General features: G+C 69.5%; 357 protein-coding genes, 1 tRNA gene and 1 riboswitch (1 of these 359 running past the window's edge). Of the genes, 141 read left to right on the top strand and 217 right to left on the bottom strand.

Annotation, left to right across the window (positions count from 1 at the left end):
• Positions 1-125: 125 nt before the first annotated feature.
• Together GTZ93_RS16075 and GTZ93_RS16070 are read right to left on the bottom strand one after the other, a co-directional pair.
• Positions 126-202 (bottom strand) — tRNA-Asp (locus GTZ93_RS16075).
• Between the two features lie 130 nt (positions 203-332).
• Positions 333-1,409, bottom strand: a complete 1,077-nt coding sequence (locus GTZ93_RS16070) for a hypothetical protein (RefSeq protein WP_257979299.1) — start codon at positions 1,407-1,409, stop codon at positions 333-335.
• Positions 1,410-1,632: 223 nt separating this feature from the next.
• On the opposite strand from GTZ93_RS16070, the gene GTZ93_RS16065 reads away from it, so the two are divergent.
• Positions 1,633-2,208, top strand: coding sequence for a hypothetical protein (locus tag GTZ93_RS16065; protein WP_139919771.1), 576 nt, complete (start codon positions 1,633-1,635; stop codon positions 2,206-2,208).
• Between the two features lie 15 nt (positions 2,209-2,223).
• Here GTZ93_RS16065 and GTZ93_RS16060 read toward each other — a convergent pair whose 3' ends face one another.
• Complete coding sequence (locus tag GTZ93_RS16060) at positions 2,224-2,658, bottom strand: hypothetical protein (RefSeq protein ID WP_139919772.1); 435 nt, start codon at positions 2,656-2,658, stop codon at positions 2,224-2,226.
• Between the two features lie 156 nt (positions 2,659-2,814).
• A complete protein-coding gene (locus tag GTZ93_RS16055; RefSeq protein WP_120575021.1) occupies positions 2,815-3,402 on the bottom strand; it encodes a Crp/Fnr family transcriptional regulator in 588 nt (195 codons plus the stop codon).
• Positions 3,403-3,469: 67 nt separating this feature from the next.
• Between GTZ93_RS16055 and GTZ93_RS16050 the strand changes: the two genes are divergently transcribed.
• Positions 3,470-4,717: a sterol desaturase family protein gene (locus GTZ93_RS16050; protein WP_120575020.1), complete on the top strand. Its 1,248-nt coding sequence runs from the start codon at positions 3,470-3,472 to the stop codon at positions 4,715-4,717.
• A gap of 99 nt (positions 4,718-4,816) precedes the next feature.
• Positions 4,817-5,659 (top strand): alpha/beta fold hydrolase, encoded by an 843-nt coding sequence (locus GTZ93_RS16045; protein WP_139919773.1) that lies wholly within the window; start codon positions 4,817-4,819, stop codon positions 5,657-5,659.
• 20 nt (positions 5,660-5,679) lie between these two features.
• On the opposite strand, the gene GTZ93_RS16040 is transcribed toward GTZ93_RS16045, so the two are convergent.
• From GTZ93_RS16040 to GTZ93_RS16015, 6 genes are all read right to left on the bottom strand, one after another.
• Positions 5,680-6,351 carry a VOC family protein gene (locus GTZ93_RS16040; RefSeq protein ID WP_139919774.1) on the bottom strand — a complete coding sequence of 224 codons (672 nt, stop codon included), beginning with the start codon at positions 6,349-6,351 and terminating at the stop codon, positions 5,680-5,682.
• A 219-nt stretch (positions 6,352-6,570) separates the two neighbouring features.
• Positions 6,571-9,075 (bottom strand): jacalin family lectin, encoded by a 2,505-nt coding sequence (locus tag GTZ93_RS16035; RefSeq protein WP_139919775.1) that lies wholly within the window; start codon positions 9,073-9,075, stop codon positions 6,571-6,573.
• Positions 9,076-9,093: 18 nt separating this feature from the next.
• Positions 9,094-10,458: a hypothetical protein gene (locus tag GTZ93_RS16030; RefSeq protein WP_139919776.1), complete on the bottom strand. Its 1,365-nt coding sequence runs from the start codon at positions 10,456-10,458 to the stop codon at positions 9,094-9,096.
• Between the two features lie 224 nt (positions 10,459-10,682).
• On the bottom strand, positions 10,683-11,369 hold the full coding sequence (locus GTZ93_RS16025; RefSeq protein ID WP_139919777.1) for a TVP38/TMEM64 family protein: 687 nt from the start codon (positions 11,367-11,369) through the stop codon (positions 10,683-10,685).
• An 8-nt stretch (positions 11,370-11,377) separates the two neighbouring features.
• Positions 11,378-11,971 carry a hypothetical protein gene (locus tag GTZ93_RS16020; protein ID WP_257979300.1) on the bottom strand — a complete coding sequence of 198 codons (594 nt, stop codon included), beginning with the start codon at positions 11,969-11,971 and terminating at the stop codon, positions 11,378-11,380.
• A gap of 208 nt (positions 11,972-12,179) precedes the next feature.
• The gene (locus GTZ93_RS16015) at positions 12,180-12,602 is read right to left on the bottom strand and encodes a hypothetical protein (protein ID WP_139919778.1); all 423 of its coding nucleotides are present in this window, start codon (positions 12,600-12,602) and stop codon (positions 12,180-12,182) included.
• 328 nt (positions 12,603-12,930) lie between these two features.
• On the opposite strand from GTZ93_RS16015, the gene GTZ93_RS16010 reads away from it, so the two are divergent.
• Complete coding sequence (locus GTZ93_RS16010) at positions 12,931-13,917, top strand: neprosin family prolyl endopeptidase (protein ID WP_139919779.1); 987 nt, start codon at positions 12,931-12,933, stop codon at positions 13,915-13,917.
• A 1-nt stretch (position 13,918) separates the two neighbouring features.
• On the opposite strand, the gene GTZ93_RS16005 is transcribed toward GTZ93_RS16010, so the two are convergent.
• The 4 genes from GTZ93_RS16005 to GTZ93_RS15990 form a co-directional block, all read right to left on the bottom strand.
• A complete protein-coding gene (locus GTZ93_RS16005) occupies positions 13,919-15,247 on the bottom strand; it encodes a DUF418 domain-containing protein (protein WP_139919782.1) in 1,329 nt (442 codons plus the stop codon).
• A gap of 501 nt (positions 15,248-15,748) precedes the next feature.
• Positions 15,749-16,654, bottom strand: coding sequence for a hypothetical protein (locus GTZ93_RS16000; RefSeq protein WP_180946104.1), 906 nt, complete (start codon positions 16,652-16,654; stop codon positions 15,749-15,751).
• A 44-nt stretch (positions 16,655-16,698) separates the two neighbouring features.
• The gene (locus GTZ93_RS15995; RefSeq protein ID WP_161662850.1) at positions 16,699-16,836 is read right to left on the bottom strand and encodes a hypothetical protein; all 138 of its coding nucleotides are present in this window, start codon (positions 16,834-16,836) and stop codon (positions 16,699-16,701) included.
• A 297-nt stretch (positions 16,837-17,133) separates the two neighbouring features.
• Positions 17,134-18,546: a hypothetical protein gene (locus tag GTZ93_RS15990; RefSeq protein WP_139919780.1), complete on the bottom strand. Its 1,413-nt coding sequence runs from the start codon at positions 18,544-18,546 to the stop codon at positions 17,134-17,136.
• Between the two features lie 301 nt (positions 18,547-18,847).
• Between GTZ93_RS15990 and GTZ93_RS15985 the strand changes: the two genes are divergently transcribed.
• The gene (locus GTZ93_RS15985; protein WP_139915397.1) at positions 18,848-19,339 is read left to right on the top strand and encodes a hypothetical protein; all 492 of its coding nucleotides are present in this window, start codon (positions 18,848-18,850) and stop codon (positions 19,337-19,339) included.
• Between the two features lie 484 nt (positions 19,340-19,823).
• Positions 19,824-20,339: a homoserine O-succinyltransferase gene (locus tag GTZ93_RS15975; protein ID WP_161662849.1), complete on the top strand. Its 516-nt coding sequence runs from the start codon at positions 19,824-19,826 to the stop codon at positions 20,337-20,339.
• 306 nt (positions 20,340-20,645) lie between these two features.
• Here the strand turns inward: GTZ93_RS15975 and GTZ93_RS15970 are convergent, their stop codons facing one another.
• From GTZ93_RS15970 to GTZ93_RS15955, 4 genes are all read right to left on the bottom strand, one after another.
• Positions 20,646-21,647 (bottom strand): TolB family protein, encoded by a 1,002-nt coding sequence (locus tag GTZ93_RS15970; RefSeq protein ID WP_139915396.1) that lies wholly within the window; start codon positions 21,645-21,647, stop codon positions 20,646-20,648.
• Between the two features lie 391 nt (positions 21,648-22,038).
• Positions 22,039-22,809 carry a phosphocholine cytidylyltransferase family protein gene (locus GTZ93_RS15965; RefSeq protein WP_161662848.1) on the bottom strand — a complete coding sequence of 257 codons (771 nt, stop codon included), beginning with the start codon at positions 22,807-22,809 and terminating at the stop codon, positions 22,039-22,041.
• The gene (locus tag GTZ93_RS15960) at positions 22,806-23,435 is read right to left on the bottom strand and encodes a gamma-glutamyl-gamma-aminobutyrate hydrolase family protein (RefSeq protein ID WP_139915394.1); all 630 of its coding nucleotides are present in this window, start codon (positions 23,433-23,435) and stop codon (positions 22,806-22,808) included. Before GTZ93_RS15960 ends, GTZ93_RS15965 begins: the two co-directional genes overlap by 4 nt.
• Positions 23,428-26,067, bottom strand: a complete 2,640-nt coding sequence (locus GTZ93_RS15955; RefSeq protein ID WP_139915393.1) for a PEP-utilizing enzyme — start codon at positions 26,065-26,067, stop codon at positions 23,428-23,430. Before GTZ93_RS15955 ends, GTZ93_RS15960 begins: the two co-directional genes overlap by 8 nt.
• 188 nt (positions 26,068-26,255) lie before the next feature.
• On the opposite strand from GTZ93_RS15955, the gene GTZ93_RS15950 reads away from it, so the two are divergent.
• Positions 26,256-27,044, top strand: a complete 789-nt coding sequence (locus tag GTZ93_RS15950) for a hypothetical protein (RefSeq protein WP_139915392.1) — start codon at positions 26,256-26,258, stop codon at positions 27,042-27,044.
• A 5-nt stretch (positions 27,045-27,049) separates the two neighbouring features.
• On the opposite strand, the gene GTZ93_RS15945 is transcribed toward GTZ93_RS15950, so the two are convergent.
• The 6 genes from GTZ93_RS15945 to GTZ93_RS15920 are packed head-to-tail and all read right to left on the bottom strand — an operon-like array spanning position 27,050 to position 33,565.
• On the bottom strand, positions 27,050-28,039 hold the full coding sequence (locus tag GTZ93_RS15945; protein ID WP_139915391.1) for a nucleoside-diphosphate kinase: 990 nt from the start codon (positions 28,037-28,039) through the stop codon (positions 27,050-27,052).
• Positions 28,036-29,724 carry an alpha-amylase family glycosyl hydrolase gene (locus tag GTZ93_RS15940; RefSeq protein WP_139915390.1) on the bottom strand — a complete coding sequence of 563 codons (1,689 nt, stop codon included), beginning with the start codon at positions 29,722-29,724 and terminating at the stop codon, positions 28,036-28,038. The genes GTZ93_RS15945 and GTZ93_RS15940 overlap by 4 nt, the downstream gene beginning before the upstream one ends.
• Positions 29,721-30,632 (bottom strand): nucleotidyltransferase domain-containing protein, encoded by a 912-nt coding sequence (locus GTZ93_RS15935; protein WP_139915389.1) that lies wholly within the window; start codon positions 30,630-30,632, stop codon positions 29,721-29,723. Before GTZ93_RS15935 ends, GTZ93_RS15940 begins: the two co-directional genes overlap by 4 nt.
• Positions 30,629-31,879, bottom strand: a complete 1,251-nt coding sequence (locus tag GTZ93_RS15930) for an aminotransferase class I/II-fold pyridoxal phosphate-dependent enzyme (RefSeq protein ID WP_139915388.1) — start codon at positions 31,877-31,879, stop codon at positions 30,629-30,631. Before GTZ93_RS15930 ends, GTZ93_RS15935 begins: the two co-directional genes overlap by 4 nt.
• Positions 31,866-32,675, bottom strand: coding sequence for an ABC transporter permease (locus tag GTZ93_RS15925; RefSeq protein WP_139915387.1), 810 nt, complete (start codon positions 32,673-32,675; stop codon positions 31,866-31,868). The genes GTZ93_RS15930 and GTZ93_RS15925 overlap by 14 nt, the downstream gene beginning before the upstream one ends.
• A complete protein-coding gene (locus GTZ93_RS15920) occupies positions 32,672-33,565 on the bottom strand; it encodes an ABC transporter ATP-binding protein (RefSeq protein ID WP_257978943.1) in 894 nt (297 codons plus the stop codon). The genes GTZ93_RS15925 and GTZ93_RS15920 overlap by 4 nt, the downstream gene beginning before the upstream one ends.
• Positions 33,566-33,900: 335 nt before the next feature.
• On the opposite strand from GTZ93_RS15920, the gene GTZ93_RS15915 reads away from it, so the two are divergent.
• Positions 33,901-34,839 (top strand): hypothetical protein, encoded by a 939-nt coding sequence (locus tag GTZ93_RS15915; protein WP_139915385.1) that lies wholly within the window; start codon positions 33,901-33,903, stop codon positions 34,837-34,839.
• 73 nt (positions 34,840-34,912) lie between these two features.
• Here the strand turns inward: GTZ93_RS15915 and GTZ93_RS15910 are convergent, their stop codons facing one another.
• From GTZ93_RS15910 to GTZ93_RS15900, 3 genes are all read right to left on the bottom strand, one after another.
• Entirely contained in the window at positions 34,913-35,065 is a 153-nt protein-coding gene (locus tag GTZ93_RS15910) for a hypothetical protein (protein ID WP_161662846.1), read from the bottom strand.
• A gap of 619 nt (positions 35,066-35,684) precedes the next feature.
• On the bottom strand, positions 35,685-36,191 hold the full coding sequence (locus GTZ93_RS15905; RefSeq protein ID WP_139915384.1) for an SgcJ/EcaC family oxidoreductase: 507 nt from the start codon (positions 36,189-36,191) through the stop codon (positions 35,685-35,687).
• A 51-nt stretch (positions 36,192-36,242) separates the two neighbouring features.
• The gene (locus GTZ93_RS15900) at positions 36,243-36,518 is read right to left on the bottom strand and encodes a hypothetical protein (RefSeq protein ID WP_139915383.1); all 276 of its coding nucleotides are present in this window, start codon (positions 36,516-36,518) and stop codon (positions 36,243-36,245) included.
• Between the two features lie 529 nt (positions 36,519-37,047).
• On the opposite strand from GTZ93_RS15900, the gene GTZ93_RS15895 reads away from it, so the two are divergent.
• Positions 37,048-38,499, top strand: coding sequence for a TolB-like translocation protein (locus GTZ93_RS15895; RefSeq protein ID WP_139915382.1), 1,452 nt, complete (start codon positions 37,048-37,050; stop codon positions 38,497-38,499).
• On the opposite strand, the gene GTZ93_RS15890 is transcribed toward GTZ93_RS15895, so the two are convergent.
• Positions 38,493-39,038 carry a DUF2378 family protein gene (locus GTZ93_RS15890; protein ID WP_233596678.1) on the bottom strand — a complete coding sequence of 182 codons (546 nt, stop codon included), beginning with the start codon at positions 39,036-39,038 and terminating at the stop codon, positions 38,493-38,495. The genes GTZ93_RS15895 and GTZ93_RS15890 overlap by 7 nt on opposite strands.
• 299 nt (positions 39,039-39,337) lie before the next feature.
• Between GTZ93_RS15890 and GTZ93_RS15885 the strand changes: the two genes are divergently transcribed.
• The 3 genes from GTZ93_RS15885 (at position 39,338) to GTZ93_RS15875 (ending at position 44,660) form a co-directional block, all read left to right on the top strand.
• Positions 39,338-40,156, top strand: coding sequence for an SDR family NAD(P)-dependent oxidoreductase (locus tag GTZ93_RS15885; protein ID WP_139915381.1), 819 nt, complete (start codon positions 39,338-39,340; stop codon positions 40,154-40,156).
• A 219-nt stretch (positions 40,157-40,375) separates the two neighbouring features.
• On the top strand, positions 40,376-41,533 hold the full coding sequence (locus GTZ93_RS15880; protein WP_257978942.1) for an efflux RND transporter periplasmic adaptor subunit: 1,158 nt from the start codon (positions 40,376-40,378) through the stop codon (positions 41,531-41,533).
• 19 nt (positions 41,534-41,552) lie between these two features.
• A complete protein-coding gene (locus GTZ93_RS15875; protein WP_139915379.1) occupies positions 41,553-44,660 on the top strand; it encodes an efflux RND transporter permease subunit in 3,108 nt (1,035 codons plus the stop codon).
• A 1,480-nt stretch (positions 44,661-46,140) separates the two neighbouring features.
• On the opposite strand, the gene GTZ93_RS15865 is transcribed toward GTZ93_RS15875, so the two are convergent.
• The 3 genes from GTZ93_RS15865 to GTZ93_RS15855 form a co-directional block, all read right to left on the bottom strand.
• Complete coding sequence (locus tag GTZ93_RS15865; RefSeq protein WP_139915377.1) at positions 46,141-47,616, bottom strand: McrB family protein; 1,476 nt, start codon at positions 47,614-47,616, stop codon at positions 46,141-46,143.
• A gap of 173 nt (positions 47,617-47,789) precedes the next feature.
• A complete protein-coding gene (locus GTZ93_RS15860; protein WP_139915376.1) occupies positions 47,790-48,389 on the bottom strand; it encodes an MPN domain-containing protein in 600 nt (199 codons plus the stop codon).
• The gene (locus tag GTZ93_RS15855) at positions 48,386-49,327 is read right to left on the bottom strand and encodes a 3-hydroxyacyl-CoA dehydrogenase family protein (protein WP_257978941.1); all 942 of its coding nucleotides are present in this window, start codon (positions 49,325-49,327) and stop codon (positions 48,386-48,388) included. The genes GTZ93_RS15860 and GTZ93_RS15855 overlap by 4 nt, the downstream gene beginning before the upstream one ends.
• Before the next feature lie 301 nt (positions 49,328-49,628).
• Here GTZ93_RS15855 and GTZ93_RS15850 point away from each other — a divergent pair, with 301 nt between their 5' ends.
• Positions 49,629-51,137 carry an aldehyde dehydrogenase family protein gene (locus GTZ93_RS15850; protein ID WP_139915374.1) on the top strand — a complete coding sequence of 503 codons (1,509 nt, stop codon included), beginning with the start codon at positions 49,629-49,631 and terminating at the stop codon, positions 51,135-51,137.
• An 80-nt stretch (positions 51,138-51,217) separates the two neighbouring features.
• Positions 51,218-52,903: a hypothetical protein gene (locus tag GTZ93_RS15845; RefSeq protein WP_139915373.1), complete on the top strand. Its 1,686-nt coding sequence runs from the start codon at positions 51,218-51,220 to the stop codon at positions 52,901-52,903.
• On the opposite strand, the gene GTZ93_RS15840 is transcribed toward GTZ93_RS15845, so the two are convergent.
• Positions 52,904-53,758: a class I SAM-dependent methyltransferase gene (locus tag GTZ93_RS15840; protein WP_139915372.1), complete on the bottom strand. Its 855-nt coding sequence runs from the start codon at positions 53,756-53,758 to the stop codon at positions 52,904-52,906. It lies immediately after the preceding gene.
• Between the two features lie 75 nt (positions 53,759-53,833).
• Between GTZ93_RS15840 and GTZ93_RS15835 the strand changes: the two genes are divergently transcribed.
• The gene (locus GTZ93_RS15835) at positions 53,834-54,265 is read left to right on the top strand and encodes a helix-turn-helix domain-containing protein (RefSeq protein ID WP_139915371.1); all 432 of its coding nucleotides are present in this window, start codon (positions 53,834-53,836) and stop codon (positions 54,263-54,265) included.
• A 20-nt stretch (positions 54,266-54,285) separates the two neighbouring features.
• Here GTZ93_RS15835 and GTZ93_RS15830 read toward each other — a convergent pair whose 3' ends face one another.
• Positions 54,286-54,603: a hypothetical protein gene (locus GTZ93_RS15830; RefSeq protein WP_139915370.1), complete on the bottom strand. Its 318-nt coding sequence runs from the start codon at positions 54,601-54,603 to the stop codon at positions 54,286-54,288.
• Positions 54,604-54,640: 37 nt separating this feature from the next.
• Complete coding sequence (locus tag GTZ93_RS15825) at positions 54,641-55,273, bottom strand: glutathione S-transferase N-terminal domain-containing protein (protein ID WP_139915369.1); 633 nt, start codon at positions 55,271-55,273, stop codon at positions 54,641-54,643.
• A 184-nt stretch (positions 55,274-55,457) separates the two neighbouring features.
• Between GTZ93_RS15825 and GTZ93_RS15820 the strand changes: the two genes are divergently transcribed.
• Entirely contained in the window at positions 55,458-57,725 is a 2,268-nt protein-coding gene (locus tag GTZ93_RS15820) for an Ig-like domain-containing protein (RefSeq protein WP_161662844.1), read from the top strand.
• 18 nt (positions 57,726-57,743) lie between these two features.
• On the opposite strand, the gene GTZ93_RS15815 is transcribed toward GTZ93_RS15820, so the two are convergent.
• Positions 57,744-58,976 carry a serine hydrolase domain-containing protein gene (locus GTZ93_RS15815; RefSeq protein ID WP_139915367.1) on the bottom strand — a complete coding sequence of 411 codons (1,233 nt, stop codon included), beginning with the start codon at positions 58,974-58,976 and terminating at the stop codon, positions 57,744-57,746.
• Between the two features lie 92 nt (positions 58,977-59,068).
• The gene (locus tag GTZ93_RS15810; protein WP_139915366.1) at positions 59,069-59,977 is read right to left on the bottom strand and encodes a hypothetical protein; all 909 of its coding nucleotides are present in this window, start codon (positions 59,975-59,977) and stop codon (positions 59,069-59,071) included.
• A 349-nt stretch (positions 59,978-60,326) separates the two neighbouring features.
• On the opposite strand from GTZ93_RS15810, the gene GTZ93_RS15805 reads away from it, so the two are divergent.
• Positions 60,327-60,692 carry a hypothetical protein gene (locus GTZ93_RS15805; RefSeq protein WP_139915365.1) on the top strand — a complete coding sequence of 122 codons (366 nt, stop codon included), beginning with the start codon at positions 60,327-60,329 and terminating at the stop codon, positions 60,690-60,692.
• A 3-nt stretch (positions 60,693-60,695) separates the two neighbouring features.
• Here the strand turns inward: GTZ93_RS15805 and GTZ93_RS15800 are convergent, their stop codons facing one another.
• Positions 60,696-61,484, bottom strand: coding sequence for a helix-turn-helix domain-containing protein (locus GTZ93_RS15800; protein ID WP_139915364.1), 789 nt, complete (start codon positions 61,482-61,484; stop codon positions 60,696-60,698).
• 77 nt (positions 61,485-61,561) lie between these two features.
• On the opposite strand from GTZ93_RS15800, the gene GTZ93_RS15795 reads away from it, so the two are divergent.
• The gene (locus GTZ93_RS15795; protein ID WP_139915363.1) at positions 61,562-62,053 is read left to right on the top strand and encodes an anthrone oxygenase family protein; all 492 of its coding nucleotides are present in this window, start codon (positions 61,562-61,564) and stop codon (positions 62,051-62,053) included.
• A gap of 83 nt (positions 62,054-62,136) precedes the next feature.
• A complete protein-coding gene (locus tag GTZ93_RS15790; protein ID WP_139915362.1) occupies positions 62,137-63,672 on the top strand; it encodes a putative metal-binding motif-containing protein in 1,536 nt (511 codons plus the stop codon).
• 1 nt (position 63,673) lies between these two features.
• On the opposite strand, the gene GTZ93_RS15785 is transcribed toward GTZ93_RS15790, so the two are convergent.
• Positions 63,674-64,081, bottom strand: a complete 408-nt coding sequence (locus GTZ93_RS15785; protein ID WP_139915361.1) for a DUF3224 domain-containing protein — start codon at positions 64,079-64,081, stop codon at positions 63,674-63,676.
• A gap of 144 nt (positions 64,082-64,225) precedes the next feature.
• Here GTZ93_RS15785 and GTZ93_RS15780 point away from each other — a divergent pair, with 144 nt between their 5' ends.
• Positions 64,226-65,023 carry an intradiol ring-cleavage dioxygenase gene (locus GTZ93_RS15780; protein WP_139915360.1) on the top strand — a complete coding sequence of 266 codons (798 nt, stop codon included), beginning with the start codon at positions 64,226-64,228 and terminating at the stop codon, positions 65,021-65,023.
• Between the two features lie 24 nt (positions 65,024-65,047).
• Here the strand turns inward: GTZ93_RS15780 and GTZ93_RS15775 are convergent, their stop codons facing one another.
• Positions 65,048-65,491: a DUF4437 domain-containing protein gene (locus GTZ93_RS15775; protein ID WP_139915359.1), complete on the bottom strand. Its 444-nt coding sequence runs from the start codon at positions 65,489-65,491 to the stop codon at positions 65,048-65,050.
• Positions 65,492-65,593: 102 nt separating this feature from the next.
• Here GTZ93_RS15775 and GTZ93_RS15770 point away from each other — a divergent pair, with 102 nt between their 5' ends.
• Entirely contained in the window at positions 65,594-66,517 is a 924-nt protein-coding gene (locus GTZ93_RS15770; RefSeq protein WP_139915358.1) for a LysR family transcriptional regulator, read from the top strand.
• A 27-nt stretch (positions 66,518-66,544) separates the two neighbouring features.
• Here GTZ93_RS15770 and GTZ93_RS15765 read toward each other — a convergent pair whose 3' ends face one another.
• From GTZ93_RS15765 to GTZ93_RS15740, 6 genes are all read right to left on the bottom strand, one after another.
• Positions 66,545-67,048, bottom strand: a complete 504-nt coding sequence (locus GTZ93_RS15765; protein WP_121752523.1) for a nuclear transport factor 2 family protein — start codon at positions 67,046-67,048, stop codon at positions 66,545-66,547.
• A 93-nt stretch (positions 67,049-67,141) separates the two neighbouring features.
• Positions 67,142-67,726, bottom strand: coding sequence for a hypothetical protein (locus tag GTZ93_RS15760; protein WP_139915357.1), 585 nt, complete (start codon positions 67,724-67,726; stop codon positions 67,142-67,144).
• A 109-nt stretch (positions 67,727-67,835) separates the two neighbouring features.
• Complete coding sequence (locus GTZ93_RS15755; protein ID WP_120579855.1) at positions 67,836-68,594, bottom strand: iron ABC transporter ATP-binding protein; 759 nt, start codon at positions 68,592-68,594, stop codon at positions 67,836-67,838.
• Positions 68,591-69,562, bottom strand: a complete 972-nt coding sequence (locus tag GTZ93_RS15750) for an iron chelate uptake ABC transporter family permease subunit (RefSeq protein WP_120579854.1) — start codon at positions 69,560-69,562, stop codon at positions 68,591-68,593. Before GTZ93_RS15750 ends, GTZ93_RS15755 begins: the two co-directional genes overlap by 4 nt.
• Entirely contained in the window at positions 69,552-70,643 is a 1,092-nt protein-coding gene (locus GTZ93_RS15745) for an ABC transporter permease (protein ID WP_257978940.1), read from the bottom strand. The genes GTZ93_RS15750 and GTZ93_RS15745 overlap by 11 nt, the downstream gene beginning before the upstream one ends.
• Positions 70,606-71,619: a siderophore ABC transporter substrate-binding protein gene (locus GTZ93_RS15740; RefSeq protein WP_139915356.1), complete on the bottom strand. Its 1,014-nt coding sequence runs from the start codon at positions 71,617-71,619 to the stop codon at positions 70,606-70,608. The genes GTZ93_RS15745 and GTZ93_RS15740 overlap by 38 nt, the downstream gene beginning before the upstream one ends.
• Before the next feature lie 162 nt (positions 71,620-71,781).
• Here GTZ93_RS15740 and GTZ93_RS15735 point away from each other — a divergent pair, with 162 nt between their 5' ends.
• Positions 71,782-73,371: a glycoside hydrolase family 43 protein gene (locus tag GTZ93_RS15735; RefSeq protein ID WP_139915355.1), complete on the top strand. Its 1,590-nt coding sequence runs from the start codon at positions 71,782-71,784 to the stop codon at positions 73,369-73,371.
• 12 nt (positions 73,372-73,383) lie between these two features.
• Entirely contained in the window at positions 73,384-73,902 is a 519-nt protein-coding gene (locus GTZ93_RS15730) for an SHOCT domain-containing protein (protein ID WP_139915354.1), read from the top strand.
• A gap of 19 nt (positions 73,903-73,921) precedes the next feature.
• On the opposite strand, the gene GTZ93_RS15725 is transcribed toward GTZ93_RS15730, so the two are convergent.
• Both GTZ93_RS15725 and GTZ93_RS15720 read right to left on the bottom strand, forming a co-directional pair.
• Entirely contained in the window at positions 73,922-75,337 is a 1,416-nt protein-coding gene (locus tag GTZ93_RS15725) for a PDZ domain-containing protein (RefSeq protein WP_139915353.1), read from the bottom strand.
• A gap of 10 nt (positions 75,338-75,347) precedes the next feature.
• Positions 75,348-75,620: a DUF2277 domain-containing protein gene (locus GTZ93_RS15720; RefSeq protein ID WP_139915352.1), complete on the bottom strand. Its 273-nt coding sequence runs from the start codon at positions 75,618-75,620 to the stop codon at positions 75,348-75,350.
• Between the two features lie 136 nt (positions 75,621-75,756).
• Between GTZ93_RS15720 and GTZ93_RS15715 the strand changes: the two genes are divergently transcribed.
• The 3 genes from GTZ93_RS15715 to GTZ93_RS15705 all read left to right on the top strand — a co-directional run bounded on the left by GTZ93_RS15715 (position 75,757) and on the right by GTZ93_RS15705 (position 78,816).
• A complete protein-coding gene (locus GTZ93_RS15715) occupies positions 75,757-76,161 on the top strand; it encodes a hypothetical protein (protein ID WP_139915351.1) in 405 nt (134 codons plus the stop codon).
• A gap of 263 nt (positions 76,162-76,424) precedes the next feature.
• Complete coding sequence (locus GTZ93_RS15710; RefSeq protein WP_120579650.1) at positions 76,425-77,618, top strand: LLM class flavin-dependent oxidoreductase; 1,194 nt, start codon at positions 76,425-76,427, stop codon at positions 77,616-77,618.
• 91 nt (positions 77,619-77,709) lie between these two features.
• Positions 77,710-78,816: an energy transducer TonB gene (locus GTZ93_RS15705; protein ID WP_180945992.1), complete on the top strand. Its 1,107-nt coding sequence runs from the start codon at positions 77,710-77,712 to the stop codon at positions 78,814-78,816.
• A gap of 1 nt (position 78,817) precedes the next feature.
• On the opposite strand, the gene GTZ93_RS15700 is transcribed toward GTZ93_RS15705, so the two are convergent.
• The 4 genes from GTZ93_RS15700 to GTZ93_RS15685 form a co-directional block, all read right to left on the bottom strand.
• Positions 78,818-80,134, bottom strand: a complete 1,317-nt coding sequence (locus GTZ93_RS15700; protein WP_161662843.1) for an Rcat domain-containing protein — start codon at positions 80,132-80,134, stop codon at positions 78,818-78,820.
• A 111-nt stretch (positions 80,135-80,245) separates the two neighbouring features.
• On the bottom strand, positions 80,246-81,418 hold the full coding sequence (locus GTZ93_RS15695; RefSeq protein WP_139921601.1) for a trypsin-like serine protease: 1,173 nt from the start codon (positions 81,416-81,418) through the stop codon (positions 80,246-80,248).
• Between the two features lie 169 nt (positions 81,419-81,587).
• Positions 81,588-84,236, bottom strand: coding sequence for a winged helix-turn-helix domain-containing protein (locus tag GTZ93_RS15690; RefSeq protein ID WP_139921603.1), 2,649 nt, complete (start codon positions 84,234-84,236; stop codon positions 81,588-81,590).
• Positions 84,237-84,284: 48 nt separating this feature from the next.
• Entirely contained in the window at positions 84,285-84,914 is a 630-nt protein-coding gene (locus tag GTZ93_RS15685; RefSeq protein WP_120598684.1) for a histidine phosphatase family protein, read from the bottom strand.
• A 491-nt stretch (positions 84,915-85,405) separates the two neighbouring features.
• Here GTZ93_RS15685 and GTZ93_RS15680 point away from each other — a divergent pair, with 491 nt between their 5' ends.
• Positions 85,406-87,286 carry a polysaccharide biosynthesis protein gene (locus GTZ93_RS15680; protein WP_257979416.1) on the top strand — a complete coding sequence of 627 codons (1,881 nt, stop codon included), beginning with the start codon at positions 85,406-85,408 and terminating at the stop codon, positions 87,284-87,286.
• A 77-nt stretch (positions 87,287-87,363) separates the two neighbouring features.
• On the opposite strand, the gene GTZ93_RS42760 is transcribed toward GTZ93_RS15680, so the two are convergent.
• Entirely contained in the window at positions 87,364-87,921 is a 558-nt protein-coding gene (locus GTZ93_RS42760) for a GNAT family N-acetyltransferase (RefSeq protein ID WP_257979417.1), read from the bottom strand.
• Positions 87,922-88,545: 624 nt separating this feature from the next.
• On the opposite strand from GTZ93_RS42760, the gene GTZ93_RS15670 reads away from it, so the two are divergent.
• Together GTZ93_RS15670 and GTZ93_RS15665 are read left to right on the top strand one after the other, a co-directional pair.
• Entirely contained in the window at positions 88,546-89,895 is a 1,350-nt protein-coding gene (locus tag GTZ93_RS15670; RefSeq protein ID WP_139921610.1) for a hypothetical protein, read from the top strand.
• A gap of 123 nt (positions 89,896-90,018) precedes the next feature.
• A complete protein-coding gene (locus GTZ93_RS15665) occupies positions 90,019-91,170 on the top strand; it encodes a DegT/DnrJ/EryC1/StrS family aminotransferase (RefSeq protein ID WP_139921612.1) in 1,152 nt (383 codons plus the stop codon).
• On the opposite strand, the gene GTZ93_RS15660 is transcribed toward GTZ93_RS15665, so the two are convergent.
• The 6 genes from GTZ93_RS15660 to GTZ93_RS15635 all read right to left on the bottom strand — a co-directional run bounded on the left by GTZ93_RS15660 (position 91,091) and on the right by GTZ93_RS15635 (position 99,078).
• On the bottom strand, positions 91,091-91,837 hold the full coding sequence (locus tag GTZ93_RS15660; RefSeq protein ID WP_139921614.1) for a sugar transferase: 747 nt from the start codon (positions 91,835-91,837) through the stop codon (positions 91,091-91,093). The two genes, GTZ93_RS15665 and GTZ93_RS15660, sit on opposite strands and share 80 nt — an antisense overlap.
• Before the next feature lie 68 nt (positions 91,838-91,905).
• Entirely contained in the window at positions 91,906-93,231 is a 1,326-nt protein-coding gene (locus GTZ93_RS15655; protein WP_161662842.1) for a lipopolysaccharide biosynthesis protein, read from the bottom strand.
• On the bottom strand, positions 93,228-94,448 hold the full coding sequence (locus GTZ93_RS15650) for a glycosyltransferase family 4 protein (RefSeq protein ID WP_139924080.1): 1,221 nt from the start codon (positions 94,446-94,448) through the stop codon (positions 93,228-93,230). The genes GTZ93_RS15655 and GTZ93_RS15650 overlap by 4 nt, the downstream gene beginning before the upstream one ends.
• 1 nt (position 94,449) lies before the next feature.
• Positions 94,450-95,733, bottom strand: a complete 1,284-nt coding sequence (locus GTZ93_RS15645; protein ID WP_161662841.1) for an O-antigen ligase family protein — start codon at positions 95,731-95,733, stop codon at positions 94,450-94,452.
• 22 nt (positions 95,734-95,755) lie between these two features.
• Positions 95,756-97,960 carry a polysaccharide biosynthesis tyrosine autokinase gene (locus GTZ93_RS15640; protein ID WP_161662840.1) on the bottom strand — a complete coding sequence of 735 codons (2,205 nt, stop codon included), beginning with the start codon at positions 97,958-97,960 and terminating at the stop codon, positions 95,756-95,758.
• Positions 97,957-99,078, bottom strand: coding sequence for a polysaccharide export protein (locus GTZ93_RS15635; protein ID WP_139921987.1), 1,122 nt, complete (start codon positions 99,076-99,078; stop codon positions 97,957-97,959). Before GTZ93_RS15635 ends, GTZ93_RS15640 begins: the two co-directional genes overlap by 4 nt.
• Before the next feature lie 248 nt (positions 99,079-99,326).
• Between GTZ93_RS15635 and GTZ93_RS15630 the strand changes: the two genes are divergently transcribed.
• Both GTZ93_RS15630 and GTZ93_RS15625 read left to right on the top strand, forming a co-directional pair.
• On the top strand, positions 99,327-100,280 hold the full coding sequence (locus GTZ93_RS15630; RefSeq protein ID WP_120580593.1) for a GNAT family N-acetyltransferase: 954 nt from the start codon (positions 99,327-99,329) through the stop codon (positions 100,278-100,280).
• Between the two features lie 26 nt (positions 100,281-100,306).
• The gene (locus tag GTZ93_RS15625; protein WP_126936150.1) at positions 100,307-101,173 is read left to right on the top strand and encodes a hypothetical protein; all 867 of its coding nucleotides are present in this window, start codon (positions 100,307-100,309) and stop codon (positions 101,171-101,173) included.
• A gap of 4 nt (positions 101,174-101,177) precedes the next feature.
• Here GTZ93_RS15625 and GTZ93_RS15620 read toward each other — a convergent pair whose 3' ends face one another.
• Complete coding sequence (locus GTZ93_RS15620) at positions 101,178-102,350, bottom strand: zinc-dependent alcohol dehydrogenase (protein WP_139921985.1); 1,173 nt, start codon at positions 102,348-102,350, stop codon at positions 101,178-101,180.
• Positions 102,351-102,518: 168 nt separating this feature from the next.
• Here GTZ93_RS15620 and GTZ93_RS15615 point away from each other — a divergent pair, with 168 nt between their 5' ends.
• On the top strand, positions 102,519-103,361 hold the full coding sequence (locus tag GTZ93_RS15615; protein WP_257979442.1) for a helix-turn-helix transcriptional regulator: 843 nt from the start codon (positions 102,519-102,521) through the stop codon (positions 103,359-103,361).
• Positions 103,362-103,517: 156 nt separating this feature from the next.
• Positions 103,518-104,633 (top strand): hypothetical protein, encoded by a 1,116-nt coding sequence (locus GTZ93_RS15610; RefSeq protein ID WP_257979441.1) that lies wholly within the window; start codon positions 103,518-103,520, stop codon positions 104,631-104,633.
• Between the two features lie 4 nt (positions 104,634-104,637).
• Here GTZ93_RS15610 and GTZ93_RS15605 read toward each other — a convergent pair whose 3' ends face one another.
• The 3 genes from GTZ93_RS15605 to GTZ93_RS15595 all read right to left on the bottom strand — a co-directional run bounded on the left by GTZ93_RS15605 (position 104,638) and on the right by GTZ93_RS15595 (position 107,368).
• Positions 104,638-105,042 (bottom strand): hypothetical protein, encoded by a 405-nt coding sequence (locus GTZ93_RS15605; protein ID WP_139921979.1) that lies wholly within the window; start codon positions 105,040-105,042, stop codon positions 104,638-104,640.
• 66 nt (positions 105,043-105,108) lie between these two features.
• Positions 105,109-106,431 carry a hypothetical protein gene (locus GTZ93_RS15600; protein WP_167548067.1) on the bottom strand — a complete coding sequence of 441 codons (1,323 nt, stop codon included), beginning with the start codon at positions 106,429-106,431 and terminating at the stop codon, positions 105,109-105,111.
• Positions 106,432-106,489: 58 nt separating this feature from the next.
• Positions 106,490-107,368 (bottom strand): ATP-grasp domain-containing protein, encoded by an 879-nt coding sequence (locus tag GTZ93_RS15595; RefSeq protein ID WP_139921977.1) that lies wholly within the window; start codon positions 107,366-107,368, stop codon positions 106,490-106,492.
• Positions 107,369-107,583: 215 nt separating this feature from the next.
• Between GTZ93_RS15595 and GTZ93_RS15590 the strand changes: the two genes are divergently transcribed.
• Positions 107,584-108,612, top strand: a complete 1,029-nt coding sequence (locus GTZ93_RS15590) for a serine hydrolase domain-containing protein (protein WP_139921975.1) — start codon at positions 107,584-107,586, stop codon at positions 108,610-108,612.
• A gap of 7 nt (positions 108,613-108,619) precedes the next feature.
• Here GTZ93_RS15590 and GTZ93_RS15585 read toward each other — a convergent pair whose 3' ends face one another.
• The 4 genes from GTZ93_RS15585 to GTZ93_RS15570 form a co-directional block, all read right to left on the bottom strand.
• Positions 108,620-110,164, bottom strand: a complete 1,545-nt coding sequence (locus GTZ93_RS15585) for a hypothetical protein (protein WP_161662839.1) — start codon at positions 110,162-110,164, stop codon at positions 108,620-108,622.
• Between the two features lie 182 nt (positions 110,165-110,346).
• A complete protein-coding gene (locus GTZ93_RS15580; protein WP_139917585.1) occupies positions 110,347-111,153 on the bottom strand; it encodes a HEAT repeat domain-containing protein in 807 nt (268 codons plus the stop codon).
• Positions 111,150-111,983, bottom strand: a complete 834-nt coding sequence (locus tag GTZ93_RS15575; RefSeq protein WP_139917587.1) for a HEAT repeat domain-containing protein — start codon at positions 111,981-111,983, stop codon at positions 111,150-111,152. Before GTZ93_RS15575 ends, GTZ93_RS15580 begins: the two co-directional genes overlap by 4 nt.
• 46 nt (positions 111,984-112,029) lie before the next feature.
• Positions 112,030-113,289, bottom strand: coding sequence for a GAF domain-containing sensor histidine kinase (locus tag GTZ93_RS15570; RefSeq protein ID WP_139917589.1), 1,260 nt, complete (start codon positions 113,287-113,289; stop codon positions 112,030-112,032).
• 180 nt (positions 113,290-113,469) lie between these two features.
• On the opposite strand from GTZ93_RS15570, the gene GTZ93_RS15565 reads away from it, so the two are divergent.
• On the top strand, positions 113,470-115,278 hold the full coding sequence (locus GTZ93_RS15565; protein ID WP_139917591.1) for a fibronectin type III domain-containing protein: 1,809 nt from the start codon (positions 113,470-113,472) through the stop codon (positions 115,276-115,278).
• 56 nt (positions 115,279-115,334) lie between these two features.
• Here the strand turns inward: GTZ93_RS15565 and GTZ93_RS15560 are convergent, their stop codons facing one another.
• The 4 genes from GTZ93_RS15560 to tal form a co-directional block, all read right to left on the bottom strand.
• Positions 115,335-119,087, bottom strand: coding sequence for an FG-GAP-like repeat-containing protein (locus GTZ93_RS15560; RefSeq protein WP_139917593.1), 3,753 nt, complete (start codon positions 119,085-119,087; stop codon positions 115,335-115,337).
• A gap of 143 nt (positions 119,088-119,230) precedes the next feature.
• The gene (locus GTZ93_RS15555) at positions 119,231-120,712 is read right to left on the bottom strand and encodes a hypothetical protein (RefSeq protein WP_139917595.1); all 1,482 of its coding nucleotides are present in this window, start codon (positions 120,710-120,712) and stop codon (positions 119,231-119,233) included.
• 127 nt (positions 120,713-120,839) lie between these two features.
• Complete coding sequence (locus GTZ93_RS15550; protein WP_139917597.1) at positions 120,840-121,682, bottom strand: SDR family oxidoreductase; 843 nt, start codon at positions 121,680-121,682, stop codon at positions 120,840-120,842.
• A 91-nt stretch (positions 121,683-121,773) separates the two neighbouring features.
• Positions 121,774-122,895, bottom strand: a complete 1,122-nt coding sequence (tal, locus tag GTZ93_RS15545; RefSeq protein WP_139917599.1) for a transaldolase — start codon at positions 122,893-122,895, stop codon at positions 121,774-121,776.
• A gap of 205 nt (positions 122,896-123,100) precedes the next feature.
• On the opposite strand from tal, the gene GTZ93_RS15540 reads away from it, so the two are divergent.
• Positions 123,101-124,993, top strand: coding sequence for a transketolase (locus tag GTZ93_RS15540; protein ID WP_139917601.1), 1,893 nt, complete (start codon positions 123,101-123,103; stop codon positions 124,991-124,993).
• Between the two features lie 18 nt (positions 124,994-125,011).
• On the opposite strand, the gene GTZ93_RS15535 is transcribed toward GTZ93_RS15540, so the two are convergent.
• Both GTZ93_RS15535 and GTZ93_RS15530 read right to left on the bottom strand, forming a co-directional pair.
• Positions 125,012-125,536, bottom strand: coding sequence for an ankyrin repeat domain-containing protein (locus GTZ93_RS15535; RefSeq protein ID WP_139917603.1), 525 nt, complete (start codon positions 125,534-125,536; stop codon positions 125,012-125,014).
• Positions 125,537-125,595: 59 nt separating this feature from the next.
• Positions 125,596-127,572: a Kelch repeat-containing protein gene (locus GTZ93_RS15530; protein WP_139917605.1), complete on the bottom strand. Its 1,977-nt coding sequence runs from the start codon at positions 127,570-127,572 to the stop codon at positions 125,596-125,598.
• 373 nt (positions 127,573-127,945) lie between these two features.
• Between GTZ93_RS15530 and GTZ93_RS15525 the strand changes: the two genes are divergently transcribed.
• Positions 127,946-129,208, top strand: coding sequence for a cytochrome-c peroxidase (locus tag GTZ93_RS15525; RefSeq protein ID WP_390624878.1), 1,263 nt, complete (start codon positions 127,946-127,948; stop codon positions 129,206-129,208).
• 268 nt (positions 129,209-129,476) lie between these two features.
• Here GTZ93_RS15525 and rraA read toward each other — a convergent pair whose 3' ends face one another.
• Complete coding sequence (rraA, locus tag GTZ93_RS15515) at positions 129,477-129,974, bottom strand: ribonuclease E activity regulator RraA (protein ID WP_139917610.1); 498 nt, start codon at positions 129,972-129,974, stop codon at positions 129,477-129,479.
• Between the two features lie 117 nt (positions 129,975-130,091).
• Here rraA and GTZ93_RS15510 point away from each other — a divergent pair, with 117 nt between their 5' ends.
• Positions 130,092-131,030: a hypothetical protein gene (locus tag GTZ93_RS15510; protein ID WP_139917612.1), complete on the top strand. Its 939-nt coding sequence runs from the start codon at positions 130,092-130,094 to the stop codon at positions 131,028-131,030.
• Positions 131,031-131,100: 70 nt separating this feature from the next.
• On the opposite strand, the gene GTZ93_RS15505 is transcribed toward GTZ93_RS15510, so the two are convergent.
• Positions 131,101-132,411, bottom strand: coding sequence for a hypothetical protein (locus GTZ93_RS15505; protein WP_139917614.1), 1,311 nt, complete (start codon positions 132,409-132,411; stop codon positions 131,101-131,103).
• Positions 132,412-132,538: 127 nt separating this feature from the next.
• On the opposite strand from GTZ93_RS15505, the gene can reads away from it, so the two are divergent.
• Positions 132,539-133,213 (top strand): carbonate dehydratase, encoded by a 675-nt coding sequence (gene can, locus GTZ93_RS15500; RefSeq protein ID WP_121754650.1) that lies wholly within the window; start codon positions 132,539-132,541, stop codon positions 133,211-133,213.
• Positions 133,214-133,237: 24 nt separating this feature from the next.
• Here the strand turns inward: can and GTZ93_RS15495 are convergent, their stop codons facing one another.
• Together GTZ93_RS15495 and GTZ93_RS15490 are read right to left on the bottom strand one after the other, a co-directional pair.
• Positions 133,238-134,293, bottom strand: a complete 1,056-nt coding sequence (locus tag GTZ93_RS15495) for a zinc-binding dehydrogenase (RefSeq protein WP_126934019.1) — start codon at positions 134,291-134,293, stop codon at positions 133,238-133,240.
• Between the two features lie 18 nt (positions 134,294-134,311).
• Positions 134,312-135,610, bottom strand: a complete 1,299-nt coding sequence (locus GTZ93_RS15490) for a universal stress protein (protein ID WP_139917616.1) — start codon at positions 135,608-135,610, stop codon at positions 134,312-134,314.
• A gap of 165 nt (positions 135,611-135,775) precedes the next feature.
• Between GTZ93_RS15490 and GTZ93_RS15485 the strand changes: the two genes are divergently transcribed.
• A complete protein-coding gene (locus GTZ93_RS15485; RefSeq protein WP_139917618.1) occupies positions 135,776-138,274 on the top strand; it encodes a sensor histidine kinase in 2,499 nt (832 codons plus the stop codon).
• A 7-nt stretch (positions 138,275-138,281) separates the two neighbouring features.
• On the opposite strand, the gene ppsA is transcribed toward GTZ93_RS15485, so the two are convergent.
• Positions 138,282-140,618: a phosphoenolpyruvate synthase gene (gene ppsA / locus GTZ93_RS15480; protein WP_161662838.1), complete on the bottom strand. Its 2,337-nt coding sequence runs from the start codon at positions 140,616-140,618 to the stop codon at positions 138,282-138,284.
• Positions 140,619-140,844: 226 nt separating this feature from the next.
• Here ppsA and GTZ93_RS15475 point away from each other — a divergent pair, with 226 nt between their 5' ends.
• Entirely contained in the window at positions 140,845-142,368 is a 1,524-nt protein-coding gene (locus GTZ93_RS15475) for a glycosyltransferase (protein WP_139920988.1), read from the top strand.
• Positions 142,369-142,387: 19 nt separating this feature from the next.
• Here the strand turns inward: GTZ93_RS15475 and GTZ93_RS15470 are convergent, their stop codons facing one another.
• From GTZ93_RS15470 to GTZ93_RS15460, 3 genes are all read right to left on the bottom strand, one after another.
• Complete coding sequence (locus GTZ93_RS15470; RefSeq protein WP_139920986.1) at positions 142,388-145,168, bottom strand: cation-translocating P-type ATPase; 2,781 nt, start codon at positions 145,166-145,168, stop codon at positions 142,388-142,390.
• Between the two features lie 80 nt (positions 145,169-145,248).
• Positions 145,249-145,833, bottom strand: a complete 585-nt coding sequence (locus GTZ93_RS15465) for an imm11 family protein (protein WP_167548066.1) — start codon at positions 145,831-145,833, stop codon at positions 145,249-145,251.
• A gap of 1 nt (position 145,834) precedes the next feature.
• Positions 145,835-147,136 (bottom strand): AHH domain-containing protein, encoded by a 1,302-nt coding sequence (locus GTZ93_RS15460; RefSeq protein ID WP_139920990.1) that lies wholly within the window; start codon positions 147,134-147,136, stop codon positions 145,835-145,837.
• Positions 147,137-147,444: 308 nt separating this feature from the next.
• On the opposite strand from GTZ93_RS15460, the gene GTZ93_RS15455 reads away from it, so the two are divergent.
• Positions 147,445-147,732 carry a hypothetical protein gene (locus GTZ93_RS15455; RefSeq protein ID WP_139920984.1) on the top strand — a complete coding sequence of 96 codons (288 nt, stop codon included), beginning with the start codon at positions 147,445-147,447 and terminating at the stop codon, positions 147,730-147,732.
• On the opposite strand, the gene GTZ93_RS15450 is transcribed toward GTZ93_RS15455, so the two are convergent.
• Positions 147,733-149,031 carry an alpha/beta fold hydrolase gene (locus GTZ93_RS15450; protein ID WP_139920983.1) on the bottom strand — a complete coding sequence of 433 codons (1,299 nt, stop codon included), beginning with the start codon at positions 149,029-149,031 and terminating at the stop codon, positions 147,733-147,735.
• A 143-nt stretch (positions 149,032-149,174) separates the two neighbouring features.
• Positions 149,175-149,247: riboswitch (S-adenosyl-L-homocysteine riboswitch) on the top strand.
• Between the two features lie 91 nt (positions 149,248-149,338).
• Between GTZ93_RS15450 and ahcY the strand changes: the two genes are divergently transcribed.
• Entirely contained in the window at positions 149,339-150,769 is a 1,431-nt protein-coding gene (gene ahcY, locus GTZ93_RS15445; RefSeq protein WP_139920981.1) for an adenosylhomocysteinase, read from the top strand.
• A gap of 66 nt (positions 150,770-150,835) precedes the next feature.
• Here ahcY and sthA read toward each other — a convergent pair whose 3' ends face one another.
• The 4 genes from sthA to GTZ93_RS15425 form a co-directional block, all read right to left on the bottom strand.
• The gene (gene sthA / locus GTZ93_RS15440) at positions 150,836-152,233 is read right to left on the bottom strand and encodes a Si-specific NAD(P)(+) transhydrogenase (protein WP_139920979.1); all 1,398 of its coding nucleotides are present in this window, start codon (positions 152,231-152,233) and stop codon (positions 150,836-150,838) included.
• Positions 152,234-152,325: 92 nt separating this feature from the next.
• Positions 152,326-153,861, bottom strand: a complete 1,536-nt coding sequence (locus GTZ93_RS15435) for a PPC domain-containing protein (protein WP_161662837.1) — start codon at positions 153,859-153,861, stop codon at positions 152,326-152,328.
• 151 nt (positions 153,862-154,012) lie between these two features.
• A complete protein-coding gene (locus GTZ93_RS15430; protein ID WP_161662836.1) occupies positions 154,013-154,684 on the bottom strand; it encodes a hypothetical protein in 672 nt (223 codons plus the stop codon).
• Between the two features lie 73 nt (positions 154,685-154,757).
• The gene (locus GTZ93_RS15425; RefSeq protein WP_139921849.1) at positions 154,758-155,213 is read right to left on the bottom strand and encodes a cupin domain-containing protein; all 456 of its coding nucleotides are present in this window, start codon (positions 155,211-155,213) and stop codon (positions 154,758-154,760) included.
• Positions 155,214-155,296: 83 nt separating this feature from the next.
• Here GTZ93_RS15425 and pdxR point away from each other — a divergent pair, with 83 nt between their 5' ends.
• Positions 155,297-156,736 carry a MocR-like pyridoxine biosynthesis transcription factor PdxR gene (gene pdxR / locus GTZ93_RS15420; RefSeq protein ID WP_139921851.1) on the top strand — a complete coding sequence of 480 codons (1,440 nt, stop codon included), beginning with the start codon at positions 155,297-155,299 and terminating at the stop codon, positions 156,734-156,736.
• A 168-nt stretch (positions 156,737-156,904) separates the two neighbouring features.
• Positions 156,905-157,561, top strand: coding sequence for a DUF4328 domain-containing protein (locus GTZ93_RS15415; RefSeq protein WP_161662835.1), 657 nt, complete (start codon positions 156,905-156,907; stop codon positions 157,559-157,561).
• A gap of 6 nt (positions 157,562-157,567) precedes the next feature.
• On the opposite strand, the gene GTZ93_RS15410 is transcribed toward GTZ93_RS15415, so the two are convergent.
• From GTZ93_RS15410 to GTZ93_RS15400, 3 genes are read right to left on the bottom strand one after another with little or no spacing between them, the layout of a single operon-like run.
• Positions 157,568-158,008: a nuclear transport factor 2 family protein gene (locus GTZ93_RS15410; protein WP_139921855.1), complete on the bottom strand. Its 441-nt coding sequence runs from the start codon at positions 158,006-158,008 to the stop codon at positions 157,568-157,570.
• 43 nt (positions 158,009-158,051) lie between these two features.
• Positions 158,052-159,065: an NADP-dependent oxidoreductase gene (locus GTZ93_RS15405; RefSeq protein ID WP_139921856.1), complete on the bottom strand. Its 1,014-nt coding sequence runs from the start codon at positions 159,063-159,065 to the stop codon at positions 158,052-158,054.
• Positions 159,062-159,655: a DUF2239 family protein gene (locus GTZ93_RS15400; RefSeq protein ID WP_139921858.1), complete on the bottom strand. Its 594-nt coding sequence runs from the start codon at positions 159,653-159,655 to the stop codon at positions 159,062-159,064. The genes GTZ93_RS15405 and GTZ93_RS15400 overlap by 4 nt, the downstream gene beginning before the upstream one ends.
• Positions 159,656-159,762: 107 nt before the next feature.
• On the opposite strand from GTZ93_RS15400, the gene GTZ93_RS15395 reads away from it, so the two are divergent.
• The 5 genes from GTZ93_RS15395 to GTZ93_RS15360 all read left to right on the top strand — a co-directional run bounded on the left by GTZ93_RS15395 (position 159,763) and on the right by GTZ93_RS15360 (position 166,954).
• On the top strand, positions 159,763-161,280 hold the full coding sequence (locus GTZ93_RS15395) for an acetyl-CoA acetyltransferase (protein WP_139921860.1): 1,518 nt from the start codon (positions 159,763-159,765) through the stop codon (positions 161,278-161,280).
• Between the two features lie 200 nt (positions 161,281-161,480).
• Positions 161,481-162,215 (top strand): lysophospholipid acyltransferase family protein, encoded by a 735-nt coding sequence (locus GTZ93_RS15390; protein WP_233597464.1) that lies wholly within the window; start codon positions 161,481-161,483, stop codon positions 162,213-162,215.
• Positions 162,216-162,602: 387 nt separating this feature from the next.
• Positions 162,603-163,139 (top strand): DUF4833 domain-containing protein, encoded by a 537-nt coding sequence (locus tag GTZ93_RS15380; RefSeq protein ID WP_139921866.1) that lies wholly within the window; start codon positions 162,603-162,605, stop codon positions 163,137-163,139.
• Between the two features lie 420 nt (positions 163,140-163,559).
• Positions 163,560-166,271: an endo-1,3-alpha-glucanase family glycosylhydrolase gene (locus GTZ93_RS42445; RefSeq protein ID WP_219629104.1), complete on the top strand. Its 2,712-nt coding sequence runs from the start codon at positions 163,560-163,562 to the stop codon at positions 166,269-166,271.
• Positions 166,272-166,465: 194 nt separating this feature from the next.
• Positions 166,466-166,954: a hypothetical protein gene (locus tag GTZ93_RS15360; protein ID WP_161662834.1), complete on the top strand. Its 489-nt coding sequence runs from the start codon at positions 166,466-166,468 to the stop codon at positions 166,952-166,954.
• Here the strand turns inward: GTZ93_RS15360 and GTZ93_RS15355 are convergent.
• Positions 166,951-167,172 (bottom strand): hypothetical protein, encoded by a 222-nt coding sequence (locus GTZ93_RS15355; protein WP_139923708.1) that lies wholly within the window; start codon positions 167,170-167,172, stop codon positions 166,951-166,953. The two genes, GTZ93_RS15360 and GTZ93_RS15355, sit on opposite strands and share 4 nt — an antisense overlap.
• A 208-nt stretch (positions 167,173-167,380) precedes the next feature.
• On the opposite strand from GTZ93_RS15355, the gene GTZ93_RS15350 reads away from it, so the two are divergent.
• From GTZ93_RS15350 to GTZ93_RS15325, 6 genes are all read left to right on the top strand, one after another.
• On the top strand, positions 167,381-167,953 hold the full coding sequence (locus GTZ93_RS15350; protein ID WP_139923707.1) for a hypothetical protein: 573 nt from the start codon (positions 167,381-167,383) through the stop codon (positions 167,951-167,953).
• Between the two features lie 50 nt (positions 167,954-168,003).
• A complete protein-coding gene (locus tag GTZ93_RS42755) occupies positions 168,004-168,354 on the top strand; it encodes a DUF4833 domain-containing protein (protein WP_257979547.1) in 351 nt (116 codons plus the stop codon).
• 116 nt (positions 168,355-168,470) lie between these two features.
• Positions 168,471-169,034: a hypothetical protein gene (locus tag GTZ93_RS15340; RefSeq protein ID WP_139923705.1), complete on the top strand. Its 564-nt coding sequence runs from the start codon at positions 168,471-168,473 to the stop codon at positions 169,032-169,034.
• Between the two features lie 209 nt (positions 169,035-169,243).
• Positions 169,244-174,376 (top strand): non-ribosomal peptide synthetase, encoded by a 5,133-nt coding sequence (locus tag GTZ93_RS15335; RefSeq protein WP_161662861.1) that lies wholly within the window; start codon positions 169,244-169,246, stop codon positions 174,374-174,376.
• On the top strand, positions 174,373-175,887 hold the full coding sequence (locus GTZ93_RS15330; protein ID WP_139920076.1) for a condensation domain-containing protein: 1,515 nt from the start codon (positions 174,373-174,375) through the stop codon (positions 175,885-175,887). The genes GTZ93_RS15335 and GTZ93_RS15330 overlap by 4 nt, the downstream gene beginning before the upstream one ends.
• Positions 175,884-177,083 (top strand): cytochrome P450, encoded by a 1,200-nt coding sequence (locus GTZ93_RS15325; RefSeq protein WP_139920078.1) that lies wholly within the window; start codon positions 175,884-175,886, stop codon positions 177,081-177,083. Before GTZ93_RS15330 ends, GTZ93_RS15325 begins: the two co-directional genes overlap by 4 nt.
• A 5-nt stretch (positions 177,084-177,088) precedes the next feature.
• Here GTZ93_RS15325 and GTZ93_RS15320 read toward each other — a convergent pair whose 3' ends face one another.
• From GTZ93_RS15320 to GTZ93_RS15310, 3 genes are all read right to left on the bottom strand, one after another.
• Positions 177,089-178,726, bottom strand: a complete 1,638-nt coding sequence (locus GTZ93_RS15320) for a hypothetical protein (protein ID WP_139920080.1) — start codon at positions 178,724-178,726, stop codon at positions 177,089-177,091.
• A gap of 25 nt (positions 178,727-178,751) precedes the next feature.
• Entirely contained in the window at positions 178,752-180,332 is a 1,581-nt protein-coding gene (locus GTZ93_RS15315) for a hypothetical protein (RefSeq protein WP_139920082.1), read from the bottom strand.
• Between the two features lie 182 nt (positions 180,333-180,514).
• On the bottom strand, positions 180,515-182,449 hold the full coding sequence (locus tag GTZ93_RS15310) for a M4 family metallopeptidase (RefSeq protein ID WP_161662832.1): 1,935 nt from the start codon (positions 182,447-182,449) through the stop codon (positions 180,515-180,517).
• 233 nt (positions 182,450-182,682) lie between these two features.
• On the opposite strand from GTZ93_RS15310, the gene GTZ93_RS15305 reads away from it, so the two are divergent.
• On the top strand, positions 182,683-183,963 hold the full coding sequence (locus GTZ93_RS15305; RefSeq protein ID WP_257979330.1) for a S8 family peptidase: 1,281 nt from the start codon (positions 182,683-182,685) through the stop codon (positions 183,961-183,963).
• 87 nt (positions 183,964-184,050) lie between these two features.
• Here the strand turns inward: GTZ93_RS15305 and GTZ93_RS15300 are convergent, their stop codons facing one another.
• The gene (locus tag GTZ93_RS15300) at positions 184,051-185,562 is read right to left on the bottom strand and encodes an Ig-like domain-containing protein (protein ID WP_139920086.1); all 1,512 of its coding nucleotides are present in this window, start codon (positions 185,560-185,562) and stop codon (positions 184,051-184,053) included.
• 224 nt (positions 185,563-185,786) lie between these two features.
• Here GTZ93_RS15300 and GTZ93_RS15295 point away from each other — a divergent pair, with 224 nt between their 5' ends.
• Positions 185,787-186,599, top strand: coding sequence for a hypothetical protein (locus GTZ93_RS15295; RefSeq protein WP_139920088.1), 813 nt, complete (start codon positions 185,787-185,789; stop codon positions 186,597-186,599).
• 242 nt (positions 186,600-186,841) lie between these two features.
• On the opposite strand, the gene GTZ93_RS15290 is transcribed toward GTZ93_RS15295, so the two are convergent.
• The gene (locus tag GTZ93_RS15290; RefSeq protein ID WP_161662831.1) at positions 186,842-187,201 is read right to left on the bottom strand and encodes a hypothetical protein; all 360 of its coding nucleotides are present in this window, start codon (positions 187,199-187,201) and stop codon (positions 186,842-186,844) included.
• A gap of 167 nt (positions 187,202-187,368) precedes the next feature.
• On the opposite strand from GTZ93_RS15290, the gene GTZ93_RS15285 reads away from it, so the two are divergent.
• The 3 genes from GTZ93_RS15285 (at position 187,369) to GTZ93_RS15275 (ending at position 190,481) form a co-directional block, all read left to right on the top strand.
• The gene (locus GTZ93_RS15285) at positions 187,369-187,749 is read left to right on the top strand and encodes a hypothetical protein (protein WP_139920092.1); all 381 of its coding nucleotides are present in this window, start codon (positions 187,369-187,371) and stop codon (positions 187,747-187,749) included.
• 370 nt (positions 187,750-188,119) lie between these two features.
• Positions 188,120-190,057 (top strand): glycoside hydrolase family 15 protein, encoded by a 1,938-nt coding sequence (locus GTZ93_RS15280; protein ID WP_139921321.1) that lies wholly within the window; start codon positions 188,120-188,122, stop codon positions 190,055-190,057.
• Between the two features lie 208 nt (positions 190,058-190,265).
• Positions 190,266-190,481: a hypothetical protein gene (locus GTZ93_RS15275; RefSeq protein WP_139921323.1), complete on the top strand. Its 216-nt coding sequence runs from the start codon at positions 190,266-190,268 to the stop codon at positions 190,479-190,481.
• 142 nt (positions 190,482-190,623) lie between these two features.
• Here GTZ93_RS15275 and GTZ93_RS15270 read toward each other — a convergent pair whose 3' ends face one another.
• From GTZ93_RS15270 to GTZ93_RS15260, 3 genes are all read right to left on the bottom strand, one after another.
• Positions 190,624-190,887 (bottom strand): hypothetical protein, encoded by a 264-nt coding sequence (locus GTZ93_RS15270; protein WP_139921325.1) that lies wholly within the window; start codon positions 190,885-190,887, stop codon positions 190,624-190,626.
• Between the two features lie 107 nt (positions 190,888-190,994).
• A complete protein-coding gene (locus tag GTZ93_RS15265) occupies positions 190,995-191,255 on the bottom strand; it encodes a hypothetical protein (protein ID WP_120580438.1) in 261 nt (86 codons plus the stop codon).
• A 125-nt stretch (positions 191,256-191,380) separates the two neighbouring features.
• Positions 191,381-192,253, bottom strand: a complete 873-nt coding sequence (locus GTZ93_RS15260; RefSeq protein WP_139921328.1) for a DMT family transporter — start codon at positions 192,251-192,253, stop codon at positions 191,381-191,383.
• Between the two features lie 432 nt (positions 192,254-192,685).
• Between GTZ93_RS15260 and GTZ93_RS15255 the strand changes: the two genes are divergently transcribed.
• Both GTZ93_RS15255 and GTZ93_RS15250 read left to right on the top strand, forming a co-directional pair.
• On the top strand, positions 192,686-194,665 hold the full coding sequence (locus GTZ93_RS15255; protein WP_139921331.1) for a putative metal-binding motif-containing protein: 1,980 nt from the start codon (positions 192,686-192,688) through the stop codon (positions 194,663-194,665).
• A 214-nt stretch (positions 194,666-194,879) separates the two neighbouring features.
• The gene (locus GTZ93_RS15250) at positions 194,880-196,127 is read left to right on the top strand and encodes a hypothetical protein (protein ID WP_186820053.1); all 1,248 of its coding nucleotides are present in this window, start codon (positions 194,880-194,882) and stop codon (positions 196,125-196,127) included.
• A 94-nt stretch (positions 196,128-196,221) separates the two neighbouring features.
• Here the strand turns inward: GTZ93_RS15250 and GTZ93_RS15245 are convergent, their stop codons facing one another.
• Positions 196,222-197,217 (bottom strand): hypothetical protein, encoded by a 996-nt coding sequence (locus GTZ93_RS15245; RefSeq protein WP_139921333.1) that lies wholly within the window; start codon positions 197,215-197,217, stop codon positions 196,222-196,224.
• 42 nt (positions 197,218-197,259) lie between these two features.
• Positions 197,260-198,288 (bottom strand): hypothetical protein, encoded by a 1,029-nt coding sequence (locus tag GTZ93_RS15240; protein WP_139921335.1) that lies wholly within the window; start codon positions 198,286-198,288, stop codon positions 197,260-197,262.
• Positions 198,289-198,439: 151 nt separating this feature from the next.
• Between GTZ93_RS15240 and GTZ93_RS15235 the strand changes: the two genes are divergently transcribed.
• On the top strand, positions 198,440-199,582 hold the full coding sequence (locus GTZ93_RS15235) for a linalool dehydratase/isomerase domain-containing protein (RefSeq protein ID WP_139921337.1): 1,143 nt from the start codon (positions 198,440-198,442) through the stop codon (positions 199,580-199,582).
• Positions 199,579-199,839 carry a hypothetical protein gene (locus tag GTZ93_RS15230; RefSeq protein ID WP_120580445.1) on the top strand — a complete coding sequence of 87 codons (261 nt, stop codon included), beginning with the start codon at positions 199,579-199,581 and terminating at the stop codon, positions 199,837-199,839. The genes GTZ93_RS15235 and GTZ93_RS15230 overlap by 4 nt, the downstream gene beginning before the upstream one ends.
• Here GTZ93_RS15230 and GTZ93_RS15225 read toward each other — a convergent pair.
• Positions 199,797-200,294 (bottom strand): hypothetical protein, encoded by a 498-nt coding sequence (locus GTZ93_RS15225; RefSeq protein WP_139921339.1) that lies wholly within the window; start codon positions 200,292-200,294, stop codon positions 199,797-199,799. The genes GTZ93_RS15230 and GTZ93_RS15225 overlap by 43 nt on opposite strands.
• 401 nt (positions 200,295-200,695) lie before the next feature.
• Here GTZ93_RS15225 and GTZ93_RS15220 point away from each other — a divergent pair, with 401 nt between their 5' ends.
• From GTZ93_RS15220 to GTZ93_RS15210, 3 genes are read left to right on the top strand one after another with little or no spacing between them, the layout of a single operon-like run.
• Positions 200,696-202,624 carry a toxin-antitoxin system YwqK family antitoxin gene (locus tag GTZ93_RS15220; RefSeq protein ID WP_161662830.1) on the top strand — a complete coding sequence of 643 codons (1,929 nt, stop codon included), beginning with the start codon at positions 200,696-200,698 and terminating at the stop codon, positions 202,622-202,624.
• Complete coding sequence (locus GTZ93_RS15215; protein WP_139920826.1) at positions 202,621-203,907, top strand: M16 family metallopeptidase; 1,287 nt, start codon at positions 202,621-202,623, stop codon at positions 203,905-203,907. The genes GTZ93_RS15220 and GTZ93_RS15215 overlap by 4 nt, the downstream gene beginning before the upstream one ends.
• A 3-nt stretch (positions 203,908-203,910) precedes the next feature.
• A complete protein-coding gene (locus GTZ93_RS15210; RefSeq protein WP_139920828.1) occupies positions 203,911-205,227 on the top strand; it encodes a M16 family metallopeptidase in 1,317 nt (438 codons plus the stop codon).
• Between the two features lie 9 nt (positions 205,228-205,236).
• Here GTZ93_RS15210 and GTZ93_RS15205 read toward each other — a convergent pair whose 3' ends face one another.
• The gene (locus GTZ93_RS15205) at positions 205,237-206,517 is read right to left on the bottom strand and encodes a metal-dependent hydrolase family protein (RefSeq protein ID WP_139920829.1); all 1,281 of its coding nucleotides are present in this window, start codon (positions 206,515-206,517) and stop codon (positions 205,237-205,239) included.
• A gap of 159 nt (positions 206,518-206,676) precedes the next feature.
• Here GTZ93_RS15205 and GTZ93_RS15200 point away from each other — a divergent pair, with 159 nt between their 5' ends.
• Positions 206,677-207,975 (top strand): hypothetical protein, encoded by a 1,299-nt coding sequence (locus tag GTZ93_RS15200; protein ID WP_139920831.1) that lies wholly within the window; start codon positions 206,677-206,679, stop codon positions 207,973-207,975.
• A 28-nt stretch (positions 207,976-208,003) separates the two neighbouring features.
• On the opposite strand, the gene GTZ93_RS15195 is transcribed toward GTZ93_RS15200, so the two are convergent.
• Both GTZ93_RS15195 and GTZ93_RS15190 read right to left on the bottom strand, forming a co-directional pair.
• The gene (locus GTZ93_RS15195; RefSeq protein ID WP_139920833.1) at positions 208,004-209,953 is read right to left on the bottom strand and encodes an FG-GAP-like repeat-containing protein; all 1,950 of its coding nucleotides are present in this window, start codon (positions 209,951-209,953) and stop codon (positions 208,004-208,006) included.
• Positions 209,954-210,094: 141 nt separating this feature from the next.
• Positions 210,095-211,732, bottom strand: coding sequence for a cell wall anchor protein (locus GTZ93_RS15190; RefSeq protein WP_315967327.1), 1,638 nt, complete (start codon positions 211,730-211,732; stop codon positions 210,095-210,097).
• A 158-nt stretch (positions 211,733-211,890) separates the two neighbouring features.
• Here GTZ93_RS15190 and GTZ93_RS15185 point away from each other — a divergent pair, with 158 nt between their 5' ends.
• Positions 211,891-212,481 carry a DUF938 domain-containing protein gene (locus GTZ93_RS15185; protein WP_139920837.1) on the top strand — a complete coding sequence of 197 codons (591 nt, stop codon included), beginning with the start codon at positions 211,891-211,893 and terminating at the stop codon, positions 212,479-212,481.
• Positions 212,482-212,532: 51 nt separating this feature from the next.
• Here GTZ93_RS15185 and GTZ93_RS15180 read toward each other — a convergent pair whose 3' ends face one another.
• From GTZ93_RS15180 to GTZ93_RS15160, 5 genes are all read right to left on the bottom strand, one after another.
• Positions 212,533-213,102 carry a hypothetical protein gene (locus GTZ93_RS15180; protein WP_139920839.1) on the bottom strand — a complete coding sequence of 190 codons (570 nt, stop codon included), beginning with the start codon at positions 213,100-213,102 and terminating at the stop codon, positions 212,533-212,535.
• A 147-nt stretch (positions 213,103-213,249) separates the two neighbouring features.
• Complete coding sequence (locus tag GTZ93_RS15175) at positions 213,250-215,037, bottom strand: tetratricopeptide repeat protein (protein WP_161662829.1); 1,788 nt, start codon at positions 215,035-215,037, stop codon at positions 213,250-213,252.
• 335 nt (positions 215,038-215,372) lie between these two features.
• On the bottom strand, positions 215,373-215,828 hold the full coding sequence (locus GTZ93_RS15170) for a hypothetical protein (RefSeq protein ID WP_161662828.1): 456 nt from the start codon (positions 215,826-215,828) through the stop codon (positions 215,373-215,375).
• Positions 215,825-216,424 carry a hypothetical protein gene (locus tag GTZ93_RS15165; protein ID WP_120596638.1) on the bottom strand — a complete coding sequence of 200 codons (600 nt, stop codon included), beginning with the start codon at positions 216,422-216,424 and terminating at the stop codon, positions 215,825-215,827. Before GTZ93_RS15165 ends, GTZ93_RS15170 begins: the two co-directional genes overlap by 4 nt.
• Complete coding sequence (locus GTZ93_RS15160) at positions 216,421-217,056, bottom strand: RNA polymerase sigma factor (protein WP_161662827.1); 636 nt, start codon at positions 217,054-217,056, stop codon at positions 216,421-216,423. The genes GTZ93_RS15165 and GTZ93_RS15160 overlap by 4 nt, the downstream gene beginning before the upstream one ends.
• Before the next feature lie 143 nt (positions 217,057-217,199).
• On the opposite strand from GTZ93_RS15160, the gene GTZ93_RS15155 reads away from it, so the two are divergent.
• Entirely contained in the window at positions 217,200-218,252 is a 1,053-nt protein-coding gene (locus tag GTZ93_RS15155; protein ID WP_161662826.1) for a hypothetical protein, read from the top strand.
• 71 nt (positions 218,253-218,323) lie between these two features.
• Here GTZ93_RS15155 and GTZ93_RS15150 read toward each other — a convergent pair whose 3' ends face one another.
• Positions 218,324-219,082, bottom strand: coding sequence for a DUF1338 domain-containing protein (locus GTZ93_RS15150; protein ID WP_139916841.1), 759 nt, complete (start codon positions 219,080-219,082; stop codon positions 218,324-218,326).
• Positions 219,083-219,191: 109 nt separating this feature from the next.
• Here GTZ93_RS15150 and GTZ93_RS15145 point away from each other — a divergent pair, with 109 nt between their 5' ends.
• Positions 219,192-219,851, top strand: a complete 660-nt coding sequence (locus GTZ93_RS15145; RefSeq protein WP_139916843.1) for a hypothetical protein — start codon at positions 219,192-219,194, stop codon at positions 219,849-219,851.
• 24 nt (positions 219,852-219,875) lie between these two features.
• Here GTZ93_RS15145 and GTZ93_RS15140 read toward each other — a convergent pair whose 3' ends face one another.
• Both GTZ93_RS15140 and GTZ93_RS15135 read right to left on the bottom strand, forming a co-directional pair.
• Positions 219,876-221,432 carry a hypothetical protein gene (locus tag GTZ93_RS15140; protein ID WP_139916845.1) on the bottom strand — a complete coding sequence of 519 codons (1,557 nt, stop codon included), beginning with the start codon at positions 221,430-221,432 and terminating at the stop codon, positions 219,876-219,878.
• A 62-nt stretch (positions 221,433-221,494) separates the two neighbouring features.
• Entirely contained in the window at positions 221,495-224,242 is a 2,748-nt protein-coding gene (locus tag GTZ93_RS15135) for a M16 family metallopeptidase (protein ID WP_139916847.1), read from the bottom strand.
• Between the two features lie 272 nt (positions 224,243-224,514).
• Between GTZ93_RS15135 and GTZ93_RS15130 the strand changes: the two genes are divergently transcribed.
• Both GTZ93_RS15130 and GTZ93_RS15125 read left to right on the top strand, forming a co-directional pair.
• Positions 224,515-225,054, top strand: coding sequence for a hypothetical protein (locus tag GTZ93_RS15130; RefSeq protein ID WP_139916849.1), 540 nt, complete (start codon positions 224,515-224,517; stop codon positions 225,052-225,054).
• 26 nt (positions 225,055-225,080) lie between these two features.
• Positions 225,081-225,659 (top strand): hypothetical protein, encoded by a 579-nt coding sequence (locus tag GTZ93_RS15125; protein ID WP_139916851.1) that lies wholly within the window; start codon positions 225,081-225,083, stop codon positions 225,657-225,659.
• A 4-nt stretch (positions 225,660-225,663) separates the two neighbouring features.
• On the opposite strand, the gene GTZ93_RS15120 is transcribed toward GTZ93_RS15125, so the two are convergent.
• Positions 225,664-226,410 (bottom strand): ferritin-like domain-containing protein, encoded by a 747-nt coding sequence (locus GTZ93_RS15120; protein ID WP_139916853.1) that lies wholly within the window; start codon positions 226,408-226,410, stop codon positions 225,664-225,666.
• Positions 226,411-226,506: 96 nt separating this feature from the next.
• Positions 226,507-227,430: an AraC family transcriptional regulator gene (locus GTZ93_RS15115; RefSeq protein ID WP_121753156.1), complete on the bottom strand. Its 924-nt coding sequence runs from the start codon at positions 227,428-227,430 to the stop codon at positions 226,507-226,509.
• 155 nt (positions 227,431-227,585) lie between these two features.
• On the opposite strand from GTZ93_RS15115, the gene GTZ93_RS15110 reads away from it, so the two are divergent.
• Positions 227,586-228,326 carry an SDR family oxidoreductase gene (locus GTZ93_RS15110; RefSeq protein WP_139916855.1) on the top strand — a complete coding sequence of 247 codons (741 nt, stop codon included), beginning with the start codon at positions 227,586-227,588 and terminating at the stop codon, positions 228,324-228,326.
• A gap of 69 nt (positions 228,327-228,395) precedes the next feature.
• Here GTZ93_RS15110 and GTZ93_RS15105 read toward each other — a convergent pair whose 3' ends face one another.
• The 8 genes from GTZ93_RS15105 to GTZ93_RS15070 all read right to left on the bottom strand — a co-directional run bounded on the left by GTZ93_RS15105 (position 228,396) and on the right by GTZ93_RS15070 (position 246,005).
• Entirely contained in the window at positions 228,396-231,863 is a 3,468-nt protein-coding gene (locus GTZ93_RS15105; RefSeq protein ID WP_139916857.1) for a methylmalonyl-CoA mutase family protein, read from the bottom strand.
• Between the two features lie 75 nt (positions 231,864-231,938).
• The gene (meaB, locus tag GTZ93_RS15100; RefSeq protein WP_139916859.1) at positions 231,939-232,922 is read right to left on the bottom strand and encodes a methylmalonyl Co-A mutase-associated GTPase MeaB; all 984 of its coding nucleotides are present in this window, start codon (positions 232,920-232,922) and stop codon (positions 231,939-231,941) included.
• A complete protein-coding gene (scpA, locus tag GTZ93_RS15095) occupies positions 232,919-235,105 on the bottom strand; it encodes a methylmalonyl-CoA mutase (RefSeq protein ID WP_120574450.1) in 2,187 nt (728 codons plus the stop codon). The genes meaB and scpA overlap by 4 nt, the downstream gene beginning before the upstream one ends.
• Positions 235,105-236,988, bottom strand: a complete 1,884-nt coding sequence (locus GTZ93_RS15090) for a methylmalonyl-CoA mutase family protein (protein WP_139916861.1) — start codon at positions 236,986-236,988, stop codon at positions 235,105-235,107. The genes scpA and GTZ93_RS15090 overlap by 1 nt, the downstream gene beginning before the upstream one ends.
• Positions 236,989-237,131: 143 nt before the next feature.
• A complete protein-coding gene (locus GTZ93_RS15085; RefSeq protein WP_139916862.1) occupies positions 237,132-238,583 on the bottom strand; it encodes an efflux transporter outer membrane subunit in 1,452 nt (483 codons plus the stop codon).
• A gap of 10 nt (positions 238,584-238,593) precedes the next feature.
• Entirely contained in the window at positions 238,594-241,698 is a 3,105-nt protein-coding gene (locus tag GTZ93_RS15080) for a multidrug efflux RND transporter permease subunit (protein WP_139916864.1), read from the bottom strand.
• The gene (locus tag GTZ93_RS15075; RefSeq protein ID WP_139916866.1) at positions 241,695-244,760 is read right to left on the bottom strand and encodes a multidrug efflux RND transporter permease subunit; all 3,066 of its coding nucleotides are present in this window, start codon (positions 244,758-244,760) and stop codon (positions 241,695-241,697) included. The genes GTZ93_RS15080 and GTZ93_RS15075 overlap by 4 nt, the downstream gene beginning before the upstream one ends.
• The gene (locus GTZ93_RS15070; RefSeq protein WP_139916868.1) at positions 244,761-246,005 is read right to left on the bottom strand and encodes an MdtA/MuxA family multidrug efflux RND transporter periplasmic adaptor subunit; all 1,245 of its coding nucleotides are present in this window, start codon (positions 246,003-246,005) and stop codon (positions 244,761-244,763) included.
• Between the two features lie 360 nt (positions 246,006-246,365).
• Here GTZ93_RS15070 and GTZ93_RS15065 point away from each other — a divergent pair, with 360 nt between their 5' ends.
• Both GTZ93_RS15065 and GTZ93_RS15060 read left to right on the top strand, forming a co-directional pair.
• Complete coding sequence (locus GTZ93_RS15065) at positions 246,366-246,719, top strand: hypothetical protein (protein ID WP_139916870.1); 354 nt, start codon at positions 246,366-246,368, stop codon at positions 246,717-246,719.
• A gap of 86 nt (positions 246,720-246,805) precedes the next feature.
• Positions 246,806-247,264 carry a hypothetical protein gene (locus GTZ93_RS15060; RefSeq protein ID WP_139916871.1) on the top strand — a complete coding sequence of 153 codons (459 nt, stop codon included), beginning with the start codon at positions 246,806-246,808 and terminating at the stop codon, positions 247,262-247,264.
• Here GTZ93_RS15060 and GTZ93_RS15055 read toward each other — a convergent pair.
• Together GTZ93_RS15055 and GTZ93_RS15050 are read right to left on the bottom strand one after the other, a co-directional pair.
• Positions 247,229-248,077 carry an NmrA family NAD(P)-binding protein gene (locus tag GTZ93_RS15055; RefSeq protein ID WP_139916873.1) on the bottom strand — a complete coding sequence of 283 codons (849 nt, stop codon included), beginning with the start codon at positions 248,075-248,077 and terminating at the stop codon, positions 247,229-247,231. The genes GTZ93_RS15060 and GTZ93_RS15055 overlap by 36 nt on opposite strands.
• A complete protein-coding gene (locus GTZ93_RS15050) occupies positions 248,074-248,505 on the bottom strand; it encodes a nuclear transport factor 2 family protein (protein WP_139916875.1) in 432 nt (143 codons plus the stop codon). The genes GTZ93_RS15055 and GTZ93_RS15050 overlap by 4 nt, the downstream gene beginning before the upstream one ends.
• Positions 248,506-248,599: 94 nt before the next feature.
• Here GTZ93_RS15050 and GTZ93_RS15045 point away from each other — a divergent pair, with 94 nt between their 5' ends.
• Positions 248,600-249,547: an AraC family transcriptional regulator gene (locus GTZ93_RS15045; RefSeq protein ID WP_139916877.1), complete on the top strand. Its 948-nt coding sequence runs from the start codon at positions 248,600-248,602 to the stop codon at positions 249,545-249,547.
• Between the two features lie 423 nt (positions 249,548-249,970).
• Here the strand turns inward: GTZ93_RS15045 and GTZ93_RS15040 are convergent, their stop codons facing one another.
• Together GTZ93_RS15040 and GTZ93_RS15035 are read right to left on the bottom strand one after the other, a co-directional pair.
• Positions 249,971-250,435 carry a hypothetical protein gene (locus GTZ93_RS15040; RefSeq protein ID WP_120574461.1) on the bottom strand — a complete coding sequence of 155 codons (465 nt, stop codon included), beginning with the start codon at positions 250,433-250,435 and terminating at the stop codon, positions 249,971-249,973.
• A 25-nt stretch (positions 250,436-250,460) separates the two neighbouring features.
• Positions 250,461-251,048, bottom strand: coding sequence for a TetR family transcriptional regulator (locus GTZ93_RS15035; RefSeq protein ID WP_126935888.1), 588 nt, complete (start codon positions 251,046-251,048; stop codon positions 250,461-250,463).
• 97 nt (positions 251,049-251,145) lie between these two features.
• Between GTZ93_RS15035 and GTZ93_RS15030 the strand changes: the two genes are divergently transcribed.
• Entirely contained in the window at positions 251,146-252,018 is an 873-nt protein-coding gene (locus tag GTZ93_RS15030) for an oxidoreductase (protein ID WP_139916878.1), read from the top strand.
• A gap of 3 nt (positions 252,019-252,021) precedes the next feature.
• Here the strand turns inward: GTZ93_RS15030 and GTZ93_RS15025 are convergent, their stop codons facing one another.
• Positions 252,022-252,396, bottom strand: coding sequence for a GFA family protein (locus GTZ93_RS15025; RefSeq protein ID WP_139916880.1), 375 nt, complete (start codon positions 252,394-252,396; stop codon positions 252,022-252,024).
• Between the two features lie 181 nt (positions 252,397-252,577).
• On the opposite strand from GTZ93_RS15025, the gene GTZ93_RS15020 reads away from it, so the two are divergent.
• From GTZ93_RS15020 to GTZ93_RS15010, 3 genes are read left to right on the top strand one after another with little or no spacing between them, the layout of a single operon-like run.
• Positions 252,578-252,865 (top strand): hypothetical protein, encoded by a 288-nt coding sequence (locus GTZ93_RS15020; protein WP_139916882.1) that lies wholly within the window; start codon positions 252,578-252,580, stop codon positions 252,863-252,865.
• Positions 252,862-253,149, top strand: coding sequence for a hypothetical protein (locus GTZ93_RS15015; protein WP_161662825.1), 288 nt, complete (start codon positions 252,862-252,864; stop codon positions 253,147-253,149). Before GTZ93_RS15020 ends, GTZ93_RS15015 begins: the two co-directional genes overlap by 4 nt.
• Complete coding sequence (locus GTZ93_RS15010; RefSeq protein ID WP_139918852.1) at positions 253,146-254,702, top strand: PepSY-associated TM helix domain-containing protein; 1,557 nt, start codon at positions 253,146-253,148, stop codon at positions 254,700-254,702. The genes GTZ93_RS15015 and GTZ93_RS15010 overlap by 4 nt, the downstream gene beginning before the upstream one ends.
• A gap of 736 nt (positions 254,703-255,438) precedes the next feature.
• On the opposite strand, the gene GTZ93_RS15005 is transcribed toward GTZ93_RS15010, so the two are convergent.
• Both GTZ93_RS15005 and ileS read right to left on the bottom strand, forming a co-directional pair.
• Positions 255,439-257,667, bottom strand: coding sequence for a TonB-dependent siderophore receptor (locus tag GTZ93_RS15005; RefSeq protein ID WP_139918850.1), 2,229 nt, complete (start codon positions 257,665-257,667; stop codon positions 255,439-255,441).
• 183 nt (positions 257,668-257,850) lie between these two features.
• Positions 257,851-261,594, bottom strand: a complete 3,744-nt coding sequence (ileS, locus tag GTZ93_RS15000) for an isoleucine--tRNA ligase (protein WP_139918848.1) — start codon at positions 261,592-261,594, stop codon at positions 257,851-257,853.
• A gap of 166 nt (positions 261,595-261,760) precedes the next feature.
• On the opposite strand from ileS, the gene GTZ93_RS14995 reads away from it, so the two are divergent.
• The gene (locus GTZ93_RS14995) at positions 261,761-262,933 is read left to right on the top strand and encodes a glycoside hydrolase family 26 protein (RefSeq protein WP_139918847.1); all 1,173 of its coding nucleotides are present in this window, start codon (positions 261,761-261,763) and stop codon (positions 262,931-262,933) included.
• Between the two features lie 10 nt (positions 262,934-262,943).
• Here GTZ93_RS14995 and GTZ93_RS14990 read toward each other — a convergent pair whose 3' ends face one another.
• The 5 genes from GTZ93_RS14990 to GTZ93_RS14970 form a co-directional block, all read right to left on the bottom strand.
• Positions 262,944-264,533 (bottom strand): SDR family NAD(P)-dependent oxidoreductase, encoded by a 1,590-nt coding sequence (locus GTZ93_RS14990; protein ID WP_219629076.1) that lies wholly within the window; start codon positions 264,531-264,533, stop codon positions 262,944-262,946.
• Between the two features lie 82 nt (positions 264,534-264,615).
• The gene (locus GTZ93_RS14985; RefSeq protein WP_139918844.1) at positions 264,616-265,782 is read right to left on the bottom strand and encodes a hypothetical protein; all 1,167 of its coding nucleotides are present in this window, start codon (positions 265,780-265,782) and stop codon (positions 264,616-264,618) included.
• An 82-nt stretch (positions 265,783-265,864) separates the two neighbouring features.
• Positions 265,865-267,199 (bottom strand): hypothetical protein, encoded by a 1,335-nt coding sequence (locus GTZ93_RS14980; protein WP_139918842.1) that lies wholly within the window; start codon positions 267,197-267,199, stop codon positions 265,865-265,867.
• Between the two features lie 42 nt (positions 267,200-267,241).
• Positions 267,242-267,667: a YciI family protein gene (locus GTZ93_RS14975; protein ID WP_139918841.1), complete on the bottom strand. Its 426-nt coding sequence runs from the start codon at positions 267,665-267,667 to the stop codon at positions 267,242-267,244.
• Between the two features lie 107 nt (positions 267,668-267,774).
• Positions 267,775-268,533, bottom strand: coding sequence for an SDR family oxidoreductase (locus GTZ93_RS14970; protein WP_139918839.1), 759 nt, complete (start codon positions 268,531-268,533; stop codon positions 267,775-267,777).
• Between the two features lie 100 nt (positions 268,534-268,633).
• On the opposite strand from GTZ93_RS14970, the gene GTZ93_RS14965 reads away from it, so the two are divergent.
• Together GTZ93_RS14965 and GTZ93_RS14960 are read left to right on the top strand one after the other, a co-directional pair.
• Entirely contained in the window at positions 268,634-269,539 is a 906-nt protein-coding gene (locus GTZ93_RS14965) for an AraC family transcriptional regulator (RefSeq protein ID WP_139918837.1), read from the top strand.
• Between the two features lie 107 nt (positions 269,540-269,646).
• Positions 269,647-270,234 carry a regulatory protein RecX gene (locus GTZ93_RS14960; protein WP_139918835.1) on the top strand — a complete coding sequence of 196 codons (588 nt, stop codon included), beginning with the start codon at positions 269,647-269,649 and terminating at the stop codon, positions 270,232-270,234.
• A 12-nt stretch (positions 270,235-270,246) separates the two neighbouring features.
• Here the strand turns inward: GTZ93_RS14960 and GTZ93_RS14955 are convergent, their stop codons facing one another.
• Complete coding sequence (locus GTZ93_RS14955) at positions 270,247-270,981, bottom strand: solute carrier organic anion transporter (protein ID WP_139918833.1); 735 nt, start codon at positions 270,979-270,981, stop codon at positions 270,247-270,249.
• 375 nt (positions 270,982-271,356) lie between these two features.
• The gene (locus tag GTZ93_RS14950; RefSeq protein WP_139918831.1) at positions 271,357-273,807 is read right to left on the bottom strand and encodes an acylase; all 2,451 of its coding nucleotides are present in this window, start codon (positions 273,805-273,807) and stop codon (positions 271,357-271,359) included.
• Between the two features lie 182 nt (positions 273,808-273,989).
• Between GTZ93_RS14950 and GTZ93_RS14945 the strand changes: the two genes are divergently transcribed.
• Both GTZ93_RS14945 and GTZ93_RS14940 read left to right on the top strand, forming a co-directional pair.
• Positions 273,990-274,955 (top strand): YybH family protein, encoded by a 966-nt coding sequence (locus GTZ93_RS14945; protein ID WP_120580577.1) that lies wholly within the window; start codon positions 273,990-273,992, stop codon positions 274,953-274,955.
• A gap of 136 nt (positions 274,956-275,091) precedes the next feature.
• Positions 275,092-276,543, top strand: a complete 1,452-nt coding sequence (locus GTZ93_RS14940) for a glycoside hydrolase family 6 protein (protein ID WP_139918829.1) — start codon at positions 275,092-275,094, stop codon at positions 276,541-276,543.
• A gap of 231 nt (positions 276,544-276,774) precedes the next feature.
• Here the strand turns inward: GTZ93_RS14940 and GTZ93_RS14935 are convergent, their stop codons facing one another.
• Positions 276,775-277,227 carry a GNAT family N-acetyltransferase gene (locus GTZ93_RS14935; protein ID WP_139918856.1) on the bottom strand — a complete coding sequence of 151 codons (453 nt, stop codon included), beginning with the start codon at positions 277,225-277,227 and terminating at the stop codon, positions 276,775-276,777.
• Positions 277,228-277,414: 187 nt separating this feature from the next.
• A complete protein-coding gene (locus GTZ93_RS14930) occupies positions 277,415-278,407 on the bottom strand; it encodes a hypothetical protein (protein ID WP_121755671.1) in 993 nt (330 codons plus the stop codon).
• Between the two features lie 171 nt (positions 278,408-278,578).
• On the opposite strand from GTZ93_RS14930, the gene GTZ93_RS14925 reads away from it, so the two are divergent.
• A complete protein-coding gene (locus tag GTZ93_RS14925; RefSeq protein WP_161662824.1) occupies positions 278,579-281,404 on the top strand; it encodes a protein kinase domain-containing protein in 2,826 nt (941 codons plus the stop codon).
• Positions 281,405-281,425: 21 nt separating this feature from the next.
• Here GTZ93_RS14925 and GTZ93_RS14920 read toward each other — a convergent pair whose 3' ends face one another.
• The 6 genes from GTZ93_RS14920 to GTZ93_RS14895 form a co-directional block, all read right to left on the bottom strand.
• Positions 281,426-282,838: an L-serine ammonia-lyase gene (locus GTZ93_RS14920; protein WP_139916733.1), complete on the bottom strand. Its 1,413-nt coding sequence runs from the start codon at positions 282,836-282,838 to the stop codon at positions 281,426-281,428.
• Between the two features lie 168 nt (positions 282,839-283,006).
• Positions 283,007-285,694 carry a heavy metal translocating P-type ATPase gene (locus GTZ93_RS14915; protein ID WP_139916730.1) on the bottom strand — a complete coding sequence of 896 codons (2,688 nt, stop codon included), beginning with the start codon at positions 285,692-285,694 and terminating at the stop codon, positions 283,007-283,009.
• A 21-nt stretch (positions 285,695-285,715) separates the two neighbouring features.
• Positions 285,716-286,696 carry a vWA domain-containing protein gene (locus GTZ93_RS14910; RefSeq protein WP_139916728.1) on the bottom strand — a complete coding sequence of 327 codons (981 nt, stop codon included), beginning with the start codon at positions 286,694-286,696 and terminating at the stop codon, positions 285,716-285,718.
• Positions 286,696-287,637, bottom strand: a complete 942-nt coding sequence (locus GTZ93_RS14905) for a vWA domain-containing protein (protein ID WP_120577284.1) — start codon at positions 287,635-287,637, stop codon at positions 286,696-286,698. The genes GTZ93_RS14910 and GTZ93_RS14905 overlap by 1 nt, the downstream gene beginning before the upstream one ends.
• A gap of 64 nt (positions 287,638-287,701) precedes the next feature.
• Positions 287,702-289,045: a hypothetical protein gene (locus GTZ93_RS14900; protein WP_257979068.1), complete on the bottom strand. Its 1,344-nt coding sequence runs from the start codon at positions 289,043-289,045 to the stop codon at positions 287,702-287,704.
• 120 nt (positions 289,046-289,165) lie between these two features.
• A complete protein-coding gene (locus GTZ93_RS14895; protein ID WP_233597062.1) occupies positions 289,166-289,519 on the bottom strand; it encodes a VOC family protein in 354 nt (117 codons plus the stop codon).
• A 162-nt stretch (positions 289,520-289,681) separates the two neighbouring features.
• On the opposite strand from GTZ93_RS14895, the gene GTZ93_RS14890 reads away from it, so the two are divergent.
• The 4 genes from GTZ93_RS14890 (at position 289,682) to rpiA (ending at position 293,455) form a co-directional block, all read left to right on the top strand.
• On the top strand, positions 289,682-290,299 hold the full coding sequence (locus GTZ93_RS14890) for a type II toxin-antitoxin system HipA family toxin (protein WP_139916725.1): 618 nt from the start codon (positions 289,682-289,684) through the stop codon (positions 290,297-290,299).
• A complete protein-coding gene (locus GTZ93_RS14885) occupies positions 290,293-291,420 on the top strand; it encodes a TPM domain-containing protein (protein ID WP_139916723.1) in 1,128 nt (375 codons plus the stop codon). The genes GTZ93_RS14890 and GTZ93_RS14885 overlap by 7 nt, the downstream gene beginning before the upstream one ends.
• A 112-nt stretch (positions 291,421-291,532) precedes the next feature.
• Complete coding sequence (locus GTZ93_RS14880; RefSeq protein ID WP_139916721.1) at positions 291,533-292,720, top strand: AI-2E family transporter; 1,188 nt, start codon at positions 291,533-291,535, stop codon at positions 292,718-292,720.
• A 27-nt stretch (positions 292,721-292,747) separates the two neighbouring features.
• Positions 292,748-293,455: a ribose-5-phosphate isomerase RpiA gene (rpiA, locus tag GTZ93_RS14875; RefSeq protein ID WP_120577289.1), complete on the top strand. Its 708-nt coding sequence runs from the start codon at positions 292,748-292,750 to the stop codon at positions 293,453-293,455.
• Here rpiA and GTZ93_RS14870 read toward each other — a convergent pair.
• Positions 293,430-294,017, bottom strand: coding sequence for a nucleotidyltransferase family protein (locus GTZ93_RS14870; RefSeq protein WP_139916719.1), 588 nt, complete (start codon positions 294,015-294,017; stop codon positions 293,430-293,432). The two genes, rpiA and GTZ93_RS14870, sit on opposite strands and share 26 nt — an antisense overlap.
• Before the next feature lie 172 nt (positions 294,018-294,189).
• On the bottom strand, positions 294,190-295,302 hold the full coding sequence (locus tag GTZ93_RS14865; RefSeq protein ID WP_139916718.1) for an XdhC family protein: 1,113 nt from the start codon (positions 295,300-295,302) through the stop codon (positions 294,190-294,192).
• Between the two features lie 288 nt (positions 295,303-295,590).
• Here GTZ93_RS14865 and GTZ93_RS14860 point away from each other — a divergent pair, with 288 nt between their 5' ends.
• The gene (locus GTZ93_RS14860; protein WP_121754169.1) at positions 295,591-296,862 is read left to right on the top strand and encodes an endonuclease/exonuclease/phosphatase family protein; all 1,272 of its coding nucleotides are present in this window, start codon (positions 295,591-295,593) and stop codon (positions 296,860-296,862) included.
• A 13-nt stretch (positions 296,863-296,875) separates the two neighbouring features.
• Here the strand turns inward: GTZ93_RS14860 and GTZ93_RS14855 are convergent, their stop codons facing one another.
• Entirely contained in the window at positions 296,876-299,893 is a 3,018-nt protein-coding gene (locus GTZ93_RS14855) for a non-ribosomal peptide synthetase (RefSeq protein WP_139916716.1), read from the bottom strand.
• A gap of 389 nt (positions 299,894-300,282) precedes the next feature.
• Between GTZ93_RS14855 and GTZ93_RS14850 the strand changes: the two genes are divergently transcribed.
• Positions 300,283-300,699 carry a hypothetical protein gene (locus tag GTZ93_RS14850; RefSeq protein ID WP_139916714.1) on the top strand — a complete coding sequence of 139 codons (417 nt, stop codon included), beginning with the start codon at positions 300,283-300,285 and terminating at the stop codon, positions 300,697-300,699.
• A gap of 2 nt (positions 300,700-300,701) precedes the next feature.
• Here GTZ93_RS14850 and GTZ93_RS14845 read toward each other — a convergent pair whose 3' ends face one another.
• The gene (locus tag GTZ93_RS14845) at positions 300,702-301,676 is read right to left on the bottom strand and encodes an NADPH:quinone oxidoreductase family protein (protein ID WP_139916712.1); all 975 of its coding nucleotides are present in this window, start codon (positions 301,674-301,676) and stop codon (positions 300,702-300,704) included.
• Positions 301,677-302,040: 364 nt separating this feature from the next.
• Here GTZ93_RS14845 and GTZ93_RS14840 point away from each other — a divergent pair, with 364 nt between their 5' ends.
• Positions 302,041-304,299 (top strand): M4 family metallopeptidase, encoded by a 2,259-nt coding sequence (locus GTZ93_RS14840; RefSeq protein ID WP_139916710.1) that lies wholly within the window; start codon positions 302,041-302,043, stop codon positions 304,297-304,299.
• A 100-nt stretch (positions 304,300-304,399) separates the two neighbouring features.
• Here GTZ93_RS14840 and GTZ93_RS14835 read toward each other — a convergent pair whose 3' ends face one another.
• The 4 genes from GTZ93_RS14835 to GTZ93_RS14820 all read right to left on the bottom strand — a co-directional run bounded on the left by GTZ93_RS14835 (position 304,400) and on the right by GTZ93_RS14820 (position 308,347).
• Complete coding sequence (locus tag GTZ93_RS14835) at positions 304,400-305,677, bottom strand: DUF418 domain-containing protein (RefSeq protein ID WP_139916709.1); 1,278 nt, start codon at positions 305,675-305,677, stop codon at positions 304,400-304,402.
• Positions 305,678-305,746: 69 nt separating this feature from the next.
• Positions 305,747-307,048: a DUF418 domain-containing protein gene (locus tag GTZ93_RS14830; protein ID WP_139916707.1), complete on the bottom strand. Its 1,302-nt coding sequence runs from the start codon at positions 307,046-307,048 to the stop codon at positions 305,747-305,749.
• Positions 307,049-307,082: 34 nt separating this feature from the next.
• The gene (locus GTZ93_RS14825; RefSeq protein ID WP_139916705.1) at positions 307,083-307,922 is read right to left on the bottom strand and encodes a metallophosphoesterase family protein; all 840 of its coding nucleotides are present in this window, start codon (positions 307,920-307,922) and stop codon (positions 307,083-307,085) included.
• Positions 307,923-307,987: 65 nt separating this feature from the next.
• Complete coding sequence (locus GTZ93_RS14820) at positions 307,988-308,347, bottom strand: response regulator (protein ID WP_120577300.1); 360 nt, start codon at positions 308,345-308,347, stop codon at positions 307,988-307,990.
• 129 nt (positions 308,348-308,476) lie between these two features.
• Between GTZ93_RS14820 and GTZ93_RS14815 the strand changes: the two genes are divergently transcribed.
• Positions 308,477-308,842: a helix-turn-helix transcriptional regulator gene (locus GTZ93_RS14815; RefSeq protein WP_014399416.1), complete on the top strand. Its 366-nt coding sequence runs from the start codon at positions 308,477-308,479 to the stop codon at positions 308,840-308,842.
• 14 nt (positions 308,843-308,856) lie between these two features.
• On the opposite strand, the gene GTZ93_RS14810 is transcribed toward GTZ93_RS14815, so the two are convergent.
• Positions 308,857-310,071 carry a DUF790 family protein gene (locus GTZ93_RS14810; protein ID WP_139916703.1) on the bottom strand — a complete coding sequence of 405 codons (1,215 nt, stop codon included), beginning with the start codon at positions 310,069-310,071 and terminating at the stop codon, positions 308,857-308,859.
• Entirely contained in the window at positions 310,058-311,461 is a 1,404-nt protein-coding gene (locus GTZ93_RS14805) for a DEAD/DEAH box helicase (RefSeq protein ID WP_120577306.1), read from the bottom strand. Before GTZ93_RS14805 ends, GTZ93_RS14810 begins: the two co-directional genes overlap by 14 nt.
• 297 nt (positions 311,462-311,758) lie before the next feature.
• On the opposite strand from GTZ93_RS14805, the gene GTZ93_RS14800 reads away from it, so the two are divergent.
• Positions 311,759-312,169, top strand: a complete 411-nt coding sequence (locus GTZ93_RS14800; RefSeq protein WP_120577307.1) for a response regulator — start codon at positions 311,759-311,761, stop codon at positions 312,167-312,169.
• A 12-nt stretch (positions 312,170-312,181) separates the two neighbouring features.
• Here the strand turns inward: GTZ93_RS14800 and GTZ93_RS14795 are convergent, their stop codons facing one another.
• Entirely contained in the window at positions 312,182-312,787 is a 606-nt protein-coding gene (locus tag GTZ93_RS14795; protein ID WP_139916701.1) for an outer membrane beta-barrel protein, read from the bottom strand.
• Positions 312,784-313,872: a hypothetical protein gene (locus GTZ93_RS14790; protein ID WP_139916699.1), complete on the bottom strand. Its 1,089-nt coding sequence runs from the start codon at positions 313,870-313,872 to the stop codon at positions 312,784-312,786. Before GTZ93_RS14790 ends, GTZ93_RS14795 begins: the two co-directional genes overlap by 4 nt.
• Before the next feature lie 1,189 nt (positions 313,873-315,061).
• Here GTZ93_RS14790 and GTZ93_RS14785 point away from each other — a divergent pair.
• Positions 315,062-315,712, top strand: coding sequence for a hypothetical protein (locus GTZ93_RS14785; RefSeq protein ID WP_120581369.1), 651 nt, complete (start codon positions 315,062-315,064; stop codon positions 315,710-315,712).
• Here GTZ93_RS14785 and GTZ93_RS14780 read toward each other — a convergent pair whose 3' ends face one another.
• The 3 genes from GTZ93_RS14780 to GTZ93_RS14770 are packed head-to-tail and all read right to left on the bottom strand — an operon-like array spanning position 315,713 to position 318,148.
• The gene (locus GTZ93_RS14780; protein ID WP_139923333.1) at positions 315,713-316,687 is read right to left on the bottom strand and encodes a hydrolase; all 975 of its coding nucleotides are present in this window, start codon (positions 316,685-316,687) and stop codon (positions 315,713-315,715) included.
• The gene (locus GTZ93_RS14775; protein WP_139923331.1) at positions 316,684-316,986 is read right to left on the bottom strand and encodes a YkgJ family cysteine cluster protein; all 303 of its coding nucleotides are present in this window, start codon (positions 316,984-316,986) and stop codon (positions 316,684-316,686) included. The genes GTZ93_RS14780 and GTZ93_RS14775 overlap by 4 nt, the downstream gene beginning before the upstream one ends.
• A 22-nt stretch (positions 316,987-317,008) precedes the next feature.
• Positions 317,009-318,148 carry a hypothetical protein gene (locus GTZ93_RS14770; protein ID WP_120581372.1) on the bottom strand — a complete coding sequence of 380 codons (1,140 nt, stop codon included), beginning with the start codon at positions 318,146-318,148 and terminating at the stop codon, positions 317,009-317,011.
• 125 nt (positions 318,149-318,273) lie between these two features.
• On the opposite strand from GTZ93_RS14770, the gene GTZ93_RS14765 reads away from it, so the two are divergent.
• On the top strand, positions 318,274-319,239 hold the full coding sequence (locus tag GTZ93_RS14765) for a ferritin-like domain-containing protein (RefSeq protein ID WP_139923329.1): 966 nt from the start codon (positions 318,274-318,276) through the stop codon (positions 319,237-319,239).
• A gap of 1 nt (position 319,240) precedes the next feature.
• Here the strand turns inward: GTZ93_RS14765 and GTZ93_RS14760 are convergent, their stop codons facing one another.
• Together GTZ93_RS14760 and GTZ93_RS14755 are read right to left on the bottom strand one after the other, a co-directional pair.
• On the bottom strand, positions 319,241-320,197 hold the full coding sequence (locus tag GTZ93_RS14760; protein WP_139923337.1) for a GNAT family N-acetyltransferase: 957 nt from the start codon (positions 320,195-320,197) through the stop codon (positions 319,241-319,243).
• Between the two features lie 43 nt (positions 320,198-320,240).
• Positions 320,241-320,912 carry a hypothetical protein gene (locus GTZ93_RS14755; protein ID WP_120599942.1) on the bottom strand — a complete coding sequence of 224 codons (672 nt, stop codon included), beginning with the start codon at positions 320,910-320,912 and terminating at the stop codon, positions 320,241-320,243.
• A gap of 168 nt (positions 320,913-321,080) precedes the next feature.
• Here GTZ93_RS14755 and GTZ93_RS14750 point away from each other — a divergent pair, with 168 nt between their 5' ends.
• A complete protein-coding gene (locus GTZ93_RS14750; protein WP_161662823.1) occupies positions 321,081-322,142 on the top strand; it encodes a DUF481 domain-containing protein in 1,062 nt (353 codons plus the stop codon).
• Positions 322,143-322,243: 101 nt separating this feature from the next.
• On the opposite strand, the gene GTZ93_RS14745 is transcribed toward GTZ93_RS14750, so the two are convergent.
• From GTZ93_RS14745 to GTZ93_RS14670, 16 genes are all read right to left on the bottom strand, one after another.
• Complete coding sequence (locus GTZ93_RS14745; protein ID WP_139923492.1) at positions 322,244-322,684, bottom strand: cytochrome C oxidase subunit IV family protein; 441 nt, start codon at positions 322,682-322,684, stop codon at positions 322,244-322,246.
• 10 nt (positions 322,685-322,694) lie between these two features.
• The gene (locus tag GTZ93_RS14740; RefSeq protein WP_120560477.1) at positions 322,695-323,357 is read right to left on the bottom strand and encodes a cytochrome c oxidase subunit 3 family protein; all 663 of its coding nucleotides are present in this window, start codon (positions 323,355-323,357) and stop codon (positions 322,695-322,697) included.
• Positions 323,350-325,026, bottom strand: a complete 1,677-nt coding sequence (locus GTZ93_RS14735) for a cytochrome c oxidase subunit I (protein ID WP_120580866.1) — start codon at positions 325,024-325,026, stop codon at positions 323,350-323,352. The genes GTZ93_RS14740 and GTZ93_RS14735 overlap by 8 nt, the downstream gene beginning before the upstream one ends.
• Positions 325,010-326,056 carry a cytochrome c oxidase subunit II gene (gene coxB, locus GTZ93_RS14730; RefSeq protein WP_120567457.1) on the bottom strand — a complete coding sequence of 349 codons (1,047 nt, stop codon included), beginning with the start codon at positions 326,054-326,056 and terminating at the stop codon, positions 325,010-325,012. Before coxB ends, GTZ93_RS14735 begins: the two co-directional genes overlap by 17 nt.
• Complete coding sequence (locus GTZ93_RS14725; RefSeq protein WP_120580873.1) at positions 326,053-326,928, bottom strand: SCO family protein; 876 nt, start codon at positions 326,926-326,928, stop codon at positions 326,053-326,055. The genes coxB and GTZ93_RS14725 overlap by 4 nt, the downstream gene beginning before the upstream one ends.
• Before the next feature lie 40 nt (positions 326,929-326,968).
• Positions 326,969-327,454 carry a hypothetical protein gene (locus GTZ93_RS14720; protein WP_161662822.1) on the bottom strand — a complete coding sequence of 162 codons (486 nt, stop codon included), beginning with the start codon at positions 327,452-327,454 and terminating at the stop codon, positions 326,969-326,971.
• Positions 327,451-328,650 carry a hypothetical protein gene (locus GTZ93_RS14715; RefSeq protein ID WP_139923760.1) on the bottom strand — a complete coding sequence of 400 codons (1,200 nt, stop codon included), beginning with the start codon at positions 328,648-328,650 and terminating at the stop codon, positions 327,451-327,453. Before GTZ93_RS14715 ends, GTZ93_RS14720 begins: the two co-directional genes overlap by 4 nt.
• Positions 328,647-329,207 carry a c-type cytochrome gene (locus GTZ93_RS14710; protein ID WP_121781518.1) on the bottom strand — a complete coding sequence of 187 codons (561 nt, stop codon included), beginning with the start codon at positions 329,205-329,207 and terminating at the stop codon, positions 328,647-328,649. The genes GTZ93_RS14715 and GTZ93_RS14710 overlap by 4 nt, the downstream gene beginning before the upstream one ends.
• Positions 329,204-329,749: a DUF3341 domain-containing protein gene (locus GTZ93_RS14705; protein ID WP_120567452.1), complete on the bottom strand. Its 546-nt coding sequence runs from the start codon at positions 329,747-329,749 to the stop codon at positions 329,204-329,206. The genes GTZ93_RS14710 and GTZ93_RS14705 overlap by 4 nt, the downstream gene beginning before the upstream one ends.
• A gap of 4 nt (positions 329,750-329,753) precedes the next feature.
• Positions 329,754-331,193: an NrfD/PsrC family molybdoenzyme membrane anchor subunit gene (nrfD, locus tag GTZ93_RS14700; protein ID WP_120581528.1), complete on the bottom strand. Its 1,440-nt coding sequence runs from the start codon at positions 331,191-331,193 to the stop codon at positions 329,754-329,756.
• Positions 331,194-331,198: 5 nt separating this feature from the next.
• Complete coding sequence (locus GTZ93_RS14695) at positions 331,199-334,420, bottom strand: TAT-variant-translocated molybdopterin oxidoreductase (protein ID WP_161662860.1); 3,222 nt, start codon at positions 334,418-334,420, stop codon at positions 331,199-331,201.
• Positions 334,417-335,079: a cytochrome c3 family protein gene (locus tag GTZ93_RS14690; protein ID WP_120578326.1), complete on the bottom strand. Its 663-nt coding sequence runs from the start codon at positions 335,077-335,079 to the stop codon at positions 334,417-334,419. The genes GTZ93_RS14695 and GTZ93_RS14690 overlap by 4 nt, the downstream gene beginning before the upstream one ends.
• 536 nt (positions 335,080-335,615) lie before the next feature.
• Complete coding sequence (gene pdeM / locus GTZ93_RS14685) at positions 335,616-336,269, bottom strand: ligase-associated DNA damage response endonuclease PdeM (protein WP_139920860.1); 654 nt, start codon at positions 336,267-336,269, stop codon at positions 335,616-335,618.
• Positions 336,239-338,770, bottom strand: coding sequence for a ligase-associated DNA damage response DEXH box helicase (locus tag GTZ93_RS14680; protein ID WP_390624876.1), 2,532 nt, complete (start codon positions 338,768-338,770; stop codon positions 336,239-336,241). Before GTZ93_RS14680 ends, pdeM begins: the two co-directional genes overlap by 31 nt.
• Before the next feature lie 16 nt (positions 338,771-338,786).
• Positions 338,787-340,385 carry an ATP-dependent DNA ligase gene (locus GTZ93_RS14675; RefSeq protein ID WP_139920864.1) on the bottom strand — a complete coding sequence of 533 codons (1,599 nt, stop codon included), beginning with the start codon at positions 340,383-340,385 and terminating at the stop codon, positions 338,787-338,789.
• A 3-nt stretch (positions 340,386-340,388) separates the two neighbouring features.
• Positions 340,389-341,411, bottom strand: coding sequence for a ligase-associated DNA damage response exonuclease (locus GTZ93_RS14670; protein ID WP_120578330.1), 1,023 nt, complete (start codon positions 341,409-341,411; stop codon positions 340,389-340,391).
• Between the two features lie 199 nt (positions 341,412-341,610).
• On the opposite strand from GTZ93_RS14670, the gene GTZ93_RS14665 reads away from it, so the two are divergent.
• The 3 genes from GTZ93_RS14665 (at position 341,611) to GTZ93_RS14655 (ending at position 344,648) form a co-directional block, all read left to right on the top strand.
• Complete coding sequence (locus GTZ93_RS14665; RefSeq protein ID WP_167548063.1) at positions 341,611-342,519, top strand: SH3 domain-containing protein; 909 nt, start codon at positions 341,611-341,613, stop codon at positions 342,517-342,519.
• A 72-nt stretch (positions 342,520-342,591) separates the two neighbouring features.
• Positions 342,592-344,088: an anthranilate synthase component I family protein gene (locus GTZ93_RS14660; protein ID WP_139920867.1), complete on the top strand. Its 1,497-nt coding sequence runs from the start codon at positions 342,592-342,594 to the stop codon at positions 344,086-344,088.
• Complete coding sequence (locus GTZ93_RS14655; RefSeq protein WP_120567444.1) at positions 344,085-344,648, top strand: anthranilate synthase component II; 564 nt, start codon at positions 344,085-344,087, stop codon at positions 344,646-344,648. The genes GTZ93_RS14660 and GTZ93_RS14655 overlap by 4 nt, the downstream gene beginning before the upstream one ends.
• Positions 344,649-344,654: 6 nt before the next feature.
• Here the strand turns inward: GTZ93_RS14655 and GTZ93_RS14650 are convergent, their stop codons facing one another.
• From GTZ93_RS14650 to aroF, 8 genes are all read right to left on the bottom strand, one after another.
• Entirely contained in the window at positions 344,655-345,251 is a 597-nt protein-coding gene (locus tag GTZ93_RS14650; protein ID WP_139920869.1) for a histidine phosphatase family protein, read from the bottom strand.
• Between the two features lie 51 nt (positions 345,252-345,302).
• The gene (locus GTZ93_RS14645) at positions 345,303-345,854 is read right to left on the bottom strand and encodes a GNAT family N-acetyltransferase (RefSeq protein WP_161662821.1); all 552 of its coding nucleotides are present in this window, start codon (positions 345,852-345,854) and stop codon (positions 345,303-345,305) included.
• A 46-nt stretch (positions 345,855-345,900) separates the two neighbouring features.
• Positions 345,901-346,692, bottom strand: coding sequence for a tryptophan synthase subunit alpha (gene trpA, locus GTZ93_RS14640; protein WP_120578335.1), 792 nt, complete (start codon positions 346,690-346,692; stop codon positions 345,901-345,903).
• Positions 346,689-347,894, bottom strand: coding sequence for a tryptophan synthase subunit beta (gene trpB, locus GTZ93_RS14635; protein ID WP_139921098.1), 1,206 nt, complete (start codon positions 347,892-347,894; stop codon positions 346,689-346,691). Before trpB ends, trpA begins: the two co-directional genes overlap by 4 nt.
• Positions 347,895-347,905: 11 nt before the next feature.
• Positions 347,906-348,538, bottom strand: coding sequence for a phosphoribosylanthranilate isomerase (locus tag GTZ93_RS14630; protein WP_139921096.1), 633 nt, complete (start codon positions 348,536-348,538; stop codon positions 347,906-347,908).
• Complete coding sequence (locus GTZ93_RS14625; protein WP_139921094.1) at positions 348,535-349,353, bottom strand: indole-3-glycerol phosphate synthase TrpC; 819 nt, start codon at positions 349,351-349,353, stop codon at positions 348,535-348,537. Before GTZ93_RS14625 ends, GTZ93_RS14630 begins: the two co-directional genes overlap by 4 nt.
• 109 nt (positions 349,354-349,462) lie before the next feature.
• A complete protein-coding gene (gene trpD, locus GTZ93_RS14620) occupies positions 349,463-350,479 on the bottom strand; it encodes an anthranilate phosphoribosyltransferase (RefSeq protein ID WP_139921092.1) in 1,017 nt (338 codons plus the stop codon).
• 3 nt (positions 350,480-350,482) lie between these two features.
• Positions 350,483-351,508 carry a 3-deoxy-7-phosphoheptulonate synthase gene (gene aroF, locus GTZ93_RS14615; protein ID WP_120578340.1) on the bottom strand — a complete coding sequence of 342 codons (1,026 nt, stop codon included), beginning with the start codon at positions 351,506-351,508 and terminating at the stop codon, positions 350,483-350,485.
• Positions 351,509-351,692: 184 nt separating this feature from the next.
• On the opposite strand from aroF, the gene GTZ93_RS14610 reads away from it, so the two are divergent.
• From GTZ93_RS14610 to GTZ93_RS14595, 4 genes are all read left to right on the top strand, one after another.
• Positions 351,693-352,943 (top strand): NAD(P)/FAD-dependent oxidoreductase, encoded by a 1,251-nt coding sequence (locus GTZ93_RS14610; RefSeq protein WP_139921090.1) that lies wholly within the window; start codon positions 351,693-351,695, stop codon positions 352,941-352,943.
• Positions 352,944-353,114: 171 nt separating this feature from the next.
• Positions 353,115-355,577: a S8 family peptidase gene (locus GTZ93_RS14605; RefSeq protein WP_139921087.1), complete on the top strand. Its 2,463-nt coding sequence runs from the start codon at positions 353,115-353,117 to the stop codon at positions 355,575-355,577.
• Positions 355,578-355,664: 87 nt separating this feature from the next.
• Positions 355,665-356,318: a CPBP family intramembrane glutamic endopeptidase gene (locus GTZ93_RS14600; RefSeq protein ID WP_257979392.1), complete on the top strand. Its 654-nt coding sequence runs from the start codon at positions 355,665-355,667 to the stop codon at positions 356,316-356,318.
• A 24-nt stretch (positions 356,319-356,342) separates the two neighbouring features.
• On the top strand, positions 356,343-357,377 hold the full coding sequence (locus GTZ93_RS14595) for a 2-dehydropantoate 2-reductase (protein WP_139921086.1): 1,035 nt from the start codon (positions 356,343-356,345) through the stop codon (positions 357,375-357,377).
• Between the two features lie 43 nt (positions 357,378-357,420).
• Here the strand turns inward: GTZ93_RS14595 and htpG are convergent, their stop codons facing one another.
• Entirely contained in the window at positions 357,421-359,328 is a 1,908-nt protein-coding gene (htpG, locus tag GTZ93_RS14590; protein WP_121754577.1) for a molecular chaperone HtpG, read from the bottom strand.
• Positions 359,329-359,460: 132 nt separating this feature from the next.
• On the opposite strand from htpG, the gene GTZ93_RS14585 reads away from it, so the two are divergent.
• The 4 genes from GTZ93_RS14585 to GTZ93_RS14570 all read left to right on the top strand — a co-directional run bounded on the left by GTZ93_RS14585 (position 359,461) and on the right by GTZ93_RS14570 (position 363,624).
• The gene (locus GTZ93_RS14585; RefSeq protein ID WP_161662820.1) at positions 359,461-361,182 is read left to right on the top strand and encodes a dipeptidyl-peptidase 3 family protein; all 1,722 of its coding nucleotides are present in this window, start codon (positions 359,461-359,463) and stop codon (positions 361,180-361,182) included.
• Positions 361,183-361,259: 77 nt separating this feature from the next.
• Positions 361,260-361,985: a fatty acid desaturase gene (locus tag GTZ93_RS14580; RefSeq protein WP_161662819.1), complete on the top strand. Its 726-nt coding sequence runs from the start codon at positions 361,260-361,262 to the stop codon at positions 361,983-361,985.
• 34 nt (positions 361,986-362,019) lie between these two features.
• The gene (gene msrP / locus GTZ93_RS14575; protein WP_120598049.1) at positions 362,020-363,009 is read left to right on the top strand and encodes a protein-methionine-sulfoxide reductase catalytic subunit MsrP; all 990 of its coding nucleotides are present in this window, start codon (positions 362,020-362,022) and stop codon (positions 363,007-363,009) included.
• Positions 363,010-363,012: 3 nt separating this feature from the next.
• Positions 363,013-363,624: a protein-methionine-sulfoxide reductase heme-binding subunit MsrQ gene (locus GTZ93_RS14570; RefSeq protein WP_139924025.1), complete on the top strand. Its 612-nt coding sequence runs from the start codon at positions 363,013-363,015 to the stop codon at positions 363,622-363,624.
• Between the two features lie 7 nt (positions 363,625-363,631).
• Here the strand turns inward: GTZ93_RS14570 and GTZ93_RS14565 are convergent, their stop codons facing one another.
• The 4 genes from GTZ93_RS14565 to GTZ93_RS14550 all read right to left on the bottom strand — a co-directional run bounded on the left by GTZ93_RS14565 (position 363,632) and on the right by GTZ93_RS14550 (position 369,620).
• On the bottom strand, positions 363,632-364,114 hold the full coding sequence (locus tag GTZ93_RS14565) for a response regulator (RefSeq protein WP_161662818.1): 483 nt from the start codon (positions 364,112-364,114) through the stop codon (positions 363,632-363,634).
• A gap of 120 nt (positions 364,115-364,234) precedes the next feature.
• The gene (locus GTZ93_RS14560) at positions 364,235-365,458 is read right to left on the bottom strand and encodes a hypothetical protein (protein ID WP_139918948.1); all 1,224 of its coding nucleotides are present in this window, start codon (positions 365,456-365,458) and stop codon (positions 364,235-364,237) included.
• Positions 365,455-368,010 (bottom strand): TonB-dependent receptor domain-containing protein, encoded by a 2,556-nt coding sequence (locus GTZ93_RS14555; protein WP_180946073.1) that lies wholly within the window; start codon positions 368,008-368,010, stop codon positions 365,455-365,457. The genes GTZ93_RS14560 and GTZ93_RS14555 overlap by 4 nt, the downstream gene beginning before the upstream one ends.
• Positions 368,007-369,620 carry a serine/threonine-protein kinase gene (locus GTZ93_RS14550; RefSeq protein WP_126936279.1) on the bottom strand — a complete coding sequence of 538 codons (1,614 nt, stop codon included), beginning with the start codon at positions 369,618-369,620 and terminating at the stop codon, positions 368,007-368,009. Before GTZ93_RS14550 ends, GTZ93_RS14555 begins: the two co-directional genes overlap by 4 nt.
• Positions 369,621-369,910: 290 nt before the next feature.
• Here GTZ93_RS14550 and GTZ93_RS14545 point away from each other — a divergent pair, with 290 nt between their 5' ends.
• A complete protein-coding gene (locus GTZ93_RS14545; RefSeq protein ID WP_139918949.1) occupies positions 369,911-370,780 on the top strand; it encodes a cobalamin-binding protein in 870 nt (289 codons plus the stop codon).
• A 42-nt stretch (positions 370,781-370,822) separates the two neighbouring features.
• Positions 370,823-372,757: a BamA/TamA family outer membrane protein gene (locus GTZ93_RS14540; protein ID WP_139918950.1), complete on the top strand. Its 1,935-nt coding sequence runs from the start codon at positions 370,823-370,825 to the stop codon at positions 372,755-372,757.
• Positions 372,758-372,761: 4 nt separating this feature from the next.
• Here GTZ93_RS14540 and GTZ93_RS14535 read toward each other — a convergent pair whose 3' ends face one another.
• Positions 372,762-373,541, bottom strand: a complete 780-nt coding sequence (locus GTZ93_RS14535; RefSeq protein WP_139918951.1) for a UPF0489 family protein — start codon at positions 373,539-373,541, stop codon at positions 372,762-372,764.
• An 88-nt stretch (positions 373,542-373,629) separates the two neighbouring features.
• Here GTZ93_RS14535 and GTZ93_RS14530 point away from each other — a divergent pair, with 88 nt between their 5' ends.
• The gene (locus GTZ93_RS14530; RefSeq protein ID WP_139918952.1) at positions 373,630-375,810 is read left to right on the top strand and encodes a S9 family peptidase; all 2,181 of its coding nucleotides are present in this window, start codon (positions 373,630-373,632) and stop codon (positions 375,808-375,810) included.
• Positions 375,811-375,987: 177 nt separating this feature from the next.
• Complete coding sequence (locus GTZ93_RS14525) at positions 375,988-378,213, top strand: S9 family peptidase (protein WP_139918953.1); 2,226 nt, start codon at positions 375,988-375,990, stop codon at positions 378,211-378,213.
• Between the two features lie 107 nt (positions 378,214-378,320).
• Here GTZ93_RS14525 and GTZ93_RS14520 read toward each other — a convergent pair whose 3' ends face one another.
• The 3 genes from GTZ93_RS14520 to GTZ93_RS14510 all read right to left on the bottom strand — a co-directional run bounded on the left by GTZ93_RS14520 (position 378,321) and on the right by GTZ93_RS14510 (position 382,772).
• The gene (locus GTZ93_RS14520) at positions 378,321-378,524 is read right to left on the bottom strand and encodes a cold-shock protein (protein ID WP_014397260.1); all 204 of its coding nucleotides are present in this window, start codon (positions 378,522-378,524) and stop codon (positions 378,321-378,323) included.
• Positions 378,525-378,688: 164 nt separating this feature from the next.
• Positions 378,689-379,897, bottom strand: a complete 1,209-nt coding sequence (gene odhB / locus GTZ93_RS14515) for a 2-oxoglutarate dehydrogenase complex dihydrolipoyllysine-residue succinyltransferase (protein WP_139918954.1) — start codon at positions 379,895-379,897, stop codon at positions 378,689-378,691.
• Positions 379,887-382,772, bottom strand: coding sequence for a 2-oxoglutarate dehydrogenase E1 component (locus tag GTZ93_RS14510; RefSeq protein WP_139918955.1), 2,886 nt, complete (start codon positions 382,770-382,772; stop codon positions 379,887-379,889). The genes odhB and GTZ93_RS14510 overlap by 11 nt, the downstream gene beginning before the upstream one ends.
• Positions 382,773-383,084: 312 nt before the next feature.
• Between GTZ93_RS14510 and fabI the strand changes: the two genes are divergently transcribed.
• From fabI to GTZ93_RS14470, 8 genes are all read left to right on the top strand, one after another.
• Complete coding sequence (fabI, locus tag GTZ93_RS14505; RefSeq protein WP_120577110.1) at positions 383,085-383,918, top strand: enoyl-ACP reductase FabI; 834 nt, start codon at positions 383,085-383,087, stop codon at positions 383,916-383,918.
• 161 nt (positions 383,919-384,079) lie between these two features.
• Positions 384,080-384,457 (top strand): response regulator, encoded by a 378-nt coding sequence (locus tag GTZ93_RS14500; RefSeq protein WP_120577109.1) that lies wholly within the window; start codon positions 384,080-384,082, stop codon positions 384,455-384,457.
• Positions 384,458-384,461: 4 nt separating this feature from the next.
• Positions 384,462-385,328 carry a response regulator gene (locus GTZ93_RS14495; protein WP_120577108.1) on the top strand — a complete coding sequence of 289 codons (867 nt, stop codon included), beginning with the start codon at positions 384,462-384,464 and terminating at the stop codon, positions 385,326-385,328.
• Complete coding sequence (locus GTZ93_RS14490) at positions 385,325-386,557, top strand: CheR family methyltransferase (RefSeq protein WP_139918956.1); 1,233 nt, start codon at positions 385,325-385,327, stop codon at positions 386,555-386,557. The genes GTZ93_RS14495 and GTZ93_RS14490 overlap by 4 nt, the downstream gene beginning before the upstream one ends.
• Complete coding sequence (locus GTZ93_RS14485; RefSeq protein ID WP_120595268.1) at positions 386,554-387,099, top strand: chemotaxis protein CheW; 546 nt, start codon at positions 386,554-386,556, stop codon at positions 387,097-387,099. Before GTZ93_RS14490 ends, GTZ93_RS14485 begins: the two co-directional genes overlap by 4 nt.
• The gene (locus tag GTZ93_RS14480; protein ID WP_121753861.1) at positions 387,089-389,266 is read left to right on the top strand and encodes a hybrid sensor histidine kinase/response regulator; all 2,178 of its coding nucleotides are present in this window, start codon (positions 387,089-387,091) and stop codon (positions 389,264-389,266) included. The genes GTZ93_RS14485 and GTZ93_RS14480 overlap by 11 nt, the downstream gene beginning before the upstream one ends.
• Positions 389,263-390,330 (top strand): chemotaxis protein CheB, encoded by a 1,068-nt coding sequence (locus GTZ93_RS14475; protein WP_161662817.1) that lies wholly within the window; start codon positions 389,263-389,265, stop codon positions 390,328-390,330. Before GTZ93_RS14480 ends, GTZ93_RS14475 begins: the two co-directional genes overlap by 4 nt.
• A gap of 97 nt (positions 390,331-390,427) precedes the next feature.
• Entirely contained in the window at positions 390,428-392,047 is a 1,620-nt protein-coding gene (locus tag GTZ93_RS14470) for a methyl-accepting chemotaxis protein (RefSeq protein ID WP_120577103.1), read from the top strand.
• Positions 392,048-392,118: 71 nt separating this feature from the next.
• Here GTZ93_RS14470 and clpA read toward each other — a convergent pair whose 3' ends face one another.
• The 4 genes from clpA to GTZ93_RS14450 all read right to left on the bottom strand — a co-directional run bounded on the left by clpA (position 392,119) and on the right by GTZ93_RS14450 (position 396,458).
• Complete coding sequence (gene clpA / locus GTZ93_RS14465; protein ID WP_139923202.1) at positions 392,119-394,401, bottom strand: ATP-dependent Clp protease ATP-binding subunit ClpA; 2,283 nt, start codon at positions 394,399-394,401, stop codon at positions 392,119-392,121.
• A 3-nt stretch (positions 394,402-394,404) separates the two neighbouring features.
• Positions 394,405-394,731, bottom strand: coding sequence for an ATP-dependent Clp protease adaptor ClpS (locus tag GTZ93_RS14460; RefSeq protein ID WP_120577101.1), 327 nt, complete (start codon positions 394,729-394,731; stop codon positions 394,405-394,407).
• A 62-nt stretch (positions 394,732-394,793) separates the two neighbouring features.
• On the bottom strand, positions 394,794-395,954 hold the full coding sequence (locus GTZ93_RS14455) for a GNAT family N-acetyltransferase (protein WP_139923204.1): 1,161 nt from the start codon (positions 395,952-395,954) through the stop codon (positions 394,794-394,796).
• 63 nt (positions 395,955-396,017) lie between these two features.
• Positions 396,018-396,458: a hypothetical protein gene (locus GTZ93_RS14450; protein WP_120577100.1), complete on the bottom strand. Its 441-nt coding sequence runs from the start codon at positions 396,456-396,458 to the stop codon at positions 396,018-396,020.
• 140 nt (positions 396,459-396,598) lie between these two features.
• Between GTZ93_RS14450 and GTZ93_RS14445 the strand changes: the two genes are divergently transcribed.
• The 3 genes from GTZ93_RS14445 (at position 396,599) to GTZ93_RS14435 (ending at position 399,382) form a co-directional block, all read left to right on the top strand.
• Positions 396,599-397,159 carry a NifU family protein gene (locus GTZ93_RS14445; protein WP_120577099.1) on the top strand — a complete coding sequence of 187 codons (561 nt, stop codon included), beginning with the start codon at positions 396,599-396,601 and terminating at the stop codon, positions 397,157-397,159.
• A gap of 164 nt (positions 397,160-397,323) precedes the next feature.
• On the top strand, positions 397,324-398,103 hold the full coding sequence (locus tag GTZ93_RS14440) for a class I SAM-dependent methyltransferase (RefSeq protein WP_390624875.1): 780 nt from the start codon (positions 397,324-397,326) through the stop codon (positions 398,101-398,103).
• Positions 398,104-398,530: 427 nt separating this feature from the next.
• Positions 398,531-399,382 carry an alpha/beta fold hydrolase gene (locus GTZ93_RS14435; RefSeq protein WP_257979558.1) on the top strand — a complete coding sequence of 284 codons (852 nt, stop codon included), beginning with the start codon at positions 398,531-398,533 and terminating at the stop codon, positions 399,380-399,382.
• A 4-nt stretch (positions 399,383-399,386) separates the two neighbouring features.
• On the opposite strand, the gene GTZ93_RS14430 is transcribed toward GTZ93_RS14435, so the two are convergent.
• Complete coding sequence (locus GTZ93_RS14430) at positions 399,387-400,280, bottom strand: ferredoxin reductase domain-containing protein (RefSeq protein WP_139923826.1); 894 nt, start codon at positions 400,278-400,280, stop codon at positions 399,387-399,389.
• Between the two features lie 244 nt (positions 400,281-400,524).
• Here GTZ93_RS14430 and GTZ93_RS14425 point away from each other — a divergent pair, with 244 nt between their 5' ends.
• Positions 400,525-401,274 (top strand): lysophospholipid acyltransferase family protein, encoded by a 750-nt coding sequence (locus GTZ93_RS14425; RefSeq protein WP_139917036.1) that lies wholly within the window; start codon positions 400,525-400,527, stop codon positions 401,272-401,274.
• 74 nt (positions 401,275-401,348) lie between these two features.
• Here GTZ93_RS14425 and GTZ93_RS14420 read toward each other — a convergent pair whose 3' ends face one another.
• Positions 401,349-403,514 carry a glycosyl hydrolase family 18 protein gene (locus GTZ93_RS14420; protein ID WP_139917034.1) on the bottom strand — a complete coding sequence of 722 codons (2,166 nt, stop codon included), beginning with the start codon at positions 403,512-403,514 and terminating at the stop codon, positions 401,349-401,351.
• 364 nt (positions 403,515-403,878) lie between these two features.
• Positions 403,879-404,916: a fatty acid desaturase family protein gene (locus GTZ93_RS14415; RefSeq protein ID WP_257979085.1), complete on the bottom strand. Its 1,038-nt coding sequence runs from the start codon at positions 404,914-404,916 to the stop codon at positions 403,879-403,881.
• A gap of 404 nt (positions 404,917-405,320) precedes the next feature.
• Here GTZ93_RS14415 and GTZ93_RS14410 point away from each other — a divergent pair, with 404 nt between their 5' ends.
• Both GTZ93_RS14410 and GTZ93_RS14405 read left to right on the top strand, forming a co-directional pair.
• The gene (locus GTZ93_RS14410; RefSeq protein ID WP_139917031.1) at positions 405,321-407,924 is read left to right on the top strand and encodes a response regulator; all 2,604 of its coding nucleotides are present in this window, start codon (positions 405,321-405,323) and stop codon (positions 407,922-407,924) included.
• Positions 407,921-409,057, top strand: a complete 1,137-nt coding sequence (locus tag GTZ93_RS14405; protein ID WP_139917029.1) for a THUMP domain-containing class I SAM-dependent RNA methyltransferase — start codon at positions 407,921-407,923, stop codon at positions 409,055-409,057. The genes GTZ93_RS14410 and GTZ93_RS14405 overlap by 4 nt, the downstream gene beginning before the upstream one ends.
• Position 409,058: 1 nt before the next feature.
• On the opposite strand, the gene GTZ93_RS14400 is transcribed toward GTZ93_RS14405, so the two are convergent.
• The 3 genes from GTZ93_RS14400 to GTZ93_RS14390 all read right to left on the bottom strand — a co-directional run bounded on the left by GTZ93_RS14400 (position 409,059) and on the right by GTZ93_RS14390 (position 412,603).
• Positions 409,059-410,663, bottom strand: coding sequence for a sensor histidine kinase (locus GTZ93_RS14400; RefSeq protein WP_139917027.1), 1,605 nt, complete (start codon positions 410,661-410,663; stop codon positions 409,059-409,061).
• A 241-nt stretch (positions 410,664-410,904) separates the two neighbouring features.
• Complete coding sequence (locus tag GTZ93_RS14395; protein ID WP_139917025.1) at positions 410,905-412,212, bottom strand: TIGR02266 family protein; 1,308 nt, start codon at positions 412,210-412,212, stop codon at positions 410,905-410,907.
• Positions 412,213-412,228: 16 nt separating this feature from the next.
• Positions 412,229-412,603: a response regulator gene (locus GTZ93_RS14390; RefSeq protein ID WP_120577507.1), complete on the bottom strand. Its 375-nt coding sequence runs from the start codon at positions 412,601-412,603 to the stop codon at positions 412,229-412,231.
• An 82-nt stretch (positions 412,604-412,685) separates the two neighbouring features.
• Here GTZ93_RS14390 and GTZ93_RS14385 point away from each other — a divergent pair, with 82 nt between their 5' ends.
• Together GTZ93_RS14385 and GTZ93_RS14380 are read left to right on the top strand one after the other, a co-directional pair.
• Positions 412,686-414,083 (top strand): M20/M25/M40 family metallo-hydrolase, encoded by a 1,398-nt coding sequence (locus tag GTZ93_RS14385; protein ID WP_167548062.1) that lies wholly within the window; start codon positions 412,686-412,688, stop codon positions 414,081-414,083.
• Positions 414,084-414,111: 28 nt separating this feature from the next.
• A complete protein-coding gene (locus tag GTZ93_RS14380) occupies positions 414,112-415,137 on the top strand; it encodes a hypothetical protein (protein ID WP_139917021.1) in 1,026 nt (341 codons plus the stop codon).
• Between the two features lie 25 nt (positions 415,138-415,162).
• On the opposite strand, the gene pip is transcribed toward GTZ93_RS14380, so the two are convergent.
• Both pip and GTZ93_RS14370 read right to left on the bottom strand, forming a co-directional pair.
• Complete coding sequence (gene pip, locus GTZ93_RS14375) at positions 415,163-416,128, bottom strand: prolyl aminopeptidase (protein ID WP_139917019.1); 966 nt, start codon at positions 416,126-416,128, stop codon at positions 415,163-415,165.
• A gap of 279 nt (positions 416,129-416,407) precedes the next feature.
• Positions 416,408-417,589: a small ribosomal subunit Rsm22 family protein gene (locus tag GTZ93_RS14370; RefSeq protein ID WP_120577494.1), complete on the bottom strand. Its 1,182-nt coding sequence runs from the start codon at positions 417,587-417,589 to the stop codon at positions 416,408-416,410.
• A 58-nt stretch (positions 417,590-417,647) separates the two neighbouring features.
• Between GTZ93_RS14370 and GTZ93_RS14365 the strand changes: the two genes are divergently transcribed.
• The 3 genes from GTZ93_RS14365 to GTZ93_RS14355 are packed head-to-tail and all read left to right on the top strand — an operon-like array spanning position 417,648 to position 420,263.
• Positions 417,648-418,658 carry an ABC transporter ATP-binding protein gene (locus tag GTZ93_RS14365; RefSeq protein WP_120596046.1) on the top strand — a complete coding sequence of 337 codons (1,011 nt, stop codon included), beginning with the start codon at positions 417,648-417,650 and terminating at the stop codon, positions 418,656-418,658.
• Entirely contained in the window at positions 418,655-419,461 is an 807-nt protein-coding gene (locus tag GTZ93_RS14360) for an ABC transporter permease (RefSeq protein ID WP_121755293.1), read from the top strand. Before GTZ93_RS14365 ends, GTZ93_RS14360 begins: the two co-directional genes overlap by 4 nt.
• A gap of 7 nt (positions 419,462-419,468) precedes the next feature.
• Positions 419,469-420,263 carry an ABC transporter permease gene (locus GTZ93_RS14355; RefSeq protein ID WP_120577506.1) on the top strand — a complete coding sequence of 265 codons (795 nt, stop codon included), beginning with the start codon at positions 419,469-419,471 and terminating at the stop codon, positions 420,261-420,263.
• 4 nt (positions 420,264-420,267) lie between these two features.
• On the opposite strand, the gene GTZ93_RS14350 is transcribed toward GTZ93_RS14355, so the two are convergent.
• A complete protein-coding gene (locus GTZ93_RS14350; protein ID WP_257979084.1) occupies positions 420,268-421,188 on the bottom strand; it encodes an MBL fold metallo-hydrolase in 921 nt (306 codons plus the stop codon).
• Between the two features lie 130 nt (positions 421,189-421,318).
• Here GTZ93_RS14350 and GTZ93_RS14345 point away from each other — a divergent pair, with 130 nt between their 5' ends.
• The gene (locus GTZ93_RS14345; protein WP_257979083.1) at positions 421,319-423,493 is read left to right on the top strand and encodes a Kelch repeat-containing protein; all 2,175 of its coding nucleotides are present in this window, start codon (positions 421,319-421,321) and stop codon (positions 423,491-423,493) included.
• Positions 423,494-423,536: 43 nt separating this feature from the next.
• On the opposite strand, the gene GTZ93_RS14340 is transcribed toward GTZ93_RS14345, so the two are convergent.
• Positions 423,537-424,442 carry a helix-hairpin-helix domain-containing protein gene (locus tag GTZ93_RS14340; protein WP_139917017.1) on the bottom strand — a complete coding sequence of 302 codons (906 nt, stop codon included), beginning with the start codon at positions 424,440-424,442 and terminating at the stop codon, positions 423,537-423,539.
• Between the two features lie 171 nt (positions 424,443-424,613).
• On the opposite strand from GTZ93_RS14340, the gene GTZ93_RS14335 reads away from it, so the two are divergent.
• Positions 424,614-425,729, top strand: a complete 1,116-nt coding sequence (locus GTZ93_RS14335) for a hypothetical protein (protein ID WP_139917015.1) — start codon at positions 424,614-424,616, stop codon at positions 425,727-425,729.
• A gap of 36 nt (positions 425,730-425,765) precedes the next feature.
• Here the strand turns inward: GTZ93_RS14335 and GTZ93_RS14330 are convergent, their stop codons facing one another.
• Both GTZ93_RS14330 and GTZ93_RS14325 read right to left on the bottom strand, forming a co-directional pair.
• On the bottom strand, positions 425,766-426,419 hold the full coding sequence (locus tag GTZ93_RS14330; RefSeq protein WP_139917013.1) for a glutathione S-transferase family protein: 654 nt from the start codon (positions 426,417-426,419) through the stop codon (positions 425,766-425,768).
• A 33-nt stretch (positions 426,420-426,452) separates the two neighbouring features.
• Positions 426,453-426,851 (bottom strand): RidA family protein, encoded by a 399-nt coding sequence (locus tag GTZ93_RS14325; protein WP_139917011.1) that lies wholly within the window; start codon positions 426,849-426,851, stop codon positions 426,453-426,455.
• 120 nt (positions 426,852-426,971) lie between these two features.
• Between GTZ93_RS14325 and GTZ93_RS14320 the strand changes: the two genes are divergently transcribed.
• Complete coding sequence (locus GTZ93_RS14320; RefSeq protein ID WP_139917009.1) at positions 426,972-428,600, top strand: peptide chain release factor 3; 1,629 nt, start codon at positions 426,972-426,974, stop codon at positions 428,598-428,600.
• Positions 428,601-428,641: 41 nt separating this feature from the next.
• Here GTZ93_RS14320 and GTZ93_RS14315 read toward each other — a convergent pair whose 3' ends face one another.
• Positions 428,642-429,184 (bottom strand): hypothetical protein, encoded by a 543-nt coding sequence (locus GTZ93_RS14315; RefSeq protein WP_120577487.1) that lies wholly within the window; start codon positions 429,182-429,184, stop codon positions 428,642-428,644.
• Positions 429,185-429,228: 44 nt separating this feature from the next.
• On the opposite strand from GTZ93_RS14315, the gene GTZ93_RS14310 reads away from it, so the two are divergent.
• Entirely contained in the window at positions 429,229-430,734 is a 1,506-nt protein-coding gene (locus GTZ93_RS14310) for a carboxypeptidase M32 (RefSeq protein WP_120577486.1), read from the top strand.
• Between the two features lie 14 nt (positions 430,735-430,748).
• Here GTZ93_RS14310 and GTZ93_RS14305 read toward each other — a convergent pair whose 3' ends face one another.
• Positions 430,749-431,105 carry a hypothetical protein gene (locus GTZ93_RS14305; protein WP_120577485.1) on the bottom strand — a complete coding sequence of 119 codons (357 nt, stop codon included), beginning with the start codon at positions 431,103-431,105 and terminating at the stop codon, positions 430,749-430,751.
• A 191-nt stretch (positions 431,106-431,296) separates the two neighbouring features.
• Positions 431,297-432,466, bottom strand: a complete 1,170-nt coding sequence (locus GTZ93_RS14300) for a ribonuclease D (RefSeq protein WP_139917007.1) — start codon at positions 432,464-432,466, stop codon at positions 431,297-431,299.
• A 65-nt stretch (positions 432,467-432,531) separates the two neighbouring features.
• Between GTZ93_RS14300 and ttcA the strand changes: the two genes are divergently transcribed.
• The 3 genes from ttcA to GTZ93_RS14285 are packed head-to-tail and all read left to right on the top strand — an operon-like array spanning position 432,532 to position 435,029.
• Positions 432,532-433,389 carry a tRNA 2-thiocytidine(32) synthetase TtcA gene (gene ttcA, locus GTZ93_RS14295; RefSeq protein WP_120577483.1) on the top strand — a complete coding sequence of 286 codons (858 nt, stop codon included), beginning with the start codon at positions 432,532-432,534 and terminating at the stop codon, positions 433,387-433,389.
• On the top strand, positions 433,368-434,192 hold the full coding sequence (locus GTZ93_RS14290; RefSeq protein WP_139917006.1) for a tellurite resistance TerB family protein: 825 nt from the start codon (positions 433,368-433,370) through the stop codon (positions 434,190-434,192). Before ttcA ends, GTZ93_RS14290 begins: the two co-directional genes overlap by 22 nt.
• 12 nt (positions 434,193-434,204) lie before the next feature.
• Positions 434,205-435,029: a phosphate/phosphite/phosphonate ABC transporter substrate-binding protein gene (locus GTZ93_RS14285; protein WP_121753146.1), complete on the top strand. Its 825-nt coding sequence runs from the start codon at positions 434,205-434,207 to the stop codon at positions 435,027-435,029.
• 101 nt (positions 435,030-435,130) lie between these two features.
• Here the strand turns inward: GTZ93_RS14285 and GTZ93_RS43255 are convergent, their stop codons facing one another.
• The 5 genes from GTZ93_RS43255 to GTZ93_RS14260 form a co-directional block, all read right to left on the bottom strand.
• On the bottom strand, positions 435,131-436,912 hold the full coding sequence (locus GTZ93_RS43255; protein WP_276528815.1) for a serine/threonine protein kinase: 1,782 nt from the start codon (positions 436,910-436,912) through the stop codon (positions 435,131-435,133).
• Positions 436,913-437,035: 123 nt separating this feature from the next.
• A complete protein-coding gene (locus GTZ93_RS14275; RefSeq protein ID WP_139923497.1) occupies positions 437,036-440,035 on the bottom strand; it encodes a choice-of-anchor D domain-containing protein in 3,000 nt (999 codons plus the stop codon).
• A 237-nt stretch (positions 440,036-440,272) separates the two neighbouring features.
• Positions 440,273-441,148, bottom strand: coding sequence for an alpha/beta fold hydrolase (locus tag GTZ93_RS14270; RefSeq protein WP_139921926.1), 876 nt, complete (start codon positions 441,146-441,148; stop codon positions 440,273-440,275).
• A gap of 54 nt (positions 441,149-441,202) precedes the next feature.
• Complete coding sequence (locus GTZ93_RS14265) at positions 441,203-441,394, bottom strand: hypothetical protein (protein ID WP_139921924.1); 192 nt, start codon at positions 441,392-441,394, stop codon at positions 441,203-441,205.
• Between the two features lie 201 nt (positions 441,395-441,595).
• Positions 441,596-442,680, bottom strand: the 3' portion of a protein-coding gene (locus GTZ93_RS14260) for an AAA domain-containing protein (protein ID WP_139921922.1). The gene runs 835 nt beyond the window's last position; 1,085 of the gene's 1,920 nt are visible here — the last part of the coding sequence; the start codon falls outside the window, past its right edge; the stop codon is at positions 441,596-441,598.

Raw genomic sequence — 442,680 nt, 5'->3', positions numbered from 1 at the left:
TATGGGGGGCGTGACTTCGGCATCGTGGGACCCTTTTCGCACAGCGGGTGGGACTCCACGAAACCGGGGCAACTTCAGAGAAAAAACAAAAGCCCAGCAACCCCGTAGGATTGCTGGGCTTTCAGTGGCGAGGAGTACGGGACTTGAACCCGTGGCCTCCGGCGTGACAGGCCGGCGTTCTAACCAACTGAACTAACTCCCCGTAAGCGGGGCACCGCTCTACCGCCGATCCGTGGATGAGTACAAGAGGAATGAGAGCCCTCATTCTGGGCGGCGAGCTCAGCGGGGGAATGGGACGGGGGCTCGCCTCCACGACGAGCCCCGCGCCGTGACTACGGAGGGGGCAGCGGCTGCCAGTTCGGATCGGGCCAGACGAAGGGGTTTCCACCCTGGCCCGGAGTCGCATTGCCGAAGAAGCGCTGGCAGCCCGCGACGTTCTCGGATCCCCCGCGGAGCTCCCAGAAGCCAGGGCAGACGTCCCGAGGGATTCGCGTGCGGCAGTCCTCCATCGTCCGCTCGCCCGCGCCAGGCTGCGCGTAATAGGCGCTCACGAACTCCCACGCGATGCGCTGGAAGGCCCGGACGGTCGTCGCGTTCTCTCCAGACGGCACCCGGGCCCCTTCGGGCGACTCCCGGAACACGGCGGCATGGTGGACCGCGGCCATGTAGTACGACCCCAGGGACGTCAGGTGGACGTTGTCGCTGAAGAGCACGTTGAGCTTCTGCGAGGTCGAACCGCTGATGCCAGGCACCTCGTTCGCGATGACTCGCTCCACCAGATGGACCAGGGCCGTGCTCCCAGGGAGCGCCACCACGCGGTCCGACCGTCCATCATTCTGCAACTTGAGGTTCACCTTGGAAGACACACACTCCCAGGCAGACCGGGCGTTCTTCTCATAGGTCATCCATTGAGACGGGTTGGATTTATCGATGTCCAGCCACGTGTGATAAAAGTATGTAACGGCCTGCGGGTTGCCGGCGATCAAGCGGTCATGGAAGTGCCGCAGGTAGCCGATGGTGTTCTCCCACTCGATGGTGCCCAGCAGGTCATGCCGCTCGGTGATGAGAAGGGTGTCGTACTTCTCTCCCGGGCCCAGCGTCTGGGGAGACAACAACTCCTGGACCACGTTCATGCTGTCGCCCGAGCGGTTCTTGCCCGAGCGGTAACCCTCCCATCCGTTATTGCCCCAGGTCCGCACCCGCAGGGGTGAACCAATCACGTTCTGCTGGTTCCAGTTGAAGTCCTTGCCTCGACTCGTGGCGATGTCATCGAAGTGGTCGGGCATGGGGTTGTCGAGCAGGCTGTGTCCGGAGAAGAAGACCCGGGCGCTCGTGATGGAGGACGTCCCCGCATCGGGGCTGCCAGCATCCGGGACTCCTGCGTCATCTGGCCCGGCATCTGACTGCATCCCAGCGTCGTCCTGGGGATGCACTCCCGAATCGGGAGGGCCTTCCGCGGGAACGTCCTGGCCGAGCTGACCCGTACATGCGAGCCAGAGGGAGACCGCCAGGAATGCGCATGGCTTCAGTCTTGATGTGTTCACGGCCCCAAGCATAGATGAAGGCGCTCCATCCTAGATGGAACGGCCGGCCGGGCCTCCTGCTATGAATGCGTGACGCTCAAGGAGCCTCATGGGAAACGCATCCGGCAGACAGAAGCAGAAGCCGCTCATCCTCGGTCCAGCTCCTGGCTCCGGCATGGGCTCCTACGCGGTGGCGTTCGATGAGTTGGAAGACCGCGAACTCGCCACGCTCAAGGAGAGCGAGTCCCCTGATGCCTTCTACCTGCCGTGGAAGACCGGTGACGTCACGGAGGGCGATATCGATCTCACGACCGACACCCTCACGTATTTCTTCACCGCGAACCTGAGTGGTTGCAGCCTCTGGTACAAGTTCCAGGATGGCCGCATCCTCATCCGGCACGAGGCGCGCACTGACAGCGCCTCGCAGAACCTGCACAAGCTTGCCGGCTTCAAGTGCGTCGTCGACAGCAGCCTGAACCCGGACGACATCCAGCTCTCGGTCGACCCTGAGACGATGATTCGCAGGGCGCGGTACTACGTCGTCTACGCGCTCATCGATCACAAGGCTCGGCAGGTGGAGTTCCGCGCGCAACTGGTCGCGCAGCAGACGAACCTGCTCAACCGGCAGGAGTCCTACGACCTCGTCAAGGTCACCACCGCCGTCGTCAAGTTCCCCAAGGCTTGAGAGCTGGAGGGCGGGCTACTTCTTCTTGCCCTTGCCCTTGCCGCCCTTGTGGTGGTCGTGATGATCGTCGTGGTGATCATCATGATGGTGATCGCGCTCATGGTACGACGCGGGCACGGCACCCCGCTTCTTCGGGTGCTTCCACCGCTTGTAACGCCCGGGAGGCACCTTGACGACGGTGACGGGGACTCGCCGCTCTTCCACGTACTCCCAGCCGCCGTGGTAGTCGCGCGCCCTGAACCACCGCCCATCGCGGCGCACCCAGTACACATTGTCCACGACGTAGAGGTCCTCGTCGTAGTCCTCCACCACCTGTACGCCGGGCTGCACGACGACGAGTGGCGGCGGGGTCGAGAAGACGATGTCAGGCAGCTTCACATCGATGTCCACGCGCACCTGCCCGAAGGCCATCGAAGGAAGAAGGATCAACGCGGCAAGCAGTCGGGTCATCGGGCGAGCGTAGAAGCGGGCGTGCTCGCCAGACAACCTTCATCTGTCGCGGAAGGATGGATGAAAACTTCGGCTCAGGTTGTATCAACTTTCCACGAGGCGTCCTGTCAGTCGACCTGACCCCGCACTGTGTGTCGTTGCGTCCGGGCTCGCTGCTCAATCGGTGCGCTTGCGCCGCCGCGACACGATGCGACTCAGGCCCACCTCGGTGATGCCGAGGTAGGCCGCCACGTCGCGCTGGGGAATCCGTCCCTTCAGGTGCGGATGCTCCTCCCAGAAGTTCACGAGCCGCTCCTCCGCGGACAGCTCCAGGAACTCCTGCTCCCGGCGCTCCTTGAGGAGGAAGTGCTGCTCCGCCACCCGGCGCGCCAGCCGCTCCCAGCACACGTGGCCCTGCTCCAGCGTCTGGAAGTCCCGCGTCTGGAACACCAGCACGCGGCTCGGCTCCAGCGCTTCAATCGCGGTCATCGAAGGCTTCCGCTGCAACATCTCCGCGTAGGCGCCAATCAGCTCGCCCTCGGCGCGGAAGGCCTTGATGGACTCGCCTCCGCGTGGCGACACGCGCACGCCCCGGAAGACGCCCTGGAGCACCACGGCGAACCGGTCCGCCGCATCCCCCGGACGCATGAAGAACTCCCGCTTCGCGAGCGACTGCTCCTTCGCCACGGCCTCGGCCTTCGCCCATTCCTCGGGAGGAAGCGGGGCCAGCGTGGCGAGGCGCTCGAAGAGCTTGGGGAATCTCACGTCTCTCAGGACCCTGGCTTGACCTGGGTTAAGGCGCAGGCCGCTCGGGGGACCATATACCGGAGGCATGTCCATCAACGTCTACGCGGTGGCGACGCCCTTCGTCATCGTCCTGGCCCTGACCGAGTTCGCCTGGTGCGTGGTGCGCCGCAACGGCTACTACAGCTTCCAGGACTCCATCGCGAGCATGGGCACGGCGGTGATGAACCAGTGCGTCAACGTCGCGGTGGCCCTGATGGTGCTGCCCCTCTTCACGCAGCTGGGCCAGTTCGCGCCGTGGCGGCTGGACGCATCGTCGCCGCTGTCACTCGTGGCGCTCTTCCTGGGCGTCGACTTCCTCTTCTACTGGTTCCACCGCTTCGGGCACCGCACCAACATCGGCTGGGCGGCCCATTCGCCGCACCATTCCACCGAGGAGCTCAACTACGCGGTGGCCCTGCGCGCGAGCGTGACGCAGCGCCTCTTCTCGTTCCTCTTCTACTGGCCGCTGGTGCTGGTGGGCTTTCCTCCGGAGGCGGTGCTGGCGATGGTGGCCTTCCACCTGGTGCTCCAGTTCATCCCCCACACGCGGGTCATCCCCAAGCTCCCGCGGTGGGTGGAGTCGTGGCTGAACACGCCGTCGCACCACCGCGTGCACCACGCGCGCAACGACGCGTACATCGACAAGAACTACGCGGGCTTCCTCATCATCTGGGACCGGATGTTCGGCACCTACGAGGAGGAGACCGAGCCGTGCTCCTATGGCCTGACGACCCCGGCGAACACCTGGGACCCGACGGTCATCAACTTCCAGGCGTGGGCCCGGCTCTTCGCGGACGCCGTCGCCACGAAGAGCCACTGGGACCGGCTGCGCCTCTGGGTGATGCCCACGGGCTGGCGGCCCGCGGACCTGCCTCCTCGCACGTTGGGCTACTGGCAGCAGGAGGGCGCGGAGGTGAAGTACCACTCGCGGGAGCTACCTGGCGTCCGGGGGTACCTCGTCTTCCAGTTGTTCGCGTCGATGCCGTTCATGCTCCTGGTAAGCCACCATGCCTCGCCGCTCTCCGGCTGGCAGAAGGTCGCGTTGAGCCTGCTGCTCTGGGCGATGGCGACCGCCTGGAGCGGGATGCTGGAGTCGAAAGCGTGGAGCGAGCCACTGGAGCTTGCCCGGGTGCTCGCGATGGGGGTGGCCGTGACGCTGTGGCTGGTCTGGGCCAGCGCGCCCCAGACATGGAGCGCGCTCACGGCGGCGTGGCTGATGGTCTCGCTGGTGTGGCTGCGCGTGGCGCGGGGGGCCGCCGCGCGGGGGCCCCAGTCGAATCCCCATCCAAGCTGAGTCATCAGGCCTGGACTCCGGTCTGGGTTGTCGCGGTCGTGTCGGCCCCCCACCTTCCGCGCCGTCCCGCGCCACGCGCGGGCCCATTCGGAGAGGCCGATGAACGCTCAGCGCTTCACCCAACAGAACGTATGCCGGCTGGGTCTGCTCTATGCCCTCTGGGCACTGATGGCTGTCAGCGTCACTCCTTCCCAGGCCGTTGCATCCGAAGACGCGTGGAACACCGGCTGTCGTCGCAAGCCCACCATCGTCCTTGTCCACGGGGCATTCGCCGACGCATCCGGCTGGGCCGACGTGATCAAGCGGCTGCAGAGACAAGGCTACACGGCCTACGCGTTCGCGAATCCCTTGCGAAGCATCTCGGGTGATGCGGAGTACCTGCGGTACTTCCTGGGAACCCTCACCGGCCCCATCGTCCTGGTCGGCCACTCCTACGGCGGCGCCATCATCACGAACGCCGCCACCGGGAATGCGAACGTGAAAGCGCTCGTGTACATCGCCGCGTATGCACTCGACGAGGGGGAGACCATCTCGGAGGCCAACACTCTTGGTGGCGGCCATTCAGAGCTCAGCGAGCACCTCATCTTGCGTCCGTTCCCGGGGGGCGGAACCACGGACGCTGACGCCTACGTCGACCCCGCCTTCTTCCAGGAACTCTTCGCGGCAGATATCCGTGACAAGGACGCGGCGGTGGCGGCCGCCAGTCAGCGCCCCGCTGCCGCCTCCGTCTTCGATGAGCCATCCGGCCCGCCGGCGTGGAAGGCCATCCCGTCGTGGTACATGGTCGCCCGCGACGACAACGCCATTCCGCCCGAAGCCGAACGCTTCATGGCCCGGCGCGCTCGCGCCCGTACCGTCGAGATTCGCAGCTCACACGTTGCGATGATCAGCCACCCCGAAGCCGTCACCGAGCTGATCTTCAAAGCGGTTGGCTGCCGTTGACGACGGAGATGGCTCGCTTTTCACGTCGGCAGCTCCGTCCCGGCCCTCTCCGCGGCCATGTACGCGGCGTACCAGTCGGGCCAGTTCGCGTCCCTCTGCCCGGTGCGCTTCTCGTGCTGGCCGTGGGCGGCCTCCGCGCGCCGCAGTGCGCTCGCCAGATCGCTCGCGGAACCGAACGCCGTCTCTGCGGCGTCGACCCGGCCGGGCAGCCGCGTCGTGACCTCCTGCAGCAGCCAGCCGTTACCGTCAGGGTCGCTGAACGAGGCGAAGGTGCGGTAACTGCCCTGTCCGGGCTCGGGCCCGCTCAACCGGCCGTCCATGCCGAACTGAGCCCCTGGCTTCCCTGCATGGAATACCTCGCTGACCTCGACACCGTGGCTGACGAGGTCGTCTCGTGCCGCCTGGATGTCGGAGACAATCAGGTAGAGCCCCTGGGCCGTGCCGGGCGCGGCTGACGTGACGTTCGTACCGAATTGGATGGAGCCCCCCGAGCCAGGCGGCGTGAACTGGATGACCCGGAAGCCGTTATCGAAACCGAAGTCGGCGTCGAGCCTCCACCCAAGCTTCCCGTAGAACGCCTTCGCGCGGTCGACATCCGAGACGGGGATGACGGCGGCTTCGAACTTCATGTCGACCTTCCCGGCGCGCGCGTCGGTGGTCGCATCCTGACTCCGGGTTGCGGTGGTGCTCATGGCTGCCTCCTGGCAATGGCATCGCGTGCGGACGAGCGCATGAGGGCCTCCTCAGCGCTGAGCGCGTAGGTCAACCCTGTGCATGACCGCAAGTGAAGACAATGCAGGCGCCCAAGCCAGGCGCTCGGGAGGCATTCTTGGGGGCTACCGGAATCACGACACCCACGGCGGGCCCACGCATCAGGCCCGCCGCGAGTCACGGCGGTAGCAGTCCCTTGTTCAGAGCAACTGCACGTTGCCGCCGAGCGAGGCAATGTACTTCGTTCCGCCCGAGTGCACGACCGTCGTTCCGAAGAAGGACCGGATCGCGCTTCCGGTGGGCACGACGAGCGAGTAGGGCTTCGCGCCGTACACGTTCGCCATCGTCCCGTAGGGGCCGTAGGTCTTGCCCCGCGCGGTCTTGAAGGTGACCTGGGCAATCTGCGTCATGCCGAAGTACGTGCCCGTGTAGCCCGTCATCGACACGATGCCGTCGTCCGTGAGGTCAATCGTGTGCGCGTTCCCTCCAGGGCCGCCCTGGTAGGGCGCGGCGTTGGAGCCATAGCTCGGCTGGATGGCGTCGATGATGTCGCCCGAGCGCACCAGGAGGCTCGTCATGGGCCCCCATCCGCTGACCGTCGGCAGGTTGTCCCAGGCGGTTCCCGAACCGCCCTCGGGGCCCATGGGTCCGTAGGGCATGCCCGCGTTGAACCAATCCAGGATGAGCTTGAGCTTGATGGCGGACAGGTCGCGGCTCACCGGCATGTGCAGCGGCTGGCTGATGTCCAGGCCGAGCACCCGCGCGATCTTCTCGCGGTTGTTGATGATGCCGTCATAGGTCCACAGCTGGAATCGGCCCATGACGGGATAGAGCATGCCGTACTGCCGCAGGATGTCTCCAATCCCATTGACCCACGTCGGCGTGCCCGTGATGGGGGTCTGCTGGTAGATCTGGACGCTGACCAGGTCGTTGGGGTCCTGCTTGTAGTCCGCGACCGTGGGACTGAAGGTGTACCGGGTGAAGTAGACCTGCCCGTCCACGTAGACGCGGGGATTCTTTGGATCCGCCGCGGTGAGGGTGACGGTGGCCTTGCCTCCGGTGACGCTCACGACATTCGGGGAGAGCGTCAGGATGTTCTCGGGGGTCGAGATGTTCTTCTCGCTGATGCCATTGGTGCCCTGAGTGCCCAGTGTGTTCAGGGTGTAGTCGGCCGCTTTGGTCGGGGTGAGGGTGTTCAGGGCGATCTTCCATTGCTCCGTCCCCTCGATGCGGCCGAACTTGCGCACGTAGAGGTTGAGGGTGTTGGTCTCCCCGAGCTGGAAGCCAGGCGTGGTCTGCATGCCCGGGTTCATGCGGTAGATGAACTGATCCGCGCGCAGGCTCAAACCCTCGGAGTTCTCCTCCAGCAGGGTCAGCGTCACGGCATCGTTGCCGGTGCCGGTCGTGCTCCGGAGCGCGAGCGGCAGGTTCGCGAGGCTCTGGGGATCGACGCCGCCAAAGTTCGTGACGACCAGCATCCCGGACTGCTTGTCGATGAAATCGGGATTGCTGTAGTCAATCGACGGGACGATGGTCGTGTACGTCTTCGAGTCACCGGAACCCGTGTAGTACGCGAGCGACAGTGTTCCCAGCTTCTCCGTCCAGAGCGAACGGCCCGGCCACTGGACGGGCAATGAATTGCCCAGGTCGAGCGTCAACGAGGGCGTGGAGTCCAGGTTGAGCTGCGCCAGGGCCCACCACGCGTTCACGGCCGGACGCGGGTGCGGGATTTGCGCCAGGGTGCGCGCGGGCACGGCGAAGGTGGGCTCGTCATCCAGACAGGGGCCCACGGAGCCAACGAGCTTGCCGTAATTGAAGTTGAAGAGCGGCTGCTGGGGCAGGGGCTCCTTGGTGGTGTAGTCGATCCACGGATGGTAGGGCTGCTGGGTCACCGCCAGGATGGTGGGCCCGTACTGTTGAGCCGTGGCCTGGCCCAGCAACTGCTCCAGCAGGGAGCTGACGTACATCTGCGTGGGGATGTAGCCCCGTCCCGGCTCCACCGGCTTGCCATCTCCGTCCACGTTCATCACGTAGTCCTGGAGGATCGCGAGCTTGTCCACGATGGCGGCGGGGACCCCCTGTGCCTGCATCGTCTGGAAGGTGGCGGGGGTGAAGGCGAAGAGGTACGGGGCGTTGTTGTGGGCGCTGACCACCAGGCGGATGGATAGGCGGTGGGGGGACGCCTTCTGCAGTGCCTGGAGGACCGCCGAATTGCCGACGTTCCACTTCAGGTTCGTGAGCGTTGATTGATAGGCGGCGGAGCCGCTCGCGGAGCTCCTGGGGGTGTTCTTGTCCTGCGAATTCATCCAGATGCCGTTGAATGCAACCGGCGTGAACACGCCCTGGACATTGGCGCCGCTGATGTCGCCGATGATGACGTTGAAGCCCCAGATTTCACTGCCGTTCTGCTGCATGGGATCCAGGTCCACCAGCTTGGGCGGAGACCCCATGTACAGGGCGCTCACCCCGGCTCCCATGAGGGAGTCGCTGCCGCCGCCGGGCAACTCGACGGTGGTCACCTTGCAGTCGAGCAGGTCGAAGATGCTGTCGCCCTTGGGCTCCCAGTAGAGCTCGATGTTGTTGGGCTTGAGCGAGTCCTCGTTGTAGTTCGCCGGGTTGTAGTTGTTGGGCGTGTTGTTGATGGTGGCTGGCGAAGCCTGGAACGAACCGGAGAAGTTGATGCGAGGCGTATCAAGGTAGCTCATGGAGGTCTCCTCGGGGTTCTAGTTGCCGCTGCCGGTGTAGGGGGCGCATGCTGCGGGAAGCGAGCCGTTCGTGCACCCGCCGGGCATCTGGACTTCGTCGAACAGGTGGCTCAAGCCCACGGGCGGCAGGTTCTGGCTTCCGGTGGGGCCCGACATGTCGTGGCAGCTCAAGCAGCTGTAGGGATTGGTCATCGCCGCGACGCCGTTCTGGACGAAGGTCTCCATGGAGGTGTTCGCGGCGGACAGCGAACCCTGCTGCGCTTGCAGATAGGGCGGGACCGTACCGTTGACGGTCCACACGTTGCCGACGAGCTCGTAGTTGGCCCAGACCTTGTTGATGCGGCCGGGGTTGGCCTGGATCAACGCCTGGACGCTGCTGTTGATGGCGTTGAGCGCCTGGGTGCTCTGGGCGAGCATCGTGCGGGTCTTGTCCTGACAGGCGAACTGGTTGGGATTGACGCTACAGTCGACGCCGCCGGGGAAGGTGCCGATGGCCGAGTCCCCCTGCGGGTGCATGCGGCAGACCTGGGCGGGCTTGCCCGGTTGATAGGTGTTGGTCACGCAATCGGTGCAGGCCGGGTTGTAGAAGTTCCACGTGCCCCCGAGCGGAGGCGCCGCGGAGAGGTTGCTACAGTCGGGCGCGTTGTTGCGGTGCTCGAACGTGGCCCAGATCATCGCCGGGAAGCTGGGCGTCTTGGACACGATGTGCATGCCGGTCAGTCCCAGGTTCACCTGCCGGCAGGGGCTGTCCTTGACCTGGATGAGGCCGGGAACCACATAGAAGAGGCCTGAGCTGGCCGTCGCCTCGTCGAGCACCATCCAGCTCGTCTTCAGCTCGACGGCCGTGTCCGGGTACGCGAGGTTCGGATACTTCTTGATGATGTCGATGCCGTTGTTCCCGGGCTTGAGCTGACCCGCGCAGTTCGCCTGGTAGAGCTGACAGGACGTCAGCATCGTGTAGATGCTCTGGTTGACGGACATGCCGTAGTAGACGAACTCGCCCTTCAGGTCGATCAGCGGCTGATCCGCGCCGGCCTGCTTGATGATGTCGGTGTAGAGGCGGGGCGGCTTGCCACCCGCCGTGGGCTTCACGGCGTTGGTGCAGGAGACAGGCGGTTCCTGGCCCCAGGCCGTCGGCACCCCGTCCTTGATGAAGATGCCGTAGGACGGCATCCACGTCTCGAACTGCACCATGTCGGGCTTGCCGCTGGCGGGCTGGACGAGCGCGAGCATGCTCTGCCACATGAACTGCTCGAAGTTGCAGATCGTCTTGTTCCCCGGCACTTCGCTGGGGAGGGTGGAGCTGTTGAGCCAGGCCACGTCCGCCGGGCAGTCATTGGCTTCGAGCGCCGTCGCCTTGGGGACGGGGGGGCCCGAATCCATGAGCGACGTCGTTGGGCAGGCCAGGAGGCCGGTGGCACCCAGTGCCACGGCGAGCAGGACGCGCGGTTTGTCGGACAAAGGCAATCTCCCCCATGCGGTTGAGCCCGACGAGACGCCGGGCTTGGGCGCAAGAGTTTAATCGCTGCGGGGGAGAAGCCGTCGAGGGCTAAACAGACTAAAAACGGTCTTGGCTGAAATTCGTGCTGGGGCGGCAAAGTCCGCTGTCAGTCCATTGACGATGTCTGGGTTGCGGGACGCCCGGGTAGAAAGCGCCGCACCAGCCAGAGCGCGAGTCCAGGCAGTAAAACCATCCCCAAGAACAATGTCAGGAATGACCCGAGTCGCGCCGAGTACGCACCCACCGCCGCGTAGGTGGCGCAGACGCCCAGATTGGAGAGCGCGCAGGCTCCGAGGAAACTCCCCAGAGGCATGCGGCTGGCGCCAGCGAAGAGGACGGAGGACTCCGCCAGCATGGGCACGCCGCGCAATGCAATCAGCAACCAGGCACCCCGGCGTTCGGCCAGGCGTGACAGACGTTGGAGTTCCACCGGACCCAGGGTGCGTCGCAACGCCGCCTCGCCGCCCCTGGCGCCCAGCAGGTAGCCCCAACCACAGCCCACCATCATTCCCACCCAGCAGGCCGTGAGGCCGCCCCAGAAGCCCAGCAGCGCCCCGGACGCCGTGCCGACGAGGCTGGAGGGCACTGGCAGGACGATGTCCCCCGCCAGCAACCCTCCCAGCATGAGCGCCACCTGCCAGTCGGGTGGACGCGCCTCCAGGAAGGATTGGGTGGCGGCCTCCAGTTGCTCGCCGAAGAGGAGGAAGGGAACGAGGATGGCCGCCAGCACCACGCAGACGCAGAGGCTCCAGCCCACCGCCGCGCGCTTCGTTCCAGGGCTCGCCAGGGTCATGGTGCGGCTCAGAATCCAACGCCGAGCGTGAACGAGGCGCTCGGCTGGAAGCGGGCCTGCGGTCTGATCAACTGCGGCGCGGCGTTGAAGTACGCGGCGCTGAACCCCAGCTCCCCCACGAACTCAAAGCCGGAGGAGATGGGCAGCAGGGCCCGGAGGGACGCGCCCACCTCGGGGCCGGCGGTCTCCACGCCGGTGGGGCCGGAGCCCCCGAAGTCGAAGCCCGAGCTGTCCTCGCCAATCTGCAGCTCGGCGAAGCCGGCGCTCAACCGGGGCTGGAGCCAGCCGATGCGCGTCTTGAAGGAGGTGAGCGTCAGGTTGGCGCGGAAGTGGGCGATCTCCGGTTCCGGGTCGCGGTGGAGGAACCCCGAACCCGTGCCGCAGGCCTCCACGCCGAGCCGCGCCAGTGGAGACAACTCCAGACAGATGCTGGGACGCCGGCCGGAGGTGGACGCTCCGGCGCGCAGGTTGCCGTAGTTGCGCGGAGGCTCGTTCCGCCGGTCCTCCGCGACGCCCACCGGGGCCTCCTCCGCGACCGAGAAGCCGCCTCCCATCAGGATCGCGAACACCAGGAGGCGCTGCGGAAGGCCAAGGCGTGTCATCAGGCACCAGGGATGCGACCGCGGGGAGAAGGCTGGCCATGTTGCCCGAACAGAGCAGGCGCATCCAGGCGTGTCTTGAATTCGCCCCTGGCGGTCATCATCGACCCCTGTACGCCAGTCTTGTCATTCCATCCGCCCCCGATTCTTCCTGGATGTTTTCACCCTGGCTGTCTTCGGACAAAGACATCCGTGTCGTGGGCGCTTCGCGTCAGGGGGGAGGAGGAAGCCCTGGCGGAAGCTGATGCTCCTTCGACTGCGCCGGTCCCAGGTGCTGCTGGAACCACGGGAGCAGCGAGGGCCCGTCCGCCAGAAGCAGCTCAACGCCTCGCCTCTCCTCCCCGCACCACCGCTCCTCGCGCAGGCGGAGGACGTCCTCGCGCACCAGTTGCCCGAACACCGTCTGGCCGTCCCGGAACTTCAGCTCCAGAAGGACGGACTCCCAGGGCGGCGTCGTCAGGGCCGGGTCTCGCGAAACCGCGACCTGGGTCAACGCGGTCCGAAGCTGCGCCAACAGTGGCTCGGGCATCGGCGCCAACACCTTGTCCCCGTTGCACGAGACAAGGCGGGCCGATTCGACAAGAGCTGCCTCCGCCTTGAGCCGCTCCGCCGCGCTGGCGCCCGGTGAAGCCACGGTTCCCTGGGTCGGCCCCTGACAGGCCGGAACCATGAGCAGCATCGCGGCGAGCCACGCCCGGATGACGCCAGACCAAGTGTCGGAATCAGAAGAGGAGATAGCCGGTGTCATCTTGGAGGTAATGGGTCGCGGGCATGTGTTCCCCCCTTCTTCAAATCCTGCCAGGAATGCCATTCGAGACCCAAGGCGGCTGGCAAGACAACGACCCGTGAGGCTCTGGGACGCGACTCAACCGGCTCAGTAGCGCGGGCCTTTCCAGTCAGTCGCTCGGCATAAGCTCCCGCGCGCTGATGCAACCGTCGCGGATGTACGAAAGGAACCGTCCATGTCGAGAGCTGGCTTGTTGCTGTCAATGTTTCTCATCGGATGTGGCGAGCCTGCGAGCGAGGTTCGCCCGGAGGCCGTCGCCGATACGTCGGAGGTGGAGCTCGCGCTCGCGCCTGGGGAGTACCGCTGCGAGGCGATGACGGAGGCCGCACGCGCCGCCGTGCCTCCGCCTCCCCCCAGCGTGGAGAGGGCCGCGTTCGCCCCTCGTGTTCGCGCCGTCTGTCCCCCGGGCCAGGTGCCGATCTACGCGCAGGCGGAGCTTCGGACGCGCAAGGCCGGTCCGCCGTTATCTGGCCCGGCCGCCATGCAGTCGCTGGCGGGGTCGTACTGGTACGCCGGAGTGATGAAGCCCACGGACGCGTTGAGCCAGAGCGGCGTTGGAGCGTCCATCCTGTTCTCCAACCCGGCGGTGTACGACCAGAGCGACATGGTGACGTCCCAGATGTCCATCGTCCGTGGCGCCAACTATCACCTGGTGGAGATGGGCCTGCGGAAGTTCTGGGACGCCTTCCCGCGACTGATGATCTCCCAGTGGAGCTACGGCCAGTTCAACGACGCCGCCGGGTTCGTCCAGGTCCACGGCGTCTACGGGCCCGGGATGCCGCTCTCCAGCTATTACGGGTACTCGGTCCAGCAGTACATCCGCTATGACAACGGCAACTGGTGGATCTGGTTCAACGATGCCTGGGTCGGCTACTTCCCCGGCACGCTCTGGAATGGCCAGTTCACTTCTGGCGACATGGCGCACTTCTACGGCGAGGTCTATTCGGCGCAGAGCCGCGTTCCTCCGCTCACCGACATGGGCACGGGACAGTTCTCCGGGACCTTCGGCACCGCGTACATGCAGGGGATGTGCATTCACACCACGGGCCCCAACTGCACCTACGTCACCGATGGCTGGCCTTTCCAGACCAACGCCGCGTACTACTCCCTCTCGTATTGGAATGGCTCGTATATGGAGTTCGGCGGGAACGGCGGCGGCTGAGCTATGCCGGCGCCGTGGTGCGTTGGTCCGAGCCGTCATCCCGGCGCATTGGTTGGGCCTTTCCATACGTCAGCGACCGCCACACCCACTCGGCGGGGCCGAAGCGGAACCTCGCCAGCCACAGGTGGCTCCACACCCCCTGGACGCAGAAGATGGCCAGGCAGTAAGCCACGCACGCCGCGGGGCCCAGCTTCGTGATGAAGCCCAGTCCGTAGCCGTAGAAGAACAGCACGCTGATGATCGACTGTGACAGGTAGTTCGTCAGCGCCATGCGGCCCACCGGCGCAAGCAGGCCCAGCGCTCGCTGCCAGGTGGCCCGCTGGAAGAGCAGGGTGATGCTGGACACGTAGACGGCCGCGAAGCCCAACTCGCCCAGGTTCCGCAGCGGCGCCATGGCGAAGGACACCCACGCCGGCAGTGTCTCCGGCGTGAAGACCTGCTTCAGCATGAGCTGTTGCAGCACCAGGCCGCTGCCGCTGCCAATCACCCCCGCGACGAGACCCCAGCCGAGGATCCGGCGGAACAGCCCCAGGTGCTGGGGCACGTCGCGGAAGATGCGGCGCTTCCCCGCCAGCAGGCCCAGCAGGAACCGGCCAAACGTCGAGATCGTGATGGCCAGCAGCAGCGGGAAGTAGTCGCGGAAGAAGAAGTGGAAGGTCGCCTTCGTCACGTCCAGCCAGCTCCCGCTGGCGTAGGCCGCGAGCGTCTGCGCCTTGATGGCCGCGGACTTCTCGGTGGCCGCCTTGGCGATGGCCGCGCCGGCCTCCGGCGTGTCCGCCATCAGCTGCGGGAGCTTGAGGATGGCCACGCCGACGACGGACCACCCCAGGGCGAACAGCAGGGCGCAGATGAGCAGCGTTCGCTCCGAGCGCCCCCGGAACAGGAGCAGGCCGAATCCCAGCACCGCGTAGGTGCTGAGGATGTCGCCGTACCAGATGAGGAACAGGTGGGAGAGCCCCATCACCAGCATCACCCCCAGCCGCCGGACATAGAGCGGCGTGATGGAGGTCCCTCGCGCCTCGGCGCGGCCCATCTGCACCGCGAAGCCGAGGCCGAAGAGGAACGAGAAGAGGGTGATGAACTTCCCGGCCACCAGGAACGAGAACGCCTGCCAGGCGACGGTGTCGGCGAGCGACGCGTTGTTCAGCGCCGCGAGGGTCTGCTCTCGCGGCAGGAATACCCTCCCGCTGAACCACACCATCACGTTGGAGATGAACACGCCGCACAGGGCGAAACCACGCAGTGTGTCGAGCAGCGCCAGCCGCTCGCTGGAATCCACGGGACGGGCCTCGGCACTGGGGGACGAGGCCTCGGATGGAACTGGGGGCATGCTCGGAGAAAGGGTGGGCAACGTGAAGCTGCCTTCCAGTATTCCGAACGAGCGCGTCACACGGACTTCGCGTCAGGGAGGCGTGTCCTTGGGGGCGCGCGAGGACGAACCTCTCTGGCGGGCGGTGCTGGCGCGCAAAGGAGTTCAGCCTTCTCGAGTCGGTTCGCGCAGCGGCCAATCCGACGCGAGCACGTCGTGCGTCATGAAGGTCACTCGGCGAAGGAGGCTTCGACGAGGAGTTCGTCGGCCCCACCTGGGCCAGAATCACCTGGTCGGCGCAGGGCCAGAAGCTGGAACTCACCCGCCTGAGGAGTCGGGGCCCGCGCACGCAAAAGCGACGTGGGCCCGGCAAGCGCGGACGCCGGTCTTGAGCTCAGGCCCCAGGGGACATGGGGGGACGAACGAACGCGCGGCGTCAGGGGACCGGAGACACGCCCGCCGGGCCCCCCGTGAAGGAGGACCCGGCGGCGGAATGCGAAGGTTCAGCCGGAGCGACAGGGACTACCGGGCGTCGCGCGCGTCCACGGTGAGGCAGGGCTCCATCTTCTCCGGGGCGACGAGGAACAGCTCCTCGCGGCCCAGGTCCTGGGTGAGGCCCGACGTGGCGAAGCCAATCTGCCCGCCGCCGTCATACGCGAGCGCCGTCCAGTCGTTCTGCGACGCAGGGAACACGTCGGCGAAGCCGTTGCGGTTGAAGTCCCGGACATAGGCCGCGGCCTGGATGCTCCCATTGTTGTTGAAGTCGGTGTTGGTGCTCGCGTTGCCCGTGACCTGGGCGTCGTTGAAGCGAAGCCCGCTGATCTTCGCGAGGTCCGCTTCGGTGGTGGGGGCGACGGGCGCGAACCCGGAGACCTCGTTGACGCTCTGCTCGTTGAAGGAGGCCACCTGCACGCGCGAGTAGTCGAGCACGTTGTTCAGGCCGCCAATGCCGAAGCCATAGAACTGGTACTCGTAGTTCATGATGCTCAGGTAGTTGGGCTTGTAGTTCGAATCGTCGTTGCCGCCGTGGCGCAGGCCGATGTTGTGCCCCAGCTCGTGCATCAGGGTGCCGGCCAGTTGCAGCTCCGTGATGCCGGCGGCGAAGCCCAGCGTCACCACGAAGTCATGCGCGGGGATGCCGCGCGAGATGCCGCTGGAGTTGCCACCGCCGTACCGGTTCGCGAACAGCATGTAGTGGAAGTAGGGCGCGCGGTTCGCGGCGAAGTACTTGCCCTTGATGACGTCGAAGTCCGTCCAGACGGGGCTCAGGTCCAGGTCCGCGTCCGCCGCGGTGATCTGCTGGTCCACCACCAGGTGCAACGTGATGCCCGTGGAGCCATCCGGGTTGGACACCGGCGCCTTGGAGAAGGCCGTGATGACACGGTTCAGCATCGCCTGGGTCGGCTGCTGTCCCGGGTAGTAGTCCACCTCGATGAAGATGTCCTTCTTGCGCGCGTTCGCGCCGAGGGCCGTCAGGTCCAGGCCGCCGCCACCTGCATGCCCTGCTGGGCGGTGGCCAGCTCCGGCTCCGGAAGCTCCGTGCCACCACACCCGTTCAACCCCAGGAGCGCGACGGAAGCGGTCAGCAGCGTTTGATGAAGCTTGGACATGGAATTCCCTTTGTTCGCAAAGGATTGGCAGCGCACCAATCACCCCGTACTTGTTATCCACTGGCTTTTTTGGCTATTCATTATTTACGTGAATAGACCGATTTGCAGGAATCGGGCTCTATTTGCTGCTGATGCGGAGCCGCCGGAGCCCCCCTGACGCTGGGCCCGGCGGTGGAGTGCGACTTCCAGGCATGTGGGATGGTGACTACCGGGCACGTTGTTCACACCGCCCATGCGAAAGCCATACACCTGATACTCGTAGCTCCTGAGGCTCAGGTGGCTGACTCGGAGCGGCGCTCAGTAGCAGAGATAGTTGTTGTTCCAGCCGTGAGCGGAATCCGCGGGCTCGTTCCACGCGATGCAGGTCTTCCCAGAGATGGGGCCTGCGCTGGACCACTGGAAGTTGAGCAGGCTGAGGTTGGGCACGCAGACGTAATTGTTGTTCCAGGTGTTGGGGTCGCTGGGCTCGTCAACGAGCGTGCACCGCATGCCTGCGATAGGCCCCGCGTTGCTGAAACGCACGCCTTCGTCCACCTCGGAGCACAGGAAGTTGTCATTCCAGCCATTCGGGTCGGCCGGCTCGTTGACCGAGACGCAGGTGGTACCCGCGATCTTCCCCGCGGGGGAGAACGCGAACCGCTGCGTGTAACACAGGTAGTTGTTGTTCCAGGAGTCGGGGTCGCCCGGCTCATTCCACTGCGTGCAGCGCATCAAGGGGATCGGGAGCAACGAGGACCAGACGAACTGCAGGGGGCTGTAGGTGGGCACGCAGAGGTAGTTGTCATTCCAGCCATCAGGGTCGAGGAGCTCGTTGATCAGGGTGCAGCGCTGGCCCGCGATGGGGCCCGCATAGGACCAGCTCACCCCCTCCTGACCCGCGGTGCAGAGGTAATTGTCATTCCAGCCGTGGGAATCGCCCGGCTCGTTGACCAGGGTGCACGTGGAGGGGAACGCGTAATGCTGGAACTGGAACTCGACGGGAGACACGCCATAAACCTGGCGCAAGCCCTGAATGTCCAGGGCGCTCAAGGTCGGCCGGCCCCACGCGGCGCAGTAGTTCATGGTCGAGAGAGGGTCGTACGCGGTGATGACCTCGCCATTGGCCTGCTGAACGATGGTGTTGTCGCAGTAGCCCGGCGTGTTGGGTTGATTGCCCGGAGAGTCCTGCTCATGCCAGAAGCCCAGGGCGTGGCCGAACTCGTGCAAGGCGACGCCGCGGATGCAATATTCGCGGTCATCTCCCGGCAACGATGCGTCATCAACACCGTCGTTGCAGACGTGGCTCCAACTGGCGAAGTTGAAGTTGAGCCACATGCTGGGGCTGCTGTTAGAGCGGCCGACGATGGAGCGCGGACCGCTCTCATCCACCTGGATGCGGATGGCCTGAGCAGGAGTAAGGATGTCGCAGGCGCCCCAACCCGTGAAACGCAAACTGCTGTTCGTGTCCCACTGCGCCTCGACGATCTGCCTCACCCACGTCTTCTCCGAGTTCCAGCCTGCCGTGGTCCAACAAACGGGGACGTCGGTGAAGCCCGCGGCGTTCGTGGGCCAATAACCGGCGGGATTGCCATAGAGTTCATCCTGCCGTGAGTCCACTGCCACGACTTCCATGTCCGGGAAGGGCTCGGCCGCGGGATTGCAAGCCACGAGGAGCGAGGAGAGCAACCCAAGGACCTGGGTCACTCCAATGACACGCAAACTGTTTTTCATGAATTCCCCCGGCGAAGCATTTTTCACTGCGGGTCATTGTCTAGCACGGAATAAAAACCGGCCCCAAGCGAAGACTTGTTGCCTTCCAGTGCGATAGAAATCGTCTGGCTGGAATAATCCACAAAGCCAGACGGAAGGCGCGTCTGGGTTCCAGGGCTCGAGTACCTGATGTGTTTTGACGTGCAAGTGTATGTCGACCCCCAGCGACCTGAGACCCGGCGTCTGTTTCCCGGGAGGTGAGGGAACGGGCGGGGTGGGAGCGTTGGGTGGGTGCCCTTCTCTTGCGAAGTCTCCCCTGACAATGCCCCTCCGGACGCTGTTGGCCATCCTGGTGCTCCAGCTCCCCACGCGCCCCACCTTCGACGCGGGGACCCCGGATGCCGGCCCCTTTGTCTGGGACGGCACGTACACCGAACTGGAGGAGCACGGAGACCGGGTGGACCGGGGCCCCTTCGCGCCGTGCGGCTTCGATTCGCGGGACGCGTCCAGCAGCGCCTGCGAGGAGCTGTCCCGCTTCGATGTCTCGAATTGCGCCCCGGCGGCGCTCGCCATGCTTCCCCAGGAGGGCATCTGTCTGGCCAACACCCGGGATGAGCGACGCCTGGAGGACGGGGGCACCCTCCTCAGCACCGGCCCTGTCGGCTTCCAGCTCCGGAGTGACGGAGGCACGAGCACGTTGTACGACGAGCCGCTCCGCTTCCGGGACACGCAGCGTGGCCAGCAGCAGCAGGGGCGTCCTTGTCTACGACCTCGCCAATCCCGCGCTGCCTGTCTTTGCGTACAGGCGGGATAGAGGCCATGTGGAGGGTGAGGGCAGGAGCGGAGGTGCCGCGGAGGGCCGCGGACGGGGTCGCTCAAGCAGTGTGAGCCAGACGGGTGGAGGAGCGGTTTGAGCCCCTTGGGGTGCACGCTGGCCCTGGCCGCCCGCTCATGAGGTGCGCGGCAGGGGCCTGGCTCTCTGGGCCCTGGCGGCTTGAGCTTCAACACCCTGCGGCTTGGATGGGTCCGCGCGCCGGGGCGAGCCTCGCACCTGCCGTGGGCAGGCCCAGGTGCTCTAGAATCGCTCGCACCCCTCCTGCCTCGTTCACGTACGCCAGCACCCGGCGCCTGCCGCCACACCTCGCGCAGGCCCACACGTCCAGCGCCCTGCGTGCGGCGTCCCGTTGTACGAGGTGCTCCAGGGACCTTGAGCATCCCTCCTGGGGTAGAACCACCGGAGCAGGCTGTCAGACCGCGAGGGCAAGCTTCCTTCGACTGGCACCGAGCGAAGGACGTTCATGGCAACCCTGAAACAGCTGGCGTTCCGGATGGCGCGGACCCCCGCCTCCGGCTCCCTGGTGCGCTTCGGCTTCGCGCACGCGGACCGGCTCCTGCCCCTCACCTCCGTGGACCGCTCGGAGCAGGCCGCCATCTACCGCCATCCGCGTCCCGTCTACGGCACCTTCCATCACATCGCCGTTCCCCTGCGGGGAGTGCCGGACGTCTTCGCCCTGGCGCATCCGCGCCATGCCGGGCTTCGCACGGGCCTCTTCGCGCTCATCGCCGGAGCACGGCAGCGGACCCCCGCGTCGGTGCTCGTCAACGCGGGGCCTCGGCAGGACGTGGGGCAGGTGCACTTCCACCTCACGGACGACACGCCCTTCAGCGACGCTGTCCGCTCGGAGCACCTCACCTGGCCGGACTGGGACGCGGCAGTCCGCGCGCTGACCTCCGTGCCCGGCATCCAGGAGCGCTACCGCGCTGGCTTCTCGCTGCTCCAGGATGCCGGGGACCCTCGGGTCCGCCTCATCTGACCGCGGCATGGATGCGGCCGTCTTCACCCTGGCTGGCGGTGAACCCACTGCAATCGCTCGCACCCCTCCTGCCTCGTTCACGTACGCCAGCACTCGCCGCCTGCCTCCACACCTCACGCAGGCCCACTCGTCCAGCGCGAACGTCCTGCGTAGCAGCCCCGCCCAGTCCAATCGTGGCGTGCACTCCTGATGAACGCGCCCTCCGGCACCACGGCCTTCAAGTGGGGCAACGGCTTCTCCTACGCCGAGGAGTTCCCCCTGGCGCGCCCACTTGGCGGGTGGGCGCGCCGTTTCACCGGGCTTCCATCACTGCCAGGACGGTTCGACGTCGTTCGCGCTCACGGTGTTCGTCAGGTTGGTCAGGGTGCCGTTGACGGACCGCATGAAGATTTCGCCACTGCTCGCGCTGTTCGTGAAGCGTTCGAACACCAGGGTATCCGCAGTAGGACTGTAGGCCGGGCATTGGTCGTCCTCCGGCCCGTTCTGCAGCGCGACCAGACCCGTCCCGTCCGCGTTCATGGAGTAGAGGTCCCGCTCGTACAGGCTCTGCACCGAGATGCTCGCGGTGAAGGCAATCTTCGTCCCCGCCGCGTTGTAGACCGGGAAGAACGAGGTCCAGTTGGATGGGCCTTCGTTCAGCCTCACCAGGCCCGTCCCATCCACGTTGATGCGGTAGATGCCCCGGAAGGGAATGTCCGACGTGCTCAGCGCCTCGTAGCCGAATACGACCTGCAGGCCATCGGGGCTGAAGCTCGGCGTGATGTAGCTGCCGGCGCCTTGCAGGTCCGTGGCCAGGAGGGCCAGGTGCTGGCCGTTGGCGTCTATCAGGTAGAGGCTGCACCGGGAGGTGCAGTGGACGAAGACGATGCGCGTCCCGTCGGGGCTGAAGGCGGGCTGTTCGTCATCACCTTCCCAGTTCGTGAGCCGCTGCATGTTGCTGCCGTCGATGTTGGCGGTGACGATCTCGAAGTCGCCAAAGTACGGATACGTCTGGCCGTAGGCGCGCTGCCAGACCACCTGGGTGCGCGCCTTGTTGAGTTTGGGGCGCCGGTCCATCACGAGGTCGTTCGTGAGGCGGTTCAAAACGGTGCCATCGGTGCCCATCACGAAGATGTCGTAGGTGTTGATGGGGTGGGCGGGGTCGCTTCCCCGGTTTGACGCGAAGGCGATCTTCGTCGGCGGTGGGCAGTTGGGGAGGCACGTCTTCGCCGTGACATCGTCCTCCGCGACCTCCTGTTCAGGGTTGGAGACACCACACGCGGCCGTCAGGAGGACTGCTCCAAGGATGCAGCTTCTTCCCATCATCATGGCACTGGCTCCCAGCTGTGTTTCAGGTTCGCCGTCCTGGCCCCGGCCTCGCGAGGCTCACCCTGGAAGGGGGTTCCCAGGCGGACCGGGACGGAAGGGCGGACATGACGTCGACAGAGCAAGGGCAGGGCCAATCCACGTCCCAGGCCGCTTCCCCTGGAGCAACCTGCAAGGACGGCAAGTCTTGCCGCGATCCGGCGCTTCGGGCTGGCAAGAGTTGCTGTTGCCGGCTGGGTTTGCCGGCCGTGGACCTGCGTCGCCCACCACCGGCACCTTCTTCCCGGAGCATGGGCTGTCGGCGTCCGCGCGCTGACCTCCGTCCCTGACATCCAGGAGCGCTACCGCGCTGGCTTCTCCCTGCTCCAGGACGCCGGGGACCCTCGGGTCCGCCTCATCTGACGGCCGTGGGCGACCAGAAGCCCGCCAGCGCTCCCGAGGCGTGGGCCTCCGTGTAGCGGCGTAGGTCCTCCGCGTTGTCCGCCTCCAGCCAGCCGGACGCGATGGGCACGGCGTGGACCGCCACGCCGTCGGAGATGACGTCCTGGAGGAAGGCCGTCATGGAGATGTTCCAGTAGCGCGGGTCCTTCGCCACGCGCTGGTCGAAGCGCTCCAGGAGCGCGTGCAGGACTCCGGGCCCGAACCGCAGCAGCCCGATGTATTGCCCCTGCACCTCCTCCACCGAACGCACCCGCGAGCCGATGTCCACGATGCGCTCGCCTTCCAGGCGCAACGACTCGCAGTCCGTCGTGGGGTCCTCCATCCGCAGCTCCCAGAGCCTGCGCCACTGCGTGTCGATGGCGACTTCAACATCCCGGGACGCGGCGAGCATCCGCCCCAACACCTCGTGCGAGAAGACGATGTCCCCATAGGAAACGAGGACTGGCTCCGTGCGGGACACCACCGGCAGGCTGAAGCGCAGCGTGGAGACCATGTTGCCGGTGGTGTAGGCCGGGTTCACCACGACGCGCACGTTGCGGCCCGCCTTGGTCAGCTCGGGATACGCGCCGGCCATCACCGTGACGTCCACGCCGAAGTGCGCGTAGACGGCCAGCTGATGGTCGAGCAGCGGGGCTCCCGCCAGCTCCACCAGACACTTCGGCTGGTTCGCCGCGAGCGGCCCCATGCGGGTGCCCAGGCCCGCGGCCAGGATGATGGCTTTCATCTTTCGTACGCCTCCATGACTTCGAGGACTGCGGGAAGGTGATGGGGCGCGCGCTCGGGGTGCCAGAGGACGCCCAGCGAGCGCCGCTCCCTGTTCGCGAAGGACTCCACCGCTCCGTCCTCCGAGCGCGCCAGGACGTCCCATCCGTCAGGCAGGGAGTCCTCCGCCACGCCCCAGTGGTGGAAGCTCGCCACCTCCGCCGGGCCCCGCCACGCCTGGGCGAGTGGACCCGTCAACGCGTGGCGCACGCGCACGTGGCCTTCGACAGGCACCAGCCGCATCCCCGCGAACAGCGCGAGCATCTGCGCGCCCCGGCACACGCCCAGCACCGGCGTCCGCGTCCGGGCGGCGAGCGACAGCAGGACGGACTCCGTCTCGTCGCGCGCGGGAACGGAATCCGGTCCCGTTCCCGGAGCGTCGTTGCCGCCACTCAGGATGATGAGCCTGGGACGGAGGGCTTCGAACTGGGCCTCGGCCGCGGCGGCCACGTTGACCACGGGGAACGGCACCCAGCCGGCCGCCCACAGGCCCGAGGCCCAGGAGTCTTCGAGCGCGTCCCGCACCTCCGGACGCCCCGGGACACGGTCGCTGCGCTGGGTGATGAGTGCCACGCGGCGCTCACTCATGGACGAGCCTGCGCCCCCCGCAGTCCAGCGTCATCACCCGTCCACCTGACAGCCGCCGGAACTGCTCCCGGCCCACGCCAATGGCGGCGGGCAGCTGCAGCTCGGTGCAACGCACAGCCATGTGCGAGTTCGCGCCTCCGTACGCCGTGACGATGCCTGCGACGCCCAGCGCGAGCAGCCCGTCGTAGCCGGGGTCGGCGCGCTCCAGCAGCACGATGTTGCCGCGCACGCGCTCCGGGTCTGGCAGCCCGTCCGCGACCAGCACCGGCGCGCGCACGCATGCCTTGGTGACGAACAGGGGCTGCTCTCCACTGCTCACGTGGAAGAGCAGGTGCGACGCGCGCGTCAGGATGTCCGGCAGCTCGATGAGGGTGACGGCGGCGGCATGCTCGCGAGCCTCCTCCACGGCGTCGCGGCACCACGACCGGGCTTCGAGCGGCGGCAGTGCCAGGGCGGTCTCCACCTGCTCCAACGACAGGTGCGCCAGGTCATCCCGGCTCAGCCCCAGCGGCTCGCCCCACTCCGCGAGGTGTTCGAGCACGCCACTCAGCGTCTTCGTGAACACGTGCTTGCCGTACTCGCGCCCCGCGATGCCCGCGCCCAGGTGCGCGAGAAACACCTCGCTGGTCATCGACAGGCCAGCGCTCCGGAGGCCCGCGCCCAGGCGCTCGTGGAGGCTCCGGGACAAGGGGGCTTCGTGCCTGAACGGTTCCTCCGCTCCGGAGATGAGCGGGCCGAAGTAGCGCTCTGGATCCGCGCCATAGCGTGGCACCCGGACGTCATAGGTCCCGGGGCGCAGGTGCCCGAACTCCGCGACGAGCGCCTCCAGGCCCAGCTCGCCCCGCCGCACGCGGTACGCGTCCGCTTGCAGCTGGCCCGCCACCGTCCGGATGCGCTGGAGCACTTCGCGCTGCTCGCTCGAATTCATCACGCCCTCGCGAACGAAGCTCTTGAGCAGCGCGGTCACCACGAACGCCGTCCGTGCCAGATGCGCGAAGGGCAGGGTGCCCAGCTTGCGCAGGCGCGCGAGGATGGGACCGAGTCCGCCTTCGAAGCCCGGCGCGAACGGTTCGGCCCGCAGCCGCTGCACCTGCTCCACCTGCGCGGGCAGGTCGCGAAGCCCGTGGAGCGTGATGTCCCGCAGCGCGGTGGCCAGGGCATCCAGCTCGCCTGCATCCAACGAGGACGCATAGAGCCTCCGGAGCCGCTCGCGCAGGCCGAGGCTCGCGCACGTGTCCGCGATCTCGAACTCCACCTTGTCATGCAGCTCGGGGGCGCCGGCCAGCCGGGCCAGTTGCTGGGAGACCAGGACCTCCGCCACTCGCGCCGGAGTGACGGCCGGGATGAAGGAGTTGAGCGACGCGCGCACGTCCACGTAGGCGTGCCCCGCGAAGTCGCGCAGCAGGGGAGTGCCGCGCAGGTCGCAGTACCCGTAGGCCGCGCGCTGCTCCGCCCAGGTCTGGTCCGTGATGAGCCTGCCGTAGAGCGTCCGTGCGAGCGGAAGCGGACGCCGGCCAATCATCTCCGCCGGATTCCAGTCCGTCATCGTGCTGTAGACAGGCGCCTCTCCGACGACGGGGGCCTTGGGCCGCAGCAGCGCCTGGTGTGCCGTGCATGCATCCGCCAGCAGCATCGCCCGGCGGACCTCGCCTCCCTCTGGCAGCGACGAACCCTTGGCGATGGGGCGCACCTGGAGGAGGTGGAAGTCACCGCCCGCCAGCGCGAACTCGATGTCCAGCGCCTCCACGCCAACGAGCTTCACCAGCTCACGCCCCACGGTGACGACGCGACGGAGCGAGTTCGGCAACAGGCCCCGGGGCACGCCGTGCTCCACGTACGCGGACGAGGGCTTCTCCAGGGCGCCGGAAGTAATCTGATCCGTGCGCCCGCTGGAGACGTCCGACGCCACCACCCAGTACGAGGCCAGCGTCTCCGGGTGCCGCGCCATCAGCACTCCGCTTTCGCTCACGGGGTGGACATAGGACTGGAGGAAGACCTTCTCTTCCCGTGCCCCCGGACCATACGAATCGAACACGTCCGAAATGGCGTCGCCCACGGCCACGGCATCGCCCGCGTCCACGTCGAGCACGGAGAGGAAGCGTCCCGCGTTCGACGCGGTCCACGCATCCTCCGCGGAGCAGGAGGAGCGCACCACGATGCGCTCGTTTCCAAAGCGCTCCCGCACACGCTGGAGCACGGCGTCCCGGTCCTGGGCCCAGTCCCCGCTCCACACGATGTGCGGCCGGGAGACGCGCCACGGCCCATGCAGCTCCGACAGGATGTCGAGCGTGCGCGCCTTGTCCCCCAGCACGAGCCGGCCCACGGGGGCCTGGGGCTCGCTGGAGACCTCGTCGTCTTCCAGCTCGAAGCGCGCCACGTCTTCGGCCTGGGCAAGCCGGTCCGCCACCTCGTCCAGGTCCCATCCCTCCAGCGCATCACGCACCGCCTGGGTCCTTCCGACGATGAAGCGGCACTCGCCCCGCCAGGTCGCGATGACAGCGGAGGCCTCATCGAGCAGCACGCGAAGCGCGCGCGGACGCGGGAGCACTGTTCCCTTGAACGCGAGCGTCAGCGGCACGCCGTCGTACGTCTGGGCGAGCGTGCTCAGGACGCGCTCGGCCCAGGTCCGCATGGAGGCGTGCACGGGGCCTACGCCGCGGATGCGGCAGTCAGGAGGACTTCCAATCGGAGGGGTAGGGCGAAACGTCTCGACTTCGCATTCCAGGGCTGTCACGGGCGACCTCGCACGAGCGGACGTGGTGCATGGCGCGTGCGCGGCATCGCATTGTGGCCTCTGCCCACGTGTGGTGGATTCGATGCATGAGAACCTTCGCCACGGATGAGCGGCTGGCGTACCGCCGCGCGGGCAATGAGCTTCAGCCCCGCCCGTCCGAGGACCATGTCCTCTCCTACGAGTACCGCTTGATGCAGCTGCCGCTGGTGCGGCCGGACCACCCGGAGGTCGTGCCGTTCGACCTCAAGGCCGGCTACGACTGGCTGGGCACCTACCGCACGCCCCGCGTCTCGCTGGTGGGGTTCGTGGACTTCGGCGCCTTCGCGCAGAGCCCCCAGTTCAATCGCTTCATGAACGCCGTGGCGATGACCGCCGCGGCGCGGAAGATCGCCTGGGACATCGTCGAGCGGCGCAAATACAGACACCACTTCACCATCTGCAACGGGCTGCATGAACGGATGCCCATCGCGGACATCGTGCCCTTCGTGAAGCAGCGGCTGGAGGGCTTCCCCCGCTTCCGCATCCAGGTGAAGGGCGGCTGGCTCTGGGGCAAGAAGAACGGCCGCATCTACTTCCCCGTCTACCCGGAGCTGACGGACGGCCCGAACCCCGTGGACCACCTCACCGAGGTCCAGACGCGCCTGGGCCATTCGCTCCACCCGGGCTTCTACATCGGCTGTCTCCAGTTGATGGACCACCTGCGCTTCAACTCCGAGCTGGACGTGCACGAGGCGGACGAACTCTTCGACGTGCTGAGGCGCTACCGGGAGACGACCATCGTGGAACTCGATGTGACCGAGCTCTCCATCCTGCGCACGCACGACGACCTCATCCTCAAGAGCCGGGTGCTCGAACGCGTGCCGCTGGTGGGGTGACGGGTTCATTCGAACTCCTGGAGCGCGCTGCGCAGGAGCACGCGCTCGTAGGCGTTGCGGACCAGCGCCCCCAGCGGACCGATGATTCGCGTGAGGTCCGTCTCGCGGTACAGCGCCGGGTGGTGGAGCAGCTCCAGCACCGTGGCGACGAGCGCCGGCTCCACGCGGTAGTCGAACATCCCGGGCCGGCGTGGGTGCGAAAGCCCCGCCTGGACCGCGTCGTTCACCAGCGCCGCCTCGCGGGCCACGACCCGCAGGTACACCTCGCGGGACGCAGAGGGTTCGGAGCGAAGTCCCTCCAGCTCATTCGCTGCCTCGCGCCACGGTGAGATCAGCTCCTCGGGGAAGGGAGCGACGAGCTCCACTTCTTCCGCGAGGCGCAGGCGGAGGTGGACCAGGAACTCCAGGGGCGAAGGCCGCCATGCCCGCCCCACGACGGCCCTTGGCAGTTGCTGGATGGCGGAGCCCGCGCGCCAGGTGGGGCGACCTTCCGACTCCAGGAGCATGCGCAGTTCACGGGGATCAAAGGCCGTGGCGGCCTCTTCAATCATGGCGCGCGTGTCGTCCGAGGAGTGCATGAGGCTCAGCGCACGCGTCGGGGCCTGGAGCCGGCTGCGCAGGTGGTGCGGTGAGCGCTTGTTCGGATCCGCCGACCCCTTGAGCGACTTGAACGCCGCGCAGGCCGACCGGCTCGGGGTGCGGAGGATGAGCGCGCAGGAGGACTCCAGCAGGTACACCTCGCCAGGCACGGCCCACGTCTTGTCGAGAGCGATGGGACGGTTGGGGCTGTACACCGCCTCGATGCTGCTCTGCGTGTATTGGACGAAGCGCCGGTCCACGACGCGGAAGCCCTCGTGCTCCAGGAACGCGAGCGCCTCTTCCGCGAGCCCGAGCCCGATGGCGTACGGATCGAAGAACGTGAAGACGAACTCCTCGCTCCCCGGACGCGAGCCGAAGGCCTCCACGAGGCCGGACACACTGGCAACGTTTCTCATGTGAGGTCTCCACTTCCGGCTTCCACGAGCCACAGCGCTTCTGAAGGCGCGAGCAGTACGTCCCCCTGGCCCTGACGCCCGCCGAGCAGGTCCGTCCACTTCCGCAACGGCACGGGGACGGACACGGGCTCCACGCCGAAGTTCACCAACACGTGCAGGGGCTGACGGCCATGGCCTCGCGCCAGATGCACGACCTGGGGCGCTGGCAGCCGCGCCTCGCAGCCGCTGTCCTCCCTCAGCGCGGGCGTCCGGTCGCGCAGGCGGATGAGGCCCAGCAGGGACTTCAGGAGGCGCGCGTGCACCGGCTGTCGGACCAACGCACGCAGGGCTCCATCCGAGTACCGGTGCCGGTTCGCGGCGCGAGGATTGGAGGGCTCGACACCCACCGCGTCCGGCAACCCGAACAGCGTGGGGAAGTAGAGGCAGGGAGCGGCGGGGAGCGCGAAGAGCAGCGCGTGCGCGGCCAGGTATCGCTCGACGTCGAGCCCTGCCTCCGTGGAGAAGATGCGGTGCAGGGAGCTGTTGAGTTCGTACGGCTGGGGTTCGCCCCCTACGTCCGCGTGGGACACCCGGACACCAGCACGTTCCATCCGCTCCATCACCCGCCGCAGGGTGGGAGCATCCAGCGGCGGATCCATGGGGCGCAGATGCACGCCGTCATGTGTCTGGAGGAAGGCGTAGCCGTCACGGCTGTGTGCATCCGAAGCGGATGCGTTCACCCAGTCCACCAGCGGACCACCTTCGCCCGCGAGCGCCGCCGCGAAGACGAGCAGCGGCACCGCGAGGTGGTTGTCGTGCTGCGCCAGCTCCTCGCCCAGGTAGCACCGCTCGTCCGTGCGGTGGTCCGTCTCCGCGAGCAGGCGCACCGACGGGTCCACCAGGTCGGCCACGGCGCGCAGCGCTCGCACCAGCAGCTTCGCTTCCGGCTGGTGAGGCCCTCCAGGAACGCGCTTCCACACGTGAGGAATGGCATCCAGACGCACGACCCGCGCACCCGCCTCCACCAGCCGCAGCAACGTGCCCGCCATGGATAGGAAGACGTCTGGCGAACCGTGGTTCAGGTCCACCTGCGCGCGCCCATACGTGCACCACGCCCAGACCGCGCCGAAACGCTGGAGGATGGAGGAGGTCCGCACCCGCGTTCCCCATTCGATGTCCCGCGGCTCGGAGAAGAGGTGGAAGTCCCCGGGCCGTCCCTCCCCGCGCAGCACGTCCCGGAACGCCGGATGCGACGTGGACACGTGGTTCATCACCAGGTCGAGCATCAGCCCGCCGCTCACCTCCGACAGCCGCTCCAGGTCCTCCCACGCCCCCAGGCGCGGATGAACGGCCCGGTGGTCCACCACCGCGAAGCCGTCATCCCCGTCCGACACATAGGGAGGGAGCACATGCAGCAGCGCCGGCCCCACGCCGCCCACCTCTTCTTCGAGGAAGCGCCGCAGCGCCGCGAGGGGAGCCATGCCCCCGTCGAGCACGTGGTCCGGATACACGGCGATGACCGCGGGCCGCGCGTCCACCGCCGCGCGCCCGGGCCGCGGGCACGCGCGGATGCCCTCCGCCGCCTGGGCCAGCTCCCGGACGAGCGCCTCCGCGCGCTCCGCCCCGTAGAGCTGTCCCAGTGCGTCCCCCAGCCGCGCCCTCGCGGGGGCGAGGACCGGGTGGGCCGTGTATCCGGAGGCGCTCATCCCTGGTGCTCGAGGACGTAGTCGATGCTGCCCTGGAGGAACTCCACCGCGCGCGCCAGCTCCGGCTCCGCCGACATGCGTTGGGCCATGCGCTGGTGGAGCGCTTCGATGCGCGTGAGGCATCCGCCCAGCGGGCCCGTCGCGCAGTCCGCGTGCAGCAAGAGCCCTTCCTCGAGCAGGCCCCGGTCCTCCTCGCCCGCGGTGGTCATCGCCTTGCGCGACTCGATGAGCAGCCACTTGCGCGCCGCGCTCGTCACCCCCAAGGCCGCAAGGATGGAGACGAGCGCCTCCTCCACCGCGATGCGCGCCACGTGCCGGCTGGACTCCTCGCTGATGGCGCGGTGGCTGATGGCGTCCTCCAGGTACTCGTGGACCTCCATGAAGTGCCGCACGGTGAGGTAGGTGGGCAGCAGCTCCACCAGGAACTCATCCCGCCAGCTCGCCACCAGGCTCGGGTTCATCAGCGGCAATCCCACGCGCAGCCGGTGCAGGAAGCGCAGCTCCGGGCCGTCGATGATGGGGATGAACTTCAGCTCGGACGGCTTGTAGAGCGCCGGCGCGATGGCCGTCATCCACGTCATGATCTCCGCGACGCGGCTGCGCTCCGCCAGCTCGATGTTGACCTCGATGCCGTCGCAGTACTGGAGCGCTTCACTGAAGCGGCTGTTCTTGAAGCGCACGCCCTCCTTCGTGGAGATGAGCGACGTGCGGTGCGGCACCAGCACCATCAGGTCCACGTCCGAGCTCGGCGTGCCATTGCCAGCCGCGAGCGAACCCGTCAGCAGCACGCCGCACGAGGCGGGGTCGCTGACCAGCTCCGACAGGATGCGTTCGACGTCCACGCCGTGCGCGCGAAGCGTCTGCATGGTGAGCGGTTGACCACTGGAAAGCTGATGCGTGCGCTTCATGATGCCACCTTCCCCCGTCCCTGATGGGACAGCTGCAAGTCCGAGAAAACGTCCGCGCACGCGTCCGCGACGGTGCGCACCATCTGCTCCTCATGCGTCCGCATCACGCTCAGGCGCAGCAGGCCGTGGCCCGCGGGGACAGCAGGGTGGATGACCGGATTGGCGTAGATGCCCCGGTTCCACAGCAGCCTCCACGCCTGGAGCGTGTCGAAGTCCGCGCCCACCTCCACGCTGACGATGGGACCGTCGGACGGAATGGGCCGCAGCCCGCGCTCCACCAGCGCCTCGCGCAGTGAGCGCACCCGCTCCTTCAATTGGGCCACCAGCCCCGGGTCCTCATGGAGGATGCGCAGGGAGGCCAGGGCCGCGGCCACGGAGGCCGGCGTGTTGGCGGCGGTGAAGAGGAAGGGCCGCGTGAGGACGCGCAGCGCTTCAATCTGGGCCTTGTCCCCGATGATGGCGCCGCCGCAGGAGCCCAGGCTCTTGGAGAAGGTGATGGTGATGAAGTCCGCGTCCTGGACGACGCCGTCCTCCTCCACGGTGCCCAGGCCCCGAGCGCCCACCGTGCCCAGGCCGTGCGCCTCGTCCACGACGAGCGCCAGCCGTGTCTCGCGGCACACCTCCAGGAACCGGCGCAGCGGGGCCCGGTCTCCGCGCATGGAGTAGACGCCCTCCACGACACAGAGGCCGGAGGCGGTGTCGCCCTTCGCCTGGGCCAGCAGGTGCTCCGGGTCGTTGTGGCCGAAGCGCTTCATGTTCGCGCGCGCCAGCCACACGCCGTCCAGGACGGAGGCGTGCATCTCCTCGTCCACCCAGGCGCGGTCATCGCGGCCCAGCAGCGAGCTCATCAGGCCCAGGTTGGCGCCGTAGCCGGTGGAGAACACCATGGCGCCGGTGCGGCCATAGAAGCGCCGCAGGGCTTCCTCCAACTCCTCGTGGAGCGTCAGGTTGCCGTTGAGCAGGCGTGAGCCCGTCACGCCCGCGCCCCAGCGGGCGGAAGCCTCCTGCGCGGCGGCGATGACGCGAGGGTCGTTCGCGAGCCCCAGGTAGTTGTTGGAGCCGAAGTTGAGGATGTCCCGGCCCTCCATGCGGGTGATGGGGGCGGTGGCCGACTCCACCCGCGTGAAATAGGGGAGGCGGCCAATGCGCTTGCCCAGACGGGCCTGCGCCACGCGCGGGTCCCCGAGCAGTCGCTGGATGACGGGAGCCCGAGGGCGGCCCGCGGAGTCTTGTTCAGGTCGTGTCATGTTTTTGGTCCCGGAAGTCGAACGCCAGGCTCGCGGCGGTCGCGCAGACAGCGGTGAAGGTGAGGATGACGGCGGTGCTCTGGAGCACGACGCCCCAGCGGCCCGCGCCGAAGGTGGCTTCGTTGAGCGCACGCAGGGCCCAGTAGTGCGGCGTGGCGTAGCCGAGCGTGCGAGACCAACCCGGCAGCGCTTCGGTGGCGACGATGGCGCCACCCACCGCGCTGAACGTCACCAGCACCAGGTAGGAGAGGTTGGAGAGCGTGGCGGTGCTGCGCGTGATGGCAAAGAGGAGGAAGCCCAGGGCCGAACCGCTGGTCACCAGCGCCGCGCCGGTGAGGGCGACCTGGAGGACGTTGCCGTTGAGTGGCAGTCCCAGGAACACCGCCGCGAAGCCGGTGAAGAGCAGCAGTTGCACGAAAGACATCGCGCAAGCGGGCAGCACCTTGCCCATGGCGAACGCGAGCCGGGAGGGGCGGACCAGCGCCTGCCTGCCGTGGGTGTGGTACCAGAAGTCCCGGTAGAACGCGTGACCGGAGTAGGTCACCACCATGTAGCTGAACATCACCGCGAAGCCGATGGTGGCCCGGCCCATGGCGCCCGGAGCTGTATCGAGCCCGGATACGCCCGGGCCCAGGATGGCGGAGAGCACCGCGGGCAGGATGAAGATGAACACCATGGCCGTGCGCTCGCGCGCGAGCACCCGCCACTCCGTCAACGCGTAGCAACGCACCACGTTGACAAAGCCAGCCACGCCGCTGGGAGCGGATGGGGCACTGGAAGCGATGTCGTGATTCATGGCCCTTCCGCCTCCCGGGCGAAGGCGCTCAGGGAAGGGTCCCTCAGCAGGATGTCGCGGAGCCGGTTGCCGGACAGGCGCAGCTCGGACAGGTGGACATCGGAGGGGACCTCGCCCAGCTTCGAGCGGACCTCCTCCAGGGTGCCGGTGGCGAGCGTGAGCTCCCACGAAGCATCGGGACGCGCGCCACGCAGCGACAGCGTGCGAGCCTGGTTCGACAGCACGGTGCCCAGTTCGCCCAGGTCGCGAGTCTTCCCATCCCGCAGCAGCACCAGCTCCGTGGACAGCTCCTCGATGTCCTCGGGGTAGTGCGCGGTGACCAGCACCGCGGCGCCTTCCTCACGCCACGCACGCACGCGGCGCACCACCAACTGGCGGGCCTCGAAGTCGAGCGCGACGGTGGGCTCATCCAGCAACCGGATGGGGGGCGCATGGACGAAGCTCGCAGCCAGGTGCACGAGCCGCCGCTGTCCACCCGACAGGTGATGCACGCGCATGCGGGCAATGGGACCCAGCGAGAACTCCTCCAGGGTCCGCTCGATGGCGGCCTTCGCCGCGACGCGTCCCAGCAGCAGCCGGGCCAGGTGCCCGACGTTCTCCTCCACCGTGAGTACGGGATAGAGCGCGATGGCCTGCGTCGCGAACCCGATGGCGCGGCGGGCATGCAGCCCACCCACGTCGAGCCGCACCGAACCGCCCGTCGTTCCGCGCACGGTGCCGGTGAGCGCCCCCAGCAAAGTCGTCTTGCCCGCGCCATTGGCACCGAGCAGTCCCACGGATGTTCCCCCCTTCAAGTGGAGTGAAACATCTCGGAGGACGGGCGTCCCCTGGGGGAAGGCGAAGGAAAGCCGCTCCGCGGAGAGCAGGGCGGTTCCGTGCGCGGACCCCATGGACTGACGAAGACGCCCAGGTGTTTTGATCGAATCCTGAAATACTGCTTCTTCAGGGAAGGTGATTTTGTCGGTCATCGTCGGGATGACCTTCTACAAAGGCAGTCTGACATCCAGCGTCAGCACTTCGCGTCGAAGATGACGCGGCCATACTCATCACGGAGTCATCATTGAAAGCTTTTCCAATCCCATACGTCCTGCTCCAGGCGGCAGGCCACCTTGCTGTGGGTGGGGTTCTTGGGGCGAGGTGACACGAGGACTCCTTCTGGACACGGGTCGACATGGGAGGCGTCGTTCCGGGCATTCCGGCTCCGGTCGGTAGTAGGAACGCCTTGATGCCCGAACTCGACGACTCCTCGCTCCTGGAACTGCTGGACCTGACCTTCGACGCGCTCTGTGCGTCCCGCGTCTCGGACTGGGTGGACCCCGACCGGGTTCTCGCCGCGGTCGACCTCGCACTGACGCCCGAACGGGTGAAGGGCTGGCACGCCCGGCTGGTGGCCCCGGTGCGCACGCGCCTGCTCACGCGCGCGGCGAAGAGCCGCATCAAGCTGGAGGCGTGGCTCCCCGCCGAGGCCAGCGCGTCTCTGTCGGCGCTCCTGGGCCAGCCGGTGCACCTGCCTCGCAAGGCCATCGATGAAATGGTGGCGTCCGAGCAGGTGCGGGAGACCGTGCGCACCACGCTCCAGGAGACCCTGTCGGCCCTGGTGAGCAAGGTCCTCGCGGGAGCTCCCGTGGCGGGCGTCTCCGGGCTGAGGGATGCGCTGAGCTGGGGCGCGCGAGCGGCGGCCTCGGCGGGCAAGGGAATCCTGGGGGGCCTGGGCGGCAGCTTGCAAGACCGCGTGCGCGAGGTCATCGACGGCTCCATGGCCCTGGTGCAGCGGAGGATCGCCGAGCGCCTCGCCAGCGAGGAGACCGCCCGCGCCCTGGGGGCACGGCGCCAGAAGGTCTTCCTGTCCACCCTGGAGAAGACGGAGGCCGAGGCCGCGCAGGTGCTGAGCCGGTTTCCCCACGAGCATCTCGACTCCCTGGTGCCCCAGGTGATCGCGCACAACCTCGCGCGCCCCGAAGTGCGCGAGGGGCTGAAGGCCGAACTCCATGCCGTCCTCGAGGACCTGTCACGGCACACCGTGGGAGAGCTGCTCGATCAGGCCGGGCTGCGTGATGCGACACGGCAGTGGCTGCATGCGCACGGCCTGCCCTTCGCGCGCACGCTGGCACACTCCGCACCCTTCATCGCCTGGCGGCACCCCGTGAAGCGCACCGGGCCGTAAGCCGTGCCGACGCAATTCAATTGGGACTGGCAGTCCGTCCGTCCAAGGCCATCACGCCGTCAACGGCCGGTCTTCATGCCTCCACGCGCGGCGGGGCTGGTGATTCAATGGCCGCCTCTGTCCCGCGCGTGGCGCCCAGCGTCTGGTAGAGGCTCAGCAGCATCATCGTCACCACGCTGGACGCATCGGGCCGGGGGCCTGTCATCTCTCGCGGCGGCCAGGCCATGCCCCGCGGCTCGGGGGCCGGAGTGCCCACGTGTGCGCGCGGATCCAGGTCCGCCTGGAGGCGGTGACCAGGGCAACAGGGGCGAAAGGAGAAACGCGAGCGACACGCAGCCAAGCAGCAGCCACCGGCCTCGAACGTGATGGGCAGGGGAGCGGACCCTGTAGAGCTGGCCCAGGTTCTTCAGTCCCTCCAGGTCCCGGAGCAGCTCTTCCAAGGGACCCTGGAAGACGTAGACGCGGCGCTGCAGGAGTCGATCCGGGCTGAATGCCACGTCGGCCAGCGTAGGGGGCGCAATCCGCCCCGGTCAAAACACCCGGGCGTTCGCGCTCCGGGGCGTGCTGCCTCCTCCAAGAGGAGCGCGTCACCACGAAGGCGCAGCGCTTCTACGCAGCCCTGTCTCGCGTGGAGCTGTCGGACGAAGGTCCCGAGGTATACCCGCCGGATTACTGGAGGAAGCTCACCGTGACCCAGGTGGCCGGCACCTCCGTCGCCGGCACGCTGCGCGTCGCCTCGCGGCAGTTGCTCCTGGAAGGACCCTTCACGGCGAAGCGCTGCGAGGGCAACGCTCCGCGGTGATGCCCAGCCAGTCGTGGAAGGCGGCGCGCGCGCTCCTCCGCGTCTACGGCGCGGGCTTGGGAGTCGGCTTCACGTCGGTGTTCTGGCCCGAGACGATGCGCCACTGCTTCTGGGTGCGCTTCAGCACGTACCGCATCTGCGTGCGCAGCAGCCCCTCCTCGGTGTTCTGCACGCCCGGAGGGAGGCCCGTGTGGCCGGTGACCTCGTGCACCGTGTCCACCACGGCGATGTCCTCGCTGGGGAAGCGGATCTTGCGCACGGTGACCTCGGCGTGGCTGGTCTTGAAGATGCTCGCGAAGATGGCGGCGTGGCGCGTCTCGATTTCCGCGCGACCCTGGAACACCGTGCCGACGATGTTGATGAAGTCAGCGTCGTCCGTGAAGTCCCGCGTCCATGCCGTGGCGTCGTGGGCGTTCCAGGCCTCGGTCTGCGCCTTCACCCACTGGCGGAGGTCCTGCTCATCCCGGGCGTGGTCAGGGGTGGTGCACGCCGTGGACACCAACACCAGACTCAGCGCCGCGACGACTGCGAAAGAGGAAGAGCGGGTCATGGCCGCAGTCTGCCATGTGAGACGGTGCTGGACGGACCTCGCTTGCGAAATTCATCCTCCTGCGGCGGCGTGGAGTTGGGCGGTGATGTCCACCGCTCGGGCATGGTCCATCAGTCGTGAGTTCATGTGGACAGAGTGGGCGTTCGTATGGGCCGCGAACCGGCTCTGCTCTCGGACGACCTCGGCCGGGACGAGCGCGCCGCGGACCACGCCGTAGTCGGTATCCCGCAGCAGGATCAGGGCGGCCAGCTCGAAGTCCCAGGACCTGAAGGCGGAGGTCTGCAGCTGTCCGCGCTTCGGTGGCTCGGACACGACCCGAGCCTTCACCTGGAGGCGCTCTCCTGTAGGGAGCGTGAGGTCGTACGACCTGGCCGAGTTGTCCTGAGCGAGCGTTCCCCCGAGGGCGCGAGCAACGAGCCACTCTGCGTAGTCCCCCGCGGGGCGTTGTTGGTGCGCACGACCCCGCGGCGTCGAAGCTCCGCGAGCGCTTGCGCGTACCCGGCGAGAAGCTCGCCGACACTCTGTTTCTGGATACTCATCGTCGTTCCCAGTGGGGTACACCATGCTCGGGCTAGCGTGTCTCAGGGGCGAGGTCTGGAAGACCACCGACTTTCGTGGTCCCTGCTGGAAGTGCACTTTCGGTCGCCCGCTCTGTGCGAAGGCGCCTGGTGTCAAAGTGCATGGGCACAAGAGATAGAGAATATGGGATGTCGTTGCCATGCCGAGCGTCGTGGATTTTGACTCCGACGGAGAGCAGATGCGTCTTCATCTCTTGCTGTTCACAGTGATGCTGTCCGCGTGCGCCTCCCAGGGGCCCGCGTCACGTCCAACCTTCTTCACGTCACATGCGGCGGCAGTGGCTGCCTCCACCCCTTCCGAGGACTACGGCACCGCGCATCCATTCCTGCTCGTGGACTCCGCACCAGACGGGCGGTGGCTCCTCGCCTGCCAGGCACGAGAGGACACCAACGGCGATGGGCGCATCGAGACCGTCTTGGGCTTCCACGGAAACATCGTGGGTGACGCGCTTCGCCCGTACCTCTTCCTGGAGCCCGGAGCGGGCATCCGCATCGACGAGGTTCTCGCCGTGGCCCCCACGGGACGCTTTCTCGTCCTGGTGCGTGACACCACGCTCTGGCTCCTCGACGTGGAGACCCGCGAGGAGAAGGTGCTGGTCTCGGATGTCACGCCCGACACGACGAGCCCCCATCCACCCATCCGCGCCAGCTTCTCCCGGGATGGCCTGCGGCTTCTCTACCTGCGTCCCGAGGGCGGGCGCCCCGTCGCCGTCGTGCGAGACCTGCTCCAGGGGACCGAGCGTGTGCTCGATGCGGGTCGTGGCCTGCTCGGACAGGCCCTGCTGGATCCCTCCGGTCAGTGGGCGGCGTTCGACGTGGTGGAGGACACGAACTCGGATGGAAAGGAGAGCTGGCCCAAAGAGGACACCACTCTCGCACCCGCCACATGCCGAGGGCCGGTCATCTCCAGCTCGCACTTCGGCTGGGAGGGCGACACCCCCGTGCGCCGCTTTCGCCGGGTGGAGGGTGGCCCTCTCCTCCAGGGCGACGACGTCCTGCAACCCATGGGGGAAGGAATGCTGCGACGCGCTCCGGACCGCTCCATCGTTCTGGAGCACGCGGATGGACGGCGGGAGACCTGGGTCCCCTCGGGCTGCAATGGAACCCTGTTGTTCGCGGACGCGGCGCACGAGCAGGTCTTGGTGGTCTGCGAGACACAGCCGGACCTCGGCCCCCTGGAATTGCACGGCGCCAGGGTTCATCAACCCCTGGGTTGGCAGATGTCTCCCCCATTTTCGGACCGGTACATCCACGTGTCCGGAAGCGACGGAAGGCTGCTGTCGTTGTTTGTTGCTGCCGAGCTCGAGCCTTCCAATGCGGTGCACGCCGTCATCGATCTGGAGCGGCGCACCGTCCGAGCGGTGCCCTTGGGGCAGGTGGTGGCTTCCCTGGGGGCTCATGCCCTCCTGGAGGAGAGCATCAAACCTGCTGAGCCCGGCGGCCAGTGGGGAGATCGGTTGTGGCTCTGGAACGTGGGGACAGGGTTTCCACCGAACGTCTTGAGCGAATCGACGGACTCCGGGCTGCTCTGGGCGGGCGACACGGTGCTCGTCATGGGGAAGCGGATCGACTTGCGAACGGGCAAGGTGCTGGGGGATGCCTCGGGTGGGGCTCTGGCGCTCGATATTCGAGGTCGGGTTCTGCGCCCGAGTCCCACCGCGGTGAAGGAACCGGGCGCGTCGGCCCAATCCGGCCCTGTCCGGTGGGAGCCCGCGCTGAAGGCTCACTGATCCCAGCGCACGCGGTACGAGCAGGCGTGGCCGTTGAAGTCGAACGGCTCCACGCGGATGTTCTTCGCGCCGGCCCGGGTCAGCCCCGCTTCGATGATGCCCATGTGGTAACCCGGGTTGCCGTTGCACTCGCTCACCTTGATGGTGTGGTCCGCGCGGCCGTGGGTGATGAGCTCGGTCTTCAGGTAGTTGTTCACCGTGGCGAAGCTCTCCTGCATGCGGGAGAGCACGCGGTCGGGCCCGAAGATGGGCCACAGGGACACGAGCGCCTTGCCCAGCAGCGTGTGCTCCAGGCCCTTGATGACGCCCATGCCGAGCCGCCGGTAGCCTTCCTTCGCGTCCACGTCCGGGTAGAGGTATCGCGCGGTGATGCCCAGGGCCTCCGCGAAGACGTGACGAGGCGTGTGGTGCGGGATCTTCTCGTCCAGGTTCAGGCCGATGGCCCGCAGCCGGTCCTTGAGTTCGGGCGTGAGGCGCGTGCCCACGGAGCGCAGGAAGAGCCCCTCGATGGCATGGCGGTAGACGATCTCTTCACTCAACGCGGCACCCATCCCATGCGTCCGACCCAGGCCGGGGCGGGACGTGCTGGAGCATCCCTGGATTGTCCCTGCAATGCACACGGGCGCGGGGTGAAGGGCGGATTCAAGCGGTCGTCGCAACACTCGAATCATCGTCTTCTGGCTTTGGGACTGGCTTCCTCTCATGCGCGCGCGGGGCCCACCTGCTGGGCATCGGCGAGGCAAGGGGGTGCTGCGGCCGACGCCCATGACCGCGCCGTTCGATTCGCACTCGCGGTGAAGTAGATTCACACCCTTCCGCGAAGCACACAGGAGCCACCATGAAGCTGATATCGAGCAGTGCCATCGTGACGGGGTCGGGCCAGGGCATCGGACTGGGAATCGCCGCGCGCCTCATGCGGGACGGAGCCAACGTCCTTCTCTTCGGGCGGACCCGGGAGAAGGTGGAGGCGGCCGCCGGGGAGCTCAACCGGATGATGGAGGGGCGCGCGCGGGCCGTGCCCTTCGCGGGCGACGTGGTTCGCGCGGAGGACGTGGCGCAGGCCATTGAGGTTGCCACGCGTGAGTTCGGCCTCCCGGGGATCCTGGTGAACAACGCAGGGTCGGCCACCCTCCGCCCGCTCCTTGAGTTGCCGGCGGAGGAGTTCGACCAGATCCTGGCCATCAACCTCAAGGGGCCCTTCCTGTTCACCCAGGCGCTCGCGAGGGCGCTCGTCGCCGCGAAGCAGCCGGGCTCCATCGTCAACATCTCCTCGTTGAATCAGACGGCGGTGACGGATGGGCTCGCCCACTACTGCGCCTCCAAGGCGGGGCTCGCGAACTTCTCGAAGGTCGCGGCTTCGGAACTGGGGCGGTACGGCATTCGTGTGAATGTCGTGGCCCCGGGCGCCATCCGCACCCCCCTGGCCGAGGGTGCCGGCCTCATGAATGGCGCCATGGGGCGGGAGTTCCTCGCCCATACGCCGCTTGGAAAACCGTGTGGCGAGCCGGAGGACGTGGCGAAGGTGGTGTCGTTCCTCTGCAGCGACCTCGCGTCATGGATCACCGGTGACACCCTCGCCGTCGACGGTGGCAATCACATTCGCGGGCTGCACAGCTACGCGGACACACTGGGCCTCACCCGTCCCGTGGAAGGCTGAGTCGTCCGCCGCTTGGCTTCTCCAGCACGCGCCCGTAACGGCCACGTCACGGGTGCGCTCGAAAAAGAGCGCGCGAAACCAACCCAGGGAGTGGTCACAACCTGAACAGATTTTCAAGGGCGCAAACGCACGGCGGTTCGGCTACAGGGCGGCGCATTCCCTGACACGGCTGTCTCCGTCAGCCCGTGGGTGCCCAAGATGCATGCCTCTGCTCCAGACGTGACTCCCTCCTCACCGCCCCGAGCCAGCCGACTCAAGCGGTGGATCATCGGCGTGGTGCTCCTGCTCGCGGTCTTCGCGGGGCTCGTGGCCGTCAAGGCGGGCCAGATCGTCTCGATGATCAACGCCGGTGAGACCTTCGTGCTGCCGCCTGAGTCCGTCACGTCCACCCAGGCGGAGTCCTTCGGCTGGCAGGGGACCCGGAGCGCAGTGGGCACCGTGATGGCGCTTCGGGGCGTGACCCTGAGCGCGGAGCTGCCGGGCGTCGTCAACGACATCCGCTTCGAGAACGGCGCTTCGGTGAAGAAGGGCCAGGTGCTCGTTCAGCTCGACACCTCCAGCGAGCAGGCCCAGCTGGCCGGCGCCGAGGCCGACGCGGAGCTCTCGCGGCTGAACCGTGAGCGCGCCGAGAAGCTCAACGCCCAGGGCGCCAATACCCAGTCGGACCTGGATGCCGTCCGCGCGCGGTCGCTCCAGTCCTCCGCCACCGTGGCCCACCTCAAGTCCCTCATCGCCAAGAAGACCATCCGCGCCCCTTTCGATGGCCGCATCGGCATCCGCCAGGTGGAGTTGGGCCAGCTCGTCTCCCCGGGCAACCCCATCGCGTCCCTGCAGTCCTCCACCCCCGCGCTCGTGGAGTTCCAGCTGCCCCAGCAGGCGCTGGCCCAGGTGAAGCAGGGTCAGAAGGTGCGCCTGCGCGTCGACGTCTTCCCGGGCGAGTCCTGGGAAGGGGACCTCACCACCATCAACCCCGAAGTGGAGCTGTCCTCCCGCAACGTGCGCATGCGCGCCACCGTGCCCAACGCGGACGGCCGGCTGCTTCCGGGCATGTTCGCCAGCGTGGAGGTGCTCTCCGACGCCAGCGAGCAGGTGGTGGCCATTCCCGCCACCGCCGTGCTCTTCGCCCCCTACGGTGACTCGGTGTTCACCCTCTCCGAGGGCAAGGACGCCGCGGGCAAGGCGGCCCTGCTGGCGCGGCAGCAGTTCGTGCGGCTGGGAGAGCGCCGGGGTGACTACGTCGCGGTGACGTCCGGCCTGAAGCCCGGGCAGACCGTGGTCAGCAGCGGCGTCTTCAAGCTGAAGAACGGCATGGCCGTCGTCGTGAACAACGCGATGGCGCCGCCCATCGAGGTCGCTCCCCAGCCGGTGAACCCGTAGGGACGCGGAAGGCGAACCCATGAACTTCACCGACCTCTTCATCCGGCGTCCGGTCGTGGCGCTGGTCGTCAACCTCCTCATCATCATCGCCGGCCTGCAGGCCCTGCGCTCGCTCAACGTGCGGCAATACCCGCGCAGCGAGAACGCCGACATCACCGTCACCACGGTCTACGTCGGCGCCAACGCGGAGCTCGTCCGTGGCTTCATCACCACGCCACTGGAGCGCGTCATCGCCGCGGCGGATGGCATCGACTACGTCGAGTCCACGAGCTCGCAGAACGTCTCCATCATCCGCGCCCGGCTCAAGCTCAACTACGACGCCAACCGCGCCCTGAGTGAAATCAGCGCCAAGGTCGACCAGGTTCGTGGCGACCTTCCGCCCGAATCCCAGGTCCCCGTGATGGGCATCGAGTCCGCGGACAGCCAGTTCGCTGTCGCGTACCTCAACTTCACCTCCGACTTCCTCGAGCAGAACGAGCTGTCCGACTACCTGGTGCGCGTGGTGCAGCCCCGGCTGTCGTCGGTGGAGGGCGTGCAGCGCGCGGACATCCTCGGAGCGCGCACGTTCGCCATGCGGGTGTGGATGAAGCCGGACCAGATGGCCGCGCTCAACGTCAGCCCCATCCAGGTCCGTCAGGCGCTCGCCACGAACAACTCGCTCGCGGCCGTGGGCCAGACGAAGGGCTCGCTCGTGCAGGTGAACCTCACGGCGAACACGGGTCTGCGTTCCGTGGAGGAGTTCAAGCAGCTCATCGTCCGCAAGGATGGCGGCGCGGTGGTGCGGTTGTCGGACGTCGCGGACGTGGTGCTCGGCGCCGAGGACTACGACACCGACGTGACGCTCAACGGGAAGACGGCCGTGTTCGTAGGCATCTGGGCGCTGCCCAACGCCAACTCGCTGGACGTCATGCAGCGCATCCGCCTGGAGATGGACTCGCTCAAGAAGGACCTGCCCGAGCAGATCCACGGCGGCGTCGCCTTCGACGGCACGGACTACATCCAGAACGCCATCGACGAGGTGGTGAGCACGCTCATCGAGACGCTCATCATCGTCGTCATCGTCATCTTCCTGTTCCTGGGCTCCGTGCGCTCCATCCTGGTTCCGGTGGTGGCCATTCCGGTGTCGCTCATCGGCACGGTGTTCCTGATGCAGGTGTTCGGCTTCACGGTGAACCTGCTCACCCTGCTCGCGGTGGTGTTGTCCGTAGGCCTGGTCGTGGACGACGCCATCGTCGTGGTGGAGAACGTGGAGCGCCACCTGCGTGACGGACTGCGCCCGGTGGACGCCGCCATCAAGAGCGCTCGCGAGTTGGTGGGTCCCATCATCGCGATGACGCTCACGCTCGCCGCGGTGTACGCGCCCATCGCCTTCCAGGGCGGCCTCACGGGTTCGCTGTTCCGCGAGTTCGCGCTCACGCTGGCCGGAGCCGTGACCCTGTCGGGCGTGGTGGCGCTGACGCTCTCCCCGATGATGTCCTCCGTCCTCCTGAAGGCGGGCCACGAGGACAAGGGGTTCGCGGGCGTCATCAACCGCACCTTCGAGCGCCTGCGGGCCGCGTACTCCCGCTCCCTGGACAGCTCGCTGCTCGTCCGCGGACCCGTCTACGCGGCGTGGATCTTCCTGAGCGTGCTCGCCCTGGTGATGTTCAACCAGTCGGCCCGGGAGCTGGCGCCCGTGGAGGACCAGGACTTCGTCATCGGCATCATGAGCACTCCGTCCAACTCCACCCTGGATCAGCTCAAGCCGTCCGTGACCAAGACGAGCGAGTTGCTGATGGACATGCCGGAGTCCAGCTTCAACTTCCAGATTGTCCAGCCGAGCAACGGCTTCTGGGGCCTGGTGCTGAAGCCGTACAAGGAGCGCCAGCGGACCACGGCGCAGGTGCTGGCGGAGGCGCAGGAGCGGGTGAACACCATCCCGGCGGTCCAGACGTTCACCCTCCAGCCCCCCGCGCTGCCGGGCGGTGGCAACTTCCCGGTGGAGTTCGTCATCGCGTCCACGGCGGAGGCGGAGGAGCTGCTGGGCTTCGCGCAGCAGCTCCAGGAGAAGGCGACGCAGAGCGGGATGTTCGCCTTCCCGCCCATCATCGACGTGAAGTTGGATCAGCCCCAGTCGGAGCTCGAGGTCGACCGTGAGAAGGTGGCGCAGCTGGGCCTGAACCTGGGGACCGTGGGCCAGGACCTGGGGACCGCCGTGGGCGGCAACTTCGTCAACCGGTTCAACATCGCCGGCCGCAGCTACAAGGTCATCCCGCAGGTCCTTCGCTCCTCCCGCCTCACCCCGGAGCAGCTCAAGGACATCCACGTCACCGGTCCGGACGGCAAGCTCGTGGCCCTGTCGGCCATCGCGTCCATTCAGGACAAGGTGGCGCCCCGGTCGCTCAACCGCTTCCAGCAGCTCAACGCGGTGAAGCTCAGCGGCGTGGCCATCCGTCCGCTGGATGAGGCGCTCACCTACCTGGAGACGGAGGCCTCGCGCATCCTGCCCGCGGGCTACCGCATGGACTACACGGGCGAGTCCCGGCAGCTCCGCACGGAAGGCGACTCGTTCGCTCCGGCGTTCGGGCTGGCGGTGGTGTTGATCTTCCTGGTGCTCGCGGCCCAGTTCAACAGCTTCCGGGATCCGCTCATCATCCTCGCCGGGTCGGTGCCGCTGGCGCTCTTCGGCGCGCTGATAACCACGTTCCTTCGGATGCCGAACCCGATGATGCCGTACTTCACGGACAGCTTCACCACCACGCTCAACATCTACTCACAGGTGGGTCTGGTGACGCTGGTGGGGCTCATCGCGAAGAACGGCATCCTCATCGTGGACTTCGCCAACCGCCTCCAGGAGGAGGGCAAGTCGAAGCTCGAGGCGGTGAAGGAAGCGGCCTCCGAACGGCTCCGTCCCATCCTGATGACGACGGTGGCCACGGTCGCGGGCCACTTCCCGCTCGTCCTGGTGTCGGGACCGGGCGCGGCGGCGCGCAACAGCATCGGGCTCGTGCTGGTGACGGGCATGGCGCTGGGCACGCTCTTCACCCTCTACTTCGTGCCGGCCATCTACCTGCTCATCGCCAAGACGCGCACCGCGGCCGCCAGCGAAGCACCGGAGCTCCAGCAGGCGCCCGACGCCGCCACGTAGGGTGGGGCAGAGAGGCTGGGAGCCTGATGGGGCTCCCGGCCGCTGTTCACCCCTCTGTTGGAGGGGAGGCAGTGGGCTGCAACTCAAATGGCCAGTGCGCTTCTCCAGGCGGAGAGCGTTTTCTCCCGGTGGTCCGGACTGCTGAACCCGAACGGTAATCCGGCAAGGATGAGTCGGACTCTTCTCCTCCCTGTGGCAATCGTGGCCACGGCGAAGAGAGGGCTCTCCTGGCTCGTGCCGAAGTCAGGATAGGCCAACACCGTATCTACGTGGTCCATGGCCGCAAGGTTGGCGTAGGCGAGCGCCTGGTGCAGGTCCGCGCGGTGGGCACTTCGGACGTGTTCGGTCAGCCTTCGCCATCCATGCTGAGCCAATTGAGACAGGTGCGCTTTGTATTTCGCGTCTACCCAGATGACACGGTGAGCACCCCGCAGTGCTACGTCAGGGACGAGTGCACCCATGGATTGGATACCTCCCGCCCAGTTGAGCGGATGTTGCGCTCCTCCGTGAGGGGTCGACTGCAGGCCGAGTCGAGTCGCGAGGTCGGCGGTGAAGGCTGAGACCCATGCCTCCCAGACCTCGTCTATGACCAAGTCCCAGGACAACCCATCAAGGGACTCTGTCCCTCCAAGGCCTCGCTTGTCCGCAACCCAGCCCATGGCTTCGAGCGCCTCTGCGACGAATGCCGACTCCGATGCACGGTGCTGAGCGCGAGGCCGTTGGTGGACGCCTGGCCCGAGTTGAATGGCCAGACTCCGCGCTCGCTCGAGCAGAACCCTCCCTGTTGATGTCTCAGCAGTGTGCCCAAGTTCTTCAATGAGACGGTGCACCGTCCATCGCATCTCCGAGAGGAGCAGCGGGTCGAAGATGGGCTCTGGGAAGGCGCACGGAAATCGCTCCCAACGACCCACAGGAACATTCAGAGTACCCCAGGTGCGCCAGTCGATACGACCGCGCGGGTTGAAACGCTCTTCCTCCACCTGGGCAAATCCACGGCGTGGGTGCCGCCAGAGTGCTTCAAGGCGACGCAGAACGGGAGCTGCTAAGAGCCAGGGAGGTACTTCCCGCGCTGAGCCCGGCACGAGCAAGGAATGACCGAGGCGGGGTTCGACGGAGAAGCCGATGCTCTCGAAAACTGCACCCAAAGAGGTCCATGAGAAGCGGGGGGAAACCAGCAGCCCAGCGACCACCTTGCGCGTGGAAGGCGAGAGCAGGGGGATGGCGCCAATGCGCCGTCCTGGATGGAGGGCCAGGTGGATGCCGCGTTGAGATCGTACCTCAGCGCGGATGTCCAGCCGCTCCAGGAGAGGGCGATTGGCAGCCAAGAAGGGCTCAATCCAGCGGTCTCCGGACTGGCCTACTGTCTCAGCGGCCAGGAGCACTGGCTCCCCGTGGTCGTGGGCGCGTAGGACAGGCCGTGCGGGAAGGAGGGATGGGCGCAGTCTCTCGGCGCGTGCGCGCCCTGATGCCGTCTTCCGCGTCACGCCGCTCGCTCTTCCTGAAGACGTGAGGCAATGCGATCGGTGAGGCCCGCGATGGGCTGGCTGGCACTGCCGGTGAGTCGCTCGGAGAGGTACTCGCGTAAGAGCGGGATGAGTTCGAGATCGAGGCGGCGTGCGATGCGTTTCCCTCTCTCCTTGGCGTCTTGGTCGTGCCTTGGGTCGAGGAAGTACGCGTGGCCTGGAATGAGCTTCAGGGCCTCCTCATCGGCAAACTCAGTGAAGGTATCGAGGACGTCGTTGAAGCAGGCTATCGCCAGAGGTACCCCCTCTGCGTCCACGGGCCGTCGGTCCGGCCACATCTCGAGGAATGCAAAGCGGCGGCGGACTGCCAGGTCCATGCGGGCGATGGTCCGGTCCGCGGTATTGCGGGTCGCCAAGAGGTGAAGACCCGAAGCCAGGGAAACCTTTCGGTCGTTCCACCCGTCTGGACGGTGGGGCAGTTCGATTTCACGCTGCTCGCCAGGCTCCAGGAGGACGATGGCCTCTCCAAGCACGCGCGAGAGGTCTGCGCGGTTGACCTCGTCAATCAGAAGGACGTGTTCGCCCGTTTCTGCGGCTTTGTTGGCTCGCAAGAAGTCTCCGAGCCGAACCTCGAAGGCAAGCCCTCCTGCGGCCGGTTTCGGATACAGCCCCACGACGAAGTCTTCATATGTGCGAGCCGGGTGGAACTGAATACGAGTCGCCTGGCCAATCTGGCGCGCCACCTCATAGGCCAGCCGTGTCTTTCCGGTGCCCGGTGGGCCTTCAAGGATGACGAAGCGTCGCTCCCGAAGGAGCGCCAAGACCTGGGGCAATTCCACCTGGGGAAAGATCGCTCCCAAGATTGCTGCGTGCCGCTCGTTCCAGCGCTGCCGAGCGGCACTCGTCAGCGGGGTGTCATGTTCGGAGAAGAAGAGGTCCAGTAGGTCCTCTACGGCCTCGCTATCTTTGTTCGAGCGAACCGGAACGGCGGCGTAGATAACTTTGCCGTAGGCCTTACTGACGGCATCGAGTTGGTCTGGCCAGTTCTCGATGATGGGCTCCGGTACCTGTGAGGTTACATCGAGCAAGTCGGGTTTCACCCATATCTTGCCATTGTGGAGTCGAGCCAGGGCGCGAAGGCGGCGGGCGTGGCCAGGCCGTCCCAGAATATGGGTGTCCGCACCGAAGCCGTCTGTCCCAATCACGAGGACCGCAATGCTCCCCTCCGTTCCTGGCATCCAGACGAAGGAGGTCCCTTGGTAAGCACCCGAGGTGGGGTTTTCAGCAGTGATGAATCCGGCGTAAGAGGCGGCGTCGTCCTTCTTCTGAAGATTCACCCGCAACTGGTATCGCGACTTATGGTGGTCAGCCTTGTGATAGCGCTCCTCATAAACGGCCCAGAGAAGCTGCCGCACCGACTCGGGGTCTCCCATCTGCTTCCAGGCCCGGCCAGCGATCATCCCGGATAGCAGCTCATCAAAGGCTTTGCCCATGTTCTCCCTCGCGAAGCGGAGGCTCGGGCAGGGAAGGATGGAGGTCAAGGCATGCGCGCAGTCGAATGCGCGAATTGGGGGAGGTTGTGAGGAACCTGGAGGTGCCCGCGCAGGGGGCGAGCTGGGCGGGAACCCTCAACGGATTTGTGACTCCTCGACGCCGACGGGCTTGGCTACGCCAAGCCCCTCTCCGGAGTGCGCATGCGGATGGCGAGCGCGCGGCAGCCCGTGGCGGACTCAGCGTCGTCGGGTGGGGCCCACGCTCCGAGCGAGTGGTAGAGCCTGCCCTCTCGCCGCTCCAGGTAGAGGATCATGTTGAGCGGCCAGCCACTGCCCTGGAACAGGTGCCGGTCCATGGGCGTGGGCTCCTGGCTGACGCGCAGGCCGCGCTCGTGGGGCGGGCCAATGCGGTGCCAGTCCGGGTGCAGGTGGATGGAGCCGAGCACTTCCAGTCCCTCGGCCTCGGCCTCGGCGGTGATGCGCAGCAGCTCGCGAGGCTCACACCAGTAGCCGCGCCTCCCGTTGGCGTAGCATGCGCCGAAGCGGGGGATGATGGCCGCTTCGAACTCCTGGAGCACGGTGTCGTCCGTCTCGCGGATGTTGGTGGCGAAGCCCACGCGCTCCACGTGCATCGCGTCGTCCGTGAAGCGGCCCAGCAGCACGGCCCAGTTGCGTGGCGGAAGCTCCGGCGTGCACGCCGCGTACTCCCGGACGGCGTCCGCCATGAAATCAGACAGCGCCGCCGGGTCCATGAGCACGACGTCAGCGCTCATTCTCCGGACTCCGGCGTGGGGAGGCGGCCCGCGGCCCGGTCCTCGCGCAGCTGCGTGATGAGGTGGCGGGCCATGCGCTCCTCGAAGGCGGCGGCGCTGTCCGGCGTCCACGGATAGAAGCCCTGGCCCGTCTTCAGGCCCAGCTCGCCCTGGTCCACCTTCTGGGCGAGCACCGGCGGCACCGGACGCCCCGAGCCGCGCAGGATATTGGTGATGAAGTCCAGGCCCACGAGGTCCAGCCGGTCGAAGATGCCGGAGGCACCCAGGCGCCGCCCGATGCCCTGGGTGAGCACGCGGTCCACCATCTCCGGCGTGGCCACTCCCTCCTGCACGATTCGGAAGGCTTCGCCAATGAGCGCCTGCTGCAGGCGCGGGCCCACCGAGCCCGGCACGTCCTTGGCGAACACCACGGGCGACTTGCCCAACTCTTCAAGGAATCGCCGCACTGTCTCCACCGCGTCGGGTGAGGTCTTCTCGCCAGGGATGACGTCCACCAGCGGCACCAGGTGCGCGGGCAGGTAGTAGTGCGCGGAGAGGACACGCTCCGGGTGAGCGCAGTCTCGGGCAATGGCTGTCACGCTCAGCGCGGTGGTGTTGGTGGCGAGCAGGGTGTCCGGTGACGCGAGCCGGTCCAGCTCCTTGAAGAGTTGCTGCTTGAGCGCCAGGTCCTCGGGGATGGATTCGATGACCAGGTCCTGAACCACGGCGGCCTCGGCGAGCACCGTGGTGCGATGGATGCGCGCGAGCGCGGTGGTGCGTTGCTCAGCGCCGAGCATCCCTGTCTCCACCAGCAGCGCGGCGTCGCGCTCCAACTTCACGCGCGCTGCCTCGCTGCTCTCCGCCTGCCTGTTGAAGAGCACCACCTGTCTGCCGGCGATGGCGAGCTCGAGTGCGATGCCGCACCCCATGGCTCCGCCGCCAACAACGCCAATCCTCATCAGCCGCTTGTGTCCCATGTGCCGCGAGCGTGGCTGCCCTCCGCACGCGTGGCAATCACTTGAATGGCGGCTGCAATTGTCCAGGGCGCATGCGTGACGCGCCGAGCCTTCAGCGGCGTCACGGATTCACAAAGCCCCCGTGCCGCTCGCCTTCAGGGCGCGCACATCCCGTCCGACGGGCCCTTGCCTGCCTCCCCAGACAGGCGGGGCGTGCATGACGATATTGCGCTCATGCCGCAGCTTGTCATGTGCCGGCGCTTCAATGGATTCAGCGCGCGTCAACGCGCGAGGAGGAGCACCCATGCTGGATACCGAACGTGTTGGCGAGCCCCTTCGTCATCTTGAAAGTCGCATCCTTCTGGCCGAGGCCCGGAGGGCGGTACCGGAAGCCTTCGACTCCCAGGGCCGGCTGCTCTCACCCGTCGCTGGGAAGTGGGTCCAGCCGCCTGCCTGGTTCAATGCCGTCTCGCCCATCGACGGCAGCGTCCTCGCGGAGTTGCCGCTGCTGGGCGCCGCCCAGGTCGCCACGGGAGTCGAGCAGGCCGCGGCGGAGTTCGCGCCCTGGGCGGCGCGTCGGCTCGATGACCGCGCCCGTGTCGTCGCGGAGGCGGTGGTGCTGCTTCATGCACACCGGGATCTGCTCGTCCGGATTCTCGCGTGGGACATCGGCAAGACGCTGCCCACGGCCTCCAACGACGTGGACCGGTGTCTCGCGGGCATCGCGTGGTACCTGGAGCAGATGGACCGGATGATCGATGGCCGCAAGCCGCTCGGCCTGGTCTCGAACATCGCCTCCTGGAACTATCCCTTCTCCGTCCTGCTGCTCAACGTGCTCGTGCAGTCGCTCGCGGGCAACTCGGTCATCGCGAAGATTCCGACCCAGGGTGGTGGCGTCTCACTCACGCTCGCCTTCGCGTTGCTGCGCCGCGCGGGTCTTCCCGTCTCGCTCGTGGGGGGCCGCGGGCGGGACCTCTCCGAGGCGCTCGTCGGCCATCCCCGCATCGCGGGCGTCGCCTTCATTGGCGGCCGCGCCAACGGTGGCGAGGTCCACCGTCGCCTGCGTGAAACGGACAAGCGCTACGCGTTGGAGATGGAGGGCGTGAACGCCTACGCCATCACGCACTTCACGGATTGGGACGGGCTTGGCGAACAGATTCGCAAGGGCTTCGACTTCGGCAAGCAGCGCTGCACCGCCTACACCCGCTGGGTCGTCGAGAAGTCGCTCGTCCCGAAGTTCGTCCGGACGTATGTCGATACCGTCTCCGCGTTGCGCGTCGGCAATCCGGTCCTGGGGGCGCACGTGGACTTCGGGCCGCTCATCTCCCCCAGCAAGGCCGAGGAGCTCCGCGCCCTCATCGCCGAGGCGGCGAAGCAGGGCACCCAGGTGCTGCATCAGGGGATGCTCGCGGAGGACGCCTTCACCGCGCGGCAGGAGCGGGGCGCGTACCTGCCGCCCGTCCTGCTCTTCGGCATCCCGCGAGACAGTGAGCTCTACCTGCGCGAACCCTTCGGCCCCGTCGACATCCTGGTGTCGGTGGACTCCGAAGAGGAGCTGCTGCGGGAGGCCAACGTCTCCAACGGCGCGCTCGTGGCCTCGGTGGCGACGGACGACCCGGAGCTCGCCCGGCGCATCGCCAAGCGGCTCCATGCCTTCAAAGTGGGCATCAACGCGCTGCGTTCGCGTGGCGACCGTGAGGAGTCCTTCGGCGGCAGGGGCGGCTCATGGGCAGGCGCCTTCGTCGGTGGCACCCACCTGGTGCGCGCCTTCACGGACGGCCCGCATCCCATGGAAGGCAACTGGCCCGCTTGAAGCGTTCACCCGCGCGTCAGTTCCAGGGGAACACGCGGCGTGGCAGCATGGTGCGACCTTGAGTCAAACGGGAGCGCACGATGCAGGCTTTGAGGAACGCGGGCACGGTGTTGCTTGTGCTCGCACTGGGCGGTGGGGCTTTCGCGGAGGAGGACGGAATCTGGTCGCCCAATGACCAGTTCCACGAGCCGAATGGGGATTGTGAGCTCGTGGCCGTCCTCCCCGCGCCCAAGGGCGCCTGGGGCGTGGTGGGGCACACCTGCAATCGATTGAACGGCGAGCCCGTGGGCAGCGTCGTGGTCATCGACGCCCAGGGCAAGCGCGCCACGTCGCCGGCTTCCGTGGCGCTCGAAGCCGCGTCCGACCGGGACCGCATGAAGGAGCTGGTGCAACTGCTTGCCGTGCCTTCCGGGGGCTACATCGCGACGTATCGCTCCCGCGACGAGAAGGCTCCCAGGGGCGAGAGTGGGCCCGCGCGCGTGGCCCATGAGCTCGTCCGCCACACGGCGGCGGGGGCGAGGGCCGACGCCTTCAACAGCAAGGTGCGCGAGGCGCTGCTCGACAAGGTGGGCGCCTCGTCGTTCATCATCACCGCGGAGGTGGATGCGAAGTCGAGGCTCATCGTCGCGGCGTCAACGCCAGACGAGACCTACCTGAAGCAGGTCCCCCTGTGGCTGCTGCGCTTCACCCCCGATGGCACCCTCGAACGCGCCGAGCGCTTCGACTCGGTCCTGAAGGAGCTCAGGCTGGGCTGGTATGTGTTGAAGCAGATCCGCGCCCGGGCCGACGGAGGCCTCTTCCTGAGCGGCCGGTTCCAACCGGAGGGGATTCGGTCCGAGGTTCCCGTGCTCGCCCTCAACGCGCAGTGGAAGCCTGAACCGCGCTTCAACACGCCTCTCATCTCCTGGGCGATGAAGGGGGAGGGCGGCATCGAGTTGAGCCTCATCGCCCCCCGTGCAGACGGCTCGGTCGTCGGGGTGGGAAGCGTTGTGCAGGGAGAGACGCGCGCGGACGTCATGCGACTGACGTCCGACGGGCGGCTCGACCCCACCTACAAGACCTTCCGGCAGGAGGGGGAATACCCCCAGGGCCGCTTCATGCGCGTGCCGCAGATGGGGCTCGGGCCGAACGGGAGCCTCGTGCTGGCCCAGAACAACATCCCCGCCGTGGATCCGCCGGAGGGCCCCTGGCGCGCTCCGGGCCTGGTGCGCTTGAAGGCGGACGGCTCGGTGGATGCGCGGTTCCAGAAGGGGCTCGGCGCGGGACTTCGCTACCGGAAGGCGGCGGCGGAAGTGAAGCGGAGTCCCGATTCCGCGGGCTTCCTCCGGATGGTGGCGGCGATGCCGGACGGGTCCGTGGTGGTGGATGGGCTCTTCGATGAGTTCGCGGGCCAGCCGGTGACACCGCCCATCCGGCTCGCGGCGGATGGCACCCGGGTGGCGGGATTCCAGGCGCGATTCGAAACGGTCCTTCCGCCGAAGAAGGAGGTCCCCAACGCGACGGCGAGTGCGTTCTTCCAGGCGGACGGCAAGACTCACTACGTCGAGTGCGCCCGGCCGGGAGAGATGACGGAGACGTTCCTCTACTGGACGAGTGGCGACATCTGGGGACACACCCCCTCGTGCGGGGTCCACCTCGGCGGGAGCATGGCCACACCCGCGGGGGCGTGGCAGCACTGCGATGCGCGGGTCCGCAGGGCCCAGGCCCAGGGGGCCACCTGCAAGGAGACGAAGGAAGCGCCGATGGGTCTCCGCCGCCGTCCGTGATCAGGGGCTCGCTGACGCCCTGGCCTCCACCTTCCAGCAGGCAGCGGTGTAGCGGACTTCCGCTCCGTGCACGAACGGCTCGAACGCGGCGCGGACCGTTTCGATGACGTGGGTGCGAGTCCGGTCGTCCGCGTCCTGGAGGACCCTGCTGAGGAGACCGAACCGGGTCAGGTAATTGACCAGCTCCTTCTCGGGCAGGGTGCAGGTGACATCGATGGGCTGGATGTCGATTCCGGCCCAGCCGCTCTCCTCCAGGATGCGGTGGACACGGTTCGAATCCGCGAAGGCGAACTGCCCTGGCGCGTCCGGCCGGCGTGCGGGGATGTTCGACACGAGCGGCGCCGCGGCGCGCTCGGCTGTTGTCATGAACGGATTCTCCGAAGGACTCCGCCACGCGATGGCCAGGAACTCGGCGTTATTCGTTGCGGCATGTCGCAGGTTCGCGAAGGCCCGGACGGGGTCCTCGAAGAACATGACGCCGAAGCGCGAGATGATCATGTCGAAGCTGGCGGGCTCGAAGGCGTGCAGCTGCGCGTTGGCTCGGATGAAGCGGGCAGGAGTGCCTTCCTGTTCAGCCCGGGCACGGGCGGCGGCGAGCATCGGCTCCGAGATGTCGATGCCGGTGCAGCGGCCTTTCGTGCCCAGCCGCCGCGCGACGGCGAGAGTCGTCCTGCCCGTACCGCAACCGACGTCGAGCACCTGGCGCGCGGAGCTTGCGACGACTGCTTCGGCGAGCAGGTCTTCGAACGGCTTGAACATCGCATCGAGCACCTCCTGGTTATCGGCCCAGGCGTGGCCGGCGGTGCCGTTCCACAGCTTCGTCTGCTCGTCCTCGGGCTGGCGCGTGTCGTCCATGGGTATCTCCTCTTGCTTGCCTTCAAGAACCAGAAGCCGCAGGGTGCCACTTCAAGTCGACTTGAGGTCAAGAGGATGACTGAATTGGACATCACGGAGGTGGCGAAGCGCTCCGGCGTTCCGGCCTCGACACTGCGCTTCTACGAGGAGCGGGGGCTGCTCGCCTCCATCGGCAGGCGGGGGCTGCGCCGTCTGTTCGGGCCCGAGGTGCTGGAGCGGCTGGCGCTGATAGCGATGGGGCGCGCCGCGGGCTTCACGCTTGATGAGATCGCGCTGATGTTCGCGCCGGACGGGCGGCCGCGAATCGACCGGAAGATGCTCGCGACCCAGGCGGAGAAGCTGGACAAGACGATCCGCGAGCTGAGCGCGATGCGCGACGGCCTGCGACACGCCGCGGCCTGCCCCGCGCCGAATCACATGGAGTGCCCCACCTTCCGCCGCCTCCTGCGAGGCGCTGCGTCAGGCGCTATGGGCGCGCGAAGGAAGAGGACACCACGGCGGACGTAACGCCATGACGGGCTCAGTCATCAACCAATGGAGATCTTGGAGACTTCGTTGAGAGGCAAGCCGCTGAGCTCCTCTAGAATCCAGTCGATGCGTTCGAGAAGCGAATCATTCTTCGGGTTGCCTGCCAGTGCGTCCCGCAGCTTCCGGAGTTCATCCATCACCTCCGGCAGGTCTATCACGTCGACAACAGGGCCATCCTCAAACAGGGGAACCCACTTGAGTCCAAGCTTCTCGGCCGTAGGGAGCCACAAGCCGTGGTACGCCCCTTGGGTGGCAACTGGAATGTAGAGTGAGTCCCTGTCCTTCGACTTGAACTTGATGAGGATGGCGACGGACATCAGTAGCTCTCTTGAAGGTGGTCCAGTCTGGGTGCTCTCAGACATCAAAGCGGAATGGGGTGGCGCTGGCGGATGGGCGCTGTGCGAACTGCTGGCAGAAGCGGTTCAGCGTTTCATAGGAGGCCGTGGGTAGGACGTCCCGGAACTCCAGATGGGTCACGAGGCAGAAGAGCGTGACCTCCAGGTAGCTCAGGTCCCGCTCGGGCGGGAGGGCGGCCAGCGCGGCGCTCGCGTTCTCCTCCAACCACGCCATCATGTTGAGCAAGGACTCACGGAGCTTGCGTGCGTGGGTCGTGCCCTCTCCGGCGCCAGCCATCTTCTCCATGACCAGCGTGACCTCCGTCGCCATGGCTTGCAGGGTGAGTTCCTGCATGTTCGCCAGCAGGGGTACGTCCAGGTCCTCCGGCCACACCACCCGGAGCCTGGGATTCGACCGCCGCCACAGCTCACGAGAGACATTGAGCGCGCCGAACCAGACACCTTGAGATGTCTTCAGGACGGGGATCCGGAGCGCGGGGTTGCCGCCATAATCCGCGGGGTCCGTGGACAGGAGGTCCCGCACCACCTGAAACGAATGGTCGATGCGCAGCTCCGCCGCGAAGAGCCGGGCAATGCGCGTGAAATGCGAGCTTGAACGGCCGATGATGACAGGCTTTTCGAGCGTGGCCATGGGGTCCCTCCGGTCGGATGGTGTGGCAGGCTACCGCACCGCGGGCCGGCGGACCCCGAATCCATTGCACTGCCTGTCAGGATGGAGCCGGCTTCTCCGTGACTCCCTCTCGCGACAATCTACCTGCGAGGAGGGATGCGGTAGAGTGCCGCGCCGCCACGCGCAGCCGAGGGGGAAATCCATCATGGAAGGTCTTGGAGAGTCGGGCTCGACGGCCCGGCGTCAGCGATTGCACTTCATCCATCAAGCGCGCCCCTGGTTGGCGCTCATCCTGACCCTCGCGGTCAGTGCCTGCGGCGAAGGCTCGACCTCCACCGACACCGTGGCGTCCATCGTCATCCGCGGTGCGCCCGCCGAAGCCCTCATCCCGGGTGAAAGCGTGCAGCTCACCGCGACTCCGAAGGACGCGGCCGGCGCCACCGTGGACAAGCCCGTGGCCTGGACTTCCAGCAACAAGGCCGTCGCGCAGGTGAGTGCCCAGGGGCAGGTGCTCGCGGTGAGCGTGGGGGAGGCAGCCATCTCCGCCACGAGCGAACGCGCCAACACCACCGTCATGGTCCGGGTGTCGAACCCACCGCAGCCCGAGGACACGTTGGCGTCCGTCCTCGTGAGCGGCGTGCCCGCCGAGCCGCTCGCCACCGGAGAGAGCGCGCAGCTCACCGCCACGCCGAAGGACGCATCCGGAGCCACGCTGGATCGGCCGGTGACCTGGAGCTCCAGCAGCAGTGAAATCGCGGAAGTGAATGCCCAGGGCCTGGTTCGGGCCGTGAGCGCGGGGGATGCGTCCATCTCCGCCACGAGCGGGCGGCATACCACCACGGTCGCGGTGCGGGTGAAGGCGCTCCAGGTCGCGTCCGTGACGCTCGGGGGCGTGCCCTCCGGACCGGTGATGACCGGCACCACGGTGCAACTCTCCGCCATTCCGAAGGATGTGCACGGGACCCCGCTCACCGACCGCGTCGTCACCTGGAGTTCGAGCGACACGACCCGTGCCCAGGTGAGCGTCTCCGGCCTGGTGACGGCGCTGAAGCCAGGGCAGGTGCTCATCACCGCGACCAGCGAGGCGCAGAGCGCCTACGCGGCCCTGGCCCTCCAGTCCCCAGACATCGCATCGGTCTCGGTGCTGGCTGACTCCCCCGGGCTCTACGTGGGCCAGGAGGTCCAGCTCCAGGCGGTCCTGAGGAACAGCAGCGGCAGCGTGGTGACGGGACGCACGGTGACATGGAAGAGCTCGGATGCCTCCCGGGCGGTGGTGGACGCGAACGGTAAGGTCCTGGGCGTGGGCGTGGGCGCGGTGACCCTCACCGCCACCTGCGAGAGCGCCTCGGGCACCGCCAACCTGCGTGTGATCGCCAGGCCCTCGGCCTCGTGGCGCCAGACGGCGGAGTGGGCCACCTTCCAGGGCACGGCCCGGCACACCGGCGCGGTTGAGGCGACGTTGGATCCGTCCGCCTTCCGCTCGCTGTGGTCGCGCCAACTGGGCGTGGGCTCCGGCGCGCTGAACCCTGTCACCGAGGGCGACGGCAGGGTCTTCGCCTCCAGTTACAGCTATTTCAGCACCAATCAGCAGCTCTCCGCGCTCGATGCGCGCACAGGCGAGCCGCTGTGGACCTACAACTTCAACCGCATCCACTCGGCCCACCCCCCCGCCTACAGCGACGGGGCGGTCTATCTCACCACTGGAGGACACGAAGACTCGTTCCTCTATGCGTTCGATGCCGCCACCGGCGAGGTCCGGTTCCGTGGCGCGTACGGCAATCAGTGGTCGCGCTACTACGCTCCCGTCGTCATGGACGGGACTGTGTTCATGGCCGGCGGCTACTACGGAGGCATGTATGCCTTCAACGTCTCCGGCGGGGAACACCAGTGGTTCACGCAGACCAGCCAGTACGATGAGTGGACGCCCGCCGTGGAGGGCAACCAGGTGTTCGCCTACACCGAGCCGCGGTTGCAGGTGGTGGATGCCCTCACGGGCACCATGTCCTATGAGATCGCGGACCCCGGCTTCCAGTGGACGGGGTGGAGCATGAACACGGCGCCGGTGCTGGGCGGCGCCCAGAACGTCCTCGCCATCCAGGGCAGCCGGTTGCTGTCCTTCGATCTGGAGAACAGGACGGTAGGCTGGACTCGGAAGGCCAGCTTCACGGGAACGGTCACCGTCGCGGAGGGGGTGTTGTATGTGTTCAACAACCGGGCCGTGGAAGCACGGTCGGAGGCGGATGGTGCCTTGCTGTGGACCTGGATTCCGCCGGAGGGCGAGCCCCGGTGGACGACCCTCGTGACCGACAACCTGCTCTTCGTCAGCACGTCGTCGAACACCTACGCGGTGGACCTCACCGCCCGGGTGCAGATGTGGAAGTACCCTGCCGGCGGCCGTCTCGCGCTGGGCAAGGACGGCATCCTCTTCATCGCGCAGGACAACGGCACCCTGGCAGCCATCGCGGTGAAGTAGGACGTCCGTGGGGCCCCCTCAAGGTCGGGAGGGCCCCGCCAGGGCCGCCATGATGATCCGCACTGCGATGTCCGGCTGGTCCCCTCCCATGTGGAGCGTGTTGACCGAATAGATGAGGCGCCGGCGCAAATCCCGCGTGGCGCCCATCCCGTTGTTGTAGCCGTGCCGGTCGCCCGTCTTGCCCCAGAAGATGACGCCGTCGATGTCGTGGCGCCTGAGGCCCGCGCTGTAGGTGGCGCGACCGCCTCCCGCGGCGGGCAGGTCCGGGACGGTGAACAGCTCCTCCTGCTGCTTGCGCGGCAGCAGCCGGCCCTGGAAGAGCGCGACGAGGAAGCGGTCCAGGTCCTCGGCGGTGGAGATCATCTCTCCGGCGGCCCAGGGCACGGATTGGCTGGCCTCGGTGACGTCCACCAGGCAGCGCTCGCCGTAGGCGATGGCTCCCGCCGGGCAGCCTGTCTCGTCCGGCGCAACCTCTTCGTAGCCACGCGTGTGGCGCCCGGGAAGGGTCACGTCGCTGCCGGGCACGAAGGTGTCCCGCAGGTGCAGCGGACGCAGGATGCGCTCGCGCACCGCGTCCCCGTAGGGTCGGCCCGTCACCTGTTCGATGAGCAGCCCCGCAACGAGGTAGCCGATGTTGCCGTACTCCTGCTGCGTGCCCGGCGCGAAGCGGGGGCCCTGGGGGAGCGTCAGGGAGAGGAGCTCCCGGGGGCTGAAGCGCCGGAAGCGGTTCTCGAAGAACCAGTCAGGGTCCTTCTGCGGCACCGGCACGCCGGGCAGTCCGTGGGTGAAGTTGAGCAGCTGGCGCACGGTGATGGGCGCGTAGACGCCCGCGGGCAGCAGGCGCGGCAGGTAGTCCTGGACGGGCCGGTCCAGGTCCACGCGCCCCTCGGCTGCGAGCTGCAGCACGACGATGGCCGTGAACGTCTTCGTCATGCTGCCAATGCGGAAGTGCGCGTCCGCGGGCACCGGGGCGCCGGTGCGGATGTCGGCCACGCCGGACGTGCCCAGCCAGCGCCCGTCCGCGCCGCTCACCCGGACCAGCGCGCCGGTCACCTCCGCGTTCGGCAGTCCCGAGATGGCCTGTCGCAGCGCCTCGCGGTTCAGGGGCGGCAGGGGCGACCTCGCCGCCTCCAGCTCCTGTTCGCCCACCTCCAGCGCGGCACCGGCCGGTGCCTCCGGCCCGCAGGCGGGGGCCGTGAAGCTCGCGAGCAATGCCATACCCAGCCGCAGTCCGCGGTGCAGGACAGCCATGTTCCATCTCCTGTGAGGGAAGGGCCGGCGCTTTCCGGCCGGCGGATGGAACACCGGTGACCCCGGGCGGTGTCACCGGGCAGGGCGGAACTTCAATCCACCGCCACGTACAGCTCGCCGTCCCGACCGATGGCGCCGGGGGCGAGCGACCATCCCTGGCCCTCCTGCAGGAGGTAGAGCGTGCGCTTTCCCTCCGGTGAGCGCGCCGCCCCGATGAGCAGGTACCGGCGTGTCCGTTTCGCTCCGGTGAGCGTCAGCACGTCGTGCTTCACGCTCCAGGTGCCCTGGTCGTCCTCGGAGCCGAACTTCATCGCGCCCACCTGTCCGGACGCGCCCCCGAACTTGTATTGGAACTCGCGATTGGCGCCGAAGGTGTAGTCGATGCTGTAGGAGACCGCCGTCATGGTGGAGCCGCCGGTATAGGCGTTGACCCACTGGGCCGCGGAGCTGGTGCCGTAGCGGGAGTGGCCCACCACCTCCGTGTCGTCCACCAGCGGCAGTCCCACGGGGCTCCCTCGCACGCCTTTCAGCGCTTCCTCCACCCGGGCGTAGGACGTGTTCCAGGAGAACGAGGCTGACATGGCCTCACCCAGGCCCCCGGGCGTCATGAAGCTTTGGATGAACACCAGCGGCTCCAGGCGGTCGCCCGCCTCCACCAGATAGAGGCTCACGCGGAAGCTCCGGTCGTTGTTCTTCGCGCGCACCTCCGCCGCGGTGAAGAAGGCGCGGGCCCCGTTGGACATGAAGCGCCGCATCACCAGCGGGTTCTGCGGCACGCGGTTCCAATCCGCGCCAATGCGCTCCTGCCACACCTTCGCGAGCCGGTCCTCGGCGTCATCGAGCCCGGGCAGGGCCGGCAGCCGGAGCACCTCCACCCCCAGGGTGTCGCCCCGGTCGTCCCACTCGAGGATGAATCGTCCGTCCTCCTGGGTCTTCCACCCCTGGGGCGCGTCGAACGCGAAGCCGCCGGGTTCGCCCGGGCTGCCGCGCGCCCGGTTCACCGCGCCTGGAGTTCCGGGCGTGTCGCTGTCTGCTGTCTCCGGCGAAGAGCCCCAGGGCCATGAGCCCCAGGGTGCCGGTGCAGCAGAAGGCGCAGGCGCCTCCGACCACGAGGAGGATCCAGACGAGGGGGCTCTTGGGACGGGCCATGGTGGGTGCCTGGGAAGGAGTGCGGGGCCGCGAGGGACGTTCGGGTGGATGCGCCGGTCATCCGCTTCTACGCCCAGCGGGCCCGATCTCCCCACGCCCCCCAGCGTGTGGATTTAACCGCGTTTAATCCCAGCAGTTCCGCGGGGTGCGTAGGGTGTCCGCCACCTGCCGCGATGGCGGGCCTGCATGAGGGGGCAATCCATGTCGAGACACGTCGTGCGTTCGCTGTGCCTGGGTTCCGTGATGGCGTTGGCTTCCGCCTGTGGCGGAGCGATGGACGAGGCCGGCCCGGAGGAGGCGCTCGGGTCCGCTGAGCAGGCCGTCTGTCCGCAGGGAACAGCGGTCGCCGGGTGCCTGGACTTCCCGTCGGGTGGCTTCTCCGACGCGAGTTGTCCCGGGGGCATCAAGTGGAGCTATTGGGACTGCACGCAGTACAAGGCCGGCTCCGGGAGCAGCGTCCAGTGGTACCGCGCCAACTGCGGCCCGACGCAGTACTACATCTGCGGGGGCACCTACACGACGCCTCCGAACACGAACCCGCCAGCTTGCAAGAAGACCTGCTCGTAGGCGTCAGCGTCCCGCGCGCCGCAGGACGGCGGGCGTGAGCCCCGTCACCCGGCGGAACACCGTGGTGAAGTGACTCTGGGAGCTGAAGCCGACCGCGAGCGCGATGTCTCCGAGGGAGCGGGTCGTGTGGCTCAACAGGCTGCGCGCCCGCTCCACCCTCCGCTGCTGCACGTAGGCGTGCGGCGTCATGCCCATGGACTGCCTGAAGGCGCGGGTGAAGTAGAAGACGCTCAGCCCCGCGCGCCGGGCCAGCTCGCCCACCTGGATCCTCCGCGCGAGGTGCGCTTCGACGAAGAGCCGCACGCGGTGGAGCGCTGCCGCGGAGAGGCCTCCGCGCCTCCGCGCCGCTCGCGTCCCCCCGGGTTCCTGGAGCAACTTCGCCATGCGGGTGGCATGGCGGTCCTGCACCTTCCTCGCCTCGCCCAGGAAGCGGGCGATGACCTTCAACTCCGCGTCCGGCAGCGGCGCCATCAGCTGCAAGCCATCCGCCTGGAGGGGACCCCAGAGGGTTTCAATCCATTCGCGCGCATGCCCGGTGAGCGCGAGCTTCCTGTTGCTTCCCGAGCCCTCCCGCTGGACGTAGCCGGCGAGCTCCAATCGCTCCACATCGGCGCCTCGTGCGACCGCGCTCAGGGGCGCGGGGCCTCCGAAGTGCAGCTGCGCCAGACACGTCAGTTCCGCGCGGCCGAGCGCGAGCACCTCTCCCACGGCGGAGTCGAACTCCGCGGAGGCTTCCTGGAAGCGGACGATGTCGGCGCCAATCTGGGCGAGGAGTGCGTGCCGGGGGCTCATGGAAAACACCGCAGGATTGAGAAAAACAGCACAAGGGCGCGAAAGACGCTCGTGGGCACGGGACGCATGCTGGCCCCATGATGAACCTGAAGCCCTCCGCGGCGGAAATCCTGTTGTGGCTCTTCGTGCTCAACCTGGGCGTCGCGTTCGGCGCGGGGCTCTATGAGCACCGCATCTCGCTCCCCCGGTGGCTCGACGTCACGGGCGGGCACTGGTCCTCGGAGGCGGCGCGCCAGGATGACGTGGGGCGGCGCTTCTGGGGTGTTGTCACCACGGGTCCGCTGACGCTGCTCACACTGGCCAGTCTCTATTTCGCCACGAGGGCCACGGGTCCGCTGCGCTCCTGGTGGCTCGCGGCCGCGCTGGTGGTGCTCGTGGACCGGGTGCTGACCTTCTCGTACTTCATCCCCACGATGGTCCGACTGATGCAATCGCCTGACACTCCGGCGGCCGTGGAGACCGCGACCCGGTGGGTTCGGATGAACCATCTCCGTCATGCGCTCGCGGGAGGCGCATGGTTCGCGGCCCTTCAAGCCCTTTCATGGCTCCGGGTGAAGGGAGGCGCGTGACGTGTGCGCCAATGAAATGGATTAGGCTTCGCCCCGGGTGGGTTGAGTGACGGCTCGCCGAAGAGGGGATGATGGAAGTGCGGATGCGTTGGGCAAGGCTTTGGGCGGTGGTGTTCGCGGTGGGGGTGCTGGGTGGATGTGAGGATGCGGATCCGCCAGTGAATCCGGTTCCGGATGCGGGGACCGTTGATTCGGGGACCGGTGATGCGGGGACCGCGGAGGATGGCGGCACGCAGACGGATGCCGGCACCGACGCGGGCTCCTTGGGAGAACCTCCTCCCTGTGAGCGGACGCAAGGCATCTGTGTGGGGGCCCGGCGCGCCCTGGTGGACGGAGCCTACGAGCCGGTATGCACCGCTACCTCGTATGGTGCTGACTATGAGGCCACGGAGACGCGCTGCGATGGCCTGGACAACGACTGCGATGGGGTGACGGACCCACCGTCCTGGTCCCAGGTCGCGCCGCTGGAAGCACCTCCGCATGCAGGCCGGATCAGCAGCCTCCGGGTGCCCGACGGTGTCCTGGCGGTGGTCTTCGACCGCATGGCGGTGGCGCGTGTCATCCGGATGGACACCGCGATGATGCCCCTGAGCGTCGTGGACGCGCGAGTGGAGGTATTGGACGACTCCCTCGCGCTCGACTCGGTGAGCACCCGGTTGTTGCGCACGTCCAAGGGCTCCGCGCTGTACTACTCATCGGCGGGACCGGGGCACGACCATACGCAGGGCCGACTCATCCTGCTGGATGCGAAGGGCCGTCCCGTGCCCCCGGATGGCGCGCCGGAGGTGGGCGTGCTCCTCTTCGACCAGCCCGTGGGGGACCGGGCCACCGCGGCGGCCGTGTCGGCGGACGGGTCGCGGGTCTTCGCGGCCTGGCGGGATGCCTCCCAATACGTCACCGGCGGCCGTGAGCTGTGGGGCACGCTCACGGAGCTGGACGGTGAATCCGTGGTGGCTCCCCGAGTCCTGATGCGGGCGCTCGCCGAGGACAAGCTCCTCTACGGCGTGGAGGTGATGGGGTTGCGGGATGGAGGCTTCCTGGTCCTGGCCCAGGAGATGAAGCAAGGCGCCTCCGAGGGACTGCTGCGGCTCCAGCGCTTCGACAGCGGCCTGCAACCCGTGGGTGATGAGCGGACCTTCTCCGCGCAGGCGAATCCAGCGACCCGACTCGTGGACCTGGGCGCGGCGGCGGGCGATGCCTTGGCGTCTCCGGCCATCGTGCTGCGCGGTGCACAGGGCAGTGAGCGCGTGCTGAGGGTCCTGGGGAACCTCTTCGGCGAAGGGACCTCGCGCACCCTGGCCGTGACGACGCCTGGGGAGGATCCCTGGTTCGGGACCGCGGTGACGTCCCGGGGGATCGAGGCGGCGTGGCTCTCCGTCTCCTCGGCCCCGCAGGGCGGCGATTCCTGGTTCGGCTTTCGGGGTCGGTTCTGGGCCCTGGGGAAGGCAGGCGTCCCGGCGGACCTGACCTCCGGGCCCGAATACCTGCCCCTCAACCAGTTCTCGCAGTGGGTCATGCTGGAAGAGCTTCCGGACCGCTGGATGGGGGCGCTCGTGATGACCTCCACCGAAAGCCCCCTGGCTCACACCCTCCAGGCGGTCCGCTACTGCGCACCGTGAGTCACGGCGCGTCCGGCAGGGTGTACTGGAAGTCGTAGGAGTGCTTCCCGCCCGGCGCGATGTCGATGGTCATCGAACCGGCGAGCCCCGTGAGCTCGCCGGTTCCAGAGTCCGGCACCACGGAGATGACGAGGTGGGGCGCACCGCGCGTCATCACCCCGAAGTGCTGGAGCGCGAAGGTGCCGGCGCGGCCGTCCAGCGTCCCGTTGACGCGCTCCATGGCCACGTACCCCGCGGACCCCTCCACAGGCGTCCGCACCGCGATCATCTGTCCCTGGCTCGTGGCCTCCAGCGCACCGTGATAGCGCTTGTCGAGCATCATCCGGCCCGGGGCCGCGTCCACCGCGCCCGCCTCCGGGGCCATGGGGGTGAGCTTGACGTCGAAAGGTCCGTTCACGCGCTTCGTCATGGGTGTCTGCTCCCTTGCCTGGTGGCCGGACAGATACGCCAGGAGCCTCGCGCCTGGATTGCAAAAACGCGTCACCCCCGGCGCCTTAGGACTCGCTTAAGACATTGGGCCTACCGTCACGGTCACTCCAAGGGGGCAAGGCGCATGAGTGACGACGAGCGGAATCACCACCACGGACTCCAGCAGGACCTGCGGGTCATGGCGACGCGCACGGACCGGCGGGAGCTGCTGCGCTGGATGGCCTTCACCAGCCTCATTCCCATCATCGGCTGCGGAGGGCCGGACTCCAGCGGCAGCGGGGACACGTCGGGCTGCGCGAGGATTCCGGAGGAGACGGCCGGTCCCTATCCCGGTGACGGCTCCAACGGAGCCAACGCCCTGGTGCTGTCGGGCATCGTCCGGAGCGACATCCGCTCCAGCATCGCGAACGCGAGCGGCGTCGCGGCGGGCATCCCGCTCACCATCACCCTCACGCTGGTCGGCAGCGACGACAGCTGCACGCCGCTCCGGGGCTATGCCATCTACCTGTGGCACTGCGACCAGGCGGGGCGGTACTCCATGTACTCGTCGGGCGTCACCCACGAGAACTACCTGCGCGGGGTGCAGGTGACGGACGAGGAGGGCAAGGTGACCTTCACCAGCATCTTCCCCGCCTGCTACAGCGGCCGCTGGCCGCACATCCACTTCGAAATCTACCCCTCGGTGGAGGCCACCTCCTCCTCGCGCAACAAGGTGGCCACGTCCCAGTTGGCCCTGCCGGAGGACGTCTGTGACACCGTCTACGCGACGTCTGGCTATTCGCAGAGCGTCCGCAACCTCAGCCAGATTTCGCTCTCCAGCGACAACGTGTTCAGCGACGGCGCGTCCACGCAGCTGGCGACCGTGACGGGCAACACCTCGGATGGCTATGCCGCGTCCCTGGTCGTGGGCATCAAGGTTTGACGCGTTTCCGGGCCCGCGGGGCGGCTACTTCGCCTTGGCGGGTGCGAAGTCGAAGGGCTTGTCCTGGGCGATGAGCATCACGCACTCGGCGTCCGGCGCGCACTGGTTGCGGTGCACCACCTTGCCGGGCTGGTCCCAGGTGCTGCCGGCCTCCACGGCGCCCGCTTCGGCGGCGCCCTCGCTGGTGTTCGTCATGCGGCCCTTCACCAGCACGCCGTGGTAGCCGGCGGAGTGGGTGTGCGGCCCGGAGTCGAACCCGGCGGGGAACTTCATCAGCAGGGCATACGGGCCCTTCTTCATGTCGCCCCAGAGCACGTGCACGGACGGGCCGCCCGGCATCATCTCCGTCCAGGTGAGCTTGTCATAGGCGGTCTGCTGGAACGCGGCGGACTCCTTGCCCTTGGCGGCGGCGAAGGTGAACGCGGAGACGACGGCGACGGCGGCGACGAGCTTGGGCAGGGTCTTCACGGGAAGCACTCCTCGGTGGAAGGAAACGCCAGGGAGGATGGCTTCGGGGCATCCCTGCGAAAATACCCGATTCCGCAGGGCACCTCTGCGAAAGTGCAGGCCATGCCCGAATGGAGCGACCTGCGGCACTTCCTGGCCATCGCGAGGGAGGGGAACCTCTCCGCGGCGGCGCGGCGATTGAAGGTGGACCAGACCACGGTGGGCCGGCGCCTGGCCGTGCTGGAGAAGGAGCTGGGGGCACGGCTCTTCGACCGGACTCCCACGGGTCTGCGTCCCACGGCGGTAGCGCTGCGCATTCGCCCGGCCGCGGAGGCGGTGGAGGCGGAGGCGCTGCGAGTGGAGCGGCTCGCCAGCGGCGAGGACCTGCGTCCCTCCGGACCGGTGACCGTCACCGCGACGGACTCCTTCCTGGTCCACAACGTGATGCCGTGGCTGGCCGCGTTCCAGGAGCGCCATCCGGAAATCGAGTTGCAGCTGCTCTCCGGTTACGAATCCCTGTCGCTGGTGCGGCGCGAGGCGGACGTGGCCATCAGGCTGGTCCGGCCGCAAGAGGCGTCGCTGCGGGCCCGGAAGGTGGCTGCCATTGGTGTCGTGCCGTTCGCGTCGAAGGCCTATCTCTCCCGCCGGGGGCCGGTGCGTTTCGACACGGGGCTCCAGGGGCACTCGGTGGTGGGGTACGCGCAGGACTCGCGGCGCTGGCCGGAGTCGAAGTGGCTGGACGTGCACGCGGCGAAGGCCACGGTGGCGCTGCGGCTGACGTCCATCCTGGGGCTGCTCCAGGCCGCGCGCGAGGGCCTGGGCGTGGCGCTGCTGCCGGCGTTCTTCGGCCACCTGCATCCGGAGTTGGTGCCTCTGCGTGACGCCCTGCCGGAGTTGGAGCGGACGGTGTGGCTGGTGTTCCACGAGGACCTGGCCCACAACGTCCGGGTGCGCGCGGTAGTGGACTTCCTGGCGGAGACCATCGGGAAGCAGGCGGAGGCGCTCGCGAAGCCTCCGGCCAGGTCCCGGAAGAAGCGCGCCCGGTGACGGGGCCGCGTCACCGCACGCCCGGAGTCACGGCGTGCCGAGCCGCTTGCCCCGGGCGAACTCCAGGCCCAGCAGGTTGCCGCGGTGGTGGATGGGATCCAGCGTGACCTTCTGGATGCGCCAGCCCTCCGCGGCCGTCTTCACCACTTCATGCGTATAGCGTCCCACCAGGGTCCACTCCTGGGGAAAACCATCCATGGTGAAGAAGTGGGACACCTCCGCGTAGGCGTGCACCGTGCCGCGCGTGGGGCTGGTGAACTCCGTGCGCACCGTGTTGGCCGTGGCGTGCTGTACGCGGGTGAAGCACTCCAGCGCCTTGTTGCCGAACTGCGCCAGCACGGCGCGCGGCGCGGTGGAGGGCGGCACGCCCATGAAGCGGGAGTAGTCCGACGTCACCTCCGGAGCGAAGACCCGCTCCCACCGGGTCCAGTCGCCCGTGTCCTTGCCATGGTCGATGGCCTGCCCGTACTCGGCCACCAGCTCCTGCACGGCAATCCAATCCAGCGTGTACTCCAGGTTCTTCTCGCGCATCTCCGTCTGCCTTTCTGGAAGAGGGGATGCACAGGCTTTCACCCTCCGTGGAGTCGGAGCAAGCCGAGGATGCGCCGCTCAGAGGGGAGGGCGTCACGGCTCCGAAACGGTGATGCCCATGCCCCTGGGCGTGTCGGACAGTCCGATCACTTTCGCCCGGGCGCTCGCTTTCCACTCCAGCTCGACCGTGCCGGGGGTGGCGTCCGGCTGCACCTGGACGGTCAGGTTCGTGGCCCACTTACACGATGCTCCCAGCTCGCAGGTCTCATCCAGGATCACGACGGTCCGCGCCACCACGTCCTCCCCCGTCTTCAGCACGACGGGCTGCGTGGGCACGGCCGGGTCGGGGCTGGCCTTGGACAGCGAGACGCGCATCCACGGCAGCGCTGTCCGCGAGGGGTCCGCTGGCGTCCACCGCGCCTTCACCTGCACCGTCAGCTCCACCTGGGCCTTCTTCGATGGTGGCTCCGACGCCGTGACCTTCACGGTGATGGGGCGCGTGAGAGTGGGCGCCTCGGTCGTGAGGGTCAGGGGCGCGCTCGTGTGGGGCTCGGAGACGATGTCCTCGAAGCTGTTCCTGGACGTCGCCACGACGCTGGCGCATGCGAACAGCAGGAGCAGCCGCGAGGCCCAACGACGCAGGCCGGGATTCGGAGAGGCTTCGCGGGAGAGGGACATGGTGCCCGGGCCCTTGAGCAAGCCCGATGCCAGGATGTCCCAGAGGGAACCTCTGTCCGGATCCGCCGTCCTTTCGAACCGGGCGCGACACGCGTGTCACATCCTGGAGTCAGCGGTAGTGGACCGCGATGCGCTTTCCATCGAGCAGGTGGATGTCGATGTCCATGTCGTAGATATCGCGGAGCACGGCGGGGCGCATCAGCTCCTCCGGCGTCCCCTGGAAGGCGACCTTCCCGGCGCGCATGGCGATGACGTGGTCGGAGTAGCAGGAGGCGTAGTTGAGGTCGTGCAGCACCAGCACCACGCACTTGCCCAGCGCGTCCGCCGCGCGCCGCAGCTCCTTCATCATGGCCACGGCGTGTTTCATGTCCAGGCTGTTGAGGGGCTCGTCCAGGAGCACGTAGTGGGTGTCCTGGCACAGCACCATGGCCACGAAGGCGCGCTGGCGCTGGCCTCCGGACAGCTCGTCCAGGAAGCGGTTCGCGAGCGGCTCCAGGCCCAGGTGGTGGAGCGCCCCCTCCACGAAGGCGCGGTCCTCCACCGTGGGGCGGCCCTTGGAGTGCGGATAGCGGCCGAACGTCACCAGGTCGCGCACGGTGAGCCGCGAGGTGACGGCGTTGTCCTGCCGCAGGATGGCCAGCCTTCGCGCCAGCGCGTCGCCGGGCGTGCGGACCACGTCCATGCCGTCCACCAGCACCGTGCCGGAGGACAGTGGCAACAGGCGGCTCACCATGGACAGCAGGGTGGACTTGCCGGCGCCGTTGGGCCCGATGATGGACGTCACGCCCGTCTCCGGGAACTGGAGCGTGACGTCGTCCACCACCACGGTGTCTCCGTAGCGGCGGGACACGTTCCGGGCTTCGATCATCGCAGCACGCCTCGCATCAACAGGGTGATGAACATCAGGCCGCCCAGGAACTCGATGATGACGCGCAGGTTGGCGCCAAAGGAGAAGACGCGCTCCAGCACGAGCTGACCGCCCAGAAGGCCAATCACGGCCAGGAACACGGCGGCCGGCAGCACGTGGACGTGCCGGTGCGAGCGCACCAGCCCGTGCGCCAGGTTCGCCACCAGCAGCCCGAAGAAGGTCACCGGCCCCACCAGCGCCGTGGACACCGACACCAGCACCGCCACCACCGCCAGGAGCCGCGACACCGTGCGCCGGTGGTCCACGCCCAGGTTGATGGCCACGTCGCGCCCCAGGTTCAGCACGTCGCAGGTGCGCATCAGGCTGAAGCCCAGGACGGACGCGCCCAGGGTCATCAGCGCGGAGACGATGAGCAGGTCCGGGTCCGGGTTGTTGAAGCTGGCGAAGAAGCGGTCCTGCAGGAAGTCGAACTCGCCCGGCGCAATGAGGCGCTGGAGGAAGCTGGACAGGCTGCGGAACAGCACGCCCAGCACCACGCCCGTGAGCAGCAGCAGGTGCACGCTGCGCCGGCCGCCCTCGAACAGCCAGCGGTGCAGCACGGCGGAGAAGACCACCATGATGGCGACCTCCACCGTGAAGAGCAGCCGGCTGTCCAGGCTCGCCATGGTGCGCGAGCCCAGGAAGAAGAGCAGGCTTGTCTGCAGGAGCAGGTAGAGCGTGTCGAAGCCCATGATGGCGGGCGTCAGGACGCGGTTCTCCACCACGGTCTGGAACAGCACCGTGGAGACGGCGATGGCGTAGCCCACCAGCAGCACCGTGGCGACCTTGCGCGCGCGGAACGGCAGCACGAAGTCCCACTTGCCGCCCGCGTCCACGGTCATGAACACCACCACGCAGAACGCGGCCAGGCCCCCCAAGAGGAGCAGCCGCCGCTCATGGCCCTCCAGGCGCAGCGCGCTAGCCGACACGGTCGTCCCTCCGCAAGAGCAGGTGGAGGAAGAGGAGGCTGCCCACCACGCCCGCCACGGTGCCCACGGGAATCTCATAGGGCTGGCGCACCACCCGCCCCACGATGTCGCACAGGAGCACGAAGCCCGCGCCCAGCACCGCCACCCACGGGATGGAGCGGCGCGCGTTGTCACCCACGATGAGGCTGACGACGTTGGGCACCACGAGCCCGATGAAGGGAATCATCCCCACGGTGGCCACCACCACCGCGGTGACCATGGCCACGATGGCCAGCCCCAGCGCCATGATGCGCGGGTGGCTCAGGCCCAGGTTGGTGGTGAAGGCCTCGCCCATGCCCGCGACGGTGAAGCGGTCCGCGACGACGTAGGCGATGACGGTCAGCACGAAGGCGCCCCAGAGCAGCTCGTAACGGCCGCGCAGCACGCTGGAGAAGTCGCCCGTGGTCCAGGCCATCAGCGATTGCAGCAGGGAGAAGCGGTAGGCGAAGAACGTCGTCGCCGCGTCGAAGATGGCGCCCAGCACCAGCCCCACGACGGGCACGACGAGCGCCGAGCGCAGCGGAATCCGCCGGAGGATGAACAGGAACAACGCCGTGCCCGCCATGGCGAAGCAGGCGGCGACCGCCGTCCTGGCGAGGATGGGGAGGCCGGGGGCGAGCAGCGTGACGGCGAGCAGGCCCAGGCTCGCGGACTCCGCCGTGCCCGCCGTGAAGGGCTCCACGAAGCGGTTGCGCGCGAGCATCTGCATGATGAGGCCCGCGACGGCCAGGGACATGCCCGCCAGCAGCAGGGCCAGCGTGCGCGGCACCCGGCTGATGACCAGCACCTGCACGGCGCGCTGGTTCTCCGACGGCGCCAGCAGCGCTTCCCACGACACGTGGCTCACGCCAATCAGCAGGCTGATGCCCGCGAGCACCAGCACCCCGAGCACGGCCACGGCGAGCAGGGGCAGGGGAGCGCCCTTCGCGCCGCTCATGGGCAGCGGCTCGGAGCGCGCGCTGGCCTCGTGGGAGGCCACGGAGGCGCGCGGCGCGAAGCCCGGCTCAGGGAGCGGAGGGCTGTCGGGGCTTCGCGTAGACATCGGAGATCTGCTCCATCAGGCGCCGCAGGGACTGGATGCCGCCGCCGATGAGGTAGGTGTTCGCCGGCTCCAGGTACACGACCTGCCCCTGCTTCCAGGCCGTCGTCTGGTGCACCAGCTCGTTGTCCAGCAGCCGCTGCGCGCCGCCGCCCTCGCCAATGGCCGCGTCCCGGTCGATGACGAACAGCCAGTCCGGGTTGGTCTCCAGGATGAACTCCGAACCCACGGCCTCTCCGTGCAGCGACGCCTTGAGCGACGGCGCCGCGGGCGGGATGCCGAAGGTGTCGTGCAGCACGCCGAAGCGCGAGCCCGGGCCATACGCGCTCATCCGTCCTCCAGACGTCAGCACGATGAGCCCCTTGCCCCGGCTGGCGGTGGTGCCCTTCAGCGTCGCGATGGACTGTTTCAGCGCCTCCACCAGGGTGCGCGCCTGTTCCTCCTTGCCGAAGACGGTCGCCAGTCGCTGCGTGTTGCCCACCACGGTGTCCACGAAGTGCGCGTCGTCCGTGGTCTGGTCGATGGTGGGCACCATGGCGGCGAGCTTCGTGTACCGGGCGCTGGAGCGGCCGCCGGTGATGACCAGGTCGGGCCGGGCGGCGTGCAGGGCCTCGTAGTCGGGCTCGAAGAGCGTCCCGTAGCGCGGGTACTTCTTCGCGTCCGCGTACTTCGCCAGCTGGCCGGGGAAGTACTCACCCGCCACGCCCTGAACGTCCACCCCCAGCGCGTCCAGCGTGTCCAGCGCCGCCAGGTCGAACACCACGACCTGCTTCGGGTGCTCGGCCACGACGGTGCTGCCCTGCGCGTGGGCAATGGTCCGGCCCGCTCCCGGAGCAGGGGCCGCCGCCGCGCCTTCCGAGGGCACGGGATCCGGGGCCGGAGCTCGCGGGCCCCGTGCGAAGAAGACCGCGAGAGCGATGACCGCGACCCCGATGAGGGCCACGAGGAGGGTGGGGAACCGCCGGGGAGTGGTGCTCACGGGAAAGGCAATCCAGAGAAAAGTGATATCAAATGAAATTGATATTCATTATCGAAGTTGCGGATATAGCGGATCGCCGCCGGACGGTCAAAACCCATCGGCCTTGCGCGGCCCGGGCCTTCCCTGGAAGCTTGGATTTCAAGACTTCCATGGAGAGGCCTCATGAAGCCCGTCCGAGCCGTCCTGCTGCTGTCCCTCCTCACCACGACCTTCGCCGGGAGTGCCCTCGCGCAGGACAACTCGCGCACGCTGCTCATGCAGTGGCTGGCGGATCCGGACGTCTACAAGGAGAACGACGACCTGTTCTTCCTCACCGGCACGGGCAACGGGGTGCTGCTGCCGCTGTATGAGTCCAACGACCTGACGACGTTCCGCTTCAAGCGCGACTACAACCCGTCCGCGACGGATCCCACGTACGACTACTGCTTCCTGTGGGCGCCGGACCTGAGCAAGGTGGGCAGCGTCTACCAGCTCCACTTCTCCGGGCACCGGGTGCCCAACGGCGCGGCGTGTCCTCCGGCGGGCCAGGAGGTGACGACCTTCGTCGCCACGGCGCCGGATTTGAACCTGGTCTTCGGCGTGCCCCAGCCCATCAACGCCAACACCACCTGGCCGCGCACCACCACCGGCACGGCGTGCCTGCCGCAGGGGTGCAACCGGAACATCCGCATCGACTCGGCGACGTTCAACGACGGCGCGGACCGCTGGCTCTTCTATGTCTGGTTCCAGAACGGCAACAACATCTCGTCGTTCAAGCTGGCGGCGCCTGGCACCGTCTACAACCACGCGGGCCCGGCGGTGTTCGCGACGCCGGCCTACGAAGAGGGCATCAACGAGGCGCCGGAGCTCTTCAAGCGCGACGGGCGCTACTACATGGTCTTCAGCGGCGGTTGGTACAACAGCCAGTACGCCATGTACTACGTGATGGCGGACTCCATCCCGGAGCTCACGCGGGCGCGGGCGGTGCGGCGGATGTCCCTGCCGCTGAAGAACTCCGCGGGCCGACTGGTGCAGTCCCACGGCCACAACGTCATCGTCGAGCGGCGGGGCGAGTACTTCAACATCTTCCACCAGGGCGCCTTCGACAGCGCGGGCAACCTCACGTCGCGCAGCACGTACAAGCAGCGCGTCGCGTTCAAGCCGGATGGGGCGATGACGTCCCTCAACCAGGTGAACGTGCGCTGGAACCGGCTCGCGGGGTACAGCTACTCGCTGGACGTCGTGCTGAAGAATGGTTCGGTGGTGGGGCCGTGCACGTCGGTGGTGCTGCTGGGGCAGTCCAACAAGACGGTGTTCGACGGCGTGTGCCGCAGCGCCGGGGACCGCGTGGTGACGAAGGGGGAGATCGCCGCGTTCCGCCTCTTCTATTCCAACAACAACGTCTGGGGGCCGTCCGTGGAGAAGGCCTATGACGGCATCTCCGACGACGTGTCCCTGGAGCTGCCCGGCGGCGTCACGCCCTTCGTGGACCTGGAGTGGAGCGAGGAGGAGACGCTGGCGCAGTACTCCATCGACGTGCAGCGGCGGGACACGGGCGCTTGGATTGGCCCGTGCATTGGCGTGGGCGCCGTGAACAAGAGCCTGGCCTGGACCTACCAGGGGCGATGCGACACGCCGGGCATCAACGTGCCGTTCTCCAACATCCAGGCCTTCCGCGTCTGCTCCGCGGTGAATGGCGACTGGGCCCATGCGCGCTGCGGCGCCGCCGCGTACGACGGGCGGGCCCTGCACTCGCGCATCAACATCCCCTAGGCTGGAAGCCCCATGTTCGACGCCATCACCTCCGACCCCGCGCTCCTCGTCCTCCTCATCGTCGTGGCGGGAGGGCTGGGCGTGGCGTTCGGACCGAAGGGGGGGCTGCTGGGGCTGCTGGGCGCCGCGCTGGATCGCACTGAGTTGGAGAACGGAAGGGCCGGCGAGGCCACGGTGCTGGAGGTGCGGGACACCGCGATCCGCATCGACAAGCGCCCGGTCCTCCAACTGCTCCTGGAGGTTCACATCCCCGGCCGTGCTCCCTATCAGGCGCGGGTGAGCAAGCGGCTGCCGCCTCATTCGAGCACGGCCACCTGGGGGCCGGGGCTTCGGGTCCAGGTGATGGTGGACCCGATGAAGCCCCAGCGCGTCGTCATCACCGGCTTCGCGATGGCCGCCCCGGCCAGCCCGCCATCGCCCCCGGTGGATCCGGTCCGGGCAATGGAGGACCTGAAGCGCATGGCCGATGGCGGCCTCATCACCGAGCGCGAGTACGAGGAGAAGAAGGCGGAGATCCTCGGCCGCTTGTAGCGTCCGTGAAAGCGCCGGACTAGTCGTAGCCGCACATGAAGACGGAGAAGTGGGAGCTGCCCCTCACCTTGTAGTGGAGCTTCCGGAATCCCGTGTGCGCGGCCTCGATGGCGGGATGGGCCAGGATCCACTTCATCGTGGTGGGCACGTCGTCACAGGGCTCGCTGAACGTGTCGTTGAGTTCCTCCAGGAAGGCGGAGGCCCTCGCGTTGGTCTCGAGCGCCTCCCGGCGCAGACCCTCCACCTGCGCCCGGGTGCGGATCTCCCGCGTCAGCGGCTCGCTGAGCCAGGTGCTTCCGTCGGAGAAGCGCACGTCCAGCGCGAGCCGCGCGGTGCGCCTCGCCGTCGTATCCAGCGTGACCTGGAGCGGCAGGCCGGGTTCGTGGGCGTTCTTCCCCATGGGAACTGGCGTCAGCCGCCGGAGCACCTGGCCCTGGGCATCCAGCTCCACGAGGGTCGCCTCGGTGGGGCGGGGGACGAGCTGGTGCGCGAACACCTTCATCCGGAGCGGGGTCGTGTCTCCCACGAGGAAGTCCTTGGGCTCCTCCAGGACCAGCGGCGGTTGGGCCGGCCCAGGCTGGGAATGGAGATCGTCACAGCGCACGGTCAGCTTCACGTTGAAGTCGTGCTCCGCGGGAGGCAGTCCCTTGCAGGCCAGCTTGACGTGCAGGGTCTGCTGCAAGGCGGTGGGGGCGCCTTCACAGCGGAGCACCTGCTGCATGGGCCAGAGCGGCGGGGCCAACTGGATGGGGCCTCCCGCCTTGGTGGCATCCTCGGGCCGCAGCGTGAGGTTCACGTTCCCCGCGGCGCTGCTCAGCTCCATCTTCTCCAGGCTGTCGCCACAGGAGTGCCGCAGCTCGATGCTCGGATGGAGCCAGAGGGGCGTGGCGCCGCCGCCGTCGATGCCGCTGAGCTTTCCCTTCATCACGTAGGCGGTGGTGTTCTGGCGGGCTTCGACCTGGGGCCGCCGCATGGCCTCCACGGCGAACTGCACGAGCCGCTGCTGGTAGCGGCTGGCCTGGTCTGGGGTCAGGCGCGCCTGCTGCGCGTCCGTGAGCGGCACGACCGGGAACGGGTTGTCGGGGAGGGGCTCCCGGCTCTTGAGGATGAGCTGGTCGGAGCCCCGCTTCGTCTCCACCCGGAGCCAGAGGGTCTCGGCGGGCTGGGGCGTCAGCGCGTCCTGCAGGTTGGTGGCGTCGAGCTGGGGCAGGGGCACCCGGGTGAAGCCCCTGGGCGGCTGGGTGATGCCTGTCACCTTCATGCCCTTCTGGAGGCCCGCCTCGGCGGCGACGCTCTTGGGCTCCACCCGGGTGACGGTGACCGTCTCACCATCCGACCGGGCGGAGTAGCCCGCGGACTTCATCGTGACGGTGAATGGCGCCGCCGCGAACAGCCAAGCGCCAGCGAACGCGGACAGCAGCGAGGCGAGGAACATGGGGAGCACGTTAGCGCGGTGCGAAGCGCTTCGCGGACCGCAGCTTCGCCTTCATGGCCTCCATGTCGCGGTTGCGTGGCGGAGCGGTGGTCACCAGCGAGTCCATCAGCCGTCGCGCTGTCTCGGTGATGTCCTCGACGGCGCGGTTGAAGGCCTCCTCGTTCGCCTTCGAAGGGGCACTGGTGCCGCTCAGCTTCCGCACGAACTGAACGGCCGCCGCCCGCACCTCCGCGTCGGACGCGGGGGGCTCGAAGTTGAACAGCGTCTTGATGCTCCGACACATGGACGGGTCCCCTGGCGTGAAGTGCCGCCAGCGTACCCCACGCCCGTGCTCCCGCCGCCGGTGTGAACCCTATCGAATCAAATCTTGTGGGGATAAGCTGTCTAGTTGGATGTATCCGCAAGAGAGGACGGAACTCATGAAGCTTGTATCGGGTGTGTTCGCGGCACTGGTCATCGCGACGCTGGCGGCCTGCGGTGGTACGGATTCCGGCGACGTGTCGGAGGACCTGGGACAGGTCTCCAGTGCCTTGTCGACCTGTTCGACGACCTGTGCGTCGGGGACGACGGTGTCGTGCTCGGGGAACTCCTGCTCCTCCGTGGACGGCCAATATGTGCAGTGCAACGGCTCCTATCAGTACTGCCCCACGACCCCTCCGCCCATCATCTGCTCGCGCGCCAACACGTGCACGTTCATTGACGGCACGTCGTGTCCCTCCGTCGGCACCTACCGGGATTGCTGTCTGAGCGGGCTGCCCACGGGGAGCTGCTACTGCAAGCCCGGCAACACCTGGACCTGCACCCTTCCCCCCGAGGATCCGTAAGCACGGCCCGCGAATCCATTCGCCGCGGAGTTCAACGCGCCCTATCCGAACCAGGCGCGCTGCATCGCCGCGCGGGGCGTGTACGACACCTCCCCGTACGACGACAGCCTCTACGTCTGCGACCTCATCCCGGCCGGTCTGGGCAAGGTCCACTGGGTGGAGTGACGGTCTCACCCACGCCGTCCGGAGCGGGTTGCTTCCGGACGGCGCGGGAGTTGTTCTTGTTGTTGCTGGAGACGTGAAACCGATTTCAGGGGGACATCATGCGGCTCGACATCTTTTCGGAGATGCAGCACCCGAAGGAACGCTGGAGCGGTCCGGACCACGAGCACCAGCTCATCCAGGAGACACTGGAGCAGGCGCGGCTGGCGGACGAGATGGGCTATGGCGTCTGGTGGCAGGTGGAGCACCACACCGCCGTGGAGTTCAGCTACAGCTCCGCGCCGGAGATCATGCTCACCGCCATCGCGCGGAGCACGAAGAACCTGCACGTCGGACACTCGTCGGTGCTGGCGCCCATGCGCTTCAATCATCCCATCCGGATCGCGGAGCGCGCGGCCTTCATTGACCACCTGAGCGGGGGCCGCTTCCAGCTGGGACTGGCGCGCAGCACCATCCCGGAGTGGCGCACCTTCAACATCGAGCCTGACTCCACGCGCGGGCAGATGCAGCAGGCGTTCGAGCTGGTTCCGAAGCTGTGGACGCAGGACAAGGTGTCGTGGGACGGGCCGGACCTGCGGCTCAAGGACGTCAGCGTCATCCCCAAGCCGTACCGCAAGCCGCACCCGCCGCTGTGGCAGGCGTGCTCCAGCCCCGCGTCCTTCGAGCAGGCGGGGCGCAACGGCGTGGGCGCGCTGGGCGTGACGCTCTGGGCCTCTCCGGAGGAGGTGGCGGAGATGATCCACATCTACCGCGAGGCCCTGCGCACGCGCTGCGAGCCGGTGGGCGCGTTCGTCAACGACCAGGTCGCCTTCTTCACCTTCGTGCACTGCGCGGACAGCGAGCGCGAGGCGATGGAGAACGGCGCCGCGAAGGCCGCCGCCTGGTACACCAGCGGGTCGTTCACCTTCTTCGAGGCGAAGGACGCCTTCGTGAAGACGGCCGCGGAGCTGGAGGTGCTGGCGAAGGACCCGGCGGGCGGAGGCCTGACGGGCCAGTACCTGCGCAAGAAGGACCCGAACGCGCCGCAGTCCCAGGCGCAGCGCCTCCTGGGCCGCATCATGGGCGGTGAGCAGGTTCCGGACGAGCAGGTCTGGGAGGTGCTGAGCGCGCAGGACTCGCTCATCGTCGGGACCCAGGAGCAGGTGCGCGCGGGGCTCAAGCGCTACCAGGCGCTGGGCATCGACGCGCTCATGTCCTTCCACCAGGTGGGCGCGCTGGCGCACGACAAGGTCCTGAAGAGCATCCGGCTCACGGGCGAGCTCATTCCGGAATTCCGGACACCGGCCGCGCCGTAAGAGGGAAGGAGAGGGCAGGGGAGCGTGGAGGTTCAACACCCACGCTCCGCGCCACTTCTCCCGCGCAGCGGGACGGAGCAAGCTGAACTTCGTGTCCCGCCGCTCACAGCTGCTCCTCCTGCTCGGCGTGTCAGTGCTCCTGCACGCGGCGCTCCTCTTCGCGCTGTGGCGGAGCCCGTCCGCCATCGTCCGGCGTCACGAGCCGTCGCGGGTCATCGAGATGGAGGTTGTCACCCGGGACGCACGCCCCGCGCCGCCCGCGCCCGAAGAGGAGCCGAAGCGCTCGCCAGCGCGTCCGGACGAGCGCGAGCCCTCCACGCGCGCCCGGAAGAAGGACGAAGCGCCGGCGCGGCTGGCGGATCGCGAACCCTCCACGCGCGCGGGGAAGAAGGACGAAGCGCCAGCTCCACCCGAGACTCCCGGGACCGCCGCTTCGGAACCCATCGCGGAAGCGCCCGCCGAGCCCGCGTCACCTCCGGTCCGGGATGTCCCGCTCCAGTTGGAGCCGCCCGGGCTGCTGGGCGGTGGGCTCCTCAAAGGGCCTCCGTCAACGGGGCGGACGATCCGCAACGTCCCCGGCTCGGAGCCGGACCCCAAGGCCCTGGCGGCCCGTGAGGCGGAGGAGGCGCGTCAGAAGGTGGATGGCTGGGCCAAGGATGCGACCGCGTCCTCGCGAGCCACGGGCGCGACGCCCCCCTACTTCGCGAAGCTGCGCCAGGGCTTCTCCGAGCGGCTGGTGAACCCGCCCCCTCCCAACACCGATGTGCTCGCCCGCCGGCTGAAGCGCGAGCAGCTGGAGTCCATCGAGCGCTTCGGCAAGACGGGCACTCCCTTCGCGCCCCAGGCACGCGACGTCCGCCGGGAGACGTCCGACCGGCTGCGCGCGGCCGTGGAGGCCGGGCGCGCGGCGAACGCCTACATGGTCGACGTCACGGCCCCCGTGCTGGCGCTCGTCGCCATCGTGGAGGTGCGGCAGGCGCGCGACGGCAGCCTCATCGACCTGCAGGTGTTGGAGGGCTCCGGGGACCCGAAGTTCGACAGCTGGGCGGTGTCCCATCTGCGGGATGCGCTCGCCAGCGCGGAGCCTCCCACGGACGGCGGCGTGGGCATCCGCGAGGACGGGATGCGGACCCGCTGGCGGTTGGAGGAGTACCTCGGCAACCCCCGCGTGCGGGTCCACCTCATCTCCATCTACTGATTCATTCCGTTCCAATGAAGCCGACGCGGTCGCCCGTCGCGGCGTCCAAGACGTGCAGGGCGCCCCATTGCGGCACGTACACCCTGCCGTCCCGGACCCAGAGGGCCGTCAGCATGGAGAGGGAGCGGGACTCGGGCAGGGCCACGTCCCAGGCCACGGCGCCAGTGCGCAGGTCGCGCTTGATGAGGTGCGCGCCGCCCTTCTCCAGCGCATAGACGACGTATACGGCGTCCTGGGTGATCTCCCCCACCTCCGGCGCGGTGTCCCGCAGGAGGAGCGGATCCTTCTCCGACACGGTGTCGTGCCACAGCGGCTTGCGGTTGCCCGGCGCGTACAGCGCCACCAGGGGCACCTGCGTCCCCGGCCACCGCGTGCCCAGCGCCAGCGTGTAGCCGCCCGTGCGGAAGAGGTACTTGGTGGAGAAGCCGCGGATGTCGGAGGGCGGGTAGCTGGAGCGCTCGCAGGAGGTGGGGTGCTCCGCCGGCCGGCTCATGTTGCACGTCTGGGGGCTCAAGGGCGGCGTGGCGCAGCCCTTCGGCGCGCGGGGCGCGGGCTGCGCGGTGACCGTGCGCGTGTCGAAGAGCAGGTGCTGGTGGTCCACCAGCTCCACCCAGACGGACGTCGTGTCCCCGGGCGGGATGCAGAGCCGGCGCGGCGAGTCCGTCAGCGGCACACGCCCCAGCCGCTTTCCGGTCTCCAGCTCCAGCAGGTTCACCGTGCGCTGCTCGCTCATCACCAGCCGGCCGTTCTGGGCGATGACCTTCGTGTAGCGGGAGGCGTCCGGTCCTTCCGAGGGTGCCGACTCCCAGAGCTTCTGGAACGTCCGGCCGTCGAACGCGGCGATGACGTGCCGGAAGTCGGAGCCTCCTTCGTGCCTGCTCACGTGGCCGACGATGTCCTCCGTCCCATCGCCGTTGACGTCCACGAACGCAGGCGCGCCCCGCTCCACCCACTCGATGCGCTCGGGTGCGGGCTTGGGCGGCTCGGGCGGAGGCGCGGGGATGACCGGAGGCGCAACGGGGCGGACGGCCGCGGGAGGCGGGGTGCGAATGGGCGCGGGTGCTTCCGGTGCTCCTGCGAGGAAGAACACCGCGCCCATGACCCCCATCAGGACCATCACCGCGACGCCCGCGAGCATCATCAAAACCGTCTGGTTCGCCTGGGCGGGCGGCGGCGCACGCGGGCCGGTCTGCACCGGAAGCGGACCGTCCAGGTCGAAGGCGTGGCCGCAGTAGCCGCAGACGTAGTGCGTCTTCGCGGTCTGGGGCGTGAAGGGCGCGTTGCAGTGGGGACAGCGCGAAGCTCTGGGCCGGGCCATGACACCGGGTGTAGCACTCCATGCCCACGAGGTGGCTGAAACACGAAAGCCCCCTCCCTCCGCGAAGGGAGGAAGAGGGCTTTGCGCGCTCACGCCGGTGTCAGGCGACGACTACGGCACCGTGGCGAGCAGGGAGACGCCCGAGTACGCGGAGTAGCCGCGCACGGAGACGTACCAGGTGCCGGCCGCGGGGGCGGTGATGGTGCAGGACTCCCCGTTGCCGCTGAGGTACGGGCGGCAGTTGTACGCCGTCGTGGTGGGCTGCGAGCCCTGGCGCACGTAGAGGTCCGCGTCACCCGTGCCACCGGACTGCTCCACCGTCAGGGTGGTGGCGCCCGCGGGGACGGTGATGGCGTAGTGCTTGAAGGAGCTGGCCGCGCCGGAGATGCCGGTCTGGTTCAGCAGCGTCTGCGTCGGCTGCTGCGGGGCATTGACGGTGGTGTCGATCCAGCTGGCGAAGGACGACACGCGGCCGTACATGCCCGCGTACGACGCGTCGGCGCAGCCGTAGCCCCAGCTCACGATGCCCGCGAGCACGCGGGTGCTGCCCTTGAGGACGGTGAGGGGACCGCCGCTGTCACCCTGGCAGGAGTCCTTGCCCGGGGCCTTCGCGCCCAGCTGGTCTGCGGTGATGGTCTCTTCGCCCTGGTAGTCGGCCTGCGCGGCGGCGTTGCTGATGATGTTCACGTCCACCGTCTGGAGCGTGGTCGGCAGCGAGGAGGAGCCGCTGGACAGCGTGCCCCAGCCCGTGACGCGCGCCACGGCGCCGACGCCGCCCACGCCCGAGGCCTCATCCGCCGCGGTGACGTAGGGGATGGCCTTCACGTTCGCGCCGCTCAGGTCCAGCGGCGAGGACAGCTTGAGGAGCGCCGCGTCCTTGCCGTAGTTGGCGTCCACGTAGCCCGGGTACACGACCACCTGGGACACGGTGCGGACCTGCCCGCCGGTGGTGGTGGTGCGGTTGGTGACGCCCGCCACGATGCGGCCCGGCTTGGAGATGGAGCCGCCCGAATTCACGCAGTGCTGCGCGGTGAGGATCCAGCTCTCGTTGATGATGGAGCCGCCGCAGAAGTGGCTGCCGCCGCTGCTCTGCAGCGACACCTGCCAGGGGTTCGCCCCGATGGTGGTCGCCGAGCCACCGACGATCTCCTGGGTGGTGGCGGCGGGAGCCGGCGTCTCCGGCTGGGTCTGCTTCTCTTCCGTGGTCTGGGGACCGCAACCGACGACCAGCAGCGACACCGCGCTGGCCGCAGTCCAGCGACGCACCATCTGAGCCGAAATCATGTGAACCCCGTCTTAAATGAAAGTTAAGAGGCGGCGGGATTCTGGATGAAACCAGGACTCCTTGTAAACACCCTGGCCGGCGATTTATTGTAACTGGATAACTACTGTGATGGGGTTGGTGTGACTGCTACAGCGTGTCACATGTGACACATGCTCAGGCTCTGGATGTCTACCCGCCGACGAAGGTGAATCCTGGAGACACCTCCAGGCGGTAGCCGGGGTCCTCGAAGACCACCCGGGTACCGGTGCCCTCCAGCATGTCTCGCACGTGGCTCACGTGGACGCGCAAGGCGTTGTCATGCAGGCGCGGGTCGTAGTCCGCGTTCCACATGGCGCGCACGCAGTCCTCCTTCGGCAGGATGCGGCCCGGTTGGCGGGCCAGGGCGTAGAGCAGCCTTCGCGGCAGGGCTCTGCGCTCCAGGGAGACGGTCTTCCCCGGGGCTCGCAATTCGTGACGGCGGGCGTCCAGCACCACTGCCTCTGGCGCGGGCGCTTCCGGAGGGGAAGTGGCTTCCGCGGCGGAGGCGAGCGGCCGGGTCAGCTCCGCCATCAGCTCGGGGTCCACTCCTCCCCTGGTGCCTTCGCGCGTGGCCTCCTCCAGGGCCTGTGCCGCCTCGCGGGCGCGGCCCGCGTGACGGTGGAGCGTGGCGCGGGTCAGGTGTCCCAGCGTGCGCTCCAGCGCGAAGTCGTCACCACGCGCCAGGGGCTCCAACGCGGTGAGCAGCGCCGTGGCGCGCGGGGCGTCCGCGCTCCGGGCGGCGGCCAGGGCGGCCAGGGCGCGCTGGCGGGCGGCGATGCCGGGGCGCACCTCGCGGGGCTCCACGGTGATGGCGGGTGCGTCCGGCCCTGGCACGTCCAGCGTGCGCGCCACCCGGGCGGCCCGCATCAGCCCCACCACGCCGCGCGCCCGGACCTCTTCCTCCACCGCGTCCAGCTGTGCGTGGCCCTCCGCGCGCCGGCCCATTTCCAGCAGCATGCGGCCCGAGCCCACGCGGCACAGCAGCCGGACGAAGAGGTAGCCCGCCTTCTCCGCGCGGCCCTCCGTCTCCCGCAGCGCCGCGAGCGCCGCTCCGCGCTGTCCCAGCTCTCCGCGCACCCACGCCGCGATGCAGTCCAGCTCCAGCGCGAGGCGGGGGGCGCCCAGCTGGCCCAGGCGCTCCCGGGCGCTGGCGAGCGCGGCGTCGGCCTCCTTGAAGCGGCCCAGCCGGCTGAGGATGCCCGCGGACATGGCCGCCACCAGGGGGCCCCGCGAGTCGAGCGGCGCGTCCTCCAGCAATGACACACATTGGGCCAGGGGCTCCGCCAGCTCGCTGTCCCGGCCTTCAATCCAGAGCATCAGCGCGCGGGCGTAGGCGCACCAGCCCAGCACGCGCCGGTCCCCGGTCGCGGTGGCGGCGTTGTCCAGCATCGCCAGGGATTCATCCAGCCGTCCCTGGAAGAAGCGCAGCGCGGTCCATGCCAGCAATTGCTGGAGGAAGACCTCCGCGCTGCTCGGCACCGGCATGGACTCCAGCGTGCGTTCGCAGGCCTCTGGCTCCAGCGCGAAGAGGGCCACCCGCACCAGCACGGCGCCCACGCCCTCGCGCAGGGCCTCGTTCGACTCCGGGTCCGGCGCTCCGGCGGCGGCCTCCAGCGAGGCGCGCAGGGCCACCAGCTCCGGATAGGCCCGGCGCAAATCCAGCAGCCGCACCCGCGCTCTCGCATGGGCCAGCTTCACCTGGGGCGTGCGCAGCGCGGCGGGCAGCGAGTCCAGGAGGCCCAGGAGTTCGTCCGCGGCGCCGTGGCGCACCAGGGACTCCGCCCGCGCGACGATGAAGGCCGCGCGCGCCTCATGCTGGCCGAGCGCCTGGAGATGGCGGCACACCGCGCGCACCCGGACCACGGCGGGCAGGGGCTCCTGCTCCAGGACCTCCAGCAGCGCTTCGTGGCCCGCGCGCGCTTCTTCCGGCGACAGCAGGGACACCATCGCCTCTCGCACCAGGTCGTGCACGCCGTGCCGGCCCCGCGAGTCCGTCTCCACCAGCAGCTTCGCGCCCAGCTGGCGCAGCGCCTGGTCCGCCGCGTCGCCGGACAGCACCGGCCGCAGCGTGCTCGTGGTGAGCGGCAGCTGGCTCAGGGCCATCATCGCGGCCAGCCGCCGTTCGTCCGCGGGCAGCGCCGCGAGCGCCGCCCGCACCGGTTCGTCTCCGCCCGTGTCGCCCGCGTGGGCTCGGCGCAGGAGGAAGGGCAGGCCCCGCGAGCGGCCCCACGCCGCGTCGAAGCCGTCGCGCTCTCCATAGAGCGCGTCCAGCTCCCGCCACAGCTCTCGCGCGGCCTCCTCCGACAGGCCCTCCAGCCGCAGCTCCACCCGGTCCGGACTCGCCGCGTGCCGGGGGACCGACTCTCGGGAGGTGGCCAGCAGCGTGCCCTGCCGGAGCCGACCTCCCAGGTCCTCCACCAGCGCCGCGCGCTCCGGTGGCCCGAGCACGTGCAGGTCGTCCAGCACGCACAGGGCGCGGCGCGCCTCCAGCTCTCCCGCCAGCGCCTCCAGCCGGGACGCGTCCGACAGGGCCTGGGCCACGGGCGCTTCGCTCAGCAGGCGGCGCACGTCGTCCACCACCGTGTCCAGCGTGTCCCCGGGACGCACGCGCCGGTGCACGACGGGCCCCCGGTGCTTCGCGGCCACCGCCGCCACCAGCGCGGACTTGCCCGCCCCGGGCAGCCCGTAGACGACGCCCGTGCGCACGCGCCTCAGCATGTCCCCCAGCCGCCGTACTTCCTGGGCTCGGCCCACGAAGACAGCCGGCGGTCCCAGCCCCGGAGCGGTTGGCGTACGCATGGCGCGCGCCATTGTATGTGCATCCAGGCACTGTCCGTCACAGTCGCTTCAGGTGTCGTCCAGGCTGAGCTCTCGCAGGTGGCTGACGTCCCCCCAGGTCACCATCCGCAAGGACCCGTCATGGAGGTCGAACTGGTTCCAACCCGCGTTGAGGACGGAGAAGGCGCGCGGCGCGGCGGCGGGGATGCCCAGGCAGTGGCGCAACAGGGCGCTGAGCAGGCCGCCATGGGTGACCACCACGACGCGGGCCCCCGGATGGCGCGCACCCAGCTCCTCCAGGCAGTGCAGCGCCAGCCGCAGGCGCTGGGACGCGCTCTCCCCTTCGGGCACCACGTAGTCGGCATGTCCCTCCGCGTACGCGGCGAAGACAGCCGGGTGACGCTGGCCGGCCTCCGCGCGCGTCAGCCCTTCGAGCACGCCCAACCCGCGCTCCCTCAGGCGCGCGTCCCGCTGGACGTCGTGACCCGTCCTCGCCGCGATGCGGGAGGCCGTCTGCACCGCGCGGTCCAGGTCGCTGCTGTAGAGGGCCTGGAAGGGAAGGGTGGCCAGCCGCGCCGCGAGCGCCTCCGCCTGCCGCTGCCCTTCACGGCTGAGCATGCTGTTCAGGTGCCCCTGCAGGCGCCCCAGTGCGTTCCACTCCGTCTCCCCGTGCCGGAGCAGGATGAATTCGGTCGTCATGGCCCAAGCGTGGCGGGCGGGCTCCGGCGGAGCAAGACTCGCGAAGTGTCAGTCCGGCGCCGCCGCCATCGCGCCACGGCCGCGCCTGCCCCTTCCTCCCGGGGATGTGTCACATCGATGAAACGCCACCGCGGCAGGCCAGGTGCCCATGGAGGCCCGGCGCCTGGGAGCCCTGGGGGATGTCTGTCTTCTGGCCCCGTGGGGCAGGGCGCCTGCTCGCTGGCGCGCACGTTCCCGGGAATCGGGTCGGACAGCACTCCTGGACGGCTGTGATGACATTGGACGCGCGTCCACCTTTCCGCGATTCCGAGCTAGGGCGTGTCTTCCTGATTACGCGATGGGAGGACGGCGGATTCTCCGTGGACGCTGGGCCGGAGGGGGAGACATCGATGAAACACGGTCAGAATCTGGAAGCGATGAGCCTGGACGCAGGGCCACGGGAAACCCCGGAGCACGCACCGCGAAGGACTCACCGTTTCGGCTGGCTGAGAATGCTGGGCGTGGACGCGGTCCTCATCGCCAGCTCGCTGGTCGCCGCCACGATGCTGCACTTCGCGGACGGGCTGTCCCCGGCCTGCAAGGAGGTCCTGCCCCGGGCCGTGGCGCTGCTGGTCGTGGTGCGCCTGGTGACGCTCATCTGGCTGGGCCTGCACCGCTGGTCCTTCCACCGCTCCGGCATCCACGAGGCGGTCCGGCTGGAGCTGGCCAGCCTCGCGGGCACCATCGTGTTCGAATTGCTGCGCACCGTCTTCTTCATGGAGTCGCTGCCGGGGCAGGTGGTCGCGCTGGAGTTCTTCGTCACCACCACGCTCCTGGGCTTTCACCGCTTCGCCCCGAGAATGGTTCGACAGTGGTACCTGGACCGTCAGCGGGCGCGGGCGCAGGGCTCCCAGCGGACCCTCATCGTGGGAGCGGGCAGCGCCGGGGACCTGCTCCTGCGCGACCTGGTGCGCGACCGCAACAGCCCGTGGCACGTCATCGGTCTGGTGGATGACGACCCCGGCAAGCAGGGCACGTACCTCAACGGCAAGCCGGTGCTCGGCGTGCTGGACGCGCTGCCGGAGCTGATGAAGAAGCACCGGGTGACGCAGGTGCTCATCGCCATCCCCCGGCTGTCCCCGGAGCGCACCCGGCACCTCTTGAGCCTGTGCCGGCACCAGAGTGTCAGCTTCAAGATCATCCCGGCCTCGTTCGCGTACCTGGACCAGAAGATCACCGCCGCCATGCTGCACGACCTGTCCCCGGAGCACCTGCTGCCCCGGGATGCCATCTCGTTCGACCATGAAGAGGTGCACCGGCTGGTGACGGGCCGCCGCATCCTCGTCACCGGCGGCGCGGGCTCCATCGGCAGTGAAATCGTCCGGCAGGTCGCGGGGCACTCGCCCGCGTCGCTGGTGGTGGTGGACATCAACGAGAACGAGCTCTACCTGCTGGTGCGCCAGCTGCAGTCGCGCTACCCGCACGTGCCGGTGCACTCCGTGGTGGCGGACATCCGCGACCTGGACCGGCTGATGCGCATTGGCCAGGAGTTCGCGCCGCAGTACGTCTTCCACGCGGCGGCGCACAAGCACGTGCCCCTGATGGAGGACTCGCCGGAGGAGGCCATCAAGAACAACGTGTTCGGCACGCAGAACGTGGCGCGCATGGCGGACGCGTGCGGGGCGGAGCGCTTCATCCTCATCTCCACCGACAAGGCGGTGAAGCCCTCGTCGGTGATGGGCGCCTCCAAGCGGCTGGCGGAGATGGTCATCCGCGACATCGCCGTGACGTCGCGCACCACCTTCTGCGCCGTCCGCTTCGGCAACGTGCTGGGGTCCGCGGGCAGCGTGGTGCCGCTCTTCAAGCAGCAGATCCAGGCGGGCGGCCCCGTCACGGTCACCCACCCGGACTGCACCCGCTACTTCATGATCATCCCGGAGGCGGTGGGCCTGGTGGTGCTGGCCGGCCTGGGCGGCTACGGCGAGCTGTGCATCCTGGACATGGGAGAGCCGGTCCGCATCGCGGAGCTGGCCGCGAACATGATCACCATGACGGGCCTGGTGCCGGACAAGGACATCTCCATCGTCTACACGGGCCTGCGCCCCGGAGAGAAGCTGGAGGAGACGCTCATGTCCGAGGAGGAGGAGCTCACCCAGAAGGTGCGCAACCGCATCAAGGTGGCCCGCAGCCCCGCGCCGCCCGCGGACTTCCAGCTCCAGCTCAGGCGCCTGGACCGCGCGGCCCGCGCCGGTGACTCCCACGACGTGAAGCGCGCCCTCCAGGACCTCATCCCCGCGTACACCCCGTCGAAGATGACGGGGACGGTGGCGAAGGTGTTGCCCGCCTTCGGCCCCGCGAAGCCATCCTCGGCGGAGCAGAACGTCAGCGCCTGACCCCACGCGGCCCCGGCCGTCCATGAGGAGCCCCGGTCTCCCGTGCCCCTTCGAGGGCGGGAGGCCGGGGCTCTTCGTCATGGGAGGTGCTGGGAGCGGTAGGCCGGAAAGAAGCCGCTGGCGGGGTGGCCCTCCGAAAGCGAAGCGTACACCGCCGCGTCGCAGACGATTTCGTGCGTGTGGATGCGGCCGCTGGCGTTGGAGAAGCCGCGCTTGAAGTCCTCCAGGCCGTCCCCCGGAGAGAGCCCGCCCCCCAGGTGAAGCGGAAGCCCCAGCCGCACGCACAAGGCGCTCATCTCGCCGAAGACGTTCTTCGCCGGTGAGCGCGCCAGGTGCGCATCCGCCGTGCCGCCCAGGTAGTAGTGCAGGAGGCCGTCGCTGCGGACGACCAGGGCCGCGGAGGCGACCGTCCCATCCGGCGCGCGCGTCGTCGCGAGCCAGGCCTCCGGGGACGCGAACAGCTCCTCGAAGTACGCGTCGGAGAAGAAGTACCGGCGGCACGCCTGGTCCCGGACCATGGTCTGCCGGTACACCTCGCGAAACCCCGCGCGCTCTTCAGGCGGTGCGTCCCGGGCCGCACACACTGTGCTCACGAATCCCAGCCGGACATTTCGCCGCATGTGTCGGCGGTGCATCTCCCGGGGTGTGAGCGGGCGGCATGGGTCCACGAAAAAGACCTCGTTGCGCGCGGTACCACCCGAGAAGCAATGCGGTCCCTGGACCCGCTCCCTCACGAAAATACTGACCAGTTCCGTGCCCCGCCAATCCACGGCAGGTGCTGGCACCTCGCTCAACCCGTCCAGCTCACCGCCCGGAAATCCATACGGAGAAATGGCGTCGCGGTACGAAGTCCCCTCAATCGCTCGCACGATGAGTGGGATTCGCAACGTCCTGCGTGTATCGGTTTCTTCAATCGCCAGCGTATGGGTGACCTGCTCCGCGCGCAGGTGATTCTCAGAGCGGAAGTACTGCCCGGATAGCGCCGAGGCGCCCGCGTCGGGAACCAGCATGGCGCTCGCCTGCCCTGTCCTCGTCATACACCCCCCACCCCTGATGCCGCACATACCGGCTCAGGCGGACAGGCCCATGGGGCCTTGGACTGACAACTCACGGGCAGTCACCGTGTCTTTTTTGTCTAATCACAAAGGAATTACCTGGGCCGCCAAAACCTTTTGGCGTCCGGTGAACGCACTCCGGCGTTCCCACAACAGGGTAGCCTACCGGGCGGTTGACGGGAGCTACCCCACAGGACCCCCCTGATGTTGGAATCCCGTCGTCGCAACTCTGGTCGTGCCCTGTCGTCCCTGTTGTCGCTGACCCTGCTGGTGGGTGGTGGTGCTTGCGGCCCCCAACCCGAGCAGGACGGTGCCAGCACGGCCAGTCCCAACGGAGATAACACCCCTGACGCGGACACGCTCGCTCCCTCTTCCCCCGAAGAGCAGATCGCAGTGGGTCCCTCCGAGCCGGAGGCCGAGGCTGCTCCCACCACTCCGGAGGCGGACGTCCCCGCCGCCGCGGAGTCGCCTGCCCCCTCCACCGCGGAGGAGGGCCTTGGCACCACGGCCCAGGCCGCCACCAGCCTGCGCTCGGTCGCGGCCTGGGAGACGCTGTTCCTGGGCCGCTGGAACTCGGAGCACACCTCCAGCTTCCTGCCCAAGAGCCAGTCGCTGGACAGCTGGCAGTTCTACGACCTCGCCTACGGCGTCGATGGCAACACCGCGATGTATCGCGCCACCGGCAAGACGCAGTACATGGACCGGGCGTTGCTGTATGTGAACAACATGGTCAACCACGCGAAGGTCTCCTCTTCGCTGCCCAGGAGCCAGTTCAAGGACAGCTACCTGGGGTGGGCGTCCGCCCGCTCGGACACGCTGGGCCAGGAAGTCCCCCTGTTCGAAAGCTACTGCTGGCGTTACGTGACGCGCATGCTGCGCACCATCCGTGAGACGCCCGCGCTCTACAACAACAGCACGTACAAGTCGCAGTACGACAAGCTGCTGGCGTTCACCGAACGGAACATGTTCGAGAAGTGGAACAAGCGCGGCGCGAACAGCTACCTCTACCGCGTCAATACGCACATGGCGTCGCACTGGGCGTACATCGCCATGGACCTGTCGAAGATGACGACGGACGCCACGAAGAAGGCGCAGTACCTGACCGTCTTCAACAACATCAACCGTGACATGCCCAACAACACCTCGTCGCTGCGCGGCCAGCTGATGACCAGCCCGGTGAACCCCAACGCGTACTTCTGGGCCGCCGAGTGGGGCTCCAAGAAGCGCCCGGGCCAGGACGTGGCGCACGGCAACGGCGTGATGGCCTACATCGTGGAAGCCCACGACGCGGGCATGGAGTGGACGGACGCGGACATGCGCAAGTTCGTCGTCACCCTGAACAACGTCATCTGGCCGTCCGCCAAGAAGTACGGCAACTACGTGGACGGTACGGGCAGCGGCACGGGCTGGTTCAATGACGGCCTGGTGAAGCTGGGCCGCTACAACGCCGCCCTCCAGCAGCGTCTGGAGACCCACACCGTGGGCCAGAACACCCAGTACTACGGCAACGGCGCGCTCAACGCGAAGCTGCTGGGCGCGGGTTCGGCGCTCTAAGCCGAATTCCACGATGTGAAACAAACACCCCCTCCTCCCGCCCGAGCGCGCGGGAGGAGGGAGTGTGCGAACGCTCCAGGCAATGCCGGTTCCATGGACCCGGTCTTGCCTGGAGTTTTTCGCATGTCCTCCCGCATCTATTTGTCCTCGCCCCACATGGGCACGCTCGAGCGCGGCTATGTCGACGACGCGTTCGCAAGCAATTGGATTGCCCCCCTGGGCCCCCACGTCGATGCCTTCCAGGAGGAGTTCGCCCGGTGCGTGGGAACGCCGCACGCGCTGGCGCTGAGCTCCGGGACGGCCGCGCTCCACCTGGCGCTCCAGCTGGTGGGCGTGGGGCCCGGCGACGACGTGCTGGTGAGCACGCTCACCTTCTCCGCGTCGGTGAATCCCATCCGCTACCTGGGCGCGTCCCCGGTCTTCATCGACAGCGAGCGCACGTCCTGGAACATGGACCCCGCGCTGCTGGAGGAGGAGCTGGCGATGCGGGCCCGCCTGGGCCGGCTGCCCCGCGCCGTGGTGGTGGTGCACCTGTACGGCCAGAGCGCGGACCTGGATCCCCTCATGGCCACCTGCGACCGCTACGGCGTGCCCGTGGTGGAGGACGCGGCGGAGGCCCTGGGCAGCACCTACAAGGGACGGGCCCCTGGCACGGTGGGCCGCGTGGGCATCTATTCGTTCAACGGCAACAAAATCCTCACCACGTCCGGCGGCGGGATGCTGGTGTCCGCGGACGGCGAGCTGGTGCAGCACGCGCTCAAGCTGGCCACGCAGGCGCGAGACACGGCGCCGCACTACCAGCACTCGGAGGTTGGCTACAACTACCGGATGAGCAACGTGCTGGCCGCCATCGGGCGGGGGCAGCTGCACGTGCTGGAAGACCGGGTGGCCGCGCGCCGCGCGAACCACGCCTTCTACGCGGAGGCCTTCCGGGACCTGCCGGGCATCCAGTTCATGCCGGAGGCCCCGTGGGGCCGTCACACGCGCTGGCTGACGACCATCACCATCGACCCGGAGGCGTTCGGCGCGGACCGGGAAGCGGTCCGCACCGCGCTGGAGCGGGAGAACATCGAGGCGCGGCCGGTGTGGAAGCCGATGCACCTTCAACCCGTCTTCGCGAACTTCGAGCGGCGGCGGGGCAGCGTGGCGGAGGACCTGTTCCGCCACGGCCTGTGCCTGCCGTCCGGCTCCAACCTCACGCGCCGGGAACTCGAGCGGGTGGTGGAGGGGGTCCGAGCCGTTCCCCGGAAACAGGGGCTGCGGACGGCGGGCTGACCTGGGCCTGTTCCTGCTGCCGGAGCGCCAGGACCCTGGCCTCCGGCTGCGGGGTGCCCATGAACTTGTTCATGGTGGCCTCGCTGGCGAAGGAGATGCCCTGGCGCTGCAGCACGCGCGCCACCGTCAGCGCCAGTATCTTCAGGTCCAGCGCCACGCTCCAGTGGTCCACGTACCAGACGTCCTGCCGGAAGCGCTCCTCCCAGGAGAGCGCGTTGCGGCCGTTGATCTGCGCCCAGCCGGTGATGCCGGGCAGCACGTCGTGGCGCCGCGCCTGCTCCGCGGAGTAACGCGGCAGGTACTCCACGAGCAGCGGACGCGGCCCCACCAGGCTCATGTCGCCCCGGAGCACGTTCCACAGCTGCGGCAGCTCATCCAGGCTGGTGGAGCGCAAGAGCCGCCCGGCCCAGGTGAGGCGCTGCTCGTCCGGCAGCACCTGTCCGTTCGCGTCCGTGGCCTCCAGCATCGTGCGGAACTTGAGGACGGTGAACAGCTGGCCATTCTTCCCCGGGCGCCGCTGCCGGAAGAGGACGGGGCCGCCCATGGTCAGACGGACGAACAGCCCCGTGGCGGCCATCACGGGGGAAAGGCATATCAATCCCACTCCTGCCGCCACCACGTCGATGCACCGCTTGAGGAACAGCCCGGTTCCTGCCTGTCTTTGCATGGGGACGTCGCTCCTTGAAGTCGGAAAGGCTAGAAATCCTTTCAGTCCTCCACCACGACCCCTGGGACTCATCCTGTTGTCGGCTCCCGTGCATCCACGGGGCCCGAAGGGGCGGTCCGAAGCGCTTGCGCGGGCTCCGGGGCCGTCAGCCGCCGCCAGACGCGCAAGGTCAGCCAGACGCTGCACGCGAGTTCCGACACCCACCCCAGCCCCAGGGCCCATGCGGCCCCCACCGGGCCCACGCGCGGCACCCACACCGCGCTGCCCAGCGCGACCACGGCCACGGAGACGACGAGCAGCACCACCTGGCCCTTGAGCTCGCGCGCCGCGGTGAGTCCCACCGCGAGGCTCAAGCAGACGTACTCCAGCGCCGCCGCCCCCATCAGCCAGACGAACAACGTGAGATTTCCGGCATAGGCGGCGCCGTAGAAGAGCGTCAGCGCCCACCGGCCGAGCAGTGCCGCACCGGCGATGGCGCACAGGCCCACCCCCGCGGACGCCGCCGTGAAGCCCGCCAGCACCTTGCCGTAGCGGCGCGCGTCCCCCGCAGCGTGGTAGCGCCCCAGCCGGGGGCTCACCGCCTGCCCCAGCGAGTGCACCACCCGGCCGCCCAGCGCGGCGAAGTACGCGAGCGCGGCGTACATGCCCAGCTCCGCATGGCCCGCGTGTGCCTCCAGCAGGTAGCGGGGGATGTTGGGCCGCAGCGCGCCCATCAGCGCGGTGAGGCCCAGCACCCAGCACAGGAGGAAGAGCGCCTTGAGCCGCGTGCCCTCCGTGCGCCACGGCGTGCGCCAGAGGGTGCTCCAGGGGCGCACGCCGGGGAACTCGCGCCGGAGCGCCCGCGCGTCGAAGACGAAGAGGACGATGGCCCAGGCGAAGGCCATGGCCGCCGCGCCGGCGATGGGGCTGTGCGTGAGCCGCAGCGCCAGCGGCACCAGCACCACGGACAGCACGCTCTTGGCGATGGTGGACCGGGCGATGAGCCCCAGCCGCTCCACCTTCTGGAGCGCGCCGTAGAAGACCTCGCTCACCGCCTCGAAGCCCTTGGCCAGCGCCACCAGCGCGATGACCCAGCCCGCGTGGAGCGAGTCCGCCATCCCCGTGGCGATGGCGCAGCACATCGCCACGCCCGCGACGACGTTGAGCACCATCAGGCCCAGGTAGTGCTCGAAGCCGAAGGCGCTCCGGGCGTCCGTGGCCTGGAGCGTGCGCAGCTGCATGCGAGACATCAGCAGCACCGGGGCGGTGATGGCCAGGGCGAGCGCGAACTGGCCCACCTCCTCCATGGTGGCCAGCCGCGCGAAGGCCACCAGGACGCCCCATTGCGCGAGGGCATAGATGAGCCCGGCGGAGAGTGACCAGACGAAGTTGCTCCCCACCGAGCGCGCTGTCATGACCGGGCCGCCGCGCGCTGCAATACCTCTGACAGCCGTTTCGCCGCGATGTCCGCGGAGTAGCGCTCCCGGCCCAGCTTCCCGGCCAGCGCGCCGGCCTCCGCGAGCCAGCGCGGGTCGCGCAGCCGCTTCGCCAGCATGGCCGCCGCGGCGGGGATGTCCTTGGGCGGCAGCCTGAGGCCAAAGGCCTCCCGGTCCAGCAGCTCCGCCTGCCAGCCGCCGTAGTTGAGCGCCAGCGGACGGCCCGCAGCGAGCGCGTCGAAGAACTTGTTGGCGGAGTTGTCCTGCATGCCCGGCACGTCCGTGAACATCGACGTGGCGATGGTGGCCGCGCTCAGCACCGCGGGCACCTGCTCCTTGGGCACGCTGGGCAGGAAGAAGAGGTTCTGGTTCTTCACGCCCAGCCGCTCCGCCAGCGCGTGCAGCAGGGACTCCTCGCGGCCCTTGCCCATGATGACGAAGCGGACCTCCGGGTCCAGCCTCCGCATCTCCGCGGCCACCCGCACCAGGTACTCCACGCCGTTCACCAGCCCCAGCGTGCCCGCGTACAGCACCATGGGCCTGTCCCCCAGCCACGCGTACTTCTGCCGGAACTCCTGGCCCGCGGACGCCGGCACCTGGAAGCGGTCCGGGTCGCAGAGGTTGGGGATGATGGTGATCTTCTCCGACGGCACGCCCGCCGCCTCCACGCCCGCCTTCATGCCCGGCGACAGCGCGACGATGTGCTCCGCGCCCGCGTACGCGGCCCGCTCCAGGAGCTGCGCGGCCAGGATGGCGGAGCGGCTCTTGAGCGCGCCCACCGCGATGGGGATGGCGGGCCACAAGTCACGCACCTCGAAGACCATGGGCCGCTTGTTCCACCGCGACGCGGCGATTCCCGGCACCGCGATGGTGAGCGGCGTGCTGGTGGCGAAGAACACGTCCGCGGGCAGCTGCGCGGCGCGGCGCGTGGAGTTGACCGCGAAGTGGCTGAAGGCCCGGATGCGGTCCGGGTAGCTCATGGCGTTGTTGTACGGCACCGGCAGCCAGTGCACCTGGATGCCGCTCTCGTTGGACTCGCGCCAGCCCTTGCCCGTGCCTCCGTCCGTGCGGGTGTCGGAGGTCACCATGTGGACCTCGTGGCCCATGGAGACCAGGCGCCGCGCGAGCTCATAGGAGCGCGTGCCCCCGTGCATGGTGGGGGTGTTGAAGTACTGATGCAGATAGACGATGCGCATGTCAGGCGGCTCCTGTGAATGAGGGTTGGGGAAGGGGGTGGGGCAGGGGAGGGCCGGACTGCGCGGGCTTTCGCGCGGGGTCCGCGGTCGCGGAGGCCATCACCATCAAGAGGAAGAGGGCGCGGCTGTCGTAGAGGTCGCCACTGGACTGGCTGCCCAGGAGCACCAGCACCGCCGCGCCCACGGTGGCGCCGTCCAGGCCCTGGCGCCGGAGGAACGCCGAGCGCACGAAGGTCGCGATGAAGGCCGCGAACAGGAGCAGCCCCACGGCGCCGCCCTCGCAGAAGATCTCCAGGAAGAGGTTGTGCGGGTAGACGCCCAGGCGCAGCGCGGGGAACGCCGCCAGCCCCGCCCCCGCCACCGGGTAGTCCTTTCCCAGCTGGATGGCCCGCTCGTAGAGGACCTCCCGCCCGGACAGGTACACCTTGCCTTCGCTGCTGCCCGCGCCGCCCGCGCCCACCTCGTAGTTGAGGGTGAGGCGCAGGAAGCGCTCCTGGAAGGAGTTGCTGAGCGCCTCTCCCAGCGGGGAGAACATGGCCACCACGGTGATGGCCACCGTCGCCAGCAGCGTCAGGAGCAGCAGCCGGCGCACCGGCACGCGCCCCACCACGAGGCAGGTGGTGATGCCCGCGATGATGGCGACGGACCCGCCGCGCGAGCCCGTGAGCAGCGTCAGCATGACGCCGCTGGCGGCCACCGGAATCCACAGCCACGTCTGGCCCCGCCAGTACCAGAAGTAGAGCGCGCCCATGGTCAAGAGCCCCATGAGTCGCGCGAAGATGTTGGGCCCGCCGTTCATCACCGCGAGCCGCGCGCCACCGCCGCCCGCCAGCAATTGCTTGATGCCGGCGATGGCGAGCAGCCCCGTGGCCACCACGACGATGGCCCAGAACGTGTCCAGCGTCCGGGGCGCGGGCTGGCGCAAGCAGGCCAGCGCGAAGCCCACGCACATGACCGCCACGAGCATGACGTCGTAGACCTTGGTCAACGAGAAGTCGAAGTCAGGCGACCAGGTGGCGCTGGCGGCCATGTAGCCCAGGAAGGCCAGCATGGCCGCGATGAGCGGCGGGTCGAAGCGCGACTCGCCGGGACGGGCCTCGCGCCGGGCGCGGTGCAGGAGCCCCACCGCGGCGAACACCCCTCCGCAGATGACGATCCAGAGCCGCAGCTCCAGGAACAGGTTCGTCTCCACCTCCGCGGCGGCCAGCCGGTGCATGCCCCAGCGGCCCGCGAGCATGTAGAGGGCCGCGATGAAGCCCAGTCCTGTGCAGCGAATCCAGCTCACGGTGCGGTCTCCCGGTGGGGCTTCAGCTCGCGGATGGGTATTCGTATTGGTAGACGCCGCTCACCGCGCGGCCCGTCCGGGAGCGCGGCACGCCGTTGAGGACCACGCCCTGGGCCGGGACGCCGCTCTGCTCCAGTTGGTGCAGCGCGGTGGCCACCTCGCGCAGGGACTGGGCCGCCGCGCGCACCACGGCGAGCCGCACGCCCGCGTGCCGGCCCACGAGCGCCGCGTCCGTCACCGCGAGGATGCAGGGCGTGTCGAAGAGGACGACGTCGTACTCGGCCGCCACGCGCGCCACGAACGTGTCGAACGCCGCGCTGGCCAACAGCTCCGCCGGGTCCGGAGGAAGCGCGCCCGCGCCCAGGAACGACAGGCCGGGCGCGGCCTCCTGGAGCAGGGCCTGCTCCAGCGTCGCGGTGCCCCGCAGCACCTCATGGAGGCCGGGGAGGTGCGCCTCGCGGAAGCACCGGTGCAGCCAGCCGCCGCGCAGGTTCGCGTCCACCAGCAGCACTCGCTTGCCCGTCTCCGCCAGCACCCACGCCAGGTTGAGGGCGACGAAGGACGTCCCCGCGCCAGGGCTCGTCCCGGTGACGGCGACGACGTGGCTGCCCGCCTCCTTCATGGCCCTCTGGAGCCGCGTCCTCAGGCCGCGCACGCATTCCACGGTGACGTCCCGGGGGATGCTGCGCGCCAGGATGATGGAGGGGCCGCGGGGGGACGTCGCGCGGCGGGGGCCGGTGGGGACGCTGGCGAGGACGGGCACCGCGAGCGCGGACTCCAGGGCCGCGGGGTCGGTGACGCCCGGGTGCAGCGACTTGCTCGCGAAGGCCAGCGCGATGCCGAACGCCAGCCCCAGCACGATGCTGACCGCGAACACGTCCGGCTTCGCGGGGCGCACGGGCAGGCGCGTCACCACGGGCACGTCGATGATGCGCGCGTTGGTGATGGTGCTCGACTTGAGCACCCGGTACTCCTGGGCCTTGTTGTTCAGCTGGAGGTACAGCTCGTTGGCCACCTTCACGTCGCGCGTGAGCTGGGCGGACACCCGCTCCGCGTCCGGGATGCCCTTGAGCCGGGTGTCCAGCGCGGTGCGCTCCGTGCGCAGGCGCGCCAGCTTGCGCTCCGTGGCCAGGAGCAGCGGGTGGTGCTCGGTGAAGCGCTGGCGCAGCTCCGAGCGCTCCATCGCGAGCGTGGAGATGTCCTTGTCCAGGTCCGCGCTCCGGTTGAGGACGGCCTGCACCTCCAGCCCCAGGTCCACGCCGCCCTTGCCGGCGCGGTAGTCGCGCAGCGCGGCCTCCGCCTGCTCCAGGCCCTGGCGCAGGCCGGGCAGCTGGCTGTCCAGGAACGACAGCGTGCGGCCCGCGTCGTCGCTGCGGCGCTCCACGTTGGAGCGCACGTACGTGTCCGCGATGGCCTGGAGCGTGGTGGTGGCCATCACCGGGTCGGGCCCGTCCAGGGTCAGGTTGAGCACGCCCGTGCCGGCGCCCTTCTCCCCCATGCGCAGCGTGCGCTGCAGCTCCTCCACCACCGCGAGCTTCGAGCGGCGCATCACCTGGAAGCGCGTCCCAGGCCGGGCGTGCAGCTCGGTGACGAACAGCTCCACCTCGTGCGGCGCGCGCGCTTCCGTCTGGGCGCCGGTGCCCACGGTGCCGTTGAGCACGACGCGGCCCTCCGGGCCCCACAGCGTGTACGCGCCGTCCGCCTTCGCCACGAGCGTGAGCGGCAGGTCCTCCCACTCCGTGGGCACGTTCAGCCGCTCCACCTGGAGCGTCTCCCCGCCCCAGGCGTACGAGGCCCCGCCCCACCACGGCACCGCCGCCAGGTCCGGGCCCGGGTGAGCCCGGGCATGGGCCGCGCCCACCACCGGGAAGTAGCGGGGCTCCACGCTCACGCCCAGGTGCAGCGCGTCCGCCACGCGCCCCAGGAGGGCCCTGGAGCCCAGGACCTCCATCTCAGGGGCAGCCTGGCTGGGCACGTCTGGAATCAGCTCGTCCAGCTGTCCCAGGCTGCTGCTCTTCTGCTCGATGCGCAGGATGGCATTGGCCCGGTACACCGGCGTCGTGGTGAGCAGGTACAGCCCGCCCAGGGCCAGGGCCAGGGCGACGGACGCCGCGATGGTGCCGCGGCGCTCCCCCAGGATGGCCAGATACCTGCCCAATCCCAACTCATCATCCTGCGTGCCGGGGCCTGGGCGGGGCGGCGTCACGCGTTCGGGGGTGCTCGTCATGGGTTGTCGATGATGATGGTTCTGTCTCCGATATCCACTGCCTGCCAGAGCAGCTGAACTGTTGGCTGGATTTGCTGGATGATGCGATTCCAGCGCGTCAAGTCGTGCGCGGAGACGAAGATGACGTCGCGAGGTTGTAATTGGAACTGAGTCGCCAGCAGCAGCGCGTCCGGCGACTTCGCGTCCAGCTTGAAGATGTAGGGTCGCTCGAAGCTGCCGCGGATGACATACACGCGGCCCGGGTTGGACGTGAGCGGGTCGAAGCCTTCGGTGTCGCCAATGGCTTCCGCCAGCGTCATCCGTCCCTTCACCATCACGCGCGAGGACGGTTTTCGGACCTCGCCCAGCACGAAGACCTTGTTGCGGCTGCGGTCCGCCACGTTGACGATGTCGCCGTCCTGGAGCAGCCAGTTCTGGCTCACGTCCCCCTGTTCGTAGAGGGCCTGCAGGTCGAGCGTGAAGGTGGTGCCGCCCCGGCTGAGGGTGACGGCGCGCAGGTCCGCCTCCGTGGAGAAGCCCTTCGCCTGGGCGATGGCGTCCTGCACGCGCAGGGGCACGTCGGTGACGGGCAGGGTGCCGGGGGCCACGACCTCGCCCGTCACCTGGACCTTCTGGCCGCGGAAGCCCACCACGCGCACGTCCAGCTGGGGCTTCTCGATGACGCTCGCCAGCCGCTGCGTGAGCAGCTCCCGGATCTCCCGCAGCGTCTTGCCCGCCACGGGGAGGTTGCCCACGTGGGGGTAGAACATGGTCCCGTCCGCCGCCACGGGATTGCCGACGGCCTCCGCGGGGCGGAACTCGCCGGCGGGGATGGTGAGCTCCGGGTGGTCCCACACGATGACGCTAAGCACGTCGTGTGGCGTCACCCGGTAGTCATAGTCCGTGGCCACCCGCGCCAGCGGATCCACCAGGGGCGCGGGCCGCGCCTGCCGGCGCTCCTCCAACTGGTGGCTGAGGAGGGACGCGTCGATGGGGAGGATTTCGTAGGCGCCGTCCGCGCCAGCGTCTGCCTTTCCCGCGTAGCGCTCCCGGAAGGCATCCTCGTCCATCTGCATTCCCGGGCCCCAGGCGCATGCGCTCAGGCAAGACACCGCGGCCAACAACAGGACGTGTTTCATGGGCGGGCAATCTTCCGAAGGAAGCGTGCGAGCGTAAGCCCGAACAATGCCAAATGTCTGGAAGACGCTATGCCTCGCTGGCGAGGTGACACATGCCCTGCCCTGGGGGGCTGGAGTGGCGCGAAGCGCTGGAATCAGGACATCCGCGCTGCACCCCGGGGGGCGGTGACGGACCCCGGATCCATTCACATACCCTCAGGCTGTCTCGGGCGCTGTCGGGCCCGCTCGTTTCCGCCCGGGGGGAACCCATGAATCCAGTGGCACCGTGGAGAGCCGTCCTCGTCCCTGACGGAGGCCAACGCGCTGTTTCGTCTGACTATTTCCGCTCCGAGCAGCACCTGCGCGCGGAAGGGGTGACGCACAGCCTCATCGTGGAGGATGGGGAGGGGCGGGCCCTCCGGGTGCCGCTCATCGTGCGGCCCATCGAAGGGACGCACTACCGGGACGCGGTTTCTCCGTATGGGTTTCCCGGGGCGGAGTTGAACGGGCTCTCCGAGGTGCCAGTGGACGGAATCGACTGGCGGGGCACGGAGCTGGTCAGCATCTTCCTGCGCGACCGCATTGGCGGGCCGTACTGCTTCGCGGGCGGCCGGCTGCGCACGGAGGTGTGTCTCATCGACCCGAAGCTGCCGGTGAAGTTCCGCAGCGACCACGGCGCGGACATCCGCCGCAACGCCCGGCGCGGCTACGTCAGCGCGGCGGTGCCGGTGAAGGACTCCACGCAGGAGCAGCGCGAGGCGCTCAAGTCCATCTACCGGCAGACCATGGACCGCAACCAGGCCGGGGAGCGGTACTACTTCAGCGAGGACTGGTTCGAGGAGGTCTTCACCTGTCCCTTCGCGTGGCTGGTGACGACGCGCGCGCCGGACGGGGCGGTGGCCTCCTCCGCGCTGGTGGTGCTGAGCGACGGGCTCCTGCACAACTTCATTGGCGGCACGGCGGACGCGTACCTGGTGCACTCACCGGCGAAGAACGAATTCCCGGTGATGGTGGAGCTGGCGGAGAAGCTGGATGCCTCCGTCCACCTGGGTGGCGGCGTCCGTCCGGGTGACGGCATCGAGCGGTTCAAGCGCGGCTTCGCCAACGCGATGTCCCAATTCTACACGCACGACCTCATCTGCGACCCGGAGGCATACGCACAGCTGTCCCAGGGGCACGCGGGCGAGGACTTCTTCCCCGCCTACCGCGCGCCCCGTTCCTGACGTTCTTGTGTGCCTGAGGGGTTCCCATGGTCCTGTCACTTCCCCAGCTCCGCGATGTCGCGGAGGCCCGCTTCACGTGTCTCACGGAGCGGGAGCTCGCCGAGCGCCGGCGAGAAGAGGGCGTTCGCGTCATCTCCCACCGGGGGCATTACTGGGAGCAGTCGGGGGCGCCCGGCTTCTTCCAGCCGGTGCACCTGCTGGCGCGGCTGACGCCGGACGAGGCCACGCCGCCCACGCCGCTGGCCTGGGGCTACCGCGCGGCGCTGACGCCGGAGACGGCGAACGTCGCCACCGGCAAGGTGCCCGTGGTGCGGCTGAAGGACCTGGACACCTATGACATGAGCCGGCTGAACTCGAACCGGCGCAGCAAGCTGCGCAAGTGCCAACGCACGGTGCGCATCGTCCAGCTCACGGGGCCGTCGCTGCTCTTGGAGCAGGGCTATCCCGTGGTGCGGGACGCGCTGACGCGCACGCAGCACAAGAAGATCCCCACGCTGGACGAGTACCTCAAGGGCCTGCGGCAGTACTTCGCGTCCGACCACTGGTGCGTGCTGGCGGGGATGGTGGACGACAAGCTGGGCGGCTACCTGGACGGCTACATCGTGGACGGTGTCGCGTATGGCTTCAGCGCCTACTACGCGACATGGGCGCTGCCGACGAACATCTCCACCGGCCTCATCTACGAGTTCGCGCAGCTCTGCCGCAGGCTCGGGGCCCGGACGCTGGTGGGCGGACTGCATGCCCGTGAAGCGGCCCAGCTCGAACAGTTCAAGGACGAGCTGGGCTTCGTCGTGGATCCGGTGCCCATCCATTGGGGCATGAACCCGCTGGCGCGCGCCTTCATCCGCTGGCGCCGCCCGCACGCGTACTACCGGCTGACGGGGCAGGCCTGACGGGCTACGGCGTCATCACGACCTTGATGCAGCCGTCCTCCTTGTCGCGGAACTTCTTGTAGAGGGCGGGTGCGTCCGCCAGCCGGGCGCGGTGGGTGATGAGGCGCGTGGGGTCGATGGCGCCGGATTGGATCTTCTCCAGCAACGGCCGGGTGTAGCGGTGCGTGTGCGTCTGGCCCGACTTCATGGTCAGGCCCTTGTTGACGAAGGCGCCCATGGGGACCTTGTCCAGGAAGCCCACGTAGACGCCGGGCACGGAGAGGCTGCCGCCCTTGCGGCAGCAGTAGATGGCCTGGCGCAGCGCGTGCGGCCGGTCCGTGGCCAGCTTCACCGCCGCCTTCGCCTTGTCGATGACGGCGTCCAGGCTGCCGGTGCCGTGGGCCTCGGCGCCCACGGAGTCGATGCAGCGATCCGGGCCGCGGCCGCGGGTCATCTCCTTGAGGGTCTCGTAGACGTCCTGCTTCGTGAAGTCGATGGTCTCCGCCTTGCCCCAGGACTTCGCGAGCGCCAGGCGCTCCGGCACGTGGTCGATGGCGATGACCCGGCCCGCGCCGAACATCCACGCGCTCTGGATGGCGAACTGGCCCACGGGACCGCAGCCCCACACGGCCACGGTGTCGCCCTTCTCCATCTCGCAGTTCTCCGCCGCCATGTAGCCGGTGGGGAAGATGTCGGTGAGGAAGAGGACCTGATCCTCGGTGAGGCCGTCCGGAATCTTGAGGGGACCGACGTCCGCGTACGGCACGCGCACGTACTCCGCCTGACCGCCGGAGAAGCCGCCCAGCATGTGCGAGTAGCCGAAGAGGCCGGAAGGCGAATAGCCCATCACCTTCGCGGCCATCTCCGCGTTGCGGTTGGAGCGGTCACAGAGGGAGAAGAGGGTCTTCTGGCAGAAGAAGCACTCGCCGCACGCGATGTTGAAGGGGACGATGACCCGGTCGCCCTTCTTGAGCTTCGTAACGCCGGAGCCAATCTCCATCACCTCGCCCATGAACTCGTGGCCCAGGACGTCACCGCTCTTCATGGTCGGCATGTAGCCGTCCAGGAGGTGCAGGTCGGAGCCGCAGATGGCGGTGCGGGTGACGCGGATGATGGCGTCGCGAGGGTCTTCAATCTTCGGGTCGGGGGCGGACTCGTAACGGACGTCGCCGTGGCCATGCCAGCAGATGGCTTTCATCGGGTGTGGCTCCTTGGATGGGAAGAATGGCTTTGGAGCAAAGCTGGGGACTTGGAACGTGCACGGCCAACGTTCGAGGGTTGCCGCCGCCTGGCTGGCTGGCGCTCGGAAGGGGTGAATCGGCGTCCCGGGATGCAATGGGACCCCTGGCCCATGCAAAAAGGGGGTGTGACCTCCGCACCCGTCCTCGACTTCGGCCGTTACCTGGGCACGCCCCTTCAGCGAGTGGAGGTGGAGGGGCTCGTGCTCACGGAGAGCACGTATGCACCGGGCGTCCGGTTGCCATCCCATGGACACCGGCACGCCGGCTTCCGGCTCACGCTGGAGGGGGGCTTCACGGACGTGGTGGAGGGCCGCGCGCGGGAGTGCACGGCCCGCTCGGTCGCCTTCCAGGCGCCCGGGCTGGAGCACGCGCAGCGCATCCGGGACGTGCGCACGCGCACCTTCAACATCGACTTCTCGGAGGCGTCCTGGCGGTCGCGGAGCGCGCTCGTCGGGCGGTTGGATCCGCGGGTGGACCTGACGTCGGTGCGGCTGGCCACGCTGGGGGCGCGCGTGTACCAGGAGTTCCGGCGCGCGGATGACGTGGCGGCGCTGGCCATCGAAGGGCTGACGCTGGAGATGCTGGCGGAGGCGGTGCGCGCGTCGGCGCCGGCGCGGACTTCGGGCCCTCCGGCGTGGCTGGGGCGCGTCCGGGAGTTACTGGACGCGGTGCGCGGGCCGCCGCCCACGCTCGCGGCGTTGGCTCGGGAGGCGGGGGTGAGCCCGCAGCGGTTGGGGCGGGCCTTCCGCCAGGCCTGGCGGTGCAGCCCGGCGGAGTACCTGCGCCGGTCGCGGCTGGAGCGCGCGGGCAGGGCGCTGCGCGAGACAGAGCGGCCCCTGGGCGACATCGCGCTCGACGCGGGCTACTGCGACCAGAGCCACCTGACACGCGAGTTCCGCCGCCGCCTGCACCTCACCCCGGCGGAGTACCGGCGGCTGGCGGGACGTGCATCCGGTTCCACGCGGTAGGTTTCGTCCAAGACGGCAGGGCACGGGCGGTCCTATCTCCCGGCCATGACCCTGCAATCGCATTCCTTCCGCCGCGCAGTGGCGCTCCTGTGTTCGGCGCTGATGTGGACCGCCTGCGCTGGTTCCCGGCCTGTCCCGGCGGCTCCGGAGTTGGCCGTGCGCCGCGTGGACTCCGGACGCACGCAGTGGGTGCTGCGTCCGTCGGAGTCGTACGACGCGCTGTGCCTGTTGAACCTGCTGCGAGGCGACGCGTTCTACACGCGCTTCCATCCGGCGGAGTTCCAGCGCTTCTCCGCGCTGCTGGGGGCGCGGGAGCAGGCCGCGCTCGCGCACCTCACCGAGCGGATGGCGAAGCAGGGCGGCAAGATGGTGGGGCCGTTCCTGACGCTGGTCTTCTCCGTGACGGAGGCCACCACGGTGGAGGACCTGGCGGCGACGGTGGCGGACGATGCCGCGTGGAGCCGGATGCGCGCGGACTTCCTGGCCACGTCGTACGGGAAGGAGGACGGCTTCGCGGAGATGGAGGACGTGCGGGGGGACCTGGGCGTCCTGCTGGCGTTCCTGGAGCGCGTGGAGTTCCCCCGCATCTGGCGGGCGGAGTATCTGCCGCAGGTGGAGCAGGCCATCGCGGGGCTGGCGGCGAAGGTGGCGCCGCACGACGTGGTGGGCTGGGACGAAGCGGTGCTGGGCAGGGAGCTCCAGGTGGCGGCGTTGAGCGCGCACGTCCTGAAGTTCGCGAAGCCGCACGGCATCCGGGTGACGGGGTGGAACTTCCTCACGGACGCGACCTATCCCGCGGACGTCACCGTGAAGACGGCGGTGCATGAGTTGCTGCATCCGCCGTTCACGCGCGAGGGCGAACTGGACGCGAAGTTGTCCGCGCTGGAGGCGGACCCCTACTTCCAGCGGCTGGTGCGCGAGCATGACCCCGCGTTCGGCTACACCACGGCGCGCGGCCTGACGGAGGAGGACTGCGCGGAGGCCATCGACGTCTACGTCAGCGAGCGGGAGGGCCTGCTGCGCAACAGGGAGGGCCGTCCGCTCACGGGGGCGGAGTTCTTCCGCGGCCACGACGACGGCCTGCACGTCCTGGCCTTCGTCCTCTACGAGGAGCTGAAGCGCGCGGGCCCTTCACGCGCGGGGACGTACGAGGCCTTCCTGCTGGGCCTGTTCGAACGCGGCGTGCTCGAGCCCGGCGGGTTGGAGCGCCGCTTCCGCGCCTCCCCGGGGCACTACCCCGTGAAGGCGCTGGGCGAAGCGGCGGCTCCGTGACGACTCAGAAGCACTCGCGCGCGTCGGTGAAGGCCGGGCAGTACGTGTCCACGCCATTGCACGAAACGCCGCCGCACACCTTGGAGTTCAGGGGTTGCAGCGTGTAGGCGTTGAAGCCCGTGCAGCTCACGGCCGAGTTCGTCGACTCGCAGAAGAAGGACACGGTCGTGGGCGAGGGACAGTTCTTCCACTGGCCGTCGCACATCACCGCCTGGCCCTCCACGGCCTCGCAGTGGTTGCCCGAGCAGGACACCGACGTCCCGCCAGGACACGACGCCGTGCAGACGGCCATGGCCGTGACCTCGGACCCTTCCTGGGGCTGGAGCGCTTCCTCCTCCTCCATCGGTCCGCCACACGCCACCGTCTGCAGGCCCAGCACCGCCATCGCAACGAACAGGAGACGCTTCATCAGACTCCTCCGGGTTTAAGTTGGAAAACGAAATATACCGGAAGAGTCCTGCGATTCACCCTGGCATCACGGAGGGGTGTCCTGGGCGGTGGTCTTGTCCAGGCGCTCCTGGAGGGCCTTCCAGCCGCGGTTGCCCGCTTCACGCGCGCGGTCGAGCGTCTCGCCCGCGCCCTGGGCCACCTGCTCGGCGGAGAGCGCCGCCGTGCGCTGGCGCACCCGGTCCATCCAGACGAGCGGGGCGTAGAGCTGCTTCGCCCGCTCCGGGCCCAGCAGCACGGTGAGCACGTGCTCCAGGCCTCCTGCGCGCGCCAGCAGCGTCCGGCCCAGGAGCACCGTCGCGCGGGTCTGCTGGAACAGCGGCAGGCTGTCCCCGTGCTTGCGCAGGGCCTCCGCGTTGTCGTGCACCTCGCGCCGTTCTGTCTCCTCCAGGTAGGGGCTGGCCGCGAGCTTGTCCAGGGACGCCGCAGCCTCTTCGTAGCGCCCGCGCCGGGTGTGGATGAAGGCCCAGCCCCACCACGTCAGCTCGTTCTCCACGCCCAGCGTCTGGAGCGAGCGCAGCCCCTGCTCGATGTCGTCCTCGGCGGCGCGTTCGCGCTTCAGGCCCATGCGGTTCCAGGCGCGCAGGAAGTGCCCGGCCGCGAGCGCCGCCTCCCGCGACTGCGCGGGCGTGCTGTGCTGGAGGGCGGGGAAGTCTTCGGGTGGAATGCGCTCCGCCTCGGTAAGGAAGGCGGTCAGCTCCTCCTCGGCGGCGTAGTGGTAGCCCGCCTGGCAGAAGGCGACGCCCCGGCTCGCCTGCACCGCCGCGCGCAGGGGCGCGGGCCAGGTGGGGGTGGGCGTGGCGCGCGACAGTTCGTAGAAGACGAGCTCCGTGGCGGGGATGCGGTCGGACTTCTCCGCGGCGTCCAGCGCCAGCAGGACCGCGGCGAGATAGGCGTGCTCCTGGCCCGCGTCGTAGGACGGCAGGGGCAGGGCCTCGCCGGAGGCCCATCGGTTCCACAGCAGGGGGAACTCGTCCTCGTCGCGCGTCTGGAGCGTCTTGCGCGCCTTGTAGAAGGCGATACCCAGGTCCAGGTACGTGCGGGCCGCCGCGCGCGTCGCTTCGTCGGTGAGAGGCTTGTCCGGCAACGCGCGCGTTTCGGCGAGTGCCTTCCAGAGCAGGGCCACCTCCTCCGGGGCCTTGGGGTCCCCGTCCGCGCGCACGGTGAGCTTGAGCGCGCGGTAGGGCACGAGCGCGACGGAGTCACGGAGCCGTTGATCAATCTCCGCGCGTTCCTTCGCGGCGCGCTCGGCGTCCGTCTTCTGGCAGCCGCCGCACGCGGTGAGTCCCACGAGGAGGAGGGCGGCGATGCGGTTGCGCAGCCCCCGGTGTGCACGGACGGAGTCCTTCATGGCCGCGCACGGTAGCACCGGCTCCTCGTGGAGGAAGCCTGCCTCCCCACCGAGGGGGCTAGCGCGGGTCGAGCAGCGCGGCGAAGAGGTCGCGCGGATCCAACCCGGGCGGCAGCCCGGAGACGCCGCCGTCATTCACCTCCACCACCGCCCAGCCGCCGTCCTCCAGCATCGCCACGTCCAGCGTGAAGAATGGGGAGGGGATGCGGCGGCCCAGCGACTCGAAGGCGGTGAAGTCGGGCACCTCCACGTCGAACTCGTGGTACGGCTCCGCGGCAATCAACCGGCCGCCGCCGAAGAACAGCCGGAACTCCAGGTGCGCGGGGCCCGCGGGCGTCCGGCCGTAGACCTTGAGCGGCAGGTAGCGGCGCACCACGAAGCCGCGCTCGAAGCGGTCGCCGCGCTCGTCGAGCAGGTTCTGGCAGATGCGCTCGAAGTCCTCGCGCGTGGTGTCCGCGGGCACGAAGCACGCCTCCGCCCAGCGCTCCTTCGCGGACTTCACGTGGTCCTTGAGGATGTACGGCGGAGGCCCCAGCTTCCGCGCCAACCGCCACGCCTCCGCCGTGTCCGGTTCCTCCGTCCAGACCGAGCGCGCGGTGTAGCCGGCCAGCCGCGGGTACCAGTGGGGCAGGTAGTGCGCGGCGGCGTACTGCGCAGGCGTCGTCACCAGCCGGTGTCCCAGGGCGCGCACGGCTTCGTCGAGCTCTGTGTACTCCTCCTCTGTGAGCATCCAGCCCCGGTACAGCAGCCGGAGGTGGCCGCGCTCCGGCACGCCCGTGAGCGCCCTCGCCGCGTCGCCCGACAGCAGGGCGGAGAGGTCCGCCTGATACGTGTCCACGCCCAGTGCTTCGGCCGCGTCGGCCTCCACGTCGAACGGATCCGGCTGGTGCGGGTTGCGACCGAACAGGACTGCCTTCACGGCAGGGGAAGCGGGCATCCAGGTGGCCTTTCGTCAGGGGAAGGGCCCACGTGGACGCGAGCACACGCGGGGCCTGACACGGCCACGGCGGGCGCTGGAGGGCGCGGACGCGGGCGGCATGTCGGGACGAAAGGGGCCTTCCAGGGGGCGGACGCCCTTGCACGGTGATGCCTGACAGAACCGCATCCGGAAGGCTTGCCTCACCGGGCGGCGGGCCCGTAAAGCGCCACTCCATGTCGAACCCTTCCGACCTTCTCCACGGGGAGCTGCGGTCCTACCTGCGCGGCTACCCGACGGCCTCCGTGTGCGCGGCGATGACGTGGCGGGGCGCGCTGCACGTCGAGGGGCTCCGGGGCAAGGGGACGCCTCCGGCCACGGACGCCCTGTTCTCCCTGGGGGCGCTCACGGAGGTCTTCACGGCGGCGCTCCTGTCGGTGATGGCGGAGCGGGGGGACGTGCGGCTCGACGAGCCCCTCGGGAACATGATTCCCGCGTCGCTCTTGAACGACGAGGTCGCGCAGCGCATCACGCTGGAGCAGCTGGCGACGCACACCTCCGGGTTGCCGCACCTGCCGCCGAACCTGGGCGCGGCGCCCGCGAATCCGGACGACCCGTTCGGGCACTACTCCGCGAGCCTGTTCGGCGAGTTCCTGCGCAACTACCACCCCCGGCAGCCGCCGCCGCACCCGTCGTCCGAGTCCTTCCTGGGCATGGGCGTGCTCGGCCACGCGCTCTCCCGGCGCATGGCGCTGAACTACGGGCACCTGATGCGGGACGTGCTCTGCAAGCCCATGGGGCTCGTGGACACCACGGCGCGCGTCACGGAGGAGCTGGCCCCGCGCCTGTTGCAGGGCCACACCGCGAAAGGCAAGCCCGTGCCGCCGTGGACCTTCCCGGCGCTCCCGGGCGGCGGCGCGATGCACTCCACGGTGGGGGACGTGATGCGCTTCCTGGAGACGAACCTGGGGCGGGGAGAGACGTCCTTCACGAAGGCCCTGTACCGGATGCAGGCGCCCCGGGTGAAGGCCGGGTCCTTCCAGCGCGGCCTGGGATGGAATGTGTCCCAGGTGCGAGGGAAGGACGTGGTGTGGCGCTCGTCGGTGATGGGGGGCTACGTGGGCTTCATGGGGCTCAGCATCGCGGCGGACGCGGCCGTGGTCATCCTCGCGGACCACGGCTGGTCGCTGTTCTCCGCGCTGCGGGGGCGCGTGCCCCTGGAGGCGCCGGGGTTCGCGTTGATGTCGCGGTTCCTGCCGCCGTGAGGGGGCTTCAGGGAATGGTGAAGCGGTAGAGCTGGAAGCCGCCCGAGGACGCCATCTCGAAGTCGCGCACGTTGCGTGAAGCGCCGGTCTCGCTGCGCTGTGCGAGCTTGAAGTCGCCGGTGCCGTTGCTGGCCTGGAAGCGGAACTCGTACGAGCCCGGTTCGGTGGGCAGTGGGGCCGCGGACATCTTGGTCACGGCCAGGTTGGCGAAGCCCGGCAGGGTTTCACCGTCCGGGCGGCGCACGGAGCCGATGGCGCGCAGGAAGGGCGAGCCGCCGGTCAGGATGAGGTACTGCGGGTCCGCGGTGCGCGCAGGCTTCGCCGGGGCGGAGGGGGCCGGGGTGGGCTCCTCCTCGGCGGGGCGAGCCGCGCCCTTGGCGCCGCGCTTCGCCTTCGAGGCGGGCTCCTCGCTGGGTGCGGGAGGCACGGAGGTCTCTTCAGGCGCTTCGGCGGGAACGGCTTCGGCTTCGGAGGCCTTCCGCTTCGCGGCGCGTCCCGTGCCCTTGCGCGAGGGGGCTTCCTCGGCGGTCGTTGTCTCCGTCGCGGGAGGCGTTCCTTCCACGGTGGTCGCGGGAACGGTGTCAGTGGCGCCCGTCTCCGCCTGTGGCGCGGGCGTGGCGGACTCCGCGGGGGTCTCCGACGGGGAAGGCACGGGGGCCTCCTGCGGCGCGGCGGCGGGAGTTCCTTCGGCCGGGGTCTTCTTCGTGGAAGAGCCCTTGGGCGCCTTCCCCGCGCGCTTGGAAGGAGCCTCGCTGGCGCCTGTCTTCAGCTCGGCCGTCTCCGCATCCGCGGCGGCCGGCTCAGGGGCTTGGGGCGGCTGTTCGGAGGGCGTCGATGCGGAAGCCTTCGGGCTCTCCTCGGTCGATACGGGCTCCGCGACAACTTCGGGGGACTTCTGTGCAGCGGTCTTCAGGGGCTCCTCGGTCGATGCAGGCTCCTGGGCAGCCTTCGACGCCGGAGCCTTGGGGCTCTCCTTGGCCGCGGTGGGCTTCGTGGCGGCTGCCTTTGAAGCCTGCGCGGCGGGCTTCGCAGCGGGCGTCTTCGACGATTGTCCGCCCGGCTTCGCCGCAGGCGCCTGTACGGCGGCCTTTGCTGGGGGCGCCTTCGGAGCCTGTGCGGACTTCGCGGCCGGCGTCTTCAGCGCCTGAGCACCGCCCTTCTTCGCGGCGGAGTCCTTCGGCGCCTGGGTCGCGGACTTCGCGGCAGGCGTCTTCGAGGCCTGAGCACCCGACTTCGCCATCGAAGCCTTCGGAGCCTGTGCGGCCTTCGAAGCGGAAGCCTTCGAAGCCTGCGCCGCCTTCGCGGTGGGCTTCACGACAGGCTTTGCCTTGGCCGCCGCGCCCTTCACCGCCTTCGCGACCTGCTTCAGCTTCGAGGCCGCGGTCTTCAGGGCCTGCACCACCGGCTTCGCGACCGCGGCCTTCTTCGCCGGGGCAGGGGCCTTGCCCCCGGTGGGACGGCCCCCGGGCTTCGTGGCGGACTTGCCAGTGGCGCTGCGGGACTTGGACGAATCAGAGGAGGCGGACGGTCGGGTCGGGCGACGCTGGGCCATAATCGATGGCTAGTGCACCCACCGCCTCGCCGCAAGGCACACGTGGGGCGCGTGCACGCTTCCTGTCCTGTGGAGAGGACAGGACCGGTCCGCTGGAGAGGTCAGGCGCCATGCGGAGGGCGCGTCCCTTGCGTCTGGACGTCCTGGGGTTTCCACGGAGACCGGTCTGGTACAGCCATTGCTCAGGCGAGTGATTCCAGGTGGGCGATGGCGTCAGCGAGGACGCTGCGGAAGTAGCTGTCGGCCTTGCCAGGCGGGTCCCGAAGACGATGGAGCAGCGGCAGGAGGGAGAGGTCCTCCAGCGCCTGGGCGGCTTCGACAGCCAGGACGATGACCTCGCTTCCCTCCAACTCGCGGCGCAGCGGCTCCAGGACACGCGGGTCCTTGCGCAGCGCCAGTCCGACCAGGGCCTCGCCGCGAAGCTCCAGGTATGTCTCCGTGAGCCGGTCGAACAACGCATCCCGAAGCTCGGGCGTGTCCACGTCTTCCGCCTGGCTGCCCAGACTGAAGGTCGCCCAGTTCCGGACGTCTTCGTCGCTGTCGCGGGAGAGCTCAATCAAGGTCTGGATGGCGACCGGATCCCGGTGGGGCATCATCCCCATGACCACGCCCATCCGGACATGCTCGTCCGGGTGGTTCTTCAGGGGCAGGAGGGCGGGAACCGCTCGGGCATCCCCGAGGTGCCCCAGGGCCGTGGCCATTGAGTCCAGGACGGATGCATCCTGCTCCGTGGCCAGCGCGGACAGGACCTCATCCGCGCACTTCGTGATGAGCGCGTCGCTGCGTTTCCGACCGCCCAGTTGCGCGAGGATGTCTGTGCCGCGTCCACGCTCGCGTGAAGACGCAGAGTGCAGCAACCTGACGGCGGCCTCGAACACCTCATCGCCGCCCCGGTCGCGCAACTCGCGGATGGCCTCCCAGGCCGTTTCGTCCTCCTCGTCACCCTGCAACGCGAGGGCAATCAACTCCGGAACAGAACGGTCTTTCATGACGCGCGCCCTCCCAGGCATTCGATGGCGAAGTCGATGGCGCCCTCGAAGGCGTCGTCCATCGGGCGGGCCGCCTCTCGGACCGCGAGGAGCAGCGGCAAGAGTGACGCGTCCTCCAGGTACCTCACGGCCTCGATGGCCTCGATGGCAACGGGCCGTCTCTCCAGCTCACGGCGGAGGGGGGCCCGCACGCGAGGGTCCTTCCTCCGGGCCAGCCCAATCAGGGAGTCGGTCCGGATGTCGGTGACTTCATCCGAGAGCCGGTCGAGGAACGCGTCCCGCAGCTCCGGGGAATCCACCGCGAGCTCGTCCTTGAGGGACAACGCGGATATCGCCTCCTCGCGCACGGACGCGTGACCGTCCCGGGAGAGCTCGATCAAGGTCTGGAGGGCCACGGGGGACTGGAGCTGCGATAGACCCGAGGCGACTCCCAGCCGGACCCGGGAATCCGGGTGGTCCTTCAATGCCTGCAGCACGGGCACCGCCCGGGCGTCGGCGAGGTAGCCCAGGGTGTGGCCCATCGCCCAGAGGACGCGGGCGTCCTGCTCGGTGGGGATCGCGGCCAGGAGGACGTCCGCGGACCGCGCCCCGCGTTCAAGGCGTGCCTCCTCGTCGTAGCCGGTCGCCTGGACGAGGAGATCCGCACCCAAGGATCGCTCCCGCGCGGAGGGAGACCGCAGCAACTGCACGGCGGCCTCGAACACCTCCTCCTGGTCCCGCTTTCGCAGCGCCTCGTACGCGGCCCAGGTCCAATCCCCCTTCACCTCGAGGAGCGCGATGGCCACCAGCTCCAGCGCGGAGAGGGCGTCGTAATGAGCGGGAATGGCCATGGGGAAAGGATAGCCCCAGGAACACCCCCCTCGCGCTCCCCATCCCCTACGCGGAACGCCGCTGTCGTGCGCTCGCGTCCAGCGGAAGGGTGATGGTGAAGCAGGTCCCCTCCTCGGCGCCGCTCGTCACCGTGGCCTTGCCTCCGTGCGCTTCGGCCAGGCCTCGCACCAGGGGCAGCCCCAGTCCCCAGCCCTTCTCCGCGCTCTCCGTGGCGGACCGCGTGCGGTGGAACGGCTCGAAGATGGTCTGCAGGTCCTCCTCGGCGATGGGCGTGCCCTGGTTGCGCACCTGGAGCCTCACCTGGGTTTCATCCCGCTCGAGCCGGACTTCAATCGGGGTGCCCGGCGCGCCGTACTTCGCCGCGTTGGAGGCCAGGTTCTCCACGATGCGGCGCAGCCCGAGCGGATCCGCCCGCATCGTGAACTCACCTTCCGCCTTCAGCTCGTAGCGCCCCGGGTAGAGCGCAGAGAGCTCATCCAGCGTCTGGGCCGCGACCGCGTGGAGGTCGCACTCCCGCACCTCCAGCGCCACGAGCTTGCCGGCCTGGATGCGGCTGGCGTCCAGGAGGTTCTGGATCATCCGCTCCGCGCGGTCCAGGCTCGCCGTCACGCGGCCCACGGAGGTCTGGACGCCCGGCAGGCCCGCATGACGCCTGCCCATCAGCTGCACGCTCAGCTTGGACGCCGTCAGGGGCGTGCGCAGGTCGTGCGTGAGCGCCGCGACGAACGTGTCCCGCATCCGCTGCTCGGCCTTCAGCTTGCGGAGCTGATCGCGGAGGTTGATCTCCGTCATGATGGAGGCCGTCAGCTCCTTCATCACCAGGTGGTCCTGTGCGGTCCACTCGCGCACCGAGGGCTGGATGCAGCAGAAGGTCCCCAGCACGTGCCCTTCCGGGTTGATCAACGGCAGCACGATGAGGGCGACGATGCCCCAGGGCCCGGTGGACGGATGGAACTTCAGGAACGAATCCGCGGGCGCGTTCGAGGAGATGATGGGCTCTCCCTCGAGCGTGTAGCGGCACAGCGACGCGTCGATGGGCAGCGTCCGTGTTTCCCGGAAGGGCGAGGGCAGGCCGAAGTCCGCCTTGAAGAACTGCCGGTTCGAGTCCACCAGCGACATGATGGTCAGCGGGACGTTGAGCAGCTGCGCCGCCAGGCGGGCGAGGCGGTCAAAGGCCTCCTCCTGAGGCGTGTCCATCAGCCCGGTGTCCCGGATGGCCTGCAGACGGTTCGGATCCGCGAGGCGACGGTTGCACCGCTGGGTCCGCGCGAGAGAGGCCTCGTCCAACTCACCTAGAAACTTCATGGAGGCGAATCCTAGGTCCTGGGCCTGGAGGCCGGTCACCCTGATCCAGGGGGCCAGCTCCTCCGTTCGCTGACCAACCATCCAGGAGCGCTCAGGAAAATCTTTCAGGGCTCTTGACCCGCTTTCCCGGGGTCCGCCCTCCCTGTCTCCCGGACCCTTTTCCGGGAGGCTTTTCCCCCAATGCATCCCCCTCGTTCGTCGTCCCGCGCGGCCCTCGCCGTGCTCCTGCTGCTTCTGCCCACCCTGGCCCTGGCCGCGGACCGGGGCGCCTGGGCTCCAGGCGTCGCGTATGCCGTGGGTGACATCGCGTCCTATGGAGGGAAGGGCTACGACTGCCGTCAGTCCCACACGTCCCTGGTGGGCTGGGAACCGCCCAACGTGCTCGCCCTGTGGCTGGAGCGCACCGGCAATCCTCCCGCGGACACGCAGGCCCCCACCGCGCCCTCCGGCGTCGGTTCACCCGCCAAGACGTATGACAGCGTGTCGCTGACCTGGAGCGCCTCCACCGACAACGTGGGCGTCACCGGCTACGAGGTCTTCGTCAACAGCGGAGCCTCCGCCTCGGCCACCTCCACCACGACGAGCGCCACCGTCACCGGGCTCGCCGCCAACACGACCTACACGTTCACCGTGAAGGCGCGCGACGCGGCGGGCAACCGTTCCGCGGCGAGCGCCGCGTTCAGCACCACCACGCCCACGCGCCCCGCGCCCGACACGCAGGCCCCCACCGCGCCCGGCTCCCTGCGCTCCACCGGCGTGACGGCCTCCAGCGTGTCCCTGGCGTTCAACGCGTCCAGCGACAACGTGGGCGTCACCGGCTACGAAATCTTCGTCAACGGCGGCACCAGCGCGGCGGCCACCAGCACCACGCTGAACGCAACCGTGACGGGGCTCGCCGCCAACACCACGTACACGTTCACCGCGAAGGCGCGCGACGCGGCCGGCAACCGCTCCGCCGCGAGCAACAGCGTCGCCGTGACGACGGGCAACACGACGCCCGCGGGCAGCAAGGTGCTGGTCGGCTACTGGCACAACTTCGACAACGGCTCCACCAACATCCGGCTGCGCGACGTGTCCTCCAAGTTCAACGTCATCCAGGTGGCCTTCGCGGAGCCGGTGACGGGCGCGCCGTCGGGCACCATGGGCTTCACCCCGTACAACGCCACCGTGGCCGAGTTCAAAGCGGACATCGCCACGCTCAAGGCGCAGGGCCGCAAGGTGCTCATCTCCCTGGGCGGTGCGAACGGCACCATCCACCTGGACAACGCGGCGGCGCGGCAGGCCTTCGTCTCCAGCATGCAGGGGCTCGTCAATACGTATGGCTTTGACGGCCTGGACCTGGACCTGGAGGGCGCGTCGCTGTCCCTCAATGGCGGGGACACCGACTTCCGCAACCCCACCACGCCGCGCATCCAGAATCTCATCGCGGGCACGCGCCAGTTGCTCAACGACAACGGCGCGGGCTTCGTGCTCACCATGGCGCCGGAGACCGCCTACGTGCAGGGCGGCTACGCGGCCTACGGCGGCCCGTGGGGAGCCTACCTCCCCGTCATTTACGCGCTGCGCGACCGGCTGACGTACCTGCACGTGCAGCACTACAACACCGGCACCGTGATGGGCCTGGACGGCCGCGCCTACGCGCAGAGCACGCCGGACTTCCACGTGGCCATGGCGGAGATGCTGCTCCAGGGCTTCCCCGTGGGCGGCAACGCGAGCGCCGTCTTCCCCGCGCTCCGGCCGGAGCAGGTCGTCATCGGCCTGCCGTCCTCGCCGCAGGCCGCGGGCGGTGGCTACACCACGCCCGCCAACGTGCAGAAGGCGCTGGACTACCTGATGAAGGGCCAGTCCTTCGGCGGCACCTACGTGCTGCGCCAGTCCGGCGGCTACCCGGGCTTCAAGGGGCTGATGACCTGGTCCATCAACTGGGACAAGTTCACGAACTTCGAGTTCTCCAACAGCCACCGCGCCTACCTGGACACCTACCGGTAGGCCGGGTGGGGCCCCGCGTCCACCGGCACGCCGCCGGTGGACGCGGAAGGGCGCGGCTAGAGACAGAAGTTCATGAACACGCCGACACTCTTGTGGGTTCCCTGGGACGTGATGAGGTCCGGCCGTCCGTCCGCATCGAGGTCCGCGCTCGTCACCGCCACGACACTGCCTCTCGTGGTGTAGCGCACGACCGGCCCAAGGGTATCCGTCCCCGTCCCTGGAAAGACGCTGAACATGTAGTCCGAGCCCAGGTTGGCGGGGTTATAGACGACGACGAGGTCTGGCTTCCCGTCCCTGTCGAAGTCCGCGGCCACGAGCCCATACGGGGTGCTTGCGGTGGGGCGCGTGGTCAGGGTGGACAGCCCCCACGTCGGCGCTATCGACAGCACCGTGACGGTGTTGCCCGTGCTGTCGGCGACCGCGGCATCCATCCGCCCGTCGCCGTTGAAGTCCGCGAGCGCGATGGACCGGGGACGGGAGCCGATAGAGACAGACTGCTTCCGGGTGAAGATGCCGGTTCCGTTGTTCCGTACGGTTTCGACGTACCCGGTGTAGCCCACCACCACCAGGTCCCGCCTTCCATCGCCATCCACGTCCGTGCTGGCGAGCGCGATGGGGACTTCGGTGACCCGCGAGTCCTGGCGGGCGGCGAAGCCTCCGGTGCCATCGCCCGTCAGCAGGCTCACCGTATGGTCACTGCTGTTCGCGGTGACCAGGTCCACCTTGCCATCCCCGGTGAAGTCCTCCGCGAGGAGCGCGTTGGGCGCCAACCCCGTCGCGAATTCCCTCCTCGGTCCGAAGCCTCCCGCGCCATCTCCCATCCACACGCTGACGTTGCCATTCAAGGTGGGGGCGGGCGTGCCGCTGGGGTTCGCCGTGACGAGATCCGGCCAGCCATTCCCGTCCAGGTCCACGATGACGACCGCGCTCGCGTTCGAAGGCGTCACGAGGGTGCGCAGGGCACCGAACCGCCCGTTGCCCTCCCCCAGGCTCACGTTGACACGTTGATTGGAGGCGGCGACCGCGAGGTCCAGCTTGCCGTCACCATTGAGGTCCCCGGTGGCCGCCCAGGTGGGAATGGCCGGGGTGGCCACCTCCATCCTCGTCCGGACTCCACCCCGGCCGTCACCCTTCAAGAAGTGGATGGGGTTGCCCGCCATCAGCAGGTCCTGGCTGCCATCACTGTCCAGGTCGCCCACCACCACGCGCCCCGAGCTCGACACGACGAAGTCCTGCCGGCCGTTGAAGCCGCCCGCGCCATCTCCTCGAAGCAGTGCGAGGTTCAAGGTGTCGTGGTTCACCACTGCGTCCAGGTGGTCATCCCCGTCCATGTCCACGAAGGTCAGGGACGTGGGCGTGTTGGCCACCGGGATGTCCGCGAAGGCCCCGAACTGCCCGGTGCCGTCACCCAGGGCCACCGCGAAGGAGGACGCTCCGGTGTTCGCGTACGCGAGGTCGAGCTTGCCATCGCCGTTGAGGTCCACGCTCTTCGCGGCACTGGGGTACAGCCCCGTGTGGAAGGTCTGGCCGGTCTGGAAGCCGCCGGTCGCATCCGCGAGCAACACCGTGGCATTGAAGTTGTTGTGCGTGAGGAAGAGGTCCGCCAGGCCGTCCCCGTTGAAGTCACCCGCCGCGACCGAGCGGATGTCGTCTGGGAAGGGGACGTCGTGCCGGGGCGCGAAGTCCCCCCGCCCGTCGCCGTGGAACAGGCGGAGCATCCTGCTGCCCCAGTCGGCCATGACGAGGTCCTGCTTTCCGTCTCCCTCCAGGTCCGTCACGACCAGCGAACCCGTCGTGGTGCCGCTGGCGAGGTCCCGCTTCGCCGTGAAGCGGCCTGTTCCATCCCCGAACACGACGGTGGCCTGGGCGCTGCCGGAAGCGGTGTACAGGAACACGAGGTCGGCGTGCCCGTCCTGGTTGAAGTCCGCCACCTGGGCTTCCCTGCCGTTGGGGACCGTCGTGAAGATGTGATGGCGCGCAAGCCCGCCGGCGCCATCCCCCAACAGCACCCCTACGCCAAAGGCGTCCGTGTACCCCACGTCGGGAAGGCCATCCTCGTTGAAGTCCGCGATGACCACCGACGACGCCTGGTCCGACAACCTGGGCCCGGCGCCCAGCCCCAGGCCGCAGGGCGTGTTCGCGTCACAGGCCTCCGACAGCGGACCGTCTCCCAGCGCGTTGGAGGCTTGCACCGTGAAGGCATGGTGCATCCCGCCCCCCAGACCGAGGACGGTGGCGGAGGTGACGCCGGCCGCCACGGTGGCGGTGCGTCCACTGGGGCCCGCGCGCACGACATAGCGGGTGAGGGGGATGCCTCCGTTGGATGCGGGGGGCGTCCAGTCGACGCGGACGCGGCCGTTGCCGAGCGCAGTGGCGAGAGGCGTCTGGGGAGCTCCGGGCACGTCGTGCGTCGTGACCGCCGCGGAAGGCTCGGAGTCCGCGCTCGTGCCCACGGCGTTCAACGCGGCGACCGTCACGGTGAACGTGGTTCCCCTCGGCAGGCCTGTCAGTGTGGTGACCGTGTCCGGTCCCACGGTGACGGCCGTGCCCGGGACGCCCGCCGCGTGCGGCGTCACCCGGTAGGCCGTCACGGGCGAGCCCCCGGTGGAGGCAGGCGCGGTCCAGGTGAGCGTGAGCTGGCCCATGCCCGCGACAGCCACGACGTCCGTTGGCGCGGCCGGAGGACGGGCCGGCGTCACCGTCCCTGTCGCCTCGGGGCCGGTGCCCACCGCGTTGAGCGCGACGACGTGCAGCGTGTACGCCGCGCCGTTGGCCAGGTCTGTGAAGCGCGTCTGGGTTTGGGCGGCGGGCAGCGTTCGCGTCACGTCGCCCGGCTGGAGCGTCACGGTGTAGCCGGTGAGGGCGTGGCCTCCGTCGGACGCCGGGGCGCTCCAGGACACGGCGGCCGCGCCGTCCTCCGCCTGGAAGGAGACGTCCAGCGGGACTCCGGGCACGTCCGGCGTGGTGATGGCATTGGAGGTCGCGGACGCGGGCCCTTCGCCCACGGCGTTCCAGGCCCGCACGGTGAAGGTGTAGGGCGTGCCGTTGGCCAGGCCGGTGACGTGGGCCTGCTCCCCCGTCATGTCGACGGTCGCGCCCTCCACGGCGGGCTGGACGTCCACGGCGTAGCGGGTGACGGGGCTGCCGTTCGCTTCAGGGGCGGTCCAGGTCAGGGTCGCGCCGCGAACCTCCGCCGTTGCCACCACGCCCGCGGGCGCGCTTGGCCTGCCCGCGGGCGTCACCGGCTCGGAGGGCTGGGACGGCGTGGAAGGGCCCACTGCGTTCACCGCTACCACTGTGAACGTGTACTCCGTTCCGTTGGTGAGGCCCGCCACCTGGACCTCGAGCACGTCCGGCGCGACCGTTTCCGAAGCCCCGCCCGGCGAGGCCGTGACGATGTAGCCCGTGAGCGGACTTCCGTGGTCCTGGGCCGCTGTCCAGAACACCCGGGCGGCGCTGTCCCCGCTCACCGCGACCACTGCCTCCGGCGGTGAAGGAACCTCCGCGAGCATTCCTCCATCCACGACGCCCGCATCCTCGGAAGTGCCGGCATCATCGGCCGAGCCCGCGTCCAGGACGCCCGCATCCTCGGAAGTGCCCGCATCGTCGGAGGCGCCTGCATCCACGACGCCGGCATCGTCGGAGGCGCCTGCATCCACGACGCCGGCATCGTCGGAGGCGCCTGCGTCCAGGACGCCGGCGTCGCGGACTGGCGGCTCGGGCGGCAGTGGCGAGACGCCTGGGTCGCCGCACCCCACGGCGGCCGCAAGCAAGACGAGGATGAATCCGACGGATCCACGCAGCGACATTCCCACTCCCCCTTCGGGACTGGGGAGCGTTCTACCAGTCCGTGCTCCGCGCCTTCAATGCGTGCCCGGAGACGAGGAGGCACTGCGCGAGTCTGGCATTGTCACCGCATGTCGTCGAAATCCACCGGGCAGGTCTGGGACGGCTACAGCGCCGTGGCCGGTCCGGGCGGGCAGTTGAAGATCGCCGGCACGGACCAGAGCTGGGGCCTCTGGGTGTCGTCGATGGCGTAGAAGTACACGCGGCTGCCCGAGCGGGTGAAGCCGTCCGGTGAGAACACCCCCGGTCCCGCCAATTGTCCCGTCGTCGCCACGGTGCCCCGGGTGAACCAGGGCTGGGTGATTCCGCCCTCGGGCGAGCCGCTGAAGAGGACCCGGCCCGTGCCGGTGGCGAACACCGGGGAGAGGTATTCGTCACTGCGGCTGAGCTGGCGGAAGAGGTCGCGCGTCCCCGCCGCCGTGCCGTTCGTCACCCACAGCGACACGTCCAGCGGGGAGGGACCGTCGCTGTTGATGGCCATGGAGAAGTAGATCTCGTTCGCCGACACGGCCGACATCTGTACGTAGGGCGTCGCGAACTCCAGGTTCGCGTAGGGATTGGGCAGCGTCGTGACGAGCGCCTTGCCCCCGCCGCTCAACGCCAGCCGGTCGATGCGCAGCCGCTGCGTGACCGCGTCCGGGGACCACAGGTAGACGTAGGACCCCAGCGCCCCGAGCAGCCGCGTGTACCGGCCGAACGAGTCCAGCCGTGCGGTCCCCGCCTCGGTGCCGTTCGTCCGCCACACCTCGTAGTTGGGGCCGTCCAGCAAGACGAACAGCCCCTGCGCTCCCGAGTAGCCCACGTCGAGGATGAGGGTGAGGCCCGCGTCCAGCCGCTTCACGGAGGTGGTTCCCCCCGCCGTTCCGTCGGTGCGCCACAGCGTGGTCCCCGTGCTCTGCGCGAGGAAGAAGAGCATCCTGCCGCCGACCTTCAACGTGTTGAAGCTCAGCCCCGCGCTCGCGCCGAAGTCCCTCACCCGCACCGTCCCCAGGGACGTCCCGTCCGAGCGCCACAGCTCCGTGCGCGAGGGCTCCGTGGCCGTCGGTTGCGTCTGCCGGAAGAACACGAGCCGGCCGCCCACGTCCGTGAGCTGGAGCAGCGCGGAGCCGGTCGGCCCGGGCGTGAGGTCCCTCACCAGGTGGGTGCCGGCGGCCGTCCCGTCGCTGACCCAGAGCTCCGTGCCGGTGGCCACGGTGCTGAGCTGGAAGAAGACCTGGTCGCCCACCGCGACCAGGTTCGTCAGCCGGGGGAAGCCCAGCGGCTCCGGTGGGAACTCGCGCACCGGGACGGTGCCCGCGTCCGTGCCGTTGCTGCGCCAGAGCACCGCGCTGCTGTCGCGCAGGTTGGTGGAGAGGTAGAGCGTGCCCCGCACGTTCGCGAGCGACGTCACCTCGCTGCCCGGGTCGGCGGTGGGGGGGATGACGACCTTCACCCGCGCCGCCACGCCGGGAGGACACGCCTGGGCCTCCACCCGCCGCACGTCCTCCACGACAGCGGAGGGAAGGGCGGCGTCCTCCTCCGGGACACCGCCGCAGCCCGCCAGCATCAGCCCCAGGCCCACCAGGGCGCCCCAATTCCTGACACGCATGCTCGCTCCTTCCGGCTCGAAACGGCCGGAACGGTGGGGTGCAAGGCATTGCCTTCCAACGGGCACCGCAAGGAGGTGGGAGTGTCTTCACGGCCTCCCGGAGGGCCCTTCGTGGGGCCGGAGCACGTCAGTCCAGGCGCGTCGCGACGCGGGCGACCATCGTGTCGCCGGTCGCGTCCCCGGCCTTGAGGGCGTACAGGGAGCGCATGCCTTCGGACGTGATGTAGCGCAGGTGCGGCGATGGGGAGGTCGCGGCCTCGCAGATGATGCGCGCGATGTCGTCCGGGGTCTGTCCCAGGCTCGCGTAGGTCTCCGCGGAGCCCCGCATGTACCGGCCCAGCAGCTCGCCATACACGGCCGGTCCGTTGCCCTGGGTGCCATTGCCCGTCGCGCGCACGGTGTTGACGAACTCCGTGTGGACCGGCCCCGGCTCCACCAGCGAGACGTGGATGCCCAGCCGGGCCGCCACGGGGGCCAGGCTCTCCATGAAGCCCTCCACCGCGAACTTCGCCGCGCAGTACGCGTCGTTGAAGGGCTGACCCACCAGGCCTCCAATGCTGCTCAGGGAGATGATTCGCCCGGACCGCTGCTCTCGCATGAGAGGGAACACCGCCTGGGTGACGCGCCACACGCCGAAGAAGTTGACCTCCATCGTGCGCCGCAGGGCCTCCTCGGAGGTCTGCTCCATCGTGGCCAGGTAGCCCGCGCCCGCGTTGTTCACGAGCAGGTCGATGCGGCCGTGTGCCTGGAGGACGTCGCGGACACACGCCTGGGTGGAGGCGTCGCTGGTCACGTCCAGCGTGCGGATGTGGAGCTTCACGGACTCCCGCTCCGCCCGTTCGCGGAGCGCGTCCGCTCGGGCGCTGTCGCGCAGGGTGGCGACGACCTCGAAGCCCTGGCGTGCCAGGTGGACGGCCGTGCTCAAGCCAATGCCAGTGGAGGTGCCAGTGACGAGTGCGACCGGGGCCATGCAAGGAATCTCCTGGAGTGGCGCACCGGGAGCGGCGCGCAGGGCGTAATGACTATCACCCTGGGCCCCTCTCGCGCGCGGATTCCAGGACTCAGGTCTTTTTCAGCTTCTCTCCCACCGCGCCGAGCAGCTGGTCGAAGGACTCCGTGAACAGGCGGATGCCGTCGGTGGACAGCTCGTCCGTCACCGTCTTCATGGAGATGCCGGCTGCTTCCAGCTGGCGCATGGTGGCCTCCGCCCCGGGCAGGTCCTCCTCCAGGCTGGGGCGCACCTTGCCGTGGTCCCGGAACGCGTCGATGGTGGCGGGCGGCATGGTGTTCACCGTGTCGCGGCCGATGAGCTCCTCCACGTAGAGCACGTCGCGCAGCTTCGGGCTCTTGGTGCTGGTGCTCGCCCAGAGCACGCGCTGCACCTTGGCGCCCTTCGCCGCGAGCGCTTTCCAGCGAGAGCTCCCAAAGACCTCCTTGAAGGTGCGGTAGGCGAGCTTCGCGTTGGCGATGGCCACCTTGCCGCTCAATCCCTCCATCGCCTTCTGCTGCTCCGGCGTGGCGCCCGCCTTGAGCTTCTTCTCAATCTCCTTGTCCACGATGGCGTCGATGCGGCTGATGAAGAACGACGCCACGCTCGCCACGCGGCTCACGTCCCCACCGGACGCGGCGAACTTCTCCAGGCCGGAGACGTAGGCCTCGGCGATCTGCTTGTAGCGCTCCTGGCTGAAGAGCAGCGTCACGTTGACGTTGAGGCCCTCGGCGGTGAGCTGCTCGAAGGCCGGCAGGCCCGGAATGGTGCCCGGGACCTTGATCATCACGTTGGGCCGCGACAGCGTCTTCCACAGCCGCCGCGCCTCCTCCAGCGTGCCCTGCGTGTCCAGCGCCAGGCCCGGTGACACCTCCAGCGACGCGTAGCCGTCCTGGCCCTTCGTCGCGTCGTACACGGGCTTGAGGATGTCCGCGGCGCCCTGCACGTCGCGCACGGCGAGCTGCTCATAGAGGTCGTTGCCGGAGAGGCCCTTGCCCTTCGCCGCGTCGAAGAGGTCCTGGTAGTCGTCGCTGCCCGACACGGCCTTCTGGAAGATGGTCGGGTTGGAGGTGAGCCCCTTGAGCCCGTCCTCGTCGATGAACTTCTTCAGCGTGCCCTTGGTGATGTAGCTGCGCTGGAGGTTGTCCACCCAGACGGATTGGCCGAACTCGGCGAGCTGTCGCAGCGGATTCATGGATTCTCCCGGCGGGGGCGCGTGGCTCCCAGATGGCGTTGCTTCAAATTGCGCATGCCCTGCCGCCCACGTCCGGCCGGGCGGGCAGGCACTCGCGGATTCTGCCTGCGAACAGGGCCAGCGGGGGGCAACGCTTCTCGGAACCCGAGGCAGTCAACACAGTAGCGGGGGCACACCCCTGTCCCCCCAACCCGGGAGCGAAACGATGGCGGACACCTTGGCGGACCTCGCGGCGCAGCTGCGCATCGACAGCATCCGCTGCACCACGGCGGCGGGCTCGGGCCACCCCAGCTCGTCCATGTCCGCGGCGGACATCATGGCCGTGCTGTTCCAGAAGTACCTGCGCTTCGATTTCCAACAGCCGAAGGCCCCCAACAACGACCGCTTCGTGCTCTCCAAGGGCCACGCCTGCCCGGTCCTCTACTCCGCCTTCAAGGCAGCGGGCGCCATCGACGACCGGGAATTGCTTTCGCTGCGCAAGTTCGGCAGCCGGCTGGAGGGGCACCCGAACCCGCACGTGCTGCCGCTCGTGGACGTGGCCACCGGGTCGCTGGGGCAGGGGCTGGCCGTGGGCGTGGGAATGGCGCTCGGCGCGAGGATGGACGGACTGCCCTTCCGCACCTACGTGCTCATGGGCGACAGCGAGACGGCGGAGGGCTCCGTGTGGGAGGCGTTCGACAAGGCCGGCCACTATGGGCTCGACAACCTGTGCGCCATCATCGACGTGAACCGGCTGGGGCAGAGCCGTGAGACGGAGCTGGGCTGGAACCTGGAGGCCTACGCGGCCCGCGCCCGAGCCTTCGGGTGGAACGCCGTCACGCTGGACGGCCATGACCTGGGCGCCATCGACCGGGCCTTCGCCGAAGCCCAGGCGAAGAAGGGTCAGCCCACCTGCCTCATCTGCAAGACGGAGAAGGGGCACGGCTCCTCGCTCATCGCCAACCAGGACGGCTGGCACGGTAAGCCGCTGCCGGAGGACAAGGCGAAGGACGCCATCCGTGAGCTGGGCGGGGAGCGCAACGTCCGCGTCCAGGTGAAGAAGCCGGAGGCGCTGAAGGCCACCGTCCAGGACAAGGCCTCGCCGTTGCAGCTGCCCACGTACGAGGTCGGCCAGAAGGAGGCCACGCGCAAGGCGTATGGAGACGCGCTCCTGGCGCTGGGCAACGCCCGGCCGGACGTGGTGGCGCTGGACGCGGAGGTGTCCAACTCCACGTACTCGAACGAGTTCCAGAAGGCGCACCCGAAGCGCTACTTCGAGATGTTCATCGCGGAGCAGAACATGGTGTCCAGCGCGGTGGGCATGGCGGTGCTGGGCAAGAAGGCCTTCGTCAGCACCTTCGCGGCCTTCCTGTCGCGCGCCTATGACCAGGTGCGCATGGCGGCCATCTCCAACGCCACGGTGCACCTGTGCGGCAGCCACGCAGGCGTGTCCATTGGAGAGGACGGCCCGTCGCAGATGGCGCTGGAAGACCTGGCGATGATGCGCGCGGTGGGAGGCAGCACGGTGCTCTACCCGAGCGACGCGAACCAGACCGCGAAGCTGCTGGCGCAGGTGCTGGAGCGCCAGGGCATCACCTACCTGCGCAGCACGCGTGAGAAGACGCCGGTGCTCTACCCCGCGACGGAGGACTTCCCCATTGGCGGCAGCAAGGTGGTGCGCCAGTCCGATGAGGACGTGGCGACTGTGGTGGCCGCCGGCATCACGCTGCACGAAGCGCTCAAGGCCTACGAAGCGCTGAAGAAGGACGGCATCGCGGTGCGCGTCATCGACCTGTACTCCGTGAAGCCGGTGGACGCGAAGACGCTGCGCAAGGCCGCGCGCGAGACGCTGGGGCGGCTCATCGTGGTGGAGGACCACTGGGCGGAAGGGGGCCTGGCGGACGCGGTGCTGGAGGCCTTCACCGGTGAGCGCGAGCGGCTGCCCATCGTGGTGCGGCTCGCGGTGACGAAGATGCCCGGCTCCGGCAAGCCCGCGGAGCTGCTGAACGCCGCGGGCATCGACGCGGAGCACATCGTGGAGGCCGTCACCTCGCTGAGGGAGGAGACGACGGCCCGGGGCAAGCCGTCCGAGAACGCCTGGGGCCACACGAACGCGTAGCCCCGGGTGTCTGTCTTCTCAGGGCTTCGGATCCAGCCGCTCGGCCGCGCGCGCCGCACCCATGGAGCGCGCGTAGTCCAGCGCGGTGCGCTTGTCAGCGTCCCGGACCCGGTGGTCCGCGCCGCGCTGGATCAGCAGCTCCATCATCTCCAGCTTGTCGAACATGGCCGCGAACATCAGCGGCGTGCGGCCATCCGGGCCCGCGCCGTCCACGTCCGCGCCCGCCTCCAGGAGCACCGTGGCGATGGCCTCGTTGCCCTTGAAGGCCGCGCCAGCCAGGGGTGTCTGGCCCGCGTCGTTGGGCTGCTCCGGATCCGCGCCGCGCTCCAGCAGCAGGCGCGTCGCGTCCACGTGGCCGTAATAGCTGGCCAGCATCAGCAGGGAGTCGCCCCGCTCGTTGCGAACGCTGACGGGAAGCCCGGCGTCGAGCAGCTCGCGCAGCTTCCCGGCGTCCCCCGCGCGGACCAGCGTGAAGGCGTCCCTCACGGCGGCGTCGGCATCCGAGGGCGGAGTAGCGTTCTTCGGGTCGTTCGTGGGGCTCATGGTCGGTGTTCCTTCCTCGTAGGACATCCCTGACGTGTCGACTTCCCGGGGCGCGGCGGTCAGGGAGTGTAGAGCTCGGCTGCGTTGGAGTCGAAGCTCCCCGACACGACAAGGCCCCTGCCGTCGAACAGCAGCGTCGCCGTGTTGAGCGCAAAGCGCGGGACAATCGTGGGCGCGGTGGGAGTCCAGGTGCCCGTGGCCGGGTCGTACAGCGCCGCGGAATCCGAATACACGGCGAGCACCTGCCCGTTGAGCAGCGTTGTCACCGGGCCCTGGAACGATGTGGGCGGTGAGCCCGTGAGGCTCCAGGTGCCCGTGGCCGGGTCGTACAGCTCCGCAGTGTCGCCCCCCAAATCGAGCACCCGCCCATCGAGCAGCAACACCGGCCAGCCTCCGATGGGGATGACTGGAGAGCCCGTGGGACTCCAGGTGCCCGTGGCCGGGTCGTACAGTTCCGCCGTTCGCAGGGTGAAGAACTCATCCATTCCACCCGCGACGAGCACCTTGCCGTTGAGGAGCAGTGTCGCCGTGTGGCCGTAGCGGCATTCGAGCATGGAGCCGGTCGCGCTCCAGGTATTCGAGGCCGGGTCATACAGCTCCGCCGTGTTGTTGCACTGGCCTCTTTGCGCTTCGCTGCCGCCCGCGACGAGCACCCTGCCGTCCTGCAGCCGCGTCGCCGTGCTGAACAGGCGAAGACTGCCTCCAACCATGGGCCCCGTCAGGGCCCACGTCCCCGGAACGGAACAGCCTGGCAGTCCCGTCACCGTGAAGCTCCGGGTGGCCGTGAGGCCGAAGGCATTCGTCACGGTGACGGTGATGGACGGGGGCGTGCCACCACTGGCGCAAGGGGGCGCCGTCCAGGTGACGCGGCTGTGCGTGGAGTCGCCGGTCGGCGTGCCCAACGCGCCGGTGCTCGCGTCCCAGGAGAAGGTGAGCGCGGAGCCCTGCGGGTCGCTGGCGGCCACTTCATAGGTGAGCACGTCGCCCGGGTTGGCGGTGTTCGAGGAGCGGTAGGAGCGGAGGATGACGGGCGCGAGGTGGGTGGTGGGGGGCGTGTCGGTGACGTACAGGGCGACGGTGCCTGTGTTGTGCCCTCCGCGCCCGTCGGACACGGCGACGGTCAGGCGGCAGTTGTTGCAGGCCCCGGCCGGCGCGAGCGAAGGCGTGAATTGAGTGAAGTCGGAGGACGTGTCGCTGAAGGTGCCCGCGCACGACGCGCTCCAGGCGTAGGAGAGGTTGTCACCGTCCAGGTCCATGGCCAGCGCGGAGAGCGTCGTCGGCTGGCCCACGGCCAGCCGCGTCGCGGTCGCGGTGATGGAGGTCACCTGGGGAGCGCTGTTGAAGGAGATGGACAGCTCGGCCTCACCCTCGCCTTCCGGCAGGACGTTGACGACCAGGAGGGCGCTGGAGGCCAGGCCGCGTGAGTCCGTCACCGTCAACGTGAGCGTTTGAATGCCGGTGGTGGCGGGAGCCGTCCACGAGGTGAAGGGCTCGGAGGTGGAGGAGAACGTGCCCGCAGTGGCGCTCCATGCGTAGCTGAGCGTGTCGTCCGGGTTCGGGTCATGCGCGGAGGAGAACAGGGAGACGGTGCCGCCAGCCGCCACGGTGCTCGGGTTCGCCGCCACGAAGTCGATGATGGGCGCTTCGTTCTCGAAGGGCGGCGGGGGATTGAGCTGTTGGAGGGTGATGGCGACGAGGGTCGTCTGGTCCGCGAGGATGGAGATGCCGGAGGCGAAGCCCTCGAAGCGCAACGCGCCCCCGGCATCGAAGGCCTGCGCGAGGAAGGTGCGGTCGGCGCCCGCCGGAATGTTGCCAATGATTCCGCCCCACACCCCGTTCGTTGGCGCGAGCTCCACCGACACGGAGGGGATGGCCGCTCCCCCAGAGGTGACGACGACGCGGGTGATGCCGGATGCGAGGGATTGGGGCACGGCGACCGTGAAGCGCGCCGTCCCCGTATCCCCCGATAAAGCGCCGCAGCCCACGAATAGCGCGGCCACGAGCACCAGCATCAGGTGCCTGTCTGCTTTATTCATGGACGTCCCCTCTTGGTCGCGATAGCGATTGGGCGGACTATCCAGGATGGAAGGCATTGCCGCCTATGACCCGGGCAGGTGGCCCACCTTCGCTTGCCGGACGACGGAGGCTCCCTGTCGTCAGTAGGGGGCGGCAGGGGCCTTCACGTCCGCGGAGGTATGCCCTTCCAATTCCAAAGGGCAATCCCATCCCCGGAATCCGACAGCCATCGCGCGCTCCAGACCCATGGCAGAGGAACGGTGGTGACGCCACCCTGGCCGCCGCTCCCAATCCGAGGTGCCGGAAATGCACGGGTCACGGTCATGGTGGAGATTGTTCCTGCTGCTGACGCTGGGAGGGCCACTGGCGTGCGAAGTCGCTCCTGCCCCGGGAGTGTTGTCATTGAAGTCTCCCGCGAGCGGAGACACGGATGAAGCGAAGTCGCCGGAGACGACCGAATCCCTCCTGGCCTCGGCCATCTTCGAGGCCACGCTGCGCGAGGAGACCCCGTCGGCGTCCGGCCGGCTGAAGCCCGTGGAGCGGCTCGGCAAGCTGCTCTTCTTCGACCGCCGGCTCTCCGAGCCCATGGGCCAGGCCTGTGCCGTCTGTCATGGCCCCGAGGTGGGCTGGACAGGCCCTAGCCTGCTCATCAACCTCACCGGCTCTGTCTATGAAGGCGCCGTGCGGGGGCGCTTCGGCAATCGCAAGCCGCCCTCGTCCGCCTATGCCACGCAGGCTCCCATCCTCCACCTGGTGACGCCAGGACAGCCCGACTTCGTGGGCGGCAACTTCTGGGACGGACGCGCCACCGGCGAGGAGCTGGGCAACCCCGCCGCGGATCAGGCGCAGGGCCCCTTCCTCAACCCAGTGGAGCAGAACAACCCCAGCGAGGCCGCGGTGGTGGCCAAGGTCTGCGGCGGCCCTTACGGCGACCTCTTCCGGGCCGTCTGGGGCGCCCGCATCTGCGGCGACGTGCCGCGCGCCTATGACAACATCGCGAGGTCCATCGCCGCGTACGAGGGCTCTCGCGAGGTGAACGCCTTCTCCTCGAAGTACGATGCCTACCTCGCGGGCCGCGCGCGGCTCTCTTCGCAGGAGCAGTGGGGCCTGAAGCTCTTCGAGGGCAAGGCCCAATGCGACAACTGCCACACGAGCCAGCGCGGCCCGGGCGGCGAGCCGCCGCTCTTCACCGACTACACCTTCGAGAACCTGGGCGTGCCGCGCAACCTGCTCAATCCCTGGTACTGGCAGCTCCAGTTCAACCCGGATGGACCCTTCTGGATCGACCCGGGCCTTGGGGGTTTCCTCCAGACGCGCCAGGATTACGCGCCCTTTGCGCGCGCCAACCTGGGCAAGGTCAAGGTTCCCACCCTGCGCAACGTGGACAAGCGCCCCTTCCCTGGCTTCACCAAGGCCTATGCCCACAACGGCTACTTCAAGAGCCTGGAGTCCATCGTCCACTTCTACAACACGCGTGACGTGCTGCCGGTCTGCACGGGGAGCGCGTCTGGGATTCCTGGCGTGGACTGCTGGCCTATGCCGGAGGTGGGGCTGAACATCAACACGCGGGAGCTGGGCAACCTGGGCCTGTCACCCCAGGAGGAGCAGGCCATCGTCGCCTTCCTGCGCACGCTCTCGGATGGCTACTTCCAGTGACAGGGAGGCTCATCGCGCGCGGCGCGTCTGCTGGACGGAGTTGGCGATGCGCGAGCCGCAGTCTTCATCCGCTGCGCGGAAGTGGGCGAGGGCCCGGGGGATGATGTCCTCGCGGCTCACCTGAGCCCGGCTGCTCCACCTCCGCGAAGACGTTCTCCGGGTTGCGATTGAGGGGGATCCTGCCCACCTCCAGGGGGCGCGCTGGTGGGTGCTGCGCACCCTCGCGGGGACGCCGCGCTCCGTGTGGCCGGGAAGGGGAGGGCGAAGGTCAGCGCAGGGCCTTCTGCGAAGTGACGATGCCGTCCGCGTCCGCGTAGAGGTGGTGACCGGGGACGAAGGTGACGCCGGCGAAGCGCACCTCCACGTCGCGCTGGCCCTCGTTGCGCTTGCCGCTCTTGAGTGGGTGGGTCCCCAGCGCCTTCACGCCGATGTCGGTGCGACCCACCTCCTCCGCGTCGCGGATGCAGCCATTGACCACCACGCCCGCCCATCCGTTCTTCTGACCCAGGGCCGCGAGCACGTCACCCACGAGCGCGCAGCGGCGGCTGCCTCCGCCATCCACCACCAGCACGCGGCCCAGGCCGGGTTCCTCCAATGCCTTGCGCACGAGGGAGTTGTCCTCCGGCGCGCGCACGGTGCTGATGGGTCCGAAGAAACTCCGGCGCCCGCCGTAGTCCAGGAATCCCGGCTCCGCGACCTGGAATTGCGGAGTTCCCGAGTGGGCGTCACAGAGGTCGGCGGTCTTGATGTCAGGGGGGGCGCTCATGATCCGTAAGATGCACGCGCCGGCCGGGTGTGGCTGTGATTGCGCGTGCGGGTCCGCTCGTCTTGACCGTGCAATGTTCGAAATCCTATCGTCGGCGTCTTCCTGAGGGGGAAGTCCATGCAAAGGCTGAAGTGGTTCGTGAGCGCGATTGCGTTGCTGGCGCTTGCGTGTGGTGAGGTGTCTGAATCGTCCACGCCCGTGATTCGCGAGGGCGAGGGACTGCTGGAGTTGCCGCTGGTGTCGACGTCGGCGGGGCGCAGCTACAAGCTGGTGGGCGCGACGTTCGCCATCACGGGGCCGCAGAACGCGACCATCACGGATACGTCCGCGGAGTCCGTGAGCCTGGCGCTCATGGCGGGGACGTATTCCATCCAGATGAACGGTGAATGGCACGTGGAGCGCACGGACGCGCCGGGCATCACGGTGCCCGTCACGCTGGTGTCTCCGAACCCGATGGCGTTCACCCTGGGCGAGGGGGAGACGCGCCCGGTGCGCTTCCTCTTCAAGGTGCCGGGAGACGCCACTGCCGACGTGGGCATCAGCGTGGACTCTGGCGGTTGGATCTCCGGAACCATTGACTTCGGGCCTCGCTACCAGCCCTTTCCCGGCGATCCTCCGGACATCTTCACGGAGCTGAGCGAGAAGAGCATCCCCTTCGTCATCAGCTTCGAGTCCGCGACGGTCACGCGGTCGAACGAGTACAGCACCAAGGACGTACAGATCCAGACGTCGCCCGTGACCTTCCAACTGGGAGGCGCGGTCCCGGCGGTGGTGATGCAGCAGTTCGTCCCCGCTCTCCAGGGTCGTTCGATGAACCTCTTCATGGGGGCGTACTCCTCGGGCCCGTCCGCCACCTTCCTGGGGACGATCCTCCTGGAGAACGTCGAGCAGCACGCCCGGTTCGAGCTGAATCCCCAGCCGATCTCCATCGGAGTGGACTCGGAAGGATATCCGCTGTTGCAGTCCTTTCCATTTACCGCGAACGCGGTTTTCTCGGGCGGTTCGTCACCAAGCATCTACGGCGACGTCAGCAACGGGACGTTCTCGCCGCAGTAGCACCCACCGCCGCGCGCCGTTCCTCGCTGGAACGGCGCGCGGCCCCTGAGGCCGTGTTGGAGGCGCGGCTTCAGGGCGCGAAGGGGGGACTCTCGTAGCCCACGGTGCCGGTGTTGCCGTCGTAGGTGTTGGCGCTCGGGGTGAAGGTGGAGTTCTTGAAGACGAAGACGCCCCACCCCGTGCCCTGGGACACGAGCGAGTCGGAGAGCTGCAACCGGCCCCGGCCCGCGCTGCCGCCCAGGACGATGTTGCCCTGGATGTCGCCCGCGTTCGTGAAGGCGTCGCAGCAGAAGGGGTCCGAGCCGCCGTGGCTCACCCTCGCGTGGGCGATGACGTTGTTCGCGTCCAGGGAGCGGATGGCGATGCCCTTCCAGTAACCCGGCGTCTCCGTCCGGCCCGTGAACACGATGGGGTCCGCCGCCGTGCCTCGCGCCACCAGGGAGCCCGTCTCCGTGATGCGGAGCCCGGACTTCGCCTCGAACTGGAGCCGCACCCCTGGCTCCACGGTGAGCGCGCCCGCGTACTCCACGAGGGTGTCCGGGATGCCGGTGGAGACGCCATAGGGCACGTCCAGCTTGTGCAACGTCTGGGCGATCGCCAGGTCACCCTCCGGCGCCGCCAGCAGGTGGACGGTGTTGTCGCCGTTGGCCGCCGGGTTGGTGGCGCTGTTGCCGGAGTAGACGGTCGTTCCATCCAGCGCGCTCGCGATGGACAGGCTCACGGTCGCGGGCGCGCCCAGGTTCCCCCGGAAGAGGTTCTTCGAGAAGCCCGGCAGCCGCGCCCGGTTGAAGGCGAAGAGGCCCAGCGTCCCGCTCTTCTCCACCGTGGTGTTCGCGATGCGCACCTGGCTGACGGAGTCCTGGAGCAGCGAGCCCACCACCACGGCGGCCCGGACCTCCAGGCTGCCAGCGGGGCCATGGAAGTAGTCACAGCAGAAGGCGTCCTCGCTGCCCGCGTAGGAGATGACCACGTGCTCCAGCACGTTCGCGGAGGTGTTGGATTTGAACGCGAGCCCCTTCCAGAAGCCCGGCGTGGCCGTCGTCCCCGTGAAGGTGATGGGCGCGGCCTCCGTGCCCACCGCGTTGAGGGACCCCGTGGGCATGATGAGCAGGCCCGCGTCCGGCCCGAAGCGCACCACCGTGCCCGGCGCCAGGGTGAGGGCCCCACTCACCTCCACCACGCCCGTCACCGCGTAGGTGCACTGCTGCGTGCCCGGCTCCCAGGTCGTCGCGGTGGTGAGGTTGCTGGAGATGTTCCGGACGCAGGGGCCGCCGGGCCCGGGGCCGTCGCCGGGGTCATCCTCCGAACCGCCACAGGCGGCCAGGACGGAGGCCGCCACGAAAGGAAGGAGCCGCGGGAAGCGAAGCAGGTGTTGCAGCATGGGGGTCCCCCTGAACAAGCCAGCGGCGAAGGCCGCCTGCAGGGGGAGTACGCCGGGCCGCACGCATATTCTGGGCTCGGAGGAAAACGCCTCCGGAGGGCACTTCCGGCTCGCTAGACTCCGGTGGATGACCGACCGAAACGCGGGCGACCCGACGCTGGACGTGCTGTTCCAGAACAACCGCGAGTGGGCCGCCTCCATGGTGGAGAAGGACGCCGACTTCTTCCGGAAGATGGCCAGCCGCCAGTCGCCCGAGTACCTGTGGATTGGCTGCTCCGACAGCCGCCTGCCACCGAATCAAATCGTCAACCTGATGCCCGGGGACCTGTTCGTCCACCGCAACATCGCGAACGTCGTCGTGCACACCGACCTCAACGCGCTGTCGGTGTTGCAGTTCGCCATCGACCTCTTGCGCGTGCGGCACATCATCGTCTGTGGCCACTACGGCTGCTCCGGCGTGCGCGCGGCGATGGAGCGCAAGCGGGTGGGGCTGGCGGACAACTGGCTGCGCCACGTGCAGGACGTGCACCAGAAGCACGAGCGGCTCCTGCCTGAATCACTCCCGCCCCATGAGCGGCACGACCGGTTGGGCGAGCTGAACGTCCTGGAGCAGGTGCAGAACGTGTGTCAGACGACCATCGTGCAGGATGCGTGGGAGCGCGGACAGCCGCTCACCGTGCACGGGTGGGTCTACAGCGTGGACGACGGCCTCGTCCATGACCTGGGCCTCACGCTCAGCGGCCCGGACGAGCTGGCCGCGAAGCTGCCCTCAAGCCTCGCGCGCTACGCGGCGGCACGGTAGGCGCACCGCCGCGAGCCCGTCCGCTCAAGGCCGGATGGCGACCTTGAGCACTCCGTCCTTGCGCTGGCTGAACAGCTCATACGCTTCTCGGATGTCCTTGAGCTGGAAGCGGTGGGTGAACAGCGGCGTGAGGTCCACCCGCTTCGCGCGCACCACCTCCATCAGGCGCCGCATGCGCTCCTTTCCGCCCGGGCAGAGCGTGGTGACGATGCGGTGGTCCCCCAGCCCCGCCGCGAAGGCGTCGTAGGGCATTTGCAGCTTCCCGGAGTACACGCCCAGGCTGGACAGCGTGCCGCCGGGGTTGAGCGTGCGCAGCGCGCTCTCGAAGGTCTGCTGCGTGCCCAGCGCCTCGATGGCCACGTCCACGCCGCCGCCGGTGAGCCGCTTCACCTCCGCCACCACGTCCTGGTTCCGGAAGTCGAGCACCACGTCCGCGCCCAATTTCCGCGCCATGGACAGACGCGTCTCGTCCCCGTCCACGCCAATGACAAGCGACGCGCCCATGAGCCGCGCCCCCACGGTGGCGCACAGGCCGATGGGCCCCTGCGCGAACACCACCACCGCGTCCCCAATCTTCACGCCGCCGGACTCCGCGCCGCTGAAGCCCGTGGAAGCGATGTCCGCCAGGAGCAGCACCTGTTCGTCCTTCAGTTCGTCAGGAATGGGGGCCAGGTTCGCCTGCGCGAAGGGCACGCGCACGTACTCCGCCTGCACGCCGTTCATCGTGTTGCCCAGGCGCCAGCCTCCCGCCGCCTCCAGGCCCTGGCCGTGGCCGCACTGGGACGCGTGCCCGGAGAGACAACCCCGGCACTGGCCGCACGGCGTGATGGCGCCCACCAGCACGCGCTGCCCCACCTGGTAGCCCGTCACGCCCGGGCCCAGTTCGTCGATGACGCCCACCATCTCATGGCCCACGGTGAGGCCGGGCTTCACCGGGTACTCGCCGCGCAGGATGTGCACGTCGGTGCCGCAGATGGTGGTGAGCGTCACCCGGACGATGGCCTCGCCCGCGCCCGCCTTCGGTCGCTCCACCTCCTCCACGCCCACCTTCTGGGTGCCTTGGAACACGGTTGCCTTCATGGCTCACCTCGTCTGTCTTCAGGCGCGCGGCATGCGCACCGTCACGGCGGGCCGGTCGCTGCGGGCCATCACCTGCTGCGCCACCGAGCCCAGCACCGCGCGGCTCACGCCCGTGCGGCCGTGCGTGCCCAGGCACAGCAGGTCCACGCAGTAGCGCTCCGCGGCCTGGGTGATGACCCCCGCCACGTCATCGCCCTTCAGCACGGATAGCTCCACCTTGTGTCGCCCCTCCTGCTCCGTCTCGGGCACCCGCAGTTCCAACTGACGGCGGGCGGCCTGGACGGCCTCGGGTGACGCGTCCGCTGGCTCCACGTGCAAGAGGTGCACGGTGCCTCCGGGCGGCGTGAGCGCGAAGGCGTAGGCGACGGCGCGGTCCCCCGGCTCCGTGAAGTCCGTGGTGGCCAGCACCGCGCGCACCCGGGGCGGCTCCTTCACCGCGCCCTGCTCGGCGGTGAGCACCGGCACGCTCACCACGGACATGGAGGCCAGCCGCCGCGCGTGCTGCGACACGCTCCACAACCTCGCGAGCGCCTTGCGGTGGTGCGTGCCCACCACCAGCACGTCCACGTGCTCCTCCTCGGCCAGCGCGACCAGGTGGTCCGCGACGCGGCCCAGCCCCGGCTCCAGCCGCGCCCGCACCGTCACGCCAGGCATGCGCAGTGGCTCCAGCAGCGAATCCGCCTCCCGCTCCAACGCCTCCCGCAGGTCCAGCGACACGTCCTTGTAGCTGCGCGGGTGCACCAGCCCCAGCCGCTTCGCCTCCTCGGAGACCCAGAAGATGCGGCCGCCCACCACCTCCAGCGGCCCGAAGTGGGAGAGCGCCTTCACCCAATCCCGCGCGACCTCGTAGGGGCGCGAGCGGTCCAGGCCCACCATCACCCGCAGGGGCCGCTCGCCGCGCGCCCACGCCTCCAGCGCCTCGCTTTCGCGGACCACCAGGAAGGGCACGGTCAGCGCCTGCGCCATCCGGTCGACCGTGCCGCCCAGGCCCAGGAAGGGCGTCTCCTCGCGAGGCGCCGCGGACACCACCAGCTTCAGGTCGCGCTCGGTCACCAGCGCGCTCAGGGTCTTCTCCGCCTCACCGGTGAGCACGACGGGCTCGACGCTGACTCCGGACACGGTCTCCAGCCTCCGCGCTTCTTCCTGGAGCGCGCTCTGCACGGCCTCGCGAGCGCGCTCACCGAAGGTCCGCGCCACGTTGCCCGGCAGGGCATGCACCACGAGCAGCGAGGCGTCCATCCGCCGGGCGAGCAGGGCCGCTGTCTCACACGCGCGCCGGGAGGCATCCGAGAAATTGGTGGTGCACGCGATGTTCATGTCGGCCTCCCCCTGGCTTGAACGTAGTCACCGCGCCGAGCCACCCGCCGTGGAGGAAGGGAGGAGGCGCGGCGCGTGCCGGGCCGCTCGCGGTTTCTCCTCGCTCATGGAGGCAGGACGCATTGCCGGGCCCCGCGCCGAACCCCAGGTTCTCTCAGGGGTGCCATGCGAATCCCTGTTCCGGTCAGCCGCCTGTCCTGGCCTCTGGACGTTGCGCGCGCCCGTCCAGGGGGACCGCCGCGGCTCGCGCGCGTGCTCGCGATGTCCGTGCCCGTGGCGAGCATGTTCGCGGTCCTGGTGGGCGCGCTCATGCTGTGCGGCTGGCTCCTGGCCGTTCCGAATCCCGTTGCGAACAAAGACGGCTTGCCGTCACCTGTCGATGCCTGGGGACTCATCGCGGCGGGGGGAGCGCTCTTGCTCCTGCATGCCGGGACGGCGCGCGGGTGGCGGCGCGCGGTGGGGTGGAGCCTGTCGGCGGTGACCTTCCTCCTGGGGAGCGAGGTGCTCGTCCGGCATGCCGAGGGAAGCGGGGTGGGCCTGCTGCTCACGGGGCTGTCGCTCGGGATGCTGCATGTCCGCACGCGCCAGGGGTGGCACCCCGCGCGGTGGCTGGCCCTGCTCACCGCGACACTCGCGACGTGGAGCCTCATCGGCGGGTTGTACCAGGAGCACCGGTTCGGGCTGGCGCCGCTGCACACGGCGGAAGGGGCCGGCACGCTGCTGGGCCTTCCCATGGCGCTGGCCCTGCTGCCGCTGTCGGTCGGAATCCTCTCCGTCCATCCGGAGCGGGGGCTGATGCACGCGCTGCTGCGCGACGACCTGGGAGGCCACTCGGCGCGGAGGCTTTTGCTGGCGGCCCTGCTCGTCGTGCCCGCGACAGGGGCCGTCCGGCTCCTGGGCGAGCGGCTGGGGCTCTATGGGACGGCCGCGGGCACGTCGCTCTTCGTGCTCGTGACCATGGCCGCCTTCCTCGCCGTGTCCTTCTGGAACGCGAACACCCTCTCCCGGCTGGACGCGAGCCGGCGCAGGGCGGAGGACGTGCTGCGTCTGAGCGAGGAGCGCTTCCGGACCTCGTTCGATGGGGCCCCCACGGGCATGGCGCTGGTGGACCTGCAGGGCCGCTTCCTCCACGTCAACGCGGCGCTCTGCGAACTGGTCGGCTACTCGCGCGAGGAGCTGATCAGCCGGTCGTTCCAGGACCTCACCGTGCCGGAGGACCTGTCGGTGGACCAGGAGAACGCCGCGCGGATGCGCCGTGGCGAAATCGACTCCTTCCAGCGGGAGAAGCATTACATCCGCAAGGACGGCCGGTGCATCGCCGTCATCGTGTGGGGCACGGTGGTGCGCGACCCGCGGGGAAGACCCATCCACTTCATCTCGCAGATGCAGGACATCACGGAGCGGAAGGAGCTGGAGCAGGCGTCGCGCTTCCTGGCGGACGTGGGCCCGCGGCTCGCGGCGTCGTTGGCGTCCCAGACGACGCTGGCCACGGTGGCGACGCTCGCCGTGCCGGCGCTGGCGGACGGGTGCGTGGCGGCCAGCCTGGACAGGAACGGACGCCTCCAGCAGGTGGAGAGCGCGGCCCAGGAGCCAGGGACCGCGGCGCGGCTGAAGGCGCTGACCACGGCGTACGGACCGAACCCCTTCCCCCCGGCGGGCATCGTCGCCTTCGTGTTGCGCACGGGCGAGTCGGTGCTGCTGCCCGAGGTCCCACCGGAGGTGCTCGAGGCGTCCGCGCTGGACGCCGGGCACCTGGAACAGCTTCGCCTGCTGGGGCTCCGGTCGGTCATCGTCGTGCCGCTGCGCAGCCGGGAGCGCAACCTGGGGGCCCTCATCCTCGCGACGTATGGCTCCGGACGCCGCTACGGGCCTCGGGAGCTGGCCCAGGCCGAGGAGCTGGCCCGCCGCGCGGCGCTCGCCCTGGACAACGCCCGCCTGTTCGAAAGGTCCGAGCAGGCCAGCCGCATGCGCGACGAGGTCCTGCGCATCGTGGCCCACGACCTGCGCGCCCCGCTCAACGTCATCCAGCTCAGCGCCGGCATGCTGGAGAGGGCACTGCCTTCCGGGGATGGCACCCGGCGGCACCTGGACACCCTCCAGAAGTCCGTCCATCGGGCGAACCGGCTCATCCAGGACCTGCTGGACGTGGCGCGGATGGAGGGGGGCGTCCTGTCGGTGGAGCGCGAGCCCATGGCGGTGGCGCCGCTCATCCAGGAGGCCGTGGAGCAGCACCGCGCGCTCGCGGAGGCGAAGTCGCTCCGGCTGGTGGCCCACGTTCCGGAGGACCTGCCCTGCGTCCTGGCGGACCGGGAGCGCGTGCCTCAAATCCTGGCCAACCTCCTGGGCAACGCGTTCAAGTTCACGCCCGAGGGGGGCTGCATCACCCTGCGCGTCCAGCCAGAGGCGGGGCAGGTCCGCTTCCTGGTGAGCGACACGGGCCCCGGCATTCCCGCGGAGGACCTGCCGCACATCTTCGAGCGCTTCTGGCAGGCAGGGCCGAAGCGCAAGGAGGGCGCGGGGCTGGGGCTCACCATCGTGAAGGGCCTGGTGATGGCCCATGGCGGGCAGGTGGGCGTGGAGACCTCGCATGGCAGGGGGAGCACGTTCTCCTTCACGCTCCCGGCGGTGTGGCCCGCCGGAGCGCAGACCTGCGCGCACGTCTGACGCCGCGCTACCGGCGCAGGGCGGACTCCAGCAACAGCCGCCGCTCCGCCGCCGCGACGACCGCCCGGGTGGCGCCGACGGCCCCTGGATCCACGGAGAGGGACGTGATGCCCGCGCGCACCAGGTGCTCCGCGAACGACGGACGGTTCGAAGGCGCCTGGCCGCAGAGGGACGACGTGATGCCGGCGGCGCGGCTGGCCTGGATGATGCGGACGATGGCGTCCAGCACCGCCGCGTCCTCCTCGTCGAACAGCTCCGCGCACAGCTCCGAGTCCCGGTCCACGCCCAGCATCAGCTGGGTCAGGTCATTGGAGCCAATGGACACACCGGTGATGCCCATCCGCGCGTACTCGGGGATGCGGTAGACGACGGAGGGCACCTCCGCCATCACCCAGCGCTCCAGCCCGCGCTGGCGTCCCAGCGGGCTTTTCTCCACGGCCTCCAGGCACGCCTCCAGCTCCCACGCCGTGCGCACGAAGGGAATCATCAGGTGGAGGTTGGGCGTCTCCTCCCGCACGCGGGCGAGGACCTCCAGCTCCAGCTGGAACACCTCGGGCTCGCGCAGGTAGCGGTAGCAGCCCCGGAAGCCAATCATCGGGTTGGATTCGGTGGCCTCGAAGTCGCTCCCACCCTCCAGTCCCCGGAACTCGTTCGTGCGGAAGTCCGTGGTGCGGTACACGACCGGGCGGCCCCGGAAGGCACGGGTGATGCTCAAGAGCGCGTCGGACATCCGCTCCACGAACTCGCGGCCCCGGCCCTCGGCGATGAGCTTGCGCGGGTGCACGCCGCCCAGGGCCTCGGTGAGCATGAACTCCGCCCGCAGCAGTCCCACGCCGTCTACTGGAAGCGCCGCCGCCTCCTGGGCCTGACCTGGCAGGGCCAGGTTCACGTAGAGCCGGGTGCCCAGCGCCTCCGGCCCCAGGGTCGTCTGCTGTTGGGGGCCCTGAGCCCTGGAGGGCGTGTCCGATGGTGCCTCAGCGGCGCGGCCTTCGCGCACGGTGCCGGTGGCGCCATCGACGGTGACCTCCTCGCCATCGCGCAGGACCTTGGTGGCGGTGCGCGTGCCCACCACGCAGGGCTTGCGCAGCTCCCGGCTGACGATGGCCGCGTGGCACGTCATGCCGCCGCTGTCGGTGATGACCGCCGCCGCGCGCCGCAGCGTGGGCACCCAGTCCGGAGAGGTCATGGGCGCCACGAGGATTTCACCGCCCTCCAGTCGCGAGCCCTCCCGCGCCTCGCGCAGCACGCGGACGCGGCCGGACGCGATGCCAGGGGACGCGCCCAATCCGGCCACCAGCGTGCGTCCCGAGGTCTCGGCGGACGGGGCGGGCTGCTCCGGTGCGCCCACCGTGGTCGTCACGGGGCGTGACTGGACCAGGTAGAAGCGGCCCTCCTGCTCCGCCCACTCGATGTCCTGGGGCTCGCCGTAGTGCCGCTCCACGCGCAGCCCCAGGCGCGTCAGCTCCAGCACCTCCACGTCCGTGAGCACCCGCGCGCGGGCCTGCTCCTGCGTGAGGTCCTCGCGCTTCTCCCGGCCCACGCCGTCGCGCACCAGCCGGAAGGCCTTCTCGCCCACGCGCGCTTCCAGCAGCCGGGGGCCCATGCGGTCCACGACGTAGGTGTCGGGCTCCACCTGGCCGCCCACGACGACCTCCCCCAGGCCGAAGGCGCCCTCGATGACGACGTGCTGCGGATTGCCGCTGGCGGGGTCCATGGTGAACATGACGCCCGCGCGCGCCGAGTCCACCATGGCCTGCACCACCACGGCGATCTCCGGCTCCTCCGTGAGCCCTTGTGCCTTGCGGTAGGCCACCACGCGCTCGCCATAGGCGGAAGCCCAGCACGCCCGCACCCGGTCGATGAGCGCGTCGTCGCCCGCCACGTTGGTGAACGACTCGTGCATGCCCGCGAACGACGTGGTGGCGGTGTCCTCCGCGGTGGCGGACGAGCGCACCGCCACCGCGTTGCACTCCCTCAGCTGGTGGTACGCGGCGAGGATGTAGATGCGCAGCCAGTCCGGCAGCGGCGCCTGGAGCACCACGCCGCGCAGGGCCTCCGTGTGCTCGGCGAGTGACCTGGGGTCGTCCGGGTCGACGCGCTTCCACAGCTCATGCAGCCGGGGGCGCGCGGACTCCATGGCGTGATGGAAGGCGGAGGCGGTGATGACGAAGCCGGGAGGCACGGGCAGCCCGGCGCGGGTCAGCTCGCCCAGATTGGCGCCCTTGCCTCCAGCCTGGTCCACGTCCTCCCGGGACAGGGCGTCGAACCAGAGGATGGAGGGAGGCGGGGCCGGTTGCGCTTCCGGCGTCTGGGCGGGCGGCTCCTGGGGGAGGGACGGGTCCATGGTCGGGGCTCCTGGCGCGGTGGGGAGGGGGCCTCGTCCCGAGGGTCGCGAGCGGGGCCACGCATCCGCGCTCCTTCGAAGCTGGGCCCTGCGCAATCGGACCGCAGGCCGCCGCTGGCGGGAGAAGGGCCCCGTGCGTGCCCGCACGCCGCCATCCCCCAAGCCTTGCGCCCGCGAGTCCCGGCCCCAAACGTTCCGCGTGCAAGGACCCCGAGAGGGAAGGGCCATGGACAGCGTCGTCGCAACCGATTCCCTGGAGCAGGTTCCGGAGGCCGCTCGCGCGGACATCGCGGACTCCCTGCTCAAGCCCTTCGAGGTCCACGTCCAGGCCAGCTCGCTGGACTGCTTCCGGCCGGGGCTCACGGCGGCGGAGTGGGCGTCGCTCCAGTCCCACGCGGAGCAGGGCCGGGAGCGCATGAGGGGCCGCACGTTCTGGAACGTGAACTCCACGGCCCGGGGCGGCGGAGTGGCGGAGATGCTGCCCGGGCTGCTCGCTTATGCGCGAGGGGCGGGCGTGGACACTCGGTGGATGGTGATGCGGGGCACGCCCGGCTTCTTCCACATCACCAAGCGGCTGCACCACGCGCTGCACGGCTCCCGGGGAGATGGTTCTCCGCTGGGGCCCAGGGAGCGCGCCTGCTACGAGGACGTGCTTCGCGACAACGCGGAGGAGCTGCTCGTGCTCATCCGTCCGGGCGACGTGGTCCTGCTGCACGACCCGCAGACCGCGGGACTGGCGCCGGCGCTCGCAGCCATGGGTGCCCAGGTGGTGTGGCGCTGCCACATCGGGTGTGACGTGCCCAACGAGGAGGTGGAGCGGGCGTGGGCATTCCTCGCGCCGGGGCTGGCCGCCGCGCGGCTCGCGGTCTTCTCCCGGGCAGCCTACGTGCCGCCGATGCTGGCGGACCGGGCGGTCGTCATCCAGCCCTCCATCGACATCTTCGCGGTGAAGAACCAGCCCCTCGAACCCGCCGTCGCGAGCGCCATCCTGGGCCACGTCGGGCTGGTGGGCCGCTCGCCGGACCTCCCCGCGCCCGTCTTCACCCGGACGGACGGGGTGCCGGCCCGGGTGGCGCGTGGGGCGGACATCGTGCGGTTGGGGGTCGCGCCCGCGCCGGACGTGCCGCTGGTGGTGCAGGTGTCGCGGTGGGATCCGCTGAAGGACCCGGTGGGCGTGCTGCGGGGCTTCGCGCTGCTCTTGAAGCAGTCGCCCTGTCTGCGCGCGGAGCTGGTCCTCGCGGGCCCCTCGGTGACGTCCGTCGCGGATGATCCAGAAGGGGCGGCCACGTTCGAGTCCGTCGTCGCGGCGTGGCGCGAGCAGCCGCGCTTCCTGCGCCAGCGCGTCCACCTGGCCTGCCTGCCCATGGTGGACCCGGAGGAGAACGCCGCCATCGTCAACGCGCTCCAGCGGCACGCGGGCGTGGTGGTGCAGAAGAGCCTGAAGGAGGGCTTCGGGCTCACCGTCACGGAGGCCATGTGGAAGTCCCGGCCCGTGGTGGCGAGCGCGGTGGGCGGCATCCAGGACCAGGTGCACCACGAGGTGGAGGGGCTGCTCGTGCGCGACCCCGACAGCCTGCCGGAGTTCGCCTCAGCGGTGCGGAGACTCCTGGAGGAACCGCGACTGTCGGCCCGCCTGGGCACCCAGGCCCACGAGCAGGTGCGCGCCCGCTTCACCGCCGTCCGCCACCTCTCCGACTTCGCGTCCCTGCTGCGGAGGTTGGACATCCGCCCGGAGGCCTGCGGCGGATGAGGCCCGCCAAAGGCCGCGGTCAGGTGGCGCTCACGCTCCGGCCCACCTCCCGCCGCCGCGAGCGCAGCCACTTCTCCAGGCCCACGACGGGCAGTACGCAGGCGCCCACCAGCACCGACCGCGCGATGTCCCCCAGCGACAGCGGCGCGGAGCCGAAGAGGCGCTGGAAGAAGGGCACGTACATGAACGCGGCCTGGAGCAGCACCAGCGCGGCGATGCCCACGAACACGGTGGGGTTGCTCGCGAAGCCCACCTCGCGCGTGGAGCCCGTCAACGTGCGGCACAGCCACAGGTAGAAGATTTGAAAACTGACCACGGTGTTGACGGCCATGGTGCGCGCCTCGGCCAGGGCCCAGGCGTTGGGGACGCCGTGGTTGCCTCCCTGGCGCGCGAACTCCCAGAGGAACAGGCCGATGGCGCCCGCCGCCATCAGCAGCGCGACGAGCCCGGTGCGCATCACCACGAAGTGGCTCAGGACGGGTGTGTCCGGCGAGCGGGGCGGACGGCGCATGACGTGGCGCTCCTTCGCCTCGAAGGCCAGGGGCAGCGCCAGGGTGACGGTGGCCACCAGGTTGATCCACAGCAACTGCGTGGGGCGCATGGCCAGCAGCGGTTCGCGCACGCCGCCGGACTCCTGCAAGGGGAAGAACGTCACGCCCAGCATGAGGATGAGGGCGAGCCCCAGGTTGGTGGGCAGCACGAAGGCGAGCGACTTGACCAGGTTGTCGTAGACGCGGCGGCCCTCCTCGACGGCGGCGACGATGGTGGCGAAGTTGTCGTCCGTCAGCACCAGGTCCGCGGCCTCGCGGGACACGGCCGTGCCGGTGATGCCCATGGCCACGCCGATGTCCGCCTGCTTGAGCGCGGGCGCGTCGTTGACGCCGTCGCCCGTCATCGCCACCACGTGCCGCTGCGTCTGGAGCGCGCGCACCAGCCGCAGCTTGTGTTCGGGGGCCAGGCGCGCGAACACGTTCGTGTCCTTCACCGCCACGGCCAGCTCCGCGTCGCTCATGCCGGACAGTCGCGCGCCGGTGAGGCCCGGATGTCCTGGAGCGTGAAGCCCCAGTTGAAGGCCGATGGCCTCCGCCGTGCCCGGATGGTCACCTGTCATCATCTTCACGCGGATGCCTGCGGCGTGGCAGGCCTTCACGGAGGCCACGGCCTCCTCGCGGGGCGGGTCGATCATCCCCTGCAGGCCCAGCAGCGCGAAGCCGTCCTCCACGTCCTGGGGCCGCAGCGCGTCCGCGCGGGACATGCGCTTACGCGCGAAGGCGAGCACGCGCAGCCCCTGCCTCGCCATGCGCTCCACCTCCGCCAGCACGACGTCCCGGTCCGTCTCCGGTCCGCAGCGGCGCAGCACGACTTCCGGGGCGCCTTTCATGAAGAGCTCGGAGTGCTCCGGGTCGCCCGCGTGGAGCGCGGCCATGAACTGGTGCTCGGATTCGAAGGGGATGGCGTCCAGGCGGGGATACCGCTCGCGCAGCTCCGTCACGCCCAGGCCCGCCTTCTTCGCGGCGAAGAGCAGCGCGCCCTCCGTGGGGTCGCCCGTCATGCCCCAGCGTCCCTCCCGGGGCTGGAGGTCGGCCTCGTTGCAGAGCACGCCCGCGACGAGCAGCGTGCGCACGTCGTCGGGCGGCACGTCCAGGGGGCGCCCCGCGCGAAGCAGATCTCCCAGGGGGGAGTGGCCCACGCCGGTGAGCGCGTAGTGCCCGCGCCAGGTCCACAGCGCCTGCACGGTCATCTCGTTGCGGGTGAGGGTGCCGGTCTTGTCCGTGCAGATGACGGTCGTGCTGCCGAGGGTCTCCACGGCGGGCAGCTTGCGGATGACGGCGCGGCGGGACGCCATGCGCTGCACGCCAATGGCCAGGGCGATGGTGACGATGGCGGGCAGCCCTTCCGGGATGGCGGCCACGGCGAGGGTGATGGCCACCAGCACCGCGTCGCTGAAGGCATACCCCCGGAACATCCCCACCCCGAGCAGCACGGCGGACAGCACGATGATGCCCGCGCTGATGACGCGGCCCAGCCGGGCCAGCTCCCGAGTGAGCGGCGTGCTGAGGTCCGCGGCCTGCTCCATCAAATGGGAGATGCGGCCCAGCTCCGTGGTACTGCCCGTGGCAACGACGACGGCGGTGGACGTGCCGGACGTCACCAGCGTGCCACCGAAGGCAAGGCTCGCCCGGTCCCCCAGCTCCGCGTCCTCGGACACGGCCGCGACGTGCTTGCTCGACGGGACGGACTCACCGGTGAGCGCGGCCTCCTCCACCTGGAAGTTGCGGGAGCGCAAGAGGCGCAGGTCCGCGGGCACGCGGTCCCCCGAAGCGAGCTGCACGACGTCACCGGGAACGAGCTCCGCCGCGGGCCGTGCCAGCAGGTGTCCGTCGCGCAGCACCTGCGCGGTCTCCGGCACCATGTGGTTGAGCGCCTCGATGGCCCGGCCCGCGCGGTACTCCTGCACGAAGCCGATGAGGGTGTTGAGGACCACGACAGCGGCCACGACGAGCCCGTCGGTCACCTTGCCCAGCAGGATGGCCAGGCCCGCGGAAGCGATGAGGACCCAGATGAGCGGGCTGTCGATCTGCCGCCACAAGAGCTTCCACGCGCTGTCCGGCCGCGAGCGCTCCAGCACATTGGGACCATGGCGCGCGAGCCGTTCCCGGGCCGCTTCCTCCGTCAGCCCCTGGGGCGCGCTGGAGAGCCGTTCCAGCACGGCGTCCGGGAGAAGTGCATGCCAGGGGACGGGAGGCGCGTCGGGGGCGCGAAGCCCTGCCTGCTTCCTTGGCTGTGACGGCTCCTGCATGGCGTGCCTCCCCTGGGGAAGCTGGCCACGGGCAGGGCTGCCCGTCAGCGGGAGGCGAGCAACTGGGCGGTGCACCCGCTTCAGGTTGGAGGCAGGCCCGTCACGCGCTCGAACGACACCCCCAGGTTTCCGACCGCTTCAAGGGCGTTCTTGACGTCTTCCGAGACAATGAACGCAACCTTGAACTTCTTCAGCCGGAAGACCTGGGCGCCCTCGGTCTTCGAGGGGTCGATTCGCAGTCCGTAGATCCAGTTGTACTCCCCCGGGTAGGTAGGAGAGGGGTCGTCCTTGTCGTAGTGATGCACCTCCCGGCACCGTGCCTCGTCGATGCAATCAATCACCTTGGTGGCATTGACGACGAAGAACGGGTCGGCATCTCCCTCAATGGACACCGGGAAAAGCTGCACGTCACCGGGAGCCAGTGTTTTGAGGACGTTCGCAACGGCTTCGCTGACGGTGGGCGTTTCTTCAATCGAAGAGAATACAAAGTCTCGCTTGGTGCCAGGATGGGCGACCTGCGCCTTGAGGGGGCCAGGGTCGGGGAGGGTGCGACCATCTACAAACATCCAAGGCTCGTCAAAAGCCTCGCCTGAGTACCGTGTCGGCGTAGCAAGGAGCCAATGCGGCACATTTCCAAGCTCCACCGAGTAAAAATGGCGCTCCATCTCACCTCTCTCCCTTCACAATGAAACTCCGCATGTCGGAGCCCTGCGTCAGAAGCTCATTGGCTATCTTCGCAAGTTCCTCCATCAAACTGGCCCGGCAGGTCTCCGTCGTTCGGCAGCGCGCAACAGAACGATCAAGGCGCCGAAGCACCGCTCGGTGATACAGTTCAGGGTGAGGCCCCTCGTGCCCCTTGAGCCGCACTTTGTTCGAGGCATCTTCGAATGTCATTCCGGCCTTCTTGAAGACCTCCTCGCACCTTGGCGTCCAGGGACCGCCGGCAGCATCGGAGATGAGGTTCTTGTTCGTGCAGATGTGGTGAACCGGCCCCGTCTCGTCACCGGGAAACCGCCCCTCACCGTACATCGCCAGTGCAGCCGCGGCTCCCGGAGCCAGCGCCACGTTGAGCACACCGGCAGCAGGCAACGAGATGGAGCCCACCCCGCCGTTCATAGCAGCCGCGAGCCCGAATCCACCTTCGGCCTGCGCGCGAAGTGCGGCCTGGGAGAAGCCCGGGAGCCTGGGCCCCTGGGCCGCCATCGCGTTCTTCCCACCGAGGGCTGCTGTAACGAGCAGCACCAGGACACGCGTCCCGTTGGTCCCGAGCACCTTGCCGAAGCGATGTCCGATGTCCTGCAACTCGATGACGCTCGTTGCTGTCTCCGCTTCGTCCCACAGGTGCACGAAGCCCCGGCCAATCTCCCAGACGGGCACGATGCCCAGGTAGGCCACCATCGCCGCCGTCAGTGCCACCGCGAGCACCTTGGTGACGGGCTCGGGCAGCGTCATCGTGAGGAGCACGGTCAGGGCGGCCGAGGTCACCAGGGCCTTGAGCGCCACCGGATTCAGCACCTTGCCGACCTCGGCCCCGACGCTCTCCCATACCGTGTCGAGAGCGAACGAGAGCGCCATCACCGTCCGGTCCTTGCGCGAGAACGTCAGCCCCGTCCCGCCCACCAGGGTCAAGCAGTCGTCCCCATCGGGACAGATGCGCGCGTACAGCGATTCAGGTGAGCTGCCCGAGCCAGCGTCCGCGAGTCCCTTCGAGGACGCGAGCAGGGCCCTGGACCGCACCCCGCCTCGTTGGTCGGCCGCATCCGTTTCGCGGAAGGCAACATCCATTCGCATGTCCAGGATGAGCTGCGTGAGGGCCGCCTTGAACTCGTCCTCACCCACCTGGACCGGATCCACATCCAGGGATTCGTGAACCACCTGCCTGCCGTCTCCAATATCAACGTGGACAACACGGGTGGTCGCACACCCTCCCACAAAAAACAACAACGCGACAGCTCCCACCACGCGCACAAACACCCCCCGAAGCCGACCCTGGGGAAGCTGGCCACGCCCGCGCAGCGTCTGCCCCGTGTTTCCGGACGAGGCCAGCGCATGGCCAATCCCATGGGAGGCACCGGTCAGGATGAGGTCTGTCATGGCCCCCAGCCTGCCAGGGTGGGTTCAGGGATTGAAGGCCAGCGTGTCATTGGACGCACTGTCGGCATTTCGCCAGGACTGGATGTTTGCGATTGTCGTGTGGATTTGATTTCCCGAAGGCAGCCGGGAGATCCTCCATCGCTCGGATGCGCCTGCGCGCGTCCGCTGAGGGAGGGAAACCCATGTCAATGAAGCGCGTGGTGTTCGCGGGTGCCGCGGCTCTGTTCGTCTCCGCCTGTGGTGGTGCTCCCGCCGACGAGGCCTCCGTCGGCGGTGAGCTGGAAAGCCAGGAGCAGGGCATCATCTACGCCTGCGACGGCGCGCGGTCCTGGACCCGCTTTTGGTACACCGACTACACGAAGACCGTGGAGGTGGGCCGCGACACCTGCGAATGCGACGGCTCCTGGACGGCGTCCGGCGTCCACGGCCGCTACTACGACTACAACGACACCGTGGAGGCCTGCTTCTGATCAGCGGGCGGGTGTCCCGGGCGGCGGTTCGACGCGCTGGCAGGAGCTGAGCACCGGCTCCGAAGGAGCCTCTCCGGTGAGCCGCTGCTTCAGCCAGGCCAGGGTGCCAGGGATGTCATCCCCCAGCACGCCGAAGTGATCCGCCACCGGGCACCCGAAGTACTCCACCTGGGCCCCATTGCCGATGAGGCCCGTGCTCACGCGCGCGGTCTGAAGGGGGTCGACGCGCTCGTCCTGTCGACCCTGGACGAGCCGCACGGGCGTGGTGATGGTCAGCGCGCCGGGCTCCATCGCGCGGAGCTGGGCGCTCAGCTTCAGCACGGGCGCGGTCGGCTTGAGCACGTTCCCCTTCGGAATGAAGCCTCCCCAGGAGCCTGTCTCGCTCAGCTCCGTACGGCACTGCGTGTCGACGTTCGCGTACAACCGCTGGGCTTCGGTCTGGAGGATGTTCTCCGGCGTCAGCTCGGAGGGGTTGCCCGCCATGGCGCCCGTCAGGAACAGGGGCATGAACGCGGCGTTGGGGCTCGGGTTCTCCTGTCCCGTGCCCGCGTAGAACAGCAACTCCATGGCGGAAGCCGGCGCATAGGCCAGCACCCCCACCAGCTCCAGGCCGTCATCCTTCATCCGCTCGGGCGCCCTCGCCGCGGCGAACAGCGCGGCCTGTCCGCCCTGCGAGTGCCCCACGATGGCGAACTTCTTCGACAGCTTCTTTCCATGCAGCGCATGCGCGGCGCGCACGATGTCCAGCACGCCGTAGGCCTGGGAATTGCCCAGCAGGTATGGGTGCCGTCCCGGTGTCCCCAGCCCCTCGTAGTCCGACATGACGACGGCCCAGCCCTGCTTCAGGAACTGGTTGAGCAGCCGGTGCGGGGCCTGGTTGTACCAATGCGCGGACGCGCCCAGCTCGTCCCGCGACGGCGCGCACTTGTCCGCGATGCCCAGGGTCCCGTGCGCCCACGTCACGACGGGCCAGCCCTCCGTGGGGGCGTCTCCCTCCGGCACCGCGATGATGCCCGACACGGCGATGGGGGCCTCGCCCGGTCCCCCGCTGTTCGACAGGTAGAGCACGCGCTCGTTCAGCTTCGTACCCTCCAGCGCGGCCAGCCCCGTGAGCGGTTCGTGGCCGAGCACGAACCCAGGCGCCTCATTCGGAAGCGGAGAGGGGGGCCGGTAGAACTCGCGCACGTCCCAGTCGACGTCCTTCACCTGGGACGACGTCGAAGGCGCCCGGTGGGCACAAGCAGAGGGAAGAACGGCGAGTGCGGTCAGCGCCCACAGCGACCGGTGCAAGGCGGACATCAGGACTCCTGGTAAATGCGGAATCCAAAGATTCAATGAAATTCCACCTGTGCGCCAGGACACCTCCAGGTGCGACTTCCGCCTGCCTCCAGCGAGGCAATCTCCCTTTGAAATTCAGGGCGCCTTCCCGTAGTTTCCCCCGCGACTTCGAGGAGCGTTGCGAGGCCTTTCCGGCCCCAGGCTCGAAGCCGACTGACCCAACGGCGCTCACCTGAACGCGTTTCTTGCGAGGGTGAGGCGGCCTTTCTTTCCAGGGCCCAAGCCTCTCCCTTGCCGGCAGGCGCGCCACCTGGATCCGGAGCCACACATGACCGCGGTTACCCAGAAGCAGAATCAGGACTACGCCATCGCCGACCTCAAGCTCGCCAGCTGGGGCCGCAAGGAGATCCGCATCGCCGAGAGCGAGATGCCCGCGCTCATGGCGATCCGCGAGGAGTACGCGAAGCAGCAGCCGCTCAAGGGCGCTCGCGTCACGGGCTCGCTGCACATGACCATCCAGACGGCCGTGCTGGTGGAGACGCTCCAGGCGCTGGGCGCGCAGGTGCGCTGGGCCTCGTGCAACATCTTCTCCACGCAGGACCACGCCGCCGCCGCGCTGGTGGAGGCCGGCACCCCGGTGTTCGCCCACAAGGGCGAGTCCCTGAAGGAGTACTGGGACTTCACCCACCGCATCTTCGAGTTTGGCCCCTCCGGCAGCGACCACGAGGGTCCGAACATGATCCTCGACGACGGCGGTGACGCCACGCTGCTCATGCACCTGGGCAAGCGCGCGGAGAAGGACCTGTCCGTCATCGCGAACCCCGAGAGCGAGGAGGAGCGCGAGCTGTACGCCTCCATCAAGGCCAAGCTCGCCGAGGACTCGACCTGGTACTCGCGCAAGAGCGCCAAGATCATGGGCGTCACGGAAGAGACGACCACGGGCGTGCACCGCCTCCAGGAGATGTCCGCCAAGGGCACGCTCCTGTTCCGCGCCATCAACGTCAACGACAGCGTGACGAAGAGCAAGTTCGACAACCTCTACGGCTGCCGTGAGTCCCTGGTGGACGGCATCAAGCGCGCCACGGACGTGATGGTGGCCGGGAAGATCGCCGTCGTCGCGGGCTACGGCGACGTGGGCAAGGGCTCCGCGCAGGCCCTGCGCGCGCTGTCCGCCCAGGTGTGGGTGACGGAAATCGACCCCATCTGCGCGCTCCAGGCCGCGATGGAGGGCTACCGCGTCGTGACCATGGATTACGCCGCGGACAAGGCGGACATCTTCGTCACCGCCACGGGCAACAAGTCCGTCATCACCCATGCGCACATGGCCAAGATGAAGGACCAGGCCATCGTCTGCAACATCGGCCACTTCGACAATGAAATCGAGGTCGCCTCCCTGGAGCAGTACAAGTGGGAGGAGATCAAGCCCCAGGTCGACCACGTCATCTTCCCGGACAACAAGCGCATCATCCTGCTGGCCAAGGGCCGTCTGGTGAACCTGGGCTGCGGCACCGGTCACCCCAGCTACGTGATGTCCAGCTCCTTCGCGAACCAGACCATCGCGCAGATTGAGCTGTACTCGCACAGCGACAAGTACCAGGTGGGCAAGGTGTACGTGCTGCCCAAGCACCTGGACGAGAAGGTCGCCCGGCTCCAGCTCAAGAAGCTCAACGCCCAGCTCACCGAGCTCACCCCCGAGCAGGCGAACTACATCGGCGTGCAGAAGAGCGGTCCGTACAAGCAGGACACCTACCGCTACTAAGCGCGTCCTGACGTGACACACCCGGGGCACCGTGGGCTTTCAATCGCCCGCGGTGCCCTTCGTGTTTCAGAACAGCCGGTTGAGGCCGTTGAGCGCCGCCACGCGGTACGCCTCCGCCATGGTGGGGTAGTTGAAGGTGGTGTTGATGAAGTAGTCGATGCCATTGCCCGGCCAGTCCTGCGCCATGATGGCCTGGCCGATGTGGATGATTTCGGAGGCGTTGTCCCCGAAGCAGTGGATGCCGAGAATCTCTCGCGTCTCCCGGTGGAACAGCAGCTTCAGCATGCCCACGGTGCGGCCGGTAATCTGCGCGCGCGCCAGGCTCTTGAAGAAGGCGTGGCCGACTTCATAGGGGACGCCCGCCTGGGTGAGCTCGCGCTCCGTGCGGCCCAGGCTGCTGATTTCGGGGCTGGTGTAGATGCCGGTGGGGATGTCCTTCACCAGCTTGTGCTCCGCCCGCCCCTCCACGATGTGCGTGGCGGCGAAGCGGCCCTGGTCATAGGACGCGCTCGCCAGCGACGGGGCGCCCACCACGTCACCCACCGCGTAGATGTGGGGCACGGACGTCTGGTAGCCGTCGTTGACCTGGATGCACCCGCGCGCGTCCACCGCGATGCCCAGCGCCTCCAGCCCCAGGTCCTGGCTGTTGCCGGAGCGGCCGTTGGCCCAGAGGAAGACGTCCGCCTTCAGCCGCTTGCCGCTCTTCAGCTGGAGCACCACGCTGTCGTCGTGCGGCTCCACGGAGACCATCTCCTCCTGGTGGCGGATGAGCACGCCCTGTTCGCGCAGGTGGTAGGAGAGGGCGTCCGAGATTTCGTCGTCCAGGAAGGACAGCAGCCGGTCGCGCGTGTTCACCAGGTCCACCTTCACGCCGAGCATCCGGAACATGGAGGCGTACTCGCAGCCGATGACGCCCGCGCCGTAGATGATCATCGACAGCGGGGACTCACGCAGCTTGAGGATGGTGTCCGAGTCGAAGATGCGCGGGTGGCGGAAGTCCACGCCCTTGGGCCGGTAGGGCCTGGAGCCCGTGGCGATGACGAAGGCGTCCGCGGTGAGCAGCTCCACGGAGCCGCGCGGCTCCGTCACCTCCACCGTGTGCGCGTCCCGGAACTTCGCGCGGCCCACCACCAGCTCCACGCGGTTGCGCTCGTAGAAGGTGGTGCGCAGCTGCACCTGCTTGGACACGACGGTGGTCGCCACGCGCATCATGTCCTTGAGCGTGGTGTGCCGGGCCAGCTCCGCCCGCATCTCCGGGTGGTCCTGCTGCACGTCCATCAGCCGCTGGATGGCGTGGCGCAGGGCCTTGGAGGGGATGGTGGCGGTGTGGGTGCAGGCGCCGCCTACGAGGGCTCCCTGCTCCACGGTGCACACCTTGCGGCCGGACTTCACCGCCTTCATCGAAGCCCCTTCACCGCCGGGACCGGAGCCGAGGACTACCACGTCGAACCGCCGAGCGCTCATGGGTCCGGAGTGTTCCCCCAACCCCGGCCCCGAGGGAAGAAATCACCTCGGGGCCGGGCACTGCTTCACACATCAGTGCCTGCGGGGCGTCGTCAGTAGGACGCCTGCAGCGTCAGCCCGGCGTAGTCCGTGTAGCCCTTGATCATCACGTGGTAGACGCCCGCGACGGGGTTGCTGATGAGGCACGACTCCGTGTTGCCTCCCGTCAGGGGACGGCAGTCGTAGACGTAGTCCTCGGGCTTCGAGCCCTGACGCACGTACAGGTCCGCGTCGCCCGTGCCGAACATCGTCTGCACGAGCAGCGAGCTCTTCCCGGCCGGCACGGTGAGGGTCCAGTAGCGGTACGAGTCCTTCGCGCCCGACAGGCCCGTCACCGGGACGTTGTTGCTCAGCGTGCCCGTGCCCGGGTTCCCCGTGCCGCCGGTGACGTAGGCGCCGCGCAGGGAGGCGTTGGTGAGCGTTCCGGACGAGGACGCGTTGTACACACGCACGTGCCAGATGCCCGCCGCGGGATTGGAGACAGTGCACGTCTGGTTGTTGCTGCTGCTCGTGTTGGCCACGCAGTCATAGGAAGACAGCGTGGGCGCGCTGCCAAGCTTCGCGTAGAGGAACGCGGTGCCGCCCGAGCCACTGGTGGTGCTGAAGGTAACGCTCGAAGCCCCCGACGGGATGGTGAGCGTGTAGTCGCAGGAGAAGCCTCCGGGAGGCGCGCTCAGGCCGTACGTGGTGGTGTTGTTGTTGAGCGGGCTGGTGGACGTGCACCCCGGCTGGCCCTCAGACAGGGTGTAGGTTCCCGTGATGCTCACATTGGAGAACGACCCGGTGCCGTACAGGCGCGCCCAGTAGGTCCCGGGAGACGTCACGTTGACGGAGCAGGTCTCGGAGTTGCTGTAGAGGCTGCCCGACTTGCAGTCGTAGACCGACTCGGTGGGGGAGGCATCCCGGCGCACGAACAGGTCTGCGTTGCCGCTGCCGCCGCTGGTGTTGAACGTCACCTTGGTGGCACCGGTGGGGACATACAGCTTGTAGATGCAGGACCAGTCGCCCGTGTTCGCGCCGATGCCGGTCAGGGTCACGTCCTTGGTCAGCGTGGTACTGCTGGTGCAGCCCGTCTGTCCGGAAGGCGTGGACGTCGCCTTCAGGGTCGCGCCGCTGAACGCCGAGTAGCCGTACAACTTCACGTAGTACGTGCCCACCTGCGCGCCGGTGATGGAGCAGGACTCCGTGCTGCTGGAGCCAGCGGAGCTACAGGTACTGCTCCCCGTGGTCGGCTCCGAGCCGTACTTCACATACAGGTCCACGTCGCCCGAACCGCCGGAGGTGCTGAAGGTGAGGTTGCTGTTCGCGGACGCGACGTACAGCGTGTACGTGCAGGAGTACTCCCCCGCGTTCGCGCTGATGCCGGTGACAGTCACGTTGGGGGTGAGGGCAATGCTGCTGGTGCATCCGGCCAGGGCCTGCACCCGTTCTTCCGGCGGGGGCCCCTTCTCCAGCACCGGGGCCTGTTCAGCGGCCTCGGTGGGGTTCTCCAGCTCCGTCTCAGCGCCCTGCTCCATCTCCGCGCCACAGCCCGTCAGGGCACACGTCAGCCACACGGCGGCCAGGGACTTCAATCCAATATGTTTCAAGATGTTCCTCGGTTTGTGAGAACGCTTGTCGCCAGGGGGGAGCGAAAGCTTGTCGTCCGTCCGGCCTCGGACAGTACGCAAGCTATCAAGCGTGTCTGACATTCCGCGTGAGGACGGCCCGCACGGAGCGCACGGGCCGAATGCGGCCTTCTCAGGGCGAGAGGAAGAGGCTCTCGCCCTGGGCCAGGCGCTTGTGGGCGGCTCGCGTGTCCAGCTTGATGAGGACCTTCGGGTCCTCGTCCGCCTGCTCCTCCGCGGAGAGGGAATCCCATTCCTCCAGGTCGAGGACCTCCGGAACGACAAGCGTGCGCAGGTCGGGAGGGTTCTGCGACTTGATGACCTTGCGGCCGTTCATCACGTAGTGCGTGAGATGCTTCGCGTGCAGCTGGGACGCGTCTCCAAAGAGGGTGAGCCACGCGCCAGAGCCGGAGTCGACGAGCTCCGCCTCCACCACTCCCGCCGCGTACGTCACGCTGTCCATTGAGGTCGCGACGACCGTCTCCTTCACGCGCAGCGTGCCGGTGCAGACGAAGGTGAAGCCCACGCCGACGAAGAGGTTGCGGCACGTGACGTCGCCGAACACGACGAGGACGCCCTCGTCCCGCCTGGCGGCTTCCACCAGCACGTTGCCTTCGACGTCCAGGTTCCCCATCACCAGCGTGTAGGCGTTGGGCGGCCGCCAGGGAGCGGCGCCCGTCTCCTTCACCTCCGCGGGCTGGGCCCAGGGCTCCTCCACATCCAGGGTGAACAGGCCCTCGACGAACTTGCGCAGCGCTTCGGGCGCGGACTGGAGCTGGGGCGGGGCGGTGGGCCTGGGCGGCATGGGCGGGCTTCCTTCCGGTGAGGGGTCCAGGCCTCCTCCTGCCCGGGGGCGGAAGCCGGGGCAACCGCATTCGTCACTCGATCGTGGCGAGGGCCTCCACGCCGTTCTCCTGGCACCAGCGGCGGTACGTCTCCAGCCGCTCCGCGGGGCTCACGCTCTTGAGGACCTGACCGTCGTCGCCCAGGTATTCGATGCCGCCCTTCACGGTGATGTGCAGGACGAGGGGCTCATCGCCCACGACCTTCCAGCTGTCGACGTTGCCGGACGGCTCATAGACATACGTGCCCGGGCCAATCACCTCGCCGGTGTCGAGCAACTGGCGGCGGCCGGAGATGTTGAAGGCGTGCGACTCGCCGACGTGGCGGTGGCGGGGGATGAGGGTGCCGGGCTCCAGGCGGAAGAGGTACATCCAGCCGCTGCCATCGCGGAAGAAGCGCAGCGGCTTGAACGCGAGCCCGGGCCGGCCCATGGGGATCCACGGCATGCGTTCGGAGTCGACGGGGTGGGAGGCGTAGGTGGAATCGGTCATGCCGGAAGGATGGTCCTCCGCTGGCCCGGTGACAGGGCCAGGATTGACGAAATCCATTGGGCCAATCCGTGGGAGGATGCGGCATGGACTTCCATGTGGAGCTCCGGGGACGCCGGGACCTGGCCGGGCAGATCTACCGGGGGCTGCGCGCGGCCATCCTCGACGGGCGCCTGCGCCGTGGGGAGCGGTTGCCGCCCACCCGCGAGCTGGCGCTGCGCCTGGACGTGGCCCGGAACACCGTGGGCGTGGCGTATGAATGGCTCACCGCCGAGGGCCTCATCGCGGGGCGCACGCGGGCGGGGAGCTTCGTCCAGGGAGAGGCGCCCCGGCCGCGTGGCAGGGCAGGGCGGGAGGCACTGGTGCCGCTGCGCGCCCGGGCCTTCTGGCGCTCACTGCCGGACCTGCCAGCACCGCTGGCTCCCGCCGCGTATGACTTTGGCGTGGGCAGCCCGGACGTCTCGGGCTTCCCATTCGAGTCCTGGCGCCGGCTGGTGGCGCGCCAGCTGCGGGCCGCCACGATGTCCGGGGGCTACGTGGACGCTGCCGGGCACCGGGGGCTGCGGGAGGCGGTGGCGCGGCACGTGGGCGTCTCGCGGGGCGTGCGCGCGGAGGTGGACGACGTGTTCATCACCAATGGCGCGCAGCAGGCGCTGGACCTCGTGGGCCGGGTGCTCATCGAGCCGGGGGACTGCGTCGCCATGGAGGAGCCGGGCTATCCGCCCGCGCGGCAGGTGTTCCAGTCGCTGGGCGCTCGTGTCGTGCCCGTGCCGGTGGACGCGGAGGGGCTGGACGTGGCGGCGCTGCCGGACGCCGCGCGGCTCGTCTACGTCACGCCGTCGCACCAGTTCCCGCTGGGCATGCCCATGTCGCCCGCGCGCAGGGTGGCGCTGCTGGAGTGGGCGAAGCGGCGGGACGCGGTGGTGATTGAAGACGACTACGACAGCGAGTTCCGCTTTGGCGGCCGGCCCCTGGAGACGTTGCATGGGATGGACCGCTCCGGGCGGGTGCTCTACGTGGGCTCGTTCTCGAAGGTGATGGTCCCCATGCTGCGGATGGGGTTCCTCGTCGCGCCGCCGTCGCTCCAGCGGGAGCTGCGGTGGGCACGGCGCGTGATGGATTGGCACAGTCCGGTGCCGGAGCAGGCCGCGCTCGCGCGGTTCATCGACAGTGGGCTCTTGGCGCGGCACATCCGCAAGATGCGGCGGGATTACGAGGCGAGGCACGCGCGCGTGGCGGAGGGGCTTTCGCGCCACTGCGGAGACTGGCTCCAGGTGGTGCCCTCCGTGGCGGGCCTTCATCTGTGCGCGACGTTCCGGCGAGGGGGCGTGGCGTTGGAGCGGGACACGGTGGCTCGGGCCCGGGCCGCGGGCGTCGGGCTTATCAGCTTATCGCGTTACTTCGCGGGGGCGCGCGCCCGGCCGGGACTGGTGTTGGGGTATGGCGGCATTCCCGCGACACGCATTCCAGAAGGCTTGAAGCGGCTGGGAGCCAGCCTTTCCCATGTGGGATTGACGAAGGGTTGAAGGCAGGCCCTAATTCCTCTCTTCATGCTCAGTGCCGTTGAGGGGGAAGTTGAGTCGCAGGCCGTGTGTCCGCAGCATCCCGAAAGGGCAGCGGTGCGCACCTGCGCGCGGTGTGGAAGATATGTGTGCTCGGGGTGCGAACAGGAGAACGGCCAGTGCCGCGAGTGCATGCGGCTCTCCGCCCTGGAGGTGCCCGACTCCCGTGGCCGAGCTCGGCGAGCGGTGACCGCGCTCCAGTTCTCCGCGGCGACGGACCTCTTGAGCCTGGGCCTCCACGTCATCCTGTCCCTGGGGGTGTTCACCGAAGAGGTGCAGGGCGTGCCCGCCGCGGGCGTGGTCTTCCTGAACGTGGGGGGAGGCCTCCTGGCCCAGGTCTTCCTCCTGATGTGGTTCCACCGGGTCGTCCGTCAGCTCAAGGCCCTGGGGCGTGACATCGGGGATTCCCCTGCGATGGCGGTCTGGTGGTGGCTGATTCCCCTGGCCAACTGGGTGAAGCCCTACCACCTCATGAAGGAGGTCGCGACGCGGCTGGGTGGGGCGCACTTCGCCTCGGTGCTTCCCCTCTCCGTGTGGTGGGGGGCCAACGTCCTGTCGCGGATCATGAATCAGGTGGACCAGCGGATCATCGGGAAGCTGGAGACGGCGGATGGGGGCATGTCGACCGCCGGCGCCATGGTGGGCCTGATCGCCGCTGGCTCCGCCCTGGTCATGGCCCTCTTCAGCATCCAGATCATCCGGGCGCTCCAGGAGAAGCTCGACCAGCGGCGCGACGGGCTGGAGTTCGGGGACGGCCCTGTGCCGGAGGCCGGGGCCGAAGCGGCGTGAGGCGGGTTACTTCACCAGCCGGGTCGCGTGGCTCGCGGCGAGCTTCCACTGGCCCTCGCGATAGACCCAGGTGTCGGTGAACTGGAAGTCGCCTTCGAACTGCGTCTTGCCGGAGTGGCCCTTGAGGGTGGTGATGCCGGTGACGACGGCGGCGTCGCCATACAGGCGGATCTTCTGGTGGTGGTTGCGGAAGACCTCATAGACGGGGTCCTTCTTCGCCACCTCCGCCAGGTTCTGCTCCAGGTCGGTCACCGTGCCCTTGGAGTCGGTGAGCGTGAAGCGCGCGTCCAGGCTCTTTCGCAGCGTGGCGACGTCGGCGGTCTCGAAGGCGCGGCAGAGCGCGGCCTCGACCTTGAGCAGCTCGCGCTCGTCCTGCGCGGGGTCCCGGGCTTCCGCGGCGCCCGTGGCGAGGGCGAGTACGGTGGTCAGCGTGGTCTGGAGTTTCATCCGGGGCTCCGTGCGTGAGGTTGGAGGCCGCAGGCTACCGCGCTCAGACAGGGGCCGCGACGCGGACCAGCTGCTTGCCCAGGTTCCGACCCTCGAACAAGCCACGCAGGGCGGACGGCGCCTGCTCCAGCCCTTCGGCGACGGTCTCCGTCAGGGCGAGCTCCCCCCGGGCCGCCCAGGTGGACAGCTCGCGGAAGGCCTCGGGGAAGCGCGGGACGTGGTCCAGGAAGATGAAGCCCTCCATGCGTGCCCGCTGGAAGGCCAGCTGCATGTAGTTGCGCGGCGTGGTGCCGTAGTCACGGTCCTTGTAGCCGGAGGAGACCGCGCCGCAGAGCACCACGCGGGCGCGAAGTGCCAGGTGGTCCAGAGCCGCCTCCAGCACGGGCCCTCCCACGTTGTCGAAGAAGACGTCGATGCCCTTGGGCGCCAGTGCCTGGAGGCGCGTCCGGACGTCCTCGGACTTGTAGTCGATGCAGGCGTCGAACCGGGCAACGCGGGTGACCCAATCGACCTTGTGCTGGCCGCCCGCGATGCCGATGACGCGGCAGCCTCGGAGCCTTGCGACCTGTCCGGCGATGGCGCCCACGCTTCCCGCGGCACCGGAGACCAGGACGGTCTCACCTGGAGCCGCGCGGGCCACGTCCGTCATGCCAATCCACGCGGTCAGCCCGCTGGCGCCGTAGAGGTTCAGCATGGCCTTGGGGTCGATGCCGTCCGGCACCTTGTTGAAACCGAAGAGGCCCGCGTCACCGGCCAGCGCGTACTCCTGCCAGCCCGTCATGCCCGTCACCCAGTCGCCCACGGCCAGCCGTTCAGAGCGGGACGCGATGACCTGTCCGACACCTGCCCCGCGCATGACCTCGCCGAGCTCGACGGGCCGGATGTAGGTCGCGTGGGGATTGAGCCACGTGCGTTGGGTGGGGTCGATGGCGAGCCAGATGACGCGCACCAGTGCTTCGCCGGGACCCGGGGACGGCACCGGCGTCTGACGCCATTCGAAGCAGGAATCGGAGACTTCATCGTGGGGACGCGACTTCAGCACCCACTGGTGGTTCATGGTGTCTCCTTGGAGAACGCGGGGGCCGCGAGCTTTCGGGCGCAGTCGCGGATGTCGTCCGGCCAGCTCCGGGTCCACTTGTTGAAGCGGGTGCGGTCGCCCGCGTAGAGCGCGCGGGCGGCCTCCTCGTAGCCCGGCGCGTTGCCGGCCATCGTGGTCATGAAGCGGTCCGCGGCGGCCTGGGCGCGGCGGACACGGTCGGCGTCGCCGCTGTTCGCGCGAGCGGCCTCCACCAACTTGCGCAGGGCCACGGACGCGCCGCCGGGTTGCTCGGACAGCCATTCCCAGTGACGGGGGAGCAGCGTCACCTCGCGGGCCACCACGCCCAGCTTCGGGCGGCCGGGGCCTCGGGGTTCCGAAGACTCGGCGGCCGGGTCGGGTGCCGGCTGGAGGCGGGCGAGCACCTCTTCCAGCGTGCCGCGCAGGTGGAAGTCCACGGTCCGGCCCGTGGCGTCATCGAACAGGAGCAGGGCTTCATGCTCGCCCGCATCGAGCGCGGCCTTGGCGGCGGTGACGACCTCGGCCGGTGAGCCGGAGGCAAGCAGGCGTTGGCCGGTGAAGGCGGTCCAGGTGGCGGAAGGAGGAATCATGTTGGGAGTATTACCCGGGTATAAACAGGCGTCAATTCTGTCCGGGTAATATGGTCGCATTGACCGGGATGGCTGGCCGTGGGAGCAGGTCGGTCAGGAGGCGAGGCATGAAGGACGCGAACCGGATTCCCGTCATCGTGGGCGTGGGGCAGATCAACGACCGGCCGGAGGATCCGCTGCGGGGCCTGGATTCGCTGGGCTTGATGGAGGCCGCGCTGCGAGCGGCGGACGCGGATGCGGGCGGTGGGTGGCTCTCCCGGCTGGATTCGCTGGCGGTGGTGGATCAGCTCTCGTTCCGGCAGATGGGGCCGTTGCCGCTCGCGTTGGCGGAGCGCCTGGGTGCACGGCCGCGCATTCATGAACAGACGGCGGAGGCCAACGGGGACAGCCCGGTGCGGCTGCTCCACGAGGCCGCCAACCGCGTTGCCTCCGGTGCCGTGGAGGTCGCGGCGGTCGTGGGCGGCGAGGCCCTGCGCACGGCTGCCCGGCGAGCGGCACTGGCTGCGGGGGATGCACCCTCCGCGCACAACGCCGCGACGAGCATCGGTGTCCAGGCTCACGCGGCCTACCGGAAGCGCTACGGCCTCAACTCGCCGGTGGACGTCTATCCCCTGTATGAGAACGCCGGCCGCGCCGCGTATGGCCAGACGCTGGCGGAGGCGCAGCGGGAGAGTGGCGAAATCTGGTCGCGGTTCTCGCAGGTCGCGGCGGGCAATCCGGGGGCGTGGATCCGCGAGCCTTTGTCCGTGGAAGAGATTGTCACGCCCTCGCCGTCCAACCGGCCCATCGCGTTTCCATATTGGAAGCGAATGGTGGCGAACAGCGCCGTCAATCAGGGCGCGGGGTTCCTTGTCACCAGCCTGGCGAATGCGCTCGCGCGCGGTGTGCCGGAGGACCGCCTCGTGTACGTGGGACGGGGCGCGGCGGCGCACGAGCCGGAGGACTTCCTCGCGCGCGATGGCTATGCAAGCTCACCGAGCATGGCCGTGTCGCTGCGCCGCACGCTGGAGTTGAATGGGTTGACTGTCGACATGCTCGACTTCGTGGAGTTCTACAGTTGCTTCCCGTGCGTGCCGAAGATGGCGCGCCGGGTGCTGGGCTGGCCGCTGGAGAAGCCCGCCACCGTGTTCGGGGGGCTCACGTTCGGTGGTGGGCCCATCGCCAACTACATGAGCCACGCGGTGGTCAGCATGGTGCAGCGGCTGCGAGAGCAGGGCCGTCATGGCCTGCTCTTTGGCAACGGCGGCTTCGCTACGCACAATCACAGCCTCGTGCTCACGCGCGAACCGCGGCCTGCTGGAACACTGCCCCAGCCCTTCGAGCATCAGGCGGAAGCGGACGCCGCGCGCGGCCCGGTCCCTCCGTTCGTGGAGGACGCCACGGGCCCCGGCCGCATCGAGACGTACACCGTGCTGTACGAACGCGACGGCAGCCCGAGGTTCGGCGTCATCGTCGGGCGCGGCGCGTCCGGTGAGCGTTTCCTCGCGAAGATCCCGGCCCACGACACCGCGGGCATCGACTTCCTGTGCGACGGGAAGGAGGAGCCTATCGGCAGTGAAGGTCACGCCGTCGCCGGACCCGGCGGGGACATCCTCTGGCACCGGGCTTCCTCCTACGGCGTATAGGCGGGATGGGAGACCTCCGGAAACGTGCGCCTCTTCTGGAAGGACGTCCCCACCCAGCTCAGCACGGGCGAATGGTCGCTGACGCTCGAGGTTGGCGCCGCGATGGACGCTGTCACCCACGCGACCCACTTCGTGCACCGGGCGTCATCCATGCCCACCTACGCTGTGTGGATCCATCCATCCATGACAGAGTGGGAGCCATCCGAATCCTCCTCTCGATCGCGTTCTGGACCTTCCTCGCGCTGTCCAGCGCGGTGTTGTTCCTTGGAGCGCTCCTGCTGTGGGCGCTCACCCGCCCGTTTGACGCGAATGGACGCGTGCTTCACCTGTACTCGTGCTTCTGGGCACAGCTGTATTTCTACGTGAACCCGATGTGGCACCTGCGGGTGGAGGGCCGCGAACGCCTGCCCTGGAAGGGCGCGGCGGTGCTGGTGGCCAACCACGAGTCGCTGGGGGACATCCTGGTCCTCTTCGGCCTCTACCGGCCTTTCAAGTGGGTCTCCAAGGCGGAGAACTTCAAGCTGCCGCTCATCGGCTGGAACATGCATCTCAACCGGTATGTGCCGCTCATCCGCGGAGACCGGGCGAGCATCATCCAGATGATGGCCGGGTGTGAGCGTTGGCTGTCGCGTGGCGTCCCCATCCTGATGTTTCCCGAAGGCACCCGCTCCAAGGATGGGGAGGTGAAGGCCTTCAAGGACGGCGCCTTCACGCTGGCCATCCAGCAGCGCTGCCCCATCATCCCCGTGGTCCTCACTGGCACCGCGCGGACCATGCCCAAGCACGGGCTGGTCATCCAGCAGGCGGTCCACGCCCGGGTGCGCGTGCTGGAGCCCATCGACCCGGAGGGCTTCGCCGGGGACGTGCACGCCCTGCGCGACCACGTGCGCGATGTCATTGTCCGTGAGAAGGCGCGCATGGAAGCCGAGCGCTGAACGTCACGCAACCGGCCCGGGGACACCGAGCCGTAGCCCCCACGTCCTTGAGCAGCACCCACCGCACCCGATGCGGAAAGGACGGCGTCCACTGCCGGTAGGGCACATGCGGCAGCACCCGCTCCACCAAAGGAAGGGGGAGGGGGCGAGCGATTCTGGCGCACCTGAGACTGCTCACGGCGAGTGCAAGGCTGGCCCCGGCGCGTGGGCCACCCCAGGCCGCGGGGGGCTTCGACAGGCGGACGAGGAGGTGCTCGGACGAGCCTGCGCCGAATTCCGTGAAAAGTGTGCCGGGCGGGTGACAGTTCCGGGGGACAGCGGTATTTCGTCCTCCCGATACGGCCTCGCGAGCGACCGCCGTCATGCCGCTATCAAAGGGGGACCCCCATGCTTCCTGGATCCGGGTTCAACAACCTCACTGCCGTTGCGCTGACGACCGTCGCGACCCTGGCCTCCGCGGCCGGGGCGCCCCTCCCAGCGCAGTCCGCCTTCTTCCTGTCCCGTAGCGAGAACCGGAACCAGGTCCACTACGCCCTGAGCCTGGACGAGGCTTGCCGCCCCGTGGGGACGCGTCCCGTGCAGGTGTACTGGCGGATGTTGGAGCGCGGGCCCTCGGAGGTGGAGGAACTGCTGGGGGTCGAGCAGCCCGTGTATGGGCTGGAGGACTCGCAGTGGGTCGAAGCCACCGCGGATGGCTGGCGGGTCCGGGTGAGCCTGAAGGCCTTTCCCTCGCGCCCCATCGACATCACCACCGCGCGGGTCGACGGCAAATGCCAGGTCCAGGCGTGGACGAAGCTGGGCAACAGCGTCTCCCAGCTGGAGCACGTCTTCGTGAAGACGTCCTGGCCCTTCTCGGTCGACTTCGTGCGGCTGGATGGCGTGGGCCCGGATGGGCAGCCCGTCCATGAATTGATTCGCAAGTAATGAGTGCATCGGGTCCCGCGGACCCGCCGCCTCTTCGGGTTCGGGGTCTTTCGCATGTAGCGGGATGCGCTACGAATCCGGCTTTGTGTGTGGCGATTCCTGTCACGGCCTGCCGTCCAACCGGCCCATCGCGTTTCCGTACTGCAAGCGGATGGTGGCGAACAGCGCCGTCAATCAGGGCGCGGGGTTCCTGGTCACCAGCCTGGCGAATGCCCTCGCGCATGGCGTGCCAGAGGACCGCCTCGTGTACGTGGGGCGGGGCGCGGCGGCGCACGAGCCGGAGGACTTCCTCGCGCGCGATGGCTATGCAAGCTCACCGAGCATGGCCGTGTCGCTGCGCCGCACACTGGAGTTGAATGGGTTGACCGTCGACATGCTCGACGTCGTGGAGCTCACAGCTGCTTCCCGTGGGTGCCGAAGATGGCGCGCCGGGTGCTGGGCTGGCCGCTGGAGAAGCCCGCCACCGTGTTCGGGGGGCTCACGTTCGGCGGTGGGCCCATCGCCAACTACATGAGCCACGCGGTGGTCAGCATGGTGCAGCGGCTGCGCGAGCAGGGACGCCATGGCCTGCTCTTCGGCAACGGCGGCTTCGCGACGTACAACCACAGCCTCGTGCTCACGCGCGAACCGCCGCCCGCTGGAACGCTGCCCGAGTTCTTCGAGCACCAGGCGGAAGCGGACGCCGCGCGCGGCCCCATCCCTCCGTTCGTGGAGGACGCCACGGGCCCCGGCCGCATCGAGACGTACACGGTGCTGTACGAACGCGACGGCAGCCCGAGGTTCGGCGTCATCGTCGGGCGCGGCGCGTCCGGTGAGCGTTTCCTCGCGAAGGTCCCGGCCCACGACACCGCGGGCATCGACTTCCTGTGCGACGGGAAGGAGGAGCCCGTAGGCAGTGAGGGGCACGCCGTCGCCGGGCCCGGCGGGGACATCCTCTGGCACCGGGCTTGGTCATCATTGCTCGTATTGCAGTTAATCCAGAAGCAACCCGTTCAGCTCCCCCGCGACAATGGAGCCTGCCCGCCCGTGGAGCGCCATCCATCTCGTGATGGCGCGACAGGAAAATGCGAGCTGGAACGGAGCCTGTGGATGCACCCCGCGAATCACGATTTGAAGAGCACCTGGAAGGTCCTGTCCCTGGGGCTGCTGGCCGCGTGGATGGGCTGTGGCGGGGATCCGCTCCATGAGCCCCTGGCCTCGCAGCAGGATGCGCTCGTGGACGGCTACAACCTCGTCGTCACGGGCGTGAGCCCGACCACAGTGGTTCCGAGCAGTGCCGTCACCTTCAGCGCAACCATCCGGAACACGGGGAACGTCGCGACGCCCGCGGGCATCGTCCACGGCCTCTCCTTCTGGGTGAACGGTACACAGGTGTCGTGGTCGGACACGTACACGAGCTCCATCGCGCCGGGGGGCGGCGTCACGCTCACCGCCAACTCCGGCCCCGCGGGGACGAAGGTGTGGACCGCGCCGGCCACGGCGGGGGCCCACACGCTCCTCGCGCATGTGGATGACATCAACCGCCTGCCGGCGGAGACGAACGAGAGCGATAACCAGTCCAACTTCCCGCTGAGCGTGACGCCCGCCGCGACCTGCTCGGACCGGGTGCGCAACGGCACCGAGACGGGCGTCGACTGCGGGCCGGACTGTGGCCCCTGTGAGTGGCCGTTTACCGCGGTGCCGCGCACCACGCTCCGGGCGTCGGCGAAGCGGGTGTATGCGCACTGGCACTACTACCCGGTGTCGTTCGACAACGCCAACCCGACGTCCAATGACTACTACGAGCGCGCCTACATCGCGGTGAATGGCGAGAGCGGAAGCCACGCGGCCTACGGCGGCATGATGCGAGAGCGGCCGCTCCCGAGACTTCCCCGCGCGGAGACTGACTGGCGGCTTCGCGACGCGAAGGACGAAATCGAGCTCGCGGCGAGGATTGGCATTGATGGCTTCTATCTGAACCTGTGGACCGACAGCGACGTGAACAACGGCGCGGTGTGGACGCGGGCGAAGACGATTGCCGACGCGGCCTCGCAGGCCGGCGGCTTCGACATCATCCCCAACTTCGACATGACCATCCTGGGGACGGGGAGCCAGGCGGGGGACCAGGACCTGATGATTCGCATCCTGGGTCAGCTGAAGGGCTCCGCGGCGCTCCTGCGGCGGCCGGATGGGAAGTATGTCGTTGGCCTGTTCAATCCCGCCGCGCAGGGCCGGACAGCGGCGTTCTACGCCACCGTGAAGCAGCGCGCGTCAACGGAGCTGGGCATGAGCCTGTACCTGGTGCCGGTCTTCCTTGGCACTGGGAGCACGGCGCTCTTCGAGGAGTACAAGAGTGTGGGGGATGCCTACGCGGGGTGGGGGACGGCCGTCCCGGTGACGACGGCGGGGTACTCCGGGAGCCTGAAGACGAAGGCGGCCGGGTACGGGAAACAGTGGATCCATCCGATGAGCAGTCAGGACTACCGGCCCAAGGACAAGGCCTTCTGGGAGGCGCGCAACTCCCTGACGCTCCGCTCCATCTGGGAGAATGTGATTGCCGACGGCCTGGACGAGGTCCAGATCGTCACCTGGAACGACCAGCACGAGCACCACAACATCCGGCCGTCGACGGGGAAGCAGTGGCCCGCGTACGACATGACCGCGTACTACATCCAGTGGTTCAAGACGGGCACACGGCCGACCATCGAGCGCGACGTGCTGTATTACAACCACCGCATCCACAATTCGTCTCTCGTGCCCACGACCCAGACGTCCGCGAACCTCGCGGTGTGCAAGGCAGGGTGCCCGGCGACGAATGAAGTGGAGTTGGTGGGCTTCCTCACGTCCGCGGGCCGGCTTGAAATCATGCAGGGCACGACGACCTACGGCGAGGACAAGACAGCGGGCGGGGTGCAGGCCATCCGGACGGCGTTGACGGTGGGGACGCCGACCTTCCGGCTGAAGCGCTCGGGGGGCACCGTGGTGCAGCTCCAGAGCATGCACCCCATCGTGGGCTCCATCGCGTACCAGGACCTGCTGTACCGCGCCGGAAGCTCGGCCCGCGCGGCGCTCCCGTCCTGCGCGACCTCCTGTGCCAACGGAGAGGCCCGCTGCCGGCTGTGCCCCGGCGAGCCGATGTGGCTGAAGCGCTGAAGACGCTCAAGGGGCGACGGGCCTGGGCTTCGGCGGCAGTACCCTGGCCGGGTACTTGCTGAAGGAGGCGACGGCTCCTGCGCTGGTGCAGGGCCTGGCCCCTCGAATCGAGCTACCAGCCCGTCAGGTTGTCATCCTGGCGGGCCTGGGGGTGTGCCATTCCGGCACGGGCTTTCGAGGCAAGGAGACAGCGGGTGTTCACCGTCTTCGATTTGTTTCGGTTGCTGTCGGTCCTGGCGGGCGCGGGTGTGGGCGCATTCGTGGGGCACGGCCTCCTGGGATGGATGGGGGCAGCTGGGGGCGTGCTGGTGGGATGGGTGGTGGGCTACGGGGTCGGAGGACTTCCGTTCTTCTTCGTCGCGAGGTTCCTGAACAACGACCTGCGTCGAGCGGACCCTGCGTCACTGAGCCAGCGCCTGGAGGCGGAGTACTTCATCTCCCATCTGATTCTGGCGGAGCTGGCACAGCGCGGCGAGGACCTGGCGAAGTACGAGGAGCCCATCCTCCAACTGCTGCGGTCCGAGTCAGGGGACCGGCGGAGGCATGGGTGGGCGAGCCTCCGGTTCTTCTACCCCGCCCGGGCGGAAGCGCTGGCGGACTACAAATACGAGGCTCCGGCCGAGGAGTGTCGAAAACAGGTGGAGGAGGCCCTCGCAAAAGGTCGGCCGGTTGAGCAGGCCTAGGGGCCACAGTCCAGCCACTCGAAGAACGCGGCATGGGCGGTGACTGCTTCCGGGGGGATGTTTCCGACGGCGCGCTGGAGGCAGTAATAGGACTTGAGCTGCTGATCCGCGGCCTTCGTCCGCGGGCCCAGGAGCACGTCGAGCGGCTTCACCTTCAGCGTGATTCTGGCCCAGGTGTGGCCGACGAACTCCCCGTCCCGCAGGCGCATGGGGTTCATGCCTCTCGCGTACGTGCAGAAGGCAAACCTCGGCTCCACGAGGGCTCATGCGCTCTCCGTGGGAGGATGAGGGCACCGGGGCGCCCTCGTGCGTTGCCAGCGTACCTCGGGACGCCGGCCGGGCACGGGGTGCGGGGGACCCCGTTTGGGGACCCGTGGCTGACTGGCTATTGTCCGCAGCCCTTCAACCCCAACACCGGAGCCTCCCATGCAGACGTCTTCCGCCCAGCGCCGTTCCTCGAAGGTCGTCACCTACCTGCGACTCCCCGTCCTCCTGGCCACGGCGATGATGACGATGGGGAGCGGCATGGGCGCCGGCGGCTGTGGTAGCAGCGGGCCATCAAAGCCGGACTGTACGAGCGGCTGTGAGATCTCCGGCACGTACACCCTGACCTTCGAGGACACTTCGGAGTTGCCGGAAGGCTGCCGGCGCCTGGAAGCCACCCTGCCCACGGAACCCATGGTCATCAGGCACCAGTACGATTCCTCCAACGACTGGTTCAACATCGACATTGGCCAGCGGTGGCTGACGGGCTTCTTCAAAGGCAATGGTGGCCGGAAGGTGGAGGCCAGTGGCAATCACCACACGAACACGTTCGGCGTCATCCACGAGTTCGAGCTGGAGGGCACCCTCGACGCCGTTCCGGAGACCACCACCATGCCCCTGACCCTGACGGGTACGTACAGGGTGAAGGACAGCGGGAACTCGTTTTCGGAGTACGAGGACTACGACTGCGATGTCCGCCGCGCGTTCACCGCCGTCCGCGTCGTCAAGGAGTAGGGGGACCCCCGTGTTTCCTGAATCCAGGCTCGGCACCTCTCACTGCCGTTGTGCTGGCGACCGTCGCGACCCTGGCCTCCGCGGCCGGGGCGCCCCTCCCATCGCAGTCCGCCTTCTTCCTGTCCCGTAGCGAGAACCGGAACCAGGTCCACTACGCCCTGAGCCTGGACGATGCTTGCCGCCCCGTGGGGACGCGCCCCGTGCAGGTGTACTGGCGGATGCTGGAGCGCGGGCCCTCGGAGGTGGAGGAGCTGCTGGGGGTCGAGCAACCCGTGTATGGGCTGGAGGACTCGCAGCCGGTCGAAGCCACCGCGGAGGGCTGGCGGGTCCGGGTGAGCCTGAAGGCCTTTCCCTCGCGCCCCATCGACATCACCACCGCGCGGGTCGACGGCAAATGCTAGGTCCAGGCCTGGACGAAGCTGGGCAACAGCGTCTCCCAGCTGGAGCACATCTTCGTGAAGACGTCCTGGCCCTTCAGGGTCGACTTCGTGCGGCCGGTGAGCGGTTGGCGGCGTACATGCCGCGCCTCGACGCCCCGAAGGCTCCCACGCTGGAGTGCACGGACCCCCGGGCGCAGTTGCATGAAGCGGCCAAGAAGGCCGGCGTGAACGTCAACCCGGAAGAGACCGTCACCGTGTCGAAGGACGGCATGACGTTCACCGGCAGCAGCATCGCCGGCTTCGAGCAGGTCCCCGCCACCGCGCTGCCCGGAGGCGTGGACTTCGGCTTCACCTACCTGGACGCGCCGCAGGCGGGCATCCCCGCCGGCTACTACAAGCTGCGCGCACGTGCGGCCGCCGAGGACATCCAGGTGGGCGAGTACCGCGGAGAGGTGGACGTCATCGACGCGTCCGGCAAGGCCGTGGCCCGCCTGCCCGCCACCATGCAGACCGTCTCCACGGAGGTTCCGAATCCGCTGCCCTTCGCGCGCACCACGGTGGACGCGCAGTTCCGGCAGACGAACTTCATGGGTGGGCGGCCTGACCAGCTCACCCGCTATCACCACTCGCTGATCATCATCTACCACTGCCCCAACGGCACCACGATCATCATCTTCATCGACTACTGGGATTGGTACTGAGCCGCCCTTCGCGGCCCGTCTGAATGAGTGAGCCCCGGCCCCGGAAGCGCGAATCCCACGCGCCTTCGGGGCCGACTCATGCGCTCATGGGGACACCGCGATGCATTTTCGCGTGCTAGAGGTCCGGGGCACCGGGCTGCCGGGCGGTGAGCCTCCGCGCGGAGAGCCGAGGTGAAAGTCATTGCACCAGGAGCCCTCGCTTGACCTCCATGCCCCCTTCCTCCCGGGTCACCGGCACCGAATACGAACGCCTGCTCGCCAGCCTTCGGCGCAAGAGCCCCTGGGCGCTGGAAGGCCGGAACACAGCGGTGGCGCGGGAGGGTGGGGACGTGGCCGCGCGCGTGCCGGACTCCCGGGTCGACCACGGTCCATGGCGCTCGGTGGTGGACGTCATCGTGGAGCAATGCCGGCTGCACGCGGACCGCGTGGCGCTCGCGGACGGGACCACTGAAACAACCTATGCGCGACTGGACGCGCGCACCCGCGCCCTGGCCTCGAACCTGCGGGCCCGCGGTATCGGGCGGGGTGACGTGGTCACGCTCGTGCTGGACCGGGGCCCTGCCTTCGTTGAGCTCGCGCTCGCGGTCTGGAGGGTGGGCGCGGCCTACCTTCCGCTGTCGCCATCGCATCCGCGGGCCTGGCGGGAGGACATCGTTCGCAGGGTCGGTGCGGCGCTCGTGGTCGGTTTCTCGCCGGACAGCGCGGTGCCAGGGGTCCCCTTCCTGGATGCAGGGGCCGAAGTGGGCTCCATCGCGTCGCGGGAGGACGACGCGGTGCTCGTTCCGGAGGACCTCGCGTACATCATCTGCACGTCCGGTTCGACGGGTGAGCCCAAGCTGGTGATGAGCGAGCATCGCGGGGTCGCCAACCTCCTGCACGCCCAGCGGGACTTCCTGGGCGCGTTGGGGCCGGACACGCGCGCGCTCCAGTTCTTCCACCCGTCGTTCGACGCGTCCCTGTTCGACGTCCTCCTGGCGCTGCCCAACGGCGGGCGGCTGGAGACCCTGGATGCGGCACAGCTCTCCGGCGAGCCGCTGGCCCAGGTGCTGGTGCGTCGCCGCATCACCCACGCGGTGCTGCCCGCGACGGTCCTGCGCACGCTGCGACCGGGGGGCTTCCCCGACCTCCAGATGCTGATGAGCGTGGGGGACGTGTGCTTGCCGGAGACCGTCCGGCAGTGGGGCTCGCAGCACCGCTTCATCAACGGCTATGGCCCCACGGAGGTGACGGTGGCCAGCACGCTCCAGGCCGTGCGCTCCGTGGACGGCGAGCGCGTGCCCATTGGCCGCCCCATCTCGAACTACCACGTGGTCCTGCTCGATGAGCACCTGCACCCCGTCCCTGACGGAGTCCCGGGTGAGCTGTGCTTCGGAGGCGACGGGGTCGGACGCGGTTACCTGGGCCTGCCGGGCCTCACCGCCGAGCGGTTCATTCCGGATGCGTTCGGCCCGCTGCCGGGAGGACGGCTGTACCGCAGTGGCGACCTGGGCCGGTGGCTGCCGGACGGCACGCTGGAGTTCCTGGGCCGCCGCGACGACCAGGTGAAGATCCGCGGCGCGCGAATCGAACTGGGTCAGGTGGAGGCAGCCCTGGCCGCGCTGCCGGACGTGCGGGACGCGGTGGCGCTCGTCGATGGCACGGGGGAGCGGCTGCTGGGCTACGTGATGCCGGTCGCCGGAGCGGTGCTGTCAGGCGACGCGGTGCGCGCGGAGCTGCGCCGCCGGCTGCCCGGCTATCTGGTGCCGGACGTGATGGTGGTCGTGGACGCGTGGCCGCTGAACACGAGCGGCAAGGTGGACCGGGCCCGGCTGCCCCGTCCCCAGCGGATGGAGCGGACCGGCTACCAGCCGCCGGAATCCCCCGCCGAAGAGGCCCTGGCGGCCATCGCGGCGGCGCTGCTCGGGATGGAGCGGGTGGGGCGGCATGACGACCTGTTCGAACTGGGCGGGCACTCGCTGTTCGCGACCCAGCTCGTCGCCCGGGTGCGCCGCGTCCTGGGCGCGCAGCTGGAGTTGAGCGCGGTGCTCCAGTCGCCCACGGTCGCCCAGCTCGCGGCCGGCTTGAAGCAGGGGCAGGGTGGGGTGGACCTGGGCCCTCGCGGAGGCGAAGCGGGGGCCGCCATCGCTCCGTCGTTTGGCCAGGAGCGCGTGTGGTTGATGCACAAGCTCAACCCGGACGCGCGGGCCTACCACACGCAAGCCGTCTTCCGGCTGGCGGGGGCCCTGGACATCACCGCGCTGCACGCGAGCCTCACGGACATCGTCCGCCGCCACGACGTGATGCGCACCCGCTTCCCCGAGGTGGATGGAGAGCTGCGCTGTGAGCTGGAGCCGCCCTGGGCGGTGGAGGTGCCGCTCCAGGACTTCAGCGGCGTGGGCGAGGCCGTGCTGGAAGCGCGGGTGGGCGAGGCGGTTCGCGAGGCGGTCCAGACGCACTTCGTGTTGGCGGAGGGCCGGCCGTTCCGCTGGCGGCTCCTGAAGGTGGGCGAAGAAGAGCACCTCTTCGTGCACGTCGAGCACCACGTGGTGCATGACGGCTGGTCGTTCAACGTCTTCGTCCGCGAGCTGCTCAACGGCTACGCCGACCACGTGCGCCACGGACAGGTGCACCGCCCTCCGCTGTCCGTGCAGTACTACGACTACGCGCGCTGGCAGCGGGAGTGGGTGGGCACGGAGGCCGCGAACGCGCAGCGCCGCTTCTGGCGCAAGGCCCTGGAGGGCGCGCAGACGCAGCTCCAGCTCCCGCGCCGCGCGTTGTCCGGGACCCGGCGCTTCCGTGGGGTGGCGCCTCGGATGGAGCTGGACGCGGAGCTCGCGCGCCGGTTGCAGGACCTGGCGGACCGCAACCACACGTCCCTCTTCACCACGCTCCTCGCGGCGTTCTTCGTCCTGTTGCACCGCTACACCGGCTCGCGGGACCTCCTCGTCGGAACCGCGGTCGCGAACCGGCGCTGGCAGGACACGGAGAGCCTGCTGGGCATGCTCGTCAACACGGTGGTGCTGCGCGGACAGCTGCACGAGGACCCCACCTTCACGGAGTTCCTGGCGCGGGTGCGGCGCAACACGCTGGAGGTCTTCGACCACCAGGAGCTGCCGTACGAGCACATCTTCGCGGAGTCACCCGCGCGGCTTCAGGGCGGGCTCAATCCGTTGATCCAGACGATGTTCAACTTCCATGACTCGTCGGTGGGCTCGCTCGACGCATCCCCGCTCGACGTCACCATCGTCGAGGGCCTGAGCAACGGCTCCGCCAAGTTCGAGCTGTCCGTCGTCGCGGTGCCCCTCTACGCCGAACCGGGACACATCAGCCGTTTCGCCGGGGACCTGGTGACCATTCCCCGCTCCGACAGCACCGTGCGCTCCAGTCCCCGATCCTCCCTGAGCGGCATCCTGCTCTCGTGGGAGTTCGACTCCGACCTCTTCGAGGACTTCTTCGTCACCGGCATGCTGTCCGCGTACCAGCAGCTGCTGCGCTCCATCACCGCCGCGCCGGACACCCGCGTGTCCCGGCTGGCCTTGATGAACGAAGCGCAACAGCGCGCGCTCGTCAGCGTGGGCGCCAGGACGGAGGCTCCCTCGTATCGGGTGCATGAGCTGCTGGCGCACTGGACCCGGCTCTCGCCCGACGCTCCGGCGGTGAAGGCGGGTGCTTCCGTGCTGACGTACGAGGCACTGACACGCAGGGCGGAGACCCTGGCGCACCACCTGCGAGGCCTGGGTGTTGGCCGGGGGGCGCTGGTGGCGGTGTGCATCCACCGCTCGGCGGAGCTGGTCGTGGCCCAGCTGGGGAGCCTCATGGCGGGGGCGGCCTTCCTCTCGTTGGATCCGAAGGCACCACCGGCCTACCTGGAGTCGCTCGTCCAGGACGCCGGGGCCCACGCCCTGGTCACCACGGCGGCGCTGACGGACCGGCTCACCAGCCTCCCCACCGTCGTGCTGGATGACCTTCCGCCGAAGTCCGGTCCGCCGTTGCCCTCGGGGAGCCCGTCGGACCTGGCCTACGTCCTCTACACCTCCGGTTCGACCGGCAAGCCCAAGGGCGTTCAAATCGAACACCGCTCGGTCGTGTCGCTCCTGCACCGCACGGCCCTGGCCGAGGACCTGGGACCGGGCAAGACGATGCTGGCGATGGCGTCGGTCTCCTTCGATGTCTCGGTGCTGGAGGTCTGGGGTGCGCTGTTGAACGGCGCCGCGGTCCACTTCCTGCCGCCGGTCTGGGACGTGCCCACGCTGGCCCGGTGCCTCATCGAGGAGCGCATCACGCATGCGGTGATTCCCCCCGTGGTGTTGCCCCGGTTGGCGGCGGAGTCCCCGGAGTCCTTCGCCGCGCTGGATCGGGTGATGGTGGGCGGGGAGGCCTTTCCCCCGGAGGCGTTCCGCACGCTTCAGCGAGCGGGCTTCACGAAGCTGACGAACGCCTATGGCCCCACGGAGGCCACCGTCATGGCCAGCGCCTACAAACTCGACGAAGGGCATGATCCCGAGTCTCCGAACGTGCCCATCGGCCGGGCGCTGTTCAATGCCCACGTCGTCGTGCTCGATGCGGCCGGGCAGGTGGCGCCGCCGGGCGCAGCGGGGGAGATCTGCATCGGAGGGGACGGTCTCGCGCGGGGGTACCGGGGCAGGCCGGAGCTCACCGCGGAGCGGTTCGTGCCGGATCCGCTCGCGGCGCATCCTGGCGGGCGGCTCTACCGCAGCGGAGACCTGGGCCGGTGGCTTCCGGGAGGCATCATCGAGTTCCTGGGCCGCCGCGATGAGCAGGTGAAGGTCCGGGGCTTCCGGGTGGAGCTGGCGGAGGTGCGCGCAGCCCTGGCCGAACATCCCGGCGTGGCGGACACCCTCGCGGTCATCGACTCGCGCGCGGAGGAGCCCCGCCTCGTGGGCTACGTGGTGGCCGAGCCGGGAGTCGCGGTGGCCGCGCAGGCCGTGCGCGAGGACCTGGCGCGCAGGCTGCCAGGACACCTAGTGCCCTCGGAGGTCGTGGTCCTGGAGGCGTGGCCGTTGACCCCGCACGGAAAGGTGGACCGCTCCCTGCTGCCCACCACGGCCCCACGGAGTCCGGAAGCGCCCTTCACGGCGCCCAGGACCGAAACCGAGGTCCGCATCGCGGCGGTGGTCGCGGAGTTGCTGGGCGTGACCCGGGTGGATGTCCACGAGAGCCTGCTCGCGCTGGGCATGCATTCCTTGCAGGCGATGCGGCTGGCCTCGCGGCTGAGCCGGATGATGGGGCGCGAGGTCGGGCTCGCGACCATCCTCATGGGACCCACCGTCGCGCAACTGGCCGCCGCGCTCACCGTGGCGCCGGCCGCCTCCACCACCATCAAGCGATTGCCGCGCGCATGACGACCGCGTTTCCGATGTCCTTCGCCCAGCAGCGGTTGTGCTTCCTGCACCGGATGGACCCCACCGGCGCGGCCCACGCCACGGTCCGCTGCCACCGTGTGGTGGGGCCGCTGGACCTGCGAGCCCTGCGGGAGGCCCTGGACGTGCTGGTGGCCCGGCACGAACCACTGCGGACTGTCTTCCCCCTGGGAACGCGGCAGCACCTCTCGCCGGCTGGGCAGGCACCTCTCCACGTCGTGGACGTGGCGACCGAAGCCGAGGCCCTGCGCCACGCGCAAGCAGAGGCGGCCCGTCCGTTCGACGTGGAGCACGGACCGCTGCTGCGGCTCGCCGTGCTCCGGCTGGAGCCCCGGACGCACTTCCTGGTCTTCGCGCTGCACCTGCTCGTGGCGGACGGCGGGTCGCTTCAGGTCTTCTCCGAGGACCTGGCCGTCGCCTACCGCGCGGCGGTCCTGGGCGAACCCACGGGCCTGTCCGAACTGCCTGTGCAGTACGTGGACTGGTCCGCGTGGCAGCGCGAACAGCTCACCGCTTCAAGGCGCGAGTCCCTGTCGCGCTGGTGGCGTGAGCGGCTGTCCGGCGTCCCCTTCTTCCTGGAACTGGTCGCCCCGCGTCCCGCGCTGGGCCAGGGGCGCCGTGCGCATCGCGTGCTGCCCGCCGCCATTGTCCGGTCCGTGCACGCCCTCGCGAGCGCTGAAAGACAGACGGTGTTCACGGTGCTGGCCGCCGCGTGTGGCCTCGTGCTCGGTCAGCGTGCGGGACGTGAGCGGGTGTTGCTGGGGCTGGCCGTGGCCAACCGGGACCTGCCCGAGGTCGAGCGCGTGCTCGGGTTCTTCGTCAACACCGTCGTGCTGGAGGTGGACCTGCGCGGCGACCCCGATTTCCGCCAGTTGCTCACGAGGGTGGCCGCTTCCAGCGCGGACGCATACGCCCACAAGGACCTGCCCTTCGAGCAACTCGTCGAGGACCTGTCGCCTCCCAGGGACCCCACGCGGTCTCCGGTGGTCCAGGTGAACTTCGCCTACCATCCGCCCCACACGGCGGGAGCGCTGGCCCTGCACGGCTGCGAGGTGACGGAGCTGTTGTTGGACCTCCCCTCCGCGAAGTTCGAGCTCACCCTGCGGGTCGAGGAGCGCTCCGACGGCCTGTGCACGGTGTGGGCCGAATTCGATGAGAGTCTTTTCGACCTCGCGTTCATCGAAGGTCTGCTGGAGGCCTACGAAGAGGTCCTGCGGACCTTGAGCCCCGACGCACGCGTGACGAGCCTGCGTCCGTCCCGGACCGCGACGGAGGCACACCTGGCCCGCATCTTCGCCGACGTGCTGAAGGTCGCTTCGGTCGAACCGTACGACGACTTCTTCCGGCTCGGCGGCCATTCCCTTCAGCTGATTGAAATCGCGGCCCGGGTCCGGACCGAGCTGGACCGGGACCTGGGATTGCGTGAGCTGTATCAGCATCCCACCGTGGCGGGCGCCGCAGCCCTGCTGACACGAACAGGAGCTTCCCGATGAGCAATTCCTATCCGTTTCCCAAGGACTGGCAGCATCCGTTGGAGCCTCCCGCCGACTACAAGCGGTTGAGGCAGGAGGCCCCGGTGTGTCCGGTCCGGCTGTTCAACGGCAACACGGCATGGTTGATCAGTCGCTATCAGGACGTGCTCGCGGTCCTGAGCGATACCCGGATGGTCCTGGACTCCACGCTGCCAGGGTTCCCGCACATCTCCGCCTCCTCGGCGGCCCGGCAGGAGCGGACCCTGCCTTTCTTCTTTCGCCCGGACGCGGAGTACCGGGTGCAGCGGGCCATGCTCGTGCAGGAGTTCCTGCCCCGGCGGATGGAGGCCCTGCGGCCGCGAATCCAGCGCACCGTGGATGAGGCGCTCGACGCGATGCTGGCGGGCCCGCATCCGGTGGACCTGATGGCCGCGTTCGCGCTGCCCGTCGCCATCCGCGTCATATGCGACCTGCTCGGGGTGCCCCATGACGGCGCGGAGCGCCTGCACGTCCTCAGTCGGACCATCGGCTCCCGGGCCTCGTCACGCGAAGAGGCGACGGCGGCCCTGGCCGGACTGGATGACGTCTTCCTGGCGCTGGTGGAGGCGAACCTGCGTGAGCCCACGGACACGCTCATCGGTCGCGTCGTGTCCGAGCAGGTGGCGACGGGCAAGCTGAGCGCCCCGGATGCCGCCGCCATGTTCCATGCGCTGTTCTACGCGGGCCACGGGCCGCCCGCGTACATGTTCGGCCTGGGCACGCTGGCGCTGCTGCTCGACCCGGAGCAGCTGGCCAGGTTCCGCGCGATGGAGGACCCGGCGGCCATCACCGCGGCCGTCCAGGAGCTCCTGCGCTTCGTCAACGTCTCGCACCTGGGCCGGCAACGCGTGGCCACGGTGGATGTCACCATTGGCGGCCAGCTCATCCGCGCCGGTGAAGGCATCCTCGCCCAGCCGGATTCAGCCAACCGCGATGAGACGGTCTTCGAGGATCCGGACCGGCTGGACCTCCAACGCGAGGTGCACCGTCACTTCGCCTTCGGCCATGGCATCCACCTGTGCACGGGGCGGGCGCTGTCGCTCATCGAGTTCGAGGTGGTCTTCAAGACGCTCTTTCACCGCATCCCCACGCTGCGGCTGGCCGTGCCACCGGAGGAGATCCGCTTCAAGAAGGATGAGAACCTGCTCGGCGTGCACGAACTGCCCGTCACCTGGTAGGCGCATCAGGGGGCCAGGGCCTCGAAGCGACAGTCCATGTCGCCCAGCACCGTCTCCGGTGACGTGATGAAGTCCGTCCAGAACTCGAGCGCGTAGGTGGCGCTCTGGGGCGCGGTGAAGACATCCCGCCAGCGCACGTCCTCCCGATCCTCCAGGGTTGACGCCTGGACCGCCCCCTTCGCGTCGAGGAAGACCACATCCGGCCGGTGCTTCGCGCCCGACACCTTCCACGGGCAGTCGAGCTGGTAGCGACGTCCGGCGATGGCTTGGAACGTGTAGACGTCGTGGTCGATGACGTTGGCGATCCGGAAGGACAGCGTCTGGGGACCGTCCGGGATGGGCGTCGCCGTGTCCAGGGTGTCCCCGTGGTCGTCCAGGCCCTGGTCGTCCACCTGGAGCGTGTAGTTCCCCGTCACGTACTTCGCTTCAAGCGCGGGCGTGCCCGTCATCGCCACGGAGTGCGTCGCCTGGGACGCCTTGAAGGACGTCGAGGTGGGGAGGCCCGCGGCAGCGGGATGGGTACCGAACGGGCCCCCCGGCGCCGCGTCCTGGATCGCACCCTGGCTCTGCCCCGTGAGGGCGAAGGACACCCGGTAGTGGTGCCCGGGCTGGACGGAGAGGGCGAAGACGTCCCGGTCTCCTTGCACCTCGATCTTCCCCTGCACGGACGCGGTGCCCGCCGGGACCGGGGTGGCCGCTTCCGGAGTGCCCCCGTGGTCCTCCCGCCCCAGGTCGTTCAGCACGCAGGTGTAGGGACGGGGCGACTCGGAGAAGGAGTTGGCCTGGATGGAGGCATAGGAGATGCCCCCCAGGGATTTGATGCGGGCTTCGCCTTCGGTCTCCCGGTCGTTGACGTCATACGCGACGCCTTGGGACTTCTCCTGGCCGTTGAGGAACCGCAGCTCCCAGGAGGGATTCGGGAAGGCGCAGCCGAGCGCGTAGACGTGGTCCACGGTGGTCTCGAACGACAGCAGATCCCTCTCGCGCCAGTGCTCGCCGTAGCCCGTGAAGGGCTTCTCCGACGGCGTCCAAGGCGTCGCCCGGAGGAGCAGGTCCCCGTGGTCGTCCGGCCCGCGGTCCACCAGGCGGAACTGGAACGGCACGCGGGGGTGGCTGTTGAGCGGGAGCAGATAGAACGTGTGCACGGCGCCGCGCTCCAGCCCGGACCAGTGCCGCGGGCTGGGGGGATAGCTGGTGCTGTCGCTGTACTGGTCGGCGGAGTCGAGCCGCGTGCCCGCGGCATCCCGCAGGACCACCGAGTAGCCCAGGCTCCCCGGTTCCACCGTGAGGTCGTAGTGCCGACATCCCCGGGCGACGAAGGCGAAGTGCACCGGCACGCCCCCTCCGGGCGGCCAGGTGATGGTGTGCACTTCGTCCGAGGGCGTCAGCAGCGTGGCGCCATCCGGCACGCCCGCGTCACCCGGGTCCCCGACCGGCCCGTCGTCCGCGCAGGCGTCGTTCCCCGCGTCTGGCTGCGGCTCACTCCCCGCATCCAGACCGGCGTCCACGCCCGCATCCGCACCCGCGTCCGTGCCGGCGTCGAGCACGAGCGGCGGAGGCTCCGGCGTGGAATTGCATCCCGCACCGAGGATGAGCCCGCCGGACAGGAGGACGACGGACTGCCACCGCTGCTTCATGTTCATGACAGGGGCTCCTGGAATGGTCATGTCAGGGGGCCAGGACCTCGAAGAGGACCGTGTGGTCGACGAGGTTCTCTTGCAGATAGGCGGTCATCGCGAAGTAGTAGGTCCCCGCCGTGGGCAGGGTGAACTCCTTCACCCAGCGCGAGCCGACGTGCTGCCCGGGTGCCCGGATGGAGCGCCCCTGCGCATCGTAGAGCGTTGAGAACAGCTGCTCCCCGGTCGACGTGTCCCTCCAGTCGCCGCTGAGGCGATAGCGCCCGTTGGCGACGGCCTGGAAGGAGAGGTAGTCCGCGTCGATGAAATCAGAGATGTGCACGGTGACGGTCTGCGACGGTCCGGTCAGCGGCGTCGCGGTCTGCCGCGTGTCGCCGTGGTCGTCCAGGCCCAGGTCCTCGAACCGGAGCGTGTAGGGGGCGGACGTCCACCGCGCTCGCAGGACCCGGTCCCCCTGCACCCCCACGTAGTGGGAGGTCCCGGCCGGCTTGAAGGCCAGGACGATGTCGTCGAACCCGTCGAAATCGTCGCCCGGCGCCGCCGCGAGGACCCGACAGTCGGGCGGCGTGGCGCTGGGTTCGCAGGTCGCGCGGTAGTGGTGTCCGGGCTGGACGCTCAGTGCGAAGACGTCGAAGTCCGTACGGAAGTCGAGCCGCCCCGCGACGGAGGTCGTCCCCTCGGCGAGCGCGGTCGCGGTCTCCATGCGCTCACCGTGGTCCTCCGCTCCTTCGTCCTTCAGCCGGCACTGGTAGGCGGAAGGGGATGGGGCTACCAGGGAGTTGTTGGCCCGGACCATGGCGAGGAACCGCTCCGCTGGGGCCTTGAAGGCCGTGGAGGCCTGCAGCTCCGTGAAGTTCGCGCCGCTCACCTCGCTGACGGCGTAGCTCAGGACCGGATCAAAGAAGGACAGCCACCAGCCCTGGTGCGCGAAGTCGCAGTCCATCGAATAGACGTGGCCCGCCACGGTGGAGAACGAGAACACGTCGCGCTCCCCCGGGTGCTCCCCCTGCCCCATCAGGGGCTGCTCCGAGGGGAGCCAGGGGGATGCCGTGGTGAGCAGGTCACCGTGAGCGTCCGGCCCCTGATCCACGAAGCGGAAGACAAGGTCCCGGGTGGTGGTCTCGAATGGCGCCACCGAGACCTCCAGCGTGTAGAAGCCCTCCAGGGTGAACCCCGACCAGTGCGTGGTCAGGGGTGAATCCCCGAAGACGCCTTCCCGGCGTTCGAGGACGGCTCCGGACGGGTCCTTCAACGTCATGACGATCCGCCGCCGGTACTCCTCGATGAGGAAGTCGTAGTGCCGCCCGACCTGTCCCAGGAAGGCGAAGCGGAGCGTGACCTGGGGGTCGGTCCACGCCACGGTGCGAACGCGCGTCGCGGACGGGCGCAGGAACGTGTGGCCCTCCGGAACGCCCGGCGGCGGGGGCTCCTCGGGCCCGTCGTCCGGGCCCGCATCGGCCCCCGCGTCCACACCGGCATCCGGGCCCGCGTCCGCACCCGACCCCGCGTCCACACCGGCATCCAGACCCGCGTCGCCTCCCGCATCCACGCTCGGGCCCGCGTCCGACAGGGGAGGCTGCTCATCCGGAGTGGACTCGCATCCCGAGCCCATGAGCAGACACCAAGAAACGAGAAAGGCAGACAGCGAACGTGATTTCAAAGACATCTCATGGGCTCCCGGGACGGGGAGCACCCTAGCCGAAGAGCGCCTGGGGTTGCCACGGCCACCGTGTCCGAATTCAAGACGGCAGGCCGGCGGCGCGCGAGGGTTGGGTGCGCCGCCGGGCCCTTGCTTCAGTGCCCCCAGGTCTCTGAGTTCCAGAGCGGGGTGACGCCGTCCTTGTCATAGATGACGAGGTTGCCGTCGTTCTGGAGGATCAGATAGGCGCCCGGATGTCCCCAGCTCATGCTGGACCAGACAGACTGGCCGACTGTTGGGGTGCTCGTGCGGTAGACCACGAAGTTGCCATCGTCCTGCATGTGGGCTGACAGCGCTCCCTGGCCTCCGGTGTTCGCTGTCCACAGGGCGCTCGTCCCGAACCAGAGGACCAGGCTCCCGTCGCTCTGCAGGACGAGCGAGAACCGCCGGTCGTTCGACGACATCGACTGTCCCAACGAGAGGCTCTGGCCAGCGACGAGGATGTGCGTCCCCACGCCCACGGCCTGCCAGGCGGCGGTCACGGAGGCGATGTCGGCCGCGCTGTACCCGAGCTGCGCTGCGGCCTGCTCCGTGGCCAGCTTCGCGTCGGCGAACGTGGCCATCGTCTTGCCAAGCAGCAGCACCGTGTTGGCCCGGTGGAAGACCTGGGCCGCCTTGGCGATGCCGATTCCGCGCACGGCGATGGAGGAGCGGCCCCGTGGGTGCTGGCCGCCTTGGGACAGCAGGTAGAACGCCAGGTTGGGGATGCCCGAGCTGTAGTGGACGTCGGTGAACGGGCTGAAGGTCTGGTCGAAGTAGTCCAACGACTGCCCATCCAGCCGCGGGTCGTTCATGTAGCGGAGGGCATCGCCAGACGTGGAGGGCGTATAGATTTCCTCCGCGCACTTCCAGGTGTTGGCATTCACCACCTGGCCGTTCCGGTACCACTCGCAGACACTGCCCATGATGTCGGACATCGACTCGTTCAGGGCACCGGGCTCGGCGAAGTACAACAGGTTGGAGGTGGAGATCGTGAGCCCATGGGTCACCTCATGCGCCGTCACGTCCAGCGCGTTGACCATGCTGCCGAACGTCACGCCGTCGCCGTCCCCGTACAGCATCTGATTCTTCGAGCCGCTCCACGCCGCGTTGGCGTAGCTGTAGCCGTAGTGGACCGAGCTGACGAGCCTGGAGCCCGCGCCGTCATAGGAGTCGCGGTTGAAGAGATTCTTGTAACAGTCGTAGGTCGTCCCGAGCAGGTCGTAGTTGGTATTGACCGTGGGGTCCGCGACCGCCGCGCCGCCCTCCGCCCGGACGAGGGTTCCCGGGAGGTTCGCGGAGCCGCCGTGGTTGACGTCGTACACCGCCCGGTTCTTGAGCGTGTAGATGTTCGGCAGCCGCTGCACGACCGACCCGCTCACGGCGTTGATGATGACGTCATCATCCACCGCCATTCCGTCCTGGCTCCGCCCCATCACGTTTACGCGGTACACGAGGTCCAGCTTTTCACCCGCCGGCCAGTAGGCCATCCGGGGATTCGCCTCGACCTCGACCCGGTCGAGCCGCGCGGAGTCCTTCCTGGCCACCGCGATGGCGTCCTCGGGGCTGAGCCGCGGGGCTCGCGGCGCATCGAGATCCGCGCGAGCGTTGCCGTGGACCGCGTAGACGGCGTCATTCCTCGTGTGGAGGACGAGCGCGGCGCCCAGGACCTCGCGGCCATGCTTGCGCTGCGCATAGACGAAGTGCCGTTCGCCCATGCCATCCGTGACGACTCGCTGGAAGGCGAGCTCCGTGGGGTCCGCGTGGAACACCTTGCTCACCGCCAGGAGGGAAGGGCGCAGCGCGCTGACTTCTGCCTCCTCGGTCCGCTCCTTCCCGCCGAGCCGGAGTTGTCCGAAGTTCCCATTCGCGAACGTGGGCACATGGCCCTCGTCAGCGCCCACCACCTGGAGCTCGGAAATGGTGACGCCCAGGGATGCGTCCGGCTCGGCGCCGGTGCGCTTCTCGTGTTCTTCCGTTCCCTGGCAGGCCGAAAGGCCAACCAGGAGGCCAAGGGTCGTGAGACCCCGAAGTCGATGCGCGGTCATCATGGTGAGCTCCATGCTCCAAACCAGCTCACCCGTTAATCAAGGAAAAACATTGAACTCAAAGAGCGCGATGTGCCGCAGCGGGCAGAGCATGACGCACCACAACCTGCTTGTAGGTGGCGCCAACCTGAAGTTCCCGTGACGGACGTTTCGCGGCCCCGGAGGGCAGGAACCATTTTTTCGGGTCAGAAGGCGTTACTTCACCAGCTGGAAGTGCCACCCCTGGGGGGGGACCCATGTCGCTGAAGCTCCTGTCGCGGACGGTCGCGTCCGCCTGCGTGCTGTTCCTGCTGCCGGCGTGCCAGAGCACGGGCAATCCCATACCGCCGCCCGGTGACACACCGTGCCGTGGCACTGCGTCCATACAGACACCCGCGCGCGAGAAGTTCCTCAGGGTCGCGAAGCCGGTCCCCGGTGAGTACGTCGTCGTGCTCAAGGAGCCCCGGGAAGGGGACGTCGCGCCGGCGCCGGTGGTGGTCGCGGGGAGCCTTACCGAGCGCTTCGGAGGCAAGGCCTTCCACGTGTACGCGCACGCGCTGCGGGGTTTCGCCGCGCGCATGAACGAGAAGCAGGCCCGTGCCATGTCCGCCGCGTCCGAGGTGGAGTACGTGCAGCAGAATGCCGTGGTGACGCTGGATGAGAGCCAGTCCGGCGCGACGTGGGGGATTGACCGCATCGACCAGCGCGACCTGCCGCTCAATCAGGTCTACCTGTACCAGACGCAGGGCCGGGGCGTGCACGTGTACGTCCTCGACACGGGCCTGCGCCCCACGCATCAGGAGTTCGCCGGGCGGGCGGACATCGCCTTCGATGCCGTCGGCGACGGTCGCAACGGCGTGGACTGCAACGGCCATGGCACCCACGTGTCCGCCACGGTGGGCGGAAATGTGTATGGCATTGCCAAGAGCGCGTCGCTGCACGCCGTGCGCGTGCTGGACTGCGAGGGCTCCGGGACGACGGCGGGCGTGGTGGCGGGCGTGGACTGGGTGACCGAACACCACCAGTCCCCGGCGGTGGCCAACATGAGCCTGGGCGGCGGGGAGGACGCGGTGCTCGACGATGCCGTGCGCCGCTCCATCGCGTTGGGCGTGACGTATGTGCTGGCGGCGGGCAACGAGAACCAGGACGCGTGCAAGCGCTCTCCCGCGCGCACCGCCGAGGCCATCACCGTGGGGGCCACCAACAGCGTGGACCGGCGGGCGTCCTTCTCCAACCATGGCGACTGCGTGGACGTCTTCGCGCCCGGCGAGGGCATCCTTTCGGCCTGGACCAGCGATGACACGGCGACCCGAACGCTGAGCGGCACGTCCATGGCCACCCCGCATGTCACCGGCATCGTCGCGCTCTTCCTGGAGGCCCATCCCGGCTCCGCGCCGCAGGAGGTCAGCACCGCCATGACGGGCAACGCCACGCCGGACAAGGTGACCAACCCCGGGCGCTGCTCACCGAACCGGATGGCCTACTCGGGCTTCATCGAACCCCTGCGGGCCCCCACCGTCCGGAACGGCGGGGAGTAGGCACGCGAATTCTGCCCTGGGCGGTGAAGGTCGTGGCTGCTGCCTGGGGCGGTGGCTGGCGCACTGCTTCGCGCGGGTGCCTCGCAGTCAGGGCACGGTCACCGTCACCGGGGCGCTGCGCGCGGAGTTGCCTGCGCGGTCGTAGGCGATGGCGACAATCGTGTGCGTGCCCGACAGGCCCGTGGAGTTCCACGTGCGCGTGTACGGCGCGGTGGTCGCGAAGGGCGTCAGCGTAGTGCCGTCCACCTGGAAGGCGATGGACGCCAGGTCCATGTTGTCACTGCCGGTCGCGGAGAGCGTGACGACGCCGCTGACCTGCGCGCCATTGTAGGGGGCGGTGATGGCCAGATAGGCGGGTGGGGTGTTGTCCACGTCCACGAATCGCGAGTGGCTGGACACGTTGCCTGCGCGGTCCGTCGCCTCGAGCGAAATGGTGTGGCGCCCATCGCTCAGCACACTCGTGTCCCAGTGGATGAAGTAGTTGATGCCGCCTGACCCGGCCAGCGAGGTCAGCAGGACCGAGTCCTGGAAGATCCTCGCCACGGACACCCCCGAGCCCGACTGGACGATCGACCAACTCACGGTCGGCGTGCCACGCACGAAGTAGAAGCTGTTCTGGTTCCACTTGGGCGGGCCGGGGATGATCATGGGCGGGTTGTCGTTGATGAAGGCGGCCAGCGAATTGCTCGTGCGCAGCGACCTGCCAGGGGTCAGTGCGACGGTGTCCGACTTCAGCAGGCCCGTGGCGGCGTCCAGATGGAACTCGCGCAACTGCCAGGGCGACGCGAGGGCAATCTCATTGGTGCGAAGCTGGTTGAGCGCACTGCCGTTGGGGCGGCCTGGCGCGGCGTTGCCAGCCGTGAAGCGGTCGGTGATGGCCTGGAGCGCGGTGTTGAACGCGGCACTGCCAGGCGTCTGTGCACCCAGCGCGTGCCAGCGGTTGGCCCAGTCGAGCACGTCCATGCGCGTCTTCGCGGGCAGGTCGTATTCGAGGATGACGGTGAACTGCAGCGGGTTGCCGCCCGCGTCAAGCACGCCGTAGACGAAGCGTCCCTCGCCCGCGCTGCCCAGCGAGAGGTCCCGCACGTCCACGCGGTTGACGATGGCCAGCAGGCGCATGGGCGATTTCGTCAGGTCCAGCTTGCCGTTCGGCCGCTTCGGCCAGGCATTGATGATCTGCGGAGTGATGGAGGAGCGCGCCGAGATGAGCTGTCCGTTGACCGTCTGTCCCGTCTCCCACTGCGCGAGCCAGTTGCGCACGAAGTCCTCGGGCGCCACCGGGCCACTCATCTGCGCCATCAGTCGGCCGAAGCTCCACGCGCCATCCGCGATGCCGCTGCCCGTTGGCAGGATGCCGGACCACTGGGTGCGCGCGGGGTCGTTCACCACGCCGAGGTCTCGGATGAACAGCTCGCGCTCCGGCACGATGGGGAAAGCGCACGTGAGGTTGGCGGTCACCTGTCGGAACTGCGGCGGGCGCTCGTGGGGTGGGGGGCTCTCCGGCGTGTCCTGGAGCGCATCGCAGCTTGCGGCACCCAACACGCCTACACCCGCCAGCGCGGCAATCAAGCCGCGGGCCCATTTCGAAACCACCTTCATGTGCGTCCCCCTCGGGGTTGGGCACCCTCATGGGGATTCTGAGAGCCCGTAAGACTGTAAGGCAAAAGGCGCCAGACCGTATTCTGTCAAGGCGAGCATTGATTGCAGCCCCAGGGTGCGCTTGCCGCACCAGGACAGCCCTGACAGCGTCATGACGAATGGCTCTGCCTTCATTGAGGTAGAGCAGATGACTGCATTCGCTGACAAATCGAGAGGCCTCTTCCATGCCACCGAAGATTGGCGGTCCGAGCACGAAGCCCCTTCCATCGAGCGTCAAGCTGACCGACGGCAGGAACTATGGAATCCACCCGGAAGGCTCGATGGAGGGTGGCAAGAAGGTGCCCAAGGAAAAAGGCGCCTCGCTGTATGTCAACACCCGCGTCGCGGACCCCAAGTTCCAGCACGTCGGGGACACTCCGTCCAGGAGTCCGACCACGTATACCCAGGGCAAGGACACGTTCGAGCGCTACCAACTCCCGAAGGGGGTGAGGGACTGCGCCCATCACGCAGAGGAGGTCCTGCATGGCGCTCCGTTGCCCACGAAACACGCGGGAAATCGCTATGCGCTCGCCAGCAAGGAGAAGGTGACGGGGGAGGTGTTTGGCTACACCAACGCGGACAATCAGGGCCTTTCGAAGGCAGCAAAGGAAAAGAGTCCGCGGACCGTGGATCACCGCGCGGATCCGCGGCCCGGGGAGGCCTACGGAATCATCCGGCAGGAGGAGCCTGGAAAAGGACAGTCTCCCTTCCACTTTGCGCCCGTCGTAGCGCGGGACGGAACGCAGACCGTCACCTCGGAGCAGACCGCGGGCACGAAGGACGCGACGGCTCGCAACACCTATCCGACCATGGATATGTACCGGGTGGGCAACACGGGTGAGTCCTTCCATTCGCGCTACGCCAACAAGCAGGGCTACGGTGAGGACGCCGTCACCGTGACAACCCAGAAGTGGGGGCCGAAGACGTTCAACGAGGGCGACCCGAAGCCGGAACTGGACGCGAACCCGCGCCCGACCAAGAAGCAGAGGACGGAGTAGTCCCGCTCAAGATCACACTGACAGCGCATCAGACGGAGAGGGAAAGCTCGGGTACACGCTTGCTCAAGCCGCCCTCACAAGTCGGAGATGCCAAGGTCTTTCGCCCCTGGGGCGGGTCCATTGCCCTCATCGTCTCCGAAGACATCAGTCGCCAGCATCACGCTGAACGTATCCGACTTCTTGACCTGGTCCTGAGCGCCCTTGCCTCGGGTCCAGGGCCGATGTTGACGCGCTGGCGGCAGCTAGTCGTCGAACATCTCGAAGCCGGTCACGACACCGTTGACGCTGAATACCTGGAACTTCGAGAATGGAAGATAGGGGTACGGATAGTAGTTGAACGTCTGTGACTCGCTGCGGTTCAAGATCTCGTCAGCCGACCCCAATACCGCCTCAACATCGCTGGCAGGGCGTCCCTTGAGCCCAGCCTTCAGCGCCGTGGTGAGCTTGCTCTGATTGTACCAGGTCGTATAGGGCCCCAGCGCGGCGGATTCGACACACGCGACAACCGGGACACCGCATGTCAGCAGGGTGCCAAGAGTGAGCCAGCCTGCGTAGCGAAACGTGGTTGCGCTACTGCGGAAGAGAGGCAGTTGCTCGTCCATTGGCTCAGGTTATGACGTTCCATCGGCATCATGAAGTCCCCGGAAGGATTGGGGACGTGACGAGCGCAGTGAGGTGGGTTCCCAGTACTTCTTCAGGCGCGGCTCCGTGGCGAAATGAGCGCATGTTGTGGTTCGATGCCGCTCGATTCCCCAAGGAGAGACACGCCATGAAGAGTTTCCTGAGTGTGCTGACGGTGCTTGTCGTCCCGGTGCTGGCGGCCTGTGGTGGATTGGAACCTGTCGAGGCGCCGGAGCTGGAGCAGCAGTCGAGCGCCCTCGTCACGTGCTCACAAACCTGTCCGAATGGCTCGACGGTGTCCTGTGAGGGGAACACCTGTTCGGTGCAGGCGGACTCCGTCGAGTGCGATGGCTTCTACAACATCTGCATCCCTTCCACTCCCATCTGTGGGCTGAACAATCGCTGCAGCAAGCTCGCGGGGACCCCGTGTTCGCCTGTTGGCGGGTCGCGGAGTTGCTGCCTGCCGGGCCACCCCAATCCCAATTGCTTCTGTACGCCCCTGGGCGTCTGGGCCTGCAGCGCGCTGTGACGCGCCAACGCGGACGACCCATGTCAGCGGCCGTCCGCGTCCCCCTGCTCAGGTCTCGGCTCGCATCGAGTTCGATGCCAACCGCAAGCTCTCCCTGGTCATCAAGGAAGAGCTCGTCCAGGACCCCGTGGGGGCGCTGGCGGACGTGGGCAGGCAGCAACTGCGCTCGCTCGAGACCCCCGCCACCGTGAAGGTGCAGGCGGAAGGGACCGCTGCGGCGGGGAGCGGTCAGGCCCTCCGTTGATTCCAGGGAGGGGCCACGGGGCGGGGAGGGGGCCCCCTGCGTGGGTGGGTTGCCGGGTGCGGCCGTCGCGGGGGTCGCTACTTTGAGGGCGGGAGGTCGCGCTCCTGCCCCGCGACACGCCTGCTCATGGACCTCTACAGCGCCGCCAGGCGGATGGCCCGCCCCTTCCGGTTCACCAACCCGGCGTCCTACCGGGAGGTCCCCCTGGCGGGCCGCGGGGTGATTGGCGATGGATGCTCCTGCGCGCTTGTCCGGCCGGACGGCGTCATCGACTGGCTCTGCTTCCCCCGCTTCGACAGCCCAAGCGTCTTCGCCGGCATCCTCGATGACGAGAAGGGGGGCATCACCGGCATCACCCCCGTCGTGTGGCCCTTCGAGAGCCTGCAGCGCTACGACCCGGACACCAACGTCCTGGAGACGCTGTTCCGCTTCGAGCGCAAGGGGGCCATCCGCATCATCGACTACATGCCGTGGACCAACGACCCGCGCTCCAACGTCCACGAGGTGCACCGGAGCATCGAGTGCCTGGAAGGCCCGGTGGAGCTGAACATCGTCTTCGACCCGCGCTTCGGTTACGGGGCGTCGCGGACGCGGGTGGAGCGGGAGGAGCACGGCCTGGTCGCCCGTGGGTCGGGAGGGGAGCGGCTGGTCGCCGTGCTCAGCGGGGAGGCGGAGTGGCGGCCCTGCGAGGCGCTGCGCGGTTCACCCTGCCGGGGAGACACGGGCCTCCAGGCGCGCATCCGGATGAAGCCGGGCGAGCGGCGCTGGATGATTTTGTCGTGGGATTCCGACCGGCCGGAGCCGCTGGCCGCGTACCGGCCCTTCGACCACCTGCGGGATACGCGCCAGGCCTGGCGCGAGTGGGCGCAACAGCTCCACTACGAAGGGCCGTGGCGGCACCACGTGCTGCGCTCCGCGCTGGCGCTGAAGCTGCTGATGTACGGCCCCACGGGCGCGATGGTGGCCGCGCCCACCACCTCGCTCCCCGAGTGGATTGGAGGGCCTCGCAACTGGGACTACCGCTTCAGCTGGGTCCGCGACTCCGCGATGGCGGTGCGCGCCACCAACCTCCTCGGCTTCCAGAGTGAGTCGCGCGAATTCTTCTACTTCGTGCGCGACACGTTGCAGCGCGGTGACACGCTTCAGGTGATGTACACGCTGGACGGCGCCTCCGTGCCGCCGGAGCGGGAGCTGGACCTCCTGGGCGGCTTCCAGGGCTCGCGGCCGGTGCGGCTGGGGAACGACGCGAGGGACCAATTCCAGTTCGACACCGCGGGCGCGCTGCTCGACGCGGCGTACCTCTACGAGCGCTCCGGCGGGCGGCTGCCGCTGCGCACCTGGAGGCTGCTCCGTTCAGTCATCCAGGCCACCGCCCGCCGCTGGTGCGAGCCCGACCACGGCATCTGGGAGCCGCGCCGGGAGATGCGGCACAACGTCCACTCGAAGCTCATGGGGTGGCTGGCCCTGCGCCGGGGGCAGCACCTGGCACGGCTCTTCGGGGAGACGGCGCTGGAGCAGTCCAGTGGCGCCCTGGCGGACGTCATCCGGGCGGACATCCTGCGCAACGGCGTGGACCCGGCGCGCAAGCACTTCGTCGGAGTCTACGGAGGGAACGAGCCGGACGCCGCGCTGCTGCAGTTGCCCATCGTGGGCTGCTTCCGGGGGACGGATCCGTTCATCCTGAGGACGCTCGACTGGCTGCGCGCGGAGCTGGGGGCGGGCCCGTTCTTGCGCCGGTACCGGATGGATGACGGGGTAGGGGGGCCGGAGGGAGGCTTCATCCTCTGCGGCTTCTGGCTGGCGGAGGCGCTGGCGCTGGCCAATCGCATCCAAGAGGCCGAGGACGTCTTCGTCGCGCACGCGGAGGCGTCGAACCACCTGGGATTGCTGGCGGAGGAGATCCACCCGCTGACGCGCGAGCAGTTGGGGAACTTCCCACAGGCCTTCAGCCACCTCGGCCTCATCAGCGCCGCCGCGCGCATCGACCGCGCGCTCAGGCTCCGTGACGAGGGGCAGTCAGAGCCCCCGCACCTCCTGGAGCCCGAGCCGCCGTCCATTGAGTGACCCTGGTGTCCTTCTTCTCGTTATTGTGAGAGTAGTCCGAATTTATTAAAATACACTGGAATTCGTCTTGCTGGCTTTGTCTAATGCCGAACGCAAAACCTGCTCATCCAGTGGAGCGACTGGAACTGCTCCCAATACCAGACCGGTTCGGATCCCACCGCCCGGTTTCCGGCAGGGAGACGCGCGCGGCCTGATCGTGAATCAGCGGATGTACATCGCCAAGCAGACGAAGATCGTCGAAGAAACGATTCCGCGGAGCCTCGCGGCCATAGAGGTGGGGAACATTCTCTTCAAGCGGGGATACCGCGAAGGAGACACGCTGTACAGGGTCGGCAAGGAGACCTGGACCGACGTGATGCGTACTTCCTCCGGAAGGGCGGCCTTCATTCCGCCGGAGTACTCGCGCAGTTCGGCCGCGATGTAGAAAGGGGAGATGGGTTTCTCCTCGCACACCGGGTGGGCGGTCTGCACCGCCGCCTGCAAGAGGGCCAACACGTCGTAGGCCCGCAGCGCAACGCAGAACCCAAGCAGGGCGCCCCCGGGGAGAGCCAAGGCTTCGTACCTCCCTAGTCGTTGACCCAGCAGAACCACTTGTTGAAGGGGACATCCTGGCAATAGCACTCCCCCGGAGCGCCATTGGACCACTGACAGAAGTTCGACGTGTCATAGACACAGGGGCGGGTCTGGAGCGTCTCACAGCTGTCGAGAAGCGCCGCGGAGTCCTGACCGAGTGACTCTCCACTCTCGGCGTCCTCCGGCACTTCCGTGCCACCACAGCCCATTCCAAAGACAGAGACGACAGCGGCCATCGCGAGCCCACGAAGAAACATGATGCCACTCCCTTTCGCTGATGAGTTGTGGATGCAGGCGCCCTGAAGCTGGCGGCACGCCGCCTCTGACAGGGAATTCCCGGTCAGAGGCGGTTGCCGCGGGAACTTCAGTTGCTCAAGCAGACCCACTTGTTGAAGGGGATCTCCTGGCAGAAGCACTCGCCAAAGGTGCCATTGGCCCACTGACAGCCCGTCTCCGCCCCCGGATTACAGCGGCGGGTCTGGAGCGTCTCACAGCTGTTGGCGAGCTCGGCGGAAACCTGACCGGCCTGCATATCGCTCTCGGCACCGTCCGTTACTTCCGCGCCACCACAGCCCATTCCGAAGATGGAGACGACGGCGAACATCGCGAATCCACGAAGCAACATGTGACGCTCCTTTTCGCTGGTGAGGTGCTGATGCAACAGCGGACAAAAGGGTTGGTCAAGGTTTACATGGAAAGCCGCGATGACACTGAAAAGCTACGCACGGAGCGGTCTCCGCGGAGTGCCCGTCAGTGTTTGGCTGCGATAGGACGCTGCTTCGCACGCAGGCTCAGCAGAACGCCCGCGAGCAGCGCGGTGCCACCCAGGAGCAGCCGCTGGGTGAGGGGTTCTCCGAGCAGGAGCACCGCGCCCACTGCCGCGATGACCGGGACGCACAGTTGCACCACCGCTGCGCGCGCGCTGCTCAGGTGGGGCAGCGCTGCGTACCAGAGGCTGTAGCCCACGCCCGAGGCGAGCGCGCCTGACGTGACGGCGAGCAGCAGCCCCTTCGGGGACGGGGGTGGGGCCGCGTCCAGAGCGCGGGCGAGCAGCACGAGTGCCAGGGCCAGCGGTACGCCGCGCACGAAGTTGCCGGCCGTTGCCGCGAGAGGGTCCGTGCTCCCACGCCCCCGCAGGCTGTAGATGCCCCACGCCACGCCCGCCGCGGCCATGAGCCCCGCGCCGAGCGCATCCGGCGCGCTCGCTCCAGGAAGCGTGAGCCCCGCGAGCCCTGCGAGTGCCACCGCGAGCCCCGCCCACTCGAGCGCGCGCGGCCGCTCACCGCGCGCGAGCCCCGCCGCGAGCATGGTGAGCTGCACGCAGCCGAAGAGCAGCATGGCGCCCACGCCCGCCCCGATACGCACGTACGCGAAGCTGAAGCCGGCCGCATACACGAAGAGCGCGAGCGCAGAGGCCCAGCTCCCGTGCTCCGTCACCTTGCCGCCGCCCCGTCGGAGCCGCAGCAGCACCGCGAGCACCAGCGCTCCCGACGCAAGCCGCACCAGCGTGAACGAACCCGCGTCGATGCTGCGCGCCGCGCCACCCGAGAGGGCAGCGCGGCACAGCAGCGAGTTCGCGGCGAAGCCCAGGAGGGCAAGCAGGGTGAGGAGGGGAGTGCTCACGCGGCATCGGACATAGCGGGCCGTGTGACGCGCGTCATGTCCCACGGGCATCACGTCCTGGCTGAAGTGTTTCTGTCAACCCACGCTGCCCTCCTGCACGTCTGTTGCCCGCGCTTCGCCTCGGTGGGACTCACGAGGGAAGGGAGTACGCCGCCATGCCGAAGTGCAGCGGCGGCAGGCCTCCGCTCACGCGCGAGCCGCTGCTTGCCTGCACCCTTCCTCGGCCCTGCGAGCACCCGGCGCGCCTCGACTTCTTGGGTGACGGGAAGATGGCGCCCGTCGGCAGTGAAGGGCATGCCGCCGCCGGGCAGGGTGGAAACATCTTGTGGCGGCGGGCTTGAAGCACTCCTCCGCACGTTGGGGTGCGTGTAGGTGCGTTTTCTCTCCGATGCGTCTTGCCCGAGTCAGGGGGGCGCCCGAAAATGCCGTCCCATGCGTTTAATCCTGATGGCAGTGCTGTGTGCCTCCGTGTTGGCGGGGTGCAAGAAGGACGACTCGAAGGCCGGAGCGCTGAACGTCACCCTCGCCTACAGCGGCTTCGCGCGCGGATGCGTCACGGTGACCGCCACGGACGTGGACAACGCGGCGAACACGAACAGCCTCAACGTGGCGATCCCCGGCAACACGCCGGGCAGCGTGTCGGTGGCTGTGTACCGGAAGAAGGACTGGGGCCGCGTGCTGAGCGTGACGACGCAGCTTCATGAGGTCGACTGTTCGACCCCCGCGTTGGGCGACCCGCAGGAGAAGAAGGCGCAGGTTCCCGTGGAAGGCACGCTGGACGTGGCCTTCCTCGTGCGGGCCAACGATGCGGATGGGGACGGCTACTTCAGCAGCGACGACGCCGAGGGTGTCGTCAGCGGCACTGACTGCGAGGACGGGGATATCGCCGTGAATCCCAGCGCCACGGAGGTGTGCAACGGCAAGGATGACAACTGCACCCTCGGGGAGTCGGACGCGATCGACAAGCTGACCTGGTACACGGACGTGGACGGGGACGGCTACGGAAGCACCGAGGTGAAAGCCTGCTCCCGGCCTGCTGGGGCCTCGGATAGAGGTGGTGACTGCAACGAAGACGACGTGCAGGTCCGACCGGATCGGGCGGAGTTCCGCTGCGATGGCAAGGATGACAACTGCAATGGCATGGACGACGAGGACTTCGGCGTCGGCAATGAGTGCAAGGATGAGCTCAAGTGCGATGGCAAGCTTGCGTGTGCCAACCTGAGCCAGTCGGCATGTAAGCGACTTGACGGGGTGAATCCGGTGGTCTGGTTCGTGGACGGCGACGGCGACGGGTTCAAGGGCCAGGACGCGGGGCTGGGCTGTGAGTCGCCCGTGGATGGCGGTGTTCCCCAGTCCGAGGACTGCGACGAGAGCTCAACCTACGTCCGGAATGGGCTGGCGGAGGCCTGCGACCGGCTGGACAACAACTGCGTCGGCGGCGTGGACGAGGGGTGCACTCTCCCCGATTGGGTGACCGACGCAGGGGTTCTCGGACCTACGGATACGCTGAAGGCCATTGCCCTTTACGACCAGGGGCAGAAGGGATGGATCGCGGGCCCGAACAAGCTCGCTCATCTGGACAGTGCGAGCCCTGGCCTCAAGGAGTTCACGGATGGTTCTTGTCGAAAGTCCTGGAATGCGGCCTGGGTCGCCCAGGATAGTCGTGTCTTCGTTGTCGGAGAGGACGGGTGGCTGTCGACTCGGAAGCTTGTCGAAGCCAATGAAAAGTGTTTCACGCCTCAGGTGTCGACCGACAAGAACGAAACGGACTTCAATGGCGTCTTTGGGATTGATGACGCCGCGGTCGGTGCCACGGTCTTCGCGGTCGCGAGCAACGGAAAGATCTATCGCTGGGCTCCGCCCTACAACAACCCAGGCGATCTGGTTGAGATCGCGCAGGTCCCCGCGAACCTCCGTGCGATTGGAGGCTTGAAGTCGGTGGATTCGCTCCTGGCGGTAGGCAATGCGAACGGGGACCTCAAGGCCCAGGCCTATCGTGCCAACTCGACAGGAGCCACATGGACGGCTGAGTCGCTGGGGGCTTCGGCTACATCCTTCATGCGAGGGGTGCATGTCCTGAACGCTCATTACGCATACGCAGCGGGCGACAATGGGCGGGTCTACGAGTGGACCAGCGGAGCAGGCTGGAATGCCCTGCCGCAGCTCCCGATTCCCAACGGTGGAACGGCTGTCCCGGATATCCTGGACGTGCTCGCCTTCAGCAAGAATGGCATCTATGCGGTGACGACCGCGAACACGATTGCATTCTTCAATGGCAGTGCCTGGAGCACCGAGCACACTGCAGCGCAGACATTGAGGTCGCTGGACGGACCCAGGCCTACCCGGTTTGCCGCAGCGGGCGATGGCAGCACCGTGGTGAACTTCACGGCTCCCGAGCCGACGCCTCCCTGAGCCACCCGTGACCGGCTGGAAAGGCGTGCCGACTCCATCGGCGCGCTTTTCCCCGGGGCTCATGGTACTGGGACGCTCCAGCACTGGCAGGTCGACGCTCTTGTCCCAACCCTCGGATCGCTCTTCATCACCGGCTCACGTCTCATCGCGGGACGCCGTCCCACCGACGCCGGCGTGGAGGGACAACGTACTTCGCCTCGGTGTAGTGCTCTGGGTGGTCGTGCTGTACGCGGCCTTCCAGCCGGGGCTGATGTCGGTCGACACCATCGACCAGTACGCGCAGGGGCTCCGCGGCGTCTTCGATGACGTCCATCCGCCTCTCGGTTCGTTGCTGCTGGGCCTCAGCGGGAGGCTGGTGGGCTCTCCGTGGCTGGTCCTCGTGGGCCAGCTCCTCCTGATGGCGGGGAGCATGGCGCTGCTGGTGCGTTCACCTGATGGACGCATGCGACGCAGGGGCCTGTTCATCCTTGGGACCTTCCTGGTCGTTCCGACCGTCTGGGCGCTCGCGGTCACCCTCTGGAAGGACGTGATGGCCGCCGCGGTGCTGCTCGGCGCGGTGGCCGCGCTCAAGTGCCGCCGTCCGCTCTGGGCGCTGGTGCTGCTGATGGCGGGCACGGCGTTCCGTCACAACGCGCTCGTCGCGGCCCTGCCCCTGGCCATTCCCGTGATGTTCCAGCTGTCGCGCCCGAGGTGGCGCTGGCCGCTGCGGGCCCTGGTGCTCGCGGTCCTCGTGGCCGGACTTGCCCTCACGCCGTCCCTGATCAACCGCGCGCTGGGCGCCAGCAAGGCCTGGGCCGCGGGCCAGCTCTTCGTCTTCGACCTCGCGGGCATCTACGTCGCGCACCCCGAGCTGTTCCCGGGCTCCACCCTGGAGCAGGACACCTCCGCCCCGGAGCTGGCGCGCAGCTACTCGCCCTTCCACGTCGGGTTCCTCCTGGCGGGCGCTCCGGATGCGCGGCCGGTCCGCCTTGAAAGCCTTCCCGGCCGGCGAGACGTGCTGGTGCGTGAATGGACCCGCGTCGTCCGAGCACAGCCTGTCGCGTACGCGCACCACCGCTGGGAGACCTTCCGGCGCCTCATCGGCGCATTCGACGGGCCGGTGTTCTTCCCCTTCCAGGCGCGCATCGATCCCAATCCCTGGGGGTTCCAGCTGCCGGATCGGGGCTTGCTTCACCAGTGGCTGCGGAGGGGCGCGGACCTCGTGAGCAACTCCCTGCTGTTCCGGGGCTGGGCCTGGCTGGGGGCGCTCACCGTGCTGGCCCTTCTCTCGCTCTTCGATGTGAGACGCCGGCCGCTCGCGTTCTTCACCGCGCTGTCGGGCCTGGGCTACGGACTGAGCTACCTGGTCATCAGCATCGGCTGTGACTTCCGCTTCCTCTACTGGTCGGTCATCGCCACCTTCGCCGCGCTCGCCCTGCGGGTGACCGGGGAAGCTCCCGCGACCCAGACACCGTCCAAGTAGGTCCGGTCCGGCAGGATGCCGCCTTCGTACGCCAGGGGTAGAGCAGTCGGCGCTCATCCGGCTGGACGCAGGTTCGAGCCCTGCCCCTGGAGTGCTACTTCCTCCGGCGCCAGAGCCGCAGCGTGGCGAGGAGGCCCAGCACGGTCAGGCCTCCTCCCGCCTGGGTGCAGCCGCTCTTGGAGGGGTTCTTGATGGGCTCCTCGTCCTCGGGGTCTTCGACCACGTCGGTGCCCCCGTCGGCGCAGCCACCGGACATGCAGGGCGTGGCGCAGCGGAGCTCGAAGTCCACGCTCAGCGGCGGCAGCGTGATGTCCGCGTGCTCCAGCGTTCCCCGCAGCGTGGCCCGATGGCTTCCGGGCGTGAGGCCCAGGCCGGGCGGCGGCGGGTTGTACGACGTGCAGACCGTGTAGAGGAACAGCAGCTGCCGGTTGTATTCGTACTTGTGGCTGTCCGGGTTGTCCTCGCCCGTCGAGGTCAACCCGTGGTGATTGGCGAACGACCAGGGCTGCCCGTCCACCTCCACCGCCCAGTGCACCCAGGGCAGGAACGGCACCAGCTCCGGTGATGGGGTGAAGCGCAGCGTGGTGGCGTCGCCTTCCTGCGGGCTTCCGCAGTTCGAGTCCCCGAACACGGGGAACACCCCCCGGCTCGGCGTGTCCACGCTCAGCGTGCCCAGGGTCGTGGGCAGGGGCAGCTCCGGGCCCGCGGTGAAGGTCGCGGACTGCGTCTGCGTCTCCTGGTACTGGCAGAGGCCCTTCGCCTCGATGCGGTACTGCGTGCCCGGCACGAGCGGCGCCTTCGGGACCACGACGTGCGTCCTACGGCCGCCATTCGCCAGCGTGAAAGGCACCGGCGTGCCATCCGACTGGAGCAGCCGGAGGGTGGAGACGTTCGTGTTCTCCAGGAGCGGTGGCACCACCACCAGCCCGGGGACGTTCGCGGGAACCGCTCCGCCGTCCTCGGGGAGCGGGAAGCGGACATCCACCATGCAGTTGGGCGCGACGCATGCCTCCGCGGAACGCGGCGCGAGCGCCCCCAGCCCCAGGAGGAACATCCCCACCGCGCCCCATGTCCAGGTGTATCCGTGCATTTGCTCCATGAGACACCGGAGCCCGGGAACGTGGGACATGCCTCAGGGACGATTCGTGCGCGGCCCGCGTCGCCAGAGCCGGAGCGTGGCCAGGAGCCCGAACGCCGCGAGGCCTCCGCCCGCCTGGGAGCATCCCTTGGCCTTCGGCGTGAGGTTGTCATCCGGGTCGGTGACGGTGCCGGTGCCGGCGTCGGGGATGGGCTCGGTGTAGCCGCCGTCGGAGCCAAAGTGAGGACAGTTCACCTCGAAGGTGGTCTCCAGCACGGGCAGCGCCGTCCCCGACTGTTCGAGCACCGGGCGCAGCGTGGCCGTGTGCTCTCCGGGCTCGATGCCCTCGGCCGAGGGCGGCATCCCGGGGGACTCGTAGCCACAGAGCGTGTAGACGGTCAGCAGGTCCCGCATCGTCCTGAATCCATCCGCGGGGATGACACCGCCGCTGGAGTCCACCGCGCCGTGCGGGGCCGTGGCCCACGTCTGTCCATCCACCTCCAGCGTCCATCGCACCCACGGCAGGAAGGGCACCAGCTCGGGGGTGGGGGTGAACTCCAGCGTCACCCAGCCACCGATGTAGCCCGACGCGCACGACGCGCTGCCGTCCCAGACCTTGATCTGTCCACGCTGCCCGGATCCCGCCTGCAGCACGCCGGTCGTCGTGGGCAGCGCGGCCTCCGGGCCCGCGGTGAAGTCCGCCATCGCGACGAACGGATGCCCACCACCTCCGCCACTGCAAGGGACGGTCCCCTCCAGGTGGTAGCGCGTTCCGGCGACGAGCGGGGCGGTTGGGGCGAGGACGCCGCTGTTTCCGGGGCCCTTGATGAGGCGTGCCTCCACGTCCACGCCTGCCTCTGTTCGCAAGCGCAGGCTCTGCTCCTCTACCCACTCATAGGCGGGAGGCACCACCACCAGGGCGGGCACGTTCGCCGGGACGACCGCGTCCGGGGGCAGGGGAACGCGGCTGCCCTCCACGGTGCACAGGGGGCGTCCGCACGCCTCCGCCGAAGGGGGCTTCAGCAGGCCAAAGCCTCCCAGGAACACTCCAATCGTCAGCGCCGTCCATCCGGGTGTCTTCATGGCCCTTGAGACACGCGGGCCCGGCGGGTTGGGACATGGCGTTTCCGGCATGCGCCGGTTCAGGCAGGACCGCGACCGTTCAGCGAGCGGGGCCGACCGTCCGGCCCGCGGGTCCAGGATGCGGCCCTGTCCGCGGCCCATACTGCCGGACATGCGACGCAAACTCGTGCTGCTGGTGCTGGCCGTGGCGGTGTGGCTGCCGGCGCTCCACCTCCTGTTCCGGCCCCGCGACCGGGAAGCGCTGACAGCGGCGCTGGCCCTTCGCCAACGCACGTTCTCGCTCCAGGAATCGAGCGCGGAGCGCGACGTGCTCCACCGCACGAACCCGGAGTGGGACCTGATGGTGCGCACCTTCTCCGTGCTGTCGTTCGCGAACCTCGCGCTGTCGGAGCCCGCACGAAAGGCGGAGCACCTGGCCGTGGTGGACGTGCTCATCGCCCGGACGCTGCGAGACGAACGGCGGGCGCATGAGGCCTTCTTCCTGCCCTACGTGCACGCGGGCCCCTTCAAGGACCCGGCCGGGCGCAGCCTCTTCGTGGACGGTGAGCTGGCATTGATGCTCGCCGCGCGCCAGATGGTGGAGAAGCGCGCGGATTACGCGCCGCTCTTGCGCGAGCGCGTGGACCTCATCGCCGGACAGCTGGAGCGCGCGCCGGTGCTCGCGGCGGAGAGCTACCCGGACGAGGGCTGGACCTTCTGCAACACGTTGGCGCTCGCGGCGCTGCGCCTGTCGGACAGGGTGGACGGGCGGGACCATGGCGCGCTCCTGCGCCGGTGGGTGGCCTCCGCGCGGAAGAACCTGTCCGACAGTCGGACAGGCTTGCTCGTGTCCAGCTTCACCTACGACGGCGTGACGAAGGACGGGCCGGAGGGCTCCACGCTGTGGCTCGCCGCGCACATGCTCCAGGTGGTGGACGCGGACTTCGCGAGCGACCAATACCAGCGGGCCCGCGCCGCGCTCCTGGGGCAGGCGCTGGGCTTCGCGTGGGCGGGGGAGTGGCCAGCGGAGGAGGCCGCAGTGCAGGACATCGACTCCGGGCCCACGATTCCGTGGGTGAACGCGAACGCGGGCTCCAGCGGGCTGGCGCTCGTGGGCGCGGCGGCGTTCGACGACGAAGAGGCGCTGGATGGGCTGCTCACCAGCCTCCACTTCGCGGCGTTCCCGGTACACGCCGACACCGGCTTGCGCTTCGCGGCGGGCAATCCGCTCGCGGACGCGGTGCTGCTGTACGCGCTCGTCGAAGGACCCCTCTGGCGCCTCGCGCGGGCGCCGCACCTGGAGGCGCACCGATGATGCGACACCCGTTCGTCATGGCCGCGCTGGGCATCGGCGCGCTCTTCCTGTCGCTGCACCTGGGCGGAGGTCGCGAGTCCGTGGGCGTGCTGTCCGGGACCGTCGTGGGCGGCCCGTGGAGCATGGGCTTTGGAGTCCTCTACGCGCTGGCCTGGTTCGGCATGGTGCTGGTGGCGCCGGTGCTGCTGCTGGCGGGGCTGGTGGACGCCGCGCTTCAGAGCAGCTCGAAGGTGAGCGTCACGTCACAGCGGGAATAGGAGTCCTTCGCCCGGCTCATCTCCAGCGAGATGCGCAGCCCCTCGTCGTTGGTGGCCAGCACACTCCGGCGCTGTGAATAGGTGTCCCACGAGTCCAGCCGGGAGTCCCGCCAGCTCCAGCCCGGGTAGCACGTGTTCATCAGATAGCTGGAGAGCAGGTGGAAGCGGTCCTGCGCCGGCGCGCACTCCAGGTTCGTCTGGACGCAGTACACGTAATCCCCCAGGACCCGCGTCTGGTAGACGGAGCAGCGCAGGTCCTGGATGTTCTTCGTGGACTCCCAGATGGAGAGCTCCTCCGTGTTTCCCCGCTGGGCCTGCCCCCGGAGCGGCTTGAAGCCCTTGCCCACCGTGCGCACCACCGCCTTCACGTCCTGGCAGAAGGCCTGCTTGTCCGGCAGCACGTTCCCGGAACCCGCACTCGTGGAGTCCCCCACCTTCACATTGGAGCCGGGCAATGCCTTCCAATAGGACGAACGTGAACCATTTCGTCCCTGGGCATGGGCCCCTGTCGCCGACATGAGGCAAATGCCACCCAGGACCCACGGCCGAACGTTGCTGAGCAATGACATGGATTTTCCCTGGAATCAAAGACAGGCCTGAAAGACATCAGGGCGCGGGCTCCCATGACCCGTCCCCCTCCGAGTGCGGACGTATAGGCAAGGCGGGTTGTCCGGGTCAATCCCTGCCCTGAGGGCGCGTTTCGCGGAGAGGGTTTTCCGTGTGACGACGGGATGTGATTAGACTGCGCGCCGTCTCATCCCGAGGGGAAATGTCTTCACAAGTCAATGAGGGGGAAGCGGTCGGAGGGGCCGGCGGAAGGAATGCGCGCAACGCCGCGAGGCTGGCCCTGCTGTTCATGGGCGCGTTCGGGATGGCGCGGCTCGGGCAACTGGCTTCTCCGGAGGCGATGCCCCGGTTCCTGGAGGCCTGGCTGCTGGGGCCGTGGCTGTGGAGCGTGCCGCCCCGGCCCTGGGCGCTCGCGGTGTCTCTGGTGCCCTGGATTGCGTGGGCCCTGTTCCTGGCGGTGGCGGTGCACGGCCTCCGGGGGCGCGGCGCCCTTCCCCCGGCCCGGCTCGCGTCGGTGGCGGCGGGGCTGGTGGCGGGCCTGCTGCTGGTGGGGTTGCCCCGGCTCGCGTGGGTCCTGGCCGCGCTGCCGCACGCCCGCGCTCGGATGCTGAAGGCCTGTGCCTCCGGCATCGTGCTGCTTCAGGGCGGTGTGCCGTTGCTGCTCACCCAGGAGTTCCTCACGCGCTCGCCCCGCTGGGGCCTGGCCGTGCTCTGCGCGGACGCGGTGCTCCTGGCCCTGCAGCTGGGCTTCCTGCGGGCCGTGTGGTGGACGTGGCGCGATGTGGAGGCAGCTGGCGCGGAGGCGGCGCCTGCCGTGGCCGCTCCGGCACCGGAGGCCGCGCGGCAGGAGGCGGGCTACGACTGCCCGGACTGTCCGGCGGCGACCCCGCTGTGGCGGAGCGAGGGGCGGCTGGGGTCCCACTGCGATGGCTGCGGCGGAGACCTGCTGACCGCCCGTGAGCAGGACCAGGTCTTCACCGAGCGCGGCCTGCGCGCGGAGTCGCTGCGCCGGCTGCTGGAGGAGCCCGGGGGCCGGCCGGCGAAGTGCGCCTCCTGCGGGGGCGCGTGCGCGACGGTGGTGTTCCAGGGCGTCGCGGTGGTGCCGTGCGCCTCCTGCGGGACGCTGTGGATGCGCGAGGGCGTCCTCCACCAGTTGAGCCAGGGACAGCATGGCCTGCCCCGGGTCTCCCGGGCCGCGCCGCCGAGCCCCGCGGCCCCGCTGCCGTCCTCCTGGTCCGGGGCGGGAGCGCTGGCGCTGCTGGGGATCGCCGCGGGCTTGTTCGTGGCGCCGCGCTGGAACCTGGACGCCTGCCCCTCCGGGACCACCTTGTGGCGCGCGTCCTCGCCAGCGGGGCACGCGCTGTCCCGCTGCGTGACGGCGCTGGACACGCCGGAGGGGCCCTCGTGGCTGCGGACCGCGCGGGGACAGTTGCTCTTCCGGGAGGCGTTCGTGAAGGGGCTGCGCCACGGGCCCTGGTCCCGCTGGGACCGGGAGGGATGGCTGCTCGCGGACGGTGAATACGCGAAGGGGCTGCCAGTGGGCGAATGGCGCATCCGCGACGAGGCCTCACCGGATGCGGTGGTGGCCCGCGCCCACTTCGCCGGGGGGCAGCTGGAGGGCGTGGTGGAGGACCTGTCTCCGGACGGGCGCGTGCTGGAGCTCAGGACGTACTCGGCCGGCAAGCTCCACGGCCCCTACACCCACTTCTTCGCGGGAGGCATCACGCACGTGGAGGGCCTCTACGCGCGCGGCCTGCGGGACGGGGAGTGGAGCACCTACGACGCCCGGGGCAACCGGCTGGAGCTGTCCTGGTGGCTGGCGGGACGGCCTTCGCGGGTGCACGGCGGCGCGCGGGCCCTGGCCCAGAAGGATGCGCGGCCGGAGGACGAGGAGGAGCGGGAGGCGCGCTGGGAGTCCGCGGCGGACATGGTGAGGGTGAAGCGGGCGCTGGCGGCCCAGGGGTCTTCCTCGCCCGTGGTGGAGGAGGCGCTGTACGGCGGGCATCCGCTGGAGTGGTGGGGCCAGCGGCTGCGGCTCGCCTGGCCCCGACGTGACACGGCGGACGGCGCCGCGCGCTACGCGCTCACCGTGCGGCGGGCGGGGCTCAACGGCCTGCGGGTGGAGGAGTCGGTGGCGGGCCCCAGCGTGAAGGTGGGGACGGCCGTGGCGGTCCCCGCGACGGGCACCGGTGCGCAGGCAAGCCAGGAGGCACCATGAAGGCGTGGGTCTGGGGAGGGCTGCTGCTCTGGGCCTGGAGCGCGGCGTCGGCCGCGCCCTTCGAGGTTCAACGCTCGCGGGAGTCGCCGGAGCACGCGCGCCTGGTGCTCGCGCCACGGGCCGGGGCGGAGCGCGCCACGCTGCACGTGGTCTTCACCGTGGGGCGCTTCGACGAGGGAGGCCAGGCGGGGCTCACGCGGGTGTCCCAGCACGTCATGCTGGAGGCCAACCGGCGCGGGCGCTACGAGGACCTGGTGCGCGAGCTGTTCGGCGCGAACGCGACCCTGACGCTGTCGACAGGGCTGCGCCAGAGCAGCTTCACGCTGAGCGCCCCCCGGCAGGACTTCGATGCGCTCGCGGAGTGCTTGCTGACGCAGGTGCTCTCGCCCCAGGTGGATGACGCGCGGCTGGAGGCAGCGCTGGAGCGCGCCGGGCAGGACCCGTCGCTCACCTTCGCGGACGACTTCCTGGAGTCGGTGCTGGCCCTGGTGCTCTCCACGGAGCCGCGCTTCAGGGCCCCCGTGCCGCCGAACGCGCAGTCGGTGCAGTCCTTCTCCGACCGCGACATCTCCGCCTACCTCTCCGGGCCGTTGAGCCCTCGCAACGCGGTGGTCATCGCCGCCGGGGACTTCGACGTGGAGGCGCTGAAGCGCACCGTGGCCCGTTACAAGGGCGGGACGCCGTCGGCGGTGACGCGGCTGTCTCCCCTGCTTCCGGTGACGCTCAAGCTTCCGGCGGTGAGCGACATCAACGTGCTGGCCTATCCCATTGAATTGAAGGACGCGCGGCAGGCCGCGGCGGCGCGGGTGGTGGGCGTGCTCCTGGGACAGCGGCTGGAGCAGCGCTTCCGCCGCCTGGGCGTGGGCTACGCGCAGGACGCATCCGTGGTGCTGACGCCGTGGATGGATCAGCTGGTGCTGACGCTGCCCGCGCGGGACCCGTCCGCGCTGGACCTGGGGCCCTTCATGCTGGAGGAGGTGGGGGCGGTGCGCGAGGGGCGCGTGAGCGCGGAGGAGTTCGCGCAGGCCCGGGCCCAGGTGCTCGCGCGGCTGCGGACGGACGACCGGAGTCCCACGGAGGTGGGGCTCGCGCTCGCGGCGAGCGTGCACGCGCCGGCCTGGTACGCGCCGGAGCTGGAGGCCGCGCTGACGTCGCTCACGCCGGAGTCCCTCACCCAGTCCGTGCAGGGCTGGTTGGGAGAGGACCGCCGCGTCCATCTGCTGTTCACCCCCAGCGTCGTTCCGCTCCGCTCCACGGCGGGCGCACGGATGCGGCGGAGATAACCCATGCATCGCCCTTTCTCCTGGAGGCCCGCGCTGCTCGGGCTGGTGCTGCTCGCCGCGTCCCCGGTGGGCGCGGCTTCACGCAAGCAGACCGCGTCCCCGCCCGCCGCCGCGGTGCCGGCCATCACCTCCGAGACGCTGCTGGATGGGACGGAGCTGCTGCTGGTGCCCCAGCCCGCGTCGGACACCGCGTCGCTACGCGTGGTGGTGCGCTCCGGCGCCTCGCATGATCCGCCGGGCAAGGAGGGCCTGGCGCACCTGGTGGAGCACCTGGTGTTCCACGGCAGCCATGACCTGGCGGGCCCGGAGCTGCGCGCGCGCGTGGAGGCGGCTGGCGGCATGTTGAATGCCCACACCCTGTCGAACGCCACCGTGTACATGCTGGATGCTCCCGCGAGCGCGTTCGTCCCGTTGGCCCGGGACATGCTGCGCATGGTGACCAGTCCCATGCTCCCCGGCGGCAAGCGGCTGGAGCGCGAGCTGGGCATCATCCAGACGGAGAGCACGTACCACTTCAAGGACTCGCTGCTGGGCAGCCAGATTGAAGGGGCCCTCTTCTCCAGCGTGTCCGCCGCCTACGCGCTCATCGGTTCGCGGGACTCGCGCGGCCGCATCACGCGCGAGGACGTGCTGAGGTTCTACGCTTCGGAGTACCTCACCTCCAACGTCTCGCTCGTCTTCACGGGCGCCGTGGGCGGAGACGACGCGCGCCGCCTGGTGGACGAGGGCTACCGGCTGGCGCCGGCCCTGGCGGAGGAGCAGGTGGCGCCCGCGCTGGAGGAGGCCCTCTTCCCGGTGGAGCAGGAGACGCGGGCGGACAACACCTTCGTGACGCTGGGCTATGCGCTCCCCAAGGAGGCGAGGGCGACGTGCCGAGCGGTGGCGGCGCTGCTCGAGCTGCGGCTGCTGCTCGCGGTGCACGTCAAGGAGCCCATCGTCTCCGGCGTGGACGTGCGGTGCCTCACGCTGCGCGGCAACGACCTGCTCCTGGCGTTCGGGTACACGCGCTCCCTGGACGGCTCCCTCCTGCCGTCGCGGATGCAGGAGACCTTCGAGTCGTTGGCGAAGCGTCCGCCCTCCGCCGTCGAGCAGAAGCTGCTGGCTCAGCGGGGACGGCGCGAGGTGGACGGGCTGTCGAGCGCGGGCCCGGCGTTGGCGGATGCCCTGGCGGCGGAGGCCTCGGAGCCGCGCAGGGAGGGCGGCACGGACCTGGGATTCCTCCAGCCGCCGCCTCCGCTCACGCCCGCGATCATCAAGGACTTCGTTCGCCGGTACTTCGTGGAGGAGCGCTCCGTGCGCATCGTGAGCACGCCGCTCTGAGCCTGGCTTTCAGCGCCGGTACAGCGTGCCGCCCTTCATCACCAGCCGCACCTGTCGCACGGAGCTGATGTCCTGCGTGGGGTCTCCCTCCACGGCGACCAGGTCCGCGAAGAGCCCGGCCTTCACCTGCCCGACGCGGTCCTCCCAATGCAGCATGCGCGCGTTGCCGGAGGTGGCCGCCTGGAGCGCCTGCGCGGGCGTCACGCCGCTGGCCACCAGCAGCTCCAGTTCGCGCGCGTTCTCCCCGTGCGTGAAGACGCCCGAGTCCCCACCCACGCACAGGGGCACGCCCGCCGCCAGCGCGGCCTTGAGGCCCTCGCGCTTCTTCTTCGAGGACTCGGGCTCCGGGTCCACGCCGCGCTTCCAGCCGCGGTACTGGAGCATGGCGTCGCCCGCCGCCAGCGTGGGGCACAGGAAAACGCCCCGCTGGGCCATCAGCTTCCAGACCTCCGGAGTGCCGGCGTCGCCGTGCTCGATGCTCTCCGCACCGGCGAGCACCGCGCGCTTCATGCCCTCCGGCGTGCTGGCGTGCACGGCCACCGGACGTCCGCCGCTTTTCGCCGTCTCCACGATGAGGCGCATCTCCTCCTGGGAGAAGGTGGGGAGCGCCTCGCCGCGCGGGCCCCAGCGGTAGTCGCCGTAGACCTTGATCCAATCCGCGCCGAGCCCCATCTGCCCGCGCACCGCGCGCGTGAGGCCGTCCACGCCGTCCGCCTCCTCCGCGCCCTGGGGCACCGTCCATTCGGACGCGAAGCCCTTGGGGCCGTAGCTGCCGGTGGCCACCAGCGCGCGCGTGGTGACGACCATGCGCGGGCCCGGGATGATGCCCTGGTCGATGGCCTGCTTGAGGCCCACGTCCGCGTCCGCCGCGCCCTCCGTGCCCAGGTCACGCGTGGTGGTGAAGCCCGCCATCAGCGTCGCCTTCGCGTGGTTGGTGGCCCGCGCCACGCGCAGCGCCAGGGACTCCTTGAGCACCTGGTCGTTCCAGGTCGCCTCGTTGTACGGATGCAGGAACAGGTGCGAGTGGCCCTCGATGAGGCCGGGCAGCAGCGTCGCGCCGGGCAGGTCGATGAGCTCCGCACCTTCTGGCGCCTTCACGCCCTGGGACGCTCCCACCGCGACGATGCGCTCGCCGGTGACGACCACCACCCAGCCCGTGTGGGGCTTGGCGGTGGTGCCGTCGAAGACGCGCGCCGGGCGCAGCACGTAGGAACGGGCAGGGACCTGGGCCCGCGCGGACGCGGAGACGAGGACCCCGGACAGGACGGTGGCTAGGAGCAGGGCGCGCATGTGGGGGCGCAGTCTGCGCGCGTCGCACCGTCCGGGGCCATGGGTTGGTGGGGCAGGGCCCAAGGAGTGCTCATCTTCGTGTATGAGTCCCGGTGGGTTGGGTGCGTGCTTTGGGAGGGAGGCTTCCGAACGCCGCGCCATTCTTCAGGGGGACCTTCCTTGCATCGACTGATTGTGCTCGCCGTGCTGCTGTGCGTCGCCTGTGGCGACAAGCCCCTTCCCCCGCCGGACGCGGGCACGGAAAGCCCGCCCACCTTCGTCGTCCACTCGGACTGGTGGGACTTCGTCCCCTACCCAGACAGCCCCGATTGGGCCATCACCGTCCTCCTGGGGGATGGCAGCCGCTTCCGTCAGCCGCTGGGCCGTGACGGCATCGCGCGGTTCCATGACGCGGCCATCACCGGCCCGCAGGACATCACCTTCGTCGTCGTCAGTGAGGGCAGCGTGACGGTCGGCACGACGCTGGCCGTGGAGGGCCCGGAGGTGTGGGTCCGCTCTGGTTTCGCCTTGATAGGGGGCGGCCTCCCGGACAACCGGCAGGCGACCCTCACCGGCCGCGTGACGAACCAGCCGGGGAACTCGACGACAGTCAACGTGGTGGGGAAGGGCTTCGCGGGAAAGACCCGGGCGAATGGGGATGGCACCTTCCGTGTCGACGCGTTGGGCAAGGACGCTGGCCGGGTATCGCTGTTCGCCAGAGACCCCGCCGGAGATGGACGCGTGGGAATGGTGCGGGACGTCGCCGTGGGATGGGAGCTGGTCCTCAGCGACCTGGTCATTCCCCTGGACCACCCACTGGACCAGCGGCACCCCCTGGAGGTAACCCGCCTCCAGCCCTACGGCGCGGTGACGAACGTCTTCACCGTCTTCACGCTCGGGTCGGAGCCCCTCTTCAGCATGCAACAGCAGGGGGCCGCGCCCACCGAAATCAGGACCATGGCCCGGACGCCGCCGTTCGACACCGTGGATGTCCAGGCGGTGGTGATGGCGGGCGACAGTGAGTGGATCGCGGGCGGGCAGGTGCGCGCGCGTACGCCGCTGTCCCATGAGGGCGTCACGTCGCTGGCCTTGCCGGAGCCCGCGATGCTCACCTCGCCCGAACCGGGCCCGTGGTATCGGCCCGGCGTGTGGCCGCGCTCCGGGCTGACGCTGCGCTGGAGCGCGGACCCCATGGCGGACATCGTGACGATGCGCTGGATGTCCCAGGAAGCCACGCCGCAGTTCCTCTGGTTCTTCACAGCCCCCGCGGCCTCGAGTGGCTTTACCCCCTTCAAGCTGCCCGCGGAGGTGTCACCGACGCGGGAGCTGCCCCCGGGCCGCCACTCCGTGCAATGGTTCTCGCGCTCCCTGGGGGCGGGGCTCGGCTACCAGGACTTCTTCAAGAAGGAGGCGCCGTCGCTGGAGGCCCCGGACTCCTGGGTCACCGATGCGTATGGCGGCGTCATCCTGCAGGACTGAGCTTCCCCTGCGCGTTGGCGCCTCGCCGCTACGGCGCCAGCGCGCGGAACACCTTGGTGTCGCCGTCGTAGTTGCCGGGGTTCCAGTACACCTTGTCCGCGCCATCCCGGCCGTCGATGTCCGCGAAGAAGAAGCCGGTGTTCTCCGAGTTGCTGAAGCCCGTGTTGTCCATCACCGGGCTGCCCGCGAAGTTGGAGCCGGTGCTCGGATAGATTTGCATCCGGCCCTCGCGGAAGCCCGGCCGCCAGAAGACCTTGTCCGCCTTGCCGTCGCCGTCCACGTCCGCGAAGTAGAAGCGGGACGTGTCCACGCCGCTGGTGCCTGACTCGTGCAGGAAGAACAGCGTGAACGCCCCCGCGCCGGTGGAGCGGTACACGCGCGTGCGGCCCCCTTCCTGGTCCGGATTCCAGAGGATGCGGTCCGCCTTGCCGTCGCCGTCCACGTCCGCGAAGGACACGCGGGTGCCAGCGCTCGTGTTCGCTCCCGTCGTGCTCGTCACCGCGGCGCCGAACGACACCGTGCCGTTGCACTTCGACACGAAGGTGTCGAACGCGCCGGACCTCTGCGTGGGGTTCCAGCGCACCAGGTCCGCGCACCCGTCGCCGGTGATGTCCGCGAAGAAGAAGCGCGTGGCGTCGCTGGTGCTGGCCGCCTGGGTGACGGCCACGCGGTCGGCGAAGGTGCCGTCGCACTTCGCGGGGTAGATGCGCACCTCGCCGTCCCCCAGGTTGGGCCGCCAGAGGACCTTGTCCGCGCAGCCGTCGCCGGTGACGTCCGCGAAGAAGAAGCGCGTGGTGGCGACGCCGCTCGTCGCGCCCGTGTTCTTCACCGCCGTGGCGAAGCCGCCGTCGCACTTCGACTTCGCCACCCACGTCTCGCCTTCGCCCACCGCGTAGTTCCAGCTGATGCGGTCCGCGCAGCCGTCTCCGGTGACGTCCGCGAAGAACAGCTGCGTGCTGGTGGACGTGCCGTTGGGCGTGGGCGAAAGGGTGGAGCCCGCGGTGAAGATGGACGGGCGAAGGGTGGCGAGCACCGGGTAGTGGTCCGACGGCGTGAGGCCGCCGCTCTCCGTCCGGTCGATGGCGGGCGCGGACGAGGTGAGCGCGCCCCCGTTGTGGAAGATGTAGTCCAGCCGCTGGTACTTCGTGGACGTGGAGCCGCTCCACGCGTTGTTGAACGTGGCGTCATCCTCGCCCGTCACGCCGTCGAAGCGCGCGGTGCGGAACAGCCGGGCCCCGCCCTCCAGGTCCGCGATGGTCGTCTCCCCCGGCGTGGACTGGCCCTGCGCGTCGGAGTTGAAGTCCCCCATGGCGATGACCGGCAGGCCCCCGGGCTTCGTGGCCAGGAACGACGCCATCTGCTCGGCCTCCTTGAGCCGCCCCAGCGAGCACGCCGCCGCGTAGGCGAAGTGCGTGTTGGCCACGAAGTACACCTGGCCGGACGTCAGGTCGCGCAGGCCCACCCAGGCAATCTTCTTCCCCTCCGCGTGGCTGAAGCACGTGGCGCTGGAGGCATAGGGATTCACGAGCGCCTCGTTGCCCTGGCCCACCTCGGGGGCCATCTCGAAGCGGCTCTTCTTGAAGAAGATGAGCTTCGGGCTGCCGCCGCCCGGGTTGTAGACGCCGTAGGGCTTGTCCGTGCCCGTGAGCCCCGCGATGAGGTCCGCGGGGATGCTGGGGCCGCCCGAGGGCGCCTGGGCCTCCTGCACGCCGACGATGTCCGCGTTGTTCGCGAGGATGCGCTGGAGGACCGCCGCCTTGCGGTTGGGCCACGCGCGCACGCCCGTGTCCAGGGGACCGCGCACGTTGTACGTCATCACCCGGAACGCCTTGTGCTCCGTCGTCGCCAACGCCCGTGACTGTCCGGGCAGCGCGTCAGGGGAGGGCGGCGCGCCTCCGTCCGGCCCACAGGCCAGCAACGGAGTGAACACCGAGAGCAGCGCGGCGGCGCACGCGAGATGGGGACGGAAGCATCGCATTGCTGCGATTATACATGGAAAACGAGAAATAACATAAATTCCGTCCAGGCATGCTGGCGCGCCGTGGATGTCTCACGGCGCGCGAAGGCCGCGCCCGGCGTGGGGAGCCGGACGCGGCCTGGGCATGACTGCGATTGCGAGCTACTGGCGCACGACGCGCTTGAGCTTGAAGGGCGAGGGCGACTCGCTCATCGTGTAATAGGCCGTGCCGGTCGGGTCGTACTCGATGGCCTCGCCTTGTCCTTCCACGGTGTCCGTCAGGGAGACGGGCGTGGCGGCGAACGCGGTCTCGAAGGCCGCGCCGGTGGCGGCGCGGAACTCATACACCTTGCGGTAGGTGCGCAGCAGGAAGCGGTTGGCGCACGGGTGGATGGCGCCGGACGTGGCGGCGCCGTAGTTGGTGTCCGTGGTGGTGGGCAGCGGGAGGTTGGCCACGAACACGAGCGTGCTCATGGTGCCCGGCGTGGGGAGCGGCTGGGGGAACTTGTAGACCTTGCTCGCGCCCGAGTAGGACTTGGTGACGATGTAGATGTCGCCCGTGGTGGGGTGGACCATGATGGTCTCCGCGTCCTTGGGCGTGTCCGGGTACTGGAAGGGGAAGGCCTCGGCGGTGAGGTTTCCGCTCGTCTGGCCCGCGCCGATGTCGGGCTCCGGGATGCGGTAGACGGCGAAGGTGGACGGCGGCGTGGGGAAGTTGGCGCTCGAGCGGCCGATGTCGCCCATGTAGATGCACTGGCCAGCGGGGCACGGGCCGGTGGCGACGTCCTCCCAGTCCGCGGGCGTCACGTTGGACACGGTGAAGGTGCCCTTCGTGCTCGCGTCCGCGGTGCTGATGGCGACGATGGCGGTGGTGTCCTCGTTGTGCGCGTAGAGGACGCCCGGCGTGAGGCGGCTGGCGGCGATGCCCGACGGCTCCACCAGCGCGGTGGCCGTCACGGTGCCCTGGGTGGTGTACGCGGTGGAGAAGGTGTCCCCCACGGAGCAGGAGGCGGAGGCGTTGGCCGCGCGCAGCGCCACCACCTGCGCGGTGTTCGTCTCCGCGTAGGGGGAGGAGCCGTTGAACGAGCCCTGCGCGCCCGCGGCACCCAGGTCCTTGTATGCCACGTTGTAGATGACGCCCGTGGACGAGGACACGAGGCAGGTGTCTTCGGGTTCGGTGAAGCCCGCGGGCGGGACGATGGGGCTCGCCGGGCACGCGGCGCCGGTCCACAGCTGCGAGCCGAACCACACCGCGACGCCGTTGGCCGTGCTGGTGGAGAGGGCGGGAGTGTCGAAGCTGGCGGTGAGGCCGTTCTTCTGGCCCGTCTGCGCGTCGATGGGGTTGGCCGTGTCCACGCCGGAGAACGCGGAGATGCTGCCGGCCATGTAGCTGGCGAGGTCGATGTTGAACGCGTACGTGGACGGCTCGGACGCGGTGGCGACCTTGTAGAAGATCCACGCCTTGAGCTGCGACGCGCTCTGGTCCGAGCGCACCAGCGTCCAGCCCGCGGGAGGCGTCGCCACCGCGGCCACGTTGTTGCGGTTGATGATGCGCGCCAGCAGCACGTCACCCACCGCCGTGCCCGTGGGCTTCGCGATGCTCAGCGACGTGCGCGTGCTGCCGCCCGCCGTGGCGCTGCTCCGGTACGCGATGTTGGATACCGCCTGCCGGGCGGTCGCGACCTCCTGCTCGGGGAGGGAGGAGGCGTCCTCCGTCAGCGGCCCGCAACTCGCGAGCGTGAGCAGCGATACCGAGCACAGCATGCGTGAAACATTCCGGTTGAAGAACGTCAAGGTCACTCCTGCCTGGGGGATGAGGCGAGTCGAGGCAGGAGGTTTTCGACAGGTCCCGGAAAGTGTTGCGGATTCCGTGCGCGGGCGGCCGCCGGTTTGACTGCGATTGCAATCTTCCGCGAGAGGCCTTTCCTCGCGTGCGCGGGTGTGGAAGAGGGGAGGGCATGAAGCGTCACGCCCCGGCCACCGAACGCAACCGCGAACCGCTCCTCGCCGTCCTCCGGGAGGTGCTGCCCACGGAGGGCACGTTGCTGGAGGTGGCGAGCGGCACCGGCCAGCACGCGGCCTTCTTCGCGAAGGCGTTCCCGGGGCTGACCTGGCAGCCGACGGACGGCGACCCGTCGTCGCTGGAGAGCATCGACGCGTGGCGCGTGGAGGAAGGGCTGGCCAACGTCCTGCCCGCGCGTTTGCTGGACGCGAGCTCGGACGCATGGCCGGTGGAGCACGCGGACGCCGTGCTCTGCGTGAACATGATCCACATCGCGCCGTGGGCGGCCTGCCAGGGATTGATGCGGGGCGCGGCGCGGGTGCTGCGTCCGGGCGGACGGCTGGTGCTGTACGGCCCCTACTTCGTGGAGGGGAAGGAGACCGCGCCGAGCAACCTCGCCTTCGACGAATCGCTCCGCGCGCGCGACCCGTCCTGGGGCGTGCGCGAGCTGGGCGCGGTGACCGCGGAGGCGGCGCGCCACGGGCTCCAGCGCGAGCGCGTGGTGGAGATGCCGAGCAACAACCTCACGGTGGTGTTCCTCCGGTAGGACTTCCGCCGGGACGGCGCTCGTCACGCGGTCCCGGCGCGTGGGCATGGGCTACATGCCGGGGCAGTTGCCGCCCTTCAGCTGACGGGCGGTCTCGTGGACCTCGTCGATGAGCTGGCGCTGCTGCATGTGGTCCTGCGCGGAGTAGGTGATGGTGATGCCCTCCGGCGTGTCCGTTGCCACGGCCTTGGAGGGGACGCTGGGCGCCCCGGCCATGCCCTGGTCGCCACCTCCGCCGGTGCCGCTATCGTTGCGGCCATCCTGCATCTCCGTGGCGCTGTCGCCCAGGTCCTCCTCCTGCGCCAGGTCCAGGGGGGTCTCCGTGCTGGCGGTGCGCTTGGACTGCTCGTTCAGCATCCGCCGGGCGCGCATCTGGAGGTCCGACACCTGCGACGGGTCGGACGTGGTGAACATGAGCGCCACGCCGTCGGACGTGTCCTGCGTCTGGACCTGCGCGCCCGGGACGGACATGGGGCAGCGCTGGTCCCCCGTGGACGACATCGCGGTGGCGGACATCGGCTCCTTGGACTCCTCCTTGTGCATCCCCTTCTTGGAACAACCCGCGGAGAAACAAAGCGCCGTGGTCGCGGCGAGCATCAGCGGCAGTCGGGACATGGGCATGGTGTGCCTCCTCTGTCGTGGGTTCGTCGTGCGGCAAGGTGGAGAGGCATCCCCGTCCTCGCAACACGTCCTCCACGCTGCCTTGCCTGAAGGCCCCACCCCGTGGATGGACAGCGCTATCGCGGAGCGGACACGCGGGTTCCCGGCTCACCACACGGCTTCGAGCTGGAGCATCACCCCGTGCTTCTCGTAGTTGCCATTCGTGGCGTCATACGCGTGGCAGAGGTGTTCAGCACCTTCGCATGCGGCGGGGTCGTCGTCCGTCAGCCGCATGTCGATGTTGGAGCGGTTCACCAGCAACTCGTAGCGAGCGGTGAGCCGCAGGTGGCTCGACAGCCGGGCGCTCACGGAGGGGATGATCACGAAGCGCGTGTCGTAGCGGCGGCGGACGTCCCACGTCTCGGTGTCTCCTCCGGCCGTCACGACGCGCAGGGCGTTGTCCTCCAGGTAGCGGCGCCACTCCACGTCCGCGTCCAGGCTGGCGGCGAGCCATGGCAGGGGTTGCCACCGGCTGGACGCGCCCACGGCGTGGCCCGTGAAGCCGAACGGAATGACATACGTCTGCGACACGAGGGAGGCATCCTCGCTGGTGAAGGATTGCTCCAGCGTGCCGATGCGGTCCTGCCGGTAGCGGTACCACGCGGTGATGCTCGCGGGCCCCAGGCGCCATTCCTGGGACAGCGTCGCATCCAGGCGTGGACCGGTGAGGTAGGCGAACTCCTCTCCAATTCCGTCCTTGCCGGCGGCGCCCAGGTCCAGCCGCGTGCTGGTGTGTTCGGTTTCGTCCCAGGCCAGCCACGCGTTGGCATTCACGGAGGCCTGGAGCCCCCGGAAGTCCGCCAGGCCGGTGAAGAAGATGTCTCCGCCCGCGAGGAGCCCCACGCGCACCCGGCGCGCGGCCTCCCACTCCGCGGCCGCCGTCGCGCGGTGGAGCTGGAGCGAGTAGTCCCGGACGGAGGATTCAGAGTAGGCGCGCTGGCTGCCGCCGTAGGACAGGGCCGCGAAGAGCCGGTCGGACAGGCGGAAGCGTGCGCTGATGCCCACGCTGGCCTCCGCGAAGGGGCTCGCGGTCACCACGTCCGCGTTCGCGCCGGACACGTCGCGGGCCGCGACGCCTACCTGGAGCACGTTGCTGTCGAAGCCCGGCCCCACGCTCGCGGAGACCCAGAGGCTCGGGCCGCTGGAGCGCAGTCCGTGGGAGAGCAGGTCCAGGTACTGATACGCCGTCGCGCGGTCCAGCGGGGTCAACGTCAGCGCGAGCGCCGCGGTGAGGTCCTCGCGGGCCTCCGCGCGCGAGCCCATGCGCCAGGCCGACGCACCCGCCATGAGCCGGGCCCTGCCGGAGTCGGGCTGCCGCTCCGCCGCGCGCAGGAAGTGCGCACGGGCCTCGTCGAACCGGCCGGCGTCGAAGGACGCGAGTCCCTGCCGGTAGGCCTCATCCCCTTCGTTCACGGCGGGCGAGACCAGGGCGCGCAGCTCCTCTACCTGCAGCGCCTCCGCCGTGGATGCACCCGGCGAGGCTCGTTCCGCCCATTGCGCGGCACGGTCCGGAGCGCCCGCGTCGAACGCGGCGAAGCCAGCGTTGATCCACGCCACGCGGGCGAGTGGGGCACCTTCACGGACGTGGGCGAAAGCCTCCTCCGCCTCCGCGAAGCGCCCCAGGGCATAGAGGCATGCGCCCCGGTTGAAGTTCCAGGCGTCGGGCTCCGGAGCATCCGAAGCGTGCCCCGCGGCCTCCAGGGCCTCCAGCGCTTCCGCGGGACGGCCCAAGCGGAAGCGGGCCAGGCCCACGAGGTACAGCGAGGCGCCGGAAGGTGGGGCCTGGAGCGCCTGCTGTTCCGCCTCCGCGTACCGGCCCGCCGCGAAGGACTCGCGCGCGTCCTCCAGCGGCTCCCCGGCCGCGAGCGCCACCAGGAGCAGCAGGCCCGTCCACACGCACCGCGACGTAGCGCATTCCCCGCACGGGTGCGAGGGCAGCGCACCGCGCCATCCGGCACGGGGAGAGAGCCCGGTGCGCACCGACCCAGTCCGTGCTCACGGCGCCGCCAGGTCCTCTGACATGACTCCCGTCCAGATGGAGGCGAGTCGAGAACCCTGGGGGAACACGCCCCCTTGGCGGCGACCCGGACAAACCTGTCCGACAGTCGGACAGGCTTTGGACAACCGCGGCAGGGGGCCGCCGCTTCATCCGGGCTGCGGAAACCTGTCGGACAGTCGGACAGGTTTTGGAGATTCGAGGCGGGAACCCTCCTGCGCTGACGACCCCGCCTTCAGCGCCGCGGCGGCTGTTGGGGCTGCGCGGGAGGCTGCTGATTGGGCGGCGGTGGTGCTCCGTCGGTCCTCGGGGACGGCGAGCGCATGCGGCCCTCGTCCCCGGGCGGGCGCGATCCGTTGGGCCGGCCGTCCTGTCCCGGTCCACCCGAAGGGCCACGCGCGTCCGGACCCGGAGGGGGACGGGCCGTGTCGCCCCGGGGCGGTGGGGGAGGGCGCTCCGCGTTCCTGCGCCCCAGGATGGTGTCCACCTGTTCTCCCGGCGCGATGACGTCCACCGTGTGCGAACTGCGCACGTGCGCCTGCTGCGCTCCGGACGGTGGGGGCGGTACGGGGGCCTCGGGCGGCCTCGCGGCCTCCGTTGGCGGCGGGGCCGGTGTCTGCTGGGCGTGCGCGACCCCTCCTCCCAGCCACAGGAGGACGGCGAGCGCCGGTGTCGAGAACCCCGTCTTCATCCGCCCGTGACCTCCAGCACCACGTCGTGCTCGATGCGCTGGTCGCCCGCACGCGCCAGCGCCGTCACCAGATAACGCCCCGGCCGCTGGCCTCGCACCGCGATGGGAATCACGTTGCTGCCCGCGCTCAGGGGCTGCGTCCACTGGTAGGAGCGCAGCGGCAATTCCTCTCCGTCCGCCCAGAAGGACAGCCCCTCCGGCAGGCTCACCTGGAAGTCCGCCTGCTCCACGGCCACGTCCGCCGTGAAGTCCAACTTGATGACCGCCACCTTGCTCACCGGCACCTGCGTGCCGGGCCGCTCGAGCTCCGCCATCCCCGGGGCTTCCGTCTCCGGGACTCCAGGCGTGCCTCGCACCGCGCCCAGCACCAGGAACGTGGCCACGCCCATGGCGATGCCCACCGCTGGCCACAGCACCGGCGCTCGGCGGCGCCAGAAGTCCCGCACCGCATCCCACCCCGACGCCGGTGTGGGAGGACCGGCCTCCACGAGCCGCCGGTGGAGCAGGGCCTGGAAGTCGGGCCCCGGCGCGTCGTCTCGCAGCGCCGCCAGACGCTCGCGCAGCGCGCGGTCCTCCCTGTCCTCGGGCTCACTCATTTCCTGCTCCTCGCAGCATGCGACGAAATGTCCTGCCCGGATGTTCCCACCGGCGCGTCATCTTCCGGGCCGCCAGGGCCCTGGCCCCCCGCCAGCAGGGCCTTCAGGTGCGCCCGGCCCCGCGACAGGCGCGACTTCACGGTGCCCACGGGCACCCCTTCGATGTCCGCCACCTCTTCATAGCTGTGGCCCTCCACGTCGAAGAGCACCACCGCCGTGCGGAACTCCTGCGGCAGCCCCCGGAGCGCCCGCCACAGCCGGTCCCGCTCCTGGGCGCGCATCATTCCTTCATCCGCGGACTCGGCGTCCGACGCCGCCTTCGTGTGGTCCTGCTCCAGCGGCTCCTCGCGGGAGCGCTCGCGGCCGGCGCGGCTGCGGGTGGCGTCATAGAACGCGTTGCGCACCACCGAATAGAGCCACGTCTGGAACGCGGACTGGAAGCGGAACGAGCGCAGGTTCTTGTAGACCTTCACCAGCGCTTCCTGCGCCAGGTCATCCACGTCCGAATCCGACGCGGCGAAGGCCCGCGCGAAGCGGCGCACGCGCGGCAGGTGCGAGGACACGAGCAGCTCAAAGGCACGCACGCTGCCGTCCTGGGCTTCGAGGATGAGTGCGCGCAGCTCGTCGTTCACGGTCGGCGGCACTCTATCCGGCCCCGGTGCACGCTCAAAAAGCCGCGGGAAAATCCCCGCCGGGAACACGGCGGAAATTCATTTCGTCTCATGGGGGCGGACGGACAGCGGCCGGGCACCGGATGACAAGGGAGCACGCACTCATGAGGCACTGGAACAGGGGCAGTCAGTGGCTGGGAGCAGTCGCGCTGGTGGTGGGCACCATGACGGTCGGTTGCGGCGGCGGGTCGCAGAGCTCGACCACGGACGCCACGTCGGATGTGTCCCAGGCGGTGGAGGCCACGTCGGACTCGAGCGACGCGGTGGAGGTGTCCAGCCTCCTGCACGGCCTGGACAAGCTGCGCCCCCAGGCCATTGAAGGCTTTCACTGTGACGAGAGCCCCGACATCACCACCGTGGAGGTGTGTGGCAAGACGCTGCCCGCCACCGTGCACCTGGAGTGGACCGACTGCGCGCCCCCCACGCGCCCCGAGGGTCCCGGCCGTGGCGGCGGCCAGCCTCCCGGCGGTGGCGGTGGTGGCGGCCAGCCTCCGGGCGGTGGTGATCAGCCTCCTCCCCCGCAGGGCGGCGAGGGCTCACAGGTGCGTGGCCAGTCCTTCGCCGGTGGAAATGGCGGCGGAAAGCCGGGCGGCAAGGGCCCCGGCGGCCCCACCAGCGGCACGGTGGACATCGTGAACGCGTACGAAGCTTCCGAGGACTGCACGGGCGCGGTGACGCAAAGCCAGACCGTCACCTTCGAGGTCTCCGGCACCAACTCCGATGGAGAGGTCTCCACCGTGAAGGGCACCACCGCCTCCACGGCGGAGCTGGTGGACGGCGCTCCGCCCCAGCGCAAGAGCACGCAGGCGGACGTGACTCGCACGCGCACGGATGCCGCGGGCACGGTGGTGCAGTCGGTGCGGCTGGAGGGCTCGCTGTCCGTCGCGTTCTCCACGGACACGCCGCCGGTGCGCACCATCGACGGCGCGTACACGGAGACCGCGCTGGATGGTTCGCAGGGCACCGTGACGTTGGCGGGCATCGTCCGGCCGTCGCGCGAGGTGTGCCCCTGGCCCACGAGCGGCACGCTCACGCGCACCACCGCGGACGGCGCCAGCCACGTGCTCACCTTCGGTCCGGAGTGCGGCGACGGCACGCTCGACGGCGCGGAGCTGAGCCTGCCCGACCGCTGCGAGCGCGGCGGCGGCCGCCACTAGCCTCACGAGGCGTCGCGGTCCGGGGGCGCACTCCCAACCCCCTCCCCCGACCGTCCCCCGGGCCGCGAGCCTCAGCCCCGTTTCGTCATGTCGAACAGCGCGCGGGCCTGCGGCCCCAGGAACCCGTCGAACCCTCCCGAGCGCTGGGCGATTTCAAAGTACGCATACGGCCATGCACGCGTGCCTCCGCCCCGGAGCGTCAGGGGCAGCGGGGCCGCGTGCGTGGCCGTCTGTCTGAGCGAAGTGCCGGGCTCGCCCTCGATGTCCGCCTTCATGGGCACGCCCGCTTCGCGCATGCGCCGCTGCCACGCCTCCACGTCGTCCACCGCGCCGGTGAAGTGATTCACCTTGCGGCCGAAGGCCAGCAGCCACGCGCCGTACTGCGTCTCCTTCTCCAGCTCCAGCAGCGCGGCTTCCTCCGGCGGCGTCGGCGCCGTGAACCACGCGGCGAGCGACTCCACGTCCTCCGGCGGCGGTGGATCCACTGGCAGCGCGGCGAGCAGCGCGCGGGCGCGCGGCGACAGCTCCTCCTGCTTCAGCTCGGACAGGAAGACGCGCGGCAGTCCGTCCGGATGCGACAGGTAGATGGCGGACAGGTGCGCGTCCGGGAACGTGTACGCGCCGGCCGGCTTCCACCCGAACCGCTCGAACACACGAGAGAAGAGGGCGATGCCTCCCTCCGGCCGCGCGAGGGTGCGGAACGCGACGTGGTCGTTGCGGAAGTGTCCCCCGGACAGCGTCACGAAGGTGCGCGCGAAGGGGACTTCGGAGGCGTAGCGCTCCCACAGCAGGTCCAGCAGCCGCGAGGCGTCGGAAGCGGAGGTCGTCATGCCCGGCAGTGTACGCCGCGCTCCCCGCGCCTTTGAGCGCCATCCGCGAACTGTATTAACAAGCACAGGCCCGCTCAGGGCGGAAATGCTGAATACACGGAGACAGACGATGAACGCGATGAAGATGGGGCTGTTGGCCCTGGTATCCGGCCTGCTGCTGGCGTGCGGAGGGGTCGTGGAGCCGGAGACCGCCGCGCCCGAGCTGGCGCGTCAGGAGAAGGCCCTGTGCGGTTCCTGCGGAGACTCCATCTGCGACCCCGGAACGGAGAACCCCTTCAACTGTCCGCAGGACTGTGGCTTCGGGCCCGTCTGCGGCGACTCCGTGTGTTGTGATGGGGAGACGCCGTCCAGCTGTCCGCAGGACTGCCCCTACCTGTCTGACTTCTGCTACGTGAGCCCCATGGGGTTCGCGTCCGCGTCCTCCGCCGGCCTGTGCGCCGTCTGTGGTGACAGCATCTGCGACCCCAGCGCGGAGAATGTCTACAATTGCCCGCAGGACTGCGGCAGCCCCGGTTACTGCGGTGACAGCGTGTGCAATCCCAACACGGAGAACTCCTACAACTGCCCGCAGGACTGCGGCAGCCCCGCCGGCTACTGCGGCGATTACACCTGCGACCCCAGCACGGAGAATGCCTTCAACTGCCCGCAGGATTGTGGCTTCGGGCCCGTCTGCGGCGACAGCGTGTGCTGCGACGGGGAGACGCCGTCCAGCTGCCCGCAGGACTGCCCCTACCTGTCTGACTTCTGCTACGTGTCGCCGGGCCACTGAGCCCGTGAGGACGCGCGGGTGGCTTCAGCGCAGCTCCACCGTGAGCCCGCCGAAGGTCATGGCCTCCAGGTGACCGTTGTCTCCGGAGTGCGTCAGCGGCGCCTCCGCGAGCCCCACCGCCACCAGTGAGTCCCCGTCCGCGTCCACGCCCAGCAGGTGGAAATGGCGGCCCTGTCCCTCGGGGCCGGGCCGCCGCGTGCGCACCGTCTGGCCATCGGTGGACGCGAGCGCGAGCAGCGGGCCCGCACCGCGCGAGATGCTCATCCCTCCGTCCCACCGGTCCCAACCGGATGCTCCCACGGCGACGAGCCCCGCGTCCGTCCAGCGCAGCGCGGAGAAGTGGTCCGCGCGGCCCGTGTCCACGCGGTGCTCGAAGCGCAGCGCGCCCGAGTCCAGCGACAGCACGCCCAGATAGCCGTCATAGGGCGTCATCCGGTCCTCCACGCCCGGCGCGGACGGGTACCAGGCGATGGTGCCATCCGTGCCCTCCGTCACCACGGTGCCCGCGAGCGCCACCTCTCCGTCGCGCACCGCCATGTCGAAGACGACGAACTCCGCTGCCCGGGTGGGGACGAAGACGTGCGTCCCGATGCGCGTCCCCACCGGCGTGAAGGCCGTCATGGCGAAGGGCTGCCGTTCGGTGTCCGAGGGCGTGGTGACGTCATCGCCGGAGCGGCAGTGCACGGAGGTGAAGTCATTGAACGTGCGGCTGGAGGCCAGGCAGCGGGAGCTGTTCCAGGTGCGCCCCACCACCAGCCGTCCGTCCGCGTCCACCGCGAGCAGCGGCCGGAGCGCGGCCTCGCGCCAGCGGAATTCGTCGTAGGCCCAGGCGGCCGGCTGGGTGAAGTGGCTCCCGTCGACGACGCGGGTCCACTGCTCGGTGTAGCGCCCGTCCTTCCACTGGAGCGTCATCACGCCCGACGCCTGCTCCCAGCTGGCAGGTTCGCCAGGGGGGACGGCCACGAGCGACAGGAAGGCCACGGCCAGGTCCTCGCCGCGGGCCTCCGTGCGCAGCCAGCCGTCGGTGAGGGCGTGGACATAGGCGGACTTCATGTGGAACGCGGGGGGAAGCAGGGTTCCCCCCAGGTCGGCTTCGGGCACCGTCCTGGGGATGGGCAGCCGCTCCCAGGACAACACCTTCCCCTCGGAGGACAGTCGCACCAGGTCGTACGTCGGCCCTGGCGCGATGGTGCGCTCGAGGCCCACGGTGACCTCCCCGGACGGGTGCACCGTGAAGTCACTCAAGTGGTCACGGGCCACCGCGTCGAACCGCCACAGGGGCGTGCCGTCCCGCGCGGACACGGTGAGCCGGCGGGTGTCCCGTCCTTCCGCGTCCTGCGTCGTCTCCAGCACGAAGGTGCGTCCAGCGGCCCGCCGCACCTTGAGCCCGCCGAAGTCCGCGCGCGGCCGCACCCGGGAGGACGGGGCGCCCTTCTCGAACGCCCGGATGAGCCCGGGCGCGGCGCAGTCAGCGCCCTCGCACGGAGCCGTGGGCCCGTCCGTCCCGTGACAGGCGGAGGCGCCCCATGACAGCAGCGCACCCAGCAGATTCCGCGTCCGGCGGAGGTCCATGACTCGCATGCCCCATCATACGGAGGCACGCGGCCCGGCGGGTCGTGCCCGCCGGACGGAAGCTCTTCCCGCTACGGCACCGACACCGCCTGGAGCGCGGCGCGGCTGGGCTGCTCATCCCCCGTGATGCTCACCACGAGGCGCTGGAGGCAGCCCGCGAACTCCTGCTTCAGCGCGTCCGCCGTCACCGCCTGGAGGTGCGCGGGGCGCTGCGCCACCGACTCCACCGGGAAGCCCCGCACGCGCGCCTCGAGCAGCGCCTCCACCCACGCATCCGTGGAGATGAACGACACCCCCTGCCGCGCCAGCAACCGCGCGCGGGCATTCGCCAGGTCCTTTTCGGACACCTCCTTCGCGAACGCCGCCAGCGTCTCGCGCAGCGACGCCACGCCTTCGCTCATCCGCTGCGCATCCATGCTGCCGCCCAGCAGGAGGTGCGCCGCGCCGCCCCGGCCAATCCAGGGCTCGGCGCCGAAGCCGTAGGACGCTCCCGTTCCGGAGCGCGTCCGATCGTAGGCCTCCACCTCCAGCAGCTCCGCCATCAGCGCGTAGCGCGCCTCCAGCTCCGGCGTGGCCGTGGGCAGCCGGCAGGCCAGCTGCACCTGGCCCTGCGTGGCCCCGGGCCGCGCGGTGAAGAGCGTGTTCACCTTCGCGGACGCCGCGGGCAGCGCCGGCGCGGGCGGCACGGCCACCGGCTGCGGCTTGCCCCGGCTCCAGTCGCCCAGGTACTTGCGCACCATCGGCTCGACGTCCTTCACTTCGAACTCCCCCGCCACCACCACCGTCGTGTTGCCCGGGCGGTAGACGTCCTCCAGCCACTCCTGCGCCTCCGACCAGGACACCTTCGCCATCTGCGCGCCCGTGGCCTCGGTGGCGTAGGGGTGCGTGCCGTAGAGCGCCTGCATCAGGTTCCGGTGCGCGAGCACTTCCGGCCGCGTGTCCACCGCCTCACGCCAGGGCTGCACCTGCTCGCGCCAGTAGCGCACCACGGCCTCCGACGTGCGGGTGGTGGACAGGTCCTCCGCGAGCATCGCCAGCATGTTGCCCACGTTGCCCGCCGTGCCGGCCATGTCCACGCGCACGTGGTCCAGCGCCGTGCGGGTGGACTCGTGCAGGCCCCAGTCGCTCGGGCGGCCCTCGAAGTGCGACTCGCGGAAGGAGCCCCACTTCGCCAGGTCCGCCACGCCCGGCTTCACCCCGTGCGCCGTTCCGCCGCCCATCGCCGCGCCCACCCGCACCACCGGCAGGCCCGGCCGGGGCACCAGCAGCACCTCCATGCCGTTCTCCAGCTTCAGCACCTGCACGGGCGCCGTGGTGGCCGCCAGCATGGACGGCGTGACGCGCTCGCCGCCCTCCACCGCGGGCTCGCCCCCGGGCAGCTTCGCCAGCGTGGGGAGCGCCGTCGGCGTGCCGCTCTCTCCCGGCCGCACGAGGATGGCGTGCGCCCGGTCGCGCTGGAGCCACTGGTACGCGAAGTCCGTCACCTTGCTCCCACCCAGCCCCATCAGCGCCATCTGCGAGCGCGTGTACGAGCGCACGTCCGTGGTGAAGTGGGTGAGCAGCGCGCGGCTCCGGGTCCGCGCCAGCAGCCGCTCCGACTCCAGCACCATGTTCGTCACCACCTGGCGGCGCAGGGACTGGAAGTTGAACTCCTGGCCCAGCACGCCGCTGGCTTCAATCTCCCCGCTCCAGGTCTTGTGCACCTGGTCCAGCACCTTCTCCGCGCTGCGCTCCGGGTGGTCCCCGCGAGACAGGTGCACGCGCACGATGAGCAGCGACGCGCGGGTGCCGGGCACCAGCCCCGTGGAGATGCCCGCGATGTCGCCATCGCTGCGCACCGCCTCCCAGAGGTTGCTGTCCAGGCTGACGCCCACGAAGTCATGCAGGGCGCTGGCCTCGTCGAAGGAGCGCGGCAGCACCCAGGACAGGTACAGCTCCGGCGACGGCACCGCTGCCGCGTACACCGGCATCGTCTTGCTGACCGGGGCGACCGCGGGCTCCGGGCGCTTCGCGGGCAGGCGCGTGTCCAGGGCCAGTGGGGCGCCGGTGCCCACCCACGCGGGCGGCAGGTTCTGCAGGAGCGTGGCCTCCACCTCCGCCAGGTCCACGTCCCCGGAGATGACCAGGGTGACGTTGTCCGGGCGGTAGTGGGCGCGCGCGAAGCGGTGCGCGTCCGTCAGGGTGAGGGCGGACAGCGACTCGTGCGAACCCACCACGGGCCGCGCGTACGGGTCCCCCGCCGGGAACGACGCCGCGTGTACCCAGCTGAACACCTGGCCCACGTAGCCCGTCTCGTTGCGCTGGCGCAGCTCGTTGCGCACCACCTCGCGCTCCACCGCGAAGACCTCCGGGCTGACGTTGGAGAGCGGCGACGACAGCCGCTCCCCCTCCAGCTTCACCAGCGCGCCCAGCGACTCCTTGGGCGCGAGCTCTTCATACGCGGTGTAGTCCAGGCTGGTGGAGGCGTTGGAGTGCCCCGCGCCGGAGGCATTGAGCCGCGCCTGCACGGAGGGCCCGTTAGCGGGACGCGCGCGGAAGGCCAGGTGCTCCACCAGGTGCGCCAGTCCCTCCTTGCCGCCCGGATCGCTGGAGCCTCCCGCGCCCACCACCGCGACCACCGCCACCACGGGTGCGCGCGCATCGCGCTCCACCACCACGCGCAGGCCGGACGGCATGCGGAAGTCACGCAGGGGGAAGGACACGTCGCGCATGACGACCTGTCCTCGCGGAGGAAGCGTGGCGCAGCCTCCCAGGGACAGCGAGACCAGCGCGGCCATGGCCAGGCGCGAGGCGCGGACGGAACCCGACAGGAAAGACATACGACTCCAGGCACGAACCCGGAGGCAGCCCACGAAGGGCCCACGGCCCCACGCCTCCCCCCGGGCGGGAAATGAAAAATGTGGATGATGGAACGACCGGGGAGACAACGTCTGACGGAAGCGGACCGCAAGGGCAAAGCCAGACGATGGCGTGCTCATAGCATGCTCACCCATGGCCCGTCATCCCACCCTCCGTGCAAGAAGGGGATGACAGGAATTGCATGGAGCACGGGCTCCGCCGTGTCCACGGTCCTCCGGTTAGGATGAAGGCCATGTCCCTTCCGCCGCGCGTCGTGCTGCCGCTGTTGGCCTGCGCCCTCTGCGTCTCCTCCTGCTTCTGGCTGGACGACGACTTCCCCAGGGCCACGGGGGAATGCCGGGGGACGCATCAGGGACGGCGCGTGCGTTGGCCCCTCGATGAGTACTCCTCCCTGGTGCACCGCTCCGTTCAGGGCGAGCTGCCGGCCACCTTCATCGACCTGGACTACACGCCGGAGGACGAGCCGGTCCTGGAGGGCTTCGGCGTGGACATCCACCTGGTGGAGGGGGCCCGGGTGGAGCAGGACCGCACCGTGAACCTCCTCTCCCGGCAGGGCCAGCTGGTGCCCTCGGAGCGGTCGCTGGTGACGGCGTGGGTGGGCAACATCGGCGGGGATACCGGCTACCTCTCCGTGCCCGGTGTTCCGGTGGAGGGCTCGGTGACGATGGACGAGCTGTCTCCGTGGGTCGCGCAAGGGCGCTTCGTCTACCGCTACTCGGATGGCGGCGAGCTGACCTGCACCTTCGACGTCTTGGAGTCCCCCGAGGAATGACGCGGTGGGGCTGGTAGGCTCCCACCATGGGCGTCCATGACTACCGATGCAGCGTCTGCGGTCCTCCCTCGTCGTTCGAGTGCGGTGAGAAGACCGGCAAGGAGTGCGAGGAGGAGGGCTTCGGCAACGACGAGGCCATCCTGGACCTGTTCTTCTTCGCCGCCGAAGAGGCGCCGGAGGACGCGGACGCCTTCGAGGAGGCCCGGGGCCGCGCCCGTCGCACGCAGACGAAGCCCTACGGCTACGACTGGGGCGAGTGGGAGTTCGTCCCCAGCCTCAACTACCGCGAGCTGCTCATGGACGACGATGACGCCACGGGAGTCTGGCGCATCGAGCCGTACGAAGAAGACAGGAGCGACGGCGGCCCCGTCTCGCTGGAGATTCCAGACGGCGAGCGCGTCTGGGTGGTCAATTACTGCCCCGTCTGCCATCCGCTGTTCGCGGAAGGGAAGACGCCCGCGGACGAGCCCTGTCTGGAATACCTCCGGGCCGTCGCCGAGCACCTGGACCTGGACTTCGACGGCGTGAAGGGCAGCGCGGACAAGCCGGCCTTCATCGCCACCGTGCGGGAGCGCGTGGCCCGCAGGCGGCCCGTGGCCCGCTGACGCCTCAGCTGGCGGAGGCCCGCGCGTCGGTGACGCGGACGTCGTCCGGCAGGTTGGCGACCCAGGTGGTGACCTCTTCCAGGTGGAGCGTCTCCTCGCGCAGGACTTCGCGGAAGGCGTCCACCAGGTCGGGAGGTCCCAGCTCCTGGGCCAGGTCCACGAGCATCGCCCATCCAGCGTTGTTGAGGATTTCAGCGATGAGGACCGCGCGCAGTGCGTCCGGGAGCGTGGCGCACGGGTCGTCCACGGCCCTCAGCAGTCCATGGGGACGCGGATCCACGCCGTCCCCTTGCGCCGTCAGCAAGGGCGCGTCCACGCCGAGCCGGTAGATGCACTCGCGGATGAGGTTCAGGTGGTCCAGCTCCTGGTTGTGCAGCTCCACCAGCCGCTCCGGCGTGGGGCCTCCCGGGTAGCTGCCCAGGGCATGGGTCTTCACCAGCAGGCCCGCGTAGAGCCGTGAGCTGGTCCGCTCGAAGGCGAGCCGCTCCCGCAGCTGGGCGACGAAGAGCAGGGGCGTGGGCCCCTCCGCGGTCTGGAGTGCCTGGCCCACCAGCTCCCGGAAGTCCGGCGGCTGCAGCTCGCCCAGGTGGCCGGCGATGCGCATGAGGTGCACGCGCAGGAACCGCACGGCGCTGCCCGAGAGGGGCAGGGCCGAATCCCGGGGCGGCTCCTCTCGGGCCACCTGCTCCAGCTCCTCGGCGGTGAGCTGTGCCGCCGTGTGCTTCAGTCCCCAGTCTTCGCCAGATGACATCGCGCCCTCCCGCCAGGGATGCCTTCCGGTGCGATGGCCACGGAAGGGGGGCTCAACGTGGAAACGACGCGCTGGGTCCGCCATCGGCCCCGGGGGCTAGCGCACTGCCGTTGGGCCGGAAGCGAGGGACTCCCGCAGCCTCGCGATGTCACGCGAAGGTGGTGCACCGAACATCCTGCTGTACTCGCGACTGAACTGGGACGGGCTCTCGTAGCCCACGGCGTGGCCAGCCATGGCCGCGTCCATGGCCTGGGCCAGCATCAGGCGGCGGGCCTCCTGGAGCCGCAGCTGCTTCTGGTACTGCAGCGGGCTCATCGCGGTGACGGACTTGAAGTGGTGGTGGAGCGCGGACGGGCTCATGTGGACGGTGCGCGCCAGCCGTTCGATGCGCAGCGGCGCGGCGTAGTGCTCCTTGAGCCAGTGGATGGCACGGGTGACGGACTCGCGGCGGCTGTCCGCCATGGCGATGCGCCGCAGCCGTTCGGAGTTCTCGCCGGACAGCAGGCGGTAGAGGATTTCGCGGATGACGAGCGGCGCGAGCACGGGGATGTCGCGCGGCGTGTCCAACAGCCGCACCAGCCGCGCCGTCGCGTCCAGCAGCGGCGCGCCCACCGGACCCAGGGCAAGGCCTCGGACCATGTCCGTGGGGCCGGGCGCCTCCAGCGCCGCCTCCATCATCAGGCTGCCCAACTGCCCGGGCTCCAGGTCCAACCGGAAGCAGAGGTAGGGCGCGTCCGGAGAGGCCTCCACCACCTGCCCCGTGACTGGCAGGTCCACGGACGCGACGAGGCACTGGTCCGGGCCATAGACATACAGCTCGTCGCCCAGGAGCACCTGCTTGCGGCCCCGCGCGACGATGCACAGCGCCGGCTCTTGCAGCGCGTGCAGGGGCGTGGAGGGCTGGGAGGCGCGGATGAGCACCATGCGGGGGATGGCGGTGGCGTGGATGCCGTCCGTGGGCGTGTGGCGCTCCAGGAGCGTCGCCAGCTCGGACAGGTGCGGGCTCAGGTCGGTCGGCATGCGCGTTCGTTCTAACTCCTGTCGGGGATGGGCGCTCGTGCAGGAATGGGCAAGAGTCCGCGAGCATCCGGATACCGCCGTCCCCACGCTCCTTGAGAGGGTGCAGTCATCCCCGGCGCCCTTCGTGCCGGGCCCAAAGAGCGAGGACGGAAGCGATGACGACGGACATGAAGGGCAAGGTGGTGGCCATCACCGGAGCGAGCAGCGGCATTGGCGAGGCGACGGCCCGCCTGCTCGCCAGTCAGGGGGCGAAGGTGGTGCTGGGCGCGCGCCGGACGGACCGGCTGGAGACGCTGACGGGCGAGCTGAGGTCGAAGGGCGGCGAGGCTCGTTACAAGGCGTTGGACGTGACGAAGCGCGAGGACGTGGAGGGCTTCGTGGCCTTCACGCTGAAGGAGTTCGGGCGGCTGGACGTGCTCATCAACAACGCGGGGGTGATGCCGCTGTCCAGGCTGGAGGAGCTGAAGCTGGACGAGTGGAACCGGATGATCGACGTGAACATCCGGGGCGTGCTGCACGGCATTGCCGCGGGGCTTCCGGTGATGAAGCGCCAGAAGGCGGGGCAGTTCATCAACCTGTCCTCCATTGGCGGGCACGCGGTGAGCCCGACGGCGGCGGTGTACTGCGCCACGAAGTTCGCGGTGATGGCCATCTCCGAAGGCCTGCGCCAGGAGGTGGGCGCGGACATCCGGGTGACGGTGATTTCGCCGGGAGTCACCACGTCGGAGCTGGCGGACAGCATCAGTGACCCGGCGTCGCGCGAGTACATGCGCGAGTTCCGCAAGGACGCCATTCCGGCGGACGCCATCGCCCGCGCCATCAGCTACGCCATCAGCCAGCCCGCGGACGTGGACGTGAGCGAGATCATCATCCGCCCCACGTCGAGCCCGTACTGAGATGGCCGGTTCCGCTCGTGAGGCCGCGACGTGGTCCCGGGACACCTGCCCGGGACCGCGGCGTTCGCATCACATGTTGCGCCGGTACTGGCCGCCCACTTCGTACAGCGCGCGGGACAGCTGGCCCAGCGTGCACACCTTGCAGGCGTCCATCAGCGCGCCGAACACGTTGCCGTTGTCCAGGGCCGCGCGGCGCACCGCTTCCAGCGCCGCGGGCGCCGTCTTCGCGTTGCGCTTCCAGAAGGCGTCACGCGCGGTGATGGCGTAGTCCTTCTCCTCCTTCGTCGCGCGGATGACTTCCGGCGGCGTCACCGTGGGGGAACCCTTCGGATCCAGGAAGGTGTTCACCCCGATGATGGGCAGCGTCCCGTCGTGCTTCTGCATCTCGTAGTAGAGCGACTCCTCCTGGATCTTGGAGCGCTGGTACATTCGCTCCATCGCGCCCAGCACGCCGCCGCGCTCGGAGATGGCGCGGAACTCGTTGAGCACCGCCGCCTCCACCAGGTCCGTCAGCTCCTCGATGATGAACGAGCCCTGGTTGGGGTTTTCGTTCTTCGACAGGCCGAACTCCTTGTTGATGACCAGCTGGATGGCCAGCGCGCGCCGCACGCTCTCCTCCGTGGGCGTGGTGATGGCCTCGTCGTAGGCGTTCGTGTGCAACGAATTGCAGTTGTCGTTGAGCGCGAGCAACGCCTGCAACGTGGTGCGGATGTCGTTGAAGGCAATCTCCTGCGCGTGCAGGGAACGGCCGGACGTCTGGATGTGATACTTCAGCTTCTGCGACCGGTCGTTGCCGCCGTACTTGTCCCGGATGGCCTTGGCCCAGATGCGGCGGGCCACGCGCCCCAGCACCGCGTATTCGGGGTCCATGCCGTTGGAGAAGAAGAACGACAGGTTGGGCGCGAAGTCGTCGATGTGCATCCCGCGCGACAGGTAGTACTCGACGAAGGTGAAGCCGTTGGCCAGCGTGAAGGCCAGCTGGGAGATGGGGTTCGCCCCTGCCTCCGCGATGTGGTACCCGGAGATGGACACCGAGTAGAAGTTCCGCACCTTCTGGTCGATGAAGTACTGCTGGATGTCGCCCATCACGCGCAGGGCGAACTCCGTGGAGAAGATGCAGGTGTTCTGCGCCTGGTCCTCCTTGAGGATGTCCGCCTGCACCGTGCCGCGCACCGCCTGGAGCGTGGACGCGCGGATCTTCGCGTAGACGTCCGCCGGCAGGACTTCATCACCGGACACGCCCAGCAGCAGCAGGCCCAGGCCGTCGTTGCCCTGGGGCAGTTCGCCCTGGTAGCGCGGACGCGGCAGGCCGCGCTCTTTGTAGAGTGCTTCAATCTTCTTCTCGACCTCCTCCACCTTGCCGTTGGCGCGGATCCACTTCTCGCACTGCTGATCCACCGCGGCGTTGAGGAAGAAGCCCAGCAGCATGGGCGCCGGGCCGTTGATGGTCATGGACACGGACGTGGACGGGTCCGCCAGGTCGAAGCCGGAGTAGAGCTTCTTCGCGTCGTCCACGTTCGCGATGGACACGCCCGAGTTGCCCACCTTGCCGTAGATGTCCGGCCGGTGGTCCGGGTCCTCGCCGTACAGCGTCACCGAGTCGAACGCCGTGGACAGGCGCTTCGCCGGCAGGCCGCGTGACACGTAGTGGAAGCGCTTGTTGGTGCGCTCCGGGCCGCCCTCGCCCGCGAACATGCGCGCCGGGTCCTCGCCCTCGCGCTTGAGCGGGAAGACGCCCGCGGTGAACGGGAAGGCGCCCGGCGCGTTCTCCCGTAGCAGCCACGTCAGGATGTCGCCCCAGTCCTCATACTTGGGCAACGCAATCTTGGGCACGCGCAGGTGCGACAGCGTCTCGCTGATGAGGTCCAGCTCGATGACCTTGTCGCGCACCTGGAACTGGTACTTGGACGCCGCGTAGCGCTTCTTCGTCGCGGGCCACTCGGCCAGCAGGCGCCGGCAGTCCGCGTGCAGGCGGCTCTCCAGGTCCTGGTACAGCGCCACCAGGTCGCCCAGGTACGCGGGCTCGCCCTCTACGCGCTCCGTCACCTGCACCACGTCCGTGGCGTCCTTCGGCTCGACGATTTCGAGCTTCTTCTTCCCCACGTTCTGACGCAGGGCCTGGATGGTGCCGTGCAGCTGGTACATGCGCCGGGCAATGGCGGCCTGGGCGCGCACGAAGCCGTCGTAGTCCTCACAGGCGTCGACGATTTCGGCCAGGTAGCGCGTGCGCTCCGGGGGGATGATCCACTTCTTCTCGCTCATGCCGGGCGAGAGCTGGAAGCGGCTGTCCAGCGTCGCGCCCGTCTTCTTCACCAGCGCGTCGATGAGGGCCCGGTAGAGCGTGTTCATGCCCGGGTCGTTGAACTGCGACGCGATGGTGCCGTACACGGGCACCGCGTCCTCGGCCAGGGTGAAGGCGTTGTGGTTGCGCTTCCACTGCTTGCGCACGTCGCGCAGCGCGTCCAGCGACCCGCGCTTGTCGAACTTGTTGATGGCGATGACGTCCGCGAAGTCGAGCATGTCGATCTTCTCGAGCTGCGTCGCCGCGCCGTACTCGGCCGTCATCACGTAGAGCGCCACGTCCGAGTGCTCGGTGATTTCGGTGTCCGACTGACCGATGCCGGAGGTCTCCACCACGATGAGGTCGAAGCCCGCCGCCTTGCAGACCTCGATGGAATGGGCGACGTGCCGGGACAGGGCCAGGTTGCTCTGACGGGTGGCCATCGAGCGCATGTAGACGCGCGGGTTGTCGATGGCGTTCATGCGGATGCGGTCGCCCAGCAGCGCGCCGCCGGACTTGCGCTTGGACGGATCCACGGAGAGCACCGCGAGCGTCTTGTCCGGGAAGTCCGCCAGGAAGCGGCGCACCAGCTCGTCCACCAGGCTGGACTTGCCGGCGCCGCCCGTGCCGGTGATGCCCAGCACGGGCACCCGGGGCGCGTTCGTGCCGGCGGTCTTCAGTGCGGTGCGCAGCTCTTCGCCCGCGTCCGCGAAATTCTCCGCGATGGTGATGAGCGACGCGATGCGCTCCGGCTCACGGGGCAGCGGGTCCTTGAGCAGGCCCTTGAAGTCCGAGGGGCGCTTCTCGAAGTCACATTGGGAGATGAGGTCGTCGATCATCCCCTGCAGGCCCATGGCGCGGCCGTCGTCCGGGGAATAGATGCGCGCGACGCCGTACTTGTGCAGCTCGTCGATTTCCGTGGGGAGGATGGTGCCGCCGCCGCCGCCGAACACCTTGATGTTCGCGCCGCGCTCGCGCAGCAGGTCGATCATGTACTTGAAGTACTCGACGTGGCCGCCCTGGTAGGACGTGAGGGCGATGCCCTGGGCGTCCTCCTGGATGGCGCAGTCGACGATTTCAGCCACGGACCGGTTGTGGCCCAGGTGGATGATCTCCGCGCCGGAGGACTGCATCAGGCGGCGCATCACGTTGATGGCCGCGTCGTGTCCGTCGAAGAGGCTGGCGGCCGTGACGATGCGGACGTGGTGCTGGGGCCGGTACGGCTGGGGAGCGGTGGTCGGTTGGGGGTGTCGCACGGGCGTACACTAGGAGTGCAGTGCAGGCCCGGCAAGCGATTGAGACAGGCGTTGGCCGTTGGACGACGCGCCTTGTCAGGCCTGCGATTGCGGCAGGAATGCCCCCAGCACACGCAGTGCGGCGGAGGTGGGCGTCGCGCGGCCTTCGCGTACGGCCTGCTCCAGGACCGGCACCAGGGCGGCCACCTCGGGGTGCGCCCGCAGGGCTGCTCGCAGGCCGTCGTGCACCATGGCCCACATCCAGCCCACCTGCTGCTGGGTGCGCCGGTGCAGCAGCTCGCCGGAGGATTCTCGCTTGGCGACGACGTCCTCCACGGAGGCCCACAGCGTGTCGATGCCGGTGCCCTCCATGGCGCTGCACGTGGTGACCACCGGCTCCGCGCCGGGACGCATCAGGTGCAGGGCGGCGCGGTACTCCGCGCGGGCCCGCGTGGCGCGCGGCAGGTTGTCGCCGTCCGCCTTGTTGATGGCCACCATGTCCGCGACTTCGAGGATGCCGCGCTTGATGCCCTGCAGTTCGTCACCGGCGCCCGCGAGCATCAGCACCAGGTAGAAGTCCACCAGGTCCGCGACCACCGTCTCGGACTGGCCCACGCCCACGGTCTCCACCAGCACCACGTCGAAGCCGGCGGCCTCGCAGAGCAGCAGCGTCTCCCGTGTCTTGCGCGCGACGCCGCCCAGCGTGCCGCTGGAGGGGCTGGGGCGGATGTACGCAGCCAACTCACGCGCCAGCCGGTACATGCGCGTCTTGTCGCCCAGGATGCTGCCGCCCGTGATGCTGCTGGACGGGTCGATGGCGAGCACCGCCACCTTCTTGCCGCCGCCCACCAGGTGCATGCCCAGCGCGTCGATGAAGGTGCTCTTGCCCACGCCCGGCACGCCGCTGATGCCCACGCGGCGGCTCTTGCCGGTGTAGGGCAAGAGCTTCGTCAGCACCTCCTGCGCGAGCGCGGCGTGCTTCGGGTGCTCGCTCTCCACCAGCGTGATGGCGCGCGCGAGCACCGCCCTGTCGCCCGCGCGCACGCCGTCCACGTAGGTGTCCGCGGGCAGCAGCTTCACGCCGCCTCCTGCTCGGCGGCCAGCTTGTCGAGCAACTCGATGGCGGCCTTCGAGATGACGGTGCCCGGGCCGAAGATGGCGGCGGCGCCCGCGGCGCGAAGCGCGTCGTAGTCCTGCGGCGGGATGACGCCGCCCACCACGACCATGATGTCCTCGCGGCCCAGGGCCTTGAGGGCGTGCTTGAGCTGCGGCACCAGCGTGAGGTGGCCCGCGGCGAGCGACGACGCGCCCACCACGTGCACGTCGTTCTCCACCGCCTGGCGCGCGGATTCCTCCGGCGTCTGGAACAGCGGGCCAATGTCCACGTCGAAGCCCAGGTCCGCGAACGCGGTGGCGATGACCTTCTGCCCACGGTCGTGGCCGTCCTGGCCCATCTTCGCGATGAGGATGCGCGGCCGGCGGCCGAAGCGCGCCAGGAAGTCATCCGCCTTCGCCCGCGCTTCCGCGATGCCCTGCGCCTGTCCGGCTTCCGCTGAATACACGCCCGTCACCCCGCGCACGGTGGCCTCGTAGCGCCCGAAGACCTTCTCCAGGGCGTCGCTGATTTCGCCCACGGTGGCCTTCGCCCGCGCCGCGTCGATGGCCAGCGCCAGCAGGTTGCCCTCGTTGCGGCGGCCCGCTTCGGTGAGCGCGTCCAGGCGGCGGCGGACGTCTTCCGCGTTGCGCTCCGCGCGCAGCTCGCGCAGGCGGGCAATCTGCGCCTCGCGCACGGCGGAGTTGTCCACCTTGAGGATTTCAATGTTGTCCGCGCGCTCCGGCGGGTACTTGTTCACGCCGATGATGGCCTGGCGTCCGGAGTCGATGCGCGCCTGCGTGCGCGCGGCGGCCTCTTCGATGCGCAGCTTGGGCAGGCCCGCGTCGATGGCCTTGGTCATGCCGCCCAGCGCCTCCACTTCCTGGATGTGGGCCCAGGCCTTCTGGGCCAGCTCGTGGGTGAGGCGCTCCACGTAGTAGCTGCCGCCCCACGGGTCGATGACGCGCGTGGTGCCGCTCTCCAACTGGAGATAGAGCTGGGTGTTGCGGGCGATGCGCGCGCTGAAGTCCGTGGGCAGCGCGATGGCCTCGTCCAGCGAGTTGGTGTGCAGGCTCTGGGTGTGGCCCTGCGTCGCGGCCATGGCCTCCACGCAGGTGCGCACGACGTTGTTGTAGACGTCCTGCGCGGTGAGGCTCCAGCCGGACGTCTGGCAATGGGTGCGCAGCGCCAGGCTCTTGTCGCTCTTGGGGTTGAAGCCCTTGATGAGGCGGGCCCAGAGGAGGCGGGCCGCGCGCATCTTGGCCACCTCCATGAAGAAGTTCATCCCAATGGCCCAGAAGAACGACAGGCGCGGGGCGAACGCGTCCACGCCCAGGCCCGCGGCGAGGCCCGCGCGCACGTACTCCACGCCGTCCGCGAGCGTGTAGCCCAGCTCCAGGTCCTGCGTCGCGCCGGCTTCCTGCATGTGGTAGCCGCTGATGCTGATGCTGTTGAAGCGCGGCATCCGCTCCGCCGTGAACTTGAAGATGTCCCCGATGATTCGCATCGAGGGGCCGGGCGGATAGATGTACGTGTTGCGGACCATGAACTCCTTGAGGATGTCGTTCTGGATGGTCCCGCTGAGCTGCTCGGGCTTCACGCCCTGTTCCTCGGCCGCGACCACGTAGAGCGCGAGCACGGGGAGGACGGCGCCGTTCATCGTCATCGACACGCTCATCTGGTCGAGCGGGATGCGGTCGAACAGGATGCGCATGTCCTTGATGGAGTCGATGGCGACGCCCGCCATGCCCACGTCACCCGCGACGCGCGGGTGGTCGCTGTCGTAGCCCCGGTGCGTGGCCAGGTCGAACGCGATGGACAGGCCCTTCTGACCGGCCGCGAGGTTGCGGCGGTAGAAGGCGTTGGACGCCTCCGCCGTGGAGAAGCCCGCGTACTGGCGCACCGTCCACGGCTGCTGCACGTACATGGTGGAGTAGGGGCCGCGCACGAACGGAGGCAGGCCCGGCAGCGAGCCCAGGTGCGCCACGCCCTCCAGGTCCTCGCGGGTGTAGAGCGGCTTCACCGGGATGCCCTCGGGCGTGTCCCAGCGTTCGGCGGTGGCCGTGGCCTGGCTCGCGTGCGCGCGCTGCTGCTCCAGCACGGGCGCGGGCGTCTGGGTTTCAGGGGCGTCGAAGGCGACGCGGGAGAAGTCCGGAACGGTGGGGCGCATCAGGCCACTCCCAGTTGCGTGTGCAGCGTCTTCAGGAGCTGGAACAGGTCCGCTCCCGCGTAGAGGAAGAGGTCCACGCCGGCCGCGCGGAAGGCGGCCTCGTGGTCACCGGGACGGCCCGCGACGGCGACCGTGCGAGCGCCCTTCGCCTTGAGGGCCGCGACGTAGGCGGGCAGGGCTTCCGGGTAGAGGGCATCCGGGCCGGAGATGACGGCGAGGGAAGTGCCCGCCTTGGCGAACAGCTCCGCGGCGGCGTTCGCGTCCGCGAAGCCGTGGTGCTCGTTGGCCTCGATGCCGCCCACGGCGAGCACGTTGGCGATCCACGAGGAGCGCGCGGTGTGCTCCGCCACGGTGCCCAGGTTCGCCATGAAGGCGCGAGGACGGACGCCGTGCGCCGCGTGGTAGCGGTCGCTCGCGTCGCGCAGGGACTCGAAGGCCTCGGACACGCGCACCGGGACAGGCGGCGCGATGATGCCTTCACCCTGCGCGGGCATGGCGGCGCGGGCCTCGCGCTGCACGGGGGCTTCGTGGAGGTGGGGGAACTCGCTGACGCCCACGATGGGGAGCTTGCGCGTGCGCACGGCCTTGTCGCGCGCGGTGCGCGTCTCCGTGAGGACGCTGGCCACGTCGCCCTGCGCGATGGCGCGGGAGATGCCGCCCAGCGCTTCAATGCGTTGCAGCTCCGTCCAGGCCGCGCGGGCCAGCTCCCCGGTGAGCTGCTCCAGGTAGTAGCTGCCGCCCGCGGGGTCCGCGACGCGGTTGAGGCTGGACTCGTCGCGCAGGATGAGCTGCGTGTTGCGCGCGAGGCGCCGGCCCTGTTCGTCGGGCGTGCCCAGCGGCTCGTCGAAGGGAGCGGTGCTCACGCTGTCCGCGCCCGCGACGACGGCGGCGAAGGACTCCGCGGTGCCGCGCAGGATGTTCACCCACGGGTCGCGCCGCGTCTTGGTGGCGCTGGCCGTGCGCGCGTGCAGCGACATGGCCTGCGACTCCGGGGCGCCGCCCGAAGCGGCGACGACCTTGGACCAGAGCAGCCGCGCCGCGCGCAGCTTGGCGATTTCGGGGAAGAACTGGCCGCCCACGGACAGGGCGAACTGCATGGACCGCGCGGCCTCGCTCGGGGACACGCCCGCGCGCTCCAATTCGCGCAGGTACTCCACGCCGGTGGCGATGCTCCACGCGAGTTCATGCACGGACGTGGCGCCCGCGTCCGCCCAGGGGCGCGATGACACGAGCAGCGCACGCAGGCCCGGCGCGTCCTTGAGCAGCGACGTGACGAGGGGCGCGGCCTCCGCCAGCGTGCGGGCCACGTCCACCTTCGCGGCGCCGTGGCGTGCGAGCGCCGCGATGGGGTCGATGCCCAGGCTGCCGCGCAGGGCCTGCTTCGCGGCGCCGGCCTTCTTCGCCAGCACCGCCAGGAGCAGGGACGCGGGCCGCAGCACGTCCGCGGTCGGCTCCAGGTGCACCGGCGTGCGCTCCAGCGGCACGTGCGCGAGCAGCCGCTCCAGCGTGGCCTCGTCCTTCACGTCCAGGCCGTGGGGCGCGTCCAGCAGCAGCCACACACCCTGCGTGCCGCGCTCCAGGTCGTCGCGGAGCGCGTCGGCGGTCGCGGCCACGTCCGGGCCCGCGTACTCCTGGCACAGGAGCCATCCACCCTCGGTGTGGCCCAGGGGTTGGGTGCCGCGCACGTAGGGCGCGACGCCGGGTGGCTCCGAGGGCGCGGGGGCGTCCTGGGGCGTGTAGAGGGGCTGGAGGGACAGGCCACCCTCCAGGGGCGACTGGAGCACCGTGAAGGGCTTGCCCTTGAGGTCCTTGTCCACCAGCCGGCGCCACTCCTCGACGGAAGGGGGCGGGAAGTCCGCTGCGGTAAGAGGCACGTCAGCCATGCCCCTCCCATAGGCGCATTGCCCTACCCGGGGCAATGGAAGGCTGGCGGGGCCTGCGTGCGGGCGTCCGCCCCGTGACCCCTGACGGACGCGCCGTGTCATGCGACGTGTGCCTACCAGATTGGCCTGGTCACGTCCCTTCATCAGCGGGAGGTGCCGTCGGCTGGAGGAGGGGGCGGGTCCCAACCGCCGCCCAGCGCCTTGATGAGCCCCACCGCGGACACCATCCGCTGTCCCGCGATGCCCGCCAGCTTCTGCTCGGCGGAGTAGAGCGTGGCCTGCGCGGTGACGACCTCCAGGTACGTCACGGTGCCGGCCTTGTACTGGTTCATCACCACCTCCAGCGACTGCCGCGCGTAGCCGACCGCCTCCTGTTGAATCCCTGCCTCCTGCTCCAGCACCCGCAGCGACACGAGCTGGTCCTCCACGTCCTGGAACGCGGCGAGCACCGTCTGCCGGTAGTCCGCGACGCCCTGGGCGTAGAAGGCGCGCGCCTCCTCCGTCTGCGCCTCGCGGAGGCCGCCGTCGAAGAGGGTCGCCACCAGCTGCGGCCCCAGGGACCACACCAGGTGGGGCGCCGTGAACCATTGGGCCAGGGTTGCGCTGGTGAAGCCGCCGGACGCGGACAGGTTCAGGGAGGGGAACCACGCGGAGATGGCGACGCCAATCTGTTCGTTGGCGGCGGCGGCCCGGCGTTCGGCCGCGGCGATGTCCGGCCGGCGCTCCAGGAGCGAGGAGGGGAGCTCCGATGGCAGGGGCGGCGGGGTGGCGGCAAGTGGCACGCGGGGCAGGGCGAAGCTGGACGCGGGCTCGCCCACGAGGACCGCGATGGCGTGCTCGTAGGTCGCGCGGGCAATCTCGTTCTCCGTCGCGGCGGCCTGCGCCAGCGCCAGCTGCGTCTGGGCCTGGAGCACGTCCGGCCGCGCCGCCACGCCCTGCACGTAGCGGTTCTGCGTGAGCTGGAGGGACTTGCGGTAGCCCACGACGGCGCCGTCCAGCAGACGCTGCGTGGCGTCCAGCGCGCGGAGCTGGAAGTAGCTCTGCGCGAGCATGGCGTGGGCGGACAGCTTCGCGTTGTCCAGGTCGGAGCCGGCGGCCTGGGCGTTGGCCTTCGCGCCCGCGACCTGCCGGCGCACGCGGCCCCAGAGGTCCGGCTCCCACGTGGCGTCCAGGGACAGGTCCTGGACGTTGCCCACGGTGGGCACGCCGGCGTTGGTGCCGGTAGGGGTATTGGCGCTCCGCCCCGCGCCGCGCGCCCGCGTCAGCGACCCGGACGCCCCCAAGGTGGGGAAGAGCGACGCGCGGGCCTCGGCCACCAGCGCGCGGGCGCGGCGGTACGCGGCCTCATAGCCCGCCACTGTCTGGTTTGCGCGGGCGACGCGTTCCTCCAGCGCGTCCAGCTCCGGGTCCTTGAAGCGCTTCCACCACGCGCCCCGGTCGTGTCTGTCATTGGGCTCGGCGGGCTTCCAGCCGTCCGCGGCTTCCTTGAAGTGCTGGGGCACCGCGACGCGGGGACGGTGGTAGTCCGGGCCCACCGCGCAGGCGGTCATCAGTCCGCAGGCGAGCCATGAAGTGGCGTGGAGGCGAAGGCGCATCGTTCGCTCCTCAGGCGCCTTCGTGGCGGCGGTGCGCGAAGCGGCGCTCCCGCCACTGGCGCACCCGCCGGCCCAGGCGGTCCAGGGTCATGTAGATGACCGGGGTGGTGTAGAGCGTGAGCAGCTGGCTCACGCACAGCCCTCCGGCGATGGCGATGCCCAGGGGCTTGCGCAGCTCGGAGCCCACGCCCGTGCCCAGCGCCAGGGGGAGCGCTCCCAGCAGCGCGGCCATCGTCGTCATCAGGATGGGGCGCAGGCGCAGCTGCGCGGCGCGGAAGATGGCCTCCTTCGAACCGAGCTGCTCCTCGCGCTCCGTCACCAACGCGAAGTCGATCATCATGATGGCGTTCTTCTTCACGATGCCGATGAGCAGGATGATGCCGATGAGCGCGATGATGGACAGGTCCAGCCGGAACAGCAGCAGCGCGAGCAGCGCGCCGACCCCCGCCGACGGAAGCGTGGACAGGATGGTCAGCGGGTGGATGAGGCTCTCGTAGAGGATGCCCAGCACGATGTAGACGGCGAACAGCGCGGCGGCGATGAGCATCGGCTCCGTCGCGAGCGACGCCTGGAATGCCTGGGCCGCGCCGCTGAAGTCGCCCCTCATGTCCGCGGGCAGACCCAGGCCGCGCACGGCGGCTTCAATCTCCGTCACCACGGTGCCCAGGGACGTCCCCGGCTTCAGGTTGAAGGACATCGTGGCGGACGGGAACTGGCCCTGGTGGTTGACGGACAGGAGCGTGCTCGCGGGCTCGAAGCTCGCGAACGCGGCCAGCGGCACCTGTGCCCCGGAGGCGCCCGTCACGTAGATGTCGTTCAGGCTCTCCGGCCGCTGCCAGAAGGGCGTCTGCACCACCATCACCACGTGGTACTGGTTGCGCCCGGTGTACATCGTGGACACCTGACGCTGGCCGAAGGCGTCGTAGAGCACGTCGTCGATTTGCGCCGCCGTGAGCCCGAAGCGCGCCGCCGTGTCGTGGTCCACCACCACGTTCGTCTCCAGGCCGTGGCTGCGCTGGTCGCTGTTGACGTCCAGCAGGCCGGGCACCTGCTTCAGGCGCTCCAGCACGCGGGGCGCCCACTGGTCGAGTTCGGTCAGTGAGTCCGCGGACAGGGTGTACTGGTACTGCGCGTTGCCCTGCCGCCCGCCAATGACCAGGTCCTGCGCGGACTGGAGGTACACGGTCGCGCCGGGCACGGCCTGGAGCTTCCCCCTCAGCCGCCCGATGACGGCATCGGCGCTGAGCTTGCGCTCCTCCAGCGGCTTGAGCGTGATGTAGAGCGTGCCCGCGTTCGAGGAGCCACCACCCGGCCCGCCACCGCCCACGGAGCCCGCCACCGCCTGCACGGCCGGGTCCTGCCCGATGAGCTTCACGTAGGCGGTGAACTTCTCGCGCATGGCTGCGAACGAGATGTCCTGCTCCGCCTGGATGCTGGCGCTGAGCCGGCCGGTGTCCTGCTGCGGGAAGAAGCCCTTGGGCACCACGACGAACAGGTACGCGCTGAGCGCGACCGCCGCGAAGGTGAGCAGGAGCAGGAGCCCCGGGTGCTCCAGCGACCACGCCAGGCTGCGCGCGTAGCCCCGGCGTAAGCGTTCGAAGGGCTGGAACGAGGCGCGAGCCCGCCCCGGCTTCCGAGCGCGCAGCAGCCGCGAGCACATGACCGGCGTCACCGTCAGCGACACGACCAGCGACATGAGGATGGCCACCGACAGCGTGATGGCGAACTCGCGGAACAGCCGCCCCACGATGCCCTGCATCAGCAGCAGCGGGATGAACACGGCGATGAGGGAGAGGCTCATCGACAGCACGGTGAAGCCGACCTCGCGCGCGCCGCGCAGCGCCGCCTCCAGCGGGGAGAGGCCGTCCTCGATGTGCCGCTCGATGTCCTCCAGGACGACGATGGCGTCATCCACCACGAAGCCGGTGGAGATTGTCAGCGCCATCATGGACAGGTTGTCCAGGCTGAAGCCCAGCAGCACCATCACCGCGAAGGTGCCCAGCAGCGACAGCGGCACGGCGACGCTGGGGATGAGCGTGGCGCGCGCGTTGCCCAGGAAGGCGAACACCACCAGGATGACCAGGCCAATGGACGTGAGCAGCGTCACCTCCACGTCCCGCAGCGAGGCGCGGATGGTGGTGGTGCGGTCCATCATCACCGTGAGGTCCACGTCCGCCGGGAGCGTGGCCTGGAACGACGGCAGCCGCTCCCGGAGCGCGTCCACGGTGTCGATGACGTTCGCGCCCGGCTGCTTGAAGATGACCAGGATGACGGCTTGCTTGCCATTGGCGAGCCCCAGGCTGTGCACGTCCTCCACGTCGTCGTCCGTCACCCGGGCCACGTCCTGGAGCCGCACGGGCGCGCCGTTCGAATAGGAGAGGATGAGCGGGCGGTACTGCTCCGCGCGCAGCAGTTGGTCCGTGGCGGTGAGGGTGTACGCGAGGGGGCCGTCCTCCAGCTGGCCCTTGGGGCGGTTGGCGTTCTGCGCGCCCAGCGCGGTGCGGACGGCCTCCAACCCCAGGCCGTACTTGTTCAGCGCGGTGGGGTTCACCTCCGCGCGCACGGCGGGCAGCGCGCCGCCGCCGACGAAGACCTGACCCACGCCCTTCACCTGGGAGACCTTCTGCTGGAGGACGGTGGACGCGACGTCGTAGAGCTGCCCGCGCCCCTTGTGCTCGGACGTCAGCGCCAGGAGCATGATGGGCGCGTCCGCGGGGTTCACCTTCCGGTAGGTGGGGTTGTTGGGCAGGTTGGCGGGCAGGTTGCTCCGGGCGGCGTTGATGGCGGCCTGGACGTCGCGCGCGGCCCCGTCGATGTTCCTCGACAGGTCGAACTGCACGACGATGCTGGTGGAGCCCAGGTTGCTGGACGACGTCATCTGCGTGATGCCCGCGATGCGGCCCAGCTGTCGCTCCAGCGGCGTCGCGACGGAGGCGGCCATCGTCTGGGGGCTGGCGCCCGGAAGCTGCGCCTGCACGCTGATGGTGGGGAACTCCACCTGCGGCAGCGGCGCCACGGGCAGCAGCTTGAACGCGAGTGCTCCCAGCAGCGCCAGCCCCACCGCCAGCAGGGACGTGGCGACGGGGCGTCGGATGAAGAGCGCGGACGGGTTCATGGCCGCCGCCGCCGGTGCGCCAGGGCGTCGAAGCCCAGGTAGATGACAGGCGTGGTGAACAGGGTCAGCAGCTGGCTGACCATGAGCCCGCCGATGATGGCGATGCCCAGCGGCTGGCGCAGCTCCGAGCCGATGCCGCCGCCCAGCGCCAGCGGCACGGCGCCCAGCATGGACGCCATGGTCGTCATCAGGATGGGCCGGAAGCGCAGCAGGCACGCCTCGTGGATGGCGTCGAGCGCGGGCTTCTTCTCCACGCGCTCGGCCTCCAGCGCGAAGTCGATCATCATGATGGCGTTCTTCATCACGATGCCGATGAGCAGGATGATGCCGATGAGGGCGATCATCCCCAGCTCCATCCCGCACAGCCGCAGCGCGAGCAGCGCGCCCAGGCACGCGGACGGCAGCGTGGACAGGATGGTGAGCGGGTGGATGTACGATTCGTACAGGACGCCCAGCACGATGTAGACGACCACCACCGCCGCGAGCACCAGGAAGCCCTCGTGGGCGAGCGAGTCCTGGAACGTGCGCGCGGTGCCTTCGAAGGCCGTCTGGACGGAGGCCGGAATCCGGAGCCGGTCTCGCACGCCGTCGAAGGCGGCCACCGCCTGGGACAGCGACATGTCCGGGCCGGGGTTGAAGGAGACGATGGCGACGGGGAACTGTCCCTGCCGGTTGATGGTGAGCGGGCCCTGGCTCCGGCTCACGGTGGCGAGCGTGCCCAGCGGCACCGGGCCTCCCGCCGAGGAGCGCAGGTAGAGGTTGTCCAGGGCGGTGTCCACGCGCTGGAGCGCCGGGAGCACCTCCAGCACCACGCGGTACTGGTTGAGCTGGGTGAAGATGGTGGACACCTGGCGCTGGCCGAAGGCGTCATAGAGCGCGTCGTCGATATCCTGGGGCGTGATGCCCAGCCGCGAGGCGGTGTCCCGGTCCAGGGTGACGTCCAGCCGCAGGCCGCCGTTCTGGAGGTCGCTGGCGACGTCCGTCAGCTCCGGACGCGTGCGCAGGTGTTCCACCAGCCGCCCCGTCCAGGTGTCCAGCTCCGCGGCGTCGGGAGAACTCAGGCTGTACTGGTACTGCGTGCGGCTCACGCGGCTGTCCAGCGTCAGGTCCTGCACGGGCGACAGCGACAGGGAGATGCCCGGCACGCCTACCAGCGACGCCTGGAGCCGGCGGATGACCTCCGTGGCGGAGGCGTCCCTCCGCGAGAGCGGCTTGAGGGTGATGAGCATCCGGCCGCTGTTCTGCGTGAGGTTGGTGCCGTCCACGCCGATGAAGGACGACAGACCTTCCACGGCGGGGTCCTCCAGCACGGCGCGGGCCAGGGCCTGCTGGCGCTCGGCCATGGCGGGGAAGGAGATGGATGGCGGCGCCTGGGAGATGCCCTGGAGGACGCCGGTGTCCTGCACGGGGAAGAAGCCCTTGGGGATGGTGACGAGCAACAGCGCGGTGAGCGCCAGCGTGGCCGCCGCCATCAGGAGCGTGAGCGCGCGGTGGCGGAGCACCCAGGTGAGCGCGGTGTCGTAGCGCTGGACCAGCCCGCGGAAGGCGCCGCCCACGACGCGCTCGAAGCGGCTGTCCTCCTCCGTCGGGTGGCGGCGCAGCAGCCGCGAGCACAGCATGGGGGTGAGCGTCAGCGACACGACGGCGGACAGGAGGATGGTCACCGCGAGCGTGATGGCGAACTCGCGGAACAGCCGTCCCACCACGTCCCCCATGAAGAGCAGGGGGATGAGCACGGCGATGAGCGACACCGTCAGCGACAGGATGGTGAAGCCAATCTGCTTGGAGCCCTTCAGCGCCGCGTCCAGGGGGCGCGTGCCGCCTTCGATGTAGCGGCTGATGTTCTCAATCATCACGATGGCGTCGTCCACGACGAAGCCGGTGGCGATGGTGAGCGCCATCAGGGTGAGGTTGTTGAGGGAGAAGCCCAGGAGCGACATGGCCGCGAAGGTGCCCACGAGCGACAGGGGCACGGCGACGCTGGGGATGAAGGTGGCGGGGGCGTTGCGCAGGAACACGAAGATGACGCCCACCACCAGCGCGATGGAGAACATCAGGTCGCGCTGCACGTCGCTCACGGAGGCGCGGATGGTGGTGGTGCGGTCGCTCAGGACGGTGACCTTCACCTGCGCGGGCAGGGTGGCCTGGAGCTGGGGCAGCAGCTTGCGCACGCTGTCCACGACGGCGATGACGTTGGCGCCCGGCTGGCGTTGCACGTTGAGGATGACGGCGGGCGTGGTACCGGCCCACGCGGCCTGCCGGACGTTCTCCGCGCCGTCGAAGACGTGGGCCACGTCGGACAGGCGCAAGGGTGCACCGTCTCGGTACGCGATGATGAGCGGGGCGTAGTCGCCGCTGGACAGGCGCTGATCATTCGCGTTGAGCGTGTACGCCTGGCGGGGCCCGTCGAAGCTGCCCTTGGGCAGGTTGACGTTGGCGGCGGCGACGGCGGTGCGCACGTCCTCCAGCGTCAGCCCGTGCGCGGCGAGCGCGGGGCCGTTCGCCTGGATGCGGACGGCGGGGCGCTGGCCACCGCTGATGCTCACGAGCCCCACGCCGGGGAGCTGTGACAGCTTCTGCGCCAGCCGCGTGTCGGTCAGGTCCTCCACGCGCGTCAGCGGCACGGTGTCGGAGGTGAGGGCCAGGGTGATGACCGGCGTGTCCGCCGGGTTGACCTTGTTGTAGATGGGCGGGTTCGGCAGGTCCGAGGGCAGCAGGTTCGCCGCGGCGTTGATGGCGGCCTGGACCTGCTGCTCCGCGATGTCCAGGCTCATCTGGAGCGTGAACTGGAGCGTGATGACGGACGCGCCGTTGGAGCTGGACGACGTCATCTGGTTGAGGCCGGGCATCTGCCCGAACTGCCGCTCCAGCGGCGCGGTGACGCCGGAGGCCATCACCTCCGGGCTCGCGCCGGGCTGGAAGGTGAGGACCTGGATGGTGGGGTAGTTCACCTCTGGCAGCGCGGAGACGGGCAGCAGCCGGTACGACAGCACCCCCGCCAGCAGCAGGGCCAGCATCAGCAGCGACGTGGCGACGGGCCGCAGGATGAAGGGCTCGGACATTCAGCGCCCGCCGTCCCCGGCGCCCGTGCCGCTGCCACCCACGCCCGGTGCGGTAGGCCCCCGCGTGGCCGCGTGCCGCCGGATGGAGGCGCCGTGGGTGAGTTGATCCGCGCCCTCCACCACCACCTCTTCGCCCGGGCGCAGGCCCTGGCTGACGACGGTGTCCTCGCCGTCCGCCGGGCCGGTCATCACCGTGCGCACGGCGACGGTGTCGTTCGCCTGGACGACGTAGACGAAGGTGCCCTGGACGCCGTGCTGGAGCGAGGCGGTGGGCACGACGGTGGCGCCGTGCAGGAGGTCGAGCCGCAGCCGCGCGTTGACGAACTGCTGGGGGAACAGCCGCGACTCGCGGTTGGGGAAGGTGGCCTTGAGCCGGACGGTGCCGGTGTTGGGGTCCACCTGGTTGTCCACCGTGAGCAGCGTGCCGGTGTCGAGCAGCCGCTGCCGGGTGCGGTCGAGCGCCTGGACCTCCAGGGGCTGGCGCGCGTCGAGCTTCTCCAGGACCTCCGGCACGCGGTCCTCGGGCACGGAGAAGATCATCGTGATGGGTTGCAGGGTGTTGACGACGACGAGCCCGGTCGCATCCGCGGCGTGGATGATGTTGCCGGGGTCCACGAGCCGCAGGCCGACGCGGCCGGCCACCGGGGACGTGATGCGCGTATAGGCCAGGTTGAGCTCGGCGGTGGCGACGGCGCCCTGGTCCGCCTTCACGATGCCCTGGTACTGGCGCACCAGGGCCCGCTGCGTGTCCAGCGTCTGCCGGGCGACGGAGTCCTGCTCCAACAGCGCGGTGTAGCGCCGCAGGTCGACGCGGGCGTTCTCCAGCACGGCCTTGTCGCGGGCGAGTTGTCCCCGGACCTGTTCCAACTGGCTGAGGAAGGGGCGCGGGTCTATTTCAGCCAGCAGGTCGCCTTCCTTGACGTTCTGGCCCTCCTGGAAGGCCACTCGCATCAATTGACCGTCCACCCGGGAGTGCACGGCGACGGAGGCGGTAGGCGTCACCGCGCCCAGGCCGGTGAGGAACACGGGGACATCCCGGGTCCCCGCTCGTGCCGTGACCACGGACTGGGGGCCCCGTGCCCCATGGCCTTGTGCGCCCGCGCCGCCGTCAGCAGCCGCGTGGCCGGAGCCCCGGGGATGCTCGAGCCTCCGCGCGACGATGATGGACAGCACGAGGAGCCCCGCGAGCAGCAGCAGCCACCCCCAGCGAGGGCGCCGGTGATGGGGAGGAGGGGGCGTGGGCATGCGAAGAACCGCCAGGGGATCCACCGTGGAGGAGCCGGCGGTTCAGGGCCTCCCAACGTGTGTCCGGACACGCGGGTCCTCAAGCCGTCCGAAGGGAGGAGCGCTGCACTCCCAAGGACATCACCGCGTGGAGGGAGCGTGCCCGGCCGCCTTCCTGGAAAGGCAATAGAGCCGGAGGGTGATGACCCCATCGCCAGCTCGACACTCCTGACCCGGGCGGGTGGAAAGTTCATCGGTTAATGCAGTTAAATCAAATTAAGCAGCTTTGACACGTATTTGTCGTCTTGGTGGGGATCAGGCGTCCCGGCAATCGCATGCCCGAGCGAGCTGGGACGTCAACCCCTGCTTGGAGGCGATGTGATGAAGCGTCAAAGCCTGTTCCTGGCCTTGTTGGTGTTGCCGCTGCTGGCGTGCGGCGGCGTGGACGTGCCGTCGGAGGAAGTGGCGCCGGAAGCGGAAGTGGGCAGTGTGCAGTCGCAGCTGCAGCCCAACTGGGCGTCGTGCAGCGGGGACATGGACTGCGACTCCAATCGCTGTGGCTGCAACGGCGGCACGACCCGCGTGTGTCTGCCGAGCTCCGCGTATCCGAAGCAGTGCGCCAACTGGACGGCGTGCAGCAATGATTCGCACTGCACGTCCAACTGGTGCGGCTGCAACGGTGGGCAGGTCATGGTCTGCCTGCCGAACACCAACTATCCGAAGTACTGCACCTGAGCCGTCCGCGCCGCCGTCCGTCACCCGGGCGGCGGCGCGCCTGTGCGATGGCGAGCGGCGACGGGAAGCCCGTAGACTCACGGGCCATGAGTTCCGAGACGAAGCCCGGCCTCGAAGGGCAGCTCGCACTGGAAGGCGTGCAGCGGCTGTCCGCCGAGGCGGGGAGCAACCACGCGTCGCTCACGCCCGGTGCCGTCCGGCGCCGCGCGCTGGGGCTCCTGGCGAAGGGCACGGGCCTGGTGCTGCTGGGCGCCGTCATCATGGCGGGCCTGGTCTGGTTGGGATTTGGCGGCAACGGTGTCTTGTCCCAGCTCCTGACGCTCCCCACGTTCTTCCTGGGCGCCGCTTACTTCATCGCGGGCCTCACAGGCCTCCTGACGGGACGCCCGTGGGACCGCACGCCCTTCTGGGTGAAGCTGCCGATGATGATCCTCGGCGCCGTCATCGCGCTGACGGCGCTCATCGTCATCGGCGTCATGGGCATGAGCGCCCTGGGCCCGGATGCGAACTCAACGCCAGACGTCCAGTCGGGCCCGGGCGAATGATTCGAAGTCGCGCGGAGCACGGCCCGTGACCCGCTGTACGGTGTCCGTCACGCGGTCCTCCGTTCCATCGCGGATGAGCGTGTCGAGCATCGTGAGGAAGCGCGCGTAGGCTTCCGGCATGCCGGAGTCCTGAAGGTGCCGCTGTGCCTCGTCGGGTGTCACGTGCACGTGCCGGATGGAGCGGCCCGACACCCGGGACAGGATGGCCGCGAGGTCGTCGTAGCTCAGCGCCTGGGGGCCGGTGATGACATGCGCGGTGTCGTGCGACTTCGGGTCCGCGAGCGCGCGGACCCCCACCGCCGCGATGTCCTCCGCGTCCACGAAGCCCACCCGCCCCTGGCCCGTGGCCGTCACCAGCGTGCCGTCGCGGTGGAGGCTGGCGTGGTGATGATGGACGGGGCTGATGAAGTTCTGCATGAACCACGAGGGCTGGAGCACGCTCCACTCGGGTACGTGCCCGCGCAGGAAGTGGTGCACCTTCCCCAGCCCCGGGCCCTTCTCCGGAACGACGGACGCGGAGAGCAGGACGACCCGCCGCACACCGCCAGCCAGCGCCCGTTCCAGGACGGGAATCATGAGGACGGACGGGTCTTCCACCAACGCGGGGGCCAGGACATACATGCGGTCCACGCCCTCCAGCGCGGGCCCGTGCGTGGACAAGTCCGCCCAGTCGAAGCGCACGTGTTCGGCGGCGGTGACGGGCGGCCGTGTGTCGCGCGTGGCGGTGCGCACCGTGAAGCCCTCGGCCGTGAGCCCTTCCGCGATGGGGCGGCCCGTGTTGCCGGCGGCTCCGATGACGAGGATGCGCGTCATGCCTGCTCCTTCGCGAAGGACTCGAAGGTGCCGCGGGGCGCGGCCAGCGGGTTCCAATACTCGCGGTAGTGCACGATGCGGCCGTCACGCACCTGCATCCGCATCACGTAGTCCTGTTCGTAGGGGATGTTCCCGGGCTGCAGCGTCGCGGAGCCGTGCACCTCCATCCAGCCTGTCGTTGGATCCACGCTCGGGGAGCGCTGGACGTTCGTGAAGGTGAGTCCCTGGAAGTGCTTCGTGATGGGCGCGAAGTAGGCGCGGATGGCTTCGATGCCCTCCAGCCGGGCAGGCCCCCCGAGCGAGGAGGCATACGGGAACTCGACGACGGCGTCGTCCGCGAAGAGCGTCAGCCAGCGCTCGACGTCCGTGGCGATGAGCGCGAGGTGCGCGTCCATCAGCCGTGCCAGGTCAGGGGAAGTGCGGTCCATGTGCGGCCTCCAGCAAGAGGTGATGGACCAGGAATAGGGCGCCCGTTATGGACGCTCCATGTCACTGCGTCCAAAAGAACTGTCTTCGAGTCCAATGCCCCCGGACGGAAAGACCGACGTGGTCTCCGACGTGCTGGAGACGCTGCGGTTCAAGACGCTGCTCTTCGGCCGCTTCGAGCTGGGGGCGCCCTGGGCGGTGCGCATGCCCCGCAAGGCCAACGCCTCCTTCTACGTGGTGGCGCGCGGAAGCCTGCGCCTCCAGGTGGAGGGCACGGCGAAGCCGGTGTTCCTGTCCGCCGGAGACGTGGTGCTGCTGCCCCGCGCGCCCGCGCACGTGCTGGATGACGGCGGCCGCCGCAACCCCGTCGCGAGCGACTTCGTCCCATCCCAGATGCTCCGTCCACCGGCCACGCGGCTGGGGGGAGCCGGGCCGCTCACCACGCTGATCACCGGCTGCTTCCAGTTCGGCGTGGACCCCGCGCATCCGCTGCTGCGGGCCTTTCCCTCCGTCATCCGCCTGTCCACGCAGGAGGGGCAGGGGACGCCCGCGCTCGCCGCGAGCGTGCAGCTCATCACCGCGGAGACCGCCCTGCCGGGGCCGGGAAGCGCGCTGGTGCTGGGCCGACTGGCGGACGTGCTGCTCGTCCACGCGCTGCGGGCCCAGACGTCACTTGGGGGAGCGAAGCAGGCGGGGTGGAAGGCGCTGGCCGACCCCGCCATCGGGAACGCACTCGCGCTGATGCACGAACAGCCCGGCACCCCATGGACGGTGGAGCGGCTGGCTCGGTCCGTGGGCGTGTCGCGCTCCGGGTTCGCCGCGCGCTTCCACGCGCTGGTGGGGGAGACACCGCTGCACTACCTGGCCCAATGGCGGATGATCCGCGCCGCGCGCTGGCTGAGTGAATCCAACGACAGCCTGGACACCATCGCCGAGCGCGCCGGCTACGAAAGCGCGCCCGCCTTCAGCAAGGCCTTCAAGCGCCGCTGGGGCGTGGGGCCCGGAGCGTATCGGCGTGCGGCCACGCGTCAGACTTCAGCGTGAGCCGCGGGTCCCGGTTTCAGTAATAGCAGCGCCAGTAATCGTACCCTTCCCCGTCGCAATAGCAGAAGGCATGGCCCACACCCCCGGGGCGGATACACTGACGCGGATTGGCCCCAGCAGAGGGACAGGACATGCCATCCAACTCCTCGCACTCAAGCAATACCGAGGAGGTGACGTCGGGCGCCGTCTGGCTCGCCGTGTCATCCACGGCCGCGGGCTCCATGGCACCACCACAGCCAACGAGCAGCCCAAACATCAACGCTGAAATAATTCCGCGCATGTGTCCTCCGGGTTGAGAGTCATTGTAAGGCTAACACCGCTTCGCGATGAGTCTCAATGTGCGAGCAATGTGTCGCAGCACGTCAGTACTGCGCCTGACATGATGTCCTGACAGCCCCTGAATGACGCGTCCTCCGGCGGCTCTCAGTGGGGAATGGCCACGGCCTGCTCCAGACCCTCGGTCCACTCCAGCAGGCACGAAGCGTCCACGCTGAAGTTGACCTCGATGCGCGCCTTCGGGCTCGCGTAGACGAGGGTGAAGTCCGGCTTCCACCGGTCGCTGGCCGCATCGGAGTGAGCACGGACCTCGACGGTGCAGGTGACGTCCCGTCCATGGTCCAGGTCCAGGCTGAACGGCTCCTGGGTGACCTGCCATTGCCGGAGTGCGCGCAGCAGCGTGTCGAAGTGGGAGCGGAGCACCACGACCTGTGGCAGCCGGAGGTCGAAGTCTTCCACGACCTCCATGAAGTCATGATTGTCCCTGCGGAAGCAGTTGCCGGTGCTTCGCAGCTCGAGCAGCAGGCAGGGCTCCGAGTCCAGGGACACGGCCCGGCGGACCTTCCCTTCCAGCATGTTGTGGCCAGCGTTCGAGGGAAGGCGGAAGTTCATGTTCAAGCCCGCGCCCTGACGTGGTTCACGACGTGGGACTGACGGGCGACACCAGCAGCCGGACCGCCTCCACTACGGAGCGCCGCCGCCGGCGGATCTCCGCGGGTGTGGGCGGGGTGGCCGTGGCGCAGTACGACAGCGGGAAGGCCCACGTCTTGGACAGCGCCAGCACCAGCGCCAGCAGCTCGTCCGCCGCGAAGTGCTTCGACACCAGCCCCTCCTTCTGTGCCTTCGCGATGGCGGCCGCCTTGTGCTGGTTGCTGCGCGCGACAGGCTCCGGGATGTCCACGGTGGGGCCGTGCTCCAGCTCGTACCAGGTGGCCAGGCGCAGCACCTGCGGCCGGGCCTGGAAGCCGTCGAACAGCCGCCCCGCGTAGGCGGGCAGGTCCGCCGCGTCGATGGGCGTCTCGCGCGCCACCTCCGCCACGTGCGCTTCGAAGACCGCGTCGAACAGCTGCTCTTTGCTGCCGAAGTACGAATAGATGAGCGCCTTGTTGCAGCCGGCCGCCGCCGCGATGCGGTCCACGCGCGCGCCCGCGATGCCCTTCTCCGAGAACTCCTCCGCGGCCGCTTCCAACAGGCGCTGCCGGGTCTTCTGAGCGTCTCCAGCCATGCTTGCCCACCATGCCCCAGCCCATTCCGGGTTGCACCCTGTCAGAAGGGCCAATATATCCATGTAACCAACTGGTTAGTTGAAAGGATTCCCTGCCATGAGTGCGACCCCTGAGACGTCCCGTGTCTGGCTCATCACCGGCTCCTCCCGAGGCCTGGGACGCAGCTTCGCGGAGGCCGTGCTGGCGGCCGGGCACCGCCTGGTGGCCACGGCGCGCAAGCCGGAGCAGCTGACTTCCCTGGTGGATCGCTACGGGGACCGGGTCCGCGCGGTGGCGCTGGACGTGACGAACCCCGAGCAGGCGAGGGCCGCGGTGCGGACAGCAGTAGATGCCTTCGGCCGCCTGGACGTGGTGGTGAACAACGCGGGTTACGGCGGCCTCGCGCCCATCGAGCAGGTGACGGACGAGGACTTCCGCTCGCAGCTCGACACCAACCTCTTCGGCGTCCTGAACGTCACGAGGGCCGCGCTGCCGGTGCTCCGCGAGCAGCGCTCCGGGCACATCATCCAGGTGTCCTCCGTGGGAGGCCGCCTGTCCACGCCGGGGCTGGGCGCGTATCAGGCCGCGAAGTGGGCGGTGGGAGGCCTCTCCGAGGTCCTGGCCAAGGAGACCGCGCCCTTCGGCGTGAAGGTGACGGTGCTGGAGCCGGGTGGCTTCCGCACGGATTGGGCGGGAGCGTCCATGACCATCCCGGAGTTCCGGCCGGAGTACGCGCCCACGGTGGGCGTGGTGGCCCAGCACATGCGTTCGCGAACGGGCAAGGAGGCGGGGGACCCGGACCGCGCGGCGCAGGTGCTGCTCCAGGTGGCCGCGATGGAGTCCCCGCCGCTGCACCTGGTGCTGGGCAGCGACGCGTTCGAGCTGTCGCAGGAGAAGCTGGACGCGCTCAAGGCGGAGGACGCGAAGTGGAAGGACCTGTCGCTGTCCACCGACTTCCCGGAGGCCCGCGGGCCGGCCCCGCGCCTGTGACGGCTACCAGAGGTTGCGGCCGTCCACGAACTTCACGCGCACCGCGTCCAGGTTGAAGTCGTCGAACAGGCGCGCGTTGAGGCCCACCTTGAACTGGCCGGGCACGGGCGCGTTGTTCTCCCAGACGGGGATGTCCGACCACGTGCCGCACCCACACTTCTGGCAGTGGTGGTGCACGACGGGCGCGTTGCGGTCGTACACGCCCGCCTGGTCGCGGCTCGTGAACTTCACCTGCTCCGGCGGGTAGTAGGCCCAGAGCACGCCGCGCTTGGAGCAGAACGTGCAGTTGCAGCGGGTGATGTCCTGCGGCGGCGCGGTCACCTCGAACCGCGTCGCGCCGCAGTGACAGCTTCCCTTCAGGGGCGTGGCTTCGCTCATGTCCCCATCATCCGGAGCGTCGAGTCTCCTGGAAGCGCGGCGCGCGGACGGTGTTCGTGAATCGACGCTCGCACCGGGAGCACGGGTGGCTTCCGCCTGCCTTGACAGGCCTGGGGGCACTCGTGAGGATGCAAATCATTATCAACTTGGAGCCAAGAGACGGGGCCACGCGGTGGTCGCGATGCTGAGCCTCGCCGCGCTGTGCTTCTGCGTGTCGGCGGTGTCGTGGCTGGGCGGCGGTGTCCGCGCGCGGTGGGCTGCGTCGGTGCCGGGGCTCGCGTGCCTGGGGTGCTGCGTGGCTGGCTTCGGGCCGGTGGCGGGGCTGCTGGTGTCGCTGGTGTTGGCGATGACGGCGGCCTCGGTGGGCGTGCTTGTGCTCGCTCCGCGGCCTTCGCGTGCGCGCACTGTCGCGTGGGTAAGTGGCGTGGCGGGGCTGGTGCCGGTGGTGCTGATGGGCGTGGGGCGATGAGCGCGGGGCGCGGGGACAAGGCGGCGAACCACTCCGTGGCTCGGACGCTGGCGGTGGTGGTGGGGGCGCCGCTGGTCGCGTTCGCGGTGGGGGCGGCGGTGATGGCGTTCCTGCCGGTGTCCGGACCGTGGGCCTTCGCGCTGGGCTTCCACGTGGTGCTGCCCGTGTGGGTGGGACTCGCGTGCACGCTGCCGTTGGCGCGGGATGGCCGGGTGGCGTGGGGCGTGTGCCTGGCGGTGGTGGTGCCGGTGGCCGTCGCGCTGGCCGTGCGGGGGCCGCGATGAAGCTGTTGCCCCGGACGTTCCGCATCCAGTTCGACCTGCACGCGTGGGCGGGCGTCGTCGCCAGCCTGTTCCTGTTTGTCATCTTCTTCTGTGGCGTCTTCGCGATGTTCCGCGAGGAGCTGGAGGTGTGGCAGGAGCCCGCGCTCCACGTCGCGCCGCCCTCGAAGTCACCGCCGTCGTTCGACCTGATGCTCGACCGGGTGCGCGAGCAGGGGCCGCTGCCGCGCGGCGCTCACGTGGGAATGCTCACGCACGAGGAGACGCGGTTCATCACCGCGTACCTCTTCGAGCCCACGGGGATGCGCGTGCTGTGGCTGGACCCGCTCACCGGCACCGCGCTGCCGGAGCGCAGCCGGTTGGCGAGCGAGCTGTACTGGATGCACTTCTTCTACCGGGTGCCCTGGGGGATGGAGTTCACGGGGCTGGTGTCGGTGGCGCTGCTGGTGGCGCTGGTCAGCGGTCTGTGGATCCACCTGAAGGACCTGCGCGCGCAGTGGTGGCGCTTCCGTCCCACGGCGAAGCCGCGCTTCTCCGCGTCGGACGCGCACAAGGTGCTGGGCGTCTTCGGGCTGCCGTTCACCGCGATGCTGGCGTGGACGGGGGCGGTGTTGTGCCTGGCGGGGCTGGCGGCGCAGGGCTTCGGGAGCGTGGTGTACCGGGGACAGGCGGACCGGGTGACGAAGCTGCGCGGCTACAGCGTGCCCGTGCGGGAGGCGGCGGGGAAGGACGCGCCCATGTTGTCGCTGGACACGGTGGTGGACCGGGCGCGCGCGTCGGTGCCCGGCGCGGAGGGCACGCCCCGCTACGTGGAGCTTCACGACTACGGCGCCGCGCGCGGCTGGGCGGGCGTGTATTTCCAGTTGTCCCCGCTGGGGCCGGACCACTTCGCGCACGTGGACAGCGTGAGCGGGGAGACGTTCGGGTCGAGCGTGGAGTCCCGCACGCCGAATTTCTCCTTCGAGCGGCTGCTCTTCGACCTGCACGCGGGCCGGTTCGCGGAGGCGCTGATGAAGCCGCTCTATGCGCTGCTCGCGCTGGCGATGTGCGCGGTGCTCGTCACGGGAAACCTCATCTGGCTGGAGCGCCGGGACCCGCTGCGCACGCATCGGGGCAATCGCGTGCTGGAGCGGCTGACAGTGGGTGTGTCCGCGGGGCTCGCATTCGGCACGGCGGTGTACTGCGCCGCGAACCGCGTGCTGCCGTGGGCGCTGGCTCGGCGGGGCGACTGGGAGTTCGGTCTGTTCCTGGGCGCGTGGGCCCTCGCGGTGGTCATCGCGCTCGTGCCACGAGGGTCGTCGCGCCGGGTGGGCAGCTTGCTGAGCGCCGCGGCCGCGGTGCTGTTCGGCGCGGTGGTGGTGGGCGACGTGATGACGCAGGACGCGAACCTGTTCACGGCGCTGTCGCGTGGTCTGCCACCGGTGTTCATTGCGGAAGCGTTCCTGGCAGCGATGGCGCTGGGCTGCGGCGGGCTCGCGTGGGGTGTGCGCAGGCGCAAGACGGCGGAGCCCGTGTCCGGTGGCGCCGCGCCCGAAGGGCCTCTCGTCAAAGCGTAATCACAGAGGCTGACATGCGCGCGAGACGCGCCGGGCCCAGGACTCCCATGCAGTCCGTCCCCTGCCCGACGCGGTCCGCCAAACCTGTCGGACAGTCGGACAGGTTTCCGCGCATCGGCCGGGACGGAGGCCCTCCCTGGGCGTGGGCTTCCAAAGCCTGTCGGACAGTCGGACAGGTTTCCGCTGCTCGGAGGGGGCAGGGGCCCACCCCGGGAATGAGGTTCCAAAACTTGTCGGACAGTCGGACAGGTTTCATCTGCCCGGGCGGATCGGAGCCCCCGCGCCATGAGCTTCAAAACTTGTCCGACAGTCGGACAGGTTGCCGCTGCCCGGGCGGAGCGAGGCCCCCGGGCCACGGGCTTCAAGACTTGTCCGACAGTCGGACAGGTTCTCGCTGCCCGGGTGGAGCGGAGCTCCCGGGCCATGGGCTTCAAAACTTGTCCGACAGTCGGACAGGTTTTTTCGGTGCGCCACCAACGGTGCGCCCCGGCGGGGTTCTTACCTTCTCACCCAGGGGGACAACCTTCGTTCCGCGGGCCTGGCGCTCGGGGAGAAGTCCCGTCAACGCGTGACCGTGGCGCTTCTGGCGTATCGAGGCACGAAAGCCGGGAACGACTGAGGCCCTCGCTGGCGGAGACGTGCCAGGCGAAGGCCCCAGGGGTTCCGCGGTGTGCGACGGCTTCAGGCCCTTCCGGCGGTGAGGCTTCCGGAAGGACCCTTCAATCCCGCGTGATGGCTACCAGGTGTAGCCGACCGTGGCGGACGCGCGGCGGCGCTCGCCGTAGAAGCAGGCCGTCGCGGAGCTGCACGAGGACACGTAGGTCTTGTCGCCCAGGTTGGAGGCGTTGATGGCCGCGCGCCACGGGCCGCGCTCGAAGTGCACGCTCGCGTCCACCAGCGTGAAGCCCGGCACGTCCAGCGTGTTCTCGCGGTCCGCGAAGGAGCTGCCCACGCCGCGCACGCCCGCCGCCGCGCCGAAGCCGCGCAGCGCCCCGTCCTGGAACGTGTAGTCCAGCCACAGCGACGCCAGCACCTCCGGCACACCCACCGGGCGCTTGCCCAGCTCGAAGTCCGCGCCCTCGGTGATCTCCAGCGAGTACAGCGACGCGGAGCCAATCAGGCTCAGCCCGTGCATCAGAGTGGCGTTGGCCTCCACCTCGAAGCCGCGCGAACGGACCTCGCCAATCTGCAACTGGTTGAAGGCGCCGTCCGTCGTCATGAAGTTCTGGCGCTTCAGCTCGAACACCGACAGGCCCACCAGCACCGGGAACACATCCGGCTGGTACTTCACGCCCGCTTCAATCTGCTGGCCCTTCTCCGGCTCGAACAGCGAGCCGTCCGACTTCGTCCCGGCCACCGGGTTGAACGACTTGGAGAAGCTGACGTACGGCGCGACGCCGAAGTCGAAGCGGTAGAGCAGACCCGCGCGGCCGCTGAAGGCGCTCTCGCTGCCGTCGTAGTTGGCGGTGGGCGCGAGCTCGTTGTCCACGTCCATGCCCACCCAGTCATGACGCCCGCTCAACGTCAGGCTCAGCCGGTCGCCGATGCGCAGCTGGTCCTGGAGGTAGACGCCCAGCTGGTTCTGCGTGGACTGGTTCAGCGTGTAGCGCGACTCCGTGGGCGTGTAGTCGCCACGCACGGGGTTGAGCAGGTCCAGCGGCGAGCCGGCCTCGTAGCCCTGCTCGTCGTTCAGCACGTAGTTCTTGAAGTCCACGCCCGCGAGCACCAGGTGGCGCACGGGGCCGGTGCTGAAGCGCACGTCGCCCTGCGTGTCCACCGAGAAGAGGTTCGCGGTCGGCCGGGTGACGAAGTTGCCGCGGGACAGCTGCGCGTCCGCCGGCTCACCCACGTAGCCCACGCCGTAGAGCGTCTGGAAGTCCAGGTCCAGGTGCGCGTAGCGCAGGTTCTGCCGCAGCGTGAAGGTGTCGTTGAAGCGGTGGGAGAACTCGTAGCCCGCCCAGGACTGGTTGCGCTGGAAGTGGTCCAGGCTCTTGTCGCTGGTGAAGAGGTCGGTGGGGATGCGGCCATAGGGCGCGTCCACCACGGTGCCCACGTACGGCAGGAAGTTCTGACCCTGCGTGCGGTCCGCCAGGAAGCTGCCGTGCAACGTCAGCGCCGTATTGTCCGACGGTGCCCAGGTGAGGGCCGGCGCGATGAAGAGCCGGTTGTTGTCCGTCTCCTCCACCTGCGTGCCGCCGCCGCGCGCCAGCGCCGTTACCCGGTAGCGCCAGTGGTTGCCCGAGTCGATGGCGCCGCCGAAGTCCACGGCCGCGTAGCCGTTGGCGAACTCGTTGACGCTCAGCTCCACGTGCCGGATGTGCCCTTCCACCGGCGGACGCTTGCCCACCATATTGAGCAGACCGCCCGGAGACGTGCCGCCGTACAGCACGGAGGAAGGGCCGCGCACGGTCTCCACTCGCTCCAGGCCGAAGGTCTCCAGGCGCCAGGTGGCGAAGCTGCTGGAGTACAGCTGGAGCCCGTCCAGGAAGTAGCCGCCCTCCTGGGACGTGAAGCCGCGAATCAGGAACCAGTCGTTGCGCGGATCCGCGCCGAACGTGTCAGAGCGCACGCCCGGCGTGTAGCGTGTGGCCTCCGTCACGGACTGCACCTGCTGCGCGTCCATCTGCGCCCGGCCCACCGCCGACACCGACTGCGGCGTGTCGCCAATCGCGGTGTCCGTCTTCGTGCCGCTGCCGCTGCGGCGCGCGGTGTAGCCCTGCACCGGGCCGTTGGCGCGCTCGCTCTCCACCACCACCGTGGGCAGGTCGTAGACGCCGTCATCCGTGGGCGCGGCGCCGGGTTCCGGGTTCGAGGCCTGCGCGGGCGCCGGGGTCTCCGGAGCCGGGGCCTCCTGGGGCGCGGCGGGCCCCTGCGCCAGGGCAGGGGAGGCGAGGAGGGAGATGGAGGCGCCAAGCAGTGCCCCCGGGACGAGGCTGCGCGGACGGCTGCGGAACGAAGTGGGCATGTTGAGAATGATTTGCGAAATCAGGGGGCGCCCTGTCGCGTAACACGCGCCCCCTGAGGCGGCAAGCCGGGAGTCGCCCACGCCCTCCCGGTCCTCGCCGCGTCACACCGGATGTCTGTATTTACGGCCCCGGGTATGGGATTACCCGGAGCTGTCTTTCCCTGCTATCCGGAGGTCCGGGTTTCAGGCGCGCTCGACGCGAAGTTTCGCGGGCAGGCCGTTGAGGCTGGCCTCCTCCTCCGTGCCGGTGAGCCCCTGGGGGCCCACGTGGATTTCGGAGGCGAGCGTCTCGCGGGCAATCTCGTCGCGGGCGGCGTCGACGACGCGCTTCACGCGGTCATCGCCGTCCACCCACAGGCGGATCCGGTCGGTGTAGCCCAGGTTCATGTCCTTGCGGGAACCCTGCACGCGCGCCAGCAGCTCGCGCACCAGGCCTTCGTCCACCAGGGCTTCCGTGAGCTGCGTGTGCATCACCACCACGCCCACGCCTCCGCCCGCGGCGGCGTAGCCCGGCTGCGCCTCCACCAGCGTCTCCAACTCCTCGGCGGGGAAGACCATGTCCTCGCCGCCCACGTTCAGGGCCACCTTGCCCGTCTGGAGCAGCTCCTGGTGCAGCGCGCGGCCATCCCCCGAGTCGAACGCCTTGCGCACCGGCGCGAGCTTGGGGCCCAGCCGGCTGCCCATGGCGCGCAGGTTGGGACGCACGCGGTAGCGCACCACGTCCGCCTCCGGGCTGCCCGGCTCCACCAGCTTCACGGTGTGCACGTTCAGCTCGTCGCTGATGAGCGCCTGGTACACCGCCACGCGCTCCGTCAGCTCGCGGCGCGACAGGATGACGTCCGCGCGCGACAGCGGCTGGCGCACCTTGAGCCGGTTGTCCGTGCGGACCTTGAGGCCCAGCGACACCAGCTCGCGCACCGCGCCCATCTCCGCGGCCAGCCCCTCGTCGATGAGGCTTGCGTCCACGTCCGGGAAGCTCGCCAGGTGCACGCTCTCCGGCTGCGCCGCGCCCCACGGCTTGCCCACCAGATTGCCCCACATGTCATCCGCGAAGAACGGGATGAAGGGCGCGGACATGGCGGTGATGGTCGTCAGCGCCTCGTAGAGCGTGAAGTACGCGTCCTGCTTGTCCTGCTCGAAGCCCGGAGCCCAGAAGCGCTCGCGGCTGCGGCGCAGGTACCAGTTGGACAGCGCGTCCACCAACGCCACCATCCGCTGGGCCGCGTCGTACACCTGATAGGTGTCGAGCGCCTTGGCCACGTCGCGCAGGGTGAGCTGCACCTCGGAGAGGATCCACCGGTCCAGCACCGGCCGGGCCTTCACCTCGCGCCAGCCCTGGCTCTTGCGGATGGCCAGCCACGGGGCTTCCGTGCTGGACGCGGTGCCCTTCGCCGGGTTGAACCCGTCGATGTTCGCGTAGATGGTGAAGAACGAGTAGACGTTGCGCAGCTTGACCTGGAAGTCCTTCTGCAACAGCCGCACGTTCGCCAGCGAGTGGCGCGTGTTGGACCAGGTGGGGCTGGCCGCGTAGAAGAACCACCGGAACGCGTCCGCGCCCGGCGCCTTGGTGGCGGGGTCCTTGAGCACCACGCGCTCGGTGGCCACCAGCCGGGGCACCTCCACCGGCATCACGTCCACGCCGCGCGCGGAGGGCTTCACGCCCAGTTGCTGAAGCTCCTGCGGCGCCAGCAGCACCACGCGGCGCTTGAGCTTCTTGTGCACCTTCACGGTGACGCTGACGGGCGCGTCCGGCCGGTCCGGGCGGAAGAGCAGCACCTTCGCGCCCTCCTGCGTGTCCAGGCCCTCCAGGTCCTCGCGCGCGATGAGCGCCACGCCGGGCTCCGCGGGGACGCCGGCCTCCGTGGCGGTGAGCACCGCGAAGTCCATGCGCACCTCGTCCAGGATGATCTCCGGCGGGGTGTAGTTGCCCTTGGACTTGGACTCCTTCTTGCCCTCCTTGTCGGAGACGTGGCCCAGCACGATGCAGCTCTTGTACGGCATGGGCCACTCACGCTTGGGCGTCAGGCCCATGCGCTTCTGCGTCTCCTCGTCGAAGAGGAGCGTGCTCACCATCAGCAGCGAGTAGAACCAACCGCGCGTCTGGTCGATGGCCTCGGAGATGAAGTCCGCCGGGAACGCGCGGTTGAAGGTCTCCTTGCTGCCTTCCGCGTGCGGGAAGCCCCACTGCGCGAAGGGCATGCAGCCGGAGTCGAACCACACGTCCACCACTTCCGGGACGCGCTGGAACTTCCCTCCGGAGCCGGCCTTCTCGTAAGTCACCTTGTCGATCCACGGCTTGTGGACCAGCAGGTGCTCCGCGTTGGACTCGTGCGGCTTGCCGGCGAGGAACGCCTTCAGCTCCGCCTCCACGGCGGCCACGTTGTTGCCCGGCTTCTGGCGCAGCTCCGCGATGGAGGCCACGGCCTCCGTCTCACCCGTTTCGGAGTGGATCCACAGCGGCAGCGGCGTGCCCCAGTAGCGCTCGCGCGACAGGGCCCAGTCCACGTTGTTGTCCAGGAAGTCGCCGAAGCGGCCGTCCTTGATGTTCTCCGGGACCCAGTTGACCTGCTGGTTGTTGGCCTTGGCCTGCTCGATGACGGAGGTGGTGCGGATGTACCAGGCGGGGCGGGCGTACTGGATGAGCGGGTCTTCGTCCGCGCGCCAGCAGAAGGGGTACTCGTGGCGGTACTGCTCCGTGTGGATGAGCAGCCCGCGCTCCTTCAGGTTGCGCTGCAGGTCCTTGTCCGCGTCCTTCACGAAGCGGCCAGCGACGAGCGGCACCTCTTCCGAGAACGTGCCGTCCGGCTTCACCGCGCAGCGCATGCCCAGCGCGTCCGGGTCCTGGAAGCGCGTGGCGTCCTTGCGGTAGGCCTTGTAGTCGTCCTCGCCGAACGCGGGCGCCGTGTGGACGATGCCCGTGCCGCTGTCCAGCGTGACGAAGTCCGCCGCAATCACGCGCCAGCCCACCGTGTCCGAGCCGCCGTCCTTCAGGGGCAGCGTGGCGTCCGCCTCCTTCGCGAAGTACGTGTCGAAGGGCGGCGTGTAGCGCTTGCCGACCAGGTCGCTGCCCTTCTGCGTGGACAGCACGGGCAGGTCCTTCTTCAGCTTCTTGGCCAGCTCCTCGCGCAGCGCGGCGGCGAGGATGAGCTTGCGGTCGCCCGCGTCCACCGTGACGTAGTCCACGGACGGGTTCACGGCCGCGTACATGTTGGACGGCAGCGTCCAGGGCGTCGTCGTCCAGATGAGCAGCGACGTGTCCGGAGCATCGCGCAGCGGGAAGGCCACGTAGACGCTGGGGTCGTCCACCGTCTTGTAGCCCAGGCCCACTTCGGCGGCGGACAGCGCGGTGCCGCCGCGCGGCCACCACCACACCACCTTGTGGCCCTGGTACAGCAGGCCCTTCTTGTAGAGCTCGGAGAGCGCCCACCACACGCTCTGCACGAAGCCGCGGTGATAGGTGACGTAGGCCTCGTTGAGGTCCACCCAGAAGCCGATGCGCTGGGTCAGCCGCTCCCACTCCCCCGTGTAGCGGAACACGGACTCGATGCAGCGCTCCGTGAAGGGCTCCACGCCGTACTTCTCAATCTCCGCCTTGCCGTGGATGCGGAGCTCCTTCTCCACCTCCACCTCCACCGGCAGGCCGTGCGTGTCCCAGCCCGCCTTGCGCGGCACGTAGTGGCCTCGCATGGTCTGGTAGCGCGGGAACAGGTCCTTGATGACGCGCGTGAGGACGTGGCCGTTGTGGGGCAGGCCGTTCGCGGTGGGCGGGCCTTCGTAGAAGACGAAGGAGGGCTTGCCTTCGTTCGCCTTGAGCGATTTCTCGAAGATGCCGCGCTCCTTCCAGAAGGCCAGGATGCGGCGCTCCTCGGCCGGGAAGTCCATCTCCACGGGGACCGCGTTGAACAGGGGCGAAGGCGTTTCAGGCATGGTGGCCTGCTTGATAGCACCGGAGCGGCCCTTTGGCAGTGAATCCAGGGCCTTGCGAACCCGCCCGCACGCCGGTGGACAGATTTGCCTAAGCTGAAATTCATGTAATTCACGCGTGTGAAGTGGCACCCTGGCCGCTCCCCGGGCAGCCACTGGAGGTCCTCGCGTGACGCACGTCCCCCCGAAGCCATCCCTTTCCTTCCTTCTGGCGGCGCTGGTGCTGTGCCTGGGCGCTGGCAGCGCGAGCGCGCAGGTGTCCCGGACGCTGAGCACGCCCGGTCCCACGGCGCAGGCGCAGAAGGTCTACAACCTGCTGACGGACCTGGAGAACAACAGCCGCAACGGCGGGACGAAGCAGACCATCATGGGCCAGCACTGCGAGGCCCAGAAGGAAGCCTACGCGGGCGAGTACTGGGTGAAGGTGGGGGACATCTCCGGCCGCCGCCCGGGCTTCGTGGAGTTCGACTTCGGGCCGGGCAACTACCGGAGCACCTACGCGGAAGCGTACGTGGACTACGCGGTGGGCTTCGCTCGCGACCGTTTCAGCTACGGCGAGGGCATCGTGGGGTTCAGCTTCCACATGTCCTATCCGGGCGCGCCGGTGAAGAGCTGGCCGAACAACTTCCGGCAGTCATGGATGGATTACAACTGGTTTGGCCGGGTCATCAACTGGCAGGCCAACACGGCGGAGTACCAGGCGCTGCTGCGGGATTTGTCCTTCGCGGCGGACAAGCTCGCGTACCTGCAGCAGCAGGGCGTGCCGGTGCTGTACCGCCCCTTCCACGAGATGAACAAGAAGGGGAGCGCGTCACCGTTCTGGTGGGCGAACCAGGACCCCGCTCAGTACAAGCAGCTCTGGAACATCACGCACGACTACCTGGTGAAGACGCGCGGTTTGAAGAACCTCATCTTCGTCTGGTCGCCGTACGAGTGGGACGGCACCTACGGCGGGGACCCGTGGAACTACTACCCGGGCAACGACCGCGTGGACGTGGTGGGCGTGGACATCTACCACGGCAATCCCTACTTCCCGGCCCAGTTCTACACGGGGCTCGCGGGCTACAACAAACCGCGCATGCTGGCGGAGACGGACAAGCTTCCGGTGCGCTGGGGTGACAGCCGTTACGGCACGGTGTCTGAGTTGGACTCGCGCCCGTGGGCCATCTACTCCATCTGGGGCGACTCGCTCGTCTACAACCTGGGCACGACCAGCCCCAACGACTGGAACGTGTCCAGCAACTACAAGGCCATCAAGGACACGTATGGGTATTACAGCACGTACTGGCGCGTGCTGACCGGCGGGAGCAACGCGACCTACAACTGGGCCGCGTTGCGCTGAGGGCCGGGGCTCACCAGTTCGTGGGGCGGTAGTCCTTGAAGAAGTTGCCCCAGACGTACTCGCCGGTGTTCACGGCGGTGATGACGGGGTCCACGATGCGCGCGGCCCCGTCCAGGATGTCCAGCGGGGGCTGGAAGTCCAGCTCCTGCACCTTCCGCTCGGCATGCTGCGCGGGGTCCTCGTCGGTGACCCAGCCGGTGTCCGCGGCGTTCATGAAGATGTTGTCGCGCGCGTAGTCCGGCGCGGACGTCAGCGTCATCATGTTCAACGCGGCCTTGGCCATGTTGGTGTGCGGGTGCTTGTCCGTCTTCGTGCCGCGGGAGAAGCTGCCCTCCATCGCGGACACGTTGACGATGTGGCCCGGCCGCGAGCGGTCCTTCAGCATCAGCGGCCTCAACTTCCCGCACAGGATGAAGGGCGCCACCGCGTTCACCAGGTGCACCTCCAGCATCTCCGCGGTGCGCACCTCCCCCAGTCGCAGGCGCCAGGAGTTCGTGGCCCTCAGGTCCACCTGCTGGAGGTCCGCGTCCAGCCGGCCTTCCGGGAAGAGGGCGCGCGTGTCGCCCTCCTGCTCCATGGCGTAGGGCATCAGGGACAGCGCCGCGGAGGAGTGGATGCCCAAGGCCGGGTCGCCGCTGCGCCAGGTCGCCACGGGCAGGGACGTGTTGCCCATGTCGCCCGGGCCCAGCGCGGGACGGAGCGCGGCGATGCAGGCCTCATGGCCCGCGAGCAGCGCGCGCAGCTTGGGCGCCAGGGGGCCGGCGTCGCGCAGCTCGCCCTCCAGCAGGTGCTGGTAGAAGCCCGGGGGGCGGCGCACGGTCTGCGCGGCGTTGTTGATGAGGATGTCCAGCCGCTCGTGCGTCTGTTCGATGTGGCGCGCGAACAGCTCCACGCTGGGCGCGTGCCGCAGGTCCAGGCCGTGCACCTGGAGCCGGTGGGCCCAGTCCGTGAAGTCCGGCTCGCGTGCGTAGCGGTGCACCGCGTCCTGGGGGAAGCGCGTGGTGGCGATGACGGTGGCGCCCGAGCGCAGCAGCATCAGCGACGCCTGGAAGCCAATCTTCACCCGCGCGCCGGTGATGAGCGCCACCTGGCCCTTGAGGTCCGCGCGCTGCGTGCGCCGGGCGTAGTTCAGGTCCCCGCACGGGAGGCACATGGCGTCGTAGAAGAAGTGGAGCTTGCGGTACTCCGCCTTGCACACGTAGCACTTGCGCGGCACCTCCAGCAGGCGCTCCGGGCCCGCTTCCGGCGGCGGCGCGGGCAGCGCGGGCAGGCTGAGCACCGGCGCCTTTCGCAGCATGCGGATCTCCGTGCTGGCGCGCACGGCCCGGTCGTTGGCGCGCTGCGCGTCCTTGCGCTCCTTCTTGCGCGCGCTCTGGAGCCGGTTCTTCGAGGCCTTGTCCGGGTAGACGAGCCGGCTCGCGGCGGCCAGCAGGGCGTGGTGGTCCTCGTCTGGGAGTCGGTGCAGGAGCACGCGGTGCTTGGCGAGCGTGTTGAGCAGCGCCATGGCGCTGCGCACGTCCTCGACGGAGACATCGGAGGGCGGGGCCGGGTCAGGTTCAGGGGACGACGGCGGGAGGTTCTCGACGGCCAGGTTCTTCACGCCCTGGTGCTTACCCTCCCGGGCGCGCCAGGGAAAGGTGCGACTTGAGCGGGCCTGGAGGGCGAGCAGCCGGGCCCCGGTTTCAGCCCAGGCCCAGGCGGGGGAGCGTCACTTCGCGCACGCGGGGGATGCGGAAGCGGTAGAGGAACGCGTCCGCGAAGTAGTGCGCCAGCACCACCGCGTTGGTGGCGAGGACCCCCAGCGACCACAGGGGCTGCTGCCTCAGGAAGAAGGCCGTCGCCGCGCCCTGCGTGACGCCGTCCGCCAGGGTGACGAAGGGGCTGTTGACCACGCCCACCAGGATGATGGGGGCCATCACGGCCAGCATCGCCGCCCACACGCGAGGGCCTCGCAGGCGGGTCGTGGTCTCCCCTGGCGTGGGCTGGAGCATGCGGCCGGTGAGGAAGAAGTACTCCAGGCCGTGGATGCCCGCGCTCAGGATGGCGCCCCACAGCGGCCACACGAGGTACACCGCCACCACCGCCACGTGAGCCAGGAGGTACACGCGCCGGGGCCCGCTCTGTCCGGGAGGCCCGCGCAGCGCGAGCAGCAGCTTCGCGGCGAAGACGCCCCAGACCGCGAGCAGCACCCAGGTGAGGCCGTGCGGCAGCGAGCCTGCTTCCGCCTGGCCGATGTTGATCATCGGCCGCGAGCCCAGGGCGCTGGTGACGGGCAGGGCCAGCGAGCGGAGCATCATCAAGGTCAGCGCGACGGGGACGAACTGGCGCTGGAGCGTGCGCTCGGACTCGGACAGGGGCGGGGCGCCCGCGGCGCGGGCCCGGAGGCCGTGCAGCGCCCAGAGCCCCTTCACCTGCGACAGCGTGTGGTGCGCCGCGAGGACGTGGATGCCCGCGCCCAGCAGCAGCGCGAGCAGCGGCGCGTACCTGTCCCCGTACCAGAGCAGCGCGAAGGTGAGCGCGAACACCGCCGAAGCGCCGCCCACGAGCAGCCGGGATTGGTGGGGCGTGGTGTGCAGCAATTCGCGCCGCGTGCCCACCAACAGGAAGGTGAGGATGACGTGCGTGCCGTTGAGGAAGACGTACTGCGACGTCCACCGGCCAATGGACTGGGCGAACCCCTGCGAGCCCTCGCCGGTGAGGCTCGCGAGCCACACGGAGGCGAGCATCAGCAGCGTGGGCAGCACGAGGATGCTCAGGTCCGCCCGGGGCGAGAAGAGCCACAGCCCCTGGAAGCGTACGGACGCCGGGGCTGCGGACGCTTCGAGGGCGGGGGCGGGCAGGGTGGACATGCGCGCCGCAGTATAGACGTGTGTGGGACGGGGAGGGTCCGGTGGGCCTCCTCCTCCCATGCAGGGCGGGCGGGGAGGCTGCCTACGGGAGCGTGAAGAGGCTCCGGTACTGGGCCCACGTGGTCCGGTCTCCCGGCAGCCGGCCCTGCCAGTAGCGCACCATCAGGAAGAGCTCGTACGCGACGAGCAACGCCAGCACCGCGCCCACGGCCTTGCGGAGCGCGGGGCGCTCCAGGTGCGCGAGGAAGCCCGCGAGGCCCAGCGCGAAGAAGGCGCTGCCCTCGGTGAAGGCGCGGTGGCCGAAGCTCAGGCCGTAGGGCCAGTGCCACCAGGCGGCCGTGAGGTAGAGCTGGAAGAGGGAGAAGAGCAGCACCGGCATCAGGTAGTCGCGCAGGTGCTCCCGGTCCCGCGCGAAGCCCACCACCGCGAAGAGCCACACCGGCGTCCAGAAGAAGAGCCCCTTGCGGAGGCTGAAGAGGACGGCGAGGAGCTGGGGTCGGGTGAACTCGAAGCCAAAGCCCCGGTAGGAGTACGTCACCCAGCTGCCGGTGGCGTAGTGCCAGTAGAAGAACAGGATGCTCAGCACCGCGCCCATCGCCAGCAGCACCAGCGCGACGCCGCCCTTGTGCTTCCAGAGGAACGCCAGCCGCGCCCGCTGCGTCACGCCGTCATAGACGCCGTACATCGGCACCAGGACGAGCGCCAGCGCGTTGGGGGTACGCACCAGCACGATGGAGCCCGCCACCGCGCCCAGCAGCAGCGACGTGCGCACCGTGGGCGCCCGGTACCACGCGGGCACCAGGAGGAGCAGCGCGGAGTAGAGGGCGAAGGAATAGACGTGGCTGAAGATGGCGTCCGCGGTGCCGTAGTGGAACAGGTTGGTTCCGAAGGTGACGACGGTCAGGGTCGCCAGCACCACCGCCGCGGGGAAGAGCGCTTCCAGGGCCCTGCGCAGCAGCGTCAGCCCGATGAGCAGCGCGCACAGTCCGTTGAGCGCCGCCGCGAAATGGTAGGGCAGCGAGAAGCCGTCCTGACGGAACCCCAGCAGCGGCGCGCTGAAGTGCGCGGCCAGGAAGGCGGGCAGCATCAGCAGGGCCTGACCCGGAGGGAAGCGGTTCAGGTAGCGGCCGGTGGTCTCGTCCCGCGTGAGACCCACGTTGTCGTTCAGGTCCGCGCCCCACTCGGCGGCCTCGGTGCGGAAGGACAGGTCGTGCTGGACGAAGGCGGCCGTGAGGTAGAGGTGGTAGCCGTAACCGTCCGACCGGATGAACGGAAGGTCCGGGTGCATCCGGTAGTAGGTGACCAGCGACAACAGCCCGAGGATCCCCACCACCGGAACAAAGAGCCTCAGCGCACGGTGGACCCACGTCCGCGCGGGCGGGGCGGACGAGGCCAGGGACGGGGTGGCGGAGGTCATGGCGCGAACTCTAGTCCCGGAGCCGCCCACGTCACGGATGGGTCAGGACTCCTTGAAGGTCTGGCTCCAGGTGGGGGCCACCTTCTCGATGAGCGTCACCAGCTCCGGCGGGATGTCTCCGGCGCCGGTGAGGGGGCGGACCTCCATCACGTCGTCGTTGCCCATGCCGCCCGGATAGCGGCGGGCCCACTCGATGGCCTCTTCCTTCGACTTCACCTCCAGCACGTAGAAGCCGCCGATGAGCTCCTTCGTCTCCGCGTAGGGGCCATCCTTCACGCTGGACTTGCCGTCCTTGAAGACGACGTGCGCGCCCGGGGAGGGGCTGAGGCCTTCCGAGGCGACGAGCACGCCGGCCCTGTGCATCTCCTCGTTGTATTTCATCTGCGCGATGAAGACGGCCTCGTCGAAGGGCGCGTCCGAGTGCGTGGGCTCAAGGGTGGAGGGGCGGGGGATGAGCATGAAGCGCATGGGGGCTCCTGGGGGGTGGGTGTGGCTCCATCCGCACGACGAACGGCCGTGCGGCGGATCGACACGGATATCTCACGAGCCGGTGCGCTTGACGCACAACCCCGGTCTCAGTTCGACCGGGCCATCTCCACGGCGTCCGCGCCCGCGGGCAGACGCACGGGGCTCGATGGGTCGTTCACCGCGCTCCAGATGGCGTCCACCACGTCCTGCGACCGGGTGACCGGCCCCGAGGCATGCGCCGTCCTCTGCTCGAAGATGCTTCGCACGAAGCCGGCGTACGCCTCCGGGACGGAGACGCCCTGATCCCGCCCTCGGGCCTGGGCATTCTGGGCGAAGGGCGTCTCTGGCGAGCGACCCGGAATCACCAGGCTCACCCGCACGCCGAAGGGCTGGAGCTCCAGCGCGAGCGACTCGGTGAACGCGTTGAGCGCCGCCTTGCTCGCGGTGTACACGGCGAGCAGCGGGAGCGGCTTGAACGTCGTGCCCGAGGAGACGTTCACGATGACCCCCGACTGCTGCTGCCTGAAGTGAGGCAGGAACGCCTGGGTCAGGGCCATGACCCCGAACGCGTTCGTTTCGAAGGTGTTGCGGACCGTCTCCATGGAGGTGCCTTCGAAGACGCCCATCAGGCCGACGCCCGCGTTGTTGACCAGCACGTCGATGGGGCCGGTGGCCTCCACCAACTCGCGGATGCTCTGGGGCTGGGTGACGTCGAGCGGGAGCACGCGCAGGTGCTCGGAGCGGGGCAGCACGTCCTCGCGCGGCTTGCGCATCGTGGCGATGACCTTCCAGCCGTGCTCGAGGAAGTAGCGGGCGGTGTCGAGGCCGAATCCGGACGAGCATCCGGTGATCAGAATCGTCTTCATGGCGTCTCCTGGGCAGGTGTGGCTTCGGTGACAGGTATACGGACCGCCATCCGGACCTGCTACAACAGGGAGTCCAGATTTCATTCGCAGGAGTCCGGTCATGGTCGATCCCCTGGCGGAAGTGGTCACGCTGCTCCAGCCGGGCGCCCCGTTCTCGAAGCTCGTCAGTGGCGCGGGCCGGTGGCGGGTCCGGCGCGCGGAGAATGGGAGGCCCTTCTACTGCGCGGTCCTCATGGGGCGGAGCCGCCTCGCGGTGGATGGACGCGAGCCGGTCATCCTCGAGAAGGGCGACTTCGTCCTGATTCCCGCGGCGTTCGACTTCACGACGTCGAGCATCGAGCCGCCGAAGGGCAAGCACGAGACGCCTCGCATCGTGTTGCCCGATGGTGAAATCAGGAACGGCATCCACCACGGTCCGCCCGATGTCCGGATGCTGGTGGGGTACTGCGCCTTCGCCTCTCCGGACGCGAGCCTGCTCGTTTCGCTCCTCCCCCAGTTCGTGCACGTTCGCGGCGAGCAGCGGCTCACCGCCCTCGTGGAACTCCTGCGGGACGAGTCGCGCGAACGGCGGCCCGCGCGCGAGGTCATCCTCGCCCGCCTCATGGAGGTGCTGCTCATCGAAGCGCTCCGCTCCACGGCGGGCATCGCGGCGTCACCGGGCCTCTTGCGAGGGCTCTCCGACGAGCGCCTGGCCGTCGCCATCCGCCGGATGCACGAGCGCCCGACCCAGGCGTGGACCGTGGCGCAGCTGGCGAAGGAGGCCGCGCTGTCCCGTTCCGCGTTCTTCGAGCGCTTCAACCGCGCGATGGGCGTGGCCCCCATGGAGTACCTGCTCGGCTGGCGCATGGCCCTGGCGAAGGACCTGCTGCGGCGCAAGCAGGAGGTCACCGTCGCCGAGGTCGCGGAGCAGGTCGGCTACAGCTCCGCGAGCACCTTCAGCGTGGCCTTCACCCGCCACGTCGGACTGCCGCCCACGCATTACGCGCGGGAGCAGGCGGCATCGTGACAAGCCTTCGCGGAGGCCAGCCGGGTAGCCGGGCCCCGGGCGGCCCACCCGGAGGGGCGGCGGACGCACCCCCGCGAGTCGGACCCCGGTGGTAGAGCTGTCCCGCCATGGATGATCCCACCGACAGGGACCCGGACCGCCGCCGGGAACCTCGCAAGCCGAAGCCGCCCCGGAAGGTCTCGCCGCGCTATCTGGAGAACGCGGCGCTGCACTACCTCAAGCGGTACGCGGCCACGGTGAGCCAGCTCAAGCGCGTGCTGATGCGCCGGGTGGACCGCTCCGTGAAGTTCCACGGCGGGGAACGCACGGAGGCCGTGGGCTGGGTGGACGCGCTGGCGGAGAAGCTCATCCGCAACGGCCTCATCAATGACCGGACCTACGCGGAGACGCGCGTGCACTCGCTGCGCGCGTCCGGCCGCAGCGCGCGCGTCATCACCCAGAAGCTGCGCATGAAGGGCGTGGCGCCGGAGCTGGTGCAGGAGAAGCTGGCGGAGGCCACCCAGGACGTGCCCGAGGACGCCGCCGCCCGCATCTGGGCGCGCAAGAAGCGGCTGGGCCCCTTCCGGCGCGACCCGAGCACTCGCGAGGCGAACCGCAAGAAGGACCTGGCGGCGCTCGCCCGCGCGGGCTTCTCCTTCGCCATCGCGAAGCGCGTCATCGACGGGACGGCGGAAGACCTGCCGCCCCGCGACTGAAGGCGCTGGAGCTCAGTACATCTTCAGGTCGTACTTCGCGGTGGGCGTGTAGTCGTCACCCGCCGGCTGGCCGCGCGTGTCGGTGATCTTCACCGCGTAGACGCCATTCGCCACGACGTTCGCCGTCGCGCGGTAGATGAGGCAGGACGGGGTGATTGGCGCGCAAATGGTGCTCGACGTGCTGCCCACGAGCGTGCCCAGCGTGCGAGTGGCGTAGTTGTACGCGTAGATGTCGATGCTCATCCACGGACCGTTGCGCAGGTTGTAGGTCTCCACCGTCATCACCTGGTTGATGGGCGTGGCCACCAGCACCCAGTCCACGTCGTTCTGGCGGTGGAAGGAGTGGTTGAGCTGCGGCGTGCCCATGTACGAGGACGCGGTGGTGTGCGTGTTGTCGCTCTCGTACGAATCCGGAGGCGCGAGCAGGCAGTTGGCGGGCGGGCTGAATCCGCTATCGACGCAGACGTTGCCCACGCAGTTGCAGCCGGATGCGCAGTCCGAACCCGTGGTGCAGGCGCGCACGGGCGCCTGGTCGCAGTAGCCCGCGGGCGGCGTCGGGCCGATGGCCGGAGCGCACAGCCCGCCACTGCAGTTACAGCCCGACACGCAGTCGAGCGACGTCGAACAGGCCCGGAGTCCCGCCTCCTGCGTCGCCATCGCCTCTGGCTCCAGCGTGGCCTCTTCCACGTTCCCGCAACCCACGACGAACAGCGCCAGCGCCGCTGTACTCCAACGAAGCATCTTCACGGGGTCTCCTCGGGTGGGAATCCCGGAAAGGGGCGCGGGAGTGCGCCGCCTGAAGGGAAATTCCTGTTTCACCCGTAGTGAACTCTGCCTTCCAGGGATTGGCCTGACAATCCTTATCAAGTGCACCAATTCGGGATTCTTGAGACCTCGGAAAGTGCGTTGAACAGACGCGTTTTCAGTCCGCACGGAGCGCCTGGGAATGCACTGAGCGCTGCGGATTTGTGATGGCATTGCTACTTTCCGGCGCGAGCATTCTTCACGTGGCGCTGGCCACCCTGGCCACGCTCGCTCGCCCCGAAAACACAGCGGCCCGGCGCCCTTCCCGCGTGGTGGAAGGACACCGGGCCGCGAAGCCCTGCTGTCTGGCGGCTTTGACTACTCCTGGAGGTGCGTGACGGTCAGCGCCGGGTCCGCGGCGATCTCCGCCTCCGTGTAGCGACGGTCCACCCACTGCTTCTGGGAGAACATCGCCGTCTGGTCCGCGTACCAGGGCGAGGCCGGGTTGGTGGACTGGGAGTAGGTGAGCACGGACTTCGCCACGGGGCCCGCGTCCGTGAAGGACACGGCCATGACGAAGCTGGAGCCCAGGACGGGCTCATACGTGCCGTCCGGCAGGAGCTGGTTGGCGATCTGGTTGAAGCAGCCCTCGTCGTGGGCGCAGCCGTGCACCGGGTAGAAGACGCCGTTCTTGCGCTTGCCCTGCACGGAGCCCGTCGTCGCATCCAGCGGGATGCCGCGCTCGCGCAGCGTGCGGATGGCGGTGCCCAGCGCCTGGGCCACCTGCGGGTTCAGGGTGTTGAGCGTGCGCGGCGTGTTGACGGGGTCGTTCGCGTTGAAGGGCACCAGGTACGGCCCGCCGGTGGCGCCCACCGCGGTGAAGAGGAACACGCGCCAGAGCAGCTCGCCCCGGCTGTCCAGGTCGCCCTTCAAGTCCCACGCGGCCAGCACGGGGCAGGCGGGGCGCAGGTCCTCGAAGGAGAGGTCCGGCATCAGCACGAAGGGCGTGCGGCGGCACAGCGACACCGCGGCGTCGCGCAGCAGCTCGCCGGAGTAGTTGCGGTTGTTGAACATCACCGTCTGGAGCTGTTCCAGCGTGAAGCCCTGGCCCGCCAGTCCGTCCGTGCCCGCGATGCGGCCCTGCACCATCTTCAGGCCCAGGCGCGTGCGCAGGCTGCGCACGTTCTTCTCACCGCCCAGGATGCGCGGGAAGCCGGTGAGCGGCTGGGCGGGGTTGGGCAGCCAGTAGCTGTCATTGGAGTTGGTGACGTAGTCAGCGCGGGTGAGGCGCGGCAGGCTGCCCGGGCCGAAGATGCCCGGCTCCACCGCGTCCGCGTCGCTGCCCAGCGCGCAGTCGGAGCGCGAGCCGTCCAGCACCGGCAGCCCCGCGCTCGCGAGCACCAGCAGCGGGATGGGGGACAGCACGCAGCGCAAGAGCTTCGCGTCGGTGACGTGCGGCACCACGCTCATGTCCGCGTAGTACGCGCGGCCCTGCGCGTCCGTGGCGATGGTGTTCACCCACGGGATGCCCTGCCAGGTGGCCTGCGCCGTGTGCAGCTCCTCCACGTTGGCCGCGCGGTCCATGGCGAAGAAGGCGTCCAGCAGGCGCAGGTTGGAGGCGTTGGCGTCATGGAACGCGTAGCCGGTGAGGCCGTTCCACGTCATCAGGCCGGACGGGTACTCCATCATCGGGCCCAGGTGCGAACGGTAGAAGGTGTGCTGCCGCGGCGTGAGCGAGCCGTCCGCCGCCTTCGCCTGCACCGTGACGGTGCGGGTGGTCATGTCGCGAATCTGGCCGTCGTACAGGTACTTCGTGGGGAAGCCCGGGATGAGCTTCAGCTCGAAGGGGGTGAAGCGGTACGCGGTGGAGACAGTGTGGCTCCAGGCCAGCGTCTCGTTATGGCCGATGAGGATGGCGGGCACGCCCAGCAGGCTCACGCCGGAGACGTTGAGCTTGCCCGGCACCGTGAGGTGGGCCTCGTAGAAACGCTCCGAGCCTTCCCAGGGGAAGTGCGGGTTGGCCAGCAGCATGCCCTTGCCGTTGCGCGTGGCCTGGCTGCCCAGGCCGAAGGCGTTGCTGCCCAGGCCCAGCGTCTCGGAGCTGGGGAACACCTTGCGGTCCAGCGTGGCGGGCGCGGGCAACGGCAGGGGCAGCGTTCCGTCCGGCAGGAGGGACGGGGGCTTCGCGTCCACCAGCGCGTCCAGGAAGAAGAGCGAGCTGGCGAAGAGGCTGAGCTGGTAGTAGCGCCGGTACAGGTCGCGCTCGGTGATGGGGCGCACCCAGGCCGCGCCCTTGCAGCGCGGATCCGTCAGCCCGTCCACGCCGGTCTCCGCCAGGTAGCGGTTGAGGCCCGCGGTGTAGCCGCGCACCAGCTCGCGCGCGTCCTGGGACGGACCCAGGGGCGGCGGCTTCGCCAGCAGCGCCTCCACCGTGCCGTCGTCGTTGATGGCCTGGTAGAAGAAGTCGCTCTTCAGGTTGTTGTACTGGCTGCCCAGCGCGGCCAGGTACGTGCCGTCCGGCCCGAAGTAGCGCGAGCGCTCGGCGTTCACCGTCACCAGCGCGTCCATCAGCGCACAGAAGTTGTCCTGCGCGAACGCGTAGCCGTAGCCGTAGCCCACGCCCGCGAAGTCGTCCGCCAGCACGTGGGGAATGCCGTGCGCCGTCCTACGCACGGTGGCGGAGAGGCTGCCCGCTCCCAGCTTCATCTCCGCCGTGGAGCCTTCCGGCGCCGGAGGCGTCGCGGTGCGCGGCTCACATCCGGTGGCCAGCAGCAGCGCCGTCAGCGGCAGCAGCCGGGCGCCGCCGGTCCTTCCGTTACGTCCAGTCATTCGAGGGATTCCTTTCACGGCGAGGAGAAATTCCCTTCTAATTGTAGAAACGCATCACTCCTGGATCGCGCCGGGCCGCGAGGCGAGCGGAATTCCGTGTTTACGTGTATGGCTCGCGGACGGGAGCCCGGGGTGCCGGTCATGGCGCGCGGGCCCGGTGTTTCACGAAAGGAAACCAGCACATGAAACGGATGTTCGCGGGCGCGCTCGTCGTCGCGGCGTTGGGGACCCTGGGGTGTGGTGGGGCGAAGGCCTCCGGGCAGGGCGCGGAGGTCGGGACGGCGCGGCAGTCGCTGGAGGATTTGCGCGCGGGCTTGAGGGCGGCGGACCAGGCCATGTCGGACGCGGCGGAGAAGGCCGGTTCGGCGCAGGCGTTCGCGGACTTCGTCGCGGACGACGCGGTGCTGCTGGTGGACGGCACGTACGCGCCGAAGGGCAAGGAGGCCATCCGCGCGTGGCTGGCCGCGCATCCGCTGGAGGCGGAGGGCAAGGTGCGCTGGGCGCCCGTGCGCTGGGACGTCAGCGCGGACGGGACGCTGGGGTACTCGGTGGGCAACGTGTCCGTGGAGTCGGGAGGCACGTCGGTGCGGCCGTCCTCTCGCTACATCACCGCGTGGAAGCGCCAGCCGGACGGGCAGTGGCGCGTGGCGGTGGCGGTGCTCAACGCCGCCAAGACGGCGATGACGGCGCCCGCGGGCTTCACGCCTTCGTCCACGCTGCCGGCGCCGGAGCCGCGCGCGCTTGCGCCCGCGCAGGCGCTGGAGGAGGCGAAGGCCGCGGACCGCGCGTTCTCCGCCATGTCCACGTCCGAGGGCATGGGCAAGGCCTTCGCCGCCTACGCCGCGGAGGACGTGGTGATGCCGCTCGGATCCGCCGGCATCTTCGGCCATGACGCCATCGCGAAGGCGTACGCGCCGTTCACGCTGGAGGCCATCGACCTGCGCTGGGAGCCGGTGCTGGGAGACGCGGCGGGCTCCGGCGACCTCGCGTACACGGTGGGCCGTGCCATCGCCACGGGCAAGGACGAGAAGGGCCAGCCGGAGGTGGACCACGTGAAGTACCTCACCGTCTGGCGCCGGCAGGCCGACGGCCAGTGGCGCTACGTCACCGACGGCGGCAACTCCAGCCCCGGCCCGCAGGGGCCGTGACACATCGCCGTGATTGGCCCCTCGGCGTGAATGTTTCAGCAACATTCCGTCAATAGCTGAAATAGCCGTTTAGCCTTGTATTCCAGACTGACGCGCCGCAAGAAGGGAGCTCCCCCGTGGTGAGGAGTTCCCCTTCATGCGTACCCCTCGTTCCGTGCGTCGGTTGTCGCTGTCGTTCGTTCCGCTGTTCGCGCTCGCGGCCTGTGGTGGCCCTGCGGAGCCCGTCACTCCTGAAGCTCCAGCACTCACCGCTCAGGAGGCCGCGCTCACCGAACTGCTCACCAACGGCACCTTCAACTCCGGCACGGTGGCGCCGTGGTGGAACAACGCCAGCACGCAGTCGTATGTGGAGAGCGGCAGGTGGCGCGTGGACGTGGCTGCGAACACGGCGAACCCGTGGGACGCCATCGTGGGACAGAGTGGCCTGACGCTCACCGCCGGGAAGACGTACACGCTGGCGTTCACCGCCACCGCCACGGCGACCATCACCGCGCAAGCGACCGTGCAGCAGGAGGTGGCGCCGTACACGGCCACGCTCACGCGGACCTTTACGCTGGATGGCACGTCGCGCCGGTTCTCCTTTCCCTTCACGTCCTCGTTCTCGTCCGGCCAGGGGCAGGTGACGTTCCAACTGGGCGGCCGCGCCAACGCCGTCACCGTGCGGCTGGATGACATCTCGCTCACCACCGAGAGCGGTACCGGCTCCGGCCCGGTGGCGATGACCAGCGGCTTCTACGTGGACCCCAACTCCAACCCCGCGGTGTGGGCGCGCAACAACAGTGGAGACGGCCGCGCGTCGCGCATCAACGCGTCCATCGCCTCGAAGCCGATGGCTCGCTGGTTCGGCAACTGGAACGGCAACATCGCCCAGGATGTGTCCAACTTCGTGGCCGCGGCGGACACGGCGGACAAGCTGCCCGTGCTGGTGGCCTACAACATCCCCGGCCGCGACTGCGGCAGCCACTCCGGCGGTGGTGCGGGCAGCGCGGACGCGTACCGCACCTGGATCTCCGCCTTCGCGACGGCCATCGGCAACCGGCCGGCGGTAGTCATCGTGGAGCCGGACGCAGTCGCGCAGCTCGACTGCCTCCCCAACGACGCGGAGCGCACCACGCGACTGGGCCTCATTCGCTACGCCTCCGAGCAGCTGCGCGACCGCGCGCCCAACACCTGGACGTACCTGGACGGCGGCAACGCGAGCTGGATCGCCGCCGACACCATGGCGCAGCGTCTGGAGTCCGCGGGCGTGCGCAACGTGCGCGGCTTCTCCCTCAACGTCTCCAACTTCTTCCCGACCGCTCAGTCCACCACGTACGGCAACGCGGTGAACGCCGCGCTGAACAGCCGCTACGGCTACACGCGGCAGTACACCATCGACACCAGCCGCAACGGCAACGGCTCCAACGGCGAGTGGTGCAACCCCGGTGGCCGCAAGCTGGGCGTGACGTCCCAGACGGGCGGCGGCGCGGAGATGCTCCTGTGGGTGAAGACGCCGGGGGACTCGGATGGCCAGTGCGGCATCGCCCCGGGCACGCCCGCCGGACAGTTCAGCCCGGACCTGGCGAACCGCCTCATCGACGGCACCTGAGCCTCACGCACGCCTTTCGAAAGGACTGACGACATGACTCGGAATCCACGATGGCTGCGGAGCCTGGTGGTTGGCGTGCTGGTGGGCGGCACGGCCTGCGGGCCGGAACGTCGTGGACGGCTGGTGGTGGGCGAGCCCCTGTAGTCCTCACGACGTGAAAACGCCTTCCCCGGCGCGAGGCTGGGGAAGGCGTTGGGTGAAGCCGGGAGATGCAGGGGGCTCTACCCCCCTTCAGGTCGGACCCAGCGTCATGAGTACCTCGGCAACTCCGTCCGCGTGCTGCGGGCTCTCCTGGGCCACCGTGCGGAAGCCACACTTCTCGAGGACGCGGATCGACCCGACGTTGTGGACCGCGACCCACGCATGGAGCGGACGAATCGGCTCAAGCACGAGGAACTCCGAGAGCGCCCGTGTCGTGATGCCCTTGCCCCAGTGCTCGCGACCCATCCAATAGGCGATGAGGCGCTTGCCGTCCTGTTCCCAACTGCCGATGTACCCAGCGACCAGGCCGCCAACGACGATGGTGCGGGTCACGTTCTCGGGGCGGAGAACCTTCGTGCGCCAGTGGGTCAGGAAGGCATCGCGTTCCCGCGACGGGAATGCGGCCATGCGCAGCGCGACTGCGTCCCGTTGGTGCTCGAAGAAGAGCGGGAGGTCTTCATCTGTAACGTTGCGTAGGATCACCAAGAGAGCCGGTCTCCGCGAGCCGAGTGACGAGCCGACTCTAGCCCGCGTCCCACGCCGGGGTCGAAGCTGCCGTGCCCCGCGCCACCGCTCCCGTCTTGGATGTAGCCAGCCGACGACGCACACCTCGGCTGGGAACCGGCCTGCGTCCCGCGGACACAGCCTTAACGGACCTCCCTGAAGCAGGTTAGCTGGACTCGCCCACGCTCAGGCGCCGGCTGGCTCCGCCGTTGCCCTTGCCCAGGGGCTGGGTGCGCTCCAGGTTGGCTTGGGCCAGGGCCTCGCGCTGCTCGGTCGTCTTCGCGGTGCCGTCCTTCTGGACGGTCATCACGCCGCCGCTGCCGTGCTGCTCCTGCGCCTGGGAGATGCTCTTCTTCAGGTCGCTGGCCTTCACCCAGTAGGCGCCGTTGACGGGGTCGCGCACGCGGTAGAGGTCGTCGTCCGTGCTCTTGCTCTTGCCCGGGTTCACGCCGTCGATGGTGAGCCAGTGCAGCTCGCCGCTGTCCGGGCCCTTCTCGCCGTCCGCCAGCGTCGTGTTGAGCAGGGCGTTGGAGTCCACCAGCGCCAGGGCCATCTGCCCGTTCTTCAGCGCGCCGCTCAGCGCGTCCGTGTTGCACTCGTCGAAGCCGTTGGTGACCTTGATGCCCATGCTGCCCAGCATGGCGCCCATCTCGTCGGCGGTCGCGCCGTCATCCAGGTTCACGTCCACGCGGTCCTTCACGGACGTGGTCATCGTGTCCGCCTTGTTGCGGACCTTCTCGCGGGCCTCCTGCTGCGTCAGCGGGGCCGCCTCTTCGGCGCTGGACTGCTCCAGGTAGGTGAGGGTGGCCTCCGCGCAGCCCTTCTTGCTCGTCTGCGCCACGGTCGTCTGCGGCGCGTTCCAGCCCTGCTCCTTCTGGGCCTGCGTCGCTTCGTTGGTGGGGATGGCGCTGGCGGCCGGATCCGTGCCCGGAGGCGGGGGGGCGGCCAGGGACGGCATGCCCATCTTCTGGGCGCGCTCCTCCTCGAAGGAGTCCAGGTAGCGGCCTTCCGCGGGGTTGAGCGCCTTGGCGTCCGGAGCGTCCGGCAGGGGCTCCTTCACGGACTGGGCGGCCGCCGCCATGTCAGCGCGGGCCTGCTCCGCGGCCTGGCGGATGCGGGCCATGACCGAATCGAGCTTGGAGCCAATTCCGAGAGCCATCGACGTCTCCTGTCGCGTCTGGGTCTTTTTCCTCCCGCATTATCCGCGCAGGACTTTGGAGGTTGCTTCCGGATCACGGCTTTTGAGGGAAGCGCGTGATTTCAGACGCAACCGGGCAGGCGGCCAGGCCGAAGAACCATGGAATCCTGGAATGAGGGGTACACTGGACCCATGGCGAACCGGCATGACAGGGACGACGGGCCTTCCGCGCCCGGCTCCGCGCCGCGCGTTTCGACGTCGCGAGAAACTTACGGTACGGGTCGCGGCAGCGCGCCCGCGACGGGGCGGGGTGGGGCGGAGGCGTCGGCGCCTTCGCGTGGGGCGGGGGGCGGCGAGTCGCAGCGGCTGTCCTCGCGTCAGGTGGGCCGGTTCGTTCCGCTGAAGGTGCTGGGGCAGGGGGGCATGGGGGTGGTGTACGCCGCCTATGACCCCGACCTGGACCGCAAGGTGGCGCTGAAGCTCCTGCGGGTGAAGGGCGGCCACGAGGACCTGGAGCAGGGGCGGGCGCGGCTGTTGCGCGAGGCGCAGGCCATGGCGCGCATCTCCCATCCCAACGTCATCCCCGTCTTCGAGGTGGGGCAGTGGGACCACCAGGTCTACGTGGCGATGGCGCTGGTGGACGGCGGCACGCTGCGCGACTGGACGAAGGCGAAGCCCCGGTCGTGGCAGGAGCTGTTGGACAAGTACCTGGCGGCGGGGCGGGGCCTGGAGGCGGCGCATACGGCGGGGCTGGTGCACAGGGACTTCAAGCCGGCCAACGTGCTGGTGGGCAAGGACGGGCGCGTCTACGTCACGGACTTCGGGCTGGCGCGGCCCATGGGCGAGGCGGAGGACGACGACGAGGACGGCGAGCGCACGCGGCCGGTGGGAGACGACTCGCCGTTGAACTCGCAGCTCACGCAGGCGGGCCTGGTGATGGGCACGCCCGCGTACATGTCCCCGGAGCAGTTCCGGGGCGAGCTGCTGGACTCGCGGTCGGATCAATTCAGCTTCTGCGCGGCGCTGTACCGCGCGCTGTATGGCATCCGCCCGTTCGACCCGGACGAGCTTTCGCGGGTGGCGTCCCAGCTGCGGCCCCAGGGGGGCGCGGATGACGAGCCCGGCGTGACGGGCGCCGCGGCGGTGCAGGTGCTGCCGCCGTCGCCCATCCTGGAGCCGCCGCGCGAATCGAAGGTGCCGGCGTGGGTGCGTCGCGCGCTGATGAAGGGACTGTCGCTGGAGCCTCGCGACCGGTTCCGCTCCATGGCGGAGCTGCTGACGGTGCTGGGCCAGCGTGAGCGGCGCGCCCTGCTCCAGCGCCGCGCGGGAGCGGCGGTGGCGGCCACGGTGGTGCTGGGCGTGGCGGGCGGGGTGGCGTGGTCGCGCTCCCAGGTGTGCGAGGGGGCGCCGGCCCTGGTAGCGGAGCGCTGGGGACCGGACGCGCGCGAGAAGGTGATGCAGTCGTTCCTCGCGACGAAGAGCCCGGTGGCGCAGGACATGGCGCGCCGGGTGGGCGTGGTGCTGGACGGCTACGGCGCGGAGTGGGCGAAGCAGCACACGGCTGCGTGCGAGGACACGCGCGTGCGCGAGGTGCAGACGGAAGAGCTGTTGTCCCAGCGCTTCGTGTGCCTGGAGCGGCGGCGCAAGGACCTGGGCGCGCTGGTGGCCACGTTGCAGACGGCGGACGTGGCGCTGGTGGACAAGTCGCTGGACGCGGCGTACGCGCTGCCCTCGCCGGGCGACTGCGCGGACGTGGAGTCGCTGACGGAGCTGCAGCCCCGGCCCGCGGATCCCGCGAGGCGCGTGGAGCTGGATGCACTGGAGGGGACGCTGGCGGAGGTGAAGGCCCGCGTGGACCTGAGCCGGATGCCCAAGGCGCTGGAGATGGCGAAGGCCGCGGAAGCGCGCGTCATGGCCACGGGCTACCTGCCGTTGATGGCGGAGCTGAGGTTCCACCTGGGCTGGGCGCAGGCGGTGCTGGGCGACAAGGCCGCGGGCGGCGCGGTGCTGGAGCAGGCCGTCTACGACGCGGAGGCCGGCAGGGCGGACCGGCTCGCGGTGTCGGTGATGAACAAGCTGCTCTATGTGGACGGCGAGCAGGAGCAGTTCGCGCTCGCGCAGCGCTGGGGCCGGCTGGGCGAGGCGACGCTCAAGCGCGTGGGCGGCGACGCGGTGCTGGAGAGCGACCTGAAGGTGAACGCGGCCAACCTCGCGCTGATGCAGGACCACCCGGACGACGCGCTGAAGCTGCTGGAGCAGGCGTCGGGGCTCCTGGCGAAGGCGCTGCCGGAGGGGCACCCCAAGCGGGCGCGGGTGGCGTTCACGCTGGGGCGCACGCTGCTGGAGACAGGCAAGAGCGCGCAGGCGGTGACGGTGCTGAAGGACGCGCTCGCCCAGACGGAGAAGGCGGTGGGCCCCGTGCACCTGGACACGGCGCGCCGGCATCAGGCGCTGTCCATGGCGCTGCGCGAACAGCGGGACTTCACCGGGGCGCTGGAGCACGCGCGGGTGTCGGTGTCGCTGCATCGCACGCTCCTGGGGAACGAGAGCGTGAAGCTGGCGGAGGCGCTGGACGAGGAGGGCATGAGCCTGCTCGCGCTCAAGCGCTACCCGGACGCGCTGCGGGACTACGAGGAAGCGCTGAAGGTGAAGGAGGCGAAGCTGGGGGCAGAGGACGAGCTGGTCTACTACTCGCTGGACGGAGTGGGGCAGGCGCAGCTGGGCCTGGGCCGCACGCGCGACGCGATTGCCTCGCTGAAGCAGGCGCTGTCCTTCAAGGACGTGCAGGAGGACTCGCTGGGCGAGTCCGGCTTCGCGCTGGCGCAGGCGCTGTGGACAGAGGGCGAGGAGTCGGAGGCGCGCGACGCGGCGTCACAGGCGCTCGCGCGCTTCAGGTCCGCGGGGCGCACGGCGCAGTCGAAGGAGGTCGAGGCGTGGCTCTCCGCTCGGCCCGCGCCGGTGGTGAAGGCGAAGGCGGTGCCCGTGTCCGCCGGGCGCGGTGGCAAGCGCAGGCGGTAGTGCTTCAAGCCACCGGAGCCGTCAGCACTCCGGGAGGCCGACGCTGAGGTTCGCGACCTCCAGGACGTTGACCGCGAGGCCGCCGCGCGCGGTCTCCTTGTACTTGTCCTTCATGTCGCGCCCGGTGTCGCGCATCGTCTTGATGACCTTGTCCAGGCTGACGAAGTGCCTCCCGTCACCGGACAGCGCCATGCGCACGGCGTTGATGGCCTTCACGGACGCCATCGCGTTGCGCTCGATGCAGGGCACCTGCACCAGTCCGCCAATCGGGTCGCAGGTGAGCCCCAGGTTGTGCTCCATGGCGATCTCCGCCGCGTTCTCCACCTGCAACGGCGTGCCGCCCAGCACCTCCGCGAGCCCTCCCGCCGCCATGGAGCACGCGCTGCCCACCTCACCCTGGCAGCCCACCTCCGCGCCGCTGATGGAGGCGTTCTCCTTGTAGAGCGAGCCAATGGCCCCCGCCGTGAGGAGGAAGCGCACCACGCCGTCCGCGTTCGCTCCCGGCACGAAGCGCCAGTAGTAGTGCAGCACCGCCGGGATGATGCCCGCCGCGCCGTTGGTGGGCGCCGTGACGACGCGCCCGCCCGCCGCGTTCTCCTCGTTCACCGCGAGCGCGTACAGGTTCACCCAGTCCAGCACCGTCAACGGATTGGTGAGCCCCGCCTCCGGCCGGCTGATGAGCCGCTGGTACATCGCCGCCGCGCGCCGCTCCACCTTCAACCCGCCGGGAAGGATGCCCCCCGTGGTGTACCCGCGCGTCACGCACTCCTGCATCACCGTCCAGATGCGCAGGAGCCCCGCCCGGATGTCCTCCTCGCTCCGCGACGTCAGTTCGTTGCGCAGCATCACCGTACTGATGGGCTGCTTCTCCCGCTCGCAGTGCTTGAGCAGCTCCTCCGCGGACTTGAAAGGCAGCGGCACCGACGCGCTCTCCGCGCGCAGCGGATCCGCGCCCGTCGCAGCCTGCTCGTCCACCACGAAGCCGCCGCCCACCGAGTAGTAGATGCGGCAGGCCAGCGTCTCCCCGCCCTCGCTGAACGCGGTGAAGCGCATGCCGTTGGGGTGGTAGGGCAGCACCTTGCGCTTGTGCATCACCAGGTGCTCGCCGTCGCGGAAGGGGAGCACCAGCCGCTGGAGCAGCGACACGCGCCCCTCCGTGCGCCAGTGCGCGACGATGGCCGGCACCTTCTCCACGTCCACGTCCTCGGGCGTGTCGCCGCGCAGGCCCAGCAACACCGCCTTGTCGCTGCCGTGTCCCTTGCCCGTCGCGCCCAGCGAGCCGAACAGCTCCACCTTGAGCCGCGTCACGCGCTCCAGGAGCCCCGCGTCCGACAGCCCCACCACGAACGTGCGGGCCGCGCGCATGGGCCCCACCGTGTGCGAGCTGGAGGGTCCAATTCCAATCTTGAAGAGGTCGAAGACGCTGACAGGCATGGCGCTTCCCACCATGCCACGTTCATCGCGCGCCGCCTGTGACACCCCACTCACGACGCGCTGCATGCATCCACTTCAAGTCATGCAGGCTGAAAGACAACACGTCCCGCGTGCGCCCGCTCCTCCGGGCGTAGGGGAAGTTGCCATGCCAAGCATGACGCGAGCGGGCTAACCGGCGGCGGGCTGCGGGCCCGTGGCGGGCTGGGGCGGCGAGGCGGGCGTCTTCGGACGGAAGGCGAGCAGGCGCAGGCCGTTGAAGACGACGAGCAGCGTGCTGCCCTCGTGGAGCACCACGGCCTGGCTGATGCGCGTGATGCCCAGCACGGCGGCAACGACGAGCACCGCGCTCACACCCAGCGCGATGACCAGGTTTTGCTTCATCACCGCCGTGGCGCGCTTGGACAGCTCCAGCGCGAAGGGCAGCTTCGCCAGGTCGTCGCTCATCAGCACCACGTCCGCCGTCTCCAGCGCCGCGTCGCTGCCGGCGCCGCCCATGGCCACGCCCACCGCGGCGGCGGCGAGCGCGGGCGCGTCGTTGACGCCGTCGCCCACCATGGCCACCGGGTATGTGCGGCCCAGCTCCTTCACCGCCGTCACCTTGTCCACGGGCATCAGCGGCGCCTTCGCCTCGTCCAGGCCCACCTGCTGCGCGATGGAACGGGCCACGAGCGCGTTGTCGCCGGACAGCATCACCGTGTGCTCGATGCCGCCTGCCTTCAGCGCCTGCACCACCTGCCGGGCGCCGCCGCGCAGCGTGTCCGCAACGCCCAGCACGCCCAGGTAGCGGCCCGCGCGGCGCACCACCATCGTCGTCTGGCCCGCCTCCTCCAGCCGCGCCACCTCGGCGGTGACCTCCGCGGGAATCGCCTCGCCCGCGAAGAGGGCCGTGCTGCCCACCTCCACCGCGTCATCGCCCACCTTCGCGCGGATGCCCTGGCCGTGGATGGCCTCCAGGTCGCGGCCCACGGGCACGGCGACGCGAGCCTCGGCGGCGCCGTCCACCACTGCCTTGGCCAGCGGGTGCGCGGACAGCGCCTCCACGCTCGCGGCGGTGCCCAGCAGCTCCTCGCGCGTCACGCCCGGCGCGGCCCACGTGGTGAGCAGCCGGGGGCGGCCCACGGTGAGGGTCCCCGTCTTGTCGAAGGCGATGGCGCGGATGCCGCTCAAGAGCTCCAGGTAGATGCCGCCCTTGATGAGCACGCCGCCGCGCGCGGCCGCCGCCACCGCGGAGAGCACGGCGGACGGCGTGGAGATGGCGAGCGCGCACGGCGACGCGGCCACCAGCAGCCCCACCGCGCGCAGCACCGCTTCCTTCATCGGCGTACCCAGCAGCACCAGCACCACCGGGAACACCACCGCGGACGCCATCACGAGCGGCGCCACGGTGCGCTCCAGCCGCTGGGCGAAGCGCTGCCGCTTGCCCTTCTGCGCCTCCGCCTGCGCCACCATGTCCACCACGCGCGCCAGCACGGACTCCGACGACAGGCGCGTCACCTCCACCTCCAGCGCCGCCTCGCAGTTGATGGTGCCGGAGAACACCTCGTCGCCCGGCTTGCGCGCCACCGGCATGGACTCGCCGGTGATGGCCGCCTGGTCCAGGGAGCTCTTGCCTTCGAGGATGACGCCATCCAGCGGGACGCGGTCGCCCGGGCGCACGACGATGCGCTCACCGCGCTTCACGTCCGCCACCGGCACCTCCACCACCTCCGAGCCCCGGCGCACGCGCGCCACCTCCGGACGCAGCTGGCCCAGCGCTTCAATGGAGCGGCGCGCCTTTTCCATGGCCCGGTGCTCCAGCGCGTGGCCCGCGCTGAAGAGGAAGAGCAGGAACGCGCCCTCGAACCAGGCGCCGAGCACCGCCGCGCCCAGCGCCGCCACCACCATCATCGTCTCGATGTCGATGCGCAGCTGCGCGATGGACTGCACCGAGCCGCGGATGGCGAAGAAGCCGCCGCTCGCCATCGACAGCGCCCAGAGCACCGTGGCCACCAGCGGCGGGGCCAGCGCGAAGTGGTCCACCACGAAGCCCGCCGCCAGCAGCACGCCGGACACGACCACCAGGGGCAGCTCCAGCAGCGGCGCAAGTCCGCCACCGTGCGCGTGGTGCGAACAGGCGTGGCCCGCCATGGGCACTTCCAGCCCGTGCCCGAGCGACTTCACCCGGGCCTCCACGTCCGGGAGCTTCAACTCCGCCTTGTCGTATTCGATGACCAGGCGCTCGCTGGCGTACGCGACGCTGGCGGTGAGCACGCCCTTCATCTTGGAGACAGCGTGCTCGATGACCTGGGCCGCGTCCGCGGAGTCCATCCCGCGCACGAACCAGGTGTGATGCAGGTAGCGCGCGGCCACCTGCTCTCCTGTCTTCCGAGCCAGCTTCAGCAACTGGGTGACGCTCACCAGCGACGGCTCGTAGTGGATGCACACCTCCGCGTGTCCCGCGTCGCGGCGCAGGTGCACGTCGGTGATGCCGTGCTGCGACTCCAGGGCCGCCTCCAGCCGCGCGAAGCGGCCCTGGTCGTCCGTCTCTCCCGGCAGCGTGCCTTCCAAATCCAACTGGAGCGCCGAGCCGCCTCCTTCCGCCGGACGGTGGCCCGGCGGACGGATGACGCGCTGGGAGTGGGCATGGCCGTGGTGGTCATGCCCGTGGTCGTGGCCATGGGAGCAGGAAGCAGTGTGGACGTGGGTCAATCCGTCCGCGTCGTCGTGGTCGTGACCGTGGCCTTCATGGCCATGGTCGTGGTTGCACCCCGGGCCGTGGACGTGGCGCTGCACGGCGTTTCCGCCTGCTTGCGCCTCCTTGAGGCCCTTGATGTTCAACGAGCCGAACCGCGCACCGCTCTTCTTCTGCTCCGACATGGCTTGGGTCTTCCTGTCGCCCTAGTGGCGGTGTCCGCGGCGTGAGTGCGAGGGCGCGGCGGCCGGAGGCGTTGCCGCCTGGGGCTTTTCTTCCTCATCCTCGTCGTGGTGGTCCTCGTCCTCGTGCTCCTCGGGGACGGGCTGGTCGAAGCGCTGGCCGGCGACCTCCAGCGTGAAGCGCTTGCACGTCGGGGGAATCTCGAACTCCAGCACCGCGGGCAGGCGGCCCTCGTACGTCTTCAGCACATTGCCCTGCTCGTCGTAGACGGTGCCGCCGGCGGCGACCGTCATGGTCTCGTCCACCAGCACGGCCACGAGCTCCGCCATCTCCTCCATGCGGTCCGCGTGGCGGTGGCACCAGAGGTGTCCCACGCCCGGATAGGTCGTATGGGAGATCTCCTCCATCTGCTCCTCGTCCACGTGCTCGCCCACGCCCATGAAGACGAAGTTGATGCGCGGCAGGCGGCCGGAGGCGATCTCCTTGGCCACCTGCGTGGCGTAGGCCGTCACGTCATGGGCGTCGTTGATCTGCGAGTCCGTGATGATGACGGCCAGGCCCCGCTTGGCGCCTTCGCCCACCTGCTGCTTGATGTGCGCCACGAAGTCGCGCAGCACCGGCAGCATCACCGTGGCCTTGCCGTAGGACTTGGGCCCGGGGAAGCGGTAGCCCTTGGCCTGCGGGCCCGTGAGGTCGCCCACCATCTCCAGCTGGGTGCCGTCGCCGCAGGCCCAGTAGGTGACGCGCACCTTGCCGTCCCGGTCCTTGTTGGCCAGGTACTCCAGCATCCACTGCATCTGCGGCTCGACCTGGTTCTTCACCGGGGCGAGCTTCGCCAGGATGCCGCGCGGCCCGTACGCGTTCTCCATGCTCGCGGAGCCGTCCATGTAGAGGGCCACGTCCAGGCCCTCCACGGTGGGGTCGTGCAGCAGCGTCGCGACGACCTTGTTGCCCATCCGGTGGACGTCGGAGAAGGGGCGGTTGATGACTTCGTGGCCGGCCATCAGTGGTGGTCCTCGTCTTCGTCCTCGTCGTGGTGCTCTTCGTCGGGGAGCGGCTGGGTGTAGCGCTGGCCGTTCACCTCCAGCGTGAAGCTCTTGGCCTCCTCCGGCACGTCGAACTCCAGCACCGCGGGCAGGCGGCCCTCGTACGTCTTCAGCACGGTGCCCTTGTCGTCGTAGATGGTGCCGCCGGCGGCGACCGTCATGGTCTCGTCCACCAGCACGGCGACCAGCTCCGCGACCTGGGTGATCTCCTTCGCGATGCGGTGGCACCAGAGGTGGCCCACGCCCGGGTACTCCGCGTGGGCGATGTGCTCCAGCTGCTCCTCGTCGATGTCGTCGCCCACGCCCACCAGCACGAAGTTGATGCGCGGCAGGCGCCCGGAGGCGATCTTCTTCGCCACCTCCGCGGAGAACTTCTCCACCGCTTCGGCGTCGTGGAGGCGGCCGTCGGTGACGATGATGGCGCAGCCGCGCTTGGCGCCCACCTTCACCTGCTCCTCCAGGTACTTCACATAGTCGCGCAGCGCGGGCTCCAGGTACGTGTAGCCGCCCAGCTGCTTCGCGCCGGGGAACTTGTACTGCTTCACGTCGGTGCCCTTGAGCTCACCCACGGGCTCCACCTGGCGGCCGCTGGTGCCACAGGCCCAGTAGGCCACGCGGAGCAGACCGTTGCGGTCCTTGGTGGCCAGATACTCCAGCATCCACCGGACCTGCGGCTCCACGTCGTTGGAGGCCTCCTTCATCGGGGCGCCGCGCAGCCACTCCAGGAAGGTGCGCTGCTGCGTCTTGTAGGCGTACTCCTCGCGCATGCTGCCGGAAGCGTCCATGTAGATGGCCATGTCCAGGCCCTCCACCGTGGGGTCGTGCAGCAGCACCGCGCGCACGCGGTCTCCTTCGCGGTGCAGGTCCGAAAACGGCTCGATCGGCTTCTCGTGTCCCATGGTCTGCCTTTCTGGAGGTTGAAAACGCTATCGCCCGGTGTGCGAGCACCGCAAACGGACGGGGTCAGTCATCGAAGTCGCTCATCCAGTCCGGCTTCTTGCCGGGCGGAGCGGGCGCCTTCTCTTGCTGCTTGGGCGCCGGACGGGCGGGCGCGGCCGGGGCCGGACCGAAGTCCGTCTGCCATGTGGCCGGGGATGAAGGCTTCGCGGGAGGCGGCCGGGGCGCGGGCTTCGGTTGCAGCTGCGTGAGGCGCGGCTTCGCGCCGCCGGGCTTGCCATGCGCGCCGATGAAGTCCTGCATCCAGTCGCTGGAGCGCACGGGCGGCGTGGGCAGGCGCGGCGGGATGGACGCGGGCGGCGTGGGCGCGCGAGGCACCGTGGGGCGCATCACCGGCGTGCCCGGAGAAAGCGTGCCCGCGGACACATGGGCGCGCAGCGTGCGCTCCGTCTCCGTGGGCCAGCCCGGCAGGAGCGGCAGCACGCGGCGCGCGAGCTCCAGGAACTCGGGAGGCGGCGCTTCCCGGGGCACGCGCACGGTCTCGTCCTGGAGCCAGCCGGCGAGCTTCCCCACCAGCCCGCCCTTCGTGGGGCGCGGCGTGGCGATGTCGCCCTTCACCTCGTAGCCGCGCAGCTCCAGGTCCGCGATGGCCATCGCGCGGCTCGGCACGGGCAGCTCCAGCGAGGCGATGGCCTGGGGCCCCTGGTTCGTGTGCGCGTCGTCCTGGAGCTGGGTGAGCACCGCGTGCAGCATGCTCGCGACCTGCGCGCCGTTGGCGGCGTGGTGGGCCTGCAACTCCGCGGGCACCGCCGGGTAGGTGAGGACGAGCCCTCGCCCCTGCGCCAATTGATCCGCGCGGTCACCCGGCAACAGCGCGTGGTAGGCGCGAGGCGCGTCGCGGCTCTCCGCGTCCTTCACGTAGTGGAAGGCGTCCTGCGCGCCATGCGCGAAGCCCGCGAGCACGTCGCCCCGGGTGACGGTGAGCTGCCCGTTCACGCGCGTGACGGCGCTGCCCGGCCACGGGCCCGTGAGCGTGCCGTAGAGGTAGACGGGGTCGTTGAAGCCCTCTGTGTTGGAGGGGTGCTCCACCACCTCCGGGGAGAAGAAGAACAGCTCCGTCGCGGCCAGGCGGCGCGGAGGTTTGCCGGAGGCGACCTCGTGGTGCGCGAGCTGCGTCTGCACGGACGCGGGCAGCCGCGCGCGCTCGCTGCCGGGGATGAGCTGGAGCTGGCCCACGACGTCGGTGCAGACGAGCCACTCGGCTTCGCCCAGGTACGCGGGCTCCAGCCGGAAGGCGTCCAGGACGTGGACGACCTCCGAGGCATCGCACGGCACGGGTTCGACCGGGCTGGCGGCGTGGGGAACGAAGTAGCGGGGCGTGCTCACGGAGGCCGCGACAGGCTGGCGCAAGCCGCTGGGGCAATCAAGTGTCGGGGCGGCATCCCCGGGTCCGCGCAACGGCGTGGATTCCATCGTTCGTTCCACGCCCCTTAAGGGAACGGGGCGTGGAGCGAAAGTGGGAGCAGGGCCTCAGGAGGGCTCGATGAAGTTGAGCCGGTAGCCGTCCGGGTCCGTGACGACGATTTCGCGGGTGTACCAGGGCTGCACCGTGGGGCCCTCCACGTGCGCGCCCAGCGCCGCCGCCTTCGCGGCCACCGCGTCCACGCCTTCCGAGCCCGCGCGGAAGCCCACGAGCACGCCCATGCCCTTTCGTCCCTCCAGCTTCAGGTTTGGAGGAGGGCTCACGAGGTACACGTCCGACTCGCCGCCCCACTGGAGGCGGAGGATGGGAGGTTCCGACGCGATGCGTTCGAAGCCGAGGCCTTCATAGAAGCTCACGGAGGCCTGAGCATCCGTCACCAGCAGCTTCACGAACGACCGCATTGTCTGGGGCTTGTCCATGGGCGCGGCAGTCTGCCCGGAGCGATGGACGGGCGCCACGCACACGAGGGCCATTATCAGGCCCGGGATGGAAGTGACGTATCGTCGGGCGCGGATCCGGGTGGGACCGGGCCGAAGCGGCAAGGGGACGGTTTCATAGGTGACGTGACACGTACGCGGCAGGGCCCTGGGGCCGTCGCCTATGACGACGTCAACGAGCTCATCGCCACCGCCACCCGGCTGATGCAGAAGGACGCCGCGCCGGACACGCTCACCCCGGATGACCTGCGGCGCATCGGCGAGGAGCTGGACATCCCCGCGCGCTACGTGGACCAGGCGCTGGAGGCGCTGGCCCGCCGCCGCGAGGAGCAGGCCCGCGAGGCCCAGGCCCGTGAGCGGCTGTCGCGTCAGCGCCGCGCGAGGCTCAAGCAGGGCGCGTGGGCGGGAGTGGCGCTCGCGGGCGTGCTGGCCGTGTCGGGGCTCGTCGTTCGCAACGGGCTCACCACCACGCTGGCGGAGGTGGCGCAGAAGCGGTCCCAGGTGCGCAACGTGGTGGAGCGCCGTGAGACCCTGCATGCGCGCCTGGATCAGCTCACGCCCGGTCTGAACCGCGACGCGGAGGTGGCGGGCGCGGACAACCGCGTGGCGGTGGAGCAGCGCCGCTATGACGAGCGCGCCGCTGCGTACAACGCCTCCGCTGCTTCCTTCCCCACGAGCTGGGTGGTCCGCCTGAGCGGGCTGCCCCCTTCGCTGCCGTTGTCCTCGGAGGTGTCCTCATGGTGAAGATCGTCCTCCTGACGTTGCTGTTGCCCGTGCTGGCCCTGGCCGCGATTCCCGCCATCACGCGGCCGGTGACGGATCCGCGGGGGATGTTGACCTCGCGCGAAACGGAGACGGTCGCCAAGGCCCTGGTGGACCTGCGCGCCGCGAAGCAGGTGCAGATGGCGGTGCTGCTCGTGGACACCACGGAGGGCCAGCCCATCGAGGACTACGCGCAGGCCGCCTTCCGCCAGTGGAAGGGCGGTGTGGCGGGACAGAACAATGGCCTGCTGCTCGTCATCGCGCGCGCGGACCGCCGCTCCCGGATGGAGGTGGGCTACGGACTGGAGGCATCGCTGACGGATGGTGAGGCGACGGCCTTGCTGCACGCGCAGGGACCGTACTTGCGCGAGGGCCGGTTCGAACCGGCGCTGCTCGCCATCATCGCGGGCGTGGATGCGCAGGTGTCCGCCGGAGAGTTCTCGGGTGCCAGCGCCACGACACCGCCCTGGACCTCGGCGGAGTCGGCCTGGTTCCTCGTGGCGCTGTTCATCACGGCGTGCGTGATGGCGCGGCTGCTGCTCCAGGTCCAGGCCTCAGGCTTCCGGGGGCGGAGAGGGCTCACGATGGCGGCGCTGCTGGGCGTGCTGCCGGCAGCCGCGCTCGTCTCCGTCGGGTGGTCCGGGCCCAGGTCCCCGCTGTTCATCCTCGTCGCGTATGGCGTGCTGATGGGGGTGTTCTTCTGGGGATGGAGGCTGTTCCAGCGGTACACGACATCGTTTTGGGGACTGGGGCTGCTCTTCGCGCCCATGTTGATCCTCGCCAACAGCTGGTTGAAGAATGACCCCCTCCTCGAGCTGGCGGACTTCCTCTTCTGGCTGGTGTTCGGCTCCCTCTTCGCGTTTCCCGTGGCCGTGATGTTCAGTGCGCTGGGCATCCTTCTCTTCCGGAGGGTGTGGTACCCGGAGAGCCGCGGGACCTGGGGCGCCTCCGGTTCGGGAGGCGGTACCTCGTCGTCGGACTGGAGCGGCGGCGTCGGGTCTTCGAGCTACGACTCCTCGTCCAGCTACGACTCCTCGTCGTCCTCCAGCAGTGACTCGTCCAGTTCGTCCTCGGACTGGGGCGGCGGCAGCGACTCCTGGTAGCCCCTGGCTGCCCGCCTGCCCACCAGCCGGGCGCCATCTCCACGTTGGGTCAACCCAGAACGGCATGTGGAGGCCCGTCGCCTGCCTGGAGGGTGCTCCCTACCTTGGGGGCATGAGGCCTGCGCGCAAGGGACTCCCGGTCTACGTACCGCCCCGGACGGTGTGGTCGGTCGGGGCCCAGGTGGTGTTGCTCGTGTTGCTGGGCACGGCGATGCAGAGCCTGGGGCCCGTGCTCACGCTGCTGGCGGCGGCGCTGCTGCTGGGACTGGCGGCGGAGCCCGTCGTGCGCCGGCTGCAGTCGTGGGGCCTGCGCCGGGGGATGGGCGTGGCGCTCATCGCGCTGACGCTCTTGGGAGTCATCGGCCTGCTCATCCTCACGCTGGTGCCGCTGCTCGTGGAGCAGCTCCAGCACCTGGTGGAGGCGGCGCCGGTCTTCCTCACGGAGCTGACCCAGGCCCCCTGGGTGCGGAAGCTGGATGAGCACTTCGGCGTGCTGTCGCATCCGCAGGACGCGTTCAACATGGAGCCCGGCGTGCTGGCCAGGCCGCTCATCACCGTGCTGTCGTCCACGGTGGAGTTGCTGGGCGCGGGCGTCACGGTGCTGGCGCTGGCCGTATTCGGCCTGCTCTTCGGGCACGACCTCTACGCGAGCATCCTGGGTTGGGTACGCCCGCGCAGCCGTCCCCGCGTGCGCCGCGTGGTGGGCCGGATGCGCGAGGCGGTGGGCAACTACCTCGTCGGCACGCTGCTCATCGTCTCGGTGGGCGGCGCCTTCACGGCCGGCATGTCGCTGGCGTTGGGGGTGCCGTACTTCCTTCCGCTCGGCCTGGTGGCGATGGTGTTGGGGCTCATCCCGTACATCGGCAGCGTCATCACCGCGATACTGGTGAGCGTCACGACGCTGGCGTCGGTGGGCTCGAGGCGGGCGCTCCTCGCGCTGGCGCTGTTCATGGTCTACCAACAGTTCGAGGCCCACCTGTTCAGCCCCCTGGTCCAGCGGCGCGCCATCAAGATGAACCCGCTGCTCATCTCACTGGTGGCGCTGGTGGGCGGCTCCGTCGCGGGGCTGTTGGGCGTCATCCTCGCGGTGCCGGCGGCGGCGGCGGGGCAGGTGTTGCTCACGGAGGTGCAGCGCGAGCGTCGCAAGACGTGGAAGCGCGAGAGTCGTCTGGCGGCGGCCCTGCCTTCCGGACTGGGGAACGCGGACGAGGCACTGTTGGCGGGTCCACTTGCTCCACCGCGAAGTGAAGCGCGGCGTGCACCCCCGGCCGACTCCGGGCATCCTGGGACGCCGCACTGAAGACGCCTTCCCTCCCTAGAGCCCTCCATGACTACCGACGAGAGTGTTTCGGCTTCCCAGAAGCGCGTGGCGGCGGAGCGCGCGGTGGACTTCATCCAGCCGGGCATGGTGGTGGGGCTGGGAACGGGCAGCACGGCCGCGTACGCGGTGCGGCGGCTGGGCGCGCTGCTCTCCGCCGGGACGTTGAAGGACGTGGTGGGCGTCCCCACGTCGCGCGCGACGGAGGCCCTGGCCGCGTCGCTGGGCGTTCCGCTCACCACGCTGGATGTGCACCCGGTGGTGGACCTCACCATCGACGGCGCGGACGAGGTGGCCCCGGACCTGTCGCTCATCAAGGGCGGCGGTGGGGCGCTCCTGCGAGAGAAGGTGGTGGCGCAGGCCAGCCGCCGAGAAATCATCGTGGTGGACGCGGCGAAGCTGTCTCCCCGGCTGGGCACGAAGTGGCCGGTGCCGGTGGAGGTGTTGCCCTTCGGTTGGCGCTCGCAGGCGCTGTTCCTGGAGTCGCTGGGCGCGCGCGTGGTGGTGCGGCTCGCGCTGGACGGGGCGCCGTACCACACGGATCAGGGCAACGTGGTGTTGGACTGTGACTTCGGTCCCATTGGCGACCCGGCGGCGCTGGCCGCGAAGCTGGAGTCTCGCGCCGGGGTGATGGCGCACGGCCTGTTCCTGAACCTGACCACCGACCTGTTGGTGGCCGGGCCGGAGGGCATCACCCACCGCGTCCGGGGCGCGTGAGGCGCAGGGCATCCTCGGCGGTGTCCACGTCCTCCTCGCCGCCGGGCAGTGGGACCTCCACGACGCGCGAAGGGTCCCGGGCGATGAGCCCGCGTGCCCCGCCCGTGGGAGGCAGGGCCTCCAGCTCTGGGAAGAGGGCGCGGGAGAAGAGGGCGGGGACGCCCCGGGTGCCCGCGTAGGTGGACGCGACGATGGGCGCGCGCGTGCGTTCGAAGGTGGCGATGAGCGAGCGCAGGTGGGGTGCGTCCACGCGGAGTTGGTCGCAGAGCATCAGGAGGGCGCCGTCCACACCCGGGGGAAGCGCCCGCAGGCCGGCGTGCAGTGACGAGCCCTGACCCAGCGCCCAGTCCGGGTTGTCCACGCACCGCACGGCAAGCCCGTCCAGCTCCGCTGCGACGTCGTCACGCCGCGCGCCGAGCACCACGGTCACCACCGGGCTCGCGGCCAGGGCCCGCTCCGCCGCGCGACGTACCAGTGACACGCCTTCGTGGCGCAAGAGCTGCTTGGGTTGTCCCAGCCGCGAAGAACCACCGGCGGCGAGCAGCACGATGGCGACGGTCATGCACGCCTCCGCGCGCGGGCGAACTCATGCGCTGTGCGCGTTCCGAGCAGCCCGCCGTCCAATGGCTTGGGCTGTCCCCGCCGCGAAGAACCTCGCGCGGACGAGCGGACCGGCGCGTGCGCCGTGCGCGTTCCGAGCCCGTCGGTCGCGTGCGTCTCGCTGATGCGGTCCCTCACGCCGACCTGCGCTCCGGTGCGATGGCCTCCGCGTGGATGGGCGCCTGCCGTTCGCGCAGCCGTCCCCCGTCGCGCCCGGCCAGCACCGCCTGCACCTCCGCGATGATGGACAGGGCAATCTCGTCCGCGCCCTCCGCGCCCAGGTCCAACCCCATGGGCGCGTGCAGCTTCTCCAACTGTTCGGCGGTGGGCGTGCGCGCCAACTCCCGCAGGATGCGCTCCGTCCGGGCGCGAGGCCCGAGCACTCCCAGGTAACGCACCGGCAGCGGCACCAGCCGCTCCAGCAGCTCCCGGTCCTGCGGCAGGCTGTGCGTCATCACCAGCACCACGCTGCGCGCGGACAGCGGCACCTTCTCCAGCACCTCGCTGGCCCGCGACGCGACATGCGCCTGGGCCCCAGGGAACCTGCGGCGCAGCAGCTCCACGGGCCGGTCCGCCACCACCGTGAGGTGCCACCCGAGCCCCTGCGCGCGCGACACCACGGGCGCGACGTCGAAGCCGCTGCCAAACACCACCACCGGCGGCGCTGGCTCCACCACCTCCACCAGCACCTCCGCGCCTCCGCACGCGCCGCTCCAGGGCACGCCGCGCACCAACGCCTCCGTCGCCGCCGCGCGCACAGGTTCCAGCAGCGCGCCCTTGAGGTTTCCCTCCGACACGCCGTCCTCGCGCAACATCAGCCGCGAACCCACCGCGTCCTCGGGGCCCCGGTACACGGTGGCCACCACCGCGCGCAGCGACTGCTTGCGCGCCTCGGCCGCGAAGCCGAGCGCGTCACCTGGGCCGGGCTCCCAGCGCTCCAACAGGATGTCCACCACGCCGTTGCACCCGAGCGCGAACGACAGGCCGCCCTCGTCCTCCGCGGCGTCGCCCGTGGTGTCGTAGCGCAGCACACGCGGCCCGTCCGACGTCCAGAAGAAGGCCTTGCGCACGAGGTCTCCCTCCAGACACCCGCCGCTCACCCCGCCCGCGAGCCAGCCGTCCGCGCCCATCAACATGCGGGCCCCCGGACGCCGATACGACGAACCGGACACCGCCACCACCGTCGCCAACACCACCGGACCGGAGGCGCGACCGCATGCCCGCAGCAGGTCATCGAGTTCCTTCATCGCCTACCCATCTAACCACCCACGCCCCATGCCCGGGCCGATTCCGCCCCGGACGGATGTGCACCGTCCGACGTCCGATTCATGCCCGGCGCACGCAGGGCAACCATCCGGCCGACCGCCCGTCCCCTACGTGGCGCTGGCGGACAAGGCCCCCCGCCACGAACTTGAGCGGAGGACTTTTGATGGAGGCTCGGTGGAATCCAAAGCGCGACGGCATGACGCCCGACATCGCTTCCCCTTTGCTCATGGCACCCCGCGGGCCTGGCGCCCCAGCAAGGGGAGGGCGGCATGAAGATGCCCGAAGTGCTGGAACACCTGCCCGCCGTTGGACACCTGCTCGGACGCAAGCCGAGCGGGCAGGAGGACGTTTTGCCGAAGCGTGACCCCACCCTGACCCTGCCGGACTTCCAGGCCGTGCCGCTGCCCTCGAGCGAGCGCCGGCTGGGAGACGGCCGCACCTTCATCGTGCACCACCCCGCGCCGCGCGCGCCCCGGGGACCGGGCCTCACGGTGATGAGCTACAACATCCTCATGGGCGGCGAGCGTCAGGAGGCGCTGCTGGAGTACTTCACCCAACTGGAGGCCCAGGACCGCATGCCGGACGTCATCGGCCTGCAGGAGGCGGGCGTGCCCATGTCGGTGCTGCTCGCGTCCCGCTTCGGCTTCCACCTGGCGTACCAGGGCAGCGACGGCGACGACGGCACCCGGCTGGTGAACGGCAAGGCCTGGCTCAGCCGCCACCCCATCGTGGACGCCGCGCACTTCACCTACGTCCTCACCGACGCCGAGCGCAATGAAGCCATCGCGCGCCAGGGCTACGCGGGAGAGCTGGTGGAGGACCGGGGCGTGCTGTGGCTGAAGCTCCACGTGGAGGGCCGCCCGCTCTACCTCTACAACCTGCACCACGCGCTGGGGGACTCGGCCATCAACGCCCTCAACCTGCGCCAGCTCAACTCGCTCCTGAGCCGCCGCGAGGGCGTCCCCGCCGTCGTGCTGGGCGACTTCAACGCCAACACCGCCATCAAGCGAGGCGGCTCCTGGCTGGTGGCGCACCTGCTGCACCCGAAGCAGGACAACGACACGGACACCATCGAGGAGTTCCGTCAGCGCTACGGCGACGACATGCACAACGTCACGGTGGGCGACCGCGGCGTGGGCAACATCGCGGACCCGCGCCTGCGCCATGAGCTGCACACGCTGGAGCAGGACCTTCCGGAGACGGTGTGCCACGCGACGACGGTGCGCGTGCGGCTGGCGGACCACTCGCTGACGACGCCTCATCACGCCCGTCAGGAGCTGAGCTCCGGCCAGATTCCCAAGCACAGCCCCGCGTGGTGGCGCCTGCAGGACATCGCGGATTGCGCCACGCTCACCTCGCACCCGGACAGCCACGGCGTGGTGCACGCCACCGGCAAGCGCTTCGACAACTTCTACGCGACGCGCTCCCTGGTCCCGGTCCTCTTCGAGGTGGACCGCTCCACCGAGTCCTCGGACCACCAGCCGGTGGTGGCCCACTACCGCTTCGGCGACGGACAGGTGAAGTCCCCGCCGCACCACTGACGTCCTGCCCCCGCTACGCGGCGAGGGCCGCGGAGCGGTGGCGCGCGAAGAGGTCCTTCACGTAGCGGCGCAGCAGGGCCGCGTCGATGTCCGGGCACTGGATGTCCGTGCCCGCCAGCGCGGCGCGGGTGTGGTCCGTGCGCACGCGCGGCGTGCGGTGGTGCAGCTCCAGCACCGTGCGGGTGCCGTGGTAGACCTTCTCCCGCAGGAACGCGATCAGCGGGAAGAGGGCGTTGTCCGGCCCTACCCGTCCCAGCTCGCGCAGCCACACGGCGGGCGCCACGCGGCGCACCGGGTGCCCGTGCACGCCCAGCATGTCGAAGAGGGCGTTGTGGCTCGGCTCCTGTTCGCGCTCCGGCGCCAGGTTGTACGTGCCGCCCGGGGCCTGGGTGAGCACCAGGTGCGCGGTGGCGCTGGCCACGTAGTCCACCGGCACCGGCAGCCAGTACTTGTCCGGCAGGTCCGGCGACATGCCCAGCTGCGCGTTGCCCACCAGCAGCCGGCACAGCATGTCGTCCGCGTTGCCGATGCCCGTGCGGCTGTGGCCCTGGATGAAGCCCGGCCGGTAGATGCTGACCGGCAGGCCGCTGTCGCGCGCGTCCACGGCGATCCTCTCCGCGACCCACTTGGCCCGCGTGTAGCCGTTCTCGTAGGACATCAAATCCAACGAGCGCTCCAGCGCGAAGTCCTCGTCCACCTCCTCCAGGCCCAGCAGCGTGCCCACCGCGCCGTGGACGCTGAGCGAGGACACGTGGTGCAGGGGCTTCGTGCGGCCGTGCGCGCAGAAGGCCAGCACCTGCTGCGTACCGGCGACGTTGGGCCGCCCCGCGTCCGCGTACGGCAGGATGTAGCTGATGCTCGCGGCCGAGTGCACCACCGCGTCGCACTGGAGCGCCAGGTCGTCATGCACGGACGCTTCCAGCCCCAGCCGCGTCCGGGTGATGTCGCCCGCCACCGCCTGGATGCGCCCGTCGCGCCAGGGCAGGTGCACGCCGTACTTGCGAGCGGTGGCACGAAGCCGCGCGCCCGCCTCCGCGTCGTCGCGCGCCCGCACCAGGCAGTGGATGCGCTCCACGCGAGGCGCCAGCGCGGCCAGCAGGTGGATGCCCAGGAACCCCGTCGCCCCCGTGAGCAGGAGCGTGCGCGGCGGCTGCTTGACGAGCGCGGGGGCCGTGAGCCGGGGCAGGGCGGCGGACCGCGCGTCGGTCAGCAGCGTGGCGCGCACGCCCTGGGGGCCCGCTTCGGCCGGAGCCGCGCCGGCCTCGCAGAAGGGCAGGAGCAGCTGGGGCGTGGGGTGCGAGTACACGCGGCGCGACGGCAGCGACACGCCGAAGTCCTCCTCCACCTGGGCCAGCACGTGCGCCACGCCCAGGGAGTCACCGCCCGCCTGGAAGAAGTGCGTGTTCGCCGTGACCGTGCCCGGGGCCGAGCCCAGGCCTCGCTCGAAGGCGCGGCACAGCCGGTCAATCGGAGTGGCGGGCGTCGAGGGCGAGGTGGGCTGCGCGGCGCGGGACTCGGACGCGGTGGCGCCCACCCAGTCCGCCGGGGGCTGCAGGGCTCCCCGGTCCACCTTGCCCAGGTGGGGCATGAGCGGCAGGCGCGGCAGCTCCACGAAGCGGTGCGGCACCATGTAGTCCGGCAGCACGACGCCCAGGTGCGCGCGCAGCGCCTCCAGCGACACCGTGTGGCCCTCCTGCACGCTGTGGTACGCCACCAGCAGGCCCGACGTCTGGCCCTGCGCGTCCGTGTGCTCGAAGACCGTCACCGCCGCCTGCGCGACGCCCGGGTACGCGTACAGCGCCTGCTCGATGGCCTCCAACTCGATGCGGAAGCCGCGCAGCTTCACCTGCTGATCCATCCGTCCCAGGAACACGAGCGCCCCGTCCGCGCGGCGCACGGCCTCGTCACCGGTGCGGTACCACCGGGCGCCCTGGGCGTCCGTGGGGAAGCGCTCCCGCGTGCGCTCGGGCTGGTTGCGGTAGCCCTCCGCCACGCCCTCGCCGCCAATCCACACCTCGCCCGTCGCGCCCACCGCGACGTCCTGTCCGTCCGTCCCCACCACGCGCAGGTGCACGCCCGGCAGCGCCTGTCCGATGGGCACGGGCGACTCGCCGCCCTTCACCCGGTACGCGGTCGCGCAGACCGTTCCCTCCGTGGGGCCATAGGCGTTGAAGACGCGGCGGCCGGACGCATGCCACCGCTCCGCGAGCGGCGCCGGGCAGCGCTCGCCCGCCATCACCACGCACGCCACGTCCGGCAGCGTGTCCACGTGCGGCCCCAACTGCCCCAGCACGGACGGCGGCAGGCACAGGTGCGTCACGCGCTGCTGGCGCAGGTACTCCGCCATGCGCCGTCCGGGCAGCAGGTCCTCGCGCGTGCCCTGCACCACGGCGCCGCCCGCGAACAGCGTGGGGAACACCTCCCACACGGACGCGTCGAAGTTGATGCTGGCGAACTGGAGGTGCCGCGTGTCCGGCCCCAGGCCCAATAGCGGCCCCACGCCGTGCACCAGGTTCACCAGCCCCCGGAACGTGCACACCACGCCCTTGGGCTCGCCCGTGCTGCCAGAGGTGTAGATGAGGTACGCGGGCCGGTCCGGCGGCGCGTCGATGACGTCCGAGACGTCGATGTCCTCCGCGCCGTCCACCGCCGCCGCATCCGCCTCCAGGAAGGGCAGGGGAGTCCCCAGCCACGTCTCCAGGAGTCCCACGGAGACGCGGTGCATGCGCTGCGTGACGACGCCGCGCAGGCCCGCGTCGCGCAGGATGCGCAGCAGCCGCTCGTCGGGGAGGAAGGGATCCAATGGCACGTAGGCCGCGCCGGCCATCCAGATGCCCAGGATGGCCGGGATGACCTCCGGCCCCGGCACCACCATCAACCCCACGCGGTCTCCCGGCTGCACGTTCCACTCGGTCCGCAGCCTCCACGCCACCCGGGCCGCCCGGCGCAACAGCTCCGGCTGCTTCAGCACCGTGGAGCCGAAGGCGATCTCCGCGGTCGGGGGAAGACGCAGCGTGGACGGAAGGGCCATGGTGCATTCCTTGGATGTGGTGACTCACGCGCGGGTGCTTCGCGTTTGAAAATTCTAAAGACTGTCAGCGTTCGCGCAATACGTAGGAACCGCGCGGTGATACACGCGGAGTCTTGATTGCGACACACACGCTCGGGTCATCCACGCCCCCGTCTCCGTCAGGGGACTCCCGCACGCGGTGTATGTCATTCCCGCCTGGATATATCTTTGGAACACCGCGGGCGCGTACCGCCACGCCAGGGTGACGATGTCTGTCTTTTTCCCGTGGGGGTGTGCCGCCGCCGCGCGTGGGCCTCCAGTGGGTGGGTGCAACCTGATTCGTCGGGGTGGGTCCGCACCCCCTGACGCGCTGGATGATTCAAGGGGGCTGGGCTGTAGTGGAGGACCGGATGCCTTCGCTACGACACGCCTTCCTGCTCAACGCCGTCCGCGAGCTTGGCCGCTCGGTGCCGGACATCGCCCACTCGCGCGCCTCCTGGGACGCGTGCCTGGAGCGGATCCGCGAGGTGTGCATCACGACGCTGGGCATGGAGTACGACACGCTCACCCGCTTCGACGCGCGCTCCGTCGTCGGGCTCTTCGCCCACCCGGAGCAGGCGCGCATCCTCGCCCGGCTGGTGGATGAGCGGGCCCGCCTGTGCGAGGCCCACGGGCGCTACGCGGACGCGCTGGCGGACAGCGTCTTCGCGGGCCAGCTCCTCATGTGCTCACGCGCCCGCTTCGGTCTGCCCCGGGATGCCCGCGCCGCGGACGTCCTGGAGCGCGAGGCAGGGACTCCCACGCCCCTGCCCCTGCCCGAGGAGTGACGTCAGCCGGCCTTCACCTTCAGGACGACCTTGCCCACGGCCTGGCGCGACTCCAGCTCGCGCAGCGCCTGCGCGCCGTCCTCGAAGGGGAAGACGCGGCCCACCACTGGATTGACGATGCCCTTCGCCGCGAGCGCCTCCAGGTCCCTGGCGATCTCGCCCGGCAGCTCCGGCGCCTGCATCAGGAAGGCGCCCCACGCCACGCCCACCACGGAGACGTTGCGCAGGAGCAGCCGGTTCACCGTGACGGAGGGGATCTGGCCGCTGGCGAAGCCCACCACCAGGATCCGTCCCTCCGGCGCCAGCACCTTGAGGCTCTTCTCGAAGACGTCGCCGCCCACGGGGTCCAGCACCACGTCCGCGCCCCGGCCGTCCGTGGCCTCGCGCACGCCAGCCTGGAACTCCTTCAATAGAAGGACGACGTCCGCGCCCGCGCGCGTCGCCACCTCCTTCTTGCGCTCGTCGCTCACCACCGCCAGCACGCGCGCCCCGGCGCCCTTCGCCACCTGCACGGCCGCGGTGCCCACGCCGCCCGCAGCGCCGTGCACCACCACCGTCTCTCCCTGGCGCAGCTGCCCGCGCCGGTGCAGCGCGAAGTGCGCCGTGTGGTAGTTCATCACCACGCCCGCCGCCTGCTCGAAGCTCCACGCTTCCGGAATGGGGAAGGCCATCTCCGGCGCCACCACGCAGGCCTCCGCGAAGCCGCCCAGGGTGAAGGAGAAGCCCATCACCCTGTCGCCGGGCTTCACCCGTGCCCCCGCCGGCGCGGCGCGCACCACGCCCGCCACCTCCACTCCCGGCACGAAGGGCACCTCCGGCTTCATCTGGTACTGGCCGCGGGTGAGCAGCAGATCCGGGAAGCTCACCCCGGCCGCCACCACATCAATGAGGACCCCGTCCCCCGCCTCCGGCTCCGGGACCTCCACCATCGCCAGGCCCTCGGGGCCCTCCAGCCGCTGAAGCTGCAACGCGCGCATGTGTGTCGCCTCCTTGAGAGCGGGACGCTAGCCCGCCTGCCCCGCCCCCAGAACCCTCCTGGATGTCAACGGTGATGAAGGACCCACCCGGGTCGGGAATAAATGAGACGGCAATTTCTCCCCGGCGTTCACTCATTGCACGCATCCGCCGACAGACGCTTCAACCACGAAGTAACCGCCTTACTGGTTTGAAGCTTCAACCCCGTTTTCGCCGGGCTGCGTGAGTTCCTCCGTCATTTCAAGCAGTTGCGAGATAGTCTCGAAGTTTGAGAAGAGATGTAAAAGTAGAAATCTCGCCTGTACTTGAAATACGCGCCTCTCCTGTGGCACAGTGTTTCCTAATCTTTCCCCTTAGGAGGATTACATGTACGAGAAGCGAGTACGCGGCGCCCTGGGTGCCGCAGCCCTGTCCCTGATGGTTGGCGCTTGCACCGATGGCGCTCCTGCGGCGAACACCGAGGACGCCAACATCCAGAAGGCTTCCGCCAATCTGTCGGCGGGCCAGAAGGTCATCGCGGCGGACTCCGACGCGGTCCCCACCTTCCTCACCGGTTCCTTCGGTTCCGTCCCCGCTCCCTCGGCCATCCAGGGCATCGCGGCCCAGCAGCAGCTGGCGCCGGTGCTCGCGGGCGTGGCGCCGCTGTTCCACCTGAACCCGAACGACCTGTTCCTGAAGCGGGCCTACGTCGGCTTCGACGGTGACACCCACTACCGTTACGGCGTGACCCAGAACGGCATCCTGGTTCAGGACGCCGAGGTTCGCCTGCACGCGCGCAACGGCTCCGTGTTCGCGGTGAACACCAACGCCCGTGGCGACCTGCAGGGCGAGCTGAAGGCCACCATCGCGTCCGACGCGGCCATCTCGGCGGCGGTCGGTGATCGCGGTTCCCCGGAGCGCGCGGCCGCCAACGGCGAGCCCCAGCTCGTGTACCGCCGCTCGGGCAACGAGCTCATCCTCGCGTACGAAATTCGCGTCGTGGGCGAGCTGAAGGACACCACCCCGGTGGATGACTCCGTGTACGTGAACGCCAAGACGGGAGACGTCTTCGAGCGCGTTCCGCACATCCACTCGGCGAAGAACCGCCAGGTCAACGACATGCAGCACAAGACGAACGTCCCCACGGGCGGCGTTCGGGCTCGGTGGGAGGGTGATGCGGCCCACGCCGACGTGGTGGTGAACAACAACTACAACCACCTGGGCACGGTCTACGACTGCTACCAGACCCTGTTCGGCCGCGACTCCATCAACAACGCGGGCGCGACGCTGAAGAGCTTCGTCCACTACAGCAACAACTACGTCAACGCCTACTGGGACGGCACCCAGATGGTGTACGGCGATGGCGACGGCGTGAACGCCTCCAACCTGGCGAACTCGCTGGACGTGACCGCGCACGAGCTGACGCACGCGGTGACGGAGAACGAGTCCAACCTCACCTACTCCGGTGAGTCCGGCGGCCTGAACGAGTCCCTCTCGGACATCTTCGGCGCGGTGTGCGAGTGGTACGGCAAGGGCAAGGTCATCGACGACGGCACCTGGATCGTCGGCGACGACGTCTGGACCCCGAGCATCCCGGGTGACGGCCTGCGCTACATGAAGAACCCCACGCAGGACGGGGACTCGCTCGACTACTACCCGGACTACGGCTCGGGCGTGGACGTGCACTACAGCTCGGGTATCTCCAACCTGGCGTTCTACCTGATGTCCGAGGGTGGCACGCACCCGCGCGCCAAGACGACCCAGGTCGTCACCGGCATCGGCTTCGAGAAGGCCGCTCGCGTCTTCTACAAGATCAACGCCGACCTGCTGGTTGCGTCCTCGAACTTCGAGGCCGCGAAGACCGCCTCCGAGCAGGCCGCGACGCAGCTGGGCTTCACCGCGGCGGAGATCGCCTCGGTGGGCAACGCCTGGAAGGCCGTGGGCGTGGGCGTGCCCGTGCCTCCTCCGGTGACCACGCCGATCGAGAAGGGCGTGCCCGTGACGGGCATCAACGGCACCTCCGGCAGCAAGGTGTACTACTCGGTGACCATCCCCGAGGGCGCCACGGACGTGACCTTCACGCTGTCCGGTGGCACGGGTGACGCGGACCTCTACGTCCGCAAGACCAACGCCCCGACGGACTCCCTGTACGACTGCCGTCCGTACAAGTCCGGCAACGCGGAGACCTGCACCTTCGCCACCTCCGGCGCCAAGGGCATCTGGTACGTGATGATCAAGGGCTTCACCTCCTACACGGGCACCAGCCTGTCCGTGACCTGGAAGGGTGGCTTCGAGGACATCGGCAACGAGACCCGCATCGAGGGCCTCTCCGGCGTGCCGGGCTCCACCCGCACCTTCATCATCGACGTGCCTGAGTTCAAGAAGGACTCTGGCATCAACACGCTGTCCATCGCGCTGGGCGAGGGCGAGGGCAACGCCGACGTCTACGTGCAGGCCGCCGCCGCTCCGACGTTCACGTCCTACCTGGGCCGTGGCGTGAGGGAGAGCGCGACGGAGAGCGTCATCCTGCGCAACATCCCGGCGGGCAAGTACTACATCACGATCGTCGGTGTGCCGAGCCTGGTCGACACCGAGGTGGACGGCTACATCAACACCGTGTTCGCGGCCTCCTACAAGGTCAAGTAGTGCCTGAAGGTGTGGGGCGCGGCGAAGGTGCCGCGCTCCGCTCCTGAAACCCCGGGCTCCCGCCTCCTCGCGGGACCCGGGGTTCTTTTTTTGTCCCGCTTCAGTTCACCGCGTGCGCCGCGGTGGGGCCCAGGCGCATGGGCTGGGCGCGGCCGTAGGTGAGCGAGCGCCACAGCCACTCCACCGGGCCGAAGCGGAAGCGCGCCAGCCACCAGTGGCTGAAGGCCACCTGTCCCGCGAACAGCAGCAGGCTGAAGACCACCGTGAGCGACGGCGGCGTGCGGCCCACCAGGCCCAGGCCCCAGCCGTCATACAGCGTGATGCTGAGCACGGACTGCATGAGGTAGAGCGTCAGCGCCATGCGGCCCGCGGGGGTGAAGACGCCCAGCACCTTGCGCCAGCGCTCCTTCTGGAAGAGCAGCGCGAAGGCCGCCGCGAAGCCCACGCCCAGGAAGAGGATGCCCACGTCCTTGGGGATGCGCATCCACACCAGCCACCCCGGCAGGCTCGTCACGCCCCGGTAGGTGAGGTTGATCGCCAGGACGACGAGCCCGATGACGCTGCCCACCCCCAGTCCCCAGGCGGCCAGCTTCCGCAGCAGCGGACGGTGGCGCTCCACGTCCTGCAGCAGCCCCCGGCGCCCGGCCCACAGGCCCAGCAGGAAGCGGCCCAGGATGATGGACAGCAGCACCGGGCGGTTGGGGTTGGGGATGCTGGCCCAGCCGTAGGCCGCGTTGGCCTGCTGGCTCGTCACAACCGAGTCGCTGGAGAGGCCCGCGAAGAAGGCCGCGCGGCGCTCCGCGTCCTCCTCCCGCGTGGCCTTCTGGGCGCGCTCCGTCGCCGCCGCGCCGTCCAGCATCACCGGGAGCACCCGCTGCCCGATGGAGAAGACGGTGGGCACCACGAACAGGAACAGCGCCGCCCAGACGAGCACCGTCTTTTCGGAGCACTGGCGGAACGACAGCAGCAGGAAGCCCACCAACGCGTAGGTGGTGAGGATGTCGCCCAGCCAGATGGCGAACATGTGGACCAGCCCGATGCCCAACAGCACGAGCAGGCGGCGCCGGTACACCGGCACGATGGAGGTGCCCCGCCCCTCGGCGCGCGTCATCTGCAGCGCGAAGCCCAGGCCGAAGAGGAGGGTGAAGAGGGTGACGAACTTCTGCTCGATGAGCAGCGCGAAGAGCGAATTGACCGTGAGCTCCAGCGGCGACGCGGCCAGCGCCAGGGCCTGCTCTTTCGGCAGGAACAGCCGACCGTTGAACCAGTTCAGGCTGTTGGAGATGAAGACGCCCAGGAGCGCGAAGCCGCGCAGGGCGTCCAGGGCGTGGACGCGCTGCGCGCTTTCAATGGGACCGGCGGAAGGGGACTCGGACATGCCGGGCACTACATGCCGGCGCCCTCGGCAGCGTCAAATCACGCGCCCGCCCTGATACAGCGATACATCTCAGTGCGCCGCGCGCGCCTCACCGGCGGGGGCCAGGCGCATGGGCTGGAGGCGGCCGTAGGTGAGCGAGCGCCACAGCCACTCCACCGGCCCGAAGCGGAAGCGCGCCAGCCACCAGTGGCTGAAGGCGACCTGCGCCGCGAAGACGCCCAGGCACAGGAGCACCGTGCGCGACGGCGGCGTGTGGCCCACCAGCCCCAGGCCCCAGCCGTCATACAGCGCGATGCTGATCACCGACTGCGTGAGGTAGAGCGTCAGCGCCATGCGGCCCGCGGGCGTGAGCACGCCCAGCACCTTGCGCCAGCGCTCCTTCTGGAAGAGCAGCGCGAAGGCCGCCGCGTACCCGCAGCCCATGAACAGGTAGCCCACCTCCCGCAGGGTGCGCATGCCCACCATCCACGGCGGCTGGCTGGTCTGTCCCCAGGGGCCGCCGGGGGTGCCCCGGCTCCTGAGATAGAGCACCAACGACACGGTGGCGACGGCGCTGCCCACGCCCAGCCCCCAGGCCATCACCCGCACGAGCAGCTTGCGGTGGCGCTCCACGTCCTCCAGCAGCTTCATGCGTCCGGTCCACAGGCCCAGCAGGAAGCGGCCCAGGATGATGCACAGCCAGATGGGACGCCCCGGGTTGGGCAGGTTCTGCCAGGCGAAGAGGGCGTTGGCCTTCTGCGACGTCAGCACGGACTCGCTGGACAGGCCGGTGAGGAACGCCGTGCGGTGCGCGGCCTCCAGGTCGCGCGTGGCCTTGGCGGCGGCTTCCGCGGCCTCCTTGCCGTGCAGCAGCTCCGGGCCAAAGCGCTGCGCGATGGACAGCGTGAGCGGCAGGACGACGAAGAGCACCGCCACCCAGGTGAGCACCGTCCTGTCCGAGCGCTGGCGGAACAACAGCAGGACGAAGCCCACCAGCGCGTAGGTGCTGAGGATGTCACCCACCCAGAGGGCGAACATGTGCACCAGGCCGATGCCCAACAGCACGAGCAGGCGGCGCCGGTACACCGGCACGATGGAGGTGCCACGCCCTTCCGCGCGCGTCATCTGCAGCGCGAAGCCCATTCCGAAGAGGAGGGAGAAGAGGGTGACGAACTTCTGGTCCACGAAGAAGGCGTAGAGCTGGCGGACCACCGCTTCCAGCATGGGCGCGGCCAGCGCCTGTGCCTGTTCGTTCGGCAGCAGCGTCCGGCCGCTGAACCAGCTCAGGCTGTTGGAGACGAAGACGCCCAGGAGCGCGAAGCCGCGCAGGGCGTCCAGCAGGTGCACGCGCTCGGAGAGCTCGACGGGTCCAGCGGAAGAGGGCTCGGGCATGGCGTGAAATTACACGCCCGCGTCCAGCGGTGCGTTACGGCTGCGGGGAGGGTGTCCGCGGACCGGGAAGGACTTCACGCAGGCAGCGCTCCAGGCCGCCCCGGTGACGCCATTGCATGGGGTAGCCCAGGGAGACCTCCTCGAAGCGCACGCCGTCGCGCCACAGCGTGGCCGGCATGTGCAGGTGCCCCGTCACCACCACCTCCGCGCGGTAGCGCGTGTGCCAGTCCTCGGTGAGGCGCGTGCCGCACCAGATGGAGAAGCGCGGGATGCGCGGCAGCCGCACATGCTCGTAGCGCAGTGGGTAGTGGTTGATGAGGATGGTGGAGCACTCCGGCGGCAGCCGCTCCAGCCGCGCGCGGGTGCGCTCCACGCGCGCGTGGCACCAGGCCTGACGGGTGGGGTAGGGCTCCGGATGCAGGAGCACCTCGTCCGTGCACATCAGGTCGTCCTCCCAGGCCCACTCCAGCGCCTTGTCCGCGGGCACGGTGTCCGGGCGGAAGGTGTAGTCGTAGCCCAGGAACATGGGGACGATGACGCGGGGCGGGCCCTCGCCGGGCCAGCGCGGATACGGGTCCTCCGGCGTGAGCGCGCCGAAGCGGTGGCACAGGTCCACCATGCGCAGGTAGCGCGCCTCGCCCTTCAGCGGAGGCTGTTCGGAGGGCATGGTCCACAGCTCGTGGTTGCCTGGCACCCAGACGACCTGGCGGAAGCGCGCGGTGAGCGTGCGCAGCATCAGCTCCATGTCCGCGAGCGTCTCGCCGACGTCGCCGCCGACAATGAGCCAGTCGTCCGGACGTGGCGCGAGTGCCGCCAGCGCCTCGTGGTTCTCCTTGTGCCGCAGGTGCAGGTCGCTGATGGCGTAGAGCTTCATGGCGTGCGTGGGGGAGTCCCTACCTTAACGCTCCCCGCCGCGCACGCCATGGGAACGCCCGGCCGTCAGCTCAAGGAGGTCAGGAGCGCCAGCACCTGCTGCGGCGGCGCGGCGCGGTCCATCCAGGTGATGCCCTCCTCCCGCAGCCCGCGAGACGGGGGATGCGTGGTGTGCAGCGCGCACGCGGCGCGAGGATGCTGGGCGCGCACGCACGTGAGCAGGCACAGCCCGTCACCATCCGGCAGGCCGTAGCCGCACACCACCACGGACGGCGCCGCTTCCCCCATCAGCCGCTCCGCTTCGCGCACGCCCAGGGCGAAGCGCTTGTCTCCGGGCAGGTACCTGGAGAGCCGCCGCAGCGCGGCCAGCGCACGCGGATCCGCGTCCACGAAGAGGAAGCTGGGTGGGCTGGAGGACTCTCGCATGAAGGCAATGGGTGGTGCGGACGGGCTAGACGCAAGAGGTTGTGTCGCGAAAAGCCTACCCCGGAAGTTCTTGGAAGCCAACCTCTCAAGTCATATCGACATGGGCGAACCCGGTAGGTTAACGACCCCATGGAAAAGACCCTCGCATCCCGGCTCGGAGGCGCGGCCCGCGTCGCCCGCACCCGCCTGAACCTGACCCAGGCGGACGTGGCGGAGCGCATCGGCATCGCCAGTGAGGTCTACGGGCGCCTGGAGCGCGGCCACATGCTGCCCAGCATCCAGACCTTCCGCCGGTTGTGCGTGGTGCTGTCCATCTCCGCGGACGAGGCGCTGGGGCTGAAGCCGTCGCAGGACGTGAAGTGGGCCGCGGAGCCTCCGTCCGACTACGGCGAGTCCGCGGAGCTGCGCCGGCTCCTGCGTCGCGCGAAGCAACTGGACCGGGGCTCCGTCCGCATCCTCAGCGTGCTGGCCTCACAGTTCAAACCGCGGAGCTGAGGGCGCTCCGGCGCTCATCCGGCCTTCGCCGCGCCGTCCCATCGCGCGAGCCGTTCCCTCAGTTTCCGGACGGAGGGAAAGCCGTTGAAGAGCACCACCTGCGGGTGATCTTCCAGCACCTGCCGCTCCGCCGACTCCTTCGCCAGCGCGCGGTCCACGCCCAGGAGCAGCCCCGCGTCCGGACGCGCGCGCAGCTCCGCCAGCCGGCGTGACAGCGGCGCCGCGTGCCACGGGTGGAACAGCTCCAGCGCGACCTCCTGGCCCGACTTCCGGTGGCGGAAGGTGAGGTCCGGCACGCACAGTCCAGCGGCGCCGGTGTGGCGGGGCAGGGGCGTCAGGTCCAGCGCCCAGGCCTCATCCTCGAAGTCTTCCGCCAGCGCGGCCACCTCCGGAGGCACGTGCCCCAGCGCGGCGGGCAGCGGGGATACCAACGGATCCTCATGGGAGAGCTGGAGCGTGGACCGCTTGCGCGCGTCCTCCAGCACCGCGGAGAGCTCCCAGCGCTCCAGGATGGGGACCACGGAGAGGAAGCTCGCGAGCTGCAGGCCGTACTTCTTCTGCAGGGACAGCATGGCGCCAGGGCCCTCCACCTCCAGGGCCCAGTCCTCGCCGTCGCGCCGCACCTCCGCCACCAGCCGGCAGAACTTCAACCAGCGCAACAGCTTGCGCACGCGCAGCAGCTCCGGAGACCGCGCGCGCAGGGTGAGGCGCCGGGCGTTGAGCAGCGGCCCCTGCGCGAGCGCCAGGTTGTAGCGGTCCAGGAGTCCCTGCGGAGTGAGCGCTTCGCCGTCCCAACCGAGCAGCTTCCGGTTGCCGGGCAGGTCCGAGTAGAGCGCCTCGCGCGTGTCCGCCAGCGGCGCGCCCAGGGCCTCCGTGAGGCGCGCTTCGTAGGCCTCCAGCGTGGTGTCCGGCGGAAGGGTCCGCAGCACCTTCGTGCCCACGAGCAGCGTGCGCCAGCGCGCCTCCGTGGCGCCTTCGCCGGCCTCGTCGAAGATGAGCCGGTCGAGGAGCAGCTTCACCAGCCCGCGCGCGACCTTGGGGCGGCTGAACGCTCCGGCCTTGAGGCTGAAGGCCTCCTCTACATCGTCGCGGCTCTGGCCCCGGAAGGACTCCGCGTCCGCGAGCAGCTCCTTCGCGAGCGCCTGGAGGGACGGGTCGTGGGTCTTCACGAAGGAGGGGCGCAGGATGCCTTCGCGCACGCGCGAGGCGAGCAGCTCACGCGTCAGCATCTGGCGATCCCTCCGGCTCCTGGTAGGCGCGGTGTTGCCGGCGTCTTTCGCTGATGCCGCTCTCCGCGGTCTGCGCGGAGCACACTTCGTACAAGAGGGCGCGCTTGCCGGGGCGTTTTCGCAAGATGCGGCCCAGGCGTTGGACGTGTTCGCGCACGCTGCCGCTGCCACTGAGCACCACGCCCACGCGAGCGTCCGGCACGTCCACGCCTTCGTTGAGGACCCGTGAGGTAAGCAGCACCGGCAGCTCCGCGCTGGCGAACGCGGCCAGCAGCGCCTTGCGCTCCGGCAGCGGCGTGTGGTGCGTGAGCGCGGGCAGGAGCAGCTTGCGCGCCAGCGTGTAGACCGTCTCGTTGTCGTCGGTGAAGACGATGGCGCGGTCCTCGCGGTGCTCCAGCAATATCTTCCAGAGCGCGTCCAGCTTGCCGCTGGAGGTGAGCGCGATGCGGCGCTGCTCCCGGTAGCCCCGGTACGCCGCGCGCCCCTCGTCGCTCCGCTGACTCTGCGCCAGGAAGCGCGCCCAACCCTCAGGTGACGCGAGCGGCACGCCCAGCTTGCGCACGAACGTGATGTAGCGGCCTCGCGCCTCGTCGTAGCGCGCCTTCTCGTCGGGCGTGAGCGGCACCTCGATGCGGCGGACCTCGTAGGGCGCCAGGTACTGGCCCTGGAGTTCGTCGATGCCAGTGCGGTGCACCAGCGGGCCCAGGAGCTCCTCGCACACGCGCTCGCCGCCGTCCGCGCGCTCCAGCGTCGCGGTGAGTCCCAGCCGGTAGGGCGCGAGCGTCCCCTCCGCGATGAAGCGGTAGCTGGGCGCGGGCAGGTGGTGGCACTCGTCGCAGATGAGCAGTCCGAAGCGGTTGCCCGTGAACTCCATCTGCATCGCCGCGGAGTCGTACGTCGTCACCGTGAGCGTCTGCCGGTCGTTGACGCCGCCGCCCACCATGCCCACCGGGGTGGCGAAGTGCTTCGCCAGCACGCCCTGCCACTGCGCCATCAGGTCCAACGTGGGCACCACCACCAGCGTGGGACGCTTCACCCACGCGATGGCCAGCACCGCCAGCAGCGTCTTGCCCGCGCCGGTGGGCAGCTCCACCAGCCCCCGGCCTCCGGCGCGCGTCCAGGCGTCCAGCGCCGCGCGCTGATGCGGAAACGGCTCGATGGGCACCGCGAGGGGCAGCTCCGCCGGCTCGAAGCGCTTCGCGCGGTCCTCGTAGGGCAGCCCGCATTCGCGCAGGCGCAGGACGACGTCGCGGTAGTGCCGCGCGGGCGCGCGGAAGACGCCCGTGCGCGCGTCCTTCTGGAAGAGCGCGTGCAGACGCTCGTCGTCGGGCAGCGTCGGGGCCACCAGCGTGCCGCTGTCGTAGTGCAGCTCGGTGAGGGGGGAGGGCAGGGGCTCGATGGCGGACGCTCGGGACTCTGGGGGAACCGACGTGGGGGGAGACTCGCGCGGGATGGGAAGTAGCGGGTTGGGAGGCGCGCCGCCACTCTGGCCCGCATGGCCGGAAGAAGCCACGGGCGCGGACGATTGGCTGCCTGGCGGCACGGCGTGCCATCTGGACGCGGGGCGGATTGCTTTGAGGGGGGCTCGGGCGTTACCTGCTCCACCCATGCCCTGGATCCGCCCTGCCATTGGTTGTCCTGTACCGCCCTCGGGTGGGAGTTCCGCATCCTTCCAGGCGTTGGCCCGCTGATGCGGATCCTCGTCGTCAGCCCGCATGCGGCGTCCCGTGCGCTGCTCAGCCGCTTCCTGGACTCGGAGCCGGACGTGGAGGTGTCCGCCACGGGCGAGCCCGATGACGCCTTCGCCTCCATCGCGGAGCACACGCCCGCGCTGGTGGTGGTGGACCTGCGCCGTCCGGACGAGGACCACCCGCTGTTCCTGGGGCTCTTGCGCAAGCGGCACCCGTCGCTGCCGGTCATCTCGCTGGTGCCCGGCCGGCTGCGCATCTTCGACGGCCGCTCCGAGCGCGTGCGCGAAGCCCACGGCGACACCGCGGAGGCGCTGCACCACCTGATGGGGTCGGTGCTCCAGGCCACGCGAGACCTGCTGGCCCAGCACCTGCTGCGGATGTTGCGCCCGCCGGTGGGGCGGGCCTGAGCCACCGCTCGACTACAGGCGCAGCCGGTAGCCCAGGGCGGCGAGCACCGCGCCCGCGTTCACGTCGCCGGTGGTGAGGAAGTCCACTGGAGCGAAGTGGAATTTCGCCTCCAGGAAGGCGCCGCCCGGACCCAGCGGCAGCTCCGCGCCCGCGAGCGCCTGGAAGCCCAGCCCGCCGCCGCTCTCCGACGTGGTGCTGTCGAACGACTCCACCGTCGCGCGGTGCAGGTACAGGCCAGGGCCCGCGCCCACGTAGGGCGTGAGCGGACCGAGCGCGCGGGGGAAGCGGAACACGGCGGACAGCTGGATGGCCACCTCGCGCTCGGCGAGCGTGTACGGCGCTTCGATGGGCTGGCCCAGGTTGTCCAGTTGGGGCCCGCGCAGCGTCCCGGTCGTGGAGGGCCGGTGGTAGTTCACCTCCAGCACCAGCGCGAGGCGCCGCTGGAGGAGGGGCGTGAGGTAGCCCACCTCGCCGCCCAGGAAGAGGTCGCCGCCGAGCGACGTGACGGGCTTGATGAAGCCCACCTTGGGCGCGATGAAGAGGGGGCCCCCGTTGTCCTTCTTGGAGGAGGGGGCGGCGGCCAGCGCCGCGGCCGCGAGCAGGGCGAGGGCGTTCATGGGGACACGGTGAAGCCGGAGGACGCGGGGAGGGTTCCGAAGGCACCGCTGGGGTCCGCGACGATGAACCCGTAGGTGCCGGGCACGATGCCGCCGGGACACGAGGGGTCCGTGACGGGCCGCGAGTCGAAGCCCGAGCAATTCGGCACGGTGGCCCGGAGCTGCGACGAGGAGACGAAGGTCACGTCGTACAGCGGGATGTTCACCGTCTGGCCGGGGTCCGTCTTCACGGGCGCGACGAGGTACACGTCGTGGGTGCCGGTCGTGAAGGGCTTCGAGGTGCCGGACGCGGTGTTGGTGAGGGTGATGACCGTGTCGCTCTTCGCGGGGCCGCTCGCGGGCGACACGGAGAGGGCGCCCAGCCTCGGATAGGTGATGGTGAGCGCCTGGGGACGCGTGACGGAGCAGCCCTCGGGGTTGGTGAGGGTGAGCGCGTAGGTGCCTTCCGGTGTCGCGGGAGGCACTTCGGTTTCGATGCGCGTGTCGGAGACGATGGTGAGGGTGAAGAGGGGCTGATCCTCTTCGCCCTGGCGCTGAAGGACGATGAGCGGCAGCGCGTCCGAGCGGAAGCCGCTGCCTTCGATGACGAGGGGGCTGGCGGCGTTGTAGCGGAAGCCGGCGGGCGCGGTGAGGTTGGTGATTTCCGGCGGCGGCACGACGCGCAGGGCGTCCTCGAGCTCGGAGGTGCCGCCGAGGGGGTTCGTCACGGAGACCGAATAGGCGCCGGGCGGGAGCGTGTTCGACGGCGTGCTGTCGCGGGTGGGCAGGTCCATCCGCATGAGCTCGGTGCGCGCGAAGAAGAGGTGGTCCGCGGGGAGCGTGTAGTCGGTCGGGCCGCTCAGCGAGACCAGGGGCAGCTCCACGGATGGCGTGTCGGTGAGCGCGTCGCGAGGCACGGGGATGAAGCGGCTGCCGATGAGCTCCAGGCGCCATCCCGCCGTGCCGCCACCGGCGTTGCAGACGCGCGCGGGGGTGATGAGCCGCTGCCGCGGATTGATGAGGCCCTCGAGCTTCGGGGTGGTGCCTTCGGTCGATTCGGAGCAGGCGACCAGGCTGAGCAGTGCGGCGGCGACCGGAAGGCGCACGGGTTCCTCCATCATCCCGTCAACAAGGCTGTCACACGTTAGGCCGGGGCCCCGGAGGGTCAGGAGTTTTTTCCGGCTCCGAGCCCACAGCCCGGCTCGTCCTGCGGGGTCGGTTGACGCAAAGGACTGATATCTCAGGGGAATATCTCGCGAAGGAGCGTCGGCACGGCGAATGCTTAGGCACCCCGGCAGCAGGGACGGGCAGCACGGCGGGGGGGACGGAGTCGGTGGGGGGGAAGCCGCACTGCTTCAGGGGGAACAGGGCGGGACGGGGCAGGACGCAGGACGGGGCAGGGCGGGTCGGGGCAGCAAGGGAAGCACGGGGCAGGACGGGCGGGTCGGGGCAGCACGCAGGGCGGGGTAGGGCGGGACGGGGCAGCACGCAGGACGGGGTAGGGCGGGTCGGTGCAGCAAGGGCAGGACGGGGTAGGGCGGGTCGGGGCAGCAAAGGCAGGACGGGGCAGGACGGGCGGGTCGGGGCAGCAAAGGCAGGACGGGGTAGGGCGGGTCGGGGCAGCAAAGGCAGGACGGGGTTGGGCGGGTCGGGGCAGCAAAGGCAGCACGGGGCAGGACGGGCGGGTCGGGGCAGCAAAGGCAGGACGGGGTTGGGCGGGTCGGGGCTGCAAATGCAGCACGGGGCAGGACGGGCGGGTCGGGGCAGCAAGGGCAGGACGAGGCAGGACGGGCGGGACGGGGCAGCAAGGGCAGGACGGGGTAGGGCGGGTCGGGGCAGCAAAGGCAGCACGGGGCAGGACGGGCGGGACGGGGCAGCACGCAGCACAAGCAGCACGGCGGATCAGGGCAGTGCGCATCACCTCTCATCGCGCGGCACCGTGGGGCAGCACGCGGCGCGGTCGAGCAAGGCAGCAGGCAGGTCGCAGGACGGGGCTGGGCGGCGGGACGGAGCAGTGCGCAGTTTGGGGGAGTCCGGCAAAGGCGGTCGTGGTCGCCGGACGGGAGAAGTGAAGAGCCGTGAATCAAGACGTGACGGCGCGAGAGCTTCGCGATCCAGCCGGCGGCGGCATCGAGGCGACGCGACAGTCAGCACCGGGCGTGTGGCGGGAGTGGAGTGGCGGGTCGGGGGGAGCAACACGCAGCCGGGTCTCGGAGAGCACGTACTCCCGTGATCCGGCGTACCTCGCAAATCTCATCGCGCGTGGCCGCGATGTCTGGAACGGGGAGAATCCTCATGGGAGCGGTGTCCATCGTCACCGCGGCGGTAGTGGTCCTGGCGGCTCACACGGCCGTGGCCCAATCAAAACCGCAGGTGCAATCACCCCAGGTGCAGGCACCGCAGATGGAAGGCCGTCGGCGGATCAGCAATGATCCGGAGCGGCTGGCACCCTTCGGTCTGATGCTCGACGCGGGCATGCCCGAAGGCGCGGGACTCTCCGGTGTCCTCCGGCCTTCGCCGTACCTGCGAATCCACCTCGGCGGAGCGCACAACGGTCTGCGAGGCGCCTTGCGCGCGGGACTCACGCTGCTCCCGCTGAAGAGCAAGGTCTCTCCCTCGTTCTCATGGGAGTTCGGACACGCGCAGGCCGCGAGCACGCAGACGCTGAACCGGAGGCTCGCGGACCGCACGCAGCTGCCCGCCTCCTCCATGGAGCGCGTGGGTTACACGTACATCAGTACGCACGTGGGCCTGGAGTTCAACGCCACCCGGCGCCTCAGCTTCTTCGTGCGCGGCGGCATGAGCTTCATGGAGATGGACGTCCCCAGCCTCCAGAAGCTGGACGAGCCCTTCCGCGACGCGCTGTCTCCCGTGGAGACGCAGTCGTGGATGATGCGCAAGGTGCAGCCGTCCGGAAAACTCGGCCTCACCTTCTTCTTCGGCTGATCAGCTGGCGAGCACCCGCTCGAAGAACGTGAGCGCCTGCGCCTCCGCCCAGAAGTACGGACGGTGCACGCGGCCCGCGACGAAGCCCACATGGCCACCCTGCTCGGTCAGCACCACGCTGAGGAACGGGTTGTCCCGCGCCGAGGGCGGAATCACCGGCGCCTCCAGCATCGGATCATCCGCGGAGCTCAGCAGCAGCGTGGGCCGGCGGATGTCCGCGAGCCTGGGCCCCGACGAAGCCTCCCGGTAGTAGTGCTCCGCGTCCCGGAAGCCATGCAGCGGCCCGGTGACCACGTCGTCATAGCCCCGGATGGTGCGCGCCGCTTCCATGCGCGTCCCGTCGAACGCGCCCGGGAACCGCTGCAACTTCGCGCGGGCCTTGCTCTTGAGCGTGCGCAGGAACCGCTCGCGGTAGAGCCAGTGGTAGCCGCTGCCGCCATCCAGCTTCCGGCAGCACGCGTCCAGGTCGTACGGCGCGCTGATGGACGTGGCGGCCACCACCGGCGCCTGGTCTCCCGTCTCCTCCAGCAGCCGGCACAGCACGTTGGCGCCCAGCGAGAATCCCACCGCGAGCATCGGTCCGGTGATGCGCTCGCGCACGTCCGCCATCACCAGCAGCGTGTCCGCCGTGTCTCCGGAGTGGTACGCCCGGGCCAGCCGGTTCGGCTCCCCGCTGCACGAGCGGAAGTTGATCGCCGTGGCGCCCCAGCCGCGTTTCGCCGCGCCCCGCAGCACCTCCGTGACGTAGCCCGCCTGCGAGGACCCCTCCAGGCCGTGCAGCACCACCACGTGCGGCGCGCCCTTCGGCCCGTCGAAGGTGTCCAGGTCGACGAAGTCCCCGTCCGGCAAATCCCTCCGCTCCCGCCGCAGGGGCGGCACGCGGGTGGGACGCACGAGCGACGCGTAGATGGTCTGCGCGTGCGCGCCACGAACGCCCGGCGCGGGAATGAACGGCTCGGTGGGTTGGAAGTTCACTTCCGCTCCCTGAGGGCGCGCGCCATCCGCATGGAGGCACAGCCCGACTTGCGCACGGACTCCGCCTCCGCGGTGAGCTGGAACAGCGCCAGGTAGTTGTTCACGCGTTCTTCCAACGTGGGGGCCTCGATGCGGCGGCACACCTCGTCCGCCGCGTAGTCCCGGCACACCTGGGGCCTCCGCTCGTACACGGTGCACAGGTTGTCCGCGCCCAGGTGCGGGCACCGCAGCCCCAACGGCTTGTCCAGCGCGGCGATGTCCGGCGCCACGCAGCAGGCGCCACAGCAGGTGCACTCCATGAAGCTCCTCGACGGTGTTTCTTCAGCGGCGGACGGCCTGCTCCACCTTGCCCAGGTTCGTCACGGTGAGCGTGACACCCTGGCCCTTCTTCCACGCGACGAACTCGTCCTCGCGCGTGGGCTTCACCTCGTGCTGCTTCACGCCGTCGTCGTCGTAGCGCACGAGCACGGTGTAGTCCTCCTCGCGCCGCACCCGCTCGTTCGTCCCGGCGACGAGCTCCGGCCAGCGCGGCGGCCCCTCCGTGCCCTTGAGCTCGCGCGTGTCCACCGGCTTCCACACGTACGTGTCGTAGGCGCACTGCTGCGAGTAGACGGGCTCGTTGCGGTAGCGCGTCTCCGTGTCGCAGTCCTCGTAGGACTCGTTGCAGTACTTCGTCACGTCGTGGCAGACCTCTTCGGCGAAGCCGTTGCCCTTGTCGCGACGGGAGCACTTCTCCTCGGTGCCGCAGGCCACCTTGCGCGTCTTCGTCCGGCACACGCGCTGGGTGCCGTCCGCCACCCGGCGGGTGCCTCGCTGCCGGGACGCGCAGTCGCGGATGTTCGTCACGCCCGCGACCTCGCCCGCGCCGTTCACCGGCATGCGCGGCGAGGTGTTGCTCAGCTCGTCCCGCCAGCCCGTGCGCGTCTCCGGGACGAAGCGCTCCTGCACCAGCGCGCGGCGCCAGTTCGTGGCCACCACCTCGCCCTTGAGCTCATGCTTCATGTTGCCCCAGATGCCCACCGCGCAGGTGCCCAGGCAGCAGGAGCTCAAGATGCCCACCACGATGAGCGCCACCTTGCCGAAGCGGCGGGGCTTGGGCGCGGGCTTCGGTGGCGCCTTGGGGGACAGGTCCGCGAGCGGAGCGGCCTTCGCATCCGAGCCCCGTTCGGCGGAGCACTGCCGGCAGCGCTTGCCGTCGCCCCGGTTGGCCGCGCCGCAGTAGGCGCAGAACCAGTCCTCGCCGGCGCCGGCCATCTCCAGGGCCTGTTCGTCGGCGACACCCTCGCGGGTGGACTTGCCGGAGGCCGCGTCCACGTCACCGAAGTCGAACTCGGACTCCTTGCCGGTGAGCTCCCGCGGGTTGTTGCAGGAGGGGCAGTTCTTGTGACGGGCAGGGATGTTCTTGGCGCCGCAGGACGTGCAGTTCCAGGAGCCCTCGATGATGCGCCTTCTCTCGGCCATGGGGCGCATCCTAGGGGACCTGTCGCCGCCTGACACATCCGGGTTAGGGTCGCCGCCCCTGTTTCCACCTGGCCGGAGGTGGGAAGCCAGACCGCTCTCCTGGAATGGGAGCGCGGAGGTTTCTCATGTCGAGTCGGACGGTGGTGTTGGTTCCGAAGCACCGGATGTTGCGCCGCACTCTTTACGGCTTGCTGTTGGCTGCTCCCTTGCTGCCCGGGGGACTGGCCTGTGGTGGCGAGGAAGTGGGCTTCGTCTGTGAGCCTGACTACTCGGCGCTGAACCTGGGGCCCATCGCCGTGCAGGCCGATGGAGGGTTCCCTCGCCCCTGCGGGCTCTGCCCCCCGCATCCTGACGGTGTTTCCAACTGGGGCTGCTCGACCGCGGGCACGGCGGATGGGGGCGCGGATCTGATCTGCCATTATCAGAGCTGCTTCGGCGACGGCCGCCGCCCGGAGGGCCTGAGGGAAGCCGCCGTGCTGGACTCAGGCAGCGAGCTGGGAGCCCTGTTCGCGAAGGCGGCCTGGTTGGAGGCGGCATCGGTGCCCGCGTTCCTGCGGCTCGCGGAAGAGCTCCAGACGCACGGCGCGCCGGAGGAACTGGTGAAGGCGGCCCGGCGCTCCGCGGGAGACGAGGTCCGCCACACGCGCGCGATGCAGGCGCTCGCGAGGCGTCACGGCGCGGACATGCCGGAGGTGGACCTGCCGCCGTTCGAACCCCGCTCGCTGGAGGAGATGCTGAGGGAGAACGCCGTGGAAGGCTGCGTGCGGGAGACGTTCGGCGCCTTCGTCGCGGGCTGGCAGGGGCGCACCGCCAGGGACCCGGAGGTGCGGAGCACGCTGCGCGCCATCGCCCGGGACGAGCTGCGGCACGCGGAGCTGGCGTGGGCGGTGGATGCCTGGGCGCAGGAGCACTTGAGCGCGGCGCAGCGGGAAGGGCTGCGCCAGTCGCGGCGGGAAGCGCTGCGGATCCTGGGCGAAGAGGTGGACGGCCACCATCCGCCAGAGCCGTTGATCCACGACGCGGGCCTGCCCTCACTAGCGCAGGCCCAGGCCCTGTTCCAAGGGCTCGCCGCCGTGGGCCTTCAGGCCTGATTCACACCCAGAGGGCGCGAGGGAAGGGGACCTCCGGAGCGGGAGGCAGCCCCGGGCGCAGCGGCCGCAACATGGGCAGCGACCCATCCCGCTGCACCCGCACCGCGCCGGGGACGCCGCCGAGCAGTGACGCCGTCGTGGGCTCCTCCCACCACACCACTCGCTTGAGTCCCGCGTGATGCGCCACGCGGCGCGCCTCCGTGAGCAGCACCTCCGCCGCGGAGGCGTCGCGCGCGTCCAGCATCAGCACCACCAGTTCGCCGTAGCGCGCGTTCATCGTCCACAGCGCGGTGGATTCGCCTACCACCGCGCCGCACGTCCGGGGCCGGGGCCGCGCCAGCAGGTCCGCGTAGATGCGCTCCCGCTCCAGGTGCCAGTCCACCTGCGCAGCGCCAGGCCACAGGAAGAAGGGAACGTCCGGCCGGCGCATCCGAGCGAGCGCCCCCGCCACGTCCGTCTCCAAAAGGCCGTCGTCCACGGGCCGTCCTCCCAGCGCATCGGCGGCGTCCAGGTGCCAGTCCCACGCGGGCACGTCCACGTAGCCTGACCGGCGATACAGCGGCGCCCCGACGTCGGAGAACAGGACCACCGAGTGCGGCCGCTGCGCCACTTGCTCCAGCTCCACGGCGACGGCGTCCATCAACCGCGTGGCGTGTCCCCGCCCGCGCAGGTGCTCCTCCGTGTACACGCTGGCGATGGCGTAGCTGTCCCCCTGCGTCAGCTGGCCGTCCGCGCCGCGCAGGAAGCTGTCCGTGTGGAAGGTCTCGCATGACGCCAGCACCCGGCCGTCATCCGCCAGCCACAGCCACGTGTTCATGCCCTCGCGGCTCCACGGGTGCGCGCGCAGCCGCGCTTCACGCTCCTGGTACTGCGGCACGCTCAGGGGTGAACCCCACGCGGCATGGGTGACGGCGTCGCGCTGCGCCTTCTGCGCGTCGGTGGCGAGGACGAGTGACATGGTGCCGGGCACGCTAGCCACGCGCCCCGCCCGCGCGCGAGCACTACAGCGTCGTGGTGTACGGGAACCGGAAATGCAGCTGCAGGTACGCCTGCCCCACGTGGAAGATGCCGTCCCCCAGCGAGTCCGGCAGTCCCAACCCGCCCAGCTCCTGCGGCACGTAGAACGTGGACTCCCAGCCCACGCTGACGAGGAAGCTCTTCGCCAGCTGGAACTCCAGGTCCGCGCCCAGGCTCGCTCCGGGCCGCAGGAAGTGCGTGTCCGGCAGCGTGTCGGAGAAGATGTACGCGTACGTCAACACCAGCCCCACGCCCAGCTTGAAGCGCACCGGACTGGACGACAGCGGCACTCCCAACCCGAGCGGCTTGAACGTCACGCCGTACATCCCCGTGTCGCGGTACTTGGGCGAGATGATGAACGAGTCCGGGATGAAGATGGACGGCGAGATGCGAATCTCATCCATCTGCTTCGCCTGCTTCCGGTAGCGCGCCGGGATGGCGCGCTGGTTCTTGCGCAGCCATTCCTTGTCCAGCACCGCGTCCACCGACAGCTTCAGCCCCGTGTGCAGCAGTTGGTCGTCCGCGATGGGGCCGGAGAACACGAACACCGCCGGCCCCACACCCACGTCCACCGGAACGGTGACCTTCTGCGCCGCCAGGGAGACGGCGGGCCACAGCGACAGCGCGAACAGCAACGGGAGCAGGGTGGGCCTCAAGGCGGGTCCTCACGTACCGGGTCCAGGGGCGACCCGCGTTTCGAACCTAGAAGGCTAGGACGCTCCGTGTCCCGCATGCGCTAAGAAGTTCGCGCCGGAATGGGAGCCGGCCCCTTCACGCTCCCTTGCAGGTCCGCTGCCGCACCTGCCTCATCCCAAGGAACCCAGATGCTCCCCGTTGCGCTGCTGCTCGCCTCGTCGCTGCAATCCCAGACGCCGGCGCCCGCCCCTCGTCCCGCCGCCCCGCCGCCTCCGACTGCCGCTCGCGCTCCGGCGCCGCCCGCGCCCCCGCCGCCCGCCATGCCCGCGGACGCTCCCGCAGCCGAGCGCGCCGCCGCCGCCGCGGAGCGCGCCGCCCTAGCCGCGGAGCGCGCCGCCGAGGCCAGTGCCCGGCTCGCGGAGGCCATCGAGCGTCTGGCTGAAGTCACCGCGCGCGGGCCCATCGCCCCGCCGCCCCCCGCCCCCGCCCCCGAGGCCGCCGTCGCCGCCGTCCCCGTGAAGCCCAGCGTCTGGGACGTCAGCGTGGGCCTGAGCCTCATCTCCCTCACGGGCAACGCGTCCACGCTGACGGTGAGTGGCCTGGCCAGCGCGCTGCGCAAGACGGAGCACTGGATCTACTCCGTGAAGGCCTACGGCGCGTACGGCCGCAGCCGCCCGCCCGAGGTGGAAGGGGAGGTGGAGTCCCTGTCCCAGGTGGTGGCCCTCAACGCCGGCGTCGAGCTGCGCGGGGACCGCCGCTTCACGCAGGAGATCAGCGGCTACCTGCTGGCCGGCGTGGACACGGACCACATCAAGAGCATCGAGGCGCGGCCCTACGGTGAAGGCGGCGCCAGCATCTTCTGGTTCGACACCAAGCGGGACGAGAAGGCCAGCGTGCGCGAGACCGTCCTGCGCACCGACTTCGCCTTCCGCTACGCACGCGAGCTGCGCTTCCAGTACTACCCCAATCGCGTGGACCTGCCGAACGTGGACCTGGGCGGTCCGCGCTTCGGCGCCCTGTTCCGCTACGGCCTCTCCAAGGACATCACCTTCCAGGAAGAGGCGGAGATCCTGGTCAGCGTCATCTCCGACGCGCGCATCCTCTTCAGCAGCCAGACGCAGGTGATGGCGAACCTCACCGACGCGCTGGCCTTGGGCGTGGGCTTCCTCGTGAAGTCCGACAGCGCTCCGCCCCCGGGCAAGGTGTCCACCGACACGGCGCTCTCCTTCAACCTGACCGTCGCCCTGTAGTCCCCCCACGCGGGTACCCAAGCCCGCCAAAAGCGACGCGGCGCCAGGGAAGAATCCCGGGCGCCGCGTTCGTGCTTCAGGGGACCGCGGAAAGCGACGAACTACTCGTGCGTTTCGTGTCCCTGCTTCTGGATCTGCTGGTGGCCACCCGTGCGGCCTTCCGTCGGGTTCGCTCCGATGTCCACCGCCTGCAGGTCGCTGTACTGCGACCCCGGCGGGTTGGCCAGACGGAAGCGGGTGCCCAGGTCCATCAGCGAGAAGCCGATGAGCAGCACCACGAACAGGATGGACACGCCGAACACCAGGCGGTTGGCGCCCTGGTGCTCCGACAGGTGCATGAAGTACAGCGCCACCAGCGTGCCCTTCACGCTGGCGATGATGAGCGCGAGCACCAGACCGAAGTCAGGCAGGTGCATGCGGCCAGTGAACACCGTGACGAGCGTGAGCACCAGCAGCGCAATCCAGATGACCACGTAGCGCCCGGCGCCGTGGTGCGCCTGCATGTTGTGCTCTTCCTGATTCGATTCGTTGGCGATGGCCATGTCGTAACCCTCAGACCAGGTACAGCATCGGGAAGAGGAAGATCCACACCAGGTCGACGAGGTGCCAGTACATGGAGCCCAGCTCGACCTGCGTGTAGTTGTTCGCGTTGAAGTCCCCGACGCGGTACGCGCGCACCGTGGCGAACGCCAGCACCGTCATGCCGATGACGACGTGCAGCGCGTGCAGGGCGGTGGAGGCGAAGTACACCGTGAAGTACAGCGGCGCGCCCGGCAGCTGGATGCCTTCGTAGAAGTAGTAGCGGCCCGGCAGCGTCCCGATGTGGAACTTGTGCTTGTACTCGAAGAACTTGATGACGAGGAAGCCCACCGCCATCAGGAGGGTGAGCACGTTCATGTGCCCCACCATCGCGTTCTTCCCCTCCTTGGCGTAGTGCACCGCCATGGCGGCGGTGAACGAGGAGGTGATGAGCACCACCGTGTTGATGGTGCCCATCGTCAGGTCCAGGCTGCGGCTGGACGCCGCCCACGCTTCCGGGAACAGGAAGCGGTAGGCCGCGTAGCACGCGAACAGACCGGCGAAGAGCAGGATTTCCGTGGCGAGGAACAGCCACATGCCCAGCCGCGCCGCGTGCTTCTGCACCTCCAGCGACGCGAAGTGAGCGGCCAGCTTGGGACCGGGCACCGAGCCCGGCGTCACGTGAGCGCTAGACATCCGACACCTCGCCCTGGGCCTTCTTCGGATCCACGTAGAAGTGCGGCTCCTCGGGATACGTCGGCTGGGGCCCGATGAAGTTGTGCGTGGGCGGAGGGGACTGGGTCAGCCACTCGTAGCCCTTGCTGTGCCACGGGTTGTCCACGCGCTCGCCGTAGATGAGCGCGTAGGTCAGGTACACCGCGATGATGATGAAGCCGAACGCGAGCAGCGACGCACCGGCCGTGGACGCCACGTTCAGCGCCTGGAAGCGCTCCGGGTACTCGTAGTAGCGGCGCGGCATGCCCGCGTTGCCCACGAGGAACTGGGGGATGAACGTCGCGTTGAAGCCCAGGATGATGAGCGCCGCGGAAACCAGGCCCCACCCCTCGTGGTACATCTTCCCGAACATCTTCGGGAACCAGTAGTGGAGCGCGGCCAGGAAGGCCATGATCGTCGCGCCCACCATGATGAAGTGGAAGTGCGCCACGACGAAGTAGGTGTCGTGCCACGCCACGTCCAGCGACACCGTCGCCACCGCGATGCCCGTCATGCCGCCGAACACGGTGAAGAACAGGAAGCCGCAGAAGTAGGCGAACGGGGTGCTGAACTCCACCGCGCCCTTGTAGACGGTGCCCACCCAGTTGAAGACCTTGATGGCCGTGAACACGCCCACCAGCATCGACAGCACGCCGAACACGCCGGCGTTGAAGGTCGACTGGCCGGACACGAACATGTGGTGGCCCCAGGCGAAGAAGCCCACGAACGCGATGCCCACGCTGGAGTACGCCACCGCGCGGTAGCCGAAGATGTTCTTGCGGCTGAACGTGGAGACGACCTCGCTCATCACGCCGAACGCCGGCAGCACCATGATGTACACGGCCGGGTGGCTGTAGAACCAGAACAGGTGCTGGAAGAGCACCGGGTCACCGCCGCGGGCCACGTCGAACATGCCCAGGCTGAACAGGTTCTCCGCCGTCACCAGCAGGAGCAGCAGGCCAATCACCGGCGTCGCCAGCACCTGGATGCAGCTGGTGGCGTAGAGCGCCCACACCATCAGCGGCATCTTGAACCAGGTGATGCCCGGCGCGCGCATGGTGTGCGTGGTGACGATGAAGTTCATGCCCGTGAGGATGGAGCTGAACCCGATGATGAACGCGCCGAACAGCACCGGCGCCACCGTGGTCGTCGTGTGCGCGCTGTACGGCGTGTAGAACGTCCAGCCGGTGTCCAGGCCGCCGTTGAGCATGCCCCAGAGCGCGAAGCCCGCGCCCGCCAGGTACACGTAGAGCGACAGCAGGTTCAGCCGCGGGAACGCCACGTCCTTGGCGCCCAGCATCAGCGGCAGCAGGAAGTTGCCGAAGATGGCCGGGATGGCGGGGATCATGAACAGGAAGATCATGACCACGCCATGCAGCGTGAAGACGCGGTTGTACGTCATCGCGTCCATGATGGTCGGACCGGGCGTGAGCAGCTCGATCCGGATGAGCAGCGCGAAGATGCCGCCCACCAGGAAGAAGAGCAGGATCCACGCCATGTACATGATGCCGATGCGCTTGTGGTCCACCGTCAGCAGCCACGACTTCACCGTGGTGCCGTCCGTCAGGTAGCTCGGGTGGTGGCCGTGGTCGTCGTGCGCCTCATGGCCGGGGACGGCCCCCGGCGCGGCGATGCTACTGGATGGGGTCATAGGCGGGGCCCTCGGAAGCGGTCTCACGCACGTTCGCGGTGCGCAGCGTCTTGATGTACTCGACGATGGCGGCCGACTCGGGGCCCTGCAGCTTGCCCTGGTAGGTCGGCATCACGTTCTGGTAGCCGGCGACGATGTGCGCGCCCGGGTCCATCATCGACTGGGTGATGTAGGCTTCGTCCACGCGGATGCTCTGGCCATCGTCGAGCTTCTCTTCACGCTCGTACATGCCCAGGAAAGTGGGGCCGATGTGCTTGGAGCCGTCCACCGAGTGGCACTTGAGGCAGCCCTGCGTGCCCACCAGCTTCTGGCCCTGCTCGGCCATGCGGGCGACGGGGGGCACCAGCGAGGTGTCCGCCAGCGCGTCCTGCCGGTCCTGCAGGCGGCCACGCTGCTGCTCCTTCAGCCAGTTCTCGTAGTCCTCCGGCGCGAGCACGACGACCTCCGCCAGCATCTTCGAGTGCGACAAGCCGCAGTACTCGGTGCAGAGCACCTGGTACGTGCCGGGCTTCGTCGCCTCGAACCAGGCCTGGGTGTAGCGGCCCGGCAGCGCGTCCATCTTGATGCGGAAGGACGGGACGTAGAAGGAGTGGATGACGTCGCGTGAGGTGATCAGCAGGCGCACCGGGCGGTGAGCCGGCACGTGCAGCACGTTCACGCCGTTGGGGCCCTCCGGATAGGAGAACTTCCACATCCACTGCTTGCCCATGACGTAGACATCCATCGAGTCCTTGGGCGGAGTGGTGAACCAGGTGAAGTCCCGGAACCCGATGGCGAACCACGCCAGGAAGAACACCAGCGGAACGGAGACGAAGAGGAACTCCGTCTTCAGGTCCGGCACCACGTATTCCGTGTGCTGGTGGGCCTCCCGCCGACGGTAGCGGAAGAACATGAAGAGCGCCGCGAGGCCGACGCCCGCGGACATCACCATCGTCGTGCCGACGACGAAGTAGTGCAGGAAGTCGACCCGTTCCGCGAACGTGGACGCGCGCTCCGGGAGGAACAGGAATTGGTTGGCCAGGTCGCTCATGTAGTCGCGCCTTTCTTCAGCTCGCGCCTCCAGAAATAGATCAGCATCGTGGCCAGGGCGCCAAAGACAGCCAGGGAGCCCAGGCGGATGAACCCGAAGATGTAGAAACCGTACCGCCGCGTGGCGGTGTCATACTTGAAACAGGACATGACGATGCGATCGACGCTCGTCCCGACCCGACCGCCCGCTGCTTCCAGCAGCGAAAGCTTCACGTCCTTGCGGTCGAACGACGTGCCGTAGAGGTAGCGGGAGATGCTCCCCTCCGGGGTGAGCACGGTGACCACCGCGGGGTGGGCGTACTGCTTCGTGCTCGGTTCATACGTGTATTTGAAGCCCACGGCATCGGCGAGCTTGTGGATGTTCTCGTCGGTGCCGGTGAGGAAGTGCCACGGAGCCGTCTCCGGCTTGCCCATGGACTGGAGGTACTTGCGCCGCCGCTCGGTGCTCTGCGCCGGGGTGTCCTTGGGGTCGATGCTGACGGTGACGGCCTCGTAGTCCTTGCCCAGCTCCAGGCCCAGCTCGCGCATCACGCGGACCTGCTCGTTGATGACGAGGTTACAGAGCATGGGGCACTCGTAATAGACGAGCGTGAGCAGGGTGGGGCGCGTCTTCGACAGCAGCGTGCCCAGCCGCACCTCTTCCCCGGTGGAGTCCAGGAAGCGGGTCTCCAGGGGGAGCGGATCCCCCAGGTGCTCCTCCACGTCCACGCCCGTCACCGGCGGGGGCAGGTCTGAGTCCGCCTCCACGATGGCGCGGGGCGTCTTGCCTCCACCCGGCAGGGCGAACGCGGGCGTGGCGCTGGTGAGTACCAGCGCGAGCGCCGCGAGGAGCCCGGCGGCGCGGGCGGAGGAGAGCGGAAGAAGGGACGGCATGGTGGGGGACGGCTCGGGGGCAGGAGGAGCGGGTGGGAGCCTACTTCTTCGGGGCCGGAGCCGGGGGCGCCGTGTGCGGCGCGGGCTCGGGGGCCGGGGCCGGCGTGGGGGCCGGAGCCGGCTCGCGGGCCTTCTGGGCCTCGGTCGTGATGACCTGGTCCATGGCCTGCCCCAGCGACTTGTGGGCGGTGACGCCCGGCTGGTCACCCCAGCCGTTCTTCAGCGCCTGGTGCTGGCCGCCAAGCTTCTCCGCCGCGCGCCAGTCCTGTTCGAACAGGCGCTGGTTCACGATGCCAATCTCGTACTGGCCCACCGCGGCGGGGCGGGGGGGAGGACCGTCCGGCTGGGCATCCTGCATGGTGACGACCTGGATGCGCCAGGCCCACACCGCGCCCACGAAGAAGAGGATCATGGCGCCCACACCGACGCCGATGATCTTCCCCATGACCAGATGGTCTTCCTCGGCGGCGACGCCATGCGCGCCGACGATGACCCGCGATTCGACTTCGGACTGGGTCTTCTTCATGGCTGCACGTACCTCAGGGACTCCGCGATGTAGGGGTCCTTCACCGGGAACGTGTACTTGTTGCGCGCCCGGTACAGGGCGTAACCCACCGAGACTCCGCCCACGCCCACGAAGGCCGTGATGAGCGTCCAGTGGAACGTCGGACCGGCCTCACCGGAGAACGCCGGCCAGATGAGCCAATACAGGTCCACGGCGTGCATGAGAAGCATGTAGACGGCGGCGATGGCCAGGGTCCCGGTCTTCTCCTTCAGCTTGCGTGACAGCAGCGTGAAGAACGGCAGCACGAAGTGGCCGAAGAAGATGACCAGGGAGACGCCGCGCCACGGGCCGTACATGCGCAGGCCGTACCAGGGGGCCTCTTCCGGGATGTTGGCGATCCACACCAGCAGGAACTGGGAGAAGCCGATGTAGGCCCAGAACGCCGTGAAGGCGAAGATGAGCTTGCCCAGGTTGTGGTAGTGCGGCGTCTTCACCAGGCTGCCGTACAGGTCCTTGCCCTGGGCCCGGATCGTGGCCAGCGTGAGGACGCAGAAGGCGGCCAGGAAGCTGCCGGCGAAGTAGTAGACGCCGAAGATGGTGGACTGCCACAGCGGGGTGAGGCTCATCAGCCAGTCGAAGGACGCGAAGGTGATGGTCAGCGCCAGGAAGGGCAGGGCGCCCGGGGAGAAGCGGCGCTGCTTGACGGTGAGCTCCAGCCCGCCCACCTCGTCCTGCTGGGTGCTCCATCCGTACAGCCGCTGGGAGACGAAGATCCACACCGCGAAGTAGATGACCTGGCGGACGGCGAAGAAGGTCCCGTTCAGGTAGTGGGCCTTCTTATGCGACAGGTGCTCCACCTCGATGCCGTGGATATGGGCGGCCAGCGGCGAGCCATCCACCCAGGGGTACATGTGCTTCATCATGGGGATGAAGGCGAGGATGAGCACCGCGAAGACGGGCACCGCGATGGACATCGTCTCCATGGCGCGGCGCAGGACGATGGGCCACTTCGCCTTCGCCGTGTGGAAGATGGCCAGCATGATGAGGGCGGACACGCTGATGCCGACCCAGTAGGTGAAGCCCAAGAGGTAGCTGAAGCTGGTCGCCTCGGGGTTCATGAAGAAGCCCACGGCGGTGAGCACGAGGCCCACCACGCCCAGGCCGAACGCGGGCACCATCAGCTTGGGCGTGCCGGTGTAGCGCTCCATGGCAGTCATCGGTTCTCCTGCGGGACGGGCTGCGTCCCGGCGGTGCTGCGAGCGGCCTGCAGCGCGCGCACATAGGCGACGACGGCCCAGCGCTCACGCGTGTCGAGCTCACCCGAGAAGGACGGCATGACGCCGTAGCCCTCGTTGATGGCGGTGTAGAAGTGGCCGGCCGGCTTGTCCGCGAGCTCCAGCAGGGACGGCGGCAGGCGCAGCGCCATGTTCTCCGCGACGACGCTGTTGCCGTCGCCGAGCACGCCATGGCACTGCGAGCAGACGATGTTGTACTTCTTCTGGCCAAGCTCCAGCAGGTGCTTGTCCACCGGCAGCGGGATGGCGTTCACGGCCACGCCGTTGGCGCGGCCCGTGGAGATGCCCGGGTTGCCCACCGGCCGCTCGCGCGGGACGGTGCCGGCGGGGGGCACGCGCATGGCGCGCCCGTCCGGCCAGAACTCGGACGTCTCGTAGTACTCGTACTTGGCCTGGTGCTCCATGCGCTGGAGGAACTCAGAGCTGACATTGCAGCCCGTGAGCGCGGCGAGCCCGGCGGCGGGGATGAGCCACCTCATTCGTTCTCTCCCGACACGACGGTCACGTGGGTCGCGCCCAGGGCCGTCAGCTGGTTCTTGACGTCCGCGGCGTCCGTCCCCGTGGGGTGCGGGATGCTCAGCCAGAAGCCGTGCGTGGACGCGCTGCGGAACTCTTCCGACTCGAAGGCCGGGTGGTAGGGCTGCGGCAACTTACTCAGGCCGAGCAGGCCGAAGAAGATGCCGAAAGCGGCGAACAGCACGCTCAACTCGAACGTGATGGGCACCCAGGCCGGGAGGCTCAGCAGCGGACGGCCGCCGACGTTGAGCGGGTAGTCGACGGTGTTCATCCACGTCTGCATCGTGAGGGCGGTCACCATGCCGGTGAGGCCGCCGCCCAGGGCGATGAAGGGCATGCGAGAGGGCGGCAGACCGAGGGCCTCCGACCCGCCGTGCAGCGGGTACGGGGAGTAGGTGTCCATCCCCTGGAAGCCCTTCTCGCGCATCTGCTGCGTGGCGGAGACGAGGGCTTCCGGGGTGGCGAACTCGGCCATCACCCAGGAATCAAGGACCTTGGCTTCCATGATGCTAGTGCGCTCCGTGGGTGGCCGCGGCGTCCGAGCCGTGGTGTCCGTTGCCATGGGCGGCGTGGGCGGCGTGCTTGAGCTCCAGCTGGAGCTCCTTCACCTCGCTCACCGCGACGGCGGGAACGAACTTGAGGAACAGGAGGAACAGGGTGCCGAACAGGCCCAGCGTGCCGATGTAGATGCACCAGTCCACCCAGGTGGGCGTGTAGATGTCCCACGAGGAGGGCAGGAAGTCCTGCGACAGCGACGTCACGATGATGATGAAGCGCTCGCACCACATGCCGATGTTCACCGCGATGGACGCCACCCACATGATGGGGATGCTGGTGCGGGCCTTCCTGAACCAGAAGATGTTCGGGGTGATGACGTTGCAGGCGATCATCAGCCAGTACACGCCGGCGTAGGGGCCCGTGGCGCGGTTCACGTAGAAGGTCCAGAACTCGTACTGGTTCATGGAGTACCAGGCGATGAAGTGCTCCATCATGTACCCGTAGGACACGATGAGGCCCGTCGCGAGGATGACCTTGTTCATGTTCTCCAGGTGGCGGTCGGTAATCACGTCCCGGAGGCCCAGGTACTTGCGGGCGGGGACGATGAGCGTGATGACCATCGCGAAGCCGCTGAACACGGCGCCGGCCACGAAGTAGGGCGGGAAGATGGTCGCGTGCCAGCCCGGAATCTGGGACACGGCGAAGTCGAACGACACGATGGTGTGCACGGACACCACGAGCGGCGTCGAGAGGCCGGCGAGCAGCAGGTAGCCAACCTTGTAGTTGTGCCAGTGACGGCCGGAGCCGCGCCAGCCGAGCGCGAAGAGGCCGTAGATGGTGCGCTGCAGCTTGCCCTTGGACGAGTCACGCAGGGCCGCCAGGTCCGGGATGAGGCCCACGTACCAGAAGAGCGCGGACACCGTGAGGTATGTGGAGATGGCGAACACGTCCCACACGAGCGGCGAGCGGAACTGCGCCCAGGCGCCCAGGGTGCTGGGGTAGGGGAACAGCCAGAAGGCGAACCAGGGACGGCCCGTGTGGAGCAGCGGGAACAGGCCGGCGCACATGACCGCGAACAGCGTCATGGCCTCCGCGAACCGGTTGATGCTCGTGCGCCACTTCTGCTGGAAGAGCAGGAGGATGGCGGAGATGAGCGTACCGGCGTGGCCGATACCGACCCACCAGACGAAGTTGATGATGTCGAACGCCCAGCCCACCGGCTGGTTGTTGCCCCACACGCCGATGCCGCGCGCGAGGGTGTACGTGACACCAACGACCAGGAGGCCCAGCGCCGCGGACGTGATGCCCAGCAGCATGAACCAGCCCTTGCCGGGCTTGCGCCAGACATGGTCGAGCAGGGTTTCATTGAGGGACTTGTCGTCGTGGTGCGGCGCGACGAGGTCCCGGGGCTCGAGGGGGTCGAGCGGGAGTGCGTGTGCGGTCTCGGCCATGACGGTCAGTGACCTCCTTCATGCGCCGGCGCGGCTTCAGCAGGGGCGGCGGGCACGAGGGCAGGGTTGGGGTTGCGCAGGCGGATGAGGTGGGCGGTGCGGGGGCGGGTGCCCAGCTCGTGCAGGAGCCGGTAGGCACGCTCGTCCTCGTGGAGCTGGGTGACGCGCTGGGCGGGGTCCGCCAGGGAGCCGAAGGCGATGGCCTGCGTGGGGCAGGTCTGCTGGCACGCCGTCTGGAGCTCCTTCTCCTGGATGAGGCGCTTCTCGACGCGCGCGTTGATGCGGACGCGCTCGATGCGCTGCACGCAGTAGGTGCACTTCTCCATGACGCCGCGGTTGCGCACCGTGACGTCCGGGTTCATCAGCATCTTCTCGGTCGGCGTCTTGCCCTGCGTGTAGTGCAGGTAGTTGAAGCGGCGGACCTTGTACGGGCAGTTGTTGGAGCAGTACCGCGTGCCGATGCAGCGGTTGTACACCATGTCGTTGAGGCCCTCGTCCGAGTGCACGGTGGCGTTCACCGGGCAGACGTACTCGCAGGGGGCCTTCTCGCAGTGCACGCACGCGACGGGCTGCATGACCATGGCGGGGTCGTTCTCATCGCCCTGGAAGTAGCGGTCGATGCGCAGCCAGTTCATCTCACGGCCGCGGCCCACCTGCTCCTTGCCGACGACGGGGATGTTGTTCTCCGCCTGGCACGCCACGACGCACGCGTTGCAGCCCGTGCAGCGCGACAGGTCGATGGACATGCCCCACTTGTAGCCCTCCTGCGGCGTCTTGGCGTAGTCGAAGTCGGGCAGGTTGTTCTGCTTGCCCAGCTCGTACTTGGCCTGGACGCGCTCCAGCGTGTGCGCCGTCTCCTTCGACGGGTGCGCAAGCTCGCTGACGGACATGTCGAGCGCCAGCGGGCGGCCCTCCATGCGCCAGTGGTACTGGGTGCGGGAGAACTTGTGGCTGCCGCGGACCTTGGTCAGCTTCGCGCCGCCGTCGAACCAGGGGGCGTTCGTGGTGCGCAGCAGGTTGGCGTTGAAGCCCACGCCCTTGGCCACGACCTCGTGGAGGCCGGTGCGGCCGTAGCCCAGCGCCACGGTGACGGTGTCGTCCGCGTTGCCGGGGAGGACGCTGACGGGGACCTGCAGCTTGCGGCCGCCGTACTCCAGCTCCGCGACGTGGCCGTTCTCCAGGCCCAGCTTCTTGGCCGTGGCAGGGCTGAGGATGGCGGCGTTGTCCCAGACGATCTTCGTGATGGGGTCCGGCGTCTCCTGGAGCCACGCGTTGTTGGCGAAGCGGCCGTCCAGCAGCTTGTAGTCGTGGACGAAGTTGATCTCCAGCTCACCGGCCGCGGGCGGCTGGTAGGCGGCGACCAGCGCGTTGGCGGCGCCCGCATCTGGGGTCGCGGTCGTCAGCGCGGAGGCGACGCTGCCGGGCACGACGCCCTCGGAGACCCAGGTCTCCCAGCGGGTCTCGAAGTCGGCGCGGCCGGCCTCGCCACCCTGCGCGGTCCAGTAGTCGCGGAGGATCTGGTAGGCGGGGCGGAAGGGCTCGTCGAGGAACAGCGCGTACAGCTCCGCTTCCGGCACGCCGTTGAAGAGCGGCTGGATGAGGGGCTGCGCGATGCTGACGGTGCCGTCCACCGCGCGGCCGTCGCTCCAGGTCTCCAGCTGGTGCGCCAGGGGCACGAACCAGTCGGCGAACTTGGAGGTCTCGTCCTCGTAGTGGCCAGCGTACAGAACGGACAGCGCCTTGCGGTTGGCGTTCTGCTTGGGGTCCAGCACCTCCGCCAGGCCCGCGTCCACCGGCAGGGCGTAGACGGGGTTGGTGGCGGTGATGACCAGCGTGTCCACCTTGCCGGCCTTGATGTCCGCGACCAGGGCGCTGATCTCCGACAGGCCCGAGGCCTCCGGAGCGGCGGCCGGGACGAGCTTCACGGTGGTGCCCACGTTGCCCAGCGCGCCGTTGATGGCCTGCGCCAGCGCGTGCACGGCGGCGGGCTGGCGCTCACCGGCGAGCACCACGGAGCGGCCGGCCTTGGACTTGAGGTCCTGGGCCACGGCCTGCACCCACGACTGGGTCTCCGGGCTCAGCGAGCCGGCCTTGCCGGACGCGGCGGCGCCCAGGCTGGCGGCGGCGCCACCCACGGCCTGAGCCAGCGCGGCGGCGACGGCGAAGACCTCGGAGGACTTCACGCGCTTGCGGTGGTCCGCCATGCCGCCGGTGATCGACATGCGCGATTCGGCGACGTACAGGCGGTTGAGCTCGCCGTTCTTCGGGTCGCGGCGGTCCGCGAACTGGCGGTTGAGGGCCAGGTTCTCCGGGCGGCTCTCCAGGAAGTCCGCGTCCAGGGAGACGATGACGTCCGCGCGGGTCAGGTCGTAGAGGGCCTGGACCGGCTGGCCGAACAGCGCGCGGTTCGCCTCGCCAGAGGCGGAGTCCGTGATGGACGAGAACGCGTGGAAGCGCGCGTTGGGCAGCTTCTTCTGGATGCGGCCCGTCACGTCGCGCAGCATCGGGGAGCTGATGGGCTCCGTGAGGAAGCGCAGGCGGCTGCCGCCGTCGGCTACGGCCCTCTGGCTGACGAGGGAGGAGATGTCCTCGGCCAGAACGCGCAGCGAGCGGGGGTTGTTGCCCTGGCGCAGCACGCGGGCGCGCTGCGGGTCATAGAGCGAGAGCAGGAACGCCTGCTCGAAGACGCCGGCAGCGCCCTGGTTGATGGGGTGCTGGGGGTTGCCTTCGATCTTCACCGGGCGGCCTTCGCGCGCGGTGATCAGCAGGCCGGAGGTGTGGCCTCCGAGCGTCATGCCGGACGCGTAGTGCAGCGGGTTGCCGGGGGTCACTTCCGGCGGCGTCTTCGTGTACGCCACCATCCGCTCGTCCTGCGGACGGGTGCTGCACGCGGTGGCGCCGGCCAGGGCGAGCGACGCGCCCATCAGCTGCATGAACTCGCGGCGGGCGAAGCCGGTGGGGGGAAGGTCCGCGCCGACGGGGAATTCCGGGCGGGTCTCCTCCAGGAACTCCGGCGTGGCGAGCTTCTCCTCCAGGCCGAGCCAGTACGTCTTGCCGTACGCGCCCTCCGCGGCAACGGCGCGGGTGGAGGCGTGGTCGAGCGCTTCGCCCACGACATCGTCGTGGGAGTGCGCGTGGGGGGCGGCCTCGTTGCGGCCCGAGACGACCGGGAGCGCGAAGGACGAGGGGGTTTCCTGCGCGGGCGCGCTGTCAGGCTTGGTGTTCATCGGTGGCATGTGGAGCAGCTCGTGCGCGAGTGAACGTCGTATTCCTTGATGAGCGTCTCGGCGAGGGCCTCGGCCTCCGCCTTCGCCGCGGGGGGCGCCCAGGTCATGCTGGTGATGAACTCCGGGGGCCGGAGGTTGGGGCCGGGGTTGCGGTGGCAATCCAGGCACCAGCTCATCGTCAGCGGGGCGGACTGCTCGATGGCGCCCATCTGGTCCACTCGGCCGTGGCAGGTGGCGCAGCCGACGCCCTTGCCCACGTGGATGGAGTGGTTGAAGTAGACGAAGTCCGGCAGGTTGTGGACGCGGACCCAGGGGATGGGCTGGTCGGCGAAGAACGCCTTGCGGACCTCGGTGAGGTACGGGCTCTTGTTCCACACCTGCGCGTGGCAGGACATGCACACGGTGGTGGAGGGGATGCCCGCCGACGGGGATTTCTCCACCGACCAATGGCAGTAGCGACAGTCGATCTGCTCGTCACCGGCGTGGTGCCGGTGGTCGAACTCGATGGGCTGTTCCACCGGGCGCGCCTGATTGGTCACGAGCGGAGAGCGCACGTAGGCCAAGAGGCCGCCGATGGCGATGGCGGGCACGGCGAGGAGCATCGCGGCCGACAGGCGCGACACCGTATTCGTCCAGCGTGGGAAGAGAGGGCCGCTCATACCAGGACCAGGGGCAAGGGGACTGAAGGCGACATGAAAGCAGGGGTGGACGCGGGGAAACCGTTCGGCGCGGAAGTCAGGGGGGCCGTCCCGGTCCCGGTGGACCGGGCGGGCGGTGGCTCCTGGCGCTCAGACGGCAAGGCAGTCACGTCCAACGAACCTCTAGGATGGTGCCGTGGGCGCGGGTCCCTCATGAACTTCCCGACCCAATGCGGCGCGGGACCATCATTCATGAGCACGGCAGTGTCAACCATTCTGTGGGGAGTGGGAATAAGGAGCGCTTAGCACCTTCTGGGGCGGTTGCGACAAGTTGCCCGCGCGCGGTGATGAATCCCGCTTCTGGCGATCGGAAGGGAGCTTTGCGCGAGGAGACTCCTCCCTCTGGGATCAATCCCTTTCAGGGCGCGCGCTACAGGGTGCGACGGTCCGCGCCGCGCATGAATCGGGGCTACTGGGAGTCCGTGTCGACGGGGTCGCGGGTGTCATCGGTGGCGATGATCCGGAGGACGCGGCGGCGTTCGGCCTGGCTCATGGCGCTAGACCTCCACCACCGCGGTGCCGGCGATGGCGTAGACGCGGTCCTTCCTTCCCCGCCGTACGTCCATACCGCCCGTGAAGGCGCTGAACGCGGGCAGGACGCCCACGCCGGGGCCCAGGTGGAAGCAGGGCAGCCGCAGCCGGTCCGCTCCGCCCGACAGCCGCACCATGGGGTGGAGGTGCCCGGCCCAGACGTAGCGTCCGGTGGCCGGCTCCGAGTGGTGGGCGAAGCGGAACGGGCCTTCGTCTAATACCTCCGCGCGGTCCTCCATCCTCCAGGAGGGCGGAAGGGTCCGCACGTGGCGGTCATGGTTGCCGCGTATCAGCACGACTTCTAGTGATGCATGAGCTTCGCGCCAGGTATTCACGCGGCTGATGACGTCCGCGGTGAGCCCCTGGCGCGAGTGCACGAGGTCCCCCACCAATAAGAGTCGCCGGGCGCTGGTGGCGGTGAGGGCGGCTGAGAGGCGGGCCAGGTCGTCATCCAGGACCCCCAGGGGGAGAGGGATGCCGTGCTGCTGGAAGGACTCCGTCTTGCCCCAATGCAGGTCGGCCACCGCGAGCACGCCGGCCTCGGGCCAGTGCAAGGCCCGTTCCGGGAGCAGCTCCACGTCCACGTCCGCTACGCGGGTCTGGCATCGGCCTGGGACCATCGCTCCTTGAGGCGCTGCACGCGGTCCAGCAGGGATTCGTTGGACACGCTTGCGCTGATGCGCTCGACGACGAGCGGGAAGCCCAGCGGCGAGGGCCGGTGGACATGGACGACTTCGACGGGGTGCGCCTCCAGGCGCTCCAGGGTGCGCGCGAGCCGGCCCTGTTCGAACTGATGTTCCAGGACCTCGCGGCGGGCCTGGCGCAAGAGGAGGTTGTCCGGGTCGTACTTCACGAAGACGTCATAGAGGAGCGCGGCGCTGGCCTGGACCTGGCGGGTGGATTTGCGCGCTCCGGGCAGGCCCGGCATCACCAGTCCGGCCACACGGGCGATGTCGCGGAACTGCCGGCGCGCGAGCTCGCTCAGGTTCACGCTCTCCAGGATGTCCTCCACCAGGTGCTCGCGGGTGAAGAGGGCCGGGCGCAGGGCTTCATCGAAGGGGAACGGCGTGGAGGTGAGCAGCTCCAGGCCGTAGTCGTTCACGGACAGGCTGAAGGTGGCCTTCTGCAGGCGCGTGAGGCGCAGGGCGAGGAGCGCCGCCAGGCCTTCGTGCACGAGACTTCCTTCAAAGGGATAAAGGAAGAGGTGGTAGCCGTCCCGCGTGCGGCAGGTCTCCGCCAGACAGCGGCCATCGCCGGGGATGCGGGACAGGCGGGCCTGTGCGTCGAGGATGGGCCATGCGGCGGCGACCTCGTCGCGGGTGACGTCGCCCTGGCGCGCGGCCTCCAGCGTGCGGCGCATCGCGGACGCGAGCGAGGTGGACAGGGGCAGGCGGCTGCCGCCCCAGCGTGGCGTCTGGGTGGCCTTGGCCTTCGCGGGCTTCACGTACGCCGTCATGTCCTTGAAGCGGCTGAACTCCAGCCGGCGGCCCGCGAAGAGGAAGGTGTCTCCAGGCTTCAGGCGGCTGACGTAGGACTCCTCCACCGTGCCCAGGGTTCCGCCGCTCCAGTAGCGCAGCTGCACGGATGCGTCCGACGTGATGGTTCCGATGTTGAGCCGGTGCAGCCGGGCGAGGCGCGCGTCGGGCACGCGGAAGCGGCCGTCCACCTCCACCACGCGGCGGAACTCCGGGTAGGCGCGCAGCGTGGGGCCTCCTTCGCGCACCAGGGTGAGGGCCCAGTCGAACTCCTCGTCGGTGAGGGACGCGTAGCTCGTGGCGGTGCGGACCTCGTCGCGCAGTGCCTCGCGGGTGAAGCCTCCTCCCAGTGCGCACGTCACCAGGTGCTGGGCCAGCACGTCGAGCGGCTTGGACAAGGGCGTGCGCGGCTCCACTTCGCGGCGCGCGATGGCGTCTCGGGCGGCGGCCATCTCCACCAGTTCGAGCGCATGCGTGGGGACGAAGAGGATGCGGCACGTGGCTCCGGGACGGTGCGCGCTGCGGCCCGCGCGTTGGAGCGTGCGGCCGATGCCCTTGGGACTTCCTATCTGGATGACTCGCTCCACCGGGCCGAAGTCCACGCCCAGGTCCAGCGAGGACGTGCACACGACGAGGCGCAGGCTCCCGTCCTTGAGGCCTCCTTCCACGCGCTCTCGCTCCTCGCGGTCGATGGAACCATGGTGCAGCGCGAGCAGGTGTTCCCATTCGGGGCGCAGGAAGCGCAGTCCTTCGAACCAGCGCTCCGCCTGTGAGCGGGTGTTGGTGAAGAGGAGTGTGGACTGCGTGGGGTCCAGCCAGTCCGCCACGCGTGGGAGCATGGTGAAGCCCAGGTGCCCGGCCCACGGGAAGGTGTCCACCTCCTCTGGCAGCAGCGTCTCCACGTGCACGGGGCGCTGCAGATCCGCGCTGACCAGCGTGGGCTTGCGGTCCGTGCCCACGACGGTGCGCGCGGCCTCCTCCAGATTGGCGAGCGTGGCGGACAGCGCCCAGATGCGCAGGCCCGGAGCGAAGTGGCGCAGGCGGGCCAGGGCCAGCTCCACCTGGGTGCCTCGCTTGGATGCGAGCAGTTCGTGCCACTCGTCCACGATGACGGCGCGCAGTGAGGCGAAGTTCTCCGCGGCCTGCTCCTGGGTCAGCAGCAGTGACAGGGATTCCGGCGTGGTGATGAGGACCTGAGGCAGACGTTCGCGCTGCCGTTGGCGCACGGAAGAGGATGTGTCGCCTGTGCGGCTCTCCACCTCCAGGTCCGCGTCCAATGCCATCAGCGGTTCGCGCAGGGCCTGCTCCACGTCACGTGATACGGCTCGCAGTGGCGTGAGGTAGAGGATTTGGAGGCCCTTCTGGTTGCGCTCCGCTACGTCCGCCAGCGGGCCGAGGTATGCCGCGTAGGTCTTTCCCGCGCCGGTGGGCACGTGGATGAGGCCGCTGTCTCCTCTCGCGTAGGCGGCCCACGCTTCTTCCTGGAAGGCATAGGGTGTCCAGCCCTTGGAGGCGAACCACTGGCGGAGTTGATCCCTCGGTGTGCCCTTGTATGGGGATGGGCTTCGGGGCGCGGAACGCTTCGCACGGGTTCTGGTGGGCTTCGGTGATTCGGTCTGCTTTTCCGGCGCGTGCTTGCCGCGCATGCGATTGCGGCGGGGCCTAGTGGGCTGCATGAAGCAGCCCCTTCAACGAGTCGAGCGTGTCCGCGTCCCTGGCCGTCTTGTCCGCGCGCCAGCGGGCGATGCGTGGGAAGCGCAGGGCGATGCCTGACTTGTGGCGCGGGGACGGGGCGATGGCTTCGAAGTGCAGCTCGAACACCTGCTCCGGATCCACCGAGCGCACCGGGCCGAACTTCTCCCGCGTGTGGGCGCGGATCCACCGGTCCAGCTTGCCAATCTCCTCGTCGGTGAGGCCCGAGTAGGCCTTCGTCACCGGGAGCAGGTCCTCGCCGTTCCACACCGCGAAGGTGTAGTCCGTGTAGAGCGACGAGCGCCGGCCGTGACCTGGATGCGCGTAGAGCAGCACCGCGTCCACGGTGTACGGATCGATCTTCCACTTCCACCAATCGCCGCGCTTGCGCCCCGTCTGGTACACCGAGTCCAGGCGCTTGAGCATCAGGCCTTCGACGTTGCGGGCTCGCGACTCCTTGCGTAGCTCCGCCAGTTCTTCCCACGAAGTGGCTGTCACCGTGGGGGAGATGGGAAAGCGCGGGTGGTCCTTGAGCAGGACTTCCAGGCGCATGCGGCGCTCGCGCAGGGGCAGTTCTCGCAAGTCCTTTCCGTCCTGCTCCAGCAGGTCGTAGACGACGAACGCGGCGGGGGCCTCCGCCAGCACCTTGGGCGTGAGCTTCTGTCTGCCAATGCGGCGCTGGAGCCGGGCGAAGGGCAGGGGGACTCCGTCCTCGTAGGCCATCACCTCGCCGTCGAGCACCGTGCCTTCGGGCAGGGCCCGTGCGGCTCCGGTGATTTCGGGGAAGCGTTCGGTGATCAGCTCCTCGCCCCGGCTCCAGAGAAACACCTCGCCCTGGCGTCGGATGAGTTGGCCCCGGATGCCGTCCCACTTCCATTCGACGAGCCAGTCGCTCAATTCGCCCAGGGACTCCGCTGGCTGCTCCAGCGGCGACGCGAGGTAATACGGATATGGGCGCGACACGTGCCCGTCCGATACGTCCGGCGCCACGAGCTGTTCGAAGAACGCCTTCGTCGGCGTCCACGTGCCCATCAGCCGGTGCGCCACGCTGGGCGGGGGCAGGCCGGTGACCTGCGCGATGGCTCGCACCACCAGCGTGTTGGACACGCCCACGCGCAATTCGCCTGTGAGCATCTTGTTGAGGAGGAACAGCTCGCGGCGGGGCATGGACTTCCACCAGCCCACGACTCGCTCGCGCTGCTCCGCCGCGTCCAGGCCACGCAGGGGCAGCAGGCGCTCTTCCAACCAGCGTGAGAGGGGAAGCTCCTCGGCGTGCTCGGGCGGGAGGTTCGCTCCGTCGAGCAGCAGGGCAATCACCTCCGCCAGGTCTCCCACCGACGCGTAGACCTCGTCGAAGAGCCAGCCCGAGATGCCCGTGAGTTCCTGCGTCCAGCCCACCAGCAGCTTCGACGTGAGCAGTCGCTTGAGCTTCTGACCCGTGAGGAAGAACAGTCCCCAGGCCGCATCCTCTGGTGGCGTCTGCCGGAAGTAGCGCGCCATCGCCTCCACCTTCGCGTTGGTGGAGGTCGTCTGGTCGAGCGTGTCGTAGAGGTCGGCCAGGGCGCGCACGCGTCAGTCCTCCGCTTCGCCCTCGAAGGGCGTGGCGAGCGGCGAGGCATCCACGCCCCGCTCCCGCAGGTAGTGCGACAAGGGGTCGGTGTAGCCGTGCGTGACGAGCACCTTCTCCGCCTGCGTGTCCGCCACCGTGCGCAGCAGGTCCGGCCAGTCCGCGTGGTCGGAGAGCACGAAGCCCCGGTCGTAGCCTCGACGGCGCCGGTTGCCTCGCACGCGCATCCAGCCCGACGCGAAGCCCGTCTCCGCTTCGCCGAAGCGGCGCATCCACGTGGAGCCGGCCGCGCTCGGCGGCGCCAGCACCAGCGCGCCCGCGAAGGACGTGCCCTTCTCTGTCTCCGACACCATCTGCGTGGGCAGCATCGCGATGCCCGCCTCGCGGTACGCGGTGACGAGCCCGTTCACCGCGCCGTGCACGTAGGCCGGCCGGTCCGTGAGCTTCCCCAGCTCCGCCAACAGGCGCTGTGCCTTGCCCAGCGCGTAGCAGAACAGCACCGCGGAGCGGCCCGCCTCGCGGTTCGCGTCCCACCAGCGCAGGATGTCCTGGGCCACGAGGCCCGTCTCATCCCAACGGTAGATGGGCAGGCCGAACGTCGCCTCGGTGATGAAGGTGTTGCAGCGCACCACTTCGAAGGGCGCGCACGTGGGGTCCGGCGTGCGCTTGTAGTCGCCGGAGATGACCCAGACCTCGCCCCGGTGCTCGACGCGGATCTGCGCGCTGCCCAGCACGTGGCCCGCGGGATGGAAGCTCACGGTCGTGTCACCCACGGTCAGCTTCTCGCCGTACTCCAGCGTGTCGATGACCGCGTCCGCTCCCAGGCGGCGCTGCAACAGGCCTCGGCCGGGAGCTGCCCCCAGGTAGCGTTTGCTCCCACTTCGGGCATGGTCGCCGTGCGCGTGCGTGACGAGCGCCCGCTCCACCGGACGCCATGGGTCGATGTGGAAGTTCCCCGCCTGGCAATACAGCCCCTGCGGCGTCACGGAAACCAGCGGCGTTCGTTCCTGGTGGGTCGCGGTGGCCACGGTCCTCTAGAGGTAACGAGGCCTTGGAGCAGGGGCCACCCACGGCCGGACCCTCTCGCGCGCTCCGCTGACAAGGGGGCGGGCGGCCGTCCTGACCCTGCTTGCGCTCCAAACGACGAAGCCAGGGACCAGAGGGCCCCTTGGATGGTGGGCGTGGACAGGGGATAAACCCGGAAACCCCAACCTCGGACCCTTTGTGATGACGCCGTCCGCGCTCCTCTTGTCCCTCTTCCTGACGCAAGAACCGGACTCCGAGACGGTGCTCGAATACCGCGCCGCGATGGCGGAGGAGGGCGCCGCGCCGGCCCCCGAGAGCTTCGAGTTCACCGCCTTCGCGGCGGGGCAGACGGTCTACCTGGGCGTGGACGAGGGGAACCTTCGCGCGAACGCGGCGGCGGACGCGGCCGTGGTCCAGACGTTGATGCTGGGCACGCCCGTGAAGGTGGTGAAGGCGGGGACCCGCGCGAAGGTCGGGGAGTACGTCAACACCTGGTACCAGGTGGCGGTGGTGGACGCGAAGGCTCCCGCCGGTGCCGCTCCCGTCACGGGCTGGGTGTTCGGCAACACGCTCACTCCGTTCCGCATCGAGGCCGACCTGGACGGGGACGGTGAGATGGAAGTGGCCACGGTGGTGATGAGCAACGAGTTCAAGGCTCGCGTGCGCGTGCTGGAGCCGAACGCGAAGCCGCCCCGGCGCGTGAGCAGCGTGGACGTGCAGGTGGCCTCCACGGCCTACGGTGAAGGCCATGGCGGTCCGGTGAAGATGCGCCTGGTCCCCGCGAAGAAGGCGGGCGTGGCGCTGCTGGAGCTGGAGTCCACGCCGGAGCGCTGCGGGGACTTCATCACCACGTACGTGAGCTACACGCAGGCGGACGGGAAGAAGGCGAAGGGCGTGCTCGGCAAGGCGAAGCTCGCGCTGGAGGCGGCCGGGCTGTCGGACGCGCCGAACTTCAGCACCTTCAAGGTGGCCTTCCAGGCGGCCGCGAAGGAGGCCGTGGTGACGCGCAAGACCGTCGAGGAAGAGGAAGAAGGCAAGGCGTGGACGGTTACGGCGCGCGAGGTCTATCAGTGGAATGACGGCGTGTTCACGAAGGTGAAGAAGCCGTAGTCGCAGGGCCCGGAAGGCCGGGCACCCGGGAGCCCCTCCGGGTGAAGGAAGAGGGGGTCAGGGCAATCGACCATGGATGCGCAGGAGCGGAAGGCAGCCTACCGGCAGCGCGCGGAAGCAGGCCAGGCGGTGCCGGTGTCGGTGGAGTTGCCGGCGGACCTGGATACACCGCTGTCGGCATACCTGAAGCTGGGCGGTGGAAGCCGCGGCTTCATCCTCGAGTCGTGCTACGGCGGCGAGCGCTTCGGGCGCTACAGCCACGTGGGCGTGAACCCGGCGGGCCGCGTGCGGCTGGACCGCGACGGGCTCACGTTGTGGCGTGGCTCGCAGGAGGAGCGTCGCGAGGGCCGGCCGCTGGACGTGCTGCGCACGCTGTGGCGCGAGCTGTCCGTGGCGACGCTGCCGGGCGAGGCGCCCTTCCTGGGCGGGCTCGTGGGCTACCTGGGCTACAACGCCACGTCCTGGTTCGAGCCGAGCGTGCCGGACCGCCATCCGCGCGACACGGGCTTCCCGGACTCCGAGTGGCTCATCGCGGAGGACTTCGTCACCCACGACACGCGCACCCAGACGCTCAAGGCCATCGCCATCGCTCGGCCCGCGCTGCACGGCAGTGTCGCGGCGGCGCTGAAGGACGCGGAAGGACGCGCGGAGGCAATGGCGGAGAAGCTGCGCCGGCCGCTGTCGCCGGAGGCCTACGCCGCCGTCCCCGCGCAGAAGAACGCGCCGGCCCCGGTCGCGTGCTGGGACCGCGAGGGCTACGCCCGGGCGGTGGAGAAGGTGCAGGAGTACGTGCGCGCGGGCGACTGCTTCCAGGCGGTGCTCGCGCGCAGGTTCGAGGCGAAGGGCGCCATCCCTCCGCTGTCGCTCTACCGGGCGCTGCGGCGCGTGAATCCGTCTCCGTACCTGTTCCTGGTGGACCTGGGCGAGGCGCGCGCGCTGGTGGGCGCGTCACCGGAGCTGCTGGTGCAGGTGCGCGACGGGGACGTGGTGGTGCGGCCCATCGCGGGCACGCGCCGCCGGGGCGGCTCCGAGGCCGAGGACCAGGCGCTGGAGAAGGAGCTGCTCGCGGACGAGAAGGAGCGCGCCGAGCACATCATGCTGGTGGACCTGGGGCGCAACGACGTGGGCCGGGTGGCCGCGCCGGGCACGGTGCGCATCGAGGACCTGATGATCATCGAGCGCTACAGCCACGTGATGCACATCGTGTCCCAGGTGCGCGGCAAGCTGGACACCACGCGCTTCGACGCGCTGGACGCGCTGGCGAGCACCTTCCCCGCGGGCACTGTTTCAGGCGCGCCGAAGATCCGCGCGATGCAGATCATCGACGAGCTGGAGCCCATGCGGCGCGGGCCCTATGCCGGCGCGGTGGGCTACCTGTCCTTCTGCGGCACGCTGGACGTGGCCATCGCGCTGCGCACCTTCTTCGTGGATGGCGACCGCACCATGTGGACCGCCGGAGCGGGGCTGGTGGCGGACTCGGACCCCATGAAGGAAGCGGACGAGACGGAAGCGAAGGCGGGCGCCATGGCCGCCGCGCTGCGCCTGGCTCGCGAAGGAGGTGGGCGGTGATCCTCGTCATCGACAACTACGACTCGTTCACCTTCAACCTGGTGCAGCTGCTCTACACGCTGGGCGCGGAGGTGAAGGTGGTGCGCAACGACGCGCTGGATGTCGCGGGCATCGCGGCGTCGGGCGCGTCCCACCTGGTGGTGTCCCCGGGGCCGTGCACGCCGCACGAGGCCGGGGTGAGCGTGGCGGCCATCTCCCAGTCTCGCGTGCCCGTGCTGGGCGTGTGTCTGGGGCACCAGTCGATTGGTGCTGCGTTTGGCGGACAGGTGGTGCGCGCGCCGGAGCCCGTGCATGGCAAGGCGGCGCACATCCGGCACGGCGGCACCGGCGTCTTCACCGGCATGCGGCAGGGCTTCCAGGCGGCGCGCTACCACTCGCTGGTGGTGGCGGCGGAGTCCATGCCCGCGGAGTTGGAGGCCACCGCGTGGAGCCAGGATGGCCTGGTGATGGCGCTGCGTCACCGCACGCGGCCGGTGGTGGGCCTGCAGTTCCATCCAGAGAGCGTGCTGACGCCGGAAGGCCCGTCGCTGGTGCGCAACTTCCTGGAGGGGAAGCTGTAGCGGGCGTCAGTCCTTCAGGTGCGTGGTGTCGTTCCAGCTCACGAGGACCGGCTGTCTGCCGCCGGCCTCGGAGCCCAGCACGCTGATGGACGCAGTGCCCAGGTGGAAGAGCCTGCCTCCGTCCGGGGGCAGGCCCAGCCAGCGCGAGGCGAGGATGCGCAGCATGTGCCCGTGCGAGAAGAGGAGCACGTCGTCCTGGAGCGCGCGCGCCTCCGCGATGATGCGGTCGGCTCGGGTGCCCACGTCCTCCAGCGTTTCGCCATTGGGCACGCCGTCCTGCCACAGCGTCCAGTCCGGGCGCGTGGTGCGGATGTCCGCGCCGGTGCGGCCCTCGTAGTCGCCGTAGTTGAACTCCATCAGGTCGTTCTTCTTCTGGGCCACGTCGCCGTAGCCCGCGAGCACGCACGTCTCCTGCGCGCGCGTCAGCGGGCTGGTCCACACGGCGGCGAAGCGCCACTTGCTCAGCGGCGCGTGGAGCCGCTCCGCCATCTGGCGGCCCTCTTCCAACAGCGGCAGGTCCGTGCGGCCGGTGTGCTGGCTGCTGCGGCTCCACTCCGTCTCACCGTGACGGACGAGGACCACCTGGGGGGCGCGTGTGTTCATGGCGCCAATCTGTGTCAGCCCGTGGCGGGACGGGAGGGAAAAGTGCACGCGCTACCGCTTGCGTGTCCGCCACTCCTCACGGCTCTGACCCCAGATCTCCACCTCGTGGTCGTTGTAGGGCGCCGGCAGCATGCCCATGCGCAGGAAGCGTGAACCCAGCCGGCGGGCCACCTGCTTCGACGGCTCGTTCGGAGGGGAGATGGAGTGGATGACCTCCGTCCACCCGAGATGGTCGAAGGCCCAGTCGATGGTGGCCGCCGCGCCTTCCGTCGCGTAGCCCTTGCCCCACGCGTCGCGCGACAGGCCCCAGCCGACCTCCGGGCCCGGCCACTCCGCGGGCTGCCAGGGCCCGAGCCGTCCCACCCACTTGCCGGTGGACTTCTCGAACACGGAGAACATGGCGAAGCCCTGGAGCACCCAGGAGCCGGCCATGGCGCAGACGGCGCGCCACACGTTGGAGCGGGGCTGGAGGCCGCCGATGTACCGCGCGGTCTCCTCGTCCGCCATCATCGCAACGAAGCCCTCCAGGTCCTGGAGCGTGGGAGGACGCAGGATGAGGCGCGGCGTTTCGAGGGTGGGCCCCAGGATGGGCGGGGTGTGCATGTCCGGTCTCCTGGCGCCGGCGACGTGCCGGCGCGTGGAGCGGACCTTAGCGCTTCAGGCCGCGCTTGATGTCCGCGCAGAGCTGCTTCGCCGCGGCCGGACCGTCCGAGTGGGCGGCCTTCACCAGCGCGCTGCCCACGACGACGCCGTCCGCGTGGGCCACCAGCGGCCGGGCCGTTTCCGCGTTGGAGATGCCGAAGCCCGCCACCACCGGCACGGACGCGGCGCGCTTCACCAGGTCCAGCCGCTGTGACAGGTCCGGCGGCAGCTCCGCGCGCATGCCGGTGACGCCCGCCACGGACACGCAATAGACGAAGCCTCGCGCGTCCTTCGCGATGGCCTCCGCGCGCGCGGGCGGCGTCGTGGGCGCGCACAGGGGCACCAGGTCCACGCCCTCCTTGTCGAACGCGGCGCGGATGCTCGCGCTCTCCTCGGGTGGCAGGTCCGGGAGGATGGTGCCCACGATGCCCCGCTCGCGCGCGAGCTTCGCGTAGCGCTCCTCGCCCATGGCCATCACCACGTTGACGTAGGTCATGATGACCAGCGGCGTCTCCGGGCAGCGGCGGCGCACCTCCGGCACCACTTCGTCCAGCACGCGGCGCAGGGTGGCTCCGGCCTTCAGCGCCCGCTCCGAAGCGGCCTGGATGACGGGGCCGTCCGCGATGGGGTCGCTGAACGCCACGCCAATCTCCAGCACGTCCGCGCCGCCCTCCACCATGGCGGCGAACACGTCCACGGACTTCGGCAGGTCCGGGTCGCCCGCCATCGCGTACGCCACCAGCGCGCCTTCTCCGCGGGCCTTTGCCTTCGCGAACGCCTTGCCCAGCTCCGTGCTCATGACTTCACCCCCGTCGCAGGCGGCACTCCGCGCGCCGAGATGGTCGCCACGTCCTTGTCACCCCGGCCCGAGCAGTTGATGACCAGGTGCTTGCCCTTGCCCATGTCGCGGGCCAGCGAGCGCGCCGCCGCGAACGCGTGCGACGTCTCCAGCGCGGGGAGGATGCCCTCCGAGCGCGCGACCTCGTAGAAGGCCGTGAGCGCCTCGTCGTCCGTCGCGGTGCGCACTTCCATGCGTCCCGTCTTCGCCAGGTGCGCCAGCTCCGGCCCCACGCCCGGGTAGTCCAGGCCGGCGGAGATGCTGTGCGCCTCCTGAATCTGGCCGTTCTCGTCCTGGAGCACCAGCGAGCGCGAGCCGTGCAGCACGCCCTCCGTGCCCAGTGTCAGCGACGCGCCGTGCTGGCCGGAGTCCAGGCCGAGGCCTCCCGCCTCCACGCCGACGAGCCGCACCGCCGTGTCCGGAATGAAGGGGTGCAGCGCGCCGATGGCGTTCGAGCCGCCGCCCACGCACGCGATGATGGCGTCCGGCAGCCGGCCCATCGTGGCCAGCGTCTGGGCGCGAATCTCGCGGCCGATGACGGCTTGGAAGTCGCGCACGATGGTGGGGTAGGGGTGCGGGCCCGCCGCGCTGCCGATGACGTAGTAGGTGTCCTGCACCTGCGACACCCAGACGCGCATGGCTTCGTTCATCGCGTCCTTGAGCGTGCGCGAGCCCGACTCCACCGGCCGCACCACCGCGCCCAGCGCGCGCATGCGAAAGACGTTGAGTGCCTGGCGCTCCACGTCCAGCGCGCCCATGAACACCTCGCAGGGCAGGCCGAAGAGCGCGCACGCGGTGGCGGTGGCCACGCCGTGCTGGCCCGCGCCCGTCTCCGCGATGATGCGCTTCTTGCCCATGCGCCGGGCGAGCAGCACCTGGCCCACGGTGTTGTTGATTTTGTGCGCGCCCGTGTGCGCCAGGTCCTCGCGCTTGAGCCACACCTGCGCGCCCCCCCACGCCTCCGTGAGGCGGTGCGCGGGCGTCAGCGTGGTGGGACGGCCCACGTATTCGCGCAGCACGCGGGTGACTTCCTCGCCGAAGGACGCGTCCTGCTGCGCCTTCGCGTAGGCCTCTTCCAGCTCCAGCAGCGCCGGGACCAGGGTCTCCGGCACATAGCGTCCGCCGTAACGGCCGAAGCGGCCCACGGCAGTGTCCGTCGTCATGGCACGACTCCTCAGAGGTTGAGGGACTGGACCGTGCGCACGAAGGCGCGCACCGCGTCCAGGTCCTTGATGCCAGGGGAGGACTCCACTCCGCTGGCCACATCCACACCGTAGGGCCGGGTGGCCTTCACGGCCTCGGCCACGTTGGAAGGCTTGAGTCCGCCCGCCACCAGCACCGGCAGGCCGCAGTCCGACAGCTGCTTCACCAGCGACCAGTCGAAGGTGACGCCGCCACCGCCGTAGCCCGGGGCCGCGCCGTCCAGGAGCAGCCCCGCTACATCACCCACGCCCACGTAGCTTCTGGCCTTCTCCACGTCGTCCGGCCCGCGCACGCGCAGCGCCTTGATGACGGGCACGCCGTAGCCAGCGCAGTCCTCGGGGGACTCGTCGCCGTGGAGCTGCACGGCGGTGAGGCCGCACTCGCGCACGCGCACCCGGATGTCCTCCGGCTTCGCGTTGACGAACACGCCCACCATCGCGGCCAACGGAGGCCGCGTGCGTGCGAGCTCCGCCGCCGTGGCCAGGTCCACGAAGCGGGGGGAACCCGGATGGAAGTTGAGTCCCATCGCGTCCGCGCCCGCGGCCCACACGCCTTTCGCGTCCGCGACGCGCGTCACTCCGCAGACCTTCACCAGGACCCTCATGTCCCGTCGCCTTCCAGCCCGAGCAGCCGTCGCAGGGCACGGCCGGGGTCGGCGTCGCGCAGGAGGGATTCGCCCACGAGCACGGCGTTGGCGCCCGCGTCGCGCGCGGCGGTGAGGTCCGCCAGGTGCTTGAGGCCGCTCTCCGCCACCAGCGCGGTGGACCGGGAGCGCAGCGCGGGCATCACCCGGAGCGCAGTGCCGGTGTCCGTCTTCAGCGTGGCGAGGTTGCGGTTGTTGAGGCCGATGATGCTCGCGCCCGCGGCGAGTGCGCGTTCGGCGTGCGCCTCCGTGTGGGCTTCCACGAGCGCGGCCACGCGCACCTGCTTCGCCGCGGCGATCATCTCCCGGAGCTCCGAGTCCCCGAGCGCATCCGCGATGAGCAGCACCGCGTCCGCGCCCCAGGCCGCGCTCTCCTCCACCTCGCTGGCGGCGACGAGGAAGTCCTTGCGCAGCACGGGGATGGAGACGGCGGCCCGGACCGCGACCAGGTCCTCCAGGCTGCCGCCGAAGTCCGGCCCGTCCGTGAGCACGCTGATGGCGCAGGCGCCCGCGGCTTCGTAGGAACGGGCCACCGCGACCACGTCCGCGTGCGGGAAGGCGCCGCCCGACGGGCTCTTGCGCTTCACCTCCGCGATGACGTTGACCGGATGTCCGAGCGTGCGACGCACCAGCGCCTGCGCGAAGTCCCGCGTCGGGGGATGCGCGCCGTGCGTGGGCAGCGGGCGGGTGCCCAGCTCCCGGCGCTTGCGCGCCATGATGACGTCCAGCGTGCCCGGTGCTTCAACGGGCTTCGCTGCCGAAGTGGAGGTCGTCATGACGGGATGCCTCGCGTGCTGGAGGCGACGGCCGTACGCCGTGCGGCACGCATGAGGACTCCTCGCGTGCGGAGGCGCGCCGCCGGCTTCGGATTGGAAGTGCGCGCCGTCATGCCGCGACCCTCTGGATGAGCGCCGCGAGCTTGCGTTCGGCGGCTCCGGAGTCGATGGCGTGCTCGGCCCGCTTCACGCCTTCCTTCAGGGTGTCCACCAGACCCACGATGAGCAGCGCGGCGGCCGCGTTGAGCAGCACCGCCGTGCGCACACCGTCGCGCTCTCCCGCGAGCAGCCCGCGCAGGCGCTTCGCGTTCTCGTCCGCGTCGCCTCCCGCGATGGACTCACGCGTCACCGTCGTCAGACCCGCGTCCTCCGGCGTCACGGTGAAGCGGCGCACGGTGCCGTCCGCGCACAGCTCCGCGACCTCCGTGGGCGCGCACGGCGAAATCTCATCCAGCCCGTCGTGCCCGTGCACCACCCAGGCGCGCCGGCTGCCCAGGCGCCCCAGCACGCGCGCGGTCTGCTCCACGCGCTGCCGGTCGAACGTGCCCAGCAGCTGGTAGCGCGCGCCCGCGGGGTTCGTCAGCGGCCCCAGCAGGTTGAACACGCTGTGGAAGCCCAGGTCCCTGCGTGCCTGCGCCACGTGCTTCAAGGCACTGTGGTGCGAGGGCGCGAAGAGGAAGCCCACCCCGTGTTCGTCGATGTCGCGCGCCACCTGCGCGTGCGCCCGCTCCATGGACACGCCCAGCGCCGCCAGCACGTCCGCGCTGCCGCAGCGGCTGGAGACCGCGCGGTTGCCGTGCTTGGCCACAGTCACCCCCGCCCCGGCGGCCACGAAGGCCACCGCGGTGGAGATGTTGAAGGTGTGCGCTCCGTCACCCCCCGTACCGCAGGTGTCGAGCACCACCTCCGCCAGGGGAGCAATCTTCGCCGCGCAGGCCCGCATGGCCTCTGCCGCGCCGAGGATTTCATCCTCGGTCTCTCCCTTCATGCGCAGCGCGGCCGCCAGCGCACCGACCTGCGCGGCGGATGCCTCGCCCGCGAGCATCTGGCCCATCACGGAGGCCATCTCCTCGCGGGAGAGGTCGCGCCGGCTCACCACCCTGCCCAGCGCTTCCTTGAGGGTCATGGCCTATCCCAGCCTGACCATTTCGCGTCCCATCGCCTGGGCGATGGCCCGCACTTCACCCATGGCCTTCTCGAACTCGGAGAAGTCCAGCGACTGGAAGCCGTCCGACCTCGCGCGCGGCGGATCCGGATGCACCTCCACGATGAGGCCGTCCGCGCCCGCGGCGACCGCGGCCCGCATCATCGCGGGGACGGCCTTGCGCACGCCGATGCCGTGCGACGGGTCCACGAACACCGGCAGGTGCGTGAGCGCCTTGAGCATGGGCACCGCGTTCAAATCCAACGTGTTGCGCGTCATGTTCTCGAACGTGCGGATGCCCCGCTCGCAGAGGATGACCTGGGTGTTGCCGCGCGCGACGATGTACTCGGCCGCCATCAAGAGCTCCTTGATGGTGGCGCTGATGCCGCGCTTGAGCAGCACGGGCTTGCGCGTCTCGCCCACCGCCTCCAGCAAGCTGAAGTTCTGCATGTTGCGCGCGCCCACCTGGAGGATGTCGGTGTGCTCCGCGACGGAGGCCAGCGTCGCCGTGTCCTTCACCTCCGTCGTCACCAGCAGGCCCGTCTCCTTGCGCGCCTCCGCGAGCAGCGCCAGGCCGTCACCCTTGAGGCCCTGGAACTCATAGGGGCTGGTGCGCGGCTTGAACGCGCCGCCGCGCAGCATGGTGGCGCCCGCCTGCTTCACCGCCTGCGCGGTGGAGATGATCTGCTCGCGCGACTCCACGGAGCAGGGGCCCGCGATGACGTGGATGGCGGCGCCGCCGAGCGTGAGGTTGCCCACGCGCACCAGGCTGTCCTCCGGCTTCACCTCGCGGCTGACCAGCTTGAACGGCTGGGAGATGGCGACCGCGTCCGCGACGCCGGGCAGCACGCGGAAGGGCTCCGGCTCCACCGCGCCCGGGTTGCCGGTGATGCCGATGGCGGTGCGAGAGCCCCCTGCGATCGCGTGCGGATGCCAGCCACGGCGGCGGATCTCATCGTTCACTCGCTCGATGTCCTGGTCCGTCGCGTCTGGGCGCATCACGATCAGCATGGGGAACTCCTGCTCTTTCTCTCCAAAGGGCACGCGGGCGGATGCCTGCGTGGGTGTGCTTGGAGCACCGTGCACACGGCAACCTTTGCCGTAACTGTCGGATGCCCGCAACCGAACCAGAGTCTTGCTTGCACGTCCTGGCGTTATCAAGCCAGGGTCCGCACGCTCGTACGGAAGGCGGACCATGGCGAAGCGGCCCGGGGTCATCGTGGTGGGTGGGGGGCTCGCGGGCCTGGCGTGTGCGACGGCGCTGCTCGAGGCCCGCGTGGACGCGCACGTGCTGGAAGCAGGGGACTCACCGGGCGGAAGAGTGCGCACCGACTCGCACGAAGGGTTCCTGCTGGACCGGGGCTTCCAGGTGTACCTCACCGCCTACCCGGAAGGTCAGCGGGTGCTGGACCTGAAGGCCCTCTCGCTCCAACGCTTCATCCCCGGCGCGAAGGTGTGGCGGGGTGGGCGGCTGCACACGCTTGCGGACCCGTTGCGGCATCCCGTCACGGCGGTGTCGCATCTGTTCGACGCACCAGGAGGTCTGTCGGACAAGCTGCGCGTGTTGGAACTGCGGCAGCACGCGACGTCTGGCGAATTGGGCGACTTGTGGCAGCGGCCCCAGCAGGAGTCGCGGCGCTTCCTGCTGGACCTGGGCTTCTCCGAGGAGATGCTCGAAGCGTTCTTCACGCCCTTCCTCGGCGGCATCTTCCTGGAGCGAGGGCTGACGACGTCCAGCCGGATGCTGGAGTTCGTGTTCCGGATGTTCTCCACGGGCTACGCGTCCGTCCCAGCGCAAGGGATGGGCGCCATCCCCGAACAGCTGGCGGCGAAGCTGCCCTCGGGCGCGCTGCGGATGCGCGTGCGCGTGGAGGAGGTCTGGGGGCACCGCGTGCGCCTGCCGGGCAGTGAGCTGCTGCACGCGGACGCCGTGGTGGTGGCGACGGACCCAGGCAGCGCGGCGTCGCTGCTCGTGGGCATGCCCGCGCCCCGGATGAACCGCGTGACGTGTCTGTACTTCGCGGCGCCGGAGCCGCCGGTGGAGGGGCCGTGGCTCGTGCTCAATGGTGAGGGGCGCGGGCCGGTGAACAACGTGGCGGTGATGAGCGAGGTCTCCGCCGCGTACGCGCCCCCAGGGCAGTCGCTGGTGTCCGTGTCGGTGGTGGATGACCCGGGCGGCGAGGACTCACTGGAGGCGCGTGTGCGTGCGCAGCTCACGGAGTGGTTCGGCGCGGCGGTGTCCGCGTGGCGGCATCTGCGCACGTACACGCTCGCGGAGGCACTGCCCGCGCAGCCTCCGTCCGCGCTGGTGGAACCGCACCGGCCCGTGCGGCTGGCCGCGGGGCTCTATGTGTGCGGAGACCACCGCGAGAACGCGTCCATCGACGGAGCGCTCGCGTCGGGGCGCCGCGCGGCGGAGGCGGTGTTGCAGGACATGGGGAGATAGTCCTCCGTTGTTGCCTGCGAAGCTGCGCGTTGCCTTCCAGACAACACCTTGCGTGAGGGCAAAACCGCGAAGGAAGGGAGACCAGCCAGCCAGGCCCCGGACAGCTGGACGCATTGCCCGCAGCGGACCTAGGGTCGGACGCTCTCACACGTTCTTCCAAGGATTCCGTTCATGCTCCGCCGCCTTGCCCTCCTGGGATTGCTCGGTCTCGCGGCCTGTCCCGGCGAAAACAGCGACGACGATGACACTGATGCGACGAAGGGGACCGTCTCGGGCTCCCTGCAGCCGTTCCAGGCTGGCTCCGCCGCCGCGAACGCCAGTTCGTCGCTGGATGCGTTCTTCTCGCTGCCGGGCTCGAAGAACCTGTCCCAGAAGGTCTCCAAGGCTCTGGCCGCGCAAGGCGTGTGGCGCACGGGCATCCCGTCCAAGCAGCTGACGCACGAGGCGTCGCTGCTGCCGGGAGAGATCATCATCCGCTTCGACACGCCGGGCCTGTCCGCGGAGGAGGCCGTCGCGCAGGCGCGCGTCGCGGGCTACCACGTCGTGCACCAGGCCTTCCTGAGCGATACGCAGCACCTGCTGCGCTACGAGGTGAGCCAGCCCCAGGCGATGTCCGGTGGCGCGCCCACCGTGCGCGCGCTCACCCAGGCGGAGCACGTGCGCGTGCTTTCCCAGGTGCTGGCCGTGCAGGGCGTGCAGAACGCGGAGAGCAACATCCGCGTGCGGGCGCAGGCCGTGCCGAATGATCCGCTCTACTCGCGGCAGTGGCACTACAAGAACATGAACCTGCCGGCGGCCTGGGACCTGGGCACGGGCAGCGGCTCCATCGTCGTGGCGGTGGTGGACACCGGCATCACGTCGCATCCGGACCTGAACTCGCGCGTGCTGCCGGGCATGGACCTTATCTCCAGCCTCACCAACGCGGGCGACGGCGATGGCGTGGACACGGACCCGACGGACAACGGCAAGGACCTGCCCAACGGCGGCTCGTCGTTCCACGGCACGCACGTGGCGGGGACCATTGGCGCGTCGTCCGACAACGGCTTGGGCGTGGCGGGCGTCACCTGGTCCGGCCGCAACATCCTGCCGGTGCGCGTGCTGGGCACGCAGGGCGGCTCGCTGGCGGACATCATCGCGGGCGTCACCTGGGCCAGCGGCGGCCCCGTCACCGGCGTGCGGCTGAACACCACGCCCGCGCGGGTCATCAACATGAGCCTGGGCGGCGACGGTCCTGCGTCGACGGAGATGCAGACCGCCATCAACGCGGCCAACGCGCGCGGGGCCATCCTGGTGGTGGCCGCGGGCAACGAGAACGTCAACACCAACAGCAGCTTCCCCTGCAACCAGCAGAACGTCATCTGCGTGGGCGCGGTGCGCTTCAACGGCAAGCGCGCCAGCTACTCCAACTTCGGCACGCAGGTGGACGTGATGGCCGCTGGCGGCCAGACGAGCGAGGACCGCAACGGCGACGGCTTCCCGGACGGCGTGCTGTCCACGCTGCCCAACAGCACCAACCAGCCTTCCTACGAGTGGTACCAGGGCACCAGCATGGCCACCCCGCACGTGGCGGGCATCGTGGCGCTGATGCTGGCGCAGGACTCCAAGCTCACGGCGGCGGACGTGGAGGCCATCCTGAAGGACACCGCGGACAAGACGAGCCAGTGCTCCGAGGGCTGCGGCGCGGGCCTGGTGGACGCGTACGCCGCGGTGCTGCGCGCCAAGGGCGGCGGTGATCCGACGCTGCCCCCGAAGCTCGCCATCACCACCACGCAGCTGTCCTTCACCGGCGCGTCGTCGCAGGCGCTGACGGTGCGCAACAACGGCGGTGGCACGCTGCAGGTGAGCGTGGCCGTCTCCGGCGCCAACGCCTCCGCGGTGTCCGTCTCCAGCACCTCGCTGTCGGTCCCCGCGTACAAGTCCACGGCGCTGAACGTGACCGTCACCCCGGGCTCGCTGGCGCCGGGCAGCTACGTGGCGCAGATCGACCTGACCGGCGCGTCGAGCGCGGGCAACGCGCAGGTGCTGGTGAAGTTCCGCGTGGGCGCCTCGGATGAGAAGGACGCCGTCATCGGGTTCGCGTACCTGGACGCGGCGGGCGAGGTGCAGGTCGACGACGACGGCATCTCCGTGGTGCGCGCGGCCGGTGGGTACAACTACAGCCTGAAGGTGACCCCGCGCGACTACCTGGTGCTGGCGTCCATCGACGACACCGGCGAAGGGGACTACTTCGAGGACGGCGACCGCGTGGGCTTCTGGCGCGACACCACCCAGGTGGAGACCGTGACGGTCACCAAGGGCAAGACGACCAGCGACATCAGCTTCACGCTGGTGCCCTACCAGTCGGATGACGACCACACGCCCACGACGACCATCGGTGGGGCCTGCACCACCAACAGCACGTGCGGCACGGGGGGCCAGTGCCTCACCGGCGCCAGCTTCCCGGGCGGCTACTGCACCCAGAGTTGCATGACGGCCGGCTGCCCGTCGGGTTCGGACTGCTACAGCAACGACCGGGGCGCCACCGCCTACTGCTTCGTGACCTGCACGCCGTCGAGCGGCAACACCCAGGGGTCGTGCCGCACGGGCTACCGGTGCGTGAGCGACGGCGCGGGCAGCGGCGCGTGCCTCCCGTAGTGCCGTGAAGGTTCGTACCGGCGCCGGCGGTGCACGCGTGAACGTGCCCGCCGGTGTCCATCGCGCCGGGGTACGCTGCCGCGCGCGATGACTGCTTCTCCCGTTGGACCGCCGTCAGCCGGTGACGCGGCCCTGCCACTCTGGCGGGTCGCGGCCGCTGGCGGCGTGTTGGCCTGGACGGCGCTGGTGCACGTGCATCCACCGCGCTTCTTCGCCGTCGCTTCCGTCTTCTGCGCCGTCTGGCTCGCGGTGACATGGCGGGCGATGGGCCCCTGGCGAAGGCCGCCTCCCTCCCTGTCGCTCCTGGATACCGCGTGGGGTGTCGCCCAGGCGGTGGTGCTGTTCGCGGGCGCGAGGGCCTTCCTGTGGGCGTTCTGCGGCGGCTTCACCGACGCGCTCTGCGAGCCGCTGCAATCCGTCTACTCGACGTTTGGCACGGGGTCGCTGGGGACGGCGCTGGCCCTGGTGTTGCTGCTCGTTCCGGCGGAGGAGCTGTTCTGGCGCGGCTGGGTGCAGGGCGCGCTGCGTCCCCGGCTGGGCCGGTGGGGCGCGGTCGCCGGGTCTGCGGTGCTGTCGAGCGTCGTGCTGCTGGGCTTCGGTGAGCCGCTGCTGGCCCTGGCCGCGCTGCCCACGTCGCTCGCCTGGGGCGCGCTGGCCGAGTGGCGCCGGACGCCTGCCGCGTCCTGGGTGAGCCATGCCTTGTGGGATGTGCTCATCGTCGTGGTGTGGCCCGCGACGTGAGCGCGCGTGCCAGAATGCGCGCCCATGGCTTCGACTCCTGAGGTGGTCGTCTTCGGCGCGGGCAGCATCGGCTGTTACGTGGGTGGGCGGCTCGCCGCGACGGGCGCGACGGTGCGCTTCATTGGCCGCGAGCGGGTGGTGGCGGAGGTGCGTGCGCACGGCCTGCACCTGACGGACTGGCAGGGCGCGGACCTGAAGGTGCCCGCGGCGGACGTGCGCATCGACACGGGGCCGGAGGCGCTGTCCACGGCGGACCTGGTGCTCGTCACGGTGAAGTCCGCGGCGACGGAGGAGGCGGGACAGACGCTCGCGCCGCGGCTCAAGCCTGGGGCCATCGTCATCAGCTTCCAGAACGGACTGCACAACGCGGCGGTGCTGCGCGGTCTGCTGCCAAACCACACAGTTCTCACGGGGATGGTTCCCTTCAACGTCGCGGCGCAAGGGCAGGGCCATTTCCACGCGGGGTCGGAAGGCACGCTGGAGGTGGAGCGGCACGCGGTGCTCGCGCCGTTCGTGGATGCATTCACCCGCGCGGGGCTGGCATTGAAGCAGCACGCGGACATCGTCGCGGTCCAGTGGGCGAAGCTGTTGTTCAACCTCAACAACGCGCTCAACGCGCTGGCGAACCTGCCGTTGAAAGAGGAGCTGTCACAGCGCGCGTGGCGCCGGTGCCTGGCGCTCGCGCAGGGCGAGGCGCTCGCGGTACTGGGGCGCGCCGGGGTGAAGCCCGCGAAGCTGACGCCGCTGCCGCCGGGATGGATTCCCGTGCTGCTGGGGGCGCCGGACGCGGTGTTCTCGGTGCTGGCGAAGAAGATGCTGGCCATCGACCCGAAGGCGCGTTCGTCCATGTGGGACGACCTGCACGCGGGCCGCAAGACAGAGGTGGACTACCTCAACGGCGAGGTGGTCCGGCTGGCCCACCAACACGGCGTCTCCGCGCCGGTGAACTCACGGCTCGTGGAGCTCATCCGCGAGGCGGAAGCGGGGCAGCGCCGCCAGTGGACCGGTGAGGCGCTGCTCGTGGACCTCAAAAAGGCGGAGCTGGCGAACAGGGGGTGAGCTGTGCGTGGCGGGCCTCGCGACCCGCGCACGCACGGGAACATCAGCTCCGGGCGGCCACCTGCGTGAGCAGCGCCGTCATGCGCCGGGCGAACCGGTTCGGGTCGCTCAGCGGGCTTCCTTCCGTGAGCAGCGCCTGGTCGTGGAGCAGCTCAATCCACTCGCCCACCTGCGGCGCGGCCGGGTCGTTCGCGAGGAGTCCGCGCAGGTGCTCGATGACCGGGTGCTTGGGGTTGACCTCCAGGATGCGCTTGATGCGCGGCATTCCCTTGCCGCGCTCCTTGAGCAGGCGCTCCAGGTAGGCCGGCGTGCCGCCCTCCGACACCACCAGGCACACCGGCGAATCCGTGAGGCGGTCCGACACGCGCACCTCGCGCACGTCCTCCTTCAGCACGTCCTTCATCTTGTCCGTCAGGCCCTTGAGCCCTTCCGACTGCTGCTCCTTCGCCTTCTTCTCCTCGTCCGTGGACTGGAGCTTCAGGTCCGCGTTGAGCGCGGAGACCAGCGGCTTGCCCTGGAACTCGCGCAGGCCCTGCGCGGCCCACTCGTCCACCGGGTCCGTCATGAAGAGCACCTCGTAGCCGCGCTGCTTCAGCGCCTCCAGGTGCGGGCTGTCCGCCACTGCCTTCCGGCTCTCGCCGTAGACGTAATAGATGGCCTCCTGGCCTTCCTTCATGCGGCCTACGTAGTCCGCCAGCGACGTGAGGCCCTCCTCACGCGAGGACTCGTAGCGCACCAGCGCGCCCAGCTTCTCGCGGTACTCCGTCTCCAGCGTCAGGCCTTCCTTCACCACCGTGCCGAAGGACTCCCAGAACGTGCGGTAGTCGTCCGGCTTGTCCTTGGCCAGCTTCTCCAGGAGGTCCAGCGACTTCTTCACCACGTGCTTGCGGATGGCGCGCACCACCGCCGAGTCCTGCAACATCTCACGCGACACGTTGAGCGGCAGGTCGTCCGAGTCGATGACGCCGCGCACGAAGCGCAGCCACTGCGGCACCAGGTCCTCGCAGCGGTCCATGATGAACACGCGCTTCACGAACAGCCGCACGCCGCGCTGCTGCTGCGAGTTCAAGTCGAACGGCGGGTGCTTGGGCACGAAGAGCAGACCCGTGAACTGCTGCGTGCCGTCCGCCTTGAAGTGCGTCCACGCCAGCGGCTTGTCGAAGTCGTGCGTCAGGTGCTTGTAGAACTCCTGGTACTGCTCGTCCGTGATTTCGCTCTTCGGACGCTGCCAGAGGGCGCTGGCCTTGTTCACCACCTCCAGCGCCTGCTCCGTGGCCTGCGTGTCCCCGCTGCCCACCTGCTTCGTCACCTGGAGCTTGATGGGGTGGCCCACATAGTCCGAGTACTGGGTGATGAGCTGCTTCAGCTTCCACTCGTCCAGGAACTCCTTCTGGTCCGCCTTCAGGTGCAGCGTGATGGCGGTGCCGCGCGTGGCCTTCTCCGCCGGCTCCACCGTGAACGTGCCGTGCGCCTCCGACGCCCACTTCCACGCGGAGGTCTCACCGGCGGCGCGGCTCACCACCTCCACGCGGTCCGCGACGAGATACGCGCTGTAGAAACCCACGCCGAACTGGCCGATGAGCTGCACGTCGTTCTTTCCCTTCTGCGCCAGCGCCTGGAGGAACTCGCGCGAACCGGAGTGCGCGATGGTGCCCAGGTTCTTCACCAGCTCGTCATGCGTCATGCCGACGCCGGTGTCCTCGATGGTGAGGGTGCCCTGGTCGGCGTTGGGGACGATTCTCAGCTCCAGCGCGGGCTCGTCCTTGAGCAGCTCCGGCTCCGTGATGGAGCGGAAGCGCAGCTTGTCCAGCGCGTCGGACGCGTTGGACACCAGCTCACGCAGGAAGATCTCCTGGTGGCTGTAGAGCGAGTTGATGACCAGGCTCAGCAGCTGCTGGATCTCCGCCTGGAATGAATGGGTTTCCCGCTGGGGGTGGGTCTCTGCGGACATGAAGGCCTCCGGGCGCTGACGGAACGCGCCAATGCTCTTCCCCATAACCATGCCTGCCGGCTTGTCGAGAAGAGGGAATCCGCCCACACCCGTCGCTGGGAGGCGGGGGCGGGTTGGGGTAGGGAAGGGGCCATGCCCAAGTCCAGAACCCTGCTGCCCCTGCTAGGCGCGATGCTCCTGTCGAGCGCCGCGCCCGCCCAGGAAGCCCCCGCCCGCCTGCCGGACGCCCCGACGCTGAAGCGGATGACCGCGCGCTTCGCCCCCGTGGACGTCAAGGTGGACGTGTCCAAGCTGCCGGACGCGGAGAAGCGCGCCCTGGCCAAGGTCCTCCAGGCGGCCCGCATCATGGACCCCCTCTTCCTGGGCCAGGCGTGGGCGGGCAACCAGACGCTGCTGCTGGACCTGGTGAAGGACACCACGCCCCTGGGCAAGGAGCGGCTGCACGCGTTCCTGCTCAACAAGGGCCCCTGGTCGCGCCTGGACGAGGCGAAGCCGTTCATCCCCGGCGTGCCGGCCAAGCCGGACGAGGGCAACTTCTATCCCGCCGGCGCCACCAAGGCGGAGGTGGAGGCGTGGGTGAAGAGCCTGCCGGAGGCGAAGCAGCACGAGGCCACGGGCTTCTTCACCACGCTGCGCAAGGGGACGGACGGCAAGTTCGTGAGCGTGCCCTACAGCGTCGAGTACCAGGGTGAGCTGGGCATGGCCGCGCAGCTGTTGCGTGAGGCGGCGGCGCTCACCCAGCAGCCCACGCTGAAGCGCTTCCTGGAGACGCGCGCGGCGGCGTTCCTGTCCAACGACTACTACGCGAGCGAGGTCGCGTGGATGGAGCTGGACGCGAGCGTGGACCCCACCATCGGGCCCTATGAGGTCTACGAGGACGGCTGGTTCAACTACAAGGCCGCGTTCGAGGCCTTCATCGGCGTGCGCGACGACGCGGAGACGCAGAAGCTGGCGAAGTTCAGCGCGGAGCTCCAGGAGCTGGAGAACAACCTCCCGATTGAGCCGGGCCTGCGCAACCCGAAGCTGGGCGCATTGGCCCCCATCCGCGTCATCAACAGCATCTACTCGTCCGGCGACGGCAACCGGGGCGTGCAGACGGCGGCCTTCAACCTGCCCAACGACGAGCGCGTGGCGGCGGAGAAGGGCACCAAGCGCGTGATGCTGAAGAACATCCAGGAGGCCAAGTTCCAGCGCGTGCTGGTGCCCATCGCGAAGGTGGCGCTGCCCGCGAAGGACCGCAAGGACGTGTCCTTCGACGCCTTCTTCACGCACATCCTCATGCACGAGCTGATGCACGGCCTGGGGCCCCACAACGTCACCGTGGCCGGGAAGCAGACGACGGTGCGTCAGGCGCTGCAGGCGGCCTCCAGCGCCATCGAGGAGGCCAAGGCGGACATCTCCGGCCTGTGGGCGCTCCAGCGGCTGGTGGACAAGGGCACGCTGGACAAGGACCTGCAGCGGACCATGTACACGACGTTCCTCGCGTCCGCGTTCCGCTCCATCCGCTTCGGCATCGACGAGGCGCACGGCAAGGGCATCGCGCTCCAGCTCAACCACTTCCTGGACACCGGCGCGGTGAAGGTGAACGCGGACGGCACCTTCGAAGTGGTGCCGGACAAGATGCAGGCGGCCGTCACGTCGCTGACGAACCAGCTCATGGCCCTTCAGGCCTCGGGCGACCGCACCGCCGCGGAGGCGCTGCTCGCGAAGCAGGGCGTGGTGCGCCCCTCCGTGCAGAAGGTGCTGGAGCGGCTGAAGAACGTGCCGGTGGACATCGAGCCGCGCTACGTCACCGCCGACTCGCTGGTGAAGGACTTCGGCGCCCCGGCCGCCACGCCCGCGGCGAAGAAGTAGTGTCCCCGGCCACGCTCCGTCCCACCCGCGCGCTTTTCTTCGTGCGCGGGGGACGGGGCCTGGCCAGTAAGGGAGCCATGGCGCCCGAGCCCTCCACCCGTCCCGCCCCTCCCGACCCGTGGGGCGTCGTGCTCGCGCTCGCGATGGTGGGCGCGTGGGGCGGGCACCTGGCGTGGATGCTGGCGGGGCCCGCGCTGCCGTGGGTTTCACCGCTCCCCTGGCTGCATGTCCTCCTGCAGATGTGGCTGTCCACCGGCCTCTTCATCACCGGGCATGACGCCATGCACGGCACCGTGTCCCTGAATCGCCGGGTGAACGCCGCGGTGGGGATGTTGGCCTGCTTCCTCTTCGCGGGGCTGTCCTACCGCCGGCTGGTGGTGAACCACCGCGCGCACCACGCGGACCCCACCGGCGAGCACGACCCGGACTTCGCGGCGCGGGGCGTGTCGTTCTGGCCGTGGTTCGGGGCCTTCATGGTCCGCTACACGACGTGGCTGCAAATCGCGGTCATGGCGGTGAAGTTCAACGTGTTGCTGTGGCTGGGCGTGCCCCAGGCGCGCATCCTGGCCTTCTGGGTGCTGCCATCGGTGCTGGCCACCGTGCAGCTGTTCTACTTCGGCACCTACCTGCCGCACCGGCGCCCGGAGACGGAGGGAATGGCGCCGCACCACGCGCGCTCCCTGCCTCGCAACCACCTGTGGGCCCTGCTGTCGTGCTTCTTCTTCGGCTATCACTGGGAGCACCATCAGTCCCCCGGCACGCCCTGGTGGCGGCTGTGGCGGGCGAAGGACGCCCGGCGGTAACCGGAAAAGGGGCTGGGGCGTTATAGAGGGAGTCATGCGCGACAAGCTCCCTCCCGAGCCCCCTGGCTCCGAAGTGACGCCCGAGAAGCTCTACGTGCGCCGCCGCGAGTTCATCAAGAACGCGGGCCTGTTCGCGGGCACCGCCGCGGTGGTGGGCGGCGGGCTGTACCTGCTGGGCATGAAGCGCACCCGGCCCATGGACGGCTTCGTGCCGGACGCGGGCGCGGTGGCCCAGCCGGTGGTGCCCGCACAGGGCCTCTTCAGCACGGACGAGCCACGCACGCCCTACGAGGACATCACCACCTACAACAACTTCTACGAGCTCGGCCTGGACAAGAACGACCCGGCCCGCCGCGCGCACCTGTTGAAGACGCGGCCGTGGACGGTCGTCATCGACGGGGAAGTGCACAAGCCGTGGACCGTGGACGTGGATCAGCTCATCTCCGCCTTCCCGCTGGAGGAGCGCGTCTATCGGATGCGGTGCGTGGAAGCCTGGTCCATGGTGATTCCGTGGCTGGGCCTGCCCCTGGGCAAGCTGCTGGACCGCGTGCAGCCCACGTCCTTCGCGAAGTACGTGGCCTTCACCACGCTGGAGGACCCGGAGCAACTGCCCGGCCAGAAGAGCCCGGTGCTGGACTGGCCTTACGTTGAAGGGCTGCGCCTGGATGAAGCCCAACACCCGCTGACGCTGCTGGCCACGGGCCTCTACGGCAAGCAGCTGCCCGCGCAGAACGGCGCCCCGTTGCGGCTGGTGGTGCCGTGGAAGTACGGCTTCAAGGGCATCAAGTCCATTGTCCGCATCACGCTCACGCGCGAGCAGCCGCCCACGACGTGGAACATCACCAACAAGCGCGAATACGGCTTCTACGCCAACGTGAACCCGGCGGTGGATCACCCGCGCTGGAGCCAGGCCTCGGAGCGCCGTATTGGTGAAACTTCGCGCCGGCCCACGCTGCCCTTCAACGGCTACGCGGACGCGGTGGCCGGCCTCTACAGCGGCATGGACCTGAAGCGGGACTTCTGAACGATGGCCTCCTCCAAGCTCCCCTGGCTGAACCCCGCCATCGCCGTCGGAGGACTGTCCCCGCTGCTGCTGCTCGCGATGCAGGGGGCGCAGGGACAGCTGGGGGCCAACGGCATCGAGTTCGCCCTCAACCAGACGGGCCTCTTCGCGTTGGCGGTGCTGCTGGGGTCGCTGGCGTGCACGCCAGTGCGGCTGGTGACGGGCTGGACGTGGCCCGCGCGCATCCGCCGCACGCTGGGCCTGCTGGCCTTCACCTACGCGGCGACGCACTTCCTCACGTACGCCGTGTTGGATCAGGGCCTGGACGTGCGCGCCATGGCGGAAGACGTCTTCACCCGGCCGTTCATCACCGTGGGCTTCACCGCGCTGATGCTGCTGGTGCCGCTGGCCGTCACCTCCACGAACAAGTGGGTGCGGAAGCTGGGCTTCCCCACGTGGCAGCGCCTGCACCGGCTGGCCTACGTGGCCGCGGTGCTGGGCGTGGTGCACTTCGTGTGGCGGGTGAAGCAGGACGTCACGGAGCCGGTGCTCTACGGGGCCGTCCTGGCGCTGCTGCTGGCCGTGCGCGTGGGTGAGGCGCTGCGCAAGCGGCGGGCGCTCGCGCGCCCGGCCTGAAGCTTCGCTACTTCGCGGTGGCGCGGGGCAGCGGGAGGATGGTGTCCACCAGCGTCATCAGCTGCGCGCAGCTCACCGGCTTGCGCACGAAGGCGCTGATGCCGGCCTTCTGGCCCAGCGCGCGCACCTCCGCCACGTTCGGATCGCCCGTCATCATCAGGATGGGGACCTTGGACAGCCTGGCGTTGCTGCTGGCGCGGATCTGCCCGGCGAAGTCCGCGCCGTTCATCCCGTCCATGTGGAAGTCGGTGAGGATGAGGTCCACCTGCTCCGCCTCGGCGACCTTGAGGCCTTCCTCGGCGGACTCCGCCTCCAGGAACTCGAAGCTGCGGGCCATCAGGTAGATCTTCAGCAGCGTCCGGATGGAGCGGCTGTCGTCCACCAGCAGCACGCGCTGCGGACCGGTCCCCCCGGTCGGACGGACCGTGGGCGTGCTCCCCGTGGGACGGGGGGGCGCGGTTTCGGGGGTGGGGAGAGGGCCGACCTTCATCGGAATCAAAACCTCGGGGAGGAAACGCCTCCAGCGGCTCCGCCCATGGTCGCGGAAGGGCCCTGCGAAGTCAAAGCAACCAGGGCACCACGCCGCGATTTCAGGAGGGCGAAAACGACCTCAGCGGACCTCCAACACGAAGGCCTGGGACTGCACGCCCGGCAGCCCCACGGCCTCCGCGAGCGCCGGGTCCAGCTCGTTGGGCAGCCGCCACGTCTGACCCGTGGACTGCAGCAGGGTGACGCTGTAGCGACCCGGGGGCACGGCCGCGAGCGGCGCGGGCGCGGCGGGGTCGCGCGCGTCCAGAGCGAGTGCGCGGATGGCCACCACCAGCTGCGGAACGAAGACGGGCTGCGGGCGAGGCTTCCCTTGTTCGTCGAGCAGCGCGGCGAGCAGGGGATCAGGCGACAGGCCCGCCGCCAGCACCGTCACGTCCGGCTTGCCGTCCTTGCCGCCGCTCACGCGCGCGTAGTCCACGCCCTCCTCGTCCACCACGCCGTCGCGGTTGAGGTCGTTCTCATCCACGTAGCCCGTCACGCCTTCCGCCAGCTTGCGGACGATGACGCGCGGCCAGAAGTCCGGCACGCCGTCGCCGTTGGCGTCGTCCGGGACGCCGTCCTTGTTGGCGTCAATCAGCTGCACCCAGAAGCCAGGAGGCCGTTGATCCACCGCGCCGGTGAGGACCTGCGGCGTGAGCGTCAGCGTCTTCATGGGCGTGGTCGCGGTGTTGAACTCGCGCGGGTCCGCGGTCTGGAACGCCGGCCGGTCGAAGGGGACGGTGGCCGAGTCCGCGAAGGACACGGAGACACCGCTGAGCGGCTGGGGCCAGCCGTCCGCGTTCGTCGTCACTTCCAGGACGCGCGTGGCGCTGGTGATGGGGTCCACCGCGCCGCCGCCCACGTCGCCCGCGTTGGGCTCGGAGGTGACGCCGTACCAGGGGTTGAAGTCGGACACGTGGCAGGGCTGCGGGATGTTCCGGCAGGTGTCCGCGTCGATGAAGCCGCGCAGGAGGTAGCGGCCCGGCTCCACCAGGCTCAGTGAGAACGGCGCGGTGAACGGGCCCGTGGAGCTGTCACCCATGGACGCGCCGAACAGCTCCGCGGCGGTGACGACGGTGAAGGCCAGCGGACGGCCGGAGCCCGCGGGCGGCGGCGGGTTGGCCGCGTCGTAGATGAACACGATGGCGTTGCCGCGCGCGCGCGACTGCACCACCAGGCTGCCCTCGATGCGGGCCGAGCGCGTGTGCTGGCGGCCGTCCGCGGTGGGCACCACGTCCGGGGCATCACAGCCGCCGGACAGCAGCGACGCGAGCGTGAACGCGAGGAAGGGAAGGGCGCGCTTCATGGGGTCACCGTGAGGTTGGCGAACACGCGCCGCTCGATGCGGTTGCCGAAGGGGTGCTCCGCGTGGCTGCCACCGAGCTGGCTGCCTTGCAGCGCCACGGAGACGAAGTCCTTCACCACGGTGTAGCCCACGCGGGCGTTGACGACGGTGTACGCGGGGAGGTTGTTGGCGATGAGGTCCACGCGCGTCGGGTCGGACGCGGAGGGCTCGCGCTCCACCCAGGTGGTGGAGGTCGTGAACGCCGCTTCGATGCCGAACTCCAGGTCCGTGCGCGTGCGGTAGGTGACGCCGCCGAAGAGGCGGAAGGCCGGCGTCTGGCTGCACGTGCCGCACTGGCCTTCGTCCGGCAGGTCGGAGCTGACGTGCTGGTACGCGGCGCTCGCCTTCACGCCCAGGCCGTCGATGGGGGACACGTTGATGCCCGCCTCGACGCCGCGCGCGGTGTAGATGGCGGCCTCGTTGGTGAACATGGAGCGGCCCAGCAGGTAGTTGCCGGTGCCGCTGTCGTAGGACTCGCCGGCGGGCAGGGGCTGCACGGGCGACAGGGCGATGAGGTCCTTCACCGTGTTCTGGTAGAGGGCCACGTCCCAGTCCAGACCCAGGCGCGGGGACTCACCGCGCCAGCCCAGCTCCAGCGCGTTGAGGCGCTCGGGGCGCAGCGTCCGGTTGCCGGTGGTCAGCAGGCTCACGCCGTTGACGCCCGGAACGGGCACGGGCAGCCGGGTGTAGCTCTCCAGGAACGTGGGCTCGCGGAAGGCGGTGGCCACGGACGCGCGGAAGGCGTGCCCTTCAATGGGCTGGAACACCGCGGACAGGCGCGGCGACTGCGCGATGCCCGGGTTGCCCTTGTCGAGCAGCGGGTGGCGGTCCACGCGGTAGCTGACGATGAGGCGCAACGGCTGCACGATGCGCCACTCGTCCTGGACGAAGGCCGCCGCGTGGAACTCCTCGCGCAGGTCGTCCAGGTACTGGAAGGCCACGCGCTTCAAGCGGCCCTCCACGCCGATGTTCACCTGGTGCTCACCGGCCAGCTCGAAGCCGCGCGCGTACAGCGCTTCACCGTTGAAGACGTTGGACGCGACGCTGGTGCTCAGCGAGCGCTGGCCAATGGCCTCGTACTGCGGGCCCGCGTCGCCGGACAGGTGGTTCCAGAACGCCTTGAGCTTCACGGCGCCCAGCTCCACGTCGGCCTTGGCGTACGCGCCCAGGCCGTCGATGTAGTAGTTGCGCAGCAGGCCCAGCGGATAGATCTCCGTCAGGTAGCGGTGCACGCCGCCGGAGAGGCCAATCGCCCGGCCCTCCTCGAAAGAGTAGACGGTGGACAGGTTGGCGCGAGCCCCGCGCTGCCCCAGGTCCGGATCCGCAGGCCCTTGCAGGGCGAAGTCCGGACGGCCGCTCTCGTAATCGCGGCTCCACTTGTCCTGCTGCTGGTAGGCGGCGGACGCGCGGTAGCGCAGGCTGCCGTTCTGGCCGTGGCTGACGAACGAGCCCTGCACGGTGTTGCCGCCGCCCGCCATGGCGCTGAAGCGCGCGCGCCGGCCGGTGCCGGGGGCCTGGGTGATGATGTTGATGACGCCCAGCATCGCGTTGGCGCCGTACAGCGCGCTGCCCGGACCGCGGATGACCTCGATGCGGTCGATTTCTTCCAGGCCGATGGGCAACCCCGCCCACACCGTGAGGCCGAGGAAGTCCTGGTACTCGGTGCGGCCGTCCACCAGCACCAGCACCTTGTTGGCCAGTCGCTGGTTGAAGCCGCGCAGGCTGACGTTGGCGCTGCCCACGCCCATGGCCATCACGTCCGCGCCGGGCACGCGGCGCAAGAGCTCCGGCAGCGTGGTGGCGCCCGACAGGCGGATGTCCTCCGCGGTGATGACGGTGGTGGCGTTGGGCGCCTCCAGCGAGGACTGGGCGCGGCGGCTCGCCGTCACCACGCGCTCTTCGTACGGCACCAGGCCCTGGTCACCAGAGGTGTCGCCGGACTCGGCGCTGCCGCTGGAGCTGGCGGTGGGGCCGGGCGTGGCCGAGGGCTGCTGCGAGCCCTGGGGCTGGGCGGTGAGCGACTCCGCGCGGTTGACGGCCTTCTCCAGCCGCTCCATGAGCGTGGCCAGCTGCTGCTGGGCCTGGATGCTCGTGGGGGGCGGCGGCGGCATGGGCAGGCCGGTGGTGCCCGTCGTGCCGGTCTCGGTGCCGGGGGTGGGCGCCTCCGCCTGGGCCGCCTTCTGCGTGGACTCCAGGCGTGTGACCTGGGCCTGCACGTTGGCGGTGTCCGGCGGATTGGAGGCGAGGTAGCGCTTGTAGGCATCCAGCGCTTCGTCCAGCCGGCCCGCGTCCTGGTACGCCCGGGCGATGTTGTAGAGGACGCTGGGGTGCGGCTTGATGTTGTAGGCCTCTTCCAATTCGGCGATGCCCTCATCGAACTGCTTCTGTTCGATGAGGTTCATGCCATTGCGGAAGTGGCGGCGCGCTTCAAGTCGCGCGTCCGCCAGGGCCTCGGTCGCGCAAAGACACAGCGCGAGGAGCGCTCCACGTCGGAAGGCTGTCGGGGGATTCACTGGTACGGATCGTCCTTGTACGAGGAACCCGGAGCCTTGGGGGAAGGCTTCGGTCCCTGCTTCTTGATGCGCGGAAGCTTGATGGAGACGTTGACGGTGGTGCCCGGCTCGCCTGCGTACTTCTTGCTGACGGTCTGGTAGCCGTCCATCGCGAACGACACCTCCACGGACGCGAGGCCCGGGCCGTCAGGGGTGTGGGTGATGACCATCGGCGTCGTGCCACGCACCTGGCCGTCGAGCATGATCTCCGCGCCCTGGGGGTCGCTGTCCAGGTCGAAGCGCACGGTCCGGGGGGCGGCTGGCGGCGGCGTGACGGCGGTCTCCGCGACGGCCGTGGGCTCGCGAGCAGGGGGCGGCTGCGCGACGGGCGTGCGCGCCACGGGGGCGGACTCGACCGGATCCACCGGGGGCTTCTGGGCGCCGCGCAGCACGAAGATGCCCGCCACGCCCAGCCCCACGATCAGGGACGCGCCGAAGAGGGCGATGCCCAGGCCCTTCCTGGACTTCTTCTCCGCAAGGCCACCGGCCTCGTCCACGGAGATGTCCAAAGCCATGGTGTTGGGCGCGGGCGTGGGGCCGGAGCCCAGCGCCTGATGGGGGCCGGTGTGGATGCCGCTGTGCGGACCGCTGTGGGGGCCGGAGCCCACCGCGTTGAGGCCGGTGCGCGTGGCGAAGACGCCGCTGACGCCGGACGCGGACGCGGCGGAGCGCATGCCCTGGAGCACGGCGTCCATGGACGCGTAGCGGTCCACGGGGCGCTTGGCCAGGCACTTCATCACCAGCGCCTCCACCTCCGCGGGCACGTTGTGGTCCGGCCACACGGTGTAGAAGGGAGGCGGCGGGTCGTTGATGTGCTTGACGATGACGTCGATGCTCTGCGCCGCCTGGAAGGGCGGCCGGCCCATCAGCACCTGGTAGAGCACCACGCCCAGGCTGTACACGTCGCTGCGCGGATCCGCGATGTTGCGCGCCTGCTCCGGCGCCATGTACTGCGGCGAGCCCAGGATGACGCCCGCCTGCGTGAGGGTGGTGTCCTCCTTCATGGAGGCGTCCCCCGAGAAGGACTTCACCAGGCCGAAGTCCAGGACCTTCACCACGTCGTGGTCGGCCTCCTGGTTGAGGACCATCACGTTGGCGGGCTTGAGGTCGCGGTGGATGAGACCGACCTTGTGCGCCTCGCGCAGCGAGCGGGCCACCTGCTGACCGATGGCGAGCGTGCGCTCCCACGGCAGCGGCCCTTCCTGGGTGAGCAGCTGCGACAGCGTCAGCCCCTCCAGGTACTCCATGGCGATGTAATAGATGCCGTCTTCCGTCTTGCCGTAGTCGATGACGGTGACGGTGTTCGGATGGCGCAGCTTCGCGGTGACGCTGGCCTCCAGGAAGAAGCGCTTCTGGAAGCCGGGGTCCTTGCCCTCGCCGCTGTACTGCGGGTTGAGGACCTTGAGCGCCACCAGGCGGTCCAACGGGGCCTGCATGGCCTTGTAGACGCGGCCCATGCCTCCGGCGCCAAGCGTCTCCAGGATGCGGAAGCGCTCGTTGAGGATCCGCCCGAGCAGGGGATCCGGCACGTCGGCGGGCGCGCCCTGGCGGCGGGCGTCGCTTTCGATCATGTGTTCCCCCAAGGTGAAGAGAAGGACCGCATACGTCGTTTCAGACCCGGCGGATGCTAGCACCGCCTTTGAAAACCGCCCAAGAGACGTGCCGCTATCATCGCCGCGCCCCAGCGCCGAGTTTCCGGCCCGCGAGGCACGCTCGCACTCCCGCACCTCCCGTGCGCATCGCGTCCCCCGGTGGGGGTTGGAAAACGAGGAAATCAGCGTCCGTTGCCGCACAGTTCGTGGCAACTGGTGCGTCGCGTCATCCCCGGTGACAGGGACTCGGGCGGGTTAGGGTTTCCCGCATGAATGCCAGGCTGTCCTCGCTGTTGTCGTCGGCGCCGCGGTATCCGCGGCGGGTGGTGTGCCTGACGGAGGAGACGACGGAGGTGCTCTACCGCATTGGCGCGGGGGACCTGGTCGTCGGCGTGTCGGGGTTCACGGTGCGGCCTCCGGAGGCGCGCAAGAAGCCGAAGGTCAGCTCGTTCCTGGACGCGAACTTCGAGCGGATATTGGAGCTGAAGCCGGACCTGGTGCTGGGGTTCAGCGACCTGCAGGCGGACATCGGCCGGGAGCTGTGCAAGCGCGGGGTGCCCGTGTACCTGTTCAATCAGCGCTCGCTCGCGGAGATATTGCAGGCGGTGCGGCTCACGGGGGCGCTGGTGGGACGGGCGGAACCCGCGGAGGCGCTGGCGGTGGAGCTGGAGAAGAACCTGGAGCGTCACTCGGACGCGGCGCAGTCCCTGCCGAAGCGGCCGCGCATCTTCTTCGAGGAGTGGCACGAGCCGCTCATCTCCGGCATCCGCTGGTGTTCGGAGCTGGTGGAGGTGGTGGGTGGGGTGGACGTCTGCCAGGAGTCGCGCGCGTCGCAGGGGGCGAAGGGCCGCATCTTCGACCCGGAGGAGGTGGCGAAGCGCGACCCCGAGGGCGTCATCGCCAGCTGGTGCGGGCGCAAGGCGAAGCGGGAGAAGATCGCCTCCCGGCCGGGTTGGGCCAACGTGCGGGCGGTGGTGGAGGACCAGCTCTACGAAGTGAGGAGCTCGTACATCCTCCAGCCGGGGCCGGCGGCGCTGTCGGACGGGGTGGATCAGCTGGCCCGCATCGTGGCGGCCATCGCGAAGGGGGAGAAGCTGCCCATGGCCCGGCCGGGAGACCTGCGCACCGCGCTGACGTGAGGGGAGGCTGGCGGCAGGCGCGGCGCATGACAGGATGCGCGCGTGCCGCTCTCACTGCCCGTCCTGCTGGTCACCGTGCTCGCCGCGACGGGCACGTCGTCGGGGCAGACTCCTCCGGAGGAGGTTTCCGGCAAGCCCCAGGACGTCGTGCCGCCAGGTGCGCCGGTGCGCTCGCCGGACGTCGATCCGTCGGGCGTGTCGAACACGGACGTCGCGCCGCCGCCCCGCTCGGAAGAGGTCCCGGTGGGGCCGGAGGGCCCGCAGCCGCCCGTGGTCACCACGGACGCGGAGCGCACGAAGAACTACGAGGAGGCGCTCATCGCCTGGGGCCTGGGCGAGGTCGAGCGCCAGGTGGAGCCCGCGCCCCAGGGCAAGGTGCTGGAGGAGGTGCTCGTCACGGCGGAGGAGGTGGTCGCGCCGATGGATCCGTATCCATCGCTGCTCAACATCTTCCACGTCCGCACCCGCGATGAAGTCGTCCGCCAGGAGGTGCTGATTTCGCCGGGGCAGCCGTACTCGGAGGCGCTCGTCGCGGAGTCGGTGCGCAACCTGCGCAAGCTGGGCCTGTTCTCCGTGGTGCGTGCGGTGCCGGTGAAGGGGAGTGCTCCGGACAAGGTCGCGCTGCTGCTGGTGACCAAGGACCTGTGGTCGCTGCGGCTCAACAACGAGTTCTCCGCCGTGGGCTCGCTGCTGCTCTACCTGCGCTTGCAGGGCACGGAGCAGAACTTCCTGGGGCGCGGCAAGAAGGTGGCGCTGGACTTCATCATGCGCCTGGACACGTTCAGCTTCGGCCAGAGCTACACGGACCGGCGTGTGCTCGGCAGCCGCTGGTCGCTGACGGAGTCCGCCGCGGTGCTCATCAACCGCGACACGGGGCGCGCGGAGGGTTCGCGCGGGAGCCTGGTCGTCAGCCGGCCGCTGTATTCGCTGGCCACGCCGTGGAGCCTGAGTACGTCCGTGGCGTGGAACATGGAGACCGCGCGGCAGTTCCGGGGCGCGGACATCTGGCAGCTCCCGTTCCCGGACGGCGAACCCGTGCCGTACATCTACAACGCGCGCGAGGTGGCCGCGGGCGCCACGTACACGCGCTCCTACGGCCAGCGCTACAAGTGGAACGTGGGCATGGGCGCGGGGGCCTATCACTATGCCTACGCCGCGCCGGTGGCGTCGCAGCTCACCGACGCGCAGACGGACTGGTTCCGCCGCAACTACCTGCCGCGCGCGGAGGACGCGGGGTACGCGAACTTCTCCCTCAGCGCCTTCGAGGCCCGCTACGACGTGCTTCGCAACGTGGACTCGTACGCGTTGTCGGAGGACTTCCAGTTGGGGCACTCGGTGCTGGCCACGCTGCGCTACGCGCCACCGGTGTTCCCGTCCGCCGCGCACTTCGCGGAAGGGGGACTGTCCCTGCGCTACCGCGTGCACTGGGGTGACGCGCTCACCACCGCGTCCGCGGCTGCGTCCCTCCGCCAGCAGTTCAGCGCCAGTCAGCCGGGCGTGAAGGAGGGCTGGACGAATCGCCGCTGGGCCGCGGAGCTGGTGCAGGTGTCGCCGCGCGTGCTCGGGGGGCGCTTCGTGGCGCGAGGCCTGCTGGACGTGAACATCGACGACCTGTCCGAGCGCGTGAGCCTGCTGGGCGGCAGCAACGGCCTGCGCGGCGCGGGTGTGGATGCGTACTCCGGCAGGCGGCTGCTGCTGGTGAACCTGGAGTACCGCACCGCGCCGCTCGTCGTGCGCACGGTGCACGTGGGCGGCGTGTTCTTCCTCGACTCGGGCAGCGCGTTCAACGAGCGGCCGGAGATGGTGACCACCGTGGGCGTGGGCCTGCGGGTGCTGTTCCCCCAGTTCAACGTGTTCCCGTTCCGCATCGACTTCGGCTACGTGCTCAACGGCGACCGTCCCCCCGTGGGCAGCCGCCTGTCACTCAGCAGCGGGCAGGTGACGGACTACCGGCCCAACTTCCTCGACTCGCCCTGAGCCCTCAGGGAGGCTCGACGCGCAGCAGCTCGCGGAAGAGGACCTCCGCCGCGTCGCGGAACAGCTCTCCGGACGCGAGCAGCCCGCCGCAGTGGTGGGGCTCGCGCGCGAGCGTCAGCGCCACCGCCTTGCCCAGCACCGCGTCCCAGAAGGGCTCCGAGTCGAGCGGCAGGAGGAACTCGCGGATGATGGCCTTCGGCCACGGCAGCACGGTGGTGGGGTCCGCGTCGCTCAGGCTGGTGAAGCAGTCCAGGTCTACGTCCAGCAGCACGGAGGATGCGGCCTCCAGCACGTCGCGCACGGCGTCCGTGGGGCCAGGGCGCAGGTACGCCTCCGCCGCGCGGTCCACGGTCGTCACCGTCACGATGCGGTGCGAGCGGCCGCGCGTGTCCACGTAGGTGTCCCCGGCGAACGAGCCCCGGGGCCGGGTGCGCGCGATGATCAACGCGTCGCCCACAAGGTTCGCCTCCATCGCCGCGAGGATGTGGTCGTAGTTGCGCACGTCCAGCTTCCACCGCGCGTGTTCATCCAGAGCGCGCAGGCCAGCGGAGCGGTCCGGCATGTCCGCGGGGCGCTCTGGCACCACGATGTCCAGGTGCCGGTCCAGCGTGACGAGCAGGGCAGGGGGGCCCTCATCGCCCAGGGCACACGCCCACGCGGGCAGCGCGAGCCGATGCGGGTCGAACACATAGGCGTCCGTCGGACCGCGGCCTCCGCCCAGGCCCAGCCGCACCACCCCCGCGAGGCGCAGGTGGCGCAGGGCGTCGTCATTTTTCGAATTCATGCGGGACGAAATCCCCTCCAGGCTCCGGCGTTCAGAGGATGTCCATCCTGCCGCGAAAGGAGCCCCGTCCCTCGGGGTTCAATCACGCATGCGTCCATTCGTCACCGTCGCGCTGCTCCTCCTGGGGATGCCCGTCCTGGCCCAGGAGCCGTCGTCCTTCCTGCGCCAATACGCTGAAACAGGGCGCTTCATGAACGGGAGGCCCGTGAATGCGCGCATCACCCCGGACGAGAAGTCCGTCCTCTTCCTGCGCACGTCCCCCACGTCCAACGTGCGGATGCTCTACGCGTTCGACGTGGCCAGCGGGCAGACGCGGGAACTGCTCACCCCCGAAGCCCTGCTCAAGGGCGCGGAGGAGACGCTGTCTCCCGAGGAGAAGGCCCGTCGCGAGCGCATGCGCGTGAGCGCCCGGGGCTTCACCTCCTACAACCTCTCCGAGGACGGCACGCGCCTCCTGGTGCCCCTCTCCGGCCGGCTCTACGTGGTGGACCGCGCGACGGGGAAGTCCACGGAGCTGAAGACGGGGCCCGGTGCCATCGACCCGCGCTTGTCCCCGGACGGCAAGCAGGTGGCGTACGTGCGCGAGCACGACGTGTACCGGGTGGACATCGCGGCCAATCAAGAGAAGCGCGTCACGCAGGGCGGCACCGCGCAGAAGACGCACGGTCTGGCGGAGTTCGTGGCGCAGGAGGAGATGGGCCGCTTCTCCGGTTACTGGTGGAGCCCGGACGCGAAGTTCATTGCCTACGCGGAGTCCGACACGGCCGACGTGGAGAAGCTCACCGTCGTGGACGTGATGCATCCAGAGCGCCCTGCCGCCTCCTTCCCCTTTCCCCGTGCGGGCACGGCGAACGCGAAGGTGCGCCTGGGCATCACGCCCGTCACCGGTGGCAAGACCGTGTGGGCGCAGTGGGATGCGCGGAAGTACCCGTACCTGGCCACGGTGAAGTGGGACAAGGGTGGGCCGCTGACGTTGCTCGTGCAGAACCGTCTCCAGACGGAAGAGCAGCTGCTCGCGGTGGAGCCCGTCACCGGCAAGACGCGCGTGCTCCTCACGGAGCGGGATGCGGCGTGGATCGACCTGCACCAGGAGTTCCCGCTGTGGCTGGAGGATGGCTCCGGCTTCCTCTGGTACACCGACCGCAACGGCGCTTCGGAAGTGGAGCTGCGCAAGGCCAACGGTGAGCTGGCCCACTCCGTGGTGAATCCTGGCGCCGGCTTCCGGAGCCTCACCCACTACGTGCAGGCGGACCGGACGCTCTTCTTCACCGGCGACCCGAACCCCACGGAGAGCCACCTGTGGCGCGTGAAGCCCGGTGGAACGCCGGAGCGGGTGGACACGGGCACCCGGGGGCCCGCCCTGGAGTACGGGCTCGTCTCCAAGAACGGGGGCCTCGTCGTCCTCAACAGGCAGAGCCCCAAGAGCATGCCGCGCATGCTGGTGCTCAAGGGCGACGGCACGATGATGGGCGAACTGCCCTCCATCGCCCAGGAGCCCCCCTTCACGCCGAACTTCGAGGTGCGCCAGGTGGGCGCGCGGAAGTTCTGGACCTCGCTGGTGAAGCCGCGTGACTTCAAGCCCGGCAAGAAGCTGCCCGTCATCGTGGACATCTACGGCGGTCCCATCATCACGGTGGTGCACCAGTCCATGTCCCTGCACCTGATGGACCAGTGGATGGCGGATCAGGGCTTCCTGGTGGTGAAGGTGGATGGACGCGGCACACCCCTGCGCACCGCCGAGTGGAACCGCGCCGTGAAGCACGACTTCGCCACCATCACCCTGGATGATCAGATTGAAGCGGTGCAGGCGCTGGCGAAGGAGGTGCCGGAGATGGACCTCAGCCGCGTGGGCATCACCGGCTGGAGCTTCGGCGGCTACATGGCGGCGCTCGCGGTGATGAAGCGCCCGGACTTCTTCAAGGCCGGCGTCGCGGGCGCGCCGGTGACGGACTGGCGCGACTACGACACGCACGCGACCGAGCGGTGCCTGGGGCTGCCAGACGAGAACCCCCAGGCCTACGAGGTCAGCAGCCTGCTCACGTACGCGAAGAAGGAAGGGCCCATTGGCGCGCTGCTGGTGATTCACGGCACCGCGGACGACAACGTGTATTTCTTCCACGCGCTGAAGCTGTCGGACGCGCTCTTCCGCGCGGGCAAGCCGCACCAGCTGCTGCCCCTGTCCGGCCTCACGCACATGGTGGCGGACCCGCTCGTCACGGAGCGTCAGTACGAGCGCGTCATCACCCACTTCCAGCAGAACCTGAAGTAGCGGAAGGCCCCGCCCGGCACCTGTCCGAAAGGTCCAGGTGCCACGGGGCGTCGTCCGCTTCCGGTGGGAATCCTCGCGGGGGCCGGACGTTGGGAGGGCCGCGCGGCGGCCGGAGTGTAGGCTTGCCCGCACCTTCCCGCGAAAGGAGCCCCGCCCCGCGCGGGGATTCAGCTACGCATGCGTCAGGTCCTTACCGCCGCCGCGCTTCTCCTCATGAGCAGCGCTCCCTCCATCGCCCAGGAGCGCAAACCCTCCGCCATGGCCCCTTCGCAAAAGCAGCCGGACACCTTCCTGCGCCAGTACGCCGAGACGCGCCGCTTCCAGAGCGGCCGCCCGGTGGGCACGCGCATCACCCCGGACGAGAAGTCCGTCCTCTTCCTGCGCACGTCCCCCACCTCCAACGTGCAGATGCTCTACGCGTTCGACGTGGCCGGAGGCCAGGCGCGTGAGCTGCTCACGCCGGAGGCCCTGCTCAAGGGCAACGAGGAGACGCTGACCCCCGAGGAGAAGGCCCGCCGCGAGCGCATGCGCGTCAGCGCCCGGGGCTTCACCTCCTACAGCCTCTCCGAGGACGGCACCCAGCTGCTGGTGCCCCTCTCCGGCCGGCTCTACGTGGTGGACCGCGCGACGGGGAAGTCCACGGAGCTGAAGACGGGCCCCGGCGTCATCGACCCTCGCTTGTCGCCGGACGGCAAGCAGGTGGCGTACGTCCGTGAGCACGACGTGTACCGGGTGGACATCGCGGCCAATCAAGAGAAGCGCGTCACGCAGGGCGGCACCGCGCAGAAGACGCACGGCCTGGCGGAGTTCGTGGCGCAGGAGGAGATGAGCCGCTTCTCCGGCTACTGGTGGAGCCCGGACGCGAAGTCCATCGCGTACACGGAGTCCGACACGGCCGACGTGGAGAAGCTCACCATCGTGGACGTGATGCACCCGGAGAAGGGTGGGGAGATCTTCCCGTACCCGCGTCCCGGCAAGGCGAACGCGAAGGTGCGCCTGGGCGTCACCCCCGTCACCGGCGGCAAGACGGTGTGGGCGCAGTGGGACGCGCAGAAGTACCCGTACCTGGCCACGGTGAAGTGGGACAAGGGCGGGCCGCTCACGATTGTCGTGCAGAACCGCCTCCAGACGGAGGAGCAGGTGCTGGCGGTGGACCCCGCCACGGGCAAGACGCGCGTCCTCTTCACGGAGAAGGACAACGCCTGGGTGGAGCTGGCGCAGGACTTCCCGCTGTGGCTGGAGGATGGCTCCGGTTTCCTCTGGTACACCGAGCGCAACGGCGGCCCGGAGGTGGAGCTGCGCAAGGCGAGCGGTGAGCTGGACCGCTCCGTGGTGAAGCCGGACGCGGGCTTCCGCAACCTGTCCCGCTTCGTCCAGGCGGACAAGACGCTCTTCTTCACTGGCGGCCCCAACCCCACCGAAAGCCACCTGTGGCGCGTGAAGTCCGGCGGCGCCCCGGAGCAGGTGGCCACGGGCACCACCGGCCCGGCCGTGGAGAACGGGCTCGTCTCCAAGAACGGCGGCCTGGTCGTCCTCAACACTCAAGGGCCCAAGGCCATGCCGCGCACCGTGGTGCTCAAGGGCGACGGCACGAAGCTGGGCGAGCTGCCGGAGGTGGCGCAGGAGCCGTCCTTCACGCCGAACTTCGAAATCCGCCAGGTGGGCCCGAAGAAGTTCTGGACCTCGCTGGTGAAGCCGCGCGACTTCAAGCCCGGCCAGAAGCTGCCCGTCATCGTGGAGGTCTACGCGGGGCCCACCGTCACCGTAGTGCACCAGTCCATGGCCGCGCACCTGCTCAGCCAGTGGTTCGCGGACCACGGCTTCCTGGTGGTGAAGGTGGACGGCCGCGGCACGCCGCTGCGCACCTCCGAGTGGAACCGCGCGGTGAAGAACGACTTCGCCACCATCACCCTGGATGATCAGATTGAGGCGGTGCAGGCGCTGGCGAAGGAAGTGCCGGAGATGGACCTGAGCCGCGTGGGCATCACCGGCTGGAGCTTCGGCGGCTACATGGCGGCGCTGGCCGCGCTGAAGCGCCCGGACTTCTTCAAGGCCGCGGTGTCCGGCGCCCCGGTGGTGGACTGGCGCGACTACGACACGCACTACACCGAGCGCTACCTGGGCCTGCCGGAACAGGCGCCCCAGGCCTATGAGGTCAGCAGCCTGCTGACGTACGCGAAGAAGGACAGCCCCATTGGCGCGCTGCTGCTCATCCACGGCACCGCGGATGACAACGTGTACTTCTTCCACACGCTGAAGCTGTCGGACGCGCTCTTCCGCGCGGGCAAGCCGCACCAGCTGCTGCCCCTGTCCGGCCTCACGCACATGGTGCCGGATCCGCTCATCACCGAGCGCCAGTACGAGCGCGTCATCTCCCACTTCGAGCAGAACCTGAAGAAGTAGGCCTGAGCGCGGCTCAATGCCCTGAAAAGGCAGAGGCCCGGTTCCCTCAAGGGACCGGGCCTCTGTTGCTTCAACCAGTCCGTGAGGAATGGCTGAGACGCGTCACTTCACGCCGCGCGGACGTTCTGCGCCTGCAGGCCCTTCGGGCCCTTGGTGACTTCGAACTCCACCTTCTGGCCCTCGGCCAGGGTGCGGAACCCATCCATGTTGATGGCGGTGTGGTGGCAGAACACGTCCTCGCCCCCGCCGTCCTGGGTGATGAAGCCGAAGCCCTTCGCGTCGTTGAACCACTTCACGGTACCAGTTGCCATTGCGCTTCCTTGCGTTTGCAGGGCAGCCGTGGGGAAGGCCACCCGTTCTGCCCGACGACCGGGGAGACAGAGCTATTTGTAGTGAAAGGGCCGACTGGAAGTCCAGCCGGCCCTCCGGGATTGCCCGACTTGAGCCCCCGCGGCGTCATGTGCGGGGGAGTAAGTCAGATGTCGAGCAGCAGGCGCTCGGGGTCCTCGATGCACTCCTTCACGCGCACCAGGAACTGCACTGCTTCCCGGCCGTCCACCAGGCGGTGGTCGTACGTGAGGGCGATGTACATGATGGGCCGGATGACCACCTGGCCGTCGCGGGCCACGGGGCGCTCCACGATGTTGTGCATGCCCAGGATGCCCGTCTGCGGCGGGTTCAGGATGGGCGTGGACAGCATGGAGCCGAAGATGCCGCCGTTGGTGATGGTGAACGTGCCGCCCGTGAGGTCGGCCATCGTGAGCTTGTCGTTGCGCGCACGGCCGCCGTAGTCACCGACCGTCTTCTCCAGGTCCGCGAGCGACAGCTTGTCCGCGTCACGCACCACCGGCACCACCAGGCCACGGCTGCCGCTCACGGCCACGCCGATGTCGTAGTAGTGCTTGAAGATGACGTCCTCGCCGTCGATCTCCGCGTTGATCTGCGGGAACGCCTTGAGGGCCTCCACGGACGCGCGGATGAAGAAGCTCATGAACCCGAGCTTCACCCCGTGCTTCGCCTGGAACTTGTCGTTGTACTTCTTGCGGAGCGCCATCACCTCGCCCATGTCCACCTCGTTGAAGGTGGTGAGCAGGGCGGCGTTGGACTGCGCCTGGAGCAGGCGTTCAGCGACGCGCTTGCGCAGCGGCGTCATGCGCACGCGCTCCTCGCGCGCGGCGTTGGGGCGGGGACCGGACGGCGCGGCGGGAGCCGGAGGCGCGGACGGGCGGTTCAGCTGACCCTGCACGTCCTCCTTCATGATGCGGCCACCGGTGCCGGAGCCCTTCAGCTGGCCCACGTCCACCCGGTTCTCCTCCGCCATCTTCTTGGCGGTGGGGGTGATGCGCGTGTCGCTGCCGGCCGGAGCAGCGGGCGTGGACACGGGCGCCGCGGCCTGGGCGGGCGCGGGCGTGGCGGCGGCCACGGCGGGAGAAGCGGCGGCGCCGGCACCGGCCTCGATGGTGCCCAGCACGTCGCCCACGCGGACCTTGTCGCCCTCCTTGAAGGCGATGGACGCGACGCTGCCCGCGGCGGGAGCCGGCACGTCGATGGTGACCTTGTCGGTCTCCAGCACGACGAGCGGTTCGTCCGCGGTGACAGACTCACCCTGCTTCTTGTTCCACTTGCCGACGACGGCCTCGGTGATGGATTCGCCGAGCGGAGGGACTTTCAGTTCAACGGCCATTCTGGGGTCCTCGGAGGATGGCTTCTTCGATGATGAGCTGCTGCTCGTAATCGTGCGTCTTCGTGAAACCGGTGGCGGGGCTGGCTGCCTCGGCGCGCCCGATGTAGCCCAGCTTCACCGTCTGCTGCTGAGAACGGCCGGAGAGGAGGTCGTGCAGGCGCGGGAACATGAAGTGCCAGCCACCCGCGTTGCGTGGCTCCTCCTGCACCCAGTACAGCTCCTGGAGCGCCGGCAGCTTCGCCACCAGGTTCGACAGCTCGTCCTGGGGGAACGGGTAGAGCTGCTCCACGCGCACGATGGCGATGGAGTCGTCCTTGCGCTCGTCCCGGGCCTTGGCCAGGTCGTAGTAGACCTTGCCGCTGCACAGCAGCAGCCGCTTCACCTTCGCGGCGTCCGCCTTCGCGTCCAGAATCACTTCCTGGAACGCGCCCGTGGCCAGGTCGTCCATGCGGCTGGTGGCCTCCGGACGGCGCAGGAGGCTCTTGGGCGACATGATGACCAGTGGCTTGCGCACCGGGCGCAGCACCTGGCGGCGCAGCAGGTGGAAGATCTGCGCGGGCGTGGTGGGGTAGCAGACCTGGAGGTTGTCCTCCGCGCACAGGTCCAGGAAGCGCTCCAGGCGCGCGCTGGAGTGCTCCGGGCCCTGGCCTTCGTAGCCGTGCGGCAAGAGCAGCGTGATGCCGGAGAGCCGGCGCCACTTGCTCTCCGCCGCGGCGATGAACTGGTCGATGATGATCTGCGCGCCGTTGGCGAAGTCACCGAACTGGGCCTCCCACAGGGTGAGGCCGTCCGGCACGTCCAGGCTGTAGCCGTAGTCGAAGCCCAGCACGCCCATCTCCGACAGCGGGCTGTTCCAGACGTTGAAGGTCGCCTTGCCGGTGGCGAACTGGCGCAGGGGCGTGAACTCCTCGCCCGTCTGCGTGTCGTGCAGCACCGCGTGGCGGTGGCTGAAGGTGCCGCGCTCGCTGTCCTGGCCGGACAGGCGGATGCTGTAGCCCTCCGCCAGGATGGTCGCGTACGCCAGCGACTCGCCCTCGCTCCACTGGAGCTCCTCGCTCTCCAGCATGCCCTGGCGCTTCTTGAGCACCGTGCGCTCCACGTCGCGGTGCACGTTGAAGCCCTCCGGCGCGCTGGCCAGCTTCTGGAGCGCGTCACGCAGGGTGGGCTTGGCCACCGCCGTGGACACCTGGGGCGCGTTCTTCAGGAGGCCGCCCTTGTAGGTCTTCCACAGGCCCTCCAGCGCGTTGGGCTCCTTGAACTGGCTCTCCTGGCGGGCGCGGGTGAGCGCCGCGTCGAAGTCCTGGAAGCAGCGCTGCTTGAGCGCGTCCGACTCCTCCGTGGTGATGCGGCCGCCTTCCGCCAGCGTCTTCGCGTACAGCGCGCGCACCGGCGGGTGCTTGCGGATGAGGTCGTACATCGCCGGCTGGGTGAAGGACGGGTCGTCGCCTTCGTTGTGGCCGTAGCGGCGGTAGCAGATGAGGTCGATGACCACGTCGCTCTTGAACGTCTGGCGGTACTCGGCCGCCAGGCGCGCCGCGTGAACGCACGCCTCCGGGTCATCCCCGTTCACGTGGAACACCGGGATGTCCAGCATCTGCGCGATGGCGGTGGAGTAGATGCTGGTGCGCGAGTCCGACGGGTCGGTGGTGAAGCCCACCTGGTTGTTGATGACGACGTGGACCGTGCCGCCCGTGGTGTATCCCTTGAGGCCGGAGAAGTTGAGCGTCTCCGACGTGACGCCCTGTCCGATGAAGGCCGCGTCACCGTGGATGAGCAGCGGCATCACCTGCGTGCGCTCGGTGTCCCCGCCGCGGTCCTGCTTGGCGCGCACGCGGCCCTCCACCACGGGGCCCACGCACTCCAGGTGGCTGGGGTTGAAGGCCAGCGACAGGTGCACGTTCTTGCCCGAGCGCGTGGCGTGGTCCGACGAGAAGCCCATGTGGTACTTCACGTCGCCCCGGCCCAGGTACGCCTTGGGGTCCTTGGGGCCGTCGAACTCGCTGAAGATCTGATCCGGCTTCTTGCCCAGGATGTTGGTCAGCACGTTGAGGCGGCCGCGGTGGGCCATGCCGATGACCAGCTCCTTCAGGCCCATGTCGCTGCCCACTTCCAGCAGCGCGTCCAGCATGGGGATGAGCGACTCGCCGCCGTCCAGGCTGAAGCGCTTGGCGCCCACGTACTTCGTGTGCAGGAAGTGCTCGAAGCCCTCCGCGTACGACAGCTTGGTGAGGATGTGCCGCTGCTCGTCCACGGTGAACGGCGTGCGGTTCTCGCTGTGCTCCATTCGCTTCATGAGCCAGCGGCGACGCTCGCTGTCGAGCATCTGCATGAACTCCACGCCGATGGAGCTGGAGTACGTGCGGCGCAGGCGCGTGACGAGCTCCGCCAGGCGCACGCGCTGCTGCGGGAAGACGCCGTTGCACTCCACCGCCTGCTCCATCTCCTTCGGCGCGAAGTGGTTCTCATCCATCAGCGCCACGTCCGCCACGTGGCCCAGCTGCGGGCGCGGACGCTCCAGCGGATCCAGGTGCGCGCGCAGGTGGCCGCGCAGGCGGAAGGCGGTGATGGCCTGATCCACCTTCGACTGCAGCCCGATGTCCTGCGCCGGAGCGGCCGGAGCCTGCGGCGCGGCGGCGGCCTGCACGGCGGCGTCGTTCGCCTTGCCCTTACCCTTGCCCTTGGCCTCCGGTGCGGCGGGTGTCGGCGCCTCCAGCAACTTCGTGTTGAAGATGGGGCGGCCCGTGCCGTTGTTGCGCTCGAACACCTCGCGCCAGCTCGCGTCCACGCTGCCCGGATCCTCGAGGAAGCGCGAGTAGAGCCCCTCGATGAAGTCGATGTTTCCACCAGAGAGGAAACTGTCCTGGAAATTCGCCATGGCGGGGGTCTTTTACTGGATGGGGGACGCGTTGGGGGGTTTTCGCCTCAGTTTGTTGAACCGCGTCATGGCCGGCTGCCCGGCTTCACTCCAGGGATCAGATGGAATCATGCCCCGCGTGAGCGCAGCTTCACCGAGCACTGGATTCCCTCTGCTGGGATGAGCTCAAAGGAGACGCCAGGACCCCTGGCATGCTGAACAGACGTACATCCGAGGCACATGAGACACGGGGTCCGGGGGCCCCCATGGCGGTTCAGGAGTGGTAAGCACTCGCCCCCGCTTTCCACCCACTTTTTCCGAGAACGTACCGACATGCTCCTTCAGGGCAAGAAGCTGCTCATCACCGGCGTGCTCACCCCGCAGTCCCTGGCCTTTGGCGTCGCGGAGCATGCGATCGCGCAGGGCGCGGAGGTCATCCTCACCGGCTTTGGCCGGGCCAAGTCCCTCACCGAGCGCAGCGCGAAGCGGCTCAAGCCCGGCACGGAGGTGCTGGAGCTGGACGTGACGAACCCGGCGCACTTTCCGGCGCTGACGGAGGCGCTGCGGCAGAAATGGGGCCGCGTGGACGGCGTGCTGCACGCCATCGCGTACGCGCCCGAGGACGCGCTGGGCGGCAACTTCCTCAACACGCCGTGGGAGAGCGCGCAGACCGCGTTCCGCATCTCCACCTTCTCCGTGAAGGAGCTGGCGGTGGCGTGCGTGCCGCTGATGACGCAGGGCGGCTCCATCGTGGCGCTGGACTTCGACAACCGGCAGGCGTGGCCCATCTATGACTGGATGGGTGTGTGCAAGGCGGCCATGGAGGCCACGGTGCGCTACCTGGCGCGCGACCTGGGGCCCAAGGGCATCCGCGTGAACGCGCTCGCCGCGGGGCCGCTCGCCACCATCGCGGCCAAGGGCATCCCGGGCTTCAAGGCGCTGGCGCAGTACTGGGGCAAGCAGGCGCCGCTGGGCTGGAGCGACAAGGACAGCCACGACCACGTGGCCAAGACGGCCTGTGCACTTCTGTCCGATTGGCTGTCCTCCACCACCGGCGAGATGATTCACGTCGACGGCGGCTACCACGCGGTAGGCGCACCCCCAGTGGAGACGGTGGAAGCACCGGCCGAAGGGGTCTCCGCGACCCCCACGCCGAAAGAAGGCTGAATCCAACCCACCTTTCTGGAAAGTCCAGACAAACGCCTGCCAGGCTTCCCGGCGGACGGGAGCCCCCCGCTTCCGCCCGTCGGAGCGCTCACGGTAGGATCACCCATGCAGCGCAGGCGCATCCCGCAATCCGCGGAGCCTGCGCGAGGAGCCGTGGCACAGTGAGCACCAACGTCTTGCTGGTGGACGACAGTCCGACCGTCCGCAACATCCTCAAGATCTACCTGATGAACCTCAAGGTCAGCATCGTGGAGGCGGAGGACGCGCAGCGCGCGTTGCAGCTCTTGCGGTTGGTGCCGGTGAGCGTGGTGATCGCCGACATCAACATGCCGAACATGGATGGCATCACCTTCGTGAAGGAGGTTCGCGCCAGCGCGCAGCCGCAGGTGCAGAAGGTGCCGGTCATCCTCTTGACGGCGGAGAAGGGAGAGGACCTGCGCCAGCGCGGTTCGGCGGCGGGGGCCAACGCCTTCATCCAGAAACCGGTGTCGCATGACGAGCTGACCAAGACGGTGCGTCAGTTCCTGAGCGGGGGCTGAACCCGTGAGTCTGCCGACCCTGCTGCTGGTGGATGACAGCGACGCCATCCTGGCGTTGGAGCGGGCCATCCTCTCCGGGCACTACACCATCCACACGGCCAGCAACGGCCGTGAGGCGCTGGACAAGGTGGGGCGGCTGCACCCGGCGGCGGTGCTCTTGGACCTGTCCATGCCGGAGATGGACGGGGACGAGGTGCTCCAGCGGATGAAGGCGGACTCGGGCACGGCGGACATCCCGGTCATCATCATCTCATCGGAGAAGCAGCGCGCGGAGGCGTGCCTGGGGCTGGGCGCGGAGGCGTTCCTGGCCAAGCCCTTCCGCGCGGACGAGCTGCTCCTGCGCGTGGGCGAGGCGCTGGAGAACGCGCGCCGGCGCTCGCGCTCCGGGGCCATGCTGATCCTCCGGCTCAACGTGGGCGAGCGCGAGTTCGCCGTGCCGCTGGACTCCGTGAAGGAGGTCCTGCTGCAGCCCCTGACGCGGCCGCTGCCCACGGGGCCGTCGTACCTGCGCGAGTACGTGGAGCTGCGCGGCCAGGCGGTGTGCGTGCTGGACGTGGCGCTGCGGCTGGGCGTGCAGCACAAGGTGTCCATCGCGGAGCGGATGCTGGTGGTCATTGAAACGGAGGGCGTGTCGCTGGCGCTCACCGTGGACACCGTGAAGGACCCGGAGGAGTTCCAGGCGAGCGACATCGACCGGCGCGAGAAGGTGGGCGGCGCCGAGCACGGCCTGCTGCAGGAAGGGCTCGTGGGCATGCTGCGCACGGGTGGCCGCGCGCTGCCCATCCTGGATCCGAAGGTGTTCATCACGCGGGGACTCCTGCGCGACCTGCCCGCGCTGCTCGCGCCGGTGGAGGAAGAGCGGAGCGCATGAGTGCGGGGCTCGACCCGAGGCTTCTGGCCCGTGCCCGGGAAGTGGTGGCGGACACCACCGGCTTCCGGGACGACGCCATCGCCCAGGAGGCGGTGGAGCGCGTGCTGCGGGCGGAGCTGGCCCGGGGGCGCGTGCCCACGGAGGTCCTGAGCGAATTGCAGCAGCTGGGCTCGCCGCTGGCCTACACGCTGGTGCGCGCGGTCCTGGTCGGGGAGACGTACTTCTTCCGCCAGCCGGAGCACTTCCGCTACATCACCCACGAGGGCATTCCGACGGCGCTGCGCCACGGCGCCATGCACCTGCGCGGCTGGAGCGCCGGGTGCGCCACCGGCGAGGAGGCCTATTCGCTGGGCGCGTGCCTGCTGGCGTGCGCGCCCCCGGGGATGCCGGTGGAGGTGGTGGGCACGGACCTGCACGAGGCCAGCCTGGAGGCCGCGCGGCGTGGCACCTACGGCGCGTGGTCCCGGCGCGAGTCCGCCCCCGCGCTGCACCCCGTCTACGAGCTCCACAACGGGCGGCAGGTGTCCATCCTCCCGGAGGTGCGCAAGGTGACGCGCTTCGCGCCGGCGAACCTGCTGGCGCCGCTGCCGGAGCGCTTCGGGCAGTTCGACTTCATCCTCTGCCGCAACGTGCTCACCTACTTCTCTCCGTCCGCGCGCGACGCGGCCATCGTCCACCTGGCGCGGGCGCTGGTGCCGGGGGGCCTCATGTTCCTGGGCACGGTGGAGGTGGACCGCACGCCGCCGGGGCTCACGCGCGAGGGGCCTCCGGAGCTGCAGGCCTTCCGCAAGCCCCGCCCGGAGGAGCGCACCTTCGCGCAGTTGCCCGTGGCGCAGCCCGTGCTCGCGCCGCGCATGACGCCCGCGCCCCGTCGGCTGTCCGCGCCCATGCCGGTGTCACCCACGCCGCCGCCCGTCCCTCCGCCCTCGCCCTCGCGGATGCACCTGCAGGCGCTGGAGCGGATTGAAGAGGGCAACGTGGCCGGGGCGACGGCGGTGCTGGAGCTGCTCGTGAAGCAGGCGCCGGACTACCTGCCGGGCCTCCTGGAGCTGGCGCTCCTGCGCGAGCGCGCGGGAGCCCGTGACGCGGCCTTCCCGCTGATGCGCGCGTTGCGCACGCGGGCGGGGCAGTTGCCACCGGACACGCTGGTGGATGGACCGGAGGCGCTGCCCGCGCGCTTCTATCTGGCGTCCGCTGACGCCTACCTGAATCTGGGGGCGCTGGAATGAAGGGGACGCCGCTGGTGGTGGACGAGACCCTGGAGTCGGAGACGCGGGACCTGCTCGCACGCCGGGCCGCGCGCCTGCGCGAGCAGGGCGAGTCGACGGTGGAGGAGGCGGTCCATTGGATCGCCGAGTTCCCGCTGGGCGAGGAGCGCTATGCGCTGCCGCTGGAGTCGCTGCGCGCCGCGCTGCCCCTGCGCATGGTGACGCCGGTGCCGCTGTCCGCGCCCGCGGTGATTGGCGTGCTGCGCTTCCAGGGCCAGGTGCTGTCCGCGCTGAGCCTGGCGTCGCTGCTGGGCGGCCACGGGTGGCGGCAGGACCCGGCCGTGCTCCTGGTGGTGGACCGGGGCGACGGCGAGCTGTGCGCGCTCGACTGCGAGGCGATTCCGCGCCCCACGACGTTGCCGCTCGCGTCCGTGGAGGCCGCGCGCGCCCGGGCGGAGGGGCCGGTGGTGGAGGTCTTCACCCACGACCGGCAGCTCATCCACCTCATCGACCCGAAGCGCCTGTTCGGCCGGTCCGACGGGGGAGTGCGCCATGCCCGTTGATCCGATGCTGCAGCCGCTGGTGGCGGGCTTCGCGGTGGAGGCCCAGGAGGTCATCCAGAAGGTCACCATGGACCTGCTGGAGCTGGAGCGCGAGGGGCTGGAGAACGACGCGCTCGCGAAAATCTACACGCGGCTGGGCCGTCACCTGCACACCCTGAAGGGCAGCGCCTCGTCGCTGGGGCTCCAGGACCTGGGCGACATCGCCCACAAGCTGGAGGACGCGCTGGCGCCGCTCAAGGCGCACACGCAGAAGATGCCGCGCCCGGTGGTGGACGTGCTGCTGCACGGGCTGGACCTCTTCATGCTGCGCGCCCAGGCGCACGCGGACGGACGCGGGGACGACCTGCCGAACCCCGCCGCCGCGCTGGCCCAGCTGGTCGCCGCCGCGCCGCCCCCGGAGGAGGCCGCGGTGCTGCCGGGGGGCGCCTTCGCTCAGGCGCAGCCTGTCGTGGCTGGTGGCCCGCCCTCCGCGGCCGGCACCCCGCCTGTCCCGGCCGAGGCGCTGTTCTCTCCGGAGCCCACGGGGGAGTCCTCCGACGCCGGGTGGCGCGTGAGCGCGAACCAGGTGACGTCGCTGATGCGCGAGGTGGAGCGCCTGCGCGAGGTTCGCCTGCGGGTGGAGGAGCGCAGCCGGGAGCTGGAGCGGGTGTCCACGCTGCTCGCGAAGCAGGGCCTGCTGGCGGAGACCGCGGAGGCGCGCACGCTGTTGTCCGGTACGGGCCGCTCCCTGCGCACCGACGGCGAGGAGACGAGCGACGTCGTGGACGCGCTGGAGGACGGCCTCAAGGCCATCACCACGCGCCCCACGCGCACCATCCTGGACCCGTTGCAGCGCATGGTGCGCGACCTGTCGCGCCAGCTGGGGAAGGAAGCGCGGCTGTCGGTGGTGGGCGCGGAGGTGTCGCTGGACCGGCGCCTGCTGGAGAAGCTCCAGGGCGCGCTCGTGCACATCCTGCGCAACGCCGTGGACCACGGCCTGGAGATGCCCGCCGAGCGCGAGAAGGCCGGCAAGCACCACGAGGGCGCGCTCACGCTGCGCGTGGAGCAGCAGGGCAACCTCCTGTACCTGGAGGCGAGCGACGACGGGCGCGGCATCGACCTGGCGCAGGTGCGCAAGGCCGCGGAGAAGCGCGGACTCGTCACCGCGGAAGAGGTGGCGCGGCTCAACGACAACCAGGTGCGCGAGCTCATCTTCCGCGAGGGCTTCAGCACGCGCTCGGACGTGACGGACACCTCCGGGCGCGGCGTGGGCCTGGACGCGGTGCGCGCCACGGTGGAGTCGCTGCAGGGCCGCATCGAGGTGTCCAGCACGCGCGGGCAGGGCACGCGCTTCGTGCTGACCCTGCCGGTGGACCTGGGCAGCTCTCCGGTGCTGATGGTGCGCGCGCTGGAGCAGTTCGTGGGCCTGCCCATGCTGGCGGTGGAGTCCACGCAGCTGGCGCGCCCGGACATGCTGCGCGTGGGCAAGCGCCGCACGCACCTGGAACACCAGGGGCAGCTGCTGCCGGTGGTGGACCTGGGCGCGCGGCTGGGGCTGCGCGCGTCGTCTCCGCCCACGGAAGGCCAGCCGCTGCTCATCGTGCAGAGCGGCGGCAAGCGCGTGGCGCTGGGCGTGGACGCGGTGGTGGGGGACCGGGACCTGGTCATCCGCCCGCTGCCGTCGGAGGTGCGCGACGTGGCGGCCTGGCAGGGCGCGGCGACGCTCAGCCGGGGGGAGTTGCTGCTCATCCTCCGGCCGGACTGGGTGGTGTCGGATTCGGAGAAGGTGACGGTGTCCGCGGTGAGCCGGCGGGCGCTGGTGGTGGATGACTCGCTCACCGCGCGCGCGCTGCACCGGGCGATGCTGGAGGCCGGCGGCTTCCAGGTGCACCTGGCGGCCAGCGGGGCGCGGGCGCTGGAGCGGCTGCAGGCGGACACCTACGACGTCGTCATCTGCGACCTGGACATGGAAGAGATGGACGGCATCGAGCTCATCGCACGGCTTCGCGAGCGCAAGGACACGCACACGCTGCCCGTCATCCTGGTCTCCGCGCACGACACCACCGTGGCGCGCGAGCGGGGCCTGGCATCCGGAGCGGACGGCTTCCTCAGCAAGCGCGAGTGCGCCGCGGGCCGCCTGCTCGCGGAGGTTCTGGACGTGATGAGCCGCAGGGGGAGCCGCGCGTGAGCTCGAAGAAGCCCATTCGCGTGCTCGTGGTGGATGACTCGCCCACCATGGCCAACACCCTTACCGCGCTGCTCACGGAGGAGCCGCGCATTGAAGTGGTGGGCCGGGCGGGGGACGGCAACCGCGCCGTGCAGCTGGCGCGCCTGCTGCGCCCGGACGTCATCACCATGGACCTGTTGCTGCCCGGCCTGGATGGTCCGGCGGCTATCGGCCACATCATGTCCCAGGCCCCCGCGCGCATCCTGGTGGTGAGCGCCGTGGCGGAGCAGCGCGGCGTGGACCTGGGCTTTCAAGCCATGAGCGCCGGAGCGCTGGAGCTCATCGGCAAGCCCAACGTCACCAACGCGGAGGAGCTGCGCCGCTGGGGCCGGGACCTGGCCCACTCCGTGTGCCTGATGGCGGAGGTGCCGGTCATCTCCCGCCGTCCGCGCGTCGTGGCGCCGCCGCCCGTGCCCAGCGGGGCGCGGGTGGACGTGTTCGGCATCGTCGCGTCCACCGGTGGGCCTCCCGCGCTGGCGGAGGTGCTGTCCAAGCTGCCCCGCGACCTGCCGGTGCCCATGCTCGTCGCGCAGCACATCACCGTGGGCTTCACGCAGGGCATGGTGCGCTGGCTGTCCCAGGTGTGCGAGCTCCAGGTGGGCGTGGCACGCGACGGCGAGCGGCTGGAGCCGGGCCGCGTGTACTTCCCGCTGGATGGCCACGACCTGCTGGTGGACAGCGTGGGCCTGGCGCGCCTGCAGCGCAGCACCGGCGGACCGTGTCCCAACGGGGACGTGCTCTTGAGTTCGCTGGCCATGGCGTACGGCCGGCGCAGCGGCGGCGGCGTGCTCACCGGCATGGGTGAGGACGGCGCGCGGGGCCTGCTGGCCATCCGCCAGGCCGGAGGCGTCACCCTGGCGCAGGATGAGGCGTCCAGCGTCGTCTACGGCATGCCTCGCGCCGCCGTGGAGTTGAAGGCCACCGACGGGGGCACGCCCCTGGCGCTGGTGGCGGACCTCATCCTGCAGAGCTGTCAGCGTCCGTCGTTCCGTCCTGCCCGTGGCCCGGAGGGGGGGCCCCGGTGAGCCGTTTCCCACCTACGAACCGCAGTCGCCTGCGTTGTTCCTGGCGTCACCTGGCCGACCGTTGGCCGCTTGAGGACGCCACCCCTGGAGTCCTCCCTTGAAGCCAGCCACCGCGCTCCCCGTCTCCTTCCTGCGCGGGCTCGGGCTCGCGCCGAAGTTCGTGCTCGTCACGGCCGTCATCAGCGCCTCCGTGGCGCTGCTGCTCACCCTCATCGCCACCCGCCAGCTGGAGTCCAACCTGGAGGAGCGCCACGCCAGTGAGGGCGAGGCCGTGGCGCTGAGCCTGGCCATCGCGGCGGAGCAGGGCGTGTCCGCGGGCATGGGCTCGCTCCAGCCGCTGCTGGAGACGTTCCGCGAGCGCGAGGACCTGGCCTACATCTTCATCCAGGACCCCACGGGCTTCGTGCTGGTGCATTCGTTCCAGGGCGCGTTCCCGGAGAACCTGAAGGCCGCGCTCGACGCGCAGCCCGGCATGGGCACGGGCCGCACTCGCGTGGTGCCGGAGGTGCGCATCCTGCGCGGTGGCAAGACGCTGCGCGCCCTGGACGTGTCCGCGGCCGTGGCGGAGAAGGGGCGGCTGGGCACCGTGCACGTGGGCATGGCGCGCGAGTTCATCGACGCGAGAGTGGATGCGCTGCGCTGGGAGATGCTGCTGTTCGCGCTCCTCCTGGAGGCGTGCGGCGTGGTGCTGGCGGCGCTGTTCGGCCGGAGCATCGTGCGGCCGCTGGCGGAGCTCACGTCCGTGGCGGGCCACATCGTGTCGTCCGGCGACCTCACCCGCGACATCCGTGCGCGCGGCAACGACGAGGTGGGGCGGCTGGCCAACTCCTTCTCCCAGATGGTGGGCAAGCTGCGAGAGGTGACGGTCAACCTCCAGCACGCCGCCACCGCGCTCACCCAGTCCACGGACCACCTCAACGCGTCCTCCACCGAGCAGGCGCAGACCATCTCCCGCCAGGCCGCCGCGCTGCAGGAGACGCAGGTGACGGCGCAGGAAATCAAGCAGACGTCCACGCTGGCCGCGCAGAAGGCGGAGAGCGTGCTCAGCGTCGCCGAGCGCGCGGACACCCTGGCCAGGGCGGGCGAGGCCTCCATCGAGCAGACGATGGCGGGCCTCAACGACATCCGCGCGCAGGTGGGCGAAATCGCGGAGAAGATTCTCGAGCTGGGCGAGCGCACGCGCCAGATTGGCGGCATCACCCAGACGGTGAAGGACCTGGCGGACCAGTCCAACATGCTCGCGCTCAACGCGGCCATCGAAGCGGTGCGCTCCGGTGAGCACGGCAAGGGCTTCAGCGTGGTGGCGCGTGAAATCCGCGCGCTGGCGGACCAGTCCATCCAGGCGACCACGCGGGTGCGGGAGCTGCTGGACGACATCGCCAACTCCGTCACCGCCGCGGTGCGCATCACGGAGCGCGGCGCGGAGCGGATGGAGGCGGGCCTGGCGCAGGTGCGCGACAGCGGGCAGAACCTGCGCGAGCTGTCCTCCATCGTCCAGGACAACGCCGCCGCCGTCCGGCAGATCGCCGCCGCGGTGAATCAGCAGAACGTGGGCATCAATCAAATCACCCTGGCGGTGAATGACTTGTCCAAGATGATGGACGACACCGTGGCCCGCATCGGCTCCACCGGTGAGGCGGCCACCACGCTGCAAATCATCTCCGAGCAGCTCTCCAGCGCCGTGGGCGCGTACAAGGTCGAGTCCAAGGCGGAGTAGGGAAACACGAAGGCCCCGAGTCCCCATGAAGGGGGCCCGGGGCCTCGGATGTTTCAGGGCCTCGCGGCGCCTTAAGCCGGCACGGCCTCGGTGGCTTCCGCCTGGAGCTTCACCGCGTCGTCCACGACGTCGAAGCGGGCCACGCCGCCGCTCTTGAGGGAGCCGAACAGCAGGGCCTCCGCGAGCGGCTTCTTGAGGGTGTTGTCCACGAGCCGCGCCATGGGGCGCGCACCGAAGGCCGGATCGTACCCGTGCTCGGCCAGCCACGCGCGGGCGGCGGGCGTGAGCTCCAGCTTGACCTTCTTCTCGTCGAGCACCTTCTGGAGCAGGCGCACTTCCTTGTCCACGACCTTGAGGATGACCTCGGGGGGCAGGCCGGAGAAGAGAATCCAGCCGTCCAGCCGGTTGCGGAACTCCGGCGTGAAGGTGCGCTCGATGGCCTTCTTCGCCCGCGAGCCGTCCACCACCACGCTGGTGTCACCGAAGCCCATGGCCTTGGTGCTCATCTCCTGCGCACCCGCGTTGGTGGTCAGGATGAGGATGATGTTGCGGAAGTCCGCCTTGCGGCCGTTGTTGTCCGTGAGCGTCGCGTGGTCCATCACCTGGAGCAGGATGTTGAAGAGGTCCGGGTGGGCCTTCTCAATCTCATCCAGCACCAGCACCGCGTACGGGTGCTTGCGCACGGCGTCCGTGAGCAGGCCGCCCTGGTCGAAGCCCACGTAGCCCGGAGGCGCGCCAATGAGCCGGCTCACCGTGTGCTTCTCGGAGTACTCGCTCATGTCGAAGCGGAGGAACTCCACGCCCAGGCTCTGCGCCAGCTGCTTCGCCAGCTCCGTCTTGCCCACGCCCGTGGGGCCGGAGAAGAGGAAGCTGCCAATGGGCTTCTCCGGCGCGCGCAGGCCGGAGCGCGACAGCTTGATGGCGCCCACCATCTCTTCAATGGCCTTGTCCTGCCCGTAGATGACGCCCTTGAGCTCCTTGTCCAGGTTTTGAATCTGGACGCCCTCGCTCGCGGACACGCTCTTGGCCGGAATCTTGGCCATCTTGGAGACGACCTGCTCCACGTCGTGCGCGGAGACCACGCCCGTGCGCACGCCCTCCGGCTTGAGCCGCTCGGCCGCGCCGGCCTCGTCGATGACGTCGATGGCCTTGTCCGGCAGGAACCGGTCGTTGATGTGCTTGGCCGCCAGCTCCGCCGCCGCCTGGAGCGCACCCTCGCCGTACTTCACGTGGTGGTGCTCCTCGTAGCGGCTGCGCAGGCCCTCCAGCACCTTGACGGTGTCCTCCACGCTGGGCTCGTCCACCTCAATCTTCTGGAAGCGGCGGGACAGCGCGCGGTCGCGTTCGAAGGACGCCTTGAACTCCTGGAACGTCGTGGAGCCAATGCAGCGCAACCGGCCCGACGCCAGCGCGGGCTTGAGCAGGTTGGACGCGTCCATGGACCCGCCGCTCGTGGCGCCGGCACCGACGATGGTGTGGATCTCGTCGATGAAGAGGATGGCGTCCGGCAGCTCCTGGAGCGCCTTGAGCACGCCCTTCAGCCGCTCCTCGAACTGGCCGCGGAACTTGGTGCCCGCGAGCAGCGCGCCCATGTCCAGCGAGTACACGACCGCGTCCTTGAGCGCGGCCGGCACGCGGCCTTCCGTGATGTGGAGTGCCAGGCCTTCCGCGATGGCCGTCTTGCCCACGCCGGCCTCACCCACGTAGAGCGGGTTGTTCTTGCGGCGGCGGCAGAGCACCTGGATGGTGCGCTCCAGCTCCTTGTCGCGGCCGATGAGCGGGTCGATGCGGCCCGCCTTCGCCTCCACGTTGAGCTGCACGGCGTACGCTTCCAGCGGGCTCTTCTTCTGGGACTCGCCGTCGTCGTCGTCACCGGCGGGCGTAGCGCGCGGCTCGCCCTCGGACTCGCCGTCCTTGGTGGTTCCGTGGGAGATGAAGTTGAGCAGGTCCAGGCGGGTGACGCCCTCCTGCTGCAGCAGGTAGAGCGCGTGGCTCTCCTCTTCACGGAACATGGCGACCAGCACGTCGCCACCGTCGATGTACTTCTGCTCCGCGGACAGCGCGTGCATGGCGGCGCGGTGGAGCACGCGCTCCACGCCGATGGTCTGCTGAGGCTCGGCGTCCACGTCGTCAGGCAGGCGCTCGACCGTCTCCTCCAGGAAGGAGGTCAGGTTCTCCTGCAGGCGCTTGACGTTCGCGCCGCAGCCCTTGAGCACCTCGCGGGTGCGTGACTCACGGGTGAGGGCCAGGAGCAGGTGCTCCAGCGTCAGGTACTCGTGGCGCATCTTCCGCGCCTCGTCGAGCGCGGTGCGGAAGCTGGCCTGCAATTCTTTGGCAATCGATGGTCCTGCCACGGTTCAGCCTTCCTCGGGTTCCATGGACAGCCGCAGGGGGAACCCGTTGTCCCTCGCCGCGGCCTCCACTGTCTTGAGCTTCGTATCGGCGACGTCGTAGGTATAAACGCCCGCCACACCGATGCCGTTGTAATGAACGTGCATCATGATCTGCACGGCATCCGTCTCCGACTTGTGGAAGATCTCCTTGAGCACGGCCACGACGAACTCGCGCGTGGTGTAGTTGTCGTTGTGCAGGAGGACCTTGTAGAGCGTCGGCCTCTTCAGCTTCTGCTTGGGGACGGCCTCCGTGACGACCTGGCCGTCATCGTGTTGGTGCTTCTGAGCCATGGGCTTGCGGACTCCCTTGCCTTCGCTTCGCGAACCATTGGCGGGCCCTGCTTGAAACCGCTTCAGACCCGCTCCTTGAAACCCGTCTCCGCCCACCACAGTGGCAGGCCGCTCTCGACGGCTGCCCGCTCGTGCGCCAGGAAGCCGCGCACCGCCCGGTCCAGGCCGGGGTGAAGGAACAGATGCGCACTGTACGTGAGGTGCGGCTCGAAACCCCGGGTGAGCTTGTGCTCGCCGCCTGCTCCGGGCTCGAAGCGCTCGCGGCCCCGGGCGATGCAGTCCTCCACCGGGTGGTAGAGGCACACGTTGAAGTGCAGGAACGGATGTTCCTCGAACGCACCCCAATAACGGCCGTATAGCGTGCTCGGCCCGGTGAAGTTGAACGCCCCCGCCACCCTGCGGCCTTCCCGCCGGGCCTCCACGAACTCGCACCGGTGCTTGAAGCCGGCGAGCAGGCGGGCGAAGAAGTCCTCGGTCAGCGAGCGCACGCCCCACGGATAGCGGTCCACCGTGGAGACGTAGAGCTGGTGGGCACAGGCCGCGTCCACCTCGTCCAGCGCGTCGCCCCGGAGCGTCCGCAGGGTGATGCCCTGGTCCTCCACCTCGCGCCGCTCCCGCTGAATCTGGTGCCGCCGCTTGGAGCGGAAGCGGTCGAGGAAGTCCTCGAACGTCTGGTAGCCCGCATTGCGCCACAGGTACTGCACGCCCAGGCGCAGCGCGTAGCCCTGCGCCTCCAGGACCGGCAGCTCCTCCGGGGTGGGGAAGAGGACGTGGACGCTGGAGAGCCCCTCCGCGCGCGCGTACTCCAGCGCGGCGTTGTACAGCTCCGCCTCGCGGAACGGGGCGTCCTCGCCGGGGGCCACCAGCACGCGGCGGCCGGTGGCGGGCGTGAAGGGCACGCCCAGGACGAGCTTGGGGTAGTAGCGGATGCCCGCGCGCTCGGCGGTGGTGGCCCAGGCGGCGTCGAAGACGAACTCGCCGTGGCTGTCGTCCTTCAGGTACGCGGGCGCGGCGGCGACCAGGCGTGAGCCCCGCCACAGGGTGAGGTGGCGCGGGTGCCAGCCTCGCTCGGGCACCACGCTGCCGCTCTCCTCCAGGGCGGCGAGGAAGCCCCACTCCAGGAACGGCACCGACCCCGGGTCCACGAGCGCGTCCCATGCCGACGCGGGAACGTCGGTGATGGACGTGAGCAGGCGCAGCGTGGTGGGGAGCGAGGCGGACATGGACGTGGCGAGCGCCAGCCTATAACGGCGGGTGGCGGCTGCCGCCACGACCGGCGGGCCGCCCTATTTGCCGCGCGTGAGCTCCTGGGCGAGGAAGCCGGCGACCTCCGTGAGCCCCGCGGCGGCGCGCTTGCGGCCCTCGTCGGACTCCATGACCCGGCGGGCGGCGTCGCTGGCGGTGCCCACCTCCAGGTCCACCAGGATGAGGAAGGCGCTCCACCCGGCCGTCACGTTGGCGACCTTGCCCGGCCGCTGGGGCCGGTCGCTCAGGGTGGCGGCCACCTTCTCCAGGAGGCCTTCTTCCTTGAGACGTTTCGTGCCCCCGAGCATCTGCGTCCAGGTGGCCTCCAGGAGGGAGGTCAGCAGGCGCCCGGAGAGGGCGGTGGAGAGGCGCTGGGAGGCCTCCTCGGCGTCCACGCGGTGGGCGTCCGCGTAGGTGGGGCTCAGCTTGGCCACCACCACGGCCTTGGTGGCCAGGTGGGCGAGGCGGGGCGGGTAGGGCATGGGGCCATGTCTTACATCGGTGGCGGGCGGGGCTCCATCCGGAGTGAATGGCCAGCGCGAGGCGTTTGCCTGACAGCCGGACAGGTTGCTATGGGGCCCGGCGCCCTTTAGAGGAAGCGGACTTTCGTAGGGAGAACAGCATGTCAGTGAACATCCAGCTCGAGTGGACCCCCAACCCCAGCACGCTGAAGTACGTGGTGGACCGCAAGCTGCTGGGCGGTGGCGCCGTGAACTTCACCAACCGAGACGAAGCGCAGGCGAAGTCGCCCCTGGCGCTGCGGCTCATGGACATCCAGGGCGTGACGGCGGTGATGCTGGGCACGAACTTCGTCACGGTGACGAAGGGCGAGTCCGGCGAGTGGGACGAGCTCAACGACTCCGTGATGTCCACGCTGGACACGCACCTGTCGGAAGGCCTCCCGGTGGTGGACGAGGCGGCCGTCGCGGCGGCGCGCCAGACGGTGTCCGCGGACGGCACGGTGGAGCAGCGCATCCAGGTCATCCTGGACGAGGAGATCCGCCCGGCCGTGGCGCAGGACGGCGGTGACATCACGCTGGACCGCTTCGAGGACGGCATCGTGTACCTGCACATGAAGGGTTCGTGCGCGGGCTGCCCGTCGTCCACGGCGACGCTGAAGATGGGCATCGAGGGCCGGCTCCGGGAGATGATCCCGGAGGTCACCGAAGTGGTGTCCGTCTGAGACGCAACGTCAAGGCACCGCAGGTCCGCAAGGAGCTGCTTCCGGACCAGTCCCAAGCGCTCCTGCGCGAGCTGCACCTGCTCACGCGCGAGGGGAACCTCAACGCGGACGCGCTGCGCAAGCTCAAGCAGGTCAACCACCTGGTGGGCCTCTTGCGGCCCGCCATGGAGGACGTGCAGACGCGCCACGCGAACCCGCTGGTGGTGGACGCGGGCAGCGGCAACGCGTACCTGGGCTTCGTCGTCTACGAGCTGTTCCTGAAGGACGCGGCGGGCGGTGAGCTGCTGTCCATCGAAGGGCGGCCGGACCTGACGGAGCGCGCGAAGGGCCGCGCCGAGCGGCTGCACTTCGACCGGATGCGCTTCCAGACGGCGCACATCGACGCGGCGGAGTACCCGGAGCGCATCCACGTGCTGATGGCGCTGCACGCGTGCGACACGGCCACGGACGACGCGCTGGTGGCGGCCATCAAGCACGGCGCGGACCACGTGGCGGTGGTGCCGTGCTGTCAGGCGGAGGTGGCGGCGCAGCTGAAGGAGAAGAAGGCGAAGCCGGCCGGCTCCATGTCGCTGCTCTTCCAGCACCCGTGGCACCGGCGCGAGTTCGGCTCTCACCTGACGAACGTCATCCGCGCGCTGACGCTGGAGGCGTACGGCTACCAGGTGACGGTGACGGAGCTGACCGGGTGGGAGCACTCGTTGAAGAACGAGCTCATCCTCGGGCGGCGGGTGCACGGGGACAACCGGCGCGCGCGGCTTCAGCTCCAGGCGCTCCTGGCGGAGACGGGCGTGCAGCCCCGGCTGACGCGGCTGCTGGGCATCAAGCCCGCGGGCGCTGCCGGTGGTGGCGCGGAGGCGGAGTCGGCGTCGGAGCCCGTGTCGGAAGCGGAGCCGGCTCCGGAGCCCACGCCGGACGCAGCGCCCGCGTCGCCGTCCGAATCCTGAACGCAAGCGGGCCCCACCTGGACCGTAGGGTGGGGCAGGTGACCTCACGGGAGGGGGAGGCGTGTTCCCCCGTACCGGGAAGGACTGCCGACCTGGCCGTGCGAGACGGCCGGGCAGGCGTTACATGCCCTCCGTCCGTGCGATGCGCACGGGACGACATTCCAGAGGCCCGGGTTCCTTGAGGACGCGTCCGGGTGAATGTCGGAGGACGTGGGCACGTCAGGGGTACCGGTCAGGATGACGTCGATGCCGGAGGTCGGGCTCGGCGGCAGGACCCAGGGCGGCGTTCGCGGTGTCTGAATGTCGGGGTACGGAGTCTCGTCCCGGGATGGGGCCGGCCGGTGGCCGTCAGGGCACCGGATACGAGTGGGACGAGCCTTGAAGTCCCTCCGCAGCGACGCGGTGGAGGGTGTTGATGGGAAGGGGCATGGCCTTGGAGCTGGATGACTGGGGTGGGAGCGGGCCGCTCCTGCACTTCGCCTGCGCGAACGGTTTTCCTCCGGAGACGTACCGGAAGCTCTTCGCGCGGCTCGCGACCCGCTATCACGTGGTGTCGCTGCGCATGCGGCCGCTGGTGCCGGGCCAGGACCCGAAGGCGCTCACGACCTGGAAGGAGCTGGGCGAGGACCTCGCGCGCGAGCTGAAGGCGCGGGGGCGCTCTGGCGTGCTGGGCGTGGGGCACAGCGTGGGCGGCACGAGCACGTTGATGGCCGCCGCCGCGAACCCGGGGCTGTTCCGCGCGGTGGTGGCGTTGGACCCCGTGCTCATCACCGGGTCCCGGCTGTGGGCGTTGCGCCTGATGAAGCTGCTGGGCCGCATGGACCGCTCCTCCATCGTGCAGGGCGCGTTGCGGCGGAGGGACCGCTGGGCGACGCGCGAGGAGGCGGCCACCGCGTACCGCCAGCGCAAGCTGTTCAAGGACTGGGACGCGGACTGCTTCAGCGACTACATCACGCACGGGCTGGTGCCCACGGAGGCGGGCGACTTCCGCCTGCGCTTCCCGCGCGAGTGGGAGGCCCGCATCTTCGAGACCGTCCCCGCGGATCCATGGAAGCTCATCCGCGACAACACGACGCCCACGCTGGTGCTGCGCGGCGAGCGCTCCGACACGCTGTTGCCCGACGCGCTGGCGCGGGCGGAGCAGGAGATGAAGCGCACGCGGGTGGACTCGCTGCCGCTCGCCTCGCACCTGTTCCCCATGGAGAAGCCCCGCGAGACGGCCGAGCGGGTGCTGACGTTCCTGGACGAGCTGCCTCCCGAGGACGTCACGACGCACTGATGCGTCAGCCGTAGGCCTCGCGCTTGATGCGCTTGTCCGGGATGCCCAGCTCGTGCAGGTGGCCCAGCACCGCCTCCATGAAGCGCGGCGTGGCGGGCGTGCGTGTCTCCAGCGCCTTGCGCCGGTCCCACGGGGTGATGGCGGGCCCGCACACGTAGACGATGCAGGTGTCAGGCGCCGGAATCAGCTCGCGCAGGAGCGCCTCCGCGACACGGCCCTTGCGCACCTGGGGGCCGTACTTCGCTTCATCCGTTTCGCGCGTGAGCGTGTGCACCACCCGCACGCGGTCCGGCGCCGCCTGCTCCAGCGCGGCCAGCTCCTCGCGGTAGAGGATGTCCCCCCACGTCTTGTTGGACGCGAGGAACGTGTGGCGCAGCTTCAGCCCGCGGTGCAGCGCGTCCTTCACGATGGAGAAGTTCGGCACCGCGCCGGAGCCCGCCACCACGTGCAGCACGTGGTCCGCCCGCTCCGTCACGTCGTCCGGCAGCACGTACGGTCCCATGAAGCCCGTCACCTTCAGCTTCGCGCCCACCAGCCGCCCGTGCACCAGCAGGGGCGACAGGAGCGGCGGGTAGCGGGTGACGCCGGGGATGAACTCTTCGTCCTTCACCGTGATGGCCACGTGCCGCTCGTGCGGCGCGGAGGCGAGCGAGTACGAGCGCGGCGGCTCCTTGCGCCCCTTCTGCTCCTGCAGGTACGCGCACTGCTGCGAGAGCGCCCGGAACTGATGCGGGTCGATGTTGATGAACTGGCCTGCCTTGTAGTCGAGCGGCCCCGCCCCCGAGTGCAGCTCCAGCGACAGCGTCGCCGTGTCGTGGGTCTCCATCCGGAGGCCGGTAACGGTGGCCTCGTACTCGACGGGCCGCTTCGCTCGGGAGGGCGTGGCTTCAACGCTCATGCGCCTCCCCATAACACGCAGGGTGCGGGGCCGCGCGGACGGGCTCGCGGGCGGCGCGTCCTGCGCACCGGGCCCGCGGGGCCGGCACTTCGTTGGCTGGATGACGAAAGGGCGGGCGGGCGGGCCAGCGCTCAGGGAGGACCGCTGACCCACCCCACCGGGCGGGACTACATCTTCTAGAAGGACGTCCAGCCATCGCTCCCCCTGTTGACCAGGGGCACCCGGAAAGGACGTGGGCCGGCCCGTGCTTCGACTTCTCTTCGCCCTGATGTCGCTGCTCCCCTACGGCCTGCGCCGCCACGTCGTGCGCGGCCTGATGCATGGCGTGTGGGGACGGCTGTCCCACGCGAAGGTGTACGGCCTGAAGGACCTGCCGGACGGCCCCTGCCTCTTCATCTGCAACCACCTGTCCAACGCGGACGGCTTCACGCTCTACCGGGCGCTGCGTCCCCGGCGCGTCGTCTTCCTGGCGGGCGTGAAGCTGCACGGCACCGTGATGACCCGGTTGGCGGCGGAGACGATGGACACCATCGACATCACGCCCAACTCGCCGGACATCGAAGCGCTGCGCCGCTGCGTGGAGCTGCTCAAGGGCGGCCAGTCCGTCCTCATCTTCCCGGAAGGGGGCCGCAGCCGCTCCGGAGGCCTGCTCGAGGCGAAGAAGGGCGTGGGGCTCATCGCCAAGCGCGCGGGCGTGCCCATTGTCCCGGTGGCGCTCACGGGCACGGAGAAGCTGATGCCCATCAACGACTCCGACATGGGCGGCGAGCGGCTCTTCCACGCCGATGTCACCGTGACCTTCGGGCCCGCGTTCCGCATGGCGGACCTGGAGCCGGAGGTGTCCGGCTCCTCCGACACGCGCCAGGCGCTGGTGGACGCGATGATGCGCCGGGTGGCCGCGCTGCTGCCGCCCGCGTACCAGGGCGTCTATGCAGGTGGCCCGGAGCCGGTGGCCCCCACGGCTCCGCCCTCCGCCGTGCCGCCCTCCGCGTAGTCCGCGTCACGCTGCAACGAAAACGGCCGCGCGGGCGGGTGCCCACGCGGCCGTCTGTCTTCAGGCCATCCCGGTTACTGGAGGAACGCCTTCTTGACCTCGGTGAGCAGCGGGTTGGTGCCCGTCGCGGGGTCGGTGCAGCCCTGGTTGATGGTCCAGATGATGGTGCCGCCGTAGCCGTTCGCCTTGGCGTACTGGCCCTTGGCCTGGATGGCCTCCGGACCGTCGTACGTAATCCAGCGCACCGTGCCGTCCTCCACCGGCGTGTTGAACGTGACGTAGTTGGCCTGCGCCGCCGCGTCCCACTGGAGCGTGCCCGTCTTGGAGAGCGCCAGGATCTTCTTGTACGTGAAGGAGTTGTCTCCGCCCACGTAGTCGGACCAGTCCGTGAAGGGCTGGCGCGGGCCGGTGATGTGCCGCCACGCGAGGCCGTAGAACGGGATGCCCATGCCCAGCTTCTCCTTGGGGATGCCCGCGGCCACCCAGGCCTTGAGGCTGGACTCCACGGAGGTCGGGTGGGTGCCGGACTCGCCCTTGAGCGCGGACGTGAACCACGAATCCCAGCCGCCCCAGACGCCAATCATCTCGTAGGACATGACGTTCACCTGGTCCAGGTACTGGGCCAGCTGCGGGTACCACTTGAGCGACGCGTCCGTGGCGAAGTTGTTGTTGATCCAGCCAATGGGGAACGTCAGCAGCATGTTGGGCCGCACCTGACGCAGCCGCTGCACCAGCGCGAGCAGGTTCGGCTTGTCCGCCTCCTCCACCGGCTCCCAGTCGATGTCGAGCCCGTCGTAGCCGTGGTCGTCCATCGTCTTGAGCAGGTTCTGGACGAACTTCTCCCGGTTGGCGGAAGAGGCAGCGCCCACCCAGTTGGCGTGCTCGCCCGCGCCGCCCACCATGATGATGGCCTTGCGTCCCGCCGCGTGCGCGCGGGTGGAGAGCGTCTTCGCCATGGCGGAGCCATTCGAGTTGTCGAAGATGGCGTCCACCGTGCCGTCCGTGTTCGGCGTCACGCGGCCCACCATGATGTGCGTGAGCGCGCTGAAGTCCACCTTCTCCGGCGGGTAGTCATCCGCGTTCCAGCCCGTGTAGTAGCCGGACACCCACTTGTTGGTGTTGCCCACCGGGCCCGTCACCACCACGTCCGCCGTGGCCTTCTTCGTCGTGTCCGCCTTGCTCGTGGCCACGACGTGGTACGTGCCCGCCGTCTGGGGCGCGGTGTACGTGCCGCTGGTGGTGACGGTGCCGCCGGTGACGCCTTCCTGCACGCTCCAGGTGACGGCCGTGTTGGTGTTGCCCGTCACCAGCGCGGTGAAGGTCTGCACGCCGCCTCGCGACAGCGTCACGCTGGCGGGGGTGACGCTGACGCTCACGCCCGTGGTGGAGGTCCGCTTGCCGGACACCGCCGCGGACTTCGCGCTCTCACCGGCCGCGTTCAGCGCGGTGACGGCGTACCAGTACGTCGTGTTCACGGCCGCGCTGGTGTCCTTGTAGGACGCGGCGGTGAGTGCGGAGGAAGTGAGCCGCGTGTACGTGCCCGTCTGCGACGTGGCGCGATACACGTGGTAGCCGGAAGCGCCCGTCACCGTGCCCCAGGTGAGGGCCACGTCCGTGGCGGAGCCCGTGGCCTTCAGGGCCGTGGGCGCGGAAGGCGCGGTGGTGCCCGCCGCCAGGCGCACGTTGTCCAGGTACATCACGGGCAGCGAGCGGCCCGCGTTCTCCATCACCACCAGGCCATCCAGCGTCGTGTTCGCCGCGCCCAGCGTGGAGAGCGGCATGCGGCACAGCGTCCACGTGTTGGCCTTCAGCGTGCCGCCCGTACAGGTGGGGTTGAGCGCCACGGGCGACTTCGCCACGCCGCCCACGCTCGCGTAGAGCGCCAGCGCGGGGTTCGTCGTCGCGCCGGGGTTCACCTGCAGCTCCACGAAGCCTTGGCCCGTGGTGGGCACGCCCGCGTGGTGGAAGTACAGGCCCGTCCAGGGGCCGAACGTCGCGGAGATGGAACGGGTGCCCGCGTACACGGGCCTCGTCGCGCTGAGGCTGTGCGTCGCCCAGGACCAGTCCTGCCAGCCCGAGCCGAGCGCGTCGTCGAACATCGTGGTCGCGCTCGCGAGCGCGTCCCCGGAATTCCCCAGCGAGTCGTCGTCGCCCGCGGTGGACGTGAAGTCCGGCGCGCCACCGCAGCCGGTGTGCATGGCGCCCAACGCCACGAGGAACCCAATGAGCTGCCTTCTCAAGTTCTCTCCTGCTGCCAGGTGAAAAGAGCGGGGCCGGGGGAACCGCATCCCCCTGCTCGCGGCGCGTGGCAGGGGTCCCCCGGTCGCCCTGTCGCCGCGCCTGGATTGGCGGACGTGCAAGGGGGGACCTGGCGAATCGCAGGGCGAGAAACACCGCGATTCATCGTCTGTGTTCAAGCCATGGGGTGGGGTGTTTCGGCACGTCGCCAGGACGGCAGGCCGCTGTGTCAGCGGCGCGGCGGGCGTCTGGCTTCAGAGGGAAACACGCCTGGTGACGGCTGGGGCGGGCGGGCCCTTCCCACGCCTGGAGGCGCCACGGGGGCGCCTCCAGGGGAAAGCAAGCCGTGCCGTGATGGGTTCGGCTTCAATCCTTCACAGGTAATGGAACACGGCCTTCATTCCTGCCCAGCGACGTGAGGAAGCTCCACGCGCTCGTCTCCCCGCCCAGGTACGTCTGGAAATGATTCTCCCCGGGGCGGTAGAGGTTCGTCTGCTTGAGCCGCTCGTGCAGCGCGGGCAGGTGGTAGTAGGGCACGGACGGGAAGAGGTGATGGGACAGGTGGTAGCTGGCGTTGAAGGGCGCGATGAAGAAGCGCTCGAACCAGGTGGCGGCCGCCACGTCCCGCGTCTCGTGCGTCTCATCCGGGGTGGCGGCGGTGAAGGGGTGCTCCACCACCGCGCGGACGCGGAAGGCCATCATCATCAGCGTCAGCGACGGGATGGACCACAAGAGCAGGTAGTGGAGCCAGCCGCCCGTGAGCGTGAGGAAGGTGATGAAGCCGGTGAGCCACAGCGCGTAGCGGATGTGCTCCGCGCGGGACGGCGGCGGGCCACCCTTGCCCATCGCGCGGCCCGTATAGGACCAGGGAATCATGATGCGCACGTGGGACGGAGTGAAGAAGCCCACCATGTCCCCCAGCAGCACCCGCGCCATGCCCCAGCGCGTGCGCGGGAACATCCACGCATGGTCGCGCTGCGCCGTGCGCCAGTACGGGTCCTTCTCCGTGTTGACATAGCGGTGATGCTCCGCGTGCTCCTTGCGATAGCCCTCCGTGGTGATGTTCATGGGGAACGCGCACAGCAGGTCCGCCAGCACGTCATTGGTCTTGCGGTTCGTGAGCAGGTGGTGGTGCGAGGCTTCGTGCACCAGGCTCAAAAGCGCGTGCTGCCGCGTGGAGATGACCACCGCGGCAAGCACCCACGCCCACCACCGGTCCACCTGCACCACGAACGCCACCGACAGCGCGATGATGAGCCATTGTCGCGTCACCGCCCACAGGCCGCGCGCGTTGGTCACCATCGACAGCTCCCTCACCGACGCCGTCAAGGCGCGACGGTCAAACGCACGGGAGGTGACCGCTTCCGAGTCATCCAGCGACAACGATTCTGGAACGGCGAGCATCTGGGGACAGACCTCCTGCCGGGCGCGAGCGCTCTGGCGGAAGGCCGGGAGGTCGTTTCCTCCCCCGTCCAAGGCGACCCCCTGCCGCACACCCCGGTTCATGTGGGACTACACCGCCTTGGCGGTAATAATCTCATAACATGGGAATTGAGAGGTCTGAAAGACCCGCTCAGTCTTACAGCCCGGACGGATGTGGCAGGTCCAATGGGTGCCTGGGTGGGACAGATGTTGAGTGGTGTCCAGAAGGCTGCCCCCAGGGAGGCCTGGCGCCCGGGAAGACGGGGGCCCACCGCCTTTTGACCGGTGCGATGGAGGGGATGTCCGTACACTGGACGGGAACCCCTTTCCGCGTTCGCGGCGGCCCCAGGAAAGGCGGGGAGGTTGCTGGACCTCCCCGTGAATGGATGCAGGCACCCTTCGATTTCCAGACGCTCTTCGAGCTGTCGCCCAATCCCTACATGCTGCTGGACCGGGAGCTGCGGTACGTCACCGCGAACTCGGCCTACCTGCGGGTGACCGCCAGCCGGCTGGAGAACCTGGTCGGGCGCACCCCCTTCGATGCGTTCCCGCACGACCCGGACGACCCGGCCAATGCCAGCACCCGGATGCTGCGCGACTCGTTCCGCCGCGTGCTGACGGAGCGGGTGCCGGACACGCTGGCCATCATTCCCTACCGGGTGCCTCGCCAGACGGACGGCGGCGTGGTGCTGGAGGAGCGCTACTGGAGCGCCACGCACACGCCCCTCCTGGACGGGCGGGGCGAGGTGGCCTTCATCCTCCAGCACACGATGGACGTGACGGAGCTGCATCAGCTCAAGCAGGCCGTGCGCGGCCCGGAGACGTCACTGGATGGGGGCGGGCCGCGGACGCAGTTGATGAGCGGAGTGCTCGCGCGCGCCCAGGCGGTGCAGGAGGCCAACCGGGTGCTGGACGACGAGCGCCGGCACCTGCGGCGCCTGTTCGAACAGGCGCCGGGCTTCATGTGTTCGCTGAAGGGGCCGGAGCACGTGTTCGAGCTGGCCAACCGCTCCTACCTTCAGCTCGTGGGGCACCGGGACCTGCTGGGCAAGACGGTGCGGGAGGCCCTGCCGGAGGTGGCCGGGCAGGGCTTCTTCGAGCTGTTGGACCGGGTGTTCACGACCGGCGAGCCCTTCGTCGGGCACGGCATGCGCGTGCAGGTGCAGCGCGAGCCCGGGGGGCCGCTGGTGGAGGCCTTCCTGGACTTCGTCTACCAGCCCGTCATCGAGGCGGACGGCAGCGTCTCCGGCATCTTCGTCCAGGGCCACGACATGACGGCGCAGAAGCGGGCGGAGGACGAGCTGGCCCGCCACCGCGACCACCTGGAGGAGCTGGTTCGCGCGCGCACGCGGGCGCTGGAGGAGAGCGAGGCGGAGCGCCGCCAGGCGGAGGCCGCGCTGCTCCAGGCGCAGAAGATGGAGGCGGTGGGCAAGCTCACCGGCGGCGTGGCGCATGACTTCAACAACCTGCTCCAGGTGGTGAGCGGGAACCTCCAGTTGCTCCAGCGCGACACGGTGGGTGACTCGCGCGCGCAGCGGCGTCTGGAGACGGCGCTGGGCGCGGTGGAGCGCGGGGCGCGGCTGGCGTCGCAGCTGCTCGCGTTCGCGCGCAGGCAGCCCCTGGCGCCCACGGCGCTCAGCCTGGGACGGCTGGTGCGGGACATGGACGACCTCTTGCGCCGCGCGCTGGGCGAGGACGTGGAGGTGGAGACGGTCATCGCGGGCGGGCTGTGGAACACGTCCGTGGACCGCAACCAGTTGGAGAACGTCATCCTCAACCTGGCCATCAACGCGCGCGACGCCATGGACGGCCGGGGCAAGCTGACCATCGAGGCCGGCAACGCGATGCTGGATGACCACTACGCGATGATGCACCCGGAGGTGACGGCGGGGCAGTACGTGCTGCTGGCCATCTCCGACACGGGCTCCGGCATGACGCCGGAGGTGATGCAGCGCGCGTTCGAGCCGTTCTTCACCACCAAGCCGGAGGGGCGCGGCACGGGCCTGGGCCTGAGCATGGTGTACGGCTTCGTGAAGCAGTCCGGCGGCCACGTCAAAATCTACAGCGAGCTGGGCCACGGCACGTCCATCAAGATCTACCTGCCGCGCACCTTCCAGGCGGCGGCGCAGCCGGCGGAGACCGGTACGGGGCCGGTGGAGGGCGGCACGGAGACCATCCTCGTGGTGGAGGACGACGCGGCGGTGCGGGCCACGGTGGTGGAGGTGCTCACGGAGCTGGGTTACCGCGTGCTCAAGGCGCACGACGGCCAGAGCGCGCTCGCGGTCATCCAGAGCGGCCTGCCGGTGGACCTGCTCTTCACGGACGTGGTGATGCCGGGGCCGGTGCGCAGCCCGGAGCTGGCGCGGCTGGCGAAGGCGCACCTGCCGGACATCGAGGTGCTCTTCACGTCCGGCTACACGGAGAACGCCATCGTGCACGGCGGCCGGTTGGATCCAGGCGTGAGCCTGCTGTCCAAGCCGTACCGGCGCGAGGACCTGGCGCGAAAGATTCGCGTGCTCCTTCGCGGACGCGAGCAGCGGCTGGCGGCGAAGCCGTACCGCGCGCCCACGCCCGCTCCCGTGGAGGCGAAGGCGAACGGTGCGCTGCGCATCCTCCTGGTGGAGGACGACGCGGACATCCGCGAATCCGCGTCCGAGCTGATGACGGACCTGGGGCACACCGTGCTCGCGGTGGAGAGCGCGGAGGCGGCGAGCGAGGCGCTGGCGAAGGATGCCTTCGACCTGCTCTTCACGGACGTGACGCTGCCGGGCAAGTCCGGCGTGGTGCTGGCGCGCGAGGCCGTGCGGCTGTATCCAGCCCTGCGAATCATCATTGCCTCCGGAGACTCGCGCGCGGTGTCGGCCGAGGACGGCAAGGCGCTGGAGCGTGTGGTGCTGCTGCCCAAGCCGTATGACTTGAACCAGATGGAGCGCGCGTTGGAGCAGGCCGCGATGGACGCGGGTTCCTCCGCACGGACGCGGTCGGCGTGACGGACGCTCAGGCCCGGACGGGCGAGTCCATCTACGTGTCCACGCTGCCGGGCCTGGAGCCCGCGCTGGAGTCGGAGGCGCGCGAGCTGGGGCTGTCCTTCCGGCGCGCGGAGGGCGGCATCGAGTGCGAGGGCCCGTCCGGCCTGCACCAGACGGCGAACCTGCGCGTGCGCACCGCGAGCCGCGTGCTCCTGCGCCTGGGCACCTTCACGGCGCCCACCGCGGACGCGCTGGTGCATGGGCTGCAAGCGTTGCCCATGGCGGGCGTCTGGGACGGCAAGGTGCCACTGCGGCTGTCCGTGACACTGCACCGCTCCGTGGCCCCGGGGCCCGCCGTGGTGCTGGAGTCCGCGGCCGTGGCCTGGGACCCGTGCGAGGTGACGGTCGCGGGACACCTGGACGAGGAGGGTGGGGGGCCGGAGCTCACGCTGCTGGTGCGCGGCGAAGGAGAGCGCTGGACGGTGAGCGTGGACACGTCCGGAGCGCCCCTGTACCAGCGCGGCTACCGGCAGGAGGTGGGCCGCGCGCCCCTGCGCGAGACGCTGGCCGCGGGCATCCTCCGGCTCGCGGGCTACGCGGGTGACGTGCCCCTGGTGGATCCGATGTGCGGCTCGGGCACGTTCCTGGTGGAGGGCGCGTGGATGTCCCAGCGCCGCGCGCCGGGCCTGCTGCGCACGTTCGCGTTCCAGTCCTTCCCGTCCTACGACAAGGCGGCCTGGGCGCACCGCCGCGCGGAAGCGGAAGCGGAAGGGCTGGCGGAGCCTCGCGCGCCCATGCGCGGATACGACCTCAACGCGGGCGCGCTGGGCACGGCACGGCGCAATGCCAGACGCGCGGGCGTGACGCTGACGCTGGAGCGGCATGATCTGCGCACGCTGAAGGCCCCGCCGGACGCACCTGGGCTCGTGGTGGCCAACCCGCCCTACGGCAAGCGCGTGGGCGAAACGGAGGACCTGCCGGACCTCTACCGCGCGTTGGGCGCGACGTTGAACGGCGCATTCCGCGACTGGCGCAAGGCGCTCATCGTCCCCGAGGATCCGAAGCTCGTGGCGGCGCTGGGACTGAAGGGCGCGAGGCAGCTCCAGGTAAAGAACGGCGGGCTGCGCTGTCTGCTGGTGCTGGCGGGCGGCTGAGCTAGAGCGGCAGCACCAGCTCGAAGCGCGCGCCGCCCTCGGGACGCGCGCCCGCGCGCACCTTGCCTCCGTGCGCGAGCACCACGCGGCGCACGATGGCCAGGCCCAGGCCTCGGCCGTTGGCGCGGGTGAGGAAGAAGGGCTCGAAGACGCGCTGCGGATCCAACCCGGCGATGCCCGGGCCCTCGTCCTCCACGCTCAGCGAGACACCGTCCGGCACGCGGCGCACCTCCACGCGCACCGTGCCTCCGCGCGGCGAGGCCTGGATGGCGTTGCGCATCAGGTGCGTGACGGCCAGCTGCAACAGCGTCTCGTCGCCCGACAGGTCCGGAACGTCCGGCGCCTCGTCGAATGCCACGCGCGGCTTGGGCAATTCCTCTCGCCCATGGAGCAGCTGTGCGAGCGCGCGGTGCACCAGCTCGCCCAGCGAGACGGGGCGCGGCCGGGGCTCCAGCGGGCGCACCGCGTCCAGCAGGTCGCGCACGATGTCCTCCAGCCGGATGGCCTCCTCCTCCAGCATCTCCACGGCGGAGGCGCCCGCGGGCCCCAGGCGGGGTTCACGCTTGAGCACCGCCACCGTGTTGAGGATGGCGCCCAGGGGATTGCGCACCTCGTGGGCCACGACGCCCGCCGCCTCGCCCAGCACCGTCAGCCGCTCGCTGGCGATGAGCTCGTTCTGCAGGCGGGACACCTCCGCGAGCCGTGCCTCCGCCGCGCGGTGATGCCGCACGTTCTCCAGCGCGCCGCCAATGAGCTGCGCGAACAGCTCCAGCGCCCCCGCGTTCGCGGGCGTCAGCGTGGTGGACTGCACCGCCAGCACGCCGAAGGGCTCGTCCCCCACGAAGATGGGCGAGTCCAGCGCGCGTGAGCCCGGCGGATAGATGCGCTGGATGTTGTCCGCCACCTCTGGCGAGTGCAGCCGCCGAGCCATGGCGAAGGCATCCGGGTGGAACGCCGCCCGGCGGCTCGTGAGCACCTCCGCCAGGTGCGGCAGCCCCGAGCGGTGGAAGCGCACCGCGTGCACGTCCTGACCGTACATCCGCGACGCCGCCGCCAGGCTCTCCGCCTCCTGGCGCATGGGCCCGTGGCGCAGGAAGTCCCCCTCCAGCAGCATCACGGAGACGTAGAAGCCCTGCCGGTGAAGGGCGTCCACCGCCAGCTCCAACACCGCGTCCTCGTCGCGGCAGCGCAGGAGCTCCGCCGCGGTGGCCACCAGCATGGTGGACAGCGTGCGCACCGCATCCCCGCCCTCCGCGTCCAGCAGCAGCACCAGTTGCTCCTCCGGCACGCGGCCCGGCGCGGTGACGGGGGAGAGCAGGTGCAGGCGTCCATCCGCGCCGCGCATGCGCACGAACGCGGGCCGCACCGGCGTGGGCTGCTCGCCGCGCATCAGCGCTTCGCACAGGGGCTCCACCCAGGAGCGCTCCTCCGGTCCGAAGCGCGCGGAGAACTCCAGCAGTGACGGCAGCTCGTCCTCGCGCAGGCCCAGCAGTGTCCGCAGCGCGGTGTTGGCGAACACCAGCCGGTCCCCGCGAATCACGAACAGCGGCACCGGCAGCGCGGGCAGCAGGCCATCCAGCGAGCCGGGCGGGCCGGAGACGCTCATCGCCGCCCCTGCGTTCCAGGGGAACGGGAGCCCGGAGGCAATCGCCGCGCGGGTGCGCCGTAGGAAGGGATGAAGGCGTTGAGCACTGGAGGAGACACCATGAACTTCGCGAACGAGTTGGACCGCCGGGACCTGGAATTGAAGTCCGTCATGGCCGTGTGGGTCGCCTTCGTGGCGATGAGCGCGGTCTTCCTGGGCCAGTTGTTCTAATCCCGAGCGGAGCCACCCGCCCGGGAACCTGTCAGGGCTTCTTGGGGCGGCGGACGTACTGCTGGATGAAGTCCCGTTCCTCCGCGCGCAGCGAGCTCAGGCGCAACCCGTAGCCCTTGGGGTTCTTGCCGTCGTCCAGGGAGTTCTCCCAGATGACGGAGCTGCGCAGGGTCATCACCCGCTCCGGATCATCGAAGCGCAAGGTGAGCTCCACCTGCGTCCCCAGCCGCAGCGGCCGGTCCGTGCCGATGAACAGGCCGCCCGACGACAGGTTGATGATGCGGTGGTCGGTGAAGATGCCCATGTTCTTCATCGACACCTTCACGTCCGCGTGGAGCCGGTCGTCCGACCGGCGCTCCAGGCCCACGAACTCGGCGCTCGAATACGAGGGCGCGGGGGCGGCCATGGGGCGCCGGAAGGGCGCGGGCGCGGGCGCGGGCGGAGGCGGTGCGGGAGCCGGCGCGGGCGGAGGCGGCGTCACCGGACGCGTCGTGGGCGTCATCACCGGCGGAGGCCGGGGCGGCGCGGACGGAACCCCCGGACGCGTCATGCTGCCCGGCACGGGCGTCGGCGGAATCGCTGCGGCCTGCGGACGCGTGAAGGACCCCGGAACAGGCGTTGGCGGAATCGCTGCGGCCTGCGGACGCGTGAAGGACCCCGGAACAGGCGTTGGCGGAATCGCGGCGACCGGCGGACGCGTGAGGGAACCCGGCACGGGCGTCGGCGGAATCGCGGCGGCCTGAGGACGCGAGGCCTGCGGCGTCATCACCGGCGGCGGACGCGCGGGCACCGCGGTTCCACTCATCGGCAGCGGCGCGGAGGGCTGCGCGCCGCTCAGGTCCAGCCGGGGCGGCGGGGGCGCGGGAGGCTGCATCGCGCCCTGGAGGAAGAGCGTCTCCGCCTCGCGGATCCGCCGCGAGAGGAAGTCGAAGATTTCAACGGAGACCTTGCGCAGCTCCGGATGCAGATCCGACGACAGGTGCTCCGGTGAGAAGCGCTTCGCCATGCGGAAGAAGGCGAGCCGGAACTCATCGAGCGATGCCTGCGGCTTGAGCCCGAACACCTCGTGCGGCGGCAGGTGCAGCAGTCCGCGCAGCTGGTTGCGAAGGCGCTCCGCCTGCTGGTTTTCGACGGAGGGCGTGGGCGCCGCGGTGGTGAACAGGTCGCGGACCTCCGGGAGCTCCTGGAGCGCGACCCAGTTCGTGCCGTCGCGCGACGCGCGCACGGCTGTCTTCAAGCGACCGGAGGCGATGAGGTCGCGGAAGGCTTGCAGTTGCAGGGGGCCCAGCACGCGACCGAGCGAATCTCCCACCCAGTAACCGACAACGGATGACGACACGAGGACCTCAGCGGAATCAGGACGCGAGCGCCTGGCGTACGGCGGCGGCGATCTCCAGGGGATGGAAGGGCTTGCCCACGAAGCCCATGGCCCCCGCGGCGATGGCCTGCTCCACCACGGGCTCCGCGTCCATGCTGCTGATGACCAGCACGCGCGTCTCCGGTGAAACAGTCTTGATGGCGCCCAGCACCTCCAGCCCGCTCTTCTTCGGCATGAAGAGGTCCAGGAACATCACCGCCGGCTGCTCCTTCTCCGCCAGCGCCAGCCCTTCCTCCCCGTCCGCGGCCTCCAGCAGCCGCAGGTCGATCCCCGTGTCCGCGATGACGTCCTTGAGGATGCGACGCACGAAGCTGTCGTCATCCACCAACAGCAGGGTAGGTAGTCCGGGCATGGGCGGGAGGATACATAAGACGCGCGACGTTTGGGCGTGCGCATCCCACGTGCCTGCTCGGCTTTTGGGTTAAGGGGTGGGCATGTCCACCAATCCCGCGCTGTCCCATTTCGAGGCCCACAAGGCCGCGTACCTGGAGGACCTCAAGGCCCTCGTACGCATACCCAGTGTGTCCTTTCCCGGGTTCGACGCCGCCCTTGTGCGAAAGAGCGCGGAGGCCACCGCGGCCCTGTTGAAGGACCGTGGGTTTGAAAACGTTCAACTGCTCGAAATCGAGGGCGCGCATCCGTATGTCTATGGCGAGGTGCTCAAGGCGCCGGGCCGTCCCACGCTCCTCCTCTACGCGCACCACGACGTGCAGCCCGCGGGAGACGAAGCGGCCTGGAAGAGCCCGCCCTTCGAGCCCGAGGAGCGCGACGGCCGCCTGTACGGACGCGGCGCGGCGGACGACAAGGCAGGCATCGTCGTGCACACCTCCGCCGTGGACGCGTGGCTCAAGAGCACCGGCCAACTCCCACTCAACGTGAAGGTCATCATCGAGGGCGAGGAGGAGGCGGGCAGTGACCACCTGGGTGCATTTCTCCAGAAGCACGCGAAGCTGGTGGCGGCGGACGCCATCGTGTTGACGGACACGACCAACTTCGACACGGGCCTGCCGTCCATCACCACGGCGCTGCGCGGGCTGGTGACGGTGGACGTGGAGGTGCGGGGGATGCAGCAGGCGGTGCACTCCGGCATGTGGGGCGGGCCCATTCCGGATCCAGCGATGGCGCTGTGCCGGATGCTGGCGTCACTGACGCACGCGGATGGCTCCATCGCGATTGAAGGTGTGATGGAGCAGGTGAAGCCGCTGACGGACGCGGAGCGCCAGAGCATCCAGGCGCTGCCCGGCGACAACGCGACCTTCCGCGAGCAGGTGGGCCTGCGCGAGGGCGTGCAGCTGCTGGGCGGTGGGCGGCACCCCTGGGAGACGAACTGGCGCCAGCCGAGCCTGGCCATCAACGCCATCCAGGCCAGCAGCCGCAAGGACGCGCGCAACATCGTGGTGGAGTCCGCGTGGGCGCGCGTGGGCATCCGCGTGGTGCCGGACATGGATCCGGAGGACGTGCAGCGCCGGCTGGTGGCGCACCTGAAGAAGGTGTGCCCGTGGGGCCTGGAGCTGGAGATCCGCGAGGATCAGGCGTCCGGCTGGTGGTACACGGATTCGTCGCATCCGGCGTTCCAGGCGGCGTTCCGCGCGCTGGAGAAGGGCTACGCGAAGAAGCCGGTCACCATCGGGTGCGGTGGCTCGATTCCGTTCGTGGAGCCGTTCGCGAAGGAGCTGGGCGGCGTGCCCGCGCTGCTCATCGGCGTGGAGGATCCGTACACGTACGCCCATTCGGAGAACGAGAGCCTGCACCTGGGCGACTGGGAGAAGGCCATCCGCTCCGCCATCCACCTCTACGAGGAGCTGGCCAAGTCGCTGACCCCTCGCGGCTGAGCGGGGAATGGGGTGGAGTGCGCGCCTCATGCGCTCGCCCCGTCCCGTCTGGAGTGTCCTCGCCGTCCTGAGCTGTGTCCTGTCCTCCACGGGGGCCCTGGGAGCGGAAGCGCCCTGGGCCGTCGTGCTGGGTCAGGACGCGACTGCGCCCGCGCTGTCCAAGAAGCTGGCCGAGCTGAAGAAGGACCGCGCGCTGGCGTGGGTGAAGCCCGCGAAGGGCTTCCCCAAGGTGATGGCCGCGAAGGCGCTTCCGGGGCTCGAAGAGGGGCAGCAGTTCGCGGTGCTGGGCGTGTGCGGCACGAAGGAGGACGCGGACCGCGCGATGGCCCTGGTGCTGCCCTGGGCGCAGGACGCGTCCGTGCGGCAGCTGTCCGGCACCGCCGCGCTGTCGTGCCCCACGCCCAACGCGCTGAAGTCGCCGCTCAAGACGGACGCGAAGGTGGCGGCCTCGCATCCTTTCCCGAACGCGCCGGGCCTGGTGCTCACCGAGCACCGGTTGAACCCGCGCACGGTGATGGAGTGCCAGTCCTCGGACCTGCTCTTGCGCGTGGCTCAGGGGCCGGCCGTGCTGGCGGAGGTCCTGATGAAGGGTCGGTGCGTGGGGCCGTGCACGCCGGAGGATCAAGCCCAGGCGAAGGAGCGCGTCATGGCGCTTCAGGCCCAGGCGAAGCAGGGCAGCACGACAGCGGAGCTGCTCCTCAAGGACAGTGCCACGAGCTGCATGGCCCGGGATGCACGCGTCCAGAAGGTGGTCACCGACCTGGGGATGCCCATGGCGGTGGTGGCCGTCGGCTCGACCATCGTGAGCATGAAGAAGCCGGACGGCGTCCTGATGGCGCCGGGCTGCGGGAAGCTGGTGGAGTCGCCCTCCCTGACGGAGCCCGGGGCGGACGACCTGTCGCTGGTGGAGCTCATGGCGGATCAGCCGGGACCGGAGGCGTGGAAGCGCTTCAATGTCTCCACGGCGGGCCAGCACGTGGCCCATCTCGTGTGGAACGCCCGCAAGTGCGAGTGGCAATCGGACGCCCCGGAGCCCGAAGGCCAGGACATGTGACGTCCTGGCCCGTGCCCGCGGCCCGTTACAGGCCGCGGAAGCGGTCCGTGGCCTCGATGAGGGCGGACGTGTTGCCGGGCTCGTTGGCGGAGTGGCCCGCGTCCGGCACGATGACGAACTGGGCCTCCGGCCACGCGCGGTGCAGAGCCCACGCGCTCTCCGGCGGGCACACGACATCGTAGCGGCCCTGCACGATGACGGTGGGGATGTGGCGGATGCGGTGCACGTCGTCCAGCAGCTGGGTGTCCGTGCGCAGGAAGCCCTTGTTCACGAAGTAGTGGCACTCGATGCGCGCGAAGGCGATGGCGAAGTCGTCGCCCGCGTTGCGCGCGATGAGCTCCGCGTTGGGGTACAGGCAGCTGGTGCGGCCCTCCCAGACGCTCCACGCCTTCGCGGCCTCCTGCTGTGAATGCTTGTCGTCACCCATCAGCCGCTTCGCGTAGGCCTGGAGCAGGTTGCCGCGCTCTTCCTCGGGGATGGGCGCGAGGAAGTGCTCCCACGCGTCCGGGAACATCGCGCTCGCGCCGCGCTGGTAGAACCAGTCGATCTCCTGCTTGCGCAGCAGAAAGATGCCGCGCAGCACCAGCTCCGTGACGCGCTCCGGGTGGGCCTCCGCGTACGCGAGCGACAGGGTGCTGCCCCACGAGCCGCCGAAGAGCATCCAGCGCTCCAGGTCCAGGTGCTCGCGCAGCCGCTCCATGTCCGCCACCAGGTCCCAGGTGGTGTTCTCAATCAGGCTGGCGTGCGGCGTGCTGCGGCCACAGCCCCGCTGATCAAAGAGGATGATGCGGTAGACGCTGGGGTCGAAGAAGCGGCGCTGCTTCGGGTCGGTGCCGCCGCCCGGGCCGCCGTGCACGAACACCACGGGCTTGCCCTTCGGGTTGCCGCTCTCCTCGAAGTGCACCGTGTGGCCACCGGTGACCTTCAACTGGCCGGTGCGGTAGGGCTCGATGGAGGGATAGAGCGTTCGCAGCGGCGTGGGTGCGGGCACGGAGTTCCTTCCTTGGGAATGAGGTGCGGCGCAACCTAACAACAGACGGCGCCCACGGGGCGAGCCGTTCAGAGATACCACGTCAGCCCGAGAACGAGTCGCCACGGTCCTCCTTCGAGGATGGTGCCGCGCTGATGCGGGCCGCCATCGCGCTCCTGGAAAATTTCACGCCGGAGGCGAGGAGGACGAGCAGCGTGAAGGGACTGCGAGGCACGGAGGGCTCCGGGGGAGGGACTGCTTCCTCCTACGGAGCGGCCACCGTGCCCTGGTCGTCCGCGCTCAGGGCTTCGGCGGTTCCGGCGGCTTGGGCGCGGGCGGCACGCCGCGTCCGGCCTGGGCCACCATGCGCACCTCGGCGTTCTCCCCGAGCGCGAAGCCGTCGCCCTTCGTCTCCAGGTCCGTCGCCTCGATGACGTCTCCGCGCTGGAGGTGGAAGAACTTCTCGTTCTTCTCCGAGCGGTGGCGCTCCTGCATCGCCAGGCCCACGCGCCCCTCCGGTCCGCAGCCGATGTAGCGCTGGCGGCCCTTGCCCTCCAGCGACTCGCTGACGATGCGGAACAGCCGGCCCGGCGGCGGCTCCGGCCACGGCTCGCCCTTGGGCGCCAGCAGCAGGTAGCTCATCTTGAGCGATTCCTTGTGGAAGCCCGCCACGCGCGCCAGCTCCTCCACCACGCGAGGCATGGGCCACGCGCGCTCGGCGTGGCACCAGTCCGTCTCCTTCACCAGCGCGGGGCACGCGCCGCGATACATGCACGGCGCGCGGATGGCGTAGCCGCGCTCCACCATCAGGTCGCGCACCTTGAGCAGGTTGCGGCTCGTCTCGCGCAGCGCGGGCTCCATCACCAGCAGGCTGCCGCCCTTCTTCACCTTCGCGAGCACCGACTCCAGCAGCGCCGCGCGCGGCTTCAGCGCTTCATCCGTCGCGCCGTACAGCTCGTTCACGACGTGTCCCATCGTGATGAGGTCGTACTGGCCATCCGGCAGCGTGGCGTTCTTCTTCATCGGATCCCACTCGCGCGTGGCCATGGCCTCGCCGGCCTCCGTGGCCAGCTCGCGCGCCAGGTTCAGCGCGGGCTTGCTGCGGTCCGCGGCCGTCACTTCGCTGGCGCCCGCGTCCATGGCCGCGAAGGCCACCGGGCCCGGGCCGCTGCCCAGGTCCAGCACCTGCCGCGGGCGGTTCGGCAGCTCACCCAGCACCTGGCGCGCCTGGGCGTAGGACACCGGCCAGTAGAAGAGGAGGTAGGCGCCCAACAGGCGCGGGTCGTCCATGTACCGGGCGCCGGCCAGCTGGCGCTCGCGGGTGAGGCCGTGGGACAGCTGCTTCACGCCCGCGCCCACCTCCTTGACCTCCTGCGGCGTGAGGCGTCCTTCCGGCCCGTCCTCCCGGCCCCGGGACGCGCGCCACACGGAGATGAGCCGGGGCAGCCATCGCTCCAGGTCCTTGCTGTATGCGTTGCTCATCGTTGCCTTCACATCAGGGGTCGCCACCCGGAGGCGACCGCGTTAAACCCATCCCGCCATGATTTCCGTCCGAGGACTGCGCAAGCACTATCAGGTCCACAAGCGCCCGCCTGGCCTGAAGGCGGCCCTGCGCTCGCTCGTCCACCGCAGTTACACGACCGTCAAGGCCGTGGACGGTATCTCCTTCGACATCAAGCCCGGGGAGCGCGTGGGCTTCCTGGGCCCCAACGGCGCGGGCAAGACGACGACGCTCAAGGTGCTCGCCGGCCTGCTCCACCCGTCCGAGGGTGAAGTCACCGTGGATGGCCACGTGCCCCGGCTGCGCGAAGAGGCGTTCCTCAAGAAGATCATGCTGGTGATGGGGCAGAAGCAGCAGCTCCTGTGGGACCTGCCTCCGTCGGAGACGTTCGAACTCAACCGCGCCATCTACGACGTGCCCCGCCTCCAGTACAAGCAGACGCTGGATGAGCTGGTGTCGCTGCTGGAGCTGGGGGACCTCATCGGCAAGCCCACGCGGCAGCTCAGCCTGGGGGAGCGGATGAAGTGCGAGCTGGCGGCGGCCCTCATCCACCGCCCCCGGGTGCTCTTCCTGGACGAGCCCACCATCGGCCTGGACGTGTCCATGCAGGTGACGATGCGCGCGTTCATCAAGGCCTACAACGAGCAGACGGGCGCCACGCTCATCCTGACCAGCCACTACATGGACGACGTGGCGGCGCTCTGCCCGCGCGTCATCGTCATCGACAAGGGGCAGCTGTCCTACGACGGCAGCCTGGACGCGCTGGTGCAGCGCGTGCGCCCGGAGAAGCGAGTGGTGCTGCGGCTGGGCCAGCCGGTGGACGCAAGCCTGCTGGCTCCGCTGGGCAAGGTGGTGTCGCACGAGCCGGGTTCGGCGGTGCTCCAGGTGCAGCAGGACGCGGTGAACGCCACGGTGGGCCGCGCGCTGTCCACGCTGCCGGTGACGGACCTGACGGTGGAGAACGCGCCCCTGGAAGAGGTGATGAGCGAGCTGTTCCAGGAGAGCAAGGCGCGCCGGGCGGAGGCCGCCCGGGAGGCGGTGACGGCGTGAGCCTGCGCACGGCCCTCAAGGCGCTGCCCACGATGCTGCGCATCGGCTTCTCCGAGGCGGTGGCCTACCGCGCGGAGATGATCATCTGGGTGCTGGCCACCACCATGCCGCTCATCATGCTGGCGCTGTGGTCGGCGGTGGCGCGCGGCGGGCCGGTGGGGCGCTTCGGGCAGGCGGAGTTCACGGGCTACTTCCTCGCGGCCTTCTGCGTGCGGCAGATGACCAGCTCCTGGGTGGCGTGGCTGGTCAGCTACGAGGTGAAGCAGGGCACGCTGGCGATGCGGCTCTTGCGGCCCATCTCCCCGCTGCTCGCGTACGCGACGGAGGTGTTGGCGGGCATTCCGCTGCGCGTCGCCATCGTCCTGCCCGTGCTGGGCATCAGCCTGTGGGTGGCGGGCGCCGAGCGCGCCGTGCCCACGTCGCTGGGAGGCTGGGGGCTGTTCGCGCTGGGCATCGTGGGCGCGTGGCTGATCACGTTCTATCTGAACGTGCTGCTGGGCACGCTGAGCCTGTTCCTGGAGAGCAGCCAGAAGCTGATGGAAGTCTACATGGTGCTGTTCTTCGTCTGCTCCGGGTACATGTTCCCGGTGGAGTTCTTCCCGCCCGGCGTGCGCACCGTCATGGAGTGGTTGCCGTTCCGCTACCAGATGGGGCTGCCGGTGGAGCTGATGACGGGGGCGCACGCGACGAAGGAGGCGTGGGAGTTGCTGGCCGCGCAGTGGACGTGGGTGCTGGGCCTGGGCGTGGTGTCCATGGCTGTCTGGCGGCGGGGCCTGGCGCGCTTCGCGGCGTTCGGAGGGTAGGGCGGTGGTGAACGCGAAGCGCTACCTGCGCCTGCTGGGCGTGCAGTTGAAGGCCTCCGGGCTCTTGGCATTGCAGTACCGCGCGGACTTCCTGGCGGAGGGGCTGACGTCGTTGGCATGGACGTTCACCGCGCTGGCGCCGCTGTTCGTCGTCTTCAACGCGCGGCCCAGCATCGAGGGCTGGACGTTCCAGGAGTCGCTGCTGGTGGTGGGCTGGTTCACGTTGCTCCAGGGGGTGCTGGAGGGCGCCATCAGCCCCAGCCTCACGGGCATGGTGGAGCACATCCGCAAGGGCACGCTGGACTTCGTGTTGCTCAAGCCCGCGGACGCGCAGTTCCTGGTGTCCACGCAGCGCTTCCTGCCGTGGCGCGCGGTGAACGTGCTGTCCGGCGTGGGGCTGTTCGTCTACGCGTTCGTGTCGCTGGGGCGCTGGCCGTCGCTGCCGGGCGTGTTCGCGTCGCTGGTGTTGCTCGGGACGAGCATGCTCATCCTGTATTCGATGTGGATCCTCGTGGTGAGCGCTGCCTTCTTCGTGGTGAAGGTGGACAACCTCACGTACCTGTTCACGTCCATCTTCGACGCGGCCCGCTGGCCGTCCTCGGTGTTCCGGGGCTCGCTGGCGTGGGTGTTCACCTTCATCATCCCGCTGGCGCTGATGACCACCTTCCCCGCGCTCGCGCTGCTGGGCCGGCTGCCGTGGACCTGGCTCGTGGGCGCGGTGGTGGGCTCGGTGGCGTTCGCTGCAATGGCGCGTTGGGTGTGGCTGATGTCCATCCGCCACTACACGTCCGCGAGCAGCTGAAGCCTCAGGGCCGCCGGGGCGCCTGCCGGGCCCACTCCGCGCGCACCAGGTGGGGGAGCAGCCTGGCGTAGGCATGGCCGGGGTAGCGCTCCTTCAGCTTCGCCTCCACCGCCGCGAGTGGATCCCCGCTGGGGTGTTCCGAGCGCCGCTCGCGGGTCACTTCCTCTCGCACGGCCTGGACGTAGGCGGTCTGCGCGTCCAGCAACTCCGGGCCGCCGGGCAGGCCGCGCCCCGGGTGGATCCACTTCGGTTTCAAGGCGCGCAGTTCGTCCAACCGCTGGAGCCACTCGGTGGTATCGCCGCCTTCGAACCAGGTGTGCGTGTCCCGCGCGACGAGGTCGCCGGTGAAGAGGTGGCCCTCCCATTCCACGACGACGTGGGCCGCGCTGGAGCCCGCGCCCAGGACGTGGACCTTCAGCGTGACGCCCGCAGCGCTCAGCTCCCGGGTGCTGTCGCCGAAGCTGTCCGCGAGCACGAGCTCCCGGGGGTAGCGGCCGTTCCAGTACTGCTTGAAGAGGGAGGGCGCCCACTTCTCGTGGACGGCGGGAATGCGCTCGCGCACCGGGCCGGAGGTGACGACCGTAACTCCCAACTCCTTGAGCAGGGCCGTGCCGTTGAAGCTCTCCGGATTCGCGTGGAGGACGATGGCGAGCTTCGCCTCCTTGCCGGTGACGTCCTTCGCGAACGCCAGTTCCTTGCGCAGCGCGGAGGGCAGCAATTGCGTGTCGATGAGGACCAGGCCCTCCGGACCTTCAATCCAATAGGACGCGGTCTGAAGTGACCACTGGGAGGAGATGTATTCGCCGACCCGGAGGTCGCCCTGCTCCTGGAGGGAGCGGGAGCGGTAGTGGGTCTCGACGACAGGCTGGGTCGCGCCGCAGCCCCACAGGACGGCGGCCAGCGTGGCGGCGAGAATCATTCTCATGAATCCCGATGATACCTGCGGGTGCTGATTGATAGGAATTCCGTTGTTGTATTTCCTTCGTCTGGGTTAAGGGGCCGCCCCCCATGCGGTGAAAGCCGCATCCCCCATGAAGTGAAGGAAGTCCCCCTCGATGACCCGTATCCGTTTTCACGGCCTGCTGGCCGCGCTCGCGCTTGCGTGCGCGACAGCCTGTGCCCCCGAAGCTCCGTCTTTCATTGACGCTCCCTCCACCTCCGCCTCTCGCCTGGACGCGTCCTCGTGGGGCAGCGCCGGCACCATGGCTTCCGTGCGCGTGGACGCCACCGCCACCCTGCTGCGCAATGGCTATGTGCTTGTCGCGGGCGGAGGCACGTCCGCCGCGGAGCTGTATGATCCGCGCACCAGCCGCTGGTTCTCGCTGGGCGCCATGGCCACGAGCCGCCAGCGCCACACCGCCACGCTGCTGGCCTCCGGCAAGGTGCTGGTCGTGGGTGGAGGCACCTCCGTGCTGGCCTCGGCCGGCGCGGAGCTCTTCGACCCGGACACCAACAGCTGGTCCGCGGCGACGGGACTGGACCTGCCCCGCACCCAGCACACCGCGACGCTGCTCCCTGATGGCCGGGTGCTGGTGGCGGGCGGCGACAGCGGCTTTGGCAACGCGCTGTCCAGCGTGATGCTCTACTCCCCCGCGACCCATTCCTGGTCCGTCACCGGCCCGATGAGCGCGGCCCGCCTGGGCCATGCGGCGACGCTGCTGCCGGATGGGCAGGTGCTGGTGACGGGCGGGCGGGACAGCGCCAACGGGAACGTGCTCGCGACGGCGGAGCGCTATGACCCCGCGACGGGCGCGTGGACGGCGGTGGGCTCCATGGTCACGCAGCGCACGGGGCACACGGCGACGCTGCTGCTCTCCGGGCAGGTGCTGGTGGCGGGCGGTTTCGCGGGCAGCCTCGCCACGAATACATCCGAGTTGTTCGACCCGGGTACAGGCAGCTGGACGTCCCAGGGCGCGCTGCCGTCCCAGTCCGTCTTCCACACCGCGACGCTGCTCACCTCCGGGCAGGTGCTGGTGACGGGCGGCTCCACGGGCGGCCAGCCCTACCTGGACAGCGCCGCGCTCTACACGCCGGCCACCGGCGTCTGGACGGCGACGGCGACGATGGCCTCGCGCCGCATCAGCCACGCCTCCGCGCTGCTCCCGACGGGAGAGGTCCTCGTGTTGGGCGGCGTGCCCCAGGCGGGTTCGCGCAGTGCGTCCGCGGAGCGCTACCGCCCGTCCATCCTGCCGTGGAGCACGGCCGCGAGCCTCGGCTCCGCGCGCTCGCAGCTCAGTGCCACCCGGCTGAACACGGGCGACGTGCTGGTGGCGGGCGGGGCGTCCTCCTCGGGCGCCGCGCTCGTGAGCGCCGTGCTGTACGACGAGGCGACGAACAGCTGGCAGGACACCGGCTCGCTGCGCACCGCGCGCTTCCTGCACTCCGCCACGCCCTTGAATGACGGCCGCGTGCTGGTGAGCGGCGGGCAGCGGGACGCCTCCACCTGGTTGTCCGCCACGGAGGTGTATGCGCCCGCCACGGGGACCTGGACGCTGGTGGGAGACCTGGGGACGGGACGGGCTCGTCACACCGCGACGCTGCTCCCGGGCTCTGGCCAGGTGCTGGTGACGGGGGGCGCGTCGGGCTCGAGCACGTCCTCCACGCTCGCCAGCGCGGAGCTGTTCAATCCGGCCACGGGCACCTGGAGCGCCACGGGCGCCATGGGACACGCGCGCACGTACCACACGGCCGTGCCGCTGCCTTCGGGCGAGGTGCTGGTGATGGGTGGCAGCTCCACCGGGGCGGACGCCATCACCGCGAGCGCGGAGTTGTTCAATCCGGCCACGGGCACGTGGCGGCCCACGGCGTCCATGGCGGTGGCGCGCTACGGCCACATCGCGGTGCCGCTGGGCAATGGCAGCCAGGTGCTGGTGGCGGGCGGCTGGGGCGTGGGTGGGCCGCTGCGCTCGGCGGAGCTGTACGACGTCGCGCAAGGCACCTGGAAGACCGTGGCGTCCATGAACATGCCGCGCTACCTGCCGCACGCCACGGCGCTGGCCACGGGCCGCGTGCTGGTGGTGACAGGGGAGGGCGGCTCGGGGTTGGGCGTGCTCGACTCCTCGGAGGTGTATGACGTCGCGATGAACGCGTGGACGCCCGCGGGCATCCAGTCCACGCGCAACACGCACCACGGTCTGGCCCTGCTGCCCTCCGGGCGCGTGCTGGTCGCGGGCGGCAGTGGAAGCGGTGGCGCGCGCTCCGCTGTCGACGTGTACACACCGGCGCCTTGAGCCGAGGCACACGGGGCGGGTTCATGCGCTGCCTGCCCCGTGTTCAGGCCCCCGCGTGCGGTGCTTCGTGCGCCGCGTCCCCGCGGGCGTAGTACGCGAGGCATTCGTCCTCGCGCCCGCGCACCACACGTCTGCCATTGAGCGGGCCGGCGTGGGAGGTCACCACCGTGCACTGGCCTTCCACGTCGCCCTGGTCGTAGTAGAGGACCACCCAGTCATCCGTGGCGTGCTGCTGGTGCGCCAGCGCCGTGTTGGAGAACAGCGCGCGGAAGTTCCAGTCGTCCACGTGCTCGCGCAGCACCGGCAGCCAGGCCTCGCCGGAGGGATTGAAGCGCTTGGGCGCGATGCGACGCAGCTCCCCGTCCTCCGCTCTCCGCCGGTAGTCCGCGTCCACCCGCAGCAGCAGCGCCACGGTGGGGCGCGGTCCGTCCTCTCGCCCGTGCTCCCGTCCCCGCTCGCGCTCGCGCCGGTTGCGCCCCAGCCGCGCCGCCAGCACCTCGCGCACCTGCTCCGCGCGCCGGGGCCCGAATCCCTCCACCCGCTCCAGACGCCCGTCGTGCGCGGCCAGCTCCAGCGCCTCCAGCGTGGTGATGTCCAACGCCTCATGGATGCGCTTCGCCAGCTCCGGTCCGATGCCGGGCACGCTGGCGAGCAGGCCCTCGGGGGACGCTTCACCCTCCAGCCGATCGAGCAGCCCCACGTGCCCCGTGCGCACCAGCTCCGCGACCGTCGCCGCGATGCTCTTTCCCACGCCGGGCAACGCCCGCAGGCCCGCCTCTCCCTCCGCCGCCAGCACCTGCGCGACAGAGTCCGGCCAGTTCGCGATGGTCGCCGCCGCCTTGCGGTAGGCCCCTATCCGGAAGGGCATCGCGTCCTGCGTTTCCAGCAAGTCCGCCACCCGCTCCAGCGCGTCCGCGATGTCGATGTTGCTCTTCCATTCGACGCCCATGGTCCGTGAAAGGTAGGGGCTCCCCGGGAGGGCGGCCACCCCGTGAGCCGACACCCGCGCACATGGCGGCCGCCCACAGGGAAAATTCCCCGCCCCGCAACCGCGCCGGGTCCACTGGGTTGGAAGGAACAGCAGGCAGTCATGCGAACCTAGTCGACCTGGAGGATGACGATGCGCTGGAACAAGACGTTGGCGGTGGGTGCGGCCCTGGTGCTTTCGACGGCGTGCGGCGGGGTGGATGATCAAGAGGCGGTGGCGTCCCTGCCGGACTTCGCGGGCACGTCGCTGGAGATCAACACGAGCGCGCTCGCGCAGGACGGCGCCGCGCTCGTGGCCCAGGACCTGATGCAGGTGGAGGCGTCGCTCGACGGGCAGGGCGCCGCGATGCTGGAGGGCGCCCGCCTGGAGGTGAAGGCGCTCAACGACACGCTCCGGCAGGTGCTGGTGCCCATCGCGGACCTGGCGAAGCAGTCCGCCAACGAGCAGCCCGGTGAGGTGCTGGTGTACGGCCCCACCGACCGCGCCAACGCCACCTTCACGCTCTCCATCCGCGAGGGCACGGGTGGGCGCTACCAGTGGAAGCTGGAGGCCCGTCCGCTGAACAGCAAGGACGACGTCGCCTACAAGCTCATCGCCGCGGGCGCGCTCAAGCGCAGCGGCGACGCGCACCGCGGCCGGGGCACGCTGGCCATCTCCCTGGACAACCTCAAGGCGGTGGCCCCGGCCTACGCGGGCCAGGGCAAGCTGATGATGTCGTTCGCCCACTTCGGCAAGGGCAGCAAGTCGCTGGCGTACCGGCTGGCCAGCTTCACCCCGAACCCCGCCACCCACGAGGCCGTCACCGGCGCCTTCGTGGGACACAAGATTGAAGCCACCGGCGTCACCCGCGTGCGCGTGCTCGGCCCGTACAACCTGCCCGGCACCGCGACCTCCGCGAAGGAGAAGGTGCTCTCCTCCGTGCGCCACATCCCCGGCTCCGGTGGCCGCGTGGACGTGCGCGCCTGGGGCGGCGACATCGCGGCGAACACCTACTACGTGGGCAGCGCCTGCTGGGACTCGCAGGAGAAGGAGGTCTACCGTGTCCTCCTGCAGTGCTCGGACTCGAGCCGCCCGGAGAACTGCACGGAGGTGGCCGGCAGCCGCGTGGGCAGCTCCCAGGCCTGCCCCGCGGTGGAGCTGCGCGGCGACGTGACGCCCCCGGAGGGCACCGGCGACGCAGTGACGCCCGAGCCCGGCAACCCCGGCGCGCCGGACGACGTGCCCACCGATGTCACCCCCGACTTCTGAGCCCAGGGCGGCCCGCTCGGCGAAACCAGGCGGCCGTCACCCGGTCGGAGTGGCGGCGTTGAACACCGCCAGCTGCGCGGCGAACGCGCGCTGGTAGGCCGGGCGCGCTTCGGCGCGGGCGATATAGGCGGCGAGGTTCGGATACGCGTCGACAATGCCCGACCCCTGCGCCCTGCGCAGGACCGTCACCATGAGGAGGTCGGCCGCGCTGAAGGCGCCGTCGAGCCAGTCGGCGGCGCCGAGGTGCGCGGAGAGGTCGTCCAACCGCTTCCGGATGATGTCGTCCAGCGCGCGCAGGCGATGCTCGTACCAGGGCTGGTCTCGCTCGAGAATCATCACCAGGCTGCGGTCGAAGATGGGCGGCTCGACCGTGTTGAGCGACGCGAACATCCACCCGACTGCGCGAGCGCGGCCATTCGCATCTTCCGGCAGCAGGCCGGCATGGCGATCCGCGATGTGGAAGACAATCGCGCCGGACTCGAACAGGGCGAGCTCGCCCTCCTCGTAGGTTGGAATCTGACCGAACGGATGCAGCGCCTTGTGCGCGGGCTGCTTCATCGCCTCGAACGACAGCAGGCGGACGTCGTAGGGCTGGCCCACCTCTTCCAGCGCCCAGCGCACCCGCATGTCCCGCGCCAGTCCCCTGCCGCGATCCGGCGAGCGTTCAAAGGCCGTGATGGTGATGGTCATGTCCTGCTCCTGGATGTCTGGGGGCCTGGGCCGTCAGGGTAGGGCGGATGCCACCACCGCGTCCGCTTCGATTTCCACCAGCATCCGCGGGTCGATGAGTGCCTTCACCTCCAGCATGGAGGTGGCGGGGCGGATGGCCGCGAACACCTCGCCGTGGGCGCGGCCAATCTCCTCCCAGCGGGAGATGTCGGTGACGTACATGCGCGTGCGCACCACGTCCTCCACCCGGGCGCCCACCGCTTCCAGGGCGGCGCGGATGTTGGCGAGCGCCTGGGCCGCCTGCCGGTATGCGTCCCCTTCACCCACGAGCTGGCCGTCCGCGTCCGTGGCGGTGGTGCCGGAGACGGACACGAAGGGCCCCGTGCGCACCGCCCGCGAGTAGCCCACCCGGGGCTCCCAGGGGGTGCCGGTGGCATGGAGGATGCGCTGCATGGCGTGCTCCGATGTGGGCCTGAGGGAGGGCTGCCCCGGAGGGCCGGAGCCCGGCCGGACCTCCAGGCGCTGCTTGCACAGCTGCAAGGAACGACCGCCCGTGATAGTTGGCCTCGGATCATGGCCAATGAGCTCGAGAGGGAGGTCGCCCGGCGACGGACCTTCGCCATCATCTCCCACCCCGACGCGGGAAAGACAACCCTGACGGAGAAGCTGCTGCTGTACGGCGGCGCCATCCATCTGGCCGGCAGCGTGAAGGCCAAGAGGGCGCGGCGGCACGCGACCAGCGACTGGATGGAGCTGGAGAAGGAGCGCGGCATCTCCGTCACCTCGTCCGTGCTCCAGTTCAGCTACCGCGACCACGCGGTGAACCTGCTGGACACCCCGGGCCACCAGGACTTCTCCGAGGACACCTACCGCACGCTGTCCGCCGCCGACGCGGCGGTGATGCTCATCGACGCGGCGAAGGGCGTGGAGCCCCAGACGAAGAAGCTCTTCAAGGTGTGCCGCCTGCGCGGCATCCCCATCTTCACCTTCGTCAACAAGCTGGACCGCTACGGCCGCGAACCGCTGGAGCTGATGAACGAGCTGGAGCAGGTGCTCGGCATCCGCTCGTACCCCATGAACTGGCCCATTGGCATGGGGCCGGAGTTCCGGGGCGTCTACGACCGGCAGGCGCGCGTGGTGCACGTGTTCTCCGCGGAGGGCTCGCACGGCGAGTCGGAAGTGACGGAGCGCTCGGTGTCCATCGACTCGGAGGAAATCAAGTCGGTGCTCACCGAGACGGAGCTGGCGAAGCTCCAGGAGGACATCGAGCTGCTGGACATCGGCGGGGACGAGTTCACGCGCGAGAAGTCGGACGTGGGGCAGCTGTCGCCCATGTTCTTCGGCAGCGCGATGACCAACTTCGGCGTGAGGCCCTTCCTGGACGCGTTCCTGGACCTGGCGCCCGCGCCCACGTCGCGCCCCACCACGCAGGGCCCGCGCGAGCCCACGAACCCGAAGTTCGCGGGCTTCGTCTTCAAGATTCAAGCGAACATGGACCCCGCGCACCGCGACCGCATCGCGTTCATGCGCGTGGTGTCCGGCCGCTACGTGAAGGGCATGAACGCGTTCCACTCGCGCCTGGGCAAGGAGGTGCGGCTCGCGAAGCCCAGCCAGTTCCTCGCCGCCGAGCGCACGTCCATTGAAGACGCGTGGCCGGGGGACGTCATCGGCCTGTTCGACCCGGGGCAGTACCGCATCGGCGACTCGCTGGCGGAGGGCGCGCAGGACGTGCTGTTCGAAGGCGTGCCGCGCTTCAGCCCGGAGTTCTTCGCGGTGGTGCGCTCCAAGGATCCGCTGCGCCGCAAGCAGATGGAGAAGGGCCTGGAGCAGCTGTCCGAAGAGGGCACGGTCCAGATCTTCCAGCAGCTGGCCATGGGCATGAAGGACCCCATCGTCGGCGTGGTGGGCGCGCTCCAGTTCGAAGTGCTCCAGTACCGCCTGGAACATGAATACGGCGCGAAGATCGCCCTGGACCGGCTGCCCTTCAGCCACGCCCGGTGGGTGGTGGGCCAGAACTTCGACCCGAAGTCGTTCGACTGGGAAGGCAACCGCCAGACGGTGCAGGACCGCGACGGGCTGCCCCTGGTGCTCTTCCGCGACGACTGGGCGCTCCAGCACGCCGAGGACAAGCACCCGGAGCTGAAGTTCGTCTCCGAGGCCCCGCTCCTGCGCCAGTCCGCGTCGTCAGCGACCGGCAGCTAGGAACGCAAAGGGCCGGGGGAAAGCCCCCGGCCCGGCAGCGACTACTTGTGCGGCACCACCGTGCCGCCTCGGAAGGCGGAGTCGCGCAGCACCAGGCCCTCCTTGCAGAGGCGCGCGGCGCGGTTGCCCACGAAAAAGTCCTTCGGGTCACCCCGGCGGAAGGTCTTCTTCACGAACTCCTCCACCTCCATGTAGAGGCGGCGGAACTTGTCCGGGGCGGCGTCGCGGCGGCCCGTCTGGGACGTCACCTCCAGCTCCACCCACATCTTCCCGCTGAGCAGCTCGCCCTCTTCGTTGCGGCGCGAGCGCTCGATGAAGATGACGGGCGAGCGCACCTCGTCGATGCGCCAGAAGCCCTTGTCCGGGCCGCGCTTCACCTTGTCCACCATGGCGGGGCCAATCTCGCTGGCCACCAGGTAGAGGTCCTCCTCCGGCAGGCGCGAGATGTTGTCCGGGTTGGCCCGGAAGGGTACCCAGTCCGGCGGCACGCGCCGGGGGTAGACCTCCAGGACGTGTCGCTCCAGGTGACGGAAGAAGGCGACCTCGTCGTCGGGTGCCATGAAGAATTGGAGGATGTTGGCCATCGCGGGCGTCCTCATACCCTGGAAGCGCGCTAGAAACACAGGCCATGGACTCCTGGCTGCGCGCACGGATGCATGAGCTGAATGACCTGAACAGCGTCATCAACCTGGCTTCCTGGGACCGGGAAGTCTACCTGCCCTCCAAGGCGGCCACCGCCCGCGCCCAGCAGATGGCCACCGTCCAGGCCATCCACCACGAGCGGCTGGTGGATCCGCGCCTGGGAGAGGCCCTGGCCCGCGCCGGGGAAGGGGGCCAGGACTTCGAGGCCCTCACGCCCGACGAGCGCGCCATGGTGCGCGTCCTCACCCGAGAGCGCGACCGCGCGGTGCGCCTGCCCGCCCGGCTGGTGACCGCGCTGGCGGAGGCCCAGGGCGAGGGACTCCAGGCCTGGCGTGAGGCGCGCACCACGAAGCGCTTCGAGCGTTTCCAGCCCGCGCTGGAGGCGCTGCTGGCCTTGCGCCGTGAGCAGGCGGACGCGCAGGGGCACGACGGAGAGCGCTACGACGCACTGCTGGAAGGCTTCGAGCCCGGCATGCGCGTGAAGCGACTGACGCCGGTGCTCACCGCGCTGCGTGAGGCGCTCATCCCCATGGTGGCCGCGCTCGGCGAGCAGAAGCGGGCCTTCCCCGCGTTCCTCTCCGGCCGCACCTACGACACCGGCCAGCAGTGGCAGTTCACGATGCGGCTGCTCAAGGCCGTGGGCTTCGACCTGGAGTCGGGCCGCCAGGACGTGAGCATCCACCCCTTCACCAACAGCGTGCACGCGCAGGACGTGCGCCTCACCACGCGCCTGGATCCGGTGTGGCCGCCGGCCGCCCTCTTCGGCACGCTCCACGAGGCGGGCCACGGCCTGTACGAGCAGGGCTTCTCCCCGGAGCACCACCGCACGCCGCTGGCGTCCGTGCCCTCCATGGGCCTGCACGAGTCCCAGTCCCGCCTGTGGGAGAACCTGGTGGGCCGCGGCCGCGCCTTCTGGGTGAGCCACTTCCCCGCGCTGAAGGAGTCCTTCCCGGAGGCGCTGGCGGACGTGGACCTGGACGGCTTCCACGCGGGCATCAACCACGTGGTGCCGTCGCTCATCCGCGTGGAGGCGGACGAGGTGACGTACAACCTGCACATCGCCCTGCGCTACGAGCTGGAGCTGGCGATGCTGCGCGACGAGCTGCCCGTGTCGGAGCTGCCGTCCGCGTGGAACGAGCGCATGCGGCGCTACCTGGGGATGACTCCCCCGGACGACACGCAGGGCGTGCTCCAGGACATCCACTGGGCCTGGGGCGAGCTGGGCTACTTCCCCACGTACTCGCTGGGCAACCTGTACGCGGCCTCGCTGTACACCGCCGCGAACCGGGCGCTGCCGTCGCTGGAGGCGGACCTCGCGCGGGGCGACACGTCGTCACTGCTGGGGTGGCTGCGCACGAACCTGCACTCGCACGGCTTCCGGCTGCCCGCGGAGGAGCAGGTGCGAGCCATCACCGGCGAGGGGCTCACGGACCGGGACTTCCTCCAGTACCTGCGCGCGAAGTACGGCGCGCTGTACGGCATCAAGCTCTAGCGCCCTCTAGAGCCTCAGGCCGCGAACACCAGCGGGCGGCACGCGCGCGCCAGGTGCAGCGCGTCCCTCGCGAGCGCGTGCGCGTCCGGGTCCTGCGCCTCCAGCCACGCGGCGCGGGCCACCTGGCTGCCCAGCTCGAAGCACAGGCTGGCGGTGCGGCGCGACAGGCGGCTCTCCTTCTGGAGTGCGCGCACGTTGAGCTCGCACAGCTCCGCGCACTGGCGCAGCAGGCGCACCGCGTCGTCATCCGCCGCGACGCCCTGGGCCCTCAGACGTGCCATGCCCGCCTCGCAGGCCGTCTGGCACTTCAGGCTCGCGGCGATGCACCGGGAGACCTCGATCCGCGCGCCGCCTGTCCTGGCTCCCAACATGACCACGCCCTCCCTCTGTGCGGCGTCAAAGGTACGCACGGACGCCGTTCTCGCAACCAGCACCGGAGCCGCAGATGAGGCCTGAACACCTGCGTTCCGGGGTCATGGACAGCGAGCCGGCAAGGGATGCAGAAGCGCCGCGCACGATTCGGCCGAAGCGTACAGCAGTTGCCTCTTCGTCGTGGTGAACGTCAGCTGCCTGGCACCGGAAAGAGCTTGAGCAACGCGATCAGCTTGTCGCCATACAGCTTGATCCGTTTTTCCCCGAAGTACGGCAGCTGCGAGAGCTCCGCGACGTCCGCGGGAGGCTTCGACGCCAGCGCGTCCATGAGCGGATTGGTGAGCACCACGCTGGGCGTCACCTTGCGCGCCGTGGCCTGCTCGACGCGGAACGCCTTGAGCGCGTCCTCGCGCTTGCGCCGGTGGGGGTCGCGCGGACCCTTGGGTTCGCGGTCGAGGTCCAGTTCGCCCCGGGTGGCCTTCTGCTGGTTGTCGCGGATGAGGGCGAGGATGTCGTCGCCGTGCGCGCGCACCACCGCGCCCCGCACGCCGGCCGCGCGCGCCAGGTCCTTGTGCGTGTCCGGCTGCTTCAGGGCCAGGTCGGTGATGGCCATGTTGGACAGCATGCGGCCCATGGGCACGTTGTCCTTCTCCGCCCACTCCAGCCGCAGCTTGTGCAGCCCCTGCGCGATGGCATGCGCGAGCGCGTACTGCGTCGTGCTCAGGCCGCTCTTGGACAGCTTGGGCTTGTACTCGGCGCCTGTCTCCGGCCGGGCCTCGGCCTCCGCGCACATGCGCTCGCAGTCCAGCAGCACCTCCTCCAGGATGTCCGCCTCGCGGCACGCGTCGCGCACCTGGCGGCCCAGCTCACAGAGGTAGCGCACGTCGTTGGCGATGTAGTCGCGCATGCCCTCGGGCAGGGGACGCAGGGAGAAGTCGGACTGCTGGTGCTCCTTCGGCAGCTCGACGCCCAGCCGCTCGCGCGCCAGGTCCGCCAGGCCCACCTTGGGCCACCCCAGGAGCGTCACCGCGCGGTGCGTGTCGAAGAGGCCGCGCACGCGCACGCCTGCTTCCGCCAGGAACTGCAGGTCACCCTGGGCGGCGTGGAAGTACTTGGTGCGCCCGGGGTCCTCCATCATGGGAGAGAGCAGGCGCGGATCCACGCCCGGTTGGAGCGTGTCGAAGAGGAAGATGTCCGTGTCGGTGCCCAGCTGGAGGAAGCACAGGCGGGCGCGGAAGGCGTGCATGGCGTCCGCCTCCAGGTCCACCGCCACTTCTGGCGAGGCCTCCAGCATGCGCGTGGCGGCTTCCTCGCCCGCGCGGTCCACCACATCCAAGGCACCCTGAGGGAAGGTCGGCATCGCGGGGAGCAGGCTAGCGGACCGGCCCGCCCCTTTGACGTGTTTTTTCCCGAACCGCCGCTAGGATGGCCCCGCCGATGAACGACGCCCAACGTCTTGAAAAGAGCCTGCTTGGCCACATGGGCCGGGCCATCGCGGACTTCCGCCTCATCGAGGCCGGGGACCGCATCATGGTGGGCGTGTCGGGAGGCAAGGACTCCTACACGATGCTCCACCTGCTGCGAGAGCTGCAGCGGCGAGCCCCCGTGAAGTTCGACTTGCTGGCAGTGAACCTGGACCAGGGCCACCCGGGCTTCCCCGGGCACATCCTGGAGGGCTACTTCCAGAAGGAGGGCTACGCCTACAAGATGCTGAAGGAGGACACCTACAGCATCGTCCTGGAGAAGACCCCTCCCGGGAAGACGCAGTGCTCGGTGTGCTCACGCCTGCGCCGGGGCATCCTCTACAACGCCGCCGTGCACCTGGGCTGCAACAAGATTGCCCTGGGCCACCACCGCGACGACCTCATCCACACGATGCTCCTGAACATGTTCTTCGCCGGGAGCCTCAAGGCGATGCCGCCGCTCTTGAAGAGCGACGACGGCCGCAACGTGGTCATCCGGCCGCTGTGCTACGCGCCGGAGAAGGAGATCATCCAGTTCGCGGAAGCGAAGCAGTTCCCCATCATCCCCTGCGACCTGTGCGGGTCGCAGGAGAACCTGCAGCGCAAGCGGATGCAGAAGCTGGTGGAGGACCTGGGCAAGGAGATCCCCAACGTCCGCCAGAGCCTGCTCAACGCGATGTCGAACGTGCGGCCCACGCACCTCTTGGACAAGACGCTGAACCCGGACCCGCTGAACGCGACGGAAGACGGGCCCGCGGTCACCCCCCCCACCACCGACACGCAAGGGAGCGCCAGTCCATGGCTCGAGAGCAGGCAGTAAAGGCGCGCAAGGAGCGCAACGCGGCGCTGGTGGAAGCCATGTTGCTGGCCGCGATGGCGGACGGCAGCGTGTCCCAGCGCGAGATGCAGACGTTGCTGGCACGAGTGCTGGAGCGCCCGGAGTTCGAGGGCACGCAGTCGGGCGAGCTGAACCAGCTGGTGGAGACCAGCGCCGTGCGGCTGGCGGAGGCGCGCAACCTGGAGGACGTCCTCTCCTCGCTGCGCCGGCGGCTGCCGGACCACAAGAACCGGATGCTGGCCTTCGGCCTGGCGGCGGCGGTGGCGCTGGCGGATCAGCGGGCCACCCGCTCGGAGCTGGGGCTGCTGAAGACGTTCCAGGCGGCGCTGGGCATCTCCGAGGACGAGGTCGCGCAGATCATCGACGTCATCGAGCAGGGGGGCAGCCTGTCGGAGGCGCTGGGCGAGCCCCTGGAGCGGCTGTTCGCGGAGGTGATGGTCCTGGTGCTGGCGGCGGACGGCCAGCTGAAGGAGGCGGAGGCGCGCGCGATGGTGGAGAGCTTCGCGGCGGATCCGCTCTTCCAGAACGTGAGCCCGGAGCGGGCGCAGGGCTTCGTGAGCGAGTCCGTGGCGGCGCTGGCCACGGACGGGCTGCCGCAGCGGCTTCATGTCCTGGCGCACGGGCTGGCCACGCACTCCCAGCGGGTGAAGGCCTACCAGCTGGCCACGAAGATCGCCCATGCGTCCGGGCGGACGAGCACCGCGGAGCAGCGGATCCTGGATCTGCTCCAGGCAACGTTCGGTCTTGCGGACGATGAAGTGGCGCGGTTGGACCAGCAGGGGTAAGCAGGGAATTGTATGACCCCGCAAGTTCCCTCCGGTTCGCGCCACTCCTTCCGTTTCGGCCTGCCGCCGTCCTTGGGCAGCGAGACGGCGCGCGAGCGTGCGGAACGGCTCGCGTCGTTCCTGCAACGCGCGTTGGGCAAGCTGGTGGAGGTGAACGTCGCCACCAGCTACGAGACGCTGGCCAAGGACCTTTTGTCCGGGCGAGCGGACGCGGCCTGGGCGCCGCCCTTCGTGTGCGCGCGCATGGAGGCCATGGGCGTGCGGGTGCTGACGCGCGGGGTGCGCCGGGGCATGTCCAGCTACCGCTCCGCGCTGGTGGGGCGGGCGGGCTCCGGGCTGACGCTGGAGAAGCTGAAGGGCGCCTCGGCGGCGTGGGTGGACCGCGATTCGGTGGCGGGCTACCTGCTGCCCAGCGCGTTCCTGAAGACGCAGGGGCTGGAGCCGTCGCGCGCGTTCGTGTCGCAGCAGTTCACGGGCTCGTACCAGGGCGCGCTGGAGGCGGTGCTGGAGGGCAGGGCGCAGGTGACGAGCGTCTTCTGTCCGCCGTCCTCCACGGGGCTCACGTTCACCACGGGCGTTGAGGACGTGCTGGGGCCGGGCATGGGCGCGAAGTTCGAGCTCCTGGCGTACACGGATGAAGCCCCCAACGACGGCGTGCCGGTGGCCATGGGGCTGCCCGCGCCGCTGGTGACTGCGCTGGAGACGGCGCTCCTGGGGTTGCAGTCCACGCCGGACGGGCAGGCGCTGCTGCGCGACATCTTCAACGCGGACCGCTTCGAGGTGGCGCCGCGCATGGGGTACCGCGCGCTGTACCGCGTGGCCCTGGCGAGCCTGTAGCCGAGCACGGTTCCGGCGCCGCGAGGTCCGCGTCGCTCGCGGGACCCGTGGGCTCGCTTCGAGCGGAGCCCGAGGCAACCGGTCGCAGCGCTCCTTGGGTCCTACTTGTCGGAGTCGGGCCCGTTGCCGCGCACGGGGCGGCGGGCGGAGGACACGGAGCCTTCGGTGCGTCCTGTCTTCGAGGGCACCTTGGCTCCAACGGAGTCCTCCGACGCACGCACGGCCTTCGCGGCGGAGCGGCTCCCCGTCGCATCCCCGGAGGCCTTCACGGGCTTCGCCGCGGAACGGCTTCCCGTGGAGCCCTCGGGCGTACGGGTCGGCTTCGAGCCATCCGCGCGCACGGCGCCGAACTGGGCGGTGGAGGACCGGCCCGTCTCCGCGCGCACGGCTTCGGGCTTCGCGGTGGAGGAGCGAGCCGAGCCCGTGTCTTCACCGCGCACGGCTTCATGCTTCGCGGTGGAAGCGCGAGCCGGACCCGAGTCCTCGCGCACGGCATCGTGCTTCGCGGTGGAGGCGCGAGCCGGACCCGAGTCCTCGCGCACGGCATCGAACTTCCCGGTGGAGGCGCGAGCCTCGCCGCGCATGGCTTCGTGCTTCGCGGTGGGACGGCGCGCGTCCTCGTCATGCAGGGGCCGCGTGTCCGCGAGGCTCACGCCCGTGTTCTCCCGCGTCTTCACGGGCCGGGCCTCCGGGCGGCTCAGGCCGGAGTTCTCCTTCGTGCGCGACGTCCGCTCCGCGGTGAGCCCCACTCCGGAGTCCTCCGGGGACGCGGCGGCCTTCGTCGACGACTGGCTCACCGACGGCTCTGGCGCGCGCGGCGGCGTCTTCGCGGGGGGCTGCGCCTTGCCCGAGGACGAGGTCGTCCCGGAGGCCGGTGGCTTCGCGGGCGCGGCACTGCCCGGCCGGGCCATCAGGCGCGGGTCGAAGTAGATCATCGTCGGCTCGGCCGCGAAGCGCTCCTCCTCCAGCTCGTCCGAGTACACGTCCCGCATGAACGCCGCCAGGTGCGCGCTGGTGCCGTGCAGCTTCTCCTGCTGGAGGAACTCCTCCAGCGCCAGCTGCAGCTCGCCCGCGGTGGTGAACCGGTCGTCGCGCTTGCGCGCCAGCGCCTTGAAGACGATGGGGTCCAACGACTTCGGAATCCCGGGCACCGCCTCCGACGGCGGGACGATCTTGTGCCCCACGACGGCCTTGAGCGTGGCCATCTCCGTCTCGCGCTTGAACAGGCGGCCGCCGGTCAGCAGCTCGTAGAACACCGTCCCCAGGCCGAACACGTCCGAGCGCGCATCCAGCGGCTCACCCCGCGCCTGCTCCGGGGACATGTACGCGTGCTTGCCCTTGATGGTGCCCACCACCGTCTGCGACAGCTTGCCCTGCGCCTTCGCCACGCCGAAGTCGATGAGCTTCACGCCGCCGTTGAAGCCCACCAGCACGTTCTGCGGGGACACGTCCCGGTGGATGAGCGACAGCTTCCGGCCGGACGGGCTGCGAGCGTTGTGCGCGGCATCCAGGCCGGCCGCCGCCTCCGCGATGATCCGGCACCGCAGGCCCAGCGGAAACCCGCCCGGGTGCGCCGACGCGCGCGGCACCAGTGAGCCCAGCGGCTCGCCGTGCACGTACTCCATCGCGATGTAGTACTGCCCGTCCACGTCCCCCATCTCGTAGATCTGCGCGATGTTGGGGTGGTTGAGCAGCGCCGCGATGCGCGCCTCGTCCAGGAACATCTGGAGGAACTCGTCGTCCTCCGACAGGTGGGGCAACAGCCGCTTCACCACCAGCAGCTTCTGGAACCCTACGGGCCCCTTCTGCCGGGCCAGATAGACGGCCCCCATGCCGCCGGTGGCCAGCTTGCGCAGCAATTCATAGCGGCCGAACGTTTCCACTCCGGCCGTGACGATAGCCGCGTCAGCGCGGATCTCAAAAGCCCGGGCTTCCGCAAAAAACGCGAACCGGGCCGGCCCCCCTGTGGGACCGGCCCGGCCGCGCTGCGTCACGAACCCGTCAACCTAGGGAGTGGCGGCGCAGATGCTGCGGTAGCGGATCTCCACGGCCTGCCCCGGGGTGGGCACGGAGCCCGCCGCGAAGATGACCGCGTTGCGGACCGGGTCGTAGGTCCACTGATCCGCACCCAGCGTGCGGCCGTTCACGCGCACGCTCATCTCCGCGGTGCCAGCCGGCGTCGCGGTGAGGTGGAAGTCCGCCTGCGGCTCACCGGCCTGCTGGATGATGGGGTCCAGGAACCCGCGGTAGTCGCCCTCGCAGATGGAGCCCACGGAGCCGCCCGTGCCCTGGGCCACCGCTGCGAAGCGGTCCGCGCTGGAGCCCGCGGTGGAGCAGGACGTCCCGTTGGGGACGAGCGCGTGCAGGTTGCTGCGCTGGGACATGCCCGTGCCCTTCAGCGTCTGGAGGAACTGGATGTAGCTGTCCGGTCCGAAGCCGGAGTGGTCGTCCTCGTCCGCCAGCACCACCACCGCCATGCGGGCGGCAGCGCGGGTGAAGCCCAGGTTGCCGTCGTTGGGCTGCGGGGTGCGGACGTCGTCGGCCTGCTCGGACAGCGGAGCGGACAGGCCCTGGCGCATCGTCTCCAGGCCCTGCACCAGGTTGTGGCACAGGCCCACTTCGATGTTGGACTGGATGGTGGCCGCCGCGTTGGCGCTGTTGCCGGACACCACGCGAGCGCGGCTGCCGTCCACCGGGAAGAGCCGGCCGGCCTCACCGCCGTTGGCGCCGCCGCCGCACAGCCCCTGGCGCTGCACCAGGCCCGTGCTGGTGACGCCCACGCGCACGTCCACGTTCAGCTCCTTCGCACGCGCGAGCCACCCGGGGACCGCGTTGCGCAGGCGCTGCTGGTAGGTCTCCATGGTGGTGGTGTTGGAGACCACGAAGAGCACGTCCAGCTGGCTGTCGGTGCCCTGCGTGAAGCGGTCCACCTGGATGCCCTCGTGGTTGGTCTCCGCCAGCATCGGGACGAGGAAGCGGTTCGCCTCCGTGTCCGTCTGGAAGTACAGCGGGCTGTAGTGCTGGCCGAGCACGCTGCGGGCGTAGTCCACCTCCATCTCGAAGCCCTCGCCGGGCTGGAGCGTGATGGGCGCCGTCACCGGCGTGAGCAGGGAGAACTGCTTGGACGTGCCGTTGCCGATGATGGCGTCCGACACGGTGAGCGGCTCGCTGCAGCGGTTGGACAGGAACGTCTTGCGCGGCTTCGCCGGGCAGTCGTAGCGGATGGGCCCGAAGTCCACGAAGGACGGCGTGGCCACCAGGCACGACGGGTTGGACACCGCGTGGATGGGCAGCGTCACCGTGGGGTGGGCCGGGTTGTTGACGGTGAGCATCAGCTCGCCGTTGAACTCGCCGCCCGTCGTGGGCGCGCGGAAGGCAATCATGGAGCTGAAGGCCGTGTCGTAGAGCACCACGCCGCCCGTGATGGGACCGCCCGGCATGGTGAACACGCCGCCGCCGTCATTGGACAGGTGCACGTTCTTGATGGCGCACTCGGCCCGGCCCGGGTTGCGGAAGTAGAAGCCCAGCACCGCGCCCCGGCCCGGCACCACGTTGGCGAACTCCAGCGACGGCTGCGGCAAGAGCTCGTACACGCAGGGGCCGGACGTGCGGGCGCGGCCCGTCAGCGTGATGGCGCGCTCCGGCGTGAACAAGTCGTTGGACTGCACGTAGAGCGTGGCGGTGAAGGTGCCCTCGTTCTTGGGCTCGAAGTAGACCTTCAGCTCCAGCGCGTCGTCGCCCGGGTCGATCTGCAGACCGTTGGACTCCAGCGCGGGCCAGGTGCCGGCCTTCCAGGGGTAGTTCTGCGTGCCGCGCGTGGGCGTGGCCACGTCGAACTGCACCGCGTCGCCGTCCGCGCGCACGCCGGTGAAGGTGAGGGGGCCGTTGCTGCCCGCGTTGGTGATGCGGATGACCTGCTCCACCTTGCCGCCCACCGGCAGCTCGCCGAAGTCCAGCGCCACCGGGGCCACGGCCAGCGTGGGCCGGCCACCGCGCGCGTCCAGCATCACGCGCGACTCACGCGCCTTGTCGGACGCGTATGCCACGGTGAGGTTGCCCACGTTGGGGCCGGAGAAGCGCGCGGCGAACTCCATGCGCATCTCCACCACCTCGTTCGGCTGCACCGTGGCGCCCTCCGGCTTGGACAGCGGCGAGAAGGCCCGGTCGCTGGTGGCCAGCGCGGAGATGGTCACCGGGCGCCAGGTGATGTTGCGCGCGCGGGTGAAGGACTCGGTGCGCTCGTGCACCGGAATCTCGTCGAAGGGCACGGGCGCCGGGTCGAACACGAAGGCGCTCGCCACGGAGTTGCCCTTCAGGTCCACCACGGACGGGGTGCACGTCTCGCAGGAGACGACCTCCAGCCGCGCGCCCATCTGCCCCAGCGCACGGGGCAGGTACTTCGTCTTCACCACCTGCGTGCTGTTGGGCGGCACGGTGATGGTGTCCGCGGTGAACGGATCCGCGCTCTCGCCCGCGACCTTCAGGGTCAGCGGCAGGTCCACCGGGTTGGTGACGGTGACCTCCAGCGTGCGGTCGCTGTCCACCTCCAGCGTCTCGTAGTCCAGCACCGGCGGGTTGACGCCGATGCGCGTGGGCGTGCCCAGGCCCATGACGGGCAACTGCTGGAGGGCGCCCACGTTGGCGTCCGTCGTCACGCGCAGCGTCTCCTCCACCGGCCCTTCTCCCAGCGGATGGAAGCGCACCTTGACGACGTGCGACTCGCCCGGCGGCACGCGGCCGCCGCCGTCCGTCAGCTCCACCTGGTAGGACGGGTTGTTGCCCAGCCCCAACGCCTCCAGCGCGGAGAAGGGCACGTAGCCGACGTTGCGGATGCGGACCTCTTTCTCACGCCACTCGCCCACCGGCACCTCGCCGAAGTCGAGCGCGTCCACGTCCAGCACCGCCGTGGCCTTCACCCCGCGCGTCTGGTCCTCTTCGTGACACGCCATCGTCCCTGCCACCAATGACGCCAGCAGGACGATCCGACCCCTCCACCCCATCACCATTGTCCGCTCCCCACCCTTCCCCACCACACGCACACGGATGCCCGGGACACGTGATCCATCTCGGGCTTCCCCTAATCAAGACCCGTGCCGCGCGTAGGGGTTGCTCAGTGCCCCCGGGAAATCAGGGACTTGGCGGACGGTCCAGCGACCAAGTGAGCGCTGGAGGGAAGAGAGGTGCCCTGGAGGGTGAAAGGTTTTTCCTGACCCTTTGCCAAGGAGCACCCCCAACTTTTCAGGTCATGAACCCGACGCTTGATGCACGAAGGCCGCGATCGCGGCGGCGATGGCGGCGGGCTGCTCCAGGTGCACGTGGTGGCCGCCTTCGAAGAGGCGGGGCGGACCGGCCAGCGTGCGCAGGGCGGCCAATCGCCCCTCCATCAGCTCTGGGGCAGGGGACAGGCCTTCGGTGCCGCGCAACAGCTGCACGGGGCAGGTGACGGCGGCCTCCAGCGCCAGCCACTGGGCCTCGTCGTAGCCCTGGCCGAAGCGGCGGCGGTGGCGTGGGTCGAAGGTGAAGGCGAAGTCGCCCTCCGGCGTGCGCCGGGTGCCATGGCGGGCGAAGAGCAGCGCCGCGTCCGGGGAGAGGGTGGGGTTCGTCTGACGCAGGCGCTCCGCGGCGGCCTCCACGGTGGGGTAGCGCTTGCGGTTGGGCGGCCGGCGCGCGTCGTCCAGGAAGCCGCGCAGCCGCTGCACGGCGCCCGTGGGCGGGCCACCGGACGGCCCCAGGCTTTCGATGAGGGTCAGGCTCCTGACGCGCTCCGGGCGCGCGGCGGCGTACGCGAGCGCGACGATGCCGCCCAGCGAGTGCCCCACCAGGTGCACCGGGGGCAGGGCCAGCCCGTCCAGGGTGGCCTCGATGTCCAGCAGGTGGTCGCTGAAGTGGTACGCGGCGCCGGGGCCGGCGTGGCCGCTCTCGCCCATGCCTCGAAAGTCGAGCAGCACCGTGCGCCAGGCTTCGGGCAGGTGCTCGCAGAGCGGATCAAAGCTGTGGGAATGGTCCAGCCACCCGTGAAGCATCAGCACGGCGGGGGCGCCCTGGGGGCCACGCTGCCGCACGTGCAGCGGCAGCCCTTCTGCGTCGACGGTGAGGGATTCGAATGCGGCGGCGGGCACGGGTTTCTCCTCGTGCCTTCACGCCTTACTCCGTCCCCCCGGGTGCTGGCGACCCTACGCGACGGTGCTGGACGACGACGCCGCCGGGCGCGGCGGGCCGCCGGTGTCCGGCTTGCCGAGCACCAGGGCCAGCTGCCGGGCCTGGCTCTCCGTGGCGCAGCGGTACTCCTGGGTCTTGCCGTTGGGCCGGTCGATCCGAATCACCCAGACGTCATTCTCCTTGGTCACCACAGGCGCTTGAGACATGCATTCCCTCCGTGTTCAGAAGAGAAAGCATCCTTCGTGCCGACCTCATGGAAGGAGCCAAATGCCTGATTTCCGGCCATCTCCCACGCCCGGCGACCGAGCAGGTGACAAAATTCGTTCAGCGAGGCGACAAATTTCGGGCGCCCGGGTCGCACTCCTTGCGTAGTCCCCCGGGGCAGGCCTGAGTCGTTGGGATGACAATCAGGGGTCGGCGGGGTCCGGCCACTCCCACGCCGAGCGGTAGCCGCCGTCCGTCTGGGTGCCTTCGATGAAGCGCGCGTAGAAGGGGTGGCTGCTGAGGGTGGCGGAGTCGCCCACGACGAACAGGTGCCGGCGGGCGCGGGTGAGGGCCACGTTCATGCGGCGCAGGTCGTTGAGGAAGCCCAGCTGCCCCTCACCGTTGGACCGGGTCATGCTCACCAGGATGACGTCCTTCTCCCGCCCCTGGAACGCGTCCACGGTGTCCACCTCCACCTCCGGGTGCACGGCCTCCAAGGCCTCGCGCAGGTGGCGGGCCTGGGCGCTGTACGGGGCGATGACGGCGACCTCGCGCGGAGCCAGGCCCAGCGCCAGCAGCTGGCGCACGCGGGCGATGACGTAGGTGGCCTCGCCCGGGTTGAGGAGGGAGTGCGTGGTGGGCTCCACCTCTTCGTCGAAGCCCTTGCCCGCGGTGTCCAGGTAGAGCACGGGCGGTGCGTCCACCTCCGCGCCGGCGTTGAGCACTCCGGGCAGCGTGCGGTCCGCCACGGAGGGGTGGGCGCGCAGCTCGCCGCCGTACATCTCCTGGGAGGGGAAGGCCATGATGGCGGCGTTCATCCGGTACTGCTCGCGCAGCATGCGCTTCACCTCGTCGCCGTGGTCCTTGAGCAGGCGCTCGAAGAGGCTTGTGCCCAGGCCCGCCTTGGAGGCCTCCTGTGACAGCACGGTGGGCGGCAGCTGCTGCGGGTCTCCGGCGAGCACCACCTTGGGCGCGCGCAGGAAGCCCAGCAGGGCCAGCGGCTCGGTGGCCTGGGTGGCTTCATCCAGGAGCGCGCGGTCGAACTCCTCGCCCGCGAGCACGCCGGAGCCCAGGCTCGCGAGCGTCACGCACACCACGTCCGCGCGAGCGAGCACGGCCCTCACGGCCTTCTTCTCCAGCTTGCGCGCCTCGTCCATCAGGTCCTTGGCTTCGGCCGTGGACGAGCGGGCATTGGAGAAGCGCTCGCGGCTGCGGCCCTGGTTGCGCTGGCGCCGCGCGTAGCCGAAGAGGTCGAAGGCTTCGTCGAACAGGTCGCGGCTGACGACGC

The sequence above is a fragment of the Corallococcus exiguus genome, assembly GCF_009909105.1.
Classification (GTDB): domain Bacteria; phylum Myxococcota; class Myxococcia; order Myxococcales; family Myxococcaceae; genus Corallococcus; species Corallococcus exiguus.
This window is presented reverse-complemented; position numbering and strand designations above follow the sequence as displayed.

Coding starts and splice junctions, on each gene's coding strand:
- GTZ93_RS15210 (WP_139920828.1), top strand. CDS start 203,911: ATGCATCGCCCTTTCTCCTGGAGGCCCGCGCTGCTCGGGCTGGTGCTG.
- GTZ93_RS15685 (WP_120598684.1), bottom strand. CDS start 84,914: ATGACGACCGAATTCATCCTGCTCCGGCACGGGGAGACGGAGTGGAAC.
- GTZ93_RS14930 (WP_121755671.1), bottom strand. CDS start 278,407: ATGGCTCTCGGAATTGGCTCCAAGCTCGATTCGGTCATGGCCCGCATC.
- GTZ93_RS15995 (WP_161662850.1), bottom strand. CDS start 16,836: ATGTCCAAGCTTCATCAAACGCTGCTGACCGCTTCCGTCGCGCTCCTG.
- GTZ93_RS14915 (WP_139916730.1), bottom strand. CDS start 285,694: ATGTCGGAGCAGAAGAAGAGCGGTGCGCGGTTCGGCTCGTTGAACATC.
- GTZ93_RS15125 (WP_139916851.1), top strand. CDS start 225,081: ATGGGCGTCCATGACTACCGATGCAGCGTCTGCGGTCCTCCCTCGTCG.
- GTZ93_RS15600 (WP_167548067.1), bottom strand. CDS start 106,431: ATGAAGGACTCCGTCCGTGCACACCGGGGGCTGCGCAACCGCATCGCC.
- GTZ93_RS15070 (WP_139916868.1), bottom strand. CDS start 246,005: ATGCCCACGCCCCCTCCTCCCCATCACCGGCGCCCTCGCTGGGGGTGG.
- GTZ93_RS15495 (WP_126934019.1), bottom strand. CDS start 134,293: ATGAAGGCAACCGTGTTCCAAGGCACCCAGAAGGTGGGCGTGGAGGAG.
- GTZ93_RS15325 (WP_139920078.1), top strand. CDS start 175,884: ATGAGCAATTCCTATCCGTTTCCCAAGGACTGGCAGCATCCGTTGGAG.
- GTZ93_RS16060 (WP_139919772.1), bottom strand. CDS start 2,658: ATGACCCGACTGCTTGCCGCGTTGATCCTTCTTCCTTCGATGGCCTTC.
- GTZ93_RS15340 (WP_139923705.1), top strand. CDS start 168,471: ATGCCGCGCCTCGACGCCCCGAAGGCTCCCACGCTGGAGTGCACGGAC.
- GTZ93_RS14410 (WP_139917031.1), top strand. CDS start 405,321: ATGCAGGCACCCTTCGATTTCCAGACGCTCTTCGAGCTGTCGCCCAAT.
- GTZ93_RS14490 (WP_139918956.1), top strand. CDS start 385,325: ATGAGTGCGGGGCTCGACCCGAGGCTTCTGGCCCGTGCCCGGGAAGTG.
- GTZ93_RS15795 (WP_139915363.1), top strand. CDS start 61,562: ATGATGAACCTGAAGCCCTCCGCGGCGGAAATCCTGTTGTGGCTCTTC.
- GTZ93_RS14450 (WP_120577100.1), bottom strand. CDS start 396,458: ATGCCCTACCCGCCCCGCCTCGCCCACCTGGCCACCAAGGCCGTGGTG.
- GTZ93_RS14380 (WP_139917021.1), top strand. CDS start 414,112: ATGCGCTCGCCCCGTCCCGTCTGGAGTGTCCTCGCCGTCCTGAGCTGT.
- GTZ93_RS15755 (WP_120579855.1), bottom strand. CDS start 68,594: ATGATCGAAGCCCGGAACGTGTCCCGCCGCTACGGAGACACCGTGGTG.
- GTZ93_RS15640 (WP_161662840.1), bottom strand. CDS start 97,960: ATGACGAGCACCCCCGAACGCGTGACGCCGCCCCGCCCAGGCCCCGGC.
- GTZ93_RS14595 (WP_139921086.1), top strand. CDS start 356,343: ATGGCTTCGACTCCTGAGGTGGTCGTCTTCGGCGCGGGCAGCATCGGC.
- GTZ93_RS14645 (WP_161662821.1), bottom strand. CDS start 345,854: ATGCACACCCCGCCCATCCTGGGGCCCACCCTCGAAACGCCGCGCCTC.
- GTZ93_RS16035 (WP_139919775.1), bottom strand. CDS start 9,075: ATGAGCTACCTTGATACGCCTCGCATCAACTTCTCCGGTTCGTTCCAG.
- GTZ93_RS15855 (WP_257978941.1), bottom strand. CDS start 49,327: ATGAGGATTGGCGTTGTTGGCGGCGGAGCCATGGGGTGCGGCATCGCA.
- GTZ93_RS14390 (WP_120577507.1), bottom strand. CDS start 412,603: ATGCCCGGACTACCTACCCTGCTGTTGGTGGATGACGACAGCTTCGTG.
- GTZ93_RS15155 (WP_161662826.1), top strand. CDS start 217,200: ATGAGGCACTGGAACAGGGGCAGTCAGTGGCTGGGAGCAGTCGCGCTG.
- GTZ93_RS14960 (WP_139918835.1), top strand. CDS start 269,647: ATGGATGATCCCACCGACAGGGACCCGGACCGCCGCCGGGAACCTCGC.
- GTZ93_RS42760 (WP_257979417.1), bottom strand. CDS start 87,921: ATGCACCGCCGACACATGCGGCGAAATGTCCGGCTGGGATTCGTGAGC.
- GTZ93_RS15080 (WP_139916864.1), bottom strand. CDS start 241,698: ATGAACCCGTCCGCGCTCTTCATCCGACGCCCCGTCGCCACGTCCCTG.
- GTZ93_RS15605 (WP_139921979.1), bottom strand. CDS start 105,042: ATGAAGCGTCTCCTGTTCGTTGCGATGGCGGTGCTGGGCCTGCAGACG.
- GTZ93_RS15075 (WP_139916866.1), bottom strand. CDS start 244,760: ATGTCCGAGCCCTTCATCCTGCGGCCCGTCGCCACGTCGCTGCTGATG.
- GTZ93_RS14600 (WP_257979392.1), top strand. CDS start 355,665: ATGACTGCTTCTCCCGTTGGACCGCCGTCAGCCGGTGACGCGGCCCTG.
- GTZ93_RS14550 (WP_126936279.1), bottom strand. CDS start 369,620: ATGATCGAAAGCGACGCCCGCCGCCAGGGCGCGCCCGCCGACGTGCCG.
- GTZ93_RS15825 (WP_139915369.1), bottom strand. CDS start 55,273: ATGGCCACGCTCGAAAAGCCTGTCATCATCGGCCGTTCAAGCTCGCAT.
- GTZ93_RS15275 (WP_139921323.1), top strand. CDS start 190,266: ATGTACATCGCCAAGCAGACGAAGATCGTCGAAGAAACGATTCCGCGG.
- GTZ93_RS15400 (WP_139921858.1), bottom strand. CDS start 159,655: ATGATTCCTCCTTCCGCCACCTGGACCGCCTTCACCGGCCAACGCCTG.
- GTZ93_RS15575 (WP_139917587.1), bottom strand. CDS start 111,983: ATGGCCATTCCCGCTCATTACGACGCCCTCTCCGCGCTGGAGCTGGTG.
- nrfD (WP_120581528.1), bottom strand. CDS start 331,193: ATGGCCGAGACCGCACACGCACTCCCGCTCGACCCCCTCGAGCCCCGG.
- GTZ93_RS15115 (WP_121753156.1), bottom strand. CDS start 227,430: ATGCCGACCGACCTGAGCCCGCACCTGTCCGAGCTGGCGACGCTCCTG.
- GTZ93_RS15595 (WP_139921977.1), bottom strand. CDS start 107,368: ATGCCCGCTTCCCCTGCCGTGAAGGCAGTCCTGTTCGGTCGCAACCCG.
- GTZ93_RS15745 (WP_257978940.1), bottom strand. CDS start 70,643: ATGTCTACGCGAAGCCCCGACAGCCCTCCGCTCCCTGAGCCGGGCTTC.
- GTZ93_RS14945 (WP_120580577.1), top strand. CDS start 273,990: ATGAAACGGATGTTCGCGGGCGCGCTCGTCGTCGCGGCGTTGGGGACC.
- GTZ93_RS15875 (WP_139915379.1), top strand. CDS start 41,553: ATGAACTTCACCGACCTCTTCATCCGGCGTCCGGTCGTGGCGCTGGTC.
- GTZ93_RS15305 (WP_257979330.1), top strand. CDS start 182,683: ATGTCGCTGAAGCTCCTGTCGCGGACGGTCGCGTCCGCCTGCGTGCTG.
- ahcY (WP_139920981.1), top strand. CDS start 149,339: ATGACCGCGGTTACCCAGAAGCAGAATCAGGACTACGCCATCGCCGAC.
- GTZ93_RS15885 (WP_139915381.1), top strand. CDS start 39,338: ATGAAGCTGATATCGAGCAGTGCCATCGTGACGGGGTCGGGCCAGGGC.
- GTZ93_RS14895 (WP_233597062.1), bottom strand. CDS start 289,519: ATGCGGTCGTTCGTGAAGCTGCTGGTGACGGATGCTCAGGCCTCCGTG.
- GTZ93_RS15715 (WP_139915351.1), top strand. CDS start 75,757: ATGAAGCTTGTATCGGGTGTGTTCGCGGCACTGGTCATCGCGACGCTG.
- GTZ93_RS15285 (WP_139920092.1), top strand. CDS start 187,369: ATGAAGAGTTTCCTGAGTGTGCTGACGGTGCTTGTCGTCCCGGTGCTG.
- GTZ93_RS15425 (WP_139921849.1), bottom strand. CDS start 155,213: ATGACCGATTCCACCTACGCCTCCCACCCCGTCGACTCCGAACGCATG.
- GTZ93_RS15025 (WP_139916880.1), bottom strand. CDS start 252,396: ATGAGCGAAGCCACGCCCCTGAAGGGAAGCTGTCACTGCGGCGCGACG.
- GTZ93_RS15925 (WP_139915387.1), bottom strand. CDS start 32,675: ATGAATCACGACATCGCTTCCAGTGCCCCATCCGCTCCCAGCGGCGTG.
- GTZ93_RS15280 (WP_139921321.1), top strand. CDS start 188,120: ATGGACCTCTACAGCGCCGCCAGGCGGATGGCCCGCCCCTTCCGGTTC.
- GTZ93_RS14820 (WP_120577300.1), bottom strand. CDS start 308,347: ATGCGAGAGTCCTCCAGCCCACCCAGCTTCCTCTTCGTGGACGCGGAT.
- GTZ93_RS15330 (WP_139920076.1), top strand. CDS start 174,373: ATGACGACCGCGTTTCCGATGTCCTTCGCCCAGCAGCGGTTGTGCTTC.
- GTZ93_RS16030 (WP_139919776.1), bottom strand. CDS start 10,458: ATGGATTCGGGCCCCCCCGTCCCCAAGGCGACGGCGCTCGAAGCCAAT.
- GTZ93_RS15205 (WP_139920829.1), bottom strand. CDS start 206,517: ATGCGCGCCCTGCTCCTAGCCACCGTCCTGTCCGGGGTCCTCGTCTCC.
- GTZ93_RS15655 (WP_161662842.1), bottom strand. CDS start 93,231: ATGACAGCGCGCTCGGTGGGGAGCAACTTCGTCTGGTCACTCTCCGCC.
- GTZ93_RS15915 (WP_139915385.1), top strand. CDS start 33,901: ATGCCCGAACTCGACGACTCCTCGCTCCTGGAACTGCTGGACCTGACC.
- GTZ93_RS15665 (WP_139921612.1), top strand. CDS start 90,019: ATGTCCTCCCGCATCTATTTGTCCTCGCCCCACATGGGCACGCTCGAG.
- GTZ93_RS16010 (WP_139919779.1), top strand. CDS start 12,931: ATGTCGAGAGCTGGCTTGTTGCTGTCAATGTTTCTCATCGGATGTGGC.
- GTZ93_RS15945 (WP_139915391.1), bottom strand. CDS start 28,039: ATGAGAAACGTTGCCAGTGTGTCCGGCCTCGTGGAGGCCTTCGGCTCG.
- GTZ93_RS15805 (WP_139915365.1), top strand. CDS start 60,327: ATGTCGAGACACGTCGTGCGTTCGCTGTGCCTGGGTTCCGTGATGGCG.
- GTZ93_RS15335 (WP_161662861.1), top strand. CDS start 169,244: ATGCCCCCTTCCTCCCGGGTCACCGGCACCGAATACGAACGCCTGCTC.
- GTZ93_RS15055 (WP_139916873.1), bottom strand. CDS start 248,077: ATGACGCGCATCCTCGTCATCGGAGCCGCCGGCAACACGGGCCGCCCC.
- GTZ93_RS15790 (WP_139915362.1), top strand. CDS start 62,137: ATGCGTTGGGCAAGGCTTTGGGCGGTGGTGTTCGCGGTGGGGGTGCTG.
- GTZ93_RS14660 (WP_139920867.1), top strand. CDS start 342,592: ATGGATGCGCAGGAGCGGAAGGCAGCCTACCGGCAGCGCGCGGAAGCA.
- GTZ93_RS14880 (WP_139916721.1), top strand. CDS start 291,533: ATGAGGCCTGCGCGCAAGGGACTCCCGGTCTACGTACCGCCCCGGACG.
- GTZ93_RS14400 (WP_139917027.1), bottom strand. CDS start 410,663: ATGAGCGTCTCCGGCCCGCCCGGCTCGCTGGATGGCCTGCTGCCCGCG.
- GTZ93_RS15985 (WP_139915397.1), top strand. CDS start 18,848: ATGCCCCTCCGGACGCTGTTGGCCATCCTGGTGCTCCAGCTCCCCACG.
- GTZ93_RS15990 (WP_139919780.1), bottom strand. CDS start 18,546: ATGAAAAACAGTTTGCGTGTCATTGGAGTGACCCAGGTCCTTGGGTTG.
- GTZ93_RS14520 (WP_014397260.1), bottom strand. CDS start 378,524: ATGGCAACTGGTACCGTGAAGTGGTTCAACGACGCGAAGGGCTTCGGC.
- htpG (WP_121754577.1), bottom strand. CDS start 359,328: ATGTCCGCAGAGACCCACCCCCAGCGGGAAACCCATTCATTCCAGGCG.
- GTZ93_RS14585 (WP_161662820.1), top strand. CDS start 359,461: ATGCCCAAGTCCAGAACCCTGCTGCCCCTGCTAGGCGCGATGCTCCTG.
- GTZ93_RS15255 (WP_139921331.1), top strand. CDS start 192,686: ATGCGTTTAATCCTGATGGCAGTGCTGTGTGCCTCCGTGTTGGCGGGG.
- GTZ93_RS14570 (WP_139924025.1), top strand. CDS start 363,013: ATGGCCTCCTCCAAGCTCCCCTGGCTGAACCCCGCCATCGCCGTCGGA.
- GTZ93_RS15090 (WP_139916861.1), bottom strand. CDS start 236,988: ATGGCTGACGTGCCTCTTACCGCAGCGGACTTCCCGCCCCCTTCCGTC.
- aroF (WP_120578340.1), bottom strand. CDS start 351,508: ATGCTGATCGTGATGCGCCCAGACGCGACGGACCAGGACATCGAGCGA.
- GTZ93_RS14985 (WP_139918844.1), bottom strand. CDS start 265,782: ATGTCCACCCTGCCCGCCCCCGCCCTCGAAGCGTCCGCAGCCCCGGCG.
- GTZ93_RS16050 (WP_120575020.1), top strand. CDS start 3,470: ATGTCCATCAACGTCTACGCGGTGGCGACGCCCTTCGTCATCGTCCTG.
- GTZ93_RS15470 (WP_139920986.1), bottom strand. CDS start 145,168: ATGCAGGAGCCGTCACAGCCAAGGAAGCAGGCAGGGCTTCGCGCCCCC.
- GTZ93_RS15725 (WP_139915353.1), bottom strand. CDS start 75,337: ATGTTCCTCGCCTCGCTGCTGTCCGCGTTCGCTGGCGCTTGGCTGTTC.
- GTZ93_RS16040 (WP_139919774.1), bottom strand. CDS start 6,351: ATGAGCACCACCGCAACCCGGAGTCAGGATGCGACCACCGACGCGCGC.
- GTZ93_RS14975 (WP_139918841.1), bottom strand. CDS start 267,667: ATGCGCTTCATGCTCATCCCCCGCCCCTCCACCCTTGAGCCCACGCAC.
- GTZ93_RS14525 (WP_139918953.1), top strand. CDS start 375,988: ATGCGTCAGGTCCTTACCGCCGCCGCGCTTCTCCTCATGAGCAGCGCT.
- GTZ93_RS15010 (WP_139918852.1), top strand. CDS start 253,146: ATGAAGCTGTTGCCCCGGACGTTCCGCATCCAGTTCGACCTGCACGCG.
- GTZ93_RS16005 (WP_139919782.1), bottom strand. CDS start 15,247: ATGCCCCCAGTTCCATCCGAGGCCTCGTCCCCCAGTGCCGAGGCCCGT.
- GTZ93_RS15840 (WP_139915372.1), bottom strand. CDS start 53,758: ATGGACGACACGCGCCAGCCCGAGGACGAGCAGACGAAGCTGTGGAAC.
- GTZ93_RS15060 (WP_139916871.1), top strand. CDS start 246,806: ATGAGTTCCGAGACGAAGCCCGGCCTCGAAGGGCAGCTCGCACTGGAA.
- sthA (WP_139920979.1), bottom strand. CDS start 152,233: ATGAGCGCTCGGCGGTTCGACGTGGTAGTCCTCGGCTCCGGTCCCGGC.
- GTZ93_RS14775 (WP_139923331.1), bottom strand. CDS start 316,986: ATGGAGTGCACCTGCTGTGGCGCCTGCTGCGTGGCGCCGGACATCGCC.
- GTZ93_RS15005 (WP_139918850.1), bottom strand. CDS start 257,667: ATGCCCACTTCGTTCCGCAGCCGTCCGCGCAGCCTCGTCCCGGGGGCA.
- GTZ93_RS15350 (WP_139923707.1), top strand. CDS start 167,381: ATGCAGACGTCTTCCGCCCAGCGCCGTTCCTCGAAGGTCGTCACCTAC.
- GTZ93_RS15660 (WP_139921614.1), bottom strand. CDS start 91,837: ATGCAAAGACAGGCAGGAACCGGGCTGTTCCTCAAGCGGTGCATCGAC.
- GTZ93_RS15780 (WP_139915360.1), top strand. CDS start 64,226: ATGAGTGACGACGAGCGGAATCACCACCACGGACTCCAGCAGGACCTG.
- GTZ93_RS16045 (WP_139919773.1), top strand. CDS start 4,817: ATGAACGCTCAGCGCTTCACCCAACAGAACGTATGCCGGCTGGGTCTG.
- GTZ93_RS15970 (WP_139915396.1), bottom strand. CDS start 21,647: ATGATGATGGGAAGAAGCTGCATCCTTGGAGCAGTCCTCCTGACGGCC.
- GTZ93_RS15735 (WP_139915355.1), top strand. CDS start 71,782: ATGAAGCCCGTCCGAGCCGTCCTGCTGCTGTCCCTCCTCACCACGACC.
- GTZ93_RS15830 (WP_139915370.1), bottom strand. CDS start 54,603: ATGTCCGTCGCCATCCTCATCAAGTTCAAGTCGAAGGACAGGGACTCA.
- GTZ93_RS14840 (WP_139916710.1), top strand. CDS start 302,041: ATGTACGAGAAGCGAGTACGCGGCGCCCTGGGTGCCGCAGCCCTGTCC.
- coxB (WP_120567457.1), bottom strand. CDS start 326,056: ATGAGCGACCTGGCCAACCAATTCCTGTTCCTCCCGGAGCGCGCGTCC.
- GTZ93_RS14455 (WP_139923204.1), bottom strand. CDS start 395,954: ATGTCCGCCTCGCTCCCCACCACGCTGCGCCTGCTCACGTCCATCACC.
- GTZ93_RS15130 (WP_139916849.1), top strand. CDS start 224,515: ATGTCCCTTCCGCCGCGCGTCGTGCTGCCGCTGTTGGCCTGCGCCCTC.
- GTZ93_RS15045 (WP_139916877.1), top strand. CDS start 248,600: ATGCCCCCGGACGGAAAGACCGACGTGGTCTCCGACGTGCTGGAGACG.
- GTZ93_RS15185 (WP_139920837.1), top strand. CDS start 211,891: ATGAAGCGTCACGCCCCGGCCACCGAACGCAACCGCGAACCGCTCCTC.
- GTZ93_RS15935 (WP_139915389.1), bottom strand. CDS start 30,632: ATGAAGCGCACGCATCAGCTTTCCAGTGGTCAACCGCTCACCATGCAG.
- GTZ93_RS14860 (WP_121754169.1), top strand. CDS start 295,591: ATGAAGATGCCCGAAGTGCTGGAACACCTGCCCGCCGTTGGACACCTG.
- GTZ93_RS14365 (WP_120596046.1), top strand. CDS start 417,648: ATGATTTCCGTCCGAGGACTGCGCAAGCACTATCAGGTCCACAAGCGC.
- GTZ93_RS14340 (WP_139917017.1), bottom strand. CDS start 424,442: ATGGGCGTCGAATGGAAGAGCAACATCGACATCGCGGACGCGCTGGAG.
- GTZ93_RS14565 (WP_161662818.1), bottom strand. CDS start 364,114: ATGAAGGTCGGCCCTCTCCCCACCCCCGAAACCGCGCCCCCCCGTCCC.
- GTZ93_RS15040 (WP_120574461.1), bottom strand. CDS start 250,435: ATGAACTTCCGCCTTCCCTCGAACGCTGGCCACAACATGCTGGAAGGG.
- GTZ93_RS14630 (WP_139921096.1), bottom strand. CDS start 348,538: ATGAGGGTCCTGGTGAAGGTCTGCGGAGTGACGCGCGTCGCGGACGCG.
- GTZ93_RS14750 (WP_161662823.1), top strand. CDS start 321,081: ATGCTCCCCGTTGCGCTGCTGCTCGCCTCGTCGCTGCAATCCCAGACG.
- GTZ93_RS14370 (WP_120577494.1), bottom strand. CDS start 417,589: ATGAGCAACGCATACAGCAAGGACCTGGAGCGATGGCTGCCCCGGCTC.
- GTZ93_RS15165 (WP_120596638.1), bottom strand. CDS start 216,424: ATGAGTGAGCCCGAGGACAGGGAGGACCGCGCGCTGCGCGAGCGTCTG.
- GTZ93_RS15220 (WP_161662830.1), top strand. CDS start 200,696: ATGGGCGCGTTCGGGATGGCGCGGCTCGGGCAACTGGCTTCTCCGGAG.
- GTZ93_RS15635 (WP_139921987.1), bottom strand. CDS start 99,078: ATGAAACACGTCCTGTTGTTGGCCGCGGTGTCTTGCCTGAGCGCATGC.
- GTZ93_RS42445 (WP_219629104.1), top strand. CDS start 163,560: ATGGCGCGCCGGGTGCTGGGCTGGCCGCTGGAGAAGCCCGCCACCGTG.
- GTZ93_RS14305 (WP_120577485.1), bottom strand. CDS start 431,105: ATGTTGGGAGCCAGGACAGGCGGCGCGCGGATCGAGGTCTCCCGGTGC.
- GTZ93_RS15590 (WP_139921975.1), top strand. CDS start 107,584: ATGTCGAACCCTTCCGACCTTCTCCACGGGGAGCTGCGGTCCTACCTG.
- GTZ93_RS14275 (WP_139923497.1), bottom strand. CDS start 440,035: ATGGTGATGGGGTGGAGGGGTCGGATCGTCCTGCTGGCGTCATTGGTG.
- GTZ93_RS14795 (WP_139916701.1), bottom strand. CDS start 312,787: ATGAACGCCCTCGCCCTGCTCGCGGCCGCGGCGCTGGCCGCCGCCCCC.
- GTZ93_RS15770 (WP_139915358.1), top strand. CDS start 65,594: ATGCCCGAATGGAGCGACCTGCGGCACTTCCTGGCCATCGCGAGGGAG.
- GTZ93_RS15975 (WP_161662849.1), top strand. CDS start 19,824: ATGGCAACCCTGAAACAGCTGGCGTTCCGGATGGCGCGGACCCCCGCC.
- GTZ93_RS14680 (WP_390624876.1), bottom strand. CDS start 338,770: ATGCGCGGCAAGCACGCGCCGGAAAAGCAGACCGAATCACCGAAGCCC.
- GTZ93_RS15030 (WP_139916878.1), top strand. CDS start 251,146: ATGAGTGCGACCCCTGAGACGTCCCGTGTCTGGCTCATCACCGGCTCC.
- GTZ93_RS15505 (WP_139917614.1), bottom strand. CDS start 132,411: ATGCTGCAACACCTGCTTCGCTTCCCGCGGCTCCTTCCTTTCGTGGCG.
- GTZ93_RS15180 (WP_139920839.1), bottom strand. CDS start 213,102: ATGCCCATGTCCCGACTGCCGCTGATGCTCGCCGCGACCACGGCGCTT.
- GTZ93_RS14610 (WP_139921090.1), top strand. CDS start 351,693: ATGGCGAAGCGGCCCGGGGTCATCGTGGTGGGTGGGGGGCTCGCGGGC.
- GTZ93_RS15785 (WP_139915361.1), bottom strand. CDS start 64,081: ATGACGAAGCGCGTGAACGGACCTTTCGACGTCAAGCTCACCCCCATG.
- GTZ93_RS15465 (WP_167548066.1), bottom strand. CDS start 145,833: ATGGAGCGCCATTTTTACTCGGTGGAGCTTGGAAATGTGCCGCATTGG.
- GTZ93_RS15695 (WP_139921601.1), bottom strand. CDS start 81,418: ATGATTTCGGCTCAGATGGTGCGTCGCTGGACTGCGGCCAGCGCGGTG.
- GTZ93_RS14910 (WP_139916728.1), bottom strand. CDS start 286,696: ATGGCCGGCCACGAAGTCATCAACCGCCCCTTCTCCGACGTCCACCGG.
- GTZ93_RS15235 (WP_139921337.1), top strand. CDS start 198,440: ATGCGACGCAAACTCGTGCTGCTGGTGCTGGCCGTGGCGGTGTGGCTG.
- GTZ93_RS14950 (WP_139918831.1), bottom strand. CDS start 273,807: ATGACTGGACGTAACGGAAGGACCGGCGGCGCCCGGCTGCTGCCGCTG.
- GTZ93_RS14710 (WP_121781518.1), bottom strand. CDS start 329,207: ATGAGGTGGCTCATCCCCGCCGCCGGGCTCGCCGCGCTCACGGGCTGC.
- GTZ93_RS15430 (WP_161662836.1), bottom strand. CDS start 154,684: ATGCCGCCCAGGCCCACCGCCCCGCCCCAGCTCCAGTCCGCGCCCGAA.
- GTZ93_RS14825 (WP_139916705.1), bottom strand. CDS start 307,922: ATGAAGCTCTACGCCATCAGCGACCTGCACCTGCGGCACAAGGAGAAC.
- GTZ93_RS15565 (WP_139917591.1), top strand. CDS start 113,470: ATGCATCCCCCTCGTTCGTCGTCCCGCGCGGCCCTCGCCGTGCTCCTG.
- GTZ93_RS15050 (WP_139916875.1), bottom strand. CDS start 248,505: ATGGACCGCACTTCCCCTGACCTGGCACGGCTGATGGACGCGCACCTC.
- GTZ93_RS15625 (WP_126936150.1), top strand. CDS start 100,307: ATGGTCCTGTCACTTCCCCAGCTCCGCGATGTCGCGGAGGCCCGCTTC.
- GTZ93_RS14440 (WP_390624875.1), top strand. CDS start 397,324: ATGGAGGACGTGCAGACGCGCCACGCGAACCCGCTGGTGGTGGACGCG.
- GTZ93_RS14430 (WP_139923826.1), bottom strand. CDS start 400,280: ATGAGCGTTGAAGCCACGCCCTCCCGAGCGAAGCGGCCCGTCGAGTAC.
- GTZ93_RS16065 (WP_139919771.1), top strand. CDS start 1,633: ATGGGAAACGCATCCGGCAGACAGAAGCAGAAGCCGCTCATCCTCGGT.
- GTZ93_RS15485 (WP_139917618.1), top strand. CDS start 135,776: ATGCGAATCCCTGTTCCGGTCAGCCGCCTGTCCTGGCCTCTGGACGTT.
- GTZ93_RS15555 (WP_139917595.1), bottom strand. CDS start 120,712: ATGCGTGTCAGGAATTGGGGCGCCCTGGTGGGCCTGGGGCTGATGCTG.
- GTZ93_RS14965 (WP_139918837.1), top strand. CDS start 268,634: ATGGTCGATCCCCTGGCGGAAGTGGTCACGCTGCTCCAGCCGGGCGCC.
- ttcA (WP_120577483.1), top strand. CDS start 432,532: ATGGCCCCGCCGATGAACGACGCCCAACGTCTTGAAAAGAGCCTGCTT.
- trpD (WP_139921092.1), bottom strand. CDS start 350,479: ATGACCCTCAAGGAAGCGCTGGGCAGGGTGGTGAGCCGGCGCGACCTC.
- GTZ93_RS15630 (WP_120580593.1), top strand. CDS start 99,327: ATGAATCCAGTGGCACCGTGGAGAGCCGTCCTCGTCCCTGACGGAGGC.
- GTZ93_RS15300 (WP_139920086.1), bottom strand. CDS start 185,562: ATGAAGGTGGTTTCGAAATGGGCCCGCGGCTTGATTGCCGCGCTGGCG.
- GTZ93_RS15530 (WP_139917605.1), bottom strand. CDS start 127,572: ATGAATAAAGCAGACAGGCACCTGATGCTGGTGCTCGTGGCCGCGCTA.
- GTZ93_RS15395 (WP_139921860.1), top strand. CDS start 159,763: ATGAAGGACGCGAACCGGATTCCCGTCATCGTGGGCGTGGGGCAGATC.
- GTZ93_RS14745 (WP_139923492.1), bottom strand. CDS start 322,684: ATGGCCATCGCCAACGAATCGAATCAGGAAGAGCACAACATGCAGGCG.
- GTZ93_RS14310 (WP_120577486.1), top strand. CDS start 429,229: ATGGACTCCTGGCTGCGCGCACGGATGCATGAGCTGAATGACCTGAAC.
- GTZ93_RS14665 (WP_167548063.1), top strand. CDS start 341,611: ATGACGCCGTCCGCGCTCCTCTTGTCCCTCTTCCTGACGCAAGAACCG.
- GTZ93_RS15295 (WP_139920088.1), top strand. CDS start 185,787: ATGCCACCGAAGATTGGCGGTCCGAGCACGAAGCCCCTTCCATCGAGC.
- GTZ93_RS14870 (WP_139916719.1), bottom strand. CDS start 294,017: ATGACCGTCGCCATCGTGCTGCTCGCCGCCGGTGGTTCTTCGCGGCTG.
- GTZ93_RS15960 (WP_139915394.1), bottom strand. CDS start 23,435: ATGAGTGAGCGCCGCGTGGCACTCATCACCCAGCGCAGCGACCGTGTC.
- GTZ93_RS15585 (WP_161662839.1), bottom strand. CDS start 110,164: ATGGCCCAGCGTCGCCCGACCCGACCGTCCGCCTCCTCTGATTCGTCC.
- GTZ93_RS14765 (WP_139923329.1), top strand. CDS start 318,274: ATGTCGAGTCGGACGGTGGTGTTGGTTCCGAAGCACCGGATGTTGCGC.
- GTZ93_RS14605 (WP_139921087.1), top strand. CDS start 353,115: ATGCTCCGCCGCCTTGCCCTCCTGGGATTGCTCGGTCTCGCGGCCTGT.
- GTZ93_RS14510 (WP_139918955.1), bottom strand. CDS start 382,772: ATGGCGAATTTCCAGGACAGTTTCCTCTCTGGTGGAAACATCGACTTC.
- GTZ93_RS15510 (WP_139917612.1), top strand. CDS start 130,092: ATGCAAAGGCTGAAGTGGTTCGTGAGCGCGATTGCGTTGCTGGCGCTT.
- GTZ93_RS15760 (WP_139915357.1), bottom strand. CDS start 67,726: ATGTCCCTCTCCCGCGAAGCCTCTCCGAATCCCGGCCTGCGTCGTTGG.
- GTZ93_RS14705 (WP_120567452.1), bottom strand. CDS start 329,749: ATGGAAGCCAAGGTCCTTGATTCCTGGGTGATGGCCGAGTTCGCCACC.
- odhB (WP_139918954.1), bottom strand. CDS start 379,897: ATGGCCGTTGAACTGAAAGTCCCTCCGCTCGGCGAATCCATCACCGAG.
- GTZ93_RS14330 (WP_139917013.1), bottom strand. CDS start 426,419: ATGACCATCACCATCACGGCCTTTGAACGCTCGCCGGATCGCGGCAGG.
- GTZ93_RS14920 (WP_139916733.1), bottom strand. CDS start 282,838: ATGCCTGTCAGCGTCTTCGACCTCTTCAAGATTGGAATTGGACCCTCC.
- GTZ93_RS15120 (WP_139916853.1), bottom strand. CDS start 226,410: ATGTCATCTGGCGAAGACTGGGGACTGAAGCACACGGCGGCACAGCTC.
- GTZ93_RS14815 (WP_014399416.1), top strand. CDS start 308,477: ATGGAAAAGACCCTCGCATCCCGGCTCGGAGGCGCGGCCCGCGTCGCC.
- trpA (WP_120578335.1), bottom strand. CDS start 346,692: ATGAGCACGGAGCTGGGCAAGGCGTTCGCGAAGGCAAAGGCCCGCGGA.
- GTZ93_RS14535 (WP_139918951.1), bottom strand. CDS start 373,541: ATGAATTCGAAAAATGACGACGCCCTGCGCCACCTGCGCCTCGCGGGG.
- GTZ93_RS15955 (WP_139915393.1), bottom strand. CDS start 26,067: ATGCGGACCTGGGCCGAGCGCGTCCTGAGCACGCTCGCCCAGACGTAC.
- GTZ93_RS14830 (WP_139916707.1), bottom strand. CDS start 307,048: ATGCCCGAGCCCTCTTCCGCTGGACCCGTCGAGCTCTCCGAGCGCGTG.
- GTZ93_RS14480 (WP_121753861.1), top strand. CDS start 387,089: ATGCCCGTTGATCCGATGCTGCAGCCGCTGGTGGCGGGCTTCGCGGTG.
- GTZ93_RS15085 (WP_139916862.1), bottom strand. CDS start 238,583: ATGCGCCTTCGCCTCCACGCCACTTCATGGCTCGCCTGCGGACTGATG.
- GTZ93_RS14325 (WP_139917011.1), bottom strand. CDS start 426,851: ATGCAGCGCATCCTCCATGCCACCGGCACCCCCTGGGAGCCCCGGGTG.
- GTZ93_RS14485 (WP_120595268.1), top strand. CDS start 386,554: ATGAAGGGGACGCCGCTGGTGGTGGACGAGACCCTGGAGTCGGAGACG.
- GTZ93_RS15710 (WP_120579650.1), top strand. CDS start 76,425: ATGCGGCTCGACATCTTTTCGGAGATGCAGCACCCGAAGGAACGCTGG.
- GTZ93_RS14385 (WP_167548062.1), top strand. CDS start 412,686: ATGTCCACCAATCCCGCGCTGTCCCATTTCGAGGCCCACAAGGCCGCG.
- GTZ93_RS14445 (WP_120577099.1), top strand. CDS start 396,599: ATGTCAGTGAACATCCAGCTCGAGTGGACCCCCAACCCCAGCACGCTG.
- GTZ93_RS15315 (WP_139920082.1), bottom strand. CDS start 180,332: ATGGGCTCGGGATGCGAGTCCACTCCGGATGAGCAGCCTCCCCTGTCG.
- GTZ93_RS15845 (WP_139915373.1), top strand. CDS start 51,218: ATGCAGGCTTTGAGGAACGCGGGCACGGTGTTGCTTGTGCTCGCACTG.
- GTZ93_RS14545 (WP_139918949.1), top strand. CDS start 369,911: ATGAATGCCAGGCTGTCCTCGCTGTTGTCGTCGGCGCCGCGGTATCCG.
- GTZ93_RS14720 (WP_161662822.1), bottom strand. CDS start 327,454: ATGAAGAAGACCCAGTCCGAAGTCGAATCGCGGGTCATCGTCGGCGCG.
- rpiA (WP_120577289.1), top strand. CDS start 292,748: ATGACTACCGACGAGAGTGTTTCGGCTTCCCAGAAGCGCGTGGCGGCG.
- GTZ93_RS15240 (WP_139921335.1), bottom strand. CDS start 198,288: ATGAAGACACCCGGATGGACGGCGCTGACGATTGGAGTGTTCCTGGGA.
- GTZ93_RS15290 (WP_161662831.1), bottom strand. CDS start 187,201: ATGGACGAGCAACTGCCTCTCTTCCGCAGTAGCGCAACCACGTTTCGC.
- GTZ93_RS15475 (WP_139920988.1), top strand. CDS start 140,845: ATGGACAGCGTCGTCGCAACCGATTCCCTGGAGCAGGTTCCGGAGGCC.
- GTZ93_RS14650 (WP_139920869.1), bottom strand. CDS start 345,251: ATGAACACACGCGCCCCCCAGGTGGTCCTCGTCCGTCACGGTGAGACG.
- pdeM (WP_139920860.1), bottom strand. CDS start 336,269: ATGGTCCCAGGCCGATGCCAGACCCGCGTAGCGGACGTGGACGTGGAG.
- GTZ93_RS14285 (WP_121753146.1), top strand. CDS start 434,205: ATGACCCCGCAAGTTCCCTCCGGTTCGCGCCACTCCTTCCGTTTCGGC.
- GTZ93_RS15680 (WP_257979416.1), top strand. CDS start 85,406: ATGCTGGGCGTGGACGCGGTCCTCATCGCCAGCTCGCTGGTCGCCGCC.
- GTZ93_RS14265 (WP_139921924.1), bottom strand. CDS start 441,394: ATGTCTCAAGCGCCTGTGGTGACCAAGGAGAATGACGTCTGGGTGATT.
- tal (WP_139917599.1), bottom strand. CDS start 122,895: ATGAATCCGCTGCGACAGCTCGCCGAGTTCGGCCAATCCGTCTGGGTG.
- GTZ93_RS14855 (WP_139916716.1), bottom strand. CDS start 299,893: ATGGCCCTTCCGTCCACGCTGCGTCTTCCCCCGACCGCGGAGATCGCC.
- GTZ93_RS14850 (WP_139916714.1), top strand. CDS start 300,283: ATGCCTTCGCTACGACACGCCTTCCTGCTCAACGCCGTCCGCGAGCTT.
- GTZ93_RS14885 (WP_139916723.1), top strand. CDS start 290,293: ATGGTGAAGATCGTCCTCCTGACGTTGCTGTTGCCCGTGCTGGCCCTG.
- GTZ93_RS15490 (WP_139917616.1), bottom strand. CDS start 135,610: ATGAACATCGCGTGCACCACCAATTTCTCGGATGCCTCCCGGCGCGCG.
- GTZ93_RS15140 (WP_139916845.1), bottom strand. CDS start 221,432: ATGCGAGTCATGGACCTCCGCCGGACGCGGAATCTGCTGGGTGCGCTG.
- GTZ93_RS15455 (WP_139920984.1), top strand. CDS start 147,445: ATGTCAATGAAGCGCGTGGTGTTCGCGGGTGCCGCGGCTCTGTTCGTC.
- GTZ93_RS15035 (WP_126935888.1), bottom strand. CDS start 251,048: ATGGCTGGAGACGCTCAGAAGACCCGGCAGCGCCTGTTGGAAGCGGCC.
- GTZ93_RS15535 (WP_139917603.1), bottom strand. CDS start 125,536: ATGAGCCCCACGAACGACCCGAAGAACGCTACTCCGCCCTCGGATGCC.
- GTZ93_RS15950 (WP_139915392.1), top strand. CDS start 26,256: ATGAGAACCTTCGCCACGGATGAGCGGCTGGCGTACCGCCGCGCGGGC.
- GTZ93_RS14810 (WP_139916703.1), bottom strand. CDS start 310,071: ATGCTGACGCGTGAGCTGCTCGCCTCGCGCGTGCGCGAAGGCATCCTG.
- GTZ93_RS14345 (WP_257979083.1), top strand. CDS start 421,319: ATGACCCGTATCCGTTTTCACGGCCTGCTGGCCGCGCTCGCGCTTGCG.
- GTZ93_RS15730 (WP_139915354.1), top strand. CDS start 73,384: ATGTTCGACGCCATCACCTCCGACCCCGCGCTCCTCGTCCTCCTCATC.
- GTZ93_RS15245 (WP_139921333.1), bottom strand. CDS start 197,217: ATGCACGGATACACCTGGACATGGGGCGCGGTGGGGATGTTCCTCCTG.
- GTZ93_RS16070 (WP_257979299.1), bottom strand. CDS start 1,409: ATGCAGTCAGATGCCGGGCCAGATGACGCAGGAGTCCCGGATGCTGGC.
- GTZ93_RS15230 (WP_120580445.1), top strand. CDS start 199,579: ATGATGCGACACCCGTTCGTCATGGCCGCGCTGGGCATCGGCGCGCTC.
- GTZ93_RS15800 (WP_139915364.1), bottom strand. CDS start 61,484: ATGAGCCCCCGGCACGCACTCCTCGCCCAGATTGGCGCCGACATCGTC.
- GTZ93_RS15405 (WP_139921856.1), bottom strand. CDS start 159,065: ATGAACCACCAGTGGGTGCTGAAGTCGCGTCCCCACGATGAAGTCTCC.
- GTZ93_RS15905 (WP_139915384.1), bottom strand. CDS start 36,191: ATGACCCGCTCTTCCTCTTTCGCAGTCGTCGCGGCGCTGAGTCTGGTG.
- GTZ93_RS14530 (WP_139918952.1), top strand. CDS start 373,630: ATGCGTCCATTCGTCACCGTCGCGCTGCTCCTCCTGGGGATGCCCGTC.
- GTZ93_RS14770 (WP_120581372.1), bottom strand. CDS start 318,148: ATGGCCGAGAGAAGGCGCATCATCGAGGGCTCCTGGAACTGCACGTCC.
- GTZ93_RS14335 (WP_139917015.1), top strand. CDS start 424,614: ATGCGCTGGAACAAGACGTTGGCGGTGGGTGCGGCCCTGGTGCTTTCG.
- GTZ93_RS15850 (WP_139915374.1), top strand. CDS start 49,629: ATGCTGGATACCGAACGTGTTGGCGAGCCCCTTCGTCATCTTGAAAGT.
- GTZ93_RS15450 (WP_139920983.1), bottom strand. CDS start 149,031: ATGTCCGCCTTGCACCGGTCGCTGTGGGCGCTGACCGCACTCGCCGTT.
- GTZ93_RS15310 (WP_161662832.1), bottom strand. CDS start 182,449: ATGATGACCGCGCATCGACTTCGGGGTCTCACGACCCTTGGCCTCCTG.
- GTZ93_RS15815 (WP_139915367.1), bottom strand. CDS start 58,976: ATGGCTGTCCTGCACCGCGGACTGCGGCTGGGTATGGCATTGCTCGCG.
- GTZ93_RS15690 (WP_139921603.1), bottom strand. CDS start 84,236: ATGCGTACGCCAACCGCTCCGGGGCTGGGACCGCCGGCTGTCTTCGTG.
- GTZ93_RS15700 (WP_161662843.1), bottom strand. CDS start 80,134: ATGGCCCGGCCCAGAGCTTCGCGCTGTCCCCACTGCAACGCGCCCTTC.
- GTZ93_RS15020 (WP_139916882.1), top strand. CDS start 252,578: ATGCTGAGCCTCGCCGCGCTGTGCTTCTGCGTGTCGGCGGTGTCGTGG.
- GTZ93_RS15320 (WP_139920080.1), bottom strand. CDS start 178,726: ATGAACATGAAGCAGCGGTGGCAGTCCGTCGTCCTCCTGTCCGGCGGG.
- GTZ93_RS15860 (WP_139915376.1), bottom strand. CDS start 48,389: ATGAGCGCTGACGTCGTGCTCATGGACCCGGCGGCGCTGTCTGATTTC.
- GTZ93_RS14315 (WP_120577487.1), bottom strand. CDS start 429,184: ATGGCCAACATCCTCCAATTCTTCATGGCACCCGACGACGAGGTCGCC.
- GTZ93_RS14785 (WP_120581369.1), top strand. CDS start 315,062: ATGGGAGCGGTGTCCATCGTCACCGCGGCGGTAGTGGTCCTGGCGGCT.
- GTZ93_RS14625 (WP_139921094.1), bottom strand. CDS start 349,353: ATGACGACCTCCACTTCGGCAGCGAAGCCCGTTGAAGCACCGGGCACG.
- GTZ93_RS15410 (WP_139921855.1), bottom strand. CDS start 158,008: ATGAAACTCCAGACCACGCTGACCACCGTACTCGCCCTCGCCACGGGC.
- GTZ93_RS15930 (WP_139915388.1), bottom strand. CDS start 31,879: ATGACACGACCTGAACAAGACTCCGCGGGCCGCCCTCGGGCTCCCGTC.
- GTZ93_RS15835 (WP_139915371.1), top strand. CDS start 53,834: ATGACTGAATTGGACATCACGGAGGTGGCGAAGCGCTCCGGCGTTCCG.
- GTZ93_RS15540 (WP_139917601.1), top strand. CDS start 123,101: ATGGCGGACACCTTGGCGGACCTCGCGGCGCAGCTGCGCATCGACAGC.
- GTZ93_RS15560 (WP_139917593.1), bottom strand. CDS start 119,087: ATGTCGCTGCGTGGATCCGTCGGATTCATCCTCGTCTTGCTTGCGGCC.
- GTZ93_RS15265 (WP_120580438.1), bottom strand. CDS start 191,255: ATGTTGCTTCGTGGATTCGCGATGTTCGCCGTCGTCTCCATCTTCGGA.
- GTZ93_RS15015 (WP_161662825.1), top strand. CDS start 252,862: ATGAGCGCGGGGCGCGGGGACAAGGCGGCGAACCACTCCGTGGCTCGG.
- GTZ93_RS15195 (WP_139920833.1), bottom strand. CDS start 209,953: ATGCGATGCTTCCGTCCCCATCTCGCGTGCGCCGCCGCGCTGCTCTCG.
- GTZ93_RS15940 (WP_139915390.1), bottom strand. CDS start 29,724: ATGAGCGCCTCCGGATACACGGCCCACCCGGTCCTCGCCCCCGCGAGG.
- GTZ93_RS15865 (WP_139915377.1), bottom strand. CDS start 47,616: ATGGGCAAAGCCTTTGATGAGCTGCTATCCGGGATGATCGCTGGCCGG.
- GTZ93_RS14725 (WP_120580873.1), bottom strand. CDS start 326,928: ATGCCGTCCCTTCTTCCGCTCTCCTCCGCCCGCGCCGCCGGGCTCCTC.
- GTZ93_RS14435 (WP_257979558.1), top strand. CDS start 398,531: ATGGCCTTGGAGCTGGATGACTGGGGTGGGAGCGGGCCGCTCCTGCAC.
- GTZ93_RS14320 (WP_139917009.1), top strand. CDS start 426,972: ATGGCCAATGAGCTCGAGAGGGAGGTCGCCCGGCGACGGACCTTCGCC.
- GTZ93_RS15270 (WP_139921325.1), bottom strand. CDS start 190,887: ATGTTTCTTCGTGGGCTCGCGATGGCCGCTGTCGTCTCTGTCTTTGGA.
- GTZ93_RS15110 (WP_139916855.1), top strand. CDS start 227,586: ATGACGACGGACATGAAGGGCAAGGTGGTGGCCATCACCGGAGCGAGC.
- GTZ93_RS14715 (WP_139923760.1), bottom strand. CDS start 328,650: ATGACTGCCATGGAGCGCTACACCGGCACGCCCAAGCTGATGGTGCCC.
- GTZ93_RS14905 (WP_120577284.1), bottom strand. CDS start 287,637: ATGGGACACGAGAAGCCGATCGAGCCGTTTTCGGACCTGCACCGCGAA.
- GTZ93_RS14690 (WP_120578326.1), bottom strand. CDS start 335,079: ATGAGCGGCCCTCTCTTCCCACGCTGGACGAATACGGTGTCGCGCCTG.
- GTZ93_RS15820 (WP_161662844.1), top strand. CDS start 55,458: ATGGAAGGTCTTGGAGAGTCGGGCTCGACGGCCCGGCGTCAGCGATTG.
- GTZ93_RS14735 (WP_120580866.1), bottom strand. CDS start 325,026: ATGACCCCATCCAGTAGCATCGCCGCGCCGGGGGCCGTCCCCGGCCAT.
- ileS (WP_139918848.1), bottom strand. CDS start 261,594: ATGCCTGAAACGCCTTCGCCCCTGTTCAACGCGGTCCCCGTGGAGATG.
- GTZ93_RS14760 (WP_139923337.1), bottom strand. CDS start 320,197: ATGTCACTCGTCCTCGCCACCGACGCGCAGAAGGCGCAGCGCGACGCC.
- scpA (WP_120574450.1), bottom strand. CDS start 235,105: ATGCGCCCCACCGTTCCGGACTTCTCCCGCGTCGCCTTCGACGCCCCT.
- GTZ93_RS14580 (WP_161662819.1), top strand. CDS start 361,260: ATGGCGCCCGAGCCCTCCACCCGTCCCGCCCCTCCCGACCCGTGGGGC.
- GTZ93_RS15650 (WP_139924080.1), bottom strand. CDS start 94,448: ATGCGCATCGTCTATCTGCATCAGTACTTCAACACCCCCACCATGCAC.
- GTZ93_RS15065 (WP_139916870.1), top strand. CDS start 246,366: ATGAAGCGTCAAAGCCTGTTCCTGGCCTTGTTGGTGTTGCCGCTGCTG.
- ppsA (WP_161662838.1), bottom strand. CDS start 140,618: ATGGACCCGTCCCTCCCCCAGGAGCCGCCCGCCCAGACGCCGGAAGCG.
- GTZ93_RS14460 (WP_120577101.1), bottom strand. CDS start 394,731: ATGGCTCAGAAGCACCAACACGATGACGGCCAGGTCGTCACGGAGGCC.
- GTZ93_RS15670 (WP_139921610.1), top strand. CDS start 88,546: ATGTTGGAATCCCGTCGTCGCAACTCTGGTCGTGCCCTGTCGTCCCTG.
- trpB (WP_139921098.1), bottom strand. CDS start 347,894: ATGACGACGGACACTGCCGTGGGCCGCTTCGGCCGTTACGGCGGACGC.
- GTZ93_RS14925 (WP_161662824.1), top strand. CDS start 278,579: ATGGCGAACCGGCATGACAGGGACGACGGGCCTTCCGCGCCCGGCTCC.
- GTZ93_RS14350 (WP_257979084.1), bottom strand. CDS start 421,188: ATGAGAATGATTCTCGCCGCCACGCTGGCCGCCGTCCTGTGGGGCTGC.
- GTZ93_RS14845 (WP_139916712.1), bottom strand. CDS start 301,676: ATGCGCGCGTTGCAGCTTCAGCGGCTGGAGGGCCCCGAGGGCCTGGCG.
- GTZ93_RS16025 (WP_139919777.1), bottom strand. CDS start 11,369: ATGACCCTGGCGAGCCCTGGAACGAAGCGCGCGGCGGTGGGCTGGAGC.
- GTZ93_RS15135 (WP_139916847.1), bottom strand. CDS start 224,242: ATGTCTTTCCTGTCGGGTTCCGTCCGCGCCTCGCGCCTGGCCATGGCC.
- GTZ93_RS15920 (WP_257978943.1), bottom strand. CDS start 33,565: ATGGGGTCCGCGCACGGAACCGCCCTGCTCTCCGCGGAGCGGCTTTCC.
- GTZ93_RS14560 (WP_139918948.1), bottom strand. CDS start 365,458: ATGAAGCGCGCCCTTCCCTTCCTCGCGTTCACGCTCGCGTCGCTGCTG.
- GTZ93_RS14300 (WP_139917007.1), bottom strand. CDS start 432,466: ATGCCGACCTTCCCTCAGGGTGCCTTGGATGTGGTGGACCGCGCGGGC.
- GTZ93_RS15910 (WP_161662846.1), bottom strand. CDS start 35,065: ATGGCCTGGCCGCCGCGAGAGATGACAGGCCCCCGGCCCGATGCGTCC.
- GTZ93_RS15150 (WP_139916841.1), bottom strand. CDS start 219,082: ATGACGACCTCCGCTTCCGACGCCTCGCGGCTGCTGGACCTGCTGTGG.
- GTZ93_RS15765 (WP_121752523.1), bottom strand. CDS start 67,048: ATGCGCGAGAAGAACCTGGAGTACACGCTGGATTGGATTGCCGTGCAG.
- GTZ93_RS15215 (WP_139920826.1), top strand. CDS start 202,621: ATGAAGGCGTGGGTCTGGGGAGGGCTGCTGCTCTGGGCCTGGAGCGCG.
- GTZ93_RS15620 (WP_139921985.1), bottom strand. CDS start 102,350: ATGAAAGCCATCTGCTGGCATGGCCACGGCGACGTCCGTTACGAGTCC.
- GTZ93_RS14695 (WP_161662860.1), bottom strand. CDS start 334,420: ATGAACACCAAGCCTGACAGCGCGCCCGCGCAGGAAACCCCCTCGTCC.
- GTZ93_RS14970 (WP_139918839.1), bottom strand. CDS start 268,533: ATGAAGACGATTCTGATCACCGGATGCTCGTCCGGATTCGGCCTCGAC.
- GTZ93_RS14415 (WP_257979085.1), bottom strand. CDS start 404,916: ATGCTCGCCGTTCCAGAATCGTTGTCGCTGGATGACTCGGAAGCGGTC.
- GTZ93_RS15380 (WP_139921866.1), top strand. CDS start 162,603: ATGCTTCCTGGATCCGGGTTCAACAACCTCACTGCCGTTGCGCTGACG.
- GTZ93_RS15570 (WP_139917589.1), bottom strand. CDS start 113,289: ATGAAGTTTCTAGGTGAGTTGGACGAGGCCTCTCTCGCGCGGACCCAG.
- GTZ93_RS15580 (WP_139917585.1), bottom strand. CDS start 111,153: ATGAAAGACCGTTCTGTTCCGGAGTTGATTGCCCTCGCGTTGCAGGGT.
- GTZ93_RS15415 (WP_161662835.1), top strand. CDS start 156,905: ATGCGGCTCTCCGCCCTGGAGGTGCCCGACTCCCGTGGCCGAGCTCGG.
- can (WP_121754650.1), top strand. CDS start 132,539: ATGACCGACCGAAACGCGGGCGACCCGACGCTGGACGTGCTGTTCCAG.
- GTZ93_RS15145 (WP_139916843.1), top strand. CDS start 219,192: ATGAACGCGATGAAGATGGGGCTGTTGGCCCTGGTATCCGGCCTGCTG.
- GTZ93_RS14290 (WP_139917006.1), top strand. CDS start 433,368: ATGGCTCGAGAGCAGGCAGTAAAGGCGCGCAAGGAGCGCAACGCGGCG.
- rraA (WP_139917610.1), bottom strand. CDS start 129,974: ATGAGCGCCCCCCCTGACATCAAGACCGCCGACCTCTGTGACGCCCAC.
- fabI (WP_120577110.1), top strand. CDS start 383,085: ATGCTCCTTCAGGGCAAGAAGCTGCTCATCACCGGCGTGCTCACCCCG.
- GTZ93_RS15170 (WP_161662828.1), bottom strand. CDS start 215,828: ATGAAGACGGGGTTCTCGACACCGGCGCTCGCCGTCCTCCTGTGGCTG.
- pdxR (WP_139921851.1), top strand. CDS start 155,297: ATGGACTTCCATGTGGAGCTCCGGGGACGCCGGGACCTGGCCGGGCAG.
- GTZ93_RS15550 (WP_139917597.1), bottom strand. CDS start 121,682: ATGGCCCCGGTCGCACTCGTCACTGGCACCTCCACTGGCATTGGCTTG.
- GTZ93_RS14835 (WP_139916709.1), bottom strand. CDS start 305,677: ATGTCCGAGTCCCCTTCCGCCGGTCCCATTGAAAGCGCGCAGCGCGTC.
- GTZ93_RS14740 (WP_120560477.1), bottom strand. CDS start 323,357: ATGTCTAGCGCTCACGTGACGCCGGGCTCGGTGCCCGGTCCCAAGCTG.
- GTZ93_RS14980 (WP_139918842.1), bottom strand. CDS start 267,199: ATGACCTCCGCCACCCCGTCCCTGGCCTCGTCCGCCCCGCCCGCGCGG.
- GTZ93_RS16020 (WP_257979300.1), bottom strand. CDS start 11,971: ATGACACGCCTTGGCCTTCCGCAGCGCCTCCTGGTGTTCGCGATCCTG.
- msrP (WP_120598049.1), top strand. CDS start 362,020: ATGCGCGACAAGCTCCCTCCCGAGCCCCCTGGCTCCGAAGTGACGCCC.
- GTZ93_RS14940 (WP_139918829.1), top strand. CDS start 275,092: ATGCGTACCCCTCGTTCCGTGCGTCGGTTGTCGCTGTCGTTCGTTCCG.
- GTZ93_RS15355 (WP_139923708.1), bottom strand. CDS start 167,172: ATGAACCCCATGCGCCTGCGGGACGGGGAGTTCGTCGGCCACACCTGG.
- GTZ93_RS15965 (WP_161662848.1), bottom strand. CDS start 22,809: ATGAAAGCCATCATCCTGGCCGCGGGCCTGGGCACCCGCATGGGGCCG.
- GTZ93_RS15720 (WP_139915352.1), bottom strand. CDS start 75,620: ATGTGTCGGAGCATCAAGACGCTGTTCAACTTCGAGCCCCCCGCGTCC.
- GTZ93_RS14865 (WP_139916718.1), bottom strand. CDS start 295,302: ATGAAGGAACTCGATGACCTGCTGCGGGCATGCGGTCGCGCCTCCGGT.